The sequence below is a fragment of the Streptomyces sp. NPDC021225 genome (assembly GCF_044332865.1).
Lineage (GTDB): Bacteria > Actinomycetota > Actinomycetes > Streptomycetales > Streptomycetaceae > Streptomyces.
Genome location: NZ_JBIRPV010000002.1, coordinates 1 through 450141, shown reverse-complemented (window position 1 = coordinate 450141; position 450141 = coordinate 1). Strand labels below are relative to the sequence as shown.

Sequence of the window (450141 nt, the reverse complement as noted above, 5' to 3'; positions counted from 1 at the left end):
GCCCTCGGGCAGCCGGCCGGCCAGGTCGACCAGGTCGTCCGGCTCGGTGTAGAGGCCCGGCGGGTAGATCAGCCCGCTGGACATCCCGAAGACCCCGGCCTCGACCGCCTCGTCGAGCAGCGCGCCCATCCGGCGGGCGTCGTCGCGGTCCGGCGGGCCGGGCCGGCCGCCCATGGCCGCCTCGTACAGTGCGCCGTGGCCGACCAGCGGGCAGTAGTGGGTCACGTAACCCGACGCGTCCAGCCGTTCGAAGAGGGCACCGAAGCCGCCGTACGGGCCCGGGTCCGGGCTCTGGCCGCAGTTGCCGACGATCTCGGTGGTGATGCCCTGGAGGATCTTGCTGGTGTCGTCCTCGCTCTCCAGCGGCGAGCCGTCGGCGTGCGAGTGGGGGTCGATGAAACCGGGCGCCAGCGCGAGGCCGGTGGCGTCGAGGGTGTCGTAGCCGTCCCCGGGGGCGAGGGTGCCGGGCGGCGCGACGGCGGCGATCCGGCCTGCGGCGACCGTGACATCGGCCGGTCGGGGCGCCGCCCCCGTACCGTCCAGCACCGTCGCACCGGTGATCAGGAGCGCGCCGCCGCGGGGAGTGGCGGACGCTCCGGAGGCCGCGGGCGGAGGGGAAGTGGCGGACACTCAGATCACCTTTCCGAGGAACGACTTGGTGCGCTCGTGCCGGGGACGCGTCAGCACCTCGTCCGGCGGACCGGACTCGACGACCACCCCACCGTCCATGAAGACCACCTGGTCGGCGACCTCCCGGGCGAAGCCGATCTCGTGGGTCACCACCACCATCGTCATGCCGGACGCGGCCAGGTCCCGCATCACGGTCAGCACCTCGCCGACCAGTTCGGGGTCGAGCGCCGACGTGGGCTCGTCGAAGAGCATCAGTTTGGGCTCCATCGCCAGCGAGCGGGCGATGGCGACGCGCTGCTGCTGACCGCCGGAGAGCTGGGACGGGTAGGAGTCGGCCTTGTCGGCCAGCCCGACCCGCTCCAGCAGTTCCCGGGCGCGGGCGACGGCGGCCTGCTTGCTCTGCTTCCGCACCCGGCACGGCGCCTCGATGACGTTCTCCAGCGCGGTCATGTGCGGGAACAGATGGAAGCGCTGGAAGACCATGCCGATGTGGGCGCGCCGGGAGGCGACCTCACGCGGCCGCAGTTCGTGCAGCACGTCCCCGTCCCGGCGGTAGCCGACCAGCTCGCCGTCGACGGACAGCAGGCCGCCGTCGAGGCGCTCCAGGTGGTTGACGCAGCGCAGAAAGGTGCTCTTGCCCGAACCGCTCGGCCCCAGGAGGCACAGGACCTCGCCATGCCCTACGGTCAGGTCGATGCCGCGGAGGATCTCACTGTCCCCGAAGCTCTTGCGGACGCCCTCCGCGACCAGCATGGGAGTGCTCATGCCTGCTCACCTCCGGTGGTGCGGGCGGCGCGGGGCCCGAAGCCGCCGCGCGATGCCGTGGTGCCGCGGCCGAAGCGCCGCTCGAGATAGCGCTGCCCGAAGGTGAGCACCGTGGTCAGCGCGAGGTACCAGACGCAGGCGACCACGAGCAGCGGGATGACCTTGAAGTTCATCGAGTAGATGCTCTGGAGGTTGGTCATCAGGTCGTTGCCCGCGATGATCGAGACCAGGGCGGTCATCTTGAGCATGGTGATGACCTCGTTGCCCATCGGCGGGACGATCACCCGCATCGCCTGGGGCAGCACGATCCGGCGCATGGTCTGTGCCGGGGTCAGACCGAGCGCGTACGCGGCCTCGCGCTGCCCGGCGTCCACGGCGGCGATGCCGCCACGGACGATCTCCGCGGCGTAGGCGACCGCGTTGAGGCCGAGCGCGAGCACCGCCGCGACGGTGGCGGTGACGAGCGTGTTGGTCTCCACGCTGTAGAAGACCACGTCGGTGAAGGGGATGCCGATGGTCAGGCGCTGGTAGAAGGCGCCGAGGAAGCCCCAGAAGATCAGCTGGACGACCAGCGGCACGCCGCGGAACAGCCAGATGTAGCCGTCGGCGATCGTACGGAGCAGAAAGCTGTCCGACAGCTTCATGATCGCCAGTACGGTGCCGCCGACGACGGCGATCACCATGCAGACGACGGTCAGATAGAGGGTGACGCCGAGGCCGGAGAGCGTGCGCTCATGGAACAGATACTGGCCGACGGTGTGCCACTCCAGGTTGGGGTTCTTGGCGACCGACCAGACGACGCCGGCCAGGCACAGCAGCGCCAGCACGCCGCAGGCGGTCCGGACGGGGTGCCGTAGCGGCCTGATCACGGGCGCCGGGCCCGGCACTCGGGAGGACGCGGGGTCGTCGGTCCTCAGCTCGGGGACGGTGCTCACCGCTGTCTCCTCTTGCTCGCTCCGTTGATCGCGTAGTCGTTCAGGCCGTAGTCGGCCATGCCGTAGTGCCCCAGGATCCGGCGGTACGAGCCGTCGGCCTTCAGCCGTCGCAGGGCTGCCTGGACGGCCTCGGCCAGTCCCGCGCGCTTCTTGGAGACGCCGATTCCGAGGATGTCCCGCTTGGCTCCGAAGTCGAATTGCTTCTCGATCTCCAGCGGCCCGTCCGTGCCCTGCCGTTCGACGGTGTATCCGCTCAGTGCGGAATTGCTGATGACCGCGTCCACCTTGCCGCTGCTCAGCGCGAGCAGCGACTGCGAGAAGACGGGATACGTCTGGAGTTCGATTCCCGGCTTTCCCGCCGCCGCGCACGCACGCGTGTCCTTGGCGATGTCATCGACGGTGGTGGTGCCGGTCTGGCCACCGACCCTGTGCCCGCACAGGCTCATCGTGTCCCGGAATCCCATGGCCTTCTTCTTGTTCACCACCAGGGCGGGGACCAGGACGCCGTAGTCGACGAAGTCGATGACCTTCTGGCGGTCCGGGGTGTCCACCATCCCGGCCATGACCAGGTCGTACTTGCCCGCCTGGACGCCGGGGACCAGCCCATCGAACGGCTGCTGCCGGAATTCGAATTCGACTCCGAGCACCTTGCCGACGGCCTTGCCGAGATCGATGTCCAGCCCGACGAATTCCTGGTCGCTCTCGGAGCGGAAACTCTCGAACGGAGGGTAGGGCGCGTTCGTACCGACGACGACCCGCCCGGAATTCCGGATCGGATCGGGAAGCAGCGCGTGCAGCCGGGCGTCTTCCGAGATGCCGGACAGATCGGCCGAAGCGGGCGCCTGGCCGGTGACGCCACCGGAACACCCGGAAGCGAGCAATGCCACGGCAAGGCACCCGGCGGCCACAGCAGGTAGGGGAAAACGGGGTCGATGTCGTCTTCGCATGGGGCCTCAAGTATGTGAGCGGGTATGACCGGCTACTCGAACCCCTGTGTGCGGGCAGGTGAATCATTGGCCGTGTCAGCATCCTGAAGGGTCCGCGATCCGCAGTCGTTGGCCGTCCGGCCTAGAGCGGGCCCGGGCATTAGCCGATCCTCCAATGCGCGACCGTCGCGGGCCGGGGTAACCCTGGGGCCAGCACCCGCGCGGAAGGAGTTCTCACCATGGCAGCCCTCGACCTGGCGTCCGACGTCGTGTCCCTCACCCGGCAGCTCGTGGACACACCCTCGGAAAGCGGCCAGGAGGCGGCGCTGGCCGACGCGGTCGAGGCGGCCCTGGCCCGGCTTCCACACCTGGACGTCAGCCGCGTCGGCCACTCCGTGGTCGCCCGCACCCACGTCGGCCGCCCCACCCGCGTCGTCCTCGCCGGGCACCTGGACACCGTCCCGGCCGCGGACAACCTCCCGTCGCGCATCGAGGACGGGCGGCTGCTCGGCCTGGGCGCCTGCGACATGAAGGGCGGCGTCGCGGTGGCGCTGCGCACGGCCGCGGCGCTCCCCGCGCCCGCGCACGACGTGACCTATGTCTTCTATGAGTGCGAGGAGGTCTCCAGCGACCGCAACGGGCTCACCCGCATCGCCGCACACCGGCCCGACCTGCTGGCCGCTGACCTCGCCGTCCTCCTGGAGCCCTCCGACGCGGGGGTGGAGGCGGGCTGCCAGGGCACGCTGACGGCCGAGGTGGTGGCGACCGGCAGACGCGCTCACACCGCCCGCGCGTGGCTGGGCCGCAACGCCGCGCACCGTGCCGCCGCGATCCTCCAGCGGCTGGAGGACCATATCGGCGCCGAGGTGGAGGTCGACGGGCTGACCTACCGCGAGGGGCTCAGCGCGGTCGGCGTGCGGGCCGGGGTCGCCGACAACGTGGTGCCGGACAGCTGCGTGGTGACCGTCAACTACCGATTCGCGCCGCACCGCTCCCCCCAGGAGGCCGTGGCCTACGTAACCGGGCTGTTCCCCGAGTTCGAGGTGCGGGTGACCGACCTCGCCCCGGCCGCCCCGCCCGGACTGCGGCAACCCGCCGTCGCCGCGCTGGTCGGCGCCCTGGGATGCGAACCCCGCCCCAAGCTCGGCTGGACGGACGTGGCACGCTTCGCCGAACTCGGCATCCCCGCGCTGAACTACGGCCCCGGCGACCCCGGCCTGGCGCACACCCCGGGCGAGTACGTCACCCTGGACCAGCTGACCCGCTGCGAGGAGCGGCTGCGCGCCTGGCTCACGGCATGACGGGGCTCACGGCATGACGGGGCTCATGGGCTTCTGACCGATCACGGCGCGGTCCTGGCCAGGGTGCGCAGGTGCAGCCACAGCACGAGCCGCTCGTCGGGATCCTCCACGTCGATGCCGAGCTGCGCCTGTGCCTGCCGCAGCCGGTAGCGGCAGGTGTTGGGGTGGACGGCGAGCAGCCGGGCCGCCCGGGCCATGTCGCATCCGGCGTCCAGATAGGCCAGATAGGTCCGGGCGTACTCGGTGCCGTGCTCGGCGTCGTGGGCGAGCACCCGGCGCCACGGTCCCTCGGCCAGCTGCGGCCGGTCCGCCAGCAGCTCGCCGAGGCACAGCAGGGTCACCTTGGACCGGAGCTCGGCCACCGTGGCGGCGGCCGGTCCGTCCGGCCGGCCGCCGCCGGTGAGGATGCGCAGCACGAGGTCGGCGTCGACGCGTGAGGCGGTGGCTTCCGCCAGTCCGCGCACCACGCCGCCGAGCCCGGCGACCACCGGCACGCGCAGGGCGTGGCCGGCCTGCCGGGCGATGTCGGCGGCGAGGCCGCGCTGGCGTCCCTCGCTCCGCTCGTCGGGGACGGGCAGCAGCGCGTAGACGATGCCGCCGACCAGGACGCAGGCATGCTGTCCGTACCGGGCCTCGCACTGGAGCCTGACCAGTTCGACCAGCCGCAGCGCTGCCTGCTCCCCCGACGGCACGGAGAGGTCCCCGGCGAGCGCGAAGGCGACCACCCGGACCGGGTCGTCCTCCCGCAGCCCGAGCTGGGGCGCCACCAGCGCGGCGCTCGCCCCGCCGTCGAGCACCCGGCGCAGCAGGTCGCCGTGTTGACGCCGGACCAACTCCTCGGCCGCCCGGGCCTGGAGCAGGTGCAGCGCCGCCATGGACGCGCCCTGGGCGAGCACCTCCTCGGCGTCCTTCGCGAGCGTGCCGGTGTCCACGACCCAGATCGAGCCGAGGGTCTCGCCGCCCGCCCGGACGGCCACCGCGAGCCGCGGCAGTCCGTCGCCGACCGCCGGCAGCCGGCAGACTCCCGGGCCGCGGTAGAGCATCCGGTACTGGGCGCTGTTCTCCGGGCCGTCCGGCACCTGGAGGCCGAGGATGCCCTGCCGCCGGTCCTCGTCCACGGGCTGGTCCGGCAGGGTGGAGTAGGCGAAGATGCGCTGCCGCGGGTCCTCGATGGCCGTCGCCCCGCCGATGGCGGCGGCCAGGGCGTTGGCGAGCGAGAAGAGATCGCCGAGCGCGGCCCCGCCCGCGGTGCCCGCGACGGTGCGCGGCGCGTTGAGCGTCGACGCGATCAGCAGGTGCAGATGGTGCCAGGACACATCCTCGTCCACGGCCAGCACGGCGACGCCATGGGCCTCGGCCGCGGCGGCGAGGGCGGCGGCGGTCCCGCCGTACTCCTTGACGACCAGCGCGGCGAGCCCGGCCGCGCCCGCGGCCCGGACCAGCTCGTGCGCCTCGGGCTCGGCGGGCCGGACGCCGACCGCGAGCAGCAGGCCGTCCGGCGTGCGCGGCAGGGGGGTGTGGACGTCGTGCACGAGTGCCTCGGTCACGGGGGCGGAGAGGCCGGCCGGGGCGGTGAGCAGCCGCAGCACGGACTGGCCGAGCACGTCGAGGAGCTGGGCGAGGCTACAGGCCCGGATCTCGCGGGTGCCGCTCTGGCTTGTGCGTTGGTCCACGTCGTTATCGGCTCCCGTCCAGTGCCTGAGACCGGCCGGCTTGTCCGCCGGGCGTCCGCTGGGCGGCGGCCCGCCGCTCACCGCACCACACCGGACCACCGGCGCGCTTTGGCCGATCGTACAACGATCGCCGGGGCCTCTTGCCTGTGCGTCCAGTCCCCTGGGGCGCGCGGCGCCCGAAAATCGGACCGGTGAAGCGTGAAACCAGATTCCAGCCCTCACCGGAGACCGTCACGGCGACGACAGCGACCGCCCCGGTCCCGGCCGGCCCGGCCGCCCCGCCGGGCGGTGTCACCATCCGGCCCGTCGAGGACGTCGCCGGAATCGCGGCCGTCGCCGACTTCTTCGCCGACGTATGGCGCACCCCCCGCACCAACCCTCCGTACCCCGCCGAGTTGCTGAGCAGCCTGTGCCACGCGGGCGGCGAAGTGCTCGGCGCGTACGACGGCCCGCACCTGATCGGGGCGACCGCCGCCGTGTTCTCGCCGCCCGGGACGGGGGCCGTCTACTCGCTGGTCGCCGCCGCACGCCACTCCGATCGGGGGGTGGGCTTCGCGCTCAAGCAGGCCCAGCGGAGCTGGGCACTGCGGCACGGGGCGAGGGCCATGGTGTGGACCTTCGATCCGCTGGTCGGTCGCAACGCCCGATTCAACCTGGTCAAGCTGGGCGCGGTCGGCGTCGAGTATCTGATCGACTTCTACGGGCCGATGCGCGACGGGCTCAACGACGGCGACGAGAGCGACCGGCTGACCGCCCGCTGGGATCTGCTCGACGGCGGCGCGCACGGCACCGGGGGCCGGGACGGAGAGGCGACCGCTTCGCGGCAGGCCGCGCCCGTGACCCGCCTCGCTCCCGACGGCGGCCCGCTGGCCGTCCGCGACGGCGACCGGATCTGGTGCCGGGTGCCGGCCGATGTGGTCGCGCTGCGCGCCACCGACGCGACGGCGGCGCTGCGCTGGCGGCACGCTGTCCGCGAGGTGTTCACCGAGGCGTTCGCCGAGGGCTTCATGGCCACCGCCATGACCCGCGACGGCTGGTACCTGCTCACCCCGGAGGCGACCGCGTGAAGATCGAGCACATCGAGCTGCTGCATGTCCACATTCCCCTGGTGACGCCGTTCCGGACGTCCTTCGGGACGATGACCAGCAAGGACACCTTTCTGCTGCATGTCACGACGGACGGCGCCGAGGGCTGGTCGGAGTTCGCGGCCGACCCCGAGCCGCTGTACTGCTCGGAGTTCGTCGCCGGGGCGGAGATCGTGCTCGCCGAGCATCTGGTGCCCCGGGTCACCGCGCTGCCCGAGGTCTCCAGCGCCGCCCTGGCCCCGGCGATGGCCGGAGTCAAGGGGCATCTGCTCGCCAAGGCCGCCCTGGAGACCGCCCTGCTCGACGCCGAGTTGCGCACCCACGGGATGCCGATCGCCACCCTGCTCGGCTCGGTCCGGGACCGGGTGCCCGCGGGGGTGTCGGTCGGCATCAGCGGATCGGTGCCGCGGCTCCTCGACGAGGTCGGGACGTACCTCGCCGAGGGCTATCTGCGGATCAAGCTCAAGATCGAGCCGGGCTGGGACATCGAGCCCGTCCGGGCGGTCCGTGAGCGCTTCGGCGACGACCTGCCGCTCCAGGTCGACGCCAACACCGCGTATACCCTCGCCGACGCCGAACACCTGCGGGCGCTGGACGAGTTCGGTCTGCTCCTCATCGAGCAGCCGCTCGACGAGGACGACATGTACGGCCACGCCCGGCTCGCGGAACGGCTGCGGACGCCCGTATGCCTGGACGAGTCGATCACCTCGGCCCGCGCCGCCGCCACCGCGATCGCCCTCGGCGCCTGCCGGGTGATCAACGTCAAACCGGCCCGTGTCGGCGGCTACCTGGAGGCCCGGCGCATCCACGACGTCGCCATGGCACACGGCGTCCCGGTGTGGTGCGGCGGGATGCTGGAGACCGGGGTCGGGCGGGCGCCGAACCTGGCGCTGGCCGCGTTGCCCGGGTTCACCCTGCCGGGCGACACCTCGGCGTCGAGCCGCTACTTCGCCGAGGACATCACCGAGCCGTTCACTCTGGTGGACGGGCACATGCGGGTGCCCACCGCGCCCGGCATCGGCACCGATCCGCTGCCGGAGGTGCTGCGCCGCTTCACCGCCACCCGCCGCACCCTGTACCGCCGTCCGTAGCAGGCGCGTTGTGGGCTGCCGCCTGCGTGCCCCGGGTCCTACGGTCCCTCGGGCGGCGGCTCACGCACCCTCGTCGCGCCGGGTCGGCGCGATCTCCGCGGCGGTGGAGCCGTGCGGCCCCGGGGTCGTGCGCAGCGCGGCCTCCTTGGAGTACGAACGCAGATAGCCGACCACCGTGTTGGCGACCGCCACCAGCGGTACGGCCACCACCGCGCCGCCGATGCCGCCGATCAGCGAGCCGGCCGCGACCGAGAGCACCACGGCCAGCGGGTGCACCCGCACCGCCCGGCCCAGGATGAAGGGCTGGAGGATATGGCCCTCGATCTGCTGCACGGCCAGCACCACCACGAGCACCATCGCCGCCGTCCACACGCCCTCGGTGACCAGCGCGACCACGACCGCCAGCGCGCCGGAGACCACGGCGCCCACGAGCGGGATGAAGGCGAAGAGGAAGATGAAGACGGCGAGCGGGACGGCCATCGGGACATCGAGGAAGAAGATGCCGGTGCCGATGGCGATGGCGTCGATCAGCGCCACGATCACCGTGCCGCGCACATAGGCGGTGAGCGTGGTCCAGGCGCGCGGGCCCGCGCCCGCCACACCGTCGCGGGCCGGGGCCGGGACGAGCTTGAGGAACCAGGACCAGATCTTCGGCCCGTCGTACAGCAGGAACAGCGTGCTGAACATCGCCAGCAGGATGCCGGTCATCACCTCCACGATGACCGTGACGCCCTCCAGACCGGCCGAGGTGATCTCGTCGGTGTTGGCGCCGATCGCGTCGCGCAGGTTGTTGGCGATCTGGTTGATCTGCTTCTCGGTCACATGGAAGGGGCTGTTGAGCAGCCAGCGCCGCAGATCGTCGATGCCGGCCTGGACCTTGCTGGACAGGTCGTCGACGTTCTCCATGACCTGCCAGACCACGAACCAGATGACCAGGCCCATGATCACAAAGCCGGAGATAAAGGTGATGGCCGTGGCCAGGCCACGGGGGACGCCCCGGTTCCGCAGCCGGGTGACGGTCGGCTCCAGCATCGCGGTGATCAGCAGGGCGACGGTGAAGGAGAGCACCACCAACTCGACGGCGCTGATGACGGTCATCAGCACATAGACGGTCCCGGCGAGGACCAGCAGCCGCCAGCCGACCTCGGCGGCGACCCGGACGCCCCAGGGGACGGCGGCGACGGGGTCGGGCCTGGCGGAGATGGCGGGGGCGTAGGCGGGCGGGGCGGGCACGCTGGCCGGCTCCCGCCGGACCGGGAGCTCGCTCTCACGGCCGGAATCCTCACGGCCGGAATCCTCGCGGCCGGAATCCTCGCGGTCGGGGCCTTCCGGGGCGGGGCCCTCCAGGACCGAACCCTCCAGGGCTGGACGCTCCGGGGCAGGACGCTCCGCGGCGGTGCGCTCCGGGGCCGGGCTCTCGGCGCCCTCGGCGACTGCGCGACCCTCGCCGCGATCCCTGCCGTCGTCGGTGTATGTGTCGCCCGGGTCGGCGGGATCGGCGGCTTTGGCCTGGTGCTCCAGCCGCTCGGCGAGCCGTGTCAGACCGGCGCCCATTCTGCCGACCCAGTGTGGCAATGCGGACATTTCGCTTCCCCTACCCCCAGTTCCCCCGCGGTCTCCGGGAAGACGTTACAGGCTCAGGACGCGGGAAACCCCCGACCGGTTGCGGTCGGGGGTTTCCCGAAGCTGAACACCTGGGGCGACCGATCGGGCCGGGAGGTATCAGTAGTAGTTGTTGGCCTGCCAGAACGACCAGGCGCCGCAGGGGCTGCCGTAGCGGTCGTTCATGTAGCCCAGACCCCACTTGATCTGGGTGGCCGGGTTGGTCCGCCAGTCGGCGCCCGCCGAGGCCATCTTGGTGCCCGGCAGCGCCTGCACCAGACCGTACGCGCCCGAGGAGGGGTTCTCGGCCCGGTAGTTCCAGGTGCTCTCGTGGTTCACGATGTTGCTGAAGCACTGGAACTGGTCCGCGGGGACCATCTGCCGCGCAATGGCCTGGACCTGCGCGACGGTGTACGAAGCCTGCTGGGTGAAGCTGCTCGCGTCGCGCGCGGCCGAACGGCTCGCCTCGAGCTTCTTCTTGGCCTCCTCGCGCTCCTTGGCGAGCTTGGCCTCGGCGGCTTCCTTCTCCGCCTGAACCTTCTTGGCCTTGGCGTCCTTGGCGGCCTGCTTGCGAGCGGCCTCCTCCGCGGACTTCTTCGCCTCCGCGTCCGCCGCGGTGGACTGGACGTCCGCCTGCTGCGACAGGGATGCGGTCTGCGCCACGGCCTGCTGGCCGGCGGGTATGTCCGCGAGGAGCGTCGAGTCGGCGGCGGCCGCCTCCATCGGGTCGGAAGAGCCCTGCTCTCCGCCCGCGGCGACACCGACGACAGCGCCCACAGTGGTGACCGCGGTGGCGGAGGCCACTGCGAATCCCCGGACCGAAATCCGGCTCACACGGTTTCCTTCCAGCATCGCCCGCTTAGGTGACCTCGCGGACGCAATCGTGCCCCTGGCGCTGGCTTCCCCTTGTTCCGTCCCCCTGTTACTCATGGGCACGGCTGGTCACGGGAGGCACGGGCCCGGTGGACCCTCCCTCGGGAGGGCCGCAAGGTGCTCGGGCGGCATACGGCGAACGCTGTTTAGTTCTGGTACTGCCGTGGTTCCGTACCGCTGGGGGTACTGGTGTGCCGTATGCGGGGCCTGACAGGACCCACACACTGCCGGAAGCGGACGCCCGGAGGCAATTCCCCGTTGAGTGTGAAAGCTCACACCCCGTTTACACCCTAGGATTTTCGGAAATCCGAGCGCACCAAGACGCCGCGCGACTAAGCTCTTTGGGCTCAGCCGCGCGGCGCCTGGGTCACGCGAGGTCACGCACTCCCCTCAACTGCCTCAGATATGGCTGTCTTCGAGCATTTCGGTCACCAGGGCCGCGATCGGCGACCGCTCGGAGCGGGCGAGGGTGACATGGGCGAACAGCGGGTGCCCCTTGAGCTTCTCGACCACCGCGACCACGCCGTCGTAACGCCCGACGCGCAGATTGTCCCGCTGTGCCACGTCATGGGTGAGTACCACCCGGGAGTTGGCGCCGATACGGGACAGAACGGTCAGCAGGACGTTCCGTTCGAGTGACTGCGCCTCGTCCACGATCACAAAGGCGTCATGGAGCGAGCGGCCCCGGATGTGGGTGAGCGGCAGCACCTCCAGCATCCCGCGGCCCACGACCTCCTCGATCACATCCGAGGTGGTCACCGCCGACAGCGTGTCGAACACCGCCTGGGCCCAGGGGCTCATCTTCTCCGCCTCGGTGCCCGGCAGATAGCCCAACTCCTGTCCGCCCACCGCGTACAGCGGCCGGAAGATCATCACCTTCCGGTGCTGTTGGCGCTCCAGCACCGCCTCGAGACCGGCGCACAGCGCCAGCGCCGACTTGCCCGTGCCGGCCCGGCCGCCCATCGAGACGATCCCGATGTCCGGGTCGAGCAGCAGATCCAGCGCGATGCGCTGCTCCGCGCTCCGCCCGTGGATCCCGAACGCCTCGCGGTCGCCGCGCACCAGCCGCACCTGGCCGTCCGGCGTGACCCGGCCCAGCGCCTTGCCGCGCTCCGACTGGAGCACCAGACCGGTGTGCACCGGCAGCTCCGCCGCCTCGGGGACATGCGCGGTCTCGGCCGCGAAGAGGTCGTCCACCTGCTCGGCGGTGACGCTCAGCTCGGCCATCCCGGTCCAGCCGGAGTCGGTTATCGCCAACTCGGCGCGGTACTCCTCCGCGAGCAGCCCCACCGAGGAGGCCTTGATGCGGAGCGGGAGATCCTTCGAGACGACCGTGACGTCGTACCCCTCGGCCTGGAGGTTCCTGGCGACCGCGAGTATCCGCGAGTCGTTGTCGCCCACCCGGCCACCATGGGTCAGGAAGGCGGCGGGCAGGATGCCCGGGTCGGAGTGGTTGAGCTCGACGCGCAGAGTGCCGCCCAGATCGCCGATCGGGATCGGGGCGTCCAGACGGCCGAACCGGATCCGGTAGTCGTCCAGCAGGCGCAGCGCCTGCCGGGCGAAGTAACCCAGCTCCGGGTGGTGCCTCTTGGACTCAAGCTCGGTGACCACGACGACCGGCAGCACGACCTCGTGCTCGTCGAAGCGGGCCATGGCGTTCGGGTCGGCGAGCAGGACGCTGGTGTCGAGAACATAGGTGCGCCGGTCTTGCTCGCGGCGTTTTTTGCTGGTCACCACGGGTGGACGAACCCCCTCGGGAGAGGTTGGGGTGCGACGGCGTCGCGGGAACGGGTCCCCCGGCCGCAGGCGGGGGGACGGACCGGGCTCAGACCCCACGCGAAGGGCCGAGCGCCGGCCCTCCGCGTCATACGCACGATCCGCACAGTCGTCCGTGTGCAAAGGGCCTCCCGGGCGAACGGGCCAATGCCGTCCGCTGGCAGTTCGACACCCCTAGGACAGTTGGGGCAGGGCGTCGACCTGGAAGGGATATTCCCTCGAACGTGCGCAGCCATGCAATGGCATATGACGGCGTGCACATGAACGTTGTGAAACCCGCCCCTTGCGGGGCGAGGTGAGGTCGTAACGGAAACCGTACGGATGGATGAGGCGCCCGGCCCCGACTGCCGTACCGGGTACGGGACTAGCCGCCGTACCGCCGGTGCCGCGCGGCGTAGTCACGCAGCGCGCGGAGGAAGTCGACCTTGCGGAAGGCCGGCCAGAAGACCTCGCAGAAGTAGTACTCCGAATGGGCGCTCTGCCAGAGCATGAACCCCGACAGCCGCTGCTCGCCGCTGGTGCGGATGACGAGGTCCGGATCGGGCTGGCCGCGCGTGTACAGGTGCTCGGAGATCAGGTCGATGTCCACGATCTCCGCGAGCTCGTCGAAGGTGGTGCCCTTGCTCGCGTGGTCGTGCAGCAGCGAACGCACCGCGTCGGCGATCTCCTGCCGGCCGCCGTAGCCGACGGCGACATTGACGAGTATCCCGTCGATGTGCTCGGTGTCCCGCTCGGCCTCCTTGAGGACCGTCTGGGTATGGGCGGGCAGCAGATCGCGGTTTCCGACGTGGTGCACCCGCCAGCGGCCGTCGGAGGCCAGATCGCGTACCGCGCCCTCGATGATGCTCAGAAGCGGGACCAGCTGCTCCTCGGGGCGGTCCAGATTGTCGGTGGACAGCAGCCAGAGCGTGACGACCTCGACGTCCGTCTCGCTGCACCAGCCGAGCAGCTCCTGGATCTTGCTCGCGCCCGCCTTGTGCCCCTGCTCGATCGTCCCCCCGGCGGCGCGGGCCCAGCGGCGGTTGCCGTCGAGGATGACACCGATGTGCTTGGGCACCTGGGCGTGGTCGAGGCGGCCTTCCACCCGGCGTGCGTAGAGCCCGTACACCAGGTCGCGCAACTTCACGTCTTCCAGCCCCTCAGTGCCTTGCATGATGTGCGATGGCGGTCCGCCCAGGGCCGACACCCTACTGCGGGCGGGGGGCGCTGGCGAACCGGGTGCGCCCCCGCGAGCGCCTGCCCACCCCCCAATACGTCACGCTCCGTAGTGTTGCGATGAGCGCTCTGTCCCAGATCATGGCCGGTACGCCCCGGAATCGCCCGAGAAAGAAGCGGGCCGGTCCGTGGGGGGGATACGGACCGGCCCGAGGGGGGGCTTCCACCATAACGCTTTGTGAGGGATAGTCCAGGCATCGGCGCGGGTGACAATGAATGTCGCCGGGAAAGCCGAAGCCGCCGTCAGGCCGCGAGCCCCCCGAGCACCAGCCCCGCGCAGGCCCCGAGGATCATGAAGGGGCCGAACGCCATCCCGGTTCCGCGGGTCGCCCGGCGCGTCGCGAGCAGCGCGACGGCGTAGCACGAGCCCAGCAGCAGCCCCGCGCACGCGCCCAGGACCAGCACCGCCCAGCCGTACCAGCCGAGCGCGACCCCAAGACCCAGGGCCAGCTTCACATCGCCGAACCCCATCCCGCTCGGGCTGATCAGGAAGAGCAGCAGATACGCGCCGCCCAGCGCCGCCCCGCCCAGCAGCGCCCGCCGCCAGGACCCGGCGCTGTGCGGCAGCAGCGCCGCCACGCCGAGCAGCGCGGCCGCCCCGGCGGCCAGCGGCAGCGTCAGCACGTCCGGCAGCCGGTGCACCGCCAGGTCCACGCCCGCCAGCAGCACCAGGGGCGGCGTGAGCAGCAGCCACACCGCCAGCTCGGGGCGTGCGCCGACGGCCGCCGCCAGCACCCCGCACACCAGCGCGGTGAGGGCCGCGGCCCAGGGCCCGCCGGCGCCGTAGTTCCGCTCGCCGTCCGGACAGCCCGGGCAGCGGGCGAGCCCCAGCCAGCCCCGGGCCGCCCCGGCGAGCGCGTGCCCGCGCGGGCACGCCGCCCGCCACGGCTCCTCGGGCTCGACGGCCAGCCGGTACCGGGCACGGGGCACGAGCAGCCCGGCCGCCGCGCCGTAGGCGGCGGCCAGGACGACCAGGACGACCGGGGGCACAAGCACGGGCCGAGCCTACGAAAGCGCGGCCCGGTGCGACACTCGCACCGGACATCAGCTATCAGGGATGGGCTGGGATGGGTCACTGGCGGGACGGCACGGGGACGCTGTACGTACTCGGCCCGGAGCCCGGCGCCGGGCCGGACGGGGACGGCCGCGCCGCCGGCATCCCCCTGGAGATCGCGGCCTCCTACCGGGCCCGCACCCGCGGGCTGCTCGGCCGGGACGGGGTGGCCGGCGCGCTGCTGCTCACCCCCGCGAGCAGCGTCCACACCCTCGGGATGCGCTTCGCCATCGACGTCGCCTACCTCGACCGCCGGCTGACCGTCCTGGCCGTGCGCACCATGCGCCCCGGCCGGTTCGGGCTGCCCCGCCCCCGTGCGCGCCATGTCCTGGAGGCCGAAGCCGGCGCGATGGAACGCTGGGGGCTGCGGGCCGGGACCCGGGTCGCCATCGGGCGCCCGGACGCATAGCCGGGGCAGGACCCGAGCTGTACGCTGAGGCCTCGGTGTCATGGTTGGACACCCTCGGTCGCGCGGATCGAGGTCCTTGAGGTAGAGGTACAGGGGTAGGGGTTGCACGGTGACAACCACGGGCAAAATTCTGCGGTTTGACGAGTTCCGCGGCTATGGCTTCATCGCCCCCGACGACGGCGGCGAAGACGTCTTCATGCACGCGAACGACCTGCTGGACGAGAAGCACCTGTTCCAGCCGGGCAGCAAGGTGGAGTTCGTCCCGGAGTACGGGGACAAGGGCCCCAAGGCGGCCGAAGTACGGATCGTGCAGCGGGCCGCCGTCCGGATCCACACGCCGGGCCCGGCGGCGGACTCGGGCGACGACACCATGTGCGATGTGCTGTCGGTCGCCGAGTTCCGGCAGGAGCTGACCGAGGCGCTGGTCGAGGTGGGCGGCACGCTGACCGCCGACCAGATCAAGCAGGTGCGCAGACGCGTGATCGAGCTGGCCCAGGCGCACAACTGGATCGAGTCCTGAGCCCAGCACCACACCGAACCGCCGCGCGGGGCCCAGCCCCGCCGCGGCGGTTTCCGTTTCAGGCCCCGGTGGCCGTCAGCATCGCCCACAGCGCGACCGTCGCGGCCACGATCGTGGCCGGTGTGGTCAGCAGCCCGAGCCGGGTGAAGTCGCCCAGCCCGGAGCCGCTGGTACGGCTCGGGCCCGCGTCCACGCCGTAGGCGCGGATCTCGCGCCGCCACAGCAGGGTGGCCAGCGAGCCGACGTAGGTGAGGTTCGGCCCCAGGTTGACCCCGATCAGCACGGCGAGCACCGGCCCTGGCCCGCCCGCGGCGGCGATCGGCAGCAGCGCGAGCGTGGCGGGGAGGTTGTTGACGAGGTTGGCCAGGACGGCCGCGACCCCGGCGATCGCGAGCAGCGCGGGCAGCCCGGCGCCGCCGGGGAGCAGCCGCGCCAGGCCGGTCCCCAGCCCGCCCGCCAGCACGGCCTGGACCACGACCCCGAGGGCGAGCACGAAGAGGCAGAACAGCGGACCCGTGGCGGCCACGGCGCCCCGCACCGTCTCCCGCCCGCGCGCCACCGCGCGCACCGCGAGCACCAGGGCCCCGGCCCAGGCCGCCCAGGCCGGATCCACGCCGACGAGCGAGGTGGCGATGAATCCGCACAGGGTCAGCACGAGCACGGTCAGGGCGAACACCGGCACCTCCGGCCGCCGGGCGGGCGGCGGCAGCGCGGCACCTTCGGCCAGGTCGGCGGCGAAGTAGCGACGGAAGACCAGGTACTCGAGGCCGATGGTCAGCAGCCACGCGGGCGCCATGAGCACGGCGAACCGCGTGAACGACAGCCCGCTGGCCTTCAGCGCCAGCAGGTTGGTCAGATTCGACACCGGAAGCAGCAGCGACGCGGAGTTCGCCAGGTGGGCGCACGCGTACAGATGCGGGCGCGCCCGGGCGCCGAGCCGGGTGGCCGTGGCGAACACCACAGGGGTCAGCAGCACCACGGTGGCGTCCAGGCTGAGCACCGCGGTGACCAGCGCCGCCACCGCGAAGACCCCGGCCAGCAGCCGGTCCGTACGACCCCGGCAGGCCCGGGCCACCGCGTCTCCCGCGGCCTCGAAGAGCCCCTCGTCCGCACACATCCGGGCCAGCAGCAGCACCGCGGCCAGAAAGCCGACGACCGGCAGCAGTCTGCGGGTCACCTGCCATACCTCCGGCAGCGAGACCGCCCCGACCGCCACCACAAGCCCGGCGGCGGGCACCGCGGCGGCCGCCTCGGGCCACCCCCGGGGCCGTACGACGGCGAAGGCGAGCACGCCCAGCAGCAGGGCGGCGGATATGGTCTCGGTGAGGGCGGTGCTCAGGGGGGACTCCCGGTCCGGATGCGACAAACACATCCATCATGGGATACGCGCCGGGGTGCACGCCCACGGCCCCCTGGGCGGGAGCCGGGGCCTACTCCCCCGCGCGGGCGAAGCTGACCTCTACCCGGCGGTTTTTCCTGCGACCCGCTTCCGAGGAGTTGTCCGCGATCGGGTACTGCTCGCCGTAGCCGCGGATCTCGTACTGGACGGCGGAGTCCAGGTCGGCCGAGAGCGCGCGCTGGACGGCGTTGGCCCGCTCCTTGGACAGCTTGATGCCATGGAGCGCGGAGCCCAGGTCGTCGGTGAAGCCGAAGACCCGCACGCTGGTCGCGTTCTGCTTCTCGATCTCCTGCGCGATGGCCTTGATCCGGGCGCTGGCCTCGCCGCCCAGCCTGGAGCTGTCCTTGCCGAACAGCACCTCGGCCTGGAGGGCGAACTTGACCTTGGCGTTCGTGTCCTCGCGGCGCTCGTCCCCGTCGTCGGTCTCGACGACCGACTTGATGTCGAGCACCCGGCCGGGGGCCAGCTTCGCGTTCCCGGGCATCCGCAGATCGGAGTCGCCGGTGTCGATCTTGACGGGCGGCGTGGTGTCCGCGGGGGCGCCGGGCCCGCTGTCGGCGCGGGCCGCTGGGGACGGGGCGACCAGGAGCGCGGTGGAGGCGAGCGCGGCGAGGAGAGAGCCCCGGCGGGCGCGGGTACGGGCGCGGCGGTCGCGGAGTGTGGTCATCGCCCGCTCAGCCCGTGAGCTCGATGCCGACCGACGGCATGGTCGGAATCTGGAAGTCGACCTTGGTGACGCTCGACGGCGGCGCCGGGAACTGGGCGAACAGCGGGCGGCTCTCGTCCGGCTTGATCCCCGAGAGCCCCGTCGTACACAGGCACTCCCCGTCGGTGTCCCGCAGCACCAGATAGCGCTTCTTGCCCGCCTGGTCGACGAGCGAGGCGCCCGAGACGGACGACCGGGACCTCATCTCGGTCTCCTTGGAGCGCCAGTCCACGGCGTTGAAGGGCTGGTCCCCGCGGTTGGTCACCGTCCCGTTCACGGTGACGAACCCGCCGCTGTCCCGGACCGCGGAGTGCAGCGTGACCACGATCCCGTTCGGCCCCTTGATCTCGCCGATGGTCTTGGACGAGTCGGCCGCGGGCTCGCTGTCCGGGCCGTCGTCCCCGGACCGGTCGTCCTTGGCGGCGGCGGACGTCTTTCCCCCGCCCCCGTCCGGCTTCTTGCCGTCGTCGCTGCCGCACCCGGCCACGGCGAGGGCCAGGGCCGCCGCGAGAGCCCCCACGGCGACCCCCCTCCGGGCCTTCGTCGTGTGCCGAATGCTCATCGCTCGCTGTCCCTTACTCTTCGTTGACTCTTCGTTCGCTCGTCAGTCATCGGTCGTCAGTCGGCGAGATGCACGGAGAACAGGTCCTTGGCGTCGGGGAAGAGATCCAGATGCTCGGGGTCGATCGTGATGTTCCTGCCCTCGCAGACCAGATCGATGACGGACTTCTCGTCCTTGTCCCCGTCGTCCTTGCCGTCGCCCTTGCCGTCGCCTGTGCCGTCTTCGTCCTTGTCGCCGTCCCCGGTGGGGTCGGGCAGCGGGGTCGGCTCCTCGTACGTGCAGCGCGGCTCCACGACCGCCTTGGCCCGCGCGGTCGCGTGCTTGGTCTCCGTACCCGGGATGACGGACTTGCCGACCGCCTTGCTGGTCCTGACCGTGACGGTGAAGGAGACGGGCAGATAGCCCGGGACGCACCCGCCGTCGACAACATCCGCGCCGTTCTCGCCGGCGAACCACTGCGCCTGGTCGCACGGGTCGCCGGGCGGGTCGAAGCCCCGGCCGTTGAGCAGGTCCGCCACATCCTCCAGGACCTCACCGCTGGTGATCGCGTCGAGCAGCCCCTTGCGCAGCTGGCCGCGGAAGTCCTCGGCCGCGCCGAGCGCGGCCGCGTCGGCCGCGGTCTGTCCGCCGTTGCGGGTGGCCCCGGCCTGGCCGACCGCGAAAAGGGCCAGCGCGAGGAAGAGCAGGCCCGCCACGGCGGTGATGTAGATCGGGAATGCCTGCCCCGCGTCACCGGCGAGGCGGCGGGAGCGACGGGCGGTCACGAAGCCGGTCAGATGCCGACGACCTCGGAGATCTTGTCGGAGATGGCGTTCGCGATCATGCTGCCGAAGTCCGTGGTCGACAGCACCAGGACGATGGCGACCACCACGGCGATGATGCCCAGGTATTCGATCGAGGTCTGCCCCCGGTCGTTCCGCATGACGCGCTTCCCCATTGTGTTCCCCTCCATGGGTGGCCGTACCGCTCCGGTCCGGCGACTCAACCCCCGTGGTGTCGCTCGCGACACGAGCAAAGTACGCCGAAACACCTACCCGGGAACAGTGCCCACGGCACCATTGCCTGCCCATTTCGAGGCGTCCGAACCGCGCCTTCCCCTTCCGGCTGACGTTCGAGTCAGCATTCCGGCCGGCGCGGCCCATACGATTCACCCCCTCCCGGCCCCGAGGAGTTCTCCGGAGACGACTGTCCCATATCCGATTGCAATCGCGAAGCAACTTCGTCGAATGGAGACGGATTCGAGACCGCGGCGGCCGAGAGCAGCTGCTCCTGCGGGGGCGAGATGTGCTGCGAGACATGGCCGGACGCGGCGCCGTACGCGGGCCACGCCAGGGATGTGCGGTACGGGACATCGGTCATCGCGGGTCTCCTCCCACCAGTGTCAGTGCGGTCAATCCCCCGTAATGGAGCCGAAGTCCGTGCCCGAGCCGACGAAGAATCCCGCGATGAGCAGGATCATCGTGCCGGGCACCATGAAGGTCGTGATCACCATGGTCGCCTTGGGCACCGCGCGGGCCGCGCGACGCCGGGCGTTCTGCGCGTCCGTACGCCTCATGTCGTTCGCAATGGCGATCAGCGTATCGACGATCGGCGCGCCGAGCTCCTCGCCCTGCTGGAGCGCGGTGACGAACTGGGCGACCTGGTCGGAGTCGTTCCGCTTCCGCAATTCCTCGAACGCCTGTCTGCGGCTCACCCCCATGTCCATTTGCCGGAGCGTGATACGAAGTTCATCCGCCCAGGGCCCCTCGTACTTCTCCGCGACCCGGTCCAGCGCCTGCCGGAAGCCAAGCCCGGCGCTCACCACCACCGCCAGAACGTCCAGGAAGTCGGGCAGCGTCCGCTCGATGGCCGCCCGGCGCTCCCGCACCGCCGCCCAGATGCCCACCTCGATCCAGGACAGGCCGAAGGCGACCAGCACCAGGGCGAGCAGCAATTGGCCCTTCATCAGCATCACCAGCGCGCCGCCGAAGCCGAGGATGCCGTACACCGCGCGCCGCGCCGCGTAGCGGTCCACCGTCAACCCGCCCGGATTGCCCGCCAGATCGATCCGGCGCCGCACCTTGGCGACCCGCTTCTCGCCCATCAGCCGCAGCACGAACGGGGCGTAGCGCATGCCCAGCCGGTCGACGGCCGAGCCGACCACCGTCGTGCGCGTCGCCCCGACCTCCAGCGCCACCGCCAGGTCGCTGGGCAGCTTGGCCTCGCTGCGGTAGAGCGCGACGCCGTACGCGACACCCGCCACCGACAACCCCGCCACCAGCGCCAGCAGCACACCGATCGCCATCTCCGCCGCCCCCTCAGACGTCGATCTTCGACATGCGGCGGATCAGGAAGAAGCCGATCCCGTACAGCCCGAAGGCCACCACCACCGCGGCCTGCCCCCAGAAGGACGAGGTCATCCGGTCCAGCGACCCGTCCGCGATCCGGTTCATCAGCAGCAGCGTGCCGATCCCCATCAGCGGGACCACATACGCGGTGACCGTGACCTGCGACAGCTGGGTGCGGACCTCGCGCCGGGTCTCCTTCCGCTCCTCCAGCGTCTGGGTCAGATTGCGCAGCGAGCTGACGACCGTCCCGCCCGCGCGGTTGGACAGCACGAGCGTGGTGACCAGAACGACCAGCTCCCGGGACGGCAGCCGCTCGGCGAGCTCGCCCAGCGCGTCGTCGATCGAGTGGCCGACGGCCAGCTTGTCGGCGACCTTGGCCAGCTCCTCCCCGGCCGGGGCCTCCATCTCGTCGGCCGCCATGCCCAGCGCGGTGCGCAGCGCGAGCCCCGCCTGGGTGGCGTTGGCCAGGATCCGCGACAGCTCCGGCAGCTGGTTGATGAACTTCTCGATCCGCTTCTGCCGCTGCCAGTTGAGGAACGCGAACGCCGACCAGACGCCGACCACCGCCGCGATCGGCCCGAAGAACGCCGCGAGCAGCGACGCCGCCGCCAGCCACAGCCCGATCGCCGCCGCCGCCGTATAGACGAAGAACTCACCGGGGGTGATCTCAAGACCCGTCGAGGCCAGCCGCAGCTCCAGCTTCCGCCCGAGCGAGGTGGCGCGCAGCCGCCGGTCGACCCGCGCGAAGCGGTGCGGCCGGCCGGCCAGCGGCAGCGGCCCCGTATCGGAGAGCCGGTCGAACAGCGCCCGCTGGGCCGCCTTGCCCTTGGCGTACGTGTGCACGCCCGCGACGCCCAGCGCGCCGCACACCAGCGTCGCCCCGACCGTCACCGCCGCCAGTTGGTCCATGCCCGGCTACCTCCGCTCCGTCGGGCTGTACACGGCGCCGCGCACGCTCAGCTGCGCCGGGAACGCGGCCACGCCGAACGCGGGCGGCACCGACTCGCCGGCCAGCCGCAGCCGCTCCGCGACCCGCTCCGGGAGCGGGAAGTACGAGAACCGCCCGCGCACCACCCGGTCCCCGCCCATCGGCTGGGCGTCGAACCGGGAGACGGTCGCGATGCGGTAGTCGTCGTGGCCATGGCTGTCCAGCAGCGCGATCTCGCTGATCCGCCGCGAGCCGTCGGCGTGCCGCACGAGCTGCACGATGCAGTCCACCGCGCTGTTGATCTGGTCGCGCAGCGCCTCGTACGGAATGGCGACATCCGACATCGAGGCGAGCGTCTGGAGCCGCATCAGCGCGTCCTCCGCGCTGTTGGCGTGCACGGTCGCCAGCGATCCGTCGTGGCCGGTGGACATGGCCTGGAGCATGTCCAGGGTCTCCCCGCCGCGCACCTCGCCGACGATGATGCGGTCGGGGCGCATGCGCAGCGAGTTGCGCACCAGGTCGCGGATGGTGATCCGGCCCTTGCCCTCGACGTTGGGCGGCCGGGACTCCAGGCGGATGACGTGCGTCTGCTGAAGCTGTAGCTCCGCCGCGTCCTCGACGGTGATGATCCGCTCCCCCTCCGGGATCAGCCCGGACAGCGAGTTGAGCAGCGTCGTCTTGCCCGATCCGGTGGGCCCGGACACCACCACGTTGAACTTCGCCCGCACCAGCGCGGCGAGCAGCAGCAGCATCTGCTCGTCCAGCGTGCCCATGCCGATCAGCTCGTGCAGGGTGTAGGCGCGCGGGAAGCGGCGGATGGTGAGCGTGGCGCCGGTCAGCGCGAGCGGCGGGATGATGACGTTGACCCGCTCGCCGGACGGCAGCCGGGCGTCCACCATCGGATTCGACTCGTCCACGCGGCGGTTGACCGTCGAGACGATCCGCTCGATGGTCTGCATCAGCTGCTCCTCGGACGCGAAGCGCACGGGGACCAGCTCGACCCGGCCCGCGCGCTCCACGAAGATCTGGTCCGGGCCGTTGACCATGATCTCCGTGATGGAGGCGTCCTCCAAGAGCGGTTCGAGCACCCCGAGCCCCAGCGCCTCGTCCACGACGCGGCGGATCAGCTGGGACCGCTCGGCGGTGGACAGGACCGGGCCCTCGCGGCTGATGATGTGCCCGAGGACGCGCTCCAGGCGGGAGCGCCGATCGCCGGCGGCGAGCGAGGACATCTCCGCGAGGTCGATCTCCTCGAGCAGCTTGGCGCGGTAGACGGAGACGAGATGCCCGTCCTCCCGCCCCTCACCGGGCCCCTCGGGCGCGGTGATGCGTGCCCGCAGGCTCATCGGTGTCCTCCTCGTGGTCTCGTTCTGCGGTGACGCTGCGCGGGGAAAAGGTCCCCTAGCCGTCGTCGCACGGCATCGTCGCGCTCCTCTCCGCGCTCCCGAAGCTCACCCCGGGAATCACCGACGGAATCTGCACCGTCGCGGTCGCCCGCGCCCGGCCGTCCCCGCAGGGGGTGATGCCGACGTCCGCGCCGTCCGCCAGCCATCCGCTCATCGCCGCCCGCCCGGCCGCCGCCGGGCTGGTCCGCACCTCGTCGAGCGAGGCCGTACGCGCCGCCGCGCGGGCCGCCGTGCCCGCCTGCTGCACGGTGTACGCGGCGAGGCCCAGCTGGACGGCGGCCAGCGCGACGAAGAGCAGGACCGGCAGAAAGCCGAGGAACTCGATCGACGCAGACCCCCGGTCGCGCGCCCCGCGCCCAGCCATCGCCTCACACCCCCTCCGCCTGCTCATCCACCGCCCCCGCAGAACCGGTCACCGGCCACGGGAAGTCCGCGGCCCCGGGGAAGAGCACCGGGACGTGCACCTTCACCGTGGCCTTCCACACCCCGTCGGCGCTCTGGCCGCAGGTGATCTCCGCGCTGCCCTGCCACGCCCCCGGGAGGTCGTCCAGCGCCGCCTCCTGGCAGGCACCCGCGTCCCCGCCGACCGCGGCGCCCGCACGGGCGGCCTTGTCGGCGGAGTTGCCCGCCAGCGAGTACGTGTAACCGAGCAGCACGAACTGCCAGATGACGGCCAGTACCACCAGCACCAGCGGCAGCACGCCGAGGAACTCGACCGCGACCTGGCCCCGGTCGCCGCCCCGCTTGCGCATAAAGCGCCTGGAGGGCGTGGAGGGGACCTCCCGCAGCGACTCCGGGCCGGTGCCCGCATCGCCGCCGCCCGCCCCCGCGCCCGTGCCGCCCCCGCCGCCCGGGTCGTCGGCGCCCACTCCTATGGCACGGCGTTGCCGGCTGCCCGCGAGCGTGCGGTGGTCCGTCGGGCCGGGGTGCCCGCGGTGCGCCCGGCCGGGCGGGCCCATGGCCGCACCAGACGGGCCCGGCTCCACCAGGCCCAGCTCCCCGGCCAGGCCCCACAGCGCCTGTTTGACGGCCGACTTGGCGTCCAGGTCCTGCATCCGGCCCGAGTCCACGGCCGGCTGGAGCTCCTTGAAGCCGGCCGGCACCACCGTACGGGCCATCCGGGTGCCCGTCGCGCGCTCGATCAGCTGCGGCTGGATCTCCGCGCTGCGGGTGTGGCGGTTGACGACGGCGACCGTGTCCTCGGCCTTGCGGACCTGGAGCCGGTCCCAGAGCCGGACCATGCGCTTGGCGGCCCGCACCGCGACCACGTCCGGGGTGGTCACCAGCACCGCGAGGTCCGCGATCTCGACGACGGCCGCGCCCGCCGAGGTCATCTGCGTACCGCAGTCGACGATCACCACCTCGAAGCGCGACCGCAGCGCGCTGACGACCTGCCGGGCCGCGCGGTCGGAGACCTCCTCGCCGCGCTCGCCCTCGCCGGGGGCGAGCAGCAGCCCGATGCCGGTCTGGTGGGTGAACACCGCCTCCTGGAGCACGCGCGGCGTGATGTCGTTGATCTGCGCCAGGTCGGCGATCGACCGCCGGAACTGCACATCGAGGTAGGAGGCGATGTCGCCGGACTGGAGGTCCATGTCGACGAGCGCGACCCTGCGGCCCGCCGCCTGCGCGGCCAGCGCGAGCTGTACGGCGGTGACCGTCGTACCGACCCCGCCCTTCGCGCCCGCCACGGCGACCAGCTTCCCGCCGGGCCCGGTGGCGATCGCCTCGCCGCCGCCCCCGAGATGGCGCCGTACGCCGGTGGACCACTGGGCCGCGGCCTGGACGCGGGCGGCCAGCTCGTCGTACGCCAGCGGCAGCCCGGCGATGCCGCGGGCGCCGGAGTCCATGGCGGCGGAGTAGAGCGCGGGGCCGGCGTCCGCCGTCACCAGCACCACACCCACGGCCGGGAAGCGCAGCGCGATCTCGCGGATGAGTTCGAGCGCGGGGGCCGGGCCGATCCGCTCATGGACCAGGACGACCTCGGGCAGGTCCTCCAGGGAGGCGGCGGCCAGCGCGGCGAGGGTGTCGAGCAGCCGGGTCGAGTCGCCCACCGGCTGGGATGGTTCGACGCCCGGCAGCTGTCCGAGCAGCCCGCCGAGCGCGCGGGCGGCGTCGGGATCTCCGACGGCCGGAAGGATTCTGATCGTCACCGGGGCACCGCCTCACTCATGTTCCCGCGGCACGCCGCTTGTCGGGTCGTCGTGCCGCTTGTCATCTGTCGCCGTCGAGGGTGTAGGTGCGGTCGCGTGGGGAGACGCTGTCGTCGTCGCCGGGGGCGACGAGGGCGAGCCGTACATGGGTGGCGAAGGACTCCGCGTACGCCACGCGCTGGGCGTCGCCGGTGTCCAGCGCGAAGGTGATGGGCACGGCCTTGTCCAGGCGCCGGGTGTCGTCCTGGTTCGGCTCCAGCGCGGTCAGCTTGCCGACGTCGATGACCTCCGCGCCCGCGACGATGAGCTTGGAGACGGGGTCGTCGTTGCGGCCCTTGCCCTCGAAGGTCGCGTAGATGTTCACCTTCGCCCCAGGGTTGATCTTGCCCGCGACGCCGGTCGCCGCGTCGATCATGATGGCGATCTCCTGCTGCCCCGCCTTGAGCGCCGGGCGCTCCACGATCATGTCGGCCTGGAGCAGCGAGCCCTTGCGCAGCGGGATGACGGCGATCTTGCCGCGTACGTCGGCGAGGTCGGTGACGGCCGTGGACGGCAGCCAGCGCTCGGGCATCGATATCTTCTCGAACTTGTCCGCGTCCAGCGCCTGATAGGCCGGGACGTCCGACTTGAGCTTGTACGCGGTGGTCTCGGGACCGACCTTCGACTCCACGTCGCGGATGACGGACAGCACTCCGGCGAACGCGCCGCCGGCGCACAGGACCGACAGGAGCAGCAGGATGACTCCGCGGCGCTGGCGTGAATTCATGGACGCACAACCTCGTTGGGGGACGTTACCGGCTCGTCAGAGCGGGTCGCTCGGTCTGGGTCAGGGCAAGGATGTCATCGCCGCGCGGCACCGGGGCGGAGCAGAACGCGCAGCGGTCGCCGATGAGTTCGAAGCCGCACCAGTGGCACTCCTCTCTCCGTACGGACGCCACCAACTGGTAGAGGACGGAGAGGTCCGGGATGGCGGCGGCGAACTCGATCAGTTTGGGGGTACCCCACCAGGCGGCCGACTCATGCGGCGGCGGCACCTCTTCGACGCCCTGCACCCCCCATCCGGGGGCGAGCCTGGCGTTGATCCAGTCGCCGCCCGCATGGCCGTGGCCGTGGTTGTTGAGGTTGCCGCGCGCCACGGTGAGGTGGGTGGCGTACCCGGGCCCGGGCAGCGCGGCCTCGCCGCCCACCTTGACCAGCTGGGGGGTGGGGTGGGCGAGCACCGCGAACTGGGCGCCGGGTACCCAGGACTTGACGTGCGAGGTGAGGCTGACGGGCACCCGGTCCAGCTTGGCCACGCTGCCCAGCAGCGCGCCCGCGTGGACGTAGTGCGTCAGCAGGCGCGCGGCGCAGGCGAGCACGCCGGGGCTGAAGTCGCACATCGAGAGCTGGCGCAGCTGACGGGCGACCACGGCGACGGCGAGCGGGGGGAGTTCGAGGGGCAGCAGCGCGATGCGGTCGCTCTCCAGGACCGCCCGCACCGTATGGAGCCGGCGGACGATGGGCGCGGGGGTCGCCGCGGGGTAGACCACGATGAGATAGCCCTGCTGGTCGAGCAGGCCGGCGGTCTCGGTGAGCGCGTCGTCCAGCGGTTGGACGTCGGGCGGCATGAGCACGACGGCCGACGGGGTCTGGCCATCGGGCGGCGGAAGCACCAGCTCACGGCTGGTGACTGCTATCGCGGTGGGCACGTCGGCTACCCCGTCTCACGTCGGCGCCGGGGAGAGCGGCGGCCGCAGGTCGTTGCTGCTGTCCTGGTGCATCAGCACTTTATCCACGAAAGCCGCGTGAGAGAACAGTTCCCCTGGGTTACGGGCCCATGCCCGCCCCCTTGACAAGCCCATTGGTCTGGACCATTTTGAAACGGTCGTACGGTGGCCGCCGTTCCCTGAGCTCCTCCCTCAACTCTTCCCCACGGAGGCAGTCGTGGACCGTGCTGCGATACCCCCCGCGAGACCCGGCAGACCCGGCAGACCCGGCAGAACCAGGCTCACCCGATTCCTCTCCGCCGCCGCCGCGGCCGTGCTCGGCGCGGGCGCGCTGGTCGCCGTCGGCGGCGGCACGGCCGGCGCGGCGGACGCCAACCTCGTACAGAACTCCGGCTTCGAGTCCGGGCTGAGCGGCTGGACCTGTTCCGCCGCCTCCGGGACCACGGTCGCCACCCCGGCGCACGGCGGCTCGTCGGCGCTCAAGGCGACCCCGGCCGGGCAGGACAACGCCCAGTGCGCGCAGACCGTGAGCGTCAAGCCGGACTCCTCGTACACGCTCAGCGCCTGGGTGCAGGGCAGTTACGTCTACCTCGGCGCGAGCGGCACCGGGACGACGGACGTGTCGACCTGGACGCCGTCCGCCTCCGGCTGGCAGCAGCTGACCACCACCTTCAAGACCGGCCCGAGCACGACCTCGGTCACCGTCTACACCCACGGCTGGTACGGACAGCCCGCCTACTACGCCGACGACATCAGCCTCACCGGCCCCGGCGGCTCCGACCCCGGTGACCCCGGCGACCCCGTTCCGACCGCCCCGTCAGGTCTGAAGACGGGCGCGGTGACCTCCTCGTCCATCGCCCTGTCCTGGTCCACGGTCAGCGGCGCGACCGGCTACAACGTCTACCGGGACGGCACCAAGGTGCAGGCGGTCAGCGGCACCTCGGCCACGGTGACCGGGCTCGCCGCCGCCACCTCGTACCAGTTCCAGGTCACCGCGACCAACGCGGCGGGCGAGTCGCCCAGGTCTGCGGCCGTCACCGGCACCACCTCGGCCGGGAGCGGCGGCGGGGGCGGCACCGTCCCCAAGCACGCCGTCACCGGGTACTGGCAGAACTTCAACAACGGCGCGACCGTCCAGAAGATCAGCGGTGTCCAGGACCAGTACGACATCATCGCCGTCGCCTTCGCCGACGCGACCGGCACGCCCGGCGCGGTCACCTTCAACCTCGACTCGGCCGGGCTCGGCGGCTACACCGTCGACCAGTTCAAGGCCGACATCAAGGCCAAGCAGGCGGCGGGCAAGTCCGTCATCATCTCCATCGGCGGCCAGAACGGCACGGTCTCCATCAACGACTCGGCCTCCGCGAACAACTTCGCCAACTCCGTCTACGCGCTGATGCAGCAGTACGGGTTCGACGGCGTCGACATCGACCTGGAGAACGGCCTCAACGCCACCTACATGACGCAGGCCCTGCGCTCGCTCTCCGCGAAGGCGGGCTCGAAGCTCGTCATCACCATGGCCCCGCAGACGATCGACATGCAGTCCACGTCGAACGCCTACTTCCAGACGGCGCTCAACATCAAGGACATCCTGACCGTCGTCAATATGCAGTACTACAACAGCGGCTCCATGCTCGGCTGCGACGGCAAGGTCTACTCACAGGGCTCGGTGGACTTCCTCACCGCCCTCGCCTGCATCCAGCTGGAAGGCGGCCTGTCCCCGTCCCAGGTCGGCCTGGGCCTGCCCGCCTCGACGCGCGGCGCGGGCAGCGGCTACGTGGCCCCGGCGGTCGTGAACAACGCCCTGGACTGCCTGGCCCGGGGCACCAACTGCGGCTCGTTCAAGCCCGCGAAGACCTACCCGGGCCTGCGCGGCGCGATGACCTGGTCGACCAACTGGGACGCGCTGGCGGGCAACGCCTGGTCCAACGCGGTCGGGCCAAAGGTCCACGGCCTGCCGTAAGCCATCTCGTTCGGGCCGTTCGAGGGAGGGCCGAGCGCCCTCCCTCGAACAGCGCTGTCAGCGGAACGCGTCGGCGTTCTCCGCGGCCCACTGCCGGAACGGCCTGGCCGGCCGACCGGTGACCCGCTCCACCGTGTCGCGCACCTTCAGCAACTCGTCGTTGACGTCCCCGCCCATCAGGTCCAGCACCGCACTCGCGGCCTCGTCCCCCAGAAACGCCGCCATGCCGCGGTGAGCCTCCTCCCGGCTGATCTCGGCGACCGGCGCCTCCCGCCCCAGGGCCGCCGCGATCGCCTCGACCTGCTGCCGGGCCGTGACCCGCTCCGGCCCGGTCAGCGCGTACGTCCGCCCGCGATGCCCCGGCTCGGTCAGCGCCGCCCCGGCCACCGCCGCGATATCCGCGGGGTGGACGGCGGGCAGCCCGACGTCCGTGTACGGCAGGCGGACCGGCTCGCGCCCGCGGATCGCATCCGCCCACCACAGGGCGTTCGAGGCGAACTGCGTGGGCCGCAGGATCGTCCAGGCCATGCCGCTGCCCTGGAGCAGCCGCTCGACTGCGAGATTCTCCTCGGCGGGGCCCAGGTGGGGATGGGTCTGGACGGTGATGGACGACACGAGCACCACATGCTCCGCCCCGGCCTGCCGGGCGGCGTCGAGGATGTCGGCGTCCGGGCCCATGCGCGACGGGAGGAACAGCGACCGCACCCCGTCCAGCGCGGGCTTCAGCGTGGCGGCCCGCGCGAAGTCACCCTCCACGGCTTCGACCCCCGCCGGGAATCCGGCCCGTGCGGCGTCCCGGGTGAGACCTCGCAGCGGCCCGGCACCGCTCGCCCGCAACTCCTTCAGCAGGGCACTTCCTATGTTTCCGGTGGCTCCCGTCACGAGGATCACGGGCACACTCTCCTGTCGCCAGACGTCGATCAATCCGGCGTGAACGCTAAAACCTCAACCAAACTTCAGGTCAAGCCGTTTCATTTCTGTCAGGGACTTGACAGACGCATTGGTCTGGACCACGGTGGATCACAGCCTCAGGGGCCCCGAACGCATAGGCGCACCACTCCCCCCACATCCCCCCACGCCCGGAGGCACCCGTGGCACGCGCACATTCACGTACGTTCACCCGGAAACTGCTCGGCGGCATAGCCGTGGCGGCCCTCGCCGCCGGCGGGCTGATGGCCGCCAACACCGCGGGCGCGGCCGAGGAGCCCGCGGGCACCGCCGCCGTCCCCAAGCACGCGGTCACCGGGTACTGGCAGAACTTCAACAACGGCGCGACCGTGCAGAAGCTCGCCGACGTCCAGGACGACTACGACATCATCGCCGTCGCCTTCGCCGACGCCACCACCACACCCGGCGCGGTGACGTTCAACCTCGACTCGGCCGGGCTCGGCGGCTACACCGTCGACCAGTTCAAGGCCGACATCAAGGCGAAGCAGGTGGCGGGCAAGTCCGTCATCATCTCCATCGGCGGCCAGAACGGGACCGTCTCGATCAGCGACGACGCGTCCGCCAACGCCTTCGCCGCCTCCGTCACCGAGCTCATGGACGAGTACGGCTTCGACGGCGTCGACATCGACCTGGAGAACGGCCTCAACGCCACCTACATGACCAAGGCGCTCAAGGCGATCCACGACAAGAAGAGCGATGTCGTGGTGACGATGGCGCCGCAGACCATCGACATGCAGTCGCCGCAGAACGAGTACTTCAAGACCGCGCTGGCCACCAAGGACTTCCTGACGGTGGTCAACATGCAGTACTACAACAGCGGCTCCATGCTGGGCTGCGACGGCAAGGTCTACTCACAGGGCTCCGTCGACTTCCTCACCGCCCTCGCCTGTATCCAGCTGGAGAACGGCCTCGACCCGTCCCAGGTCGGCCTCGGCGTCCCGGCCTCCACGCGCGGCGCGGGCTCCGGGTATGTGGAGCCGGGGATCGTCAACGCCGCCCTGGACTGCCTCACCAAGGGCTCCGGCTGCGGCTCGTTCAAGCCCTCGAAGACGTACCCGGGGCTGCGTGGCGCCATGACCTGGTCGACCAACTGGGACGCGGCGAACGGCAGCGCCTGGTCGAAGGCGGTCGGACCGCACGTCCACGGTCTGTCGTAGGGCCCGCCCGTTCGAGGGGGACCGAAAGTCCCCCCTCGAACGGGGAGTTGGGGTGATCGCGTCGTCGGTGGGTGGCCTTACGGTCAAGGCCATGGATCTACAGGGAAAGTCCATCGTCGTGATGGGTCGGTTCCACAAACTGCCGCACGCTGCTGCGAAAGCCGGACTGGAGGCGCTGGGCGCGCGGGTGTCGGGGTCGGTGTCCGACAGAACAGATCTCGTCTTCGTCGCGCATGATGTCCCGGGCCGCAAGATCGGAGCGGCGAGCACACGCGGGATTCCGATCTACGACGAGAAGGCGTTGCGGGCTGTGCTCAAGGGGGCGGCCAAGCCCTCGGCGGGCCATGAGTCCGCCACCGACGGGACAGAGACCTTCGCGGATCACGCGTCGCTGACGTCAGCCGCCGACCCGGCCGCACTGCTCGCGGTCCTTCAGGGAGCGGACTGGTCGGCCTTCGTGGCCGAGCGGGACCTGCCGCCGCTCCGGGCCCGGCTGCTGGAGTTCGAGCGCACGCATGGGGTCACCGAGGCGCATCGCTTCGCGACCGACCGGATTCGCGGTCTCGGCGACACGCGGCTCCAGCATCCGTACGGCCACAGCACAGAGATCACATCGTTCGATGTCAGCCCGTGCGGACGCTATCTGGCCACCGGAAGCTGGGTCGGCGACGACTACCACCGCGGTGGTGCGCTACAGATCTGGGAGGTCGCCAGCGGCCGCTGCGTCAACACACTCCAGCGCATCGAGGGCGGAGTCGGCTGGCCCGACTACGGCGACACCATCCAGTGGTCGGCCGACAGCACCCGCGTCGGGCTCGCCTACAACACCAACCAGGTAGGGGTGTTCGACCCGTTCGAGACCCACACGACCAATACCTATCCGATGGCCAGCGCGTCCGTGACGGACGGGGCCAGCCGGCCGCCGACGTGGGCGCTGGCGCCCGACGGGCGGCGCGCGTTCGTCTCGTCCGGCTCCCCCTGTTCGATCAAGGGCTGTGTCGTTCCGCTGGAGGCGGGCCATCTGTTCTGGCTGCCCCGCTACGCACCCCCCTCGCACCCTTACCTGCTGCCCGAGGCGCTTCCCGAGGAGTTCGAGACCGAGGACGACGAGCTGTGGCTGGACGACGGGGTCAGTTGGTCGCCGGACGGCACCCGGCTGTACGCGTATGACACCCGGCACAAGCGGGATCTGGTCATCGACCTGGCCACCAGACAGGTCGGCTGGGCGGCTGAGGAAGACGGACCCGAGCCGGCCGTGGGGAAGGGCGGCGGGGGTGGAGTGCGGGTCTCCGTGGACCCGACCCGGGTGACCTTCCGCCGGCCCGACACCGGAGGGGAGTTGGGCGACTTCACCTTCCTCCGCGAACCACCGGGCCCCCGGCTCCTGGAGGACGACTACGTACTCGACCAGCACAACGTCAACTTCGCCCTGGACGACCACACCTGGTGTGCGGCGTTCGAGGAGGGTGTCGTCATCGCGCCGCCGAACCGCAGGGAAGACCTGGACGCGGTGCTGACCTGGTCGGTCGACCGGCGTTTCGCCTGGCCGGTGCGGTGGGGCGGGCTCGATGTCGTACCGGACGTACGGACCGCCGCCGAACGGCTCGGGGACGACGGCCTCGGCTACTTCGTCCGGGAGTACGTGGAGAGGATGGAACCCGCCGAGGCCCGGGGGGACGGGGCGTGGCCGCCGCCCAACACGGCGACGATGGACGACCTGTTCTCGGCGGTGCGGGATGCCGTCTCCCAGCTCGGGAGCAACTGGAACTTCGCGGTGAACGAATACCTCGGTGACGCGGCCCGGCTCCGGGCGCGGCGCGGGGAGCCCGAAGGGGCCGCGGAACTGCTCGAGGCGATACCCGGTACGGACGAGCGCGTCGTGGCCTCGGCCCAGGTGGCCATGATCCTGGCCCGCGCGGGACGGACCGAACAGGCGCAGGCCGTCTTCGCCTTCGCCGAGCCGAGGGCGGAGGCGGCCCTCGGAAAGTACAACGTCGCGAGTGTCGCCTCCTCGGTGGCCGGCGCCTACCACGCCTTGGGCGACACGGCCGCCGCCGACGCGTGGTTCGCCCGCGCGCGGGATGCCATCGAGCCGGAAACCAACGCATGGCAGAACCGTCTCGCGGTCATCTGGGCACTCACCGAGTGCGGGCGCGTGGACGAGGCCCGGTCGCTGTGGACTTCCGCCGGGAACCGGACCAACAGCTTCCGCTGCGAGCCGTGGCTGCTCTGTCTGCTGAGCACCGACCGGCTCGACATCGCGGAAGAGTTCCTGGAGGCGTGCGTCCCACCCGGCATGGACCGGCCGTCGAGCATGATCAAGGCACTGGTCGAGCTCGGCCGCCCCGATCTGCTCCGCTCATGGCTCTCCGGCTCGTGGTACATACCGGACGAGTCCTACGAGCGTGCCCAGGCGATCGCCGACGGCGCCCCGCGGCGGTCCCTGCCGCCGACACCGACCGAGGAGGACCTCGCGGCCCTCGGCGAAGCGCACGCCAAGCTGCTCAAGACGCCGCGCGCCAAACGCCAGATGCCGACTGAGGAGCTCATCGGGCAGGCCGCGGACTGTGGGCACCTCAGCGCCGTGCTGGACCTGCTCGGCGACCTTCCGGCCCATGATTTCAACCACCGGCCGAAAGCCGCGTTCTCCGCGCTGTGGCGCGCCGCCACAGGCCACTACCAGGCCCACTGGTGACGCCTCCGTCGGGCTAACGCAGTTCGTCGAGCCAGCGCACGATGGCCGCGGTGCCCCGGACGTTGGACCCCAGGTGGCGGGAGCCGTTGTAGTCGACGGCTCCCAGGTCGACGACCGGCGCGGCCACTCCGTGGCGGGCGAGGGCCGTGCGGCAGTGGGCGGTGTTGGCGACGGTGGCCTGCTCGTCGCCACTCGCCATGTAGAGGCGTGTCGGCACGCGGGGCGCCCAGTCGCACACGTCGTCGGTGGTGCGCAGGGCGGCGGCCATGGGGCCGGTCGGGTGGGCGAGGAGGTCGCGGCCGTGGGCGGTGAGCAGCTTGTCGAGGGTGGCCGGGGTGCCCTCCATGAGCTGCCGGCCGGTGTGCGCGCCGTCGAACAGCGCCTCGACGGTGTCGGCGTACGGCGCCTGGAACACTTCGGCCGGGCTGTCGTAGAGGTGGTGCAGCCGGTTGAAGGCGACCAGGGTGTAGGCCGCGTACAGGACGCTCGACTTGGGTTCCAGCTCGCCGGCGAGCAGCGCGGGCAGCTCGGCGCCGCCGAAGTCGTACGCCCCGCTGACCGGGGCCAGCGCGCCCAGCCGGAACCAGCCGTCCTCACCCGACTGGAGGGCCCGGGCCAGGCCCAGGGCGGCCGAGGCGCCCTGGGAGAAGCCGGTGACCGCCACCTCCCGGTCCAGGGTGCGGCCGGTGCCGGTCACGAAGGCGCGGGCGGCACGCAGCATGTCCAGGGACGCGGTGGTCTCGGAGGGGACGTCCATCCAGGGGTGCGGTCCGGGGCCGACGCCCATGCCGAGGTAGTCGGGGGCGATGCCCGCGTACCCGGCGGAGGCGTAGGTGATCGGCGGCGCGGGCAGGAAGCCGCCCGTCTGCATCGACGGCGAGTCCGTCTTATGGCTGCCGGTGCCATGCGTGAAGGACACCGGGCGCAGCCGGCTCCCGCCCCCGCGCGGCAGGACCAGCAGCCCGCTGGCGGTGGTGGGACGGCCGTGCGGGTCGACCGTGCGGTACACCAGTCGGTAGGCGTCGACGCCGTACCGGACCGTGTCGGCGTCGAACTCGGCGGAGGTCAGCCAGGCGGTGACGTCCTCGGGCTTCTCCAGCGAGTAGAGGAAGTCGGCGGAGACCAGGGCACCCCGGCCGGACCGCGACGCCGCGTCGGCCTTCGCCCCCGCCGCCCCCGTGGCCGTCGTGCCGCGGGGGGCGCCGGGCGCGGCGGCCACGGCCGGGGCGGCGGAGCCGGCCAGCAGCAGCGCGGCGCACAGGGCCGCCGCCCGGGTGCCGGCCCTGGCGCCTGTTCGGGTGCGGCGTGTCGAGTTGCGCATGAGGTCCCCGTCTCCCTGCTCGACGATCAACGATGAGGACCTCAGCCTTGCGCAGGGCTCCCCCGGGACGCACTGGTGCCGACCCCCGGGTTCATGATGCGCCCGGCCCCCGGTCCGGCCTCGGGAAATCCCGAGGCCGGGGCGTACCGGGGACCGGCACGTCTGGGCTAGGGCTTGGGCAGCTCACACCCCGCCAGGCTCAGATTGATCTTGTTGCCGGCGGCGACGCACTTGGTGATGCCGTACGTCTCCTGGGCGTAGTTGATGCCCTGGCGCACCGTCACGTTCCCGCTCGCGTCGACCTCGCACGGGTTGTTCAGGGTGCACCGCCCGCCGCTTTCGTTGCCCGTGTTGTTGACGGCGACGACCTTGCCGGTGGCGGAGTCGACAACGGGCGAGCCCGAGGTTCCCCCGATCGTGTTACAGGCGGAGGTGTAGCGGACCGAATCCTTCCAGGTCCATTCATCCTCTTTAAGACGGTAGACAAACCCGTCGATATTGCAGGAGTAGATCCGCTTCCAGTAGCCGGAGACCACGTTGATGCCAGTGCCCTGGACCGGGTGGCTGTCCGACAGCTGTAGCGCCTTGATGCCGTACGTCTGCTGGATCTGGGCGTACGTCGAGCTCAGCTGGTACAGCGACACATCGGTGTCGGTCATGGTCGCGTACGCGATCTTGGTGGCCCGGAGCGTGCCGACGCCGCTGCCGGAGCTGTTGAGCAGGGTGAAGCTCCGGGTGGAGGCCCGGTCGACGATCACCTGTCCGGCGCCGGGCATCCCGGTCTCCAGGCAGTGGCCGTTCGAGAGCACGAACGCCGGGTCGCTGTCCGCCGAGTTCGGCATCCGCACCACCGAGCCGGAGCAGTTGCTCAGCGCCACGGTGCCCGCGAAGTCGACCGCCTTGACGCGGGTCGCGTTCGACGTGTCCGGGGCGGCCGCGGCCGGGGTGACGCCGGCGGTCGCGAGGCCCGCGCCGCCCAGCAGCAGCGCGGACAGCGCACCGATCAGGGGTCTGCGCATGTGGTTCCCCTCCCATGACGAGGCTTCGGACCACGCCGCGACCGGTCACGTCGCGGCGGCTCGGCCCGGAGCCGCACGAATGTTCTCTCGGCTTCGACCATTTCCCACCCTTGACCATGTCATGCGCATGGCCGAACACTGGCGCAGCAGTCGCTCGCCTCAGACCACCCCCCAGGAGAATTCATGCGACTACGCATTCGCGGCAGAAGGGCCACCGCCCTCACCGCCCTGCTGACCCTCGCCCTCGCGGCGCCCGTCGCGGCCCAGGCCGACGGCTCGGGCTCCGCGCCCAGGGCAGCCGCCGCGGCCGCCGCCACCGCGGCCGACGCCTCGGCCGACGAGAGCGTGCGGCAGTACGAGATCTCGGGCCCCGCCACCCCGGCCGAGCGCTCCTCCATCGCGGCCACCGGCGTCTCCATCGACGAGGCGGACGCCCGCTCCGTCGTGGTCACCGCCGACCCGGCCCAGGCCCGCAAGCTGCGCTCGCTCGGCTATGAGCTCAGCCCGCTGGCCACCCCGCCGGCCCGTACCGAGGGCCGGGCCGTCAAGCCCTTCGACTTCCCCTCCGCGGACGCGAAGTACCACAACTACGCCGAGGCCACCGCCGAGATCAACGCCGCGGTCGCCAAGTACCCGAACATCCTGAGCAAGCGGGTCATCGGCAAGTCGTACGAGGGCCGGGACATCGTCGCGCTGAAGATCAGCGACAACGTGGCCACGGACGAGGCCGAGCCCGAGGTGCTGTTCACCGCCCACCAGCACGCCCGCGAGCACCTCACCGTCGAGATGGCGCTCTACCTGGTGCGGGAGTTCACCCAGGGCTACGGCAGCGACACCCGGGTCACCAACCTGGTCAACAGCCGCGAGATCTGGATCGTCCCGGATGTGAACCCGGACGGCGGCGAGTACGACATCGCCACCGGCTCCTACCGCAGCTGGCGCAAGAACCGGCAGCCCAACTCCGGCTCCTCCAACGTCGGCACCGACCTCAACCGCAACTGGGACTTCAAGTGGGGCTGCTGCGGCGGCTCCTCCGGCTCCACCGGCTCCGAGACCTACCGCGGCCCCAAGGCCGAGTCGGCCCCCGAGGTGAAGGTCGTCGCGGACTTCGCGCGCAGCCGCGTCGTCGGCGGCAAGCAGCAGATCAAGGCCGCCATCGACTTCCACACCTACAGCGAGCTGGTGCTGTGGCCGTTCGGCTGGACGTACGACGAAACCACCACCGGCATGACGCGGGACGACTACGACGCCTTCGCCGCCGTCGGCAAGAAGATGGCCGCGAGCAACGGCTACACCCCCGAGCAGTCGAGCGAGCTGTACATCACGGACGGGGCGATCGACGACTGGCTGTGGGGCGCCCAGAAGGTCTTCGCGTACACCTTCGAGATGTACCCGACCTCCAGCGGCGCGGGCGGCTTCTACCCGCCCGACGAGGTGATCGACCGGGAGACCGCCCGTAACCGCGACGCGGTGCTCCAGCTCTTGGAGAACGCGGACTGTATGTACCGCTCCATCGGCAAGGAAGCGCAGTACTGCGCCTGAGCCCAGGCCGTACGGCACGAAGCGGGCGCCGTCCCGGCGGGGAGACCCGCCGGGACGGCGCCTCGCGAATGAGGTGGGGTGCGGGTGCGCCCCCTTGTCCGGCCGGAACGTAGGTTGTCAAGATGGTCGCCATGCAGGGGGAAACAGCAAGGCGCATCATTTCTGAGCAGGAACTGATCGTTCGCGAGCTGCTATGGAAGGAGCTGCGCAGGCGTGGCGCGGAAGCCGATAGACTAGCGAAATCTCTGGCGAGATGGGAAGAAAGTAAGACATTTTTTGGCGGCCGCCCAAAGCCTGGAGTTCTTCGCCAGATCGACACCGCCCACCAGTGGCTGATGACCAACAATCCGTTTCCGTACGGAATTTCCTATCACCTTCAGGATAGGGTAATCAGCCGCGTCACGGACCTGGAGGCAACCTCGCGGCAGGATACCCCAAGCGATTGCACTGCCCTCCGGGAAAGTTACATTCAAGGAATGGGCTTCCCCGAGAATCCATATCATAGAAGGGTGCGCTCCTGGCTCTGGACCTTCGCGAGCGCAACTCTGAAGGATCCTCTTTCTCGCTCTGCGCACCCTCTAATTTCCGCGCCAGTGGAAGCACCCCCTCGCCATGGCCGTCTCAATCAAGGAATGCTGGCCAGGCTCGTGATCGAAGACGTCGGGCAACAAATAGATGCGGGCCGGGCTCTCGAAGGGTCCCTGGATGAGGAACCTTTGCGGGTTGTGTGGTCATGGTGCTCGGAGTCCTGGGGGGTGCTCCGCGCATTCGCAGACGACGTTCCATCAGAATTCTGGCGTTTGGTCCGCGACGTCGGCGTCTGCAAGAGCCCGGTGTTTCCTGATCCGGCAGCCTTAAGTCAAGCATATTTGTCTCTTGGTTTGTCTTACCTAGAAGAGGTGCTGGAACGAATGCCGGACTACGCCGAAGCATCTGGTCAGGCGGCGCCGGAGCCGCGCGTCTCATTCGCGATCAGCGGAGGGACCTTCCACGGCGTTCAGTTTGCCGCCCAGATCGCCAACATCGAGTCGACTATTGCTGGAGTCGCGAATCAAAGCGGCACCGATGCGGCAGAAGCGCTCAAAGCACTTCAACAAGCCGTCCTGAGCCAACCCAGTTTGGAGGACTCTGAACGCCAAGACCTCCTCGACAACGTCGAATATCTGGCTACCGCTGCGAACACTCCTCCCGAGCATCGGAAACGCGGGCTCATCTCGGCTGCACTCCTCGCGCTGACGACAGCAGCAGCAACCGGAGGCCACTTGCAGGGGGTTATGGACACATGGGGCAGTGTGCTGCAAGGCATCCTCCCCTGAACCACGCTCCCGAACGCTGGGAGATACGGCCACCCGGCGGCGGGCGGGCGACCAAAACCCCAGCCGGGGCGCTGGGGTCCGGGCCGACACGTACCACCCGCCTTCGATCGACCACCTGACCCGCTCCACGACGTCTATCCTCATCCGGGTTGCGCGTTGACCAGGCGAGGATGGCAGGGGGAGCCAAACCATCATGAGCGGCACGAACGGGGACGGACCCGACGAGCGGGACGACTATGTCGATGGGGGTGTCAAGCCGCTCGCGGTGAGCGACCCGACGCGCATCGGCCCGTATCTGTTGCTCGGTCGGCTTGGTGCCGGCGGCATGGGGCGGGTGTTCCTCGCGCGATCGGACAGCGGTCGGACGGTGGCCGTGAAGGTGGTGCACGAGGAGCACGTGTCCGACGAGCACTTCAGGGCGCGGTTCCGGCGGGAGATCGAGGCGGCGCGGAGGGTCGGGGAGCGGTACACGGCGCCGGTGCTCGAGGCGGGTCCGGGCGACGAACCGCCGTGGGTCGCCACGGGGTACGTTCCCGGGCTCTCGCTTGAACAGGTCGTGCGACGGCACGGGCCGTTGCCGACGGCGACTCTGCACGCTCTGGCGGACGGGCTGCTGAAGGCGCTCAAGGACATTCACGGCGCCGGGATCGTGCACCGCGATCTGAAGCCGTCCAACGTGATGCTCACCGTGGACGGCACGAAGGTCATCGACTTCGGGATCGCGCGGGCTCTGGAGTCGTCCGTCGAGTCCTTGTTGACCAGTACGGGGATGGTCGTCGGGTCTCCTGGGTTCATGTCGCCTGAGCAGGTGCGCGGGCAGCGCGCGGGGGTCAAGAGCGATGTGTTCACCCTCGGGTGCGTGCTGACGTATGCGGCGACCGGGCAACTGCCGTTCGGGAAGAGGGCGGCTAATCAGCACGCGGTGATGTTCGAGATCGTGGAGGGCGAGCCCGATCTGACAGGGGTCGGGGACGCCTCGCTGCGGGCGCTCATCGCCCGTTGTCTGGTGAAGGACGTCGCTCAACGACCGGACGTAGACGCCTTGCTGGAGGACCCCGAGCGAGTGCGTCCCGCCGCCACGCGCGGCGCCTGGCTGCCTGCCGGTGTCGTCGCGCACCTCGCGCGGCAGTCCGCGCGGCTGCTCGACGCCGAGGCGGCGCCGCTGCGGGAGGAGTCCACGGACCTGGCGACCATCGGGCTGCGGCCGAAGAACGGGCCTCCCGAAGCCGTCCCGGCCGTCCCGGGCGCCGGAGCCACGAAGCGAGAGCGGGAGCCCCGTCGGCGCCGCAGGCTCATCGCGCTGCCCATCGTCGTCGTCATCACCGCCGGCGGCGGCACGGTCGCCCTGCTTCAGCCCTTTGGGGGTGACGACGGGGGCGGAACGCATGCCCAGTCACCGAGCAGTGGCGCGAGTTCCGCTCCTGGGGGCAGCACCTCGCCCAGCGCGCTTAACAGTTCACCTTCCAAGAGAGAAAAGAAGAAGAGCGGGGACGACGGCAAGAAGGGGAAGGAGACGGACAAGCCGAACGCCCAGACGAGCAGCCGTAGCTCCGGGTCGTCGGATGGTGACGGCGGCAGCAGCTCATCCAAAGACGACAGTGGTTCCGGCAACGGCAGGTCCGGCTCTTCTTCGGGCTCGGACGGCGGAAACTCGTCTGCCGGCGGAGGAGGTTCATCCGGCTCCAGCGGCACGTCCTCCGGCTCACGGCCGCCCGCCATGAAGAGCTACAGGCTTGATTACACCAACTCCTGTGTTGGCGCGTGTGACATGCCGCTCAAGGTGAGCTGGTCGGCGATCTCCCGAGCGACCAGGTACGACATCCACTACACCAACAAGGGCAGCAACTACACGCAGAAGAACGTCAACACGGTCTACTCCACCGGGAGCACCAGCTACACGATCAAGGGCCCGTTCTCCGGTGACGAAATCTGCGTCACGGTGCGCGCGGCCAACACCTACGGCGCCTCGGCCTGGGCGGAGACCTGGTGCGGCACAGTGCCCTACTAAGTGCCGCATCAGGTCGGACACGCCGGACCGAACGCGCCGGCGTCAGCTCAGATGCCGGGCGAAGAACTTCACCGAGCTGTCCACCTCGAAGGACGGCACATCTCCGTGCCTGCCGGGGTTGGCGTGCAGCGTCTTCTCCGCCGAGGCCAGGGCGTCGAACAACGCCAGGCTCTGGTCCCGCGGCACCATCTGGTCATCCCACTGGACCAGGAACTGCACCGGCACGGTGATCCGCGCGGCGTCTTCGGCCAGCCCGTGCACGCCGAGCAGACCCAGCACCGCGGCGCGGATCCGGGGCTCTGCGGCGATGAGAGGTATGCCGAGCCCGCAGCCCATCGACATACCGCAGTAACCCACCGGACCGACGCCGACCTGGTCGAGGCGCTGGACCGCGGCCAGAACCGCCTGCCAGTCCGCGACAGCCCGACCGGCCAGATAGCTGTGCATGCCGGCCACCAGCGCGCCCGGATCCGTACCGGCGGCCATACCGGCCCGCATCTCGTCCGCGATCCGGCCGAACTCATCGTCCTGGGGACGGTCGCCGTGGTTCGGCGCGTCGATCGCGACGACCGCGAAACCCTCGGCGGCGTAGCGACGCGCGCGGGACACATTGCCGGGGGCCGTCTTATGCTGCCCGCCGCCGTGGCCCAGCAGAATCAGGGGACGAGCGCCGCAGGCGCCATCCGGCGTCCACAGCACGCCGGGGATCTCGTCGAGGGTGAAGAACTGCTCGGTGACGCCGTCCGACGACGTCTGGGAGGTGAAGCGCATCAGCGTTTCAGGCCTTTCGGGATGCCTTGTGCGGGCACTCCCTAAACCATGCAAAGGAGGGAGCCCCGACCTGTCACAGCGTTGATCGGTCTCACCTCCTCGAATTCGTCATGGTGCACGGCGGCGCCGAAGGTATCACAAAGATCATCACGCGCGCCTCACGGCGACCCCGCAGCGCTACGGGGCGCAGGAGCGTCGCCCTGGCCGTCGCCTTCGTCGTACGAGGGCAGGCGGGCGCCCCTGCGTCAGGCAGCCGGGCCGAAGACCTCGGTGAGCAGGGCGATCCCCTCGGCGGGGGCGCGCACCCGAAGGTGCAGGACGGGGCCGTCGAGGTGGAGGCGGAAGTCGAAGAACGGGCAGCATCGCTGTTCGGCGGCGGCCAGCGCCGCGATGTCACCGGCGCGGTCGGCGGGCAGGGTCAGCCGGATGCCGTCTTCGGTCTCCTGCCGTAGGGCTCCGTCGACCAGCCGTCGCCACTGGGCGGTGCGCTCGGCGAGACCGCCGTTGTCCAGGGAGCAGCCCCCAGGTGCTTGGCCGAGCCGATGAACGCCAGGCGCTCGACGGCCTCCTCGCCGTAGAGGCGGTAGTCGGCCGGGGACCGGTCGGCGGCCAGCAGCCCGGCGCTCTCGTAGTACCGCAGCGTCGTGGCCGGGACGCCGGAACGCTCGGCGAGCTGGGAGATCCGCATCATGCTCACACCGCCGACGGTAGACCTTCGACCCGGCTCGAAGGTCAAGGGCCTTGGACCGGGCATTCAATCCAGGATTGCCTGAATTCAGGATCGCGTGTACTCTCATGATGTGCTGACCGTTGCCCCCGACATCGAGGTGCTGGCCCGGTTCGGCCGCGCGCTCGCCGACCCGATCCGCTGCCGCATCCTGCTCGCCCTGCGCGATGCCCCCGCCTACCCCGCCGATCTCGCCGACGCCCTCGGCATCTCGCGCACCCGTCTGTCGAACCACCTGGCGTGCCTGCGCGACTGTGGCCTGGTCGTCACCGTGCCCGACGGCCGCCGCACCCGCTACGAGCTCGCAGACGAACGCCTCGGCCACGCGCTGGACGACCTGCGCACCGCTGTGGTGGCCGTCGCCACCGACCGCACGTGTGTCGACGCCGAGGCCAAGGGGTGCTGCTGATGACCGCGATATCCCTTGGGCCGTCCCCCGCCCGCCGCGACGCGCTCACCCGCCGGATACGGCTGCTCGTGGCCGCGACCATCACCTACAACGTCATCGAGGCGGTCGTCGCCATCACCGCCGGCACACTCGCCTCCTCCACCGCGCTGATCGGCTTCGGCCTGGACTCGATCATCGAGGTGTCGTCCGCCGCCGCGGTCGCCTGGCAGTTCTCCGCCGCCGAGCACCACGTGCGCGAGGCCCGCGAGAAGACCACCCTGCGGATCATCGCCGTCTCGTTCTTCGCGCTCGCCGCGTACGTCACCGTGGACGCCGTCCGCGCGCTGGCCGGAACCGGCGAGGCGGAAGGCTCCATCCCCGGCATCGTGCTCGCCGCACTCTCCCTCGCCGTCATGCCGTTCCTGTCCGCCGCCCAGCGCCGCGCCGGCCGCGAACTCGGCTCCGCCAGCGCGGTCGCCGACTCCAAACAGACCCTGCTCTGCACATACCTTTCCGCCGTGCTGCTGGTCGGCCTGGTGCTCAATACCACCCTCGGCTGGTCCTGGGCCGACCCGATCGCCGCTCTGGTCATCGCCGTCGTCGCCGTGAAGGAAGGCCACGACGCCTGGCGGGGCAAGGGCTGCTGCGCGGCCCCGGCCACCTCGGACACCTCTGCCTGCCACGCCGGTTGTGACTGCTGCGGCTGACCGCCTGTCAAGCCGTTCGGCACTGATGCACCGATCAGCCGAGGAACGTCCGCAGGTGGGCCAGGAGGGCGTCGGGACGTTCCTCGGGGATGAAGTGGCCGCAGTCGGGGATCTGGGCGCCGGTGACGTCGTCCGCGTACTGGCGCCAGATGTCCAGGGTGGGCAGCCGGGCGGGTAGGCCGGCCGAACCCCACAGGGCCAGGACGGGCATGGTCAGGCGGCGGCCCGCGGCGGCGTCCTCGTCGTCGAGGGCGAGGTCGCGTTCCTGGGCGCGGTAGTCGTCGAAACCGGCGCGGAGCGCGCCGGGGCGGGAGAACGCGCGGACGTAGGCGTCGACGGCGTCGGGGTCGAGTCCGTGGCGGTTGTAGGTCCAGCGCTCGAAGAAGTACTCCAGGTAGGCGCGGACGTTGTTCCCGACCAGCAACTCGGGGAGATCGGGCTGCATGTGGAACAGCCAGTGCCAGTAGCCGAGGGCCACGGAGGCGTCCAGGCGGCGGAACATCTCCCGGGTGGGGATCACGTCGAGTACGGCGAGCCGTTCGACCTGGCCGGGGTGGTCCAGGGCCCAGCGGTGCGCGACCCGGGCGCCGCGGTCGTGGCCGACGACCGCCGCCCGTTCGAACCCGAGCTGCCGGACCAGTTCGGCGATGTCCGAGGCCATCAGCTGCTTGTCGTAGCCGGTGGCGGGCTTGTCGCTGAGGCCGTATCCGCGCAGGTCGGGGGCTACGACGGTGTGGCCGGTGGCGAGTTCGCCGAGCACCGGTCGCCAGCACAGCGCGGTCTGCGGCCACCCGTGGAGCAGTACGAGCAGCGGCCCCGAGCCCGCGCGCGTGTAGTGCAGCCGGACCCCGTTGACCTGGGCGACGCCTGTGGTCACCGTCTCTGTGCTCATGGCCGTACCCTTCCGCTTCGCGCTTACTAACCCCCATAGGAGGTTAGTACCGCGACGAGCAGTGGACAATAGAGCCATGACGACGGATGACGAATGGCTCTGGTACGGCGGACGCGTGTGCCTGGACTTCGTCAACACCCTCCGCGACCGGTGGCTGGCGCTGCCCCGGGAGACGCTTCGCGAGCCGGCCGACCTGGTGCGCTGGCTGCGGGGCGTCGATCTGCTCGCCGACGGGGCCCACGGGGCGTCCGAGTCCGCGCTGCGCTCCGCGGTGGCGCTGCGTGAGGCGATCGACCGCGCGGTGCTGTGCGCGGTCGACGGTGAGCTGCCGACACCTGCCGACATCACCGTGATCAACCAGGCGTCGGCTGCGGCACCCCGTCCCGTACCCCAACTGAGCGTCAGGGACGGTCAGTTGGAGTCGGGCCGCGCTCCGCATGCCGCCGATGACGCGGCCGGGGGGCTCGGCCTCGTGGCTCAGGACGCGATCGAGCTGCTGCTCTCCCCGGAGCTACGTCGAGTCCGTATCTGCGGCTCCGAGCGCTGCGCCCTGCGCTTCGTGGACCGCTCGCCCGCGCACAACCGCCGCTGGTGCTCGATGACCCGCTGCGGGAACCGCACCAAGGTGCGGCTCCACCAGGCCCGCTCACGCGCGCGTGACTGATCGGCGGGACCGGCCGTCGGCCACCTGATGATCGAGGTATTTTACGCTGGTCCACGGTAGTTGGCTGGCCGTGCGTAGTCACGCGTATGCCACAGGTGTTGAAAGGGAGGGAATCGCGTGGCGGGAATACGGCCGCTGAATCCGGGAGATCCGCGTGATATTGCAGGTTACGCGCTCCAAGGGCGGCTGGGGGCGGGCGGAATGGGGACGGTGTTCTTATCCGCCACACGGGGCGGGCAGCCGATCGCTCTGAAGGTGGTGCATCCCGAGTTCGCCGAGGACCCGAAGTTCCGGCAGCGGTTCGAGCAGGAGGTGCGCTCCAGCCGGCAGGTGCGGGGCCGCTACATCCTGCCGGTCGTGGACAGCAACACGGGAGGGCCCGTGCCCTGGCTGGCCACCGAGTACGCCCCGGGCCTCTCGCTCGCGGCGGCGGTGGCCACGCACGGACCGCTGCCGACAGACGCGGCCCTGCGGCTGATCGCGGGCGTGGCCCACGCGCTGGAGGCCATCCACGCGGTGCAGGTCACCCACCGGGATCTCAAGCCGGGGAATGTCATCCTGGCGCCGGGCGGCCCCGCCGTCATCGACTTCGGGATCGCGCGGGCCGCCGAGGCCACTCCGCTGACCGGCACCGACGTGCGCATCGGCACCCCCCTGTACATGGCTCCGGAGCAGCTCAGGGGCGCCGCTCCGGTGACCCCGGCCATCGATGTCTTCGCGCTCGGCCTGACCGCGTATGTCGCCGCGACCGGGGTCCACCCCTTCGGGGAGGGGCCGGGCCCGGCCGTGCTCTACCGCATCGATCGCGAAGAGCCCGACCTCACCGCCTGCCCGGCGGAAATACGGCCCGTCATCAGCCGCTGCCTGGAGAAGGACCCCGAGGCGCGGCCCACGCCCGCCGAGGTGGTGGCCCTCTGCCGGGATGCCGGGGCCAGGCTCGGCCTGACCGAGGTGCTTCCCACCGCCGGGTGGCTGCCCCCGGCCTTCCTTCCCGCGCCCGCGCCCGCGCCGCCCATATCGCCCATGCCACCTCAGCCTTCGGCCCAGACGGTCTCCTCGCCGCCCATACCCGAGAGAACCGTCTACGACCCGCAATCCGCGACGCGGCCCGGGACTCCCGGGAGGCGCCGACTGGCCATAGGCGTTGCAGCGCTCGCCGCCGTCGCGGTCGCCGCCCTGCTCATCTGGCTCCCGAACCGAGGCGGCGACGGGGACGACGGCGCCTCCCCGAACTCCTCGCAGAAATCCTCATCACAGAAAACCCCATCGCGGGATACCTCACAGGAAAAGACGTCCCCCGCGAACCCTCCGGCGAACGCCGCGGCACCTCCAAAAGAGTTGGACTCGACCGTAAAAACATTCACCAACGCGGCGACCGGACGTTGCCTGGACAGTAACGGCGACGAAGAAGCTTACGCATTCGACTGCAATGGCGGCGGTTACCAGAAATGGACCGCGTCCGGGAAGAGGTTCAGTCTGCGTGATGCGGCGAGCGATATGTGCTTGGGCAGTGACGATGCCGGTGAGCTGAGCATGTCGACATGTGATCGCAACGATCAGCAGAGATGGAACATATCCAACAAGTCAGTACTGCGCAATGCGGCGACTGATCTCTGCCTGGACGGCGACGACGACGGCACGTTGCGCACGATCGAATGCGATAGCAGCGATCGCCAGAAGTGGAACATCTCCGGCGAAAATTCCGTGCTGCGCAATGTGGCGACTGATCGCTGCTTGAGCGGCAGCGGCTCCGGCGGCCCGCACTTGGGCGACTGCTCCGACAATGGGAGCGGGGACGGGAAGTGGAACATCTCCGGGGAAGAGATCGAACTGCGCGATGTGGCGACTGATCTCTGCTTGGACAGTAACGAATCCGGCCAGGTGTACACGTATTCATGCAATGAAGGCGATTATCAGCGGTGGGATATCTCCGGCGACAGTTCCACTCTGTACAACATGAAGACTCGTCTCTGCCTGGAGGACTCCAACTCCCCTTCGGAGACCAACGGCTATCAGCTGAAAACGAGCGAGTGCGATGAAGGCGACGATCAGCGATGGACTGCCGCCTCACCGTAGTTGCACAACTCCCGTTGTCCACGGGCGTGTATCGAAGTGCCTGGTGCGGATGGCGGAGAGCCCATCTGTGATCCAGAATGATGGGATGGTCACGCTTGAGACTCCCCGTTTGATCCTGCGTCGCTGGCGCGAGGAAGACGTTGCGCCCATGGCTGCCGTCAATGCCGACCCCGAGGTCATGCGGTGGATCCGTGACGGCAGCGTCCGTGACGAACAGCAGACTCGCGGCGGGATCCAGGCATGGGAGAGCGAGTGGGAGTCACAGGGCTTCGGCCTGTTCGCCGTGGAAATCCGGTCCACTGGCGAACTGGCCGGGTTCACCGGCCTTTCGGTGCCCACCTTCTTGCCGGAGGTACTGCCGGCGGTTGAGGTCGGCTGGCGGCTGGGACGTTCCCACTGGGGGCAGGGCTTGGCCACCGAGGCCGCTGCGGCCGCTGTACGGTTCGGGTTCGAAGAGCGAGGGCTGGTGCGGATCGTCAGCATCGCTCAAGTGGGCAACGACGCCTCCGAACGGATCATGACCAAACTGGGGATGCATCCGGTCCGAGAGACCGTCAATCCCACCTGCGGTCGGCGAGTACGGGTGTTCGAGTTGTCGTCGGACCAGTACGTCACAACCGCTCGTTGATCGCGGAAACGAGGACGGTGGCCTCGTAGCGGGCCGCGAGTTTGTCACGAACCAAGGTCATCCCACTAACAAGATCTACTTTCGATACACGCCTCAGCTGGGAGCGCACAGTTCCTAGACGACCAGGCTGAGCAGCCCCGCGACCACGAAGCCCGCCACCGACAGCACCGACTCCAGCACGGTCCACGACTTGAGCGTGTCCCGCTCGGAGATGCCGAAGTACTTCGCGACCATCCAGAATCCGCCGTCGTTGACGTGCGAGGCGAAGATCGAGCCCGCCGAGATGGCCATGATGACCAGCGCCAGATGCGCCTGCGCGTAGTGGCCCTCGCTCAGCATCGGAGAGACGATGCCCGCCGTGGTGACGATCGCGACCGTCGCCGAGCCCTGCGCGACGCGCAGCACCACCGAGATCAGCCAGGCCAGCAGGATGACCGGCAGGCCCGCGCTGTCGAAGGCGTCGGCGAGCGCCTGGGCCACGCCGCTGCCCTTGAGCACCGCGCCGAAGACCCCGCCCGCGCCCACGACGAGCAGGATGTTGCCGATCGGCTTGAGGGAGGCGGTGGAGACGGTCTCCAGGGACTTGCGGGACCAGCCGCGCCGGATGCCCAGCAGGTAGTAGGCGAGCAGCAGGGCGATGGTCAGCGCCACGAAGGGGTGGCCGAAGAACTCGATCACCGAGCGGCCGGTGCTGGGGTCCAGCGCGATGGAGGAGAACGTCGCGCTGAGGATGAGGACCAGCGGGGTGCCGATGATCGCGAGGACGGTGGAGACCGGCACCGGCCGCTCCGCGGGCGTGGTGCCCGCGGCGCGCTGCTCGGCGGCCACGGCCGCCTTGGCCTCCTCCGCCGCCTCCAGCATGTCCTGCGGCACGGGGACGAAGAGGCGGTTGCCGATCCACGCGGCGTACGCCCAGGCGGCGAGCACGGAGGGGACGCCGACCAGGATGCCCATCAGGATGACCCAGCCCAGGTCGACGTGGAGCAGCCCGGCCGCGGCCACCGGGCCGGGGTGCGGGGGCAGGAAGGCATGGGTCATGGACAGACCGGCCAGCATCGGCATCGCGTACAGGACGATCGACTTGCCGCTGCGCTTGGCGGCCGCGTAGACGATCGGCGCGAGGACGAAGATTCCGACGTCGAAGAAGACCGGTATGCCGAAGATCAGACCGGTCAGGCCCATCGCGAGCGGGGCGCGCTTCTCGCCGAAGAGACCGAGCAGCCGGGCGCTCAACGCCTCGGCGCCGCCGGAGACTTCGAGGATCGCGCCGAGCATGGTGCCCAGGCCGATGATGATGGCTATGTGCCCGAGGATGCCGCCCATACCGGACTCGATGAGCGAGACGGCGTCGGACTTCTGGACCGTGCCGAAGAGTTCGGTGACCGACAGGCCGGCGGCCAGGCCCACCGCGATGGACACGCCCAGCAGCGCGACGAAGGGCTGTAACCGGGCCTTGATGATGAGGAAGAGGAGTAAGGCGATGCCCAGGGCGGCGACGGTCAGCAGACCGGCGGTGCCGTCGATGATCGCGAGGAGACCACCGGTGTGGGGCGGGGTCTCGGCAGCGGGGGCGGCCGTGAGCGGCATGAGGAACTCCGGTTTCCGGGTAGGGGGTACCGCCGCGCGGCGGGGGGCCGCGCGCGGGGGAACTGGAGGTGCCGGTGCGGAGGTTCAGAACGCTGGATTTCGACGACGGTGGCGCGTGCGGTGGGCGGAGGGAGTACGGCGGAGTGCGGCGGGCGGGCGGGGCGTGCCCCGCCCGCCTCGGGCGTGCGTCAGCCGAGGACGGCCAGCGCGTCGATCTCGATGAGCAGCCCGGCGGGGAGGCCGACGTAGACGGTCGTACGGGCCGCCGGGGCCTCCTTCAGGTCCGCGAAGAAGTCGTTGTAGATGTCGTTGAGCTCGGCGAAGTGGGCGGTGTCGGTGAGGTAGACGCGCACCATCACCACGTCCTCCCAGCTCGCCCCGCCCGCCTCCAGGACGGACTGCACATTGCGCAGGGTCTGGAGGGTCTGCTCGCGCAGCGTCGGCCCGACGGGGGCGGGGGCCTGGCCGGGGACCGCGGGGCCGAAACCGACCTGCCCGGCGACCTGGAGGATGTTGCCCTTCTTCACGCCGTGGGAGAACTTGGCGGGCGGCGCGGTGTGGGTGTCCGGGGTGATCGCGATCTTCTGGAGCTTCTCGCTCATGGGTCGATTCCCTTGGTTCGGCGGGCGGTTACTTGTCTTCGGGGTCCGGCACGTCGCGATCCGGCACGTCGGGGTCCGGCACGTCGGGGTCCGGCACGTCGGGATCCGGCACGTCCGGCGGGGCGCTTCCGGAGTACGCGCGGCTGATCGCCTCCGCCGTGCGGCGCACCAGCGGCAGCAGCGCGAGCAGCTCCTCGGCCGTGACCACGACGTTCGGCGCGGAGACCGAACACGCGGCGACGACCCGCCCGTCCACCCCCCGGATGGGTGCCCCGACGCAGTTGATCGACTCCTCGTGGCCGCCGAGGTCGGTGGCCCAGCCCTGTTCCCGCACGGTCGCCAGCTCCTTGAGGAACGCGGCGGCGTTCGGGGTGGAGCGCGGGGTGTAGGCGGGGTACGGCAGCCGCTCGGCCACCGCGCGCCGCTCCGCCTCGGGCAGGTCGGCGAGCAGCAGCTTGGCGACGGCGGCGACGGTGATCGCGACGGGCTTGCCGATGCGCGAGTACATCCGGACCGGGTAGCGGCTCTCCACCTTGTCGATGTAGAGCACCTCGTTGTCCTCGTACACGGCGAGGTGGACGGTGTGCCCGCACCGCTCGTTGAGCTCGACCAGATAGGGGTGGGCGATCTCGCGTACGTCCAGGTTCTCCGCGGCCTGCTGCGCGAGCGCGAAGAGGCGGGCGCCGAGCCGGTAGCGCTGGTCCTCCTGCCGGTAGACCATGCCGTGCTCGTGCAGGGTGCGCAGCAGCCGCAGCGCGGTCGTCTTGTGCACGCCGAGCCGCGTGGCCACCTGCTCCAGATTGGCCGGGCCCTCCGCCAGCAGCGGCAGGATGCTCAGCGCTCGGTCGACGGTCTGGCTCATGGGTCGGTCACCACCTCCGCGCGTACGGTCCCGGTGTCCGTCCAGCCGGGGCCGAGTCGCAGTCTGCCCCACGCGCCGGGGTCGAGGGCGGCCAGGCGGTCGGCGTGCTCGCGCGAAGGCGGGGTGCCCAGGTCGCCGGGGACGGTGAGGGCGGCGGCCGCCATCAGATGGCCGTGGCGCAGCCGCTCCGCGACGGGCAGCCCGCGCAGGGTGCCCGACAGAAACCCGGCGGCGAAGGCGTCGCCCGCGCCGACGGACGCGACCACGTCCACGTCAAGGGCAGGCTCGAAGGTGACCTCGTCCTCCCCGCCGTCCGGCTGCCGGGCGTACGCGGTGGCGCCCGCGCTGCCCTGCTTCACCACCAGCACCCGCGGCTCGGGCAGGGCCGCCCGGACCGCCTCCGCGCCGTGCAGGCCCCAGGCGATCTCGGCCTCGTCCTCGCCGACGAAGACGAGGTCGCAGCCGCGGGCGAGGTCCAGCAGGCGCTCGCTGTCCTGGCCGCGCCACAGTGCGGTGCGGTAGTTGACGTCGAACGAGACGAGGGGGCGGCCCGGGGCGGGGGCGGTGAGCTCCCGCATCAGGGTGTGGCAGTCGGCGGAGAGGGCCGGGGTGATCCCGGTGAGGTGGAGGACGCGGCCCGACCACGCCGCCTCCCGGGGCACCAGGCCGGGGGACATGGCCGAGGCGGCGGACCCGGCCCGGTAGTAGACGACCTCGGAGAGCGGCTGCCCGTCGCCTTCCCGCTCCCGCTCCCCCGCCGTACGGAAGTAGATGCCGGTGGGGCGGTCGGGGTCGCGCTGGACGCGGGAGACATCCACGCCCGCGGCGGCGATCTCCGCGACGAGGTGGTCCCCGAAGCCGTCCGCGCCGACGCGGCTGATCCACCGGGCGGTGTGCCCGCCGCGCGCGAGCCCGCAGGCGACGTTGGACTCCGCGCCGCCGATCCCCCGCGAGAACGCGGGCACGTCGGCGAGCCTGCCCGGCCGGGACGGTCTGAAGGTGACCATCGACTCACCGAGGCACACGACGTCGACGTGGAGGGCTGCGGACACGGCGGGGCTCGCTCCTTGCTGTGGGCTCTGGCGCCTTCCGGGGGGTGGCGCGCACCGTTGACCGGGTGCTTGGCGGGATGTTAGACAGCGGTAAGCGCCATACGCAATGAGCGTTGCACATGTTGCAGCACGGATCCGCATGGGAGGCTCCATGGCCGTCGACCACGCCGCCGACACGCCCGGCTCACCCGTCGGGCGCCTCGCCCACGAGCGCGTCGACCACCGCTTCAAGGGCCTGCCCCCGGACGCCGAGGGCCGCACCGTCGGCGAGCTGGCCGCCGAGCGCCGCTCCCTGTTCACCGGCGGCTTCACCACCCCCGTCCTGGCGCTCTCCGCCGAGGCCCTGGAGCACAACCTCGCCGTCATGGAGCGCTACTCCACCGCCCACAGGCTGGCCTTCGCCCCGCACGGCAAGACCTCCCTCGCCCCCCAGCTCTTCGAGCGCCAGCTCGCCCACGGCGCCTGGGGCATCACCGCCGCCGTCCCCGGCCATGTGCGCATGTACCGCGCCTTCGGCATCCAGCGGATCTTCCTCGCCAACGAGGTCGTGGACGCCGCCGCGCTCCGCTGGCTCGCCCGCGAGCTGGACGCCGACCCCGAGTTCCGCTTCATCGCGTACGTCGACTCCCCGCGCGGCGTCGAGCTGATGGACGCGGCCCTGCGCGAGGCCGGCGCCCGCCGCCCCCTCGACGTCGTCGTCGAACTCGGCGCGGGCCCCGGCGCCCGCACCGGCGCCCGTACGGAGGCCGACTGCGCGGCCGTCGCCGACGCGGTGGCGGCCACCGGGACCCTGCGCCTGGTCGGCGTCGCCGGTTACGAGGGCGAGGTGCCGAAGCCGGACGGCGAGCGGGTCCGGGCCTGGCTGCGCCGGCTCACCGCGCTGGCCGTCGCGTTCGACGGGGAGGGCCGGTTCGCGGACGCGGACGAGATCGTGGTCAGCGCGGGCGGCAGCGCGTGGTTCGACGCGGTCGCGGACGTCTTCGCGGAGCTGCCCGAACTGTCCGGCCCGGTCCTGAAGCTGCTGCGCTCCGGCGCGTACGTCTCCCACGACGACGGCCACTACCGCCACATCACCCCCTTCAACCGCGTCCCCGACGAGGGCGCCCTGCACCCGGCCTTCCGCCTCTGGGCCCAGGTCGTCTCCCGCCCCGAGCAGGGCCAGGCCTTCCTCAACGCGGGCAAGCGCGACGCGGCGTACGACCTCGACCTGCCCGAGCCCCAGATCATCCGCTCCCCCGACGGCACCGAACGCCCCGCCACCGGCCTCACCGTCACCGGCCTGTCCGACCAGCACGCCTGGCTCGCGGTCGAGGAGGGCACGTCCCTGGAGGTCGGCGACTGGGTGGCCCTCGGCCTCTCCCACCCGTGCACCAGCTTCGACAAGTGGCAGCTGATCCCGCTGGCCGAGGCGGACGGCACGGTCACGGACTACATCCGCACGTTCTTCTGAGCGAGGCCTACGCACATGGACCTGGTCATTCGCAACGCGCAGGTCGTCGACGGCAGCGGCGGCGCCCGCTTCAGGGCGGACGTCGGGGTCGACGACGGGCGGATCACCCGCATCGTGCCGGAGGGCGCCGGGCCGCGCCCGACAGGTCAGCGGGTGGTGGAGGCGGACGGGCTCGCGGTCGCGCCCGGGTTTATCGACATGCATGCGCACAGCGACCTCGCCCTGCTGCGCGACCCGGACCACTCCGCCAAGGCCGCGCAGGGCGTGACGCTGGAGGTGCTCGGCCAGGACGGCCTGTCGTACGCGCCCGCCGACGACCGCACCCTCGCCGAGATCCGCACGGCCATCACCGGCTGGAACGGCGACGGCTCCGACATCGACTTCGACTGGCGCACCGTGGGCGGGTTCCTGGACCGGCTCGACCGCGGCTTCGACGGCCAGGGCATCGCGGTCAACGCCGCGTATCTCGTCCCCCAGGGCTCCGTCCGCATGCTTGCGCTCGGCTGGGAGGACCGGGCCGCCACCCCGGACGAGGTGGCGCGGATGAAGCGGCTGGTCGCGGAGGGTCTTGAGCAGGGGGCGGTCGGGATGTCGTCCGGGCTCACGTACACGCCCGGGATGTACGCGTCCGACGCCGAACTGACCGAGCTGTGCCGCGTCGTCGCCGCGTACGACGGCTACTACTGCCCGCACCACCGCTCGTACGGCGCGGGCGCCCTGGAGGCGTACGAGGAGATGGTGGCGCTCACCCGCGAGGCGGGCTGCGCGCTGCATCTCGCGCACGCGACCATGAACTTCGGCCTGAACAAGGGCCGCGCGCCCGAACTGCTCGCGCTGCTGGACCGGGCGCTCGCCGAGGGTGCCGACATCAGCCTCGACACCTATCCCTATCTCCCGGGCTGCACCACGCTCGCCGCTCTGCTGCCCAGCTGGGCCGCCGAAGGCGGGCCGCAGGCCATCCTGGACCGGCTCCGCGACGAGGCGACCGCGGAGCGGATCCGGCACGTCATGGAGGTGGAGGGGGCGGACGGCTGTCACGGCGTGCCCGTCGACTGGGACACCATCGAGATCTCGGGGGTCAGCCAGCCGGCCCTCGCGGCGTACGCCGGCCGGACGGTCGCGCAGTCCGCGCGCGAGCGCGGCGAGGCGCCGTGGGACACCGCGCGCCGACTGCTGCTGGAGGACCGGCTCGGTTCGACGATCCTTCAGCACGCCGGGAACGAGGAGAACGTGCGGGCGATCATGAAGCACCCCGTACACACGGGCGGCAGCGACGGCATCCTGCAAGGCGCCAAACCGCACCCGCGCGCGTACGGGACCTTCCCGCAGTATCTGGGCCGCTATGTGCGCGAGTTGGGCGTGCTGTCCCTGGAGGAGTGCGTGGCCCACCTCACCGCGCGCCCCGCGGCCCGTCTCCGCCTCCCCGACCGGGGCCTGGTCCGCGAGGGCTACCGCGCCGACCTCGTCCTCTTCGACCCGGACACGGTCGCCGCGGGCTCCACCTTCGAGTCCCCGCGCACCCTGCCTGCGGGGATCCCGCACGTGCTCATCGACGGCCGCTTCGTCATCGAGGACGGGCGGCGTACGGACGTCCTGGCGGGGCGGTCGGTGCGGCGTACGCAGGCGGGGTGAGCGCGCGGCCTCACCGGCGGCGGTCGGCGGCCTCGTCGACGAGCCGCAGCAGTTGGTACGGGTCGGTCGTGATGCCGAGGGCGTTCAGCTCCCGGGCGCGGGCCTCCCGCGCGGGCGTGACCCGCCCGGTGAAGAACACCACGTCCCCGCGGTATCGCCGCTCTCGCACCAGCCGCTCCACATACGTGAAGCCCGCCTCGGCCGCACGGCCTCTGCTGACGTCGGAGATCAACAGGTCTGGGGGCCGGGCCGCTATCGCGCGGTCGGCCTCCTCCTGGTTCCGAGCGATGTCCACCTCCCCCGCCCCCCACTCCATGAGCAGCCCGACCAGGTCCGTGTTGTTTTCGGGGCGGTCGTCCACCCACAGGATGCGCAGGCCCCCCAGGCGGGTGGGGGTGGCCCCACGCTCCAGGCCCGCGTACTCCTCCGCCGTGTCCATCTCCATGTTCACCTCCACGTCCACGAGTTGCGAAAGCGTGGAGGGCACACGGTCCTTCGGCCCGTTCCTGATCGCCATCAGCAGCTCGGCCGACCTCGGCAGCCGCAGCAGCTCGTCGAGCAGCGAGATGAAGGCCTGGTCCGTGGTCAGGGCCGGGAAACCGCTCGGCAGGTACTGCTCGAGCCGGGCGAGGGCCGCCACCGGCGTGTCCTGGTCCAGTGAGTGGGGCGGCGCCACCTCGTACTCCTCGAACATCCGCTGCGCCTTCCTGTCGTCGCCGACCACGGCCGCTCCGGGCCCCGCCAGCAGGATCCGCCGTACCTCCCGGTAACGGCGGAACTCCGCGACCACGTCGCCCGCGCCCGGCCCGGGGTCGGCCATCATCCGGTAGAAGTCGGCGTAGAAGTACTGGAGCAGCAGCGTGCGGATCACGGCTTCGGAGCCGAACCCCGCCCACATGGGGTTGAGGGTCGCCTCCAGGACGAAGCCGTTGAGCAGCCGCTTGACGCGGCGCGGATTGCGGCCCGAGCGCTCGGCGAGGAGCGGGACCAGCTCGTCGTCGACCACCCGGTGGATGCCCGTGGCCCGCATACACCGGCGGATGTACGCCTCGAAGTCCCGGCCGTCCGCCGCCGGGACCCGATAGCTGGTCTGGAAGATCTTTTCCATGAACGCGGCGCCCGCCGGGGACAGATCGCGCAGCAGGCCGTTCGGCCCCAGCGCGGAGCGGTCACCGCCGATGGCGAACGCGAGGCCGGGCACGTCGAGATAGACCTTGACCGCCTCGCACACCGCGAGCACGGTCTCCTCCGAGCAGCGGTCCAGGTCGTCGATGAAGACCACCAACATGCGGCGCGGCGTGAACTCGCCTGTCTCGGCCCACTCCTGCGTCAGGTCCTTGATGGCGTCACGCATGTCATTGCGCGCTTCGGGTTTGGCCGAAAGGTTGCTCCAGAGCTCGTCGACCAGGCGGGAGACGCCGAGCGGGCCCGCGAGCAGCACCAACAGGGCGCGGGCCGCGCGGATCAGCGCCCGCTGATCGGTGGCCCGCCGCAGCCCCCGGCGCAGCACCCGCCGGTCGAAGCGCATCAGCACCGACTTGATGAGCCCTTCCAGGGCGTCGGCGCCGGTGGAGGTCCACGCGTTGTACCAGACGGTGTGCACGCCGGGCTCCTTCTGGAGCTCGGCATCGACCAGCCGCATCAGGCTGCTCTTGCCCATGCCCCAGCCCGCGTCCACGGCGAGTGTGAAGGGGGTGGAGGCGCGCGAGGTGAGGAGCAGCTGAGCCAGTCGCTTCGCCACGAGCGCGGCGCCGAGCTGGTCGTCAGGCTCCGCGGCCACCGGCTCGTCGTTGAGTAAGGAGAACGTCGTCCACTCGCCGGAACCCTCTGAGTCCGTCACCGTTCACTGTCCCCCCGTGTCGGCATACGACCCACCATTATGGCCATGGGCGGGCGATTCACCCAGCCGCCTTCAGCTCCACCTCCACCAGCCGATAAAGATGCCGCCGCGCCGCCTCCGTGGTCAGCGGCGGGGCCTGGCGCAGCCGTTGCAGGGCGAGGCCGTCCGCGAGGGCCGCGAAGCGGACGGCGAATTCGGCGGGGTCGGCGCAGCCGAAGTCGCCCTCGTCGGCGCCCCGTTCGACCAGGGAGCGGATCTCGCCGTGCCAGCTCTCGTAGCGTGCGGCCTGGCCGCGGGCGAACGCCTGGTCGCGGTCGCCCGCGTGCCAGTAGTCGAACCACATCCGCCAGTGGCGGTCGGTGTCGTCGGTGAACAGCGCGTCGATGAGCAGCCGCAGCCCCTCGGCGCCGCTGGTGGCATGGGCGGCGGCCTCGCTGAGCGCGGCGTAGTAGCGCTCGATGTGCAGCACCATCGCCTCGGAGAGGACTTCCTGGACGCTCTCGAAGTGGTAGGTGACCGTGCCGACCGAGACCCCCGCCGCGGCCGCCACATCGCGTACGCCCACCGCCGCGGAACCCCGCTCCACGATGAGCGGTACGGCGGCCTCCACGATCAGCCGGCGGCGCACCTCGGTGGGCTGACGGGTGCGCTCGGAGGCGGCGACGGCCCGCCGGGCGGCCTTGGGGCGGACGGGTCGTGTCATGCCGAGGTCCTGGGGGTGGTGTGGTGCCAGGTGCGCTTGGCCACTGTGTCTCCGTTCGCACGTGCTTCGATGCTGCTGTCCATGATGAACTCCGTTGCTGTGGCGCGGAGTTCGGTGCGGGCCACGACGACTGCGTCCCAGTCGCCGCGCCGCAGCCGGACGGTCCACTGGGAGCTTGCCACGGCCGAGTGCGGATCGCCGCCGCGGATCCGGTACGTCTCCAGCGCGCTCTCCTCGTACCGCAGGCCGTCGGGGTAGGTGCGGGAGCCGCCGTAGTTGGGGTCCACCTCCAGGGTCCACTCCCCCGTCGCCACGTCGTGCCGCACCAGCCGCTCGGGCCGGTTCCCGGCGGGCGGCTCGGTCGTCACGGGGAGCGGCGGGGCCTGCTCCGGCTCCTCGAAGGTGATCGGCGGGCGGCCGGCGTCGGCGCCCGGGTCCCGTACGGGGAGGAGTACGGCGCTGTCCGCGGGGCGCACGGTCAGCGCGCCGTGCTCGTCGCGCTCGCCGTGCGGCCACACCCACGGCCAGTACTGGTCGGAGACCGCGACCCGGATGCGGTGGCCGGGCGGGAAGGCGTACCCGATGCCGTTGAGCTCGAACTCCACGTCCTCGTACGTCCCCGGCGTCCACTCCACCGCCTTGTCCCGGCCGTGCCGCGACAGCAGGTTGAGCACGCCCCGGGTGACCAGCGTCGAGGAGCCGTCGGGGGCGACGTCGCAGACGCGCGCGATGACATGCGCGCGCGGGGTGGCGCTGTCCAGGCGCAGCCGGACGCGCGGGCGGCCCAGGATCTCCACGCGCTCCGTCAGCGGCGCGGAGTCGAAGCAGACCGAACGGCCGTCCTCCTCGCGCTGGTCGGGTGGCAGGTCGGTGGCGTTGCCGAAGGGGAAGAAGCGGCCCGCGTCGATGCCGGTGTGCAGCGGGGAGCGCACGATCACCGGCTCCGTCCCCTCACCGCCCAGCGGCCGCTCGTCCCAGGTGACCGCCGGGGACGGCCAGGCGTCGTCGGCGACCCAGCGGCCGGGCATGGTCGTGTAGTGGGTCGCGGGCGGCACCGGGTCGTTGATCCAGGAGCGCAGGGCCGGGTCCGCCATGACCCCGGTGTCCACGCCCTTGAGCCAGTGGTCCCACCAGCGCAGCGTCTCCTGGAGAAAGCCGATCGCCGGGCCCGGCGGCAGGCCCCGGTCCGGGTACTGGTGCGACCACGGCCCGATCAGCCCCCGCACGGGCGCGTCGAGATGCTCCACCAGGCGCAGCACGGTGTCCCGGTACGGGTCGGCCCAGCCGCCCACCGCGAGGACCGCCGCGTCGATGGCGCCGTAGTCCTCGCACACGCTGCCGTGGCGCCAGTAGTCGTCCCGTCGCTGGTGCGCCAGCCAGGTGTGCAGATACGGCTCCAGCGCCTCCAGCCGCTCCCGCCACATGGGCAGCCACCGGTTCTCGCCCACGGTGGCCGGGTCCGGCGGGCGGGCCGTGAACGCGAGCATGGTGCCCGCCCACGCGAGCATGTCGATGCCGAGGACGGCGCCGCCGGTGTAGTGGACGTCGTTGTCGTAACGGTCGTCGGTCGAGCAGACGGTGACGATCGCCTTCAGCGGCTCCGGGCGCAGGGCGGCGATCTGGAGGGAGTTGAACCCGCCCCACGAGATGCCGAACATGCCGACCTTGCCCGTGCACCACGGCTGGGCGGCCAGCCACTCCACGACGTCGACTCCGTCGGCCAGCTCGGTCGCGGTGTACTCGTCGAGCATCACGCCCTCGGAGTCCCCGCTGCCGCGCAGATCGACCCGGACGGAGGCGTAGCCGTGCCCCGCGTACCAGGGGTGACGCTGCGCGTCGCGCGGGGCGGTCCAGTCGCTCTTGCGGTACGGGAGGTACTCCAGCAGCGCGGGGACGGGGTCCGCGGTGGCGTCGACGGGGCGCCAGATACGGGCGTGCAGCCGGGTGCCGTCCCGGGTGGGGATCCAGACGTCCTCCGTCCGGACCTCGCGGTCGAACTGCTCGCGGTATCTCACGTGGTGTAGCCCTTCTTTTGCGCCTAAACCGGCGCCGCTCTCGCGGACCTGGTTGCTCGCCATGGGGGTTGCTCAATTGATGGTTGCGCCCGTCCGGAACGGGCCATCGCGGGCAGTCATGGCGCTGCCGGGCGCCAGCGGCGGATGCGGTGGGCGGGGCCCAGGTCGGTCCAGGGGGCGTCCGGCTCCGCGGCGTCCTGCCAGTCGTCGGCCACCCCCGCGCCCGCGTCCGGGTGCGCGTCCCCGTCCGGGTCCAGCGCCGCGGCCATGAGGCGGCGGGTGTAGGGGTGGCCCGGGGACGCGAAGACGGCCTCGGTCGGGCCCTCTTCGACCACCACCCCGTGCCGCAGCACCACCACCCGGTCGGCGATCCCCCGCACCACGGCCAGGTCGTGGCTGATGAAGAGGCACGCCAGTTCGCGTTCGCGCCGCAGGTCGTCCAGGAGGCGCAACACCTCGGCCTGGACGGAGACGTCGAGCGCGGTGGTGATCTCGTCGGCGATCAGTACGTCCGGCTCGCCGGCCAGCGCCCGCGCGATCCCGATCCGCTGCCGCTGCCCGCCGGAGAGCTGCGCGGGCAGGCGGTCGGCGAGGGCCGGGTCGAGGCGTACGTCGGCGATGAGCTGCCGGGCGCGGGTGGCGGCCTCCCCACGGGAGGCGGCCGTGCCGAAGAAGCGCAGCGGCCGCCGTACCGCCTCGCCCACCGAGCGCCGGGGGTTCAGGGACGTGTCGGCGTTCTGGAAGACGAGCTGGACCTTGCGCCGCAGGGACAGCGGCCGCTGCCGCGCCGGGCGGGCCAGGTCGCCGTCGGTTCCCTTCGTGGTCATCTCACCCCCCGACGGCGCCCGCAGCCCCGCCAGCGACCACGCCAGCGTGGACTTGCCGCTGCCCGACTCGCCGACCAGCGCCAGCACCTCACCGCGCCGCACGCGGAAGGACACGCCGTGGACGGCGCGGCTCGCGCCGTAGTCGATGGTGACGTCGCGGACGGCGACCGCCTCCGGGGCGTCGGCGGGCACCTCGGCCTTGGGCCGGATCTCGCGGGTGCCGTCCTCGGCGACGACCGCGAGCCCGGAGTCGGCCAGGCGCGGGACGCTGGCCAGCAGCCGCCGGGTGTACGGGTCGGCGGGGGCGGCGAAGAGGCGGCGGGTGGGCGCGGCCTCCACGACCCGGCCCTCCCGCAACACCGCGACCTCGTCGGCCATGTGGGCGACGACGCCCAGGTCGTGGCTGACCAGGACGGCCGCGAGGCCGAGTTCGTCGCGCAGCGCGGCGAGCAGGTCCAGGACGCCGCGCTGGGTGATGACGTCGAGGCCGGTGGTGGGTTCGTCGAGGACGAGGACCTTGGGGCGGGCCGCGATGGCCATGGCGATCGCGACGCGCTGCTGCTGCCCGCCGGAGAGTTCGTGCGGGTAGCGGCGGGCGAGTTCGGCGGGGCGCGGGAGGCGGACCTGGTCGAGGAGGTCGGTGACGGCGACGGAGCCGGCCGCGTCGCCGCGCAGCGCCTCCGCGATCTGCCGTCCGACCCGCATCGAGGGGGTCAGGGCGTGCCCGGCGTTCTGCGCGACCATGGCGACCGTGCCGCCGCGCAGCCGCCGCAACTCCCTGGCCGGGAGGGCGAAGACGTCCTTGCCCTCGACGCGCACCGTGCCCGCGGTGATCCGCGAGCCGTGCCGCAGATGTCCGAGCAGGGTCGCGGCGACGGTCGACTTGCCGCTGCCGGACTCGCCGACGAGGGCGAGGGTCCGGCCGGGGCACAGCTCGAAGCCGACCTCGTGGACGACGGGGATGTCCCGGCCCGCGGAGCGGTAGGCGACGCTCAGGCCTTCCACGGAGACGATGGCGGTCATCAGGAGCCCTCCCGGATCCGGTCCACGCCCCACGCCTTGGACAGGCCGTCGGCCGCGAGGTTGAGCCCGATCACGAGCGTGGCCAGGGCGATGATCGGCGCCAGGCTCGCCATCGGGACGACGGTGATGGCGGTGCGGTTCTCGGCGACCATCAGCCCCCAGTCGGGGGTGGGCGGGTTGGCGCCGAAGCCGAGGAAGGACAGGGAGCTGATCAGCAGCACCACCCATGAGGCGCGCATCGCGAACTCGACGCACACCACGTCGGTGATGTTGGGCAGCACCTCGCGCCACAGGATCGACCAGGTCCGCTCGCCGCGGGCGCGGGCCGCGGTGACGTAGTCGGCGGGGACGACGGCCAGCGCGGCGCCCCGGACGACCCGGACGACCTGCGGGACGTAGACGACGGCGATGGCGAGCACGATGACCGCGGGCCCGGTGCCGAGCGCGGTGACGACGACCAGCAGGGCGAGGATGGACGGGATGGACAGCACGGCGTCCAGCACCCGCATCAGCAGGTCGTCCAGCCAGCCGCCGCGCAGCGCGGCCGCGCAGCCGAGGACGGTGCCGAGGGCGATGGTCACCAGGGTCGCGGCGACCGAGACGCCCAGCGCGTACCGCCCGCCGTACAGCACCCGGGCCAGTACGTCGCGCCCGTACTGGTCGGTGCCGGCCCAGTGGTCGGCGCCGGGGCCGAGCAGGGCCTGCGAGGCGTCGCCGACCGTCGGTTCGTACGAGGTCAGCACGGGCGCGAGCAGCGCGATCAGGAGGTGGACGGCGACGATCGCCAGGCCGATGGTGGCGGCGCGGGAGGAGCGTATGGTGCGCCAGGTGCGGGCGGCGAAGCCGGGCGATGCGGCGACCGGCCCGGCCGCGACAAGAGCGTCGGGGGTCTTCAGGGTGCTCATCGGGTCCGCCCTCCTCGGGTCCTGAGCTTGGGGTTGAGGGCCATGGCGCCGAGGTCGGCGGCCAGGTTGCAGCAGACGTAGACGACCGCGCTGATCAGGGCGATGGCCTGGATGACCGGCAGGTCGCGGTTCTGCACGGAGGAGAGCATCAGCTTGCCGATGCCGGGGTAGTTGAAGACGTTCTCGACGACGGCGACGCCCCCGACCAGCCATGCCACATTGAGCGCGATGACATGCAGGGTGGGCAGCAGCGCCCCGGGCAGGGCGTGGCGGGTGACCACGCGCCAGGTGGACAGGCCCTTGAGCCGGGCGGTGGTGACGTACTCGCCGGCCATGACGTCGATGACCGAGGTGCGGGCCATGCGCACGATGTACGCGGCCATCACGATCGCGAGCGAGGCGGCGGGCAGCCATACGGCCGGGAGCAGCTGTCCGACGCTCGCCTCGGGTCCGTAGAGCACCACGGCGGGCAGGACGGGGACGGCGATGGAGAAGAGCAGCACCAGCACGGTGGCCACCACGAACTCGGGGACGCTCATGCCGATCAGGCTGACCGTGGAGATGAGGTGGTCGGGCCAGCGGTCGCGGTAGAGCCCGGCGACGACGCCCAGCACGAGCGAGCCGGTGACCGCGAAGAGGACGGTGACGACGGCGATCAGCGCGGAGTTGCCGAGGTACTGGGCGACCTCGCCGCCCACCGGCTTGGCGTTGACCAGCGAGGCGCCGAAGTCGCCGTGGAGCGCGCCCTTGACCCACTCCAGGTAGCGCTCCCAGGCGGGCTGGTCGAGGTGGAGCTTGTCGCGCAGCGCGGCGACGGCGGAGGGGGTGGCGTCCTTGCCGAGCACCTGGGTGGCGACGTCGCCGGGCAGCGACTGGACGGCGAGGAAGACGAGGACGGAGGAGAGCAGCAGCGTGCCGAGCGCGGCGACGACGCGGCGTACGAGAAAGGTGAGCACGCCCCTCACGCCCCCTTCAGCCCGATGCCGAGGTAGTCGAACTCGAAGCCGTGCTCCGCGTAGCCCCGCACCTTGCGGGAGATGCCGACGAGCCGGTCGGCGAACATCGGGGTGATCGCCCCGCCCCGCTCCACGACCGCGGTCTGCGCCTGCTGGTAGAGCTCGCGGCGCCGGGCGTCGTCGGTCTCGCGGCGGGCCCGGTCCAGCAGGGCGTCGAAGTCCTTGTCGGCCCAGGCGGTCTCGTTGTACGAGGAGCCGCCCCGGAAGACCTGGTTGAGGAGTTGGTCGATGGGGCGGCCGGTGTACCAGTAGGTGGCCATGAGCGGCTTCTTCATCCAGATCTGGGTGTAGTACGAGTCGGCGGCGGCCGTTCTGACCCGGATCCGGATGCCGGCCCGCTTGGCGGACTCCTGGTAGGCGAGGGCCATGGGCGTGAAGATCGGGTCGTAGGAGGAGGTGTAGAGGTCGACCGCGAGCCGCTCCTGCCCGGCCTGCTTCAGCAGATGGCGGGCCTTTTCGGGGTCGTGGGCCGGGTGGCGGGCGAGGTGGCCCGGGTCGCTGGGCGGCACGGGGTTGTCCCAGCCGGCGGTGCCCGCGCCCTGGAGGGCGACCTTCATGACGTGCTCGGGGTCGTACGCGAGCTTCATCGCCTGCCGCACCCGCACATCGGTGAAGGGCTTCTCGGTGGTGAGCATCGGCAGCACGTACCACTGCGCGTTCTTCACCCGGGCGAGGGTGGCGCGGTCGGAGTTGGCGACGACGCGGGCGGTGGCGAAGTCCAGGTTGGTCTGGGAGAGCAGATCGACCTGGCCGGCGAGCAGGGCGTTGGAGCGGGCCTGCATATCGGCGACGGAGTAGAAGTCGATGGCGTCCAGGACGGGGCGGCCGGCCCAGTGGTCCGGGTACGCGGTGATCCGGCCGGGCCCGGCGGCGGAGAAGGAGACCAGCTTGAAGGGGCCGGTGCCGATGCCGGTGCGGCCGATGGAGGCGGCGCTGCCGTCGGGGATGACGTAGCAGTTGTAGTGGGTGAGCAGGCTGGGGAACTCGGCGTTCGGGGTCTTCAGGGGGACGACGAGGGTGTGCGCGTCGGGGGTGCGCAGCTTCTTCGGGTCGACCAGCGGGGCCAGCACGCCGGCCTGCGGGGAGCCGGTCTTTTCGTCGAGGATGTGGCGCAGGGTGTAGGCGGCGTCGGCGGAGGTGAAGGCGCGCCCGTTGTGGAAGGTGACGCCGCGGCGCAGCCGGAAGGTCCAGGTGCGGGCTTTGTCGTCGGGCTCCCAGGACTCGGCGAGGTCGGGGGCGAGGCCGCCGTCGGGGCCGATCCGCACCAGCCGGTTGTAGAGGGCGCCCAGGTATTCGTAGGCGGACAGGGAGCTGGCCGGGTCCAGGGTCTCGGCGTCGGAGGCGGGCGGCCGGGCGATGCGCAGGGTGCCGCCGCGGTCGGGGCGGCCGGTGGGCCCGGCGCTGGGGAGGGCGTCGGCCGGGGACGCGGAGGCCGCGCCGGAGCAGCCGCTGAGCAGCCAGGACGCGCCGAGTGCGGCGCCGCCCGCCGCCGCGCCGACCAACAGCGACCGGCGCGGTATCCCCGCCGCCCCTGGGGCGTTTCGGGGTGAGGTGTCGGACATGGGCCGGCCACCCTTCTCCGCTATTCGTTCAGCGGAACGATTCGTTGAAGTTCGTGAACGATAGCCAGCCGACACGTCCGGGCCAACCCATCGCGCACGGAAATTAACCCGGGAAACCGACTCGTTACCCGGCGCGCGCCGCCGCCCCATCCGCCCGAAGACGCCCCCTTACACCGTCGACGTGGCGAAGAACACCGAGCGGTCCCGGTTACACGCCCGTAAGGTGGCCGACATGCAGGTGATCCAGTCCACGAAGCTCTCCAACGTCTGCTACGAGATCCGGGGCCCGGTACTCGAGGAGGCGATGCGGCTGGAGGCCGCCGGTCACCGCATCCTCAAGCTCAACACGGGCAACCCCGCGACCTTCGGCTTCGACTGTCCGCCGGAGATCCTGGAGGACATGCTGCGCAACCTCGGCGGGGCCCATGGGTACGGCGACGCCAAGGGGCTGCTGTCCGCCCGGCGCGCGGTGATGCAGCACTACCAGACCAAGGGCATCTACCTGGACGTCGAGGACGTATACCTCGGCAACGGCGTCTCCGAGCTGATCCAGATGGCGATGCAGGGCCTGCTGGACAACGGGGACGAGGTGCTGGTCCCCTCCCCCGACTACCCGCTGTGGACCGCCGCGGTCTCGCTCTCCGGCGGCACCGCCGTGCACTACCGCTGCGACGAGCAGTCGGACTGGATGCCGGACCTCGCCGACATCGAGCGCAAGGTCACGGACCGCACCAAGGCCCTGGTCATCATCAACCCCAACAACCCGACGGGCGCGGTCTACGACGAGGAGATGCTGCGCGGGCTGACCGAGATCGCCCGCCGCCACAATCTGGTCGTCTGCTCCGACGAGATCTACGACAAGATCCTCTACGACGGCGCGACCCACACCCCCACCGCGGCCGTCGCCCCCGACCTGCTGACCCTGACCTTCAACGGGCTCTCCAAGGCCTACCGGGTCGCGGGCTACCGCAGCGGCTGGCTCGCGGTCTGCGGCCCGAAGGCCCACGCCACCAACTATCTCGAGGGCCTGACCATCCTGGCCAATATGCGGCTGTGCGCCAATATGCCCGCCCAGCACGCGGTGGCCGCGGCCCTCGGCGGCCGCCAGTCGATCAACGACCTGGTGCTGCCCGGCGGCCGGCTGCTGGAGCAGCGCGACACGGCGTATGAGCTGCTGACCCAGATCCCGGGCGTGACCTGCGTCAAGCCGAAGGGCGCGCTGTACGCGTTCCCCCGGCTCGACCCCGCGGTCTACAAGATCAAGGACGACCGGCAGATGGTCCTGGACCTGCTGCGCTCCGAGAAGATCATGATCGTGCACGGAACGGGCTTCAACTGGCCGGAGCCGGACCACTTCCGGATCGTGACGCTCCCGGCGAAGAAGGACCTGGCGGACGCGGTGACGCGGATCGGAAGGTTCCTGGACGGCTACGGCCAGCACTGACGCCGCCCCGGTCACGCGCGGCTCGCTCAGCGGGGCCGTAGCGCCTTCTCCATCACCACTTCCCCCTCCTCCTCCCCGGCCTCGGCCAGCCCGATGCGCCGGTAGAAGGCGAGGGCGCGCGCGTTGTCCGGCATGACGTTCAGCCGCAGCACCTCGGCCCCCGCCCGCAGGCCCCACTCCTCCACGGCCCGCACCAGCCGATCGGCGACCCCGCACCCGCGCCCGGCCGCGCTCACCCACATGGAGATCAGCTCGACCACGCCATGGTGCGGGCCGGGGACCCCGCCGGCCATCCCGACCGGCGCCCCGTCGAGCGCGGCCACCAGGTTGTACGAACCGGGGATCTCCAGGCGGGCGCGCCACCGCTCCTCGCGGTCGCCGTCGCCCTGCCAGTCCGCGAGCCGGGACCCGAACGCGTACGGCGCGTCCGCGAGGGCGGTGAGCCGCAGCTCCCGCCAGATCGCCCAGTCGTCCGGCGTCAGCACCTTCACTTCGATCAGTTCGATCAGTTCGATCACCCCGGGCTCGTGGTCGCACCGGGCGGCCGGGCGACAGACACTTGGCAGATACTTAGCAAGAACTCAACTTTAGACAGAGTCTAAGCTAGGATGGCCTCCTGAGATCCCTTGGAGGCCACCCATGTACGAGCCGATCCGCGCCAAGTCGGTCCACACCATGGCCGAGCCCGGGCGGGGCTTCCCGCACCGCTCGCGCGAGGAGGAGCTGGACATCCAGCTGGCGGGCCATCTCACCGCGCTGCTGACCGTGACCGACGAGCTGCGCGCCCTCGTGCCCGCCCCCGCGCTCGACACCGCCGCCCAGCGCCTCACCGACCAGGTCACCCGCCTGCGCGACGGCCGCTCCCCGCTCCGCGCCGCACCCACCACGGCCTCCACCGCCCCGACCCATATCGCCGCCCTCCACCAGCGCGCCCACACCCTGGCCGGCCGCGCCCTGGTCGTCGCCACCTCCCGCGACGACGAGGCGGCCGGCGCCCTGGCCGCCGAGCGCCTGGAGACCCACGCGGCGGCGCTCGGCATCAGCGGCTGAACCACTCCTGACCCCGCCCGGTGATCAGCGCCCCGCCGATCGCCAGCGGCAGGGCCAGCCCGATCAGCAGGGCGGACTCGCTCACCGCGATGAGCCCCATCCACACGCAGTACAACCCGACCATCCCGCTCATCACGGCCAGCATCTCGACGAGAACGATCACGGTCCACACCCAGCCGAACCGCTTCCGCGCGCAGACGCCCACGACGGCCAGCAGGACCGCCACCGCCATGGAAAAGTACGCCAGGCCCCGCACCAGGCCGGGCTCCGCGACGTGCTGGCCATGGGCGAGCCGGCTGTCCAGCTCGGAGAGCAGCGAGCCCCCGGCGAAGAAGTTGACCACCGCCTGGCCCCAGACGCCCGCCAGGGCGAACCTGACCCTGCCCGGCATCCGCTCCAGGACCTGATCCGCCATCGGAGCCCACCCCATTCGCCGTGCGCCGTACGACCGGGGCGGCCCCCGGCACCACCCCGACCCTCCCGTGCCCCGTCCGGGACCGGTCCCGGACGGGGCACGGCCCCTCGGGTCAGGGCCTGGGCCCCGGCCCGGTCGGGTGCGTGCCCGTGACGCTCATGACCACCGAGTAGAGGCCGGTCCGCGCCGCGATGAAGAGACGGTTGCGCTTGGCGCCGCCCCAGGAGATGTTTGCGGCCGTCTCGGGGACGACGAGCCGCCCGATCAGCGTGCCGTCCGGGTCGTAGCAGTGCACGCCGTCGTCCATCGCGGCCACCCAGAGCCTGCCGCCGTCGTCGAAGCGGAGGTTGTCGAAGCGGGCGCCCTCGCGGGCCGCGGCCTCGGCGAAGATCTCGCCGTCCGACAGCGTGCCGTCGTCACGCACATCGAAGACCCGGACGCAGCCCGCCCGGGTGTCGGAGACGAACAGCCGCCGCTCGTCGGCCGAGAACACCAGGCCGTTCGGGGCGCCGAGGCCGTCGGCGACCAGCCGCACCTGGCCGCTGTCCGGGTCGATCCGGTAGACGTTGTTGGAGCCGATCTCGCTTTGCGCCCGGTAGCCCTCGTAGTCACTGAGGATGCCGAAGTCCGGGTCGGAGAACCAGATCGAGCCGTCCGACTTCACCGCCGCGTCGTTCGGGCTGTTCAGACGCTTGCCCTGCCAGCGGTCGGCCAGCACCGTGACCGTGCCGTCGTGCTCGGTCCGGGTCACGCGGCGGTTGCCCTGCTCACAGCTGATCAGACGGCCCTCGCGGTCAAGGGTGTTGCCGTTGGTGTTCCCGGCGCCGCGGCGGAAGACGCCGACCGCGCCGGTCTCCTCGTCCCACCGCAGCAACCGGTCGTTGGGGATGTCGCTCCAGATCACCTGCCGCCAGGCAGGCAGATACACGGGCCCCTCGGCCCAGCGGCAGCCGCCGTACAGGACCTCAAGACGGTCATCGCCGTCCATGCACCGCCCGGTGCGGAACCGTTCGTCGAACATCTCGTACAGCGCGGGGCGCTCGCTGCTCATGGCCACCCTCTCCTCGTCCACAGTGGATCGCGTATCTCTCCCCCATGGATACGGTCTCCGCCCGCGCCGCCCCTGAACACGCGCTCACAGACCGGTCAACGGTCGCCCGCCACCTGGGCGGCGACCGGCTCCAGCAGCGCCAGCTCGTCGGAGGTCAGCGTGATCCGGGTCGCCGCGGCGTTCTCGAGGAGGCGGCCGCGGCTGCGGGTGCCGGGGATCGGAACGACGGTCAGGCCGTGCGCCTGGGCGCGCTGCTGCACCCAGGCCAGGGCGATCTGCGCCGTGGTGGCACCATGGTCGGCCGCGATGGTGCGCAGGGGAGCCAGGAGAGCGGCGTTCGCCTTGGCGTTGTCGCCGGTGAAGCGCGGATGCGACTGCCTGACGTCGCCGCTGGAGAGGACTGTGCCCGTGTCGGTGAACGCGCCGGTCAGGAAGCCCTTGCCGAGCGGCGAGTACGGCACGAAGGCGACGTTGAGCTCAGCGGCCGCGCCCACCGCGCCGCGCTCGGCGTCCCGGCTGAAGACCGACCACTCCGACTGGAGCGCGGTGATCGGGTGCACGGCGTGCGCCTCGCGCAGCTCGGCACCGGTGACCTCGCTCAGACCGAGGTGCCTGACCTTGCCTTCCCGCACCAGCTCGGCCATGGCGCCGACGGACTCGGCCAGCGGGACGGCGGGGTCGCGGCGGTGCATGTAGTAGAGGTCGATGACCTCGACGTTCAGGCGGCGCAGGCTCGCCTCGACGGCCTGTTTGACGTAGCCGGGATCGTTGCGGATGGCCCGGTAGTCCGGGTCGTCGGCGCGGCGCTCGACGCCGAACTTGGTGGCCAGGGTGATCTCGTCGCGGTGCGCGGCGACGAACGGCGCGAGGAACTCCTCGTTGGCGCCGGCGCCGTACATGTCGGCGGTGTCGATGAGGGTGACGCCCGCCTCGACGGTGGCCTCCAGGGTGTCGCGGGCCGCCGCGTCGTCCGTCTGCCCGTAGGCGTGGCTGATGCCCATGGCGCCGAAGCCCTGGACGCCGACGAGGGGGCCGCCGTGGCCCAGCTCGACCTTGCTGATCTGTTCGATGGCGTTGCTCATGATGACGCTCGAGCCCTTTCCGCGGGGGTGCTGTCGATCACGGTCGTGCCGAGGACGCTAAGCAGTTCGCGTGCACTCGAAGCAAGAGCGCCGGGCCGCGACGGTGTGGAAAACGGTTCGTGGCGCCACCCGCGCCGCTGCTAAGAAGTGGAGATGACCGCCGAAGCCCAGGACCTGGCCCGCCTGCTCGCCGAGCGCGCCTGCGAGCGGCTGATCGTCGAGTTCCTCCGCCGTCTCGACCTCGGAGACCCCGCCACCGTGGCCGAGCTGTTCACGCCCGACGGGGTGTGGGAATGGCCGCAGGGCGCCCGCCGGGTCGAGGGGCGTGAGGCGTTGCGGGAGTACTTCGGGTCGCGGCCGGCGGACCGGCTGTCGCGGCGGATGTGTACGAACATCCTGGTCACCGTGGAGTCCCCGACGACGGCCTCCGCCACGTCGTACTTCGCGACGTACCGCGTCGACGGCTACACGGGCGGCATGCTGCCGCCCCGGCTGCCCGCGAACGTGGGCCACTACGAGGACACGTTCCGCAAGGAGAACGGCGTCTGGCTGCTCGCCACCCGGTCCACGTTCCTGCCGTTCGGCGGCCCGACGGAGCGCGTCAGCTCGCCCGAGCGGCCGTAGACCACGGAAGATGACCCCATGAGCACCACCATCACCTTCGTCCGCGGCGACATCACCGACCAGCACGCCGACGCCATCGTCAACGCCGCGAACTCCTCCCTCCTCGGCGGCGGAGGCGTCGACGGCGCCATCCACCGCCGGGGCGGCCCCGAGATCCTGGAGGCGTGCCGGGCGCTGCGCGCGTCGCACTACGGCAAGGGGCTGCCGACGGGGCGGGCCGTGGCCACGACCGCGGGGCGGCTGCACGCCGACTGGGTCATCCACACCGTGGGGCCCGTGTGGTCCGCCACCGAGGACCGCTCGGAGCTTCTCGTCTCCTGCCACCGCGAGGCGCTGCGGGTCGCTGACGAACTCGGCGCCCGTACGGTCGCGTTCCCGGCCATCTCGACCGGCGTCTACCGGTGGCCGTTGGAGGACGCCGCCCGCATCGCCGTCGATACGGTGCGGGCCGCGGACACCGCGGTCGAGGAGGTCAGGTTCGTCCTCTTCGACGAGCCCGCGTACGCGGCATTCGCCGCGCACGCGAGTTAGGCCCTGTCCGGCGTACACCCCCTAGGGCGCGGTCGGGACGATCGGCTGGCCGCGGTCAGCAGGCCGCCGTTGCCCGCAGAGTCTCGCGATGCGCGCGGTTCGTGGCCATCAGCCCTTCGAGTGCGTCCCGGGTGTGGATGAGTTCGTCGATGTGGCGGGAGAGCCGGTCGTGCTCCTGTGCCATCCGCTCCAGCGCGGCGTCGGAATTCTCCTCACTGGGCGCGTCGACACACGGCAGCAGTTCGTAGATAGTGCGGCTGGACAGCCCCGCGGCGTACAGCCGCTGGATCAACGTGACCCGTTCGACCTCGTCGTCCGTGTAGTGCCGCTGCCCGCTGGCGCTGCGGGCGCTGGCGAGCAGCCCCTGTTCCTCGTAGTAGCGCAGGGATCTGACGCTGACCCCGGCCCGTGCGGCGAGCTCCCCGATGCGCATGCCGTCCTCCCGACTGTGACCCGCGACACAGAGCCTTGCCTCTGACATCCATGTGAGGTTTTAGCGTAACCGCCGAGCGCCCGAGAAGCGGGCGCCGCGGATCGCGGAGGAAACCCGACGTGACGACGACGACCCTTTTCGACAGCTATCGGCTCGGTGACCTGACGCTGCCCAACCGGGTGGTGATGGCCCCGATGTCGCGGATCCGGGCCGCCGACGGCGGTCTGGCGACGCCGTCGATGGCGACGTACTACGCGCAGCGGGCCACCGCCGGGCTGATCGTGAGCGAAGGCGTGCAGCCGAGTCTGATCGGGCAGTCCAATCCGGGCACACCGGGGCTGCACACCGACGATCAGGTCGCCGCGTGGCGCCCGGTGACCGCCGCCGTGCACTCCAACGGCGGCCGGATCTTCGCCCAGCTGATGCACGGCGGGCGGGTCTCACATCCGGACACCACCGGTATGCGCCCGGTCGGGCCCTCGGCCGTCGCCGCCGTCGGCGAGGTGTTCACCCCCACCGGGCCCCAGCCCGCGCCGACGCCGCGCGCCCTGGAGGCCGCCGAGGTGCCCGAGCACGCCCGGTCGTACGCGCAGGCCGCCCGCCGCGCCGTCGACGCCGGGTTCGACGGTGTCGAGCTGCACGGCGCCAATGGCTATCTGATCTCCCAGTTCCTCTCCTCGAACGCCAATCTGCGCACGGACCGCTACGGAGGCTCGGTCGCGGGCCGGATCCGGTTCGCCGTCGAAGCGGTGTCGGCGACCGTCGAGGCCGTCGGCGGGGCCAGGACCGGTATACGGCTCTCCCCGGGCGGGACGTTCTGGGGCGTGGCGGAGGCCGATGTTCCGGAGCTCTACACCGCGCTCCTGACCGAGTTGGCCCGCCTTGAGGTGGCGTACGTCCATCTCGAAGCCACCGCCGACGAGGAGGTGTTGATGGGCCTGCGCCGTGCGTGGCCCGGCACCCTCATCATGAACCCGGTGCTTCCGATGGGCCCGAAGCAGACCGGGCGGACCGAGGCCGACCACTGGCTCGGGCTGGGGGCCGACCTCATCAGCTTCGGGCGCGCCTTCATCGCCAACCCCGATCTGGTCGAGCGGCTGCGCACCGGCCTCCCGATCGCCCCGGCCGACGAGGCCACGTACTACCAGGGCGGCGACGCGGGTTATCTGACCTACTCGGCGTATCAGCACACGGCCTGACGCCGAGCGCGTCAGGAGACGCCTCACCCGGCCCCGCGAACGGCCCCGGGAACCGACCGCGGAAAGGCCCGCCGGTACTCGCTCGGCGACACCCCGATGTGCCGGAGGAAGTGGTGGCGGAGGTTGTTGGCCGTGCCCAGGCCGCTGAGTTCGCCGATCTTCTCGATGGGGAGGTCGGTCGACTCCAGCAGGGCCTGGGCCCGCCCGAGGCGCTGGGTGAGCAGCCACCGCAAGGGGGTCGTCCCCGTGGCCTCCTGGAGCCGCCGATAGAAGGTGCGGGGGCTCATCGCGGCCCGCAGCGCCAGGTCCCGCACCGTCAGGGGCCGGTCCAGGTGGGACCGGGCCCACTCCAGTACGGGGGCCAGCGCGTCGTCGTCGGTCGCGGGCACGGACAGGTCGATGAACTGGGCTTGGCCGCCGGGCCGGTGGGCGGGCACCACCATGCGGCGGGCGAGCTGGTTCGCGACATGGGCGCCGAGGTCGCGGCGCACCAGGTGGAGGCAGAGGTCGAGCCCGGCGGTCAGGCCCGCGCTGGTGAGCACGTCGCCGTCGTCCACGTACAGCACCGAGTCGTCGACCCGCACCTTCGGGTAGCGCTCGGCGAGTTGCGCGGTGTGCAGCCAATGGGCCGTGGCGCGCCGCCCGTCGAGCAGCCCGGCCTCGGCGAGCGCGAAGGCTCCGGTGCACAGGGAGACCATGCGGGCGCCCGCGTCGTAGGCCCGGCGCAGGGCCAGGATCAGCGCCTCCGGCAGGGGTTTGCCCTCTTCGACACAGGCGTCGGGCACCGAGGGCACGATGACCGTGTCGGCTCCGACCAGGTCGTCGAGGCCGTGGCCGGTCCGCAGCACGAGCCCGGTGCCGCCGTCCTCCGGCCGCTCCCCCGCTCCCGCTGCCGCTGCCGCTCCCATGCCGCACAGCCTCAGGTCGTACCAGGGGTCGGCCAGGTCGGCCTGTGCCTTCCCGAAGACGGTGCAGGGGATGCTCAGTTCGTAGAGGTCCCAGGAGGGGAGCCCTATCTCCTCGGTCACGACCACGGCCACGGAACCAGCGCTCATGCCTCGCAGCGTATGGCAGGAATTTGGTGGCGGTCGTCATCGGTGTCACTGTCCGCGGCCGCCGAGCGCTGCGAGCGTGGCAGGCGACGGAACAACCGCTGTGTGCGGACATACGAGGAGCTGTGAATTGAACACCGACCATGGCCACCAGGCCGTCACGGTCGTCGGACTGGGCTCGATGGGCTCGGCGCTGGCCTCCGCGCTACTGGACCGCGGCCACCCGACCACCGTGTGGAACCGCTCGGCGGACAAGGCCCGGCCGCTGGCCGACCGGGGCGCCCGCCCGGCCGCGACGCCCCGGGAGGCGATCGCGGCGAGCCCGCTCGTCCTCGCCTGTGTACTGGACTACGACGCGCTGCACACCGTCCTCGCCCCCGTCGCCGAGTCCCTCGCGGGCAAGGTCCTGGTCAATCTCACCTCCGGCTCGCCGGAGCAGGCCGATGAGATGGCCGGGTGGGCCCGGTCGCATGGCGCCGACTATCTCGACGGCGCGATCATGACCACCCCGCCCGGCGTCGGCAGCCCCGAGATGATGTTCCTCTACAGCGGTCCGCGGGCCGTCTTCGAGGCCCACCGGCCGACCCTGGCGGCCCTGGGCGACCCCCTGCACCTGTCCGAAGAACCCGGCCTGGCCTCCCTCTACGACGCGGCCCTGCTCGGCCTGATGTGGTCCACCATGGCCGGCTGGCTGCACGGCACCGCGCTGGTCGGCGCGGAGAAGACGCCGGCCACGGCCTTCACCCCCATCGCGATCCGCTGGCTGACCGCCGTGGCCGGTTTCCTCACCACCTACGCACCTCAGGTGGACGCCGGCCGCTACCCGGGCGACGACGCGACCATCGACGTGCAGATCGCGGCCATCGAGCACCTGCTCCACGCGGCCGCGTCCCGGGGCGTCGACAACGCCCTGCCCGAGCTGCTGAAGTCCACCATGGAGCGGGCCTCGGCGGCGGGCCACGGCCCGGACAGCTTCGCGGGGGTGATCGAGGTCCTGAGGGGGCCCGCGGACGACCGGTGAGCGGCGGGCGAGGGCCCGTTTGACACCCTGTCGTGGTGTACCGGACGTGTCCCGTCCCGAAGGAGGCAGGAATGCCGGATCCGCGCCAGGCCCGCGTGTCCGACCACCCCGCGCTCGTGGAGTGCGTACGGACGTGGTGGGGCGACTCCCGCACGCCTCAGCAGGCCCGCGAGCTGTCCCTGCTGCTGCCGAGGCTGTTTCTCCAGTTCTTCTCCGGCACCAGCCTGGTGCGGGAGGGCGGTTCGGGGGAGGTCGAGGCGTTCCTGGTCGGCTTCTACTCCGGCGACAACGACCGTGAGGCGTATATCCACTTCGTGGGGGTGGACCCGCGGCTGCGCGGGCAGGGCGTGGCGCGCGGGCTCTACGAGGCCTTCTTCCGGCGGGCCGCCGGGGCGGGCCGGACGGAGGTACGGGCCATCACCTCGCCGGGGAACACCGGGTCCATCGCGTTCCACCGGGCCCTGGGCTTCGAACTCGAAGCGGGCGACCGCGAGCTCGACGGAGTGCCCGTGCACAGCGACTACGACGGCCTGGGGCAGGCCCGCGTGTGCTTCCGCAGACGGCTCGACGGCACGGCCGTCACAACGCGATGACGTCGACGCCGACCCGGGGCAGCTCCCAGAGTTCGAGCGTGCCGTCGCACAGCTCCGCGAGGAACTGGACGGCGCCACCCGCGTAGTGCCACCAGCCGCCGTTGTGGGAGGCGACGGTGACCAGCCACTCCCCCGGGCCGTCCCCGGTCGTGCTCCACAGGAACATGTCGCCCTGGTTGGAATCCCCCCACGGCAGCAGCCCGCCCGGCGCCGGGTAGAGGCGCAGGCCGGCTGTCATGTCGTGTTCCCACCAGTCCCGGAGGTCCTCGGTCAGCGTCTCGCGGATGCCGTCGAGCAGATACCGCTCCTTCCCGGGCCTGGGGAGGTTGGGAAGGAGGAAGTCGCCGAGGATGAAATCGGGATAGCACTCGGCCAGGCGCTTGTAGTCGGCGGGCAGCGGGGTGCCCAGGCCCTCCTCCAGCACCGCCCAGTCGATCGCGACGGGCTCCGGCCGACGGTGAGCCGCCAGACCGGGCACGGCGCGCTCCAGCGCGGCGATCGCCTCGTCCGGATCGGTGAGGCGGCGCACCGGGGTCTGCGTGCCGATCAGGTCGTCGTGCGGGTCGTCGGTCGGTGCGTCGGTCGGATGGCTGCTCATGGCGCAGAGCGTGCCACACGCCTCCGACAGCGCCCGACGACCCCCGATACCGGCCCTGACCAGGGACGTCGCCTGGCGTTCACCCCCGTCCCCAACTGGCGCTCCAGAATGGCCGGTTCCCGTTTCGGACTGCGATCAGCCGTTCACCTTCCCGTCACCTGACCGCGCCCGGAATGTGGGTTTCCGCGAGCACGCTGCCGCCGTGAGACGCATATTCGGAATCGTCCTGGCGGTTCTGCTGATCGGCGGGGTGGCTGTCGCCGTCGTCGCGGGACGCGACAAGGACAAGGGCACGGCAACGACGACCGTGCGCGGAGTGATCGGGTCGGAGAAGGCCGAGTTCTTCGCCGACCCCGACGTGGTGAAGGCCCTCGCAGCCAAGGGATTCACCGTCAAGACGGAGACATCCGGCTCCTGGGCGATGGAGAACCTCCCGCTCAAGGGGTACGACTTCGCCTTCCCGAGCAGCGAGTCCCCCGCCGCCGAGCTGGCGCGGAAGGCCGGGGTCAGCGGCACGCCGCTGCGGCCCTTCTACTCGCCCCTGGTGGTCGTCGCGCACCGCAACGCCGCCGGGGTGCTGGCCGACAACGGGCTCGCGACGCTGACCGGCAAGAACACCGGCACGCTGAAGATGGCCGCGTACCTGAAGGCCGCCAAGGAGGACGGGACCTGGCAGCAGCTCAAGGGCTCGGGGAAGTACAGCGAGCTGAACGGCGTGGTGTCCATCACCAGCACCGACCCCTCCCAGTCCAACTCGGGCGCGCTGTATCTGGCCGCCGCCTCGTACGTGGAGAACGGCGGCCGTATCGTCGCCAATGACCAGGACATCGCCCGGACCGCCCCGCTGATGAAGAAGCTCATCAGCGTCCAGGGCGCCCAGCAGTCCAGCTCCGACGCCCCGTTCCGGGACTTCATCAGCGGGGCGGCCAACCCGCTGGTCCTGGTCTACGAGTCGCAGGTCGCCTCGCTGCTGATGCAGAAGCAGGACGTCGGCGACATGGTCGTCCTCTACCCGGACGTCACGGTCAACAGCGACCACACCCTGGTGCCGCTGACCTCTGAGGGCCGCAAGCTCGGCGAGCTGCTGAGCGGCGACAAGAAGCTGCGCGAGCTGGCCGTCCGGCACGGCTTCCGGCCGCAGGGCGCGGCCCCGGAGTTCATCGCCGCCACCGCGCCCCACACCGCGTATCTCAACCAGCGGCTGACCGGAGTCCGGCAGGCGCCCGTGCCCAAGGCCGAGGTGCTGCGGGACCTCGCGCGACGAGCCAGGAGCTAGGGAGACCATCATGGCCACTGACAACACCGACGACCTGGTCCTCACCCCGCCCGAGCCCGTCGCCCCGGTCCCCAAGGAGAAGGCGGCCGGCCTGGTGCCGGTCGAGGAGTCCGTACGGGAGGAGATGGAGCGCCGCGCCGCCGAGTACGTGAACACGCTGGCCGGACTGGACGCCCGCTCCCCCGAGTTCGCCACCCGGATCGGCGAGATCACCGCGCTCGGCGCGGGCGAGATGCGCGGCGCCGCCCAGCAGTCCAACCGGATGCTGGACCGCACCGTGCGCTCCCTCGCCCAGGGCGACGGCGACGCCCAGACCCGGGTCTCCTCCTCGCTGGTCGAGCTGCGCCGCACCGTCGAGGACCTGGACCCGCGCGACACCCAGCTGAAGGGCGCCCGCAAGCTGCTCTCCAAGCTGCCGGGCGGCAACAAGCTGCGCGACCACGTCGCCAAGTACGCCTCCGCCCAGTCCACCCTCAACAAGATCGTCGGATCGCTGCGCGGCGGCCAGGACGAGCTGCGCCGCGACAACGCAGCCCTGCACACCGAGCGGGTCCGCCTGTGGGAGAACATGGGCAAGCTCCAGGAGTACGCGGTGCTGGCCCAGGCCCTGGACACGGCGGTCGAGCGGCAGATCACGGCCGTCGAGGCCACCGACCCGACGCAGGCGGACGCGCTGCGCGCCGATGTGCTCTTCCCCGTCCGGCAGAAGCACCAGGACCTGCTGACGCAGCTCGCGGTGTGCGCGCAGGGCTATCTGGCGATGGACGTGGTGCGCCGCAACAACGAGGAGCTCATCAAGGGCGTCGACCGGGCCGCGACCACCACCGTCTCGGCGCTGCGCATCGCGGTGATGCTGTCCTCCGCGCTGGAGAGCCAGCGCAAGGTGACCGAGCAGGTCAACGCCCTGCGCGGGACCACGGAGGACCTGATCCGGGGCAACGCGGAGATGCTGGCCACGCAGAGCGGCGAGATCCAGCGGATCGCGGCCGACCCGGCGGTGGGCGTGGAGACGCTGCGCGGCGCGTTCCAGCAGATCTACCGGACGCTGGACGCGATCGACACCTACAAGGCGCGGGCGACCGAGTCGATGGCGGCGACGGTGGAGGCCCTGACCGACGAGCTCCAGCAGGCGAGCACGTACCTGGAACGCACCCGCGCGGCGGGCGCGGCCGAGGGGAGCCTCCAGTGAGCAGAGCCGACGGCGTGCCCCGGCGCGCCTTGATGGCCCTCGGCCTCGCCGCCGTGCTGCCGGTGAGCGCCTGCACCTCGGAGAGCGAGGACAACAAGCGGGGCAAGGGCGGCTCCCCCGGCACCCTGCGGATCCTGGCGAGCAGCGAGCTGACGGACATGAAGCCGGTGCTGGACGCGGCGCGCGAGGCGACCGGCGTCACCGTCGAGGCCACCTGGTCCGGCACCCTGGACGCGGTCGAGCAGGTGGCGTCCGGGAAGGCGGACGGGGTGTACGACGCGATCTGGCTGTCGTCCAACGACTACCTGCGGCTGCGCCCGGAGACCGCCAAGAAGATCACCTCGGAGACGCCGGTGATGACCTCGCCGGTCGCCCTCGGCGTCAAGACGGACGTCGTACGGCGGCTGGGCCGGCACCCGGACCAGGTCACCTGGGCGCGGATCCACCAGGCGGTGGCCGACGGGAAGCTGACGTACGGGATGACCGACCCGGTGCGCTCCAACTCCGGCTTCTCGGCGCTCATCTCGATCGCCTCGGGGCTGTCCGGCGCCCAGTCGGCGCTGCGCGACGCGGACGTGCGGAAGGTCACGCCGAAGCTCAAGGAGTTCTTCGCGGGGCAGAAGCTGACGTCCGGCTCCTCCGGGTGGCTGGCCCAGGCGTACATCCGGCGCGGCGACGTGGACGCCCTGATCAACTACGAGTCCGTCCTGCTGTCCCTGAACCGCGACCACCACACCGACCTGACGGTGATCCGCCCCCAAGACGGCGTGGTGACCGCCGACTACCCGCTCACCGCGCTCGCCTCGGCGTCCCAGGACGCGCGGGACTCGGTCCGCGCGCTCACCGAGTATCTGCGGTCCGCCAAGGCCCAGCGGACGCTGACCGAGCGGACCTTCCGGCGCCCCGTCGTCACCTCCGTACGCCCCGCGGCCCCGCTGTCCGCCGCCAAGCGGCGCGAACTGCCCTTCCCCGGCACCCGGTCGGTGGCCGACGGGCTGCTCGCCGCGTACGAGAACGAGCTGCGGCGGCCCTCGCGGACGGTGTACGTGCTGGACACCTCGGGCTCGATGGAGGGCGACCGGCTGGACCGGCTCAAGTCGGCGCTCACCCAGCTGGCCGGCGCGGACGGCTCCCCCACCGGGGAGCGGTTCCGGGACCGGGAGGAGGTGACGCTGATGCCCTTCGGCTCCGCGGTGAAGGCGGTCCGTACGCACACGGTCCCCGAGGACGACCCGGGCACGGCGCTGGCCGCCATCCGCGCGGACGCCAAGGCGCTGACCGCCGAGGGCGACACCGCGATCTTCAGCAGCCTGCGGGAGGCGTACCGCCATCTCGCCCGGCGCGCCTCGGACCTCGGGGACGACCGCTTCACCTCGATCGTGCTGATGACGGACGGGGAGAACACCACCGGGGCGTCCGCCGGCGACTTCGAGTCCTTCTACCGGCGCCTCCCCCAGGCGCAGCGGGTGACCCCCGTCTTCCCGATCGTCTTCGGCGACTCCGACCGGGCCGAGCTGGAGGGCATCGCCTCCCTCACCGGCGGACGCCTCTTCGACGCGACCAAGAGCTCGCTGAACGAGGCCTTCGAGGAGATCCGTGGCTACCAATAAGGCTCTGCGCTATCTGGAGTCCCGCAAGAACATCGCCGGCAGCGCGGCGGGGATCGCGGGCCTGGCCCTCACCTTCACCGGTCTCGCGGGCGCGTACTGGCCGGTGGTGGTGGCGGGCCTGTACGGCGCGGGCGCGCTGATCGCCCCGCCCGAGCGGCCCGCGGCGCCGGACTTCGCCGACCCCGCCCGGGAACTGGACGCCCTGCGCGAGGACTTCACGCGGCTCCAGGAGTATCTCGCCCAGGTCGAGCTGGGGCCCGCCGCCTCCGGCCGGCTCACCGAGCTGGACGGGCTGCTGGCGGCGCTGCTCGACCCGGAGCTGGCGGGCGAGGCGCTGCTGCTCGACCCGGAGGGGACGTACGCGCTGTCGCGGATCATCCGCCACGACGTCCCCGAGGCCGTGGACACCTACGCCCGGACCCGCTGGTGGACCCGGCTCTCCCCGGGCGCCGACCCGCCCGAGCGCCATCTGGAGCGCCAGCTGACGCTGCTGTTCGACGAGGCGGACGCGATGGCCTCCGCCCTGCGGGAGGCGGAGGCCCGCCGCCAGCAGACGCACACCCAGTACCTGGAGGACCGGGGACGCAACCACTAGAGCTGGTGACACCGGGCCATCGGACGGCGATTAGGATCCGATCGGCCCGGCGTGCACGGCGGGCCTCGGTACAACGGGGAGCACCACATGAGGAAAAGAATCGGCGGAATCGCCCTGGCCGCCGCGTTCGCGTCGGTATTCGCCACGGCCTCGACCGCGAGCGCCGCGAACGAGGGCGTGGGCTGGAAGCTGGAGTCCGGCTCGCCGTACTACATCACGAATCTTCAGCACAACAGCACGTACACCCTCACGTTCGTGACGCAGAAGTCGCAGAGCTGGCTCACGCCGTATCTGAAGGTTCCGGTCCAGCAGCTCAACGCCATCCCGGAGGTGAAGAACGCGGGAATCAAGTTCGTGCTGTCCACCAAGATCGAGGGTGGGACGAACTACCAGAACAAGAAGTACTGCGCCGGGCCGCAGAACCACATCATGTTTCTGCTGAAGTACCGGCCGATGGGGAAGGCGGGCTTCTCGCACGCCCTTCCCTGCTACAACACCAGGAACAACTCCGCCTGGGGCGGATATGTCGAGATGGACACCGAGTACTGGACCAGTACGGGCAAGGAGAACACCTGGTTCGGCTCGAACAAGGCCAAGGCTCACGCGATGACCCTCAACGCGGTCACCCATGAGCTGGGCCACATGATGGGTCTGGATCACCCGGACCCGTCCAAGTTCAGCCCGAACGAGAACCGGCCGGTCATGGCCTCGCCGAACGGCGGCTATCTGAACACCAACGGCGGCAAGTTCACGGCCGCGGACCAGCGCGGCGTCAAGAAGCTGGTCTCCAACGGCGGCTGACGCGCCCCAACGAGGCAGGGCCCCGCACACGGGTGCGGGGCCCTGGCCTTGAACGGCGCGCGAAGCTCTCGCCCGGAGCTCTCGCTCAGCCGAGACGCTCGACGAGCGAGCGGTGCTCGTCCCACATCTCCTTCGGCGTGTGGTCACCGAAGGTGCGCAGGTGGTCGGGGACCAGCGCCGCCTCCTCGCGCCACACCTCCTTGTCGACGGTCAGCAGCAGGTCGAGGTCGGCGTCGGCGATGTCCAGGCCGTCGGTGTCCAGCGCCTCGCGGGTCGGCAGCACGCCGATCGGGGTCTCCACGCCCTCGGCCCGGCCGTCGAGGCGGTCGACGATCCACTTGAGCACCCGGCTGTTCTCACCGAAGCCCGGCCACACGAACCGGCCGCCGGCGTCCTTGCGGAACCAGTTCACGTAGTAGATCTTCGGCAGCTTCGCCGGGTCGGCGGCCTTGCCGATCTTCACCCAGTGGGCCATGTAGTCGCCCATGTTGTAGCCGCAGAACGGCAGCATGGCGAACGGGTCGCGGCGCAGCTCGCCGACCTTGCCCTCGGCCGCGGCGGTCTTCTCGCTGGCCACGTTGGCGCCGAGGAAGACGCCGTGCTGCCAGTCGAAGGACTCGGTGACCAGCGGCACCGCGCTGGCGCGGCGGCCGCCGAAGAGGATCGCCGAGATCGGCACGCCCTTGGGGTCCTCCCACTCGGGCGCGATGATCGGGCACTGCCCGGCGGGCACGGTGAAGCGGGCGTTGGGGTGGGCGGCGGGGGTCTCGGACCCGGGCGTCCAGTCGTTGCCCTTCCAGTCGGTGAGGTGCGCGGGCGCGTCCTCCGTCATGCCCTCCCACCACACGTCGCCGTCGTCGGTGAGCGCGACGTTGGTGAAGACCGAGTTGCCCCACAGGGTCTTCATGGCGTTGGCGTTGGTGTGCTCGCCGGTGCCGGGCGCGACGCCGAAGAAGCCCGCCTCGGGGTTGATCGCGTAGAGCCGGCCGTCCTCGCCGAAGCGCATCCAGGCGATGTCGTCGCCGATGGTCTCGACCGTCCAGCCGTGGATGGTCGGCTCCAGCATGGCGAGGTTGGTCTTGCCGCAGGCGCTGGGGAAGGCCGCCGCGACGTACTTGGCCTCTCCCCGCGGCGGGGTGAGCTTGAGGATCAGCATGTGCTCGGCGAGCCAGCCCTCGTCGCGGGCCATGACGGAGGCGATGCGCAGGGCGTAGCACTTCTTGCCGAGCAGCGCGTTGCCGCCGTAGCCGGAGCCGTAGGACCAGATCTCGCGGCTCTCGGGGAAGTGGGAGATGTACTTGGTGCTGTTGCACGGCCAGGGGACGTCGGCCTGGCCGGGCTCCAGCGGGGCGCCGAGGGTGTGCACGGCCTTGACGAAGAAGCCCTCGTCACCGAGGACGTCGAGGACCTCCTGGCCCATGCGGGTCATGGTGCGCATGGAGACCGCGACATACGCGGAGTCGGTGATCTCGACGCCGATCGCGGACAGCGGCGAGCCGAGCGGGCCCATGCAGAACGGCACCACGTACATGGTCCGGCCGCGCATCGAGCCCCGGAAGACGCCCTGCTCCCCGGAGAAGATGGCGCGCATCTCGTCGGGGTGTTTCCAGTGGTTGGTCGGGCCCGCGTCCTGCTCGCGCTCGGAGCATATGAAGGTGCGGTCCTCGACGCGCGCCACGTCGGTGGGGTCCGAGGCCGCGTAGTACGAGTTCGGCCGCTTGATCGGGTCGAGACGCTGGAAGGTTCCCCTGTCCACGAGCTCCGCGCACAGGCGGTCGTACTCCGCCTCCGAGCCGTCGCACCACACCACCCGGTCGGGCTGGGTGAGCTCGGCGATCTCGCCGACCCAGGAGATCAGCTCCTGGTGGTTGGTGGGGGCTGTGGTGGTTGAGGAAGCCACATTGCTGGGCGCCACGATCGCTCCATCCCGCCGGGACCACCTCGGTCCGGCGTCACTGATTGAGGGTTTGGGCGGATATGTGCACTCATACCCGCATATCTGGACTTCTGGAGGTTATGGAGACAGCTGCCCCTTGGGGGCTGCGACCCGAATGCTCAGCTCATCCGGTGCCGACCGCGCTCATTTGATCATCCGACTGCTCGGCCGTTCTGTCCAGTGGACGCATTGGTGACCATCACCACTCGAAACAGGGGGGTAACCTACGGTTGCGTAGGTAGCATGAGCGCCATGACTGCCGCCGTGCCCGACCCCCCCGTTGACGCTTCGGTTGACACCACACCCGGGTCCCCAACAGCTCCGCCGGTACCGCTCAAGCCGCGGCTGCGAGGGTGGCTGCACGCCGGCATGTTCCCCGCCGCGCTGGTCGCCGGGGTGATCCTCACCGCCCTCGCCGACAGCCCGCGCGGGCGCCTGGCCTGCGCCGTCTTCACTCTCACCGCCTGCGCGCTGTTCGGCGTGAGCGCCCTGTACCACCGGGGCAACTGGGGCCCGCGCGCCACGGCCATCCTGCGCCGGCTGGACCACGCCAATATCTTCCTGATCATCGCGGGCAGCTACACGCCCTTCACGCTGCTGCTTCTGCCCCAGGGCAAACAGCAGTTGCTGCTGTGGCTGGTGTGGGCCGGGGCGCTCGCCGGGATCGCCTTCCGGGTGTTCTGGGTCGGCGCCCCGCGCTGGCTCTACACCCCCTGCTACATCGCGCTGGGCTGGGCGGCGGTCTTCTTCCTCCCCGACTTCCTGCGCACCGGCGGCATCGCCGTCATGACCCTGATCGTCGTCGGCGGGCTGCTCTACAGCGTGGGCGCGGTGATCTACGGCACCAAGCGCCCCAACCCCTCACCGCGCTGGTTCGGCTTCCACGAGGTGTTCCACTCCTTCACGCTGGCCGCCTTCGTCGTCCACTACGTGGGCATTTCCCTGGTGGCGTACCAGCACGCCTAACGCATTCCCCATCGATTGACAGCCCCCACCTTTTGAGAGTTACTGTCACTTGACGGTAACTCTCGGAGGTGTGCCTTGTCCGCTGTCTCCCCTGCCCCGGAAATCCCGAACGCCCCGGATCCGCGCCGCTGGTGGGCGCTGGGAGCCCTGGTCGCCGCCCTGCTGGTGATCGGCTTCGATACGACGATCCTCAACATCGCCCTGCCGCAGATGGCCACGGCGCTCGGCGCCGACACCGGCCAACAGCAGTGGATCGCCGACTCGTACACCGTCGTCTTCGCCGCCGGAATGCTCCCGGCCGGTCTGCTCGGCGACCGGTTCGGCCGCCGCTCGATGCTGGTGGCGGGGCTGGGCATCTTCCTGGCCGGCTCGGTCGTCGGCACCCTCGTGGACTCCGCGGGCCTCGTCATCGCCGCCCGCGTGATCATGGGCCTGGGCGCCGCACTGATCACGCCCCTGTCCATGGCCGTCCTGCCCTCCGTCTTCGGCCCCGAGGAGCGCGCCAAGGCCATCGGCGCGCTCAGCGCGGCCGCGGCGCTCGGCATGCCGCTGGGACCGCTGGTCGGCGGCTGGCTCCTGGACCACTACTGGTGGGGCTCGGTCTTCCTGATCAACATCCCCATGGCCGCGATCGCCATGGTCGTCTGCCTGTTCCTGCTCCCCGAGACCCGAGACCCGGCCGCCCCCAGGGTCGACCTCGTCAGCACCGCGCTGAGCACCACCGGGCTCTGCGCCCTCGTCTACGGCATCATCGAGGCCCCGCACCGGGGCTGGTCCGATCCGCTCATCTGCACCGCGCTCGCCGCGTCGGCGGCGCTGCTCACCGGACTCGTGCTGCGCGAGAGGCGGGCCGTACGCCCCGTGCTCGACCTGACGCTGCTGCGCCGTCCGGCCTTCCTGTGGAGCGCCGTCACCGCCATGCTGGTGAGCTTCTGCCTGCTGGGCCTGCTGTTCGTCCTGCCCCAGTACCTCCAGGCCGTGCTCGGCTACGACGCCTTCGGCACCGGGCTGCGGCTGCTGCCCATGATGGGCGGGCTGCTGATCTCAGCCCGCACGGCCGCCCCGCTCGCCGCGCGCTTCGGGGCCCGGCCCGTGATCGCCGGCGGGCTGCTGGTGCTCGCCGCGGCCGCGTTCCTGGGCTCGCGCACCCAGGTGGGCGACGGCTACGGCATGACCGCGCTCTGGCTGACGCTCACCGGCTTCGGCTTCGGCCTCGGCGTCGTCCCGGCCATGGACGCGGCCCTCGGCTCGCTGCCCAAGGACCGCGAGGGCACCGGCTCGGGGCTGCTCATGACGCTGCGGCAGGTCGGCGGCGCGATCGGGATCGCCCTGCTGGGCAGCCTGCTCGCGAGCGCGTACCAGGACCGGTTGGACACCACCGGACTGCCGCCGGGCACGGCGGAGATCGCCGACGACTCGGTGATCGCGGCCCGGCTGCTGGCCGAGCGCCTGCACAGCCCCGAGCTCGCCGCCTCCGCCGACCGCGCGTTCGTCCACGGCATGGGCCTGACCCTGCTGGTCACCGCCGCCGTCTCGCTGGCCGCGGCCGCCCTGACCGCAAGCTTCATGCCAGGCCGCGCCACACCCGACGGTCAGACCACCGAGGCCCCACCCATGGCCCAGGAGCACAGCGATGCCCGACAATGAGATTCATGGCACGTACCACCCCCGCGGCCCCGCCCAAGCTCGGACTGCGTGAGCGCAAGAAGATCCAGACCCGGCAGGCGATCCGGCGCGCCGCGTACCGGCTCTTCCAGGAACAGGGGTACGACGCCACCCCGGTCGACCAGATCGCGGAGGCCGCCGAGGTCTCCCCCAGCACGGTCTTCCGCTACTTCCCCACCAAAGAGGACATCGTCCTCACCGACGAGTACGACCCGCTCATCCTGGAGACGCTGCGCGCGCGGCCCCTCGACGAGCCGCCAGTGACGTCCCTGCGCCACTCGCTCGTCGGCCTGATCCGCCAGTACGCCGACGACGCCCGCGGGGAGTTGGAGGTCAGGCTGACCCTGATCCGGCAGGTCCCGGCGCTGCGCGGGCGGATGAGCGAGGGCATGACCCAGACCCGCGACATGCTGGGCGGGGTGCTGGCCGAGCGCAGCGGGCGGGCCGCGGACGACCTCGACGTGCGGGTGGTCGTGGCGGCAGTCCTCGGGGCGGTGCAGGAAGCGATCTTCTACTGCTTCGACCGCGGGCGGATCGAGGACGTGGAGAAGGAGATCGACCACGCGCTGGAGATCCTGGCCCGCGGCCTGACCCTGTGACGACGGGTGGCCGCGAGACGGCACCCCCAAGAAACCTCACCCCAGCTTCCCGGCCAGCACCCCCGCATCCCCCGTGGGCGCGTCACACGTGAACCGGCGGCACACGTACGCCGCGGGCCGCCCCTCCAGCAGCGGGCGGTCCAGCAGCAGCGGCACCTCCCCGGAGCCGGGCTCGCCGACCGCGACCACCGCCCCGGGCGCGGTGCCCAGGAGCGCGGCCCGGTGCAGGGCGCGCGTCGCCGGGTCGTCGCCCTGGCCGACGATGGCCACCTCGCGCGGCCCGTCCAGCAGCGCCTCGGCCACCGCGAGCCCCCACCCGATGAACCGCGGCACGCGCGCCCCGAGCGCCCGCACCACCCCCAGCGCGCGCTCGGCCGCCTCCCGGGGCCGGTCCTCGCCGGTGACGGCCGCGTACGACAGCAGCGCCCCGGCGGCGGCCGTCCAGCCCGACGGCGCGGCGTTGTCCGTCGGGTCCTGGGGGCGGCGGATGAGCTCCTCGGCGTCGTCCGCGGTGTCGTACAGCGTGCCGTCCTCGGCCGTGAAGTGGCGCAGCACGGTGTCCAGCAGCAGCCCCGCGATCTCGACCCAGGCGCCCTCGCCGGTCACGGACGACAGCGCGAGGAAGCCCTCGGCGACATCCGCGTAGTCCTCCAGGACGCCCGCGTGGGATCCGGCCGTGCCGTCCAGCGAGGTGCGGGCGAGCCGGGCGCGGTCGTCCAGGTGGACGCGGACCAGCAGGTCGGCGGCGGCCACCGCGGCCTCGACGAGGTCGGGGCGGTCGAAATACGCCCCGGTCTCGGCGAGTGCGGCGATCGCCAGGCCGTTCCACGCGGCGACCACCTTGTCGTCGCGGCCCGGCCGCGGCCGCCGCCCGCGCGCCGCGAGCAGCCGCTCCCGTACGGAGGCGACGCGCCCGGCGTCGGCCAGCGCCTCGCGGTCGGGGAGCCGCAGCACGGAGGCGCCCTGCTCGAAGGTGCCTTCCTCCGTCACACCGAAGTACTCGGCGGCCAGCTCGGCGTCCTTCTCCCCCAGCACCTCGCGCAGCTGCTCCGGGGTCCAGACGTAGTACGCGCCCTCGGCGTGGCCGCCCTTGCCGTCGTCGCTGTCGGCGTCGAGGGCCGAGGCGAACCCGCCCTGCTCGGTGCGCAGCTCGCGGACCATGAACTCGGCGGTCTCCACGGCGACACGGCGCGCCAGGTCGGAGCCCGTGGCCCGCCACAGATGCGCATAGACGCGACACAAAAGCGCGTTGTCGTACAGCATCTTCTCGAAGTGCGGCACGGTCCAGGTCTCGTCGACCGCGTAGCGTGCGAACCCCCCGCCCAGTTGGTCGTAGATGCCGCCGCGGGCCATCGCCTCGCAGGTCGCCTGGACCATCTGGAGCGCGGCCTCGGAGCCCGTGCGGGCGTGGTGGCGCAGCAGGAACTCCAGCACCATGGACGGCGGGAACTTCGGCGCGCCCCCGAAACCGCCGTGTACGGCGTCGAATTCGCGGGTCAGGGCCATCAGCGCGGTGGGCTGATCCTCCGGCCCCGGCGGCCGGGCGTCCCCGTACTCCAGAGAGGCCCCGCCGCGCTGGGCCAGGTCCCGCACGATGCGCGCGGCCACGTCCTTCACCTCGTCCCGGCGGTCCGCCCACGCGGCGCGGACGCCCTCCAGCACCTGCTGGAAGGACGGCATGCCGTGGCGCGGCGCCGGCGGGAAGTACGTGCCGAAGTAGAACGGCTCGGCCTCGGGCGTCAGGAAGACCGTCATCGGCCAGCCGCCCTGGCCGGTGGCGGCCTGCACGGCCTCCATGTAGACGGCGTCGACGTCGGGCCGCTCCTCGCGGTCGACCTTCACGGACACGAAGTGGGCGTTGAGATAGTCGGCGGTGGCCTCGTCCTCGAAGGATTCGCGGGCCATCACATGGCACCAGTGGCAGCTGGAATAGCCGACGCTCAGCAGCACGGGCACCCCGCGGCTGCGGGCCTCCCCGAACGCCTCGTCGGACCACGGCCGCCAGTCGACCGGATTGTCCGCGTGCTGAAGAAGGTACGGAGATGTCTCGTGCGCCAGACGGTTCGGCATGCCTCCATCCTCCCTCAACTCACGTCCGAAGCGAGTTATCCACAGGCCTGCCGGATATGAGCCAGAAACGGAACACTTGGTGCTGGCAGGAGGGGGACGAAGATGCCGGGATCACCGACCGCGCTGCGGGACAGTCATCGTGGAGAGATCGAGCGGCTGCTCGCGCGCGCCGTCGAGGAGGAGGTGCGGCGCTCCGGCGGGCGGACGAACGGCGGGGTGCTGCTGGGCCGTGCGCGGGCCGCGATGGAGGGCATGGCGGCCACCGCGGCCGAGGAGTACGGGGCGTATGTGCGCGCGCTGGAGGAGTCGGAGGCGGAGAGCAGGCCGCTGTCGTCGCGGCTGACGCGCCGGCAGCTGGGCACGCCGATGCTGGCCACCGCGGCCGCGGCGGCCGGGGCCATCGGCGCGGACCTCTCCTGGGGCACCTCGGTGGGCACGGCGCTGGGCGCGGGCGTGACCGCGGCGGTGGCCGGTTCGGCGGCCGCGGTCGTGGGGCTCACGGCGGGCCACTGGCCGGCCGCCCACCGCCGGGCCGCGCTGCGCAACCAGCCGGGCGGGGCGGAGCAGCTGAGGCTCCAGTGGCTCACGGCCGTGGAGGTGCGCGGCATCCGGCCGTTCATCGACCGGCATCGGATGACGACGGCCGCCACGCGGAGAAGCAGCGGGACCGACCGGGTCTCCGGCTCCGCGGCGGGCGCCGGGTCCGGCTCGGGCGGCGGCCCGGGGGCGAGCGGCGGTTCGGGTTCGGCCGGGGGCGGCGCGAGCCGTCTGGGCTCCGGGGGCCGCGCCGGGAAGGCGCCCCGGCTGCGCGGTGCCGACCGCAGCCAGGCGGCCCGCAGGCGCAGCGTGCTGGAGCAGTCCTTCGGCCATCTCCCCGAGGCGGACGGCCCGTTCGCTGGGCGCCGGGCGCAGATCACCCAGATCGCCCAGTGGGTCCAGCAGGCGCGGGCGAGCACGGAGACCAGACCGACGGTGGTGCTGCTGGAGGGCCCGCCCGGGTCGGGCCGGACGATGCTGGCGGTGCGGGCGGCGCACCATCTGCGCGACCAGTTCCGCGGCGCGTGTCTGGTGGATCTGCGCGGCGACAGCCACGACCAGGCCCCGCTGCCCACCCGAGACGCGCTGCTGCACCTGCTCAACCGGCTCGGCGCGCCCCGCGACCAGCTGCTGTTCCGGGAGCGGTCGGCCCAGGAGCAGCACATCAGGCGGCTCACCGAGCTCTACCACCAGCATCTGACCGGGCTGCCGGTCACCATCGTGCTGGACGACGCCAGCGACGCCGAGCAGGTGCGCACCCTGGTCCCGGAGCGGTCCGACAGCCTGGTGCTGGTCACCTCGCGCGCCCCGCTCGCGCTGCCGCCCGAGCTGGCCGCGTGGGTCCACCGGCTGGAGGTGGGCCCGCTGGACGAGCCGGGCGCCGAGGAACTGCTGCGCGCCTCCGCCGAGGAGCCCACGGGCGCGGGCCCCTATGACGGGCAGTCCGTGGAGCGGATCGCCGAGCTGTGCGGCCGGCTGCCGCTGGCGCTGCGCATCACGGGCTCCTCGCTCGGCCTCCGCACCCCCGGCGCCCTGGTCACCGCGCTGGAGGCATACGGCCCGGTGGGCCCCGTCGAGCGGGCGCTGTGGCTGCGGTACACCGACCAGACCGAGGGCGCCCGGCGGCTGCTGCGCCGTCTCGCGCTGGCCGGGCGGGCCAGCCTGGGCGCCGCCGCCGCGGCCGCGCTGCTGGAGACGGACGACCAGGAGGCGGTCCGCCATCTGGACGCGCTGGCCCGCGCCGGGCTGATCCAGCACGTCCGCGGCACCCGCTACCGGCTGCACGACCTGGTGCGCGGCTTCGCCCACGGCCGGCTGATGGACGAGGAGGAGCCGGCCCGGCGCACCGCCGCCCAGGAGCGGCTGATCCGCAGCTACGCGGAGCTGGCCGACTCGGTGATCCGGATGGTCGACGGCAAGACCTCCACCCGCGCCGACATGTTCACCCGGGGCGCGGCCGGAGGCCACGGCTTCACCTCCCTGGACGCGGCGCTGCGCTGGCTGGACGACGAGTCGAGCTTCATCACGGCGGCCCTGCGCCATGCCGAGGGCGTCGACCAGTCCGCGGTGCTGCATCTGCTGGGCGCGCTGTGCGACTACTGCCTGCTGCGCGGCGACCTGTACCGGCTCGGCGAGATCAGCGAGCTGACGCAGGCCGTCGACCAGGGGCTGCTGATGCGCTCGGTGCAGTGGCGCACCGGCATCGCGGCCCGGCAGCTGGGCGAGCTCGACCAGGCCCGCACCACCCTGTCCTCGGTGGTCGACCTGTATTTCGAGGCGCAGCACGAGGCGGGCGCGGCCCGGGCGCTGTGCAGCCTGGGCATCACCCTGCACCACCAGGGCAATCTCACCGAGGCCGCGGCGAAGCTGACCGAGGCGATGGAGCTTCAGGCGGCCGGCGAGCTGCGCGCGGACCGGGCGTGGACGATGCACGCGCTGGCCGCGGTGGAGCGCGACCGGGGGCGGCTCGCCGAGGCGCTGGCGCTGCTGGACGAGGCCCTGGAGCTGCACCGGGAGAGCGAGAGCGTGCACGGCCAGGCGTGGGCGCACTTCCAGCTCGGCCAGGCGTGTCTGCGCATGGGCGATGTGCCGCGCGCGGAGCGGGAGCTGCGCGAGGCGCTGGAGGCGTATGGCCGCACCCACGACCAGCGCGGCGAGGCGTGGGCGCTGACGCAGCTGGCCCGCGCCCGGCTGGTGGCCGGGGATGCGTCGGCGGCCGTCGACCGGCTGCGCCAGGCCCTGTCCCGCCACCGGGAGAACGAGGACGCGCGGGGCGAGGCGTGGACGCTGTACTACCTGGGCCAGGCGCTGGAGGAGCGGGGCGACCACGACTCGGCGGTGCGCGACCTGGAGCGGGCCCGCACCATGTTCAGCCGGATGAGGGATGTGTACGGGCTGGCCTGCGCCCGTCACCACTCGGCGCGGGTCACCCGGGATCTGCGGGCGGCGCAGACGGGCTCGCTGCGCAACAGCGGATTCGCCCGGCAGCTGCTCCAGGACGCGCGGCAGGACTTCCACCGGGTGGGGGTGGCCCATGGCGAGGCGTGGTCCTGTGTGGAGCTGGCGGTGATCGACGCGGGAAACGGCCGGGCGTCGCAGGCGCTGGATCTGGTGGACGAGGCGGCACGGCTGTTCGCGGGATACGGCGACCGGCGCGGCGAGAGCTGGGCCCGGTTCCTGCGCTGCACGCTGCTCCCGTTCGCCTCGGCGGGCGGCTCGGTCGTGGGCACGGCGGTGGCCCAGGAGGAGCTGATGGAGCTGCTGGGCGAGGTGCGGTCGGCCGACTGGGCGGGGGACGCCCGGCTCCAGGGGTGCGCGGAGGCGTTCACGCTGGTGCTGGAGCGCGGCGTGGAGCCGGAGACGGGATGGCAGGCATGGCAGCTCGGCATGGTGCCGAGCCGCCACGCGCGCGAGATCATGGCGGTCCTGCCGGCTGCGGCGGAGGTTCAGGACGCCCCGTACGGCTCCGCTGACCGAGGTGACCACGACGACCAGGGCGACCGGGGTGACCTATGACACGGTGATCCATGACACAAGGCGCCCTATGTCACAGGTGCCACGCGCGTCACCGGTGCCACTCCAGGGGCGGCGGGTCCGGAGGGCGGCCGTCAGGCCGTGCGCTCGCCCGTGGTGCCGCCCCGGGCTCCCTTCGAGGATGCGGCGGCCGGGGTCTCCCCGGCCTCCGGCTCCTCCTCGAAGTCCACCTTCTTCATGTGCTTGTTCATGGACTTCATCAGCAGCCACACCGCGCCGCCGATCACTGCGAAGACGATGAAGCCGAGGACGCCCGGCGTCACCTTGTTCTCGTCGAGCTCCTTGGCGAGCGACACGAGTTGTGTTGCGGCGAGGGTGCTGGTCGCGCTCATCATGAGCTCAATTGTTGCGGATGCCCGCGAAGAGGTCGTCCTCGGGGAGGGAAGTGTCGACGAGCGACTTGGCGAGCTCGTACTCCTCCGTCGGCCAGACCTCCTTCTGGATGTCCATCGGCACCCGGAACCAGCCGCCGTCGGGGTCGATCTGGGTGCGGTGCGCGATCAGCGCCTTGTCCCGGATCTCGAAGAATTCGGAGCAGGGGATGTAGGTGGTCAGGGTGCGCTCGGCCCGCTCGAACTCCTTCCAGCGCTCCAGCCACTCCCCGTACGGCGACTCCAGGCCGCGCGCGAGCAGCGCCTCGTGCAGCGCCACGGTGCGCGGCCGGTTGAAGCCCTGGTTGTAGTAGAGCTTCAGCGGCTGCCACGGCTCGCCCGCCTCGGGGTACTTCTCCGGGTCCCCCGCGGCCTCGAAGGCCACCATCGAGATCTTGTGGGTCATGATGTGGTCGGGGTGCGGATAACCGCCGTTCTCGTCATACGTGGTGATGACATGGGGCTTGAACTCGCGGATCAGCTTGACCAGCGTCCCCGCCGCCTCGTCCACGTCCTGGAGCGCGAAGCAGCCCTCGGGCAGCGGCGGCAGCGGGTCGCCCTCGGGCAGCCCGGAGTCCACATAGCCCAGCCACTCCTGCTTGACCCCGAGGATCTCGCGCGCCTCGTCCATCTCCTTGGCGCGTACCTCGTGGATGTGCTCCTCGATGTAGGGGTCCCCCTGGAGCTTGGGGTTGAGGATGGACCCGCGCTCACCGCCTGTGCAGGTCGCGACCAGCACGTCCACCCCCTCGGACACGTACTTGGCCATGGTGGCCGCGCCCTTGCTCGACTCGTCGTCGGGGTGGGCATGGACGGCCATCAAACGCAGCTGATCAGTCAACTCTCGATCCTCGGTGATTCGTCGTGGAAGACGGCTTCTATAGTGACCCAAACCGGGGGCGAATAATTCCGCGTCCGCCAACCAGGAGGAACGATCATGGCCACGGTGCGTGAGGGGCTGCCGGACGGGCGTTACGGCCGGTCGGCGGACCAGCGTGCCGACCGCAAGCTGAAGATCCTGGGTGCCGTGCTCGGCGCCGGGTTCCTCGCCATGATCGCCTGGTTCGGCTACTCATACATTACGGGCCAGCAGGAGATCAGCGGCCGGGTGATCGCCTTCAAGGTGGTCTCCGACGACGCGGTCGAGGTGCGCCTGGAGATCACCAAGGACACGGGCACCACCGGAGTGTGCACCCTCCGCACCCTGGACGCGGATCACGCCGAGGTGGGTCGCAAGGACTTCACCTTCGGCAAGGGCCAGGGAGACACGGTCAAGGTCGTGACGGTCCGCACCACAGGACGGGCTACCACCGCCGAGCTTGTCGGCTGCGACCCTGTGTCGGGCGGCTGAGCCCCGCCCGACCTGCGCTGACGCGTTTCGTACGCATTACGCCCACAATCCTCCTCCCCGTTTCGACCCGGAATTGTTAGGCTCGTGGTTTCGCCCGGCTTTGAAGGCGCACCCTTCTGAGTAGGGCGTTCATTTGTATTCCCAGCACCGACGAGGAGCACCTGTGACCCAGACCAGCGAGAACGTCACCTGGCTGACCCAGGAGGCGTACGACCAGCTCAAGGCCGAGCTGGAGTACCTGTCGGGTCCCGCACGTGTCGAGATCGCGAAGAAGATCGAGGCTGCCCGCGAGGAAGGTGACCTGCGGGAGAACGGCGGGTACCACGCGGCCAAGGAGGAGCAGGGCAAGCAGGAGCTCCGCGTGCGCCAGCTCACTCAGCTGCTCCAGCAGGCGAAGGTCGGCGAGGCCCCCGCGGACACCGGTGTGGTGGCCCCGGGCATGGTCGTCACGATCGCCTTCGACGGCGACCCTGACGACACCCTGACCTTCCTCCTCGCCTCCCGCGAGTACGCGAGCTCGGACGTCGAGACCTACTCGCCGCAGTCCCCGCTGGGCTCGGGTGTGAACGGTAAGAAGGTCGGCCAGGACGCCTCGTACGAGCTGCCCAACGGTCGCACCGCGTCGGTGAAGATCCTTGAGGCCAAGCCCTACCAGAGCTGAACCGCCCCGATCTCGGCGGCCGCCTCCCTCAGGCGGTCGCCGAGCGGTATTTCCGGACCGCCAGCGTCCGGAAGAACAGGATGATCAGGGTCGACCAGAGGACCGAGGCGAGCACCGGGTGCTGCATCGGCCAGGCGTCCGAGACCAGCCCCTCGGGATTGCCGAACAGCTCACGGCTCGCCTGCACCGTGGCGCTGAACGGATTCCAGTCGGCGATGTGCCCCAGGAAGGCGGGCATCTTGCTGGAGGGCACAAAGGCGTTCGAGATGAACGTCAGCGGGAACAGCCAGATCAGCCCGCCGGAGGTGGCCGCCTCGGGGGTCCGCACGGACAGCCCGATCAGCGCGCCGATCCAGGAGAAGGCGTATCCCAGCAGAAGCAGCAGCCCGAAGGCCGCCAGCGCCTTCAGCACCCCGTCGTGGACCCGCCACCCCACGATGACCGCGACGATCGCCAGCACCACCAGCGTCAGCGCCGTCTGCACCAGATCCGCGAGCGTACGGCCGGTGAGCACCGCGCCGCGGGCCATCGGCAGCGAGCGGAAGCGGTCGATCAGGCCCTTGTGCATATCGTCGGCGATCCCGGCGCCCGCGCCCGCCGTCGCGAAGGTGACGGTCTGCGCGAAGATCCCCGCCATCAGGAATTCCCGGTACACATTCGCGTCGGCACTGGTCTGCCCCGGCACCATGATCGCGCCGCCGAAGACATAGCTGAACAGCACCACGAACATGATCGGCTGCACCAGGCCGAACACCACCACCTCGGGAATCCGCATCATACGGATGAGATTCCGACGGGCGACGACCAGCGAGTCGCGGACCGACTGAACGGGCCCGCTCCGGATCCGGGGGGACACGGCGACGCGGGTCCCCCGCGCCGGAGCCGCCTCCGGTGTTGTCTCTCCCCCAGCCAGCGCTGGGCGATGTCCCTGGGCCATCACTGGACCTCCTCATCGGACGCGTCACCCTCGGCCCCGTCGCCCTCGGCGCCATGGCCCGTGAGCGAGATGAAGACATCGTCGAGCGTCGGGCGGCGCAGCCCGATGTCGTCGATCTCCACCCCGCGCGCATCCAGCTCCCGGATCACCTCGGCGAGCAGCTTGGCCCCGCCGACGACCGGCACGGTGACCTTACGGGTGTGCCGCTGCACGGCCGGCTCACCCTTGCCGAAGCCCCGCAGCACCTCCTCCGCGACCTCGATATGGGGCCGCTCATGGACCACCACCTCCACCCGCTCCCCGCCCGTGCGGGCCTTGAGCTGGTCGGAGGTGCCGCGCGCGATCACCCGGCCGTGGTCGATCACACAGATGTCGTCCGCCAGGTGATCGGCCTCCTCCAGATACTGCGTGGTCAGCAGCAGCGTCGTGCCGCCCGCCACCAGCTCCTGGATGACCTCCCACAGCGCCTGCCGGTTGCGCGGGTCGAGACCGGTGGTCGGCTCGTCCATGAACATCACCGGCGGGCTGACGACCAGGGCGGCCGCCAGGTCCAGGCGGCGGCGCATCCCGCCGGAGTATGTCTTGGCGACGCGGTCCGCCGCGTCCTTCAGATGGAACCGCTCCAGCAACTCGCTCGCGCGCGCCTTCGCCTCCCGCGCGCTCATCTGGTACAGCTGGCCCACCATGCGCAGGTTCTCACGGCCGGTCAGATACTCGTCCACCGCCGCGAACTGGCCGGACAGCCCGATCGAGCGGCGCACCTCGTTCGGATAGCGCAACACGTCCACGCCCGCGACCCGCGCCGCACCGCTGTCCGGCTGGAGCAGGGTGGTCAGCACGCGCACCGCGGTGGTCTTCCCCGCCCCGTTGGGCCCGAGCAGCCCGAGCACGGTCCCTTCCGGTACATCGAGATCGACCCCGTCCAGAGCTCTTACATCGCCGAAGGTCTTCACCAGACCTTCGGCATAGATGGCGCCTGGCATATGCGTCCCCCATCGGGCGTGTTCATAGAAGGATCTAACTTTCGCCCGAATTACCCCGCCTGTCCATGCCTGTGGAAAACCTCTACGAGATCACCGTGTAGCCCGCCTCGCGCAGCGCCGCCCGCACCTCGTCACAGTGCTCCGACCCCTTCGTCTCGAGGCGCAGCTCGACCTCCGCCTCGGCCAGCCCGAGCCGCGGATCGGTCCGTACATGGCCCACGTCCAGCACATTCGCGTCGACCGCCGACAGCGCCGCCAGCAGCGTGGCGAGCGCCCCCGGGCGGTCGGTCAGCCGCAGCCGCAGCGAGAGATAGCGCCCGGCCGCGGCCATGCCGTGGCGCAGGATGCCCTGCATCAGCAGCGGGTCCACATTGCCGCCCGAGAGCACCGCCACCACCGGCCCCTCGAAGGCCTCCGGCTCCATGAGCAGCGCGGCCACCGGGCTGGCCCCGGCCGGCTCGACCACCAGCTTCGCCCGCTCCAGGCACAGCAGCAGCGCGCCGGCCAGCGCGTCCTCGGAGACCGTACGGACCTCGTCCACCAGCTCGTCCACGATCCGGAACGGAACCTCGCCCGGCCGCCCCACCTTGATCCCGTCCGCCATCGTCGTGGGCGACTCGATCGACACCGGGTGCCCGGCGGCCAGCGAGGGCGGATACGCCGCGGCGCCCGCCGCCTGCACCCCCACCACCCGCACGTCCGGCCGCAGCGCCTTCACCGCCACCGCCACCCCCGCCGCGAGCCCGCCGCCACCGACGCCCACCACGACCGTGCGCACCTCGGGGCACTGCTCCAGGATCTCCAGGCCCACCGTGCCCTGCCCCGCGATGATGTCCGGGTGGTCGAAGGGGTGGATGAAGACCGCGCCCGTTTCCCGCGCGTACTCCTGTGCGGCGCGCATCGTCTCGTCCACGATCTGGCCATGCAATTGCACGTCCGCGCCGTAGTCCCGGGTGGCCGCGATCTTCGGCAGCGGCGCGCCCTGCGGCATGAAGACGGTCGAGCGCACGCCCAGCAGCGAGGCGGCCAGCGCGACGCCCTGCGCGTGGTTCCCGGCGCTGGCCGCCACCACGCCCGCGGCCCGCTCCTCGGGGCTGAGCCCGGCGATCCGCACATAGGCGCCGCGCAGCTTGAAGGAGCCCGTGCGCTGGAGGTTTTCGCACTTCAGATGGACCGGAGCACCGACCAGGCCGGACAGATAGCGGCTGCCTTCGAGCGCGGTGACCCGGGAGACCCCCGACAACATCTTCTGCGCCGCGCGCACCTCGTCGAGCGTGATCGCGGACGCCGGGACACCGGAAGCCGGGACTCCGGAAGCGGACTGCGGAATACCGGAAGAAGAGGTACCGGAAGCGGGGGTCGTGCGTGGGGCCATGGTCCCAAGTCTCGCAGCTCGCCCCACGTGCACCAGGGAGGGCCGGATCGAGGCGGCAGGTTTCTGCAGCCCCCGTACGGGCGGGCCCCCAGCCGCGTACTCTGTGCCCCATCCCACAGACCACCGCATGAAGTGAGCCTTAGTCCATGCCCACCCAATCGGACATGACGACCCACCTCGACACCGGCGTACTCGACCTCCTGCAACACCAGGTCGCGGTCTTCGCCCGGCGCGCCGAACAGACCCGCCTCGGCGGCGTCGGACAGGCCCGCAACTCCATGGACCGCGCCGCGTATCTCCTGCTCAACCGGCTCGACCAGGAAGGGCCGATGGGTGTCAAGGCGCTCGCCGCGGGCATGGGCATCGACTCGTCCACCGTCACCCGGCAGGTCGCCCCGCTGGTCGACTCCGGCTTGGTCAAGCGCACCTCCCACCCCGAGGACGGCCGCGCGGTCGTGCTCCAGCTCTCCCCGCGCGGCAAGGCCCGCCTGGAGGAGGTGCGGTCCTCGCGGCGCGCGCTGATGGCGCAGGTCACCGACGGGTGGACCGCGGAGGAGCGGGACATCTTCTGCGACCTGCTCGGCCGCTTCAACGTCGCGCTGGCCGCCGCGCACGCCCCCGTGCCCCAGGCGGCGTCCGCCTCCTAGGGGTTCCCGGCCCAACGCGCCCTGACGTCACGCCTCTTGACCGGATGGCCGTGACTGCCGTGTCCTGAAAGGGACCCGTGTCCCAAAGGGGGCAGGAGGCGGAGGGCTGGTGCGCGAGAGGCGGGCAGCACGGGAGAGCCGCCGGGCCCGGGAGTTCGCGGCGTTCGCCGCGGGGGCGGGCGGTCGGCTGCTGCATGCGGCGACACTGCTGACGGGGGAACCACCGGGGGAATCCAAGGACGCCGAGCGCCTGCTGACCACCGCGCTCGCCCGCACCTACGCCCGCTGGGACCGGCTGCGCGGGGAGGACCCGTACGACCGCACCCGCGGGGAACTCGCCGCCCTCTTCGCCCATCGCGCCTGGCGCTACCGCCGCCCCCGCGGCGGCCTCCTGGGGCGGCTCACCCCCCAGGAGCGCCTGGTGCTGGTGTTACGGCTGCATGAGGGCGTGGCGGAGGAGCAGGCCGCGGCCGCCCTCGGGCTGCCGGTCGAGCGGGTACGGGCGATCTGTACGCGCTCGGTGACGCTGATGCGCAGCCGCCCGCCGGGCGCGCCCGCGCCCGGGGCCGCGCCCGGGGCCGCGCCCGCGCCCGCGCCCGGGGCCGCGGTGCGCCGCGGGGACGCGAAGGCCCCGGCATGAGCTTCCCCGACCGCAAGGAGGACGAGGTCCGCCGGATGCTGGACGGCCCCTATCCGGCGGTGCCCCCGGACCTGCCCGGCCGGGCGGCGACACGGGGGCGGCGGATGCTGCGCCGCCTCCGCGCCGTACGGGCCGCCGGCTGGGTCCTGCTGATCGCCGCGGTGATCGCCTTCGCGGTGTGGGCGGCGATCGTCCAGCCGTGGACGATGCCGCCGACCGACACCAGCCCGCCGGTCGAAGGCTGGTGAGGGCCTGCTGAGAGCCTGGCGAGGGCCCAAATCCAGCCAGAATCCAAGCCCTAGGCCAGCGCCTGACTGAGATCCGCCAGCAGATCGTCCACCGCCTCGATGCCCACCGAGAGACGCACCAGGTCGGCGGGCACCTCCAGGGCCGACCCCGCCGCCGAGGCGTGCGTCATCCGGCCCGGGTGCTCGATCAGCGACTCGACACCGCCCAGCGACTCACCGAGCGTGAACAGCCGCGCCCGGTCGCAGACGTCGACCGCCGCCTGCTCGCCGCCCGCGACGCGGAAGGAGACCATGCCGCCGAAGGCCCGCATCTGCTTGGCCGCCACCTCGTGCCCCGCGTGCCCGGGCAGCCCCGGGTAGAAGACCTCGGTCACCCTGGGGTGGGCGACCAGCAGCTCCGCGACGCGGGTGGCGTTCGCGCTGTGCCGGTCCATCCGTACGGCGAGGGTCTTGACGCCGCGCAGCACCAGCCAGGAGTCGAACGGCCCGGCGACGGCGCCCATCGCGTTCTGGTGGAAGGCCAGTTCGTCACCGAGGGCGGGGTCGGAGACCACCAGCGCGCCGCCGACGACGTCCGAGTGCCCGCCCATGTACTTGGTCGTCGAGTGCACCACGATGTCCGCGCCCAGCGCGAGCGGCTGCTGGAGATAGGGGCTGGCGAAGGTGTTGTCGACGACGAGCCGGGCCCCGGCGGAGCGGGCGATGTCGGCGACGGCGGCGATGTCGGTGATGCCGAGCAGCGGGTTGCTGGGCGTCTCCACCCAGATCACCTTGGTACGGGGCCGGAGCTCGGCCCGCACCGCGGCCGGGTCGGAGGTGTCGGCGACCGACCACTCCACGCCCCAGCGCTCCGCGACCTTCGAGAACAGGCGGAACGTGCCGCCGTAGGCGTCGTTCGGGATGACGACATGGTCACCGGGCACCAGAAGCGCGCGCAGCAGGCAGTCCTCGGCGGCGAGACCGGACGCGAAGGCCAGGCCGCGCCGCCCGCCCTCCAGCGCCGCCAGGTTCTCCTCGAGGGCGGTGCGGGTGGGGTTCGCGGAGCGGCTGTACTCGTATCCGCCGCGGAGCCCGCCCACTCCGTCCTGCTTGTAGGTGGAGACCTGGTAGATCGGCGGGACGACGGCACCCGTGAGCGGGTCCGCCTCCTGCCCCGCGTGGATGGCGAGCGTCTCGAAGCTCTGCGTGCCGCGCTGCGCATCGTCGCGCGGGGCGGGCTGCTGGGTGTGCTGGTCGGTCATGGGGCCGAGGGTAATGCCCACCGCGGTGCTACCGGGTTCAAGCACTCCGCGGGCACATAGTCTGGAGCTCAGGCGTTCCTCCTAGGGGGACCGGGCCCGACTTCTCACGGGACAGCCGGGACAGCACCGGAGCAGCAGGGGACAGCAGGGGACAACAATGGAGAATCTGATCTTCCTCATCGCGATCGTCATGATCGGCGGTGTCCTCGTCGTGCCGGCCTTGCGCCGGATCCGCGGCACCGACGAGGCCAAACGCGGCGGGGTGCTCGCCACGGACCCGGGCGCGTACGGCTTCGTGCCGCAGGACCGGCTGGACGTACGGCTGCCCGGCCCGGACCGCGAGCTGCTGGAGGCGCTGGAGGAGGTCCAGCGCACCCAGGACTGGCAGCCCGCCGCCCGGCTGCTGGCCCTCACCGACGCGGACTCCGAGCTCCGCTGGCAGCGCGTGCAGACGCTGGCCGGCGCCGCCGCCTTCGAGCTGGCCCACGCGCCGGGCCAGGGCGGCATGTGGCTGCGCACCTGGCGGGTCTCGGCGCCCAAGGACCCGGGCGCGGCCGCCGTGCACGCCGAGTTCCTGGTCCGCCGGGCGCTGCGCGACCCGTCGTCGGACGACTTCCGGATGATCCTGGAGGAGGCGCGTACGGTCTGCGGCGAGGCGGCGCTGCTGGCCCCCGGCGACCCGGTGCCGTACATCGTCGAGCTCGGCGTCGCCCGCGGCCTCGCGTACCGGCAGGCCGACTTCGAAGAGCTCTGGTCCAAGGTCACCGAGCGCGCCCCGCACCACATGGGCGCCCACCTCGCCGCGCTCCACTACTGGTGCGAGAAGTGGCACGGCTCGCAGGAGCTCGCCGACTCCTTCAGCCACGCAGCCGCCGGCTCCGCCCCGGCCAAGACCCTCCTCCCCGCTCTCCCCCTCTTCGCGGTCTTCGAGCACCTCCCGGAGGCCAACCTGGTGCGCACCCTCTACCAGAGCGCGGTGGTCAGCCGCGCCATCGAGGGCGCCCTCTTCGCGGTCGGCGAGGCCCCGGCCGACCACCCGGTCCAGCCCCACGTCCGCCACCTGCTGATCTGGTTCCTGGTGCGCGCCGAGCGCTACGCGGAGGCAATGGAGCAGCTCCGCCATGTGGACGGCCACGTGGGCGCGATCCCGTGGTCGTACGGCGCGGACCCGGCCGCCGAGTACGCGGTCTACCGGGCGCTGGCGGTGGCCGGCTGGGAGGGCCGGGGCGGCACGCCGGCGACGCTGCCGCGCTGAGGGGTGCGGGGGCGCCTGGAATGGCCCACCGCCCCACCCTGTTATAGGACGTGCGCCCCCGCCGCCACGACCCACCGACCGCTTCGACCCACCGCTTCCCCGATGTGGAGCCTAGGAGCCATTGATGTTGTTCAGCCGCCAGAAGTCCCACCTCCCCTCCGCCGAGGAAGCGCTCAAGGGCCGAGCCGAACCCGGATTCCCCGTCCCCGAGCGCCACACCGTCCTCGGCAACCCGCTGTCCGGCCCCTACCCCGAGGGCCTCCTGATCGCCGACTTCGGCCTCGGCTGTTTCTGGGGCGCCGAGCGCAAGTTCTGGCAGGCCCCCGGCGTCTGGACCACCCTCGTCGGCTACCAGGGCGGCCACACCCAGAACCCCACCTACGAAGAGGTGTGCAGCGGCCTGACCGCCCACACCGAAGCGGTCCGCGTCGTCTACGACCCTTCCGTCACCTCGTACGCCGCCCTGCTGAAGCTCTTCTGGGAGTCCCACGACCCCACCCAGGGCTTCCGCCAGGGCAACGACGTCGGCACCCAGTACCGCTCGGCGATCTACACCCACTCCCCCGAGCAGCAGTCCGAGGCCGAGGCCTCGCGCGCCTCCTACCAGTCCGTCCTCACCAAGTCCGGCTACGGCGACATCACCACCGAAATCCTCCCCGCCGGCCCCTTCTACGCGGCGGAGGCATATCACCAGCAGTACTTGGACAAGAACCCGGCCGGCTATTGCGGCATCGGCGGCACGGGTGTTTCCTGCCCGATCGGGGTGGCCCCCGCTGGGAGCTGAAGGGCCGCGTCCTCACTCGTTCGGGCGATGTGGTCGAGCCCGCACTCGATACGCTGCTCCCAGGGATAAGAATCTCGCCCATGGGAGCAGCAATGACCACCTCCAGCGCCGGGCAGCCACTCATCCCTCAGCCCTCCGCCACCGTCACGGCCCTCCGCCAGGCCGTCGCGCAGATCGCCCCCGCCGCACTGCCCTCCTTCACCCGGGAGCTGGATCAGGCCGCCGATCAGTCCCGTCAGGCTTCCGATCTTTCCCCCCTCCAGCGGTTCATCGCCCAGTGGGCCGTCTACGTCCACATTCAGCGGCAGCCGAATCTCGCGAAAGAGTTCCGTCACTGGGAGGACACCGCCGAGACCGGCGATGCGACGCAGGCCCGACGCGCCGCGTCCGCGATCGGCAAGATCCTGGACGACGCACACGCCGCGCTCGGCCTCCCGCCGCGGTGAGCACTGGTTGGCGCTGGGAGTACGACCCCGATCACGCCCACGTTGCAGGTGGCATCCCCGCTCACGTGGTGACCGAAGTGGAGCGCCTCGCGGGGCAGCTGACCGACCTGGCCGGGATGGGGGTCGATGTCGGCGACTTCGGCAACGGTCCCCGACCGGGCGGCCTGCGTCGCATGGACGCGGCGGGCGGTTGGTTCTTCCCGGGCAGGCCGTCTACGACCGTCGCACGGCCTTGGGCATCGACCAGGCATCGCTCGCCGAGCGGACGGGGCTCTCCACGGAGGACATCGACCGCCTCGAAGGAGGCGGCACCATGCCCACGCTCCCACTCCTACGCACCTTGGCCAAGGCACTGGACGCCGCACTGGACGTGTCAATCGACACGGAAGAAACTCGGGTCTCGTTCGTGCCGCACGCCGCTTGACGCCCTTCCCAGGGGACGCCCGGAGAGCAGCACAGGCTCGTCGGCACGGCCGTCAAGCCAAGTGACCTGTCCGACGGCGGCTCATGTCCCACGGGAATCGGGCCCACCGACGGCTGACGCGGCGGCTTCTAGGGCCAAGTGCCACGGATAGTTTTCCGGTCGGCCCTGGCCCGGCTTGTTGGGTACGAACCCACCGTCGCCGTACAGGACGCGTACGCCCATCGCGCGCAGCGTGGCAATGCTGGTGTCGAACTGTGTGTGCTGCACGAAGGCGGCGTTCACGCACGGCATGGTCACGGTGGGGATGCCCTTGCCGATGGCCTCGGCCACGCCCCGACGATGAACTTGTCGGTGATCCCCAGCGCCCATTGGTTGATCGTGTTGAAGGTCGCGGGCGCTACGACGGCGACGTCTGCGGGGGGCCAGACGTCCGGCTCTCGGGGCAGCTTGTACTGGCTGCGTACCGGGTGCCCGGTCCGCTCCTCCAACGCCGGCAGCTCGTCTTCGAGCCAGCGTGCGGCGGTGGGGGTCAATCCGAGGCAGACATCCCAGTCGGCGGCCTGTGCTTGCTCGATGACGCCGGCGATGTTCAGCACGGGTGGTGCGGCGCTTCCCAACAGGTACAAGACGCGGTTCGCGGTCATGGCGGCAGTTCACCGCGTCGCACCCCTTACCCGCAAACCCTGCTCGATCGGGGCCGAGATCACCGTTCACCGTAGCCTTCCGTGGCCGGGCGGGTAGCGTTTCCGTTGAGTGAGTCACGAAAGGGAGGCATGCATGCCGCTCCCCGGCGACGAACACACAGGCACTCGGATCGCACATCACCGGAAACGGACTGGACTGACTCAGCGCGGGCTGGCTCAGAAGGTGCCCTGTTCGTACAGCCTGCTCACCCAGGTTGAGTCCGGGCACAAGCCGGCCAGCCCTGCCCTGGTGGCCGCTGTCGCCAAGGCCCTGAGCATCGACGTCAGGGCGTTGACCGGTCAGCCCTACGTGACCGAGCTCCAGCAAGACCGGTTGGCCGCGCTGGTCCGGCCGATCCGTGAAGCCCTCGACCTCTACGATCTGGGGGCCGACCCTACGATCACGCCTCGGCCCACTCCGCAGCTCGTCGCAGCTGCCGAGGGGCTGTGTCAGCTGGTCCGAGCTACAAGGCTCCACGATGCTGCTGTTGATCTCCCCGACACGATTGCGGAGATCACCACAGCCGCGTATCGGTCCCCGTCGTCCGTATTGTGGGCTGCGCTGTCGAGTACCTACCGCACCGCGCATGACCTGGCCGTGAAACTGGGCTACTACGACGTGTCGACGGTGGCTCTGGATCGTATGGACTGGGCCGCGTCCAGGGCTTCCGACCCGCTGCTGTCCGCAGTACGCCAGTACATGCGTGCGCTCGTCTACTTCCGGGAGGGCGAGTACACCATCGGACAGAGGTTGGTCGCTTCCGGTCATGGGCTGCTGGAGCTATCCCCTGAGACCCGGGAGAGGCAGGCGGTTGCCGGGCAACTTCACCTCGGGGCAAGCGTGATCGCTGCCCGTGCCGAGGATGCAGACGCGGTGACAGCCCACCTCGCAGAGGCCAAGTCCTACGCAACACGGGTGGGTGAGGCCACGGACGTGCATTGGCTGTCTTTCGGCCCCACGAACGTGAGGCTTCACACGGTGTCCGCTCATGTCGAGATGCGTCACTACGGCGAGGCCCTGCGACAGGCCGCGAAGGTGCGGATACCGAAGGACTGGCCTGCTCCAGGCTGACGTCCATCGCCGAGCAGGGCCTACTCGGAGCTGGGGCGCCGGTCGCGTATTGGGGCTTGGCGGGTGCGGGCGCGGTGGTTGGCGACGTTGACGCGGTTGCCGCACAGGCCGGGCATGCAGTAGCGGCGGCTGCCGGGCCGGGTGGTGTCGATGAACGCTCCCCGGCAGGTGGGCGCGGTGCACGGGCGGAATCGCTGCTCGCCGAGGGTGTGTACGACCCCGAGGATGCCAATGCCGCAGATCAGCGAGAGGGCGTCGGCGATCGTTGCTCCGGCACGGAGTGGGACGGCCCAGCGTGTGCGGTTCCCGTGTGCGGGGTCGGGGATCAGGGTGGCGCCCTGGGCGGGTGAGGTGAGCGTGGTGGCGCCGGCGATGAGGCGGGCGCGGTCGGGGTGATCGATCAGGTCGCGCACGGTCTCCCGGAGGGCGTGGACCGCATGGAGGTCGGCGGTGCGTGCGCGGCGGGCGAGTTCGGACAGTGCGCCGGGAACCTCGTCGTCTGTGGACTGGTCGCCGTGCAGGTCGGTGAACGCGACGAGGGCGGCCAGGTCGGGCAGGTGGTCGTCGCCGCGCCAGACCTCGGCGGTGGTGTTGACCAGGTCGGTCGCGACCCCCGCCGCCCAGGCGTAATCGTCCAACGTGACTTGCATCCTTGGCGAACCTCTCGCTACGTTCGGTTAACAGCCACTTTAGCCCTTACATAGCTTCGTCCGGGAGAGCTCGCCCATGTCAGTGCTGGAGATCGATGCCGTCGTGTTCGACGTGCTCGGCACGCTCGTCGACGAACCCGCCGGACTCCGCGCCGGCATTCGTGAACTCGACCCGTCGCTCGACGCTCCCAGGACCGAGCGGCTCTTGTCAGTGTGGCAGCAGCACATCGACCGCGAGCAGCGTCGCATCCTCGACGGCGGCCGGCCCTACCTCGCCGGCGACGCCCTGGACCGGGAAGCCGCCCGGCTCGTCGCCGACGCCGCCGGAGTCGACGACCCGGCCGCCGTAGCGGCGCTGGCGCTGTCGGGTCGCCGGCTCCCGCCGTGGCCCGACACCGTGGCAGGGCTCGCCCGGCTCGCCGAACGGTTCCCGCTGATCGGACTCTCCAACGCGAGCCGGACGGCGCTGCTGGGGCTCAACGCCCACGCCGGGCTGCGCTGGCACCAGGCCCTGTCCGCCGAGGACGCCCGGACCTACAAGCCGGACCCGGCGGTCTACCAGCTGGCCGTCACCGTCTCCGGACGACCGCCGGAGCGGCTGCTGATGGTCGCCGCCCACGCCTGGGACCTGCGCGGAGCGCAGCGCCTCGGCCTGCGCACCGCCTACGTCACCCGCCCCGTCGGAGACCCGCCCACCTCCTCGGACCGGTTCGACCTGTACGCCGACGACCTGGCCGATCTGGCCGACCAACTGGACACGATCTAAAGCTGCCCCCCGGTCAGCCGCCGTGGGCGCGGGCGCGGAGCACCTTGTGGTAGTCGTCGACCGCTTCGCCGACGCAGCTCATGCGCTCTCGCATGTCATGGGATGTGCGCTCCTTCACAAGGGTCCGCAGTACGTAGTCGGGTGAGAACTCCCCCGCGAAACCGTCCGGGGCGTTGGAACGGATCATCGGTTCGTTGGCCGAGACCGAGTAGGGGTCGTCGGAGTGCTGGTACGTCCAGCGGCACGGCCAGAGCCGCAGCGCGGTCTCTCCGACGTATCTGACCGCGCCCGCGAAGAACTCGTCTCCGACCGCCGCCTCCAGCGCGGCGGGGCCGTCGAAGCGGGCGAGTACGAGCCGTTCCAGCGCCGAGAGCGAGTCCAGGGAGTAGTCGAAGGGGAAGTCGTCGGGCAGGTAGGCCGTTCGCCAGCGGTCCAGTGCGGCGTCCATGGGGGCCAGCCAGGCGTCGAGGCACCGGCGGGACTCCTCGCTCGCGTGGAGGCGGTCGTCCTCCATGTACCAGGCGGGCGTCTCGGGTTCCGCCGCGGGCATCCCGTCGCGCACCCAGCGGCCGAGCTCCACGGGCATCGGGAGGCCGAACTCCTCCAGACCCTTGGCCTGTCCGGGGGTCAGCAGGAGCCACCATGCGTCGTAGGAGTCCTCGTCCAGCTGGTGGAAGCTCCGCGGGTCGTCGTTGCCGGGCACAAGGTCGCCTATGGCGTCGAAGGCCGCGTTCCAGTCCATGTAGCGGGTGCTGTCGGAGAGGTGTTCCGTCGGGTGCCATATCGACCGGCCGTTGCGGCGGAAGTGCAGGTACTCCTCTCCGTCCTCGTCCTTCACCAGTGCGACGTCGTCGACGACCACCGAGCCGCCGGCGCACGCGGCCGCGTCGAACAGCAGCTCCGCGTAGCCGTCCTCGAGGTAGCCCGAGACCTTTTCGGGCGTCTGGAAGCCGAGGCCGCACTCGCCGACCAGGAACGTCAGCTCGTCGGTGTCCTCGAACTCCTCGTCGAGGTCCATGCCGATCGCCTCGGCCTCCGCCAGGCCGGTCGCGGCCTGTTCCTCCGTCGCTATACCGAGCCGGACCAGGGTTTCCGCGAATTCGCGGAGGGTGTGTGCTGTTGCGTTGCCCATGACAACACCCTCTCACTATAAACGATTCGTTTAAAACAGATAGTTGACATCAACCTGTGCGTCACCCCATCCTGATCTCATGTCAGCGACCCCTGATCAGCACACCGACGACCCCTTCACGCCCCCGCGGCCCGAGCAGGCGCGAGCCCACCGTGTGTACGCGTCCCTGCTGCGCATCGCCGAGCGGCACGCCGCGACCGACGAGCAACGCCGCCGGCAGGTCCATCCCTCGGTCATCGGGCCGCACGAGGCCGTCCGGCTGGTGTCGTTCCTGCTCTCCGGGGCCGCGCGGCCGGTTGACGGGGAGCCGGAGGTGGATCAGGCCGATATCACCGCCGCGTTGAGCCTGGTGCCGCTGGTGCGCGGGGAGATGGACGAGCTGGAGACCGGGCTCCTCCAGATGGCGCGGGGCCGCGGCATGACCTGGCAGGAGATCGCCTTTGGGCTCGGGCTCGGCACCCCGCAGGCCGCCAGGCAGCGCTACGAGCGGCTGGCCGGCCGCGCCACCGCCGATACGGAAGCCTCGGAGTAGCTCAGGGACGGGTGGCCACCAGGAGGTCGACCACATAGGTCTCCTCCACCGTCTCGTCGGGGAACAGCTCCCGCAGGCGGGTGCGCTCCTCGGTGAGGAAGGCGCGGGTGCCGCTCTCGCCGAGGACGAGGAATGCCGAGTGGCTGGAGATGTTGGCGAGGTGCGTGTCGAGCGGGACGACGCGGCTCCAGCGCAGGTGGCGGCGCACGACGGCAAGGCCTGCGAGGCCGGCGAGTTCGATGGCGCGGCTGTCGTCGGGGCGCTCCCCGGGCGAGGAGGCGGGGGGCTTCACCCCGCAGTGGCGCGCGACGCGCTCGTGCTGCGCCGCGATCCACGGCACGTCGAGGGCCGAGGTGTTCCACCAGAGCGCGAGCGTGCCGCCAGGACGCAGCACGCGCAGCGCCTCCGGGACGGAGCGGCCGGTGTCGGTCCAGTGCCAGGACTGCGCGTAGGTGATCAGGTCGCGGGACGCGTCGGCGAGCGGCAGGGCGTTGCCGTCGCCCCGGACGATCGGGACGTCGGGCAGCGTGCGGCGGAACTGGGCCGCCATGCCGTCGCCGGGCTCGACGGCGATCACCTCCGCGCCGCGCTCGCGCAGCAGGACCGTCGCGATGCCGGTGCCCGCGCCGACGTCGGCGACGCGGGCGCCCGCGAGGGGGCGGTCCATGAGCCGCTCGACGGTGTCCAGGAGCGCGGGCGGGTAGGAGGGGCGGTTCGCGGCGTACTGGGCGGCGGCGGCGTTGAACGAATGGGCACGCGAGTCGGCGGTCATCCGTCCATCCTCCTCCCCCACCACCACACCGACGCGACGCCCGGCGTCAGCTCGCGGCAGCGCTCTCCGCCCGCGACAGGGCGATGTCGAGGACGACCAGCAGCGCGTCCCGGACCGAGCCCCGCTCCCGGGCGTCGAAGACGATCAGCGGCACGTGCTCGGAGACGTCCAGCGCCCACCGCACCTCGTCCAGCTCGTGCTGCACCTCGCCATCGAAGGCGTTGACGGCCACGGCGAAGGGGATGTCCTTGTGCTCGAAGTAGTCCACCGCCGCGTAACAGTCGTCCAGGCGGCGGGTGTCCACGATCACCAGGCCGCCCAGGGCGCCCTCGACCACGTCGTCCCACATGAAGCCGAAGCGGTCCTGGCCGGGGGTGCCGAACAGATAGAGCTTCAGCGTGGGGTCGATGGTGATGCAGCCGAAGTCCATGGCGACCGTGGTGGTGGTCTTGCCGGGGGTGTGCGTGAGATCGTCCACGCCCGCCGCGACCTCCGTGATCGCGGCCTCGGTGGTCAGCGGCCGGATCTCGGAGATCGAGCCCACGGCCGTGGTCTTGCCGACCCCGAAGCCGCCGGCGATGACCAGCTTGACCGGCAGCGGCGGCTGTTCAGCTGCTGTCGCGGAGTTTGCCCCGGGAGTCGGGGACGGCACGGAGCCCATCGATAACCCTTCGCAGTACGGAGATGTCCTGGGTCGCCCTGGCGTCCGGCACATGGACCGCCAGATGGCCGGCGGTGCACAGATCCCCCGCCAGCACCCGGACCACGTTGAGGTGCAGTCGCAGCCGGGCGGCCAGTTCCGCCACCGACTGCGGGCGCCGGCAGGCGGCGACGAGGTCGTGGTGTTCGAAGGTGAGCGAGTGCAGGGCGGAGAGCCCCGACGAGGTCGCCACGACCTGGGCCTCGACCGGGAGCGACGGCGCGGCGCCGCTCCCGGACACCCGGCCGGCGGTCAGCAGGAACGGCCGGACCGCGGAGGGGCGCCCGGCCGACTCCGGCCGGTCCCACGCGCCGTCCGCTGACTCGTGCGGTACTGATTCACCGGCGGCCATCACGATCCCCTTCCGACATGCCTGTGCCCTGTGCCCCGTGTGGTGGGACGGGTCAGCCGGACGGGGTGGCGCCGGCGCTCTTCTTCAGCTCCAGCACCAGCTGGGGAGTGAGCGCGGCCCCGGCCCGGTTGGCGAACAGGGCCATCTCATAGGCGATATTGCCCAGCTTCGCCTCCTTCGAGGCCACCACGCCGAGCACGGCGCCGCTGCCGATGGCCGACACCAGCACATGGCCGCCCTCCAGGTCGATGATGACCTTGTTGAGGCCGCCGAGGCCGTAGTTGCCGGAGGCGCCCGCGGCGAGGCTGGTGATGCCGGACACGATCGCGGCGAGCCGCTCCGAGTCGGCCTGCTCGCGCAGTTGGGAGACAGCGATCAGCAGCCCGTCGGAGGACACCGCGATGGCGTCCACCACACCGGCGGTCTCGCCGGCGAACCGGTCGAGCAGCCAGGTGAAGTCGGCCGCGGCGGCCCGCAGATCGGTGGGTTCCGTCCGCTCCTCGGAACTGCCGTTATCTGTCGGCGTGGTCACTGCCCGACTCCTTTCTGGTGCTGTGGTGGTGGGACGGAGCCGGCTCCGTCGGGGTGGCGGCGCTGTCCTGCTCGGCCTTGCGTACGGCGGCCTCGAACTCGTCGAGTTCGGTACGGACCGCCTCGGCGTCGACGGGCCGGAGCTCGGCCGGGACGACCTGGGCCGCCGGGGTGGTCTTGGTGAGGGTCGCTCCCCGCACCCGCCTGCGCAGCGGCCGGGAGGACGGTGCGGAGAGAGGTGCGGCGGAGGTCGGCTGTGTGGCGTCGGCGGCGGCCCCGGGGGTCCGTTCCGTCGCCTTCCGGGTCGGGATGCGCCGGGGCAGCCCGCCCGGCCCCGACGGCGCGGCGGAGGCGGAGGTCCGCACGGGCTTGGTCAGCGGGTCCGGCCTGGCGGGGAGTTCCCACACGGTGCCGACCGCGGCGGCGTCCTTGCCCGCGCCCTCGCCCGCGGCCTTCCCCGCAACCACCGGCGTGTCCGTGGGCAATGCCGGGTCCAGCGGGCTGACGGTGAGCAGCAGCGGGGCCGGGATCCAGACGGTGCCGGTGACGCCGCCGCCGGGGGTGCGGCTCAACTCGACCCGTACGCCCCAGCGCCGGGCCAGGGTGCCGACCACGAACAGGCCGAGCACCTTGCTCGGTACGAGGTCGAGCCGCTCCCGGTGGACCAGCCGGGCGTTCTCCTCCGCGAGCCGCTCCGCGCTCATCCCGAGGCCGTGGTCGATGATCTCGATCAGCGCCCCGCCGGCCGAGGTGACGTCGGTACCGGGCCGGACGACCACCTCGACGGGGGTGTGGGACGGGGAGAACGAGACCGCGTTCTCCAGCAGTTCGGCGAGCATCAGCGTCAGGTCGCCGGTGATGTCGGGCGCGACCGTGATCTCCGTCTCGGACCGCAGGGACACCCGCTGGAATCCCTCGATCCGGCCGAGGCCGGCCCGGATGACGTTGGCGAGGGTGGTCGGCCGGGCCTCGACGTCGGCCTCCCGGATACCGGCCAGCAGCATCAGGCTGTCGGCGTTGCGCTGGAGGCGTACGGCGATGTGGTCGATGCGGTAGAGCCGCTCCAGGACCTCGGGGTCGGTCTCCTCGCGCTCGACGGAGTCGATCAGCATGAGCTGGCGCGAGGTCAGGTTGGAGACGCGGCGCCCGACGTTGCCGAACATCTCGGCCACGTTGCGCCGACTCAGAACCTGCCGCTCCAGCAGCGCCGCGGCGGTGACCTGCACCTGGTTGAAGGCCTCGGCCAGGTCGCCGATCTCGTCGCGGACCGGGACGGGGATCGGGTGCGGGCGCAGCGGGGCGCGCTCCGCCGACTCGTCGTACTCGACCCGGGCGAGCTCCTCGCCCGCCACGTCGACCACCTCCCGCGCGGCGCCGGTCAGCCGCTCCAGGGGGCGTACGACCGAGCGGCGGACCAGGACGGCGAAGGTCAGCCAGACGACGAAGCCGAGGAGGGCGAGCCCGAGCATGGCCAGCGCTTTCTCCAGGGCGTTCTTGGAGAGGCTGTCGGCCTGGTCGGCGATCTGCCCGATGAGCGACTGGGTGATGTCGAGACGCGCCTCGGCCTGCCGGGTTCCGGTGGCCATCACCTTGCGCAGCTGCTCGGGCGACTGGCCCTGAAGGGAGCTCGGATCGATCTGGAGCTCCGCGAACTGGTCGGCGATGCCGTTCTGCTCGGCGTTGCGCTCGATGCCGCCCAGGGCCAGGACCTGGGCCGGGGTGGCGATCCTGCTGAACCGTTCCGCCTGGTACGCGTACTCCGCGTGGGCACCGACCGCCCGGGTGTACTCGGTGAGGGCGTTGGCGTCCTGGGTCTGCGCGGAGAAGACCCCGCTCTCGAAGGCCGCGTGGGCGGCGTCGGCGCGCAGCGCCGCGTCGACCAGCCGGGTGACCGAGGACGACGAGGCGGCGGCGGAGGAGTGGTCGAGCCCGATGCCGTCGATCAGGTAGTCGACCGCGGAGGCGTACGCCGGGCTGATGTTGGAGGCCGAGAGCGAGCCCCGCTCGACCTTGTCGCGCAGCACGGACAGGCCCCCGACGTAGTCGAGCGCCTGCTCCTCCTCCTTCGGCAGGCCCGACCCGAACGCCGAACGCACGGCGGCGGCCTGCTCGTCGGTCCGGCGCTGCGCCTTGCGGTAGGCGTTGGTCGAGGGCAGGGCGGTGCCGGGCCGGAGGGCGTCGTGCTGCACGGACAGCAGCAGCGCCTGGCGGTGTTCGGCCTGGACGTCGTTGATCAGCGCCGCGACCCGCTCGCTGTCACGCACCTGGTCGGCAAGGCGCCCGGCGTCCTGAGCCTCGTTCACCTGGCCGGTGACGCCGATGGCCAGCAGCACGCCGACGACCGCGACGGGCACGATCACCAGGGCGTTGATCTTCCGCCGGAACGGCCATCGGTCGAGGAGGGCCCCGGCCCTCCGGCCGGACCGCGGCGTCGGCGGCGCGCTGTCGGACGAGTCGGACGAGTCGGCTTCCGGCGACGGGTCCACCGTGTCCACAGACACCCGGCCTCCTTTCAAGGGCTTCTGAGCGGTGACCGAGGTGTGGTTGGTGCAGACCGCCGACGTCCGGGGGAGCATGACGCTCTCAGCTCACGCGCGCGCACGACGGCACACGCCCGCGTGCGAGCGATGGAATCGCGCCACAGTCCGACCGGCGGTGAACACTACCGCTTGCAGGGAAGCGCGCAAGGCATAGGCGATTAAGACCAGGAAACATGGGCTTTCTGCGGCATTTGCCCACCGAAAAGCCGCGCTTGACGGCACTTTGAACACCCTTCACCGGACGTCCCGACGCCCGGGGGGCGGGTGACCCGTAACCTGTCTTCCCCCCACCCATACGCTGCTTTCCGCCACCTCGAAGTCGTAGCCCCCTCTTGCCCGCGAGGAGACCCGTGCACCCCACCCGCAAGGCGGTCGCGACCGCCGTCGCGCTCCTGGCCGTGGCCACCGCCGCCGGCTGCGACCCGGACTCCGACACCAGTGTGTCCGGATCGGGCTCCTCCAAGCCCGGCTGCCCCACCGTGCTCGCCAAGGCCAAGAAGGCCGTCGAGAAGGCCGAGGACGTGGACGCCCCCTGGACCGGACCCACCACCGGACCCAAGGCCGTGCGCGGCAAGACGATCGTCTTCATCGCCCACACCCTGGCCAACCCCGGCCCCGCCGGAGTCGCCCAAGGCGTCGAGGAGGCCGCCAAGGTCGTCGGCTGGCACTCCCGGACCATCAACGGCAAGGGCACCACCGCCGGCGTCAAGGCCGCCTTCGAGGAGGCCTTCCGGATCAAGGCGGACGGCATCGTCATCAGCGGCTTCGGCCCCGAGATCGTCCCCAAGGAGGTCCGGCGGGCCAACGCGGCCGGCATCCCGGTGATCGGCTGGCACGCCACCGTCGCCCCCGGCCCCAGCAAGGATCCGGAACTCTTCAGCAATGTGACGTCCAGGGTCGAGGACGTCGCGAAGATCAGCGCCGACTGGATCATCGCCCGGTCCAACGGCCGCGCGGGCGTGGTCGTGTTCACCGACACCACGTCCGACTTCCCCAGGAACAAGTCCGAGCTGATCAAGAAGGAGCTGGCCACCTGCTCCGACGTCAAGCTGCTTGACTACAGGAACATCCCCATCCCCGAGGCCAACAGCCGCTCCATCAAGGAGGTCTCCGCGCTGCTCAAGCGCTTCGGGGACCAGTGGACCTATTCCGTCGCCATCAACGACCTGTACTTCCGCCACGGCGCCCCCGCGCTGCGCGCCGCGGGGAAGGCCGGCGACGGCGCCCCGTTCAACATCGGCGCGGGTGACGGCGACCCGTCGGCCTTCGAGCGCGTGAACCGCAAGCAGTACCAGGCCGCGACGGTGCCCGAGCCGCTCTCCGAGCAGGGCTGGCAGATCGTCGACGAGTTCAACCGCGCCTTCTCGGGCCAGCCGGCCAGCGGATACGTCGCCCCCGTGCACATCACCACCGCCGCCAACAGCGGTGGCGCGCTGTCCTGGGACTCCGAGGGCTACCGCCAGGCGTACCGCAAGATCTGGGACCGCTGACCCCGCTGCGAGTGTCCCGGTTCAGCGCCTAGGCAGGCGCCGACCAGTCAACATCGCCGCCCGGTCCACCCCGGGGATCCCGATGATGGACGCCCCGGGGTCGGTCGGCCAGCAGACCGGACTGTTGAAGTTCTCTCCCCGATGAATCCGGGAGACTCTCCCCTGGATCGCTCCGGGGAGTTTGACAGGTCACGCCTGTCCGACGACGGCCCTTCCGGCCGCCGGAGCAAGTACGGGACTCGCTCGGGTTGTCGGGGACTTGGCTGTCGCCCCCGACCACGCACTGAGCGTATCAGATGCGTTACGGAGTGATGCGACGGCGTTTCGCACCGTGGACCCCGGCCGCCATGACGGCGACGCCGCGCTCGGCGCACAGCGGCAGCAACTCGGCCGGCCCCGAGTGGTCGAGCAGCGTGTACCGGCCGGCGAGCAGCACGCAGTCGGGCCCCGGAGGCGGGGCCTCCCGCAGGAAGCGGGCCGCGACGTCGGCGTGGTTGACCCCGAGCGAGAGCGCGCCGATGACGCCGTCGCGGCGCAGCTCGGCCAGGGCCCGGTATGCCTCGGTGACGGCCGTCGGGTAGTCCTCGTCGGGGTCGTGAATGTGGAGCACGTCGACCCGGTCGAGGCCGAGCCGGTCCAGGCTCTCCGCCGCCGAGCGCAGCACCGCCGGGTAGGTGTGGTCCAGGCGGGGCCCGACGCCCGGCGGAGGGTCGGCCCAGATGGGCTGGGTGTCGGGCCCGCCGGGCTCGATCAGCCGGCCCACCTTGGTGCACAGGACGTACTGCCCGCGCGGGCGCCGCGCGAGGGCAGCTCCGGCGTGCGCTTCCGAGCGCCCGTATCCGTAGACGGGAGCGGTGTCGTAGAGCCGTACGCCGAGCTCCCAGGCGCGGTCGACGGTGGCGGCGGCCTGCGCGGCGGGTACGGGGGCGAAGAGGCCGCCGATGGAGGCCAGCCCGAGCCCCAGGCGGCTCACCGACAGCCCGGTACGCCGCAGTCGCACCATGTCCCCCGCGTCCAACCCCGTCCCCCCGCCCCTGTCCGGCGGATCTCGACGCCTGCGGCTGCCCCGCGGCGGAGCCGCACATGGGTACAGCTCCCCCGGGGCTCCGCCCCAGACCCCGGGGGTCCAGGGGCAAAGCCCCTGCCATGCAGTGGAGCCCCGCGGGGCGGGGTGGGGAACGGCACCGATGTGCGGCTCCGCCGCGGGGGTGCTCACCCCCCGGACTCCCGGGGTCTGAGGGCGGAGCCCCAGTTGAGGGAAGGGGCGGGTAGGGGACAGAACCCGCCGAGGTCACTGGGGCGTGGCGCCGTAGCCGGCCATGGGCGAGGCGTAGGACGGGACCGTGGCGGCGAGTTGCACGCCGGGCGCCAGGCCCAGCGCGACCAGCGCGTCGGGCAGACCGCGGCCGGTGCGCGCCGCTTCCCAGGTGCCGGGGAGCGCCAGCGGGCGGCAGCTCGCGGCGATGATCTCGAACAGCCGCTGGACCCGGCCCGGTCCCCGGGGCGGCAAGTGGCCCCGGAAATCCTCGTGGTGAGCCAGGACGAGGGCCGCGAGCCCGGCGACATGGGCCGAGGCCGGGCCGGTGCCGTCCAGCGCCGCGTAGTCGCCGCGCGCCGAGCAGGACAGCACCGCCACACCGGGCGCGGCGGCGTCGACCTCGGGGCCGTACGCGCTGAACCGCGCCGCGAACAGGCCCTCCGGGGTCAGGGGCGGGCCCGCGTGGGTGGCCTGGGAGGTGTCGGGCGGGTACGAGCCGAAGGCGCCCAGCGCGCCGACGGTGAACACGGTGGGCAGCGAGCCCGGGAAGGCGACCGGCCCGCCGGAGTCGCCCGCCGGGGCGACGCAGGCGACGCCCGCGGCGTGGGCGTCGGCGAGCTTGCGCGCGACCAGCGCGGAGGAGTACGGGGTGGCCACCGCGATATGGGCGATGTCGACCTCGGTCTCGATGCAGTGGTCGAGCGCGGCGATCAGGTCGCTGAAGCGGCCGCCGGGCAGCACCCGGCAGGCCTCGATGCGGGCGTCGACGGCGATGCCGATGACGCCGGGGCCGGTGTCGGCGGCGGCGATCACGCCCGCCGCGTGGGTGCCGGTGCCGATGGCGTCGTGGGCCCAGCCCCGTTCCGTACCGCCGACCGGATCCACCCCGGAGCGCACCCGGTCCTTCAGATCGGGGTGTTCGGCGGCCACGCCGGAGCCGATGACCGCGACCTTCACGCCGAAACCGCGGAACGTGGGCGGCAGTCGGTCGAGCCGCATGGCCTGCTGGCCCCAGCCGTACTGCTGCCGCTCCTCAAGACCCGGGTATGCCTTGGTCAGCGGGGTGAGGGTGACCAGGTTCTCCTGGGTGGCGGACAGGTCGGGGCGGTGGATCCAGCGGTCGACATAGCCGCTCGCGGGGCGGACGTACAGGGCCTGGAGGGACTGCGCGGTCTCGGTGGCCAGCGCCAGCCGCGCCGTCCCGTCGGCGCCGGTGATGCCCTGGACCGGCCAGGACGCCCCGATGAGGAACACCCCGGCCCCGGCCAACGGCTCCTCGTCCGGGCCGCAGACCCGCAGCGTGACCTCCACGGGCGCGTCCAGCGGGGCGATGAGCCCCGGGTCGGCCAGCGGCATCAGCCCCGCCACCGGACCGGAGGCCGCCCCCGCGCCCGCGCCGTTCAGCGGAAGGTCGGGCTCCACATGAACGTGCACGGACCGCATCGACGGCACCTGCTCCTCGGCCGCCTCGACCACCGCGATCTCCGGGCAGCAGAGGGGCGGCGCCGCCTGGTCCGGCTTGCCCGAGGGCCGGAGCCGGCGCACCACCGCGACCTCCGGCATCCGGCCCAGCCGCTCGCACACCGTGTCCATGTCGAGCGCGGCCACGCCGGGCGGGAGCAGGTGCTGGGGCAGCGGCGTCACCAAGTACCGCTCGCGGCGCGGCCGCACCGCGACGGCGCGCCGCGTGCTCTTCTTGCGCGGCCCCTCCTCCTTGCCCGCGCGGGCGGGCTGGTTCGCGCTCCCGGATCCGCCGTCGCTGTCGTTCTCGGACCTGTTCTTGAGCATCACGTCCACCTTCACCACACCCACGTCGTCCTCGCGCTCCTGATCCGGCGACCGGGGGCCGCGCCCCCACGGTGATGCGGTGTGCTCGGGAACCGCTCCCGGCACACCGCACCGCGTCAACCCGGGCTGCGTCAGCCGATGCCGTACGGCTGCTGGCCCATCTGGCCGAAGCCGAAACCGGGCTGCTGGTACTGCTGGTACGGCTGCTGGCCGAATCCCTGCATGCCCATGCCCATGCCCGGTTGGCCCATCCCGGGCTGGCCCATGCCCATGCCCATCCCCGGCTGGCCCATGCCCGGCTGCATCCCCATGCCCTGCTGACCCATGCCCTGCTGGCCCATGCCCTGCTGGCCCATGCCGATGCCCTGCTGCTGGATCAGCGTCATGACCGCGATCGGCAGAGCCTGCTGCACGGCCTGCTCGACCGCCTGCCGGATCCCGCTGCGCAGCGAGTAGTGCAGCGCCATGGCCATGTAGGGGTGCGCGTGCTGCCCCATGCCCTGCTGGTTCATCTGCTGGAGCTGCTGGACGGTGTGCTGCATGCGCTGGGCGATCTGCTGACTCGCCTGCTGGCATGCCTGCTGCATCGCCTGCTGCACGATCTGGCCGAGCTGCTGCTGACCCATCTGGGGCCCTGTCTGTTGCAGGGGTTGGGCGCCAGTCATCACCGACATGGATCCTCCACACGACGACATAGACGAGGAAGGACACCGGGGCGACACGCCCCGCATGCCCTATTTGTTACATTTACGCTAAGTCGGTGTCCGGAGCGTGCGCAATCGGAGACGGTCCGTCAGCGGCGGTCAGCGCTCCAACGCGGCCAGCGCCGCGCGCACCTGGGGCAGCGCGTCCTCCCCCACCGGGCGCAGCACGACCGTCTCCGCGCCCGCGTCCCACAGGGCCCGGACCCGCTCGGCCGCGGTGGCGGCGTCGCCCGCCGCGAGGAACACCTCCTCGCGCGGGATACCGAGCCATTCGGAGTACTCGTCGCGTACGGGCGCGGAGGCCGTCGCCACGTGCTCGGGGTCGTCGGCCACACACAGATGGGTGAAGACGATCAGTTCATGCGGCCGGCCGGCGCCCGCGGCGGCGCGCCCCTTCGCGATATGGCCGAGCGCGGCGGCGATCGCGGCCGGCCCCTGGCCCTCGGCCATGACCGTGCCGTCGGCCGCGCGGCCGGACAGCTCCAGGGAGCGGGGGCGTACGACGCCCGAGACGATGCGCGGGGGCTCGGCGGGCGGGTGGACCAGCCGTACGCCGTCGATGTGCACGGTCCGGCCGTCGAGCGTGGCCGTCTCACCGCGCAGCAGGGTGCGCACCACCGTGATCGTCTCTTCGAGCAGGGCGAGCGGGGTCGGGGACGCGGCGCCGACCTGGGCCATCCACTCCGGCACGCCGTGCCCGACGCCCGCGATGAACCGGCCCGGGAACACCCGGGCCAGGTTGGCCAGCTCCATGGCCAGCAGCGCCGGGTTGCGCAGCGGGGCCGGGAGGATCCCGATCCCGACGCGCAGCCGCTCGGTCGCCGCCAGCGCGAGCGTCGCCGAGCCGATCGACCCGGTCCAGCCCAGGTCCTCGACGACCCACAGGTCGTCCGCCCCGTACTCCTCCACCGCCCGCGCGAACGCGGGCAGTTCCTCCGGCTTGCCGTCCCGGTCGAACATCACGCCGACGCGGGGGCGCGGCAAAGGCTCGCTGATCGTGGGGTCGTTGGTCACCATGTCGTTGTCGTTGGTCATCCGGCCAATTTGACATCCTCCGCCCCGTGAGCGGGGCGGAATCCCATCTCAGGCCGCGTGCGGCTGAGTGAGTGGTTGACGCTTCTTCGACCGGGTAACCCCGAAGTCTCCACGTCCTGACACCGCCTGCCCGGCGGCGTGATCGATGTTGCGTCCTGCGTTGGTGTCCGCGTTCGTCTCGTACCCACAGTCGGGGTTCTTGCAGACGAAGCGGGCCTGACTCTCCCGGCTGCCGGGAGTGATGAATCCGCAGACGGAGCATCGTCGGGAGGTGGTGGTCTTGTGCTGCCAGTCGACGGCCCTGCGCTTGGCTGTTGCGCGGAGCTGGGCGATCTGGTCGTACGTGCGGGTCAGACGCCTGGAGTTGGCCTCGCCGGGTTTGCGGGCGCGGCGCTTGCGCTCCTTGGACTTCTCCAGGCGGCGCAGACGTTCGGTCTCACCCTTCGACAGCCACGGGGCATGGTCGCGGAAGGTGCCGTCCGAGAGGGCGAGGGGCTTTGCGATGCCCCGGTCCATACCCACGGTGGGCCCGGGGTGGGGGTGCGGGCTCGGGTACCTCGCTCTGGACACGGAAGACGACATACCAGCCGTCGGCTTCCTTCACGAGCCGGGCCCCGGTGACCCGGTTCCCCTTGTCAGCGCGCTTGCCGACCGGAAGATCCTTGCTCCAGCGGAACAGGACGTGCCCGATCTTCGGCGCCCACATGCGACCCCACCGGCGGTTCAGACGCATGATCTGAAGATCGCGCCCCTGGGGGATGTCGACGGCCATGCGGGACCGGAAGCGGCCCTTGAAGTTCGGGGCGTCAGCGCGGCCGTCCCAGCAGTTCTTCCACGCCTGGAAATACGTCTTCAGCACGGCCTGAGCCGCCTGGGCCGGGAGAACGCCGAGCCAGGGAAGATCCTTACGCCCCTGGCGGATCGCCGCGTCTGCGGCGGCCAGGTTCCGGCGCTCCTTGGGGAGCATCGTCCACCAGTCGTGCACGACAGTGTTCACGCCCGAGATGCTGGAACGCTGCGAAGAGACCGCGCACGGCCATTTCTGGTCCCGTTCGTACTTCGCTGGAAGCTGTGGGGGCGCCGCCGGCCGTCGTACGCCAGTACATCGAGAACCAGCAACGCCCTGCATAACCCCCCGTCTGAAGGCGGGGGCACTGGCCAAGATCACTGGTAGGCGGCGTGGGCGGAGCGGGGGAACGTGATCCGCACCCGCGCCGGCCGCACCCTAACTCCCCCGCTACCGTGGCGGCATGGAGGGGATCGAACGGATGGACTGGGCCGAGCGCGTACGCACGCTGCGGCAGTGGTCGCAGAACGGGGAGCGGGCGCCGCACAAGCCGCTGCTCATGCTGTATGCACTGGGCCGGTTCCAGCAGGACGCGGGCGACGCGCTGCGGTTCACCGAGGTCGAGGCGGATCTCAAACGGCTGTTGGCGGAGTACGGACCCAGGCGCCCCACCAGCGCCGCGTATCCGTTCCACCACCTGGTGAACGACGGGGTGTGGGAGGTGCGGACCGACACGGGCGAGGGCAGCCCGGGCACGGCGCTGGGCGCGCTGCGCGCCAGCGGGGCGGCCGGGCGGCTCGCCCCCGGTCTGCGGGACGCGCTGACCACCGACCCCGCCCTGCTCGGCCGCCTCGCCCAACTCCTCCTCGACCAGCACTTCGCGCCCTCCCTCCACCCCGACCTCGCCGACGCCGTCGGGCTCGACCTGACCGCCGACGACGGAGCGCGCGGCAGCCGCCGGATCCGCCACGGGGCCGCCGAGATGCGGGAGCGGGTGCTGACGGCGTACGAACGCCGCTGTGCGTTCTGCGGCTACGACGGGGCGATCGAGGGCACGGGCGGTCGGGCGCGCGGCGAGGCGGGCGGTCGTACGCCGGTGGGCCTGGAGGCCGCGCATGTGCGGTGGTGGGCCTTCGCGGGACCTGACGACCTCTCCAACGGGCTGTGTCTGTGCTCCCTCCACCACAAGCTGTTCGACAAGGGCGTGCTGGGCCTCGACGGGAAGCGACGGATCCTGGTGTCGCGGCAGTTCACCGGCCGCAGCGAGGCCGCCCACGCGTATGTGCTGCGGCTGGGCGGGCAGCCGGTGCTCGGGCCGCGGGCGGGCAGCACGCCGGTCGCCGATGAGCACATCGACTGGCACATGGCGCAGGTCTTCCGCGGCGAGCCGCGGGTGGCGGCGCAGGGGTGAGCGGGCGACGGGCGGCGCCCGTCAATCCGTGATGCCCAGGTCCTCGCGCATCACCCGGCGCATCGCCGACAGCCTCGGCTCGGCCTCCTTGAGCTCGATCAGCGCCGCCGCGGCGGTCTCCCCCTCGCCCGGCAGGCCGCGGTCGATCCGCTTGGCCATGGCGTCGATCCCGGCGAGCACGGTGTTGAGCTCGCGGGACGCCGCCAGGACCCGCTCGGGGACGGTCATCTGCGCCTGGGCGTAGCAGTCCCGGTACTCGCGCCGGGCCTCCTCGAGCCCGGTGCGGTCCTCCTCCGTGTAGACGCCGTCCCTGATCCGGTGCAGGGCGTCCTTGAGCAGGGTGTGGAACTGGCGGGAGGCGCGGTTCATGGCGATGTAGGCGGTCCGGCGCTCCTCGAGGTGGCGCCGCCGGTCCTCGACGCGCGCCTCTTCGGCGCGCTGCCGGGCGGTCATGCGTTGCTGGAGCAAGGGGGCGAAGAGCGTGCCCAGAACGCCGACGACGGCGGTAAGCATCGCGGCTATGACGGCGGTCACCCGGCCGACCTTAGCCGACATCGCCGTCGCCACCGTCGCCACCCGAAAGCCGCAGCACTACAGTTTTCACCCATGGGACCAGCGTCATCGGAAGCGCGGGCCGACCGCGCCGACGACGTGCTCGCCCTGGCCCGCCTCGCCGCGGAACCGGAGTCCGTACGCGCCATCCTCGCCTGGCTCACCCGCCGCACCGGCGGCCTCGCCGCGCTGATCGGCCCCACGGGCACGGTCCTCGCCACACCGGACCCGGACCCGGGCCCGGACACGCTGGTCACCGCGGTTTCGGCCGCCGCCTCTGCCGCCGTCGAACTGCGCCGCCGCGGCGCGCCCTCCGCGGTGCTCGGCGGCGAGGGTGGCCGCGCCGTACACCTGGTCCGGCTCGGCCACGGCGACGCCGCGGGCGGGGACGAGCCGCCGTACCTCGCCGTCATCGGGCCCGATGACCCGCGCTGCGGGGTGCTGCTCGCCGACGCCGCCCGCACCCTCGCGCTGTGCTGGCGGCTGGAGGAGGCGGAGCGGGCCCGGCGGCGCGTCGAATCGGCCGAGGCGCACAGCCGCGAGGCGGCGCTGCATCTCCTCATGGTCGGCAGCGTGCCCGCCGCGCAACGGATCGCCGGGGCGCTGGGCCCGGCCCTGCCCGCCCTCGCCCGCGTATATGTGATCGAGTGTCCGGTCCGCCGGCGGCGGGAGATCGCGGCCCGAATCGACCGGGCGGCACGGGGCCGGGCGTGGATCGTGCCCTGCCCCGTGCGCTCCAACCACCTCATCGCGCTCGTACCGCCAGGCCCGAAGGGGGAAGGGGCGGGGGAAGGGGAACTGGAGAGGGAGCGCGCGGACGGGCTCGCCCGGCTGATCGTCCAGCGGGTCCCCGAGTGCCGGATCGGCACGAGCGCCGAGCACCCGCTGCGGGACACCGCGGCCGGCTACGAGCAGGCGATCCACGCCCTCGCCGTGGCCCGTGGCGCGCCCTTGCGGTACGCCGGTTTCGGCAGACACACCGACACCACGGCGCTCGTGAGCCCCGAGGGGCGGCTGTGGGCGCAGGAGTTGCTGGGGCCGTGCCTGCGGTACGTCCCGCCGCGCCGCGCCGACCCGGGGCCGCAGGAGTTGCTGGGCACGCTCGGTTCATGGCTCAGTTTCGGCGGCGCCGCCAACCGCCATCTCAAGATCCACCGCAATACGCTCGCCGCGCGCATCCGCCTCATCAGCGACCTGCTCGGCCTGGACATCGGCCGCAGTCTGGCCGGCCAGTCCACGGCCTGGCTCGCGCTGCGGCTGCACAGCGTGCCGCCCAGCACCGCCGAAACGCCGGCGCTCCCCGCCCCGGCCCGGGCATCGGCCCCGGCTTCGCTCGACGCCCTGCTGTCCTCCCCCGCGGCCGAGTTGTGGGCCCGTGCCCAGTTCGGCCCCCTCGACGAGGCCGGGCCCGCGGCCGTGCCCGAAACCGTACGGGCCTGGCTGCGCGCAGACGCCCGGCTGCCCGCAGCGGCCACCGCCCTCGGTATCTCGCTGCCCGGTGCGCGCAAGCGGCTGGCCAGGGCCGAAGAGGTGCTGGAGCGCTCGCTGTTGCGCGCGCCGAGCGCGAAGTACGAGCTGTGGCTGGCGCTGCGGGCGTCGGGCTCGCTCTGACCTGTGCCCGTTCGCCGTTCGAAGCGCAACCGCCGCACACCACGACTGTGCACAGTGTTCCTCGCCGCGCCCGCCGCCCCCGCCTAATGTCCTGGGCAAGCCCCTCATGCACAGAACAGGACCGCTGATGAGCCATCACCACGACTCCGAGCTCGCCCGCCAGGACCCGCGGCTCGACATCAGCGACACCTACCTGTTCCGCGGCACCACCGGCACCGTCTTCGTCGTCAACGTCAACCCGCTCTCGGGCGGCGGCGGCTTCCACGACGACGAGAGCCACTACGAGATCAAGATGGACACCGACGGCGACGCCGTCGAGGACATCACCTACCGCTTCACCTTCCAGCCCCCGGCCGCCGACGGCAGCCAGCGCTGGGAGCTGCGCCGCCTCGACGGCCCGGCCGCCCGCGACCGCTTCGCCGACGGCCCCGTGCTGCTCACCGGCGCCACCGGCACCACCGGCACCACCGGCGAGCCCGCGCGGACGCCCGACGGGCTGCGCGCGTGGGCGGGCGCGGCCGGGGATCCGTTCTGGATCGAGGGCACGGTCGTCACGGCCGTGAAGACCGCCATCGCGCAGGGCACGGCGCCCGATCTGACGGACTTCGACCCGGCCGACGCCACCAATCTCTTCGCGGGCACCGACGTCCAGGCGATCGTCCTGGAGGTGCCGGACGAAGCCCTCGGCGGCGCCGGAGCGGCCATCGGCTTCTGGGGCTCCACCGTGCTGGCCACCGACGCGGGCGGCTGGCGGCAGATCAACCGCTGTGCGAACCCGCTGCTCAACACGCTCTTCGACCTCGAAGACGCCGAGCAGCACATCGACTTCAACGCCACCGAGCCCGCCGAGGACCAGCGCCGCTACGGAGCCGGGATCCTGCGGGCCGCCGAGCGGGCCGCGGCGGCCGTGGGCGCGGTGCCCGACGCCGCGGCGCACGCCGCCCGCGTACGGGACCTGTTCCTCCCCGACGTGCTGCGCTACGAGGTGGGCAGCGAGGCGGCCTTCGCGGTCGACCGGCGCAACGGGCGCGGGCTGACCGACTGCGTACCGGAGGTGATGTTCGAACTGGTGCTCGGCGCGCCCGTCAAGCTGGGGCTGGACGCGAGCTCGGCCACGGGGGTGCCGGGCGACGTCTTCCCCTACCTGTCGGCGGCCGGGGCACGGCACTGACCGCCCTGCCCCGGCCGCCGCGGTAGCCGCGACAGCCCGGCCCGAAACTCGAACCACTCGCCTGAGAGCATCTCCGGTGTGTGCACGGTCACCGGCGAATTCGAGATCCATTTGACGGTCCGCCCTGTCACGGGGAGGGCGGACTCCCCCGTCGCGTACCGCGCGCTGGAGCGGTACGCGGCGGAGCGGGCCTGGAAGTTCGCGCATATCGTCCTCGACCGTGGCCGCGTGCCCTCCCAGCCGATGCTGACCCTGCGCGCCGACGGCACCCTGCCCGCGGCCCGCTCCGCCGCCGACGCGGCGGCGGCCGGGCTGGCCGGCGCGGGCTTCCCGGTCGTACGGACGAAGGTCGAGGCCGCGCCGTGGGCGGAGGGGGTGCCGGTGTCCGACGAGGACGGCCGGGCCCTCGGCCCGCGCTACTACTTCGAGCACCACATCAAGCTGCTCCTGGACACCGCCGGAGCACCGCCCGCCCTCGCCCGGCTCGCCGCCGCGCACACGGCCCACCTCTCCCGCAACGCCCGCCGGATACGAACCGACGGGCGCGCCGAGCGTTTCGTCACCCAGCGCTGCCGCCTGGTCGGCCGCGACACGGCGGGCCTCCGGCTTGAGGCGCTGGCCGCCGCCCTGCGCGCGGACGGCCGCGAAATCGTGTCGATGGAACGGGAATTCGTCGTGTATGACAGCGACGAGGGCCTGGACGCGGGCTGGATACCCGAGGAGGCGGCAGCGCAATGACAGAGACAGAGCCGACATCGTCGTCGTGGACCGCGTTCGGCTGGGGCCCGTGGCCGGAGGACGGCACCGTCCCCCAGGAGGAGCTGACCGAGGCGACCGCCGAGCAGATGCGGCTGCCGAAGTCGCTGCGGCCCGTCCTCGGCGAAGGCGTGCTTCAGCGCCCGGTGTTCGATCCCTCGATGGCCCACCACGCCCGGGCGATGCGGCCCGGCGAGCCGCAGTTCGAGAACGCGGAGGCCGGCCGCCGCTGGTACGCCGCCCGCCGCCGCGCCACCGACCTCGTCCTCGCCGCTGTCGCGGACTCGCCGTGGGCCGAGCACCTGGTGCTGCGCGGCAGCGTGCTGCTCAAGGCCTGGTACGGCGAGGCCGCGCGCGAACCCGGCGACCTGGACTTCGTCGTGGTCCCCGACTCGTGGCAGCTGGAGGACGAGCGTACGGACCGGATGCTCGACGGCATCGCGCGCGCCGCCGACCTCCGCGCCCGGCGCGCGGCCGGGCCGGTCCGCATCGACTCCCGGGGCGCGGTCAGCGACGAGATCTGGACGTACGACCGCGTCCCCGGCCGCCGCCTGGTCATCCCGTGGACGCCCGGCGAGGACGGGGTGCCACCGGGCACGGTCCAGCTCGACTTCGTCTTCAACGAGCCGCTGCCCGCGCCCTCCGCCCTCACCTCGATCCCCTACTGCACCGGCGCCGAGCCCCCGATCCGGCTCCACGCGGCGACGCCCGAGCTCTCCCTCGCCTGGAAGATCCTCTGGCTGATCACGGACATGCACCCCGAGGGCAAGGACCTGTACGACGCGGTCCTGCTGGCCGAGTCCACCGCGTTGGACTTCGCGCTGCTGCGCCATGTGTTCCAGGGCGTGGAGGGCGGGTACTACGAGCGGAATCCGGTGCTCCTGGAGTGGATCGGGAGCGTCGAGGCGAACTGGTTCGAGCTTCAGAAGGACTATCCGCACATCAAGGGCCGCCAGGGCGAGTACCGAGCCCGCCTTCTCAAAGCCCTCGCCCCCACCTTCGCCGCCCTCCACGACGACAGCGGTGAGTCCGCCGAGTACCTGGAGCGGGCGGCCTGGCTGGCCCAGTGGACGCGGGACTGCCGGAAGCTGCTGGCGGACTCCGGCATGGACGCGCTCCAGGAGTGCCTGGTCGATCGGTACATCCACGCGAAGAACGCCATCGTGATCACTCGCGAGCTGCTCGGCCGCGCCGACTGCGAGATCGTGGACGCGGCCGAGGCCGTGTACGCCTTCCGGTCGTTCAGCCGGAAGGCGCACCAGCTGAGCGAGACCCTCGGCGACCCGGTCGAGGCGTCACGGCAGCTGGCACCCCCGCAGTGACGTTGCGGTGAGTATGAGACAGCGACACGCCGTGGTGTCGGCGTGTCGCCGTCTCATACTCACCACACACGCGGGCCCGGCGGCTACGCCCCCAGGATCGTGGTCAGGAACTCCCCCGTCCACGCCAGCAGCTCCCGCCCGACCAGCGGCTTCCCGCCGATCCTGGCCGTCGCCGGCCGGGGCACCAGCACCTGCCTGGTCGCGGACTTGATCACCGACCGCGGATAGAGCCGCCCCAGCCGCAGCTCCTGCGACTCGCGCAGCTCGACCGGACCGAAGCGGATGTTGGAGCCCTGGAGCGTGATGTCGCCGACCCCGCAGGCCCGCGCCAGCAGCCGCAACCCCGCGACCAGCAGGAGGTTCTCCACCGGCTCGGGCAGCTTGCCGTAGCGGTCGGTCAGCTCCTCGCGGACGTGGCGGATGTCCTCCTCGTTCGACGCAGAGGCGATGGCCCGGTAGGCCTGGAGCCGCAGCCGCTCGCCCGGCGCGTAGTCGTGCGGGACATGCGCGTCGACCGGCAGCTCGATCTTGACCTCGAGCGGGGCCTCCTCCGGCTCCCCGCCGCCCGCCTCCAGCGAGGCGCGGTAGTCGGCGACGGCCTCGCCCACCATGCGCACGTAAAGGTCGAAGCCGACGCCCGCGATATGGCCGGACTGCTCGCCGCCGAGCAGATTGCCCGCGCCGCGGATCTCCAGGTCCTTCATCGCCACATACATGCCCGCGCCCATCTCGGTGTGCTGGGCGATGGTGGCCAGCCGCTCGTGGGCGGTCTCGGTCAGGGGCTTCTCGGGCGGGTACAGGAAGTACGCGTATCCGCGCTCGCGCCCGCGCCCGACGCGGCCGCGCAGCTGGTGCAGCTGGGAGAGGCCGAAGTTGTCGCCGCGCTCGACGATCAGCGTGTTGGCGTTGGAGATGTCGATCCCGGACTCGACGATCGTCGTCGAGACGAGTACGTCGAACTTCTTCTCCCAGAAGTCGACGACGACCTGCTCCAGCACGTTCTCCGCCATCTGGCCGTGGGCGGTGGCGATCCGCGCCTCGGGGACGATCTCGCGCAGCCGCGCCGCCGCCCGGTCGATGGACTCGACGCGGTTGTGGATGTAGAAGACCTGGCCCTCGCGCAGCAGCTCGCGCCGGATGGCCGCGCCGATCTGCTTCTGCTCGTACGGGCCCACGAAGGTGAGGACCGGGTGGCGCTCCTCCGGCGGGGTGGTGATCGTGGACATCTCGCGGATGCCGGTGACCGCCATCTCCAGGGTGCGCGGGATGGGGGTGGCGGACATGGTCAGCACGTCCACATTGGCCCGGAGCTTCTTCAGCTGCTCCTTGTGCTCGACGCCGAAGCGCTGCTCCTCGTCCACGATGACCAGGCCCAGGTCCTTGAACTTGGTCTCGGAGGAGAAGAGGCGGTGGGTGCCGATGACGATGTCGACCGAGCCGTCCCGCAGGCCCTCCAGGACCGCCTTCGCCTCGGTGTCGGTCTGGAACCGGGACAGCGCCTTGACGACGACCGGGAACTGCCCGTACCGCTCGCTGAAGGTGCCGAAGTGCTGCTGCACCAGCAGCGTGGTCGGCACCAGCACGGCGACCTGCTTGCCGTCCTGCACCGCCTTGAAGGCCGCCCGCACCGCGATCTCGGTCTTGCCGTAGCCGACGTCGCCGCAGATCAGCCGGTCCATGGGGACCGACTTCTCCATGTCCTCCTTGACCTCGCCGATGGTGGTCAGCTGGTCCGGGGTCTCCGCATACGGGAAGGCGTCCTCCAGCTCACGCTGCCAGGGGGTGTCGGCACCGAAGGCGTGGCCGGGCGCGGCCATGCGGGCCGAGTAGAGCTTGATCAGATCGGCCGCGATCTCCTTCACGGCCTTCTTCGCGCGCGCCTTGGTCTTGGTCCAGTCGGCGCCGCCCAGGCGGTGCAGGCTCGGGGCCTCGCCGCCCACGTACTTGGTGATCTGCTCCAGCTGGTCCGTCGGCACGAACAGCCGGTCGCCGGGCTGGCCGCGCTTGGCGGGCGCGTACTCGACGACCAGGTACTCGCGGGTTGCGCCCTGGACGGTGCGCTGCACCATCTCGATATAGCGGCCGACGCCGTGCTGCTCATGGACGATGAAGTCGCCCGCCTGGAGGGTCAGCGGGTCGATGGTCTTGCGGCGCCGGGCCGGCATCCGGGCCCCGTCCTTGCCCGCCGCCTTCTGCCCGGACAGATCGGTCTCGGTCAGCACGGCCAGCTTGAGCGCGGGGTCGATGAAGCCGTACTCGATCGAGCCGCAGGCCACATGCACCACGGACGGCTTGATCCCGGCGAGGTCGCCGTCCAGCCGCGCCGCGATCCCCTCGCCGCCCAGCACCTCGACGGTGCGGGAGGCCGGGCCGTGGGCCTCGGTCACGTACACCGTGTGCCAGCCGTCGGCCAGCCACCCCTTGGTGTCGGCGAGCGCGCGGGCGGTGTCGCCCCGGTAGCTCTCGGGGGCGCGCATGCCCAGCTTGAGGGTGTCTTCCTCGATGTCCTCGTCGGTGGCCGCGAAGGGGCTCACCGACCACCACATCATGCCCAGCTCACGGGCCCGGTCGCGGACGTCGGCGATGCTCCACAGCGAGGCGGCGCCCACGTCGATCGGCGCCTCGCCGCCACCGGCGGTGGCCGCCCAGGACGCCTGGAGAAACTCCTGGCTCGTCGCCACCAGATCCGCCGCTCTGGTCCGCACCCGCTCCGGGTCGCAGACCACGGCCATGCTGCCCGCCGGCAGCACGTCCAGCAGCAGCTCCATGTCGTCCACGAGCACAGGCGCGAGCGACTCCATGCCCTCGACCGCGATCCCCTCGGCGATCTTGCCCAGCAGCTCGCCCAGCTCCGGGTGGTCCTCGGCGAGCGCAGCGGCCCGCTCCCGCACCTCCTCGGTCAGCAGCAGCTCACGGCAGGGCGGGGCCCACAGCCCGTGCTCGGCGACCTCCAGGGATCTCTGGTCGGCGACCTTGAAGTAGCGGATCTCCTCGACGTCGTCGCCCCAGAACTCGATCCGGAGCGGATGCTCCTCGGTCGGCGGGAAGACATCCAGGATCCCGCCGCGCACCGCGAACTCGCCACGCTTCTCGACCAGCTCCACCCGCGAGTACGCGGCGGCCGCCAGCCCGTCGACAATCTCCCCCAGATCGGCGCTCTGCCCCGACCGCAGGCTCACAGGCTCCAGGTCGCCAAGCCCCTTGACCTGCGGCTGCAACACGGACCGCACCGGCGCGACCACCACCGACACGGGGCCTGCCGCCGGGTCGTCCTGGCTGGGGTGCGCCAGCCGCCGCAGCACCGCCAGCCGCCGGCCGACCGTGTCGGACCGCGGCGACAGCCGCTCGTGCGGCAGCGTCTCCCACGACGGGTACTCCACCACCCTGTCAGGCGGCAGCAGCGACCGCAGCGCCGCCGCCAGATCCTCGGCTTCCCGCCCCGTGGCCGTCACCGCCAGCACCGGCCGCCCGGCGGAGCGCGCCAGCGCGGCGACGGCGAAGGGTCGGGCGGCGGGCGGGCCGACCAGGTCGACATGGTGCCGCCCGCCGCCCGCGGCGGCCTCGACCGCCTCGGCGAGCGCGGGGTCCCGTACGACGGCGTCGAGCAGACCGGTAAGGCTCATAAGGGGCTATTCCATCCCGGAGGCGAACAACGCGAATGGCCCGACACGTCACACGGGCCGGGGGTCTTCCAGAGTACGGCCCCCCGCCGACAACGTCCGCCGGGTCCGGCGACGACCCGGGCGCCACCCCTACCACACAGGCGAACCATCCGCACATTCACAGCTACGCCGGGTCACCCTTGCGGCACGATGGCGCCATGTCGACTCACCACCCGCAGCGCAGCCGACCGTTCACACTGGAGGACGCCAGTGCGGAAGGCGAGGGGTTGCGGCCCGAAGTGCGGAGGGCGAGCTGGGAGCAGCTGCGCGCCCTCGCGCATGAAGAACGCTCGCGCTCAACGTTGACGCACAGCTCTGTCGATGCGGCAGCGGCTGCACGGCCGGACGCCTTCCCTTGGGTCCATCTCCTGCCTGAGGCCGACGTCAACGCCTTCACCGTCGAACTGGCCGACACCATCCGGGCAGCCGACTCGGTCGGCGACAGTGCGCCCGTGGCTCAGATGCTCATCGCATGGCAGCACACCGCCGAGGTCCATTCCGACCCGGAGTTGCTGGCCGCCCTGACCAGGGACCACGGCGAGGACTACGGCCCGGTGCCGGACCCGAGGGACATCGAATGAGCGCGGGTCGGGGAGACCGGGCCGCACCACCGGCGCCGGAAGGCCACTGGGAAGTCCGCTTCGCGGACGCGGCCTCGGCCAAGGGCTGGGAGAGCCTCGGCGAGCAGGCACGCGGGAACCCTAGCGCGCTTGGGTCATCATGCGCACCGACCCCAGGCCGGTCGTTGAGACGTCCCGGCATCTCCTTGGATCCCGATCCTGCGACTGGCCGCCGCTGCTGGGCCCGGCCTTACAGAGGCCAGGGGGTTACCTGGACGATGTACAAGCGCTCCTGTCTTACGACCGTCAGGTACTGGAACATCCCTCCCGGCAGGACTTCCTCCTGCACACCGGGCGACTGCCCCTGGTAGGCGGTGCCGTTCAGGTAGAGAGCGGCTGCCGCGCGGACCAGCTCATCCGCACGTGCTTCGACCTGAGCGACGAAGGCGAGATTCGGCGTCTCGCCGATGACATGGTGGGCGTCTGGGTTGTACTCCCAGCCCCAGTCACCCATGGGCAACCTGCGCGCGTGCAGCCTGCATGATCTCCCGGATCTCATCCATGGCCGCCTGCCACTTTGAGTCCTCTTTGCCGAGCGTCTGAGCGGCGTGCTCGGCAGCGTGCAGGCGCCGTGCCACGTCGGGAAACCGCTCGACCTCGATCACAGTGGCCCACTTGAGCTGAAACATGGCGATGGGCCCGAAGTTGTTGGACTGGGTGGCCATCGTGAAGACCGTGTCCCGCTCGGACGTCATCTCCGCCAGACGGGAGGGCGCGACTTGCGCGAGTGCGGCACGCAGTGCGGGGAAGGTCTTCTCGGGTCTGGGGATGAGCGCCCCACCATCGTGAACCGGCTGCGTGGTCATGTGTCCTCCGCCCTCCAAGGGTGCCCCGATCACCGTACGACAAGCGAGGGTGTCGGATGGGCCGGATGCGCCCTTGGCGCGATTCCGCCAGACCCAAGAGACTCGATGTATACGTTTCACCATATGAGCGATATGCCGCCGACCCTCGACCACAGCCGACCCACCGCCGCGATAACAGACCTCCAACAACCGGCCGAGCCTGAGGAGGCTCTGGCGTTGGCCGATTACCGGGCCCGCCAGGCGAACGGCACGTTCGTAGGCATCCCGCACGAAGAGGTCCGCAGGCGACTGGGGCTGGAACAGACCTGATCTGCCGCCCCCGGTGTGAAGATCTCGCACCGGGAGGCGGCGGATCCGTTCGATGCCGTCACGCGGCCTCGGCCCGATTGAAGGCGGCACCCGCCCCCGGTGCGAGCCACACCAGCCGGGCGGAGACGCCCTTGCGTCGCCCGCAGTGCCACACCGCGCGCTCCGGTGAGCCGAGCGACATCGTCACCGCCCCGCCGACACCGATCACGTGCGCGCTGCCGTCGTCGTACGCCATGCCCCAGGCAGCGACGTGGCCGTCCGCGTGCTCCGTCTCCAGGTCATACTCCTGGACCACGGCGAACATACGAGGTGCGGTGCCGAGCACGAGTGCGCACACCTCCTGGTCGAAATCGAACGACGCGGTGGTGGGTTTTTGGGGGGATACGGTGACCATGGAAGTCTCCCGTCACGAGGAGGAGTTGGGCAGGGCGTACGCGACTAACGGGACCATTCCCCGCCCCCGGGTGTGAGTTACACCATAGCCACGAGCTATGATCCAGTGAACTCAATCGATGGGATACGTCATAACACCCCTCGTGTGGGTGAACGGCACCACGCGTGAGCGAGAGGGAAAGCACGATGGCCCGGATCAAGCTTCCGCCGACCATTCGGCAACGTCGGCTGGGTGCCGAACTGCGTCGGCTACGGGAACAGGCAGAGCTCAACGCCACACAGGCCGGCGTACTGCTCGGTTCATCGCAGTCGCGCGTCAGCAGTATCGAGTCCGGGGGCTACGCGGTGAGCGCCGACCGGGTACGCGCTATGGGGCGGGCGTACGGCTGCGCGGATCAGGCGCTGGTCGAAGCGCTCGCGGAGATGACCGGCGGCCGGACCCGGGGCTGGTGGGACGAATACCGCGACATCCTCCCGCCGAGCATGCTCGACATGGCCGAGTTGGAGCATCACGCCCAGGCCATGCGGGTGGCATCCGTCATCCACATGCCGGGTGTCCTGCAGACCAGGGACCATGCTCACGCGATCATCAGCGCGGTCGAGCCGCCCCTCGCACCACACGAGGTGGAGCACCGGATCTCCCACCGGATCAAACGGCAGGCGGTGTTGCACGGCGAGCAGCCGACCCCGCTGACCGCGACCATCCACGAGGCTGCTCTGCGGATGGAATTCGGTGGCCCTGGCGTGGCCCGCGCACAGCTTGAGTACCTGCTGACGATGAGCGAGCGGGAACACATCACCGTGCTGGTGATCCCCTTCGGGGCGGGCGCCTTCCCCAACTCTGGGCAGGGAATCATCTACTGCTGCGGAGAGGTCACGCGCCTGGACACTGTGCAGCTTGATACGGACCACGGCTCCGAGTTCCTGGACACCCAACCTCAACTCACCTGGTACCGCAGCACGCTGGACCGGCTGGAAGCCCTCGCGTTGAAGCCCGCGCAGTCACGCGACATGATTCGCCGCATCGCGCAGAGCCTCTAGCGAAGGAACGTCTGTGTCCACCTACAACTGGCGGAAATCGTCCTACAGCGGCAACGCGGGCAACTGCGTCAACATCGGCGCCGATGGCAACGGCTGGGTCCACATACGCGAGAGCGACGCACCGGACGTCAAACTCGCCGTCGCCCCCGCCACTTTCCGTGCCTTCATACGCGCGGCCAAGACAGGCGAGTTCGAGCATCTCAGCCCGTAAGGAGCAGGTATGCCCACCGACAACTGGCGGAAGTCGTCGTACAGCCCGAACGCGGGGAACTGCGTCTACATGGCCACAGGGGAAAGCCACACCGTGCGGCTGCGGGAGAGCGACGAGCCGGACGTCATACTCACCACCCGCCCCGCCACGTTCGGCGTCTTCATACGCGCCGTCAAGGCCGGCGCCTTCGACCAGCTCGCGTCGGGCTGAGCCAGCGAGCCCGCCGGGCCCGCTGGCCGCCCCTCCCGTCCCTGCCGGGCGGGCACAGACTCACGCCGCGCGGCGGATCTCCTTGATCTTCAGCATCCGCGTGATGACCTTGTCGAGCTCGTCGTCCTGGAAGACCTTCTTCCAGTCGTCGCGCACGATCGACTCACGCCCGTAGTCCATCGCGATCAGGCACGCGTCCGAGAACGGGTTGTCGCCCTTGAGGGTGTTGGCGAGGGCGACCTGGGTGTGGCCCAGGAGCATCGCGCGGGCGGCGGACTCCGGGACGCCCACCGTGTGGACGGTCTCGTGGAGGGCCTCGGTCAGCAGCGCGCCGACCATGCAGGCGATGGTCTCGACGAGGGTCGGCTCCAGCACGGCCAGCTGCTTGACGGTGACCCAGTGGACGTCCACGACCGGCGCGTACATGGTGCGGATGACGGTCTCGGTCAGCTCGCGGGCCACCTCGTCGTCGGACTCGAACGCGGCGACGACCTCCTGGGGCGCGGCGATGCCGCCGAAGGTGTCGGCCCACTCCTCCTTGGTGGTGCGCTCCAGGAAGACCGAGGGGTGACAGGGGTGCGCGCAGGCGTTGGAGACGTCATCGCGGCGGGCGAGCAGGCCGGCGTAGGCGGCGGCCGGGTCGAGGGTGAGGACGACCGAACCGGGCTTCATCACCGGCACCAGCGCCTCGGACACCGCGCCGAGGACGCGGTCGGGGACGGCCAGGATGACGACGTCCGCCTCGGCGGCGGCCTTGGCGGAGTCGACGACCTCGCGGCCGAGCTCGGCCAGGATCTCCTGGCCCTTGGGGGAGTTCTCGCTGAACAGAACGCGGAAGTCGCTCTTCTCGAGGTTCGCCGAGACGCGCAGGCCCATCTTTCCGGCGGCGCCGACGACGGCGACGGTCTTGGGCTCATGGGCGGTGGGGGTGGTCATGAGGCGCTCCTCATCAGGGTGTTCAGGGTGGTGACGCTGTGCTTGGTCCACGCGTCTTCGAGTCGGGCGGTCTCCTCGAAACCGCCCTGCCACGGGAGCCAGTGCTCCACGATCTGGTTGACGCCCCGCTCCTCGGGGCGGACCGCGCCGACCATGTGGCCGTAGTCGAGCAGGCCTTCACCCAGGGGGCAGCCGGCGAAGGTGAAGCCGACCCACCCGTCGCGGCGGGTGAAGGAGAAGTCCTTGACGTGGATGTTGACCACGTACGGGGCGGTGCGGTCGATGACGTCGGCGGGCCGCTCCAGGCGGGCCACGCTGTTGCCGGGGTCCAGGCAGACGCCGAGGTGCGGGCTGTCGACCCCGGTGACAACGGCCAGCAGGTCGTCCGTGGAGACCTGCTCGTACGTTTCCAGCCCGAGAGTCACGCCGCGCTCGGCGTACGCGGGCAGCGCCTCGCGCAGCAGGGCGACGGCCTCGTCCACGGTCGGCCGGTGGTCGTTGGTGTTGAGCATGGAGCGGACGAAGGTCGCGCCCAGCTTGTCCGCCAGGTCGAGGTACTTCAGCAGATGCGACGGGCGGACCCCGCGCGTGCCGAGTTCCAGTTGGATGCCGAGGTCGTCGGCCATGGTGCGCACCTCCGCGAGCTGCGCGTCGTCGAACGTCTCGATCAGCGGGTAGTCGCAGATCTGGAAGACCCCGACGCCCAGTTCCCGGGTGCGGTGCAGCAGGTCCGGCAGCGTCAGGCGCTTGGGCGCCTTGCCAGAGATCTGCCAGAAGTAGGCGTACGTGCTCAGGCCGAGGGCCATCTCACACACCCCCCGCCACAGGCGTCCCGTGCAGGGCCAGCGCCTCGTCCAGGATCTGTTCGAACGCCGCCGGGTCGTGCGCGAAGCGGCCCAGGAAGAGCCCGCCGACCTCCCGGCCGAGCCGGGTGAGGAGCCCCGGGCCCGCGCTGCCGCCGTACACGACGCGGCTGCCGGCCAGCGGCTCCCGCCCGTCGAGCCATGCGGACAACGCCGCGCACACCGCGCGGATGTGCTCGGGCGAGGCCGGTTCGGGCGCGCCGATGGCCCACTGGGGCTCGTACGCCACGATCAGCGGGCCGAGCGCCCCCGCCCGCTCGGCGTCAGCCAGAGCGGACTCGACCTCGGCGACGCAGCGGGCGGCGGCCCGCTCGGCGTCGGTGCGCTCGGGCTCGCCGACGCACAGCACGGGCGTGAGCCCGTTGCGCAGCGCGGCGGCGGTCTTCGCAGCCACGACCGCCTCGTCCTCGTGGAAGAGGCGGCGCCGCTCGGCGTGCCCCACCTCGGCGTAGCCGCAGCCGATCTCCTTGAGCTGGGCGCCGCTGACCTCGCCGGTGTACGCCCCGGTGTCCTGGGCGCACAGGTCCTGGGCGCCGACCCGCACCCCGGTGCCGGCCAGCAGGCCGCCGGCCGGAACGAGGGTGGGGAAGGAGGGGAGGACGAAGACCTCGGCCAGGCCGCCGGTGACGGCCGGGTGGCGGTCGGCGATGTCCGCGATGCGGCGGCACCAGTTGAGCGTCTCGTGGTGGCCGAAGTACATCTTGAGACTCACGCCGATGGTGACGGAGGCGGGTCGGGGCATCAGGCGGCCGTGCCCTCTTCGTACGCGCACATCAGCTCGACCTTGGCGGCCGACGCCGAGGTGGTGTCGAAGCGGTAGGTGAGCCACTCGCGCACCAGGCGGCGGGCCAGCTCCAGGCCGACCACGCGCTGGCCGAAGGTGAGGACCTGGGCGTTGTTGCTGAGGATGGCGCGCTCGACGGAGAAGCTGTCGTGGGCGGTGACCGCCCGGATGCCCTTGACCTTGTTGGCGGCGATGGCGACGCCCAGACCCGTGCCGCACACCAGCAGCGCGCGGTCCGCCTTGCCCGCCGCGACCAGCTCGGCGGCGGCGATGGCGACCTTGGGGTACGCGGTGTGGCCGTCGGCGTCCACGCCCACGTCCTGGACCGACTCGACCAGCTCGCTGGCCGCCAGGTCCGCCTTCAGGATCTCCTTGTAGTCGTAACCGGCGTCGTCGGAGCCGACGACGATACGGAGCTTGTCGTTCATCTGAGCCATCTCAGCTTCCATCTCAATCGTTCTTCGCAGCGAGTACGCCGTGCACGGCGCGGGCGATCAGGGCCAGGGACACCGCACCGGCGTCCGGGGTGCCCAGGGACTTCTCCGCGTGCGGGCGGGCGCGGCCCAGGCGCGGGAGGAGTTCGGCGGTGGCCTTGGCGGCGGCCTCGGCGGCGGTGGCCGCGGCGTCCCAGGCGGCGGCGAGGGGCCGGCCCTCGGCCACGGCCTCGCCGAGCGCACCGGCCAGCGGGACCAGTGCATCGACCATCGTCTTGTCGCCGACCTCCGCCTTGCCGAGCCGCATGACGCCGTCGGCCGCGGCGGTCACGCCCCTGCTGACGGCGGCCGCGTCGGGCCGTTCCGTGTCGCCGAGGGCGGTGCCGACCTGGCGCAGGATGACGCCCCACAGCGCGCCGGAGGTGCCGCCGGCCCGGTCGGCCCAGGCGTCGGCGGCGTGGCACAGCAGGGTGCCGGCGCCCGCGCCGAGGCCCTGGGCGCGGCGCCCGGCCTCGTACGCGGCCTCGGAGCCGCGCCGCATGCCGATGCCGTGGTCGCCGTCGCCCGCGACCGCGTCGATGCGGCCGAGCTCGTCGGCGTGCGCGTCGATGGTCCGTACGACCGCGGCCAGCGCGTCCAGCGCCGTACGGGCCGCGGCGCGCGACTCCTCGCTCGCCTCGGGGACGGTGGTCTGCTCGGGCTGCTCCTCCGCAAAGCCCTCGGAGCTGACACTGGCCGGCTCCAGTGCCCCCTTGCGGTACGCGGGGGCGTCGGCCGGGGCCGTCCACAGCGGCTCCAGCTCCTCGTCCAGCCAGAAGAGGGTGAGGGAGACGCCCGCCATGTCGAAGCTGGTGACGAGCTCGCCGACCTCCGGGTCGACGGCCTCCACGCCCGCCTCGTCGAGCAGCCGGGCGACCCTGCGGTAGACCACGAACAGCTCTTCGTACTTGACCGAGCCGAGGCCGTTGAGGATCACGCCCGCGCGCCGCCCGCGCGGGGTGTCCACGCCCTCCGGCAGCTCGGCCAGCAGCGTGGAGACCAGCAGCTCGGCCGCCTCGTCGGCGGTCGGGACCGCCGCCTCGGACAGGCCGGGCTCGCCGTGGATGCCCAGACCCACCGCCATCCGGCCCTCGGGGACGGTGAACAGCGGGGCGTCGGCGCCGGGCAGGGTGCAGCCGGAGAAGGCGACGCCGAACGAGCGGGTGCGGGCATTGGCCAGCCGGGCGAGGCGTACCACCTCGTCCAGGGGCAGGCCCGTCTCGGCCGCCGCGGCGGCGGTCTTGAACACCGCGAGGTCCCCGGCGACGCCGCGGCGCTTGGCGGACTCCTCGGGGGCGGCGCTGGAGATGTCGTCGGTGACGACGACCGTCCGGCAGTCGATGCCCTCGGCGTTCAGCCGCTCCTCGGCCTGGCCGAAGTGCAGCACGTCACCGGCGTAATTGCCGAAGGTCAGCAGCACCCCGCCGCCGCTGTGCGCGGCCTTGGCGACCTGGTGGACCTGCTGGGCGGAGGGCGAGGCGAAGACGTTGCCGACCGCCGCGCCGTGTGCCAGGCCCCGGCCGACCAGGCCGGAGAAGGCGGGGTAGTGGCCGGAGCCGCCGCCGATGACGACCGCCACCTGGCCCGGGGCCGTGGGGGTGGCGCGGACGACACCGCCGGGGACGCGCCGCACCCATCTGCGGTGGGCGGCGACGAAGCCCTCCAGGGCCTCGTCCGCGAAGGCGGCGGGGGTGTTGAACAGTCGAGTCATGGCGGGCGGCCTCCGGGCCGCGGGTGAGGGGTGGTGAGGGGTGGTGACGGCAGGCCGGGCGGTGGGTCAGTGCCCGGTCGCGATCAGCTCCTGTTCGGCGTCCGCGGCCTGCGGGAGGGGCCGGGTGGAGAGCCAGAGCATCAGGGCGGACGACAGGAGCATGAAGCCGCCGACCACGAAGAGCGGGAGGTAGTAGGAGCCGCTGAAGTCCTTGAGCCAGCCGGTGATGTAGCTGGCGGCGAAGCCCGCGACGTTGCCCATGGTGTTGATCAGGGCGATGCCGGCGGCCGCGGCGGCTCCGGTGAGGAACTGGGACGGCAGCGACCAGAAGGTGGGCAGCGCGGCGAAGATCGAGCACGCGGTGACGGTGATGACCGCGATGGTCGCGCTCGGTGACCCCATGTAGAGGGCGAGCGGGATGCTGATCCCGCCGAGCGCCGCCGGTCCCGCGACATGCCAGGCGCGGACGCCGTGCCGGGTGGCGTGCCGGGACCAGAAGAAGAGGGCGATGGCGGCCGGGAGGTACGGGATGGCGGTGATCAGGCCCTTGTCCAGCACGGAGAAGTGGGTGCCGTACTGGTCCTCGAAGCCGCTGATGATCGTGGGGAGGAAGAACGCCAGGGCGTAGAGGCCGTAGATGAAGCCGAAGTAGACGAGGGCGAGGACCCAGACCCGGCCGTTGGTGAACGCGGCCTTGAGCGCGCCGCGCCCGCCGTGTCCGGAGGCTGCCTTCGCGCCGCCCGTCTTCGTGCCGTTCTCGCGCGCCAGCTCGGCCGTGAGCCAGTCCTTCTCCTCCCGGGTCAGCCATTTCGCGTCGGCCGGCCGGTCGATCAGGTAGAACCAGGCGATGACGCCGAGCAGGATCGCGGGGATGGATACGCCGAGGAACATGAAGCGCCAGCCGTCCAGGCCGAGCACCCCGTGCTGGTTGATCAGCAGCCCGGCCAGCGGGGCGCCGATCACCGTGGTCAGCGGCTGGGCCAGGTAGAACAGCGCGAGGATCTTGGTGCGGTGGCGGGCCGGGACCCACTGGCTGAGGTAGAGGATCGCCCCGGGGAAGAAGCCCGCCTCGGCGACGCCGAGCAGAAAGCGCAGCCCGTACAGCTGCCCGGTGCTCTGCACCCAGGTGAACAGCAGGGAGACGATCCCCCAGGTGACCATGATCCGGGCCAGCCAGCGGCGGGCGCCGAACCGGTGCAGGGCCATGTTGCTGGGTACTTCCAGCAGGATGTAGCCGATGAAGAAGATGCCGGAGGCGAGTCCGAACTGAGCCGCCGAGAGGCCGAGGGCGTCACCCATGCCGTTGGGCTCGGCAAAGGAGACCGCGGTCCGGTCCAGGAAGTTCACGAAGAACATCAGGGCGACGAAGGGGACGAGACGCCGCGAGACCTTCTTCACGGCCGATCTCTCTACGTCCCTGATGACGGGGGTTGGGGCGACGGTGCCCATGGCGGCTCCTGACTGAGCGGACGGCGTTGTCCTGTGGGGTGGCTACACGCTAGGTCACGTTCCGAAAATTGGTCACCAATTAACCAAAGTGATGTGTGTCGCTTTTGAAACCCTTGACGGGCGGACCTCCAGCACCTACGGCAACACTGCCGCCCCGGGCCGTCCGCCCTGGTGATGTACTAGGGCAGCCATGTCCGAGGACCTGAGTCCATGAGGGGAAACGCCACGTGAGCGCCGAGCCCGACCAGCCGAACTTCACCGCGCTGCTGCGCCCGGTCGTCCGGGAGTCATCGGTGAGCGAAGTGGCCAAGCGGCTGCTGGACCACCTCTCCGAGGGCCACCTGAAGCCCGGCACCCGGCTGCCCGCCGAGCGCCAGCTGGCGGAGGCACTCAACGTCGCCCGTTCCAGTGTGCGGGGTGCGCTCTCGGCGCTCGATGTGCTCGGCATCATCGAGATCCGCCCCGGCTCCGGCTCCTACGTACGCGCCGGGACCTCGGAATTCCTGCCCCGGGCCATCAACTGGGGCCTGATGCTCGGCCAGCGCCGCACCCATGACCTGGTCGAGGTGCGCACCTTCATGGAGGCGATGTCCGCCCGGCTGGCGGCCGAGCGCGCGGAGGAAGCGGACGTCGAACGGCTCGAGGCGCACCTGGAGCGGATGCGGGAGGCGGGCGGCGACGTCACGGCGTTCATCGACGCCGACATCGCCTTCCATCTGGAGACCGCCTCCATCGCCCGGAACACCGTCCTCAGCGACATCCTCCACAGCATCCGCTCGCTGCTTCAGGTGTGGATGGAGCGCGCGGGCGACATCGAGGGCACGGTGGCCGGGACGCTGAAGGAACACGGCGCGATCCTCCAGGCCATCCGCGAGCGCGACCCGCAGGCGGCGGAGCGGGCCATGGCGGAGCACATGCACTGCGCGAGCGAGCGGCTGTGGTCCTCGCTGAGCACGGAGGAGAGCGGCACTTCGGGGTAACGCTCCGGGCGGCGCTTCGGGCTGAGCCACCGTATTGGCCCATCCCAAGGCGCGGCGGGCGCACCATGTGACCAGACTGAGGCACATGGCAGAGCGAGAGCGGCGTACCGCTCCCCCGAAGGCGGACCACGCACCCCGCAGGACCGGCGCGGCGGAGGCGGCCGGCCGCGCCTGCGAGCGGCTCGCCGCTCTGATAACCCACCCCGCCGAGGGCGTCAGCGCCGTGTGCCGGGTCGAGGACGGCTGGCGCGTCAGCGTGGACGTCGTGGAGGTCGCCCGGATCCCCGACACCACCAGCCTGCTGGCCACCTACGAGGTGGACATCGACGAGCGAGGTGAGCTCCGGGAGTACCGGAGGGTCCGCCGCTACCGGCGCGGCTCAGCCGACGACTGCTGACCGGCCCGGGCAGGCCGGGCGCATCCGGCCGGAGTCCAGGCCGAGCCATCGAAAGGACGCTCCGATCATGGCCCCCACCTACGCCCCCACCCACACCGACGACGTCGTCTGCATCTCCCGCTCGGGCAACCTCTACGACGTCCTCGAACTCATCCTCGACCGCGGCATGGTGATCGACGTCTTCCTCCGGGTCTCCCTGGTCGGCATCGAGATCCTGAAGGTCGACGCCCGGATCGTCGTGGCGAGCGTGGACACGTACCTCCGCTTCGCCGAGGCCTGCAACCGCCTGGACCTGGAATTCGACCGCAGCAGCACGACCGTGCCCGAACTGCTGGGCGCGGGCAAGGCCGGCCTCGGCAAGAAGGTGGCCAAGAAGACGGCCAAGAAGGCGGTGGAGACGGTGGGCGGCAAGGTCAAGAAGGCCGTGACCGGCCGTGACGAGGAGGACGAGGACGCGGAGGACGAGGGCATGGAGGAGGGCCGGGACGAGGACCGGTACGAGGAGCGCCGCCCGCGGGGGCGTGCGCCCGCCCGCCCCCGCCACCGCCGTACCGAGGACGAGGAGGACTGACCCCATGGCCGCACAGGGCGTGTACGTCTACGGCGTCGTCCGCGCCGCCCACCCGGTGCCGCCCGGCCACACCGGTGTGGGCGCCGGCCCGGCCCCGGTCCGTACGCTCCGCGCCGGGGAGCTGGCCGCCGTGGTCAGCGACGCGCCGCCCGGTCTGCGCGCCAAGCGGCGCGACCTCCTCGCGCACCAGGGCCTGGCACTGGCGCTGGCGGCGGACGGCCCGGTGCTGCCCATGCGCTTCGGGATGATCGCCCCGAACGAGGAGTCGGTGCGGGGCCAGTTGGCCGCCTCCGAGCGTGCGTATCTCGCCGCGCTCGACCGTCTCGACGGCCGGATCGAGATGAACCTCAAGGCCATGCCGGTCCAGGCCGGGCTGCCCGCGCTGATCCGGGAGAACCCCGAGGTGGCCAGGGCGCGCGCGGCCGCGCGCCGGTCCCCGGGGTACGAGGCCAGCGTGCGGCTGGGCGAGGCCGTGGCGCGGGGGCTGGCCGGCCGGGCCGCCGCCGCGTCGGCCGCGGTGGTCGCCGAACTGTCCGCGGTGACGGTGGAGCAGGTGCGGGGGCCTGAGGTGCCGGGGTGCGTGCTCAACGTCTCCTTCCTCCTCGCCCGGGATGCGGAGGACCGGTTCCGGGCCGTGGTGGAGCGCTTCGCGGCGGCCCACGACACCCACGTCGAGCTGCGCCTCACCGGGCCGCTGCCCTGCTACAGCTTCGCTGACCCCACCTCGGGCACCCCCCGGGGGAATCGCGTGGCGAGCGGAGCGTGACATGGGATTGCTGAGCGGGCTCGTCCTCCTCCCCATGGCGCCCGTCCGGGGGGTGGTCTGGATCGCGGACTGCCTGGTGGACGCCGCGGAGCACGAGCTGCACGACCCGGCGGTCCTGCGCGCCAGGCTCGCCGCGCTGAACGAGGACCTGGAGGCGGGGGCGATCAGCCCCGAGGAGTTCGAGCGAGAAGAGGACCAGCTGCTCGAAATGTTGGAGCGGTCGGTTCCGTCCCTACCCGTGAGGCACCGGTGAGGCGGCCGTGATCGATCCCGAGCTGACGGGCAGGACCCCGCTGGGCACCGCCCCGCCCACCGCCAACCTCGCCGAGATCCTGGAACGGGTGCTCGACAAGGGCATCGTCATCGCGGGCGACATCAAGATCGACCTGCTCGACATCGAACTGCTCACCATCCGGCTCCGGTTGTTCGTGGCGTCGGTCGACACCGCCCGCAGAGCCGGAATCGACTGGTGGGAGACCGATCCGGCGCTCTCCTCCCGCGCCGCGCGCGACGCCCTCGCCGAGGAGAACACACAGTTGCGCAAGCGTCTGGAGGCGCTGGAATCCGGCGGCGACGTGGGTCAGCTGAGCCCCGTCGGCGGCGAGGAGAGGAGGGACGGATGACGTCCGAGCAGCTCAACGAGCAGTCCCCCGAGCAGACGCCCGGTCAGCTCCCCACGGTCACCTACGTCTTCGCCGTCTGCCGCCGGTGCGACCCCGCCGCCCTGGTCGGGCTCCCCGGGCTCGACGCCGCCGCCCCGGTCCGTACGCTCGCCGCGGGCCCGCTCACCGCCGTCGTCCAGGACGTCTCCGCCGTCGACTTCGCTGAGGACGCGCTGCGGCAACGGCTCACCGACCGCGACGAGCTGGAGCGCTGCGCCCGCGCCCACCATGAGGTGATCATGGCGGCGTCGGCCGTCACCCCGACCGTGCCGCTGCCCTTCGCCACGCTCTATCTCGGCGACGCACGGGTCCGCGCCGCCCTGCGCGAGAAGGAGGTGTCCTTCCTCGCCGCCCTCGGCCGGTTGACCGGCCGCGTGGAGTGGGGGGTGAAGGTCTACACCGCCCCCGCGCCCCCGACCTCCTCCCCCGCCCCGCCACCCGGCGCCGGGCCCGGCGCCGGGCCCGGCGCCGCGACGGGCGCCGCGACGGGCAGTGGCCGGGCCTATCTCGACCGGGTACGCAGCCGCCACCAAGGCCGCGAACAGCGCCAGAACGAGGCGCTCCAGGCCGCGGAGCGGGTGGACGCGGTCGTGCGGGGCCTCGCCGTGGCCGCCCGGCGGCTGCGCCCGCACGGGGTCGAGGTCACCGGGGCGCACCGCACCCACGTGCTCAACGCCGCCTATCTGATCGACAGCGCCCGCGAGAGCGAACTGCGCACCGCGCTGGAGACCCTGCGCCGCGAGGAGACTGCCGTCCAGATCGAGCTCTCGGGCCCGTGGGCCCCGTACTCGTTCGCCGACGCGTCCGGCGGGAGCGTCCCCCGATGACCGTCGCCACCTGGGGAAACGCCCCGGCGGAAGCGCACGGGCCGATCGGTGTGCCGCTTGTGGACCTGCTCGACCGGGTGCTGGCAACCGGTGTCGTCATCAGCGGTGACGTGGTCATCGCCATCGCCGAGGTGCCCCTCGTACGCCTCTCCCTACACGCCCTGCTCTCCTCGGTCAACGAGCGCGTCCCCGCCCCCTGGACCGACGGCGGCCCGCTGTGACCGACGGCGGCAGGCTCGATCTCGACGCCGACACGGTGGGCCGCGACCTGGTCGCCCTCGTCCTGACCGTCGTCGAACTCCTCCGGCAGCTGATGGAACGCCAGGCGCTGCGCCGGATCGACGCCGGCGGGCTCGGCGACGAGCAGATCGAACGCATCGGCACCACGCTGATGCTCCTGGACCAGCGCATGGCGGAGCTGTGCGCCCAGCACGGCCTGCGCCCCGAAGACCTCAACCTGGACCTCGGCCCGCTGGGCACACTGCTCCCCCGGGACTGAATCACTGCACGATCACGAACTTGTTGCCGTCCGGGTCGCGGAAGCCGAACATGGGCGGCACGGGGTCGCCCCATCGCTTGACCTCTGCGTCCACATCGACGCCGCGGTCCCGCAGCGCGGCGTGGTCGGCGTCGATGTCCTCGCTCGTGAGGATGATGCCGGTCTCGACGCCCGGCGACTGCCCCTCCATCGGCAGGATCAGCGAGATCGCGGCCGCGCCGCCGGTCGGCGCCACCTCGATCCAGCGGAGGCCTTCGCCCATGGGGATGTCCGCGCGCTTCTCGAAGCCGAGCGTGCCGACGTAGAAGTCCAGCGCCCGGTCCTGGTCGGCGACCGGGACGGCCACCCTGCCCAGCTCGGTGATGCGGGTGCTCTTGGTGCCCTTGCTGCTCTCGGTCATGCTGCTCTCCCTGGGGGAATCGGTTCTGCTTGTAGGACCGCCGGGCCCGGCGGAACTCATCGCCTCCCGCGCGAGGAGTGTTCTTGACCTTCAAGCCGGATGAAGCCCGACAATCGCGCCCATGGACGACAACGACGCCACCGGGAGCGCCGACGGCACCCAGGCCCTGCTGAGCATCGGAGCGTTCGCCCGGCAGGTGGGGCTGGCGCCGAGTGCGCTGCGGTTCTACGACGACTGCGCGGTGCTGCGCCCCGCCCGCGTGGACGCGGCGACCGGCTACCGCTACTACGCCACGGACCAGCGGCCGCGCGCCGCGCTGCTGCGCCGGCTACGGGAGGCCGAGCTGCCGCTGGTCGACGCGGCGGCCGTCCTGGACGGGCCGTACGAACAGGCCCGCGAAGTGCTGCGGGCGCATCTGAGCCGGACCCGGGAGACGGCCGCGGTGGCACGCGCGGCGATCGAGGAGATCCTGCGCGAGCTGCCGGGGGGTACACGCCGCGCGGAGGTCCGCGTCGGCGGGGCCGAACTGGCGGGCGCGGTGCGGCAGGTGGGCTCGGCGGTGGCCTCGGGCGCGGCCCGGGAGGAGTTCCCGGTGCTCGGCCGCGTCCTGGTCGAGCTCGACGGCGAGGAGATCCGGCTGGTGGCCACGGACCGCTACCGGCTGGCCGTACGAGCGCTCCGGCCGCTGTCGAGCGCGGGCGAGCCGTGCGAACTGCTCTGGTACATCGACGAGTTGCGGGAGGTGGCCGCCTGGGCCCGGCGCCTGCCCGAGGTCACCGTCGAGGTCGAGGGGCGGCACACCCGGCTACGGGGCGGCGGCGAGTGCCGGGAACTGCCGGGCTCCGACGAGGTGTTCCCCGCCTACCGGATGGTGCTGGACGGCCTCGGGGCCGCCCGGCACCGGGTGCTCGCCGACCGCGCCGCGCTGCGGCGGGCCGTCGCGGACCGCCTGGACGCCGGCCACCGGGCGGTCGTCCTGGCCACGGCCGGAGACGAGCTCCTGATCTCAGGCACCGGGCCCGGCGGACCCGACGCGACCGCGCTGCGCGCCATCTGCACCGGGCCGCCGCCGCGGATCGCCTTCGACCCCGCCGTACTGCTCCCGGCGCTCGACGCGAGCGTGGGGCCCGATGTGCTGCTGGAGATCGCGTCCGCGGCGCAGCCCGTCGTCGTCCGCTCCGCCGACCAGGGGAGCTTCACCACCCTGGTCATGCCGGTGCGCACCACCCGCGCCACCGGCTGAAGCCCCGCCCTCAGCCGTGGTCCCAGGCCCGGGGCCGGGTCAGGGCCTCCCACTCGGGCCTGAGCAGGGACAGGGCCGCGAGGTCGTGACGGCTCCCCCGGTGCACGCACGCACCGCGCCGCACCCCCTCCTGGACGAAGCCCGACTTGGCGAGTGCGCCGAGAGCGGCGGCGTTGGTGAGGTGCGTGAACGCCTCCACGCGGTAGAGCGGCAGCTCACCGAGGGCGAAGTCGACCAGTGCGTCGACGGCGTCGGTGCCGTACCCCTGACCGCGCCAGGCCGGGTCCAGCACCAGGCAGACCTCCCCCCAGCCGTCGACGTATTCCTGCTCGATGAGGGCGATATGGCCGATGGGCGTGCCGTCCTCCAGCAGCACCAGGAAGTCGTCCCGGGACTGGTTGTCGATGTCCCTTTCGATCCGCTCCCGGCACGCGGACAGGGCCCTCGGCAGGAAGCCGGCCTCATGGGCGATCACCGGATCGGACTGCCATCGGTGGATCAGCTCCGCGTCGCCCTCCTCCAGATATGCGAAGCGGACACTCCTGCCCCGCCAGCAGATCACGCGCTGTGCATCCGTCCCCATCTCGTCTCTCCCCCGTTCGATGTCGTGTGTCCGGGGGCGCAAACGCCCGGCCCGGCGCGCTCGCTGGGAGTGCGCCGGGCCGGCCCTCTGCCCCTCACCCCCACGAAGGGGCAGCGGCTTCATTATTCGACTGTCAGCTGTTCTCCGGCAGCCATTTATTCGGTGGCGATGGCATTCAGCACATTCATCCGGCCCGCCCGGAACGCCGGGAGCAGGGCGGCGACCAGGCCCACCACGGCCGAGCCGATGAAGACGGTGATGATCGTCGGCCACGGGATCTCAAGGGTCTTCAGGCCCTCGAGCGCCAGCAGCTTCTGCGCCGTCGCCCCCCAGCCCATGCCGAGGCCGAGGCCCAGCAGGGCGCCGAACAGCGCGATCACGACCGACTCCAGACGGATCATGCGGCGCAGCTGACGGCGCGACAGGCCGATGGCGCGCATCAGGCCGATCTCCCGGGTCCGCTCGACGACCGACAGCGCCAGGGTGTTCACCACACCGAGGACGGCGACGATGATCGCGAGCGCCAGCAGGCCGTAGACCAGGTTGAGCAGCTGCCCGATCTGATCCTTCATCATCTTCTTGTAGTCGGTCTGGTCCCGGACCTCGACCTGCGGAAAGCCGTCCAGCTGGGCCTTGAGGGAGGCGTAGGCCGCCTTCTCCTGGCCGTCCTTGGCGGCCGCGAGCATCATCGCGTTCACCGGCATCTCGTCGGCCGGGATATAGCGCTCGGCGGTGGTGATGTTGACGTACTTGGCGCCCTTGTTGAGCGAGGTGTCGTCCGAGGTGATGGCGGCGACCTTGAGCTTGGCCGGCTTGCCGCCCTCGAAGGCGACGGTGAGGACGTCGCCCACCTTCACCTTGTGGTCCTCGGCGAAGCCCTCGCCCACCGAGATGGCGTCCTTGCCGTAGGCGTCGGAAAGCTTGCCGTCGACCACGGGGGTGCGCAGGTCGTCCGCGAACATCGGGTCGGCGGCGACCAGGTTGTCGGTGCTGGTCTTGCCGTCGGGCGTGGTGATCTTGGTGTCGTTGAGGTTCTTGACGTCGGTGACGTGGTCCACGCCCTTCGCCTGCTGCACCGCCTTCTCGATCTGCGCGTTGAACGTCTTACCAGGCTTTGCCTGGATGATGAAGTCCGCGCCGACCGACTTGTCGAGCTCATCGCTGGCCGAGGCGACCATCGAGGAGCCGACCACCGACAGACAGGCGACCAGCGCGAGGCCGATCATCAGGGCGGCGCCGGTGGCGCCGGTGCGCCGGGGGTTGCGCAGCGCGTTCCGCTCGGCCAGGCGGCCGACCGGGCCGAAGATCCGCAGGATGACGGCGGCCAGCACCCGGACCACCAGGCCGGCCAGCAGCGGGCCGATGACGATGAAGCCGATCAGGGTCAGCACCACGCCCAGGCCCAGGAACATGGACCCTTCGGTCGCCTTGTCCGCGTTCGCCGCGGCGACCAGGCCCGCCGTGCCCGCCGCCGTGAGCACCAGGCCGATCACGCCCCGGATCCGGCCGGCCTTGGCGTCGGCCGGGGTGCCCGCGTCCCGCAGGGCCGCCATCGGGGAGATCTTCCCGGCGCGGCGGGCGGGGATGTACGCGGAGATGAGGGTGACGACGATGCCGATGGTGAGGCCGATGATGGGTGTGGCCGGCTTCACCGTCAGCTGGTCGGTGCTGATGTTCAGGCCCTGGCTGCCCATGATCTTCATCAGCCCGATGGCGAGGCCCACGCCGGCCAGCACGCCGAGCACCGAGCCGATGACGCCGAGCAGCAGCGCCTCGATGAGCACCGAGCGGTTGATCTGCCGGCGGCTGGAGCCGATGGCCCGCATCAGGCCGATCTCGCGGGTGCGCTGGGCGACCAGCATCGAGAAGGTGTTGACGATGAGGAAGATGCCGACCAGCACGGCGATCCCGGCGAAGCCGAGCATCGCGTACTTCATGATGTCGAGGAACGAGCCGACGTCGTTCTTGCCCTCCTCGGCGGCCTCGGCCTTCGTCTGCACCTTGAAGCTGTCGCCGAGGGACGCGACCACGTTCTTCTTCAGCTGCTCGTTGCTGACGCCGGGCTGGGCGGTCAGGGCGAAGCTGGTGTACGCGTCGGAGCGGCCGAGCAGCTTGCGCTGCGCGGTCTCGTTGTCCGTGTAGACGATGGTGGCGCCGGGGTTGGTCACCTTGAAGGTCGTCAGGCCGACGATCTTGGCGCTGAAGTCGCCGGGCACGGCGATGAGCCGCAGCTCGTCACCGATCTTCAGGTGCTTGTTCTTGGCCGTGTCGGCGTCGAGCATCACCTCGGTGGGGCCGCGCGGCTCATGGCCGGAGGTGAGGTCCACCGCGAGCAGCTCGGTCGGGTCCCAGTTGGTGGCGACCGTCGGGGCGCCGGACTTCGGACCGATGTCGTCGTTGTTCTTGTCGACGACGGTGACGGTCTCGGTGCTGATCTCACCGACCACGGACTTGACGCCCTGGACCTTCTTCAGCTCGGCGAGCCGCGACCCGGGGACCGTCTCGATCTTGCCGCTCTGCGGGCCGTTGTGACTGGCGCTCTTCTCCTTGGCCTTGACCGAGACATCGGAGCTGGTGCTCGCGAAGAGCTGGTCGAAGGTGGCGTTGGTGGTGTCGGTGAAGACCAGCGTGCCGCAGACGAAGGCCACCGACAGCAGGACGGCGATGGCCGACAGCGCCATGCGTCCCTTGTGCGCGAAGAAATTGCGCATCGAGGTCTTGACGACGGTCATGACACCCGCCCGCGCGCGTCGAAGCTCTTCATCCGCTCCAGCACCAGCTCGGCGGTGGGGTTGTGCATCTCGTCGACGATCCGGCCGTCCGCCAGATACAGCACCCGGTTGGCGTACGCGGCGGCGACCGGGTCATGGGTGACCATCACGATGGTCTGGCCCAGCTCCTCCACCGAGCGCCGCAGGAAGCCCAGCACCTCGGCGCCGGCCCGGGAGTCCAGGTTTCCGGTGGGCTCGTCACCGAAGATGATCTCGGGGCGGGCGGCGAGGGCGCGCGCCACGGCGACGCGCTGCTGCTGACCGCCGGAGAGCTGGTTCGGCCGGTGCTTGAGCCGCTCGGCCAGGCCGACGGTCTCCACCACCCGGTCCAGCCAGGCGCGGTCCGGCTTTCGGCCCGCGATGTCCATGGGCAGCGTGATGTTCTCGATCGCGTTGAGCGTCGGGAGGAGGTTGAACGCCTGGAAGATAAAGCCGATCCGGTCGCGGCGCAGCTGGGTGAGCTTCTTGTCCTTGAGCCCCGTGATCTCGGTCTCGTCGATGAAGATCTGGCCGGAGGTCACGGTGTCGAGACCGGCAAGGCAGTGCATCAGGGTCGACTTGCCGGAGCCCGAGGGGCCCATGATCGCGGTGAACTGGCCGCGGGCTATGTCGACATCCACATGGTCGAGCGCGACCACGCGGGTCTCGCCGGAGCCATAGGACTTGACCACCTGGCGTGCGCGGGCGGCAACAGCCGTATGTCCTCCACTGCCCCCGGTCTTGGGAATCGATACAGCGGTTGTCACGGTGACTCTCCTCAGTCGTCTTCTTCTTCGGCTCTTCAGACGGTTCTTCCACGAGCCCGGTTCTCCCGGCCGCCCAGTTCAAGGATGAGCCAGGCGCGGGGGGTGGCACGATGGTGCCTGGCTCCCTGTCCATGGGGGTGCTAGCCATACCCCCTCGGTCCGGTCGGCCAGAGCAACACTAGAAGCGTCCCAGGTCGGACACCTCCTCCGGCGGTACGAACCCCGGGTAGGAGGAAGGGGTGGATGTCCCCTAGGGGTGTGAGACCTGAGACGGATCCCGTCTCAGGGTCAAGACTGTTCCCTCACGTCACGGGAGGTTCAAGTCCGCTGTTCCACGGCCTGGACGCCCGCTTCCCTCCCGCGATCCCGCATGAAATGGTGGGTAGTACAACAGTATTTGCGGGCAGCGAGTGTGACGGGCAGCGCAGCACGGCAGCCGGCCGGCTCGGCCGGGGAGGGAGTGCGCACGGTGGGCGGCACCGCACGACGGCGGACGGACCCGGACACCGGACCCCCTACCCCGGGAACCACGCCGTCACCCCCCGTACGCCGCCGCCCCGTCGCCGCCGCGCTGATGCTCGGCATGGCGCTCGCCGCGCTCGACTCCACCATCATCTCGACCGCGATCCCGCAGATCGTGGGCGACCTCGGCGGCTTCTCCGTCTTCTCCTGGCTGTTCTCCGGCTATCTGCTCGCCGTCACCGTCAGCCTTCCGGTGTACGGCAAGATCTCCGACACCTTCGGCCGCAAGCCCGTCCTGCTCTTCGGGATCGTGCTCTTCCTGCTGGGCTCGCTGCTGTGCGCGGGCGCCTGGAACATGGGCTCCCTGATCGCCTTCCGTATCGTCCAGGGCCTGGGCGGCGGCGCGCTCCAGGGCACCGTGCAGGTCATCGCCGCCGATCTCTACCCGCTCAAGGAGCGCCCGAAGATCCAGGCCAGGCTCTCCTCGGTGTGGGCCCTGTCCTCCGTGGCGGGCCCGGTCATCGGCGGTCTGCTGGCCGGATACGCCGACTGGCGCTGGATCTTCCTGATCAACCTGCCGGTCGGCGCGGTGGCGCTGCTGCTGATCGTCCGTCATCTGCACGAGCCGGCCCGGGAGGTCGCGCGCGGATCCCGGGTGGACTGGGCGGGCGCGCTCGCGATCTTCGCGACCGGCGGGCTGCTGCTGACCGCGCTCGTGCAGGGCGGGGTGGCCTGGGCCTGGCTGTCCGCGCCGTCGCTCGCGCTGTTCGCGGGCAGCGCGGTGTGCGCGGCCGGGACGGTGTGGATCGAGCGCCATGCCGCCGAACCGATCATCCCGGGCTGGGTCTGGCGGCGCCGTACGATCTCGGCGGTCAATCTCGCGCTCGGCGCGCTGGGCCTGGTGATGATCGCCCCGACCGTCTTCCTGCCCACCTACGGCCAGTCGGTCCTGGGGCTCGGCCCGATCGCGGCCGGGTTCGTGCTGTCGGCCATGACGCTCAGCTGGCCGATATCCGCCGCGCTGAGCAGCCGCGTCTACAACCGGGTCGGCTTCCGGCGCTGTGCGATCACCGGCATCGGGCTGGCCGCGCTGGCCCTGTTCGCCTTCCCGCTCCTCCCCTACCCGGGGGCGGATCCCGGCGCCGCCTGGCAGCCCGCGCTGATCATGCTGCTGCTCGGCGCGGCCCTCGGCCTCTTCCAGCTACCGCTGATCATCTGGGTCCAGTCGTCCGTCCGCTGGGCGGAGCGCGGCACCGCGACCGCCTCCATCCTCTTCTGCCGGCTGGTCGGCCAGAGCGTGGGAGCGGCCGTCTTCGGCGCCGTCGCCAACTCCACGCTGGCCGCCCGCCTCGATGAGGCGCCCGCCGCGATCCGCCCCGGCCTGCCCGACGACCTCGACGGCGTCTCCCGCGCGCTGGAGCACCCGGCCACGCTCACCGACCAGGCCGCCGACTATCTGCGGCGCGCGGTCGACACCGCCGTCGACCATGTGTACGTCGGCTCGGCGGGGGCCGCCGTACTGGCCGTACTGGTCCTGCTGTTCCTCGCCCCGCGCCGGGCCGCCGCCGGGCCGGACGGCGAACACGGCACGGCGGGCACCGGAGGGGCCGAGGGAGCTGAGGGAGCCGACGAGCAGACGCGGACGGCCGGGTAGGGAGCCCCGCCGGGAAAGCCGGTCAGCCCTCCGGCAGCGGCGTGGAGCCGGCGTCCTCGGCGACCGGCCGCCCCGTCAGCGCCGCCAGGCTGCCCCGTACGTGCTCCAGGTGCGACTTGAGCTCCTCACGCCGCTCCACGTGCTCGCGCAGCGTCCGCTCCGTCTCCCGCTCCAGGCGCTCCTCCCGGGCCCGGGCCTGCGCGATGATCTCCGCCGCCTGGGCCTGGGCGTCCTCCTGCCGTAGCCGCGCCGCCTGCTCGGCCATCGCGTACTCCCGCTTGGCCTCGGCGAGCTTCTGCTGCACGCGCTCCTCCAACCGGTCGATGCCCGCGGCCACCGCGGCCTCCCGCTCGGCGATCTCCCGGCCCGCCGCCTCCCACCGATCGCCGTGGTCCCGTTCCAGCTCTGCCAGTACGGCGGCGCTGCGCTGCCGCGTCTCCTTCAGCGCCGACAGGGCCTCGGCCCGCCACTCCTTGGCGTCCTGCCGCGAGGCGGCCCGCAGTTCGTCCACGTCCGCCTGGCACGCCTCCAGCGTCGAGCGCGCGGACGCCTCGGCGGCGGCCCGCACCCGCCCGGCCTCCTCGCGGGCGGCCTCCTCGACCGTACGGGCCGCGGCCCGCGCGGCGTCCCACAGCTCCTGGGCCGAGCCCTCGGCCCGCGCCCGCAGGCTCGCGGCCTCCTCCTCGGAGGCGAACAGAATCAGCCGGGCGCGGTCGCCCAGCGATTCATACGTCTGGGGGGCCAGCTGGACGACCGCCTCGCGCAGCCGCTCGGCGTCGGCGGCCAGCTCATTGCCCAGGACCGTCAGCCGCGCGGCCCGTTCCCACGCCGCGTCGCGCGCGTCGGACAGCTCCGCGAGAGCGCGGTCAACCTGCTCGGGGCGGTAGCCGCGGCCCCGTCCGCCGATGGTGAAACCTTGACGTGACACCGATGCGCCCATCCTTGGAACCCCTTTTGTCCGGCATGCAACCGCTCCGGCGCACATCTTTATAGATCGCGGCTAATCGCCCATAACGCGACACTCCGCCCATCTCCTTCGGTCGGAGATGTCGTGTCCCCCAGATGTCGCCCGATGTCGTCGCCAGCGGACCCGGACAACACAACGACGAGGCGCCCGCCCCCGTCACGGGGGTCGGGCGCCTCGGTCCTGATGTTCTGGCGCTGTTCGCCTCAGAGTTCGCTCAGAGCAATCCGTCCCACATCTGCTCCAGCAGCACCGACCACCAGGTGTCCGGCGACGACAGCGCCGCCGGGTCCAGGCAGGCCAGCTGCGCCTGGAAGTCGACCGTCCAGCGGCCGGCCTGCTCCGGCGTCAGCCCGAACCGCAGCCGCCACATCCGGCCCAGCAGGGCCAGGCAGCGGACGAAGTCCGGCAGCGAGGAGTTGACGAACTGCGGCGGCACGGACGTGCCGCCGGGGCCCGCCTCCACCGGCACCGCCACGATGTGCGCGGTGCCGTACTGCACGCAGAGCTGACGGCCGAAGTCATTGCCCATGACCAGGTACGAGCCCGAGTCCGGCGCGGGCTGCACCCCGCGCTCGGCGGCCAGCTCGGCCAGCGTCGGCACCGGGCGGCCCTGGTGGGCCTGCGCCCAGAAGAACGGCCCGAAGTCCATCGGCAGCCCGGACCAGACCAGCGTCTGCGCGACCACGTCCGGCACGCCCATCCGCGACACCGCCCGCTGGTCGAAGCGGAAGATGCCCTGCGGGCCGAACGACTGGAGCAGTTCCTGCGCGAGCAGCTCCGGCGGCACCGGGGGCACCCGCTGCACCTGGCTGGGGTGCGGCAGCGGCACCCGGTTGGGAGCCGGGCGAGCCGGGCCATCCGCCACCTGGTGCAACTCGCCCTGATGCTCGATCAGGTGGCGCACGCCCTGCTGACGGGTCGCGTGGTCACGCCCGTACGCCGCCGTGTGGCTGATCCGCACCTGCGGCCAGGTCTCCTTGATCATCCGCGCGCAGTAGCCGCCGGGCAGATCGCAGGACTCCAGCTCGGTGTGGAGCTCCAGCACTTGCTGCGGCGGGACGTTCATCCCGCGTAGCTCGTGCAGGATCTGCCACTCGGGGTGCGGGGTGCCCGGCGCGGAACGGCGGATGAGCTGCTGCTCGGAGCCGTCCTGCGCGCGGTAGCGCAGCACCGCCATGTAGCCGGGGCCGACGGTCGGCTGACCGGCCGGCGGCGTGGGGTAGGCGTACGCGCCACCGGGCGGGGGCACGCCGGGGCCGGGCATCCCGGGCGGGGGCGTACCCGGACCGGGCATGCCGGGCGGGGGCGTGCCGCCCGCGAGCATCGTCGCGGCCGCGTGCACCCCACCGGGAGCGCCGGGCTGACCGGGGCCAGGGCCGGGACCCGGGCCGGGGCCGCCGGGGTAGCCGGGGCCGGGCGGCGGGGGCGGCGGGGGCGGCGTCGGCGCACCGCCGGGGCCGGGCACGCCGGGCCGGCCCGGGGCACCGGGGACACCCGGGGCACCGGGCGGACCGGGCGGCTGCGGGCCGCCGGGGCCCGGCGCGCCAGGGACGCCGGGCGCGCCAGGGCTGCCGGCCAGCATCGTCGCCGCCGCATGCACCCCACCAGGAGCACCAGGCACACCAGGAGCCCCCGGGGCACCAGGAGCGCCGGGCGCACCCGGGGCACCGGGCGGACCGGGGAAGTTGGCGGCGGGACCGGGCGGAGGCGGCGTCTGTGCGCCCCCGGCCCCGGGCACGCCCGGCGGACCGGGCGGCTGCGGACCCGACACACCGGACTGGCCCGGGACGCCGGGAGCACCGGGCGGGCCGGGCGGCTGCGGGCCGCCCGCCCCTGGCGCGCCGGGCACGCCAGGCGCGCCAGGACCACCGGCCAGCATCGTCGCCGCCGCATGCACCCCACCAGGAGCACCAGGAGCACCAGGTGCAGCAGGAGCACCCGGGGCGCTCGGCGGAGGCATCGCGCCCGCGCCCGGGGCGCCCGGGGCCAGCGGCGGAGGCGGCGTCTGCGCGCCACCAGGGGCACCAGGAACGCCCGGGGCACCTGGGGCGCCAGGGGCGCCGGGCGGCATCGCGAGGCTCTCGGAGTCGAGCGCCGAGACCAGTTGGGTCGGTACGTACCCTCCGGCCGGCGCGCCCGGGGCACCCGGGCCGGACGGCGGCGGAGTCGGGGTCCGCGGCCCCGGGGCCGGACCGGCGCCGGGAGCGCCCGGCGCACCGGGCGGCGGGGGCGGCGGACCGCCAGGCATCGCCCCGGGAGGCGCGGAGGGCGCCCCGGGGACGCCCGGGCCCGCGGCCGGCGCGCCCGTCGGGGGCGGCATGTCGAGGGCCGGCGCGAGGGCGGTGGGCGGCAGCGCGCTGCCCGCCGACATCAACTCGGTCTTGGCGTCAGGCCGCACGCCCGGCGCCGGGGTGTCCTCGTCGTCCGAGCCCGCGAGCGGCGGGGCAAAGACCGTGACGGGCGGGGCGACCGAGCGGTCGCTGTCGTCGCCCCGGGAGTTGGTGTCGGCGCCCGCCCACGGCGTGCCGCCGGCCGGTGTCGCCGGGGCGCCGGGGGCCGCGGAGCCCGCGGGGGTGGCCCAGGGGCTTCCGGTGCCGGGCTGCCCACCGTGAGAAGCGTCGTCCGAGGGCCGCGCGCCCGCTCCGGCGCCGGGGACGCTCGAACCGGACCCCGGCCAGTCGTCCACCCCGCGGTCGGTCGAACCACCGCCGTACGAAGCAGATGCCGCCGAGGCCGACGCCGCCGGCGCCTGCGACCCCGGCCAGTCGTCGACCGGCTCCGGGTCACGACCGGCCGAGCCGCCCGCCGCGGACGCTCCGGCTCCGGAGCCCGCCGCGCCGGAACCCGGCCAGTCATCCGCCCCGCCGCCGACCGAACCACCACCGTACGAACCCGAACCCGGGCCCGAACCCGCAGCCGCCCCCGCGCTGGAACCAGCCGCGCCAGAACCCGGCCAGTCGTCCGCCCCGCGGTCGGCCGAACCACCACCGTACGAACCAGATGCCGCCGAGGCCGACGCCGCCGGCGCCTGCGACCCCGGCCAGTCGTCCGTTCCCGTTCCCGGCTCGCGGTCGGCGGGCCCGCCCGAGGCCTGCGACCCCGGCCAGTCGTCCACCGCTGCCGGCTCACGGTCCGCGGAGCCGCCCGCCGAGGCCGCCGCACTCGCGTCCGTGCCGGAGTCCGCCCCGGCCCCTGCCCCCGTCCCGGAGTCCGCCGTGGAAGCGCCGCTGCCGCCGCTCGACCGCTGATCGGGGATGCCCCTCGCGTCCGCCGCCTCCTGAAGCCAGTCGGGCGGGGTCAGCAGGAAGGACGTCGCGTTCAGGTCGATGCGCTGGGGCCGCGCGCCCGTGTTCTCCTGGCGGCCGGCCGAGGCCCCGTACTCCTCCTCGTACCGGCGGATGACCTCGCCCACCGGCAGCGCGGGCCACAGGGACGTGTCCCCGCTGTCGCGGGCGATGACCAGCCGGGCGCCGTCGGCGGGCGCGTCCGAGACGGGGCCGTCCGCGCGGTCCTCGGCCCAGGCCACAAAGCCCAGGTCGAACTCCCGCACCCGCACCTCGCGCTGCTGGTAGCCGGGCACATCACCGTTGATCCAGAGCTCCGCGCGCTCCTGCGCCTGAGCGAAGGTCACCATCGCGCTCACCCCTCCACCGGGACGGCGTACGCGAAGCCGCCCTCCACCATCAGGTTGGCCACGGTCTCCAGCTCCGGCGGGTTCCCCGCGAGCCGCAGCAGGAAGGCGTCGAAGTCGTCGCCGCACGGGAGCATCAGGTGCTCGACCCGCTCCTGCACCGTCCAGCCGTCGCGGTCCCGCGCGTCGTCGTACGCGCAGAACCACGCCGAGCCGGCCGCGTCGCCCTTCACCTTCACCGCGATCACTCCGCCCTGGACGAAGCCGACTCCGAGGAAGTCCTTGGTGAAGTGGTCGCGCAGGCACTTGTTGACGTAGACGAGGTCGTTGACCGCGGCCTCGTCGCGCACCGTGAAGAACGGCTGGTCGACCAGGAGCCCGAGCTCCGGGTCCAGCGCGGCGCCGACGGGCGCGCAGCCGCCCGCCGCCTTCAGGAAGGCGCGGTACGCGCCGGGCAGCCGGTAGCCGAGGTCCTCCTCGACGCCGAGCACCTGCTCCTCGGTGACCGACAGGCCGCGCTTGGGCAGCGTGAAGTGGACCGGACGGGTCTCCTGGAGCGGCCGGGTGCCGCGCTTGTCCTGGTCGACGGCGGCCGTGGCGAGCCCGGCGTGGTGCCGCAGCAGCGCCTTCACCTCCACCGGGATCAGCTCCAGGCGGCGGGTGCCGACGACGTGGTGCCAGGTCCAGCCGTGCGGGGTGGCCACGCTCGACGCGCCGTCCCACAGGTCGTGGCCGACGGCGTGCTGTGCGGCGTTGGCGGACACGAAGTCGGTCAGCCGCAGTTCGTCGACGCCGAACCCCTCGGGCGGCTCGGCTATTTCGACCGCCGCGCGCGCATAGGGCGCAAAGTCCGGATAGCCGCTTTCGTCCACTCGCACGCCCTTGGGGTGCCGGGCGGCCCTCACCGGGTCCGGGAAGTGCACGACCTGCCCGGCGTAGGCCGTGTTCGGTGGCGCGGCGTGCTGCCCGAGCCGACCTGTCGTCATGGCGGATGCCCCCTGCTGCTGCTGGCTGGTACGGACAGACTATGCGGTACCGCGACCCCGGACCCCGTCGCGCCCGGACCGCATGACCGGCCCCGGCCAACGGGCGGACCGCCGACCTCCGGCCCGACCTGCACCGGTCTCCCCGGACTTTCGCACCACGCGCCACATTTGGCAGGCTGATCTTCGCAACCGGGGGGATTGCGCGGGAATTGCGCGCGGATTGCGCAGGGAGGAAAGGGGAGGGAACACAGAAGATGCACACCACTCCGAACGGCCACGACGGCGCCGCGCCCGGGCCTGAGCGACCCCGAGGAAGTCGAGGCGGGCCCCCACGCCGCCTGGCACGGCGCCCCCAGCTACCGCTGGGGGTACCCCCGGCTGCGTTGCCGGAGTCGCCCGCCACGCCGCGTCAGCGGCATATCGACCGCAGCGCCCAGTACGAGGACGATCCTCCGCCTTGCGATCCACCGCACCAGACGACGCGGGAACCCACCCCCACTTCCCCGGGGCCGCTCGGCGACCCACGGCTCAGCTGGAGCGAGACCGACGGCGCCGACGGGCCGCCGCCGCTTCTGCACCGCCGCGACGGCATCCTGCCGACCGTCGCCGCCGCGCTGTCCGTCCGCGGCCAGACCCTCACCTCCACCGCGAGCAAGGGCGACCAGCCGCCCCCGCTGCACCCGCTGGTCCAGGACTTCCTGGACACGCTCACCAGCGCACAGCGCGAGCGGTTCACCGGCCGCTGCCCGGAGGCGATCCTGCTGTCCCGCCATCTGACCGGCGTCGAGGCGAACCGGTCCAAGCGCGCCGCCCGCAAGCCGCTCACCCATGGCGAGGCCCGCCGCGCCTTCAAACACGCCAAGATCACCACACGCCGGATCCGCGAGGCCGGCGATCCGCGGCACGGCGGCTACGCCCCGCCGTGCCGGTCCTGTGTGCCGCTGCTGGCCCACTTCGGCGTACGGACCGTGGGGCACGAGCCCGGGGCCGGGGCCGCGGCGGGCCCGGTGAGGGGCTGACGTTGGACACATCCAGACGCGTACGAAGCATGGACTCGACCCGCTTCGCCGTCCCCGTCGACGCCGCCCTGCGCGAGGCGGGCTGGCAGCCGGGGCGCCGTAACGTCCACCAGGCCGAGGTCTGGGCGGACACCCTGCGCGCCCACACCTCCCCGGCCGGGCATCTGCACGCCATCTTCCCGGCGGCCGTCGAGGCGTGGGCGGAGTTCGGGGGCCTGCGGGTCATCCCGCCCGGGGCCGGGCGGCACATCGCGCCGACGCCGTTTCACCTCGATCCGCTGCACGGTCTGCATCTGGCCCGGACCTTGGGCGACCTGGGGCGGGCGCTGGGCACGGAACTCTGCCCGCTGGGCGAGGAGGCCGACGGACAGGCGTTGCTGACCATCGACGCGGAGGGCCGGGTGTACAGCCTGGACCACACCGGGGACTGGTTCCTGGGCCCGGACATCGACGCGGCGCTGACGGCGTTGGTGACGGGGGTACAGCCGCAGCGCCTGCCGCGCGGGTAGCGGCTCGACGGGCGGCGACTCTGAGGAATCACCCACACTTTCGAGCCAATTTCGAGCAGGGATGAATAGGGCAAAAAACCCACATTCGCCCCTGCCCCGCTATGCGCTCCGCCCTATGCGCTCTTCGCCCGCTCGGCGTCCCGGTCCCACACCGGGAGATCCACCCGGCCGTTGCCCGCACGATCCGGTGCGCCATCCGCCGTACGGTCCGGGATGACCGCCGAGACCCGGAAGCCGCCCGACTCCGTGGCCCCCGACACAAAACCGCCGCCGAGCGTCGTCACCCGCTCCTTCATCCCCAGCAGGCCGTTGCCGCCGCTCGGCAGCCCCGCGTCCGCCGCGCCCCGCTCCGAGGGGCCGTTCTCCACCAGCACCGCGACCTCCGAGGGCCGGCGGGCGAGCCGGACCCGCGCCTTCGCGCCCGGCGCGTGCTTGTGGACGTTGGTCAGGGCCTCCTGCACCACGCGGTACGCGGTCTGCTCGACCCGGGGGGCGTAGCCGCGCTCCTCCCCCTCGACCGACAGCTCGACGACCATCCCGGCCGCCCGCGACTGCCCGACCAGGGTCTCCAGCTCCGCCAGCCGCGGCCCGCCCGCGACGCCGGCGGGCGCCCCGGCCGGCCCCGCGCCCCCGGCCGCACGCGCGCTCCCCGCGCCCTCCGCGGCCGACGCCCCGGCCGCCTCCGCCGCGGCCGACGCCGCGGCGGCCACCGCCGCCAGCGGCACCGGCTGCGCGTCCCGGCGGGCGCCGGCCGAGGCCGGGGCCCGCTGGCCGACGTCCTGGGAGCGCAGCACGCCGAGCATCTGCCGCAGCTCGGTCAGGGCCTGGCGGCCCATGTCGCCCACCAGCGCCGCGTTCTTCGCGGCCTTCTCCGGGTCCTTGAGGGCGACCGCCTGGAGGGCCGCCGCGTGCACCACCATCAGGCTCACCCGGTGGGCCACCACGTCGTGCATCTCCCGCGCGATGCGGGTGCGCTCCTCGTTACGGGCCCACTCGGCCCGTTCCTCCGCGCGGTCCGCCAGCAGCGACAGCTCGCGCTCCAGGCCGTCCGCCCGCTCCCGCAGGCTCTCCACGAGCCGGCGCCTGGCCCGTACGTACAGCCCGAGCAGGATGGGCGGCGCGGTAAGACCCAGGGACATCACCACCGCGACCAGCGGGATCACCCACACGGTGGAATCCGCGCCGCTGCCGCCGGTGCGGTGCATGTCCTCCTGGAAGCGGATGGTGGAGATGATGAGCGTGCCCACGCCCGACATCCCGGCCAGCACGGCCGTGATCCGGCGCGGCACCTCGGAGGAGGCCAGGGTGTAGAGGCCGACGATGCTGAGCATGAGGCCCATCTCCGCGGGGGTGACCGCGATCGATATGAGCACCACGGCGATCGCCCAGCGCCGCCGCAGCAGCAGCGTGGCGCCGACGACCAGCCCCGTCGCCACTCCGGCGGCGACCGGGATGCGCGCGTCATGGGCGAAGGCGACGCCCTCCGCGGCGCACTCGACCGCGGACAGGACGGCGATCACGATGTCCAGCACCATGCTCCGCCGCCGCGGCCACCACCACGGCCCGGCGGGCGCGCCCCGCGCGCCCGCCGTTTCGGCTTCCCCCGTATCCCCCGTCGAAGTCATACCGACAGACTACGGCCGGATGCGGGCGGTTTGACCCGGGACACGAGGGCCGGAGCGCGCTCGGCCCGGGGATCGCCGGTATGTGATTCGCGCGACGCGGCTTGTGATCTGTCCGGCGCAGCGGGGGGCTCTACCGTCGCGTCGAGGGCGCTCGGTACGGCATAGTGGTGGAGGCCAAGTCGGCCACCCCCACCAGGTGTCCGACTTTGACCGATTTACCATCCCCTGTGGTGTAATCAGGCAGCACACCGGTTTTTGGTACCGTTTGTCAAGGTTCGAATCCTTGCAGGGGAGCTCGCATTCCGCCCCCCGATCTTCCGACCGGGGACCCACCCTCGTTTCCGCCCCGAAACCTCTCGGTATCCTGCGGGTGTCCACCCCGAGCCGAGCCCGAAGGGCACATCCGTGAGCGTCAACCGCCCGGCAGCCGTCGTCGTCCTCGCAGCGGGTGAGGGCACCCGCATGAAGTCGGCGACTCCCAAGGTCCTGCATGCGATCTGCGGCCGGTCCCTCGTCGGGCATGTCGTCGCCGCCTCCCGCGAGCTGTCCCCCGAGCACCTGGTGGTCGTCGTCGGCCACGCCCGCGAGCAGGTCACCGCCCATCTCGCGGAGATCGACGCCGAGGTGTGCACCGCCGTGCAGCACGAACAGAACGGCACCGGGCACGCCGTCCGGATGGGGCTCGAGCAGCTCTCCAACAGCGGGGTCGCCCTGGACGGCACCGTGGTCGTCGTCTGCGGGGACACCCCGCTGCTGACCGGCGAGACCCTGGGCCGCCTCTCCGAGACCCACGCCACCGAGGGCAACGCTGTGACCGTCCTCACCGCCGAGGTCCCCGACGCGACCGGCTACGGCCGCATCGTGCGCGACGGGGCGAGCGGCGCGGTCACCGCGATCGTGGAGCACAAGGACGCCACCGACGCCCAGCGCGCGATCCGCGAGATCAACTCCGGGGTCTTCGCGTTCGACGCCCAACTGCTGATCGACGCCCTGGGCAAGGTGCGGACCGACAACAGCCAGGGTGAGGAATACCTCACCGATGTGCTGGGCATCCTGCGCGAGGCCGGGCACCGCGTCGGCGCCTGTGTGGCGGGCGACCACCGCGAGATCGTCGGCATCAACAACCGGGTGCAGCTCGCCGAGGCGCGCCGGCTGCTCAACGACCGGCTGCTGACCCGGGCCATGCTCGACGGGGTGACCGTCGTCGACCCGGCCACCACCTGGGTGGACGCCACCGTCACCTTCGAGCCGGACGCCGTGGTGCACCCCGGCACCCAGCTGCTTGGCGCCACCCACCTCGCGGCGCACGCCCAGGTCGGCCCGAACTCCCGGCTCACCGACACCACCGTCGGCGAGGGCGCGACCGCCAGCTTCACCGTCGCCGAGGGCGCGGAGATCGGCGCGGCCGCGAGCGTCGGCCCGTACGCGTATCTGCGCCCGGGCACCCGGCTGGGCGCCAAGGCCAAGGCGGGTACGTACGTGGAGATGAAGAACGCCCGGATCGGCGAGGGCACCAAGGTGCCGCACCTCTCCTACGTAGGCGACGCGACCATCGGCGAGTACACCAACATCGGTGCCGCCAGCGTGTTCGTGAACTACGACGGCGTCAACAAGCACCACACCACCATCGGCAGCCACTGCCGTACCGGAGCGGACAACATGCTTGTGGCTCCGGTCACGATCGGGGACGGCGCCTACACCGCCGCCGGCTCGGTCATCACCAAGGATGTGCCCCCGGGCTCGCTCGCTGTCGCACGCGGCCAGCAGCGGAATATCGAGGGTTGGGTCGCCCGCAAGCGTCCCGGAAGCGCCGCCGCGAGGGCCGCCGAGTCGGCCCACGAGGAGGCCGCGGGCGAGGGATGACCCGCGCACGGGTGCGCCGTGCGGGGCGTACGGTGATAAGCGCATCAAAGTGACATCCAAGGAGACTTGCTGTGACCGGGATCAAGACGACCGGCGAGAAGAAGCTCATGCTCTTCTCCGGCCGCGCCCACCCCGAGCTGGCCGAGGAGGTCGCCCACGAGCTGGGCGTCAGCTTGGTCCCGACCAAGGCATTCGACTTCGCGAACGGCGAGATCTACGTCCGTTTCCAGGAGTCCGCGCGAGGCGCCGACTGCTTTTTGATCCAGAGCCACACGGCTCCGATCAATAAATGGATCATGGAGCAGCTCATCATGGTCGATGCGCTGAAGCGGGCTTCCGCGCGCTCCATCACCGTGATCGTGCCGTTCTACGGCTATGCCCGCCAGGACAAGAAGCACCGCGGCCGTGAGCCCATCTCGGCCCGGCTGATCGCCGACATGCTCAAGACCGCGGGCGCCGACCGGATCCTCACGGTCGATCTGCACACCGACCAGATCCAGGGCTTCTTCGACGGCCCGGTCGACCACCTCTTCGCGCTGCCGGTGCTCGCGGACTACGTGGGCGCCAAGGTCGACCGCGACAAGCTGACCGTGGTCTCCCCGGACGCGGGCCGGGTGCGCGTCGCCGACCGCTGGTGCGACCGGCTCGGCGCCCCGCTGGCCATCGTGCACAAGCGCCGCGACCCGGACGTGGCCAACCAGGTCACCGTCCACGAGGTCGTGGGCGATGTGCGGGGCCGGGTCTGCGTCCTGGTCGACGACATGATCGACACCGGTGGCACCATCTGCGCCGCGGCGGACGCGCTGTTCGCCAACGGCGCGGAGGACGTCATCGTGACGGCCACCCACGGCGTGCTGTCCGGCCCGGCCGCGGACCGGCTGAAGAACTCGAAGGTGAGCGAGTTCGTCTTCACCAACACCCTGCCCACCCCGAACGAGGTCGAGCTCGACAAGATCACCGTGCTGTCGATGGCGCCGACCATCGCCCGCGCGGTCCAGGAGGTCTTCGAGGACGGCTCGGTGACCAGCCTCTTCGAGGAGCAGTGATGGCCGCCGGCGAGTTAGGACCCGGCGCCCCGAGCGCTCGCCGACCGATCTGAGGCCACCCCGCGAGGGGTGGCCTCAGCCATGTGCCGAGGCATGAGTCCCGGGACGGTAGAATTGCCGGGTTGCTCGGCGAGGGAAGCTGTGTGCGGTGATGTACGCGGCTCGTCCGTTATCGACGCGCTCTTCGTAGAGATGGTCTGTCGTGGGCCGGGTGACGGCCGTCAGATCCGCTTGCCGTCAGATCCGCTTTCAGCGGACACAGCGGCATACAACGACTACGAGGAGTGCAGCCATGGCTGAGGTCAAGATTTCCGCCAAGAACCGTACCGAGTTCGGCAAGGGTGCCGCCCGCCGCGCCCGCCGCGAGGGCCTGGTCCCGGGTGTGGTGTACGGCCACGGCTCCGAGCCCGTCCACGTCAACCTGCCGGGCCACGACCTGATGCTCGCGCTCAAGACCCCGAACGTGCTGCTCAGCCTCGACGTCGAGGGCAAGAAGGAGCTCGTCATCCCCAAGGCGGTCCAGCGCGACGCCATCAAGGGCTTCCTCAAGCACGTGGACCTGCTCCTGGTGAAGCGTGGCGAGAAGGTCACCGTCGAGGTCCCGGTCCAGACCGAGGGCGAGCTGGCCCCGGGCGGCAACCTGCTCGAGCACGTGCTGAACGCGCTGCCGGTCGAGGCCGAGGCCACCCACATCCCGCAGGCGGTCACCGTCTCGATCGCGGGCCTGGACGCCGGTCACTCCGTCCTCGCCAAGGACATCACCCTGCCGGCCGGCACCACCCTGGCCGTGGAGGAGGACGCCGTCGTGATCCAGGTCGTCTCCGCCCAGGCCGAGGCCCCGGCCGCCGAGGGCGAGGCCGAGGGCGAGGAGGCGTAACAACGCCCGAGGAGGCGTCACGCGCCGAGGCCTGAGGCCGAGGCGCCACGCCACCCCCTGCCCGTTCCGGCCGCCGTCCCGCCCCCGCCCCTCCCGGGGCCGGGCCCGGGGCGGCGGCCGGTCCTTCACCTCCAGGAGAGAGGTCAGATGACGGACGAAGCTAGCCCCTGGCTCGTCGTGGGCCTCGGCAACCCCGGGCCCGAGTACGCCGGCAACCGCCACAACGTCGGCTTCATGGTGGCCGACCTGCTGGCCGACCGCATGGGCGGCCGGTTCAAGGCGCACAAGTCCCGCGCCCAGGTCGTCGAGGGGCGCCTCGGCGCGCCCGGCCCGGCGAGCCGCCGGGTGATCGTCGCCAAGCCCATGTCGTTCATGAACCTCTCGGGCGGCCCCACCACCGCGCTGCGCGACTTCTACAAGGTGCCGGTCGGGCATGTCATCGCCATCCACGACGAACTGGACATCGACCACGGCGCGCTCCGGCTCAAACTCGGCGGGGGTGACAATGGCCACAACGGCCTGAAGTCGATCACCAAATCGCTCGGCCCCGACTACTTCCGCGTCCGCTTCGGGATCGGCCGGCCCCCCGGCCGGATGGACGTCGCGGCCTTTGTGCTGAAGGACTTCTCCGCATCTGAGCGCAAGGAGTTGGACTATTTCGTGGACCGCGCGGCGGACGCGGTGGAGACGCTGATCGTCGACGGTCTGGAGCGCGCGCAGTCCACGTACAACTCCTGAGAATCCGCCCGCGCGGCCCTCGGCGGAGGTTGACCGGCGGGCCAGGGTGTCGCCAGGATCGCGGCCATGTCTTCCACCGGCACGATCAAACGCAGCCGTAAGCGGCGGGCGAGCGAGAGCGCATACGGGCTGCTGCTCGTCACCAAGAACGTGGTGATGGCGCTCCTCGCGCTGTTCGTTCTGGTCGCGGGGGTCTGGTACTCGTGGGCGACCGCCAAGCCGGCGATGTTCACCAAGAACCTCGAACGCGGCACGATCACGGTCGCCGCCTGCGACGACGACTGGTGCACGGGCGCCTTCACGCCCATGGACGGCTCCGGCCGTGCCCGTGCGAAGGTGCGGATCGACAAGGCGGTCACCGACGGCCGGGGCGAGCGCCTGCTGGTGGCTCTCAAGCCCGGCTCGGACGAAGCGGTACGGACCGGCATGACCGGAATCCTGCACGCCTGGGTGCCCTTCGCGGGCTCCCTCCTGCTGGCCGCGCTCATGGTCGCCGGCGGCCTCCGCCTCCGCCGCACCGCGTGGGCCCTGGGCCTCACCGGCGCGGCCCTCCTCGCCGCGTCCTTCGCCACCCTGACGTTCTGACGCCCCGCCCCCAAGGCAAAGACCGCGGCCTGGGCCACTCCGCGAGGAGCGGCCCAGGCCGCGGTCATCTCGGGGGCGGACCGCAGGTCACCCCGTGTTGCGCAGGCCCGCCGCGACGCCGTTGACCGTCAGCAGCAGGGCCCGGGCGAGCAGCGGGTCGGCGTCCTCGCCGCGCTCGTGGGCGGTGCGCTGGCGGCGCAGCAGCGAGACCTGGAGGTAGGAGATCGGGTCCAGGTAGGCGTCACGGACATGGAAGGTCTGCTTCAGCACCGGGTTGGAGTCCAGGAGCTCCGTCTCGCCAGTGATCCGCAGCACCTCCCGCACGGTGAGCTCGTGCTCCGCCCGGATGGTGTCGAAGACGTGCTTCAGCTCGTCCGGCACCAGCGTGTCGACGTAGTGCCGGGCGATCCGCAGATCGGTCTTGGCGAGCGTCATCTCCACGTTGGACAGGAAGTTCCGGAAGAAGTGCCAGTGCTGGTGCATCTCGTCCAGGGCCGCGTCGAGCCCCGCCTCGCGGGCGGCCTTGAGCCCGGAGCCGACGCCGAACCAGCCGGGCACGATCTGCCGCGACTGCGTCCAGCCGAAGACCCAGGGGATGGCCCGCAGCCCGTCCAGGCCGGCGCCGGAGTCCGGGCGCCGGGAGGGGCGGGAGCCGAGGTGGAGCTCGGCGAGCTGGTCGACGGGGGTGGAGGCGAAGAAGTACGCGGGCAGGTCCGGGTCCTCCACCAGCGCCCGGTAGGCGCCGTGGGCGGCGTCCGAGACGGTGTCCATCGCGGCGTCCCAGCGGGCCAGGGCCTCGTCGGACTGGCGCGGGGCGGTGTGCAGGGCGGAGGCCTGGAGCGTGGCGGCGACGGTCAGCTCCAGGTTCTCCCGGGCGAGCGACGGCACCAGGTACTTGTCGGAGATGACCTCGCCCTGCTCGGTGACCTTGATCTCGCCCTCCAGCGTGCCCCAGGGCTGGGCGAGGATCGCGTCGTGGGTGGGGCCGCCGCCGCGGCCGACGGTGCCGCCGCGGCCGTGGAAGAGGCGCAGCCGTACGCCGTGCCGGTGGGCGACGTCGCGGAGCAGCCGCTGGGCGCGGTGGATCTCCCACTGGGAGGTGGTGATGCCGCCGAACTTGGAGGAGTCGGAGTAGCCGAGCATGACCTCCTGGACATCGCCGCGCAGGGCGACCAGCCGCCGGTAGGAGGGGTCGGAGAGCATGTCGTCGAGGAGCTGGTCGGCGATCTTGAGCTCTTCGGTGGTCTCCAGCAGCGGCACGATGCCGATCTTGGCCCAGCCGGCGTGCAGATCGACCAGCCCGGCCTCGCGGGCGAGGACCGCGGCGGCGAAGACGTCGTCCGAGCCCTGGCACATGGAGATGATGTACGACTCGACGATCTCGGGGCCGAACCGCTCGAAGGCCTCGCTGATGGTGTGGAAGACGCCGAGGGTCTTGGCCCCGGCGGCGTCCAGCGGGGCGGGGGTGGGGGCGAGCGGTCGGCGCGAGCGCAGCTCCTTGGCGAGCAGCTTGCGGCGGTAGTCGCGCGGCATGTCGGCGTACCGCCAGGACTCCTCGCCGAGGCGGTCGAAGAGCTGGCCGAGCGCGTGGTGGTGGGCGTCGGCGTGCTCGCGCACGTCCATGGTGGCCAGCTGGAGCCCGAACGCGGCAAGGGTGCGGATGGCGCGCTCCATGCGGCCGTCGGCGATCAGCTGGCCGCGGTGGGCGCGCAGGGACTCCTGGATGAGGTGCAGGTCGGCCAGGAGCTCGGCGGTGCCCAGGTAGTCGCGCCCCGGCTGGTGGGGGGTGCCGCCGGCCAGGCGGGCGCGGGTGTTGAGGAGCTTCTGCCGGACGCAGGTGGCCTTGAGGCGGTAGGGCTCCTCGGCGTTCAGCCGCTTGTAGCGGGGGCTGATCTCGGGGAGCAACTCCAGGTCGCGCTGGAGGGAGTCCAGCAGCTCCTCGGAGGCGTCGGAGTTGCGGATGGAGCTGGAGAGGGCGGCCCGCAGGTCGTCGACGACGGCGAGGGCGTCGGTGATCCCGTGCTCGTGCTGGAGGATCAGCACGTCCCAGGTCACCTGGGGGGTGACGTTGGGGTTGCCGTCGCGGTCGCCGCCGATCCAGGTGCCGAAGGTGAGCGGGCGGGTGCCGGCGGGCAGCGGGGCGCCGACCCGCTCCAGCTCGGCGGACAGGTCCTCCAGCACATCGCCGACGGCGTTGGCGTGCAGCTCGTCCAGGTAGTAGATCGCGTTGCGCGCCTCGTCGGCGGGCTCGGGGCGGGCGACGCGCAGCTCGTCGGTCTGCCAGAGGAGGTCGATGTTCTCGGCCAGGCGCAGGTCGGTGCGGCGCTTGTCGCCCCCGACGGCGAGGGTGTCGAGCAGCTCGGCGATCCGGCGCAGCTTGTTCAGGACGGTGCGCCGCGCGGCCTCGGTGGGGTGGGCGGTGAAGACGGGGCGGACGTTGAGGTGGCGGACCGTCTCCCGCAGATGCTCGGGGTCGGCGTCCTTGAGCTGGTCGGCGGTGCGGGAGAGCAGGCCGCCCTCGGCGGCGCGCTTGGCGCGCAGCTCGCGGCCGCGGTGGACCTGCTCGGTGATGTTCGCCAGATGGAAGTAGGTGGAGAATGCGCGTACGAGCTTGGCCGCCGTCTCAAGATCCGTGGAGCCGAGCAGCTCCGCGGCGGCCTCGCCGTCGCTACGGGTGAGAGCGCGGACGCGCTCGACGAGGTCGAGGAGGTCGGGGCCCTCCTGACGGACCAGGGTTTCGCCGAGTAGGTCACCCAGACGGCGGATATCGGCGCGCAGGGCGGCGTTGGTGTTGTCGGCACTGCTCACAGGTGCGGGCTCCTTGCAGTGATCGGGCACTGGTCGGGGGAACGACGGGGCCGAAAACGCCGTGGCACGGCTGCTCCGGACGTGATGCGGCTCCACCGCGTGGCGCGGCCCCGGGACCCCCGAGCTATCGGCGATGTGCGGACCACGCTGTCCGACGCCACCAGGATAGGCGGCACACCCTCGGGGGAATCCATAGCCCTATTGCCCCGCTTCGGGGCCCTGCCATACTTACGTCGCCGTAGGTTACGGTCCCGTAGCCGTACCCCCGAGCCCCACGAGGGATCCCATGACTGCAAGCCCCGACGTGATCCAAGACGCGCCGAAGGCCCAGGAGCACCCACTTCCCTCCGCCACGCTCGGCGGGGACAGCAAGCGCTCCATCGAACAGATCACCCTGCTGCTGTTCATCACCGTCCCCTTCCTCGCCCTGGCCGCGGCCATCCCGCTGGCCTGGGGATGGGGAGTCAGCTGGCTCGATCTGGCCCTGATGGTCGCCTTCTACTACATCGGCTGCCACGGCATCACCATCGGCTTCCACCGCTACTTCACCCACGGCTCCTTCAAGGCCAAGCGGCCGCTGCGGATCGCGCTGGCGATCGCCGGGTCGCTGGCGGTGGAGGGGCCGCTGGTGCGCTGGGTGGCCGACCACCGCAAGCACCACAAGTTCTCCGACGCCGAGGGCGACCCGCACTCCCCCTGGCGGTACGGGGAGAGCGTCCCGGCGCTGATGAAGGGCCTGTGGTGGGCGCACATCGGCTGGATGTTCGACGAGGAGCAGACCCCGCAGCACAAGTACGCGCCCGACCTGATCAAGGACGACGCGATCCGCCGCGTCTCCCGGCAGTTCGTGGTCTGGACGCTGGTCTCGCTGCTGCTGCCCGCGCTGATCGGCGGGCTGGCGACCTGGTCATGGCAGGGCGCGGCGACCGCGTTCTTCTGGGGGTCGCTCGTCCGGGTGGCGCTGCTGCACCATGTCACCTGGTCGATCAACTCGATCTGCCACGCGGTCGGCAAGCGGCCCTTCAAGTCGCGCGACCGGTCCGGCAACGTGTGGTGGCTGGCGGTGCTCTCGTGCGGCGAGTCCTGGCACAATCTGCACCACGCCGACCCGACCTCCGCCCGCCATGGCGTGATGAAGGGCCAGCTGGACTCCAGCGCCCGGATCATCCGCTGGTTCGAGAAGGCCGGCTGGGCCTATGACGTGCGCTGGCCCAATGAGGCCCGTATCGACGCCCGCCGTAAAGAGGAAACCGCCGAAGCGGCATGATGGGGGGCGTGGCGACCGACAGTAATACCAGCGGTAACAAGGACCGGGCGGCCCGCGCCTCCGGATCCGGATCCCGGCGCACCCGCCGGGTGCGGATGACCGGCAAGGAGCGCCGGGAGCAGCTGCTGGACATCGGTCGCACGCTCTTCGCCGAGCGCGGCTTCGAAGCCACGTCGGTGGAGGAGATCGCGGCCAAGGCCGGGGTCTCCAAGCCGGTGGTCTACGAGCACTTCGGCGGCAAGGAGGGGCTGTACGCGGTCGTGGTGGACCGCGAGATGCGCCGGCTGCTGGACATGGTGACCGGGGCGCTGACCGCGGGCCACCCCCGCGAGCTGCTGGAACAGGCGGCCTTCGCCCTGCTCGACTACATCGACACCTACACCGACGGCTTCCGCATCCTGGTGCGCGACTCCCCCGTCGCCCAGTCGACGGGCACCTTCTCCTCACTGATCAGCGATATCGCCACCCAGGTCGAGGACATCCTGGGCCTGGAGTTCAAGGCCCGCGGCTTCGACCCGAAGCTCGCCCCGCTCTACGCCCAGGCGCTGGTGGGCATGGTCGCGCTCACCGGCCAGTGGTGGCTGGACGCGCGCCGGCCGAAGAAGGCCGAGGTGGCGGCCCATCTGGTGAATCTGGCCTGGCACGGCCTGGACGGGCTGGAGCCCAAGCCCCGGCTGATCGGTCACCGCAAGTCCTGACCGACTTCCTCACCGGCTGAGGGCTGGTCCGCGCCCCTCCCCCCGGTGGATGATGTGAGCTACGGGGGAGGGGGCTGCATATGTCCACGGGGGAACGGTCCGAGGCGCGTAAGAAGACGGTCGGGGCGGGGCCGGGCTTCTGTCATGCGCTGGGCCTGATGGTGCTGGTGATCTCGGAGTGGGTGCGGGCCGATCTGAAGGACGCGACCTCGCTCGCTTCGGGCTCGTATCTGAAAGACATGATCCAGTTCGCGGCCGAGCTGTCCGAGACGGACTGGTACAAGCCCGCCGTGGATCTCTACGACAATCTCTCCTTCGGTCAGCCGCGCGCCGCCCTGTGGGCGGCCGTCTTCATGGCGCTGGCGGTGCGGCTCAACCGGCACGGCCCGGAAGAGGCCCAGCAGGTGCTGTCCTGGGTGACCGCCGCGTACTGTCTGCTGGCCACGGTGGCCCTCCTGCCGTACCTCGCCGCCCCGGGCGGCGGCGGGCTCATCCTGCTGCTCGCGGTGAGCGCGGGCGTGGTGAGCGTGGCGACGCTCTGAGTCAGCCCCGGTACACCATGGTGCACAGCAGCGTCCGGCCGCCGTTGACCAGCCACGACCAGTAGTACGTACGGTCGCCCTGGACCCGGGCGCAGTCGTACGCGGAGCGGGTCGCCGGGGCCTTGTAGACGCCGGTGATGTGCAGGACCTGGTTGTACCGGGAGGGGACCCGCTTCGCGTCACAGTCCACCGCGGTCATCAGCCCGGCCCGCATCTGCGTCGACTGCCCGCTGCCCGACTGCTTCGCCAACAGGCAGTAGCCCACCTTGAACTGACGGGTCAGGCACAGGGCGATGGTCTGCCCCCGCGAGGTGTACGACATATAGCCGCGGCCCGACCCCTGGGTGCAGCCGCTGCTGCTGGAGCGGACCCCGGTCACCCACATATAGGCGTTGCCCGCGCCGCACCCGACCCGGTAGGGAATCCCGGTGTTGTAGTCGCCGCGGCCGGTGTCGTAGACGGCGAGACAGTCACCGGGGCTCACCGCCCGGAACGCCTCCGCGGTGGGGTCCGGCGCCGGGGTGGGCGCGGCGGGCTGCTGCGTCCGCACCGACCCGCCCCCTCCCCCGCTGCCGCCGCCACTGCCGCCGCCCGTCTGCTGCCCGCCGCCTCCGGAGCCATAGCTGGGCGGCGATGAGGTGGGCAGGCCGCTCGGCAGACCACTGGGCACACCGCTGGGTATCCCACTGGGCAGCGACGGCAGGCGCGAGGAGCCGCTGGACGGGAGGGCGCCCGCGAAAGAGGTCTTGTCGTCGTCCTCGACGACCTGCGGAAGCACCAGGACCGCGAAGGCGAGGGCGGCGGCGACCAGAATCCACACGCCGCGCTGCCGCTGCTCCTCGCTGCTGCCCCCGTTCGTACCCGAACCAGCCCCGCCCGACGCGCTGTCCATGGCTCTCCCCCGAGAACATAAGCCTTGGCCCACCCTGTGTTGTTCAGCACATCCACGGTCTCATGACGCACGGCCCAAGGGGAACGCTGCGGCAAAGCGTGCCTGGCATGTGACCTTGACCGACTGTGCCGGTGTCAGGCAAGCAGGGCCGCGCGCAGCTCCGGGCGTTGTAATCGCTCCAGCGTCTCGTCCCCGACCTCAAAGGCGAAGACCGTCCTGGCCTTCGGTAACACCGCCTGGCGAAGCATGAACTGGGCAACATCGGCGAAGGGCTGTTCACGGATGGTGCGGACGGCCACTGTCATCTTGCCTTCGTTCGCCTGCTCCCAGCCGCGCTGCCAGGTATCCAGGCACATGCTCACTACATCCCGTGCACCACATCGGGCGTTGGGCAGGTCGTCCCTGTTCAGCCCGCACACCTCCAGCGTCGTCCGTCCCTTGTCCGTCAGCCCGGTGTACTCGCCGTTCGCCAGACCCAGGTACAGATGCTCGAAAGGATCTTCCCGAGTGGGATCGATGAGCAGCGGCTCACCCAGACTGTCCAGGGGAAAGCGATCCCCCTTGTGGTGGCTGTTGCATGCCGTACAGGCGAGGAGGTGGTTCAACCAATCGAAGGTCCGCAGGGGGTTGATCGCCAACGGCTCGAAGTGGTCGACGTCCGTGCTGAGGTCGTCACAGCAGTACATGCAACAGCGGTTGCCATGCGCCATCTGGCCCAATAACTCGCGCAGCGGGGTGACGAGCCTGCGTCGATGGGTGGTGTGGCTCCACAGCCCGCGCGCGATGTCATACCGCTCCTCCGGGCCGGCCTTCGTCACTCGTTCGGTCAGTTCCGCCGCGTGAGCCGCCAGCTGTCGCGGCAGCTCGATGCGCTGTATCCGGATCATTCGTCAAAGGCCCCGAGACGCCTTAAGCGGGCCTCCACCTCCGAGACCCTGGTGCGTGGCGAGCTCTTCAGCTTCTCCCTCAGCGCTCCGTGGCGGGCTTCCTCTTCATGTGTGGCGTGGCCCGTGACCACACGAGCCTCCAGCGCCACCAGTTCCCGTCGCAGCTCCTGGGCCTCATCCGAATACGGGGTGTCAAGGCCGAACAGGTCCGAAAGCGCCGCGTCGTCACCTGTGCCGTAAACGATGCGCTTCCACAATGCCTCGGATACGACCTCCGGTGGCCTTGGCTCATCCGGTCCCGGCAGCCTGATCAGACCGCGCTCGTCAGCGGCCTGGCAGATGTAGGGGCTGTGCGTCGTCACGATGAACTGGATGGCCGGAAAATGCGCCTTGAGCCACTCCCCGATGCGCCGCTGCCAGGAGACGTGGAGGTGTGCGTCGATCTCGTCGATGAGGACCACGCCCGAATGGGGCAGATACGGCTCGGGGCCCTGCTCGCCGCCACGCCACTTGAGATCCAGGTGTCCATATGCGGAATGCATCCGCCAGACGATGTCGAGGACCAGTGCGATTACGGTGCGAAACCCATCACTCATTTGGTGCAGTGGAAATTTCACGCTCGCACCGTCATCCCGGCGAAGCCATGGCCCATCGGAATCGACATCAACGATGCGGTAGCCATCGGGCAGGAGATCATCGTTGAGCAGTGCGAATACGGTGTCCAGAAGTTCCTGGGCTCCGGCGCGCCCCTCCATGCGGTAGAGATGCGCGGAGACCAGCCAGTCGACAGCCTCGGTCAACGCGGCCCCCTCTTGGAAGAGGGTGCGCAGCGCGGCAGCGCGGCTCGCGGCGCCGCGCTGGGCGGCACGGGATTGGCGCTCGTGGTACATCCCGGCCCCGGACAACCTGCGGAACGGGCCGTACCCGGCGTGGAACCAGCCCATCGGCGACGAAGACCACAGTGAGCCGGCCTGCCGACTCCCGCTGAACTTCACCTCAGTGGGCATGACATCGCCCGATTCCGGAAACAGCGCGTCCTCGGGCTTCCACTGGAGCCGAACCTGGAATTCAGAGGTCCGAGACCCGTGCCCCATCGCCTTGCCGCCCCCTGGATCTTCTGTGCGGTCGGCCATCAGTACCGCCGTGAGCGAGGCATGCTCCCGGCCGTCCGACAACCAGCCCTCCAGCTCCGCATCCAACTGGGCGGCCCGCCGGTTTCCCGCGAGGCACAGCGCGATGGCACGCAGTAACGTGGTCTTGCCCGAGCCATTGCGCCCGGCCAGCACCGTCCACCCGGCGTAGCCGCCGTCGGGCCGGGTGAAGTCGAGATCCACGGTGCGCGGCCCGTGGAACCCACGGACACCGTCGAGCCGTAACCCCGCCACGTACACCGACTCACCCTTTCTCGCTGCTACAGGATGTATACACGCTGTCGCATCAGCAATGTACGGATTGTGGAAAACCTCAGCCGACCGGAAGCACCCGCGTGTGGGGCTGGCCGTTCAGGTGGGAAGGTCCCACCGGCCCGCTTTGACCTCGGCGAGGAACGACGCGAAGGCATCGGCGGAGAAGGCCAGCACGGGACCGTCCGTGTTCTTGGAGTCACGAACCCCGACGTGGGCGCGGAGGTCTGCCACCTCAACGCACTCGTTGCCTTCTGGACCGCTGTAAGTGCTCTTGAACCAGACGGTCGCGGGCGATATTCGGTCGGTCATGAGGTCAGCTCCTGTCGGGTTTTTGCCAACCGCCGCAGCGAGGCCGAGGTGTCGGCCGCCTGAGAACGAAGGTAATCGAAGGTCAACTTATAAGCACCGACTTCTTCGGCGTCATCGAGGTACAGGCCACGGCGGCGCATCTCGATGTAGACGACTGCCATGGAGTTGAGGGGGTTGCGTGCGTCGTCCCGGCCAAGGATGACGAAGTGGCCGGACCCTGCGGCGTGGGCTCCGGCAGTGAACGGGAGAAGCTGAATGTCGATGTTGGGCCGATGCGCCGTCTCGTAGAGGTGGTCCAACTGCTCAGCCATCACCCTGTCGTCACCCACGATGCGCCGGAGTACGGCTTCGTCCAGGATCACCCACAAATGCAGGGCGCTGTCCCGGTCGAGGATGCCCTGACGCTGCATGCGGGCATCAACCAAGCGCTCGACCTTCTCATTGGGCGTTCGCAATTCGGTCGCATTGTGGATCGCGGTGGCGTAAGCGCGAGTCTGAAGGAGGCCGGGGACGACGTTGTTCGCGTACACGTGCTCGTACGCGGCCTCTTGCTCGAAGGAGACCAGGGGATCCATCCACTCCGGCACCGCGCTGTTGCCGACCCACCATCCTTCGGATTGGGACCTGGCCACCTTCACCAGCGCGTCCCGCTCCTCTGCCGACGCATCGCAGGCATCGGCCAGTGCCTTGACCGTGGCCCAGCGAATGCGGGCACGGTCCTGCCAAGCTTCGTACCGACTCACCGTCGCTTTGCTCACGCCCGCGCGCTCCGCGACCTGAGTTTGTGTCAGGCCGCAACGCTCCCGCAAGGAGATCAAGCCCCGGGCGATCTGCATGCGCCCAGCCGGCCCCGTCATCGTGGCAGTCATCCCCAGCTTCCTCCTTCGAGTCAGCCGAGAGTCGCCGTCGGCTGTCCGTTGAACGCGTCGCCGATCGTATGGCCGCAGCCGACGTCAGGTTGACGATCCAGGCGGCCAGTCACCCACATTGATGAACTCTACTGAAGATGAGGCCAGTTATTGGAATCCAATGACTAGCTTCTCGTTAGGCGTCGCAGGCACGTGTCGAACTGCTGAGGAGCCGCCATGACACCGCACACCCCCGCCGAATTGGCCGTCACCACCGGAGCCCGGCTCGCCGATATCCAGTGGGCTTGGCAGGCCGGACGAGCAGCCGAGGTACCAATCGGCCCGACGTGGGACGTGGCCCGCGTAACCCGGACGATCGGGACGGCAGTCCTGCACCAGCTACGGGCCCGGGGCACGCCCATCGGCCTCGTCCTGGAAGTGCCACCGCGGGCAACGGTCGAATTCCTCGCGCCGCCAGGCTGCTCCGCAAGCTGGCCACCGCTGACCGGGACTCGCTGCGTCGCCTCCGGCATGATGCGCTGGCCATCGCCCGGCGCGAACCTGCGCACCGGCGTACGCGCCGCCTGCGGCCGTCGTTGGATCGTGGAGCCGAACGCGGCCGACGTGCTGACCACTGACGACGATGAGCTGTGCGAGGCGGTCGCCGCGACCCTCGCGCGTTTTGCCCGAGCGTGGCTCGCGGACCGCCCCACTCAGGAGGTCGGTCGTGGACCAGTACGTCGCGTCTCTTGAGGCGATCAGCACCGCCCTCGGAGGCACCAGCCCGGATGGGCTGAGCCTGCTGACGCTGCCGGGCCGCGATCTGGCGTCCGCCGGTGTGGCCCGTCGGCACGTGCGGGGAACGGCTCACGTCTGGGGCCTGCTGGTGGAGGTCACCGAAGCGCTGGAGGCGGTGGTGGGCGAGCTCGCCGCCAACGCGCTGGAGCATACGAAAAGCAGCACCATCACAGTCACGCTTGCCCTGGCGGGACAGTCGACCGTCATTGCCGTGACCGACGAAGGCGTAGACGGGACCGCAGCCGGGTGCTGTCCGGGCCAGGACAGCGAGCATGGCCGGGGCCTGCTGATCGTTGCCGCAGTGGCCGAACACTGGGGGCAATGCCGCACCCCGCAGGGGCTGACCGTGTGGGCAAAGGTCGGCGGAACGCGTCCTCTGGCGCACGCCACCGCTGGAACGGACCGAGGTGGCGTCAGCCAAGCCGCACTGCCGGTGACTTCCTGAGTTGTGGTGAGTATCGGACAGCGACACGCCGACACCACGGCGTGTCGCTGTCCGATACTCACCGCAAAGTCAGCCGCTACGGCGAGCCGCGGTCGTCGACCGGGTCGTGGGAGTAAAAGCGGCGGTGACCCGGCAGGTTCTCGTCCCAGACGACCTCGACGCCTCCCTCCGCCAGCCGCGCCGCGAGGGCATCGATACCCGTTACCCGGATGCCCGGGTGGGCCTTCTTCGACGGCCGGAAGTCCTCCTCGACGCCGAGGTGGAGCTGAACCGGGCCGCATCGGAACCACAGACCGCCGCGCGCCGCCAGGACGGGGGGCTTGGGGATCTCGGTCATGCCGAGCGCTTCGCCGTAATACGTGCGGAGCGCGCCCTCGGCGCCTGGCGGGGCGGCCAGCTGCACATGGTCGATCGCGGCGAGCCTCATTCCGCCTTCCGGGCGACGACGAAGATGCGGCGGAAGGGGAAGGCCGTGCCGTGCGGGCCGGGCGGGTAGACCTTGCGGAGGAGTTCGGCGTATTCGGCCAGGAAGGCGTCGCGGGCCGTCGGGTCGTCCTGGAGGGCGGTGAGGACGGGGCGCAGGGCGGTGCCCTTGACCCAGTCGAGCACCGGGTCGGGGCCGGTCAGCATCTGGATGTAGGTGGTCTCCCAGGCGTCGACCTCGCAGCCGAGGGCGGCCAGCCGCTCCAGGTAGGCGGCCGGGTCGAGGACCGGGGCGGGGCGGCTGCCGTGGGCGGAGAGGCGGTCTCGCCAGCGGGGGGACTCGCACAGGCCGGCCAGCAGGGTGTGGCTGGGCGCGGTGAAGTTGCCCGGGACCTGGAAGGCGAAGGTGCCGCCGGGGCGGAGGGCGGAGATCCAGGCCGGGAAGGACTCGGGGTGGCCGGGGACCCACTGGAGCAGCGCGTTGGAGACGATCAGGTCGAAGGTCTCCTCGGGCACCCAGCGCCCGGCGTCGGCGGGGCGGAAGTCGAGCAGGCCGCCGCCCTCGGCGGGGGCCTGGTGGGCGCGGGCCGCCTCCAGCATCTCCGGGGAGTTGTCGAAGCCGGTGACATGGGCGTCGGACCAGCGGTCGAAGAGCAGGACGGTGACATTGCCGGCGCCGCAGCCGAGGTCGGCGATGCGGGGCGGGCGGCCGGGGGCGGTGGGGAGGTCGGGCACGCGGGCCAGGAGGTCGAGGAAGGGGCGAGTGCGATGGCCGGCATGGCGGAGGTACTGGCCCGGATCCCAGGTGGGTGAAGACTGCATGACGAAGCTCCCTGACAGGTGCACATGGTGCGCGGTGCGATCCACGCTGTCCGGGCCTACCGTGCTCCAGGAGGTATCTTGATGTCAAGAGACTTCATGTCGACAGACCTACTACACTGATCTCCATGGAGGACGAGGTCGATCGGCTGGTCGCGGCGTGGCGCCGGGAGCGCCCCGACCTCGACGTGGAGCCGCTGGAAGTGCTCAGCCGCGTCAGCAGGCTGGCCCGCCACCTCGACCGGGCGCGGCGGATCGCCTTCGCCGAGCACAATCTGGAGCCCTGGGAGTTCGACGTGCTGACGTCGCTGCGCCGGGCCGGGACGCCGTATCAGCTCTCGCCGGGGCAGCTGCTCACCCAGACCCTGGTCACCTCGGGCACGATGACCAACCGGATCGACCGGCTGGCGAAGAAGGGCCTCGTCGAGCGGCTGCCCGACCCCAGCGACCGGCGCGGGGTGCTGGTGCGGCTGACCGTCGAAGGGCGCGACCGCGCCGACCAGGCGCTCGCCGGACTGCTCGACCAGGAGCACGCCATCCTCGCCGAGCTGTCCCAGGCGCAGCGGGCCGAACTGGCCGCGCTGCTACGCCAGCTGACCGCCCCGTTCGACAATCTCCCCGGTTAGGTCGACCGGGCCGACCCCGGCGCGGCGGGCCAGGGCCACGGCCGCCAGGGTGGAGTGCACGCCGAGCTTGCCCAGCACGTTCTGCATATGCGTGCGGACCGTGTGCGGGGAGAGATACAGCCGCTCGGCGACCGCCTTGCGGCCCAGGCCGGCCACCATGCAGCGCAGCACCTCGCGCTCGCGCGGGGTCAGCGACTCCACCAGCCGCTCGCTCTCGGTGCGGTGCTTACGGGCGGCCGTCAGCTCCCGCAGCACGCCGGTGAGCAGGGCGGGCGGCAGATGTGTCTCGTCGCGCAGCACGCCACGGATAACCGCGAGCAGCCGGGAGAGCGAGCAGTCCTTGGCGACCCAGCCGCACGCCCCGGCCTGAAGGGCCGCCGCCGCGCGGCGCGGGTCGTCCCGCTCGGCCAGCACCACGGTGCGCACGCCCGGCTGCGCCGAGCGGACCCCGCCGACCAGCGAGATGCCGTCCGCCGCCCGGCCGGGCGCCAGCCGGGCGGGCACCGCCCGGCCGTTCGCGCCACCGCCGTTGACGGACCCGACGGCCCCGACGGCGCCGACGGCCCCACCGCCCATCAGCGACTCGGCGGGCGAGGGCAGGGGCTGCGGCGGAATGCCGACGGCACCTCCCGCCCCTCTGCCCAGATCCGCGTCGACCAGCATCACATCGAAGCGGCGCCCCTCCGACGCCCCGCGCTCCAGGCAGCGCAGCGCCGCTGGACCGCTCCCGGCCGCCGCGACCTCCACGTCCTGCTCGGCCGCGAGGGCGGCCGCCAGCGACTCGGCGAAGATGCGATGGTCATCGACCACAAGAACCCGAATACGTGCCACGGAACCCCCCACGACTCCGGATACGGAAAAACCCAGTGCGGGTACGGCGCCCGGTGCGGGGTCGCCGCAACCGCACGGCCGCCGCCGTGCTGATCACTACCCCACCCCGGGCGTCGTACCTGCCTGTCTCGCCCCCTGATACACGTCGGCCCCCACCGACGCTGTGCTCAGCGTACGGCCCGAGTCCGACACCGGGGGTGATTTTCGGCAAAACTGACCGTCGGCGCACCGACGTTGACCTGCTCCTGTGAGGATCGTGTTCCGTTGTGAGGAGTAAGTCAACGAAACGGTACGGGATTTGATCGGCGGAGCGATCAACCGACCCATTTGGTACGGCAGTTAGGCCAGACGCCGAGCCCCCGCGCTCGGCACCGCCGGGAAGATCCGCGGGGCCCGGTACCCGGCCGCCGCGAACGCCTCGGTCACCGCCTTGCCCACGGACTCCGCGTCCGCCTCCTCCACCAGCACGATCGCCGATCCGCCGAAGCCGCCGCCGGTCATCCGGGCCCCGAGCGCGCCCGCCGCGTTCGCCGTCTCCACGACCAGGTCGAGCTCCGCGCAGGAGATCTCGAAGTCGTCGCGGCAGGAGGCGTGTCCGTCGGTCAGGACCGGGCCGATGGACCGGGTGGCGCCCGCGTCCAGGCGCTCGATGACCTCCTCCACCCGGTGGTTCTCGGTCACCACATGGCGCACCCGCTTGACCAGAATCTCGTCGCCCGCGAGGGTGCCGAGGGCCTCATCCAGGTGTTCGTACGCCACATCGCGCAGGGCGTTCACCCCGAGCGCCCGCGCGCCCGCCTCGCAGGAGGCGCGCCGGTTGGCGTACGCGCCGTCGCCCAACTCGTGCTTGACCTGGGTGTCCACGACCAGCAGCCGCAGCCCCTCGGCCGCCAGGTCGAACGGCACCTGGCGCAGCGCCATCTCACGGGTGTCCAGGAACAGCGCGTGCCCCTCGGCGCAGCAGGCGGACGCGGTCTGGTCCATGATCCCGCAGGGCACGCCCACGAAGACGTTCTCCGCGCGCTGGCACAGCTGGGCGATGCGCATCGGCTCGAGACCCAGCCCGTACAGCTCGTTCAGCGCGGTGGCCGTCACCACCTCGAGCGCCGCCGACGAGGACAGGCCCGCGCCGGTCGGCACCGTGCTGGTGTAGTGCAGATCCGCCCCGCCGGCCCCGTCCCCCGACAGCACCCCCGCGTCGCGCAGCGCCCACACCACGCCCGCCGGGTAGGCCGCCCAGCCGCCGCGGTCGCCGCCCGCGTCGTCGGCGACCGGCGCGAGGTCGTCCACGCGCAGCTCGACGACGCCGCCGGGCGCGTCCCCGGAATGCAGCCGCAGCACCCCGTCGGTGCGCGCGCGGGCGGCGGCCAGACAGGTGTGCGGCAGCGCGAGCGGCATGACGAAGCCGTCGTTGTAGTCGGTGTGTTCACCGATCAGATTGACCCGGCCCGGGGCCGCCCAGACGCCCTCGGGCTCGACCCCGAACACCTTGCGGAAACCCTCCACCGCGCGGTCCGGGCCGCTCACGCTGTCGTTCACTTGCCAGCTCTCCTTCTACTGTGCGATGTGCTGTGCGAACCGCCAGGCGTCCGCGACGATTCCCGCCAGGTCGGCGCTCCTCGGCGACCAGCCGAGACGCTCCTTGGCCCGCTCGGCCGAGGCCACCAGGACCGCCGGGTCGCCGCCCCGGCGCGGGGCGGTCACCTCGGGGATCGGGTGCCCGGTGACCTGGCGGACGGTCTCGATGACCTCGCGGACCGAGAAGCCGTTGCCGTTGCCGAGGTTGCAGATCAGATGCTCGCCCTCGGCGGCGGCGCCCAGGGCCAGCAGATGGGCCTCGGCCAGGTCGGCGACGTGGATGTAGTCGCGCACGCAGGTGCCGTCGGGGGTGGGGTAGTCGTCGCCGTAGACGGAGATCGCCTCGCGGCGCCCCTGGGCAACCTGGAGGACGAGCGGGATGAGGTGCGACTCGGGGTCGTGCCGCTCGCCGTTGGCCCCGTAGGCGCCCGCGACGTTGAAGTACCGCAGGCTCACCGCGGCCAGGCCGTGCGCGGCACACTCCCCGCTGATCATGTGGTCGACGGCGAGCTTGGTGGCCCCGTACGGGTTGGTCGGCGAGGTCGGGGCGTCCTCGGTGATCGGGACCGTCTCCGGCTCGCCGTAGGTGGCGGCCGTGGAGGAGAAGACGAGCTTGCGCACGCCGGCCTCGCGCATCGCCGCGAGCAGCTCGGTGGTCCCGCCGACGTTGTTGACCCAGTACTTCTCCGGGTTCACGACGGACTCGCCGACCTGCGAGAAGGCCGCGAAGTGCAGCACGCCGTCGTAGGAGGGGTCGAGCCACTTGGCCGCGTCCTGGATGCGCCCCTCGATGAACTCCGCGCCCTCCGGCACCCCCACGCGGTGCCCGGTGGACAGGTCGTCCAGGACAGTCACCCGGTGACCGGCCTCCAGCAGATGCGCCGCAACCACGCTGCCGACATAGCCGGCACCGCCGGTGACCAGGTACTTCTTCTGCTGCGCATTGCTCACTCGCTCGCTACCTCTCGCAGTCGCTCGGCCGCGGCCTCCGGCGGCACATCGTTGATGAACACATTCATGCCGGATTCGGAACCCGCGAGAAACTTCAGCTTGCCGGAAGTGCGGCGGATGGTGAAAAGCTCGAGGTGAAGTGCGAACTCACCGCGGTCCGCCACGCTGAACGGCGCCTGGTGCCAGGCGGCGATGTACGGCGTCGGCGGCTCTCCCTCACCGAAAATCCGGTCGAAGCGCTTCAAGAGTTCCAGATACATCTGTGGAAACTCTGTGCGCGCGCCTTCATCGAGGTCGCGGAGGTCGGGGACGCGCCGCTTGGGGTACAGGTGCACCTCGTACGGCCAGTGCGCCGCGTACGGCACGAACGCGATCCAGTGCTCGCCCTCCAGCACGATGCGCCGCCCGTCGGCCACCTCGTCGGCGACCACGTCGTCGACGAGGTTCCGGCCGGTGCGCTCCCGGTGCTCGGCGAGCGAGCGCAGCATCAGCTGCGTACGGGGCGTGACGAAGGGATACCCGTAGATCTGCCCGTGCGGATGGCCGAGGGTGACGCCGATCTCCTTGCCCCGGTTCTCGAAGCAGAAGACCTGCTCGACGGAGGGCAGCCCGGCCAGCTCGGCCGTCCGGTCGGTCCAGGCCTCCAGTACCAGGGCGGCCTGCTCGGGGGTGAGGTCGGCGAAGGACGCGTCGTGGTCGGAGGTGAAGCAGACGACCTCGCAGCGGCCCGAGTCCCCGGCCAGCGAGGGGAAGCGGTTCTCGAAGACCACCACGTCGTAGTCGGCGGCGGGGATCTCGCTGTGCCGACCCTCTCGGGAGGGGCACAGCGGGCACTCGTCGGCCGGAGGGTGGTAGGTGCGGCCCTGGCGGTGCGAGGCGACCGCGACCCGGTCGCCGAGCAGGCGGTCGTGGCGGATCTCGGAGCTGGTGGCGATGGGGTCCAGGGGGCGCGGGTCGACGGCGTCGCGCACCGCGTCGTCGTGCGCGTCGTAGTAGATCAGCTCGCGTCCGTCCGCGAGCCGCGTCGCCGTCTTCTTCACTCCGCCAACTCCTGTCACTGCCAGTTGTCATTCGACGACTGCATTCAACACAACCAAACACAATGAACCACAACTCAACAGCGGCGTCAATGAGCGCGAAGGCGGCCGGACAAAGCAGGAGAATTCGGATACCTTCGCCGCACGTTTCCGGTGCGTTCCGTTCTGGCGATGAAGCGAGTGACTCATGACCGATCTGGCCGAAGGGCTCCGGCTCCCCACCAACGCACTCGACTACTCCATTCTCGTCCTCTACTTCGCGGTCGTCCTGGGCGTCGGATTTGCCGCCAGAGCGAGCGTCAGAACCAGCCTCGACTTCTTTCTGTCCGGCCGGTCGCTGCCCGCCTGGGTCACCGGTCTCGCGTTCGTCGCCGCCAATCTGGGCGCCCTGGAGATCCTCGGCATGGCGGCCAACGGCGCGCAGTACGGCGTGTACACGGTGCACTGGTACTGGGTCGGCGCGATCCCCGCCATGGTCTTCCTCGGCCTGGTGATGATGCCCTTCTACTACGGCTCGAAGGTGCGGTCGGTCCCGGAGTTCCTGCTGCACCGCTACGGACGCTCCTCGCACCTGCTCAGCTCGATCATCTTCTCGGTGGCGTCCGTGCTGATCGCGGGCGTCAACCTCTATGCGATGGCGATCGTGGTGGAGGCGCTGCTGGGCTGGCCGCAGTGGGTGGCCATCGTGGTCGCGGGCCTGTTCGTGCTGGCGTACATCACCCTCGGCGGGCTCTCTTCGGCGATCTACAACGAGGTGCTCCAGTTCTTCGTCATCCTGGCCGCCCTGATCCCGCTCACCGTCGTCGGTCTCAAGCGGGTCGGCGGCTGGAGCGGGCTGAACGACGCGCTCACCGACAGATACGGGCCGAACTTCACCTCCGCCTGGGGCGGCACCGGCATCGGCTCCCAGAACCCGCTGGGCGCCAACTGGCTGACCATCGTGCTCGGCCTCGGCTTCTGCCTCAGCTTCGGCTACTGGACCACCAACTTCGCCGAGGTGCAGCGCGCGCTGTCCGCCAGAAACCTCTCGGCCGCCCAGCGCACCCCGCTGATCGCCGCCTACCCCAAGATGTTCATCCCGCTGATCGTGGTCGTCCCCGGGCTGATCGCGCTGGTCGTCGAGCCGGGCCTGGGCACCGAGAAGAGCGGGCTCCAGTACAACGACGCGATCCCGCTGCTGATGCGCGATCTGCTGCCCAACGGCGTGCTGGGCGTCGCGGTGACCGGGCTGCTCGCCGCGTTCATGGCGGGCATGGCGGCCAATGTCTCGTCCTTCAACACCGTCTTCACCAACGACATCTGGGCGGCGTATGTGAAGACGGGCCGCCCTGACGGGTACTACCTGCTCACCGGGCGCGTGGTGACGGCGATCGGCGTGCTGGGCGGCATGGGGACGGCGTTCATCGCCTCCTCGTTCAGCAACATCATGAACTATCTCCAGACCCTGTTCTCGTTCTTCAACGTGCCGCTGTTCTGCGTCTTCATCATCGGCATGTTCTGGCGGCGGGCCACGCCCGCGGCCGGGTTCTGGGGGCTGCTGTCCGGGACCGTGGCCGCGATGATCAACTACTTCTGGCTCTACAAGGGGCATGTGATCTCGATCCCCAGCGACCAGGGGGCCAACTTCGTCTCGGCGATCGTGGCGTTCGTGTTCGGCGGGGTGGTGATGGTGACCGTCTCGCTGTTCACCGCGCCCAAGCTGGTGGAGTCGCTGGCCGGGCTGGTCTACGGAACCACCTCCCCCGGCATGGCCGAGCCCCCGGCGGCCGGCGACGATGCCTGGTACCGCCGGCCGGCCCTGCTGGGCTGGGGCGCGATCGTGCTGGCGGCGCTGTGCTACGTCCCGTTCTCCCTCTGACCTCCCGATACGACTCGCCGATCGGAGCCCGATGCGTCATGAGTGACGAGTACGAGTACCAGCGCCGGGTCGAGGAGTTGGAGGAGAAGTCCGCGACCGCGGCCCGGCTCTTCGACGTACGGAGGATCATCGGCGGGCTGTTCGTGATCTACGGAATCCTGGTCACCATCGCCGGGATCACCGTCTCGGAGGCGGACCTGAAGAAGGCCCAGAACATCAACATCAACCTCTGGACGGGCGTGAGCATGCTCGTCGTCGGGCTGCTCTTCCTGCTCTGGCTGAGGCTGCGGCCGACCGCCGCGCCGCACACCACGCCCGAGGCGGCGCCGGGGGAGGGGCCGGACGCGGGCGGCAGCTGAGCCCCGGCGGCACGGGCGCTACGGCGGCACGGGAGCTACGGCGACGGCGGCGTCTGGTGCTGGTGCGTAGCCGCCCGCTCCAGCAGCCCCGTGCGCGCCGCCAGGGCCGCCGCCTCCAGCCGGGACCCCACCCCCAGCTTCATCAGCACCCGCTGGACATGGGTGCGCGCCGTGCTGGGCGCGATCCCCATGCCCGCGGCGATCAGCCTGGTGTCCTCGCCGTCCGCGACCCGCATCAGCACCTCGACCTCGCGGGGGGTCAGCATCCGCAGCAGCCGGGAGCCCTCGTCGTCCGGCTGCGCCGCCGGGTTGAGCAGTTCGGCGAACGCGCCCTGTAACAGCTGCGGCGCCACGGCGGCCTCGCCCGCCCGCGCCTTCGCCATCGCCCGCTCGACGCCCTCGATGCGCTCGTCATGGCGCACATAGCCGGACGCCCCGGCCGCGAACGCGGCCGCGATGCCGCGCGGGCTCGGCACCGGGCCCAGCACCACCACGGCCACCTGCGGCCGCTCCTTCTTTATCCGTACGACCGGTTCGAAGGCGCCGGGCTCGGCGGGCGCCGCCGTGCCCAGCAGACACACCTCCGGTGCCCGGCTCACCACCAGTTCCGCCGCCCCCGCGCTCGGCGCGGCCGCCGCGAGCACCCGGTGCCCGCGCAGCTTCAGCGCCGAGGCGAGCGCCTCGGCGAGCAGCCGGTGGTCATCGACCACCATGAGTCGCACGCCCATGGGCTCCCCCCATCCGCGTCGGAACGAAGTCCCGGCCGCTCCCGGACCGCTTAGGGGGTGCCCGATGGATCATGCTGGGCTCCCGACGCCTGGCACGCCCATCCGCTGCGTTGTCGTCGTCGCACGCAGCGCCGCTGCGCTCTCCTCCTCCGCCTTGCGCCTGGACGCACCAGACGCCGCTCGCTGATCCAGCCTGATCCACCGGACACCCCCTAATGCCACCGTCCGCGCCAAGCACCCCCTCGCCCGTCAGGCCCCGCGCCGGGGCCCTGGAATTCCCTTGCCCCCGGGAAGCTACACGCTTGTTCGACGTTGTGCGCCCCTTACCCGGAAGAAGCCCCCCGGAATGCCGAAATCCCGGCCATTCGCGCCTACTTGACATCTAGTTGGCGTCCGAATCGGACCGATGCGGGCGTCCGCCGACAACGGCGGCGGCCCCGCCCGTACGCTGCGTACGGGCGGGGCCGCCGTGGCCGGCCGCGACTGGGCCTGGGGCCTGGGTGCCGATCAGCTGCCCGCGCCGAAGATCACGGCGAGCGGGTCGTTCGCGTCATAGCTGCTGCTGGGCTTGGTGGCGTAGCGGTCGCTCATGTAGAGCCGCTGGTTCGCGTAGGCGATCTCGTCGTACTCCGCGCTGAAGTTGGACTCCATGTCGTGCGCGGTGGCCTCGTTCTGAAGCAGCTTGTCCTTCTTGTAGGACTTGGGGTCGATCCGCCAGACCGCGCCGCCCGCGGAGTAGGTGGACTCCTGGTAGGCGATGACGAAGCCGTCCTTGTCCAGGCCCAGCGGGGTCAGCGCCGCGCGCTCGACCCCGTCGGCCTTGCCGATCGCCTTGCCGGTCTCCAGGCTGAAGGCGACGACCTCGTTCGCCGTGGTGCCCTCCGCCGCGCTGCGGCGGTCCTCCGACCCCATGAACAGCGCGTTCGCCGACTTGCTGATGGCGATCAGCTTGCAGCCCTCGACGTCGGTCGTCTCGCAGTCGGCGACGTACTTGCCGCCCTCCGTGGAGATCTTGCTGACGACCTTGCCCACCTTGGCGCTGTCGTCGATCGTCAGGAAGTCGGAGACCGAGGCGCCCGTGGAGTCACCCGCGTCGAGGCCGATGACCAGCGGGTCGGTGGACGCCACATGGACGTAGTCCAGGCCCGAGGAGACCTTGTAGGTGGACTTCACCGTGCCCGTCTTCGGGTTCAGCGTCTGCACCGTCAGCTCCGGGTTGTCGTACTGACCGCAGCGCCGCACCGCGATCAGCTTGTCGCCGCCGCCCGCGTAGCCGTCGTCCGAGCACTCCTCGCCGGGCTGCGGCTTCCACAGCTCCTTGCCCTCGACCGACCAGGCCGCGCCGCCGCTGGTGCCGCCCGCGGCGACGGTGCCGCCGCCGAGGGTCACCTCATCGAAGCGCATCTTCCGGTCGCCGTCGTTCACATGCCGCTGCCAGACCATCTTGCCGTTCTTCAGGTCGAACAGCCCGACCTCCGTGCAGGAGGGGTACTTGTCCGCCTTGGAGGGCTTGGCTTCCTGGAAGAGGACCGTGGTCAGGCCGTCCTCGGTGAGGTGGGCCGAGGACCAGCAGATCTGACCCGCCAGCGGGATGGTCCACTTCGGGTCCCCGCCGTCCAGCGGATAGCCGACGATCTTGTAGACATCGGCCTTCACGAAGGTGTCGTCGGTGACCCACATACCCTCGGTGGTGATCTGGTCCTTCACCTTCGGCATGTCGATCTTGTTGATCAGCTTCCCCTGGACGGTCTCGGGCGCGGGCACGTCCTTGCCGCCCGTCGTCCCCGAACTGCTGCCCTGGCTGGTCTTCTTGTCCTTGTCCTTGTCCTTGGCCTGGTCGTCGCCACCGCCGTCGCCCTTGGTGGCGAAGAAGATGCCACCGACGACGATCAGCGCGACCGCGACCACCGCGCTGATGATGATCATCATGCGCTGCTTGGACTGGTTGCCGCCGCCCTGGCCGCCCGGCGCGCCCGGCATGCCGCCCGGGTACGGGGCCTGGGGCGGGTATCCGTACTGCGGCTGCTGCCCGGAGGGGAACTGCGGCGCGGGCATGCCGACCTGCGTCGGCTGCGCGTGCACGGACTGCGACTGCGGATAGCCGTAACCGCCGGCGCCCTGTGGGGGCGTCTGCGGCATGGCCGACGGCGGAGGAGTCTGGGGCGGTCCGGGCGGGGGCGGCGGCGGGGCCTGGGGAGCCTGCGGCGGCTGGCCCGGCGCCTGCGGATAGCCGTAGCCCGGGGCGGGCAGGGTGCCCGGGGGCTGCTGCGGATAGCCGTACGACGGGTTCTGCGGTGCGCCGAAGCCACCCTGCGGCGGCTGATTGGGCGGCGGAGGCGGCTGTGACATCGGATTGTCCTTAGAGCGCGGGTCCGTGAGCCGATCGGCCTCCCCCGCGATCCCGGGGTTCAAAGCCCACCAGGAAGGAGCGAATCGGACACGCAACCCGCCAGTGAGCGGCAGGCAAGCGGGAGTTCTTTCTATCACCCGGTGCTATCAGGCCAAGGGCCGGTCTCAGCCTCATCGAACAGCTGAGACCGGCCCGTGACGCGACCGTTGCCCTTGTCCACACCGCCTTCACACACCGCCGCGGGGCGGCGTCGGCCGTGCGCCCCGCCGGACGTCCGCGAGACGTTCGCTAGACGTCCTCGGCGAGTTCCAGCCAGCTGGTCTCCAGCTCCTCCCGCTCCGCCGTCAACTCCCGCAGCCGCGCGTCGAGCTCCGCGACCTTCGCGAAGTCCGTGGCGTGCTCGGCGATCCGCTCGTGCAGCTCCGACTCCTGCTCACCGATGCGGTCCAGACGCCGCTCGATCTTCTGGAGCTCCTTCTTCGCGGCGCGCTGCTCGGCCGCCGACTTCTGCGCCGCGCCCGACTGTTCCGCGGCCTTCTGGCGGGAAATCGCCGCGGCCGCCGGTGCCGCGGCGGCGGCCTGGGCGCGCTGCCGCCGCTCCAGGTACTCGTCGACGCCGCGCGGCAGCATCCGCAGGGCCGCGTCGCCCAGCAGCGCGAGGACCCGGTCCGTCGTCCGCTCGATGAAGTACCGGTCGTGGCTGATCACCACGAGCGAGCCCGGCCACCCGTCGAGCAGATCCTCCAGCTGGGTCAGCGTCTCGATGTCGAGGTCGTTGGTCGGCTCGTCGAGGAACAGCACATTCGGCTCGTCCATGAGCAGCCGCAGAATCTGGAGCCGGCGCCGCTCACCGCCGGAGAGGTCGCCGACCGGCGTCCACTGCTTCTCCTTGGTGAAGCCGAACTTCTCGCACAGCTGCGAGGCGGTCATCTCCCGCCCCTTGCCCAGGTCGACGCGCTGCCGCACCTGCTCCACGGCCTCCAGCACCCGCCAGGACGGGTCCAGCTCCGCGACCTCCTGCGAGAGATACGCCAGCTTGACCGTCCGGCCGACCACCACCCGGCCGGCGGCCGGCTGCCGCTCGCCGTCGCTGGCGGCCGCCTCGGCCATGGCCCGCAGCAGCGAGGTCTTGCCCGCGCCGTTCACCCCCACCAGGCCGATCCGGTCGCCGGGGCCCAGCTGCCAGGTCAGATGCTTGAGCAGCACCTTCGGACCGGCCTGGACGGTCACGTTCTCCAGGTCGAAGACGGTCTTGCCCAGGCGCGAGTTCGCGAACTTCATCAGCTCCGCGGAGTCGCGGGGCGGCGGTACATCCGAGATCAGCGCGTTCGCGGCCTCGATCCGGAACCGCGGCTTACTGGTGCGGGCCGGGGCGCCGCGGCGCAGCCAGGCCAGCTCCTTGCGGACCAGGTTCTGCCGCTTGGTCTCCTCGGTGGCGGCGATGCGCTCCCGCTCGGCCCGCGCGAACACGTAGTCGCTGTAGCCGCCCTCGTACTCGTGCACCGCACCGCGCTGCACATCCCACATCCGGGTGCAGACCTGGTCCAGGAACCAGCGGTCGTGGGTGACCACCACCAACGCCGAGCGGCGCGCCCGCAGATGGCCGGCCAGCCAGGAGATGCCCTCGACGTCGAGGTGGTTGGTCGGCTCGTCCAGGACGACCATGTCCTGCTCGGCGATGAGCAGCTTGGCGAGCGCGATCCGGCGGCGCTCGCCGCCGGAGAGCGGGCCGATGACGGTGTCCAGGCCCTGCGGGAAGCCCGGCAGGTCGAGCCCGCCGAACAGCCCGGTCAGCACGTCCCGGATCTTGGCGTTGCCCGCCCACTCGTGGTCGGCGAGATCGCCGATGACCTCGTGGCGGACGGTGGCGGCGGGGTCGAGCGAGTCGTGCTGGGTGAGCACGCCGAGCCGCAGGTCCCCGGCGTGGGTGACGCGGCCGGTGTCGGCGGGCTCCAGCTTGGCGAGGATCCGGATCAGGGTGGTCTTGCCGTCACCGTTGCGGCCGACGACGCCGATCCGGTCGCCCTCGTTCACCCCGAGGGAGACGCCGTCCAGCAGCGCCCGGGTGCCGTACACCTTGCCGACGGCTTCGACGTTGACCAAGTTGGTGGCCATCACACTCCTGTACGCGGATCGATCAGCGTCCCAGGGTAGTCGCCGCGCGAAGCGGTCCGGGCACGCAGCCGTCCGCGGTAAGTACCGCGCTTGAGTATCTGTACGGATGTCCCGCGGATGATCTCGCTCCTAGCGTCCTCTGCCATGGATCACGCGAGGAGCCTGTGGGCCGGTGCGGGGACGGCTGCGGGGACGGTCGAGGCGGACCTGGAGCAGGAGCTGGCCGAGGCGAGGCTGGCCGAGGCGGCGCGGGCCGCCGTCCAGCGGCGGGCGGAGCGCAGACTGAGGGCCATCAGGGCGGTGGCGGTCGGTGCGGTGTGGCTGGGCGCCGGGCTGACCCTGATGTTCCTCCCCATGATCACGATGTCCGCCGGGTCCGAGTGCGGCATGGGCGACACCCGCTTCATCTGCACCGACACCGGTCAGGACACGATCGTCTTCCTCGCCGTCTACACCTCGCTGGTCGCCGCGCTGGCCGGCACCTGGGGCGCCTTCTCCCAGCGCGTGCTCGGCCGCGTGGTGTGGGGCGCCGCGCTCGTGGCGCTCGGCATCGCCTGGCTGATCAACCTGCTGATCATCGGCGGGTAGCGCGCGTCACGCGGTGGCGGGGACGACGGTCGCCCCCGCCGCGGGCCCCGTGGCCACCCGTACGGCACGGCAGGTGCCGGAGGCGGCCAGGGCCTTCGCGACGGCGGCCGCCGCCTCCGCGTCCTCGGCGAGAAAGGCGCAGGTCGGGCCCGAGCCGGACACCAGCGCGGCGAGCGCGCCCGCGTCGGTGCCCGCGCGCAGCGTGTCGGCCAGGGCGGGCCGCAGCGACAGCGCGGCGGCCTGGAGGTCGTTGGTCACGGCGGCGGCGAGCGCGCTCGCGTCCGCCGTGCGCAGCGCCTCCAGGAGCGCTGCGGACGGCTCGGGGTCCGGTACGTCGTCCACCGTGGCCCCCTGGCCGTCGGCGGCGCGCAGCCGGTCGCACTCGCGGTAGACGGCGGGGGTGGACAGGCCGCCCTCGGCGACGGCGAACGCCCAGTGGAACGTGGAGCCGGTCTCCAGCGGGGTCAGCAGCTCACCCCGCCCGCGGCCCAGGGCCGCGCCGCCCACCAGGCTGAACGGCACGTCGCTGCCCAGCTCGGCGCAGATCTCCAGCAGCTCGGCGCGCGACGCCGCCGTCCCCCACAGCGCGTCGCACGCCACCAGCGCCCCGGCGGCGTCCGCGCTGCCGCCCGCCATGCCGCCCGCGACGGGAATGTCCTTGGCGATGTGCAGATGGACCCGCGGCTCGACGCCGTGGCGCGCGGCCAGCGCGAGGGCGGCGCGGGTGGCGAGGTTGGTGCGGTCCAGCGGCACGTGGTGCGCGTCCGCGCCGGAGACGGTGATCCGCAGCTCGTCGGCCGGGGTGGCCGTCACCTCGTCGTACAGCCCCACGGCCAGGAAGACATTCGCCAGGTCGTGGAAGCCGTCCGGCCTGAGGCCGCCCACCGCGAGCTGGACATTGACCTTCGCGGGCACGCGGGCGGTCACGGATCGGGTCACGGCTGGTTTCTCCTCGGCGGGTCCGGCTACGACGGCGCCCCCATTGTCGCGCCTGCGGCGAGCCCGTCCCCTACCCGCCCCTTCCCGAACCATGGGGCTCCGCCCCCTGGACCCCGGAGGCGTCCGGGGGGCGGAGCCCCATGGTTCGGGGGCAGGGCCCCAGGACCGCACCCCCGCAGGGGCGTGGCGCGGCCCCCTGCGGGGCCGGGACGCAGCCCGCAGTGCTCGGGGCACAACCCCCGGCCCGGCGGGGGGCGGGGCACCGGGCCGGGGCGCCGCCCCGCGGGGGCAGCAGGGGCCGGGCACAGCCCCGGCGGGTCCGGGGCGCAGCGCCCGGGAGGGAATCCGGGGCACGACTCAGCGGGTCCGGGCGCAGCCTCCGGTGCCCCGGGCACCACCCCGAGCGGGGCCGCGGCGCCAGGCCGGGGGACCCGACAGGGGCGGGGCCGGGGCAGGGAGGCCCGGCAGGGGCCGGGGCCGGGGGGTGGCTCGCCGGGCTGGGTGCGCCACCCCGTGCGCGGGCCCCGGGGCACAGACCCGGCAGCGGGGTCCGGGGCGCAGACCCGGCAGCGGGGAGGGGCGGGGTGGGGGAATTACGCCGCCGCCGGGCCCCGCTCCGCGATCGCCGCGAACTGCTCGACCGTGAGGGCCTCGCCCCGGGCCTGGGGGGATACGCCGGCCGATGTGAGGGCGGCCTCGGCCGCCGCCGCGGAGCCGGCCCAGCCCGCGAGGGCCGCGCGGAGCGTCTTGCGGCGCTGCGCGAAGGCCGCGTCGATCACCGCGAAGACCTGCTCCTTGGTGGCGGTGGTGCGCGGCGCGGGGCGGCGGACGAGGGAGACGAGGCCGGAGTCGACGTTCGGCGCGGGCCAGAAGACGTTGCGGCCGATCGCCCCGGCGCGCTTGACGTCCGCGTACCAGGCGGCCTTGACCGACGGCACGCCGTACACCTTGGAGCCGGGCGCCGCCGCCAGCCGGTCGGCGACCTCCGCCTGGACCATGACGAGGGTCCGCTCGATGGTGGGGAAGCGGTCGAGCATGTGCAGCAGCACCGGGACCGCGACGTTGTACGGGAGGTTGGCGACCAGCGCGGTGGGCGCGGGGCCGGGCAGCTCCGTGACGCGCAGGGCGTCGGAGTGGACGAGCTCGAAGCGGTCCGCGCGGCCGGGCAGCCGGGCCTGGACGGTCGCGGGGAGCGCGGCCGCGAGGACGTCGTCGATCTCGACGGCCGTGACCCGGTCCGCGGCCTCCAGCAGGGCCAGGGTCAGCGAGCCGAGCCCGGGGCCGACCTCGACGACCACGTCGTCGGGCCGGACGTCGGCGGTCCGGACGATCCGGCGGACGGTGTTGGCGTCGATGACGAAGTTCTGACCGCGCTGTTTGGTGGGGCGCACGCCGAGCCGGGCGGCCAGTTCGCGGATGTCGGCGGGGCCGAGCAGGACATCGGAGTGGGTGGAGCTCACCGGTGAAGCTTACGGCCCCTTGCGGGGGCTATTGGTTCAGCCGCTGGCCGCACTGCGGCCAGGGGCTCGCGCCCCGCTGGACGTACAGCTTCTTCGCGCGGTAGGTCTGCTCGTCCGCGGGCGCGTTCTGCGGGCTCCCCTGCCCGCCCAGGTCGTGCCAGGTGCCCTGGTCGAGCTGGTAGAGCCCGCCGTAGCGGCCCGTGCCGTCGACCGCGTCCGCCCGGCCGCCGGACTCGCAGCGCGCCATGGCCTGCCAGTTCAGCCCCTCCGCGCCGGCCACGGACTGCGGCAGCCGGGGCTTGGTGCCGACGCGGACGACGCGCGCCACGGGCTCCCGCACCACGCGGGTCTTCAGCTTCCGGGGCCGCTGCCGGACGCCGTTGACGGTGCGCACCAGGTAGGTGGTCCGCTCGAGGCCGGGCTCGCCCGCTACGGCCACCAGCTCGGCGCCCTGGAGGACGGTGGGGTCCGCGCGCCGGACGGTCGGGAAGGGGATGTCCCGTTCGCGTACCTCCTCGCGGCCGCTGATCCGCATGACCGAGACGGTCTGCCCGTCGCGCGGAAAGCTCTCCAGGGCCACGGAGGTGGTGTCCTGGCCGCGGAGGGTGATCGCGGTCTCCGCGAGGGCGTCGGCGACGGTGGCCGCGTTGGTGCGGACGGTGTGCTCGCGCCCGTCGGCCATGAAGGTGACGGTGCGTTCGGTCCGTACGTCCAGGTCCAGGCCGCGCCGCGAGATCGCGGCGGAGCGCGACGCGGACAGATAGGCGCCCTCGGCGCGCACCCCGAGCTGGCGCAGCGCGCCGTCCACGGTGCCGGCCGTGGTCCACACCCGGCGGCGCTCGCCGTCGAGGGTGAGGGTGACCGGGCGGCCGTAGCGGACGGCGATCCGGTCGCCGCTGACGAGGTCCTGCCCGGGCTCGGGGGCGACGAGGTCGTGGGCGCCGATCTCCACGCCCTCGTCGGCGAGCAGCTCCTCGACGTCCTCGGCGTAGGTGTGCAGGGTGCGGGGGCGGCCGTCGACGCTGAGCCGTACCGCCTTGTCCTGGGCCACGAAGGCGGAGGTGCCGCCCGCCAGCGCGGCGACGACCAGCGCCTGGGGCAGCAGCCGACGCAGCTGCTCGGGCCGGGCGGCCCGCTGCCTGCGGCGCCCGGCCCGGCGGGCGGCGGCCCGGCCGCCCGCGCCGCGGTGGCCGCCCGCGGCCCGGCGGCGGCCTCCCTGCGTACGGCTCACGACAACACTCCGGAAACACTCCACAAGTCCACTGGTCAGGGCATGAGTTCCGGGACTGTAGCGGAGCCGCGACGACTCTCCAAAGCGGTACGATTACTGTACGTGACGCCCTTCCCCGGGCTCTCCGGCCCCGGAAACCGGCGCGCGATAGCCGAAAACCCGCGCGGTATTGGCCGCGACGGCGGCCGCGAGGGTGTCCTCGGTGACGCCCTTGACCTCCGCCATGGCCCGCAGGGTGAGCGGAATGAGGTACGGGGCGTTAGGCCGTCCGCGGTACGGGGCCGGGGTGAGGAAGGGCGCGTCGGTCTCCACCAGCAGCAGGTCGAGCGGGGCGACGGCGAGGGCCTTGCGCAGCGGGGTGGCGTTCTTGAAGGTGACGTTGCCCGCGAAGGACATGTAGTAGCCATGGGCCGCGCAGATCTTCGCCATGGCGGCGTCGCCGGAGTAGCAGTGGAAGACGACGGTCTCGGGCGGGCCCTCCTCGGCCAGCACCCGCAGCACGTCCTCGTGCGCCTCCCGGTCGTGGATGACCAGCGCCTTGCCGTACCGCTTGGCGATGGCGATGTGACCGCGGAAGGACCGTTCCTGGGCGGCGATGCCCTCGGGGCCGGTGCGGAAGTAGTCGAGGCCGGTCTCGCCGACGCCCCGCACCTGCGGCAGCGCGGCGAGGGCCGCGATCTCCTCGAGGGCGGCGTCCAGGGCCGCCTCGCCGCCGGGCTCCCGCGCGCCCTGCCGGGACCGGCCGTCGCGGGGGGCCTGGGGGGCTTGCCCCCCAGAAGGAGGGGTCCCGTGGACGATGCGCGGCGCCTCGTTGGGGTGCAGGGCCACGGTGGCCCATACGTTCTCGTGGGCCTCGGCCGTCTCCGCCGCCCAGCGCGACCCGGCGAGGTCGCAGCCCACCTGGATGAGGGTGGTCACGCCGACCGAGGCGGCCTTGGCCAGTGCCTCCTCGACGGTGCCGGACTGCATGTCCAGGTGGGTGTGCGAATCGGCGACCGGCACCCGCAGCGGCTCGGGGAGCGGCGGCGGGGCGTCCTTTTCCTTTTGTGCGCTTTGTGCGCTGTTCTTGGTGGCGTTGCCGCCGGGGGTCGTTGTGTTCTGCGCCATGAGCGCGATTCTATGAATGCTCGGGGGAGCCAGGAAAATCCGGAAATCCGGGGGAATCCAAAGAATCGCGCCCCGGAGGCGCTCATTCGAATATGGTCCGGCTCATATGCGTGTGACCGGACTCACCACCGGCGATTCACTTCCGGTGATTCTGGAACGGGTGCAGCAGATCCGACAGATGCCAGTGGTGCCCACGGCGCTGCCGCTCCTCCCGTGGGGCCTGCGCGGCCGACGCGCCGTCGGACGCCTCGCCGTCCGCGCCGGCCGCCCGCCGGCCGCGCCGCCGGGGCTGCCCGGTCAGGCTCCGCAGGGCCGTCGACACCTGGCCCGACCTCATGATGCGCACGAGGTCGGCGCCGCAGTTGTGGCAGTTGGGGCTGGTCAGCGGGGACCGTACGCGCAGGCCGTCGGTGAAGTAGACGACAAACGCCCTCCCCTCGGCGTCCACGTGGTGCTCGATGTCGTACGACTGCTCCCAGCCGTGCCCGCACTTCATGCACGCGAAGGCGTACGCCTCATGGGCGACCTCCCCGTCCGTCGCGTCGGTGGTGGTGTGGGCTATCGGGCGAACGCCGCTCGAGGTACCCGCAATTTCGCTCATGGCAACTCCTCTTGTCCGCAGGACAAGTCTTCCGGGACTGGACGTCCCACCTCTAGTGGACGCCTTTAAGAGCCCGAGCGCAGCTGCCCTTCCACCTCTTGAATGAGATTTGGCGGCCGGATGCCCCAAAGCCCCCGCCACCCGGCCTAACCTTTGCTTTTCAGCCTTTCCCTTTACCTTCGCCGGGATCCGATCGTGCCGCGTTCTTTGCCGCCACGACGGCGTCGAACACATCCCTCTTGGGCACCCCGGCCTCCTGCGCGACCGCCGCGATGGCCTCCTTGCGGCGCTCCCCGGCCTCCTCGCGGACCGCGACCCGGCGGGCCAGCTCGGCCGGACCGGCCTCGTCAGGACCCGCCTCGGCGGCGCCCTCGACCACCACCGTGATCTCGCCGCGTACGCCCTCGGCCGCCCAGGCCGCCAGCTCCTTCAGCGGGCCGCGCCTGACCTCCTCGTAGGTCTTGGTCAGCTCGCGGCACACGGCGGCCCGCCGGTCCGCGCCGAACACCTCGGCCATGGCGGCCAGCGTGGCGTCCAGGCGGTGCGGGGCCTCGAAGTACACCAGCGTGCGGCGCTCGGCCGCGACCTCGCGCAGCCGCCCCAGCCGCTCGCCCGGCTTGCGCGGCAGAAAGCCCTCGAAGCAGAAGCGGTCCACCGGCAGCCCGGAGAGCGCGAGCGCGGTGAGCACGGCGGAGGGCCCGGGCACCGCGGTGACCGTGATGCCTTGCTCGACGGCGGCGGCGACCAGGCGGAAGCCGGGGTCGGAGACGGACGGCATGCCCGCGTCGGTGACCAGCAGCACCCGCGCGCCACCCGCCAGCGCCTCCACCAGTTCGGGCGTACGGGCCGCCTCGTTGCCCTCGAAGTAGGACACCACCCGGCCGCGCGGCTGCACGTCCAGCGCCTGGGTGAGGCGGCGCAGCCGCCGGGTGTCCTCGGCGGCCACCACGTCGGCGGCCGCGAGCTCGGCGACCAGCCGCGGGGGCGCGTCCCGCGTGTCGCCGATGGGGGTCCCTGCCAGTACCAGCGTTCCTGTCACGCGTTCCATCCTCGCAGCCCGCCCGCCGGGCCCCGGAAAACTTGACGGCGAACCCCGACCGCAGCCCCGTCCGCGGCCCCGTCGTCAGGCCCCGCGTCCCCGGCCGGACGACTTGGCTCGCCACTCCCACAGTCCCCTTCCCTACGATGGGCCGGGTGACGAGTGACACCGCGACCCACGCCCAGCCGGGCCGAGCCGCCGGCCAGCATCCGCCTGCCTGGCAGCGGCGGCTGCGCCGCTTCGGATACGCGGGCCGTCCGCGGTCGGACGTACGGGAGCGGCTGGTGCCCCCATACGCACAGCCGGGGACGCGGCTGTGGGAGGCCCTGGGCGCGGCCCCGCCGGCGGCGGCGCGGATCGCCCGCTGGACCGGCTGGGGCGGTCCGCTGCTGGTCGCGCTGTTCGCCGGGCTGCTGCGTTTCTGGCGCCTCGACAGCCCGCGCAAGGTCATATTCGACGAGACGTACTACGCCAAGGACGCCTGGGCCCTGCTCCGGCTCGGCTACGAGGGCACCTGGCCGAAAAACGCCAACGCCAAGATCATCGGGGATCCCCAGCAGATCCCGCTGAGCGACGCCGCCGGGTATGTCGTCCACCCGCCGGTGGGCAAGTGGGTCATCGCGGTCGGCGAGCAGCTCTTCGGCCTGACGCCCTTCGGCTGGCGGTTCATGGTCGCCCTGCTCGGCACGGCGTCGGTGCTCATGCTGTGCCGGATCGGACGGCGGCTGTTCCGGTCCACCTTCCTGGGGTGCCTGGCGGGCGTGCTGCTGGCGGTGGACGGCCTGCACTTCGTGATGAGCCGCACCGCGCTGCTCGACCTCGTCGTCATGTTCTTCGTGCTGGCCGCCTTCGGCTGTCTGCTGGTCGACCGCGACCAGGCACGGGCGCGGCTCGCCGCCGCCCTGCCGGTCGACCCCGACGGCACCGCCCGCCCCGACGCGGAGGTCGCGGCGCGGCTGAAGCTGGGCCTGCGGCCGTGGCGGATCGCGGCCGGGGTGTGCCTGGGGCTCGCGGCCGGCACCAAGTGGAACGGCCTGTACGTGCTGGCGGCCTTCGGTGTGATGACGGTCCTGTGGGACATGGGCGCCCGCCGCACGGCCGGCGCGCGCAAGCCCTTCCGCTCGGTGCTGCGCCGCGACACCCTGTGGGCCTTCCTGGCGACCGTCCCTGTGGCGCTGGTCACCTACCTCGCCACCTGGTGGGGCTGGTTCACCTCCAGCGGCAGCTACAGCCGCAAGACCGGCTGGACCCACAGCGGCTACTTCCGGCACTGGGCCGAGACGCCGAAGTCGCAGGGCGGCGGCGGCTACAGCGACCAGGGCTTCTGGGCCTGGCTGAACCCGCTGCGCAGCCTGTGGCACTACGAGACCGAGGTCTACGAGTTCCACGTGGGCCTGCACGAGCCGCACATCTACCAGTCCAACCCGTGGAGCTGGCTGGTCCAGTCCCGCCCGGTCTCCTACTTCTACGAGTCCCCGTCCGCCGGGGAGGCCGGCTGCCCCAAGGACGCGACCGAGAAGTGCGCGCGCGAGGTGCTGGCGCTGGGCACCCCGCTGCTGTGGTGGGCGGCCTGCTTCGCGGTGGCGTATCTGCTGTTCCGCTGGGCGCTGCGGCGGGACTGGCGGGCGGGCGCGATCCTGTGCGGCCTGGCCGCGGGCTATCTGCCGTGGTTCCTGTACCAGGAGCGCACGATCTTCTCTTTCTACGCCGTGGTCTTCGTGCCGTTCCTGTGCCTGGCGGTGGCGATGATGGTCGGCGCGATCCTGGGGCCGCCGGGGGCGACGGAGAACCGGCGGGTGATCGGCACGGTCGGCGCGGGTGTGCTGGTGCTGCTCATCATCTGGAATTTCATCTACTTCTTCCCCCTCTACACAGGTCAGACGCTGCCGATGGACCAATGGCGGGCCAGAATCTGGCTCGACACCTGGATCTGACGGGCCAGTCGGGGGCCGGGGCCGCGTCCGCGATGCCGGTAGAGTGCCCCGGACCACGCCCGCCATCGAGCGGTGGAGGGCTTCGAAGGACTGTGGGGGTTCTGCAATGCGGAGTGGCGCGAGAGCCGCGGTCATCGGTGCGGTGTTCGCCGCCATGGTCGGGGTCGCCGGTTGCGGCAGCGGTGAGAGCGGCTCGACCGGTTCGAAGGAGGGCGCGGACACCGGGGCCGGGGACGAGAAGCCGGTGGTCAAGAAGGTGAAGACCGGCCCGCCCAGCGCGGCCGAGGTCAAGACCACGGCCGAGGACTTCCTGGCCGCCTGGTCCGCCGGACAGACCGCGAAGGCCGCCGCCCTCACGGACGACGACAAGGCCGCCACCGCCGCGCTCACCGCCTACCGTGACAAGGCCCACATCGGAAAGGTGACGCTGGCCGCGGGGCAGCGCACCGACCGTACGGTGCCGTTCACGGTCAACGCCCAGATCTCCTACGGCGGGCGGCAGGTCCCCTGGACGTATGAATCCGCGCTCACCGTGACCCGCGACACCACCACCGGGGCGGCGGTCGTCGACTGGAAGCCGTCGGTGGTGCACCCGAAGCTGGGGGCCGGGGACGCCCTCAAGACGGGCCCGGCCGGCACGCCCCCGATCAAGGCCGTCGACCGCGAAGGCGCCGAGCTGACGGCCGCCGACCACCCGACGCTCAAGGCGATCCTGGACGGCCTGCGGGAGCGGTACGGCAAGAAGGCCGGCGGCACGCCGGGCGTGGAGACCTGGATCTCCCGCGCCAAGGGCTCCAAGTCCGCCGACGAGACGCTGAAGGTGCTCTCCAAGGGCAAGGCCGGCACGCTCCACACGACGATCGACGCGAAGCTTCAGGCCACGGCGGAGCAGGCGGTGAACAAGCGGCCCAAGGCCTCGGTGGTGGCGGTCAAGCCGAGCACCGGCGAGGTGCTCGCGGTCGCCAACTCCCCCGCCCAGGGGTTCAACACCGCCTTCCAGGGGTCGTACGCGCCGGGCTCGACCATGAAGGTCATCACCTCGGCGCTGCTGATCGACAAGGGCCTCGCGGGCTACGGCAAGCCGCACCCGTGCCCGAAGTACTTCTCGTACGGCGGCTGGAAGTTCCAGAACGACAAAAAGTTCGAGATCAAGGGCGGCCGGTTCGAGCAGAGTTTCGCCCGCTCCTGCAACACGGCCTTCATCAGCCAGGCCCCCGAGCTGGCCGACGACGACCTCACCAAGGAGGCCCGGGACGTCTTCGGCATCGGGCTGAACTGGCAGACCGGCATCGCCTCCTTCGACGGCGCGGTGCCGGTGCAGACCGCCGCCTCCAAGGGCGCCTCGCTGATCGGGCAGGGCGGGGTGCGGATGAACCCGCTCAACATGGCGTCGGTCTCGGCGACCGTCGCCAGCGGCACCTTCCGCCAGCCCTACCTGGTCTCCCCCTCGCTGGACAACCGGACCCTGGCCAAGGCCCCCCGCGCCCTGAAGCCGGGCACCCGGCAGCAGCTCAAGAGCCTGATGAAGCTGACCGCCACCGCGGGCACCGCCGCCCAGGCGATGTCCGGGATGAGCGGTGACTTCGGCGCCAAGACCGGCTCGGCCGAGGTCGACGGACAGAAGGAGCCCAACGGCTGGTTCACCGCCTACCGCGGCGACCTCGCGGCGGCGGCCGTGGTCCCGGCGGGCGGCCACGGCGGTGACTCCGCGGGACCGATCGTGGCCTCGGTGCTGCGCGCGGGCTGAGACCGCAACGGACGACCGGACGCGGCGTCGGCAGGGCCTTCGGGCCCGTGTCGGCGCCGCGTCGGCGTTTTCCCGGGGGTGTCCGGCGCGTGTCGGTGGTGCGTCGGTGGTGCGTCGGCGGCCCGGACCAGCATCGGGGCTGTCCGATCACCACTGACGGGGAGTCACCATGCGCCACGAGAAGCGTCGCCAGAGCGTGCTGATCTCGGGGGCCGGCATCGCCGGGCCCGCGCTCGCCTACTGGCTGGACCGGTACGGGTACGAGGTCACCGTCGTCGAGCAGTTCGCCGGGCCGCGTCCCGGCGGGCACGCGGTCGACGTCCGCGGCCCCGCGCTCGAGGTGGCCCGCCGCATGGGCGTCCTGGACCGGATCCGCGACCGCCGCACCGGACTGCGGGGGATGTCGGCGGTCGACGCCGAGGGCCGGGAGCTGTTCCGCACCACCGAGCGCACCCTCAGCGGCGGCGACCTCGACAGCCCCGACATCGAGATCCTGCGCGACGAACTCGCCGCGATCGTCACCGACGCGGGCGGCGCCGGGATCGAGTACGTCCACGGCGACTCCATCGACCGGCTGGAGCAGGACGCGGAGGCGGTGCGGGTCGTCTTCCGCGGCGGGGCGCGGCGCGCCTTCGACCTGGTCGTGGGCGCCGACGGGGTGCACTCCCACACCCGCGGGCTGGTCTTCGGGCCCGAGGAGGACTTTCTCCATCACCTCGGGACCTCCACGGCCGTGTGGACGGCGCCCAACTACCTGGACCTGGACCGCTGGCAGATCGTCCACCGGATGCCGGGCAGGCTGTGGGGCGCGCTCGTGATGAGCGTGCGCTGCAACCAAGAGGTCCGCGTCCACGTCGGCTTCGACTGGGACGAGCCCCCGGCCGAGTCCGTGGCCCGCGACCCGCGGGAGCAGAAGCGCCTGATCGCCGGGCAGTTCGAGGGGTCCGGGTGGGAGCTGCCGCGGCTGCTGGAGTACATGTGGGGCGCCCCGGACTTCCACTACGACTCCATGGCCCAGATCCGCATGGACTCCTGGTCCCTCGGCCGGGTGGCGCTGCTCGGCGACGCGGGCTACTGCGGCTCGCCCTTGTCCGGCCAGGGCACCAGCATGGCCCTGGTCGGCGCGTACGTCCTGGCGGGCGAGCTCAGGGCCGCGGACGGCGACCACGAGGCCGCGTTCGCGGCGTACGAGCGGGAACTGCGCGCGTACGTGACCGCCAACCAGGACCTCGCGCTGACCAACAAGGCCGTGATGGACGCCCGGGACGCGGCGGAGCTGGGCGAGGCGGAGGCGCGGGAGTTCGCCGACGAGCTCGGGGCGGGCGAGGACGTCACCAACTCCTACGCGGTCAGGGACTACTGACGGTACGGGCGGTCCAGCCACCCCGGCCTCCCTTGGGTTGAGGCAGAATATGAGACCGTCGTCACTCAAGGGGGGCTCGTTGCGGATCGACGTTGACGTGTGCGGTGATGTGCGGGGAGCGCGGCGGCCGGGCGCCGCCCAGGCGCCCGCCGGAGCGGAAGAGGGGCGGCGGCCGTGACGCTCCTGCCCGCCGCGGCCGCCTCACGGGCGGTGCTCATCGGCACCAGCCGCTACGACCACCTGGAGCAGCTCCCGCAGGTGGCACACAACCTGCGCGCGCTGGCCGCCACCCTGTGCGCCCCGCAGTCCTGGGGGCTGGCCGCCGAACACTGCACCGTGATCGAGAACCCCCAGGACGCGGTCGAGGTCCTGGACGCCGTCCGGGCCGCGGCCGAGGAGGCCACCGACACCCTGCTGGTGTACTTCGCGGGCCACGGCCTGGTGGAGCCGCGCCGCGGGGAGCTGGTGCTCAGCCTCGCCGGGTCGCTGCGGCAGCGGTCCTACACGGGGCTGCCGTACGGCACGCTGCGCGATGTCATGTCCGACGGCCCGGCGGGCCGGCGGGTGATGCTGCTCGACTGCTGCCTCAGCGGTGAGACGCCCGGCTATGTCGATGGCGTCGAGGCGGTCATGGAGCGCGCGGCGGTCGACGGCGCCTGTCTGCTGGCCGCCGTCCCCGACAGCAGCTTCGCGTTCGCCCCGCCCGGCGAGACCCACACCGCCTTCACCGGCGAGCTGCTCAGGCTGCTGGGCGACGGGGTGCCGGGCGGGCCGGAGCTGCTCGACCTGGACACGGTTTACGCGCAGGTGTACGCGGCGCTGGGCGCGAAGGGGCGCCCGCTGCCGCACAGGCGCGACCGCCGCGGCATGGCGGGCGGCCTGGCCCTGGCGCGCAACGCGGCCCCCGCCCAGCCCGTCTACGGCCCGACGCCCCCGTCGTACGCGCCCGCCGGCGCTCCCCCGCCGCCGTCCACCCCGCCCCCGCCACCGCCCGGCTGGCCGCCGGCGGCCGCCCCGGCCCCCGGCGGCGGCGGGCCGGGAAACCGCCGGATCCTGGTGCGCTCCGCGGTGGCGGCGGTGGTCGTCGGCGGCCTGCTGGCCGCCGGCATCCCGCTGGTGAACGGCTGGATGGAGGACGACTCCCCCAAGAAGGACGACGCGAAGCCGTCGCCGACGGCCACGGGCTCCCCGAAGCCCCTCCCGGGCCCGGTGTACAACGCCGCGACCAAGAGCGTCGTCAATCCGTCGAAGGCCAGGGGCGGCACGCTGAAGTTCGTCGGCAGGAACGACGCCGACTACTGGGATCCGCAGCGCACCTATTACGGATACGCCTGGAACTTCTCCCGCTACTTCACCCGCCAGCTGGTCACCTACGCCCCCAAGCCCGACAAGGGCGGCACCGAGCTGGTCCCGGACCTCGCGGCGAGCAGGGCCGAGGTGAGCGACGACGGCAAGACGTACACCTACACCCTGCGCTCCGGGCTCACCTGGGAAGACGGCTCGGGTATCACCTCCGAGGACATCAAATACGGCATCGAGCGGGCCTGGGCCACCGATGTACTCCCCGGCGGCCCGAGCTATCTCCGGCAGGTCCTCGACCCCGACGGAAAGTACAAGGGCCCCTACAAGGACGACAAGGGCCTCGAAACCATCGAAACCCCTGACGCGAAAACCATCGTCTTCCATCTGGCCGAGCCGAACAGCGACTTCGAGCAGATGCTGGCGATGCCGACCGGCTCGCCCGTGCCGAGTGCGAAGGACACCAAGGCCAAGTACACGGAGCGCCCGTTCTCCTCCGGGCCGTACAAGTTCGGCTCGTACAAGCCGGGCGCGTCGCTGGAGCTGGTCCGCAACGGGGAATGGAACCAGACCTCCGACCCGGTCCGCACCGCCCTGCCCGACCGGATCACGGTCGACATCGTCCCGGACGACAACGCCAGGAGCCAGCGGCTCCTCGCGGGCAGCTACGACCTGGACCTCGAACCGGCCTCGCTCTCCAAGGCGGCCATCGCCAAGGCCCAGACCAGCACGCTCAAGGACCGCCTGGACGACCCGTACACCTGGGGCATCCGCTATCTGGCCCTGCCACGGACCGTCAAACCGCTGAACAACATCCACTGCCGCAAGGCGATCGTCTACGCCACGGACCGGCGGTCCGTGCAGACAGCCCTTGGCGGCCCCGCCACCGGTGAGATCGCCACGAACATGCTCCCGCCGGGCATCGAGGGGGCGAACCCCACCGACGATCCGTACGGCGTCCTGGAGAACGGCGGAAGGCCCGATGCCGCCGAGGCGAAGAAGGAGCTGGCGGCCTGCGGCAAGCCGGGCGGCTTCCGGACCACCATCCCGGTGCGCGCCAGCAGCCCTGACGACCTCTCCGCCGCCGAGGCGCTCCAGCAGTCGCTGTCGTCCGTCGGGATCACGATCACCATCGAGCGGATCGAACTCAGCAACTACTACACGGCCGTGGGCACGCCGTCGACCGTCAAGAAGAGGGGCTACGGCATCATCCTCGGGCGCTGGCTGCCCGACTTCCCGTCCGGCCAGGGATTTCTCCAGCCCCTGGTCGACGGCCGCTTCATCCCGAGCTCGGGCAATGTCAACCTCGCCCAGCTGGATGACGAATCCATCAACGGCCTCTTCGACAAGGCGATCGCCGAGCAGGACCGCAAGGAGATCAGGGACACCTACCGTCAGATCAACCGGAGGGTCTCCGACGCCGCCGGCTATGTCCCCCTGGTCTTCCAGAAGAACTACACCTGGCGCGGCTCCCGGCTGACCAACGTCTACACCAGCCACATCTATGCGGGCAGTTACGACTTCGCGTCGCTGGGGGTCGCGCGTTAGCCCCGTCACTCCCCCCTGAAGGCGTCCCACAGGCCCAGGTTGCTGGTCAGCAGGCCGCCGTCCACGGGGAGGGTGACGCCGGTGATCCAGGCGGCGTCGGTGGAGGCCAGGAAGGTGATGGCGGCGGCGATGTCCGCGGGTTCGCCGACGCGGCCCAGGGGGTAGACGCGGGCGGCGCGGTCGAGGACGTCCTCACGGCCGTCCCAGTTGGGGGTGCGGACGGTGCCGGGGGCGACGAGGTTGACGCGGACGCCGCGGCGGGCGGCGTGCCCGGCGAGGGTGCGGGTGAGGCTGGCCAGGCCCGCCTTGGCGGCGCTGTAGGCGTGGTTGCCGAAGTCCTGCTCGCCGTTGACCGAGCCGACGTTGACGATCGCGCCCCGGCCGCCCGCCGCCGCCAGGTGGGGCAGCGCGGCGCGGGCGCAGCGGAAGGCGCCGGTGAGGGTGATGTCGAGGTCCTGGTGCCACCCGTCGTCCGGCTGGTCCTCGAACAGCGGGGTGTCGGGGGTGCAGGACAGGGCGTTGTTGACGAGTACGTCGAGCGCGCCGAAGCGCTCCACGGCGTGCGCGACGGCGGCCTCCACCGCCGTACGGTCGGCGACGTCGCAGGCCAGCGACTCGGCCTCGGCTCCGTCGGCCCGTATCGCCGCGGCGGCCTTCGCGGCCCGCTCGCCGTCGAGATCGGTGATCAGCACCCGGGCGCCCTCGGCGGCGAAGCGGCGGGCGGTGGCCTCGCCGATGCCGCGGCCCGCTCCGGTGAGTACGACCGAATAGCCCTCGAACCGCCGCAACTTCCGCCCCTTCCGCCGAGCACCTCGACGCGCCACGCCCGGTGGCGGGGCGCCGTCATGGTCACTGCCCGGCCGGGGGCGTGCGCAGTCATCCCGGTGGCGCCGGGGGCGGTGCCGGGCGCTCGGGGCGGCTCGCCCTGACCCGTTCCAGCGCGGCCAGCAGATCGGCCTGGCCGACCCGACCCCGCCCCGTCAGCAGCGCCTCCGCCGCCGCGTCGATCACCGCGCGGCGGATGTCCCGCCCGGTGACCTCGCCGACCGCGGCGAGCGCCTCCGGGGAGACGTCGCCGGCCTGGGGCAGCGTCCCGGGCAGATGGCGGCGCCAGATCGCGGCGCGGGCCGCCTCGTCGGGGCGCGGGAAGCGGACGTGCCAGACGCGGCTGTCGAAGGCGGTGTCGTAGCTGGACACCAGATTGGTGGCGAACACCGCGAGGCCCTCGAACCGGTCGAGCGCGGTGAGCAGTTCGCTGCGCATGGCGTTCACCGCGTGCTCGGAGCCGTGGCCGGCGGTCTCGAAGCGGGCGGACATCAACCCGTCCGCCTCGTCGAGGAAGAGCACCGCGCCCTGGGCCGCGGCGGCGTGGAAAAGCGCGTCCAGGTTCTTGGGGCCTTCCCCGTGGTACTTGCTCTCCAGCTGCGAGGCGCGGGCGGCGAGCAGGGGGCGGCCCAGGCGGTCCGCGATGGCGTGGGCGGCCATCGTCTTGCCCGTGCCGGGCGGGCCTTCGAGGTTCACCGCCGAGCTGGGGTGCGGCTGGATGGTCCGCAGCCCCCAGTCGTCGAACAGGGTCCGGCGCCGCTCCACGATGTGGATCGCGCGCAGCAGTTGCTCCATCGTCCGGCCGGGGAGCACCAGCCGGTCGAAGGTGTACAGCGGGGCGCCGGCCGTGAAGTCCTGCGCGCGCTCCGCCACCGAGGGGCTGTCCGCCGCCACCGCCTCCGTCCTGGTCTGTGCGGGTGGCCGGTTGGTGACGGTGACGGTGAGCGGCTCCGGTCCGTGGTGGCCGCCGAAGGCGTCCACGGCGGCGATCAGCCGGCTGCGCAGCAGGGCCGCCTCGACCTCGTCGGTGCCGCCGGGGATGCCGCTGACCGCGAAGGCGGGGCGCGGCGTCGGCCCGCCGGGCCATCCGGGGTGGCTCTCGGGCCTGCTGTTCCACTTCACTGCGGTCCTCCTCTCGCCGCGTGGACGGCGGTGGTCGGCATGTGGTCGGCGGTCAGCCCCACACGGCGACCTGGTGCGTCCGGTGGGCGCCGCGCACCCGCTCGTCGGCCCGCTCGCCCTTGACGCGGCGGCTCTCCACGAACTGCTCGCGAGCGGTGTCGAACACGCCCTGGATGTAGCTGACCTTGCCGTCGCGGATGGACTCCGCGACGGTGACGCAGCGCAGGTCGGTGTCGAGCTGGAGCCGCTCGCTGCGGGCCCGGAACCAGTCGGCGAGGTATTCGATGGTCACGATCACGACGTAGACCACCGCGACGGCGCCCAGCCCGCCGAGCCCGAGGAGGACGGTCGCCAGCAGACTCAGCACGGTCACGCCCCTCCCTGGAAGACGATCAGGTCCGCGTCGCCGAAGGCGGCCGCCAGCTCCTCGTCCAGGCGCTGGGCCCGGCAGACCCAGACCGGCGCATCGGCCTGCTCGGCGCGGTGCAGCGGGGTGCCGTCGGCGTCCAGGTAGAAGGTCTGGACGAGGTATTCGCGGCCCCTGCGCCGCCGGAGCACCGCGCCCCCCGCCGCCTCCGGCACCGTGGCGCGGTTGCGCACCAGGAAGGCCACCACGTCGGAGTAGCCGAGGACCGGGTGGCGCGGCAGCCGCTTGGCGACGAGGCCGCTCCTGGCCTCGTCGACCCGCTCGCCCAGTTCCACGAGCCGGACGATCCGGCGGAGCATCCGGTCGGCGGTGTCCAGCAGCCGGTCGCCCTGCGCCGCCGCGCCTGTCACCCCGCCCGCGGCCCCGCCCGGCACCGCGCCCGTCAGCCCGCCGGGCGCCCTGCTCGTCGTCCCGCGCCTCACCCCGCGCGGCGTCCCCCGGACCGCCTGATCGTCGGACATGTGTGTCTCCCCCCGGCTCCCCGGACCCCCGCACCCCGCGGGGGCCTGTCTCGATGCTCCTCGCCGCGCCTGTCACTCTTCGTCCCCCGGGAGGGCGGGTAATCGCGCCCTCCCTTGTCGTCCTCCGATACGACAGAGCCCGGCTCGGATGGGACGGAATCCGACGCGCCGCACCGGGCCGGCCGGGCCGGTCACCGCTCGGCCGTGAGCCTCCGGGGCGGGTGCGCGCCCAGCGCGTTGAGCCTGCGCAGCAGCAGGTCGGGGTTGGTGTGCCGAGAGCATACGAACATCGCGAACATCATCCGGACGTCGGCGGGCTTCGAACTGATCCCGCAGGCCGTCATCGCCCGGTCGATCTGCGTCTTGACCGTCGAGACCTTCACGTTCAGCGCGGCCGCGGTCTCCTCGTACGAGTAGCCGTCCGCGTACCACTCCAGCACCCGGACCTGGCCCTCGCTCAGGCCCGCCGCCCAGTCGGAGAACACCACGGGCTCGCGGGGCGGCGCCTGTTCGGCCGACGCGGCCATGTAGAGCGCGTCCAGCAGGGTGAGCTGGCCGAGACCGGCCTGGACGCACTGCTGCCGGAACTCGGACAGGTCCTTGCAGTACTGGTCCTCCTGGACGCCCAGCTCCTCCAGGATCCACGGCACGCGCCCGCCCCGCGCCGTCTTGAACAGCACCTCGGCGAGATACGGCGGGAGGGTCAGCCCGCACTCGCGCACCGCCGTCTCCAGGGCGTCGGCCAGGTGGGGCTTGAGCCAGTCCGGGTGGTAGCGGGCGTCCCAGACCGCGTTGGCCAGCACGGCGGGCCCCACCGTCTTGCCGAACACCGCCTTCGCCCCGCACACCCAGGGGGCCACTCGCTGGCGCCACTGCTCGGCGGCGGTGCAGACGACGACGTCGGAGCGGCGCACCAGTTCGGCGAACTCCTCGGCCGTCGCCACGCCCATCAGGTCGGCCACGCACACGTCGTACTCCGCGCCGCTGATGCGCAGCTTTCTGACCGAGTCGACCTCGCTGACCACGGTGAGCCTGGGGTCGTCGTTCAGCGCCTCCACCAGGCCGCGTCTGGTCATCTCGTGGTCCTCGACCACCGCCACCTGGAGTGGCTGCCGGTCGTCCCGTTCCGCTTCGAACGCCATGCGGATGCCCCCTTGTTCTGCTCGCTCGACATGTGCGCTACGCCTTCTTCCGGGCGGGCGACGCGATCGGGAGGGTGAGCGTCACCTGCGTGAGCCCGCTGACCGACCGCACCCGCAGCGCCCCGCCCCGCTCCCGCAGCAGCCGCTCGTGGACCGCGAGCGACCGCATCCGGGCGACCCCGCCCGCCAGCACCTCGGGCGGGAACCCGGCGCCGTGGTCGGTGACCACCAGCTCCACGCGCTCCGGAGCGGGGATCACATCCACATGCAGCACCGCGTCGTGCACCCCCGCACTGCGCGGCACATTGATCAGCAGCGCCCGCAGGGCGGGCTCCAGCAGCTCCACCTCGGCGGGCTGGATCCGGGCCGCCGCCTCGACCACGCGGTCGGGGATGATGGGCTCCACGGTCAGCAGGTCGTTGGTGGCCAGCGCGACCTGCCGGTGCACCATGCCGATCAGCGGCACCGACTCGCTGAACCGCCCGGTGGCGATGAAGGTGGCCAGCCGCTCCCGGGCCACCACCGCGGACCTGCGCAGCGAGTCGAGCTGCCCGGGGTCGGTGATGTCGACCCGCTGGAAGGCGTTGAGGGTGTGCCCGAGGTGGTTGTGCAGCTCGATGGCGAGCAGCCGCCGCTGTTCCTGCTCGTGCAGCTGGAGACTCATGTCGCCGAGGTCGGCGGAGAGTTGCAGCAGGAAGATGCCGCCGCGCCGGATGAGATAGGCCAGCGCCCCATAGCCGGTGAGCCCGATCAGCACATCGGGGTGGCCCAGCGCCGACGGGTCGCCCAGCGCGATGACCGCGGCGTACGAGGCGGCGATGGCGGCCGTGCCCCCGACGAGCACGCGCAGCCGCTGGCCGAGGGCCGAGCCGACGCCCGCGCCGGAGATCTGCTCGGTGGTCAGGACCAGCAGCGGGGCCATGTCGGCCGCCCGGTTCTGCCCCACGACCAGGGCGCAGGCCCATAAGAAGACGACGGCGGAGCCCAGTTCGACGGCCGCCGCGGTGGAGTCGTACACCGTCGGCCCCTGCGCCGCCGTTCCGCCGGGCGGCGCCGTCCCGGCGGGCGGTGCCGCGTCCGGTTCCCCTCCGGCGTCCCGCGTGAGCAGGCGCCGGTGGTTGCGGAAGATGTGCTGGGCGAACCACAGGGACTCGGCCAGCACCGCGAGCAGCAGCACCAGCGCCCGCCCGGCGTGCCGGGTGTGCCCGGCGATGCCGGGCACGGTCACGGCCAGCTGGATGCCGTGCATCAGCCGGAAGATCAGCAGGATGCGGAGCATCTGCCATTCCATGTCGCGCCACGCCAGCCGGTGCCGATGGACCGACGGCCCGGCGCCCGGCCGCGCCCGCCGGTACGAGACCTTCACACCGGGCGCACGACGCCCCTCCTCCGGCCGCGAAGGCGACCGTCCCCGTCGCTGAACCACGCGGTTCCCCCGCTTCCCCCGAACCCCCCTGCTCCCGGCGGTCACACCGCCCGCGAGGGCGCCGACCAGCCGGAAGGCCTTCCAGTGTGGGGATGCAAGAGCCGCTGGCATAGGGACCCTTGGCCCCTGGAACCCGCTTGTGCGGGCGCTGGACGGCGCATGGGGTCAGCAGGGGGCGTACGGCGCGCTCACCGCGCGCCGGTGACACCTCCGCTCACTGATCGCGCCGGTGCACACCGACGACGGCGATGGCGGCCGCGGCCACCGCCCACACCGCGTACACGGTCCAGGCTCCGCCGACCGTCCACGGGTAGTGCAGCGGGCGGTAATCAGTGGTCACCAACCGACGCCACGCCTGGTAGAGCGTGTCGTGGGAGGCGGTCGCCGACCAGTGGCGGCCGTCGGTGAACACCATCGGCAGCACCAGGAGAACCAGGACAGAGGCGATCATGGTGCCCGCTGTCTGCCGGACGACCGTGCCCAGCGCCAGGCCGACGAGCGCGCACAGCGGCGCGAGGAGCGCGGACGCCACCACGACACGCAGCGCGCCGGGGTCGCCGAGCGAGACGCCCGCGCCCCGCTGGTCGAGGATCGCCTGGGTCGCGGCGAACGAGACCCCCGCGACGAAGGCGCCGAACACGGCCGCGACCACCGCGACCACCACCGCCTTGGCCGCCATCACCGAACGCCGCGCCGGAACGGCCGCGAACGTCGTACGGATGGTGCCCGACGCGTACTCCCCCACGATCGCCATGGCACCGAGGGCGCCGAGGGCGAGCATCATGACGATGGCGGAATTGGTGGTGAACGCCTCATCCAGCGGCATCCCGGCCCGGACGAAGCCCTCCGGGCCGTCCGGGTTCTGCTGACCCCAGTAGCGGTAGGTGTCATAGGCGGTGCCGACGTTGAACGCGACGACGGCCAGGGCGGTCGCCCCGTAGCCGAACCAGGTCGAGCGCAGCGACCGTAGCTTGATCCACTCGGCGGCGATCAGATCGCCGAACCGGGGGCGGGGCTCGGCGGCATGCAGGTACACAGCGGTCGCGGTCATCGGGACTCCCCCGTGAGGTACTGGACGCTGTCTGCGGTGAGTTCCATGAACGCCTCTTCCAGCGAGGCGGACCGGGCGCTGAGGTGGTGCAGCGGAACGCCGTTGGCCTGCGCGAGCTCCCCGATCCGGGCCGCGCCCAGACCGGTCACGGTCAGCAGCTCGCCGTCCGTGCGCACCGCCGCGCCCTCGGCCGTGAGCAGGTCCCGCAGGACGCCCGCGGCGGGCGTGCGCACCTCGACGCTCTGCCGGGTGCCGCGGGCCGAGAACTCCTCGAGGCTCTCCGCCGCGATCAGCTCGCCCCGGCCGATGACGATCAACTGATCGGCGGTGTGCTCCATCTCGGACATCAGATGGCTGGAGACGAACACGGTGCGCCCCTCGGCGGCCAGCCCCCGGAACAGCTCGCGCACCCACTTCACGCCCTCCGGGTCCAGTCCGTTGAGCGGCTCGTCGAAGAGCAGCACCGGCGCGTCGCCGAGCAGCGCGGACGCGATGCCGAGCCGCTGCTTCATGCCGAGCGAGAAGCCGCCGATGCGGCGCCGGGCGACCTTGGCGAGGCCGACCTGCTCCAGCACCTCGTCGACCCGGCGCCGCGGGATGCGGTTGCCGCGCGCCAGGGCGGACAGATGCGCCACCGCGCTGCGTCCGCCGTGCACCTCCTGCGCGTCCAGCAGCGAGCCGACGTGGCGCAGCCCGCGGGGGCGGGAGGCGAAGGGGCGGCCCTCGACGGTGACGGTGCCGCCGGTGGGCTCGTGCAGGCCGAGGATCATCCGCAGCGTGGTGCTCTTGCCCGCGCCGTTCGGCCCCAGGAACCCGGTCACCTGGCCGGGATCCACGGTGAAGGTCAGGTCCTTGACGGCCGTCGTGCCGCCGTATCGCTTGGTGAGTTGGTTGACTTCGATCACGGTGGCAACGGTGCCCGTGGACGGCCCCGCGCGTCGTCGGCCCAGCGCCGACAATCGCCGGGCGCCGTTGTCGACCCTGGTTGTACAGCCACGGTCCGATGCCCGGCCTCGGGCCCCGCGGTTACGATCCCGCCATGTCCGCCTCTCCGCCTCAGCCTCTGCCGCTGCTCAAGCGCATACCGCCGGGCCTGTGGGCGGGGCTGGTGTGGTTCGCGGCGGCGCTGGACCCCATCGTGAAGTACGTCCTGATGCCCCCGCGGCGGATGTACTCGCTCAGCTACCCCCGGCAGGGCCTGGACCCGCTGTCCGCCAAGCTGCTGCTCGCCATCGCCTTCGCCCTCGTCCTGGCCGGATGTGCGCTGCTGCGCCGCAGGGCTTCTCTGGGGTACGGGCTACTGCTGGCCGGCACGCTCGCCTCGACGCTGGCATGGCGCCAGGACGAGATCCCGCCCATGCAGTACCTGGGGGCGGACGTCGCCCTCGCATACGTCGCGGTCGTCCGGCCCCGGCGCTCCTCGCTCAACGCCGCCGCGGCGGCGCTGGCCACGCTGCCCTGCTACGTCCTCCTGAGGCAGGGCCTCGGCGTCCACGACGGCGGTGTCGCCCCCGAGCCGTACATCGCCCTGACCGTGGTGATCGGCTGGCTCCTCGGCAACTCGGTGCGCCAGTCCCGGCTCCACACCGAGGAGTTGCACGCCCAGGCCGCCGCCCAGGCCGTCACCGCCGAGCGGCTGCGGATCGCCCGCGAGATGCATGACACGGTGGCCCACAGCATCGGCATCATCGCCCTCCAGGCCGGCGCGGCCGCCCGGGTCATCGAGACCCAGCCGGGCAAGGCCCGCGAGGCGATGGTCGCCGTGGAGAAGACGGGCCGCGAGACGCTGTCCGGGCTGCGGCGGATGCTGGGCGCGCTGCGCGAGGCGGACCGTGAGCCCGCGCCGTTCCCGCTGCGGCCGGCCGCGGGCCTCGCGGACGTGGAGCGGCTGGTGACGACCACAACGGCCGCCGGGGTCCGCGTCGACGTGTGGTGGCAGGGCAGGCGCCGCCCGCTGCCCGCGGACATCGACCTCGCGGCGTTCCGGATCATCCAGGAGTCGGTGACCAATGTCGTACGGCACTCGGGCGCCGGCTCCTGCCGGGTGAGCGTCGACTACGGCGAGGACGAGCTGGCCATCGAGGTCCGCGACCGCGGCACGGGCACCGGCGCGGACGCCGAGCACGACACGGGGTACGGCCTGGTCGGCATGCGCGAGCGGGTCGCCCTGCTGCACGGCGACTTCACCGCCGGGCCCCGGCGCGGCGGCGGCTTCCTGGTGACGGCCCGACTGCCGCTCAAGACGAAGGCGGAGGCCGCAGCCGGATGACCGTCCGAGTCCTCCTCGCCGACGACCAGCCACTTGTCCGCGCCGCCCTCCGGATGGTCATCACCGACACCCCGGACCTCGAGGTCGTCGCCGAGGCCGGGGACGGCGCCGAAGCGGTCCGGCTGACCGCGGAACTCGCCCCGGACGTCGTGGTGATGGACATCCGGATGCCCGGCACGGACGGCATCGAGGCCACCCGGCTGATCACCACGGGCCCCGGCGAGACCCGCGTGGTCGTCCTGACGACCTTCGACGACGACGATTACGTCTACGGGGCGCTGCGCGCCGGGGCCTCCGGGTTCCTGGTCAAGGACATGGCCCTGGACGACATCCTCGCCGCGGTCCGCGTCGTCGCCGCCGGGGACGCGCTGATCGCCCCGGCCGTCACCCGCCGCCTGATCAAGGACTTCGCCGCCCGCCCCACGGTCACGCCGCCGCGGCGGGCGGAGCTCGGCGGCATCACCGACCGGGAGCGCGAGGTGCTGACCCTGGTCGGCAGCGGCCTGTCCAACGCCGAGATCGCCGACCGGCTGTGCATCAGCGTCGCCACCGCCAAGACCTATCTGACCCGGCTGCTCGCCAAGCTCGACGCCCGCGACCGGGTGCAGCTGGTGATCCTCGCCTACGAGGCGGGCCTGGTGGCGCCGTCGGGGGGCTAGGCGCGCACATCACGTCCGGGAGGGGTCCCGGTGGCGCTCGCGGATGATGTGCCGACAGTCACCGAGGTGGAACAAGGAGATCCGCGATGACGCCCGTGCAAGTCGATTGGCTGTCCGTGCTGCTCGGTCCCATCGTCCTCGTCGCGTTGGCGTTCGCCTTCTTCGCCGCGCGTTCGGCGTCCAAGAGGAGCGAGCCGATGCCTGGCTGGGGGAAGGTCGCCCAGGGTGTGGCGATCGCTCTCGCGATGTTCGTGGCCGTCGCCAACTTGGTCTGGGGCGGTTCGTAAGACAGAGTGCCAGGACATCTGGCAGCTCAGCAATGGCGACATCGCCGTCATCGGCCGTGATCTGACCCCCACTACCATTCGGGCCTGCCGGAAGGTGTGGCAGTCGGGGCCGACGAACGAATCGTCGTCATTCCCGGCAACATGCTCAGCGCGGCGAAGCCGGACATTCCCGATGCTTGACGTTCACGCTCCCGCGCTCCCCGAGGAGCGCGGCCAACGGCTCACGCGCGATGAGTACCTTCGGGATTTCCGTGCTCGGGATGCCGCCATCCGCAACGGCGACTCATGGAAGCTTGAACGGCTCCAGCACTTCGAGGAGGTAGACGTTCCATCCCGTGGCGCACTGCGACGCGGCGGCTGGGACATGGCGCTGCGCTTGTTCGAAGAGGGCCGTGACAACCTGCGCGGAATCCAAGCGGACGAAGAGGCCCATGGTGCGGATCCTGCCTGCCAGGGCGATCGCCGTGGCGGAGACCGACGGACTGCTCCCGGAACTGACCATTCAGGACGGCAAGGTGCTCTTCCGCGTCCTGTACACCGATACCGGGGTGCCGGACGGCGCGATCCGCTTCACCGACCCGGACATCGTCGAGCCGTGGACGGAATACGTGCGGAAGGCCCAGGACGCACTCATCGGCACGTCGGCAGACGCCAACGGTTCGCCCGGAGACTCGGCCAATGACCTATCCGGCTCGTCCCGCGATGTGGTCCGGGCGGGGAATGTCACCGGTGACATCCACTTCCACCAGGCCCCGGAGGCGTCCTACCGTCCGCGAACCGTCCCTCGTCAGCTTCCTGCCGACGTCTACACATTCGTCAACCGGACTGCCGAACAAGCCCACTTGCACACCATCCTGACCAGCCGGGACGGCGGCCAGGCACTCGTGTCCGTGCATGTGGTGGCCGGCACGGCGGGGGCAGGCAAGACCTCACTGGTCCTGCGCTGGGCTCACCAGGTCAAAGAGGCGCGCTCGGGGTGGCCTCAGGCGACATACCGCAGGACGTGGTCGACGCGGCCGCCCTCTACCGTTCCCTTCTCGCCGACCGCCGGATGCTCATCCTGCTCGACAATGCCGCCACGGTCGGCCAAGTGCGCCCGCTGCTCCCCGGCGGCGGAAACAGCCTCGTCGTGGTAACCAGCCGCAACCGCCTGGCCGGCGACGTTTGTCGTACTGTCGGTCAGTTCGCCATGGCCGCGTCGGCACACGGTCCCGACGGTGATCACCGCCGCGGTGGACTATCCCGGTGACAAGGTGACCACCATCCAACCAGCCGTCCCGGTGTCGCCGCGTTGCGAGCCGGTTACCCCTCATGCATGAGTCAGATATAATCAATGGCACACATGATATCCGCGGAGGTGTAGTCCATGAGCCGAACTGTCATCGATCTCGACGACCAGCTGGTCGCGGACGTAGCCAAGGCCCTCGGTACCAGCACCAAGAAGGAGACGGTGAACACCGCCCTGCGCGAGGTGTTGGAGAACCGACGACGCGCCCTGGCTCTCACTCGCCTGCGGGCCGCCGCTACGGAGGGCGCTTTCGACCTCGATCTCTTCGAGGACAAGGGGAATTACCGCCGGTGAACGCCGCGCAATTCCTGATCGACACCAGCGCGCTCGCCCGCCTGCTACGCGGCGACGCTGATCAGTACGGATGGGACCAGGCAGCAGCAGCCGGACTCATCGCCACCTGCCCCATCACCGAGCTGGAGTTCTTCTACAGCGCGCGGTCCGCCGCCGACCGCACACAAGGCATCGAGGACATGCGCCTGCTCTTCGGCTGGGTACCGGTCGACGACCGCGCCTACGACCGCGCCTGGCAGGTCCAGGAGATCCTCACCCAGCGCGGACAGCACCGCAGCGCCGGAGCCGTCGACCTCGTGGTGGCCGCCACGGCCGAGCTGCAGGGGCTGACTCTCCTGCACCGTGACCGGGACTTCGAGTGCATCGCCGCCGTCACCGGCCAGGCACTCCAGTGGTACGGCCCCGAAGCCGGCAAGTGAGCCAGGAGCCGAGCGGCGGCGGCTTCCCGGTAACGGCCCGCCGGGTCCCAGTGCCGCGTCGGCCCCGGCCCGGAGCGAAGGGTCCGGGCCGGGCCGTGATGCGTCTGCCGGTCAGTTCGCCATGTCGGCGAACACGCCGGGCTGGTAGGAGCCGCCCGGGTTGCGCAGGATCACGCCGAGCCGGTTGGCCGCGTTGATCATGGCGACCAGGTAGACCAGGGCCGCGGTCTGGTCGTCGTCGTAGTGCTCGCGCACCTGGGCCCAGGTCTGGTCCGAGACGCCGAGGTGGGCGTCGGCGAGGCGGGTGCCCTCTTCGGCGAGGGCCAGCGCGGCGCGCTCGGCCTCGGTGAACACGGTGGACTCGCGCCAGGCGGCGACCAGGTTGAGCCGCACCGCGGTCTCCCCGGCGGCCGTGGCGTCCTTGGTGTGGAAGTCCAGGCAGAAGCCGCAGCCGTTGATCTGGCTGGCGCGCATCATCACCAGCTCCTGGGTGGCCCGGGGCAGCGACGACTGCTGGATCGCCAGGCTCACGTTGTAGAACCGCTTGCTGATCTTGGCGCCGAGCTCGTTGGCCATCAGGTCGAAACGGGGTTCCATGGCTTGGTCCTCATCTGTTGTATGGCTCGCCACGCGGATCGTTCGCGCGGCGTCCGACGCAAACGAGATGCCGCCGCCCCCATCCCTGTGACGCCCCGGCCGTGTGACCTGTGCCACCACATCGGGGTGTCACAAAACGGTGGTGACCGGCGTCTCGTGCGTGTGGAACAGTCGAGAACGAACAGGCGGGAGCCGACCTTGAGCGAGCGCAGCGAGCCGACGGCGGACACGGCGGACTCCTCCGTGGAGTCGGCGACCAAGGCGTTCGTCGCCCACCGCAACCTGCTGTTCACCATCGCCTACGAGATGCTCGGCTCGGTCGCCGACACCGAGGACGTCCTCCAGGAGACCTGGCTGCGGTGGGCGGACGTGGACCTCGGCACCGTGCGGAATCAGCGTGCCTTCCTGGTTCGCATCACCACCCGCCAGGCGCTCGGCCGGCTGCGTACGCTCCGCCGGCGCAAGGAGTCCTACGTCGGCCCCTGGCTGCCCGAGCCGCTGCTGACCGCCCCGGATGTGGCCGAGGACGTCGAGTTGGCCGACAGCGTCTCGATGGCGATGCTGCTGGTGCTGGAGACGCTCACCCCGACCGAGCGGGCGGTGTTCGTGCTGCGCGAGGTGTTCGACGTGGACTATGACGAGATCGCCGAAGCCGTCGACAAGAGCCCCGCCGCGGTCCGCCAGATCGCCCACCGGGCGCGGAGCCACGTCGCGGCCCGCCGACCGCGCGGAGCGGTGTCCGCGGCCGAGACGCGTGACGCGCTCCAGGCGTTCCAGCAGGCGGTCAGGACCGGCGATCTGCGGCACCTGCTCGACCTTCTCGCGCCGGACGTCGTCCTGCTGGGCGACGGTGGCGGTGTCGTACAGGCCGCGCTGGCGCCGGTCGTGGGGGCCGACCAGGTGGCCCGTGTGCTGGGCAGGGTCGCCGCCTCGGCCGCGCTGGAACCGGCACAGGTCAACGGCTACCCGGCGCTGATCCTCCGCCTCGGCGACGGGATCGACACCGTCATCGCGGTACGCCTCGACGACGGCCTCATCACCGGGCTCTACGCCGTGCGCAACCCCGAGAAGCTGTCGCGCATGGAGCGGGAGACCGCCCTGCGCCGCTGAACCGGGCCGCTTCCGGTGTCACTGGAGAGCGGCGTCACTGGAGAGCGGCCCGCAACGCCCGCACCAGCGCCTGGGCCCGCGGGTCGGCCGTGACGCCGCGCTGCATGCCGTTGGTGACATAGCCGAAGCCGATGCCCGCGTCGGGGTCGGCGAAGGCGAGGGAGCCGCCGCGGCCCGGGTGGCCGAAGGAGCCGGGGGTGAGGAGCGGGGAGGCCGGGCCGTGCAGCATGTAGCCGAGCCCGAAGCGGGTGCCGACGACCAGCACCTGATCCGGCCCCGCGGACTCCTCCGTACGGGCCAGGGTCACCGTCGCCGGGGCGAAGAGGCGGCCGCCGGACCGCAGGGGGCGCGCGGCGGGGCCCGAGGGCAGCGCGCCGATCAGCGCCGCGTAGAAGCGGGCCAGCGCGTCGGCGGTGGCGACGCCGCCGGAGGCGGGCAGCTCGGCGGCGAGGTAGGCCGGGTCGTTCTCGTCGGGCATCGGGCTGATCGCCCCGAAGGCGCGCCGGGTGAGCGAGTCGGGGTTCTGGTACGCCTCGGCCACCGACCGCTTGGGCCGCAGCCGCGGGCCCTGCGCGGCGGCCACCGGCGGGGCCTCCACGGGCCCGATCCGGCCCACGCGGCCGCGCTGCCCGTCCGGCAGCCCGAGCCACAGGTCGAGGCCGAGCGGCCGGGCTATCTCCTCGGCTATCCAGCGCCCGATGGTGCGCCCGCTGACCCGCCGCACCAGCTCGCCCAGCAGCCAGCTGTAGGTCTGCGCGTGGTAGCCGTGCGCGGTGCCCGGCTCCCATACGGGCTGCTGGGCGGCGACCGCCCGCGGGCCGTGGAAGCCGTCGATGGCCTGGACGGGGGTCAGCGGGGTGTCCAGCACGGGCACCCCGGCGCGGTGCGCGAGCAGATGCCGTACGAGGACCCGCTCCTTGCCGTTCGCCTTGAACTCCGGCCAGTACGTGCCGACCCGGCCGTCGAGGTCGAGCTGGCCCCGCTGGTGGAGCAGCAGCGGCACGGCGGCGGCGACACCCTTGGTGACGGACCGGACGACCTGCGCGGTGTCCTGGGCCCACGGCTCGCCGTCCACACCTCCCTCGACATCTTTGACGCCGCCCCACAGATCGACGACCTTGTCGCCGTCCCGGTACACGGTCACGGCCGCACCCCGCTCGCCGCGCCGGGCGAAGTTGTCCACGAAGGCGTCCCGGACCGGTTCGAATCCGTCGGCCACCGTGCCCTGGACCTGGACGTCCACCACTGATCCGTACTCCCACCATGCCGAGGGCGATGCGTGCACCCCCCATGGTGCATCGCCCCCGCCGGATACCTCAGACCGGGGCGGTCACCGAGCGGGGGTCGAAGCCGAAGGGCAACTCCAGTCGATGTTCCCGCATCAGGGCCTCGTCGCACAGCAGGTCCTGGGTACGGCCGTCGGCGGCGATCACCCCGCCGCTGAGCACCACGGAGCGCGGGCACAGCTCCAGCGCGTACGGCAGGTCGTGCGTGACCATCAGCACCGTGACGTCCAAGGAGCGCAGGATATCGGCCAGTTCGCGGCGCGAGGCGGGGTCCAGGTTGGACGAGGGCTCGTCCAGCACCAGGATCTCCGGCTCCATGGCCAGGACGGTCGCGACCGCCACCCGCCGCCGCTGCCCGAAGGAGAGGTGGTGCGGCGGGCGGTCGGCGAACTCCGCCATGCCGACCCGCTCCAGGGCGTCCACGACCCGCCGCTCCAGCTCCGCGCCGCGCAGCCCGGCCGCGGCCGGGCCGAAGGCGACGTCCTCGCGCACGGTCGGCATGAACAGCTGGTCGTCGGGGTCCTGGAAGACGATGCCGACGCGGCGGCGGATCTCGGCCAGGTTGGCCTTGGAGACCGGCAGCCCGGCCACCGTGACCGTCCCGGCGCCCGCGTCCAGGATGCCGTTGAGGTGCAGGACCAGGGTGGTCTTGCCCGCGCCGTTGGGCCCGAGCAGCGCGACCCGCTCGCCGCGGGCGACGGCCAGCTCGACGCCGAAGAGGGCCTGGTGGCCGTCGGGGTAGGCATAGGCCAGGCCGGACACCTGGAGGGAGGGCGGGACGGTCATATCGATATCCATCCGGTCAGGCAGACCACCAGCGCGGTCAGCGGGAGGGTCGCGGCGGACAGCCACTGGGCCCGGGTCGCGGTCATGTCGTCGATCACCGGCATCGTGCCCGCGTAGCCCCGGCTGATCATCGCCAGGTGGACGCGCTCGCCGCGCTCGTAGGAGCGGATGAACAGCGCCCCGGCCGACTTGGCGAGCACGCCCCACTGACGCACCCCGCGCGCCTCGAAGCCGCGCGACTGGCGGGCGATGCGCATGCGGCGCATCTCGTCCGTGATGACGTCCCCGTAGCGGATCATGAACGACGCGATCTGGACCAGCAGCGGCGGCATCCGCAGCCGCTGAAGCCCCAGCAGCAGGGCGCGCAGCTCGGTGGTGGAGGCCAGCAGCACGGACGCGGCGACCCCGAGCGTGCCCTTGGCCAGGATGTTCCAGGCGCCCCACAGGCCGGGGCGGCTGAGCTCCATCCCGAGCACCGCCACGCGCTCGCCGTCCGCGACGAACGGCATCAGCACGGCGAAGGCCACGAAGGGGATCTCGATCAGCAGCCGCCGGAGGAGAAACCCCGCCGGGATCCGCGCCACCGCCGCGACCGCCGCCAGCACCGCCGCGTACGCCCCGAAGGCCCACACCGCCTCGCGCGGGGTGGAGACGACGACCAGGACGAAGCAGAGCACCGCGGCGAGCTTGCACTGCGGCGGGAGGGCGTGCAGCGGCGAGTGGCCCTCCCGGTAGAGCTTGTGGGCGTGGCCCGCGCCCATGTCAGACCCCTTCCGGGTGGTGGGCGGCGGGTACGGCGGCGGGCCCGGCGGCGGCCTTCCTGGTGCGGCGGCGTACGACCACGAACAGCCCGGAGCCGACGGCGAGGGTCGCCCCGACCCCGATCACCCCGGCCAGGCCGCCGGAGAGCCGGGCGTCGGTGACGTCCTTGACGCCGTAGTCGGCGAGCGGGGAGTCCTGGGCGGCGTGGTCCTCGGTCTTCTTGTCGATGCCGTTGTCGGCGGCGACCTTCTCCAGGCCGTCGGGGTTGGCGGACGCGTAGAAGCTGACCACACCGGCGCACAGCAGCGCGGCCGCGACGCCGACCGCCCACACCCGGCGCGCGGACCGCCGCGCGGCGGGCGCCGCCGCCGGGGCCGCGGCCGCGGCGGCCACCGGAGCTGCGGCGCCCCCCGACGCCGCACCCCCTGCCGGTGCGGCCGCACCGGCCCGCGCCGGGGCGCCCGGGGCGGCCACGGCGACCGTGCGGATCTCCAGGGTTCGGGTCAGCCCCCGCGCGCCGTACACCAGGTCGGGGCGTACGGCCACCACCGCGCCGACGGTCAGGGCCGTGATCGCGGCCTCGCCGATGCCGATCAGCACATGCACCCCGACCATCGCGGTGAACACCTTGTCGAGCGAGACATGGGCCGTGCCGCCGAGCGCGTAGATCCCGGTGAAGGCGACGGCCGCGGCCGGTACGGACACCAGGGCCGCGACGAAGGAGGCGACGGTCACCGAACGGCGCCGCTTGGGCGCCAGTTTGAGCAGGCCGCGGAAGACGGCGTACGCCACCACCGTGGTGACCACCGCCATGTCCGTGATGTTGACGCCGAGCGCGGTGAGGCCGCCGTCGGCGAAGAGCACGCCCTGCATGAGCAGCACCACGGAGACGCACAGCACCCCCGTGTACGGGCCGACGAGTATCGCGGCCAGCGCCCCGCCGAGCAGATGCCCGCTGGTCCCGGCCGCGACCGGGAAGTTCAGCATCTGTACGGCGAAGATGAACGCGGCGACGAGCCCGGCCAGCGGAGCGGTGCGCTCACCGCCCGAGCCGCCCAGGCCACCCGAGCCCCCGCCCTCCCCCAGCTCCCGCCGGGCGCCGCGCAGGCTGACGCCGACCGCGGCGGCGGCGACCACGCCGGTCGCCACGGACACCGGGGCGTCGATGAATCCGTCGGGGACATGCATGGCGGGGCTCCGCTTCTGCGCCGGGGGTGTCCGATACATCCACGGAATCCGCCAATCCGGTTATCCGCCCGATGATGGTAACCCGCTATTGCAACCTATTCGCAAGAGCGCTGTACCCGCGAAAACCCCCGCCCACACAACGGCGGCGGCCCTCCGCGCACTCGCGAAGGGCCGCCGCACTGCACAACGGGGCTGCTTAAACCCGGGTCAGATCCGCGTCGGGATCCCGCTCTTCGTCCCGCGCCTCGCGCGCCGCGGGGCCGGGGTCGAGCTGCTTGCGCAGCCCCTCGCCCTCCACGTCCACGTTGGGCAGCGCCTTGTCCAGCCAGCGCGGCAGCCACCACGCAGACTTGCCGAGCAGGGCGAGCACCGCCGGAACGATGGCCATACGCACGATGAACGCGTCGAAGAACACCGCGATGGCGAGACCGAAGCCGATCATCTTCACCATCGACTCGGACGAGCCGATGAACCCGGCGAAGACGCTGATCATGATGACCGCGGCCGCGGTCACCACCCGGGCGCCGTGCTTGAAGCCGGTGACCACGGCCTGGCCCGGCCGCTCGCCGTGGACGAACGCCTCGCGCATCCGGGTCACGAGGAAGACCTCGTAGTCCATCGCCAGGCCGAAGACGACACCGATCATGAAGATCGGCATCATGCTCATGATCGGGCCGGGCTCCTCGACGTTGAACAGGCTCCCGCCCCAGCCCCACTGGAAGACCGCGACGACCGCGCCCAGCGCCGCCACGACGGACAGCAGGAAGCCGAGGGCCGCCTTGAGCGGCACCAGCAGCGACCGGAAGACCACCATCAGCAGCAGGAAGGCCAGCCCGACGACGAGGCCCAGGTAGGGCACGAGCGCGTCGTTCAGCTTCTTCGAGATGTCGATGTTCATCGCCGTCTGCCCGGTCACCAGCACCTCGGCGCCGGTCCCGGACTTGAGGGACTTGGCCTCGTCCCGGATGTCGTTCACCACATGCTCGGTGTCCACGCTGCTCGGCTTGTACTTGGAGATGACCGTCAGCGTGGCGGTGTCTTTGTCCTTGTTGAACATGGGCTTGCTGACCGACGCGACGCCCTTGACGTCGTGGATGGTCTGGCGGGCCTGCTCCGCGGCGCCCTCGGGGTCGTCGCTGCCCTTGGCGTCGATGACCACCATCAGCGGCCCGTTGAAGCCCGGGCCGAAGCCGTCGGACATCAGGTCGTACGCCTTGCGCTTGGTGGTGTCGGTCGGCTGCGAGCCGTCGTCGGGCAGGCCGAGCTCCAGGCTGGCCACGGGGACGGCGGCGGCGCCCAGGCCGAGCACGCCCAGCAGCAGCACCGCCACCGGGCGGCGCAGCACGAAGCGGGCCCAGCGGGTGCCCGCGTTGGGCTTCTCCTCGCCCTGTGCCTGGCCCTCCTCGCCCTTCTTGGCGGCCTTGCGGACCTTGCGGGGCAGCACCCTGGCGCCCGCGAACCCCAGCAGCGCCGGGATGAGGCTGATCGCGATCAGAACGGCGATGACCACCGTGCCCGCCGCGGCGAAGCCCATCTTGGACAGCATCGGGATGTTGACGACCGCGAGGCCGGCGAGGGCGATGACGACCGTGAGCCCGGCGAAGACGACCGCGGACCCCGCGGTGCCCACCGCGCGCCCGGCGGCCTCCTCCCGCTCCCGTCCCTCGGCCAGTTCGGCCCGGTAGCGGGAGACGATGAACAGCGCGTAGTCGATGCCGACCGCGAGGCCGATCATCATCGCCAGCGTCGAGGTCGTGCTGGACAGCCCCAGCGTGGTGGCCAGCGCGGTGATCCCGGAGATGCCGATGCCGACCCCGATGATCGCGGTGAGCAGCGGCAGTCCGGCGGCGACCAGCGAGCCGAAAGTGATCAGCAGAACGACCGCCGAGATCGCGATGCCGATGATCTCGGTGGCGCCGGTCTCCGGCATCTGCTCCAGCGCGTCACCGCCGATCTCGACCGTCAGCCCCGAGGCGCGGGCGTCCTGGCCCGCCTCCTTCAGCGCGTCCCGCGTCTTGTCCTCCAGCTCCATGGCGCTGACCTTGTACGAGGTCGAGACGTACGCCGTGGTGCCGTCCTTGCTGACCCCGCCCGCCTTGTACGGGTCGGTGACCGAGGCGACCTCGTCCGAGCCCGACTGGAGCTCGCGAACGGTCTTCTCGACGGTGGCCTTGTTGGCCGCGTCGGTCATCTTCTCGCCGGCCGGTGCCCGGAAGACCACGCGGGCGGTGGCGCCCTGCGCGTTGCCGCCCGGGAAGCGCTGCTCCAGTACGTCGAAGGCCTTCTGGGCCTCCGTCCCCGGGATGGAGAAGCTGTCGTTGGTGGGTTGCGAGGCGGTGGCGGCGCCGACCCCGGCGACCGCCAGGAGCGCCACCCAGATCAGGGCGACGAACCGACGTCGCCGGAAGGCGAATCGGCCGAGTTTATAGAGGAACGTGGCCACGAGGAGAGGTGCTCCCGTCGAGTAGGCGTGACTGGGCAGGGATGGGGAACCAGACGGCGACGAGAGCGGCGCGCCGGCTGGAGCTCTATGGGGTTGTGGGGGTGCGGCGTTGCGGGTGCCGGGTTCTGGGGAGGGGGGAGAGGGCTGCCTCAGGGGGAGGCGGGGGACAGAACACCGAGGGCGGGGAGGATCACGGCGTCGATGTAGTCGAAGAGGTAGTCGGCGTCCGGCTCCTTGGCCTCGACCAGAGACCGGGTGGTGAAGGCGCCGAGCAGCAGGTGCACGGTGTATTTGAGGGCGGGGCGGTCCGGGGCGACCTCACCGCGGTCGACGGCGCGCTTGAGCAGCATGTCGAACGCGCCGAGCTCATGGGTGATCAGGAGTTCGCGCAGCGCCTCGAGCAGATCCGGGTTCTGGTGGGCGGCCAGAGCCAGCCCCCGCATCAGCGCCGCGTCCCGCTCCCGGGCCTCGTCGCCGCACTGCACCATCTCGCGCAGATCGCCGCGCAGCGAGCCGGTGTCGATGTCCTCGAGCGAGACGGGCTTGGTGTGCCGCAGGGCGGTGGCGACCAGCGCCGGCTTGCTCTTCCACTGCCGGTAGAGCGTGGCCTTGCTGGAGTGGGTGCGGGCCGCGATCGCGTCCATGGTCAGCGCGTCGTAGCCGACCTCCGTCAGCAGTTCCATGACGGCCTGGTACAGCTCGCTCTCCCGCTCGGGGGACAGCCTGCTGCGGCGTTTATCCAATGCCTGCACCATGCCCTCCTTCCGACGCATTCGAGCGCTGCGAACGAAACGGTTTCGTACACCTCCAGAGTAAGCCCAGATCCGCCCGGCGCTTCACGAAACCACCCCGTATCGCTCGTGGTATGCGTCACAAGACCGAGTTGCCCTGAAGGGGCCGCCCCGGAAGGATGGTCGGGTGAGCGATGGTCTGTCGAACGCGCCGGGCCCGGGCGGCCGCGCGTACCTCCGGTTTCCGCACCTGCACGACGACTTGCTCTGCTTCGCCGCCGAGGACGACCTATGGGTCGCACCCCTGGCCGCGGCCGGCGAGCCCCCCGGCCGGGCCTGGCGGCTGACGGTCGACCGCACCCGCGTGGGACACCCCCGCTTCTCCCCCGACGGCTCGCACATCGCGTTCACGACCTGGCGCAGCCTCGACCCCGAGATCCATCTCGCCCCGGTCGACGGCGGCCCGGCGCGCCGGCTGACGTACTGGGGCGGCACGGACGCCCGCGTCTGCGGCTGGACGCCCCCCGACCAGGACGGCACCTCCCACATCCTGGCCGTCTCCTCCCACGACCAGCCCTTCTCCTACTTCTCCTGGGCCTACAGCCTGCCCACCGACGGCAGCCCCGGCGGGCGGCTGCCCTGGGGCCCGGTCTCCGACATCGCGGTCGCCGACACCGACGGCGAGCGCCGCACCCTCCTGCTGACCGGCAAGCCCCCGCACGAGCCCGCCTCCTGGAAGCGCTACCGGGGCGGCGCGACGGGCCGGCTGTGGCTGCACGGCACCCGCCTGGTGCCGGAGTTGAACGGACACCTGGACTCGGCGATGTTCGTCGCGGGCCGGATCGCCTTCCTCTCCGACCACGAGGGCATCGGCAACCTCTACTCCTGTCTGCCCGACGGCACCGATCTGCGGCGCCACACCGACCACGCCGACTTCTACGCCCGCCACGCCTCGACCGACGGCTCGCGCGTCGTCTACCAGTGCGCCGGCGACCTGTGGCTCGTCGACGACCTGAGCCCGCGCGCCGAGCCGCGCCGGCTGGACGTACGTCTCGGCGGGGCGCGCACCGGGCGGCGGCCGTACCAGGTCCCGGCCGCCTCGCACGTCAACTCGCTGTCCGTGGACACCACGGGCCGGGCCAGCGCGGTCTGCGTACGGGGCAGCCTGTACTGGCTGACCCACCGCGACGGCCCCGCCCGCACCCTCGCCGACACCCCCGGCGTCCGGGTCCGGCTGCCGGAGATGCTGGGCGACACCGGGCGGGTGGCGTATGTGACGGACGCCGAGGGCGAGGACGCCATCGAGATCGCGTATCTGCCGCGCGCGACGGGCCCGGAGGAGCGGCGGCGGCTGGCGGCCGGCCGGCTCGGGCGGGTGCGCGAGATGGTGGCGTCGCCGGACGGCAAGCGGCTCGCGGTGGCCGCGCACGACGGGCGGCTGCTGCTGCTCGACACATCGACGGACGCGTCGCCGGACGCGTCGCCCGACACCCCGCCGGACGCGTCGCCCGACGCCGCACCGGCGACGGAGCCGGACGGCGCGGAGCCGAACCCCGCCGCCTCACCCGACACCGACCCCGTCGACGAGGTCGGCGAGTTGATCCGGTCGACGAACGGCCCGGTACGCGACCTCGCCTTCTCCCCCGACTCCGCCTGGCTGGCCTGGTCGCACCCCGGCATCGGCCGCTCGCTGCGCCAGATAAAGATCGCGCGGCTCGCGGACCGCACGGTCGTGGACGTGACCAGCGGCCGATTCGAGGACGAGGAGCCGGTGTTCACCCGCGACGGCCGGTATCTGGCGTTCCTGTCCTGGCGCGGCTTCGACCCCGTCTACGACGTGCACACCGGCGATCTGTCGTTCCCGCTCGGCTGCCGCCCCTACCTCGTACCGCTGTCCTCGGCGACCCCCTCCCCCTTCGCGCTCTCCCCCGAGGGCCGCCCGGCGGCGGGCGGCCTCGACCGGGACGGCGCGCAGGCGGGAGGCGGCGACGGCGAGGCCGAGGGCACGGTCACGATCGAGGTGGAGGGGCTGCCCAGCCGGGTCACCGCCTTCCCGGTGGCCGCCTCGAAGTACTCGGCGCTCTACCCGGTCAGCGGCGGGGGCCTGGTGTGGCTGCGCTGGCCGATCTCCGGCGCGCTCGGCGAGACCTTCGCCAACCCGGCCGAGACCTCCTCCCGCCCCACCCTCGAACACTTCGACCTGGTCAAGGCCAAGCGCACCGAACTCACCGACGACCTGGACTGGTTCGCGGTCAGCGGCGACGGCACCCGGCTGGTCGTCAACGACGACGGCGATCTGCGGGCGGTGCCCGCCACGGAGACCGCCGACAGCGACGCCACCGTCCACATCGACATGCGGCGGATCCAGCACACCGTCGACCCGGCCGCCGAGTGGCGGCAGGCGTACGACGAGGCGGGCCGGATCACCCGCGCCTACTACTGGGAGCCGCGGATGTGCGGCGTCGACTGGGACGGGGCGCTCGCCCAGTACCGTCCGCTGGTCGAACGGGTCGCCTCCCCCGACGAGTTCGCCGACCTGCTGCGCGAGGTGCAGGGCGAGCTCGGCACCTCGCACGCGTATGTCATCCCGGCCCGCCGCAACGAGGGCCCGGCCCACTACCAGCGGCCCATCGGCCTGCTCGGCGCCAACTTCACGCGCGCCAAGGACGGGCGCTGGACCGTCTCCCGCATCCTGCCGGGCGAGTCCTCCGACTCCCGGGCGCGTTCGCCGCTCGCCGGCACCGGCATCCGCGACGGCGCCACGCTCACCCATGTCGACGGCCGCCCCGTGGACCCGGTCGCCGGCCCCTACCCGCTGCTCACCGCCGCCGGGGGCACGACCGTCGAGCTCACCTTCCAGCCCGCCGGCAGTGCCGATGGGGAGAGTCCCCCGCCGCGCCGCGTCGCGGTCCAGCCGCTCATCGACGACCGGCCGCTGCGCTACCAGGACTGGGTGGCCAAACGGCGCGCGGTGGTGCGCGAGTTGAGCGACGGGCGGTGCGGCTATCTGCACATCCCCGACATGGGCGGCTCCGGCTGGGCCCAGTTCAACCGCGATGTGCGCAGCGAGGTGTCGCTGCCCGCGCTGATCGTGGACGTACGGGGCAACGCGGGCGGCAACATCAGCGAGCTGGTCGTCGAGAAGCTCACCCGCACCATCATGGGCTGGGACCTGACCCGCCACGCCGAGCCCGTCTCGTACACCAGCAACGCGCCGCGCGGCCCGATCGTCGCGGTCGCCGACGAGATGACCTCCTCCGACGGCGACATGATCACGGCCGCGTTCAAGATCCAGGGCATCGGCCCGGTGGTGGGGCTGCGCACCTGGGGCGGGGTGGTCGGCATGACCGGCCGCCACCGGCTCGGGGACGGCACGGCCATCACCGTGCCGATGAACGCCGCGTGGTTCGACGCGTACGGGTGGGGGGTCGAGAACTACGGCGTGGAGCCGGACATCGAGGCGCCGCGCTCGCCGCTCGACTGGGCCGAGGGCCGCCATCCGCAACTGGGCGTCGCGGTGCGCACCGCGCTCGACCTGCTGGAACGCCACTCGGCGGCGACTCCCCCGGACTACTCGGACGTGCCGGACCTGCGGCGCCCGGAGCTGCCGCCGAGAAGCGGCTGAGGTGGTGGGGCGCACCCGGGCTCGGATGCGCCCCACCGAGGTACCGAGATCACGCCTTCGAGGTCACATCTCCTCGAAGGGCTCCTGGTCCTCGACGCCTTCCTCCCGGTCCCGCATCGCAGGCCCACGGCTCTCGCGGCTCTCGCGGCTCTCGCGGCTCTCGCGGCTCTCGCGCGGCGGCTGCTCGCGCCGCTGCTGCTGGCTCTGTTCGCCCTGCGCTTTGCGCTTGGTCTGCCGGGCCTTCTCGTTGAACTGGTCCTTGCTGGCCATCGATGTCACTCCTCAAGGGGTGGCAGAGGTGCCACGCGGCGTGGCCGCATGTCGATGTCGCAACCAGCGTCACATGCGGAAACACGCCCCGCATGTCGGGCGTCACGGTTTCCGCCGGTCGCCCTCCGCCCGCGCCTTCTCGTCCGCCTCGCCTCCCGCGCCCACCAGCCCGCCCCGCAGCCCGCGCGTCGCCGCGAGCCGGGGCTCGACGCGGCGCATCTCGCGCGGGCCGACGGTCCCGACCAGCGCAGGCAGCACACCCCGTACGGACTGCATGCCGCGCAGCCACCACTGTCCGTACACATGCGCCGAGCGCCGCTCGATCCCGTCCACCAGCCGGTCCACGGCCGGGCCGAGCGGATTGGTGCGGTTCGCGGGCCAGGGCAGCCGCCGCCGCAGCTCCCGCGCCACGTCGTCCTGGTCGGCGCCGCGCACCATGTCCGTGTCGGTCCAGCTGAGATAGGCCACCCCGACCCGTACGCCGCGATGGCCCACCTCAGCACGCAGACAGTGCGCGAACGCCTCGACCCCGGACTTGGACGCGCAGTACGCGGTCATCATCGGCGCCGGTGAGAGCGCGGCGAGCGAGGAGATCTGGAGCAGATAGCCGCGGCTCGCGACGAGCGCGGGCAGGAACGCGCGGGCCGTGGTGACGCTGCCCAGCAGATTGACCTCGATGACCCGCCGCCAGGCCGTCTCGTCGGTGTCGAGGAACGGACCGCCCTGGGCCACACCGGCGTTGGCCACGACGATGTCCACCCGCCCGAAGCGCGTCGCGACCTCCCCGGCCACCCGGGCCATCGCCTCGTGGTCGCTGACATCGGCGTGCCAGGAGGCGGCGTCCGTCAGCAGCCCCTCCGCCACCCGCCGCAGCCCCTCGGGCTCAAGCCCCACCAGCGCCACCCTGGCGCCCCGCGCCGACAGCTTCCGGGCCAGCAACTCCCCCACGCCCCGGGCCGCCCCGGTCACCACGGCGACCCGGCCCTCCAGACTTCCGCGCAGACCGCTCATGACTCCTCCGCTCCTCGTACTCGTCCGCTCTCGGGAACCGCCGCCCTCGCCCCGCCCACGGCTCCGTAGGTCGCCACCAGCCCGCGGATCACCCCGCTCACCGCCGCCGGATCCTCCACCGGCGCCATGTGCCCGAGCCCGTCCAGCTCGGTCACGCCGACGCACCGGGGGAGCCGGTCGGCCAGCGCCCGGGCGTGCTCCAGGGGGGTCAGCCGGTCGGCCGTGCCGGCGAGGACGGCGGTGGGGACGGCCAGCCGGCCGACCTCCGCGTCGAGGTCGAGGTCGCCGATGACCCGCGCCCACGCGGCCCGCACCGCCCGCGGGCAGTCGTGCACGATGCTCGCGCACGCGTCCACCACGGCGGGGCCCGCCTCCGGGCCCATCGTCACGTACTTCAGCAGGCGTCTGGAGAGCGGCGTCACCGGCCCGAGCGGCGCCCTCGAGCACAGCAGCGCGCGCTGCACCCGCACCCGCAGGCGCTCCCCGCGCAGCGGTACGACGCGGCCCCGCTCGATCAGCCGCGAGGAGCCGGTGTTGCACAGCAGCACGGCCGCCGCGCGCTCGCGCAGCTGCGGCCGGTCGGCGGCCGCCATGAGCGTCATGCCGCCCATGGAGTGGCCCACCACGACGGCCCGTTCCCCGGGCACGAGGGTCTGCTGGAGCACCGCCGCGAGGTCGTCGGCGAGCGCGTGGGTGCTGTAGCCGCCGGGGCCGGCGGCGGGGCTGCGGCCGTGGCCGCGCTGGTCGTACAGCACGACGCGGTGGTCGGCGGCCAGTTCGCGGACGATCGGCGCCCAGAAGGCGGTCGAGCATGTCCAGCCGTGCGCCAGCACCACGGCGGGGGCGCCCTCGGGCCCGTGCAGCTCTGCGTGGAGGCGGGAGCCGTCGGCGGAGATGACGGACAGTTCGCTCACGGCGACGGGCGGCGCGTACGGCCCCGCGGCGAGCCGCGCCGGACGGCGGCTCACCGCTCCCCCCGCCCCGCGCCCGCGCCCACCACGTCCGGGTCGGCGCCCCGCTCCGGTCGCAGCACCCGGTACTCCGTGGCGTCCACCTTCCGCGTCACCCAGCGGAACTCCGACGTCGACCCGGGCCACACGGTCGTATTGCGCCCGTTCTGCAAGTACCAGCTGTCGCAGCCGCCCACGTTCCACACCGTACGGCTCAGCCGCTCCTGCACCCGGTCGGTCCACGCCCGCACCGCCGAGGGCCGGGCGTCCAGCGCCACCTTTCGGCCCGCGGCGCCGCCCAGCACGTCCAACTGCCGCATGAAGTCGACCAGATACGCAAGCTGGGCCTCGATGATGAGGATCATCGAGGTGGTCCCGACCCCGGTGTTGGGCCCGATGATCGTCAGGAGGTTGGGGAAGCCCGCCGCGCTGGTGCCGCGCAGCGCCTCCATGCCGTCCCGCCACTCCTCCGCGAGCGTCGTCCCGTACGCCCCGGTCACCCGGTGCGCGATCGGCATGTCGGTCACCTGGAAGCCCGTCCCGAAGATGATCGCGTCGGCCTCGGCCTTGGTGCCGTCGGCGGCGACGAGCGTGGCGCCGCGCACCTCCTTCAGCCCGGCGACGACATCGACATGGGGCTGGGCGAGGGCCGGGTAGTACTCGCTGGACAGCAGGATGCGCTTGCAGCCGATGCGGTAGTCGGGCGTCAGCCGGGCCCGCAGGGCTGGGTCTCCGATGGCCCGCCGCATATGGCCGAGGGCGACCCGCTCCACCAGCCGCAGCGAGTCGGGCCACCGGGTGAACGAGCCGGTCTGTAGCTCCCGCACCCCCCACAGCACCGCCCGCCGCAGCGCGCGGGTCGCCGGGACCTTGGTGTGCAGCCAGTGCTCGGCGGCCGAGATACGGCGGTCCATGCGCGGCAGCACCCAGGCCGGGGTGCGCTGGAAGAGGGTGAGCCGGTCCACCTCGCGGTGGATGGCGGGCACGATCTGGACGGCCGAGGCGCCGGTGCCGATCACCGCGACGCGCTTGCCGCGCAGGTCGTAGCCGTGGTCCCAGCGCGAGGAGTGGAAGACCTCGCCGGGGAAGCCGGCCAGGCCGGGGATGTCCGGGATCTTCGGGTCCGACAGCGGTCCGGTGGCGCTGACCACGACATCGGCGGTCAGCGGACCGGCCGCGGTGTCGATCTCCCAGTGCAGCGCGCGCGGGTCCCAGCGCATGGCCCGCACCTCGGCGTCGAAGCGCAGGTGCGGCCGCAGCCCGAACGTGTCGGTGACCCGCTCCAGATAGGCCCGGATATGCGGCTGCCCGGAGAAGTTGCGCGGCCACTCGGGGTTGGGCGCGAAGGAGAAGGAGTACAGATGGGACGGTACGTCACAGGCGCAGCCCGGATAGGTGTTGTCCCGCCAGGTGCCCCCGACCGCCCCGGCCCGCTCCAGGACGACGACGTCGGTGATCCCCGCCCGGCGCAGCCGCACGGCCGCCCCCAGCCCGCCGAATCCGGCCCCGATCACCGCCACCCGTACGTGTTCCCGCGTCACTTCAGCACCGGTCATGGGGCCGCCTCCCGCAACACTCGGAACCGCGCCAGCGATTACTGGCACGGTTTGAGCGTAGGACAGCGGGCTACCGGGCGGTAGGGGCCGGGCGAAGGGAAGTTACCGGCGGTTCGCCCTCCCGGGTGCGGGCATAGGGTGCTGACGTGGCGACGAGCGAAGCACCCCAGGCTCCGGACGGCCCGGAGGAGATCCGCGAATACCGCGTCGCGGAGCTGGCCGAGAAGGCCGGGATCACCGTGCGCACCCTGCGCTTCTACCGGGAGCGCAAGCTCCTCCCGCCGCCGCGCCGCGAGGGCCGCATAGCCTGGTACGACGACCACCATCTCGCCCGGCTCCGGACGATCGGGGCGCTGCTGGAGCGCGGCCACACCCTCGGCGGTATCGCCGAACTCTTCGCCGCCTTCGAGAGCGGCCGCCGCGACGTCGCCGACCTCCTCGGCCTGCACCCGGCCCCCGTCTCCGTCCCGGCCTGGTCACAGGAGACACCGGTCCGGCTGGCGCCCGAAGCCCTGGCCGACTACTTCAAGGGCCAGGTGACCGCGGAAAACCTCGCCGCCTCCCTCGACCTCGGCTATCTCGCGGTCGACGGCGACCAGTTGGTCCACGTCAGCCGCCGTCTCCTGGACACCTCCAGCGAGCTGGTCGACCGGGGCGTCCCGCTCGACGCCGTCCTGGAAGCGGCCCGTGAGATGCGCCGTCATGTGGACGCGATCGCCGAGATCTTCGCGGCCCTCCTGCGCACCACGGTCCTGGCCGAGCCCACATCGCGCATTGGCGAAACGGTTGAGCAGCTGCGGCCGATCGCCAAGGGCGTGGTGGACGCGGAGCTGTCGATGGCCATGGACCGCCGCATCCGCGCCGAACTCGCGGCCTGGGCCGAGACATCGGAGTGACGGTATCGCCGGCTTCAGCCCGCGAGCAGGCGCGGCGGCAGGTAGGCGGAACTGACCCGGATGTTCCAGCCCCGGCGGCGGGCGTGGCAGGCCAGGGCCAGGATGTCGAGGTTGATCACGGCGTCGGAGTCGCCCGCGCGGTCGGCGACCCGGTAGTGGTCGCGGTGGGCTTCGAGGGCGTCGATGAGAGCGAGGTTGAAGCTCTCCTCGTCGCCCTCGACGAGCTGGGAGAGAAGAACGGCGGGCGGCGGGAAGAACCCCCAGGTCACGGCCTTCTCGCAATCCTCCAGGGCGCGGTCCATGGCGGGTTCGGGGTCCACGCCCCGCAGATAGTCGTGGAGCGCCCGGCGGTACGAGGCGAAGGCGGAGCCGTCGCCCTCCAGGCGGGCGGAGCCGCTGAGGACGAGCGCGGCGATGTCCTCGCGCCGGCCGCCGATCAGGGCGAAGTTCAGGGCGGTGTGCCAGGCGCCGGGCCCGGCCTGATCACCGTGGTAGGCGGGGTAGTTGAGCGTGCTGCCGCCGATCGTCACCTCGACGTCCGTACCGGGCTCGGCGAGCGTGGTACGGAACAGCGCCGCGCCCAGTTCCGCGGCGAGGCGCAGGTTGTGCAGCTGCTGGTCCGTGACGTCGGCGGTGAGCGAGGCGCGGGCCTTGAAGAGGAGGTCCTGGTAGCGCACGGCATCCGACAGGTCCCAGGCGGAGAGCGGCTTTCCGTCCTCCGACGTCAGGGCCTCCCTGGTGTACTGCTCGAACAGGGCCTCGCTCTCCGGGTGCATCTCGCGGGGGGCTTCGGGCCGTTCGACCACCACCGGCCCGGCGGCCAGCGCGGCGACCGCGTCCGGGCGCCGGACGCGCCCGTACGCCTGGACGCGTGGCCCCGCGGTCTCGAACCCGGTCACCAGCGCCCGCGGCAGATATCCGGTGTCGAGGGGCGGCTGCCAGCCCTCGCGGCGGTAGGCGAGCGCGGCCAGGGCCAGCGGAAGGAGCGGCAGCAGGGTGCGGGGCCTGGCGCCGGGGCCGGGGATGGCGCTGTGCGGGAGCAGCAGGTTGGCCAGCGCGGTGCGGAAGGAGTCCCGGTCGCCGGTGGTCAGGGCGCGCAGCGCGTGCAGCCCGATGGTCTGCGGCCGGTCGAGGAGGCCGCCCTCACCGGGCGCGGCGTCGAGGGCCTGTATCCGGGCCAGCGCGGCGTCCAGCGCGGCGAGCTTCTGTTCCCTGGACGGCGGGTAGTCCGCGTCGTCGTCCCCCGTGTCCCCGATGACATACGCCATGAAGCCGCGGATGAGCTCGACGGCGGGCCGCCCGGCCCCGTCCTTCTCGAACGGCTTGCGGGCGAAGTGGAACGCCTCGCCGTGCCAGGAGGCCTTGTCGGAGAGGACCGCCAGGCAGAAGGCGTCGAGCCACTCCCCCGGGGTCACGGACTCCGGATCCCCCTCCGCCCCGCGGTCGTAGTTGATCCCGAAGTTCGCGTAGTTGAGGAAGACCTGGAAGTCGTTGGTCGGGTAGTACGCGGCGTACGCCACGGCACCGGCGGCGGCCTCGGTGGCGTCGTCGAGGACGGCCTTGGCCTCCGGGGTGTCGAGGTCGGGCGTCTCGACGGAGAGCGCCCCCAGGTAGTCGAGGAACTCCTCCGAGATCAGCTGCCACTCGTAGGTGGCGATCGGGCCGGCCTTCGACATGGAGTGGACCGTCGAACCGATCCTGTTGGCGAAGTCGTCACGGGCCGCCGAAACCGCCGCCTCGCCCACCTGGTGCCGCTCTATCCGCACTGCTCCGCTCCCCGTTCACCAGTCTCGGCGCAGCAGCCTACGCGGGGGCGCTCGCGGCCTATGAGGCGGGCGCGTCCGGCGCCGCCATGGGCACCGGGAACGCGAACCGGGGCTCCGCGCCCGACAGCCACGCGCCGATCGCGAAGGCCGCCGCCGCCTCGATGTACACCGCGCGGGCGAGCCCGCCGCAGGGGATGGGGGCGCAGCCCATGGAGGTGATGAGTTCGGCGGTCCGGTCGAGGGCGGCGGGGTCGTCGCCGCAGAACGGGACGGCCAGCGGGGCGCCCTCGAACGCCGGACGGGGCAGGGTCCAGATGCTGTCGTGGCAGAGGTTGAACGCCTTGACCACATGGGCGCCGGGCGCGGCGTCCGCCATCCGCCGGGCGATGGAGGTCGTGCCGCCGGTGGACAGCGTCAGGCCGTCGTCGGTCGGGACCAGGGGGTTCGAGCAGTCGATCACCGTGCGGTCGGCGAGGGTGTCCGCGAGCCCCTTGACCAGCTCGGGCGCCACCTCCGCCGGGACCGCCGCCAGGACGGCCTCGCCGTGCGCCGCCGCGTCGGCGAGCGTGCCGTGCCCGGAGGCGCCGGTCCGCGCGGCGGTCGCCGCGGCCGCCGCGCGGTCGCGCCCGCCGATCAGGACGTCGTGTCCGGCGCGTACCCACGCCCCGCCCAGCGTCGTGGCCATCCCGCCCGTGCCCAGAATGCCGATGCGCATGAGTTCTCCCGTCGTGAGAAACCGTGGTGACGACGGGGACTTTAGGGAGGCCGACGCACACCGCCCGGTGTGTATCGCGTAGGGCCTACGCGCCGACGCTCTGGTCGTCGGCCGCGAACGAGACGACCCACGACAGCGCCGCGTTCCAGTTGATGGCGACCTCGTTGGTCGACCACGACTGGATGTCGTCGAGGTAGCAGAACTGCGGCGCGGGCCGCTGGGGCGGATCGACCGTGCGGTCGATCAGCACCCTGCTCGCCTTCGGATCCTCAAGGTTCACGTTCGCGCCGCCGGCGATCGCACCGGCCGGGGGTTCCGGCAGCGTCGGATCGAGCTCGTGGCTGTAGAGGCGGCTGTGCTGGTTGTGGGAGTTGTGCCGGCCGTATCCGGTCACATAGGACTCGTTGAGGGCGTTGCGGCCGAGGATGTAGTCCAGCCCTTCCAGTACGCCGTCGCGGTAGCGCTGGTCGCCGGTCAGGTCGAAGGCGGTCGCGATGACGGCGAGCTTGTCGAGCACCATGCTGTTGGAGCCCCAGACGAACTCGCTGTCCGCGAGCGGCACGCCGTATGCCTGGCCCTGCGCCGTCTGGAGGTACCGGTCGGCGGCGGCCACCACCGAGGCGCGGGCGGCGTTCCGGTCGGCGTCCGGCAGTTGGCTTTGCACGGTCGCCAGGTCGAGCCGGCCGAGCGCGGCGACCTGCTGCCAGCCGAACCCGGACGGCGGGAACGGATCACCGGTCGCATAGGGCGAGGCCCGCAGCGCGTCGAGGAACGGCTGCTCGCCGGTGGTGATGAACAGTTCGGCGGCCGCCCAGTAGAACTCGTCGGTGACATCCGTGTCGTCGTACGGGCCGCCCCCGGTCGCGTCGGCCTTGCTGGCGTAGAGGTTCTGGTGCGCCTGCGCGGCGGCCCAGGCGGTACGGGCGGCGGTCAGGCAGCGCTGGGCGAAGGCCTGGTCGAAGGGCGCGTACAGCCGGGCGCCCTGCGCGGCGGTCGCGGCCAGGTTGAGCGTCGCCGCCGTGGACGGCGGGTGCAGATGGCGTGGCTGCGGGTCCTGGTCCGGAGGCATCGGCAGCCCGGTCCAGTTGTCGTCGTGCACTTTGTGGTGGGCCATCCCCGCGAGGGGCGCCCCGGCGGGGACCTGCATGCGCAGCAGGAACTCAAGCTCCCAGCGCGCCTCGTCGAGGATGTCGGGTACGCCGTTGCCGCTCTCGGGAATGTGCAGGTCGCCGTCGCCCGGCGGCCCCAGGCGCCCCCGGGGCACGGTCAGCGTCCGCTCGTACAGGCTGAGGAGCTGGTAGGTGGCGATGCCGCCGTTGACGACGTACTTGCCCTCGTCCCCGGCGTCGTACCAGCCGCCGCTCACGTCCAGCTGATAGTCGCCGACACCCGGCTGGCAGGGCACGCTGGTGTCGCCCTGGTTGGGGGTGACGCCGATGTGTCCGGCCGGGCGCGCGTATCCGGGCGCCAGCGCGTCGGTGATGGGGATGCCGCTGCGCTGGACGTAGAAGAAGCGCAGGGCGTCGGAGTGCAACTGGTCATAGGCGGTGGCGGTGATGTCGAACGGGTAGCTGGTCTGCCCGTCGACGCCCAGCGTGTACCCGGTGCCGGACTGCGTCACCGCGCTGAAGTCCAGCGTGTGCGTCTGCTGCCCGGAGGAGGTGTCCGTCCCGGCCGGCGTCGTGGTGCCGGACGCGACGGTGGCCCCGGCGCTGTCGTTCACCTGCCAGGGAATCGGTGCGGGCGCGTCCGTCACGACGGTCGCGTGTTTCGGTCCGAACGGCAGATAGCCGACCTGGTTGACCCGCACCCTCGGGCCGGTGTCCGGCACATAGCGGGGCACCGGGTCGCCCCCTATGAGGGACACCCCGCCCACGCAGCACACCGACGGCGCGGGATCTCCGCCGAGCAGGAAGAGGACCTGGCCACGGTCGGTGTCGAGGGAGGACGTGAAGGTGAACGTGTACGGCTGTTCCGGACCGAGGGCGATGTCCTGCGAGAACGTGTTGGGGTAATTCGGGGCCTGGTCGAGCTGGACCCGGGCCGTCACCGCCGACGGCGGATTCGCCGAAGCGGTGCACGAGAAGGTGTACGACCTGCCCTGTTGCAGCCAGATGTCGCTCTGCCCCACGATGACGTCGGCCGGGAGCCGGGTGCCTCCCGGTACGTCGACGCACAGTTTCCCGCCCGCGACGGAAACGGGGGCCGCCTGCACGGTGAACCAGCCGCTGGTGCCTTCACTGAAATCCCCGTTGAAAACCTTTTCCCGTGGATCCTGTGCCATATTTCCAGCGTGCGCGGCATTCACCGCGTATGCCACTCAGGCAGCCCCCGAAGTCCGCGCGCTATTCCTTGACCGCCCCCGAGTTCGCCCCCTGTACGAAGTAGCGCTGGAAGCAGAAGAACAGCGCCGCCACCGGCAGCGTCGCCAGCAGGGCCGCCGCCAGCTTCAGCGGGTACTGCGTACCGCCGCCGAGGCCGCCGGAGATGAACCGCGCGAGCCCGGTCGTCAGCGTCTCGTACTGGCCGGACTGAGTGGACACCAGGAAGTGCGTGAACTCGTTCCACGAGCCCTGGAAGGACAGGATCGTCAGGGTGATCAGCGCGGGCCGGGCCATCGGCAGCACCACCGACCAGAACGTCCGGATCACCCCGGCGCCGTCCACCCGCGCGGCCTCCTCGACCTCCCGGGGGATCGACTCGAAGAACTGCTTCATGATGAAGATCCCGGCCGCGTCCACCATCAGCGGAAGGATCATGCCGGTGTAGGAGTCGAACAGCCCGAAGGTGTTCAGCACCAGGAACTTCGGGATCAGCAGCGCCACTCCGGGCACCGCCATCACCGCGAGGACAAAGCCGAACAGCAGCGAACGGCCCCGGAAGCGCAGCCGCGCCAGCGCGTACCCCGCCATCGAGTCGAACAGCACCCGCCCGGCGGTGACCACGACCGCGACGAAGGCCGAGTTGCCCAGCCAGCGCAGGAACGGCACCCCGTCCCCGGCCGCCTGGCTCAGCCCGAACAGCCGCTGGTAGGCGGCGGTCGTCGGGGTGGTGGGCACCAGCCCGAGGGGGTTCGCCGCCGCGTCCGGGTCCGTCTTGAACCCGGTCACCAGCTGGAGTACGAACGGCAGCAGATACAGCAGCCCGACCCCCACCACCAGCGAGTACCCCAGCACCCGCAGCGGCAGCGGGAACCGGCCGAGCACCGGGCGCGCCTGCGCCCGGGCGGCCGCGGACTTGGCGTTCATCGATTCCTCCCGGGGCGGGGGCCGCGCTCCCGCAGCGCCCAGCGCTGGAGGGCGGTGATGCACAGGATCAGCGCGAGCAGGATGAAGGCGATGGCCGCGCCCTGCCCGAAGTCGGAGCCGTCGAAGGCGGCCGAGTACGACAGGAAGGCCGGCGTCAGCGTGGTGTTGCCCGGGGCGCCCTGGCCCATCACATACACCTGGTCGAAGACCTGCCAGGTGGAGATCGTGCCCAGGGTGAGGACGAGGAAGAACACCGGCCGCAGCGCGGGCAGCGTGACATAGCGCAGCATCTGGCGGCGGTTCACGCCCTCGATGGCGGCCGCCTCCTCCAGCTCGCGCGGGATGTCCTGGAGGGCCGCGAGGAAGATCAGCATGAAGGTGCCGGAGGTCGTCCACACGGCGAGCAGGATGATCGTGCACATCGCGACGGACGGCCCGGACAGCCACTCGTACCAGGAAAGACCCATGAAGGAGTGGTCGGCCAGCACACCCGTGGCGTGCTCGGGGTCGACGATCCCCAGGGCGCCGAGCAGCAGCGAGAGCACCCCGCGCGAGTCGGAGAACCAGTTCGGGCCCTTCACCCCGATCCAGGACAGCAGCGTGTTGACCGCCCCGCTGCCCTGGAAGAGGAAGAGAAAGACGGTGGAGACCGCGATCGAGCTGGTGACCGACGGGAAGAAGAACGTGGTGCGCAGGGCGCCCCGCGCGCGCAGCAGCTTCTGGTTGACGATCAGCGCCAGCACCAGCGCCAGCCCCGTCTGGAGCGGCACGGTCAGCGCCACGTAGTAGACGTTGTTGCGCAGCGAGGTCGCGAACAGGGTGCGGTCGAGGCCGTCCTCGGTGAGCAGCGCCCGGTAGTTGTCCAGGCCGACGAACTTCGCCTGCCCGCTGAACGGGTTGGACTGACCGTTCCAGTCGAGCAGCGAGACCCACGCGGCCATCAGGATCGGCAGCACCAGGAACAGGCCGAGGATCAGCACCATGGGGCTGACGAACAGCCAGCCCCAGGCGCCTTCGCCGCGGCGGCGCCCCGCGGACGGGGTGTTTGGGGTGCGGGGCGCCGACGCGGGGCCGGACCCGCCGGGCGCGTCAGGCGCGCCCGGCGAACCGGCCGTACGGGGACCCCCGCCGCCGGCCGCGGGGGCCGGGCGGGGGCCGGTCGACGCGCCGCCGGAGGTGCGGCGCGCCGTGCGGGGGGTGGTGCGGAACGGCATGACGGCTCAGTTGCCCTTCGCGAGGGCCTGTTCGCCGTTGCGCTGGAGGTCGGCGAGGATCTTCTTCGGGTCGGTGGTGGGCAGCGACTGGAGTTCGGTGTTGAACTGGCTGAGCACCTTGTCGAATCCGGCGATGGTCACCGGGCCCTGCGCGTAGGCGTTGGCGTCGACCCAGGCCTTGGAGTCCGGCTCCTGCTTCGCGTACTCGGCGAGGGCGCTGGTGCGCGAGGGCATCACGCCGAAGCCCTCGGCGAACTTCAGCTGCTGCTCACCGGAGCTCAGGTACTTCACCAGGTCCACCGCGGCCGACCGGTGGGCGCTCTCGGCGGCCACGCCCCAGCAGTTGCTGAAGGCCAGCGTGCCCTTCCCGGCCGGGCCCGCGGGCAGCTCGACCACCTTGTACTTGACGTCCGGGTAGTCGAGCTTCATGGCGCCGGTCAGCCAGTTGCCCTCGATGGTCATGGCGGCCTTGCCCTTGCCGAGGGCCTCGCCGCCCCAGCTGGTGTCGACCTGCTTGGCGTACTTCATCGAGCCGGACTTCAGCAGGGACTTCACAAAGCCGAGCCCCTCGGCGTTCTTCGCGCCGTCGGCGGTCATCTTGGTCTGCCCGGCGTCGGTTATCCAGCCGCCCGCCTGCTTCATGAAGACGCCGAGCCGCTGGTACTCGTCGCTGGTGACCAGGCCGGTGACGCCGTCCCCGGTCAGCTTGCCCGCGACCTTCCGCAGCTCCTCCCAGGAGGTCGGGTAGTCCTTCTCGGTCAGCCCGGCCTTCTTCCACAGGTCGGTGTTGATGGCGAGGGCGAGGGTGGAGGTGTCCTTCGGCAGACACACCAGCTTGCCGTCGTAGGAGAAGGAGGCGCGCAGCTGCTCGGCGAAGTCGTCCTTGTCCTTGATCTTGTCGCCGTAGGCGTACAGGGAGCCGGCCTTGGCGTAGTTGGCGAACATGTCGGAGTTGACGTAGAAGACGTCCGGCGCCTTGTGCCCGGCGAAGCCCTGGGCCAGCTGCTGGTTCATGTCCTTGGCGGTCTCTACGGTGACCTTGTTGCCGGACTGCTTCTCGTACGCGGCCGCAGCGTCCTTGACTGCCTTGGTCTCGGCGTCACCCGAGGTGGCGATCAACACCTTGAGGTTCTGCTTGGCGCTGGTGTCCTGCTTCGTCTCCTTGTCGTCGCTGAAACTCGACGAACAGCCGGTGGCTGCCAGGAGTGCCGCGCAGGTGACGAGGGCGGCGGCGGCCGTGCGGGGGACCATGATTCCTCCGTGGATTCGGGATGGTACGGGCGGCTCTATGGGGGGTGGAGGAGAGGGTGAGGTTTGGGGGCGCGACGCGTCAGAGCGCCGCGGTGTCGGGGCCCGGCGCGTCGGGACTTGTCGTGTCGGGGCCCGGCTCCTCCGGACCCGGCGCCTCCGGGCCGGGCCTGGAGGCGCTGTCGCGGACGACGAGGGACGGCTCCAGCAGGACGCGCTCCGGCGGCCCGGCCGGGGCGGCTATCCGCGCCAGCAGCAGCCGTACGCACTCCCGCCCGACCGCCTCCAGCGGCTGGGCGACCGTGGCCAGGGAGGGCGAGAGGATCCCGGCGGTCGGCGAGTCGTCGAAGCCGACCACCGCGACATCCCGGCCCGGGACGGCGCCCCGGTCACGCAGCGCGTGGTAGCAGCCGAGCGCCAGGACGTCGCTGGCCGCGACCACGGCCGTGGCACCCGCGTCCAGTAAGGGCTTCACGGCGATCCTGGCCGCCTCGATGTCCCCCAGGCTCTGCGCGCGCAGACCGCGCGTCGGCAGCCCGTGCCAGCGCATGGCCCGCCGCCAGCCGTCGGCACGGTCGTCACCGACGCCGGAGCCGCGCGGCCAGCCCAGGAAGGCGATCCTGCGGTGCCCGAGGGCGATCAGGTGCTGCACGGCGGCGTCCGTGCCCGAGGCGCCGTCGACGTCGACCCAGTCGCCGATCTGCCGCCCCGACCACATCCGGCCGAAGCCGACGAACGGCACGCCCCGCTTGGCGAGCCACGCCTGGCGCGGGTCCTGGCGGCCGGTGTCGCTGAGCACGAAGCCGTCGACGTCGTACTGGTCGAGCAGCTCCTCGTACCCCGCCAGGCTCGGGCCGCCGGGCGCGCTGGCGAACAGCAGCATCCGGTAGCCGGCCTCGTCGGCGGCCTCGGACAGGGCGTGCAGAAAACGGTCCATGACCGGGGCCGTGACCCCGGGCGGGGTGGGCTGGATGCCGTAGCCGATGAGCTTGCTGGAGCGCGTGCGCAGCGTCTGCGCGGCGCGGCTCGGGCGGTAGCCCATCTCGTCGATCGCCTGGCGGACCCGCTCCAGGGTCTCGGCGCGCAGCAGGTCCGGCGAGTTGATCGCGTTGGACACCGTCTGCGTCGAGACTCCGGCCCTGCGGGCGACCATGGCAAGGGTCACCGGGCCGCCCTTCGACGAGGGACTGCTGGTGGAGCGGGGCATACGGCCTCCGACGTACGAGGTCCTGGGGTCCTAGCAGATTCTCACAAGCTTGATTTGAGCGTTCCAAAGGCATTGTCAGTCCTCTGAAGAGGTCGTTACTGTCTTTGGAACGATCAAACGTTGAGAGGTTCTACTCTTTTGGACACCACTGTCAAGGCCCAGGACACCAACAGCTCGGTCACGGCCCCCACCTCCGTGGCCCAGGACCTACAGCCGTTCCTGCACGACGCGGTTGTCACGCTGTACGCGCCGAGCTTTGCGATCTCGCGTGCGGACGGGCAGCTCGACGGGGGTGCGGACGGCTTCTACCACGGCGACAGCAGGGCGCTGTCCCGGCTGACCGTCACCACCGGGTCCATCCCGCTGGCCCCGGTCGTCGGCGGGCTCAGGGGGGCCGACCGGGCGGACTTCCGGGCGATCCTGCGGGGGCTCGGCGAGGTGACGCCCGACCCGGCGGTCGCCCTGGAGCGCCGCCGGACCCTCGCGTCCGGCCGGCTGGAGGAGAACTTCGAGGTCAGCAACGCGGGCACCCAGCGGGTCGGCTTCCGGCTGACGATCACGGCCGCCACCGACCTCGCCCTGATGGAGCGGGTGAAGTCGGGCCACACCGTGGACGAGGTACCGGCGCAGGCCGAAGGCGCCGCAGGTCTCGCCTGGTCCCGCGACGAGTTCGCCGTACGCCTGGTCAGCGAGCCCGCGCCGGACGCGCTGGACGCGTCCGAGGGCCGGCTGTCGTACGACGTCGAACTGGACCCCGGCACCTCGTGGACGGTGACCCTGCGCTGCACGGCGGGGTACGCGGACGGCGACCAGTTCCCCGCGGGCCCCGCGGACTCCGTGCCGTGGCGCACCCCGACCCTGCGCAGCGCGGACCGCCGCTTCGACCAGTGGCTGGACCAGTCGGTCGCCGACGCGGACCGGCTGCGCCTGGTGGACCCGCAGTCCGACGAAGGGCTCAGGGTCGGGGTGGGCGGCGTGGATCAGTTCCTGGCCGCGGGCGCCCCCTGGTTCCTGACCCTCTTCGGCCGCGACTCGCTCTGGGCCGCCCGCATGCTGCTCCCGCTCGGCACCGACCTCGCGGCCGGCACCCTGCGCACCCTCGCCCGCCGCCAGGGCGGGGTGGTCGACCCGACCACGGAGGAGCAGCCGGGCAAGATCCTGCACGAAGTGCGGCGCGGCACCCAGAACTTCGCGGAGACGTTCTCCCTCCCGCCGGTCTACTACGGCACGGTGGACGCCACGCCCCTGTGGCTCACCCTGCTCCACGACGCCTGGCGCTGGGGCATGGCCCCGGAGCAGGTGGAACAGCTGCTGCCGCACGCCGAGTCGGCGCTCGGGTGGCTGCGCGAGCAGGCGGAGGCGGGCGGCGACGGCTTCCTCAAGTACGTCGACCGGACCGGGCGCGGCCTGGCCAACCAGGGCTGGAAGGACTCCGGCGACTCCATCCGCCACCGCGACGGCCGCCTCGCCGACGCGCCGATCGCGCTGTGCGAGGTGCAGGCGTACGCGCACGAGGCCGCGCGGGGCGGAGCGGCGCTGCTGCGCGAGTTCGGGCGGCCGGGCGCGGACGGTTGGGAGGAGTGGGCCGACGGGCTCGCCACCCGCTTCCGGAACCGCTTCTGGGTGGAGGACGAGCGGGGCCCGTACCCGGCGGTCGCGCTGGACCGCGACGGCCGGCCGGTGGACTCCGTCACCTCGGGCTTCGGCCACCTCCTCGGCACGGGCCTGCTGAACCGGGAGGAGAGCGCGGCGCTGGCGGCCCGGCTGACCGGCCCCGACCTCGACTCGGGCCACGGCCTGCGCACGCTGAGCAGCGACTCGGTGGGCTTCAACCCGTTCGGCTACCACATCGGTTCGATCTGGCCGCACGACACCGCGATCGCCGTGCACGGCCTGGTCAAGGCCGGGTTCCCGGACGCGGCCGCGCCGCTGGCGGCGGGCCTGCTGACGGCGTCGGCGGGGTTCGCGGCCCGGCTGCCCGAGCTGTTCGCGGGCCACGGCGCCGAGGCGGGCCCGCACCCCGCCCCGTACCCGGCGTCCTGCCGCCCCCAGGCGTGGGCGGCCGCCTCCGCGGTCTCGGTGCTCGGCGCGTCCCTGGGCCTGGACGCGGACGTCCCCGGCGGCACGGTCACCGTCGCCCCCACCTTCGCCCGGACGTACGCCCCGCTGACGGTGACGGGGCTCCAGGTCGGCGGGGACCAGCTGGACGTCGCGGTGGCGGCGGACGGGACGGTGAGCGTGGCGGCACCGGAGGGACTGACGGTGGTCATGGCCTGACGCGGCACTCGAGGGCCGACGGATCCGATGCACACCGCACGGTGTGCATCGGATCGGGCAGGATGCGGACATGGAGCAGCCGACCTGCCCGCGAGCCGCCGCGCGCGAAAACACCAGGGCCGTATCGGACGCGTACACCGCGGACTGCCACGCCCGCCTCGCGTTCGAGGTGCTCGCGAACCGCTGGGACAGCGTCGTGGTCTACACCCTCGGCGCGGGCGGCCCGATGCGGCCCCGGGCGCTGATCGCGAGCATCGGCGGGATCAGCGCCAAGGTCCTCAACGACGCGCTGCGGCGCCTGGAGTACAACGGCCTCGTCGAGCGCCGTACGTACGCGGAGGCGCCGCCGCGCGTCGACTACGCGCTCACCGAGGCCGGCACCGCCCTGCTCGTTCCCATGCGCGCGATGGGCGCGTGGGCGAAGCGCCACACGGACGACGTGCTGGCCGCGCAGGAGCGGTTCGAGAACCCGGGCGCCCGGGCAGGGAATCGCCGGTACCGTCGCCAGGCATGACGAATCAGCTGTCGCCGAGCGCGGTCCACGAGCTCCTCTACGAGCTGTGCGTCGACCTCGGTTTCTGCCTTCCGCCGCACGAGCAGCGCCGGCTGCGCGAGGCGCCGCCCGCCGACGCGGACGAGTTCACCGATGCCGTCTTCAGAGCGGAGGGGCTGGACCCGAACGGCGAAGACGGGTGGCTACGGCCCAGGGTCCGAGACGTCGTCGAACGGCACATGCGCGGCGAGTGACCCTGATCACCCGCGAGCCCTTAAGCTGCCCGGGGAGGACTGAGCTCCAAACAGAACATACGGGGGACGGGGACCGAGGTGGACGGAACTATTCCACTGCCGCATGACGTCAAGGACTCCACGCAGTTCGTGGCGGAGATGCGCCGGTTGAGGCAATGGTCGGATCTGAGTTATCGCGAGTTGGAACGCCGGGCCGGTGCGGTGGGGGACGTACTCCCGCGCGCCACGCTCGCCGGGGCGCTGAACAGACAGGAGCTGCCCCGGGAGGAGTTGGTGGCGGCCTTTGTCCGCGCCTGCGGCGGCGACAAGGCCGCCGTCGAGGCGTGGGTGGGGGCCCGCAAGCGCCTGGCCGTCGAGCTCGGACAGGAACAGGAACAGGAGCAGGGGCAGGACTCCTCCGAGCCGGTGGAGCCGGAGGGCGAAGACGCCCCCGAGAGCCCGGCGGTGCCGGCCACCGAGCCGGTGGCCGAGACCCCGGACCCGGATCCGGACCAGGTACCAAAAGAGCCCAAGCGGCCGAAGAGGAAGAGACTGAAGGCGGCCGGGCGTCGGGTTCGGCGGCCGGGCGTGGTCATCACGGCCACCGCGGCGATCGTGATCCTGACGGCCGCGGCCACGGCGATTCTGCACCCCGGCGACAAACCCGATAAGCCGCGTGAGAGCAGCCGGACGGAGGCACCGGCGGCCACCACCCCGTCCAGCACGAAGAGCCGTCCCGCGGACGACGCCACCACCGACGCCGCCGACGCCGAACCCGTCAGCGACGAACCCTCGCGCGGCGCGACGCGGGAGACCTCGTCACCGACCCCGTCCCAGCAGACGACGACGCCCAAGAAGACGAAGCCCACGCGGAGTTCGCCGACGCCGGAGTGGACGTACGACCCGCCGGCGGTCCCCGACGATCCGCCGCCCTCGACGGACACCCCGCCGCCGTCCGGTGGTGGCGACCCCTTCCCGGAGGAGACCTGCTGGGACGTCACCGAAGAGTGCTGAGGGGCGCTCAGTCCCGCAGCCGCACCTCGACCCGGCGCTCCCTCAAGACCTCGAGTACCAGGTCGAAATAGCTGTACGGCTCCCCCTTCCAGTCGAGGACCCGCCCGAGGCTCTGCCGCGCGATCCGTGCGTCGTGCCAGATCAGCGTGCACGGTGTGGTCACCCCGAAGCCTCCGCAGAGGCAGTCGGCCAGCGCGTCGGCGTTGCCGCCGAAGTAGCCGCCGGGGCCGCGCATGGCCTCGCCGAGCGCGAGACAGAGACCGGGCTCATCCGTGACGTACCGCCCGTCCAGCTCGTACACGCGCCCCGGCGGCGCGGCCGGGACGGACCGGCGGGTCCCCCGCTCGCGCACACAGTCGAGCCAGATCTCGCGGTCGCGGGTCCCGTACCCGGCCCATAGGTTCGGGGCCGTCGGCGGACCGTCGTACCACCGCTGCCAGAAGGGGCGGGCCCGCGGGGGCGGCGGGTCCCAGAGGCCGTCGGTGAGGCGGATGTCGAGGAGGCCGGGGCCGAGGGACGACGGCTTCCAGTCGGCGATCTCGGCGGTCACATACAGGTCCGTGGACTCCGCGCCGTTCCGGTCGAGGACCAGCAGCAGGGCCTCCCCCAGCCCCAGCCGGCGGCGGGTCCCGGCCGCGAGGGCCGACTGGAGCCGGTCGCCGGGTGCACAGCCGAGGAGGTGCAGCGAAGTGTCCGGCGACTCGTCGTCGGGCGCGACGACGTCGGAGAAGTCCGCGCAGGTGCCGAGGTGTTCACGGCCGTTGTGCAGCAGCAGGCCCGCCGCGAGGTACGGATCGTCGGGCGGGTCCGGGTAGCCGTCGGCGCCCTCGATGAACACGTCGATCAGGGAGGGGTCGCCGGGGTGCGGGCGATGGCCGGTGACCCGTACGTCCTCCAGCCGCCAGGCGTCGAGCCGCTCCGAGTCCTCGGGGCACCGGTCGTCGCCGATCGGCCGCAGCCAAAGGTGGCCCAGCTCGTACGGCGCAGTGCCGCGCTCACGCAGGATGTCGCGCAGCGGGCCCGCGGGGGCGCAGCCCAGGAGCTGGTAGGGGTGGAGGGGCGGCGCGACGAACAGGCCCGAGACATCGGCGCAGACGCCCCAGACACTCGCGTCGTCGGAGTCGGCCAGGGCGAACGCGGGGGCGCCGGCCCGGCCGGACCCCTCCGGCCAGCGGTGGACGCGCGGCCCGTGCGCCGCCGCGCTCAGCGACCGGCTCCGCTCGCGAGTTCGTCGGCGTAGTGCGTCAGCGAGCGGCTGTACATCGGCAGGTGGCGGGACAGCGCGGACAGCGCGAGGGCCACCGCCTCCCGCTCCCGCCCGGCGTCGACCAGCGCGAGTGCGAGAAACGCGGCCACGGCGTCGTCGAGTTCATCGGACCCCGCGTCCCGCTCCGCGGTGAGCAGCGCGATGCCCTCCTCGGGCCGGCCGAGGTTGCGCACCGTGCTGGCCAGCTGGATCACCGCCTGGCGGCGGCGCGGGCCGGCCAGACCGGCGTCCAGGGCCGCGCGGTACAGCGGGGCGGCGTCCTCCTCGCGGTCGGTGGCGTCGTACGCGGAGGCCAGCTCGAAGGACGCGACGGGGTCGCCGTCGGGGAGTTCGGCCGTCAGCGCCGTCATGGCCGCCAGGAAGTCGGCGGAGGCGTGGTCGTCGAAGGCGGTCCACAGGTCCGCGACGCGCTCTTCCCAGTCAGTTGCCACCGTGCTCATCGGCGCAGCATCTCAGCCCGGGACCGCCGGTGTCACCCGCTGAAGACCGCGGTCACCGGGGCGTGGTCGCTCCACCGCTGGTCATAGCTCGCCGCGCGCTCCACGTACGCCTTCGCAGCCCGCTCGGCCAGCCCCTTCGTGGCGACCAGCAGGTCGATGCGCCACCCCGCGTCGTTGTCGAACGCCTTCCCCCGGTACGACCACCACGAGTACGGCCCCTCGACGTCCGGGTGCAGCTTGCGCATCACGTCCACGTACGCCGCCTCGTCGTACACCCGGCTCAGCCACGCGCGCTCCTCGGGGAGGAACCCGGCCTTCTTGCGGTTGGCCTTCCAGTTCTTGAGGTCGGCCTCCCGGTGCGCGATGTTCCAGTCGCCGCACACCAGCACCTCGCGCCCGCCGGCCGCGGCCCGCTCCCGCAGCTCCTTCAGATACGGCAGGAACTCCCCCATGAAGCGCTCCTTCTCCTCCTGCCGCTCCGTGCCGACCTCCCCCGACGGCAGATAGAGGCTGGCGACCGTGACCCCGGGCAGGTCGACCTCCAGATAGCGGCCGCTGTCGTCGAACTCCGCGGAGCCGAATCCGACCCGTACGCCCTCCGGCTCGCGCCGGGTGTAGACGGCGACCCCGGCCCGGCCCTTGGCCGCCGCCGAGGCGTGCACGGTGTGCCAGCCGTCGGGCTCGCGGACCGGCGCGGTCAGCTCACCGGGCTCGGCGCGCACCTCCTGAAGGCACACCACGTCGGCGGCGGTTCCCTCGAGCCAGGGCAGAAAGCCCTTCTTGGCCGCAGCGCGCAGCCCGTTTACATTCACGGAGGTCACGGTGAGCATTCCGGCACGATACGCCAGAAAAAACCGAGTACCCCAACGATCCCGCATGAATGTACGATCCTTCGCATGGATATTCGCCCCATCCCCTATGACCACCCGGACGCCGTCAAGCTCAACGACGAGGTGCAGGCCGAATACGTCGAGCGCTACGGCGAGGGCGACCTGACCACCATGGACCCGGCCCACTTCGAGCCGCCCCACGGCCTGTACCTCCTCGCGTACAACGCCCAGGGCCGCCCGGTGGCCAGCGGCGGCTGGCGCAGCCAGAAGCAGAGCGAGACGGGCTACTCGGACGGGGATGCCGAGATCAAGCGGATGTTCGTGATCCGGGACGCCCGGGGGCAGGGCCTGGCCCGCCGGATCCTGGCCGCCCTGGAGGACAGCGCCCGCGCGGCGGGGCGGGTCCGGATGGTCCTGGAGACGGGCACCGAGCAGCCGGAGGCCATCGCGCTGTACACCTCCTCCGGCTACGCACCGGTCCCCAAGTTCGGCCTGTACCGCTTCGAGGAGTCCAGCCGCTGCTACGCCAAGCCGCTGACGTAGGCCACGGCCCGACACGCGGCTCCGCGGCAGGGTCCGGGCCCCGGCGGGGACGAGGGGCGGGCCCCCTGGGCCCGAGACAGCCCCGGCTGTGGGGCCCGCGGCCGCCGGGCCTGGGGCGGAGCCCCGGGTGCGGGGCCTGGGGCGGAGCCCCCCACGCGGCGGAGCCGCATATGGACAGGGGCCGGGAAGGGGCGGGGAGGGGCAGTGTCCGATATGCGGCTCCGCCGCGTGGGCCCGCCGCGGGACTAGAACGCATCCGCGACCGCAGAAGCGATCTCCTTGCGCACCTGGTCCGCCGGATACCTGGCCACCGGGCGCCCGTACGGCGCCAGGGCCCGGTCGGCCGCCCCGGGCGACGGCTCCCGCACATCCGCGAACAGCACCGTCGTACCCGGCGGCACCTCGGCGGCCAGCATCTCCAGGACCGCGCCCACCCCCGTAGACCTCTCCGCCGCACCCGTACCCTCCCGCGCATCCCGCGCCGCACCGATGAAGCCGCCCTCACCAAAGCCGATCATGATCCCCAGCGGCCCGCCCAGAAGCCCCACGAGCCCGCCCATCAGGCCGTCGACGGTGAAGCAGCGGGCCCCGGCGCCGTCCACGCAGTCCGGCAGATCGATCGTCCCGTCCATGGCCCGCGCGATCACCGCGCCTTCGCACAGCGACAGCGCGCCCTCGTCGTCGGCGCGGAGCAGCGCGTCAAGCGCCCGAGGGCCCGCCTCCGGCCCGGCGAGGTCCATGAACAGAACACTCTCACCCATACCCCTACTCTTGCCGCAGCCGGCCCCCCGCGCACCCCGTAGCCCCCATGCGCTCACGCTCACGCTCAGCCGCCAGCCGCGAACTTCCGGCTGATCGCGTCGAACACACCCTTGGCCTCGCTGCCCAGACGCGGCCCCGCGAGCCAGGTGTGCGCGTTGGAGCCGATGGAGCTGTTGGACACCAGCACGGTCTTGCCGCCACGGTTCACAAACCACCCGCCGCCGGAGGAACCGCCGGTCATCGTGCACCCGATCCGGTACATGGTCGGCGCGGAGGGCGAGAACGACAGCCGGCCGGGCCGGTCCAGGCAGTTGAACATCAGCGCCCCGTCGTACGGCGACGCGGCCGGGTAGCCGTAAGCGCTGATCGAGCTGACCCGGTCCGCCGACGGCGCCCCGAACCAGACCGGCACCGAGGCCCCCACGGTCTCCTCCAGCGACTTGCCGCCACCGTTCTCCGGCTTCACATGCAACACCGCGAAGTCGTACGCCGAGCCGACGTTGCCGGTGTGGGCGCCCTCGTCGATCCACTGCGAGGAGGTCTGCGACCAGTCCGCCCACCACACGCCGTACGGGGCGACCTCCCGGCTCGCGGCGGTCTGGGTCCGGTCGGCCGGCAGCCCGTTGTCGTTGTACGACGGCACGAAGACGATGTTCCGCATCCAGCCGCCCTTCTTGCCGGAGTGCACACAGTGGCCCGCCGTCCACACCAGGTTGGACTTGCCCGGGTGGGCCGGGTCGTCGACGACCGTGCCCGAGCACACCATCGGCCCCTCGGGGCTGTCGAAGAAGACCTTGCCCACCGGCGCCATGTTCAGGTGGTACGGCCGCGAGACCTGCTTGGCGCGGGTCGCGGGCGGCTCGGGGTCGGTGGCCGGCCGGCCCTCACCGGCGCTCTGCGTGCTGACGGTGTTCGGCGCGTCCTTGGCCTTGGCCATCCTGGACGGCTGCCAGAAGCCCTTGATGACGGGGTTGGCGAAGTCGGAGGCCTTGCGGGCCCAGTTGTCCCAGTCCCTCCAGGCGCCGTCCTTCCACTTCTTCAGGTCGTCAAGGCTGGTCGGCACCCCGTCCGGAATCCTCAGCCCGTCCTTGGCCTTGGCCTTGTCCCCGGCGGTGGCCGAAGCGCTCGGCTCGGACCCGGCGTTGTCGTCGCTCGGCCCGCAGGCCGTGGCGGAGACCGCGAGCAGCGCGGCCAGGGCCGCGGCGGCCACGGCGGAGCGGCGTATCGATGGCATGGAGCTTGCCCCCTGAGTGGTGCTGTGTGGTGCTGTGTGCTGCTGCGCCGTGTGGCACTTCCCCACGCGTAGCGCGCGCCCCTTCCGGAACAGGCACCCACTATGCCCGCGCCCCCGTCCACAGCCCCCTGCCCGGCCCACAGCCCGCACACAACACGAACCGCGTCAGCACGAATCCATGACATCGCCGGGCTGCGCTGCCGACATTGACGGAGTGAGTACTCACTCCGTACGGTGGAAGGCATGGCGGAACCACCGGCCCGGCGGCGTGCGCCGGGCATGAGCACCGAACAGCGCCGGGCGATGATCGTCGCGGCGGCGCTGCCACTGGTCGCCGAGTACGGCGCCGCGGTGACCACGGCGCAGATCGCGCGCGCCGCCGGCATCGGCGAGGCGACGATCTTCCGCGCCTTCAAGGACAAGGAGGAGGTGCTGGGCGCGTGCACGGCCGAGGCCATGGACCCGAGTCATGTGCTGCGCGAGCTGGCCTCGATCTCCCTCGACCAGCCGCTCGCCGACCGGCTCACCGAGGCGGCCGAGGCGATGCGGGCCCACCTGGCGCGGATGGGCGCGGTGGCCGGGGCCCTGCATGCCTCGGGCCACCGCCGCGAACGCTCCCCCGCCGCCCGGACCTCCGACTCGCGGGAGACATCGATGCGGGCGACCCGCGACGCCCTGACCGAACTCGTCGAGCCCGACCGGGCGGCCCTCCGCCTGCCCCCCGAAAGAGTCGCCTCGATCTTCCTCGGCATGCTCTTCACCCAGCTGCACTTCGGCGCCGAGGGCGCCGACGCCGATCCGGTCGAGTTCGTCGACGTCCTCCTGCACGGCACCCTCAACCAACCAGGGAGCGGCACATGACCATCACGCTGAACCACACCATCGTCCCCGCCGTGGACCACCGCGAGGCGGCCCGGTTCTTCGCCTCCGTGATGGGCCTGGAGGAGCTTCCGCCCGCGGGCCGCAACGGCCACTTCGCCCCCGTGCGGGTGAACGACACGCTCACCCTTGACTTCATGACGGTGGCCGACCCCGAAGGGCACCATCTGGCCTTCGACGTGGACCCGGCCACCTTCGACGCGATCCTGTCCCGGATCCGCGCCGCGGACATCTCCTACGGCAGCGACCCCACCGAGCCCGACAACGGCCGGATCGACCACCCCCTGTGCCCCCGGGGCCTGTTCTTCCAGGACACGGCGGGGAATCTGTACGAGGTGATGTCCCCGGCGTGACGGACCTCGACGGACTCAGGCCACCAGCTCGTCCAGATACAGCGCGGCCAGGCGCGGCAGCGGCCGCCGCCCGCCCGCGCGGATTCGATGAGGCTCCGGAAACGATCCGTGTCCATGTGGTCGACTGTGCCACGTGGGTCCGACAACAACAGGAGGACGCGAGATGAAGGTCGGCTCGGCACGTGCCGCCGCGGCCGGGTGGGTGGAGAGGTACGCCCGCCCCGAACCCGGCTTCCGCGGGGCGTACTTCAGCGGCTCGACGGTCGGCCTGCCCGACGACGCCGAGCTGCCGCCGACCTCCGACGTCGACGTCGTGGTCGTGACCGCCGAGGACAACCCGCCCGCCAAGCCCGGCAAACTCCGCCACCACGGCGCCCTGCTGGAGATCAGCTATCTGCCCTGGGCGGGGCTCGCCTCGCCCGACGCCGTGCTCGCCTCGTACCACCTGGCCGGCAGCTTCCGTACCGACACGGTCATCGACGACCCCACCGGCGGACTGCGCGCCCTGCACGCCCGCGTCTCGCGCGACTTCGCCGCCCGGCCCTGGGTGCGCCGCAGATGCGAGGACGCCCGCCACAGGATCGAGAGCGGGCTGGCGGCGATCGACGCCTCGGCGCCGTTCCACCAGCAGGTCACGTCCTGGCTGTTCCCCACCGGCGTGACCACCCACGTACTGCTCGCCGCCGCCCTGCGCAACCCCACCGTACGGCTGCGCTATCTGGCCGCCCGCGATGTCCTCGCCGACCACGGCCATCTCGGCCTCTACCCCGAACTCCTCTCCCTCCTCGGCTGCGCCGACCTGCCCGCCGAGCGCGTCCGGCACCATCTGGACGCGCTCGCCGCGACGTTCGACGCCACCGCCGCCGTGGCGAGGACCCCGTTCTTCTTCTCCAGCGACATCACCCCGGCAGCGCGGCCCATCGCGATCGACGGCAGTCGGGACCTCATCGACCGCGGCCGCCACCACGAGGCGGTCTTCTGGATCATCGCGACCTTCGCCCGCTGTCACACCATCCTGGCCGCCGACGCCCCCGAGACCCACCGGGCGCTCACCCCGCCCTTCCGCGCCGCCGTCGCCGACCTCGGCATCACCGGGCCCGCCGACCTCCGCCTCCGCGCCGAGGAGGTCACCCGGTTCCTCCCCCGCCTCTGGCAGACCGCCGAGGCGATCATCCGCGCAACGGCGCGCTGATCTCCCAATCCGTGTCGAGCCGCTCGACCAGGGCCCGGGCCAGGGACGGCGCGTAGCGCTCGGCCCACTGTCCGGCGAGCCCCAGAAACCCGCGCAGCTTGCCCCGTACGTCCTCCAGCAACCCGTCCAGCTCGGCGACGGCCAGCTCGACGGGCCGCCCGTCACGCCCCTCACACCCGTCACGCCCGTCACGCCCATCCGGCCAGATCCGTACGACCGGCCCCAGGTGCTCCACCCGCGGGGACGGGTCATGGCCCAGCCACGGCTCCGCCCCGTCCGCCAGGTCCAGCCACTCGCGCCAGGTCTCCAGACCGCAGCAGCACCCGGAGCGTACGAGGGCGCCGCTGACCGTGTCCCCGACGCACAGCCCGCCCGGGGCGATGGTGCACTCGGCCTCGACCGTCCGCCGCACCAGCTCGAGGCCGTCGGCCGCGAGGGGGTCGCCGGGGTCGAGGTCGTGGTTGTAGCCGGCCCAGACCGCCATCGCCGTGCCGACCTCCAGCGGCGACAGCCCGCCGGAGAGGAGCAGCACGCCGTCGGCCGACGGGGCGGCCACGGGCCACAGGGCGAAGTCGCGGGCCTGGTACGTCTCCAGGGCGGCGTCCATGACGATCACAACGGGGTCCGTCGGCTCGGTCGGCTCAGTCGGAGTTGCACCACAGCAGCACGCCCGGCCCGTCCGGCGTGGTCACGGGGATCCACGCCTCGTCGGCCTCGGCGAGCCGGTCCTCGTCAAGGCGCAGCTGATGCGGCTCCTCGTTGTCACCGTCGCAGACCCAGAAAGGCACGCCCTCGACGATCTCCCGCAGCTTGGCCGACTCGTCGGCCGTCCACGGATGATTCCGGGTACCGGCCCCCCGGAAGTGCCCCTCGAACAGCTCGCACAGCCCGTCGAGCGCATCGGGCCCGAACAACGGCACCAGATATCCCTCGACCTTCCCCTGCCGACAGGCCGTCCCCCCGTACTGCTGCTGGTAAAACACCCCGGTGGCCGCCTGGACCACCACATAGAGCCATTCCTCCGACGACCCGTCGGGGTCGAGGAAGACAAATCGCTGACCGGCCATGCCCGCAGTCTGCGGCCTCGCGCCCGCCGCCTCAACAGGATTTCGACGCCGCCCGCTTCAGCGCGCGGACCCGGCGGACCCGGCGGACACGGCGGACAGCAGGACGCGGCGGCGTTCCAGGTCCACCTCGACGATCTGCACTGTGAGCTCATCGCCCTCGCCCACCACCTGCTGCGGTTCGGGGAGCGGCACGAGCCCCTCGATGCCGTCGGCGACCCGGACGAAGAGGCCGAACGGGACCAGTTTGGTGACCGGTCCTGTGACCACCTGCCCGACCGTGTCCGCGAACGCCACCATCGGGTCCTCCCGCAGCGCCCGCAATGACAGCGACGCCTGTCCGCGGTCGAGGTCCGCGTGAAGGACTTCGAGGGAGAGCCGCTCTCCCACCCGGACGATGTCGGAGGGGTGTTCGTAGCGCGTCCAGGCCAGTTCGGGGATCCGGATGAATCCGGTGCACCGGCCGTCCGGCTCGCCGTCGATGCGCACGAACACACCGAAGGTGTGGATGCTCTCCACCGCACCGGTCACGATCCCGCCCGGCCGAAGCCCGCCGAGGAAGTCCCGTATCGCCCCGCTCGCCACGGGGCAAGCATCTCAGCTCTCAGTGTCAGTGGCCCGGTGCATCATCGATCGCATGGCACGCACCGGCTCGATCGGCTCCTCCCCACCCCCGTGGGGCGTCCAGTACACGCTGTGTCTGCCCACCGAGGACGCGGCGCGGCGGGCCGCGGCGGAGCTGGCCGCGGCCGGGCACCGGCTGGCCGCGATACGGGCCCATGGCCACGCGCCGGACCCCGCGCTGACCGGCTGGTGGCAGGTGTTCTCGCTCGCGGTCCACACCGGTCATGACCGCTTGGCGCTGGAGCCGTTCCTCAGACACGAGCGCATACGGATGGCCGGGCTCGCCCGGTCCCACGGCGGATTCCACCAGGGCTGCGCCGAGGGTCACGCCTCCACCCTCCAGGCGATCTTCACCCGGGACGGCCTGGTGCACGAGCGCGCCTCGGCCGAGGTCGCCCCGCCCGCCCCGCTGCCCACCGACCCGGCCCCGCCGCCCGGCTGGGGGCCGCGGTGGCCCGGCCCGGCGTCCCCCCTGCCCATCCGGCCCGAGGACGTCGTCCGGGCGGTGGTGGCCGTGGCGGAGCGGATGTACGGCGGCGCGGACGACGCGCCCGACGCCGTCGGGTGGCTGCTGGAGGAGGACTTCGCGTTCAGGGAGCCGTACGAGTCGACGGGCGAGTTCCTGGGCGACCTGGCCGATGCCGTGGCCCACCAGGGCGACTGCACCGACGACACCGTCGAGGCCGTCCCCTTCCTGGCCGAGTTGGCGCGCGACGGCGGCGTTCCGCCCGCGGTCCGGGTGACCGTGCTCGGCGACCTCCTCCGGCTCGCCGCGACCGGCGCCTCGCTCGCGGTCCTCGCGGCCGACCGCGTCGCCGCGCTCGGCGACGTCTGGCAGGAGCGCGCCGACGTACACATGACGCGGCGGGCGATCGGCCGCGCGCTGCCGCGCCTCCTGGCCCGCTGGGACGAGGAGGGCGACGCGGCCCGGTTCGTACTCGCCGCGCTGGCCGCCGCGGCCTCGGACGGCGCCGCGGCCGGGCTCGTCCCCCGTCTGAAGGATCTCCCCGCCCCGGCCGGCTCACCCCGCGCCGACACCGTCGCCCTGATCGCCGCGCTCCTGGCCGACGACGAGCCCGGTCTCGCCACCGCCCTGCGCCGGCTGACCTCCTGGCGCCCCGCCATCGCGGAGCGGACGGCCACGCCCCACGCCGCTCCCCGGCAGCTGGCCCTCGCCGTCCTCCCGGACCTGGTCATGGAGGACGCCGGTCCGGCCGACCGGCCGGGGCCGCTCGCCGCCCCTCCTACGCCGAGGCTCTGACCTGCACCGACGTCAAAGGTCTGGACCTCGTTGAACGGTCCGTCGCGCGAGACCGTATCTGGGCTGCGAAAGGCACCGCACAGCACGGACCGATCGAGCGAGGAGTTCCGCATGTCCCGGAAGCGTCGTGTGACCCGGCCCCAGAAGATCGCCCTGACCATCGGCGCGGCAGGTCTCGTGGGCGGCGGCCTCGCCGTCGGCGTCGGGGTCAGCCAGGCCTCGGAGACCACCCAGGCCAAGGCGCCCACGGAGAACTGCGCCGGGCTCGACACCGCGCTGCGGAACAATCTGAACTTCATCGCCGCCCAACAGGCCAGCCCCGACGCCCAGTCCGAGGCCAGGATCGCCAACCGCGAAGAGGTGGTGAAACAGATTCAGCAGCGCCGCCAGGTGGCGGGCTGCACCGAGACCGTCACGCCCTCCGCCCCGGCGGACTCAGCCCCGACGGACTCCGCCCCGGCGACGGCGGCCCCCGAGACCACCGCCCCGCCCACCGCCCAGCCCACCGGCGGCGCCTCCGGCGAAGGCGAGGTGGTCTGCGCCGGCTCCACGGTCACCCTCTCCGGCGAGGAGGGCGCGCCCGCCGCCTCCAGCAACCAGTTCCCGGTCGGCACCCGGCTCAAGGTCACCAATCTGGACAACAACAAGTCCACCACGGTCAGCGTGACCTCGACCTCGGGCAGCTGCGCCCTGCTGAACAACGCCGCGTTCGAGCAGGTGCGCGAGCCCGGGAAGTTCCTCATCCGACGAGCCGTCATCGAGCGCGTCGGCTAGGGGCCCGTACGCCCGTCAGCCCCGCTGGGGGGAGATCGCGCGCGGGGCGACGACGGGCAGCCGGGCGCACTCGCGGCAGGCGCGGGCGGAGGCCGCGACCCTGATGTGCGAGGCGATGGTGACGGCGCCCATGAGCGCGCTCAGCGGCCAGTTCCCGGCGAGGACCGACGCGGTGGTGAGGGTCAGCGCGCTGACCGCCAGGGCCGTACCGGCGGTGGTGCCGGTCCAGGCGACCATCAGCGGGAGCCGGGGCGGGGTGGGCAGCCGGCGGGCCGGCGCGCCGGTGGCGGCCAGCGCCACCCCCGCCAGCAGCGCGGCGGCGGCCGCGACGCCGCCCACATGGGCGGCCAGGATCTGAGCGGAGTGGGGCAGCTGCCGGCCATGGCCCACGATTGCCGTCAGGTACCAGCAGACGATCAGGAACGGGACGGTGAGCGCGACGACGCGCGCGGTCTGACGGGCCTGGGCGATGGTGAGTTCCCGCTGGAAGGCGGGCGCGACGTCCTCGACGCTCCCGAAGTCGTCCACCGCCTGGCGGGCGGCGCGCTCGGCTCCCCGGCCGTCGGGGCTTCCCCCGTCGCCGATGTCCGCCGCGGCGTCGACGAGCGCGTCGCGCGCCTCGGTCAGCATCCGCTCCTTGACCCGCGTCGGGCCGTGCAGCGCGGCCGCCAGAGCGGCGACATGCCCGTCGATCGGGTCGTCGATCGGGTCGGGGCCGAGGGCCGTCACGTGGCCGGCCTCGGCGCCGGCGAGGGGTCCAGGACGGCGCCGATCGCCGCGGTGAGCTCGCGCCAGGCCGTGCGCTCCTCGGCCAGGCTCCGCCGTCCGGCGTCCGTCAGCTCGTAGCAACGGCGGCGGCGCTCCCCGGCCGACTGCCAGTCGCTGCGCAGCAGCCCGAGCCGCTCCAGCCGGTTGAGCGCCGGATACATGGTGCCCGTGCGCAGTTCCAGGGCGCCGCCGCTGCGCTTCTGCACGGCCGTGATGATCGCGTAGCCGTGCAGCGGCCCCTGCTCCAGCGCGGCCAGCAGCAGCGCGTCCAGGTGCCCGCGCACCGCATCGCCCTTCATGAGGGAGCAGCCTACCCATCCACCTGTAGGTGCGCTATATATTGGCAGCCAATATGTAGGCTACTCACTCAAGCGGAGTCGCAGTGACCAAGCTGCTGTTGTCCGTACACGTCCTGGCCGCGATCCTGGCCATCGGCCCGATCGCCGTGGCCGCCTCGATGTTCCCCCGCTTCGCCCGCACCCCGGGCGACGCCGACCAGGAGCCGGGCGCGCGGCGAGGCCCCGCGACAGCCGCGCTTCTGCATCGCGTCTGCCGCGGCTACGCCGTCTTCGGCCTGGCCGTCCCGGTCTTCGGCCTCGCCACCGGCGCCCAGCTCGGCGTCCTGGGCGACGCCTGGCTCATCATCTCGATCACCCTGACCGCGATCGCCGCCGCCCTGCTGGCGCTGACCATCCTCCCCGCCCAACAACGCCTGCTGGCCACGCCGGACGGCGCGGCGGCCACCCGGCTTGGCATGCTCACCGGGATCTTCAATCTGCTGTGGGCGATCGTGGTCGTCCTGATGATCGTCCGCCCCGGCTCCACCACCGGAGCGTGACCACCATGCGCACCCTGCGGATCGCGGCCGCTGTCGAGGCGGCCTCCCTGGCGGCCCTGCTGATCAACCTGGTCACCATCCACACCAAGGCCATCACCGCCCTCGGCGGCCCCGTGCACGGCCTGTGCTACCTCACCGTCATCGTCTGCACCTTCATGACCCCCGGCGCCACCCCCGCAGCCCGCCGGCTCGCCGTCATCCCCGGCATCGGCGGCCTGCTCGTCCTCCGCCGAATCCACCCCCGAGAGGCCTGAGATGACCGACCCGTACGCCGGCTTACCGTTCCCTCGCACCGCCCTGGCCCTGAAGGCCCTGCACCACACCCGCGGCATCGAAGCGCCGGCGATCTTCAACCACAGCCTGCGCACCTATCTCTACGGCCGTTTCCTCGGCGAGTGTCGAGGACTGCGGCCCGACCACGACGACGACGACGAGCTGCTGTTCCTCGGCTGCTTACTGCACGACGCCGGACTCAGCCGTGAAGGCGACCGCGACCAGACCTTCAACCTCGACGGCGCCGACCTGGCCGCCCGCTTTCTCACCGACCAGGGGATGGCCGCCGACCGCGTCGACATCGTCTGGGACGACACGATCGTCGACCAGGCACTCGCCAAACCCCACAAAGCCCCGGTGTTCACCATGCCCGGCGAGCTCCTCCGCCAGAAAACCGGCGCGCCCTGGCCCACCTGGCAACAGCTGATGGCCCAAGAGCCGAGCTGGCACGACTGAAGCTCGGAGAGCTTTGGCCAAGAGCCGGATCCGTTATGTATCCCGCTCGGTAAAGACCCTTGATCGTTGGGCGCGTCCCGCCCCACAGTGGCGCCATGAGCAATCACTCCGAAGCACCTGTCACGCCCGTCGAGGCCTATGAACCCCCCTACTACGTCGCTGTCTTCACTGCGGTGCGCACCCAGGACCAGAGCGGCTACAGCGAGACCGCCGCACACATGGAAGACCTGGTGAAGGACGTCCCTGGGTTCCTGGGGATGGACCAAGCCCACACCCCTGGCGGGCTGTCCATCACCGTCGGGTACTTCCGCGACGCCGACGCCCTCACGGAGTGGCGGAGCAACGCCGAGCACCGCGCGGCGCAGAAGCGCGGGCAGGCCGAGTGGTACCAGAACTACACGCTGCACGTGGCGAAAGTGGAGCGGAGCCACGGGTTCACGCGAGCGTAGGCGCGGGCCACGAGGAGGATCGGAGTGCTGGCGCGCTCGGCGGTCAGGATGGCTGGACCTGGTCGAAGAGGGCGAGGGCTTCCGCGGGGTCCGGGCTCACAAGGCGTTCCAGACCGGCCATCGTGATCTTCGCCCACCTGCCGGCCCGTGCCCACATCCGTTCCTCGAAGGCGCGGACGGCCTCGTCCAGATCTCCGGAGCCGGTGGCGATGGACTCGGCGAGTTCGGCGCCGTCCAGCATCGCGAGGTTCGCGCCCGCCCCCAAGGGGGGCATCAGATGGGCGGCGTCGCCCAGGAGCGTCACCCCGGAGACGTGGGTCCAGGTGTGGGACACGGGCAGGACGTAGAGGGGGCGGTGGACGAAAGCGGTGCCGTGGCGGAGGAGGTCGAGCACGGGAGCGGCCCAGCCGTCGAACAGAGCCAGCAGGCTCGATCGCACGGGCTCGACATCGGCCAGGTCCAGGTCCGTGTGCCAGTCCAGGGACGCGCGGAACTGGGCGTACACCTTGACGTTTCCGCCGCTGTTGCGCTGGGCGACGAGCGCTCGGTTCACGCCGTACACAGCCAGGGAACCGTCGCCGATCAACCGGGCGAGGTCAGGGTGGCGGGTGTCGACGTCGTCCAGGGAGGTCTCGACCGTGGTGACGCCGGTGTAGTGCGGCGTCACCGATGAGACCGCCGGGCGGATCCGGGACCAGGCGCCGTCCGCGCCGACCACGAGGTCGAACGTCTCCTGTCGCCCGTCCGCGAAATGGACCAGCACGCCATCCGGGGTCCCCGGCACCACCTGCGTCACACCCCGCCCCCACCGGACGTCGAGAGGGCCGAGCAGCAGGTCACGGAGTTGCCCGCGGTCGATCTCGGGATTGGCCTGGTCATCTGGACCGGGTCGCCAGTCGCGCAGGACGGTCCCGTCCGCGTCCAGGATGCGCATGGCCTGCCCCTCGGGACGGGACAGCGCCTGGAACTCCGCCAGCAGCCCCGCCTTGTCCAGCGCGAGCTGACCCAGCCCTTCGTGCAGATCCAGCGTGCCGCCCGGGGGGCGGGCGTCGGGGGCGGGATCGCGTTCGAGGACGGTGACGGGGTGGTCATGGCGGTGCAGGACGCGGGCGAAGGCAAGGCCGCCAGGGCCGCTTCCGACCACGGCGATTCGGTGTCTCATGTCGATACACTGTATTGGACCCTTACAATGCATCGCAACAGTATGGTGTGACCATGACTGTGTGGGACCGGCCGGAGCCGCCGACTCGCCCCGTGCCGCTCGACCGGGAGCGGATCGTCGCCGCCGCCGTCGCGCTGGCCGACGAGGGCGGGCTACAGGCGGTGTCGCTGCGCAAGGTCGCCGCCCGGCTGGACGCCGGCCCGATGCGGCTGTACGGATACATCTCCACCAAGGAAGAGCTGTTCGACCTCATGGTGGACGAGGTCCAGGCCGAGATCCTCCCCGAGGAGCAGCCCGGTGACTGGCGGGAGGCGCTGCGCATCCTCGCCCACCGCACCAGGCAGGCCGCTCTCCGTCACGAATGGCTGGCCGATCTGCTCGGCGGCCGCCCGAGCCTGGGCCCGAACGGCCTCGCCGTGACCGAGGCCACGCTGGCCGCCCTCGACGGCCTCGCCGACATCGACACCGTCATGCGCGCCGTGGAGACTGTCAGCGCCTACTTCACCGGCGCGATCAGGCGCGAGATCGCGAACCTGCGAGCCGAGCGCGCCACGGGCCTGTCCAAGCGCGACTGGCAGCGCGCCTCCGGCCCGCATGTGACGAGAATGTTGGCCACGGGCCGCTTCCCGGCGCTGGCCAAGGCCGTGTACGACGGCACGGACGTGGACGCCGAGGCATCCTTCGCGACCGGCCTGGACTGGGTCCTCGACGCCGTGGCCGCCAAACTCACCCAGCCGCAGGCGTGACGGGCTGTTGCGACGTCTCGAAGATCGTTCCCCGTGATCTCGAGGGCGGGTGCTAGGTTGCGGCGGCGTGACGACGTCCTCCCCGCAGAAGTCGCCGTTCCTTTATGCCATCGATGAAGACTTCATTCCACCCGACCGGGGTGACGACCGGGCAGGGCCTGAGTCAGCGGTTCCCGCTGGTGATCCGGACGAGGCGGTGCGGCTCTTCCACCACTACCGGCGGCTCATCGCGCAGGAATGGGAGCTCGAACCCTGGCGCCGGACAGTGTTCGATGCCCAGCCCCCGAACACCGTCCGGAGGTCGCCGCTGCGTGCGGGCTGGCTCCGGTTCGCCTTCGACACCGCCGGACAACTGGCTCGCCGTGGACATGGATCCCGGGCCGAACGGTCGTCCCGGGCAGGTCATCGCGGTAGGAGTCGACTACACGCAGGGGCCGACGTACGTCGCTGACTCGGTGACCACATTCCTGCGCCGTCTGGTGGAAGCGCTGGAACGCGGTGACTACCGCCATCACGACAAGAGCCTGTGGATCGACGCGGACCTGCCGAACCTGTCCGGCAGGCACACCAGGTACAGCGACGGTGGGCGCTGGACATCGCGGCGGCGCCCGTCGCCGACATCGCCACGGTGACCGAGCTGAAGGGATTGCGGTACCTGGAGGTGACCCAGGACCAATGGCGGGCGCTGTCAGGACTCGACGACCTGCCGCCTTCGCCAACAGCCTGAACCGGTGCCTGGGTGAGGGACGCTGCCCGGTGCCGCGCACGTCGGCAGCACAGCTGACGAACAACTACGGGCGCAGCACACTAGGAGATGTCACAGTCCCGCAGAGTGGCACCCGCGTAGGAGCCGCCGCCCTCCTTCGCCTTCACGAGGACATAGCGGAGCTTGCCTTGCTTCAGCGCCTCCTCCAGGTCCCGCGCCAGCTTGCCGTCCCGCGGGGACTTCTCCGCACGCTCCTTCATCAGCTCGATGATCGTCTCCACGTACTCCCTGGTCCCCTGCTGGACCAGCTTGCCCTTGTGGCGACCCTTCCCCTGACGCCAGCCGAGACCGCTGGACGGCGCCTTGGCCTCGACGATGAGCAGCTCGCCGTCCTTGAGCCGGTACAACTGGTCGAACATATCCGCGCCGTTGGGGGTCTTGGGCAGTGAGATCCACTCGGCGCCCGGGAACTCCTTCGGAACGACGTGATAGCGGGCCGCGCTCTCGCCGAGCCGCTCGGATATGGAGCTGTTGTTGGGCTTGACGCCGAGTTCCTTTCGGTATGTCTGCCGTGCCTTGTCGAGTGCCCGTTGACTGGCCACTTGACTGGCCGCAGTGCGACTCTCCCGGAACTTCCGCTCCGCGTTGGTGAGATCCACGGAGGCTTTGCGGTGGTCGGCGACCTTGTCGAGCAGGCTGCTCCGTTTCCTGTCGCCGACCGAGCCCGGGCCGACGGACTTCGCGGGGGACAGCCTCGCGCCGGGTGCCGAGGGCAGCTCGTGCCTGGAGATCCAGTTGTTCTCGTTGTCCTTGGCGAGCTGAGGCAGCCCGACGCCGTTCTCCGCCGTGGCCTTGCTCTGACGGCGGCCGATGCTGTCGTAGTTGTCAGAGAACCAGACCGGGTCGTTGTTGGTCTTCCAGATCATTTCGTTCTGGATGTACTTACGGTGGTCGGCGGCCCGGCTCAACAGCTCGTTGCAGGTGAACACACTGTTCGTACGCTGCGGGGTGCCGTCGGGGCCGGGCGGATAGGTGGTGAACACGGCCGCGTCGAAGGCGGGCCCGCCCGCGCCCCGGCAGTGCTTGTCGAGCTTGAGCCTCTTCAACTCCTTCACCAGCGCCTGCCGGTCCATGCCGACCAGGGCCGTGGTGGCGTTCGGGGCGATGTCGACCCAGGCGACCTTGCTGAAGCCGGGCGGGGTCACCCCGTCACCGGACAGTTCGCCGATCGCCTTCGCGAAGTCGTTCACGACCGCGTCCGTGCTCCCGGACACCGCCTTGCGCTGGATGGTCTGCTTACGGGTCAGGTCCTGGAGGTCGGCCTTGTACCCGTCCGTAGAGCCCGCGGGTTTGAAGGTGGTGCCCCAGACGACCTCGTGCCCCGCTCGCGCCAGATCGCTCGCGTGCTGGAGCGTCCGCCGGTCAGAGTCGCTGAACTGGGCTGTCTTCTCCCGTAGTTCCCCAAATCCGCTCTCGTCGGAGAGCTTCAGGTTGTCGGAGTTCACGACCAGTTCGTAGAACGGCTCGAACGCGCCCTGCTGCACCAGATTGGCCACCGTCTGGCCGACATCGCTGATCCGTTGCTTGCGGAGCAGGGGGCTGGTCCGCGGACCGATGCCAGGCGTCATGGCGTCGAGGAGCTCGAGCACGGCCTTGCCGTTGGGCGGGCCGCTGTTGACACGCTGGTCGCCCATCGGCTCGTTGAGCCGGAAGCCCCGGTCCGCCAGCCGTTTGACGAGCGCCGGGTCGTCGCCCATGACATCCGGTGCGTAGAAGACGACGGACCAGGTCACCGGAATCGTCTGGCCGGGCGGTGCCACATTCCTCGCCGTCGCCGTCAGCGCACGGTTCCCACCGGGAGGCACCGAAACGGGACTGTTCAGCGCCGTCTGGCCCGCTACGGTCACCATCACCGTGCCACTGGCCGGAGCCGTACCCCGATTGGTCACGGTCACGGCGGCCGTGCAGCTCGGAGTGGTGCAGAGCGGCGGGGTCGGGGTGGCCTGCACCGCCACGTCCGGCTGCGCCGCCACGCGTTCGCTCAGCGGCTCGGCCTGCTCCTGCTTTGCGTCGACCCGGCGTACTGCCTCCGTTGTGCGCTGCACCTGAGCCTTGTCGGGCTCACTGACCGCGGACGACAGGCCCGGGTCCGGCGCGGGCTCACCGGCCGCCGCGCTCGCGTGGCCCGCGGACCGTACGGCGCCGCCCGGCGGGCCGGAGCGGAAGGCAGCGGTGCGCGCATCCCCGATGTCCGGCAGGGGTTCGGGCGTGGTGGAGCCTTGAGGCTCGGCGGAACCCGGCAGGCCGACCGACAGCGGCCGGTACGGAGCGGACGCGGTCACCACGATGCGCAGGGTGCCATCGGTCAGTACCTTCGCCGGGCGGCCGTTCACCGACGTGGACCCGCTCTGGCGCCACTTGTCAGCCCCGGACGAACCGTCGGAGTCCTCATCAAGGAGGGCATCGGCAAGCGCCGCCGGAGTCAGCCGGGACAGCTCGGCCAGGCCGGTCACACCGTGCGGCGGGTCGGCCACCCAGGTGTTCGCCAGCGCGTCGGCGCTGCCCGGCTCGTGCCCGAACCACCACTGCTGGTTGCCGCGCAGAAGGGTTCGCTCCGGGCTCACGGCGAGTTCCGCGAGCGCCCCCGAGTCACGGCTCAGGGTTCCGTACGCGGTGCCGTCGCGGGCGACCGTCAGCCGGAAGCCGACGATCGCGCCGTTGCCGTCCACCGTGGTCCCCGCATAGGTGACCCCACGCCAGGCGCGCAGGCTCTTCGTGGCCGCCGAGGCCAGCTGCGGGGGCGTCTTCTCCTCCTCGCGCGGCCAGAGCACAAAGGTCGTCAGACCGGCGATGAGCACCACGACCAGCGCCAGGGCGCCCCAACGCCCATACGGGTGAGGCGCGTTCTTGAGCCAGGTGCGCGCTCTGTTTGTCCGGGACGCCTGACTGTCCGGCGGCGATTGAGAGGGGTGCGGCGCCTGCGGCGGGCGTGGGGGGTACGGGGGCAGCGGGGGCAGCGGTGGTCGTGGGGGCGGTTGCTCGGAGGGTACTGATGCGCCCTCCCTGTCCCTTGCATCCATGTCTGCCCCCCGTTCCGGGGCCCGGGCGATGCCACCGGGCCCTGGCGTGATGGTTCCCGATTCCCGTTTTCCCGATTCCCGACCCAACTACCCGCTCAATCACGCTTGTTTACGGAATGCTGAATCGGGCGCCGCTGCCGGGCGTGGAGGCCGCCTCGGCATTGCGCGCTATCAATGGCGGCGTGACGAACGGTAGGGACTGCGCGTTCACGTGGGGGCGGGGGAAGACCAAGCCTGAAGACGTCACATCGGCCATGGAGTTGCCGGCCCCCGACCACGGGCGGCTATGGGGCGAACTGGCGGTGTTCGCCACAGGCGCTCGCGTCGAACGTACGGTGCTCCTGGCCCTGTGGCGCGAGCGAGGCGCACTCGACCACCGTGCCGGCGAGCGGTTGTGCGCCGATCTCGTCGACCTGTCGATACTCGCCGACCACGGCCTCACGGTGCGTCTGGACCCGGACGTGCGGGCCTTTCTGCGGGCTCGGATCGCCGCGGCCACGCTCACCGGGGTGCACGCGGCCCTGGTGCGGGTCGCTCGCCGGCGCCTTCCCCCCGACGGCGAGGGGGCCGCCTGGTGGCTGCTGCCGTGCAGCGAGGGGTACCTGTGGGAACATCTGCCCGGCCATCTTCTGGAGTCCGGCCGAGTGACGGAACTCGCCGGGTTGCTGGGCGACCTGCGCTGGCTGACGGCAACGATCCGGGCCTGCGGCACCGCCGCGGCGGAGGCGGACGCGGCGCTCGTGGACACGGACGGGGCACGGGCGCTGGCCCGGTCGCTCGCGCGGTCGGCACACGTGCTCGACCGGGCCAGGCAGTGGGACGCCGACCCGAAGGCGGTACTGATACCGGACCAAGCCGAACTGCGCGCCGCAGAGGCCCGCGACAGCCTGCCGTCGGAGCTGGTGAACCAGTTGCGCGGCGTCCCCGAACTCGCACCACTTCTGCACACGTTCGTGCGAAGCCTGCCACCCCGGCCGCGCCTCTTCGCGCACTCGTGGCCGCCCGGGACCGATCCGGTGCCCCGGCGGACGATTCTGGCCCGGGGCAGCGCCGAGGCCGCTTGTGTCGTGGCCCACGACAGTTCATCGCTTGCCGGGATCGGTGAGCGCGTCACAGTGTGGGAGATCGGCACCGGCCGTGTACTCGCCGACGGCGACAGCTCGCCGATACCCGCGGCGGTGGCGGAGCCGGACGGATCGTGGCTGGCATTGATCAGCGCGAACGACGAAGCCCAGGCGTGGGACACCGCCACGGGAACGCTGCGGTTCGCCGTTCCACTCACTCCCGGCTGCCGCGCCCTGCTCGCTGACGGCTCCTGGCTGGCCATCACTGACGACCGGGACCGCACGGTACGGGTGTTGGACACCCGTGAGGGCACTTTGCTGGCAGTGCTGGCCGGGCACACGGACGCCATCCACGGCCGCGCCGTGTCGCCGGACGGGACGTGGCTCGTTACAGCCGGGCGTGACGGCACCGTACGGGTGTGGGACACCGCCACCTGGCGGACCCGCCACGTGCTGCCCGAGAGCGGCACGGCTCTCCTCTCGTCGCCCGACGGGACGTGGCTCGCCGCCGGAGACGGGGACTCGACACGAATCCGGGACGCGGCAACCGGCAGCATGCGCACCCGCGTTCCCGCGTTCGGAGCGTTCGCCGGAGCCTCCGACGGCAGCTGGTTCGCCACCCTGGACCGGTTCGAGGCCGTCCTGCGCGTGTGGGACATCCCTGCTCGGCATGACAGCTCGGTGGCAGCTGAACCGCCACAACCGCCCAAGCGTGTGGACCGCGCGCGTCACACCGCCGCCGCCGATCCAGGCTGGTCGCCCACCGTGGCCGACGACGGCCACACAGTGCACCTCCGGGATCCGGCCACCGGCCAGGTCTGGGCATCGCTCAGCGGGCATGCCACGGCCGTCGACAAGTGCGTGCCCACACCCGGCGGCAGCCACGTGGTGACGATCTGTGCCGATGGCGTCCTCCGCCTCTGGGACACGGCCACCCGCACGGTGCGCACCCTGCTCACCGGGCAGGAGAGCACCCAGCTTTGTGCCGTCGATCCGGACGGGGCATGGCTGGCAACCGACAGCAGGGACGGCGACGACGCCGTCATCCGGCTGTGGGATTCCGCCACGGGCCATCTCCTGCACACCGGCAGGTTCTACGGGCAGATCTCCGAACTCGTCGCCGGCCCCAATGGGGCATGGCTGGCCTGGCGTGGCACGCACGCCACCCAACGCTGCTCAGCGCAGCCCCGGACGGGCGGTGGGTCGCCCTCGTAGAACGCCCGTACACGCTCGGTATCTGGGACACCGCGACCTGGAAATGCGTGGCTGTCACCTGGCTCGGCGCGAAAATCACCCACTGCGACTGGCCCTCCGACTCCTTCGGCCCCCACGTGTCGACCAGTGGGGCAGAAAAACCGGTCGTCTTCGACTTCTCTTGTCCGGGCGCCGCTTGAGTCCTGTGCCCCGTGGTTTCCGGCGATCTTCATCACCTGCATAGGTGATCTTCAGAGTGCAGCGTCACAAGCTCGGACAGCACCTCGAACAGACCCCAGAAACGCCAAGATCCCGCCCGATCAATCAGATCGGACGGGATCTCGTGAACCGCTCTCGAGCTAACTCAAGAACAGCCAGCTGTGTGGGCTGTTCACGAGTGTCCTCTGCCAGCGGCTTCGCGTTCCTTTAAAGATCGCTTCCCATCTGCCAACTGATCGCTTCCCGCAAAGCCAGCCACCGAGAGGGGCACGGGTGGTCAGGGACGCTGGGCAGTATGCAGCCGTTCGACCTGCTTGTTGATGAGATCGAAGGGGAACTGGGCCTTCACCCCTATGTTCAGATCTGTGAAGCTCGCTGTGACGTTGCCCGTCCGCACGAAAACATGGTGTTCGTCCCGCAACCCATCTCCGTCTGGCAGTGGCATGATCACGTGGAAACTAAGGGCCTCGTCCCCGACATCCGGGGCCTTCTCCACAGTGATCTTGGCGTTGAACTTCCCGAACTGGCCGACTCCCGTAAAGGACCTGCAGGTCGTGAGCGAGTCATGTAGCTGCTGAAAAGCCCCTTCTGCCTTCGTGTCGTCGTACGAAGCCAGCGTGGACCCGCCCCCCATAATGTTCTTCTTCCAATTGAAGATCTGGAGCACGACGGCGGACGCGTTCTCGGCGTCAAGCACGTCAAGGACTCTCTGGCAAGAGGCATCCGAGACGGGCGGGTAGGTGCGTTGCTCACTTTCCGGAACAGGGTCCTGCACAGGCACGTCGTGGGCCTGTGGTACATCCCTGTCCTTGAGGGTGAGTGCCTTCAGCTGCTCGGCGGTTAACGGGGGTCTTGCGGTTCTTGAGGGTGCTTCCGTGGTCGGGGTCGCCGTTGGGCGGCTTGCCGCTTCTTCGGTTGAGCAAGCGGAGACGACGAGTATTCCGGCGATCATCGCGTTACTTGCTGTCATCCGTCGCATGAGTGCAGCCACAAGTGCCTCCTCTGAGCTGTCTGCACGAGTCAGGTAGACGCTAGCCGCAACCGCCGAGGACGGGAGCGCGATTTGTCCACTTGTGGTGGACAGCGAGCGACAGGCGATGTGACGCACGGGCTTCGATCCTCGCCAGTCCGGTCTGGGCACCTAACGCACAGTGGGCAGACGGTAGTTGTCGTTAGGGATCATTGGCGATCACCTTCTGCGATCTTGTGGCGTGCTCTTCTACGGTGGGTCATGGCTCTGGCGGTCCTTGCGTCGGGGCCTGCACGTCGGGGCAGGAGGCAGAGCTGACGATGACGCCACTTTTCAAGCGGTTGGACGAGGAAGAAGCCGTCGCCCGTGGCGAGTTGGCTGCTCTGCGCGAGAAGGTCGCCGCGACGGAACAGTGGCTGGCTCGCCTGGCGATCACACGTGAGACGGCGCTGTCCCTGATGAGTGAAAGCTCTCACCGTGACGAACCCCAAACCCAAGAGCCGTGGGCTGCCGAGAGCCCTGCAGCCCGTCAGGGTGCCAGTGGTGGGGAAGGGACTGCTGGTGAGGGCGCCCAGACGGGGCAGGCACCGCAGACGCCCGGCCCGGTGGATCTGGAAACGGCGCGGGAGCGGATGCTGGTGCTCTTGGCGGGTGCCGGGCGGGCTATGAAGGTGCAGGACATCGCTGCGGCGATTGGCGAGGACACGTCCAACGCGCGGCGGGTGGAGACGACTCGCTCCCGACTGAAGAAACTGGTGAAGGAAGGCCGGGCGGTTGAGGGCCCGACGGCCTGGTTCTCCATCGCGCATGCCGACAGTGAGCGCCGAGAGGAGTCCGGGGTGGGCTGATGAAACGTCCGTCGGGCTGGGCTTTATGCCTGGTCTGGCGGCGAAGAGGCTGGCACCGCCGAGGGTTCAGCTCGGCGGTGCCGGTTGCTTGAGCGTCCCGCAAAGGTGGCTCTCGCACATCCGAGGTTAGTGGGGGTCTTCTCCACTCGGCGAGCGGAGCCGCGAATTCGTCCTGCCCTGGTCGCGATCGTGCGAATCCAGGTGCGAATCGAGGCTCATTGTTCCCTCTTCCGGTCACAAGTGGGCTGCTGCGGCCACAGTCGGATCCCGATGAAGGCGTTCAGCCGGGCGATGGTGGCCACGTCCGGCCAGGACCGTCCGGCCAGCAGGTCGGCGATGGCCTGCCGGTTGACGCCGGAGCCGACCGCGGCCGCCCGCAGACTCAAACCCTGGTCGGCCAGGGCTTGGCCAAGGGTGCGGGCGATCTGGCGGACCGCCTCTGCTCCGGGGTCAGGGCTGGGGTGTTCGGGCCAGGCTTCCGGATCACTGGTCAGTTGCCTGGGGGAGCGTGCGCGGGCGCGTCCGCCGACCATGCGCGCACCGTCCTCTCCATCGAAGTTGATCAGTCCTGGAATGGCTGCTTGTCCAGCCGGTATGCATGGACTGTGGTTCTTGATCCGGATACGTCCATGAAAATCACGCGCTACCGGCCGCGGGACGCGCCGCCGGTCTGGGACGAGGTCGCGCCCTTGGTGCGGTCGGTGGTCGCGGCAGCGGTGAGCGCGGTGCCCTACGAGGTGGAGCAGCTGCTGCACGTCACTGCCACTCTGGCGCTGTGGGCGGAAACAACGGGCGTGGAGCGGGAGCCGGATGCGTGGCTGCGCAACGAGGTCATCGACGCCTTCGTCCTCTCGCGCGCCGGGGATATCGAGGCGTCGTCGGTGCGGACCTACCGGACCTGGCTGTTGCGGGTGCGGGACGCGCTGGCCTGGAGCGAGCGCGGGGAAGCCGCACCGGCCCGGCTGCATGCCACCGCGCAGAGCCATCAGCCCTACACATCGGGCGAGTTGGCGGGTCTGCGGCACTGGGCCACGCACCTGCCCCGCCAGCAGCACACCGACGCTCTCGCGCTCCTGGGGCTCGGGGCGGGTTACGGGCTTACGCCGAAGGAGGTGGCGGCCAGCCGCGGCCGGGACCTGCGGCGCCCGCGAAGCGGCGGACCGCTTTTGCATACCGGCGTCGACCGGTTGGTCCCGCTCGTCGCCCGCGCCGCCTGGGACACCGTTCTGGGAGAACTCGCCGACCGAGCCGGCGGCGGGTACTTGTTCCGGCCGCGCCGCACCACCGAGTACGCGAAGAACCTGATCAGCTCCTGGTCCCTCACCCACCGGCCACCGGATGGGCTGCCTGCGCTGTCGGTGGGCAGGCTGCGGGCGACGTGGATCGTCGACCTGATGCGCGCGCACATTGATCACCATCTGATCGCCCAGGCGGCCGGGCTCGCTTCCGCCGCCTCCCTGGCCCGCTGGCAGCACCTGGTGCCGCCCATCGATGCCTTCACTGCGGCTCGACTGCTGCGGGGCCCGGAGCAGGCGTGACCAAGCCCCAGGCCTGGCGGAACCTGGAGAAGATCAAGCTGTGCCGGCCGCGGCCGGTCACCGACGCGCCCGTCGAGATCCCGGACTCCAAGGTCGGGCAGCTGGACGCCCTGCTGCACGCCTCCGGAGTGCTGGACCTGATCGACGCAGAGCTCGAGGGCCGTCCCGGCCCGAAGGGACTGCCGGTGCGGACGGCGCTGGTGGGCCTGTTGCTGTCGCTGCACTATCACCACAGCGCCAGCCTCGCCAACGCCTGCCGAGTTCTGCTCGACGAACTGCGCGCCCCCGCCCGGTCCTGGCTGGGCGTCCCCGATGCCAGACACCTTGATGACCATGCCCGGCACGCGTTCACCCGCCGCGTCTACCGTGCCTTTGACCGCCTCACCAGCGCCCTCGACCCGTACCGCTGTGACCGGCGCAGCCGGCTGCCCGCCGACGAAGCCACAGACGTGGCGGCAGCCTGGGAGGACGCGGACGCCGAACATGTACGGCGCCGGATACTTTTGCAGGAGATCAGCGACCGTCTGGTGCTGGTCACCGTGCGTCTCGCCCACCGCCGTGGCCTGTTCAAGGGCTGGCGAGGCGATATCGGTGTCGACACCACCCCGGTCCCCGCATGGCACCATCCGCCCAGCGAACGACGCGAACTCGCCTCCGTGGAACTCACCGCGGGCTGGCACTACTGCGGAGGCGCGGAGGAAGGCATCTTCGGGCACAGCGCCACCCTGCTCGTCGCCGCCAGCCGCCGACATCCCGCCGGACACCCGCAAGCGGGTGAGCGCGTCAGCCGGCATCCGCAACTCGCGCTCGGCCTCGTCCTGGACACCCCCGGCAAACGGACCGGGCCCAACGCCGTCCACGCCCTCACCGCCCTCGTCCCGTTCGGCTTCCCGACCGGAATACTGGCCGCCGACCGTGCCTACACCGACCAGACCGGCCCGCATTTCGCCCAGCCCGCCCGCCGCCTGGGCTACCAGCTCGTCCTCGACTACAAACAAGAGCAGCGTGGTGTCCAGGGCACCCACCAAGGCGCCGTCCTCATCGACGGCTCCCTGGCCTGCCCCGCCATACCCACCGCTCTCGCGCACGCCACAACCGGCCTGGACGACAGAGCCGTGCGCGAGATCGACGACGACCAGCAGCTCACGAAGCTCATCGAGACCCGCGAGCCGTACTTCCTCCGCCTCAAACAGTCCGCAGACACACGGGGCGCGATCCGGCTGCAGTGCCCCGCCGCAGGCCCCTCGCCCTCGGTGGTCTGCCCCCGTTTCAACCAAGCCCAGCACATTCCTCCACCACGGCCGAGTGTGGTGGACCTCACCAGCCGACGGGCCACCGCCGCACACAGTGCGGCCAAGCCCACCGTCCCCATCCCTCAGGCGGAACGTCTGCGGCCCCTGCCGAAAGACGAACTGCCGAGGATCTGCCAGAAGCCCACCATCACCGTCCGCCCAGGCGACCTCGGCAAGATCGACAAATTCCGCCAGGACCGGCACTACCTCCGCCCCACATGGCAAGACGCCTACCGGCCCGGCCGCGCGAACATCGAGGGCCTGAACGCCAGAGCCAAGGGCCACGGAATCAACATCGCCGACCCGAAAAGTCGCCTCGCGCACGGCCGCGCAGCCCAGACCATCCTCATCGCTCTGATGGTCTGCAGCATCAACCTGCACATCCTGTTCACCCGGCAGAACACGACCACCGAAGCCGCTACCCATCACGAAACCCAGAACGTCACCGAGCTGGACAGCCTCACGCCGCCCACCATGACGACCGGACTTCCACCACCCGCCCCACCCACAGTCACCGCAAACACCTGACATCCCGGCTCCACAGCTCTGGCACCCGCACACCCAACAGCGGCCCCGGCGCGCCCTCCGCACCCAAACCACCCCCGAACCCACGGCGTCGTCCACCGAGCTACCCACTCCAGAACCCACCCGCGTTCGGACAGCACCTCGAACAGACCCCAGAAACGCCAAGATCCCGCCCGATCAATCAGATCGGACGGGATCTCGTGAACCATTCTCGAGCTAACTCAAGAACAGCCGCTGTGTGGACCTGAGGGGATTTGAACCCCTGACCCCCTCGATGCGAACGAGGTGCGCTACCAGTCTGCGCCACAGGCCCTTGCAGCGAGTGAAACTCTAGCATCCCGTCCGGGGTGCTTGGAAATCCGTTCCTCGCCGGTGCCAGGACGGTCCCCGCTGGTCAGGGTCACTCGTTGGCGGCGCGGGGGCGGTCCTCGTCGGCGTACTGGTCGAACAGGGGGGTGCGGCCGCGCTCGCGGGGGCCGCGGGCGGCGGGGTCGGGGGCGTGGGTGGGCTCCGCAGCGCTGGAGCGGGCGGAGCTCCAGGCGTCGGGGGCGCCCAGGTCGACGTTGCCGGTCGCGCGGGGGGCGACGGGCGCGGTGACGTAGGTGGGCAGGGGGACGGGCACCGGCTCCCAGCTCTCGCCGGAGGCGGGTCCGCGCTCGCGCTCGCGCTGCTGGTCCACCCACTCCGCGTGGTCCGTCTGCTCGACCAGGGCGCGGCGGCCGGCCGCGTGCGGGGAGGCCGCCGGGGCGGCCCGGTCGGCCTCGGCGCGGGCCGGCGGCTCGGCGGGGCCGTCGTCGGTGGGGTCCTCGGCGGGCGGGCAGGCGCGCGGGCGGCGCTCGCGGAGGCGCTGGGCGGCCAGCTCGGCGCGGCGCTGGTCCATGGTGAAGGCGAAGCGGCGGCGCTCCTGGGTGCGGAGGTAGGCGATGTACGCGCTCAGCAGGACGGCCGGGAGGCCCGGGGCCCACAGGAAGGTGAGGCCGCCGACCGCCGCGACGACCGCGCCGAGGGTGAAGGCGACGAAGAGAACGATGGTGGTGCGCCGGCGGCGCGCCAGCACCTTCGCGCGCGGGTTGCGGGCCGCGGTGCCGGGGGACGGGCCGGAGGCTCCCACAGGAGAGGCGGGAGACGCCGGGGCAGGGCCGTCGGCGGGCGGTGCGGCGTGGGGCGGCACGGGCGCGCGCATGGTCACGGGGTCGGCGAAGGCCCGGACGTCGACCGCGTCGGTCACGGCGTCCGGCTCGGCCACGCGCCGGTCCGGGCCGGCGGCGTCTCCCCCGGCCTCGGGGCGGTCCGCGTCGTCGGCGCGGCCGTCCTGGTCCTCCAGGCCCCCGAGGGCCTCGAGCTCCGCCCGTTCCTTGGCGTAACGACGCTCCATGCCCGCCCGTCCGGACAACAGCCGGATGGCGGTGCTGAAGCGCTCCGTGGGACGGGCTTCATTGAGCTCGTCCTGCCTACGAAGCCACATCGGCACCAAATAGGCGGCCCAGGCCCCGACGATGACTGCGTAGATGAGGCCACTGCTGCTCACGGTCACACGGTAGAGGGGTCCGCGCGAGGCCATCTGCCAATTGGCGCGGTGTGTCGCACGATCTGGCTGATATCTCGAACTTTTTTTGTGATTGTTGGGATGACCAGGATGGGAATGTGCTCAATTGGCGGAAGTTATCGAACACTTATTTCGAACAAATATTTTATTTCTGTGATGCGCCCGGCCTCATCCGGTGCCACCGCGCCAGCAGCCCCTCGGGAACCTCCTCCGCCGTGAGGGCGAAGACCAGGTGATCGCGCCAGGCGCCGTCGATGTGGAGGTAGCGGGGGCGCAGCCCCTCCTCGCGGAATCCCAGTTTCTCCACCACCCGGCGGCTCGGCCCGTTCTCGGGCCTGATGCACACCTCGATGCGGTGCAGTCCGACCGTACGGAAGCAATGGTCGGTCGCGAGCGCCACGGCGGTCGGCATGACCCCGCGGCCGGCGACCGCCTCGTCGACCCAATAGCCGATATGGCCCGAGCACATCGAGCCCCAGGTGATTCCGGCCACCGTCAGCTGTCCGGCAAGCCGCCCCCGGTACTCCACCACGAAGGGCAGCATCCGCCCGGCGTGCGCCTCGGCGCGCAGATGGCGGACCATCTGGCGGTAGGTGGGCCGGTGGGTGACGGGGCCGCCGGGCGGGGGCGGCGGAATGGTGGCTTCCCAAGGGCGCAGCCAGTCGCGGTTGCGCTGGTTGACCTCGCGCCACGCGCGCTGGTCGCGCAGCTTTATAGGGCGAAGGATCGTGTCGCCGTCCGCCAGCGCGACCGGCCAGGGCGCGTTCAGCGCGCGCTCCCGGCCGGACCGGTGGGGGCGGTGGGACCCGTGGGGGCGGTGGGGCGACCGGTGTCGGGGTGTGCGGGGCCGGCGGGATCAGGAGGGTCGGCCGGTCTGGGGTGGTCGCCGCCGCGCAACTGCTCGATCGCGTGGACCAGAAGCCGCCCCAGGACCGCGAGCCCGTCCCGTACACCGCCGGTCGACCCCGGCAGGTTGACGATCAGGGTCGTCCCGGCGACCCCGGCCAGGCCGCGGGAGAGCGCGGCGGTGGGCACCTTGGCCAGGCCCTCGGCGCGGACCGCCTCCGCGATGCCCGGAACCTCGTAGTCCAGCACCCGGCGGGTCGCCTCGGGGGTGCGGTCGGTGGGCGAGATGCCCGTGCCGCCCGTGGTCACGACGACATCGTACGAAGCGGCCACCGCGTCACGCAGGGCCGCCTCCACCGGGTCGCCGTCGGGGACCACCCATGGCCCGTCGACCGCCAGGCCCAGCGCCGCCAGCCCCTCCACGAGCAGCGGGCCGCCCTTGTCGGCGTAGACCCCGGCGGCGGCGCGGTTGGACGCGGTGACGACCAGGGCGCGGTACGTCGGTGAGCCGCTCATGCCCGGCTCCAGTCGCCGGACTTGCCGCCCGTCTTCTCCTCCACCCGGACGTCCGTGATGACGGCGGACTTGTCGACGGCCTTCACCATGTCGATCACCGTCAGCGCGGCCACGCTGACCGCCGTCAGGGCCTCCATCTCGACGCCCGTGCGGTCGGTGGTGCGGACCGTGGCGATGATCTCCACCGCGTCGTCGGCGACCGTGAGGTCCACGGTCACGCCCGAGAGGGCGAGCGGATGGCACAGCGGGATCAGGTCCGGGGTGCGCTTGGCGCCCATGATGCCCGCGATCCGCGCGGTGGCGATCGCGTCGCCCTTGGGGACGCCGTCGCCGCGCAGCAGCTCCACGACGCGCGGGGCGACGAGCACACGGCCGCTGGCGCGGGCGGTGCGGGCGGTGACGTCCTTGTCCGAGACGTCGACCATGCGCGCCGCGCCCGATGGGTCGAGATGGGTGAGATGGTCCTGGGCGCTGCTCATCGTTCTCCCGGTCCGGGCCAGGTGGCTCCTGTGGGACGACACCGTACCGTTCCTGGTGTTGTTGACCTGCGTTGGCCACATCAGCACATTCCGGTCCAGGTGGGAGGTGTCTGCTGCCGGGTGCACCCCGAACGGTCCTGGGTGCGGGGAGCGGCACGGGCGGGTCACTTCGGTTCCGGCAGGTCTTGCCGCCCTTGTGGGGCGTGCCTGTGGTCCTGGGTGGGCTCGTGGTCCCACGTGGCCTGGGCGCGGATACGGTCTGGCCGGTAGCTCTCCGCTGTCCGATCCTCTGGTCGAAAGCGGTCACACCTGGCCGACGCCGAATCCGTTGTCCCAGGCCGCGTCTGCCGATCACCACCGCGGCCGCATGATGCCCGGTGACCATGGTCTTCGATTGATCGTCGAGAGGTGCCTGCCAGTGATGGGCGCCCCAGCGGGAGGTGTAGACCGGGTCCACGGCGATCAGGGTCAGCCCTTGGTGGTAGGCCATGCCGCGCAGGCGTTCCCGGAACCTGGCGGTGGGGATACCGGCCACTGTGCGGCGGAAGGCCTTGCCGCGCCGACCGCGACCGAAACAACAGCTGCCCACCCGCAGCGCGCGACGACGAGTGCGCTCACGTGAGCAGGACGACGTCCACTTCGGCGCCCGCGGCGACCTCCGTGGTCTCCTCGGGGACGACGATCAGCGCGTTCGCGTGCGCCAGCGCTTTGACCAGGTGGGATCCGGAGCCGCCCACAGGGGTGACGAGACCCGCCCCGCCGTCCACGCCCGGGGGCTCGTACCAGCCGCGCAGGAACTGGCGCCGCCCCCGCGGGGAGGACGCGACGCCCTCGGGGCAGCGCGCCCGCACCAGGGGGCGGTGGACGGGGCCGGTGCCCATGAGGGTGCGGATGGCGGGCCGCACGAACAGCTCGAAGGAGACATACGCGCTGACCGGGTTTCCGGGGAGGGCGATGAACGGGACGCGGTCCGGGCCGACCCGCCCGAAGCCCTGGGGCTTGCCCGGCTGCATGGCCAGCTTGCGGAACTCGACCTCCCGCATGGCCTCCTTGACCACGTCGTACGCGCCGACGCTGACGCCGCCGCTGGTGACCACGATGTCCGCCCGGCTCAGCTGGTCCTCGACGGTCGCGCGCAGCGTCCCGGCATCGTCGGCGACCGAGCCCACCCGGTAGGCGATCGCCCCGGCGTCCCGCGCGGCGGCGGTGAGCTGGAAGCTGTTGGAGTCGTGGATCCGGCCGGGGCCCGCCTCCTGGCCGGGCTGGACCAGTTCGCTGCCGGTCGACAGCACCACGACGCGCGGCCGCGGCCGCACCTTGACCCTGGCCCGCCCGAGCGCGGCCAGCAGGCCGATCTGCGGTGCGCCCAGGACCGTGCCGGCCCCCAGCGCCAGCTCGCCCGCCGCCGCGTCGCAGCCACGGGCTCGCACATGCTGCCCGGTCGCGGCGGGGCGGAAGACGCGCACTCTGCCGCTCGCGCCCTCGGGGGCCTCGCTGTGGGCGGGCATGGTGGTGACCGGGCCCTCGCCGAGGCCGCCGTCGGTCCACTCGACGGGCACGACGGCCTGGGCGCCGGGCGGCAGCGGGGCGCCGGTCATGATGCGGGCGGCCTCGCCGGGGCCGACGGCGGGCGCGGACTCGCTGCCCGCCGCGATGTCGCCGACGACGGTGAGCACCGCGGGGTAGTCCTCCGTCGCCGCCCCGATATCGGCCGTACGGACCGCGTAGCCGTCCATGGAGCTGTTGTCGAACGGCGGGAGGGCGGAGGGGACGGTGATGTCCTCGACGAGGACGCACCCCTGGGCCTCGAGCAGCTGGAGCTCGATGGGGTCGAGGGGGTTGAGATGGCCGAGGATGTCGTCCAGGTGCTCGGCCACCGTCCAGAAGCGGTCACCGCCCTCGCCCCCACCCCGCCCCTCGCCGCGGCCGGACGCACCGGGCCGCGGCCCCCGGTCCGGGTCTTCGCTGGGGCCCTGGTCGGTGGCGCGTGCCGCGGTGCTGCTCACAGTGCTACATCTCCTCGGTGACGTAACGGCGAAGCCAGTCCCGGAAATCCGGGCCCAGGTCTTCACGTTCGCACGCGAGTCTGACAATGGCACGCAGATAGTCGCCACGGTCGCCTGTGTCGTACCGGCGCCCCTTGAAGACGACCCCGTGGACCGGCCCGCCGACGTCCGGATCGGCGGCCAGCGCCTGGAGCGCGTCGGTGAGCTGGATCTCGCCGCCGCGCCCGGGCTCGGTGGCGCGGAGCACGTCGAAGACGGCGGGGTCGAGGACATAGCGGCCGATGACGGCGTAGTTGCTGGGCGCGTCGGCCGGGTCCGGCTTCTCGACGAGCCCGGTCACCCGCACCACCTCCCCGTCCAGGGTCGGCTTGACGGCGGCGCAGCCGTAGAGGTGGATCTGGGCGGGGTCCACCTCCATCAGGGCGATGACGCTGCCGCCGTGCTGCTCCTGCACCTCGACCATCCGGGACAGGAGCGGGTCGCGGGCATCGATGAGGTCGTCGCCGAGGAGCACGGCAAAGGGCTGGTCACCGACGTGCGGGGCGGCGCAGAGTACGGCATGGCCCAGGCCCCTGGGGTCGCCCTGGCGAACGTAGTGCATGGTCGCGAGATCGCTGGACTCCTGGACGCGGGCGAGTCGGGTCTCGTCGCCCTTGCGGCTCAGGGCCTCTTCGAGCTCGTAGTTGCGGTCGAAGTGATCCTCCAGGGGCCGCTTGTTACGACCCGTGATCATGAGCACATCGGACAGCCCGGCGGTGACGGCTTCCTCGACGACGTACTGGATCGCCGGCTTGTCGACGACCGGCAGCATCTCCTTGGGGGTGGCCTTGGTGGCCGGCAGGAAGCGGGTTCCGAGCCCCGCGGCAGGGATGACAGCCTTGCTGATCCGAGTACGCGCTTGAGTCATGTACCGAACCCTATCGGGTGCCTTTGGGCGGATCATGAGGATTCGGTGAATATGACATGAGACAGGAGGTTTGCGCGCTCAATGATCAACATCGAAGGTAGTAAGCCGGAGTTGCGGCGAAGCCTCCTGGCGGTAAGAGCCAGGTTGACGGCGGATGACATCGCGGACGCCCGGTCGCGCTTGGCGTGTCGCGCGCTGGAGCTGCCGGAGCTCGCGGAGGCGCACACGGTGGCCGCCTATGTCTCGATCGGCGGCGAGCCCGGCACGGAGGGCCTGAGGGAGGCGCTGCGCGCGCGTGGCGTGCGGGTGCTGCTCCCGGTCCTGCTGGAGGACAACGACCTCGACTGGGGCCGGGACGAGGGCCCCGGCCGGCTGGTGCGCGCCCGGCGGGGGCTGCTGGAGCCGGAGGGGCCGCGGCTGGGCCCGGAGGCGGTCACCGGGGCGGACGTCGTGCTGCTGCCCGGGCTGGCGGTGGACCGGCGGGGGGTGCGGCTGGGCCGCGGCGGCGGCTCGTACGACCGCGTGCTGGCCCGGCTGGACCGGGCGGGGGCCCGCCCGGCGCTGGTGGTGCTGCTGTACGACGGCGAGGTGCTCGGCGAGGTCCCGGGCGAGGCCCACGACCGGCCGGTGCACGCGGCGATCACCCCGTCGGCGGTGCACCGCTTCCGCGCCGCCCAGGGCCCCGCGTAGGGCCGCCCGCGCTGCCCGTCACAGCCGCACGCCCCCCGCCGAGGCCTCTCCGCCACGAGGGGCGGAGGCTCGGCGAGGGGCGTGCGTCGTCTCGCGGAGTCGTCTCGCGGAGTCGTCTCGCGGAGTCGTCTCGCGAGGGAGACGGGGTGTCAGGGCGTGAGCGCCAGCGCGTCGTCCGTCGACTTCTCCACCGCGCTCTTGCTGAAGGACCAGGGCAGCAGCTCGCCCTTCGCCCACTTCTCGGTCTGGTCGGTGTAGTGGGCGTTGTAGGCGTGCCCGGAGGCGCCGGTGAGGTTGATCCACCGCGACTTGTCCAGATTGTCGAGGTTGACGACCATCCGCATCGACGGCACCCAGGTGACCCCGTAGCCGCCCGCCGCGTTCCACCCGGTGGCGTTGACCGCGCCCTCGCCGCCGGACAGGTTCCAGGGGCCGCGGTTGAGGAGCCACTGCACCACGCCCGGGCCCTCGGTGCCCAGGGTCTGGTTCTTCAGCGTGAGCTGGTGCAGCCGGCCCCAGCTCCAGCTGTTGATGTCCTTGCCCAGCTTGGCGGTGAGCTCGGAGCGCGCGTCCTTCATGGCCTCCGCCAGGAGCTCGTCCCGGTTGGTGGCGGCGGGCTCGAGGCGGGTGCCGGTGGTCTTCCACCACTTGTTCTTCGGATCCTTGATGATCTTCCGAATGATCTCGTACCAGCGGTCGCCGCCGTCCGGCTGGGCCGACGCCGCGTCGCGCTGGCCGCACTCGCGCACCAGCCGGGCGTTGCCGTCCAGGTCCTCGGCGGGGCCGGAGTCATCGGCGGGCCGGACCCGCAGGCACTGGCCCTTCACCCGCAGCTCCTTCGGAAGTTTATTTCCGAACGCGAGCATAAGGACGTTGCGATAGACGGCGTTGAAATAGGCGGCGGCCGGGGAGTCCGAGTCCTGGGTGTAGTCCCAGCCCTCCAGGAGCTTCTGCGCGCCCCTGACATAGTCGCTCTTGACGTCGATCTTCAGCAGGTACGGAGTCAGCAGCTCGGCGATCTCGCTGCTGTTGTCCATCTGCATGGACTGCATGTCGTCGGTCGAGATCTTCCCGTTGTCCTTGATCTTCGACTCGATCAGGTCGGTTATCCGCTGGCTGCGCGCCCCGTATCCCCAGTCGTCGGTCAGCTTGTACTTGTAGTCCTTGCCTATGACGGCCTGGTTGGCGGTGACGATGTAGCCGCGCTTGGGGTCGTAGTCCCAGGGCAGCTCGGCCTGCGGGATGTAGCCGTTCCACTCGTAGCGCGAGTCCCAGCCGGGCGCCGGGTAGCGGCCGTCGCCCTTGGCGCGCGTGGGGATCTTGCCGGGCGCCTGGTAGCCGATGTGGTTCTTGGTGTCGGCGTAGATCAGGTTCTGGGACGGGACGGCGAAGTCGCGGGCCGCCTTGCGGAAGTCCGTGAAGTTCTTGGCGGTGTTGAGCTCGAAGACCGCGTCCATGGTGTTGGAGGGGTCCAGCGCGGTCCAGCGCAGCGAGACCGCGTAGCCGTCACCGCGGTCGGGGGCCACGTCGCCGACCTCACTGCCGACCGGCGCGCTCTTGCCGACGTCCCCGAGTTCGTCGTCACGGTCGGAGACGATCGGACCGTGCCTGGTGGAGCGGACCGTGATCGTCCTGGACTTGCCGTCGGCGACCTTGATGGTCTCCTCGCGGGTCTTGAAGGGGATCTGCTTGCCGTCGTAGAGGTAGCCCTCGTCGGTGACCTTCTCCAGGTAGAGATCGGTCACATCGGCGCCCAGATTGGTCATGCCCCAGGCGATGTCCTGGTTGTGACCTATGACCACGCCCGGCATGCCGGAGAAGGTGTAGCCCGCCACGTCGTACGGGCACGCGCTGCTGACCTGGTTGCAGTGCAGGCCCATCTGGTACCAGACGGACGGCAGCTGCGGGGCCAGGTGCGGGTCGTTGGCGAGCAGCGGCTTGCCGGTGGTGGTGTACCGCCCGGCGACGACCCAGGAGTTGGAGCCGATGCCGGTGCCGTTCGGGCCGAGCAGCGCGGGGATGTCGTCCAGGGTCTTGGAGAGCGAGGAGAGCTGGGTCTGGAAGCCCCCGGTGGCGCCCGCGACGCCGTTCGCGGTGGAGTCGGCGGACGTGTCCGTGGCGGTCGCCTTGGGGTCGAACGCCTTGGTGATGTCGTTCACCGCGCCGCTGTCCACGATCGGCTTGTTGCGGCCGTACGGGTAGGACGGGTACAGCTCCTCGATCTCCTCGGGCTTCAGCCGGCTGGAGGCCAGCGCCCGGTCGACCTCGTCCTGCATGTTGCCGCGCAGGTCCCACGCCATGGCCTTGAGCCAGGCCACCGAGTCGACCGGGGTCCACTTCTCGGGCGTGTAGTCGTGCTCGAACTCCAAGGCCGCGTACTCGACGGACAACTCCTTGCCCTTGTGGTCCGCGAGGTAGGCGTTGACGCCGTCGGCATAGGCCCGCAAGTACTTCTTGGTCGCCGGCGACAGCTTGGTGTCGTATTCCTGCTTCGCGACCCGGTGCCAGCCCAGGGTGCGCAGGAACGCGTCGGTCTCCACCTGTCCGGAGCCGAACATCTCGGAGAGCCTGCCCGCCGTCATGTGGCGGCGCACATCCATCTCCCAGAAGCGGTCCTGGGCCTGGACGTACCCCTGGGCGCGGAAGAGATCCTCGGGGGTGTTCGCGTAGAGCTGCGGTATGCCATAGCCGTCACGCTTGACCTGGACGGGCCCCGACAGGCCCTTGAGCTGGAGCGACCCCGTCGTCTCCGGGAAAGAGGCACGGACCGTACTGATGCTCCAGTACGAGCCGTACCCGACGCCCCCCACGAGCAGCAGCACGACTGCGATCACGATCAGGCGGGCACGTCGGCCCTTCTTTTTGCCAGAAGGGCCGTTTTTGTTGGCGGGCATCGCTGTCCTTCGAGGGGCAGGGTGATCCTGGAGTGCTGGAGCAACCATAGGCGCAGCGCTGTCGCCTCCCCTACGCGGAGTCATGGCTGGGGCCGTCCCCCGGCCATCGCCCCTGAAAAATCGATGTGAGCCACCCGCGTCAAGAACCCGTAAAATGTTAGGTAAGGCAATGAAGTTCCGGTCGGTCGGGGAGCCTTCCGGCCGCTCCCGTGAGAAAGGTTCGGCCGCTGACTGTCCACCACCTCAACGAACTCCTGCTGATCTGCTCACTCGTCCTGCTCGTAGCAGTGGCGGCCGTCAGGGTCTCGAGCCGCAGCGGGCTGCCGACCCTGCTGATCTACCTCGGCCTCGGCGTCGCGATCGGGCAGGACGGGATCGGCGTCGTCTTCGAGGACGCCGAGCTCACGCAGGTACTCGGCTATGCCGCCCTTGTGATCATCCTGGCCGAGGGCGGCCTCGGCACGAAGTGGCGGGAAATCAAACCCGCCCTGCCACTCGCCGCGGTGCTGTCCACGGTCGGGGTCGCGGTGAGCGTCGGGGTCACGGCGACGGCCGCGCACTATCTGGTCGGGCTCGAGTGGCGGCAGGCGCTGATCATCGGGGCGGTGGTGTCGTCCACGGACGCGGCGGCGGTCTTCTCGGTGCTGCGCAAGGTGCCGCTGCCCAGGAGGCTCACGGGCGCCCTGGAGGCGGAGTCCGGCTTCAACGACGCCCCGGTGGTGATCCTGGTGGTCGCCTTCTCCGCCCAGGGCGGGGTCAGCCCGTGGTACGCGCTGCTCGGCGAGATCACTCTGGAGCTGGCCATCGGCGCGGTGGTGGGGCTGGCGATCGGCTGGCTGGGGTCGTTCGGGCTGCGGCATGTGGCGCTGCCCGCCTCGGGTCTGTACCCGATCGCGGTGATGGCGATCGCCGTGATCGCGTACGCGGGCGGGGCGCTGGCCCACGGCTCCGGTTTCCTCGCCGTCTATCTGGCCTCGTTGATCCTGGGGAACGCGAAGCTGCCGCACTGGCCGGCGACGCGCGGCTTCGCCGAGGGGCTCGGCTGGATCGCGCAGATCGGGATGTTCGTGCTGCTCGGCCTGCTGGTCACCCCGCATGAGCTGGGTGACGACGTGTGGCCGGCCATCGGCGTCGGGCTGGTGCTGACGGCCGTGGCCCGGCCGGTCTCGGTGCTGGTGAGCACGGTGCCCTTCCGGGTGCCCTGGCGGGAGAAGGCGCTGCTGTCGTGGGCGGGGCTGCGCGGCGCGGTGCCGATCGTGCTCGCCACCATCCCGATGGTCTCGAACGTGCCCGACAGCCGCCGCGTCTTCAACATCGTCTTCGTGCTGGTGATCGTCTACACCCTGGTGCAGGGCCCGACGCTGCCCTGGCTGGCGCGCCGGCTGCGCCTGGGCGAGGAGGAGGCGGCGGCGGACCTCGGTATCGAGTCGGCGCCGCTGGAGCGGCTGCGCGGCCATCTGCTGTCGGTTTCGATCCCCGAGCACTCCAAGATGCACGGCGTGGAGATCGGCGAGCTGCGGCTGCCGACGGGGGCCGCGGTCACCTTGGTCGTACGGGCCGAGAAGAGTTTCGTACCGCAGCCGTCGACCGTGCTGCGGCGCGGCGACGAGCTGCTGGTCGTGGCCACGGACCCGGTGCGGGACGCGGCGGAGGAGCGGCTGCGGGCGGTGGGCCGGGGCGGCAAGCTGGCGGGCTGGCTGGGCACGACCGGCCAGTGACCCGGCGGCGGTACGGGCGGGGGCCGGTTCGCGATCACGCGGGTCCCCGGCCCGGGGCGGCCGGGGACCCGCGGCCACGTGGAATGGGTCACCGTATTGCCCGCCGCAGTGGACTGGCGAGCGGGAATACTGCACTATGGAGCGTCGTTAGCACTCACTGAGTGAGAGTGCCAGGAGGAGTAAGTGCCGACCTATCAGTACCAGTGCACCGAGTGCGGCGAGGGCCTCGAGGCGGTGCAGAAGTTCACCGACGACGCGCTCACCGAGTGCCCCAACTGCAACGGACGCCTCAAGAAGGTGTTCTCGGCGGTCGGTATCGTCTTCAAGGGCTCCGGCTTCTACCGGAACGACAGCCGCGGCTCCTCGTCCAGCAGCACGAGCGGCACGTCCAAGCCGACGTCCGTGAAGAGCGAGGGCTCCTCGTCGGCTTCGTCTTCGTCGTCGTCCTCGGACGCGTCTTCGTCGTCGACCTCCTCGACGTCCTCCTCGGGCTCTTCGTCGTCGGCCTCGTCGGCCGGCAGCTCGTCGGCCGCCTGACCCGCGGCCGTCTCGATCACATACGACATCCCGCCACCCGCCCCCCGAGGGGCGAGTCGGTGGGATGTTCGTATGCACGGGCGGCGCTGGCTAGGGTGACCGCATGGCGGACACCAGCAGCACGCATGCGGAGATAGGGGTCATCGGCGGGTCGGGGTTCTACTCCTTCCTCGACGACGTGACCGAGATCACTGTCGAGACCCCCTATGGCGCGCCGAGCGACTCGCTCTTCCTCGGGGAGGTCGCGGGGCGGCGGGTCGCCTTCCTCCCGCGCCACGGCCGTAAGCACCACCTGCCCCCGCACCGGATCAACTACCGCGCCAACCTGTGGGCGCTGCGCTCGGTCGGCGTGCGGCAGGTCCTCGGCCCGTGCGCGGTGGGCGGACTGCGGCCGGAGTACGGACCGGGCACGCTGCTGGTGCCGGACCAGCTGGTGGACCGCACGAAGGGCCGTATTCAGACCTATTTCGACGGCGAGCCGCTGCCGGACGGGCGGGTGCCGAACGTGGTGCACACCACCTTCGCCGATCCGTACTGCCCGGCCGGACGGCAGGCCGCGGTGGCGGCGGCGCGCGGGCGCGGCTGGGAGCCGGTGGACGGTGGCACGCTGTGCGTGATCGAGGGGCCGCGCTTCTCCACCCGGGCCGAGTCGCGGTGGCACGCGGCGCAGGGATGGTCGGTGGTCGGCATGACGGGGCATCCAGAGGCGGTGCTGGCCCGTGAACTGGAGCTCTGCTACACGTCGTTGACTCTGGTCACGGACCTGGACGCGGGGGCGGAGACGGGCGAGGGCGTCTCGCACGGCGAGGTGCTGCGGGTGTTCGGGGAGAACTTGGAGCGGCTGCGCGACGTGCTCTTCGACGCGGTGGGCGCGCTGCCGGCCACCGATGCGCGGGACTGTCTGTGCGGGCATGGGCACGACGGCTGGGACCTGGGGATCGAACTGCCTTAGCGGCGGAGGGGTTCCACCCGCGCGGGCTTTACCCGCGGGGGCTTTACCCACGGGGGTTCACCCGCGTCGGCTTTACCCGCGCGGGTGACGGAGTTGTCCACAGCCTGGGGGTTGTGCACAGGCCGGAGCGGGATTCGGGGCGGGCGGGCATCGTGGAGGGGTCAGAAGCTCCCGGCCTCGCACGACAGGCGGTGATTGCCGTGTCCGACCCGTTCCGTTCCTCTCCTTCCCCTTCTTCGTCTCTTCCCTCTTCTCCACCTCTTTCTCTCTCCTCATCCCCTCTGCCCATGTCCCGGCCCCGCCCGGCGCCGTCCTGGGCCGAGCGGTCCCGTCGCACTCCCCCGACGTGCACGGTTCCCCGGTTCGGGCCGGTGCGGGTGGGCCGCGGCGGCCATCGGCTCCGGCGTGCGTTACGGCGGCGACGGCGCTCGATGGCGGCGGGGCTGGCGATGACCGCGGCGGCGCTGGCGGCCGCCGCGCCGTCCGGCGGCGGAGACCCGCGCCCGGCAGCGTCCTCACCACCGGAGAACGTCCGGCGCGAGCCGCGCCCGGCCGTGGTGTCCGCTCCGGTCCGGATCGCCGACGCGGCGGCCGTGCGGCTGCTGCGCCCCGGCGACCGGGTGGACGTGCTGGCCGCCCCGGGGGCCGGTCAGACTCGCGGCCCCGCCACCGCGCGTGTGATCGCTCGCGGCGCGGAGGTGACCGATGTGCCGCGGCCGCGGCCGGTGCGCGCCGCGGCGGGCACCGGGGCCGGGGATCTCGACCCCGGCGACTTCGACACCGGGGATTCCCAAGCGGCGGGCGGCGGGGCACTGGTGGTGCTCGCGGTGCCCCGGACGACGGCGGCGGCCCTGGCCGGCGCGGCGACCACATCGCGGTTGGCGGTGGCGCTGTGCCGATCTTGACCGTAGGTTGCGGAGCCGTCCGCTCCAGAACCGGCGCGGCGAGAGAGAGGCAGAGGGTTGAGCGAGGAGAAGAAGAGCGTCATGGATGGCTTCAAGGCCTTCCTGATGCGGGGCAACGTGATCGATCTGGCCGTCGCGGTCGTGGTCGGAGCCGCGTTCACGGGGGTTGTGAACTCCATAGTGAAGGGCTTGATCAATCCGGTTGTCGGCGCCTTCGGCACCAAGGACCTGGAGAAGTACCACTCCTGTCTCCAGGCGCCCTGCGAGACGAACGCGGCGGGCGAGGTCGTCAAGGGCATCCCCATCTTCTGGGGCACGGTGCTGAGCGCCGTGCTCACCTTCCTGATCACGGCGGCGGTGGTGTACTTCCTGATGGTGCTGCCGATGTCGCGCTATCTGGCGCGCAAGGCCGCCAAGGAGCAGAGGGAAGAGGAGGAGCAGGCCGACAAGGAGAGCGCCGAGATCGCGCTGCTCCGCGAGATAAGGGACGAGCTGGTCGCGCAGCGCGGCAGCCGATCGGGCACCTGAGCCCTCGGGCCCCCGGCGCTCCCGGCGCCCTCGGCGCTCAGAGGTGGTGGGGCGGCTTCTCGTCCAGGAAGCGGGCCAGATCCGTGGCACTGTCGGTGCCGTCTCCGGAGTCGCGGCCGGACGGGCGCTCGCCCCAGCCACGGTCCGTGTCGTCCGAGGACCGCTGCGCCAGCGGGTCGTCGAAGATCAGCGCGGCGGCCGGGTCGCGCGGTCCGGGGTCGGGGGCGTTGCTCATGGGTCAAGCGTACGGCTGGCCGGACGACGAGTCGGCGGCAGCGGCCAGCTGCTCGTGCCACCACAGGTCCCGGCCGGGCGTCCAGGACACGGGGCGGGCCAGCCGGTGGACGACCAGGACCTTCGGTATGCGCCCGCTGCCGGCCAGCGCCCGGTCGATCAGCGGCTTGAGCGGCTGCGGCTCCTCGCGCCGCCAGTTGCCGTCGGCGGTGATCAGCAACTTCGCGTCCATCTCCGCCAGCCGGTCGCGCAGTTCGTGCACCCGCAGCCCGATGGGAAGCGTGGAGCGTACGGCGTCGAGGCGGCCGCAGGCGAGGGTGGCGATCACGGACTCGGGGATCAGCGGCAGATGGACCGCCACCCGGTCCCCCGCCCGCACGCCGAGCCGAGTCAGGGCGGCCGCCGCGCGGCTCGCTTGGTCCAGCAGCTCGGCATGGGTCAGCTCTTCCTCGCAGTCCGGCTCACTGATCCAGCGGAGGGCGACCCGGGGGGCCTGCCGCGCGGCGGCGGCCAGGGTCGGGAGCTCCTCCGTCCGAGAGGTACGGGGCACGTTGATCTTCCTTCGGACGCGGGCGAACGGCATATCGCACAGCCTGCCGCCGCCCCATCAACGTCTGATGAACGTCCTGTTGATGCGGGGCCCGGCTGCCGCGCGGGCGGGTCCGTGCTACGCATAGCGCCCATGGATACCGACCCGAGGACACCCCGCCCTGCCCACCCCGGCCGGGCCGACGCCCTGACGGATGTACCCGGACTGCGCGTCGGTCATGCGCGGCGGACCGGTGGCGGCCAACTCACCGGCACGACCGTCGTATTGGCCCCGGAAGGGGGTGCGATCGCCGCGGTCGACGTCCGGGGCGGCGGCCCCGGCACCCGCGAGACCGATGCCCTCGACGCGCGCAACATCGTCCAGCGCGTCGATGCCGTCGTGCTGACCGGCGGCAGCGCGTTCGGCCTGGACGCCGCCTCCGGGGTGGCCGCCTGGCTGGAGGAGCACGGCCGTGGCTTCCGGGTCGGCCCCGACCCGGCGCAGGTGGTGCCGGTGGTACCGGCCGCCGCCCTCTTCGACCTCGGGCGGGGCGGCGACTGGCGGGCCCGGCCGGACGCCGTACTGGGCCGTGAGGCCATCAAGGCCGCGGCCGGAACGGGCCTGGGCGCGCCGGTCGCGCAGGGCAATGTGGGGGCCGGCACGGGCGCGGTGGCAGGCGGCGTCAAGGGAGGCGTCGGATCGGCGAGCGTGGTCCTGCCGTCGGGGATCACCGTGGCCGCCCTGGCCGCGGTCAACGCGGCGGGCTCGGTGATCGACCCGCTGACGGGCGAGCTGTACGGGGAGTGGTTCGCCGAGGCGTACGCACCGGCGGGAGGCGGCCGGGCCCGCCGCCCCGCCGAGGCGGAGCACGCCAGGGCACAGCGTCGGCTGGCAGCCGCGCGGGCCGAGTCGGAGCGGCGCTCGGCGGCGTCCGTGCGGCCGCCGCTGAACACCACCCTGGCGGTGGTCGCCACGGACGCGGCGCTCACCCGGGCCCAGGCGCACAAGCTCGCGGGCACGGCACACGACGGCCTGGCGCGCGCGGTGCGACCTGTGCATCTGCTGTCCGACGGCGACACGGTCTTCGCCCTGGCGACCGGCGACCGCCCGCTTGTGCCCGAGGGCACGGAAGGCAGCCAGGACCCGGCGTTCGGGGTGCATCTGGAGGCCGGGGCGCTGAACGAGGTCCTGGCCGCCGGGGCGGATGTGCTGACGCGTGCGGTGGTCAAGGGGGTGCTCGCGGCCGAGGGGGTGGACGGGCCGGGTGGCGTCTTCCCGGCGTACCGCGACCTGTACGGCCCCGGGCAGGCCGGGTCGGAGGGCGGGGCGGGAGCCCCGTAGGCAGAGCCCCGTGACGAGGGGCAGGGAGTCGAGGGAAGGGTGGGGAGCGATGACGGAAACGGAGACGGAGGCGGAGACCACCATGGACGCCGACCTGATCGTCGTCGGTGGGGGCCCGGCCGGCTGCGCAGCCGTGGTGATGGCCGCGGGCCTCGGAATCCGGTCCGTGCTCGTCGAGTCGGACGAATCGCTGTGCCGGGCGCTGGAGCGCGTTCCGGTGCTCAGCAATGTGATCGGCTTCGCCACCGGTCCCGCGCTGGCGGCGGCGATCAGGGCGGATGTCGCCCGCTCCGGTCTGTGCCGGGCGGAGCTCGGCCGGCGGGCCGTGCGGATCGACGCCCATGAGGACCGGGTGGAGGTCGCCACCGTGCCCGCGGGGGCGGCGACCGGCCCCGGGCTGCTGCTGACCGCGCCGTACGCCGTGGTCGCCACCGGCGTGGGGCCGCTGCGGCCCGAGGACGCCGGATGGATCGGCGGTCACCGGGGTCTGGAGCTGCCCCCGCTGTGGGAGGCGGACCCGGCCGCGCTCGCCGGCCGCAGCGCGCTGGTCCTCGGCGCCGACCGGCCGCTCGGCACCTATCTGCGGGCCCATCCGGGCCTGGAGAGCCGGTTTGTCGTCGCCTGTCCGCCGGGCGACGCGTACAAGGCCGAGGAGATCGCCCAGGACCCGCGGGTCGAGCTGGTGCCGGTGCGTCATCTGACCCTCATGCTGCCCGCGCCCGGGGAGCCGCCCTCGTCCGAGGCCCCGGTGATGGCCGAGGCGCTGACGCTGGAGGGCGAGCGGCGGCCCCTGACCGGCCACCGAGGGTTCCGCAACCTCGGCAGCGGCCCCACGCCGCCCGGCGGGGACCTCTCCGCCGACGCCTCGGGCTACTGCCCGCCCGCCCTTCAGCACCCGAGGGTCTTCACCGCGGGCGATCTGCGCTCCGCCCGCTTCCAGCGGATCGCGACCGCCATGGGGTCCGGGAGCGAGGCCGCGCTCGGCGCCTACTACGCGTCGCGCGGCCTGCCGACGGAGGTGACGGATGACGTACCGCCCCACGCATGACCCGGCGGTGAGGCGGAGTCGATCCGCCTCACCGCCGGGCGAGGGACGCCGCGGTCCGCGGCCGTGGGGGTGGCCGTGGGGGTGGCCGTGGCTCCGGTGCTGGTGCTGGTTCCGGTTGCGGTTGCGGTTGTGGTTCCGGTGGTCAGACGGTGGCGGGCACCTTCGCCTCGCCGCCGGCGCCGCCCGCCGCGGCCTCGCCGTCGGCGACCGCGGCCGCCTCGGGCCGGGCCGTCTTGCGCATGCCCTTGAGGACGATGACCAGACCGGCCGAGACCGCCGTGCCCGCCGCGATGGCCAGCAGATAGAGGAACGGCTGTCCGATCAGCGGGACCACGAAGATGCCGCCGTGCGGGGCGCGGAGCGTGCAGTCGAAGGCCATCGACAGCGCGCCGGTGACCGCGCCGCCCACCATCGAGGAGGGGATCACCCGCAGCGGGTCCGCTGCCGCGAACGGGATCGCGCCCTCGCTGATGAAGGACGCTCCCAGCACCCAGGCCGCCTTGCCGTTCTCCCGCTCGGTCTTGGTGAACAGCTGCCCTCGGACGTTGGTGGCCAGGGCCATGGCCAGCGGCGGGACCATGCCCGCCGCCATCACCGCGGCCATGATCTTGAGGCTGCCGGTGCTCGGGTCCGACACCGCGATGCCGCCGGTCGCGAAGGCGTACGCGACCTTGTTGACCGGGCCGCCCAGGTCGAAGCACATCATCAGGCCCAGGATGACGCCGAGGATGATGGCGTTCGTGCCGGAGAGCCCGTTGAGCCAGTCGGTCATGGCGCTCTGCGCGGAGGCGATGGGCTTGCCGATCACCACGAACATCAGGAAGCCGACGATCGCCGAGGAGATCAGCGGAATCACCACCACCGGCATGATGCCGCGCAATGGCGCCGGGACCTTGAACCGCTGGATGCCCATGACCACGGCGCCCGCGATCAGGCCCGCGACCAGGCCGCCCAGGAAGCCCGCCTTGATGGTGGTCGCGATATAGCCGCCGACGAAACCGGGCACCAGGCCGGGCCGGTCGGCCATGCCGTAGGCGATATAGCCGGCCAGGACCGGCACCAGGAAGGTGAACGCCGCCCCGCCGATCTGGAAGAGCAGCGCCGCCCAGCTGTCCTGCTCCGTCCACACGAAGTGGTCGGCGACGGACTTGGCGCTCGCGATCTCGTAGCCGCCGATCGCGAAGGCCAGCGCGATCAGCAGACCGCCCGCGGCGACGAACGGGACCATGTAGCTGACACCCGTCATCAGCCACTTGCGCAGCCGGGTGCCGAAGCGGTCACCGTGCTCACCGGCCGCGTCCATCGGCGACGGGCGGTCGGCGCCCGCGGAGGAGGCGGCGGGTGCGCTGATCTCGCCGCGCGCGGCCTTCTCGCGCACCTCGGCGATCAGCTCCGCCGGGCGGCTGATGCCCGCCTTCACCCCGACGTCGACGGTCGGCTTCCCGGCGAACCGCTCCTTGTCCCGCACCTCCACGTCATGCGCGAAGATCACCGCGTCGGCGGCGGCGATGGTGGTGGGGGCGAGCCTGTCGAACCCGGCCGAACCCTGGGTCTCGACCACCAGCTCGATCCCGGCCTCCCGGGCGGCGTTCTCCAGCGACTCGGCTGCCATATAGGTGTGAGCGATGCCGGTGGGGCAGGAGGTCACGGCCACGATCCGGAAGGGCGCGGAGGCCGCGGGTGCCGCAGGCTCCGCACCGGCTGCGGCAACGGGAGCGGGAGCGGCCGGCTCGGCCGCGTCGCCGGTGTCGCCCGGCTCGGCTTCGGCCGCCGCCGACGGCTCCGGCTGGTCGCCGCGGATCAGGGCGGCCGCCTGCCGCGGGTCGTCGGCGGAGCGCAGCGCGCCGGTGAACTCGGCGTTCATCAGCTGGCGCGCCAGGCTGGACAGGATGGTCAGGTGATCGCTGTCCGCGCCCGCGGGCGCGGCGATCAGGAAGATCAGGTCGGCCGGACCGTCCGGGGCGCCGAAGTCGATGCGCGCGGCGCTGCGCCCGAAGGCCAACGTCGGCTCGGTGACATGTTCGCTGCGACAGTGCGGTATGCCGATGCCGCCGTCGAGTCCGGTCGGCATCTGCGCCTCACGGGCCGCCACGTCGGCCAGGAAGCCGTCGAGGTCCGTGACGCGGCCGGCCGCGACCATGCGTTCGGCGAGCGACCTGGCGGCCGCTTCCTTGGTGTCGGCGGACAGGTCCAGGTCAACCAGATCCGCGGTGATCAGCTCACTCATCTCGCGGCTCCCTTGCATGCGGTGCCGCCCCGGGGAAGGTGGGCGGGCGAAATGGGGACAGGGGGTGGGAGGGGGGTCGGGCTGGTCACGCGGGCTCCGTGAGAGCGCGGTCCAGCGGAACGTCCGCGGTCGTGGTGACGGCGGACGGGTCCAGGTCGGCCGGGGTGGGCATGACGCTGCCCGGCAGTTGTACGGCGGCCGCGCCATGTGCCACGGCCGAGGCGAGGGCGGCCGGCCCGAGGCCGCCCGCGGCGAGGAATCCGGCGAGGGAAGCGTCGCCCGCACCGACATTACTGCGGACGGCGGCGACAGGCGCCGAGCCGAAGTAGCTGCCGGTCTCGTCGACCAGCAGCTGGCCGTCCGCGCCGAGGCTGGCCAGGACGGCGCGAGCGCCGAGCGCCCGCAGCTCCTCGGCCGCCTTGACCGCGTCGCCGACGGTGCCCAGCGGGCGGCCCACGGCCTGGGCCAGCTCCTCGGCGTTCGGCTTGATGACGTCGGGGCGCTCGCGGAGGGCCGCGGTGAGCGAGGGGCCCGAGGTGTCCAGGGCGATCCGGGCGCCCGCGCGGTGGGCCCGCGCCACCAGCTCGGCGTACCACTCGGGGGCGAGCCCGGGCGGCAGGCTGCCGCAGCAGGCGATCCAGTCAGCGTCGGCCGACTGCGCCCGCACGGCCTCCAGCAGCGCCTCCGCCTCGGCGGTGGTCAGCTCGGGCCCGGCCGCGTTGATCTTGGTGAGGGTGCCGTCGGGCTCGGCCACGGAGATATTGACCCGGGTCGAGCCCTGCACGGGGACGCCCGCGGCCTCGATCCCCAGCCCGCCGAGCAGCCGCGCCAGCAGCGCGCCCTCCGGCCCGCCCAGCGGCAGCACGGCGACCGTGCGGTGCCCGGCGGCGGCCACGGCCCGTGAGACATTGACGCCCTTGCCGCCGGGGTCGACCCGGTCGGCGGCGGCCCGCAGCACGGCGCCGCGCTCCAGCCCCGGGATCTCGTAGGTGCGGTCCAGGCTGGGGTTGGGGGTGACGGTGAGGATCATACGCGCGCTACTTCCGTGCCCTGCCGCTCGATGGCCAGGGCGTCCTGCGGGCTGAGCCCGGTGTCGGTGATGAGCAGATCGACATGGCCGAGGTCGCCGAACCGGGCGAAGTGCTCCTGACCGAACTTGGACGAGTCGGCGAGGAGGACGACCCGGCGGGCGGCGGCGACGATGGCGCGCTTGACCGCGGCCTCCGCGAGGTCGGGGGTGGTCAGCCCGCCCTCGAGCGAGAAACCGTTGGTGGCGAGGAAGACAACATCGGCCTTGACCTCTCCGTAGCCGCGCAGCGCCCAGGCGTCCACCGCGGCGCGCGTGCGGTGGCGGACCCGGCCGCCGACGAGGTGGAGGGCGATGCCGGGGTGGTCGGCGAGCCGGGCGGCGATCGGCAGCGCGTGGGTGACGACGGTGAGGTCCGCCTCCAGCGGGACCGCGGCGGCCAGCCGGGCCGCCGTCGAGCCCGCGTCGATGATCACGCTGCCGTCGGCGGGCAGCTCGGCGACGGCGGCGCGCGCGATGCGGTCCTTCTCGTCGGCGGCGGTGCTGTCGCGCTCGGCGAGGTCGGGTTCGAAGTCGAGACGGCCGGCCGGGATGGCACCCCCGTGCACGCGGCGGACCAGGCCCGCCCGGTCGAGCGCCCGCAGATCGCGCCGCACGGTCTCGGCGGTGACCTGGAACTCCTCGGCGAGGGAGAGCACATCCACCCGCCCGCTCTCGCGGGCCAGCCGGAGGATCTCCTGCTGCCGCTCCGGTGCGTACATGTGGGTTTACGTCCTTTCCATGCCCGAACCTGTGATTTCGCGGCCAGATTACGTCCCCAATGCCAGGAAGTAAACAGACTCGGGCAGAAAACAATCCCGTACGGACACGCCCAGGCCAAAGCCGGACGCGATCGGGCATACGTGGCGCGCCAGCGCGACGTCCGAATGCCGCCGGAAACTTCGCCCCCGCGCCACGAGGATCGAGCCATGTCCTCCAGGACGACTCAAACCACAGCAACACGACTGAAGACAGGACGAGGGACGCACATGGCACTCGACGGCAAGGCGGCACTGGTCACCGGCGGCAGCCGGGGCATCGGCGAGGCGGTGGCGCTCCGGCTCGCCGAGGAGGGCGCCGACATCGCCCTGACCTACCAGAACAGCGAGGACCGGGCGGCGGCCGTCGTCGACCGGATCAAGGCCCTGGGCCGCCGGGCCTGGGCCGTCCAGGCCGACAGCGCGGACCCCCGCGCGGTGCGTGAGGCCGTGGCCGGGGCCGCCGCGGAGTTCGGGCGGCTCGACATCCTGGTCAACAACGCGGGCACCGGTGTGCTCGGCCCGATCGGCGATCTTGCGCTCGAGGACGTGGACCGCGTCCTCGCCGTCAACATCCGCGCGCCCTTCCTCGCCGCCCAGGCCGCCGCCCACCATCTGACCGACGGCGGGCGCATCATCAACATCGGCAGCTGCATGGCCGAGCGCGTCGCGTTCCCCGGCGGCTCGCTGTACGCGATGAGCAAGACCGCCCTGACCGGGCTGACCAAGGCGCTGGCCCGCGAGCTCGGCCCGCGCGGCATCACCGCCAACCTTATCCACCCCGGCCCCATCGACACCGATATGAACCCCGCCGACGGGGAGGGTGCCGCCATGCAGAGCGGCTTCACCGCGCTCGGCCGCTACGGGCAGCCGTCGGAGATCGCCGCGACCGTCGCCCACCTCGCCGGGGAGGACGGCCGCTACATCACCGGGGCGTCGATCGCCGTGGACGGCGGCTTCGCCGTCTGAGCGCCGGACACCCTAGAGCACCCGACACCCTGAGCACCCGACACAGGGTTGAGCACCCGACACAGGGTTGAGCCCCGGCGCCTGGGGGGGGAAGAGGCGCCGGGGCTCGTCTGTGGGTGGGTGAACAGATCAGGGACAAGGAGAGGGACAACAAGGGAGGACGGTGGCTCAGGCCGCTTCGTCGAAGCCGGTCTGGCGCGCCATCTTCTTGAGCTCCAGCAGCGCGTGCTTCTCGATCTGGCGAATCCGCTCGCGCGTGAGGCCATGCTGCTTGCCAACCTCCGTGAGCGTGCGCTCCCGCCCGTCGTCGATGCCGTACCGGGCCTTGATGATGGACGCGGTGCGGTCGTCGAGCCGGCCGATGAGACCCTCCAGCTCCTCGCTGCGCAGCAGTGTCATCACCGACTGCTCGGGCGAGACGGCCGAGGTGTCCTCCAGCAGATCGCCGAACTGGGTCTCGCCCTCGTCGTCCACCGACATGTTCAGGCTGACCGGGTCGCGGGCCCAGTCGAGCACATCCGAGACCCGCTCGGTCGTGGAGCCGAGCTCCTCGGCGATCTCCGAGTGCTCCGGCTCGCGGCCGTGCTCACGGTTGAACTCGCGCTGCACCCGACGGATCCGGCCGAGCTCCTCGACCAGGTGGACGGGCAGCCGGATGGTGCGGGACTGATCGGCGATCGAGCGCGTGATGGCCTGGCGGATCCACCACGTGGCATAGGTCGAGAACTTGAAGCCCTTGGTGTAGTCGAACTTCTCCACCGCGCGCACCAGGCCGGCGTTTCCCTCCTGGATCAGGTCGAGGAGGGGCAGCCCGCTGCGCGGGTACCGGCGCGCGACGGCCACGACCAGGCGCAGGTTGGAGCGGATGAAGACGTCCTTGGCTCGGGCGCCCTCGGCGGCTATCGCCTCCAGCTCCTCGCGGCTCGCCCCGGCCGCCGCGGCGTCCTCGATCGCACTGTCCAGGATCTGCTGGGCATAGACACCCGCTTCGATTGCCTGAGACAGCTCGACCTCCTTGGCCGCGTCGAGCAGCGGGGTGCGAGCGATCTCGTCGAGATACATGCCGACCAGGTCGCGATCGGCGATCTCCCCGCCTGCGGCGCGAACACTGTTGGCCCCATCAGCGCCACTGCCGGTGGCCTGATTGCGGGCGACGGCACGGGTTGCCATGCGTGCTCCCTTACAGATGGATCGGGCGCGGACTGTGGACGGATATTCCTGCCGGGTGCCCCGTCCGATGGAAACAACGACTGGAATCCGGACAGAATTCCCCTGACCCGCAGAGCATTTCGCGATCATGCAGTACCCTGTCCGGACGCACGGTGTCGATTTGCCCTTATAACACCCGGAAGTGCAGGTCAGGACGGGTACCGAGGGCGGCCCACGGGCCCTTGCCCACCTCTGCGGACCACGCGGTCCGGGCCATGGCCATCACCCCCGATGCCGACCCTTCACCGTCGGACGGCGGCGCCCGCGGTGCTCTCACCCCCGAAGACGTGCCCGGCCCGATTCTGGTTGCGTGCGCCGGAGCGCGGCCATCCGCCGAGTTGCCGGGGCCGTCACCCGGGTGTGCGCTGGAGAGTGAGAGGTCAGGGCGCCTGACTCCGGGCGCCCGCACCAGGGCGCCGACGAAGGAGAGCCCGCCATGAACGCCCCCACCGCAGCCCCGGCGCACCACCGCCATCGCCCACATCTCAGTCTCCCCCACGTCCAGGTCCGTGCGCACCCCTCCGCCTCCTGGGTGGTCCCGACCGTGCTGGGCATCCTCTATGGCGGATACGTGATGTTCATCGATCACAACCAGGGGACCCCCGCGCCCTGGGCCGGTCTGTTCGGCCTGGTGGCGGCCGTGGTCGTCGGGGCGCTCTGCTATCTCATCGGCAGGACCCAGTCCGCCTTGATGCCGGAGCTGAGGGCGGCCGCGTACGGGGCGCTCCTCGGCTGTGCCTTCGGCTTCCTGTACAGCGTGAGCGGGCACTCCGTGTTCCGCTCCTCGATGATGGGCCTCGCCGGGGGGCTGGCGATGTACGCCGCGTCCTACTACGCCTTCCGCACCCACGCCGACTGACCGCCGGACTCCAGAACAGGCCCCGTCCAGGCCCGGGACCAGGAACCCGGGCCGCGCGGCGTAGGTCCCCGGGCCCCCGCACCCGTACATCGCCGGACCGTTACGGCGCCCGGCCCCGCTGCCTAGCGTGGCGTGCATGGACGACACGAGCGGCACACTCGACGAAGCGCTGGAACGGCTGCACACCACGGGCCCCGAGCGCGGCGGCTGGCTGACCAACCACGCCCCGATGGCCGTCGAGGCCCTGGTCCGGCACGGGCAGGCCCCCTCGGTGCACCGTTGGCTCGACCTCTACGCCCACAAGCTCGAAGACATGCCGGCCCCCTACGCCACCGTCACCGACGCGAACTGGACCGAGGCGCTCGGCGACCCGCGCCGCATCACCGACTGGACCGCGTACTTCACCCGCGAGCTCGCCGACCACCCCTGGCGCGAGGTCCTCGCCCAGTGGTGGCCGCGGCTGCTGCCGGGGATCGCCGGCGGGGCGACGCATCCGGTCATCCGCGTCGGCCACGCGGTACGCACCCTCCTCCTCGAGACGGGGCAGTCCCCGACGGCAGGCCGAGCGACCGCCGGGCCCCGCGCCCACGAGCTGGCCCACGCCCTCGGCTACTGGGCCGCCCGCCACGCCCCGCTGCCGCCGCTCGGCCTGCTGCCGGGGCCCGCCCCGCGCACCCCCGCCGACGCGCTGGCCGCCGTACCGCGCATCGCCGACCAGAGCGGCGGCATCCGCGACCGGCTGGCGCGGATCACGACGTTCCCGGCCTGGCCCGCCCCCGCCCCCGGAGCGCTCGGGCCGGACGAGGCGCGAGCGCTGCTGGCCGGGCTGGTACGGGCCGCGGCGCACCGCTACGCCACCCACGCCCACGGCGAGCCGATCATGCTGGTCCACGCCGTGACCGCGCCCAACGCCGTGCTGCGCACCCTGCCCGCGCTCCCCCATGAGCTGTGGGCGGCGAGCCTGGACGCGGCATGGTCGGCGAGCGCCGCGGTGCTGGCCTCGTACGCGCCGCCCTCGGCCGTCCCGCCCGGCGAGCTGCCGGCCGTACCGGCCGGGTCGACGCCGGCCGAACGGTCCGGCGAGGTCTTCGCGCACGCCGCCGCGCACGGCGACGAGCACGTGATCAAGCTGGCCGACACGGTGCTCGATGTCGCGGCGATGCCGACCGGCGAAAGCGACGAACGCGCCCTCGCCGGGGCCCTGCGCGCATGCGCGCTCATCGAGCCGATGGCCTGATGCCCCCGTCAGCCGAACTGCACGGACCGCTTGGCCAGCCCCATCCAGAAGCCGTCGATGACGCTGCGCTGGCTGCCGAGGTCGGACTCCGCGGCGCCGAGGGTGACGAACAGTGGCGCGAAATGCTCGGTGCGCGGGTGGGCCAGGCGGCCCGCCGGGGACTTGCGCTCGAAGTCCAGCAGCGCGTCGATGTCCTGGGCGTCCAGCGCCCGGTGCCCCCAGTCGTCGAACTCCGTCGACCAGCCGGGCGGCGTCGGCCCCGTGTTCCGCAGCGCGGCGAGGTTGTGGGTGAAGAAGCCGCTGCCGACGATCAGCACCCCCTCGTCCCGCAGCGGGGCGAGCTTGCGGCCGATGGCCAGCAGCTCGCCCGGGTCGAGGGTGGGCATCGACACCTGAAGGACGGGGATGTCGGCGTCCGGGAACATCTCGACGAGCGGGACGTACGCGCCGTGGTCCAGGCCGCGGTCCGGTATGTCCTGGACGGGCGTGCCCGTCGTACGCAGCGTCCTGCGCACCCGCTCGGCGAGCTCGGGCGCGCCGGGGGCGTCGTAGCGCACCCGGTAGTAGTGCTCAGGGAAGCCCCAGAAGTCATACACCAGCGGCACGGTCCGGGTGGCCCCGAGCGCCAGCGGCGCCTCCTCCCAGTGGGCGGAGACCACCAGGATCGCCTTGGGCCGGGGCAGCCCGGCCGACCAGGCGGCGAGCTGGCCGGGCCAGATCGGGTCGTCGGCGAGCGGCGGAGCGCCGTGGCTGAGATAGAGGGCGGGCATGCGCCCGTCCGGTACGGATGAAGAAGTGGATGAGGCAGAGGAAGAGGCGGACGCGGACGGCGTGGTGGCGGCGGACATGGCGGCTCCCGAAGCCAGAACTTGAAGTCTCAAGAGAAATTTTCAGGGCACACTGTAGCCCGCACTTGTTTAAAGTTCAAGAACTGGCTCCTACAATGGACACGTGGAAGCGATGAAAACCCCCGCAGACGCCGATGAAGACGCCCGCTGGCTGACCGACGACGAGCAGCACACCTGGCAGGCCTACATCCAGACGAGCATGCTGCTCGAAGACCATCTCGACCGTCAGCTCCAGCGTGACGCAGGCATGCCGCATGTGTACTACGGCCTGTTGGTGAAGCTCTCCTGGGCGCCACGCCACCGGCTGCGGATGACCGAACTGGCCGAGGCGGCGAAGATCACCCGGTCCCGTCTCTCGCACGCCATCACTCGCCTGGAGAAGAACGGCTGGGTACGGCGCGAGGACTGCACCTCCGACAAGCGCGGCCAGAACGCCGTCCTGACGGACGAGGGGTTCGAGGTGCTGAAGAAGGCCGCGCCCGGCCATGTCGAGGCCGTGCGCGCGGCGATATTCGACCGGCTCACACCGGAGCAGATCCGCCAGTTCGGCGACATCTGCCGCATCGTCGCGGACGGTCTTCAGCCGGCGGGCGCCGACCTGCCCTGGCTGCGCTGACCCCTGCCCCGGCCGCGCCGCACGGCACGGCACGCGAAACGGCGGAAAGCCCCGCTCCTCCCGGAGCGGGGCTTTCTCATCGCACCGCGTGCGGCCCTACGACGGCCGGACGACGCGGATCAGTGCGCCATGACCGGGATCGCGTCCTCCGCCGCGCCGTCGCCGGAGCCGGTGGCCGCCGGGCCGCCGTCCTGCCGTCCGGCGTTGACGAAGGTTATGGCGATGACCGCGGAGACCACCAGGATGCCGACCGCCCACCAGATGGCGGTGGTGTAGCCGTGCACCATCGACTGGAGCTCCAGCACCTTCGGCGAGCGGGCCGTGGCCGCGTGCGACTTGCCGTACTCGTTCCCCGCGCTGGTGGCGATGGTGTTGAGGAGCGCGGTGCCGATCGCGCCGCCCACCTGCTGCGAGGTGTTGACCATCGCGGAGGCGACACCCGCGTCACGCGGCTGGATGCCATGCGTGGCCAGGCTCATCGCCGGCATGAACGCGGTGCCCATGCCGAGGCCCAGCAGCAGGAACCCGGGCAGGATCAGCAGCGGGTACGAGGTGTCCAGGTCGATCTGGGTCAGCAGCAGCATGCCGATCGCGGCGACCAGGAAGCCCGGGCCCATCAGCAGCCGGGCCGGGACCCGGGTCATCAGCCGCGTGCCGATCTGCGTCGAGCCGGTGATCATACCGACGATCATCGGCAGGAAGGACAGACCGCTCTTGACCGGGCTGTAGCCCTTCACGACCTGCATGTAGTAGGTCAGGAACAGGAACAGACCGAACATGCCGATGACTGCCAGGCCCAGCGCCAGGTACACCCCACCGCGGTTCCGGTCGGTGACCACGCGCAGCGGCAGCAGCGGCGCCTTGACCCGCGACTCGACGACCGCGAAGGCGGCCAGCAGCACCACGGCGGCGACGAACAGGCCGATGGTCAGACCGGCGGTCCAGCCGTCGCTCTCGGCGCGGGTGAAGCCGTAGACCAGCGAGACCAGGCCCAGCGTGGCCAGCAGAACACCGGGCATGTCGAGCTTGGCGGGGTTACGGCTCTCGGCGGGCTCGCGGATCACGGAGATCGCGCCGACCGCGGCGATGGCGGCGAAGGGGATGTTCACGAAGAACGTCCAGCGCCAGTTCATGTACTCGGTCAGCACACCGCCGAGGATCAGACCGACGGCACCGCCACCACCCGCGATGGCACCGAAGATGCCGAACGCCTTGGCGCGCTCCTTGGCGTCGGTGAACATCACCGCGAGCAGCGAGAGCGCGGACGGGGCGAGCAGCGCGCCGAAGATGCCCTGAAGCGCGCGGGCGCCCATCAGCATGGGCGAGTTGAGCGCGGCGCCGCCCAGCGCCGAGGCGACCGCGAAGCCGACCAGGCCGACCACGAAGGTCTGCTTGCGGCCCCACAGGTCGGCGAGGCGTCCGCCGAAGAGCAGCAGACCGCCGAAGGCCAGCGCGTAGGCCGTGATGACCCACTGCTTGTTGCCGTCGGAGATGTCCAGGGCGTCCTGGGCGGAGGGCAGGGCGATGTTCACGATGGTCGCGTCGAGCACGACCATCAGCTGGGCGAGGGCGATGAATATCAGCGCTTTCCAGCGCCGGGGATCGACGGAAGATGCCGTTTCAGGCATGAGTGGGCCTACCTAGCGGTGCGGAGAGTGAAAAACGGGACGTTTGACAGACGTGACGGACTGGCCGGCGCAACGGGGCGGCGTACAGCCATGACGCGGCGGCATGCCGGAACGGGCACGACGAGCCGTTGCTGACGACGAGAAGACTGGCGAACGAACGAGAACTAATCGGTCCAGGTCACCGGACGACGCGTGATGTGCGTCACGGACGACGCTTCAGATCCTCCAAGGTGGCCGCGGAGCCGGACAGTACGGAGCGCGCCGGGGCAGCCAGTCCGTCCAGGAACAGCTGTAGATGCCGGTGCACAAAGATGTCGAAGTTCAGGCAGGCACCGCCGGGCAGCGGCCTGGTGAGCTGGGTCAGGGCGACCATCAGATCGCCGACGTCGATGTCGGCGCGCAGCTGGCCGGAGTCGCGCGCGGCGGCCATCAGGGCGCCGATGGCGTCCTCCAGGCGCGCTTGCGCGGCGACGTGGTCGGGGTGGTTCTTGTTGATGCCGTCGGAGAGCAGCGGGCACAGCGCACCGACCCGCTCCTCGGCCGCCGCGTGGACGAAGCGCCGCAGCGCCGCGAAGGCGTCGGGCTCCTCCGCCAGGGCGGCTTCGGCCTGGCCGGCGATGCGCTCCATCACCGAGACGGTGACATGGCGCACCAGCTCCCCGCGGTCCGCGAAGTGCCGGTAAAGGGTGGCATTGCCGACCCCCGCCCGTCGAGCGATTTCATCGAGCGAGACCTCGGCCCCGTGCTCGACGAGCACCTCGCGGGCCGCCGCGACGATCCGCTCCCTGTTGCGCAGGGCGTCGGCGCGCAGCCTGGGCCGCACGGGCTGCTGAGTGGTGACGACTCCCACGGCGGCACTCCTTCCGACACGGTCCGGCACGTTCCGGCACGACGATTCGGTGTTCAACATTTCCGGGGACTCGGTCCCCGTTTGGTACGTACGGTTAAACGGGGAGGGCGTCCCCGGAAATTTCACGAGCGGACGTGACCTGCCTCACACCTGTCCGGCGGCCATGCCGCCCGGACGGAGCAGCCGTTTCCCCCGCCCGGACGCACCCCACGGGCGCCCGGACGGGCGCCGCCAGACGGTGGACTCGCCATGAAGCACTCAAGCGAGACGACTCGCCACCGTACGCGCCATCGAACGCGCCCCCGAATACGCAGGCCCCGCCGAGGCAGCGTGTTCGCCGCGACCGCCGTGCTCACGGTGACCGTGGCGGCCGCCCCGGTGGCGGTCCCCGGCCCGCCCCCGGCCGCCCCCGCCCCTCCCGTGCGCGCCCCGGCCCTGCCGGCCAATCCGGCGTACGGAGCCCTCGCGCCCTGTGCGCTGATCCCCGGCGAGGGGCTCCAGATGACCGAGGGGCTGCCGACCGGGCCCGGCTACGCCCCCAGCGCCGGGACGGTCAAGGCACTCACCCTCATGATCGACTTCCCGGACATCAAGGGCCGGGGCACCGCCCGCAAGCGCTACGCGGAGTTCTTCCCGCAGACCTCGCGCTGGTTCAAGCGCAGCTCGTACGGCCGGCTCAAGTACCGGTCCACGGCCCCGATCAAACACTGGCTGCGGATGCCGCACTCCTTCCGCAGCTACGGCATCAAGCGCGGCAGCCCCTTCGAGCCGGGCTACCGCAGGCTGGTCGCGGACATCGCCAAGGTCGCCGGCCCAAAGGTCGACTTCAGCCGCTACGACCTCGTAAACGTCCTCGTCACCCCGAACGCCGGGCCGCCCGCCGCGCGCGCCGTGCTGTCCGTCACCTACTCCGGCAACCAGCGCGCCCCGGTCGCCGACGGCGTGCCCCTGGCCAATGTCTCCTTCGTCTACAGCCGCCAGGACGACGGCTCCGGCACGCTCTCGAAGACCGGCTACCGCGTGCTCCCGCACGAGAACGGCCATGTCTTCGGACTCCCCGACCTCTACACCCGGCGGGGCGGGGAGAGCGCGGGCCACTGGGACATCATGTCCGAGGACTGGGGCGCCGGGAACGACCTGCTGGCCTGGCACAAGTGGAAGCTCGGCTGGCTCGGCGCCGGACAGGTCGACTGCGTCGCCCGCCCCGGCATCACCCGGCGGGCGCTGCGCCCGCTCGGCCGGGCGGGCGGCACCAAACTGATCTTCGTGCCGGTCTCGGAGTACGCCGGATACGCCGTGGAGGCCCGGACCAACGAGGGCAACGACGAGGCGGTGTGCAAGCCCGGCGTCCTGGTCTCCTGGGTGGACACCCAGGTGGACTCCGGCCGGGGACCGATCACCGTCGTGGACAGCACCCCGGGCAGCGGCGGCTGCACCGACGAGCGCAATGTGCACCCCGGGCTCAGCGACGCCGCCTTCACGCCCGGCCAGACTTTCACCGGCGGGGCGCTGGGCACCGGCGTCCGGGTCCGGGTCACCGAGCGCGACTCCCGCGGCGACTACCGCGTCGAGATCACGCGGTACGCCAGTGGTGGCGGCCGAGGCTGATCAGCAGCAGCTGGCGGCGGGCGGTGGCCGCCACGCGCCGTACGGCCTCCGAGTCCCCTGCACGTACGCCCTCCGGGTCCCCGGCACGTACGGTCTCCGGGTCCCCGGCCCCCGGATCCTCGGTCTGCGCCTCAAGGAACGCCGCCGCGGTCATCACCATGTGGTCCACATACAGCTGGGCGAGCATCCGGACGTCCTCCGGGGACCAGCCCTCCCCCGTCAGCTGCGGGGCGAACGCCTCGGCGGCCTCGTCCGTGAAGCGCGCCAGCTCGGCGGCTATCGCCTCCCGCACGGGCCGTACGCCGCCGTGGCGCTCGCGCGCGATGAAGCGGACGTGCGCCGGATAGCGGCGCACATGCTCGGCGACGGCCTCGACGGTGGCGTCGATCCGCTCCTCGTCCCCGTCCTGCTCGGCCAGGATCACCCGGACCATCGCGTGCAGGCTGCCCAGGGACTCCTCCACGAGCGCCACGCCCAGGTCGCTCATGTCGCGGAAGTGCCGGTAGAAGGCGGCGGGCGCCACGCCCACCACGCGGGTCACCTCGCGCAGACCCAGGCTGCTCAGGCTCTGGTCCTCCAGCAGCCGCAGCCCCGCGTCCAGGAGCGCGCGCCGGGTCTTCAGCTTCTGGGCCTGCCGGGCTCCGAGGGTGTGACTCATGTCATTCAGTAAACAACCGTTCGCCGACTTTTTCCAGCGGTGTGCGGGGGTATCCTAAAGTCAGTGAACAACTGTTTTTCCAACTGTTCACTGAACCGCACGCCATCCGCACCCCGGACCCGGATCCGACTCCCGAGAGAGGCACCCATGCTCTTCATCGTCGCGGCTCTCGCCCTGATGGGGCTCCTTCTGGGAGCGGCGGCTCACACCCCGCTCCCAATCTTCCTCACCGCCTCCGCCGCCATCGCCACCTGGCTGCTGGTCTTCTTCATCCGCGAACGCACCGGGCACAAGGAGAGCTGACCCATGGCCCTGACCGCCCCCAGCCCCAGCCCTGCCCGTACCCACACCGACTCGGCCGCGCGGCGCCGGGACGCCGACGGCATGGCCGTGGCCTCGTTCGTCCTCGGCCTGATCGGACTGCTGCTCTTCAACGCCGTCTTCGGACCGTGCGCGATCGCCCTGGCCACACTGGCGATCGCCCGGCAGACCCAGCGCCGCGGCCGGGCCCTGCTCGGCCTCGCCCTCGGCTTCGCCGACATCGTCCTGCTGATCGTCCTGGTGACGGTGGACAACACGGTCTTCTGGCAGTTCGGCTGACGCGACGTCACCCCCAGGCCCCCAACGGCCCTTCCACCCAACGGAGCCCGGAACATCTTGCACCTGTACCGGATGGGCCTCGCGCTCATCCCGGCTGCCGGGAGGGCAGTCGTCAGGCGCGCACGCCGCGTCAGACCCGCCACCGCAAGGTAGGCAGGAATCTCCCGGATTCATCCGGGAGAGCACTTCAATGCTGCGGCCCCGAGCCACTGCAAGCGGACATCGCCACCTTCGAGTTGGTCCTGGCCCGCTCCGGGCTGACCCCGACCGTGCCGCCGGAGCGCAGCGTGCTGCGGACGGTCGAGGCGGCGGGGGTTCCGGTTCTGTACTCGCGTGAGGAAGGGACCTGCGGGACGTGTGAGGCCGATGTGGTCGAGGGCGAGGTGGGCCACCGGGACTCCGTACTCACCGACGAGGAAAGGGAGTCGGGCGAGACGATGATGATCTGCGTCTCGCGCTGCCGGGGCGGCCGCCTCGTCCTCGACCTCTGATCAGCGACTTGATGCGTACGGCCGCGGAGTGGCCCCGCCCACTGGACATCGAGGTTGGTTAGGCTAACCTAACTAAGGCCTCGGGCGTTGTCCGTGGCTGCCCCCGTACGCATCGAGAGAAGGCATCCCATGCCCCGCCCCCATGCCCTCCCCCTCTCCCGCCGTGGCCTGCTCGCCGCCGGCGGCCTCGCCGGACTCGGCGCCCTGGTCACCGCGTGCGGGGGCAAAAACGGTTCGGAATCCTCCGGCGTCGAAGGCAAGAGCGGGGACAAAAGCGGCGGCGGCTCCTGGTCGTTCACCGACGACCGCAAGAAGGCGATCAGCCTCGGCAGCCGCCCCGAGCGCATCGTCGCGTACATCGGCTCGGCGGCCGCGCTGTACGACTTCGGCATCGACGACCAGATCGTCGGCGTCTTCGGCCCGACCAAGCTGAAGAACGGCAAGCCGGACGTGCAGGCCGGCGACCTCGACGTGGACAAGGTGACGTCCCTCGGCAACACCTGGGGCCAGTTCAACGTCGAGAAGTACGCCTCGCTCAACCCTCAGCTGCTGATCACCAACATGTTCGACCCCGGCGCCCTGTTCTACGTCCCGGACGAGGCCAAGGACAAGATCCTCGCCCTGGCCCCCAGCGCCGCCCTCACCACCGGCCGGGTCTCCATGGTCGAGCCCATCAAGCGCTACGCCGAACTCGCCGCCTCCCTCGGCGCCGACCTCAAGGCCAAGAAGGTCACCGACGCCAAGGCCCGGTTCGAGGCCGCCGCCGAGACGCTGCGCAAGACCGTCAAGTCGAAGAAGATCAAAGTCATGGCCTGCTCCGGCAGCGCCGAGCTCTTCTATGTCTCCAACCCGGCGGTCAACGCGGACCTGATCTACTTCCGCGAGCTCGGTGTCGACTTCGTCGTCCCGCAGAAGACGGACAAGGGCGGCTACTTCGAGAGCCTGAGCTGGGAGAACGCCGACAAGTACGACGCCGACCTGCTCTTCCTCGACAACCGCACCGCCACCCTCCAGCCCAAGGACCTGACCGCCAAGCCGACCTGGTCCAAGCTCCCCGCGGTCAAGGCCGGACAGATCACCGCGTGGAGCAGCGAGCCACGCTTCTCGTACGCGGGCGCCGCGCCGCTCATCGAGTCCCTCACCAAGGCCATCCAGGACGCGAAGAAGGTCGGCTGACCCCGGCGGTCAGCTGACCCACGGCAAGCGAAGGGAAGAGTCCGCTTCCATGACCACCGCAGCCACCACCACAGCCCCCGCCCCCGCCGCCGTCCCCTTCCGCTTCTTCGACGTGACGGTCGTCCGGACCCGGGTCCTCGGCCCGTCCATGGTGCGGATCACCTTCGGCGGCGACGCTCTGAAGGACCTCGCCTCCGGCGGCCGCGACCAGCGTTTCAAGCTGTTCCTGCCACACCCCCACCAGGACGCCCCGCTCGTGCCGGTCGAGGCGGGCCTGGAATGGTTCCCGGTCTGGCGGGCCATGGACCCCGCCCAACGGGCCGTCATGCGCTCGTACACCGTGCGCGAGCAGCGGCGCGAACCCGACGAGCTCGACGTGGACTTCGCCCTGCACGGCGCGGACGCCACCGACACGAACCGCTCCACCGCGGTGGGCGGCCCCGCCTCCCGCTGGGCCGCGAGCGCCCGGCCCGGGGATCGCGCCATGGTCCTCGGCCCGGTCGTCCCCGACAACGGCGGCGTCGACTTCCGCCCGCCGCCCGGCACCGACTGGGTGCTCATCGCCGCCGACGAGACCGCGCTGCCCGCCGTCGCCGGGATCCTCGACTGGCTGCCCGCCGGCACCCAGGCCAAGGTCTGGATCGAGGTGCAGCACGCGGAGGACCTCCAGGAGCTGTCCACCGAGGCGGACGCCGAGATCGTCTGGCTGATCCGCGACGGCGCCGACCCCGCCGAACCGCGCCCGGCCCTCGTCCTGGACGGCGTACGCGCCGCGGCGCTGCCCGAGGGCACGCCGTACGCCTGGATCGCGGGCGAGGCGGGTACGGTCCGCGCGCTGCGCCGCCACCTCGTGCGCGAGCGCGGCTTCGACCGCAAGGCGGTCACCTTCACCGGCTACTGGCGGCTGGGCGCCACCGACGACCAGCTCGTCGAGGAGGCCGTGTCCGGCACCGGCCCCGCGTCGGACGACGACTGACCACACCCCCGCGACACGCCACGGCCGGACCACAACCCCGCACCGCGCAACCCGCACCTCGTCCAGGGCATCCGTGTGCCCCCGTCCAGGGCAGTCCAGGGCACACCCATGCCCGCATCCAGCATGCCCGGATGCCCGCATGCCCCCATGCCCGCATCCAGAAGGGACAGACCGTGAGTCTCCTCGCGCACCCCGCTGAGGACCCGTCGTCAGAGCCGATACCCGGGGCGGCGGATGGCAGGGCCCACCTCTTCAACGACCGTACGGCCGAGCGCTACCGGCGCTCGGTGTCCGACGGCGTCGGCCTGGTGGCCTCCACCGTCGCCCGCACCACACGCCCGTTCACGGGCGTCACCCCCGCCGAACTCGCCCCCGAGATCTCCGGTATCGATCTGGACCGGCCGCTGGGCGACCCGGCCGCCGCCCTCGACGAACTCGAACGCGTCTATCTCAAGGACGCCATCTACTTCCACCACCCCCGCTACCTCGCCCACCTCAACTGCCCCGTGGTCATCCCCGCGCTGCTCGGCGAGGCGGTCCTCTCCGCCGTCAACTCCTCGCTGGACACCTGGGACCAGAGCGCCGGCGGCACCCTGATCGAACGGCGCCTGATCGACTGGACGGCAGCGCGCCTCGGGCTCGGCGAGGCCGCGGACGGCATCTTCACCAGCGGCGGAACGCAGTCCAATCTGCACGCGATGCTGCTCGCCCGCGACGAGGCCTGCAAGCTGGTGGAGAAGGAGACGGCGGCGGCCGGCGCGCCGCTCACCAAGCCCCAGATCCTGCCCCGGCTGCGCATCCTCGCCTCCCAGGCGAGCCACTTCTCCATCGCCAAAGCCGCCGCCGTCCTCGGCCTCGGCTACGAGGCGGTCATCCCCGTCCCCTGCGACCAGGAACGGCGGATGCGCACCGTCGCGCTCGCCCACGAGCTGGACCGCTGCCGCCGCGAGGGCCTGGTCGTCATGGCGGTCGTGGCCACCGCCGGAACCACCGACTTCGGCTCCATTGACCCGCTGCCCGAGATCGCCGACCTGTGCGCGCGGGCCGGGGCCTGGCTGCACGTCGACGCGGCGTACGGCTGCGGCCTGCTGGTCTCCCCGCGCCGCCGCCACCTCCTGGACGGCATCGAGCGCGCCGACTCGGTCACCGTCGACTACCACAAGTCCTTCTTCCAGCCGGTCAGCTCCAGCGCCGTCCTGGTGCGCGACCGTACGACGCTCAGCCACGCCACCTACCACGCCGACTACCTCAACCCGGCCCGCAGCGCCGAGCGGCTCATCCCCAACCAGGTGGACAAGTCGCTCCAGACCACGCGGCGCTTCGACGCGCTCAAGCTGTGGCTGACGCTCCGCGTCATGGGCGCGGACGCCGTCGGGGAGCTGTTCGACGAGGTGGTGGACCGGGCGGCCGAGGCCTGGCGGCTGCTGGACGCCGATCCGCGGTACGAGGTGGTCACCCGGCCGCAGCTGAGCACGCTGGTCTTCCGCTACACAGGGGGGCCGTCCACCGCGCCGCCGCCCCCTGGACTGCTGGACCTGGCGAATCTGCACGCGCGCGAGGCGCTGGCCGCCTCCGGCGAGGCGGTCGTGGCCGGGACGGTCGTGGACGGGGCGCACCACCTGAAGTTCACGCTGCTCAACCCGGAGACCTCGCTCGGCGACATCGCCCACGTCCTCGACCTGATCGCCTGCCACGCGGAGCAATACCTGTCCTCCCCGCACGCCGCCGAACCGGAGTTCACCCGGGCCCGGGCCAGCTGACCGCCTTCCACCCCGCCGGAGACCCCACGTGTCCACCGCCTCTTCCCATGACTTCATCGCCATCGGCCTGGGCCCCTTCAACCTCGGCCTGGCCGCGCTCACCGACCCCATCGACGAGCTGAACGGACTGTTCCTGGAGCGCAAGCCGGACTTCGACTGGCACTCGGGGATGTTCCTCGAAGGCAGCACACTCCAGACGCCGTTCATGTCCGACCTGGTCACCCTCGCCGACCCCACCTCCCCGTACTCCTTCCTCAACTACCTGAAGGAAAACGGCCGCCTGTACTCCTTCTACATCCGCGAGAGCTTCTATCCGCTGCGGGAGGAGTTCAACGACTACTGCCGCTGGGTGGCCGCCCGGCTCGGCTCGGTCCGCTTCGGCCAGGAGGTCACCTCCGTCGAGTACGACGAGGCCGAGGGCCGGTACGTCGTCCACACCACCGAGACGGCCACCGGCGAGCGGCACACCTGGCGGGCCGGGCGGCTGGTGCTGGGCACCGGCACCCCGCCGTACGTCCCCGAGGCCTGCCGCGGCCTGGGCGGCGACCTGATCCACAACTCCCGCTATCTGGACCACAAGGAAGCCCTCCAGGCGAAGGAGAGCATCACCGTCGTGGGCAGCGGCCAGAGCGCCGCCGAGATCTACCACGACCTGCTCCAGGACATCGACGCACACGGCTACCGGCTCGACTGGATCACCCGCTCGCCCCGCTTCTTCCCCCTCGAATACACCAAGCTCACGCTGGAGATGACCTCCCCGGAGTACGTGGACTACTTCTACGGGCTGCCCGCGCACACCCGCGACCGGCTGAACTCCGCGCAGAAGAACCTCTACAAGGGGATCAACTCCGATCTCATCAACGCCATCTTCGATCTGCTCTACATCAAGCACCGCCGCGGCCCCTGCCCGACCCGGCTGCTGACCAACACCGCGCTGCGAGAGGCCTCGTACGACCCGGCCGGCGGCTCGTACACCCTCGGGCTGCGCCAGGAGGAGCAGGGCCAGGACTTCACCCTCACCACCCAGGGGCTGATCCTGGCCACCGGCTACCGCCACCAGGTGCCGGAGTTCCTGGCACCCGTACGGGACCGCATCGCCTGGGACGAGGCCGGGCGGTTCGCGGTCGCCCGCGACTACAGCATCAACACCGCCACCGCCGGGTGCGAGATCTACGTACAGAACGCCGAGCTGCACACCCACGGCTTCGTCACCCCGGACCTCGGGATGGCCGCCTACCGCAACTCGTGCATCATCCGCGAGCTGCTGGGCCGCGAGCACTATCCCGTCGAAAAGTCCATCGCCTTCCAGGAGTTCGCGGCCCCTGAGGGGGCGCTGCGATGAGCGCGGCCCTCTTCACCCGCGCCGACGCCCGGCTCGGCCGCTTCTCCGTACGTCCCCTGGACCCGGTGGCCGACGCCGAGCTGCTGCACCACTGGGTCACCCACCCCAAGGCGTCCTTCTGGCTGATGCAGGACGCCGATGTGGCGCAGGTCGCCTTCGAGTACGGGAAGATCGCCGAGCATCCGCACCACGACGCCTTCATCGGCCTCCACGAGGGCCGCCCCGCCTTCCTGGTCGAGCGCTACGACCCGGCGCGCGTGGAGCTGGCGGGCCTCTACCCCGCCCAGGAGGGCGACGTCGGGATGCACTTCCTGTGCGCGCCGGCCGATGCCCCGGTGCACGGGTTCACCCGCGCGGTGATCACCACCGTCATGGAGTTCCTGTTCGCCGACCCGGCGACCGGGCGCGTCGTGGTCGAGCCGGACGTCCGCAACACGGCGGTGCACAAGCTCAACGCGGCCGTCGGCTTCGAGGTCGCGGGCACGGTGGCCAAGCCGGAGAAGGACGCGTACCTCAGCTTCTGCACCCGCACCCAATTCCAAGCCGCGACAGCATCTGGCGTATCTGACGCATCCGCCCAAGGAGTGCCCCAATGAGCCCCCGAGACGCCGTCGCCCATCTCACCCCGGCCCTCTGGGAGCGGGCGGGCCGCCTCCTCATCCGCAAGGCGCTCGCCGAGTTCGCCCACGAGCGCCTGCTGACCCCCGAGCCCCTGCCCAATACCTCCGGCCATTACGCCGTCACGAGCGACGACGGCTCGGTGGCCTACCGCTTCGCGGCCCGCCGGCTGGCCCTGGACCACTGGCTGGTCGACGCGGACGGCATCACCCGCCACGACACCCGGGACCGCTCCGAACTCCCCCTCGACGCGCTCGACTTCTTCCTGGAGCTGCGCGGGCGGCTCGGGCTCGGCGACGCGATCCTGCCGGTCTATCTGGAGGAGATCAGCTCCACCCTCGCCGGCACGGCGTACAAGCTCGGCGGCGAGCCGCTCGGCGCCGCCGAGCTCGCCAAGTCCGACTTCCAGACGGTCGAGACCGGCATGACCGAGGGCCACCCCTGCTTCGTCGCCAACAACGGGCGGCTGGGCTTCGGGGTGCACGAATACCTCTCGTACGCCCCCGAGACCGCGAGCCCCGTCCAGCTCATCTGGCTGGCCGCCCACCGCGACCACGCCACCTTCACCTCCTCCTCCGACCTCGACTACGACGGGCTGATCGGCGGCGAGCTGGGCGAGGCCACCCTGGCCCGCTTCGCCGGCACCCTGACCGGACTCGGCCTCGACCTCGCCGACTACCGCCTCATTCCCGTCCACCCCTGGCAGTGGTGGAACAAGCTGTCCGTCACCTTCGCCGCCGAGATCGCCCAGCAGCGCCTGGTGTGCCTGGGCAGCGGCGACGACGCGTACCTCGCGCAGCAGTCGATCCGTACCTTCTTCAACACCGACAACCCGTCCAAGCACTATGTGAAGACGGCCCTGTCCGTCCTCAACATGGGCTTCATGCGGGGCCTGTCCGCCGCCTATATGGAGGCCACCCCCGCCATCAACGACTGGCTGGCGGGCCTGATCGCGGGCGACGACCTCCTCCGCGCCGCCGACTTCTCGATCATCCGCGAGCGGGCCGCCATCGGCTACCACCACCGGCAGTACGAGCGGGCCACCGACAAGTACTCCCCGTACCGCAAGATGCTGGCCGCGCTGTGGCGCGAGAGCCCCGTCCCGACCCTGGAACCGGGCCAGCGGCTGGCCACCATGGCCTCCCTCCTCCACACCGACGCAGAGGGCGGCGCTGTCGTCAGCGCCCTCGTCGAGGAGTCGGGCCTGCCCCCCGCACGCTGGCTGCGCCGCTACCTGGACGCGTATCTGCGGCCGGTGCTGCACTGCTTCTACGCGTACGACCTGGTCTTCATGCCGCACGGCGAGAACGTCATCCTCGTCATCGAGGACGGCGCGGTGCGGCGGGCGATCTTCAAGGACATCGCCGAGGAGATCGCCGTCATGGACCCGGACGCGGTCCTTCCGCCGGCCGTCGCGCGGATCCGGGTGGAGGTCCCCGAGGAGCTGAAGCTGCTGTCGGTCTTCACCGACGTCTTCGACTGCTTCCTGCGTTTCCTCAGCGGCATCCTCGTCACCGACGGCCTGCTGGAGGAGGAGACCTTCTGGCGGACGGTGGCGGAGTGCGTCTCGGACTACCAGGCGTCGGTGCCGGAGCTGGCGGAGAAGTTCGAGCGGTACGACATGTTCGCCCCCGAATTCGCGCTGTCCTGCCTGAACCGGCTCCAGCTGCGGAACAACCAGCAGATGGTGGACCTCCAGGACCCGGCCGGGGCGCTCCAGCTGATCGGGACGCTGGAGAACCCCATCGCGCGGTTCAGGGGGTAGCGCTCGGATCGCTGAGGGCGGCGGAGCCGAATATGGAGCGGACCTGCTCCAGCGTGTCGGCGGACGGCCGGTTGAGGCAGACGGACACGGCGATCAGCTCATGCGGCCGGGACGCCCCGGCCGCACGCCGGCCCACCAGCTCACGCGTGCCGCCCGCGCGGCGGCAGGAGTCGCCGGGCGGCGTGTCCGCCAGCCGCGCCCCCTGGCCGATCTTCTCCGGGGACTCCGTGCGCCCCGGCCGCAGGACCATGACCCCTTCGCCGCGCCGCAGCCCGCCAGGCACCAGGCAGTAACGCCGGAGGTCCGTACACCGGTCCTCGCCCACGGCCTCCGGCCGATTCCCGGCGAGCCCTACCGGCCCCAGATCCCCGGCACCCCGCACGACCAGGCCGCTCCAGCCGTCCGGCAGCCGGACCGTCAGCCCGTCGAGGCCGGGATAGCGAAACGCGGAGCCGACGGCGGTAGGCGAAGCGGCGGGCACCTGGTGCATAGCGCCGCTGTCCCCGGGGCCGGCGGCCGGGCCCTGCCCCAGCACGGCCAGCGTGACACCGGCCACCACTCCCCCGGCCACCCCGGCGGCCCCGACCGCCCCGGCCATCCGCCGCCGCCGTCGCCGTACCACCAGCTGCCGGACCCGCCCCATGCGCTGGGCGGGGGCGGGCAGCCGGGGCACGGCCCGCTCGAGCAGAGCCCGCAGCGCCGCCTCACGGCGGGCGTCACCGCCCTGACCAGGCAGAAAGCGCCCCGTCTCGTCCGGCTCACCCATGGCGCTCACAGCCCTCCACCAGCTCGGCGGCGGGCAGCAGACCCTGCAAGGTACGCAGCGCCTTGGACGCCTGGCTCTTGACCGTGCCGGTGGAGCAGCCCAGCACCCCGGCGGTGTCCTCCACGCTCAGGTCCTCGAAATAGCGCAGCACCACCACCGCCCGCTGCCGCACCGGCAGCCGGCGCACCGCCGCCGCCAGAGACTGCTCCAGATCCACCCCCTCGAACTGATCCGGCACGGCCCGCGTATCCGGCACCTCGTCGTGCGGCACCTCCCCGCGCCAGCGCCGCCGCCACCACGAGGCATGCGTATTGACCAGCGCCTTCCGTACGTACGCCTCGGGGTTCTCCGCCGCGATCCGCCGCCACTTCGGCCACACCTTGGCCAGCACCGTCTGCAACAGATCCTCGGCCAGGTGGGCGTCCCCCGTCAGCAGCCAGGCGACCCGCAGCAGCCGAGGCCCGCGCGCGGCGACGAACTCCTCGAAGCCGGGCGTTGCGCCCCTCACTGTCGTGTCCTCGCCATCGCGCCCCTGTCCGAACCGTGTCTTTCACACATGGTGAACGCCATGACGCCGGTACCGGGTTGCCTCCCACCCCAAATCCGCCAACCGGCCGCCAACCAGCACCCCCGCACATCAGCCCTGCGGCCCCCACGGCGCAACCGCTACACTGGCGCCGGTGCGCGCTGCGGGAGCAGAGCGTCGCGCTCCGTACGCCTCCGTGGGGCTTGATCGAAACTCTAAGAGCGCAGGTCAGAGAGGGCCGCCTCTCTGCACTCAGAACGCGCTTCGGGTGATCTGGGAACGCTGTCGGCATTGCCGCAGGTCACGGCCCGTCGCCTGCATCCGTACACACCTCTCGGGCACGCAGCGGCGCGACGGTTGAGCCTTCCGCTCCATGCCTATCGCTTTCATTCGCTCCGACGCCCCTCAGGGGCGCCGAGGTGGCCATTGCCGGACTCTCAAGGCATGAGAGGTATCGCAACCCGCCGACACAGCCACTGCTCACAAGAAGTTGCCGTCGTTGACGAGCAGGAGCGTGTCTTACTCAGACGCTCGCCCAGTGAGAGGGCGTGGAAGCCATTGAGGGCGACAGTGGTCCGCCTCCAGCCGACCGGTTTCTCCCTCATGCGAATCCAGGACCCCCTGTTCACTCACTGGCACTTGGCCGCAACTCCCGTGTTCGGCAATTACACGCCCCCTCCGGCCCCACCGACGCAGGTCGCCACCAGGCACATTTTCGTCGTCCGTCGGAGCCGGGTGAGAGATCTCACGATTCGTCGTCACTCCAGCACGTCACCAGATGCCGTGTATGCCTGGCATCCCCTGACCGAGGTCGAAGGTGACCTGAGTGTGCACCCGCAAGAACTCGGATCGTTTCTGCGGGGATATCTGGAGGGATGGATTCCCGATGGCGCCATCACTCTCACGGGATGAACGACTCACAGGAAATCAGCGAATGAAGTGGGAAGTTGAGGAGCAGGACGATGTCCCACGCCGAATACCGCCACCAGGCACCTCGCCACGATTCCCTATCTTTGGACATCAGGACCATTCTCGCGGGTGCGAGGCCCCCTGAGGCCCTCTCCATCGACCAACACCGCTCACATGGCCTGATCGTCACCGATCACAGCAATTTCGTGAACGTCGAATGGTTCGCTCCCCGGACCTTGAGGCGCGCCGCAGCTAACGAGCAACTCTCAGGCCTACCCATGGGCAGGGCAGACCGTGCCCACGAGGCGGCTCGACGTCATCTGCATGCGGCCGTATTCGGCATCCCCACGGAGCTCGGCTACCTCGTCGAGGCCGACCCGTCAGGCCGCACGGGGACGATGACCGTTCGCACTGGCCAGGCGACCACCGCCGTCGGCTTCGCTGCGGACCTCCGACGAACCCTGGCCGAATGCACAGCACCTACCGCCGACGGCCAGCAACCGTCTCCGCAAAGCCGCAACAAGAATACCGACGTCGCTGACTCTCATGACCTAGACTGGTGTGTACTTGCACCACCACGAGGCATGTGTCGACTCAACCGGCACGGAGGGACGGGACCCATGGCGACGTGGGATCATTTCGGCATGCCCCGGAGCAACAACGACCAACTGCCGGCGACGTACATCGCCTCCGGCGAGTGGCCGTACGCCCGGCTCGTCGAGGACGCCCCCGTCAGCGCGCACTACGGCCAGGCCTTCGCACGCAACCTGGCGACGGCCATGGCGGCCTCCGAGATCGGCCTGCGCACGCTCGGCGACAAGGCGGGCGTCTCCCACGCCACGATCAGCCGGCTGCTCCGGGGGATGGTCCTGCCCGACCTGGGGACCCTGGCGCGACTGGAAGTGGCACTGGGTAAGAGCTTGTGGCCCGGGCCAGCCGCTTGGACTGGAAGAGACCGCAAGTTCTGAGCAGCCGCTCAGAACATGCCTGGGAACGTCGTCCCCATCTCACCGCGCAACATGCGCCCGCCGTGTCCGTCTGGGTCCCTCAGTAGCCCTCAGCATTGTCAGTGACGGGAGGTGCCGTCAAAAGCCGGGTGCCCGACAGTGTGGCAGGGCGCCGACCAAGGCGGACACCGATCCAGTACGGCTGGAGGTTGCATGGCCCTCGACAAGCGACGGGTGCGTACCGCGGTGGTCGGCCACGCCGATTCCGACTCCCTGTGGCCCTTCCGATGGAAGCGATAGAACTCGACGACTTCCGGGCTCGCCCTGCCGACCAGACCTTCTGGTGCGGCGTGTGGCTGGGCGGTTGTGGACACGGTCTCATTAACAAGCTCTACACCGATCGCCCAGGACGACCTCGTTCAGGGGTTCTATCCGGTTTGATCACATGAGCCGAGGGTGGTCAGCGGTCGGGTGCCGTCTCGGAAGTGCTTACACAGGCTGGCAGCGATGTTTTGCCGCAGCCGGTCAGGCGGAGGGTGTCGATGGCCCGCAGTGCGGCCATGGCCTGGGCGCGGTCCCTGTGCGCTTGTCCGATCGGAGGATGTAGTCCGGGTGCAACCGTTCCGCAATGAAGGTATCCGTCGCAAACAGATCTACTCGTCTTGCACGAGTTGCATGGGCCCGTCTTCGCCGGGCGCAAGCACCTGGAGGAACTGACCGGAAGACGTCATGACGTAGCAAATCTCGGTGTCGCCATCGATCCTGGGCGGGGAGACTCCGGCGCGGAGCCGCTCTTGTCGCACCGCCACTGACTTACCCAAGTCGCGCCAACGGCCCTTGAGCTCAACCTGGGTGAGGCGTTCGGTCAGTTCGGTCGCGACCACATCAGCGTCCTCCAACTCTTTAACTTGCGCCTCCACAAACTTGTGCAGTGCGACGTAAGGGTTGGTGGGATCCACGAGCGCTACCGACGCCGCGTTGGCAACCATTGCCTTGCGTCGTATCGCAATCGCGGCTCGCGCCAAATGAAGCTCCCGGACGAAGTGGTCAACCTCCTTCGCCTCGCCGCCAAGAGTCTCCTCCAGACGGCGATAGTCGACCCTGCCGTCGTCATCCATCAGCTCGTCGATGACGCCGCGGTGCTTCTCCAGAAACTGCTGAGAGCGGTAGAACTCGTCGTCTGCACTCTTCAGGGCGAGCTCAAGATTCGGATTGTGGCCGTCAAGCATGAGGCTGATCGCGCGGGACAACTGAGCATCGGCTGACCGCTGATCCTTGATCCGTTCGGCGTAGTGACGTTCCTCTTGGCGACTCAGGATGGCATCAACTCGACGTTGGAATAGACGCTGTTCACGTTGAGCCACCATGTCTACCGCCAGGACAGTTGCGGCGACGGCCAGCACCGGCCAACCTGCCGCGACTGCTCCTCCAGCAACGACAGGCTTCAGAACGGCATGTGTTGTCTTGCCGCCGCTGCGAGAGAACCCTCGGAACCCAGACGTTCCGGCGGCCTTGACGAGCTCTGCCCCCTTTGGCAGCACCACCCGGAACAACGTCGGGCTCTTCGGATTGAGGGCCTCCACTAGCCCGGCCACCACCTGCTGAAGAGCCGCCGCGTTCACGGGCACAGTCCGGAACTTCGCGACCTCCGGCTCGCTGATCGGGTAGTACTCGACAGCGACTGGCGCCGCTGCGGCCTCGAGCGCATCCCAGATCGCGGCGGACGTCGAGCCCACGGATCGGAGAACGTCCTCGGGGACCAGAAGCCCTGCTGGGGGAAACTCGGGCCGAACTTCGACCACTGCCGTGGCGCTTGGTGCAGTGTGTCCGCCAGAGGCGGTGGTGATCCTTCGCGAGAATCTCCAGAGCAGCCAAGCGGTGACAAGCACTGCGATAGCGACGACGGCGACCAACTCAATAGGCATTGGCATCAAGCCAGGTCACGTCCTTCGCCAGGCTGCGATGGTTGGTGCAAACCACACCCGAGCATAGCGAAGATCGCCGCCATACCGGGATCGCGCTTGCGTCGAACGGGGCGCGGAAGACCTCGGCCCCCTACCCAGTGCTACAGCGGCAGGTGACTGCTGACCGTGTGCCGTTGAGCGGTCATGCTGACCGTTGCAGCAGAGGAGCAACACGTGTTGCAAGTGTAGGAGTTAGCGGTCGTTCTCGACGGTCGCGGGCACCTGTTCGCGCGGCCGGAGCCAAGGGAGGTGTTCGCGGAACTGAGGGAGGGACTGCTGTCCGATCTGCGGAAGGAGAACGCGCGGGCCATGTCACGCCGTCACGGATCCAGAAGTTTCTGAAGCGGCTTCGTGGTCGGCAGACGCCCTACACGTCGAGGTGCGCACCTACGTCGCCGAACACTTGAACGACCCGGCTGTGACGCTCGTCCTCGACGACACCCAGGTGCAAGAGAAGGGGGCGAAGTCGGTGCGAGTAGCCTGCCAGCGCCGCGGGGTGACTGGCGACATCCGGAACTGCGAGGTCATGGCGATGCTGACGTGTGCCGCCCCGGGAGGGCACGCCTACATCGAACCCCGCCTGTACCTGCCCGCGGTCTGGACCGACGACCGCGCCCGCTGCCGGGAGGCTGGCGGGGATGGTCGTTCTCGCCCAACGATGTCCGCACTGCCATCGGCTTGTCCCAAACTGTGTCTAGTGCAAGGCGGGACCCAGGGGAGGGAGACCGAGCGTGGCAAGAACGGCGCCTGGCGGATCGACGGAGGTCCTCAAGCACCTACATGAGTACCTCGATGAGCACTTTCGGACGCTTCACACACATCGCCAGGCACTACAGCCGACAGCGCCCGTCTTCGCCCTGGAGCACGATCTCAACCAGGATGATCTCGACTTGCTCTCGAATGCGGTGCGCGGGGCTGTCGCAGAGGGATTCGACATTCGACACCGCACCTGGTGGTTGCCATTCGTAGTGTACGCCGCTGAGATCGGATATCTCTATACCGGAGACGAGTACTGGCCCCTGTTCTCTCAGAAGACACCAGGCTGGGAGCGTGGCCCGCAGTGGAAAATAGATAATAACCGTAAACGCATTAAGCAGTGGTTCCAACAGTTTGCGGCCGAGTACGGCGGGATCGAACCCAAAGGAGCCTTCGCTAAAAATTTCAGCATCATCGCCTGGCCAATCACACATGCCATCATGCCAGCTGACCTGCAACGCCAGATGGCACAGCTCCTATACGAGGCGCGCGCAATACTTACCCAGGCCATGCTTGATGACCCACACATTCTTGGCGCCTGTCTGGCATCGCGCACGGGCGGGCACAGTGATCGCTTCCAAAAATTCTGCTCGAACCAGATCCTGCTCGGACATATTGCCACAGCATTGCTATCAGGCGACGGCGAGACATCTCCACACCTGGCGCAATCCGCACTCATTCGTCTACTTGACGACCTAACGGATGAGCATGATTCACGAAACTGGCTGTACCAGGCTAAGCGCTCGGCACACACAGTCCGCTCTAGTGGATTTCTTCCGACGAGCGTGAGTTCGGGGCCTGCGCACCGAGGACAGCCTCTATCAGCTGCCTCCAATCCGAAGCTCCTCTTGCGCCAGGAAGCCAACGGTTGGTACCCCTATTTGGGCCTACCCGACCTCACGGCTCTTCAAGCGGAAAATAATCAGGTCAGCGAGGAACTGCGGAAACTGCGCCCAAAAATTGAAGGACGACACCAACCACTTCCACGAGGAAAACTGCTGTACCCGGGCAGAGTACCGCTGACCGCATGGCCTCGACCGGGAGTGCCCATAATCCAATTGGAGCAGGGATCCGCACAAGTCAATGAGCTGATCGCCGAGCGTTGCACCATCACCAGGGGCCCATGGTGGCTTTTCCGGAAGCAACCCGGAGGTCTAGCTATCGAGATCAAAGGCGGAATTGTCCGGCCAGGTTATGAATATTGCCTGGTCGGCCGCGCTGGCCTTTCCGCCCTGGCGCTACCTTGGATTTCTGAAACAGCTATTCTTGCTGACGGAGTGAAAGCTTTCGACGTGAAGGCGCCCCGCTCCCTGAGCGAAGAAGAGATCACTCAGCTCGCGGCAGTAGGCCTGTCAGTAGTGTCGAACGTGTCTATCCATCCTGTGGGGCTTATTCCGGCTTCTTGGGACGGGGAAGGAGCTGCTGAGTGGATGGCCGGGGAACCAGCACTCCTCACGGTGAGCTCCACTCAAACTACAGAGAAATGTTCAGTAAGAGTAGACGACGGATTACCTTCCCTGCTCGAATGGCCTGCAGGTAGTCAACAACTAGTATTCGCTCTCGAGAATCTCCCTGTAGGCACGCACGAGGTACATGTTGCACTCCTAACCGGGGGTGCGGGCAGGCCCTTTGTGAGCGGTTCACTTGCTGTCACTATTCGTGATCCTCACCCAAACTTGGAGGAGAACAATGAAGGGGCAGGAATCCGCCTGTTCGCCACTCCAGCCCGCCCGAAGCTAACCGAGATTTGGGATGGCAAGGCAAGTCTCTCGGCAGACGGCCCTGTGGGGACGAGGGCTGATCTGACTATTGTGCTGCGCGACGAAGCCGACAAGGAACTAATTCGCCAGCGTCACCCAATCTCGCTTCCCTTCGAGGACAGCACATGGACGAGATTGGCAGATCAGGAGCTCCGCAAGGGAAAGCTGCAGAGTGCTTACAATGCAGCCGAGTCATGCGAAATATCAGTTTCCCGCAGCGGAGTGGGCTTCGCGTCTCTCAGCTGTGAACGAGGCTTTCATCCGCTCCGTTGGATTCTCACCAAGCAGCGCAACGGTGGGCACACAGCAGGCCTAATCGACCGTACAGACGGCGATTGCACTCAGGTGCTCCTCTTCTCCGTGGAGAATCCTCTGCTCGGTGAGCAGCAAGATGCCCGACGGCCGATCACCGTCCCGGCGGGTGGCGGCATGCTCCGAGCTTCTTCCGGCCATGCGTCCGCAGCCATCATTCTGCCTCCTGACCCAAACTGGCTGCGTCAGAGGCCGAATGACCAGCCAACCATCCGCTGCACAGGCACTCCAATGTCCGACGTGCTCGAACTAATCCATGGTCACCACCGCTGGCAGGATGCTGATCTATCGGCCGACCCCTTCTCCTACCGCCAGCGGCAACTGGTGCTCGACGCGATTACCGCGACCCTCGTGTCCCTCACGGCCGGGAACAGATGGGCTCATCTGGAGCGCAGACGTGGTCGCCTTAGTGAGCATAGGAGACCAGACATGTTGGATGACATGCAGAAGCTCGTAGGCGAGGCTCCAGCACAACGTGCTGTAGCCCGCTACATCGCTGACCATCTCTGGCAGTGGGAGGACTCGCTGCCCGCATTGCGGGAGGGCTTGAGCGAGGCGATTCGCCCCATCGCGGCAGACACTGGTATCGGCGACCCGCGCGTCGCGGCGGAATTTCTGCTGCTTTTTGCAAGCACACCGGGGGCTCTGGAGAGTTGGGACGAGATCGAGCGGGACAAAATGCTGAGGTGCGTGCTGATATCCCCTGTCCTTATTCGTGCGGCTCGATTCACGATAATGAGTGCTGAGGATCTTCGAGAGGCATCAGAGCAATCGGCTATCGGAGGTACCCGGTGAAAGTAACGGTACTCAGCAATCAAGAGGCGGCTGAGTGCACAGTCCGTGCACTCCGGTTGGATGAGACAACAACTGATGCGTTCTCTACCGAGGCGATCTCCGCTTTGCTCCGCCGTGCAGCCTCTTTCCTGTGCCCGTCAACTCCGCGCCGACTTGTAGATGCAGCACTTGAGGCTCTCAGTCCATTGGACGCATCAAGCCTGATTACGCGTCACCATGTGGCAGCACAGCTAGACCTTTTGGTATCGATTGGTGACCTGATCGAGCTTCCTCGCCGAAGTGATCCTAAGGGTCGTCAGATTTACCGGGCTCCACCCTCATTCGTGGAGACGGCGCCCGGACGGTACCTCTTGCTCGGTGTACGGCCCAACGGCGCACCGCTCGTGAACGAATTGCTGGGCGCAGGAATGCGGTACGAGGGCCACACCAGGTCTCTCGAGCTCGACACTCAGCTCGGTCCGGCTCGTTTGCGTGCCGCCAGCCTGCATGAGATACCTCTTGATCACTGGCTCAAGCGACCTAGGACGGATCAGGCGGCCGCGGTCGTCACTGTGATGCGTCAGCGCTTGGACGGAGCGGGTGAGTCTGGAGAGGTCGGCGGTCTCAAGATCATCGATACGGCGGCATCCGTCCTCTACTACCGAGGTCGCTGGCGACAACTCGCGAGCAGTGACTCAGGAGACTTCGTTGCCCGCCGCTCTCAGGCCTACGGCGCCGACTTGTGGTGTTTCGTACGTGTGGAGCAGGGAGCCCCTCGCGCACTCGTGGATCTTCCAGTTGAGGACCTCGCTGCACCAGGCTGCGACGAGGCGTGGCGCACTCAGGCAGCCATCGATGCCTTGGCGGGCGAACCACAAGCCATGCACATACACCCTGCTCCGGGGACGTCCGGCGACCGATGTCTGGACCTGTTCAGCCCCGTGCCCGGGTGGGCGCAGCGCTATCTCGATCTTGTGGGTATGCCTGTCTCACAGGTAAGAGGGGCGCTCGTCTCTTACCGCGTACCGATATCGGCGATCGGTCAAGTGTCGGCGTTCTTCACTGACATGCTATGGATGCACGTCAGTGAAGAGGGAGGGGTGGCGTGACAGTGGAAGCGCCAACGATCGCAGAGACGATCAGCAAGATCCAGACAGCCCTTCGGGACTACATCGAGGCGACCTATCACATCGGGCATCCCACCGTGCTCGACCAGCGTCGCGAGCTGCTCGAGCAAGAAGGCGTGCTGTTCCAGGCCCCCTTCATCGAGAGCACCCCTCGTTACCAGACGGACCGCAGCTTCGGCGATCTGGACCTCGACGAAGCCGTGCGAGAGCTCCTCAAAAGCCTGTCGACACATGCGGCTGGCTCGAAGCGCCTGCTGTACGACCCGCCCTACACCCACCAGGCTGAGGCACTGGAGTCGACCGCTCGGGATGGCCTGAGCCTGGCAGTCACCACCGGTACAGGTTCGGGGAAGACTGAGTCGTTCCTCCTACCGATGCTGGCCAAACTCGCGGCAGAGGCCGCACACAAGCCCGAGTCCTTCAAGGTTCCGGCTGTGAGGTCTCTGATCCTCTACCCGATGAACGCGCTAGTGAACGACCAGTTGGGCCGTCTTCGCCTCCTACTGAGCGATCCACGCGTCACTGCCAAGTTCAGCGAGTGGGCCGACCGTCCGGCACGCTTCGCTCGCTACACCAGCCGGACACTGTACCCCGGCGTGCGCAAGGCCAAGAAGGACCAGACGCGTCTTCGCTCCATCGATGACTTCTACATCAACCTGATCGACCTGGCGAACGACTCCTCATCGCCCCAGCGCGACGAAGCAGCGGCTCTCATCAAGGAACTGGAGGCACGTGGCAAGTGGCCAGCTAAGCCGGATCTGAAGACGTGGTATGGCAAGAGCGGTTCCCGGTGGAAGAACAAGGCTGGTGAGTTCATCCGTGCCGTCACCCGTCCCGAAGACCCGGAGCTTCTGACACGCCACGAAGTGCTGGAAGAGCCTCCAGACGTCCTGATCACGAACTACTCGATGCTTGAGTACATGCTGATGCGTCCGCTTGAGCGGCCCGTATTCGATGCCACACGGGACTGGTTGGCGAACAATCCCGACGAGAAGTTCCTTCTGATCATCGATGAAGCTCACATGTACCGCGGAGCCGCCGGCGCCGAGGTGGCACTCCTGCTCCGTCGTCTACGCGCGAGGCTCGGTATCCCGGCGGAGCAGTTGCAGGTGATCTGCACAAGTGCCAGCTTCACGAGCTCCCGGTATGCGCGTCAGTTCGCCGCGCAGTTGAGCGGCAAGTCCGAGGCCGACTTCAAGAGCGTCGAAGGCAAGCTCTCCCTTCGGGCAGGCGCCAGCACAGGGAGCCTGCAGGATGCACAGGCCCTGGCTGCCGTGCCGATGCACGATTTCTATCAGAGTGAAGGGGACGACGCCCGCATTGCTTCTGTACAAGGCCTGTTGGATTACCGTGAGGTGGGCCTGAGGCCGGGTGTCACGGTCGGCGAACTGCTACACGAGGCGCTCCACGCCCTCGGTCCGATGAATCTCCTCGTCAACGAGACCATGAAGCAGGCAGAGCCCGTCAGTGACCTGGGCACACTCATCTTCCCGGATGTGGACCAAGTTCTCGCTGACAGAGCCGTTTCTGCTCTGGTTGCACTCGGTAGCGCGGCACGACGGTCGGTGGACGGTGTAGGGCTGCTGCCGTGCCGCGTGCATGCGTTCTTCCGCGGTCTCCCCGGGCTCTGGGCATGTCTCGACCCTGACTGCCCGGAGGTCGACCGAGAGGTTTACCCAGAGCCAGGCCCAGTGGGTCGACTTTATGCCCAGCCCAGAGCAGCCTGTGACTGCGGAACCAGGGTTTTTGAGCTGTACACGTGCCGACATTGTGGCTCCTCCTACGCGCGGGCCTATACCGACGACCTCGCCAACCCCTCGCACCTGTGGAACGAGCCGGGAGGAGCCTTCCAGTCCGCGTCCGGCCTCATCCCGGAACTGCAGCCCCTTGACCTGCTACTCGAAGAGCCCTACGAGAAGAACGTCGAACTGGCCGACCTCGACCTGGTCACCGGCAGACTTAACCCAGAGAAGGTACTCGATCGTCGCGTCCGCAGCGTTTTCCTTCCTGGGCTTCGGAGTGGGGAACCAATCGCTGGCGAAGATGACGGCGACGAGGCCGAGGCGGACGGTCAGTTCAAGCCTTGCGGTGTCTGCGGTCGGCGCGCAGGCTACGGACGCTCGTCAGTGCAAGATCACCAAACGAAGGGTGACCAACCATTTCAGGCCTTGGTGACCCGTCAGCTTGAAATGCAGCCACCAGGCGCGCAGCCGAACACCGACTTCGCGCCATTGCGTGGGCGTAAGGTGCTCGCTTTTTCCGACTCCCGTCAGGTCGCCGCCCGTCTCGCTCCGAACCTGCAGAGTTACTCTATGCGCGACGCCATGCGGCCCCTGATCGTGTGCGGGTGGCAAGAGCTAGAAAAGACGATGCTCGAGCCCATGCTGTCCATGAACCATCTGTATCTGGCAGTAATGGTTGGCGCCCGCCAATTGTCGGTTCGGCTTCGCCCCGAACTGCGTCCTTCTGAGTCACTTCACGTCCTGGACAGGGTCGAAGCGGCCATCGAGAAGGGCGCGCTCAAGGGCAATCCCGGCGAGCTCATGCAGTTGTTCAGCATCACCGATCCGCCACCGCATGCGCTGATGCGGACGATGTACGCGACGCTCACGGACAAATACCTCGGCCTCGCATCCCTCGGCCTCGCATCCCTGCGCGAGCCCCGAGCCAGGACTGCTGATTTACTCGCAACGCTCCCCGACATCGACGGCGTGGCGGTCAGCGAGGAATCCAAGCTGGGGCTCATGCGAATGTGGCTCATGCAATGGACGACTCCCGGCATTTGGTTCCCGTCCATGACCGATGGCGACTGGTGGAAGACGGAAGGTGGCGTCCACCCGCACACAGGTAAATTTCAATCGATTGACCAGTGGCTCGACTCCAAGGCAGCGAAGAAGCAGTTCAATGACACATGGCTGCCTACACTGCTTCAGGAGTTCTGCGAAGCGGTGGCTGGGAAATACCGACTGTCAGCCTCGAAGGTCTACTTGGATCTCGAAACGACTTGGGGCTATTGTGAACGCTGTCGTTTCACCCAGCGACCGTTCCCCGGTTCTTCCCGGTGCGTCAATTGCCGAGACGACCAAGTCCGTACGCTAGACCCCGATACAGACTCGGTCTTCCAAGCCCGTAAGGGGTACTACCGCGCCAGCGCCACACGAGCTCTACGGGACAGCCCCGAGTCTCCCATGAGCATCATCGCCGCTGAGCATACGGCGCAGCTCAATGCCGCGGCACAGTCAGAGGCTGTCTTCTCCAAGGCAGAAGAACATGAGCTGCTGTTCCAAGATGTCGACCTCGGTCTGCCCGGATCCGGAGATCGGAAGAAACCCGCCGCCATCGATGTTCTGTCTTGCACGACCACCATGGAAGTGGGCATCGACATCGGAAATCTGTCTGGTGTCGCTCTGCGCAACATGCCACCTTCGCGCGCGAACTATCAGCAGCGCGCAGGTCGGGCCGGTCGGCGGGGCAACGCAGTCGCCACTGTACTGGCCTTCGGAAGCGCTGACACCCACGACGATCATTACTTCCGCCAGCCGGCACTGATGATCCGCGGTCCGGTCGATGACCCAGTACTGACGATGGACAACGAGGAGATCACACGCCGTCACGTAATCGCGTACCTGTTGCAGCGCTACCACCAGGACCGTCTTCCTGATATCGACCCCGACGAGCAGCCACAGCTTTTCGAGGTACTGGGACAAATCACGGACTTCACCGGGACAACTTCCCCACTGAACAGGGCCGACCTGGAAGGGTGGCTGAACGCCAATGCAGACTCTCTTCGGCAAGACATTGCGGCATGGCTCCCCGACGAGCTCGACCAAAACGGCCACCACTCCGTCCTAGAAAACTTCGTCACAAGGACTCTCGACTCGATCGACGAGGCCCTTGACCTCGATGTCAGCGGGCACCCTGTAACGGCCTCCGGCAGTGACGCGTCATCAGAGTCTGATGAGGAGGATACGGAGGACCCAGCCGAGGATCCGGAGGAGCCGAATGCCCGGCGGACCCAGAAGAACCTGCTCGATCGACTCCTATACAAGGGAGTGCTGCCGCGTTACGCGTTCCCGACGGATGTCGTCTCGTTCTACGTCTTTGATATCGATCGGTCGACGCGGTTCAAGCCTGAGTTCCATTATGCGCCCAGTCAGGGTCTTGCGGTAGCGCTCAGCCAGTACGCGCCCGGCAAGGTGGTGTGGATCGATAACAAAGAATGGACCTCCGAGGCCATCTACGCGCCAGTCCAAGAGGCGCGTCACCAAGCTTGGCGGGACAAGCTGCTCTACTTTGAGTGCCAGGTGTGCCATTACGCCAACTACTACTCGTACGGCGAGGCCGCGCCTGGGGATGAACGCAACTGTCCGGCCTGCCGTGCCGAAGGAAAGTTCGGCAAGGCTAAGAATTGGATGCGCCCGCCAGGGTTTGCGCACCCGGCCAGGAAGGATCCCGGCACTAGTGCCGACAAGGCCCCGGCTCGCAGTTACGCCACGCGAGCCAAGCTCATGGCGTCCGGGCCGACCGAGGAGAGCGCCTGGCAAAGCGTCACGAACCGGCTAGAGCAGACGTATCGCCGCGAGACGCTGCTGGTGACGAACACCGGTCCCCGCAGCGAGGGGTACACCTACTGCACGCTCTGCGGGCTCATTGAGCCGACAGCCTCGGCCACGGGCGTGGTGAATGGGACACACAAGAAGCCCTACCCCGACGAAAAGGAACCGAACTGTCCCGGATCTCGCTCGACCCGCGGTCTGGTGCTCGGTACTGACTTCATCTCCGACGTGCTCCTCGTCCGTCTCAAGGTAGATTCGCCCATCACCCTCAAGCCGGACTACCTATCGACACACATCGCGCTGCGCACAATTGCTGAGGCCCTGACGATTGCTGCGACACGGAAGCTCGGAATCGAGGCCACGGAGTTGCAAGCGGAATACCGTCCTGCGCTGACACCTCTTGGTGGCGAAGGCCGCGAAGCCGACATCTACATGTACGACACCCTCGCCGGCGGTGCCGGCTTCACTCGCCGGGTCAACGACCACGGCATGGAGATCTTTAGGCAAACGCTGGGCCTTCTCGAAGACTGCCCAGCGAACTGCGATGAGTCCTGCTACCGCTGTCTGCGCAGCTTCCGCAACCGGTTCGAACACAACCTCCTTGACCGCCACGTCGGGGTCAGCCTCCTCCGCTACCTGATCGACGACACGCCACCGGCTCTTGACGAAGCACGACTCGCGCGATCGACCGACAGGCTCTTCGAGGATCTCGACAGCCGAGAGCTCGGTATCTCGTTCGAGCGAGGCGTCAAGATCGACGTCGAGGGTGTCGGTCCGGTCACTGCGCCCATCCTGGCCAGGAAGTGTGACCGTGAATGGATCATTGGTGTTCATAGCCCGCTGACTCCGGGCGTAGCACCGAACGACCGGTTGCGGCGTGCCCAGGAAAGTGCCGAGAAGAGCAAAGTTTCGGTCCACCTGGTCGACGATCTGGTGATTTCCCAGAACTTGCCATTCGCGACCCAAACCGTTCTGAGGGCTCTGGCATGAGCCAGAACTAGATGCGATGCCTATCGGCGGTCGGGCACGCGAGGCACTTCTGCAACCGCTTACCCCTTAGATATGGCGACACTGAGGCCTGAGTTTGGCCGAGTTGGTCTCCATTACCTCTCCTGCTCACGCGGCAAGGGGAGATAGCCCCATAGGGCGGCGGCCTGCATATTGCTATGCGGGCCGCCGCCCGTGCTGAAATCATGAAGGTACTTAGCGGCGCCCTACACGAGAATAGACGGGACCAACATAAGCGAAAACCTTAACATCTTGAACGTTACTCCCTCCTTCGTGACTCGCTTCGGCAATCAATGAAGGAATACCAAAGGGGAAATATGGCCGAAGGCGGCACTAATGAAATGATGGGCGAACAAGACCTTGCGGAGGGTCAGATACCTATCACAGCACTACAGGAGCACTTCAGTGTATCGTTCACTCGCATGATCGCTTACGCGGCCGGGTGCTCCATAAAAACCCATGAGACCGATTATGAGGGCGTTGACATTACGATCGTTTCTTCGACAGAGTATCGCGGCTACTACGGGCCGCAGTTCGAGCTTCAATTGAAGTGCACCTACCAGGAGAGCTTACTTAAAGATGACAGCATGACGTGGAAAATGAAGGCAAAACCGTTTCAGAAACTAACTCGCACGAAGCGGTATATTCCCGCCTACCTTGGCATCCTCCTCATTCCACGCGATCCGGAACCCTGGCTTCACGCAAATGAATATGGCTTGTATACGCGTAGCCGCATGTTCTGGGAGTCTGCGGATAACCTGAGATATGACGGCTCGATCAATGATTACCACACGGTACATCTACCACGCCGAAACCTCTTCACGGGTGAGCAGCTTCTGGGCATCATGAAGTCAATCGGCGATGCAGAGAGGGGTCTGAGGTGACCCGAGCCGCGTTTGACAGCTACCGTGAGATTGCATCCGCGCTGACTCCTCCCGCAGTCTCTCAGTTCCTGGCTTCTCACGACTGGGAGCTGGAACAGAAGCAGCCGGAGGTTCGCGAGGTCTGGCGCTACCGGTCGGCCTCATTGGCCACCGCGCCCCGTGTCATGGTCCCGCTAGCTACAGATTTCGCAGACTTCGCACCACGCTTCGCGGACACGTTGGAGTCGCTCGGGCATATTCACGACTGGGATGCCGGGCAACTACTGGAACACATCATCGCTACACGAGCGGACTTGTTCTTCGTGCGTCTCGATCAAGAAATGATCGATGGGACAATCCCTTTTCGACAGGCCGAAAAGACACTACAAGCCATCCTCAAGTTGATGAAGTCAGCTGCAACTACAGCAGTTGACCCTAATCATCCAAATAAAGGACGGCGGCCGGCAGCGGTCAACGAGTTCCTGGAAGAGGATGTAAGGCTGGGGCACACGAAGCGTGGCAGCTTTGTCTTCACCGTAGTATCCCGTCTAGGCGAGGTTAATCCGCAACCAGTCGATGACCACGAGGAACATGCTATACCTTTTCCACGGCAAGTCATGGAAACTTTGGCCAGAGGCCTAGAGACCACAAAGCGTCTAACACAGTCCTGGGACGAAGAGGCTCTCTCAGCTCCAAGCAGCCTAGGGCTTAGTACGGGGCTAGTGGAGTCGCTCGAAGAGATGTCACTGTCACAGCACCTTCGCTCACTGGACTTTTCTTTCGAGTGGGCAGCGGCTGAACGTAGGCCGGACGTGGGCCTAGCAACAATTACGCTAGACCGAGACACAATTGTTGAGCTTCCGCGTGTTCGAGAACAACTTGTGCAAAGGGAAGAGCCCGTACGGCGTGAAAGGCTAGCCGGTCTCGTTAGGTCGCTTATACGGGAAGATTCGACGCCCAATGGCGAAGAGGCAGGAACAGCTATCATCGTGGCGGAGGTGAAACGAAAGACTTTGCGAGTTCATGTTCCATTGACGGGAGCGAATCACAGCTGGGCGATCATGGCCTATGAGCGCCAACTTCCCTTTACTGTGACGGGCGACCTGTCCTACGAGCGCCGCACTTGGCGCCTAACCGGCAGCATCGAAGTCGATTCGAGCTTCCTGCGCCACCTTACAGGTTCGGAAAATCCCGACTCGGGCACTTCCTGAGGAGACGCTTATCGGGTTGATAGTAGGCAAACCATGGGCGTCCCCGCCTGACCTGTTACGGCGACATTCCGTCCGGGCGGAACGTGGCCTGCACGATCGTCCGGCAGTACCCTCGGGAGGCGGGGATGAGATGCCCGTGCGTTTACTGGCTCAAAGACATCGACGAAGCATGGATGCCGCGCAACTGGCTGGGGTGGCAGTGCTCGCGTATGGTCACCAAGAGCACGGGCCGCACGACAACCAGTTAGCCTGCTATCTGCCGGACTGTGACGTCTTTCTCTCCGAGGACCGGCACCTCGTCGGCGCCCTACAGCGGGTGAAGGAGCCGGTGCCCATTCCCCTGCCGCCGATCCGCTGGGTCGACATCGAGGCGAGCAGCGGTCGGGCTGTGGATGTAATCGCAGCCGCGCTGGACCGACATACATGACGCCTCGTGCCGCTCCAGACATGACCCGCACTCGCCGAAGGGGCGCCTCCCGGCTATGTGAAGATGGGCAGCATTCCTTGGTTGATCGGCGGCATCCCGTCTGCAGTAGGCAACGGTACCCGGGCGCCATGCCGGACTGGGCGGACCAGCCGATGGGAACGCATGGACTCAAGGACGTCCTGGCGTGCGGCCCTCTGTCGGCACCAGCGTTCAAGCCACCAGTTGGCGACCCTAGCGTCTGCTTCAGGCAGATCGGGATTGAGTAGGTACTCCGGTTCCTCATCGACGCCGAGTGAGTAGTCTCGCAGGTTTTCGACCAACGGAACTCCGTAGAGGATGCGTTCACGTCCGTGCCTGAGGAGTTCGTTGGCGGGCCACCCAAGTGCGGCGATCCCTAGCCTCACCTTCCGTAGACGAGGGCTGACTCCTTCACCGAACAGATTGTTGACTCGTACGAGCGATCCGCGTAGGGCCGAAAGCCGAACAAGGGCTTCGACGGTCTCACTGGAGAAGTGAGAGGTTCCAAAGGAGCGTGACCGTCCAAGTTCGTGAAACCCGATCCGGGCGTTGCTCTTTCCTCCCATCACCTCAGCAGGCCAGAACAATCGGTTGTACTGGCTTGAACCAGTTCCGTAGAGCGACGTGGTTCCGATGAAGGAAAGGCGAGGCTCGCGCAGGATTGGGCGGCCGGCCATCGCAGAGGCAATCTCACTGGGGCGTGAATACTTTTCGCGGTAAGCAGTCAGTACCCTCGGTGAGACGGCCAGGGCCCCTACGAGCTTACCTGCCACCAGCGCATTATAAGGCGCCACGGCGCCACAGATGGTGAGGTCGGCGATGACGGTGCCGACCCGCTCTCCTCGTGCGCGGCGTACCACGCGACGCATCTGGGCCCGCGCCTTCGAATCGGAGAAAGCTTTGGTGAGTCCTTCGGCTGTGGGCGGAGAGAGATAGGCCCCTAGGAGGGTGACGATCTCCAAGGTCTCGGCAAGCGCTGCTGAACGCTTACTGCGAAACAGATCTGTCGTGGCCCGATCCACCCACGCACCACGCTCTATGTTGCGGACCTCGCGGATTGTGCTGGCCTGGTGGTGTCGCTGACGGTGCCGTTCAGCGTCAGCCCGCAGCCGGCCGATTGCTTCCGAGTTAGGCGTCGCCAGGTCGGTCGGTTGAAGGATCCCGTCGCGGAGGAGATCATCAACATAGATCTCTTCCTGCTGAATCTTGATCCGTCGGGCCAGCCAGCGGGCGATGTCAGCAGTGGGCTCAGCCCGCACCTGCTCAAGAAACTGATCAGTTTCCCAGCCCATCCAGTGGTCGCGCTCGGCGATTTGAACAACCGGGCTGGAGATCGCCGCCAGCCCAATGACGGTGTGGAATTCAGTGGCCGCGTCCCGGATCAAGATTGGCATCGAACGGCCGGGCACGGTTGCGTAGGCGTTAGACCAAGTATGACGGAAGTAACGCCAGATGTCGTGAAGCTTGAAACCTGTCAGATCGCAGGTCGAGGAGTCCACGATCTGAACGTACGGTCTGATGACGTCTGTGGATGCGCCGGCACTCTGTAGTGCGTCCGCCAGCTCCCGGCCGTCGCGCATCAGATTGAAGATGGAGACCAGCCGGCCGCCGTGCTGGTGCGTGCGCTCCATACCCTCGACGAAGCGTTGAACGCTGCTCTGCCCGAGTTGCTCGTCCCGACGCAGATGCTCCTGGCGTCGGATACGGGCTTTCTCCTTCTCTCGGTCACCGCTCGCCAACGGGGGAGTGAAGACGTGCCCGGACTTATCGGCCTGGATCGTCCAGCCCTGATCTACCAGATCGATGGCGGTGTGAGCAGCTGCCGCGAGCAGCGGCTGCTCGTACAGGTTCTTGATCTTGGCTGCCTGAATCCAGTGATCGTGACTGTTCACCTCGGTGGATCCGAGCGGAGCACTTGCCAGCAGGGTGCAGAGACGAGCGAACGCCTGCCTCTCCCGGCGGGAAGCGTCGGCGGGGAGCCTGAGGGTAACGGGCTTGGCCTCTTCTTTCATGACTTCTGGAGCATCCGTCCGTAGGTTTTGCTCCATAGTCGCAGGAGGTCGTCACAGTTGTGACCGTCGCTGCCCAGGAGGGTCGTGGTACGGGCGAAGGATAGTAGGAACAGTTCGAGTGCAGTGCGTAGGTCTCTCCCCGCCTCGTCGCTCAGTGCCTGCAGGGGCCGGTACAGCGCTGCGAAGGCTGGGTGATCAACGTTGAGTGTGACATCGAGCGTGCGCCGCTTCAGGGCCGAGGTGAACATCGTCTCAATCGGCAGTTGCTCGGACCCGATTCGGTAGCTCAGCGCGCCCGACCCCTTTCTGGTCGACCGGATAACGGGCAGGTCGGCGTCCGCGGCCTCCGCTATACGGCATGACGTCTCTGTTGCCGCTTGGAACTTGACCTCCTCAAAGGCTTGGCGTACGCGCAAGTTCAGCAGCCGGGCGATCGACTCCAGCTCCGGTCCGAGGGCCTCCTGAAGTTCCTGAGACGGCCGGATGCCCTGCTTGTTCACAGTGATCCCGAAGTGCTCATCGAGGATGGGGTCGAAGTCGATCTCACATCGCCACCAGTCGTCGTAATTCTCCTTGCGCTTCGCCCCCATAAGATGCCAGCCACTCGCGATCTCACGGCCAGCACGCAGGATGGAGACGCCGGCTCCGCCGACGATGCCCGTGCGTCGTTTGGTCGCATTGTCCAGGTGATGCCAGTGCTGCACCGGCAGCATCGCGAACCGGACCGCGATGAAGGCGGTCTTGCCCGATGAGGTGGCGAGTTCATAGCGGATCGGCTCGAAGGTCAGCCCTGCACTACGGCCCTCGATCCTGGTTGTAAGGAGCATGGGATCGACTGGGTCGACTTGCTTCCCGTTGATGGTCAAGACAAGTTCGCCGCTGCTCAGGAAGCGGCGGTACAGGCGTCCGAGGTCACGACGCAGGGCCCGCTCGAGCCAGGCGAGGCGGCGATACTCGATGCGGTCGCAGTTTCGCCAGACCACCCGGCACCCCGAGCCTTCAGTACTGCCAGGTTGACGGCGGGCACGAAGGTCGAGTGGGGCCCCGGCAGAGACAGCATCAACGTCCAAAGAGACCTGGTGCGCATTCCGACCGTTCTGCCAGGAGGTCACTTCGATCCGTCGAGCCTGGCTGAGCGATGCGGCAGGCAGCCCCATGCCGAAGCGACCGAACGATTGCCGCTCGTCGAAGCGTGACGAACCACCGAAGCGGAGGCACGCCTCAATCTCGGAACGCGACATCCCGTGACCGTTGTCCTCGACACAGATCTCCGGATCATCATCTGCCTTGGTCCGCACGACCGTGATCGCGACCTCGGTTGCTGCGGCCTGGAGGGAGTTGTCGATGAGTTCTGCGAGAGCGGTCGAGAGGCTGACGTAGCCCGACTCCCGGATCGCTCGAATGAAGTTGGAGGAGACCAGGAGGTCATCCTTCCGGTGCGTCTGCTGGCCCATCGACTCCCCATGACTTGCCCATATCTCTGCGTCGAGAGTAGCTGCATCGAGGCAGCCCTGGGAAGTAGATCATTTTGGTGCGGCTGGGGTCAGGCAGGCCTGGTCGTGATCGTCACCGTGATCCGCTTGGTCTTGGCCGGTTCGATCAAGTCCAGGCCCGCCCCATCCGCCATCAGAAGACGGACTGTAGGGCGATTAGCCCCGGCAACGAACCGATAGGGCTCCGCGGACTCAAGCAGGACCACCCGACCGGTGCGCTGCAGATCAAACGAGATGACATGGCTCGTCGTGTCGATGCGAAGGGTGCGATCGACGACATCCGCCGCTGTCACCGCCTCCCCCGCTAGCGCCTCCAGAGGTGGCGAAAGCGTCTTCAGCGAGTTGATGCCGAGCACCTGGAGTGCGGCGATCTTCTGCCCCGTGAGGGGTTCCAGCAGAGGCATGACCTCTGCTGCTGACTGGATGGTACCCATGCGAGCATCATGACTGATGGAAGAGCAAGGCAGGCACTGGGTCGACCGGCTGCTCCCTCGCGCGTGTGATGTGGGGCGTCTTCTGTGACAGAAATTCGCAGTTTCACGACGGTTCGCTGGCCTGTCCGCTTGGCCGCGTAGTGCTGGACGCCGTCCGGCCGGTAACGGGCACTCGGGCCGGTGCCCGGGGTGGAGTGGTTCGATCTCATGGAGACGGATCCGATCCGAGCCCTGGAGTCGCTCGTCCTGCCTGGTTCCCTGCGGAGGAGACGGAGCCAGCCAAGGACTAGACTAGAACACGGTGGGCGAACCGGGCAGCCTCCCAGAGGCGTTGGCCGCCTTCCACCGCTTGGCCCGCCTCCGCCCAGCGAGCAACAGGTTCCACAACCCGGTATAGAAGCAGCCCGAGCGCGCCTCCGGACCGCTCGGCGACCGGCCGGTATTCGCCGTGTTGTATTGGGCCTCCATGGACTGGTCCCTCCCGTGGGCCACCGGAGGGACCGGACGAAGCAGATCCCCGCGTGTGGCACACCGAAGACCCCTGTGACGCAGCCCCGGAGACCATCATCGAAGAAGAACCGCTGAGCCGCTTCCTCCTACAGTTCCCCCTCTGTGACAGCAGCGGCCCAGGGCAACTTGCGGAAGTCACTGATCATTCGGTCCGGAGCACGGTGGCGTGATAGCAGCCCAGCCCGACGTGCGAGGGGCTCCTAGGAGGCGGCCAACCGCGCCTTCAGCCTGGTCTACGACCCGATGAGATGACCAGTGCTTGTAGTCATCGGCGACTTTCGCCATCGTGCTCCGTCGCGGGTTGCGCTGACCACCGGTGGAAGCGGGCCGAGTGCTACCCCGCTGGAGCATGAGATGCCGGCGGCAAGGAGCTCACTCAGCAGAGCGCACGGTCAATGGGAAGCCCACTTGGACCGTTGAGCGCTGCGCTCCCCGATCCATGCTACGCATTCCTCCGGGCGGGCCGCTTTCCTCATTCCCCCAGGTGAGTCCCTACCTACGGGCACCGCAGCTGGCGACTGCACACCTCATGACCTCAGGTGCTTCAACCATGTTGGAGACAGGGCCAGTTGTTGTTGTCTATGCTGGCGCAGCGGATCATGAGGGCCGCGCCAGCCGGTATGCGACAGGGGGGAGACGCAGTGCACGACGTCAGCGCGTCCACCCGTAGCTTCCTGTCCGACCTGAGCAGCAGCACGGAAGAGCTGAAGCGCGAGATCGAAGCCGCTCGTCGTGACCGCGACGGGATTGTGGCGCGGATCTCGACGCTCGAGATGCGTCTGGCGGAGAACACCGCGACCCTGCGCGCCATGCAGGCTTACGCCGGTGAGGCCGACGGGACACGCAACGGCGAGGAGCAAGCCCGTACGGCTGCGTCCGCATCGGACCAGAGCAGCCTGACGATCGAGGAGTGCATCTTCCACGTCCTGCGCGGACGGGGAGGTCTGCTCCCGCTGGAGATCACGCGGAAGGCGGAGGCGATGGGCGTGACGAGTTCCGCGTCCAGCATCCGCGCCCGGCTGACCAAGCTGCGCAAGGAAGGCACCGTGGTTCGCGACAGTCAGTCCCGGTACTGGCTCGCTGCTGCGGGAACGGAGGCCACCAGGGACGGATAAGGGCTCACACAAGCAGATCGGCCGCCGCAAGTGTCGAGCCCACGGCGGCCGTTGGCGCATCCCTGCAGATAAGGGCTCACGCACCGGTGGCCAGCTTAGGCCATGCGGTCCGTTCAGCGTGAGCCCTTCCGGAAACCGCCGATCTCTTCGGCGACGAACGGACCAAGGACCCACGAAATGAAAGCCTCCTCGTCCGGCACGGCCGGACGCTCCCGTCACCGGGGCACCTCCCACTACGCCACAACCGACACGGCGTCCAGCACGGGTGGCAAGACGGCCTCCTACCGCATGCCGCCCGTCACCATCTCCGCCGACCGGCAGGTGGATCTCCTCGCCGCCGCCGTCACCACCTGCGCGACAGGGCGGTCCGCCGCCAAGATCCGCGACCTTGCCCGCGAGACTGGTCTCAACCGCGATGTCACTGCGTCCCTGCGTTTCCTGACCGACACCGGACTGCTGACCTCTGGCCCGGCCGGCTGGACTCCGACCGTTGCCGGTGCCCGCGTCGGCCGGGCATAGCCCACCGACCGGGAGGCGGCACGCACCCTATTCGGGGAGGTCTGGCGCGACTCCTGGGTGTATCAGTTGCTAGTCGCCTCCGTCCCAGCGGAGACCTCGCTCAGCACCGAGGATGTCGCGAAGGCGATGCGGCCCTACCCCACGTCCCGGCTGACCCCATGGGTCCACTTGGTGGACTGGCTGGAACTCGCCCGCTACATGGAGCGGGCCGACGACGGAACTCTGCGCCTGTCCAGCACAGTGGACAGGGGCACCCAGCACTCACGTCCAAGCGACCCTGAGCCGCCAGGGCCCAGCCCCGCCACCGAACCCGGCCCGCAGCTCGGCCTGGTGCTGCCGTTGAGCATGAACCAGTTGGAACAGCTGAACGCGGAGGACTACGGCGCGGTCATGCGATCGCTCGCCACGATCTACGACGTCCTGTCCCGCCAGCGGGCCTGACCACGGGGTTTCCGCGCCGGCGGCTGACCGCCGGCGTCACCTCTTTGCGCGCCAGCGCTTGCACAGGCGTCTCTACCTTTCCACAGTGGTGTGAACTTGCACCACCTCGGGAAGGTTCCCCATGCCAGTGCCGCGCGCGCCACTACCCGGAGCCCTGCCCGATGGCACCCTCACGCCCGCATGCCCCGCTGCGGACGCGACGCTGGAGTATGCCGTCACGCAGGCCGTCACCCATTGGAACGAGATGACTTTCCAGGGACAGATGTCCCCCCAGACCCATCGCGCCTTTCGGCAACTGCTGGAGCGATACGCGCGGTACAGCCAGAACCGCGGCGTCACCCTCCTCGCCGAGGCGACAGCCGACATCGCGGAGGACTTCGTCTATGCCCAGGGCCGCACCCGCCACGGTCGAATCGGCGATTCCGCCAACGCCACCCTCCACCAACGCCGCGCCGTCCTGCGCTCCTTCTACCGCACCCTGTACGACCTCGGCCTCAGCAACACGGACCCCACCCGCGGCATCCGCCTCCCCGAACGCACCCGCACCCGCGTCCGTCCCCTGGACGAGGACGAGGCCATCGCCCTGCGCCAGGCCGCGGAGTACGTCACCAGGCCCAGCCGGCACGCAGCCGCAGCCGCCCTGGCGCTGTCCGGCGGACACACAGGGGAGATCGGTCACATCCGCGTCCGCGACCTCGACAAACAGGCTGCCGCCGTCTGGATGCACGGCTCTACACGCACCGACCCCCGCTGGTGCCCTCTCGATCCCTGGGCTCTGCGTGTCCTGAAGGCCAGATCCGCCTTCGTCACCCAGCAGCAGTTGCGCGCCGAAGCAGCACCGGACGCCCGGCTCGCCGTCTCCTCGGCTCCGGCACCGGACGAACAGTTGCAGGCAAGGGCCTGTGTCGCCCTGGCCGACCTCATCCGCCGAATCGGTCTGAGTGCCGACCCACACGTCAAACCGGCCTCGCTGACCGCGTACGCGGCGGTGCGCCTCTACGACGAGACCCGGACCATCGAGGACGTTGCCCGTCGGCTCGGGCTCCGCTCCCTCGACCGCGCCGCCGACCTGATCGGCCTCGACTGGACCACCCCTGCGCCGGAAGCGGGAGCCGAGCATGCCTGACGACATTTTCCAGGACGCCCTCCCGCCGGCCCAGCGCACACCGCGCAAGCGCGCCTTCACCGAACGGGACCGCCGCACCCTCCACGAGCGCCTCACCGACTGCGCTCACAACCCCGACCTCCACCACCTTGCCGAAGCCCTCCCGCCGCCAGGCAGGGTCGGCCGGCGCCGCGGCTACCCCGATGTTGCGTTCTTGTTCTTCCTCTCCGCCCGCAGCGTCCTCGCCTCCGCGCGCCGCACCGCCGCACACCTCGAAGATCCCGAGATATGGAAGATCTTCCGGTCAGGAGTACGCAGCGAACTCGGTGCCGAAGCCGCCCTACTCCTCCCGGAGACCGGACCGACCCGCTCCCAGTGGCTCCACGCCCAGCGCCGCCTACGGGACCACGCGGACGACCTGTGGGACCTGTACCGCATGCTCGCCCTGGACCAGGCACTCGAGCAGGGAATCTTTCCAGAAGACGAAAGCCGCTCCTGGAGCAGCCCGGGGCGCCACCAGCTCATCGCCGCCGACGGAACGGTCCTCAAATCCCCGACCCTCGCCCGGGCCCACCGCAGCATCGACATGAAAACCGGAGAAATCCGCTACCACCGAATCGACCCCGCATCCGCCCCACAGCGAGAGGGAGGCGGAAACGAAGCATACGGCCCTAAATATGTCTTCTTCTCCGCACGGAAAGACGAAAACTATCTCTCCCGGGTCTTCCTTGACTCCCGCTACGTGCCCCACCAGCACCCGGGTGGGGAAGCCGCCATCGCTGTCGACGGCGTCCTCGCCATCATGAACGCAGCCCGCGGATGCATGGGCGTCCTCTACGACGGCGCCTTCCGCGGCACCCACCGTGACGCCATCGCCCGGCGCGGCGGCCTCGTCATCAACAAACAGCACAAAGGAAACGAACCACAATTCTACGAGATTCTCCGCCCAGGACGCTGCATCCATGAATTATGGGCCGCCAACGGACGCATCACGGAAAAAGTCGCCTTCGCCGACGGTACGACGGAACTGGTGCCGGTGCCGATCAGAAGACTGGAAAGACGAGGCACCCGCACCTACCGCTGGTACCACGTCCTGGAAATCCCCTGCCGCCACGGGGCCCATATCCACCGCGTCGCCGTCGCCACCACCAGCCGTGCCGGGGAACGCCCGGCCGGCGAAAGCGACGAGGAACGCGGATTCCACCGCGCCGAGCACCTCCAGCAGATCCCCGAGTACACCCGCACCCACCAGCTCGTCTACCCTTACCGCAGCGATGCTGAGTCGGGCCACTCCCAGCTCGACGCCTCACTGTGGAACGGGCGCCTGATCTCCTACGGTGTCGAGGCCCAGAAGCTCCTCACCCTCGGTTTCGTCCTCGCCCAGAACTCAACGAGCCGGGCCCTCCACGAAGAGGGGCCCCCCTTGCTGAGCCCCACCGCCTAGCACCCCACCGCCAACCCACCAACACCAGCGCCCGCCCGAGCCCCGATCCGGTACCCTGTGGATCGAGCGCCCCGGCGGGCGCTGCGGCATGTCACCAGGCCCAGCCTGTCCACGCCACAGCGGTCGCTTCCAGGACGCTCAGGGCCTGACAGAGAGACCTGGCCACGGGCACTTCACCGAGTTCCGTGCAAGGTTTTCTACAAGCCCCCGCCTCCGTAGCTCAGGGGATAGAGCACCGCTCTCCTAAAGCGGGTGTCGCAGGTTCGAATCCTGCCGGGGGCACAGAACAAAGGGCCAGCTCAGGAGGGGTTTCCTCCCAGGCTGGCCCTTCGCTTTGTCTGGCTCCGTGCTACTTGAGTCCGCCCAGAGTCCGGTGATTGACAGATGCATGCCATCGACTGGCGGCCTCGCGCTCCCGGCATGAGGCCAAGTGCGGAGGAGCCGCCCCTACTTGATGCGGGAACGGGCGACCGAGAAGGCACTGTAGGGTGATCGACCACTGCTTCGGCAAAGTAAAACCCAACAACAACCCAAGGGGGACCCATGAAACTGAGTCTGCATCGAGTATCACCTGCGCAGAGGTCGTCCGCGCGCAGGAAGGTCATGTCGGCTGCGCTGGTCGGCGCTACCGTCGTCGGTGCATCGATGCTGGCCGCCTCCCCGGCGTCCGCGCTGAGCTGGAAGTGCAAGAGCAGCTCCCGCACCATCGATGACGCGGGGTACTCCGGTCCGTGGGCCGATAACTGGGACTTCACCGTCAAGAACTGCGTGGCCCGGTCGGGCAGTTACGTCTATGCCAAGGCCAAGGTGACCTGGGACGCGCCCCCGTGGTACTCCGGATCCGACCTGAAGGAAACCTTCGACAGCGCCCACTTCCGGTTGTATCTCAAGCGCGCCGACGCCGGCCCGGACACCGTCCTGGCCAGGAAAGACTTCGACATCCGGGCCAAGCTGGCGGCCATGGACGGCAGCGGCAACGGTTCGTGGACCTCGTCCACGATCAAGAAGTACGTGGGTAGCAAGAGCGGGTACGCCGACGGTGCGCTGAGGCTCAACTGGGACGAGGACGGCAAGGACGTCCGCCACTACGGCTTCAAGGGCACCAGCTCGGCCTGACGCCGACACCGACGCATAGCCGTCTGCCAGCACCTTCAGCTCGCCGTTCTGGTCGCTGGCGCCCAAGCCGATCTGCCCTCTGCCCAGGAGAGCGGTGGGCAGATCGGCGCCGAGGCCGTTCCAGGCTACGAGGCCGGGTCGAGATGATCGTCACCCGGCCGCCTTGGCGACGATGCGCTCCACCTCCTCCCGGCCGAAGGCCCGCAGAGTCGTGGAACGGACATTGCCCACCCCACCCAGTTGCAGGAGTGCTGCCGTGGCGGTTTCGTCGTCAGGCGCCTCGACGACGGCCACAACGTCGTATGGACCGATGGTCCAGTAGATGCTCAGGAGCTTGGCCCCGAGCTTTTGTACCGCTGAGCCGAACGTCTCGGCACGCTTCGCGGTGTCCTTGTAGTTTTGGGCCCCTTGATCAGTCCAGCTCAGCAAGGCGATGTACGTCGGCATGTTCTTTCACCTTCACGAGGAGACACATCCCAAGGTCAAGCCTGGACACCCGGGCTGGGACCCGCACGAGGTACGCGCCCGAACGGGCAATGGTGGGCGGGAAGCGGTGGGCTGTCCGTTGTCAGCCCGGGCTCGTCCATGCGTCTGGGCGGGGCGACAGCACCGCGGAGACGACCGCGCCGGACGAGGCCGCGACATCAGCCACGAATCGCAGGCGTCCGATGTCGAGTCGTCGCAGCGCCGGACCGTGGTCGGCGGCGACGACGAGGGAGACCGCGAGCAGAAGAAGCTGCCATAGGGCCATCACCGGGCGGCGCATCGCGCGGGGCAGCTCCGCCAGGGAGATGTGCAGTCGCTCGCAGTGGAACGGGACGTGGCGCTGCTCGTCGGACAGGATCCGCCCCGCCACATCCGAAGTGAGCGCGTCGTCGGTGCCATCGCGCAGGGCCCGGTAGTAACGCAGTGCCACCACTTCAGCGATCATCAGCACCAGCAGTTCCAGGCGCAGGCCCATGAGACGCCGCAGCCGGACGAAGACCGTGTCGCTCCAGTGGCCGGTCAACGTCGGCGCACCACCCGCGGCCAACAGCCGAGCGAGGAGACGGGCGTGGTTCTGCTCCTCGGCGACAAAGAGCCGGACTGCCTGCGCGTAGTCGCCGTCGCCGGCCTCATCCGCTTTGCCGACGAGGTTGGCGCCGTCACCGGCCTCGCCGACCTGGAAGCGCTGGATGCCGGCCAACACCGCCGGATGCAGCGTCGCGCCTTGCTCCCAGTCCGGGTCACCCTGGGCGCGCCTGCGCTCGCGCGCGTCCTCGAACCGCCTTGTCCACTTGGCGAAGCCGCCCGTATGCACCCGGTCTCCCCTCTCCGGGGCACAGCCACCGTGCCCCGGAGAGGGACGACGCTGACGAACAGCAAACCGTTCCCCTGCGCTCGACCGCTGAGCATGGTGAACACAGGCAGACGCGCGGGGCCCGAGCCGTGACCCCTGGCCGGCAGCCAGGGGCCACGCGAGTGAGGCCGGCCGTGCGGGGCCCGTACCGTCACTCCGCCCGGCCGATCAGCGCAGGCTGAACCCGAACAGCGCCTTCGTGGCGGGCGCGGACAGGTCGCCGGGGCCGAAGGCGAGGGCGGACGTCGTGGTCAGACCGGTCGGCGTGCCGCGGAGTACCCAGACGGCGCCGTTGTCGCCGTTCTCGGCGGTGGAGGCGACGGCGATGTCGCGGTGGCCGTCGCCGTTGACGTCGAGGAGCGCGGTGGTGGCGCCGAACTCGTCGCCCGTCTCGGCGACTCCGGGCACGCCGGCGGTGTTCTGGTGGAAGACCTGGCTGCCGGTGCCGGTGAAGCCGGAGGCGCTGCCGGGCACCAGGGCGAAGGAACCGGCGTCGGTGAGGCCGCTGAAGTCCTCGCCGGGGATGCCGAGGGCGATGTCGGCGTAGCCGTCGCCGTTCACGTCGTCCACGGAGACCGCCGTGCCGAGGCCGTCGCCCTCCTCCTCCGCGCCGTAGAAGCCGGGCAGGTCCTGGTCGAAGGACTTCGTGTTCGCCTCGGACAGGCCGGAGGCCGAGCCGTAGGCGACGCGGACCTTGCTGCTCCAGCCGTCGACGCCGACCACCACGTCGTCGAAGCCGTCACCGTTCACGTCGCCCACGCCGGTGCCCGCGACGCCGCTGCCCGCGCCTTCGCCGGGCACCCAGGACTTGGTGAAGCCCGACGCGCCGCCGTTCAGCAGCCGGTTGCCCCAGGTTCCGTCACCGGTGTAGATCCACTGGACGATGTCGTCCTTGCCGTCGCCGTTGATGTCGCCGACGTGGCCGTTGACGATGGGCCCGCTGATCGAGTCGCCGTCCTCCTCGCAGCCGCCACCGGTGGCGCAGGAGGCGTCGTCCTCGTCGTAGCCCCACCACTCGGACTTGTCGAGGATGTTGAGCACGGCGGCGGGCGTGCCGGACCGTGAGATCGGGCCCTTCCACAGGGCGGCCTTGGCGCTCGGCGGGTCGTCGCCCGCGACGCTGCTGTGGGCGAACAGCGCGAGGTCGGTCTTGCCGTCCCCGTCGAAGTCACCGGCCTGCGGGGCCTGCCCGTACCCGGCGAGCTTCGTGCCGCCGGTGAGCCCGGAGGCGGAGCCCCACAGCACGACGGAGCCCCCGGGGCCGCCCGCGATCACGAGGTCGCCGTAGCCGTCGCCGTCCAGGTCGCCCTTGGTGAAGGTCAGCCCGAAGCGCTCGCCCGCGGTCGCGGAGCCGGGGATCCCGCTGGTCGACCGGCTCACGATCTTCTTGTTGGCGGTGGACAGTCCGTTCGCCGAGCCGTACGTGATGGCCACGTAGCCGGCCTTCGCCTTGCCGGACACCGTGGCGTTCGGCGCCCCGATGACGAGGTCGGCGTAGCCGTCGCCGTTGAAGTCGTCCTGGACGTCCACCGACGCGGGGGCGGCCTGGGCCGGGGCTCCGGTGAGGGCCCAGGCGCTGAGCCCTCCGGCGAGCAGCACCGCGGCGGCCAGGGGCGAGCCCAGCCGTGCGGTACGGATCCTGCGTCCTGCTCGGGACATACAACTGCCTTTCAGCGTGGTCGAGTTCGACACGGCACGCACCGCGCGCCGCACCCCCACACAGTCCGACGCGGAAAGCAGGTCTCCCGTTGTACGCCCCAATGTCATTGTTGTGTAACCAGCCGTACGCCCGGCTTACCTCAACGCATGGGACGCCGCGATATCTCGATTTCGCTGACGAGGCGCTGGACGCGGGCGTGGATCTCGTCGCGGATCGGCCGGACCGCCTCAACGCCCTGTCCGGCCGGATCGTCGAGCTTCCAGTCGAGGTAGGTCTTGCCGGGGAAGTACGGGCAGGCGTCACCGCAGCCCATGGTGATGACCACGTCCGACGCCTGGACGGCTTCGGCGGTCAGAACCTTCGGGATCTCGGCGGCGATGTCGATGCCGACTTCATTCATCGCCTCGACCACGGCGGGGTTGACGTGCTCGGCGGGTGCCGAACCGGCGGAGCGGACTTCGACGCGGTCGGCCGCGAGGTGGGTGAGGAAGGCTGCGGCCATCTGGGAACGGCCCGCGTTGTGGACGCAGACGAACAGCACCGACGGCTTGTGGGTGTCAGACACGGGTGGAACCTTCCCGGGCGGGCGTGTGCTCGGCGGCCATGGCGGGGGGTGGGGGGAAGTAGCGGCGGGCGGCCAGGGCCACGTAGACCAGGCCGATCAGGACCGGGACCTCGATGAGCGGGCCGACGACTCCGGCCAGGGCCTGCCCGGAGGAGGCGCCGAAGGTGGCGATGGCGACGGCGATGGCCAGCTCGAAGTTGTTGCCCGCGGCGGTGAAGGCCAGCGTTGTCGCACGCGGATGGTCCAGGCCCACGGCTTTGCCCAGGGCCATGGATCCGGCCCACATCACGGCGAAGTACACCAGCAGCGGCAAGGCGATCCGCGCCACGTCCACCGGCCGCGAGGTGATCGCATCGCCCTGGAGGGCGAAGAGCACGACGATGGTGAACAGCAGCCCGTAGAGGGCGAACGGGCCGATCCTCGGGATCAGTCTCGTCTCGTACCAGGCCCGGCCCTTGGCCTTCTCGCCGAGGCGCCGGGTGAGGAATCCGGCGGCCAGCGGGATGCCGAGGAAGATCAGCACGCTGCGCGCGATCTCCCACACGCTGACGTCGAGGGCGGTCTGTTCCAGGCCGAGCCAGCCGGGGAGCACAGTGAGGTAGAACCAGCCGAGCGCCGAGAAGGCGATCACCTGGAAGACGGAGTTGAGGGCGACGAGGACGGCGGCGGCTTCGCGGTCGCCGCAAGCGAGGTCGTTCCAGATGATGACCATGGCGATGCAGCGGGCCAGGCCGACGATGATCAGGCCCGTCCGGTACTCCGGCAGGTCCGGCAGGAAGAGCCAGGCGAGCGCGAACATGAGCGCTGGGCCGAGCACCCAGTTCAGCACGAGCGAGGGGATCAGCAAACGGCGATCGCGGGTGACCGTGTCCAGGCGGTCGTAGCGGACCTTGGCCAGCACCGGATACATCATCACCAGCAGACCGAGCGCGATCGGCAGGGAAACGCCGGTCACGGTCACCTTCGCCAGGGCATCACCGAGCCCGGGAACGAGCCGCCCCAGGCCCAGACCGCCGGCCATCGCGAGCAGGATCCACACGGCGAGGAACCGGTCCACGAACGACAGACGCGCGGCGACCGGCAGCGTGGTGGCCGCCGGCGGCGTGGTGTCGGCGGTCACGAGATGTCTCCCGCCGCCCCGGCAGGCTCGGGCAGGGGCTGCCCGGCCGGGCGGGTGAGGATTCCGGCGAGCTTGTCGGTCATCTCCGGCAACAGCCAGTAGTAGACCCAGGTGCCACGGCGTTCGCAGTCGATCAGCCCGGCCTGACGCAGCAGCTTCAGATGATGGGAGATCGTCGGCTGCGAGAGCTCGAAGGCGGGGGTGAGGTCACATACGCAGACCTCACCCCCGGCCCGCGAGGCGATCATGGACAGCAGCCGGAGCCGGATCGGATCGCCCAGTGCTTTGAACACTTTGGCCAGCTCGACGGCCTGGCTCTCGTCCAGCGGGGCGGTCAGCAGTCCGGGACAGCAGTCGTCGAGGCCGTCCTGACCAAGCACCGGAAGCTCTTGTTTCGACATACTTCTATGTTGACGTTTTTCGATCCAGCACGCAATCTTGCATCGAAGAACATCGATCCAGCCCGATGGGAGACCCCTCATGTCTCGCGTTCAGCTCGCGCTCAACGTGCCCGACCTTGACGCTTCGGTGGAGTTCTACTCCAAGCTCTTCGGGGTCCGGCCGGCCAAGCGCCGCCCCGGATACGCCAACTTCGCAATCACCGAGCCACCGCTGAAGCTCGTCCTGATCGAAGGCGAAGCGGGCCAGCAGACTCGCCTGGATCACCTCGGGGTCGAGGTCACCGACCCCAACCAGGTCACGGCCGCCACCGATCGGCTCAAGAACGCGGGGCTCGCCACGTTCGAGGAGAACGACACCTCATGCTGCTACGCCCTCCAGGACAAGGTCTGGGTCCACGGCCCCGGCAAGGAACCCTGGGAGGTCTACACCGTCAAGGGCGACACGGACCAGATGGGCAAGAGCGCGGCACTCGACGCCACCGACGCCTGTTGCACGAGTGAGCCCACAGCCACGGAGGCGCCCAAGGCCGCCGCAGACCGCGCCTGATACCGGAGCGGCGGCCCGGGCTGCTTCAACTCTGCGAGGCGCCCCAGCAGTCCGCGCCCCCTCCCCACCTCAAGGGGCTGCCGCCGACCGGCTGCGCGGCACCGACGTGTCCGCGGCGGCCCAACTCACCCTGGCCGTCCACCGGACGCACCCGAGCGGGGGGACCTACTCGCGTCTGGTCGCCTACGGGAACACCCCCCTGTCGACGCCCGTCACCGCTCACCGTGCCGGCGTCTGCGCCCTCGCGGTCAGCCCGGACGGACGTACCCTGGCCACCGGCGGCTTCGACCGCACGGTGCGGCTGTGGAACGTCTCGGACCCGGACCGCGCCAAGCCACTCGGCTCACCGCTGACCGGCTACGACAAGACCACGGGGTCGGTACGTGCTCTGGCGTTCAGCCCGGACGGCCGCGTATTGGCCACGGGGAGCTACCCCCGTAGCGGTGTGGCACCCATCACCGATCCGGGACTCCGGCTGTGGGACGTGTCCGCCCCCGCCAGGCCCAGGCCCCTGAGCCAAACCGTGCAGGGCGCCGAGTACATCGATCACCTGGCGTTCACCCCGGACGGGCGCACCTTGGTCACCAGTCCCGCGGGCATGGCCTTCCGGCTGTGGAACATCTCGGACCCGAAGCGCCCCAAGGCCCTGAGAAAACTGATCGGCCATCCCGGCGGCGTCTGCGCGCTGGACTTCAGCCCCGACGGACGCACCCTGGCTACCGGCAGCGAGGCTGAAACCGCCGGCACCGGCAACGGTTCCATGTTCCTGTGGGACGTCTCGGACCCGGCCCGCCCCCAACCCCTGAAGCGGCCTCGAATCGACATCATCGGCGGGATCAACGCGCTGGATTTCAGCCCGGACGGGCGCACGCTGGCCGCGGCCGCCGGCGATTCACGGGTGCGATTGTGGGACGTCTCGGAGCGGACCCGGGCTGTGCCCCTGGGAGAGCCGTTGAGTGGCGCCGGCGTCGCGACGCTGGATTTCAGCCCGGACGCGCAGACCCTGGTCGGCGGCGGCTCGGGCGCGGTGCGGCTGTGGGAGGTCTCAGACCCAAGGCGGCCCAGGGCTCTGAAAACGCTGACCGGCTTCGCAGGCCACATCTCCACCACGGTCTTCAGCCCGGACGGGCGGACACTGGCGACCAGCGAGGGCTCGACTGTCCGGCTGTGGGAGGTCTCCCATCCGCAGCAGGCGGCGCCCCTGGGCGAACCGATGGAGGGCCACACCGGCGTCATCCGCGCTCTCGCGTTCAGCCCGGACGGCCGGACCCTTGCCAGCGGCGGGGACGACCAGGAGATCAGGCTGTGGAACATGGACCTTGGCGTGGACATCAAGCGGATCTGTGCCGTCACCAGAAACACGCCGGCGGCCGATGTGTGGAGCCGCCACGTCGGCGGTGACATCAGCTTGCCTGCACCACCCTGCTGACGACCAGATCGATCAGGATTCGAGAAGCGCCGGTCACGGAGGCGCACCTAGCGTCATCGGCATGGACATCACCATCCACACCAGCGTTCTTCCGCATGTCGACCCGGACGCGTCCGTGGCCTTCTACCGCGACATCCTCGGCTTCGAGGTCCGCAATGACGTCGGACGGGGCCAGCTGCGCTGGATCACCGTCGGCCCCGCCGGCCAGCCCGGCACCTCCATCCTCCTGGCACCCCCGGCCACCGACCCCGGCATCACCGACGACGAGCGCCGCACCATCTCCGAGATGATGGCCAAGGGCACCTACGGCTGGATCCTCCTGGCCACCAACGACCTCGACGCAACCTTCGAGAACGTCCAGGCCGGCGACGCCGAGGTGGTCCAGGAGCCGACCGAGCAGCCGTACGGCATCCGCGACTGCGCCTTCCGCGACCCCGCGGGCAACATGGTCCGCATCCAGGAGCTGCGCTGAACCATCAGCCGCCCACCTCCGCAGGCACGTTGAAAGGAGTTCTCTCATGTGTCACCCCTCGTGGGGGCGTGCACGCGCCGCGGCGCAGCGTCTGGACGACCTCGCGCTGCTGCGCCGCGTCCGCGACCGGATCGACCGGGAGCACGCGCAGCCACTGGACGTCGAGGCGCTCGCCCGCGGCGTGAACATGTCGGCCAGACACCTCAGCCGCCAGTTCCGGCTCGCCTACGGCGAGTCGCCCTACTCGTACCTGATGAAACGGCGCATCGAGCGCGCGACGGCGCTGCTGCGCCGCGGGGATCTCAGCGTCACCGAGGTCTGCTTCGAGGTCGGCTGCGCGTCGCTGACCACCTTCAGCACCCGCTTCACCGAGCTGGTCGGCATGCCGCCCGGCGCCTACCGGCGCCAGATGGCGAGCGAGACGGCGGAGACGCCGGACTTCCGTGGGTTCACAGCGCCGGCGCTCATGCCCTGATGTGCCGCTGATGCCGGCGAGACGGCCCACCCGTCAAGCCGAGGCCCCGGTCAGCAGGCCGAACGGGGTGAGCACAAGAAAGACCGCGCTCCAGGCCATCCCGTGCCGTATGCAGCGGTATTTGAGCCATACCGTACGCGACAGCGTCAAGAACTGGCTCAGGTTTCGTTCCCTGGGGTCGGTCTGCCGCACGAGGTCCGCGAAGAGCTCAACGGAGGACATCCCAGCGGCATCTCCGAAGTAGTGCGCACGCGACCGCTGCGGCTTTCCCGCACGCGGTGCCACCGCCAGACCGAACATGACGAGTGCCGGCACCCACGCCGCGCATCCCGCCCAGAAGAGGATCTGCGGCACCGGGGCGTACCTCTGTGGTGCGATGCCGCCGGCGCTGATCGTGCCGAGCAGAGCGGTCAGCGCCGCCCCCAGGGCGGTGAGCATCAGTCCCGCCTTGCTGTCCGCCTTCAGCAGCTCCTCCCGGGTCTCCGTGATCAGAATGCGTACGAGTTCTCCGCCCTGGCCGGACCTCGCGTCTGACCCACGTGTGGACATGCCCTCTCCCTCCGTGAACGTCCGGGTGGCCGCCCCGGGGCTGAGGCCGGGGCGGCTTGCTGCTACGCGGACGGCGATCAGACTGACGAGGTGCGCCGCAGTTCTTCCTCCAGCGAGTTCACCGCCTGACGGACCCGGATATGCATCGCCGCCGTGTGCTCGCGGTGGGCGGCTTCGGACTCGGCCCGGCTCCGCCTGACTTCCTGCTCAATCGCGTCCTGGGCGATCTCGGTATCCGCCATTGCCCGGCGCTCGGCCAGCCGCAACCTCTCGCTGTGGATCTTGACTGCACTGTTGCTCTCGCTGGTGAGCATCCGGTCGTAGGCGCTCTCGCCCCCGAGGAACTTCACCAGCACGGGCAGCGCGTCGAGGAGTACGAAGAGCACCCTCACCAGCCATATGCCGACGAAGAGCACCGGATTCCCGCCGGCCAGCTCGTCCAGCGCGCGCATCCGCTCCAGGACGCCGATCTCCTTTTGTTTCGCCCGCTCCTTCGCGAGACGCTGCTCAACTCCTTTGGCCCGCTCCTGGAGGAAGCTGCCACGCGAGGTCGTCAGCTGACCCCCTATCTCGGATATGCGGTCGTTCATGGCCTCCAGGCGCCGCTCGTTCTCCTCGGTGTGATGCGTGGCCCGGTAGTCCTTCGCCGTCTCCCGCAGCCGCAGACACTCGGACGTCCGCTGGAAGAGCCCGGTGGAGGCGACACGGATCAGCCGCCGGCACTCGTCCCGGACCTCCTCGTCGATGTCGTCCAACTTGTCGTTGTCCTGGTCGACCCGCTTCTGGAGCGCGGCGGCGTCCGAACGTATCGATGCGAGTTCGTCGGACTGCCCGCCGGGCGTCGAGCCGAAGGTGAGGACGTACCGGCCGCAGCCCGCGACCGGCTTGACCTCGGTCCCATCCGGCACGGGATTGCAGCGCACCAGATTGCCCCGCAACTGGTCCAGGGCGTTGTTCCGGTGGTCCGCGATGCGTTCCTCCACGGCGGTCGCGAAGATGCGCAGCACCAGTGGCTCGGCGATCACGGCGCCGAGCACCAGGGCGATCATCAGCCGTAGCAGGAGCGGACCGACCCGGCGTCGCGCGTTCGGTTGCGGGGTGACCAGCCAGCGGTCGAGGTTGAGGATGAACAGCATCCAGATCACGGTCGGAATCAGGGCCAGAAACGATGCCCGGCCCAGCGCCTCCGTCGCGAAATTCCACATGGAGAAGGCGGCGATGACAGCGGTGCCAAGCACCACTCCGCCGAGCGCCGTGTACTTGTTCCGCTCGTACCGGACTCTGGCGAGCAGGTCCTCGTCGACGCCGGTCAGGGTGCGCAACCGGCGCGCCAGATCGAAACGCCCGGGTGAGGGCTCTGCTGAGGCCGCCGAGTCAGTCAAGGAGATCGTCCTCATCCTTGATGAAGCCGTCTTGCGGGTGCCCTGGCCCTCCCGTGCGCCTGGACGCGTTCGGTCCGGAACGCCCCCGCCCGGACTCAACGGCGCGAACGGCCGGGTCGGCGCGGCCGGGGCCGGGGTCGAGCTGTCCGCCCATGTCCCGCAGCACCTGATCGAGCACTTGGTGGTAGTCGATGAAGTCGTCAGTGGAACCCATCTGCCGCAGCAGGGTGAGTACGACCTCACGCCGCATCTGTGCCTGCGCCGTCTCCAGGGCGTGAGCGTGTGCCCGGTCCCCGTCAGCGGCCCGCTCGCTCCGGGCGGACTCCTCGTGGGCGGTCTGGTGGATCCGTGCCGCCGCCTGGGCCACGTCGATCCGGTCCCTGACGATGCCGAAGGCGTCCGCGTAGTCGGATCCCTGGGAGAGGAGCTCGGCTATTCGCTGGGCGTCCTGCGTCTCGAAGTCACGCTGGCCACGGATGAGCTCCTGGGAGCGGCGCTCGTCGCGCAGTGTCTGCTCCCAGGTCCGCAGATCCTCCGAGACCTGTACCTCGGCGCCGACGAACTCCACGCTCATCCCGGCGACACGGGGCGTCACGATGGCGCTGTACGCGGTCAGGCGGCGCGTCACCTCGCGACGCACCACATTCACCTCCTCCACGCGATATCCGGCGCTCGACCTGGGCAGCTCGCTGTCGCCCGCGAGATAGGCGCGCAGCGGGACGGTCACATCGACGATCCCCTGCCGGGCGATGACCGTGGGGTCGGTCACCTGGCAGGTGAAGGAGGCCCGGATCGTGAAGTTGTCGGCTTCGCTCACCGACGGAACGGTTCGTTCGACTTCCACCAGCCGCGCCCTGACGTCCACCAGGCTGACCGATGACGCGTCGAGCACGTCGGCGTGAGACGGGTCGAACACCATGCCTTCGGGGAACTGTCGGTAGTTCCCGCCGACCCTGAAGACGTAGACCGCGCCGGGCGGCAGCTCCGGCACGTCGTCGCGACGGCGTCGTCGCGACCACCAATTTCCCTGGACTGCGCCGAGCACATGCTCCGCGACTACCGGGTAGTTCACTTGCTTCGTCCTCCTTGAGGCGATGGGACAGTGTTGAGGAAAGGGGACATGGGGGTGGTTGCCCACCAGCGGCTAGTTGCTCAGCGATCCGAGCAGCACATGGGCCAGCTCGCGGGCGCCGGGAATCGCGTACTCGGGGTGGTTCAAAGCGGTGGGCAGGTCCTTGCGCAGCGCATCCCACTGCCGAGGACTCATCTCCGCGTGCATCGCCTCGCCGAGATGACATACGACGTCGGCGCCCTGAGGTTCGTCACGCAGTGCCACCAGCGTGCGGCACAGGGCGCCGACGGCCCTGCGACGGCAGACGCTGAGCAGCACACTGGTCCACAGCGAGCCGAGGTGACGCGCGCCATCCGGAATGCCGCTCAGCAGCGCGGCCGGGAGCGGGCCGGTCCCCTCCAGCTGGTGGGCCTCCAGCAGTTGCACAGTTGCCCGCAGCGCATGGGAACGGGCTGTGGACCGACGGGGCGTTCCGGCTATCCGAGTGCGTACGTAGCGGAGCATGAACACCGCGCGGTCGGGCTCCCGCTCGGCGGTCTGGAGGAGGAGGACCAGCGAACGGCGCGCGGCGAAGGCCATGCGCTCGCCCCGATGCGTCAGAAACCACAGCCAGTTAAGCGCTTCGAGGCGGTAGAGCGAACCGAGCCGTCCAGTGAGTGCCATGGCCGATGTGATGGCCCGCTCGGGCCCCTTTCGATCGGCCCAGCCCAGCGCCACGTTGAGCGCCTGAGGCGCCAGATGCGGGTCGTCGCACATGAACTGAAGCGTGAGCGCGGTCGTCACGCGCTGGCTGGTGATGCCGCCGGCCCAGGTCCGAAGGAGGTTCTCGTCCACCTCGACGAGCGCGTGGCGGGCGAGCAGCGCGACGCCACGGGCCACTTCGGCACGGACGTCCAGGTCGTCAACCAGCGAGAGCCCGCTGAGCCACTGCCGCAGTGGGTACCAGAGTTCGTACCCGTACAGGTCGTGCAGCTCGGCGATGGCCAGTTCGCGAATCCGAGGTGAGTGGAAGACGATCCGCCGCTCGCTGCGGCTGGGATCCTGTCCCGGACCGGCTCGGCGCTCAGTCCGCACAAGTCCGACCGCTTGTTCCTTCCACCGGGCGCGGGTCTGCCTGAAGACCACGCCGCGCCGTGCGGTCGTGGCCGCGCCGTCCGCCTCGGCGGCGGGGAGCTCACCTGTCTGCTCCCAGTCGCGGACATGGGCGCTGAGCTGGACGGAATGCTGCTCGAAGGTGCGTTCCGGGACTCCCTCCAGAAACGCGAGGGCCGCCAGTGGCAGCAGATCACCGGCAGGCGGCTCCTTGTGAAACCAGTTTCGGACGAGTTCCCTGTCGCTGTCCGTCAGCGCCTTCAGCGCGACGTCCGGTCCGTCGGCGAGTCCAGTGGCCGCGGCGACGACGTCCGCCGGGCGGCGCAGCTCCTTGACGCGCTCCAGCAGCTCCGCCGGGAGGTCCGACGGGACATCCGGTGCCGAGGGCAGCTGGGTGCAGTGGTGGAAAAGCTCCAGTGGATCCGGTGTGTGCCATGGGACGCAGTAGTCCCGAAGCGCCAGCCGCCGCCGGGTGTCCTCGGCAGCCGTGATCACCAGGTAGGAGCCCTTGCCCTGTAGCTCCTCGCTCAGCCGCTTTATCCCGAACGCCTGCACCGCGTCGACATGCGTCTCCCCGACGTAGTCGAGGATCACGTAAGCCTGGCCGGCCTTGATGTCACGCGACGCGGCCAGGTCGGCCAGCGAGTTGGCGGGCGACAGACTCCGCAGTCCGGCCCCGCCGCCCGTGATCTTTCTGAGCAGTGCGAAGGAGCCTGCCGCGCGCCCGCTGTTGTCCTGGCCGGTCAGGACAACGATGTGCTCCGATTCAAGCTTGCCGAACGCCTCGTCGAAGCACGGCTGCGGGCCCAGGTAGAACCGCAGCGCCTTGTCGATCTCCGATGGCGCCACCGAGCCGGGAGCGAGCCCGGGGGTGGCGGCCGTACCGAAGCCGAACGCCGCGCCGGACGCGTCCACGGAAGCGTAGAAGTTGTTGTGAACTGTCTGCTGTCCCAGGACGCGGCGGAGGTCGTCGTAGCCTTTGCCGTCCTTCTCCTTTTCGTCCGGCTCGGGCTGCTCCACGTTCTCGGCGCGGGGGTGGGAGCCGGAGTCGTCGCCCGGCCGCTCCGTCGGCCCGGGGCTCTCCTGCTGTTCCTGAAGAGGCCCCTCAAGACCGGGGACGGGTGGTTCGCCGAGCCCGTCCGACAGGTCCCAGCCCTCGGCGTCGTCAGCCACCGGTACTCCCGCCGAAGCCGATGACACCGCCGCGCAGGTCCACGGGGGCGGTGAAGTTGGTGACGCTGATCTGCTCGCCCCGGTAGTCGTTACGGACCATCGAGTCGCTGTCGCGGTTGTCGTCGACGGGCGGCCGCGGCCTCGGCGTCGCGGGCCCGCCGGTTCGGGGGCCGGATCCGGGCCCGTGCGCATCGTGTCCCGGGACGCGGAGCCAGGCGACGGCCTCGCACTCCTTCTCGTTCACGACGACACGGCGGAAGTCGGCGCCGGAGAGGGTGGTGTGCCCGCCGGCCACCGTGGACCGGTAGACGTCGTCGGACAGCAGCAGCGCAAGGTGGGCGCCGTGGTGTGCTTTCAAGGCGTCGTAGAGGTGACGGGAGCTGAGCAGCCGTGCGGTGGTGACCACGGTCGAGCCGGCGAACCCGTTGTCCGCCAGTTCCACCGGACCGTGGTGGACGGCGGCCCGCAGCCTCATCCGGGCGGAGGGGACACGCACTTCGTTGTACGCGCGCAGCTCGGACACCAGGTGCCGGACGAAGTCGTCGACCAGGCGCGGCTCCGTGCCGTCCATGGGATGGACGGCCAGTTCCTCGTCCCCCTTGCGCTGGATCTGCCAATGGGAACGGTCCAGTCCGGTGCTCCTCGCGGCTCGGGAAAGGAGCCGCGGCAAGTCGTGCTGGATCTCGGACTGTCTACGGTCGTTGTTGCCTCCGTATACCTGCGCGTCAACGGCTACGCATGTGCAGGGGTAGAACCCGGACCACTCGGCCACCCGGCCATTCCTCTCTCTGACGGCACTTCCTGCGAAGTGCTGCCGGAGACGCTAGGAGGATGATCGGTCCTTGATTCCATCTCAATATGGGTTCTCATCAAATACTTTGGCGAACACGAGGAGCTTCGGCACATCACAGACCGTAATCTGCCGGAAGCCGCGCTCCACCAGCCCCCGTCGGGAGAGAGACGCGAGCGCCCTCTCGGCCGTCGGCGTGGCCAACCCGGCGAGCGAGGCCAGTTCGGACTGGCTGAGCGTCACACGCGAACCGTATGTCCGGCTGAGTTCCGCGATCACCCGCGCCAGTCGGGTGGTCGCGTCATAGGCGCGGAAGTCGACGCGACGCCGGTTGGCCCAGCGCAGTCGCCCGCTCAGCATGCCCAGCATGGCCTTCATCGCGTCCGGGTGGCGGGTGAGGAAGGTCTCCAGCGCGGGCATCTGGATGACGCGAACCCTCACGTCACTACAGGCGATGACGGTGCCGGATCGGGGGCGGTCCTCGAACGCGGCCATCTCACCCACGAAGTCACCGGCCACCCGGACGGCGAGCAGCATCTCGTAACCGCTCTCCGAACTGGCGACGACCTTGACCACGCCGCGGGTGAGCAGCAAGACGTGCCGACCTTGATCACCCTGCTGCAAGAGGTGACGATGAGTCGGGTACTCCATGGGGGTCCCCTGACTCAGCAGATCTTCCAAGGCGCCGCTCCCCAGCCGCCCGAGGAAGGTGGCATCCGGCCACGCGTATTTCATCCGTCTCCCGACCGTCCCAGGTTGCGGTGCGATGCGCTTTTCGCGCAGCCAGACCATGGTGTCGCCGGGGCAGGAGAAGGCAAGTGGACAGGAAGTACATGGCTTGATTATTCGCCTTACCGCCCACTATTGATCGAACAGGCGTGCCTGCTTTCGCGCCGATGCCCGAAACGATCTTTGACGGCTGAGAGGGCCGCGGAAGCCTCTCGTGATCCATATCCATTTTCATGTTTCAAGATCAGGCCGTTGCGATACGCCCAATCCCTTTGCCCCATCGGCCGGGAGATTCCGCTGAGCGCCGTCAGGCGTTCAGCCCGTCGATGAGGGCCTTGGTGACGTCGTCGGTGGTGGCCGTGCCGCCGAGGTCGCGGGTGAGGATGCCGGCGGCGGTCGTGGCCTCGATCGCCCGGTGCAGGCGGGCGGCCTGGGCGGGGAGGCCGAGGTGGTCGAGCATCAGGGCGGCGCTGCCAACCGCGCCGATCGGGTTGGCCAGGCCCTGGCCCGCGATGTCGGGGGCGGAGCCGTGGACGGGCTCGAACATGCTGGGGAAGCGGCGCTCCGGGTTGAGGTTGGCGCTGGCGGCGAGGCCGAGGCTGCCGGCGAGGGCGCTACCGAGGTCGGAGAGGATGTCGGCGTTGAGGTTGGAGGCGACGACGACGGAGAGGTCCTCGGGGCGGAGGACGAACTTCGCGGACATCGCGTCGACGAGGACGCTCTCGGTCTCCACGTCCGGGTAGTCGGCGGAGACGCGCTTGAAGACGTCGTCCCACAGCACCATGCCGTACTGCTGGGCGTTGCTCTTGGTGACGGAGGAGACCTTGCGCCGGGTGCGCGTGCGGGCGAGGTCGAAGGCGAAGCGCGTGATGCGTTCGCAGCCGACCTCGGTGAACAGGGCGGTCTGGACGGCCACTTCGCCGCCCTGGCCGCGCCCGGAGAGGTTACGGCCGCCGAGGCCGGCGTACTCGCCCTCGCTGTTCTCGCGGACGACGACCCAGTCGAGCTCGGTGTCGTCGGCCTTGCGCAGCGGGCTGGTGACGCCGGGGAGGAAGTGGACGGGGCGGATGTTGGCCCACTGGTCGAAGCTCTGGCAGATCTTCAGGCGCAGGCCCCAGAGGCTGATGTGGTCGGGGACGGTGGGCCAGCCGACGGCGCCGAAGTAGATGGCGTCGAAGTCCTTCAGCTGGTCGAGACCGTCCTCGTCCATCATCTTGCCGGTGCGCTCGTAGTACTCGCAGCCCCAGGGGAACTCCTCCCACTCGAACGCGAAGGCCCCGGCGGAGTCCTCGGCCAGGGCGTCCAGGACGGCACGTCCGGCGGCGGCGACCTCCTTGCCCACACCGTCGGCGGGGATGGCGGCGATACGGAACGTACGAGGTGCGGTCATGGCGGCGGCCCTCCGGCTCGCTGGGGTGCGGTCGGTTCGAGTCAACACAGGGCGGTCGCGGCGCGTCCAAGATGTGCTTCCGATGCGACCCATAGGTGCGGCCGATGGGTTCCGCGCAAGCGTTACGCGTAGGCGTTGCGCGTCAGCCTTCGGGTCCGTCGCTCCGCGCCCGCCGCTGGGCGAATGACCTGGTCAGGGCGAGAAAGGCGTGGGCCGCGGGGGTGAGGTGGGCGGGCAGGCCGACCATCGCCACATGCAGCTGGGCGGTCGGTTCGATGGGCGCGACCACGGCGCCGCAGCGGCGCGCCAGCCGGGTCCAGGAGGATGGCAGCACGGCGGCGCCGACCCCGGTGAGGACCAGCGGCAGGATGGACGTCCGGTGGTCGACGACCGCCACGATCTCCGTCCCCGTGCCGCCCGCGGTGATGTCGTCGACGATGCTTCGCATCAGGCTGCCCGGACGGGACGCGATCAGCTTCTGCCCCGCGAGGTCCTCGGGCCGGATCGTGACCCCGTCCTCGATCGCCCCGCCGGGCGCCGCGACGACCACGAACGGCTGGTCCTCGACGTGCAGGACATCCAGCCCGGACGGGTGCGCGGGCGCGGCGCTGCCCAACAGGCCCAGTTCGCAGGCGCCGCTGCGGACCAGCGAGACGACCTCGTCCGGGGTGAAGGCGGCCCGCGTGCTCACCGTGACGGACGGATGCAGCTCGGCGAAGCGCTGGATGAGCGTGGTCAGCGGCTCGATGCCGGGCGAGGGCATGGTGGCGACCTCGACGGTGCCGCCGTGCAGCCCGGTGAGCGCGGCGGCGGTGTCCCGTACGGCGGCCAGGTCCCGCAGGACGCGCCGGCTGGGCTCCAGGAGCTCCGCGCCCGCCTCACTGAGCACCACTCCCCTGCCGACCCGGTGAAAGAGGGCCACCCCGAGGTCGGCCTCCAGGTTGGCCATGGCCTGGGAGAGCGAGGGCTGTGCCACGTGCAGCGCGGCGGCGGCCTTGCTGAAGCCGCCGTGGTCGACGATGGCCAGGAAGTACTCGAGCTGCCGGGCGTCCATGGTGCCTCCCCGGTCGTTTTCGGCTGCGGAGGGCCAACCTATCCGCCGGGCAGCCGCCGCCCGGTCCACCGCTACCTGCTGGTTTCCGTACCTCCGTAGCCGTGGCCGTAGCCGTGCCCGGATCCGTGGCCGGCTTGGACGGGCACGGGGGTCATGGTTTGTCGGTCCGCCGCGCGGCCGGAGAGGACCGCTCTCGCCCTCGCCAGGTCCACGCCGTTCTCCCACCTGGCGACCACGAGGGTGGCGACGGCGTTGCCGAAGAAGTTCACCAGCGCCCGGCACTCCGACATGAACTTGTCGATGCCGAAGATGAGCATGATGCCCGCCGCCGGAACGTGCCCGACCGTCGACAGCGTCGCGGTGAGGGCGATGAAACCGCCGCCGGCCACCCCGGCCGCGCCCTTGGACGTCAGCAGCATGACCGCGAGCAGGCCGAGTTGCTGGGTGATGGACAGGGGCGTGTCGGTGGCCTGGGCGATGTAGAGCGTGGCGAGCGAGAGGTAGATCGCCGCACCGTCGAGGTTGAAGCTGTAGCCGGTCGGCACGACCAGCCCGACCGTGGAGCGTTCGACCCCCATGTGCTGGAGCTTGCGCATGAGCCCCGGCAGCGCGGGCTCGGCGGTCGAGGTGCCGAGGATCAGGAAGAACTCCTCCTTGAAGTAGCGGAAGAGCTGGAAGATGTTGAGCTTCACATACGCGGCGAGCACACCGCCGAGCACGACCACGACGAACAGGACGGACGTGGCGTAGAAGAGCAGGATCAGCGATCCGAGGCTGGTCAGCGTGGACAGACCGTACTTCCCGATGGCGTACGACATCGCGCCGAAGGCCCCGAGCGGGGCGGCCTTCATGACGAACGACAGCACCTTGAAGACGACCTCGGTCAGCCGGCCGGCGCCCGCGATGAACGGCTCGCCCGCCTTCCCCACGGCCTTGAGCGCGATGCCGAAGATCACCGCCAGGAAGATCACCTGAAGGATGTCGCCCTCGACGAACGGGCCGAAGACGTTGCTCGGCACGATATTGGTGAGGAATTCCCACCAGTGCTGGTGCTCGCCCTTCGCGATGTACTGACCGGCGTCGCCCGAGGTGTCCAGGGTCGACGGGTCGGCGTGTACGCCGTCGCCGAGGCGGAAGACGTTGATCGCCACCAGCCCGGTCAGCAGGGCGACGATCGTGCCGGCCTGGAAGTACGTCAGCGCCTTGAGGCCGGTGAGCCCGACCTTCTTCAGGTCCGCGACCCCGGCGATCCCACCGATGATGGTCAGGAAGACGATCGGGCCGATCAGCATCTTCATCGCGGTGATGAACGTCGTGCCGATCGGCTCCATGGAAGTGGCCAGATCCGGCCACCTCCAGCCCAGCACGATGCCGACCACAATGGCCACCAGCACCTGGACGTACAACTGCCGGTACCACGGTTTCGCCGCGACTCGCTCGGTGTCCGGGGTATGCGTCATTGCAGCCTCCCTGATCGCGCGAGGCCGAGCCCGATCGGTCCGCGCTGATGTGAGCCACAGTGAACCGGGCTGTCCGCGGGAGGGTCCACGACCAAAAATCGATGCCCCGTATAGGCAGCGCCTATCTGATGGTGAAACGGAAAGTCCGCTGCCCTGGTGTGGCGCACCGGGGCAGCGGACCTTGATGGCTTCCGTGGGCGACTGTGGGTTGGTCAGCCGATGGGGTTGACGAAGGTGGCGGGGCGGGTGGCGCCGCGCTGGTCGACGAGGGAGTCGTTCTCCCAGGGCCACTCGATCTTGAGGGACTTGGTCTCGTTGGGCGGGGTGATCTCGACCCAGGCCGGCTGGTAGAAGCCCTCTTCCTCCTTGGTGAAGGCAAGGTTGAGGGTGAACGAGGTGCTCTGGCCACCCTCCAGCTCAAAGGAGCTCCACTTCTGCGAGGACCGGGCCAGCGACCAGCGCTCGCCACCGTTGATCGAGGTCAGGTCCACACCGGGGAAACCGCCGATCCGGCAGGAGCTGGTGCTCTTGTTGATCAGCACGATCGAGGCGGTCGTCGAGCCCCCGTCCTCATCCGGCACCGGAAGCGCGTCCTCACCCGTGGCGAACGCGGCCTCCAGGTTCTCGGTCCGGCACCGCTCGACACCCGCGTGCGCCCTGCCGCCACCCTCGGCGGCGGCCTGCTCGCCGCCCGCCTCCGAGCCACCCTTGCCCTTCGCGTCGGAACCCTGCGCACCACCGGAAGAACCCGAGGAACCCGAGGAACCCGAGGAACCCGAGGAACTGCTTGACCCGGCCGGGGCCCCATCGGCCGGACCCGCGGACTTCGCGTCACCGTTGCAGGCCGTCAGGGTCAGCGCGGCCGCCGCGGTCAGGACCGCGGCGGCAACGCGGAAGGAGCGGCGGCGGGCGATACGGGCAGTGGTGTTGGAGCGCATTTCGGGTCCCCCAAGGGCAGTTGGTGTCGTCGTCTGCTCGGTACGACAACAACTCTGGCCGGGGCCACTACCGCACCACTGCCGCCCCACTAACATCCCGCTAACACGACAGTGACCAGGGAAAAGACGCCAGCAAGTGCGGTAGTGTGCGGGAAGCGTCGCGTGCCGGTGGCAGACCGTGTCAGGCATGGAGGCGCCGGATCGAAGGAGGCCGACGATGTACTCGTCGCACCCTTCGCTCTCGCGTGACTGAGCGCGAGACGACCAGGCTCGTTGCCTGGAGCCAAGAACTCCGTCAGGTGCACCGCCGACTACGCGAGGCGCTGTCCGTGACCCGCGCCTCCCTCGCCGACGGCACCCCCGGGGAATCGGCCACCCGTGAACTGCTGCTGTATTGCCACGGCTTCTGCACGGCTCTCGACGGCCACCACCAGGGCGAAGACCGCACCTTGTTCCCGGCCATCGCAGCCGCGCACCCAGAACTGCGCCCGGTGCTGCGCTCGCTCGAGCAGGATCATTCGATGATCGCCCACCTGCTCGGCAGCCTCCGTGCCGCGGTCGACCGGGCCGCGCCGCCTGAGGAGCTCGACCAGCACCTCGAAGGCATCGCCGCGATCATGGAGAACCACTTCCGCTACGAGGAGCGGCAACTGCTCACTGTGCTCGAAACCCTTGAGCTGGCAGCCGTACCCAGAGAGGTGCTGGGCCCGCTCTGACCCTGGACCGGACGTGGATGGCGGCGGACACAGGCGAACGCCTGTGAAACACAGGCCACCCGACGACAGCCAGCCCCGCTACCGGGGCCTCCTTACGGAGAACTCGTTGCCGTCGGGGTCGAGCATCAGCACTCGGACGCCGTCACCCTCGCCGATGTCGGTGCGCGTCGCGCCGAGCGAGATCAGGCGATCGACCTCCGCCTCCCAGTCGGCGTCGGCGGGGAGCGCCAGCTCGAAGTACAGCCTGTTCGTGCCCGTCTTCGGCGCCACCGGAGGACCACCCCACGTGATCTTCGTACCACCGGTCGGCGATTGGATCGCGGTCTCCTGGTCCTGGTCCCAGACCAGCGGCCACCGCAGCGCCTCGCTCCAGAAGTAACCGACCTCCTGCGTACCGTCGCAGGCCAGCGCTCCGATGAAGCCTGTGTCGGCGAGGAACTTGTTGCCCGCCTCGATCACGCAGAACTCGTTGCCGTCCGGATCGGCGAGCACCACATGCCGCTCTTCCGGGAGTTGGCCCACGTCGATGTGTTTCCCGCCGAACTCCAGCGCCCTGGCCACCGTCTGCTGCTGATCCGCCGGGGAGGTGCTCGTCAGGTCGAAGTGCGCCCGGTTCTGGCCGATCTTCGGCTCCTGGCTCGGCAGGAAACGGATGCGGAACCCGGCAGCATCAGGGGGCAGAACAGCGACATCGTCGTCCGGACCGTCGGCCACCGCCCAGCCCAGGACCCCGGACCAGAACCGCGCCAGGTCCGACGGCCGGGTCGCGTTGAAGCAGATCGCGAAAAGTTGACTGGTCATACCCCGTGGTCTCCGATCCACTGATGGTCGATACAGCGCCTGGCCCTCCCCGTGGGCGCAGCCTAGGGGTGTCCGTACGGCACCCGCATCCGCGTTTCGGTCGCGACGTGCCGGTATGTGCAGTTGGCGCCGAAAGCTAAGTACTGGGCGCTCTCGGCGAACGACGTCACCGCCCCCGGTCCACAGAATGAACTCGTAGCCGCGCCCGTGGCCCGCGCGTCCAGGGGGCCGAGAGCGCGCAAGCGCCTGCTGGAGAACACTCCCGCAGGTCAAAGACCCATGGAGCAACAAGCGACAAAGGATCGAGTGATATCCATGAGCAAGAGGCTGATACTCGCTGCAAGCACAGCGGTGTTAGGGGGCAGCCTCATTCTCCCCCAGGCGACCACGTCCTTCGCCGCGTCCTCGGACGCCAAGGCCGCCACGAGTGAGAAGAGCGCCACCGCGTCCCCGACCGCGGGGCTGGAGTGCGGCAGGAACTGGCCGCACCACCGCTCCGCACGCGGCAGTGTGTCGGGGGCCCGCGCCGCCACCCACATCTGCTGGGACAACCGATACAACGCGCGCATCGACTACTCGTCCTCCTGGGTGCAGGACACCAGCAGCAGGGACCGCAAGGCCGCCCGGGCGTACGTGAGGTACGACAAGAAGCACACCGGCCGCTGGGTGCGCCAGTGGTCGGGGCCGCTGGCCACGGACGGGCCTTCGCGCGGAGTCAAGCACTTCCAGTGGGGCGACTCCTCCTCGAAGGGCGTCGTGGTCTACGTCTGCGTCGGCGCCAAGGCGCCCTGGCAGTCGGGGGCCCGCTGCAAGGGCTTCTAGGCGGCACCGACCAGCAGTGATGGGGCTTCCGGGGCGGCGTTGGCCGCCCCGGGGGCCTACACGCGTTTCCTCGGCTGATCGCAGCAGACCGACCGCCCGTCCAGGCTCGTGGTTCCGCCGCTCCGTTGCCCTTCACCGCATGTCGTCTGGCAAACTGCGCTCGACCGTCCCCGGACAACTCCGGTCAGGGGCAGCGGGCATGGGGGCCGGGAACGACGCCCGGGGCCGGAAAGGACGCTGATGGACGACTTGCTCCCGGCAGACCCCGACCAGGTCGGCCCCTACGTCCTGGAGGGGCGGCTCGGCGCCGGTGGCATGGGGCAGGTCTACCTCGGCAGATCTCCCGGCGGCCGTCACGTCGCGGTCAAAGTGATCCGCCCCGAGCACGCCAGGAATCCACAGTTCCGCCGCCGCTTCACCCGGGAGGTCGAGGCCGCGCGGCTCGTCGGCGGCTTCCACACCGCGCAGGTCATCGCCGCCGACCCCGACGCGACATCGCCATGGCTGGCCACGGCGTACATCCCCGGCCCCTCCCTGCACGAGGTCGTCACCACGGACGGCCCGCTCACCCCGGACGCCCTGCACGCCCTGGGGGCCGGGCTCGCCGAAGGACTGGCGGCGATCCATGGGTGTGGTCTGGTGCACCGCGACCTCAAGCCCAGCAACGTCATCATGGCGACCGACGGGCCACGCATCATCGACTTCGGCATCGCCCGTTCCGTGGACGCCAGTGCGCTGACGTCCCTGGGCGTGGTCATCGGCACGTTCGCGTTCATGTCGCCGGAACAGGTGCGCGCGGACCAGGCCGGGCCCGCGAGTGATGTGTTCTCGCTCGGCGCCGTCCTGGGCTTCGCCGCCACCGGGCGCGGCCCCTTCGACGCGGAGACCATTCCCGCGATCGTGCACCGGATCATCAACGAACCGCCGCGGCTCGGCAACCTCTCGGGGGCTCTCCGGGACACCGTCGAGGCGTGTCTGGCCAAGGAGCCGGACGATCGGCCGGCCATCGCGGACGTCCTGGCCGCGCTGGCCCCGGACAGTCAGGTCACCGAAGTCGTGGACAGCAGGGTCCCGTTCGCGGCGCTCGACACCGAGCCGGCCGCCCTGACACCGACGGCCGCGCAGCCACCGACGGCCGGGCGACCGAGCCGCCGGGCAATGCTGGGCCTGGCCGGAGGAGCGGCCGCCCTGATCGGTGGTGGGGTGATCGCCGCGAAGAGCCTTGGCGGCGGCAAGGGCAGGGGCACGGACTCGGACTCGGGCTCGACGCCCAAGATCGCCGATGTGGCGGAAGCGCGTCCGCTGTGGCGGAGCAGCGTCCCGAGGATCGACTCACTCATCGCGCACAAGGGCGGCGTCCTGTGGATCGGGGCTCGGCCGGACTCGGACGAGTCCGCCGAAGCGGTGTGGAGCTTCGACACAGCGGGAAACACGCGCTGGAGACTGCCGCTGCTGGGCGTGGACGTCCTCGGGGCCAGGGGAGTCTGCGCCGGTGTGGTCCGTGACAGCATGCTCTATCTCGGCGCCGGGGGCCCGCTCCCCGTCGATGCCGCGAGCGACGTGGACGCACAAGTGGTCGCCGTGGATCTCGCGAGGGGGAAGCGGACATGGTCAGCGCCCGTTGCCCCGCACCCGTATTACATCGGCTCAATGTCCGGTGGGCGGGACGGGATCGTCTACGCCACCGGCAGCACGATCGAAAGAGGAAACTTCAACATGGTCTGGGCGGTGGACATCGCGTCGCGCCGCAAGATCTGGGAGCGCGAGTTCGCCAAGTCCGCCGGATTCGCCACCGTGGTCGTGCCGCCCTCCGGGAACCGGGTGTTTCACCTGCTCTCCACCTACGGCAGCGGACAGCAGGCCCGCCTCCAGGTGCTCAACGCCCGGAAGAAGGGCGCTCCGGGATGGACGACGCCTCTGCCCGAGGCCATGGGCGATGTCAGCCAACTCCCCAACCTGTGCGCGTCGGGCGGCGCCCTCGTCTACGCGGCCGACCGGCTGACCGCCTTCGACCCCGCCACCGGAGACCGGATCTGGACCAAGAAACGACCCGCGAAAGGGTACGGAGGCTTCGGTATCCCGGCGGCGAACGCGAACAGCTCGCAGGTCTTTGTCACCACGCAGACCGCGGACGCCGCCGGACGTACGACCTTGACGCTCCACGCGCTCGACCCCCGGTCCGGTGAAGAGAAGTGGCGCTCTTCCGTGATGCCCGAAGGCAAGGTCGGCCTGGTGAACCTCCTGGTCGCCGACTCCACCGTCTACGTCCTGGTCGGCCAGCGGATCGCCAGCGACGTGGGCTACTACTACGAGCCGGACGACGACTATCGGTGGCCGTTCATCTGGGCCGTGAACGCGGCGAACGGTAAATCACGGTGGAAGCACAAGCCGTCGGAGACCTTCGAAGCCGCGGCCGGTTTCGGGCGGCTCTACGTCGCCACCGGCGACAGCATCACCGCGCTGTCGGCCACCGCGGGGACGGGCCGCGCGGGCGAGTAGTTCCGACGCGAAGCCATTGGCACCCTGTAGCACCGGCTGGCACGGACGACTACCGTAGGCGATATGAGCGGAAAGCCTGAAATCACCCAACGCGATCTGCGCACCAGGTCCAAGGAGATCATGGACGCCGCCCAGGAAGCTCAGGCCTTCACCCTCACGCGGGACGGGCACCGCAGGCGGTTCGTCCCGCGCGGCGAGTTCGCGGCCATGCCCCGCACTGCTCCCGACATCTCGCTGAACGCCTTCCGCGCCGACCAGGACGCCACCACCAAGCAGGAGCCGGACGACCCTTATGCCCGTTGAGCCGAGCCAAGCGGACCGGTCAGCTGGACGCCCCGACCGCCACCTCCGCCCACACCGTTTTCCCGACCGGGTTACGAGGGGTCACGCCCCAGCGCGTGGCCAGCTGCTCCACGAGCAGCAGCCCTCGACCCGCCTCTTCCTCAGCTGAGGGAGTCGGCGGCCTGGCCGGGAGCCGGTCCTCGCGGGCGTCCGAGACCTCGATGCGAATGGTGCGCGTCGGCACTTCGACGGTGACGCGGAGCCGGAAGTCCCGCCCGGGCACGCGCCCGTGGCGTACGGCATTGGAGGCGAGCTCCGCCACCAGCAGCGACACGGTGCAGGACGTGTCCGAGGCGGGCGAAAACCCCCACTCCTCCATGCGCCGCACGGCGAGCCTCCTGGCGAGCCGGGCCCCGCGCGGTGTCGAGGGGAGCTGCGCGCTTTCGTCCGGCAGCGTGGTGGTCGCCTTCAGCACGGTTGTTGTCCATTTCTGTCCATCGCTCTTTCGCACGATTCGCAGCGTGTGCGCATCGTGACGTTCCGTACTCAAGGTTCGCCTGGCAGGGCTACGCTCAAAAGGCCGTAACGCATTACCTCTCATCCCGTAAGGAACGGAAGTGATGTTTTGGCCAAAGGTATTGATCCCCAGTCGTCCATGGCGGCGCTGTTCGGTTCGCAGGTGCGCAGACTCCGGATGGCCGCAGGGCTGACCCAGGTGGAGCTGGGCGCGAAGACGCACGTGGTCGGCTCCCGGATCACTCAAATCGAGCGGGCCTTGGGAGCGAAACCGACCTTTGAGCTGACGCAGAGGCTCGAGTCCGCCCTCGGGGCGGACAACCTGCTGATCGACATGTGGCCGTACGTGTACCGCGAGGCGTTCCCGGACTGGTCGCGGGCGTTCATGGCTTACTCGGAACGGGCGGTGTCGATCAAGGAGTACGCGGCGCATGTCGTCCCTGGCCTGTTACAGACGGACGACTACGCGAGGGCCGTCCTGAGTGTTGGTCTGTCGCTCACGGGCGAGGAGCACTTGAAGGAGCGAGTCGCCGCCCGTCTCGGTCGGCAGAACCGGCTCACGTCCATCGACCGGCCCGACTTGTGGGTCGTCCTGGACGAGTCAGTACTGAGACGTCCGGTGGGCGGCGCGGCCGTCATGCGGGAGCAGTTGGCCCGGTTGCTGGAGGCATCGGAGCAGCGCCACATCACCGTGCAGGTGCTGCCGTTCGAGCAGGGCGAGCACGACGTGATGGGCGGTTCCATGACCGTGCTGACGTTGCCGGACAGCTCGGAAGTGACCTACACCGAAGGCGCCCATTACGGCCAACTCATCGAAGAACCAAGCGAAGTAAGGCGCTTTGCGGTGACCTACGATCGGCTGCGGGCAGTATCTCTGCCCCCATACATGTCTCTCGACATGATCCGATCCGTGATGGAGGGCAACCACCGTGGAGCGAGTGTCCCGTCCCGATCTGAACGGCGCCGCCTGGCGCAAAAGCAGCTACAGCAATCAGGAGGGTGGCAACTGCGTGGAGGTGGCCGACGGGATCCCCGGCGTCGTACCAGTCCGTGACAGCAAGAACCCTCAAGGCCCGGCGCTGCTCTTCCCGATGACATCCTGGGCGGTCTTCATAACCAGACTGAAGACCGGCCACCGTCCCTGAGCCCACCGGGAGCCGGTCGAAGTCAGCCGTAGTCGGTGTTCCCGCCCCGCCGGGTCCTCGTGCGCGGGGGCCCGGTGGGCCACGAACTCCCCTAAAGAACCTGAGGAAAAGAACCCCCCACCCACCCTCCCTTCCCCCGCATCACCCGTACGAGTGACCGGCTTGCGGGTGCGGGATGCATGCGGTTACGTTCGCCGAAACAACCCCAAACAGACGACGGCCCCCGGCCGGGACTGGCATCCCGAACGAGGGCCTGACCGATCAGGAAGAAGAGACCTTCCCGATGGCTGAGCCGCAGTCTAACGCGCATGCGCGCGCCGACGCCGGAGCATCGACCTCCGGCGTGATCCACATCCGTACTCGACTCGACGCCAACTTCACGGTGATCTCGAACGCCCTCGCGCAACGGCGCGGAAGCGCGGTCACGATCGGCGTCGCGGCCTACATCCTCTCGCTGCCGGATGGCGCACCCGTGAGCATCGCCGCACTGTGCGAGCACTTCACGGAGGGCGAGATCCTGATCTCGCGGGCGCTCAGGGAGTTGGAGGCCGCCGGTTATCTGGAGCGGCGCCGCCAGCGCGGGCCCGGCGGGCTGATTCGTACGCGTACGTACTTCCGCGACGTACCGCAACGCGACCTGCCCGCACCACCAGCGCCGGAACCCACCCCCGCACCCGCTCCCCCGCCGCCACTCGGCGAGGCCGACGAGCAGGCCGTCGCCGTCCTCACCTCGCTGCGGATCGCCGACCCACGGCTGATCCTTTCCGGGCGCGAGGTGGCCGAGCTGGCCCCGGCCGTCACGCAGTGGCTCGCTGCGGGCGTGGGGCCGAGGCAGATCACCGGCGCGCTCACGACCGGCCTCCCGGATTGCTTACGCTCCCGCCCGGCCCGCATCCTGGCCTTCCGCCTCGGCGAACCGCCCCTCCCCGTCCCCGACTCCCCCGCTCACGTGCCCCGCACACCCCCGGCCACTCCCCTGCCCTGGCAGACCTGCGACGGCTGCGAACGCGCCTTCCGTGCGGCAGAACCCACCCGCTGCCGCGACTGTAGAGACCTGTCCGTGGCCTGCTGACACTTCAGCAGGCAGTCGATGGGCGGCAACAGCGGCCCTGGTAGTAATCGTCCTCCTCTTCCTGATGCTGAAACCGGCCGTGGAACGTCGACTTCACGAGTGTGCTGTGCATGGTGATGCTCCTTGGATCGCTGGATCGCTGATGAAGTGGATTGCGGCGCGGACACGTACCGGACGTCTCGGAGGTCCGGGGGCCTGAGCCGCTTGCCTGCCGTCGCTGACATCGACGGATGCCGACGCGGGGCTGCCGCCACGAGGCGGTGAGCAACAGCCTCCGAGTGTCCGGCGGCTACGGCAACGATTCCGGGCGTCCGGGACAGTCCAGGAATGTCCGCGCAGGTCAGAGATGGTGTTCAGTCACGGGCCCACGCCCTGTGGGCCCTGATGCGGAGGTGGGCGGCGCCGGGTGGGCGTATGGCTTCCCGGCCCGGCGCCGCTCTGCTCACCGGGTCTTGTAGTAGGCCGAGACGTAGGAGCCCTGGTTGCCCAGGAGGATGATCTTCAGGCGGTCCTGGCGCTGGAAGTTCTTCGTCCAGACCTTGATGCTGGCGTCGCGGTTGCACCGCTCCTTCTTGTCCGCGATGTACCGTCCGGCATCGACGTTCAGGATCCGCACCCGCATCTGCGCGCGGTTGTTGTAGCACCGCACGAACGCGCCCGCCCACTTGCCCTTCGACTTGTAGGGCTGGGACACCCACTTCTTGCCGTGCCTGTTGAGGTAGTCGCCGGAGATCCAGCTCCGCCACTGACGGTGGGCCGCCGCCTGCACGGTGGCCGCTCCCTTCGCCGTGTCCGTGGAGCCCTGCGCCGAGACCGACTGCTGGATGACCGCGCTCGAAGCCGAGGTCGGCGCGGGAGCCGCGATGGCCTCCGCGGCCGGGCCGGCGGCGACCGCCGCGCCGCACATGACGGCTGCGAGGGCGAGCCCGGTACGCCTGTGTGTGGTCATGGTGAATGTGTCCTTCCGGATGAGTGGAGATGTGAACACCGATCCGGCGAACGCCCCGTGGCGTCGGCCCGGTTGGTGCCTGACATCGAGTTCAGCGGCCGGGGAATTGAATGGCAGCCCCGTTCCGCCGGTCTGATCAATGCCTGCGCCCCAGCTCACAGCTCTTGCCGACCCGGCAGGGCGTGCGTAGCTTGGCGGGCGGTCGATCCGCGTCCGGGGGGAGGCGGGGGGGGAGGAGTGACCGATGGCGGGGCGTCCTGAGAGTGCGCTGGATCCGAGCGCGGGTCCGGTGCAGCGGTTGGCGTTCGAGTTGCGGAAGCTGCGGGCGGAGGCCGGCAGCCCTACGTACCGGGCCATGGCCGCGCGGACCGACCACGGTGCGAGCACGCTGTCCCAGGCGGCCGCCGGGGAGCGGTTGCCGAGCCTGCCGGTGGTGCTGGCTTACGTACAGGCCTGCGGCGGCGACCCCGAGGAGTGGGAAGAGCGGTGGCGGCAGGCGGCTGCCGAGGAAGCCACCGAGCCGCGGTCCGATGAGGACGCCGAGCCTCCGTACCGGGGCCTGGCCCGCTTCGAGCCCGATGACGCGGCCCTGTTCTTCGGCCGCGACCAACTCATCGACGACCTGATGCGTCTGGCCGGCCACCACCGGATAACGGCGGTGGTCGGCGCGTCCGGCAGCGGCAAGTCCTCCCTGCTGCGTGCCGGCCTCATCCCCCATCTGCGCACCACTGACAACCCTGCCTTACGTCCGGCGGCCCTGCGCGTCATCACCCCCGGTGGCCACCCCGTGCGCGACCACGAGCAGCGGCTGGTCCCGAAGGAGGGCGGAGAGGGGGACACGTGGCTGGTCGTGGACCAGATGGAAGAGCTCTACACCCTCTGCACCGACCCGGCGGAACGCGCCGCGTTCATCGACCGCCTCTTGACCGCCCAGGACCCCACTGGTCGGCTGCGGGTGCTGCTCGCCGTACGGGCGGACTTCTTCGGACACCTGGCCGGCCACCGTCCGCTCGCCGACGCGCTGCGAGAGGCCACCCTCCTGGTCCCGCCCATGAGCCGCGATGAACTGCGCGAGGCCATCGTCAAACCCGCCCAGGCCGCGGGCCTCATCGTCGAACGCACCCTGACCGCCCGCATCATCGACGAAGTCGACGGCGAACCCGGCGCCCTGCCCCTGATGTCCCACGCCCTCCTGGAAACCTGGCACCGCCGCAAAGGCCGCGCCCTCACCCTCACCGCCTACGAAGCCGCCGGCGGCGTCCACGGCGCCATCGCCCAGACCGCCGAAGACCTCTACACCCACCTCACCCACGACCAGGCCACCCATGCTCGCCGGACACTGTTGCGCCTGATCGCCCCGGGAGAGGGCGCACAGGACACCCGAAGGCCCGCGCCTCGGGAGGAGTTGGTGACCCAGACCTCGCCCGCCGCCCCTGAAGTACTGGAACGCCTGGCGAAAACCCGACTGGTCATCCTCGATGGCCACACCGTTCACCTCGCCCACGAAGCCCTCATCGCCGCCTGGCCCCGGTTGCGGAAGTGGATCGACGAGGATCGCGACCGCCTGCGCCTCCACCGCCAGCTCACCGACGCCGCCCACACTTGGCAGGCCCTCGGCCGCGATCGCGGCGTGTTCTACCGGGGCACCCGCCTCGCCGCCGCCGAAGAAGCTTTCCCCACCGCTGACGCCCACAGCGACCTCACCCCCCTGGAACGCGACTTCCTCACCAGCAGCTCCGCCGCCCACCACCGCGAAGAAGCAGCAGCTGCCCGCACCACCCGGCGCCTGCGCCAGTTCGCCACCTCCGTCTCGATCCTGCTCGTCCTCGCTCTCACCGCCGGACTGGTCGCCTGGCAGCAATACCGGACCAGCGAACAACAACGGCGCCAGGCGCTCACCGCCCAGCAGACCGCACTCTCCCGTCAGCTGGCCGCCCAGTCGGCCGGCCTCCTGGACTCCAACCCCGACCTGGCCTCGCTCCTGGCGGTCCAGGCGTACCGGACCAGCCCAACTAAGGAGGCCACCACCAGCCTTTTCGCCGCGGCTGCCCTTCCCCTCCAACGCCGTCTCCCCGGACACACCGAGGCCGTGAACTCGGTCGTATTCAGTCCGGACGGCCGCACGCTCGCCAGCGCCGGGAAGGATGGGAAGGTCCGGTTGTGGGATGCGGCGACCGGTAGGCCGCGGACCACCCTGTCCGGATACAGCAAGGGTATGTGGTCAGTGGCGTTCAGCCCGGACGGCCGCACCCTCGCCAGCGGAGGGTGGGACGGGAAGGTGCGGCTATGGGACGTTGCGACTGACGAACGGCGTGGCACCCTGACCGGACACACCGAGAGCGTGCAGTCGGTGGCCTTCAGCCCGGACGGCCGCACCTTGGCCAGCGGCAGCGACGACGCAACGGTGCGCCTGTGGGATGCGGCAACCGGTAAACGGCGCGCCACGCTTACCGGACACACCGACACCGTGGAGTCGGTGGCCTTCAGCCCGGACGGCCGCACCCTGGCCAGTGGAGGGTGGGATGGCAAGGTGCGGTTGTGGGACGCGGCGACCGGCAAACGGCGCGCCACCCTGACCGGGGACTTTCAGATCGTGGGGTCGGTGGCGTTCAGCCCGGACGGACGCACCCTCGCCAGCAGCAGCGTCGACAAGACGGTGCGCCTGTGGGATGTGACGACGGGCAGACCGCGTACCACCCTGACCGGGCATGGCGAGGGTGTGTGGTCGGTGGCGTTCAGTCCGGACAGCCGCGTTCTGGCAAGTGGTGCGGAGGATGGGCAGGTCCGGCTATGGGATGTGGCGACCGGTAAACGGCGCGCCACCCTGACCGGACACACCGGCCTGGTGAACTCGATCGTCTTCAGTCCGGACGGCCGCACCCTCGCCAGCGGCAGCGACGACACAACAGTGCGTCTGTGGGATGTGGCAACGAGCAGGCCGCGCACCGCACTGTCCGGCCACACCAAGATTGTGACGTCGGTGGCGTTCAGCCCGGACGGACGCACCCTGGCCAGCGGCAGCGACGACACAACAGTGCGCCTGTGGGATGTAGCGACAGGTAAACGGCGCGCCGCGCTTACCGGACACACCGACACTGTGGGGTCGGTGGCGTTCAGCCCGGACGGCCGCACCCTCGCCAGTGGAGGGTGGGATGGCAAGGTGCGGTTGTGGGATGTGGCAACCGGCAAACGGCGCGCCACCCTGACCGGGGACACTCAGGTCGTGGGGTCGGTGGCGTTCGGCCCCGACGGCCGCACCCTGGCCAGCGGTGGGTGGGACGGCAAGGTGCGGTTGTGGGACGCGGCGACCGGTAAACGACGCGCCACCCTGACCGGGGACAGTGGGGAGGTGCTGTCCGTGGCGTTCAGCCCGGACGGCCGCACCCTGGCCGCGGGTATGGAGAAAGGGAAGGTCCGGCGATGGGATGTGGCGACCGGTAAACGACGCGCCACCCTGACCGGGCACACCGACGCCGTGGTGTCCGTGGCGTTCAGTCCGGACGGCCGCATCCTGGCCACCGCCGGCATCGACAAAACGGTGCGACTGTGGAATGTGGCAACGGGCATACCGCCCACCACCTTGACCGGGCACACCGACATCGTGGCGTCCGTGGCGTTCAGCCCGGACGGCCGCACCCTGGCCACCGCCAGCATCGACAAAACGGTGCGACTGTGGAATGTGGCAACGGGCATACCGCGCACTACCCCGACCAGGCCCACCAACGTCGTGGGATTGATGGCCTTTAGCCCGGATGGCCACACCCTGGCCACCGCCGGCGACGACTCGACGGTCCGGCTGTGGGACATTTCGCTCCCCAACCCCGCCTCCTCCCTCAGGAAGGTTTGCCGAGCGGTCCAACGGTCCTTCACGCGAAGCGAACAGTCGCTCTACCTCGCCGACCAACCCACCAGCCCCGTGTGCCGATCATGAGACTCACCCATCGGTCCACTCTCCGTCGCGCATCACATGCCTGCCCTTGAACTCATGCTCCCCATGCGATGCCTGTATCACCTGCGGAAGCACCTTGAAATACGCGTAGGAGGCGTGATCCTTCCGCGGGTCCCAGCTCCACCTCCGCACAAACGCGTCCGCCGCGGCAGGCGGCACCTCCTCCGCGGTGAAGGTTTCCACCCGCCCGTCGATCAGAACGACATCCCGCGTATGGCCGAGCGCAAGGCGAACCCGACCCGTTTCCCGCAGGTTGCGCCCGGTGGGGTTGGTCAGCCTGGTCGACATCCACATCGCCGTGCCGTCCCAGAGGAACCACAGCGGCACCAGGCACGGCAGTCCGTCCGCGTCCGCCGACGCGACCCAGATGTCTTCCTCTGTCCGCAGTCTTTGGAGTACGTCACGCCGCCGTTGTTCAGTGCTGCGCGGTTCCTTGGCCATGTCCATGTCTCGCGACGGTACTGGCCACGGGGCCCGGACACCTCGGGCCGTGGTCCTAGAACCACAGCCCGAGTCCACCCTCCTGAATATGTCCCACACGTCCCATCGAAGCCGGAGTCGAGAATCACCATGCCCCAAACCCTGGCCGACATCCTGAACGCGGCGGCACACGGGCGCTTCCCACCGCCCGACGGCGGCACGACCGTGGTGCCGCAACCGAGTCACCGCGACGCCGGGGTGATCGCGTTCACCGCGCACTCCGTGGTGTTCACCGACGAGGATCCGCGGTGGGTACGCGCCACGTTGGCCTCCCTCGACTGCGACGAGTTGGCGGCCACGATGAATCCGCGCTTCTTGGCGGCATTCCTGGCCCGTACGGGGCGGTCGACCGACACCATAGACCTGCTCACCGTGGCGAGTGCGCTGCCGGGCGACCCCCCTCTGGAGCTTCGCGAGCTCGCCGACCCCGATCACCCGCGCGTGTCCAGGGCGCGTAAGCGCCGGGACGATGTCCGGGTCTGGGCGGCTGACGGGGGTGTGGTCGTTCTCGGCCGGGGCGTGGCCGGGCGCTGGGAGACGGCGATCGAGGTGAACGAGGACGTACGTCACCGGGGGCTGGGCCGGGCGCTGGCCACGGCCGCGCGGCATCTGGTGCCGGACGGCGGGCCGGTCTGGTCGCAACAGGCCGCGGGCAACGCCCGCAGCGTGCGTGCCTTTCAGGCGGCGGGTTTCCGACCGGTCGGCGCCGAGGCGCTGCTCATCGCGGCGTAGGCGCACCAAGGGTCACGTGGGCATCATGCGGACCAGCAGGTCACGCACGCGGGTGTGTTCGGTGGCCATGAAGCGGTGCAGGTTACGGGAGGCGAAGGCGACCCGCTGGGCGCTGCGGCGGCGTTCCGCGTCGTAGGCGCGGAGGGCGGAGGGCAGGCCGGTCGCCGGGCCGTGTTCGGAGACGGCGCGGGTCAGGGCCTCCGCGTCGAGGATGGCCGTGCAGGCGCCCTGGCCCAGGTTGGGGGTCATGGCGTGCGCGGCGTCGCCGACCAGCGCGACCTTGCCACCGTGGACGAAGGTCGGCAGGGCGGGGAAGAGATGACGCATCTCGTAGCGGATCCAGGTGGACGGGGCGGTCTCGGCGAGGATGCGCGGGACGGGGTCGTGCCAGCCCTCGAAGTGTCCGCGCAGTTCGTCAGCGGTGGTGGCCTCCGGGACGGTGGCGTACCAGTTGGTGCGGCCCGGCTCGACCGGGGTCATGCCGAAGAACCGGCCCTTGCCCCAGGTCTCGCCGTAGACGCCGCTCTCGAAGTCGGCGATGCCGATCCAGGCGACGGTCCCGATCCGTCGCGGGCCGCTGCGGTCGCCGAAGCGGGAGGCGCGTACGGCGCTGCGGATTCCGTCGGCGCCGACCACCAGGTCGTGCCCGGCCAACAGGGCCGCCACATCGCGGACGTTCTCGCCGAACTTCAACGGCACATCCCCGAAGGCGTCCAGCTCGCCCAGCAGGGCGTCGATCAGATAGGGGCGGGCGACGAGCAGTTCGGGGCGGCCGGCCTTCCGCTCGATCCGTTCCAGCGGAAGGCTCGCCAGCACCTTTCCCCGAGGGGTGCGGATCCGCGCGCCCCGGTAGGGGACCGCGCGACCGCGGAACGCCTCGCCCACGCCCAGGCGGTCGAGCGCGGCCTGCGCGGTGGGGTGGATGCCGAAGGCGGTGCCGTAGCGCTCCGGCTCCGTCCGCCGCTCCAGGATGGACACCGTCCAGCCCGCGCGGCGCAACCCGATCGCCGTCGCGAGGCCGCCGACTCCCGCTCCCACGACAACCGCTGTACCGGTCATGTGTCCCTCCCCTGGCGCGTACGAGCCATCACCACATCTGTGGTACCACGGCTGGGGTACTCTGGCAACCGCGACCAGGAGGAGGAGAGCCGACGGTGAATCCGGAACGGCGGGACCGGCTGCGCGACGCGGCCATCGGGGTGCTGGCCGACGTGGGCGGACGCGGCCTGACCCACCGCGCCGTCGACACGGCCGCGGAGGTGCCGCCGGGCACCACCAAGAACTACTTCCCGACCAGGGACGCCCTGCTGCGCGCGGTGGCCGAGCGCTGCCTGGAGCAGTACCGCGAGACCGCGGCCCGCCTGGCGGCCACCGGACCGGGCCCGAGCGACCGCGACGGCCTGGCGGCCATGCTCCGCGCACTCCTGGCGAACGTCGCCGGACCGGGCCGCCCCCGCCTGCTGGCCTACCTGGAGTTGCAGGCGGAAGCGGCCCGCAAACCCTGGCTGTCGGCCATCCTCGACCCCATCGCGACCTCCGACTTCGCGGGATTCGAGCTGGCCCAGAGGGCCGCCGGGCTGCCCGCCACCCCGCAGCGCGCCGCCGTCGTCACCCTCGCCCTTCACGCCGCCATCCCCCACCTGCTGGCCAACGGCCCCCGGACCCTGACCGCCGCCGGCCTGGACGACCTCGACGGCTTCGTGCGCGGGCTGCTCCAGGTGGTGTACCCGGAGGACCCGACCTGATCGGGCACAGGATGTCGGGTCCCGGGGGACGCGCGCTGCCTAGCGTGGTGAGCGCACGAGAGGAAGGAGACCGGGCGTGCTGGAGCGGCTGAACCAGGCCCTGGAGCACATCGAGCGCCATCTCGACCAGTCCATCGACGGGGCGAGGCTGGCGCGCATCGCGGCCACCTCGGAGTACCACCTGCGCCGGATGTTCTCGGCGCTGGCGGGGATGCCGCTGTCGGAGTACATCCGGCGGCGCAGGCTCACCGTCGCGGGTGCCGAGGTGCTCGCGGGGCGTGAGTCGCTGCTGGGGATCGCGGTGCGCTACGGCTATGGCTCGGGCGAGGCGTTCGCGCGGGCGTTCCGTGCGATGCACGGCGTCGGGCCGGGTGAGGCCCGGCGCACTGGTGCCGCGCTCGTCGCCCAGCCCCGGTTGACCTTCCGACTCACCATCGAGGGGAGCAGCAGCATGCGTTATCGCGTTACGGACCGGCCGGCCTTCGCCGTCGCCGGGCTCAAGGCCCGGGTGCCCCTGGTCCATCTGGGGCCGAACCAGGCGATCATCGACTTCATCCGCGGGATCGAGCCAGGGACCCTGGAGCACCTGGAGAAGCTGTCGGACCTGGAACCGCGGGGCATCGTCGCGGTCTGCGACGACCTGGACCCGAGCCGCGCCGAAGGCACCGAACTCGACTACTACCACGGGGTGATCACGTCGGCGGTGCCCCCCGAGGGCTTGGCCGTTCTCTCCGTTCCGGCCGGGACCTGGGCGGTCTTCGCCACCTCGGGGCCGGCGCCGGAGGCCATCCAGTACCTGTGGCGGGACGTGTTCACGGAGTGGTTCCCGTCGAATCCCTACCGCAGCCGCCCCGGCCCCGAGATCCTGCGCACCCGCTTTTCGCCGGACGGGGCCGAAGCCGACGCGGAGCTGTGGCTTCCGGTGGAGCTGGAGTTGGAGCTGCCGAATCTCACAGCGGCAGGGGACGGTTCTCCACGACGCTCTTCATGACGAGCGTGGAGCTGAGCCGCTGCACACCCGGGAGGGTGGCGAGGCGGTCGTCGTAGAGCTGCTGGAAGGCGGCCAGGTCGCGGGTGACCACGCGCAGGAGGAAGTCGGGGTCGCCGAAGAGGCGCTGGGCCTGGAGGACGTACGGGATGTCGGTGACGGCCTGCTCGAAGGCGGCCACGGTCTCGCGGTCCTCGTAGCGCATGGTCACGAAGACGAGCGCCTCGAAGGTCAGACCGAGAACACCGGCGTCGAGCCGCGCGTGGTAGCCGCTGATCGCGCCGGAGCGCTCCAGGGCGCGCAGGCGGCGGTGGCAGGGCGAGACGCTGAGGCGGACGCGCTCGGCCAGTTCGGTGACGGTGAGGCGTCCGTCGCGCTGTAGCTCGGCAAGGATATTCCGATCGACCTCATCCATGAGGAAGATTCTTCCACTCGCGGGCTGTCCCCGTGGAAAGGTTGGAAACACATTCCGGCCTTATGCACCTAATCTCCCTCCCGTGAGACGCGAGAGAGGGAGAGGAGCAGGGCATGGCGGTCGGTAGTGTCACCGCGTTCTGGGCGGTGTCCTTCCTGCTGGTGCTGGTTCCGGGGGCGGACTGGGCGTACGCGATCGCGGCCGGGCTGCGGGACCGTACGGTGCTGCCGGCGGTGGGCGGGCTGCTGGCCGGGTACGTGGCGCTGACCGCGGTGGTCGCGGCCGGGGTGGCGGCGCTGGTGGCCCGGTCACCGCTGGTGCTGACCTCGCTGACGGTGGTGGGCGCGGGGTATCTGGTGTGGCTGGGCATAGCCACGCTGGCCCGCCCCGCCACCCCGACGGCCGGCGCGGACGACAGCGCCGGGTCGTGGGTGCGGCGGGCGGCGAAGGGGGCGGGGATCAGCGGCCTCAACCCGAAGGCGCTGCTGCTGTTCCTGGCGCTGCTGCCGCAGTTCATCGCCCCGGGCGCGACCTGGCCGGTCGCGGCGCAGATCACGCTGCTGGGGCTGGTGCACACCGCCAACTGCGCCGCGGTCTACACGGGGGTGGGCACGGCGGCGCGGCTGGTGCTGCGGGCGCGGCCCGCGGCGGCACGAGCGGTGACCCGCCTTTCCGGGGCCGCGATGGTGGCGATCGGGGGGCTGCTGCTGGCGGAGCAGCTGCTCGGCTAGAGGCCGAGGGGCCCGGGACGTCGCCGGGCCGGGCCGGGCCGTTGGGGTCACAGCGCCCAGACGCCCTTGACCAGCGTGGTCAGCCCGCCGCCCAACGCGAGGAGGAGGACGAGGAGTCGGGCTCCCTTCTCCGGGACGCGTTCGGCGAGGGCCTTGCCGATGGCCGCGCCCACCGCCATTCCGGCCACCGCGAACCCCCATACGCCCGCGTCCAGCCGGGGAACGCCGTTGGCGGCGATGGAGAACGCGTTCACCACAATCCCGTAGAACTGCGCGTTCGGCACGAACTCGCGGACGGTCCAGCCCGCGTTCACCGCGTACAGGGACACCGGCGGGCCGCCCACCCCGGCCGAGGAGTTCATGAAGCCGCCCGCGGCGCCCGCGGTCAGGGCTCCCTTGACGCCGCTCAGGGCGGGTACGCGCGTGCCGCCCATCACGAGCAGCACGGCCACGGTGACCAGGCCGCCCATGACGGCGAGGAGGACCGGTTCGGGCAGCCGGGCGGCCACCCACGTACCGGCCGGGACGGTGCACGCGGAGGCCGCGACCAGGGGGACCATCGCGCTCAGCCGCACCTGCCGCCAGCCGCCGCCGGTGAGCCCCACCGCGCAGATGGCACCGGCCGCGCAGTTGGCGAGGGCGACGCCCGGGGCCGGGCCGAGCAGCATGACGAGAGCGGGCACGGCGACGAGGGCGAACCCCATCCCCGTCAGCCACTGCACGGACGCGCCCAGCAGGACGACGCCGCCGAGCAGCAGCTCCGCCGCCCCACCGTTCATGGCCGGAAGCTTCTCATGGCATGCCTCTCAGGGGCAGGTGACCACCTGGCCCGCCCAGGACAGCCCGCCGCCGAACGCGAGCAGCAGCACGGGCGCGCCCGAGGGCAGCTCGCCGCGTTCGGTCAGCTTGGACAGGGCGAGCGGCACGGACGCGGCGGAGGTGTTGCCGGACTCGACGACGTCCTGGGCGATCACCGCGTCCTCCGGGAGGCCGAGTTGGCGCACGAGGGCCTCGATGATGCGGAGGTTGGCCTGGTGGGTGACCACGCCCGCGAGGTCGGCGGGGGTCAGGCCGGCGCGGCGGCAGGCCTCGCGGGCGACGTCGGGGAGTTCGGTGGTGGCCCAGCGGAAGACGGTCTGGCCCTCCTGGGCGAAGTACGGGTGCCAGTCGTCGACCAGGCGTACGGCGTCGCCGCGGGTGGGGTCGGAGCCCCAGGCGACGGGGCCGATGCCGGCGTCCTCGGCGGCACTGATCACGGCGGCGCCCGCGCCGTCGCCGAGCAGTACGCACGTGCTGCGGTCGGTCCAGTCCGTCACGTCGGACATCTTCTCGGCGCCGATGACCAGGGCGTGGCGGGCGGCGCCGGCCCGTACGGAGTGGTCCGCGCTCGCGAGTGCGGTGCAGAAGCCCGCACAGCCGTTGTTCAGGTCGAAGGCCACGGCGGACGGAATGCCGAGGCGGGCCGCGACCTGGGCGGCGGTGGAGGGGCAGCGGTCGATCGCGGTGCAGGTGGCCACGGTGATCAGGCCGATGTCGGAGGGCCGCAATCCGGATCCGGCGAGCGCTTTGCCCGCGGCGGCGGCCGCCATGTCGGTGACCGACTCGTCGGCCGCCGCGATACGGCGCGTGGCGATGCCAGTGCGGCGCCGGATCCACTCGTCGCTGGTGTCGACCATGGCCGACAGATCGTCGTTGCTGAGCACGCGCGAGGGCTGGTAGTGCCCCAGGGCGGCAATGCGGCTTCCTGACACGGCTGTTCTCCTCGGGTCGTACGACGCTGCCCATCGACTCGCGTCGCCTCGCCCGGAATATAGCAACCGATCGGTCGGAAGCTAAATGGGGGCGGGCTGGGTATCCTGGCGGCATGAGCCCACGCAAGTCGGTCGCCGAAGCCCGCAGAACGCGGGAGCGCATCGTGGAACGCGGTGTCGCCATCGCCTCCGTCGAGGGCCTCGAAGGGCTGACCATCGGGCGTCTCGCCACCGACCTGGGGATGAGCAAGGCCGGTGTGCTCGGCCACTTCGGCACCAAGCAGACGCTGCAACTCGCCACCCTGGACGAAGCGGCGGCGGTCTTCTCGCGGCTGGTGTGGGAGCCCGCGCGGGACGCGCAGCCGGGGCTGCCCCGGCTGCGCGCCATCTGCGAGGCATGGATCACCTACCTGGAGACGGCGCGCGACACCTTCCCCGGCGGCTGCCTCTTCACCACCGCGTCCATCGAATTCGACGCCCGCGACGGGCTCGTACGCGACGCGGTGGCCCGCCTGTTCCGGCTGTGGCGACGCCGGCTCGCCGGTGAGGTGCGCGTCGCCGTCGCGGCGGGCGACCTGCCGGGCGACACCGACCCGGAGCAGGTCGCGTACGAGATGGGCGGCCTCTACATGGCCCTGAACCAGGAGATCCAGCTCTTCGCCGCCCCGGAGGCCCCCGAACGCACCCGCCGCGCCCTCGACCGGCTGCTCGCCCCGCGCCAGGACCGCCCGGCCTAGCGGCGGCGCAGCAGGGCCGTGGCGATGGCGACCTGGACCGGTTCCAGCGCCGGTTTGCCGTCCTCGATGTCCCACAGCGCGTTCTGCAGCACCCGGCCGAGCGTCCAGCCGAGCGCCCGCCGCCGGTCCAGCCCGACGACCTCGGTCAGCAGGTCGAAGCGGCGGAGCACCGCGCGGTCGACGTCGCCCGTGGCCACCACGTCGTCCCACCGGTTGTCCAGCGCCGGCAGCAGCTCGAAGCCCGGGTCGCCGGCCAGCGGCTCGGGGTCGATGGCCAGCCAGGGCTCCCGCTCCCCGGCGAGGACGTTGTCGAAGTGCAGGTCCCAGTGCAGCAGGCGGTCCCCGGGCTCCCCGATCAGCTCGGCCACGGCGGACGCGCAGCTGCGCACCAGCCGCTGCTCGGCGGGGTCGCGCAGCGCCCGTACGGCCCGCGGGGTCTCGTCGAGCATGGCGGCGGCGATGTCGTCCAGCCGCCGGATCCCCTCGGGTGCGGCCACGGCGGTCAGCCGCGCCATCAGCTCGGCCAGGACCCGCATGGCCGCCTGGTCGTCGGCCACGGACGACAGGGTCCGGCTCGCGTCCAGCCGCTCCAGCAGCTGTGTGCAGCTCTCCTCGTCGTGCTCCAGCAGGCGCACGATGCCATCGCCGCGCCACGCCCGCAGCCCGGCGGCGACGCCCGCGGTCTCCTCCCTCAGCTGCTGGAGCTTGAGGGCCGCGGGCGTACCGTCGGCCCGGCGCACGGGCAGCACCAGCGAGGCCATGCCAAACGCGGCAGCCCCGTCGGGCCGCAGCTCCCAGCGGTCCAGGAAGTCACCGCCGAGCCGGGGCAGCCCGGCGATCCAGGCGCGCTCGGAGGCGCCGTGCGCGCCGTAGGACGCGGCGAAGGCGTCGGGGACGTCGATGGGTGTCGACGTGTTCATGCGAAAGGTCTCCTTCGTGGGGTCCGGAATCGGATGGGGCCCGAATGGGCCGTACGAAGGAGGCGGCGGGGGTGCCCGGCTTGCGGGCAGGCGTCAAAGCATGTCCTCACCCTAACCACCCGCGATCACTTCCCGTCGAGAATTTGATCCGGGCGGGGCCACGGGCCGGGGCTACGGGCGCTGCTCGATCCGCTCGATCCGCTCGATCCGCTCCAGCAGCTCCAGGGAGCTCGCCAGCCGGGGGTCACCGATGTCGCGTTGGAGGGCGATGGTGCGGGTCAGTTGGGCGCGGGCCTGGGGGTGGTCGCCGAGGCGGGCTTGGGCTGCGGCGAGGAGGTGGCCGGCTCGGGCCGTGGCCCAGACGTGGTGGCGGGCCGGGTCGGAGGCGGTGCGCAGGGCGGTGGCGGCGGTGGCGGCGGCGGTGTGGGGGTCGTCGAGGTCGAGGGCGAGGTCGGCTTTTTCGAGGAGGAGGGCGAGGCGGTAGAGGCCGAAGTCGCACTGTTCGGCGGTGCGGAGGCCCTCGCGGACGGCGGTGGTGGCGAGGGGGTGCCGGCGCTGGGCGCGGGCGAGGCGGGCGCGGCCGAGGTGGAGGAGGCACAGGTGTTCCTGGGAGCCGGAGGTGACGATCCACTGGGTGGCCTTGTCCAGCAGGCTCTGGGCCAGGACCAGGTCGCCGGAGTGGCAGGCGAGGGCGGCCTCGATCAGGTCGTAGCGGGCGATCTCGTCATTCCAGGCGATGTCCCGGGACGCGTCGGCCAGGGCCGCGCGGGCGCGGGTGACGTAGGCGCGGGCCGGTTCGGGCAGGCCGGCGTCCAGGAGGCACTCGGCGGGTGAGAGCGGGATGCCGGGCCAGACCGGGGCGGTGGCCAGTTCGCCGATGGGCAGGGAGCCGGTGAGGGCGCGGGCGACCGCGAGCATGGGGTCGTGGCGGGCGCCGCGCAGGAGGTGGGCCACCTCGGCGAGGCGGCCTCTCAGGGTGCCGATCATGGCGAGCCACCAGGTGTCGTCCGGGTCGATGCGGGCGAGGGCGGCGGGCAGGTCGCCGATCGCGCGGTAGCACCAGAGGAGGCCGCCGGGGTCGGGGCAGGTGGGGAACTCCTCCAGGACGCGGACGCAGCGGCTGTACTGGCCGGTCTGCCAGGCGAGGTGTTCGTAGCCGCCCATGCGGAGCCGGTAGACCTCCTCGGCCTCGGCGACATGGCCGGCCTCGAGGGAGTGGTGGACCAGCTCTTCGAGCAGGTCCAGGGTCTCTGGGCGGTCGGGCGGCAGCACGCCGGGGCCGGTGACCAGGGCGCTGTAGTGGCGGCGTACGGCCTGGTGGACGGTGCGCGGGTCGGTGAAGGAGCGGTAGAAGTGGTCGCGGACCGCCGGGTGGACGGTGAACAGGTCGGCGGATTCGCGCAGGATGAGGTGGAGTTGATGGAGGTGGCGCAGGGTGGTGAGGATGTCGCTCCGGTCGAGGCCGCGCAGCGGGCCCGCGATCTGGGGGCCGGCGCTGCGGGCGAAGACGGAGTGCAGCTGGTCGGCGGAGGCGCCGAAGCGGAAGACGCACAGCCGGGCGAGCAGGGCCGACTCCCGCTCGCTGAGCGCGGTCTCGTACGCGTCGAGCACCCGCGCCAGGCGCTGCTCCTGCGGCTCCTGCGAGTCGGCCCGGGGCTCGGGCAGAGCGGCGGCGCGGGCCGGGTCGCCGCCGGCGTAGGCGACGAGGTATCCGCTGAGGTGGTCGAGGGTCAGGGCGTGGGCGCCGAACTCGTCGACCAGGGCGTGCAGGGCTTCCTCGTCGCCGCGTACGCCGCGGTCGCGGATCAGGGCGACCGCGTCCTCGCGGCACAGCTGGTCGATGTCGAGACAGGTGTAGCCCCGGCCCTGCCAGGGCGCCAGCCGGGGCAGCGGAAGGCGGCTGGTGATCAGGCACTTGGTGGTGCCCAGGCCGTCGGCCAGGCGGTCGATGACCTGGGCGAGCAGCCGGTCGGTCAGATCGCCGAAGGTGCCGCGGCGGTCGGTGGCCGGGCGCTGCACCCGCTCCAGGCCGTCCAGGACGAGCAGTCTGCGCCCGGGCCTGGTGAGCAGTTCGGTGAGCAGGTAGAAGGTGCCCATGGGGCTGCCGCGTACGACCGCGCCGTGGCTGAAGTAGGTGTAGGCGACCTCCAGGAACTCCTTGACGTCCTGGTTGAGGTAGAAGCTCCAGATGAACAGCTCGTCGGGCGGCGGATCCCCCGCGCGCTTCAGCCGGGTCAGGAACTCCCCGGCCAGCGCGGTCTTTCCGGCGCCGCCGAGACCGAGCAGCGCCAGCACGCCCGGCTCGCCGCCCTGCCAGAAACGGTGCAGGGCGGCCAGTTCCTCCGCGCGGCCCACGAAGCCGGGGGCGGGGGGCAGGGCGTGGATGATGCCCGCCGTCAGGGGGCGGGGCGACGCGGCGGGCTCCGGGTACGGGTACGGGTCGGTGGGCCGTGGCGTGGCCGTCGCGGCCGTCAGCGCTTCGGCGTGTTCCGCCACCGCCTCCGCGTTGATCTCGGCGACACGGGCGACCAGCGCGTCGAGCCCGTGCCGGCCCTCGCACCAGGCGACCAGCCTGCGCACACACTCGCGGCGGCTCATGGCCGCCGCGAGCTCCCGGTACACCTCGGGGTAGTGATCGAAGCACAGGTCCCGGATCTCGTCCTCGGACAGGGCCCGGTCGATCAGCCCCCGTACGGCGCCGGGGTGGTACCCGGTCATGGCCTCGGCGCGGGCGCGGCGCCCTTGCGGCACAGCCGGAAGCCGATGTTGGGGGTCATATGGGCGCCCCATCCGCCCGCCCGCCAGGTGTCCGCGTCACGGGACATCCGGAACGTCACCGTGACCGCCTCGGCGCAGTCCGCCCAGGACCCGCCGCGCAGCACCCGCTCCCGGCCGGTGGCGGGCCCGGTCGGGTTGGCTCCCGGGCTGTCCCGGTAGTACTGCGCGTCGTACCAGTCGGCGGTCCACTCCCACACCCCTCCGCTCATCGCGTACAGGCCGTAGTCGTTGGGGGGCAGGCGCCGCATGGGCAGGATGGAGAACTCGTCGAAGCGGTCGGCGTCGCAGCGCTCCGGGGTCGGGGGTTCGTCCCCCCAGGGGTAGCGGCGGCCGGCCAGGCCACCGCGCGCGGCCCGCTCCCACTCCGCCTCCGTGGGCAGGCCGTACCGGACGGCGTCGGTGGACAGCCGCTCGCACAGCTCCTCGGCCTCCTGCCAGGAGACGCCCACCATGGGCTTGCGGTCGTAGGCCCACGGCCGCCGGGGGTCGTCCCGGCGCGGCGTGCCGAACAGCGTCCGGGAGTCGACCGGCTCGCCGCTTCCGCTCACCCATTTGTGGGCCGGCGCGTGGGCGTGCCAGTCGGTGGCGCGGACGGTCGCGTCCTCGCAGTACTGGAGGCGGATCTTGTTCGCCTCGTACAGGAACCAGCCGGGGTCCCCCGATCCGCTGCCCCCGGCCTCCTCCTGCGGCATGCCGGTCGGGGGCGGCTCCCAGCCCATGAGGTCGCAGTAGGCCGACCAGCTCACCGGGGTCTCGGACAGCCAGTAGTCGTCGACCCGCACCGAGTGGACCGGGCGCTCGTCCAGGTCACCCCCGGCGGAGCCCATCACAAAGGAGCCGGCCGGGATGTAGCGGAAGACGATGCCGTGTTCCTCCACCGCCATCCGCTCCAGCAGGTCGCCCCGCGCCTCGGCGATCCCGGGGTCGGCGGGGGCGACCATGCACGCGCGGTCGTACGCGGTCGCGGCGGTCCGCAGGTCGCCCCGGTCCTCCAGCTCGCGGGCCAGCCGCAGCAGGTCCTGGGCGCTGCCGGTGGTGGTGTGGTCGGTGCGCAGCCAGTCGTACGCGGAGCCGGTGCCGTACGCGGCGCGGGTGTCGAACGAGGCTCCCATGGCTTACCCGCACGCTCCCTGGCCCTGGCAGGAGCGGCCGCCCGGCCGGGCCGACACATCGAGCACGACGAGCGGGTTGCGGACCGCCGATCCCGATCGCCGCTCCGCGTCGACCTGTTCGGCGATCCAGGGGTCGGGCGCGTTGACCGAGCCGGCCAGGACGAGGGAGCGGGCGCGGCAGCCGCCGGCGAAGGTGGCGGTCTGGCCGTGGTCGCCGACCGGGTCGGTGTGCGGGAGGGCCCGCATCGACTGGAAGCCCGCGCTGCGGTGCCAGATCTCGGCCAGGGAGCTCTCGCGTACGTTGGCGGCGACGAAATCGGGGCCGAGGAAACTGCACGGGTTGACGTCGCCGGAGACGGAGATGGAGCACACCAGGTTTCCGGCGCCGCAGCCGTAGTTCTGGTGGATGACGGATTGGGTGTCTTCGCGGGAGTGCGGGCTGAACGGGTCGATGTGGTGCAGATCAACGGGGTCGGTGGGGTTGCTGTGGCTCTCCTCGCCCAGCCGGGAGAGCCCGTTCAGCGCCTCGGTGTAGTCCGCGAAGCTCGGCATCAGCTCCTGATTCCGCTCGGCGACGCCGACCGGGTACAGCGGCCGGAACACCGCGGTGTCCGCGCCCACCTCATGGGCGAGCCGGGCGCAGTCCTCGATCTCTTCGAGGTTGGTCCGCATGATGGTGAAGGCCAGGGTGAAGCGGGCGTGTTCGCGGAGCACGGCGAGGCGGTCGAGCACCTTGTCGAAGGTGCCGGCGCCGCGCACCCGGTCATTGGTCTCCGCGGTCGCGCCTTCGAGGCTGACATTCAGCCAGACCAGTTCGCGCTTTCCGAATTCCTTGGCGATGTCCTCGGTGATGAGCAGGGCGTTGGTGGTGATGCACGGGGCCAGGCCGTGCTTCAGGGCCAGATCAATGATCTGGAAGATGTCCTTCCGCAGCAGCGGTTCACCGCCCGTGAGCCCGAGCCGGTACGCGCCGAGCCGCGCCATCTCCGCGAAGAGCCGGTCGATCTCCTCCAGGCTCAGCCGCTTCTCCCGGCGCGGGAGGTCACCGGCGAAGCAGTGGGTGCAGCCGAGGTTGCACGAGGCGATGACCTCCAGATGGACGGCCAGCGGGCCGGCGAGGTGGTCCGGCGGCACCTCCAGGTCGTCGTGGATCACTCCGGCGAACCGGCCGTCGACGGTGAAGAACCCCAGGTCGTGGAAGTGCTCGAAGAATCGCTCGATCCGGCCGCGCCGCTCCGCGTCGGCCGTCTCCTCAAGGACGCGGTCGACAGGGTGCGCGCTCAGCCGCCGCAGTATGTCGGTGGACTCCGCGTCGAACGGCAGATATCGCGACGTACGGCGGTCGAAGACCAGGCTGCCGAAGAATTGCGGGGTGAGCACCAGCGGGGCCCGTTCCGGCATTGTTAACCTCCGTGTGTGTCAGGCCACTGTGGTCGGGCAGTCGTCAGGCATCGGGCTGCTCAGGCCGATTCCGGATCGGCGATCGTGAAGACCTTACGGATCCAGACCCGGCCACCCCGCCCGGAAACCCCCAGGCCGGCCGCGCCGAATCCCTTCAGCCTGCGCACCCGGTACGGCTCCGCGGCCCGCTCCGGATCCTCCGGCGGCCGCCGGTCGGGGCGGTCCACCATGGGCTGCCAGCCACCGTCGTCGAAACCGGGGCGCATCCAGGCGTCGTCCTCCGGCTCGTCGAACGAGTACTTCCAACTGCCGTCCGCCGCGGAGAGAACGGATGTCTCCGCGACATTCTGAGGGGCGGTGGTCTGCACATGGATGTCCTCATCGGGCTTGTGGAGCCCGGCGAACATCAGCGTGGTGTACGCGGGGTCGCACTCGGCTATCGCGAACGCGAGGACATGCGTTCCGAAAGGGACCAGCGGGCGGGATGAGGAAGGCGCCGTGCCGTCAAGATACATGTCGCCCGGGCCGTCGGTCTCCAGCCACATCGTGACGGGGACTCCGGCCCGCGGATTGCGCCACCGGAGCACCACACCGCCGCATCCGGCGGGCACCTCGCAGTGTCCGTGTTCCTCGAGGATGAACTTCGGGGACGCCTTGGCATACCGCGACAGGGAATTCAGTTTCAGCTCACGCTCGTCCATGCTCAGTTCTCGTCTCGGTTTTCCAGGCGGTCGGTGAACTCACGGACCTTGACGAGGTTGACCTCGCCCACCCGTCGTACGAGGTCCGGTAGCCGATCACGCCGCGCACAGTACTCGATCAGCCGTAGCGTCTTTTGCGATTTGCTCATGCCGTGGGCGAACTGGCCGTACACCGCCGGGAAATGATCGAGGCAGAGTGCGCTGAGTTCGTCGTCGTCGAGCGCGTCCATGACGAGTCGGCGTACGTCGCCAGGCCCATAGGAGAGGGGTGCGGGGGCCGCGGATGCGGTGATCGGCGGGGTGGCGGCGAGCCGGGCTATGATCCCGTAGGCCGCGCTGTTGGGGTCCTCGGCGATCACGCCGACCAGGCGCCGCAGCCGCCCCTGGTCCGCCGCCCGCCGCAGGACCCGCGGCCACACCTCCGCCATGGGCCCCGTCCACGCGAACTCGGCCGCGCGCATCCCCGCCGCGAGCACGAAGGCCCGTACCTCGGGCCCCTGGTCGTACGCGGTGAGGAGCGCGGCGAGCAGCTCCCGCGCCTGTGGATCGTCGGCGGCGAAAGGGGCGTTGTCCAGCAGACTCATATCGCCTAGAACACCCCCGCCGCGGCGAGGCCCTCGGCCACCCGGGAGATCCGGCGCCCCTGATTACGGAATTCCCGCTTTCCGCGCTCTTCCTCGACGGCCACCCATCGATGGTGCAGGGCGATCAATTGCCAGCGTTCGTTGAAGACGGGCGAGCCGGACGACCCGGCCTCGGTGTCGGTCCAATACTGGATCACATCGTCATCGACATGGCGGACGATGTTGTGGTGCATTCCGATCTTCTTCACCCCGCCCTTCGGGTGCTGAATGACATAAACCCGCTCGCCGACCGAGACCGGCTCGGCCGTGGCCAGTTCGCTGACGGGAATGTCGTCCGGCAGCGGACCATCCGACCGGATCACGGCCCAGTCGTGCGCCGGGTCACCGGTGATCGTCTCGGGGCGGCAGCGCACCACCGTATGGGCGCGGTGCCGGGCGGCGGTGTCGAGCTCGTAGTGCAGCCAGGCCTCGGCGCGTGTCGCGCGGCCGGGGCCGGGGCCGATGCCGTAGAGGACGTGGTGGTTGGTCAGCAGGAGGTCCGCGCCGATCCGGAACGCCGTCCCGTAGGCCCGGCCGCCGGGCAGCTCCACCAGCAACCGCACCACACCCGGGGCGAGTTCGGCCCCGCGCCGCATGAACGCCACGTCGAGCAGGGTCGGCTCGTCGAATATCTGCCGCTCCCATCCGCCCCGGGCGTCGAACCCCTTCCACACGACCCCGGAATCGGCGGCGGCAGGCGCCTCCACCACCGGATCCGCCGCCATCAGCTCCCGCAGCCGCAGCCCCACCGCCTCATCGCCCTCCGCCACCCGCTCGAGCAGCGCGCGCAGCCGATTCTGGTTACGGGCCTTGGTGATCAGGTCGTGCCAGACGGAATGCATCGGCCGGTCCCAGGCGACCGACGCCGGTTTCACCCCCGCTCGCACCGCGAACTCGACGACCGGCCCTTCCCGGAAATACACGCCGGCGAGGAAATCGTGCAGTTCACGGGACTCGGGCCTGCTCCAGTCGAAGGGCAGTGCGTCGAGAAAGTGCGGCATTCGAACCACCAGCGGCTGGGAGCGGAGCAATGCCCTGCGGCACGGCTTCCAGCATAGGGGAGCCGTGTGACACCGCCCTGGCCGAAGCCGTGACCGCACGGCCTCGGAGGGCAAGTACGCCCGCCCCGTGGCGAGCCGGTCATTACCCTTCCTTGCAGGGCGCGGAGTGCGACCGGAAGGGAGCAGCGACATGGCGAACCAGGACAAGGTGCCCGTGCGGCTCGGCCGCGTCCCCGAGACCCTGCTGTGGAACCTCTACCACCGCGCGTACGAGGCCCGGCAGCCCCGGACAGTGCTCCACGACCCCAAGGCCATCGAGCTCGTCGACCGCCTCGACTTCCCCTTCGAGGAGACCTTCGGCCCGCCGCACCCGCTGCTCGCCCAGGGCCAGGGGCTGCGCGTGCGGTCCTTCGACGGCGCCGTACGGGACTTCCTCGCCGAACACCCGACCGGCACCGTCGTCAACCTCGCCGAGGGACTGGAGACTCAGTTCTGGCGGGTCGACAACGGCCGGGCGCACTGGCTGTGCGTGGAGCTCCCGGAGACCGCCGAGCTGCGCCGCTCCCTGCTCCCGGACACCGAGCGGCGGCGCATCCTGGCCCGGTCCGTGCTCGACCTCTCCTGGCGGGACGAGGTCGACCCCGGGCGCGGGGTGCTGATCACCGCCCAGGGGCTGCTGATGTATCTGCGCCCGGGCGAGGTGCGGGAGCTGATCGCGGCGTGCGCCGAGCGGTTCCGGGGCGGGTCGCTGGTCTTCGACGCCGTGCCCCGCTGGCTCAGCGCCGGCACCCAGCGCGCCGAGACACGCCCCTCACGGAGCTACGTCATGCCCGCCATGCCGTGGGGCTTGAACGCCGGCGAGCTGCAAAAGGTGCGCACGGCGCACCCGGCCGTGGTCGAGGTCCGCGAGCTGCACCTGCCGCGGGGCCGGGGCCCGTACTTCGGCGCGCTGACGCCCGTGCTGTACCGGCTGCCCGGCGTACGGAACCTGCGGCCGACCATGACCGCGATCGCGCGGTTCGCCTGACGGCGCGCCCGATACAGACGGTCGTGGCCGGCGCCAGGGCCGGTCGGCGGCACGGCCCGGTAGCCGGGCTCCAGCGGTCAGAATGGAGAGGTGAACCTGCCCATCGATCCCGCCGTCGCACTCGCGCCCCGGCTGCCGTCCCCGCTCCAGCGGGTGGAGGACGAGCGGCTGGCCGCGCGGGGCGTGGAGCTGCGGCTGAAGCGGGACGACGCCGTACATCCGACGGTGCCGGGCAACAAGTGGCGCAAGCTGGCCCCCAATCTGCGGGCCGCCCTCGACCAGGGGCACTCGCGGCTGCTGACCTTCGGCGGCGCGTACTCCAACCACATCCGCGCCGTGGCCGCGGCCGGGGCCGCGGTGGGGCTGGGGACGGTGGGGGTCATACGGGGCGACGAGCTGGCCCGGGCGGAGCGCAACTGGTCGCTGGCGCTGGCCGAGGGCTACGGGATGGAGCTGGCGTTCTGGGACCGGGCGCGGTTCCGGGAGGCGCTGAGCGGGCTGGCGGCGCCGGAGACGGTCCGGCGGCTCGAGGAGCGGTGGGGCCGGTGTTATGTGCTGCCGGAGGGCGGTACGAACGTGGCGGCCGCACGCGGCGCGGCGGAGATCGTCGCGGAGCTGCCCGGCCTGGGCCCGGGCGATGTGGTGTGCTGCGCGGTGGGCACCGGGGGCACGCTGGCCGGGATCGCCGCCGCACTGCCGGAGGGCGCCCGGGCGCTGGGGGTGGCGGTGGTCAAGGGCGCGCGGTATCTGGACGGCGAGGTGGGGCGGCTGCACGAGCTGGGGTGGGGGCGGACCTTCCCCGGCTGGCGGATCGACCACGACCACCACGGCGGCGGATACGGCCGCGTCCCGGCGGAGCTGGCCGCCTTCGCCGAGGACTTCGAGGAGCGGCACGGTCTCGCCCTGGAGCGGCGCTACGTCGCGAAGATGCTGCGGTGCGTGTACGACCTGGCGGGTGGGGAGTGGCTGCCGCCGGGGAGCCGGGTCACCGCCGTGATCACAGGGCCGGTGGACCCCGTCCAGTGAGTTTGTGGTGAGTTCGGGACAGCGACACGCCGTGGCGTCGGCGTGTCGCTGTCCCGAACTCACCACAAACTCCGGCTACTCCGGCGCGCGCAGCCGCACCACCGCGGTCGCCGCGTGGCGGGCCGTGCTGTCCCGCTGTACCTCGACCGTCAGCTCCGGGGCCACCGGCCGGTACGAGATCTCCGTGCCCACCATGTCCTTGGCGGTGGGGGCAGGCTCGTCCCCGGGCGGCTCGGGGGCTGCGGGCAGGCCGCGCAGCGCGGCCGTGATCTGGGCGCGCACCGCCGGGGAGAGCGGGGTGGAGACCACCGGGCCGTCGTCGCCCGGCAGCACCAGCGCGAGGGAGCGCGGGTGGTGGCGGGGGCCGACGACGCCGACCACCACGGCCTCGCGCGTCTCGGAGTGCCGCAGCTTCCACCAGTGGCGGCCCGCGCGGTAGGGCTGGCCCAGGCTCTTGATGACCAGGCCCTCGACGCCGATCGCCGGGAGGGTGTCGTACCAGGTGGCGGCGAGCTCCGGGTCGGTGGTCATGGGGACGGGCTGGAGCGGTGGCCCGTACGGCTCCAGCAGGGCGACGAGGCGGGCGCGGCGCCGCTCGTACGCCAGGGGGCGCAGGTCTTCGTTGCCCGCGGCGAGCAGGTCGAAGGCGGCGTAGGAGGCGGGGAGTTCGCGGGCGAGCCGGGCGGCGCGGGCGCGGGTGGCGGCCGCGCGCTTCTGGACGGCGCCGAAGTCCGTACGGCCGCCGGTCCACACCACGACCTCCCCGTCCAGGACGGTGCCGGCCGGCAGCCGTTCAGCGGCGGCCCGCAGATCGGGGAAGGCCGTGGTGACGATGCGGCCGGAGCGGGCCTGGAGCAGGACGTCGTCGTCCATACGGAAGATCAGTACGCGGTGGCCGTCGAACTTCGGCTCGTACGCCAGCCGCCTCCCGGCCGGGTCGGGGAAGGCGTGGACGGGGCGGGCCAGCGCGACCTCCACGGGCGGCAGCAGCGGCGCCCGGGAGGGCGGGCTCCAGTGCGGGATCACGGCGCGGCTCCGGGGGGCGTGCCGGGAGTCGGCCCGGTTCCGGGCAGCCACCGCGCCGCCGCGGGCAGTCCGGCCGCCGCCGTCACGGGTTCGCCCCCTCGGGCACGGGGCGGGCCAGCCCGGGGTCCAGGAGAGGCTCCAGCAGATCCCCGTGGCGGTCCAGCCGGGGCGTCATGTCGTCGATCCGGAAGACCATCTGCGCGGGGTCCTCGCACCTCTCGACCTCGCCCCACGTGACGGGCGCGGAGACGGTCGGCTCGCGGCGCGCGCGGGCGGTGTAGGGGGCGGCGGTGGTCTTGGCGGCGGCGTTCTGGCTGAAGTCGACGAACACCTTTCCCGGCCGCAGCGAGCGGGTCATCTTCGACGTCACCAGCCCGGGCACGGCGGCCGCGGCCTCCAGGGCGAGCTTCCTGGCGTAGCCGGTGGTCTGCCGGGAGGGCGTCGGCTCCACCGGAACCAGCAGGTGCAGCCCCTTGGAGCCGCTGGTCTTGGCGTACGCGGACAGCCCGTCGGCGTGCAGCCGCTCTCGCAGCCACTCGGCGACGGCGCAGCAGTGGACGACCGTGGCGGGCGGGCCCGGGTCGAGGTCGAAGACGAGGCGGTCGGCGAGACCGGCGTCGCGATCGGCGCGCCACATGGGGGCGTGGAACTCGACAACCAGGTTTCCGGCCCACATCAGCGAGGCCAGGTTCTGGACGAGCACCTGGCGGGAGGTCTCCCCCTCGTGGCGGGGCACCTCGGCGGTCTCGACCCAGTCGGGCATGCCCGGGGGCGGGTTCTTGGTGAAGAAGGTCTGGCCGTCGGGGCCGTCCGGGAAGCGCAGGAAGGCGAGAGGCCGGCCGCGCAGATGGCGGAGGAGCGGGCCGGCGGCGGCCGCCAGGTAGTGCAGCAGCTCGCCCTTGGTGGTGCCGGTGGCCGGATAGAGGACCTTGTCGAGGTTACTGAGCGCGATGCGCCGCCCCTCCACCTCCGCGATAGGGGACATACGATAAGAATCTCACGAAAGGGATCAAGCATGCGATCCATCTGGAATGGGAACATTTCCTTCGGCCTGGTCAGCATCCCGATCAAGATGTATCCGGCGACCGAGGACCACGCGGTCTCCTTCCGGCAGGTCCACTCCAAGGACGGCGGCCGGATCCGCTACCGCAAGGTCTGCGAGCTCGAGGACAAGCAGATCGACGCGGCGGAGATCGGCAAGGCCTACGAGGACGCGGACGGCACGCTGATCCCGATCACCGACGAGGACCTGGCCCGCCTTCCGCTGCCCACGACCCGCGCCCTGGAGATCCAGGCGTTCGTCTCGGCGGCGGACATCGACCCCCTCCAGATGGGCGACGCCTACTACCTCGGCGCGAACGGCCCCGCGGCCGCCAAGCCGTACGCCCTGCTGCGCGAGGCGCTCAAGCGCAGCGAGAAGGTCGCCATCACCAAGTACGCGCACCGGGGGCGGGAGCGGCTGGGCATGCTGCGCGTCGTGGGCGACGCCATCGCCATGCACCGGCTGCTGTGGCCCGACGAGGTGCGCACCCCGGTCGGCGTGGCCCCCAAGGAGAAGGTGACGATCCGGGACGCGGAGCTCGACCTGGCCGACACCTTGATGAACACGCTCGGCGAGGTCGATCTGAGCGAGCTGCACGACGAGTACCAGGAGGCGCTGGACTCGCTCGTCGCGGCGAAGATGGCCGGGGCCACGCCCACCGCCGAGCCCGGCGAGGCCCCGGCCGGGGCGCAGGTCGTCGATCTGATGGCGGCGCTGCGGGACAGCGTGCGCAGCGCCCGTCAGGCCCGGGGCGAGGAGGCCGGGGAAAAGGCGGAGCCCGAGGGGGCCGGGGAGGCCGGGGAGGAAGCGGAGGCGACGGTTCACCCGCTGCGGGCGCGCAAGAAGGCCGCCGCACCCGCGAACAAGGCCCCGACAGCGAAGAAGACCGCCGCGGCCGCGAAAAAGGGCGCCGAGAAGGCGGGCGCGAAGGCAGGCGCGAAGGCGGGCGCGAAGAAGGCCGCGGCCAAGAAGGCCCCCGCCAAGAAGCAGGCCGCCGCCAAGCGGGCGGGCGGCCGGACCGCCTCCTGACGAGGCCGGTATCAGCTGAACGCGGCCGCGTGCTCGCTCGCCCACTGGGCGAACGTACGCCCCGCCCGCCCGGTGATCCGCTCCGTCTCCGGGGAGATCTCGGCGGGGCGGTCGACGCACTCCGCGTACATCCGCAGCAGCGAGTCCGCGATGGCCTCCGGCACGCCCCCGCCGGTCATCGCCTCCCGGGCCGCATCCGCCGGGATCTCCTCGTACCGCAGCGGCCGCCCGAGCGCCTCGCCGAGGATGGCCGTCTGCTCCGCGAAGGTCAGCGACCGCGGCCCGGACAGCAGCGGCTTCTGGCCGGTGCAGTCCTCGCTGAGCAGGGCGCGGGCGGCGACGGCCGCGATGTCGCCCTCGTGGATGGGCGCGGTGTGGGCCCGCGCGTACGGCCCGTACACCACATCGCCCTTGCGGATCTGCGCCGCCCACTGGAGCGCGTTCGAGGCGAACGCGCCGGGCCGCACATGCGTCCAGGCGAGCCCCGATCCCTCGATCTCGGTCTCCAGCTCATGGTGGTGGTTGCCGATGACATTGCCCGGGCCGGGCTCCGCCGCGGCCGAGGAGGAGAGCGTGACGATGCGCCGCACCCCCGCCCGCGCGGCCTCGCGCAACAGCTCGGCGGGGCCCGTCTGCCACACCACCGCCGCGTTGAGGAAGACCGCCGTGGCGCCGTCCAGCGGAAGGTCGGCGGTGCGCGCCACCCGCACCCCCTCGGGCAGCCGCGCCGAGTCCGGGTCGCGGGTCAGCGCGCGGACCTCCGCGCCCGCCGCGACCAGCTCGTCCACCACATGCTTGCCGACGGTTCCGGTGGCTCCGGTCACCACGATCATGACGAATTCTCCTCGCTCCGACGTGCCCTTGGGGCTGACCGCCCCCACGATTCATCCGGGCGGATGAACTTGTCAAACAAATAGATGGGTGAAGTCGCCCGGCCCTGCGGCTAGCCTGACCGGGTGAAGGAGAGAGCTCCACAGGAAGCCCCGAAGAAGCCCCGCCGCGCCCCCGCGCCCCAGGAGCGCAAGCTCGACTCCGAGCGCTCCCGGCGGCTGCTGCTGGACGCCGCCATGGACGAGTTCGCGGAGAAGGGATACGCGGGCGCCCGCGTCCAGGACATCGCGGACCGCGCCGGGGTCAACAAGCAGCTGATCAGCTACTACTTCGGCGGCAAGGAGGGCCTCTACCTCGAACTGCACCAGCAGTGGCTGCGGCGCGAGGCCACCATCGCCGACCCGGCCCTCCCCCTCCACGAGCTGATCGTGCGCTATCTCGACGAGTCCTTCGCCGACCCCCGGCCCACCCGCCTCAACCTCTGGAACGGCCTCACCGGCGGCGCGGTGGAGCCGGACCCCGAAGACCTCTCCGGGCTGCGCCGCCGCCAGGCGGCCGGCGAGCTGGCCGAGGACCTCGACCCGGCCGCCGCGATGCTGCTGTTCATGAGCCTGGTCTCGGCGCCCGTCGCGATGCCGCACATCGTGCGGCAGCTCTTCGGCGTCGAGCCGGACTCACCCGAGTTCCGCGAGCACTACACCGAGCAGCTGCGCCGGATCGTCCGCCACCTCGCGCCCTAGCGGGCGTCCGGGCGGTCTTTTCCCCTACCCGCCCCTTCCCGCAACTGGGGCTCCGCCCCAGACCCCGGGCCGGGGGCAAGCCGCCGCGCGGCGGAGCCCCGCGCGGCGACAGGCCTCGGCAGGGGCGAGGGGAGGGCAGTGTGCGAGCGGCGGTCGGTATGCGGCTCCGCCGCGTGGGTCTGCCGCAGGCGTCAAGATCCGCGGGCCGGGGCCTTAATCCGCTTGACGTCACCGCTGCCGCTGACAGGATGGCCCGCGTCCATCCGACGACCAGCAGGAGCATGCGATGCGCCGATTCCTCGGAACTACTCAGCGCCCCCACCGGACGACAGTTCTCGAGGACTTCAGCACCCATGCCCACTTCGCGCACCCCGCGGGCCCCGCGCATCGCCCGCACCCTGAACATCGGCATCCTGGCGCACGTCGACGCCGGTAAGACCAGCCTCACCGAGCGCCTGCTCTTCGACCACGGCGCCATCGACCGCCTCGGCAGCGTCGACAGCGGCACCACCCAGACCGACACGGGCGACATCGAGCGCGAGCGCGGGATCACCGTGCGCTCGGCGGTCGCCTCCTTCACCGTGGGGTCGGCACAGGTCAATCTGATCGACACGCCCGGCCACTCGGACTTCATCGCCGAGGTCGAGCGCGCCCTCGGCGTGCTGGACGGCGCGGTCCTGGTGCTCTCCGCCGTGGAGGGCGTCCAGGCGCAGACCCGGGTGCTGATGAAGACGCTGCGGCGGCTGCGGCTGCCGACCCTGCTCTTCGTCAACAAGATCGACCGCGCGGGCGCCCGCCAGGACGGGCTGCTGACGGACATCCGGGACCGGCTGGCCCCGCACATCGTCGCGATGACAGCGGTACGGGGCCCGGGCACGCGGGACGCCCGCGCCGTGCCCCGGTCGCTCGACGACGCGGACGTCCGCACCCAGATGGCCGAGGCGCTGGCCGAGACCGACGACGCGCTGCTCGCCCGGGTCCTGGACGGCCCGCCGCCCACGCCCGCCGAGCTGCGGGCGGCGCTGGCCGCCGGGACGGCGGACTGCCGCGTCCACCCGGTGTTCTTCGGCTCGGCGCTGAGCGGCCAGGGCGTCGGCGCGCTCGCCCGCGGGATGGCGCGGCTGCTGCCGCCCGCGCCCGCCGGCGCGGAGGCGGCGGCAGCCCCGTACGGGACGGTCTTCGCCGTCGAGCGGCGGGCCGGAGCCGGGCAGAAGACCGCCTGTCTGCGGCTGTTCACGGGCGAGTTGACCGTACGGCAGAAGGTGACGCTCCACCGCCGCGGGCCGGGCGGCACGCCCGTGGCGTACACGGGCCAGCTCACCTCGCTCGACGTCGTCGGCCGCCCCGGCGCGGGCCGGCTGACCGCCGGGAACATCGGGAGGGTGCGGGGCCTGCCCGAGGTGCGGGTCGGCGACCGGCTCGGCCCGGCCGACGCCGCCCCCGACGGCCCCGACGACCCGGGCGGCCCCGCGCGCCCGGAGGCGGACCAGCCGCACTTCGCCGCGCCCAGCCTGAGCACGGTCGTCCGCGCCCGCGAGCCCGGCCCGGGCCCCGCCGCCCGGCTGCACGCCGCGCTGGTGAGCCTGGCCGAGCAGGACCCGCTGATCCACACCCGCGCCCTGCCGGGCGGCACCACCTCGGTGCTGCTGTACGGGGAGGTCCAGAAGGAGATCATCGCGGCGACGCTCGCCCGGGACTTCGGCATCGAGGCCGACTTCGAGCCGAGCCGGCCGGTCCATGTCGAACGGCCCGTGGGCGTCGGCGAGGCGTGCGAGGAGATGGCCCGGCGGCATCACACCGGCCTCTGGGCGACCATCGGGCTGCGCGTCGAGCCCGCCCCGGCCGGCTCCGGGGTGGCCTTCCGGTACGAGACGGAACTGGGCGCGCTGCCCCGCGCGTTCCACCACGCCATCGAGGAGACCGTGCACGACACCCTCCTTCAGGGCCACGGCGGCCGGGCGGTGACCGACTGCCGCGTCACCCTGATCCGCTCGGGCTTCTCCAGCCCGCTCAGCACCGCCCGCGACTTCCGGGAGCTGACCCCGGTGGTGCTGGAGCGGGCGCTGCGCGGCGCGGGGACGCGGGTGTACGAGCCGTGCCACGCCTTCGAGCTGGAGATCCCGCACGACACGCTGGCCCCGGTCACCGCCCGGCTCACCGCGGCGGAGGCGGAGATCGCCGGCGTGGCGGAGACGGCGGGCGGGGCGCCGGTCTGGCTGCTCGAGGGCCGGATCCCCGCCCGGGAGGTGCACGGGGTGAAGCGGTGGCTGCCGGGGCTCACCCGCGGCGAGGGCGTGTGGTGGTCCCGGCCGTCCGGGGACCGCCCGCTGGGCCCGGGGCGGGAAACCGGCCCGGGGCGGGAAACCCCGTCCGCCGCACCCCGCGCACCGCAGGCCGGACGCACGGATTCCGCCCCCTCCGGTCACCCTTTCCCGTGACTCATCGGCCGGTTGGGGTCACTTCCGTACGTCCCGGGCGTATGCTCGGGCCACATGGGGGCGGAAAACGACAATCCCGCCAATGCACCCGCCCACGACGGGACTTGGCGGGTCCGGATCCGTAGTACGACCGGCGAGGTTCTGGGCGCCGGAATCCTTCTGGGCAGCGAGACGGTGCTGACGTGCGCCCATGTGATCCCCGCGGACGGATGGCCGGTGCCCGCCGCGGAAGTCCGGGTCGACCTGGTCGGCGTGCCCGACGCCGAGCCCGTCACCGCGCGCGTCGCCGAGGGCTGCTGGGTGCCCCAGCGCGCCGACGACTGCGGCGATGTGGCCCTGCTGACGCTGAGCCGCCCCCAGCCCGCCGAGTACGCGGCGCGGCTGTTCCGGCTGCCGCCCAAGCCCCGGCGGCCGGTGCGGATGTTCGGCTTCCCCGAGGGCAACGACAACGGGATGTGGTTCTCGGCCCGGATCGCGGGCACCGCGGGACCGCGCGCGGAGTGGGTGCAGCTGAACCCGGAGTCGCGCGGCGACGTGGTGCGGTGGGGCTTCAGCGGCGCCGGGGTCGAGGACGAGGAGACCCAGCGCGTCATCGGCATCGTGGTCAGCCGCTACGACGACTCCGACAGCGTGCCGAGCGCCGAGCGCCGCCACTTCTCGTACATGATCCCCGTCGAGACGGTCCTCCGTCATCTGCCGGGGGTCCGCCGCTGGGTGGACGGCGACCCCGGCGTCGACGAGCGGCTGGTCTCCCCGCTCACCGACGGCGTGCAGGACATCGGCTTCGCCCAGCGGCTGGCGCTGTGGCTGCGCCGCGAGAGCCTGGCCGGGCGGGAGGGCATCGCGGACGTCGAGACGGTCGTGATCGCCGACGACGACAGCGACCGGTACGAGACGCTCAGCCGGGCCGTGACGCTCGCGGACCGCGAGCTGGCCGGGGTCGGCGCCGAGCAGGCGGTGTCCTCGGCCCCGCGCAACACGGTGCCGCCGATCGGCAGCCTCGACCTGGCCGTCGACGTCACCGGCCGCACCGACACCGACGTGGCCAAGCGGGTCGCCGACCGGATGGACCTCAAGGCGCTCGGCGACACCTCGCCGTTCAGCCGGATCCGGGCCAACGCGGTGCCGCTGACCATCGTGGCGGTGAGCGTGGACCGGGCCCACGACCCGGAGGCCCTGGTCCGCTTCATGGAGATCCTCGCCGACCGGGGCAGCCGGCTGATGCTGGTCTTCCGCGATCCGCAGGCGCCCGCGCTGCGCCTGGCCGAGCGGCTGTTCCGCCCGGAGCGGGAGCGGATCGACGCCTGGATGGGCGAGCTGGCCGGGCAGGTGACCCGCGCGGAGCGCCTCGAGCGCGAGGCCGTCGAGCGGCGCGCGCTGCTCTCCCCCGCCCTGAACGCGCCGTACCCCCGCAGCGCCTCGGCGCTGCGCGTCAATCTGCTCCGGCTGCGCGGCGACCCCGGGCTGTACACCCATCACATCATCGCCAAGATGGCCGCCTTCGAGCACGCGGCGGCCACGGTCCTGCGGCGCGCCGAGGCGGCGCTGTGCGCGGCCGACGAGCAGCTGAAGCGCATCCCCGAGCTGGAGGGGCTGCTGCGCGCCTCCGCCGCGAGCGCGGGGGCCCGGGCCGTGTCGGAGCACCCCGAGCTGATCCCCCTCCAGCGCGCGGCGGTCGAGCTGCTGGATTCGGTGCCGTACGACGTGGCCGCCGCGCAGGAGGCGGTCGACCGGTTCGTGCGCGCGGTCAACGAGATCGGGCCGTGAGCGGGCTCCCGAGGAGAGCCGGGGAGGAGACGTGATGACGGACGGGACGAGGGGCGGCGGCCCGCCGGGCGGGGCGGCGCTCTGCCACCGGCCCGACTGCCCTGCCGCGGGCCACGGCCGGATCAACGACCGGGGCTTCTGCTCGGAGTGCGGCCACAAGGCCCAGGGCCCGGCCCCGGGCGCCGCCTCCCCTGGCGCGCCCGCCTCCGCCTCCGGCACCCCGGAGGCCTCCGGCATCCTGGAGTCCGAGTCGACCGCCACCGCGGCCCGCGCCCGACGGCGCGCCGTGGCCGGGAAGTTCACCGTCCGGCCCGCGGGCGACGGCCTGATGGACCTGCCGCGGGTCGAGCTCCCCTCCCTCCGCGACCTGATCGACAACGATCCGCAGCCGCCCCCGAAGGGACAGCCCTGCGCGGGCCAGGGCTGCGAGGAGACCGTCGGCGCGGCCTACGCCGGACAGCCCGCGCTCTGGGCCGGGTTCTGCCCCCGCCCCGACTGCCGCCACCCCTTCGACTTCACCCCGAAGCTGCGCCCCGGTGATCTGCTGGGCGGCCAGTACGAGGTGGTCGGCTGTGTCGCGTACGGCGGGCTCGGCTGGGTCTATCTCGCCGAGGACACCCAGCTCGACCGCCAGCCCGTCGCCATCAAGGGGCTGATCAACGACGACGACGAAACGGCGCAGCGCGCGGCCGTCGAGGAGCGCCGCTATCTGACCCTGCTCGACCACCAGGGCATCCTGCGCATCATCAACTATGTGCCCCACCCGGATCGCGACAGCGGCCGCCTGCGGGGCTACATCGTGATGGAGTTCGTGGCCGGGATGACCCTCGCCGGGATCAGGGACCGCATCAAGCGGTCCGAGCCGCCGTTCGACGACTCCCGCCTCTACCAGTACATCCTCACCTATGGCGCGCACATCCTGGACGCGCTGGAGTATCTGCACGGCGAGAAGCTGGTCTACTGCGACATCAAGCCGAGCAATGTCATGCACCACGAGGGCCGGGTCAAGGTGATCGACCTCGGCGCGGTCCGCCGGCTCGGGCAGCGGGACGGCCCGGTCACCTACACCGACTGGTTCGCCTCCCCCGAGGTCCGCGAGCGCGGCGCCGCCGACCTCACCGAGCTGCACGACCTCTACGGGGTCGGGCGCACCCTGCTGAACCTCTCCGACAAGGCGGTGCGGGCCGACCAGCGGCCGCCGGGCCTGGGCGCCGAGTCGTACCGGCGGCTGCTGGACCGCGCCACGGCCTTTGACCCGCGGCGGCGGTTCCGGTCCGCCCGCGAGATGGCCGAGCAGCTGCGCGGGGTGCTCCGCGAGCTCCACTCGCTGCGGCTGGAGCGGGAGCAGCCCGAGCCCTCCACGCTGTTCTCGCCCACCGCGGCCCTGCTCGACTCCGGGCTCGGCCGGATCCCCGGCCTGGAGCGCTGGCTGGCCGGGGAGGCCCGCCCCGTGCTCGCGGACGGCCGGCCCGACCCCGCCGAGGTGCCGTTCGGGCTGCCGGTGCCGTTCCCCGACGCCAAGGACCCGGGCGCGGCGCTGCTCAACACCCCGACGGGCAGCGGCCCGCGGCGGCTGATCGAGCAGCTGGGCGCCTTTCCACACGAGTCCGCGGAGATACGGTTCCGCATCTGCCGCGCCCATCTCGAACTCGGCGAGCCGGCCGACGCCGAGGCCCAGCTGCGGGCCGTCGAGCGGATCATCGGCGGCGGCGCGCCGTACGACTGGCGGCTGAACTGGCACCGCGCGCTGGTGCGGCTGACCGAGGGCGCCGTGGCCGAGGCCCGGCAGGAGTTCGACGCGGTGTACGACGCGCTGCCCGGGGAGTACGCGCCCAAGCTGGCCCTCGGCTACTGCGCCGAGCACCTGCGCGACCACGGCGCGGCCGAGCGGTTCTACCAGGCGGTCTGGCAGCGCAACCGCTCCCAGGGCAGCGCCGCCTTCGGCCTGGCCCGGCTGCGGCTCGCCGCGGGCGACCGCACCGGGGCGGTCGACGTCCTCGGCGGGGTGCCGAAGGTCTCGCGCCACCACGACGCCGCCCAGATCGCCACGGTGCGGGCGCTGGCCGGCCGGCTGGGCCACCCCGACCGGCTGCCGACCGAGACGGACTTCGCGGAGGCGCTGACCCGGCTGCCGCGGCTGTATCTGGACGACGGACGGGCCTCGGGCCACGCCCGTGAGCGGCTGACCGCCGAGGTGCTGGAGGTCGCGCTGGACTGGGTGCTCCGCTACGGCGCCGCTGACGACGCGCGGGAGGCCGGGGCGCTGTTCGGAGAGCGGGACGAGCAGTCCGCGGTGCGCGCCCGGCTCGAAAAGGCCCTGCGGGCCCTGGCCCAGCAGGCGGACAGCCCCGAGGCCCTGGAGGTGCTGGTCGACCGGGCCAACGCCGTCAGGCCCATGACCCGCGTCTGACGAGGGGATCGGATGAGCGAGGACAAAGCGGGAACGGATGGCGCGGGGGCCGGGCCGGCCGGGACGGACCGCCCGGCGGCGGACGGCGGCGGCCCGGCCGCGGGCCGGGGCGCCAAGCCGGGCGAGGGACACGACGGCCCGGCCATCACCCTGCGCGTGGACCAGAACGCGTATCTCCCGGCCGCCGCGGGCCGCGCCGAGATGCACGCCATCGTGCGGGTCGAGGCCCAGGGCCTGGGCCCGGCCGCGGCCCGCGCCGCGGCCTGCGAGGTCATCGTCATCGACTGCTCCTCGTCGATGACCTGGCCCCCGACGAAGATCATGGCGGCCCGCAAGGCCACCGTCGCCGCCATCTCCGCGCTGCGCAAGGGCACGCGCTTCGCCGTGGTCAGGGGCACCGAGCGGGCCGAGGTGGTCTATCCGCCCACCGGCGGGGTGGCCGTCGCCGGGCCCGACACCAAGGCGGCCGCCACGCACGCCGCGATGAAGCTGGCGGCGGTCGGCGGCACCGCGATCGGCACCTGGCTCGACCTCGCCCGCCGCCTCCACACCGGGCAGCCCGCGCCCCTCCGGCACACCCTGCTGCTCACCGACGGCAAGAACGAGAGCGACGAGCCCGGCCATCTGGCGCGGGTGCTCGATGAGTGCGCCCCGTGCTTCACCTGCGACGCGCGCGGCATCGGCGACGACTGGGACGCCGCCGAGCTCAGGGAGATCGCGCGGCGGCTGCGCGGCCGGGCCGACGCGGTGCTCGACGACTCCGACCTGCCGGCCGAGTTCGCGGCGATGACGCGCGGCTCGATGGCCAAGGCCCTGACCGGGCTGCGGCTGCGGGTGCGGACGCGCGCGGGCGGCGCGGTCGGCCTGGTCAAGCAGGTGTACCCGACGCGTCTCGACCTCACCGACGAGGGCGCCCGGCCCGACTCCCGGACCTGGGAGTTCCGCACCGCGCCCTGGGCCGACGAGGTGCGCGAGTACCACCTGTGCGTCCTGGCCGACCCGGAAGGCGACGCGCAGGACGAGGAGATCGAGCTGGCCGAGGTGGAGCTGTCGCTCGACGCGGATCCGGACAGTGGCGCGGCCGGCATCCGGCTGCCCGCCGCGCAGTCCGTGCTGGTCCGCTGGACGGACGACCCGCTGCTGTCCTCCCGTATCCACCCCCGGCTCGCGCACTACGGCACGGACGACGCCCTCGGCCTCGCCGTCACCGCCGCCTACGACGCGTATGTGGCGGGCGAGCCGCAGCAGGCCCAGGAGCACTGGGGCCGGGCCGCGCGGCTGGCGCACCAGTTGGGCAACGAGAAGATGCTGGACCGGCTGCGCGGGCTGGTCGACATCGTGGACCCGGCGGCGGGCGAGGTGCGGCTGCGGGAGGAGATCAGGCCGCTGGACCTGAACTCCACCATGGTGCTGTCCGACGAGAGCAGCCACTTCCGCGGCCCGGACCCGGGCGCCCCCGAGCCCGCGCTGCCCCTCTCCCCCGCCGCGCCCGCCGGCCCCGACGTCAAGTGCCCCAACTGCGAGCGCCTGGCCCCCGCCACCGCCGCCTTCTGCCAGCAGTGCAACACCCCCCTGGGCCCCGGCGGCCCCGGCACCCCGGCCGGTGCGGTGTGAACGGCACCCGCGGCTTTCTGATCCGCCGTCTGGTGACGCTGCTGGCGCTCTCGGTGGCCGCCTCCGCCGTGCTGTTCACCGCGTACTACGGCGTCAGCCGCAACACCCGGGCCGTACGGGACGCGTCGGCCCCCGCGATACTCCAGGTGGCCGCGGCGAACGAGGCCCTGGACGAGTCGTACGAGTACGCGAAGCGCAGCCTCGTCGGCGGCACCGGGGACATCGAGGGGCTCGGCGAGGACTACCGCACCACGCTCTCGACCGCCAACCAGGCCCTGGCCCAGGCCCTCAAGTCCACCACCGCGGGCCCCCCGGCCCGTCAGACGCTGCTCACCGTCACCGGCCTGGTCTCCTCCTACGGCGACCTGGTCCAGCAGGCGTACGTCAACCGCGACAACACCGCGCTCCGCGACGCGTATCTCGGCTACGCCGAAACGATGCTGCGCGGTGACGACGGCTCCGGCCACAGGGCGCGGAGCGGTGACAGCGACATCCTCGCCCGGCTGGCGCAGGTGGAGAAGAAGCAGCTCCGCCTGCTCGACCAGCAGACCTCCTTCGGCTGGCTGCTGTCGCTCGCCTGGTGGGTGCTGGTCCCGGCGGCCTGCGCCGCGCCGGTCGTGCTGCTGGTGCGCACCCAGCGCTTCCTGCGGCTGCGCTTCCGCCGCCGGTTCAACCCCTTCCTGCTGGTGGCCACCGGGCTGTTGCTCCTCACGGTGCCGACCCTGGCCGTCCTCACCTACCAGACGCAGGACCGGCTGGCCCAGGCCCGCACCAGCCTGCGCCAGACGAACATCGGCAAGGCCCCCGACACCACCAACAAGAGGGTGAGCACCAAGATGGAGGAGACCCACTGGCGCACCGGCGCCGTGGTGTGGATACCGATGGGTGGCGTGCTCCTCGCCGCGCTCGTCTTCGTCGGGCTCCAGCCGCGTATCGACGAGTACCGGTTCCGGGCCCGATGAGCGCCGCCACCCGCCCCGCCCGCCCCCGGAACGTCACCGCCGCCGTGCTCGGCCTGTGGCTGGTGATCCTGTGCGCCCTCGGCTCGGGCGACGCGGGCGCCCAGCCGTCGGGCGGCACGATCCGTGTGCTCGCCTCCTGGACCGGGCCCGAGGCGACCGCCTTCCGCCGCGTGCTGGACGCCTTCACCGATGCGCACCACATCCGCGTCGAGTACCAGGGCACGACCGCGCTGCGCGAGGTGCTGCTCTCCGAGGTGCGGTCCGGCACCCCGCCCGACATCGCCGTGCTGCCCAGCTCGGGGGAGCTGACCGCCTACGCCGCCCAGGGCTATCTGACCGAGCTGGACGAGGTGGTCCCGGCGGAGTACCCGCCGCTGTGGACGCCCAGGCAGCCCGAGAACGGACCGGTCTACGGCATCGCCGTCAAGGCCGATCTGAAGAGCATCGTCTGGTACGACGGCACCCGCCACACCCGCGGGGACCTGCCCGCCCTGGCCGCCGACAGCCGCCAGTGGTGCGTCGGCATGGGCGACGGCGCCACCTCCGGCTGGCCCGGCACCGACTGGATCGAGGACATCCTGCTGCGGCTACAGGGCAAGGAGGTCTACGAGCAGTGGGCCTCCGGCGACCTGGCGTGGGACGATCCACGCGTCGAGGAGGCGTGGCGGACCTGGGGCGAGCTGCTCTCGGGCCCGGCCGCGCGGACCGCGCTGCGCACCGACTTCCGCGCGGCGGGGAAGAAGCTGTTCGCGCAGCGGCCGCCGTGCGCGCTGGAACACCAGGGCTCCTTCATCCGCGGCGGCTACGCCCCCCACTCCCGCCAGGCCAGGTTCGGCTTCTCCGCCGATGTGCTCAGGCTCCCGGGCTCGCCCCCGGGCGCGTACGAGGTGTCCGGGGACTTCGCCGCGCTGTTCAAGAACACCGGGCACACCGGGCAGGCGCTGGAGCTCATGCGCTATCTCGCCGCGGCCAAGGGGCAGCAGGTGTGGGCCGAGGAGACCCCGCGCGGCTCAACCAGGCCGTTCTCCGCGAACAGCAAGGTGCCGGTGACCGTCCAGACGGACGGCGTCGCCCGGTCCATCGCCCAAACGCTCAAGTCCTCCTCGCTGTGCCTGGACGCGTCCGACGCCATGCCGCCGCGCATGCGGCTCGCCTTCCAGCGCGCCGCCCTCACGTTCCTCAGCTATTCGGCCGCGGACAAGGAGAAACGGCTGGGGACGCTGCTGGGCAGTCTGGAGAAGGTCCACCAGAGCACCGAGCGCAGCACGTTCCCGGACCAGCCCTGGCCCTCGACGGTGTGCGGCTGACCATGCCGATCGGGCGGGCCCGGGAATCCCCGGACCCGCCCGATCGGCGTCGTCACCCTCGTCGGCCTACGGCACCATCTCGTCCGGGCAGGGCGTGCCGCGCGGCAGCTGGTACTTGCCCGCTATCCGGTATATGCCCGGGCGCGGGGCGTGCAGCACGGTCCACTCGTCCTCCGGCTGCCCCTCCTCGCTCGGCTCGAAGACCTGCTTGGTCAGACACCCCTTGCGGTTGACCGCCAGCCCGTCGCCCGCGTCCGGCTCCGGAGCCTTGACGCTGTTGCCCTTGGCGTCCACCAGGCCCAGCCACGGGGAGTACGGGATGCGGATGAGCACCGGGCCCTTGGCGCGCACGTTCAGGACCAGCTCGTCGGCGCCCGCCAGCTGCACCGTGGCCGGCGGATCGGCTATCGGGGTGGGGTCCTTGACCTCGTACAGCTTCCAGTTGTCGTCGCCCCACACCTCCCGCAGATACGGCAGGCCCTGGGTGATCAGCTCGGTCTCCTGCCGCGCGGCGTGGTCCGGCTCGTCGGCCGGCAGCACCACGAAGTGCACGGCCCAGCGCTTGAGCCAGGCCTGGTACTCGGCCGCGGTGAGCGTGTCGTCGTAGAAGATCGGGTTCCGGTCCAGGTCCCGCTGGCGGTTCCAGCCGCGGGCCAGGTTCACGTACGTGGCGAGCGCGGAGGACTCACGGTGGCTGCGCACCGGGACCACCTCGACCCGGCCCCGGTTGGCCTCCACCCGGTTCAGCTGGTGGACCAGCGGCGCCAGCTCGCGCGCCCAGGACGCCGACGGGGTGGTGTGGATGACATCGTCGCCCGTCTTGACCCCCTGCCACACCGTGACCGTCACCAGGGACAGCACCAGCGCGAGCCACGCCCGCCCGGCGCCCGTGGAGAGCAGCTTGCGGCGCGGCGGCACCCGGCGGGCGGCCAGCGCGGCGATCAGCACCACCCCGCCGAAGATCATGCTGAGGCGGGAGATGTTGGTGCCGATCTGGGACGGGATCAGCCAGGTCAGCACCACCCCGATCGTGTAGAGCGCCCCGCCCACCCGGACGGTGCGCCAGCGCCGCGGCGCGAACAGGAAGACGGCGACGCCGGTCAGGCCCGGCAGTATCGTCGACGCCCAGCCCATCGGCTGCTCGCCGGAGAACGGGAACAGCCAGGCCGACAGCCCGACCACGATGACCGGCGTCACACCGAGCGCGTACGAGGCGGGGTGGCGCCGGGTCAGCCACAGCGCGGCGGCCACCATCCCCACGAACAGCCCGGCCACCGGGCTGGACATGGTCGCGAGCGCGGCCAGCACGGCCGCCAGCAGGGCCCGCAAGATCTTGTGGTGCCAGTGCCGGGACCGCCACTTGGTGGGCCAGGCGAAGATGACCGCCACGGCGCCGAGACCGAACATCGCGCCGAGCCCGAACGTCACCCGGCCCGAGATCGCGTTGCAGACCAGCGCGAACGCGCCGTACAGCGCGGGCCACAGCGGCCTCCGCACGACACGGCTGCGCACCAGCAGCAGCGCGAGCAGCCCGGCCGACAGCGTCCCGGCGATCATCATCGTCGTACGCACGCCGAAGACCGCCATCAAATATGGCGAAATGACGCTGTACGAAACCGGGTGCATCCCGCCGTACCAGGCGAGGTTGTACGCCGAGTCGGGATGCTGGAGGGCGAACTCCGCCCAGGCGTCCTGCGCGGCCAGGTCGCCGCCGCTGTTCGCCAGCAGCGCGACCCAGAGCAGATGCAGCACCCCGGCGAGGAGCAGGGCGGCGGGCACGGGATGGGACAGGAAGCGCCCGACGCGCCGCAACCGGCCCGCCGTCTGCTCCCGCTCCTGTTCCCGCTGCTCATCGCTGTGCGTCAGCGCCGGACCCGGGTCCTCGGCCGGGCCGGCACCCGCCGGTGAGCCCGCGTCCTCAGCGGGGCTTGCGCCCTCCGCCGCGTCCGCGCCTTCGGCGGGCCAGCGCTGCGCGGGCAGTCGTATTCGCGGCGCGGTGTTCTCTTCGGAACTCCCGCTGTTATCGGCCCGTGTCGGATCCACGGTGGTCACTGCGGCTCTCCCCGTCTTCCCCGAGGTCTGCCCCCATCATCCTTCAAACCTGTGCCGGTTCACCCCGGTTCGCCACGGCAGGACCGACACCGGAGGCGCAGGCGACGCTAGCACGCGAAGGCCCACAAAAGGCCTTCTGGGCGAGGCGGTGGGGTGTGGTGTGGACAACTTGCTACGGACGGCCGACCGGGTGTCCCGGCGCACTGCGCGCCGGGACACCCGTGCCAGGCCTCGTACCCCTCGCCTGATCAGGCGATACGGACCAGCTTCGAGCCGAGCGACGGCTCGGACAGGTCCGCCTTCAGCGCGACCGGGACCTTCGCCCGATTCTCGCCGCTGCCCACGCTCAGCTCGCCGACGACCGTGCCCGCCTTGGCCGAGTGCGGCAGCGACTTGCCGGCTTCGCCGGTCAGCTCGAGCTCCGCCTCGAAGCCGCCCCAGCCGACCACCGTCAGGTCCTTGGTCGCGACGACCGGCGTCGTACCGCCCAGGCCGTCGTCGATGTGGCCGACGACCTCGCCCTTCTTCGCCACCGTGGCGGAGGTGAGGCCGTCCTGGACCGCGGAGATCAGCTTGTAGCTGTTCGCCTGCACCAGATCCAGGCTGTTCTGGAGGATGCCGGGGGCCCGCTGCTCCAGGACGACGCCGAGGATCAGCCGCTTCTTGCCGTCGATGGTCCGCTCCGCGCCCCACATCAGCGCACCGCCGGCCGGGGTGCTGGACCCGGTCTTGATGCCGATCACGCCCGGCTTCACCAGCAGATTGTTGTTGTTGTAGATGACGTTCTTGAGGCCGGGGATCTTGATGTTGGGCGTCGCCACGATCTCCCGGAACGCCTTGCTCCGCATCACCGCCCTGGCCAGCTTGAGCTGGTCGGACGCGGTGCTCTTGGTGGTCGCCTTGAAGCCGCTGGGGTCGGTGTAGACGGTGTTCTTCATGCCCAGGTCCTTGGCGGCGTCGTTCATCTTCTTCACGAACGCCTCCTCCGACCCCGCGTCCCAGCGGGCGAGCAGCCGGGCGATGTTGTTCCCGGACGGGATCAGGAGCATCTCCAGCATCTGCCGCTCGGTGAAGGTCTGCCCCTCCTCGACGGGGACCCGCGACTCGTCCTGGGAGTTCGCCTCCTTGCCCGCCTGGGCGTCGATCTTGATGGAGGGACCCGGCTGGGACGTCTTGAGCGGGCGGTCCTTGAGGACGATGTACGCCGTCATCACCTTGGTGACGCTGGCGATCGGCACCGGCTTCTGCGCCCCGGAGGTGCCCAGGCTGCCCACGTCCGCCACCTCGACCGCGGACTGCCCCTGGTCCGGCCAGGGGAGCGAAAGCTTGTCGCCCTCGAAGGTGTACCCGGCCTCGGCCACCTTCAGCTCCGGGGCCGGCAGCGGCCGCATCGCCTGCGCCACGCCGAGGACGATGATGAGGAGCACCGCGAGCGGCGTCCAGATCTTGACCCGCCGCACGGCGGTCCGCAGCGGGGTCTCCGGCGGGGGCGGAGTGTTGGTCAGCTGCGCCAGCAGGTCGATGGGCGCGGGCTGGCCGACGGGCGGCAGCGGCTGCTGCTTGGTCCGCTCCGACTCGGGCAGGGGCTGCTGCTTCGTCCGCTCGGACTCGGGCAGGGGCGGGGCGGAGGGGCGCGCGGGGGGCCGCACGGCCGGGACGTCGTCGGTCGACCTCAGCGGCACGAAGCGGCTGGTGCGCTCCGAGGCCCCTTCGGGCTTCTCGGCGGGCTTGTCCTCGGCCTTGTCGTCGGCCTTGGCCTTGTCCTCGGCGGGCTTCGCGTCGGCCGCCTTCTCGGCGCTTTCCTCCGCTTTCTCCGCCTTGTCGCCCTTGTCGCCCTTATCGCCGCTTTGAGCCCACCGGGGGGCCTCCTTCTGGCGCAGCAGACCGAACGCGGCCGTGGGCCGGTCCACGGGCGTGACCGAGTCCTCGTCGTCCGCCTTGGCGCTCTCACCGTCAGTCGGCTCGGTCTTCATCGTGCGGAACGCAGCCGTCGGCCGGTCCACGGGCGCTGCCGAGTCCTCGTCAGCCGCCTTGGGGCCCTCGCCGTCAGCCGGCTCGGTCTTCATCGTGCGGAAAGCGGCCGTCGGCCGGTCCACGGGCGTGGCCGGATCCTCGTCGTCCGCCTTGGCGCCGTCGCCGTCGCCGTCAGCGGGCTCGGTCTTCAGCGTGCCGAGCACGGTCGTACGCCGGTCCACCGGCTCGCCCGACGGCTCCTCGTCCGAGTCCTCATCCGACTCATCTTTTGATTCGTCAGACTTGTCACTCTTGCCCGATTTGACCGATTCACCCGATTCGCTTTCGCGAACACTGGGTTCCGCATCCGGTTCCGCTTCGGGCTCCGCCTTCACGCCCGCCTTCGGGTCCTCGTCCACGACGGCGACCGCCGACCCGCCACCCTCGGCCTCCCCTTCGCGGAAGACCGCGAGCCGTGGATCGTGCTCGCCGCGAGTCGTCTCCCCCGACGACTTCTGCTGCTCCGATTTGTCGGGGGACTCGCCCGCCACCGATGCCTCCTTGTAATACGTCTTGCGGGACGCGCACCGCCTGTCGGCATCGCGTCCCGCCGCCCCAACCATCTACCAGTGTCCTGTGCGCCCGAGTGCAGCCGCGCGCCATGACACCCTGACAGAGCCGACAGAGTGCCTTCAGGTTGCCGCCCACCCGATAGACGAGAAAGACATACCTATCGGTTCCATATCAAATCCCTCAGGCACTCTCGACAGACCAATGTGAGAGGGGTCACCCTGTCATTCATCCACGCGGGGAGGCATGGATGGGCAGGAGCCGCAGAACAATTCCGGAGGAGCTTCTGCTGCTCGCCTTGGACCCGACCACGGGAACCACGGCGCAGCCGCAGTCGCTCGACCTCGGTCTTGCCGGAGCACAGCTAGTAGAGCTGGCTCTGGCCGGACGGATAGCCCCTGACGGGGATCGTATCGCCGTGGTGCTGCCACGGCCGACCGGAGATCCGACATTGGACTCCGCGCTGGAGCTGCTGCGCCGCCGCGGCAGCCCGGTGCGCGCCGTCCACTGGATCGGCGGGCCCCGGCTGGGGCTGCGCCAGACGTATCTCACGCATCTGGAGCGCTGCGGCATGGTGCATGCCGTGGAGGGCCAGATGTGCGGGGTACTGCCGACGACTCGCTACCAGGCGACGGAATCGGCGATCAGCCGGGAGATCAGGGCCCGGCTGGACACCGCGATCCGCACCGGCGTGCCGCCGGACCCGCGGACCGCGGCGCTCGCCGCCCTGGCCCACGCGGTCGGGCTCGGCAAGCACCTGTATCCCGGGAACGAGGGGCGCTCCTCGCGCTCCAGGCTCCGGGATCTGATCAGGCACGACCCCATGGGCGGACTCGTGGCACACGCTGTCATGGACGTGCAGAACGGTGTCGCGGCGCAGCCGCGGCGCGCACCGGCCGCACCAGGCCGCCAGCCGGGGGCACGGGCCGCGGTGCCCGCGTCCGGAGTTCCGGCGCAGCCGTCCCGCCGCGGGAGCATGGCCCGCGTCGGAGCGCGCTGAGCACAGCACGCCCCGCTCCACCCGACCGACCGCACCACACAGTCCCCACCGACCCGGTTCGGGAGCCGCTGACGCGCGCGGGGCGGTGGGCCGGCCTGTCCCCCGAGGACCGGCCGGCCCGCCGCCCCGCGCGCTCGCGTGCGTCGGGTGTGCCCCGAGAGGCACCCTGTGCCGCCATTTCCCAGCGCGGCGCCGACCGGTAGTGGCAGGCTGCTGAACAGCATGAATCAGCAGTACGAAGCCGGAGGTGCACGTCCCGTGACATCGAACGTCGGCCCCACGGTCAGGCGACGCCGATTGGGCCAGGAACTCCGCAGGCTCCGCCAGGAGAAGGGCATGACGGCGGAGGAGGTGGCGGAAGAGCTGATGGTCTCCCAGTCGAAGATCAGCCGACTGGAGAACGGCCGTCGCAGCATCAGCCAGCGCGACGTACGCGACCTGTGCCGCACCTACAAGGTCGAAGACAAGGCGCTCGTTGATTCCCTTATGCAAATGGCCAAGGAGTCCCGCCAGCAGGGCTGGTGGAACGCCTTCGGCGACGTCCCGTACAGCGTCTATATCGGCTTCGAGACGGACGCGGCATCGCTGCGGGTCTATGAACCGCAGGTGCTGCCGGGCCTGTTGCAGACCCCGGAGTACGCCGAGGCGGTGATCAGCGGCGCGCTGCCGGAGGCCCCGCAGGACCAGATCGCCCAGCGGGTCCAGGTCCGCCTCAGGCGGCAGGAGCGGATCACCGACCCGGCCGCGCCGCTGCGGCTGTGGGCGGTCGTGGACGAGGCGGCGATGCGCCGCGTGGTGGGCAGCCCGAAGGTCATGAGCGAGCAGCTGGACTATCTGGTGCGGATGAGCCATGAGCCGCATGTGACCGTGCAGGCGATTCCGTTCGACATGGGTTCCCACCCGGGGATGAGCGGGCAGTTCACCATTCTCGAGTTCTCGGACGAGTCGGACACCAGCGTGGTCTATCTGGAGGGTGTGACCAGCGACCTCTATCTCGAGAAGCACACCGATGTGCAGAGCTACAGCATGATGTACGAGCATCTGCGGGCCCAGGCGCTGAATGCCGACCAGAGCCGTGAGTTCATCTCGGAGGTGGCGCGGGACCACGCGCGCCGGGCCGAGGAGAGCTGACCCGCAGGCTGAATGGACCGCAAAAGCCCGGACCCTACACCTCCGCGCACCGGCCAGGAAGGGGCCGGTGGAATATGCCATCCGGTCGAGTGAACGACCGGCTTTCCCGACGATGTTGACGAGTAACGTCGGTCTCGCCTCCAAACGGGGTGCATCTCATCAACAATGCGTATCGGAGCAAATGTGTCCATTCAGCAAGGAAAGACGAGTATGTGGGTGAAATCCTCGTACTCCGCAGGAAATGGCGCCTGTGTGGAGGTCGCCTCTCCCGTTGTCGACGAGGTGGCCGTACGCGACTCCAAGGACCCGCACGGTCCGACCCTCAGCTTCGCTCCGGGGTCGTGGTCGGCCTTCGTCTCCGACGTCCGCCGCGGATCCCTCAGCCTCGGCTGATCTCCGCCACCCGCCCTTTGGGCACCGAGCCCTCTCGTCCGGCCGCCGTCCCAGCCGAGAGGGCTCGACGCCGTCACGGTCATCGCAGCTCATCGACGTAACGGTCCGTCCCGGGAACCGTCGGGATGAACGGGGCGACCAGTTCGACGCGGCCGAGGCCCGAGCGGGCCACGTCGTCGTCAAGACCGGTGAAGTGTGCCTCCCAGCACTCGCGTGGATCCCGCTGGAGAAACCACAGCAGGGTCAGCCGCGTCTCCACCCCCTCCACCTGCTTGACGTACGACATCCGGTCCAGCGGCAGCGGCGTCGGCCGGAAGACGGTGACCATCGCCGCGGGCGAGCCCGCCAGCCGCTTCGGCAGATGCCGGGCCCGCAGCCACTCCAGAAGCTCGGCGCGGCGCTCGGGGCCCTCGGCGTCGATGACCTCCACGACCAGGCCGGCGTAGGGGTGGTCGAGGGCGTGGAAGTCGCGGGGGCCCGCCGCGCCGTCCCGGTAGACGGTCGCCTCATGGTCCTGGAACGCCGTGAAGACGTGCGTACGGTCCTGGTAGACCCGGCCGTCCCGGTTGAGCCGCTTGTTGATGCCGACGGTCCATCTCATGTGCTCCGCGTAGCGCCCCTCGGTCAGCCAGTAGACCGTGATGTAGCAGCCCGCGGTGACCGGCCGGGCGACCGCGGACTTCTCCGGGTAGCGCAGCTCTTGCAGCTCGCGGGTGGCGACCCAGCGGCGGCCCGCGAAGATCCACGGCATGGCCATCGCGCCCGCGATGAAGTGGTCGTCCTCGTACCAGCGGTTGTAGGCGTATTCGTGACCGGGGTGCGGCTCGACCATGGTGATCAGGGCGTGGCCGGGGCGCACTCCGTACGGGCCGACCGAGGCCAGTTCCGCGTATGTCTCGCCGCGCGTGTCCTCACTCGAGTCACTGCTCATGTCCTCCATGTGTAGCTGACGTGACGTCAGATGGGGAGGGTGCCGACCGCATCTCGGACAAAGCCGTTGCGCAATGCAGTGATCTCTTTAGGCTGCCTACGACAAGCCTCGTACGCCCAACGGAATGCGTTCATACGAGCGAAGGAGCCCCATGCGTGCCGCCCTCCCCGACCTCGCCGCCCGCGCCGCCTCGGTCGCCGGATCCCCGGTACGCGACATCCTCGCGCTCACCGCTCGCCCCGAGGTGATCTCCTTCGCCGGCGGGCTCCCGGCGGCCGAGCTCTTCGACGCGGAGCCGATACGGGAGGCCTTCGCGCGCGTCCTCACCGAGGCCCCGCGCCGGGCCCTTCAGTACTCCACCACCGAGGGCGACCCCGGACTGCGCGCCGCCACCGCGGGCCGCCTCACCGCGCGCGGGCTGCCCACCGACCCCGACGAGCTGCTCGTCACCAGCGGCTCGCAGCAGGCGCTGACCCTGCTCGCGACCGCGCTGCTGGAGCCGGGCGATGTGGTCCTGGTCGAGAACCCGACCTATCTCGCCGCGCTCCAGTGCTTCTCCTTCGCGGGCGCGCGGATCGTGCCCGTGCCCGGCGACGAGGACGGCCTCGACCCGGCCGCGCTCGACGCGCTGGTCGAGCGGGAGCGGCCCAAGCTCCTCTACACCATCCCGACCTTCCAGAACCCCACCGGCCGCACCCTGCCCGCCGAGCGCCGCCGCGCGGTGGCGGAGGTCGCGGAGCGGCGCGGGCTGTGGATCGTCGAGGACGACCCGTACGGGGAGCTGCGCTTCGAGGGCGAGCCGGTGCCGTGGATCGCGAGCCGCCCGGAGGCCGCCGACCGCACGGTGCTGCTGGGCAGCTTCTCCAAGATCATGGCGCCGGGGCTGCGGCTCGGCTGGCTGCGCGCCCCCGCGGCGCTCCGCCGCGCCTGCGTCATCGCCAAGCAGGCCGCCGATCTGCACAGCACGACGGTCGACCAGATGGCCGCCGCGCGCTATCTGACGGACTCCGACCTGGACGCCCACCTCGCCCGCGTCCGCGACGCCTACCGCGAGCGGCGCGACGCGCTGCTCGCGGGCCTCGGCGAGGCCCTGCCCGAGGGCTCGCGCTGGAACCGCCCCGATGGCGGCATGTTCATCTGGGCGTCGCTGCCCGAGGGGTACGACGCGACGGAGCGGCTGCGGGTGGCGGTCGAGCACGATGTGGCGTATGTGCCGGGGGCGCCGTTCTTCGCCGGCGAGCCGGACCGGGCGACGATGCGGCTCACGTTCGTGACCCACACCCCGGAAGAGATCGCGGAAGGCCTCCGCCGCCTCGCGAAGGCGCTCCACTAAGGGGTGTCCGGGGGCTCTCTCCTCCACCCCGCCCCTTCCCGGCCCCTGCCCATGTGCGGCTCCGCGGGAAGGGGCGGGACCGGGGAGAGATCCGCTTGCGTGCGGTATGGCCTTCTCGAGGCGCGCGCCCTAGCCTGACGCCGCCGTGGATCTGACGCTACGTCAGACCTGCGGCTGTCGGGTCATCGCGATCATCTCGGGGAGGCACCCCATGCTGCTGCGCGGCAAGACCGTCATCGTCTCCGGAGTCGGCCCCGGCCTCGGCCTGCGGGTCGCGGCGGCATGCGTGCGGGACGGCGGCAACGCCGTGCTCGGGGCACGCACGGAGGCCCAGTTGGCGAAGGCCGCCGCCGAGGCCGACCCCGGGGGCGGCCACACCGCGTGGCGCGCGACCGACATCGCGGACGAGCCGCAGTGCGAGGCCCTCGCCGCGCTCGCGGTCGAGCGCTTCGGCGGGATCGACGCCGTCATCCATGTGGCCGCGCTGGACAGCTACATGGGCGGCCTGGAGGAGGCCGACTTCGCCTCATGGAGCCGGGTCGTCGACACCAACCTCTTCGGCACGCTCCGGATGACCCGCGCCTGCCTCCCCGCGCTCAAGCGGAACGGCGGCTCGGTGGTGATGATCGGCACGCAGTCGTCGGTCGCCGCCCCCACCCAGGTGCGACAGGCCGCGTACGCCGCCTCCAAGGGCGCGCTCGTCTCCGCGATGTACTCGCTGGCGCGCGAGCTGGGCCCGCACCGCGTCCGGGTGAACACCGTGCAGCCCGGCTGGATGTGGGGCCCGCCGGTGCAGGCGTACGTCACCTTCGCCGCGCACTCCGAGGGCGTGCCGGAGGCCGAGGTGCTGGCCCGGCTCGCCGGGCGGATGGCGCTGCCCGAGCTGGCGACGGACGGGGACGTGGCGGAGGCCGCGGTGTTTCTGGCCTCCGACCGGGCCCGGGCGATCACCGGCCAGTCGTTGCTGGTCAACGCCGGTGAACTGATGCGGTGACGCGAGCGTTGCACAGGGGGTCGCGCAAGGGGTCGCACCCTCCTCCTCCGGCCTGACGGGATCCCGCTCCCGTACGGCCCGTCCGATAGCGGTCGAGCGTGGGCGTGCGTCTGGCGAAGTGCCCGCTCATCGTGGGTTCGCGGACGCGTTCACGACAACTGCCCGGTAGGTCAAGAGCGAGCAAAATCGTTCTGTGCCCTGATTCCTGTTCACACTCGTGACCGGATATCTCTTGACCGGCCGCCCGAACAAGCGGTTCAATCCCGGAAGTACCCCGCTCCCGCTCGGGGGAACCCGCCCATGACGAACGTCGCGGCGAAGTGCGGTCCTGTTCATAAGACGGACCCCTGGAGGGGGCATGGACAGCCTCGACTGGACCGTACTCATCGGCTACTTCGGCGTGATGATCGCCATCGGAGTCTGGTCCCACAAGCGCGTGGACAACGTCAGCGACTTCTTCACCGCCGGCGGCAAGATGCCGTGGTGGCTCTCCGGCATCTCCCATCACATGTCCGGCTACAGCGCGGTCATGTTCACCGGCTATGCGGCCATCGCCTACCAATTCGGCATCACCTCCTATGTCACCTGGTCATTCCCGATCGCCATCGGCATCGCGATCGGCTCCCAGCTCTTCGCGCCCCGGCTCAACCGGGTACGCAGCAAGCTGCGCGTCGCCTCGCCGCTCGAATACCTCAAGAACCGCTACAACCCGCCCACCCAGCAGGCGCTCGCCTGGTCCGGGGTACTGCTGAAGATCGTCGACGTGGGCGCCAAGTGGGCAGCCATCGCGACCCTGCTGTCCATCTTCACCGATATCTCCCTCAACCAGGGCATTCTGATCACGGGTGTGGTCACCGCCATCTACTGCACGGTCGGCGGGCTGTGGGCCGACGCGCTCACCGAACTGGGCCAGTTCGTCATCCAGTTCATCGCGGGCGTCGCGATGCTGGTGGCCGTGCTCCACAAGCTGGGCGGCGTGAGCGCGCTGTGGGGCGTCTGGGACGACCTGCCGGACACCCATCACGAGCCGACGGTCGGTCCCTACACGATGACCTTCCTGCTCGCCTATCTGTTCATCAAGACCTTTGAATACAACGGCGGGATGTGGAACCAGGCGCAGCGCTACATGGCCACCGACAGCGCCCACTCCGCCAAGCGCTCGGCCCGTCTCTCCGCCGCCCTGTGGTTCGTCTGGCCGCTGGTGCTGTTCTTCCCCATGTGGGTGGCACCGCTGATCATCAAGACCGACAAGCCCGCCGACTCGTACGCGCTGATGGCGCAGGACCTGCTGCCGCACGGCCTGCTCGGCCTGGTCGTCGTCGGCTTCTTCTCGCACACGATGGCCATGTGCTCCTCGGACGCCAACGCCATCGCGGCCGTCGTGACCCGGGACATCATGCCCGCGATCTTCAAGTCCGTACGGGAGTGGAGTACCCGCACCGGGCTGCTCGCGGCGCGCTATGCCACGCTGCTCTTCCTCGGCCTGTCCATGGCCATCGCCACCCAGGTGAACTCGGACTTCTTCGGGGACATCATCACCGTGGTGATCAAGTGGGTCGCCGGGCTCATGGGCCCGATCGCGATCCCGCTGATGCTCGGCCTGCTCCGCCCGTTCCGCAAGTCGGGCCCGACGGCGGCGCTGGTCAGCTGGGCGCTGGGGCTGTTCGCCTTCTATCTCGTGAACTACCCGATCAACGACGCGATCGACGGTGGAGTGAACCTGGAGTACCAGGTCTCCATCCCGCTCGCGGTCTCGCTCGTGCTCTACATCGTGATCGGCTTCATCAAGCCGGAGGACACCCCGGAGCGCGACGCCATTCTCGACTCGCTCAACTCGGATGACGACGGGCCGGGTTCGGCGAGTGCCGCGCGGTCGGTGCCGAAGCGTGGCGCGGCCGGTCGCGAGTCGGTCGCCGGCGCGACGGACTGACCAGCGGCGGGCAGGCACCGTGGGGCGGCACCGTGGATCGGCTCAGATCCCGCCCCGCGGTGCCCCTCGTCCGCTCACCACCAGGGCCCCGACCAGCAGGCCGAACGCCGCGGTGGAGGTGACCGCGCGGACCACGTTCCAGCGCACCCACCGCTCCTCGAACCGCTCGCGCACCGCCGCGAGATCACCGATCCGGTCCGGGTGGCCGGCGGCGTCGAGCGCGTCGTTCAGCGGCACATTGACCCGGAAGGTGATGACCAGCATCACCAGGTAGAGGGCGACCGCGGCCACGATCCACGGCAGCGCGGGCCGCCCGTCGCCGCGCAGATGCGCGACCGCGGCCAGCACCGAGAGCACCAGCGCACCGCCGAAGACCAGGGCGAACCAGCCGTTGAGGATCGCCACGTTGATCCGCTGCATCGCCTCGACGAAGGTACGGTCGTCCGCCCGGCCGAGACCCGGCATCACGGAGCAGGCGTAGCCGTAGAACAGGCCCGCGCTCAGGCCGGTGGCCACGGTGGCGGCGATCAGCACGGGGGTCTGGAGGGCGTGGTGGTTCATCATGCCCTCAGTCAAGCGCCGCGCGGTGAGACGGGCCATGGCCGAAAGGCTCGCCCGCATAAGCGAGCGTCCAGGCGCATGCCCCTCAGGCGTCAGGCGTGCAGGCCGCGGCGAACATCCGGCTGTCCTCGTAGACGCGGTAGCGGGTGATCATCCCGTCCTCTACGGTCACCCGCACCGCGAAGGGGGACCGGTAGGGCTTGCCCGTGGCGCGTACGGTGCCGGCCAGGACGCCCGTCACCGTGGCCTCCGTCCCCTCCACCACGATCGCGTCGATCGTGTTCCCGTCCGGGTCCGGGGCCAGGCTCTCGGCCAGCTCGCGGAAGTGGGCCACGGCGTCGGCGCGGGTGCTGCGGGGGCGGATCCACGGGACGTCCGGGTTCTCGGCGATCAGCCAGTCGACGCGCTCGGCGAACAGCGCGCCGAGGCGCTCCAGGTCGCCGGCCGCCATCCGGGTCAGGAACTCCTGGACGGTGGCGCGGGTGCGCTCGGTTGTCATGACGTCGGTGGTGTCGGTCGTGGCTGCCATCTCGGTCTCTTCCTGTGCGGTGGTGCGCTCGGTGCTGGGCACGATCCTCGCGGGGCCGGGGAGAGACGTCGATTACCCGCGGAGTAATGGCCCCCGGCCGAGCGCCACTTCCGTACGTACTATCGTCGGCCCTCCGTGCCGACCGCCGCCGCCCGTGGACCTGGAGCTCTTCCCCCGTGACCGCGACACCGACGATCACCGATTCCCGGCTCCGCCGGCCCACGCTCTGCGCGGCGGTCTTCTGTCTGGTGTCCTTCACGGGCTTCTGGATCGCGCAGCGCGCCGCCCAGGTGTCGATGGTCGACCTGATGGTCTACCGCGCCGAGGGCTGGACCGTGCGCAACGCCCTGGACCTGTACGACATGCGGGCCACCGTGCACAACCTGCCCAACACCTATCCCCCGTTCGCCGCGCTCCTCTTCACCCCGCTGACCTTCCTGGGCACCGGGCTGATGCGGACGCTGGCGACGGCGTTCAACCTCGCCCTGATGGTCGCGCTCGTCCATCTGGCGCTGCGCCTGATCGGCCGCCCGCGCGTGGTGCCCAGGGCGGCGGCCGTGCTGTCCCTGGCCGCGGTCGGCGTGTGGTGCGAGCCGGTGTGGACGACGCTGCGCTACGGGCAGATCAATCTGCTGGTCACGGTGTTGGTGCTGTGGGACCTGACCCGGCGGTCCGGGCACCGCGGCCACCACTGGGCCGGGGTCGGCACGGGCATCGCGGCGGGCATCAAGATCACCCCGGCGCTCTTCGCGGTCTTCCTCGCGCTGGCCGGGCTGGTCGAGGGGGTGCGGCGGCTGCGGTCCGACGGCCCGTTCTGGAACGAGCATCTGCGCCGGGCGGCGGTGGCCACCGGGGCGTTCGCCGGCACCGTGGTCCTGGCGGCTCTCGCGCTGCCGCACGACTCCCACCGCTACTGGACCGAGATCCTGTTCGCGACCGACCGGCCGGGCGATGTCGAGGGCGCGGGCAACCAGAACCTGCGCGGCGTCCTCGCCCGCCTGCTGCACACCCCCGACCCGGGCCTGTGGTGGCTCGCCGCTGCCGCCCTGTTCGCCTGCGCCGGCCTGGCCGTCGCCGTCGCCGCCCAGCTCGCGGAGGGCCGGCTGCCCGGCAACCGGGCGTGGGCGGCGGTCACCTGCGGCGTCACCGCCCTCATGGTCAGCCCCGTCTCCTGGTCCCACCACTGGGTGTGGGCGGTGCCCATGGTGCTGCTGCTCGGCGCGGAGGCGCTGCGCCGCCGCACCGCGCGGTGGAGGTGTCTCACGGCGGTGACCGCTTTGCTGTTCTGCTCCTTCATGATGTGGTATGTGCCCCATGACCTGCCGGAGCGCGTGGAACTGCACCAGAACCCCGGCCAGATGCTGCTCACCGCCGTCTACCCGGTCATCGGCGCGGTCTTCCTGGCCATCGCCGCGCGGCTGACCGTACGGGCCCTGCGCACCCGGCCGCCGCACACCCCTGGCGGCGGCGCCCCGCGCCCCGCCCGGCCGAGCTACGCGCGCGGGTAGCGGGCCAGCCAGGCGGGGGCGGAGGCCGCCGGGCCGTGCAGGGCCGGGCCCTGCGTCATCTCCATCGCGAAGTCGTCGGCCAGCTCCAGCATCGTGCCGCGCCCCTCCAACTCCGCCAGCCACGCGGGGGGCAGCGCGGTCTCGCCGTGCAGCGTGCCCAGGATGTTGCCGCACACCGCCGCCGTGGAGTCGCTGTCCCCGCCGTGGTTGACGGCGAGCAGCAGGCCGTGGCGCACGTCCTCGGCGACCAGCGCGCAGTACAGCCCGATGGCCAGGGCCTCGTCCCCGGTCCAGCCCTCCCCCAGGGACGCCACCCGCTCGGGCGTGGGCAGCCCCTGCCGTACGGCGCCGAGCGCGTAGCGCAGCGCGTCGGTGGTCTCCTCGTGGCCGGGGCGGGTGGCCAGGTGGGCCAGCGCCCGCTGCACCGCGCCGTCCAGCGCGTCGCCGCGCGCGAGCCCGTGCACGATCAGGGCGAACGCCCCGGCGGACAGATAGCCGGTGGGGTGCCCATGGGTCTGCGCCGCACACTCGATGGCCAGCTGGAACACCAGCTGCGGCTCCCAGCCCACCAGCAGCCCGAAGGGCGCCGAGCGCATCACCGCGCCGCACCCCTTGGAGTCGGGGTTCTTGGGGCTGTCCAGGGTGCCCATGGCGTCGTCGGCCAGCCCGGTCAGACAGGCCCGGCCCGGCGCGCGCTGGGCGTACAGCCACTCCTCGCGGCCCAGCCAGCCCGTGTCCTGCCGGCGCTCGTCGGGCCCCCAGTCGCGCTGGGTGGCGTACCAGCGGCGGTGGGCGGCGTGGACGTCGGTGGGCGGATGCCAGGCGCCGGTGTCGCGCCGCACCTGCGCGCGTATCAGCCCGTCGACGGTGAAGAGCGTCATCTGGGTGTCGTCGGTGACGCGGCCGCGCCGCCCGTACGCCGGGACGAAGTCCGTGACGCCCTCGGGGCCGTGCTCCGCCCGGATATCGGCGAGCGAGGAGAACTCGACCGCCGCGCCCAACGCGTCCCCGATCGCACCGCCGAGCAGGCAGCCGCGCACCCGGCTGCGGAAGTCCTGCTGCTCGGCGCGGCCCCATACGCCCGTCGCCGCACTGGCGGTTGCCGTCACGACCTCGCCCCTCTCCATCGCTGCACGAACGGCCGTAGGACAGGCTTCGCACTGTAATGGACATCGATTGATCGCCTTCGATCCGCCGATGATTGTGAAGGCGTCAACACGGCGGGCCCTACGGATCGCCTCATTCCGAAACGCGGGGCTAACACAAGGTGCCGCTTAAAGATCATTTGGACAGGCGAAGCGGCCGGGTCCGACCTTCCGGACCCGGCCGCTTCGCCCAGCGGGCGCGGTACGGGGTGAGGCTAGACGCTCGGCCTTTCGAGGACCTCGATGACGCTCGCGAAGCCGTCCCCGCCATGGCCCTGGGCGATGGCCCGCCCCATCAGGGCACGGACGGCCGCGAGCGGCTCGGAGTCCAGGCCCCGGGTCTCGCTCGCCTCCAGGATGTGATCGACGCCCGCGGCCTCCATCGCCAGATTTCCCAGATCCCCCGGATAGTCGCGGTTGTCGATGCCATCGGCGACCTGGTCCGCGATTGCGGGCAGCAGGGCGAGGAATTCCTTGATGTACGGGAGGAATTCCTTCGCGGTGACCTTGTCCGCGCCCACCAGGGCGAGGGAATGGAGCATGGCGGCCATGCTGGAATAGAAGAGACCGAGCAGGGCCAGATCGTAGAGCGGCGCGACCCCGTGGTCCGCGCCGAGATAACGGCTGTTTCCGCCCAGCGCCCGCAGCGTCGCCTCCTGCGCCTCGAACACCTCCCGCGGCCCGCTGTAGAAGAGCAGGGCCTGCGGCGAGCCGATGACCGGGACCGGCACCATGATCGCCCCGTCGAGGTAGTCGATGCCGTGCTCCGCCGCCCACGCGGCGGCCTCGCGGGCCCGCTCGGGGGTGTCCGAGGTCAGATTGACCAGCACCCGGCCCGCCAACTCCGCGGCCAGCGGCCCGAGGATCGCCTGGCTCGCCGCGTAGTCCACGACGCACACCACCACCAGACCGCCGGCCCGCACCGCCTCGGCCGGCGTCCCGGCCCGCACCGCGCCACGGGCGACGAGGGCGTCGGCCTTGTGCGCGGAGCGGTTCCACACGGTCGTGGGATGACCGGCATCGAGGAATGCCCCGGCCAGTGCCTGGCCCATCGCGCCGAGCCCGATGACCGTCACCGGCATACGGTTTTCGCCTGCCATGACAGGATCACTCTCATTTCTCATTGTCGAGTCCCTGAAAATTCCCCTGCGCGCCGGGCTCTCGTCGATCCTGTTATCCGCCGGGGCCGGACTCAAGTACCCACAAAAAAGTGCGTACTTACCTCCAGGTATGCAGGGATCTGGCCTTCGGCGTGGACCCGGGCGGATCCCGCAAGGACGCCCATTTCGTCGCCGCCACCCTGGTCCCCCGCTCATCGGCGAGCTCGCGGGGCCGGACGACGAAGCCGTACTGCTGATCGGGGATCGCCTCGCCGAGTACGGCTATCAGGACTTCGAGGAGTAACGCCACACCGGTCCACACGGCATCACGGTGGGTCCGGACGGCGCGCTCTGGGCGGCGCTCGAGACGGGAGCGGTCGCGCGGCTGGCGGCTTGAGGGCATGGCGGGACGCGCTGCCCGTGCGCGTCGGGATCCGAACGGGCGGGCGGCCGGGCGTATCGTTCCCGCCATGCGTTGCGCGATATGCGGATCCGGGCGGCTGAGCCCGGTCGGGGAGCTCACGTCGTCCGACTCGATGCACGACCGGCTGCGGCTGAGGTTTCCCCGCCCAGGGACGTTCAAGGCGCGGCCGACGTTCCACGCCGGTTTCGCGCGGGCCTGTCGGGACTGCGGGGCGCTGCTGCCGTTCCTCGGTGAGGAGGAGCGGGAGCGGTTGGACGCGGAGGCGGAGGGGCTGTCGGCGGTCGAGGGCGGGCCGGCCGACACGGGTTCCGAACCCCGGGACGCGCGGTGAGCCCACGAGTGCTGATGGTCCGCAACGCCGAGCGCAGCGGGCCGGGCCGGCTGCTGCCGTGGCTGCGCGACGAGGGGCTGGCCGTAGAAGAGCTGGCGGGCCCCGAGGCTCCGGCCGATCCGGCCGGGTACGACGCCGTGGTGCTGCTCGGGGGCGGGTTTCTGCCGGACGACGACGCGCATGCGCCCTGGCTGCCGGCCCAGCGGGCCCTCGCGCGCCGGGCCGTGGCCGAGGGGGTGCCGTTGCTCGGGATCTGTCTGGGGGCCCAGGTGCTGGCGGTGGCGGAGGGCGGCCGGGTGGAGGGAGCGTACGGGCTGCCGGAGCGCGGCTCGTGCGCCGTCGAGCTGCGCGAAGAGGCCGGAGCGGACCGGCTGTTGGCGGGGCTGCCGCGGCGGTTCCGCGTCATCCAGAACCACCGCGACCAGATCACCCGCCTTCCGCCCGGCTCGACTCATCTGGCCCGGAGCGACGCGTGTGAGGTGCAGGCGTTCCGGGTCGGGGAGTGTGCCTGGGGCGTCCAGTTCCACCCCGAGGCCGGCGCGGACCGGCTCGCCGGCTGGGACGAGGCGGCGCTGGCCGAGACGGGTCTTGACCTGGCCGCCCTGCGCGCCGAGGCCCAGACGGCGGAGCCCGCGTCGACGGACTCCGCGCGTCGGCTGGCGGGCAACTTCGCCGCCGTCGTGCGGGCCCACGCCTGAGTTTGTGGTGAGTATGGGACGGCGACACGCCGACGCTACGGCGTGTCGCCGTCCCATACTCACCACGAATTCGCTGGCGTTGGAGCCGCGCCCTCAGTCGCCGAGCACCGGCAGCAGCTCCGGCAGATGTCCGTCCGAGGCCAGGGCCGCCGCCTGGCGCTCGGCCGGGACCTCGCCGTAGGTGGTGGTGCGGGGGCGGGCCGGGCGGCCGGCGGATTCGGCGATGGCCACGAGGTCCTGGACGGAGCGGTACGAGCCGTAGGAGGAGCCCGCCATGCGGGAGATGGTCTCCTCCATCAGCGTGCCGCCCAGGTCGTTGGCGCCGGAGCGGAGCATCTCGGCCGCGCCCTCCGCGCCCAGCTTGACCCAGCTGGTCTGGATGTTGGGGATGTGCGGGTGGAGCAGGAGCCGGGCCATGGCGGTGACGGCGCGGTTGTCGCGGGCGGTGGGGCCGGGGCGGGCGATGCCGGCGAGGTAGACGGGGGCGTTGGTGTGGATGAAGGGGAGCGTCACGAACTCCGTGAAGCCGCCCGTCTCCTGCTGGATCCCGGCCAGCAGCCGCAGATGGCCCAGCCAGTGGCGGGGCTGGTCCACATGGCCGTACATCATCGTGGACGAGGAGCGGATGCCCAGCTCATGGGCGGTCTTGATGACCTCGACCCAGGTGGCGGTGGGCAGCTTGCCCTTGGTGAGGATCCAGCGGACCTCGTCGTCGAGGATCTCGGCGGCGGTGCCGGGGATCGTGTCGAGGCCCGCCTCGCGCGCGGCGGTCAGCCATTCGCGGATGGACAGCCCGGTGCGCGTCGCGCCGTTGACCACCTCCATCGGGGAGAAGGCGTGGACGTGCATCCCCGGCACGCGCTCCTTCACGGCGCGCGCGATGTCGAAGTAGGCGGTGCCGGGCAGGTCGGGGTGGATGCCGCCCTGCATGCACACCTCGATCGCGCCGACGTCCCAGGCCTGCTGGGCGCGGTCGGCCACCTGGGACAGCGAGAGGGTGTAGGCGTCGGCGTCGGTGCGGCGCTGGGCGAAGGCGCAGAAACGGCAGCCGGTGTAGCAGACGTTGGTGAAGTTGATGTTGCGGGTGACGATGTAGGTGACGTCGTCGCCGACCGTCGCGCGGCGCAGGTCGTCGGCGATCCGGCACAGCGCGTCGAGCGCCGGGCCGTCGGCGTGCAGGAGGGCCAGCGCCTCGGGGTCGGTCAGCCGGGTGGGGTCGTCGGCGGCGACGGACAGGGCGGCGCGGACGTCGGCGTCGATACGGGACGGGGCCATGCCGGGCGCCGCCGCCTCGCGCAGCGCCTCCCAGTCGCCGTACACCTCGTCGAAGTCGTCGCGGCGGTCGCCGGTGCGGCCCTCGGTGTCGATGGTGCGGTGCAGATCGGTGCGGCCGGAGGCGGTGAAGCCCTCGTCGGGCTCCTGCCAGGGCAGGCCGACCGGCATCGCGTCCTCGCGGGCCAGGCCGGTGGCGGGGTCGGCCAGGGCGTTGACGTGGGGCAGCAGCCGCGGGTCGAGCCAGGGCTCGCCGCGCTGGACGAACTCGGGGTACACCGCGAGCCGTTCCCGCAGCCGGAAGCCCGCGGCGGCGGAGTGCTCGGCGAGCTCGTCCACCTGCGGCCAGGGGCGCTCGGGGTTGACGTGGTCGATGGTCAGCGGGGAGACGCCGCCCCAGTCGTCGATGCCGGCGCCGATGAGCCGCGCGTACTCCCCGTCCACCAGGTTCGGCGGCGCCTGGATGCAGGCGGTGGGGCCCAGGATGTGGCGGGCGACGGCGACGGTGGCGACCAGGTCGTCCAGCTCCGCGTCCGGCATGCCGCGCATCGCGGTGTCCGGCTTGGCGCGGAAGTTCTGGACGATGACCTCCTGGAGGCCGTGGTAGGAGCGTGCGACGCGGCGCAGCGCGAACAGCGACTCCGCGCGCTCCTCATAGGTCTCCCCGATCCCGATCAGCAGCCCGCTGGTGAAGGGGACGGAGCTGCGCCCGGCGTCCTCCAGGACGCGCAGCCGCACGGCGGGCTCCTTGTCCGGGGAGCCGTAGTGCGGGCCGCCGGGCTCGCTCCACAGCCGCTCGGCGGTGGTCTCCAGCATCATCCCCATCGAGGGGGCGACGGGCTTGAGCCGCTGGAAGTCCGTCCAGGTCATGGCGCCGGGGTTGAGGTGCGGCAGCAGCCCGGTCTCCTCCAGGATGCGGATGGAGATGGCCCGTACGTACGCGATGGTGTCGTCGTAGCCCTCGGCCTCCAGCCACTCGCGGGCCTCGGGCCAGCGGTCCTCGGGGCGGTCCCCGAGGGTGATGAGCGCCTCCTTGCAGCCCAGTTCGGCCCCGCGCCGGGCGACGGCGAGGACCTCGTCGGGCGACATGAACATCCCGTGGCCGGCGCGGCGCAGCTTGCCGGGGACGGTGACGAAGGTGCAGTAGTGGCACTTGTCCCGGCACAGGCGGGTCAGCGGGATGAAGACGCTGCGCGAGTAGGTGATGACCCCGGGGCGGCCCGCGGCCTCCAGGCCCGCGTCGCGGACCCGGGCCGCGGAGGCCGTCAGATCCGCGAGGTCCGCCCCGCGCGCCTGGAGCAGCACCGCCGCCTCGGCGGTGTCCAGCGCCACGCCGTCCCGGGCGCGTTTGAGCGCGCGGCGCATCGCGTTGGCGGTGGGGGCAGTCTGGGCGGACGGCTCGGATCCCTGCGCGCTCGTGGTCATTCTCCGAGCATACGAGCGGGATCTGACACTGCCAGACCGCCCGGGCCTGCGGCGTTGTGGGTCTCCTCACGCCAGTTCGAGCACGCGGGCGGGAATACGGACAGGGGTATGGGAGACGAACGCGGAGGCGGGCCTCCGGGACGGGTCCCGCATGCCGTCACAAGTACTGCGCGTACCCGTCGAGCGCCCGCAGGACCTCGCCCTCCTCACCCGCCGGGAGCTGCACCACGACCTCCTCGATTCCGAGGCTGGCGTAGTGCGCGAGCTTGCCGGGCGACGGCTCCACCCCGAACGGCACCACCTCCAGCGCCGCCGGGTCCCGGCCCGCCTCCTGCCACACCCGGCGCAGCACGGGCAGGGTCTCGGTCAGGCCGCGGCCGCCGACCGGCAGCCAGCCGTCCGCATAGGCGGCGATGTGTTCGAACAGCCGGGGCCCGGCCGTGCCGCCGATCAGGGTGCGCGGGCCGGGCAGCCCGGTCGCGGGGTGGGCACTCAGCGGCTTGGGGTGCGCGAAACTGGCGCGCACCGAGCCGTACGCGCCGCTGTGGGCCGTGGGTTCCTCGGCCCAGAGCGCGCGCATCAGCGCCACCCGGTCCCGTACGAGCTGCCGCCGGCCGCGCCAGTCGACGCCGTGGTCGGCCGCCTCCTCCACGTTCCAGCCGTAGCCGATACCGAAGGTGAACCGCCCGCCGGAGAGGAAGTCGAGGGTGGCGATCCGCTTGGCGAGCGCGATGGGGTCGTGCTGCGCCACCAGGGCGATGCCGGTGCCCAGTGCGAGCCGCTCGGTGACCGCGGCCGCCTGGCCGAGGGCCACGAACGGGTCGAGCGTGCGCCCGTAGTGACGCGGCAGCGGCTCGCCCATCGGGGCGGGGGTGTCCCGGCTGACGGGGATGTGGGTGTGCTCGGGGAGATAGAGGCCGGCGAAGCCGCGTCTCTCCAGCTCGCGGGCGAGCCAGGTGGGGCGTACGGTCTCGTCTGTGAGGAAGATGGTGGTCGCGATCCGCATGGCGGGCTGCACCTCCGTGGGGGGCCGGATGTGGCTGCGCGTATGTTCCCTCACCGCCATCGAGTTATCCACAGGCCTTTCCGTACGTGTCACTCCCGCGTACAACGGTGTGAGCGCTGGTGACGGACCGCACAACGGCCTCAGGGGGCACTCATGCAGCGACGCTCGGTACTCAGACTCTCCGCCCTGGCGGGCGCGGCGGGGATGCTGACCCTCGATCCGGTGACCTTCGCCCAGGCGGAGGAGCGGGACGGCGGAAGCGGGGGGAGCGAGGGAAGCGGGGAGCGGACGAAGACGGTCACGGGCCATCTGCCCACGGGCTCGCCGGACTTCGTGTATCTCCCGGTGGAAGTCCCGCGCGGGGTGCGCGAGATCGCCGTCTCGTACTCGTACGAGAGGCCGGCGGTCCCGGCGGGCACCCAGGGAAACGCCTGCGACATCGGCATCTTCGACGAGCGCGGCACCGACCTGGGCGGGCGCGGCTTCCGCGGCTGGTCGGGCGGCGCCCGCACCGAGTTCGCGATCAGCGCCGAGCAGGCGACGCCCGGGTATCTGGCGGGGCCGGTCGGGGCGGGCACCTGGCATGTGGTGCTCGGCCCGTACACGGTGGCCCCGCAGGGCCTCGACTACAAGGTCACCGTCACGCTGCGGTTCGGCGAGCCGGGCGAGACCCCGAAGCCGGTGTATCCGCCGCAGCGGGCCAAGGGGCGCGGGCGGGCCTGGTACCGGGGCGACTCCCATCTGCACACGGTCCACTCCGACGGCAAGCGCACCCCGGCCGAGGTGGCCGCCGCCGCCCGGGCCGCCGGGCTGGACTTCATCACCACCACCGAGCACAACACCACCTCCTCGCACCCGGCGTGGGCCGGTCTGTGGGGCGATGACCTGCTGATCCTCACCGGCGAGGAGGTCACCACGCGCAATGGCCATGTGGTGGCCCTCGGCACCGACCCGGGCGTCTTCATCGACTGGCGCTACCGCGCCCGGGACAACGCCTTCGGGAAGTACGCCCGCAAGATCCGGCAGGCGGGCGGCCTGGTCATCCCGGCCCATCCGCACGGCACCTGTGTGGGCTGCAACTGGAAGTTCGGGTTCAACGACGCCGACGCGGTCGAGGTGTGGAACGCGGACTTCACCCCGGACGACGAGGTCACGGTGCAGGAGTGGGACAACACCCTGGTGGCCGCCGCCCGCGGCGAGGGCCGCTGGCTGCCCGCCGTGGGCCACAGCGACGCGCACCGCGAGCCGCAGGTCGTCGGGTTCCCGCAGACGGTCGTGCTGGCCGACGACCTGTCCCGCACGGCGATCCAGGACGGCATCCGGGCCGGGCGCTGCTGGATCGCGGAGTCCTCGGCGATCGACCTCACTCTCGAGGCGGTCGGCGGCCGCGGGGAGCACGCGGGCATCGGCGAGCGGCTGAAGGTCGGCCGGCAGGACGAGGTGACGGTCCGGCTGAAGGTCTCCGGCGTGGGCCGGGGCTGCTCGATCCGGCTCATCACCGACCAGGGCCAGCTGTTCGGCACGGCGGTCCCCGACTCCGGTTCCGCCACCGCCGAGTGGCGTACGACGCCGTCCTACGCCGCGTATGTACGGGCCGAGGTGCGCCACGCCCCGGCGGACGGCGGCGCGTCCGGGATACCGGGCCCGATGGCGGCGATGACCAACCCGATCTGGCTGGGCGAGCGGTAGCGGACTCCGGTCCCCGGGGGTTCCCCGGGGACCTGGTGCCCGGGTCCCTCCGGAAGTCCCCGAGCCGTCGGCCTAGGGCCGGTGGTCCCCGGGGGTCCCGCACCGGCAGCGGGAGATCACGCTCTATGTCGGGGGCGCCGAGCGTGGGCGGTATGCCGCGCGGACGCGGCGGCCGCCGTCCACGACCAGGTCCGCGCCGGTGATCCAGGACGCCTCGGCCGAGACCAGCCAGCGGACCGCCCGCGCCACGTCCTCGGGTTCCCCGATCCGGGCCAGCGGCAGGGTGGCCGCGATGGCGGGCTCGTCGCGCTCCCAGACGAAGCGGGCCATCTCGGTGCGCACCAGCCCCGGGGAGACGGCGTTGACGCGGACGGCGGGGGCGAGCTCGGCGGCGAGCTGCCGGGTGAGGCGCAGGAGGGCGGTCTTGGTCGTGCCGTAGGCGCCGAGGCCCGGGCCGACGTCGTGGGTGCCCTCGGTGCAGATGTTGACGACCGCGCCGCCGTGCTCCCGCATCCACCCCCGCCAGGCCGCCTGGACCAGGCGCAGCGGGGCCTCCACATTGACCGTGAAGGCCGTGCGCCAGTCCAGCGGGTCCGCGGCCATCAGCGGGCCGAGCGGGGCGTTGGTGGCGGCGTTGTTGACCAGGACGTCGAGGCGGCCGAATTCCGCCAGCGTGCGGGAGACGGCCTCCTCCAGGTGGGCCGGGTCCGCGATGTCCCCCGGGCAGGCGATGGCGCGCGGGCCGAGGCGGCGTACGGCCTCCGCCAGGCCGTCCGCGCCCCGCGCCGTCACGCACACCGCCACCCCGTCCTCCGCCAGCGCCCGGGCCACGGCGAGTCCGATGCCGCGCGAGGCGCCCGTCACCAGGGCCGCGCGGCCCGCGAGGGCGGCGTGCCCGCCATCGGGCCCGCTCTCCGGCGGGACGGCTCCGGCAGGGCCGCCGGGCCCGCCTGCGCCGCTGCCCGGCCGACCCGTGGCGCTCACCACCAGTTCAGCCTCTCGTGCTCACGGTCTCCGTGTCGCGCCCCGACCGCAGCACCTTGCCCGGGATCGCTCCGGTGATCTGGTCGTCCCGGATGGTCTCGACCCCGCCCACCCGCACGCTCACGACGCCGATGGCCCGCGAGTCCAGCCGCGGGCTGTCCCCCGGCAGGTCGTGCACCAGCGTGGCCCGGCCCGCGTCGATCCTCTCGGGGTCGAACAGCACCAGGTCGGCGTGGTAGCCCTCGGCGACCCGGCCGCGCTCCCGCAGGCCGAGCAGGCGCGCCGGGTCGTCGGTGAGCATCCGCACCGCCCGCTCCAGGCCGACCAGCCGCCGCCCGCGCAGACAGTCCCCCAGGAAGCGGGTGGTGTACGGCGCCCCGCACATCCGGTCCAGGTGGGCCCCGGCGTCCGAGCCGCCGAGCATGACGTCCGGATGTTCCCAGGTCTGCCGCCGCAGCTCCCAGCTCGCCGGGTCGTTGTCGGTCGGCATCGGCCACAGCACGGTGCGCAGCTCGTCGGCGGCGCAGATCTCCACCAGGCAGCCGAAGGCGTCCGTTCCGCGCTCGGCGGCGATGTCGCGCACGACGCGCCCGGTCAGCCCGGCGTTGGCCGCCGAGTAGGTGTCGCCGATGACGTAGCGCTCGAAGTTGGCCAGCCGCCGGAAGACCCCGGCCTCGGGGCTGTGCGCCCGGCGCAGCATCTCCTCCCGCACGGCGGGGTCGCGGAGCCTCGCGATCCGCTCGGGGACCGGCAGCCCGAGGATGTCGCCCCACCCCGGGATGAGGTTGAGCGCGCAGAAGGTGCCCAGCGACATGTTCATGGGGGTGAGGATCGGCATGGTCAGCGCGACGATCCGACCGCCCGCCTTGCGGGCCCGCTCGCTCGCCTCCAGCTGCCGCGGCACCCGCTCCGGCACGGCCGCGTCGATGGTGAGGACGTTCCAGTTCAGCGGCCGTCCGGCGACCGCCGACATCTCCACGAACAGGTCGATCTCGTCATCCGAGAACCGGTCCAGACAGCCGGCGACGATCGCCTCGATCTGTGTCCCCTCGTGTTCGCCGACCGCCCGCGACAGCGCGATCAGCTCCTCGGGCCGGGCATGGCGGGAGGCCACCGGCCTGCGGTCGCCGTCCGAGTGGGTGGAGGACTGGGTGGTGGAGAGGCCCCAGGCCCCGGCGTCCATGGCCGCGTGGAGGAGCCTCACCATCTCGTCCAGCTGCGCGGCCGTGGGCTGTCCGCCGATCGCGTCCGGGCCCATCACATGGCGGCGCAGCGCGCAGTGCCCCACCATGAAGCCCGCGTTGACCGCGGTGCGGCCCTCCAGTGCGTCCAGGTACTCCCCGAAGGTGTGCCAGTTCCACGGCGCCCCCTCCTCGAGCGCCACCAGCGACATGCCCTCGACCTTGCTCATCATCCGCCGGGTGTAGTCGGCGTCCTCGGGGCGCTCCGGGTTGAGCGGGGCGAGGGTGAAGCCGCAGTTGCCGCCCGCGACGGTGGTCACGCCGTGGTTCATGGAGGGGGTGGCGTACGGGTCCCAGAACAGCTGCGCGTCGTAGTGGGTGTGCGGGTCGACGAACCCGGGCGCGAGCACCAGTCCGGTCGCGTCCTCGGCGCTCCGGGCCGGCTCCGTCACGGTGCCGGGCTCGGCGAGGGCCGCGATCCGCCCGTCCCGCAGGCCGACGTCGGCGACGTAGGCGGGGGCGCCGGTGCCGTCCACGACGGTCGCGGCGCGTATGAGGTGGTCGAGCACGGTGATTCTCCCTTCACGCTCGGTTGCGCTCAGTCGCGGGCCGCCTGGCGGAAGCGGGTCGTACGGTGGACCGGGTCGGTGTCGATCTTCGGGATCACGTGCTCGCCGATCAGCTTGATCGTGTTCATGGTGTCCTCGCGGCCGATCCCGATCGGCAGCCCGAAGGACAGCTGGTCGGCGCCCGCCTGCTCCCAGCGCTTGCACTGCTGGAGGACCTCGTCCGGGTCGCCGCAGATCATCAGCTCCTCGGCGATCAGCAGCTCGATGATCTCCTCGGTGTACTCGGGCAGCAGCTCGGGCCACTCGGGGATGCCGTCGGGACGCGGGAAGGTGTCGTGGTAGCGGAACAGCAGCGACTGGAGATAGTTGAGCCCGCCGCCCACCGCGATCTCGACCGCCTTGGCGTGGGTCTCCGCGCAGATCGCCGTGGACGTCACCATCACGTTGTCGTTGACGAAGCCGCCGACCGGCTCGGCCTCCTTGACGGCGTTCTTGTACGAGTCGAGGACCCACTCCATGTCGGAGACCTTCTGGACGGAGAAGCCGAGCACGCCGAGCCCCTTGTGGCCCGCCATCGCGTACGAGGAGGGCGACCCGGCGGCGTACCACATGGCCGGGTGCGAGGCCCCGTACGGCTTCGGCAGCACCTTGCGCGGCGGGAGCGACCAGTGCTTGCCCGCGAAGCCCTGGTACTCGTCCTGGAGCCACATCTTGGGGAACTCGGCGATCGTCTCCTCCCAGATCTCCTTGGTGTGGTTCATGTCGGTCACGCCCGGCAGGAACCCGAGGATCTCGTGGCTGCCGGCGCCGCGCCCCGAGCCGAACTCGAAGCGGCCGCCGGAGAGGTGGTCGAGCATGGCGACCTTCTCGGCGACCTTGACGGGGTGGTTGACCTGGGGCAGCGGGTTGAAGATCCCGGAGCCCAGGTGGATCCGCTCGGTCGCGTGCGCGAGATAGCCGAGGAAGACGTCGTTGGCCGACAGGTGGGAGTACTCCTCCAGGAAGTGGTGCTCGGAGGCCCACGCGTACTTGAATCCGGACCGGTCCGCCTGGATGACGTACTCGGTCTCCTCGATCAGTGCGTGGTGCTCGGCCTCCGGGTCGGCCTCCTGCCGACTCCTGGGCACATATCCCTGCACAAAGAGTCCGAATTCCATGGAGGGTCACCGCCTCAGTGTTCTATCGTGCAGCCTATCTGACGCTCCGTCAGATTCCGATTGACTCTGACACCACGAGGTTTGACCGTCAAGGGCCGCCCCTATAGGGCCGTACCTCTTTCAGGCACGCCCCTGTAGGGCCGTGCCTAAAAGCCCGCGACCCCCGCCAGCCAGCCGCCGTCCACGACGAAGGGCTGGCCGGTGATGTACGAGGAGTCGTCCGAGGACAGGAACAGCGCCAGCCGGGCCACCTCCTCCGGCCGCCCGATCCGCCCCATCGGCACCAGCTTCCTGAACAGCTCGTCCACCGCCGCCGACGCCTCCGCGGGATCGACCCCGGGGTCCAGCTGGGCCGGGTTGGTCATCGCGGTGTCGATCGCCCCGGGGCACATCGCGTTCACCCGGATCCCCCGCGGCGCCAGCTCCAGCGCCGCCACCCGCGTCATCCCGACGACGGCGGCCTTGGTCGCGGCGTACGAGGTCACCAGCGCCATGCCGGTCAGCGCCACATACGAGGCGGTGTTCACGATCGTGCCGCCGCCGGCCGCCGCCAGCTCCGGCGCCACCGTCCGCATCCCGAGGAACGTCCCGACCTGGTTGACCTGGACGACCGCCAGATACTCCTCCAGCGGGGTGCCGACCAGTTCGTTGAAGCGCAGCACGCCCGCGTTGTTGACCAGCCCGTCGACCCCGCCGAAGGCGTCCTTGGCGGCCGCGACGGCGGCGCCCCAGTCCTCCTCCCGCCCCACGTCCAGATGGACGTACCGGGCCGCGTCCCCCAGCTCCTTGGCGAGCGCCTCGCCCTGCTCGTCCAACACATCGCCGAGCAGCACCCGCGCGCCCTCCGCGACGAACAGCCGCGCCTCCTGCTCGCCCTGCCCGCGCGCCGCGCCCGTGACGATGACGACGCGCCCGTCCAGCTTGCCCACTGTGCCTCCCGGTCGTTGAGATGCGGTCAGTCGTCGAGGTGCGGAGCGACATCGGCGGCGAAGGCCGCCATCTGGTCGATCAGTTCGGCGCGGCCGCGGCAGCGGAACCGCACCTGGATCTGGTCCACCCCCATGGCCGCGTACGCGCGCAGCGACTCGGCGAGCCGGTCCGGCCTCCCGGCCAGCGTCCGCCGCCCCACCTCCCAGCCGGGCTCGCCCACGTACAGGGGCTCCGCGATGGCCCCGATCTCGGCGGGCTCGGCGCAGGCCGGGTCGTGCCGGGCGGCCCGCTCGCGCAGCTCGCGCAGTCGGGCGAGCTGCCCCGGCAGCCGGTCCCGTGGGTCACCCTGCGGCAGCCAGCCGTCCCCCCGCACCGCCGCGCGGCGCACCGCCGCGGCGGAGGAGCCGCCCACCCAGATCGGCGGCCGCGGCGTCTGTACGGGGCGCGGGGCCTGCCCGAGCCCGGCGAACGCGAACCGCTCGCCGCGGAACTCGGGGAACTCCCCCGGGCCCAGCGCGGCCTTCAGCGCGTCCACGGTCTCGTCCAGGAGTGCGCCGCGCGCGGCGAAGTCCACGCCCAGCGCCTCGAACTCCTCCCGCACGTGCCCGGCCCCGACCCCCAGGATCAGCCGCCCGCCGCTCAGATGGTCGAGCGTGGCGTACTGCTTGGCGCTCAGCAGCGGATGCCGCAGCGCGGCGACCGCGACATGGCTGAGCAGCCGCACCCGCTCGGTGGCGGCGGCCAGATAGGCGAGGGTGGCCACCGGGTCGTACCAGACGGTGCCCATGGCGTCGGCGAGCCGCCGGGGGATCGCCACGTGGTCGCACACCGCGATGTACGCGAAGCCGAGCCGGTCGGCGGCGCGGGCGATCTCGACGAGGTCGGCCGGGCCGGCCTCGGCCTCCCACGGCTCGGCGAACATGGTGCTCTGCGACTGGACCGGAAGCTGCATTCCGTAGCTCAGCCGCCCTTCGGGCAGGATGCGCACGCGCGATCACGCCCCCGGCCCGGCCCAGAGGCCGTCCTCCGTCAGCCCGAGCAGCTCGATCGCGTTGCCGCGCACGATCCGCTCGACGACGTCCCGCGGCAGATGTCCCATCTGGGCCTCGGCGACCTCGCGCGACTTGGGCCAGGTCGAGTCGGAGTGCGGGTAGTCGGTCTCGTACAGGACGTTGCCCGCCCCGATGGCGTCCAGGTTCCGCAGCCCGAAGGCGTCGTCGAAGAAGCACCCGCACACATGCTCGGCGAACAGCTCGGACGGCGGCCGCAGCACCTTGTCGGCCACCCCGCCCCAGCCCCGGTTCTCCTCCCAGACCACGTCGGCGCGCTCCAGGATGTATGGGATCCAGCCGATCTGGCCCTCGGCATACATGATCTTGAGATCGGGGAACCGGTCCAGCTTGCCGCTCATCAGCCAGTCGACCATCGAGAAGCAGCAGTTGGCGAAGGTGATGGTCGAACCGACCGCCGGAGGCGCGTCCGCCGAGGTCGAAGGCATGCGGGAGGACGAGCCGATGTGCATGGCGATCACCGTCCCGGTCTCGTCGCAGGCCGCGAAGAAGGGGTCCCACGCGTCGGTGTGCACCGACGGCAGCCCCAGGTTCGGCGGGATCTCCGAGAAGCAGACGGCGCGCACCCCGCGCGCGGCGTTGCGGCGCACCTCGGCGGCGGCCAGCTCGGCGTCCCACAGCGGGATGAGGGTGAGCGGGATCAGCCGCCCCCGCGCCTCGGGCCCGCACCACTCCTCCACCATCCAGTCGTTGTACGCGCGCAGCGCCAGCAGGCCGAGCTCGTGGTCCTTGGCCTCGGTGAAGGTCTGCCCGCAGAAGCGGGGGAAGGTTGGGAAGCACAGGGCGGACTGGACGTGGTTGACGTCCATGTCCGCGAGCCGGTCGGGCACCGAGAAGGAGCCGGGCCGCATCTGCTCATACGTGATGGCCTCGAGCCTGACCTCGTCCCTGCTGTATCCGACGGCGGTGTCGAGGCGGGTGAGCGGCCGGTGCAGGTCCTCGTACACCCACCAGTCCGCGATCGGCCCGTCGTCGCCGGGGGCGCCCATCTTCGGGGCGAACTTGCCGCCGACGAAGGTCATCTCCTTCAGGGGCGCCCGGACGACGCGCGGGCCGATGTCGCGGTACTTCGACGGGAGGCGGTCCCGCCAGACGTGAGCGGGTTCGACCGTGTGGTCGTCCACCGAGATTATCTTCGGGAAGCTCTCCATGCGTGTCACGGTAGCGCCGATCTGACGGTTCGTCAGCTACGGTGCACGCGGCCGGTCCCGCCCCGGAGCCGATTGCTGGTTGATGGCTCAATTACGCCGTAGGACTTGCGAGTTGAGGCAGCCTGGAGTGTTCATTTCCCGTAGCGAGCATCACCCGAAGGGATCACTCCGGTCGCGCCCCGAGCGCGTACGAAACACCGGCGAACGCGGCGGCCGGGCAAGTATGGCGGGCTTGTGGAGAGACCAGGCCCCTACTGACGTAGGGGGCTGAGGCAAGGCAAACTTACCCGTGCGACTAGAAAGCTCAGGCAGGGGGAGACCATGACGGCCGAGAGGGAGCCGGTGCAAGGGCAGCAGTTGCGCTTCACCGTGCTCGGACCGGTCCGGGCCTGGCGGGGCGACGAACAGATCCACAGCGGCTCACCGCAGCAGAAGGCGCTGCTGGCCGCCCTGCTGCTGCGCGGCGGGCGCACCGCGACCGCACCGGAGCTGATCGACGGCCTGTGGGGCGAGGAGCCCCCGGACGCGGCCGTCGCCGCGCTGCGCACCTATGCCTCGCGACTGCGCAAGGCCTTCGGGCCGGACTCCGACGTGCTGGTGAGCGAGTCGGGGGGCTACGCCATCCGGATCGGGATCGGGGCCGTGGACGCCGAGGTGGCCGAGCAGCTGGCCGCGGAGGCGGAGAAGGCCCAGCACTCCGGCGACCGGTCGCGGGCGCGTGAGCTCATCAACAAGGCGCTGGACCTGTGGGCCGGTGAGCCGCTGGCCGGGCTGCCCGGCCCGTACGCGGAGACGCAGCGCATGCGGCTCGAGGAGTGGCACCTCGTCCTCGTCGAGACCCGGCTCGACCTCGACCTGAACGTCGGCTTCCACGCGGAGGCGGTCTCCGAGCTGACCGCGCTCACCGCCCAGCACCCGTTCCGCGAGCGGCTGCGCGAGCTGCTGATGCTCGCGCTGTACCGCAGCGGGCGGCAGGCCGAGGCGCTGGCCGTGTACAACGACACCCGGCGGCTGCTGGCCGAGGAGCTGGGCGCCGATCCGTGCGCGGAGCTGTCCGAGCTTCAGCAGCGCATCCTCCAGGCGGACGCCGGCCTGGCCGCCCCGGCCGACGCCCGTACCTCCGGCACCGGCCCGACGTTTGTGCGCCCCGCCCAGCTGCCCGCGACCGTGTCCGACTTCACCGGCCGCGACGCTTTTGTCGACGAGCTGAGCGACCAGCTCGCCACGGCGGAGGGGCGTGTCATGGCCGTGTCAGCGGTGGCGGGCATAGGCGGCGTCGGCAAGACCACCCTGGCCGTCCATGTGGCACACGCCGCCCGGCACCACTTCCCGGACGGTCAGCTTTACGTCGATCTCCAGGGCGCGGGCCCGGTGCCGACCGAGCCCCAGGCGGTCCTCGGCGCGTTTCTGCGCGCCCTGGGCATCCCCGACTCCGCGATCCCCAAGGGCGTGGAGGAACGCGCCGCCCTCTACCGCTCCACGCTGGACGGCCGCCGCGTGCTGGCGCTGCTCGACAACGCGCGCGACGCGGCGCAGGTGCGGCCGCTGCTGCCCGGCACCGAGGGGTGCGCGGCGCTGATCACCAGCCGCGCCCGCATGGTCGACCTGGAGAGCGCGCATCTGGTGGACCTGGACGTGATGAGCCCCGAGGAGGCCCTCGTCCTCTTCACCCGCATCGTCGGCGAGGAGCGGGTCAGCTCGGAGCGGGACGCGGCCATGGACGTGGTGGCGGCGTGCGGCTTCCTGCCGCTGGCCATCCGCATCGCGGCGTCCCGGCTCGCCTCCCGCCGGACCTGGACCGTGTCCTTCCTGGCGCGCAAGCTGGCCGACGGGCGCAGGCGCCTGGACGAGCTCCGGGCCGGCGACCTCGCCGTGCGGGCCACGTTCGAGCTGGGCTACGGGCAGCTGGAGCCCCAGCAGGCCCGGGCCTTCCGCCTGCTGGGCCTCGCGGACGGCCCCGACATCTCGCTCGCGGCGGCCGCCGTCATCCTCGACATGGACACCTTCGACGCCGAGGAGCTCATCGAGTCCCTGGTCGACGCCTCGCTGCTGGAGTCCGCCGCGCCCGGGCGCTACCGCTATCACGATCTCGTACGCCTCTACGCGCGTGACTGTGCGGAACGGGACCAGTCGATGGCGGACCGTGAGGCGGCGATGTCGCGGCTGCTGGACTTCTACCTCGCCACGGCCGCCCGCGTGTACGCCCTGGAGCGGCCGGGCGACCGGCTGGTCGACCACCTGGCGCCGACCGACCGCCCCGGGCTCGACTTCCCCGACCAGAGCGCCGCGCTGGACTGGCTGTTCACCGAGGCCGACTGCCTGCTGGCGTGCGCCCAGCAGACGGCGTCGTCCGCCGCCATGGTGCGCAGGGCCGCGGATCTGGTGGCCGCCGCGCCCGACATCGCCGAGTCCGGTGTGAACTCGCGCCGTTACGAGGCCGTCGCGGCCGCGGTCGGGGACGCCGCGCGCAAGGCCGGAGACCTTCAGGCGGAAGGCCGCGCCAGGACGCTGCTGGCCCATGCCCTCAGCCTGGCGGGCCGGTACGACGACGCCGAGGAGCAGGCCAAGACCGCGTGGGAACTGGGCCGGGCGGCGCAGGACCCGGTGCCGACCAGCCGGGTGCCGAACCAGCTCGGCATCATCTTCGCCCTCTCCCGCAGGAGCCCCGAACAGGCGGAGAAGTATCTCCTCCAGGCGATCGAAGCCTTCCGTAAGGACGGCAACCGCCCGGGCGAGGCCAGCGCGTTGGGCAATCTGTCGCGTGTGCTCCTCGAGACGGATCGCGCGCACAGCGCCGTCGACACGGCCCGGCAGGGGGTGCAGATCCTGGGGAGCCTCGGCCATGTGATGCGCCTGGCCACGGGGAAGTACCAGCTGGGAATAGCGCTGTCCGGTTCGGGCAAACACGCGGAGGCGCTCACCGAGTTGACGGAGGCGCTCACGCTCCTCCAGGAGTGCCGCCAGCCCCTGTGGGAGGGGATGGCCCACCAGCGCCTGGCGGAGGTCCACCTCACCATGCACCAGGCGGCACAGGCCGCCGCCCACGCCGAGCAGGCCCTCGCCCTGCGCGGCCACGGCGGCGAATGGCGGCGCGCCATCGTGCTGACGGTGCTCGGCAAGGCGCTGTCGCAGCTCAGGCAGAGCGGCCGGGCCGAGGCCTGCTGGCAGGAGGCCCTGTCCATCCACGAACGGCTGGGGGCGGCCGAGGCGGACGAGGTCCGGCATCTCCTGGCCGCATCGGCGACCGCGGCGACCGCGGCGACCGCATAACGCGGCCCGGTTCGTCCGTTTATTTTTCGTTTATCGAGCTCCGCCACTCTGTACTTAGTCGATCCGCCCCCGCGGGGGGCAGGCGGGTCGGTTGTCAGGTCCTCCAACTAGTGTGAGCGGCCCTGAGATGCCCGTCCGGCGACCCACGGGGGAGTCGCCGGACGGGCATTGCGCACTCCGCCAACCACAGCTCAAGGAAGTTGATGGCAATGAGCAACGACAAGAAGCCGAAGTCCGATGCCTACCGCCCCATGGATGAGGCGATGCCCGCACCTTCGCCCATCACCACCAAGGACGAGGTCATGCCCGCGCCACCGGGGATCACGACCCGGGACGAGGCCATGCCCGCTCCGCCGGCACTCACCACCAAGGACGAGGTGATGCCCGCACCGAAGCCGCTCGCCGCCAAGGCGGACGAGGGGCAGGGAGTCGACCCCAGCCAGATCAGCACCACGGATGAGGTCATGCCGGCGCCGAAGCCGCTCGCGGCCGGCGCCAAGGAGCCCGCAGCGGAGGGCTCCCGGTAAGAGGGGGGTTCCCGGGAAGGGGGATCCCGGCAGGGGGGGGACATCCTCGATCCGCACGGGGAGAACCGCAGGGGGCCGATGTCGGCGGCAGGGAGGGGAAGCTGCCGGCATCGGCCCCTGTGCATATGGAAAACAGGGGGCCTTCACGCCAACGTTCCGCCAGTTCAAGCCATATGGCCGAACATCCATACCCTGACCGGCGCGTTTGCAATACAAAATGTCTATTATCTCCCCACCCTGAGGAGCTGCAATGATTCGCACAAAGAAGGCCGTTGTCACGTTGGCGATCGCAGGGATAGCAGCACTCGGCACCGTCGGCACCGCCCTGGCGACTTCCGGCCACGCGGGTTCGGACAGAGGCGCCTCGGCCCAGTTCAAGGACACCACTCCCCAGGCCCTGCCGTTCGACGAGGCGCTTCCGGTGCCTGTGCCCAACTAGGCCTTATCCCGTAATCCTCCGAGCATCCGTAACCCGGATGGCCGAGCATCGTTAGGCTCGGCAGAGGGCGGCAAGACGCCCCGTCGAGTCAACCACGGCAGTCCACGCCTCCGGGCCGGACACTCGTGGCAGCTGAACTCCACCGCAGGTGAAGCACAGCCTCTGCTCGGCAGATTCCGGTAGGCGACACGTCTACCCCGGGGGTACCTCCCATGCCGAAGGCCATGGGGGAGAGACCCGGCCGCCGGGACCACGCTTGGGATGCCGAGCCCGCAACCCGGACTATCCCAGCACCACGGGATAGCTCTTAGGACATCACCACTCCAAACGGGCGACACGGGGGGCCGAGCCAGAAGGCTCGGCCCATTCCTTTGCCCACGACGCGGGCTGCCCGCCGAGTCGCCCGGGGCGGACATCCACGAGTTGGCTCGCCTCGCCCGGGAGGCCGAGGACCTCGGATACGACGGCGTCTGGCTGCCTGACCATCTGCTGCCGTCCGGACCCGTTCGGGGCGGGGCTCCCGGACGACCAGCGCGCTGCGGCTGATCCGGCAGCTGCACGAGAGCGGCGGCGGGGCGTACGAGGACGCGTACCACTCCTTCGACGGGCGCGCCGTCTTCCAGCCCGTCCCCGAGCGGCCCGTGCCGTTCCTCATCGGCGGCAACTCGAACGCCGCGCTGCGCCGGGCCGCCCAGGTCGGCGACTGGTGGCACGGGGTCGGGCTGGGCCCGGAGGAGTTCGCCGCACACCGGTCGAGGCTGCGGGAGCTGAGCGGCGGAGGACGGGACATCAACGCCGGCGCGCGGATCGACTGGGACGACGACGGGCGCGACGTCCGGGAGGTACGCGCGGAGGTGGCGGCGTGGCGGGCGGTCGACGCGGACCATCTGGCCGTGTGGTTCGGCTCCGTGGCCGGGGACGGGTTCCGCCGGCGGATGCGGGCGCTGGCTGCCACCCGCTAAGAATTTGCGTGTCACGCATGTTTGCGCGGCGCGCAAATTTCTATACTCTTGCTTCATGGGGCTGCGAGAGCGGAAGAAGGCCGAGACACGCGCGTCGCTCAGTTGGGCGGCGATCCGGCTTACCGTCGAGCACGGGTTCGACAGCGTCAAGGTGGAGGACATCGCCGAGGCCGCGGGCGTCTCGCCGCGCACGTTCAACAACTACTTCTCCAGTAAGGGTGAGGCGATCGCCGCCCGCCACCTCGACCGATGTCTGGGCATCGCGGAGGCGCTGCGCGAGCGCCCGGCGGAGCCGCTGTGGGACGCGGTCCTCCACTCCGTACTGCCGCAGTTCGAGCCCGACGCGGCAGTGGCCGCCCATCCCGTCGTTCCCGACGCGGCGCAGTGGACAGCGGGGGTGCGCGTGATGCTCGCCGAACCGGTCCTTCAGAGCGAGCTACTGCGGGCCGGGGCCATCGCCCAGGCCGAGATCGCCGCGGCCGTCGCCGACCGCACCGGCATCGATCCGCAGCAGGACCTGTATCCGCACCTTGTCGCGTCCGCGGTCATGGCCGCGACGAACACGGCCATGGCGCACCATCTCCGCACCGATCCGCCGGCGCCGATGAGTCGGCTGCTCACGGACGCCTTCACTCTGATCGCGGCGGGGCTGCCCACGCCCACGCCGTAGGCCCCCCTGCGCACACAAAGCCCGGCGACCGACCGGGCCGATACCGCCTGCTTAAAAACCGAAAAGGACTCTACTCATGATCGACGTCGTCATCGCGGGCGCCGGCCCCAACGGCCTGATGCTCGCCTGCGAGCTCGCCCTGACCGGCATACGCCCGCTCGTCCTGGAACGCCTCACCGAACCGTCGACCGAGCAGCGCGCGAACGGCATGGTCGGCCAGGTCGTGCGAATGCTCGACCGGCGCGGGCTGTACGAGCGGCTGACAGCGCCCGGCGCCACCCCCGAGCCGGTGCCCAGCTACGTATTCGGCGCGTTCCCGCTCGAGCTGAGCGACCTGCCGGACAACCCGCTCTACACCTTGATGGTGCCGCAGCGCCGGATCGAGCAGATGCTCGCCGAGCGCGCCGCCGAACTGGGCGTCGAGATACGCCGCGACCACGAGGTCATCGGTCTGATGCAGGACGAGAAGTCGGTGACGATCGAACTGCGCGGACGGGAGCCGATCGAAGCGGCGTTCCTGGTCGGCGCCGACGGCGGGCGCAGCGTGGTCCGCAAGACCACCGGGATCGGCTTCCCCGGTGTGACCGCCGACGACTCGGTGGCGCGCGTGGGACAGGTGAGCGTGGATCCGGGCATGGTCGACGCCGACGGCGGCCTGGTCGTACCCGGCTTCGGCGTCGTCCCGCCGTTCCGGCATCTGCGCACCGAACGCGGCCTCATCGCCTGGGCGCCGTTCCCGGACCGGGATCCGCTGCTCAGCACGGTGGAGTGGGACCAGCCCGCCGAGGGCGAGGCGTCCCTCGACGAGCTGCGGGCCAGCGCCTCCCGGCTGCTCGGCGCCGCGGATGTGCCGCTCGCCCCGCCGACCGGGCCGGGACCGCATGTGATGAGGCGAGTGTTCGGCGGCAACACCCGCATCGCGGAGCGCTACCGCGCGGGCCGCGTCTTCCTGCTCGGGGACGCCGCGCATGTGCACTCGGCGATCGGCGGCCCCGGGCTCAACATGGGTCTCCAGGACGCGGTGAACCTCGGCTGGAAGCTGGCCGCGGAGCTGCACGGCCACGCGCCCGAGGGGCTGCTGGACAGCTACGAGGCGGAACGGGCCCCGGTGGCACGGCGCGTCGCCATGCACACCCGGGCACAGTCGCTGCTGACCCGCCCGGGCGGCGAAGTGACGGCGCTGCGCGAACTGTTCGGCGAACTGCTCGCCCAGCCCACGACCCGGCAGCACCTCGCGGATCTGCTGTCCGGCGCGGACATCGCCTACGACATGGGCCCGGCGACCGGACCGCTCGTCGGCCGGTGGGCGCCCGACGTACCGGGACTGCGCGAGCTGACCCGCGCCGGCCGCCCGCTCCTCCTGGACCCCACCGGCGCCCTCGACACGGGCCCATGGGCGCAGCGCGTCGACACCGTAGCCGTCCCGGGACTCGACACCGCGCTGCTGCTCCGCCCCGACTGCTACGTCGCCTGGCAAGGCACCACGGACGAGGGCCTGCGCGAAGCGCTGTCCACCTGGTTCGGACCGGTCTGACCGGCGCCGAAGACGCTGGGCAACGTCGGTGCGACATGGCACCATCGGGCAGATGAGCAGCAGACCCGCCGCGGAGCAGCGCCTGAGCGACCTCGCGCTGCTGCGCCGCGTCCGCGACCGGATCGACCGGGAGTACCCGCGGCCGCTGGACGTCGAGGCGCTCGCCCGCGGCGTGAACATGTCCGCCGGACACCTCAGCCGCCAGTTCAAGATCGCCTACGGAGAGTCGCCGTACTCCTATCTGATGACGCGGCGCATCGAGCGCGCGATGGCGCTGCTGCGCCGTGGCGACCTCAGCGTCACCGAGGTCTGCTTCGCGGTCGGCTGCGCGTCGCTGGGCACCTTCAGCACCCGCTTCACCGAGCTCGTCGGCATGCCGCCCAGCGCCTACCGGCGCCAGATGGCGGGCGAGTCGGCGGAGATGCCGCCGTGCGTGGCGAAGCAGGTGACCAGACCGGTCAGGAATCAAGAAGCGCAGGCCACCCGGGCGGGGCTAAGAGATATCCCGTAATGCCAGGTCAGGCGTGTTTTCCTGTGGACAGTTGCCGGTTCGTGGTCAGCTGTTGATCTCCAGTTTCAGGTTGTGCAGGGCAGCTGCCGGCGACGGCGTGGTTGACCCCTTCTCCCTTGCGGAGGCACTGGCGGAGGACTTGGTGGTCCTTGAGGCGTGCAATGGTGTGTTCGGGCGACGGCGCGGCGCTTGCGGAAGCGG

The 450141-nt window shown here is 71.2% G+C and carries 415 protein-coding genes, 3 tRNA genes and 7 pseudogenes (1 of these 425 only partly in view); 203 read left to right on the top strand and 222 right to left on the bottom strand.

Translation table 11 applies throughout. The annotated features are described in order from the left end of the window. The 4 genes in view from ACH4S9_RS10170 to ACH4S9_RS10155 are tightly spaced (each overlapping or abutting the next) and all read right to left on the bottom strand, a layout consistent with a single transcriptional unit that may run on beyond the window. On the bottom strand, positions 1 to 630 hold the 5' portion of the coding sequence (locus ACH4S9_RS10170; protein WP_361183492.1) for a D-aminoacylase. 951 nt of this gene lie to the left of the window's left edge; 630 of the gene's 1581 nt are visible here — the first part of the coding sequence; it begins with the start codon at positions 628 to 630; the stop codon falls past the left edge of the window. Continuing rightward, positions 631 to 1395 carry an amino acid ABC transporter ATP-binding protein gene (locus ACH4S9_RS10165; RefSeq protein ID WP_311727508.1) on the bottom strand — a complete coding sequence of 255 codons (765 nt, stop codon included), beginning with the start codon at positions 1393 to 1395 and terminating at the stop codon, positions 631 to 633. After that, on the bottom strand, positions 1392 to 2330 hold the full coding sequence (locus ACH4S9_RS10160) for an amino acid ABC transporter permease (protein ID WP_311727507.1): 939 nt from the start codon (positions 2328 to 2330) through the stop codon (positions 1392 to 1394). Before ACH4S9_RS10160 ends, ACH4S9_RS10165 begins: the two co-directional genes overlap by 4 nt. Then, positions 2327 to 3217: an ABC transporter substrate-binding protein gene (locus ACH4S9_RS10155; protein ID WP_398371058.1), complete on the bottom strand. Its 891-nt coding sequence runs from the start codon at positions 3215 to 3217 to the stop codon at positions 2327 to 2329. Before ACH4S9_RS10155 ends, ACH4S9_RS10160 begins: the two co-directional genes overlap by 4 nt. A gap of 278 nt (positions 3218 to 3495) precedes the next feature. Between ACH4S9_RS10155 and dapE the strand changes: the two genes are divergently transcribed. Further along, positions 3496 to 4557, top strand: a complete 1062-nt coding sequence (dapE, locus tag ACH4S9_RS10150; RefSeq protein WP_311727505.1) for a succinyl-diaminopimelate desuccinylase — start codon at positions 3496 to 3498, stop codon at positions 4555 to 4557. A gap of 41 nt (positions 4558 to 4598) precedes the next feature. Here dapE and ACH4S9_RS10145 read toward each other — a convergent pair whose 3' ends face one another. Next, complete coding sequence (locus ACH4S9_RS10145; protein ID WP_398371055.1) at positions 4599 to 6230, bottom strand: PucR family transcriptional regulator; 1632 nt, start codon at positions 6228 to 6230, stop codon at positions 4599 to 4601. A 191-nt stretch (positions 6231 to 6421) separates the two neighbouring features. Between ACH4S9_RS10145 and ACH4S9_RS10140 the strand changes: the two genes are divergently transcribed. Then, the gene (locus tag ACH4S9_RS10140; protein ID WP_311727503.1) at positions 6422 to 7297 is read left to right on the top strand and encodes a GNAT family N-acetyltransferase; all 876 of its coding nucleotides are present in this window, start codon (positions 6422 to 6424) and stop codon (positions 7295 to 7297) included. Next, complete coding sequence (gene menC / locus ACH4S9_RS10135) at positions 7294 to 8406, top strand: o-succinylbenzoate synthase (RefSeq protein ID WP_361183501.1); 1113 nt, start codon at positions 7294 to 7296, stop codon at positions 8404 to 8406. Before ACH4S9_RS10140 ends, menC begins: the two co-directional genes overlap by 4 nt. Before the next feature lie 60 nt (positions 8407 to 8466). On the opposite strand, the gene ACH4S9_RS10130 is transcribed toward menC, so the two are convergent. From ACH4S9_RS10130 to ACH4S9_RS10110, 5 genes are all read right to left on the bottom strand, one after another. Beyond that, positions 8467 to 9990, bottom strand: coding sequence for an AI-2E family transporter (locus tag ACH4S9_RS10130; RefSeq protein ID WP_398371052.1), 1524 nt, complete (start codon positions 9988 to 9990; stop codon positions 8467 to 8469). A 138-nt stretch (positions 9991 to 10128) separates the two neighbouring features. After that, on the bottom strand, positions 10129 to 10860 hold the full coding sequence (locus ACH4S9_RS10125; protein ID WP_311727500.1) for a transglycosylase SLT domain-containing protein: 732 nt from the start codon (positions 10858 to 10860) through the stop codon (positions 10129 to 10131). 420 nt (positions 10861 to 11280) lie between these two features. Next, on the bottom strand, positions 11281 to 12618 hold the full coding sequence (locus tag ACH4S9_RS10120) for a PhoH family protein (RefSeq protein WP_398371050.1): 1338 nt from the start codon (positions 12616 to 12618) through the stop codon (positions 11281 to 11283). Between the two features lie 403 nt (positions 12619 to 13021). Then, positions 13022 to 13783, bottom strand: a complete 762-nt coding sequence (locus ACH4S9_RS10115) for an isoprenyl transferase (RefSeq protein WP_311727677.1) — start codon at positions 13781 to 13783, stop codon at positions 13022 to 13024. A gap of 332 nt (positions 13784 to 14115) precedes the next feature. Further along, on the bottom strand, positions 14116 to 14868 hold the full coding sequence (locus ACH4S9_RS10110) for a prepilin peptidase (protein WP_398371048.1): 753 nt from the start codon (positions 14866 to 14868) through the stop codon (positions 14116 to 14118). 71 nt (positions 14869 to 14939) lie between these two features. Between ACH4S9_RS10110 and ACH4S9_RS10105 the strand changes: the two genes are divergently transcribed. Then, a complete protein-coding gene (locus ACH4S9_RS10105) occupies positions 14940 to 15335 on the top strand; it encodes a DUF192 domain-containing protein (RefSeq protein ID WP_385340485.1) in 396 nt (131 codons plus the stop codon). A 109-nt stretch (positions 15336 to 15444) separates the two neighbouring features. Beyond that, complete coding sequence (locus ACH4S9_RS10100; RefSeq protein WP_311727496.1) at positions 15445 to 15855, top strand: cold shock domain-containing protein; 411 nt, start codon at positions 15445 to 15447, stop codon at positions 15853 to 15855. A gap of 58 nt (positions 15856 to 15913) precedes the next feature. On the opposite strand, the gene ACH4S9_RS10095 is transcribed toward ACH4S9_RS10100, so the two are convergent. The 12 genes from ACH4S9_RS10095 to ACH4S9_RS10040 all read right to left on the bottom strand — a co-directional run bounded on the left by ACH4S9_RS10095 (position 15914) and on the right by ACH4S9_RS10040 (position 27021). Beyond that, positions 15914 to 17227, bottom strand: coding sequence for an SLC13 family permease (locus ACH4S9_RS10095; RefSeq protein WP_398371045.1), 1314 nt, complete (start codon positions 17225 to 17227; stop codon positions 15914 to 15916). A gap of 58 nt (positions 17228 to 17285) precedes the next feature. Continuing rightward, the gene (locus tag ACH4S9_RS10090) at positions 17286 to 17921 is read right to left on the bottom strand and encodes an OmpA family protein (RefSeq protein WP_311727494.1); all 636 of its coding nucleotides are present in this window, start codon (positions 17919 to 17921) and stop codon (positions 17286 to 17288) included. Positions 17922 to 17928: 7 nt separating this feature from the next. Continuing rightward, positions 17929 to 18522 (bottom strand): hypothetical protein, encoded by a 594-nt coding sequence (locus ACH4S9_RS10085; RefSeq protein WP_311727493.1) that lies wholly within the window; start codon positions 18520 to 18522, stop codon positions 17929 to 17931. Between the two features lie 56 nt (positions 18523 to 18578). Next, on the bottom strand, positions 18579 to 19286 hold the full coding sequence (locus tag ACH4S9_RS10080) for a hypothetical protein (RefSeq protein WP_311727492.1): 708 nt from the start codon (positions 19284 to 19286) through the stop codon (positions 18579 to 18581). A gap of 8 nt (positions 19287 to 19294) precedes the next feature. Further along, positions 19295 to 19459 carry a membrane protein gene (locus ACH4S9_RS10075; protein WP_014176788.1) on the bottom strand — a complete coding sequence of 55 codons (165 nt, stop codon included), beginning with the start codon at positions 19457 to 19459 and terminating at the stop codon, positions 19295 to 19297. 453 nt (positions 19460 to 19912) lie between these two features. Next, a complete protein-coding gene (locus tag ACH4S9_RS10070; RefSeq protein WP_311727490.1) occupies positions 19913 to 20806 on the bottom strand; it encodes a DUF5936 domain-containing protein in 894 nt (297 codons plus the stop codon). Between the two features lie 13 nt (positions 20807 to 20819). Further along, a complete protein-coding gene (locus ACH4S9_RS10065; RefSeq protein WP_311727489.1) occupies positions 20820 to 21758 on the bottom strand; it encodes a type II secretion system F family protein in 939 nt (312 codons plus the stop codon). Between the two features lie 6 nt (positions 21759 to 21764). Next, entirely contained in the window at positions 21765 to 23123 is a 1359-nt protein-coding gene (locus ACH4S9_RS10060) for a CpaF family protein (protein ID WP_311727488.1), read from the bottom strand. Between the two features lie 55 nt (positions 23124 to 23178). Then, positions 23179 to 23547 (bottom strand): TadE/TadG family type IV pilus assembly protein, encoded by a 369-nt coding sequence (locus tag ACH4S9_RS10055; protein WP_385340490.1) that lies wholly within the window; start codon positions 23545 to 23547, stop codon positions 23179 to 23181. 4 nt (positions 23548 to 23551) lie between these two features. Further along, on the bottom strand, positions 23552 to 25333 hold the full coding sequence (locus ACH4S9_RS10050; protein WP_398371040.1) for a CpaE family protein: 1782 nt from the start codon (positions 25331 to 25333) through the stop codon (positions 23552 to 23554). Between the two features lie 61 nt (positions 25334 to 25394). Then, positions 25395 to 26099: a Flp pilus assembly protein CpaB gene (gene cpaB, locus ACH4S9_RS10045; RefSeq protein ID WP_311727485.1), complete on the bottom strand. Its 705-nt coding sequence runs from the start codon at positions 26097 to 26099 to the stop codon at positions 25395 to 25397. A 25-nt stretch (positions 26100 to 26124) separates the two neighbouring features. Further along, the gene (locus ACH4S9_RS10040; RefSeq protein ID WP_398371038.1) at positions 26125 to 27021 is read right to left on the bottom strand and encodes a hypothetical protein; all 897 of its coding nucleotides are present in this window, start codon (positions 27019 to 27021) and stop codon (positions 26125 to 26127) included. A 235-nt stretch (positions 27022 to 27256) separates the two neighbouring features. Between ACH4S9_RS10040 and ACH4S9_RS10035 the strand changes: the two genes are divergently transcribed. Then, positions 27257 to 29002 (top strand): chitinase, encoded by a 1746-nt coding sequence (locus ACH4S9_RS10035; RefSeq protein ID WP_398371036.1) that lies wholly within the window; start codon positions 27257 to 27259, stop codon positions 29000 to 29002. Between the two features lie 57 nt (positions 29003 to 29059). On the opposite strand, the gene ACH4S9_RS10030 is transcribed toward ACH4S9_RS10035, so the two are convergent. Continuing rightward, positions 29060 to 29893 carry an NAD(P)H-binding protein gene (locus ACH4S9_RS10030; protein WP_361182889.1) on the bottom strand — a complete coding sequence of 278 codons (834 nt, stop codon included), beginning with the start codon at positions 29891 to 29893 and terminating at the stop codon, positions 29060 to 29062. Positions 29894 to 30093: 200 nt separating this feature from the next. Between ACH4S9_RS10030 and ACH4S9_RS10025 the strand changes: the two genes are divergently transcribed. Next, entirely contained in the window at positions 30094 to 31107 is a 1014-nt protein-coding gene (locus tag ACH4S9_RS10025) for a chitinase (protein WP_398371033.1), read from the top strand. A 91-nt stretch (positions 31108 to 31198) separates the two neighbouring features. Continuing rightward, positions 31199 to 33802 (top strand): BRCT domain-containing protein, encoded by a 2604-nt coding sequence (locus ACH4S9_RS10020; protein ID WP_398371031.1) that lies wholly within the window; start codon positions 31199 to 31201, stop codon positions 33800 to 33802. A gap of 13 nt (positions 33803 to 33815) precedes the next feature. Here the strand turns inward: ACH4S9_RS10020 and ACH4S9_RS10015 are convergent, their stop codons facing one another. Further along, a complete protein-coding gene (locus ACH4S9_RS10015; RefSeq protein ID WP_398371029.1) occupies positions 33816 to 35123 on the bottom strand; it encodes a lipase in 1308 nt (435 codons plus the stop codon). A gap of 167 nt (positions 35124 to 35290) precedes the next feature. Next, the gene (locus ACH4S9_RS10010; protein WP_398371027.1) at positions 35291 to 36142 is read right to left on the bottom strand and encodes a serine protease; all 852 of its coding nucleotides are present in this window, start codon (positions 36140 to 36142) and stop codon (positions 35291 to 35293) included. A 183-nt stretch (positions 36143 to 36325) separates the two neighbouring features. Here ACH4S9_RS10010 and ACH4S9_RS10005 point away from each other — a divergent pair, with 183 nt between their 5' ends. The 3 genes from ACH4S9_RS10005 (at position 36326) to ACH4S9_RS09995 (ending at position 41008) form a co-directional block, all read left to right on the top strand. Then, on the top strand, positions 36326 to 37684 hold the full coding sequence (locus tag ACH4S9_RS10005) for a M14 family metallopeptidase (protein ID WP_398371024.1): 1359 nt from the start codon (positions 36326 to 36328) through the stop codon (positions 37682 to 37684). A gap of 122 nt (positions 37685 to 37806) precedes the next feature. Next, a complete protein-coding gene (locus tag ACH4S9_RS10000) occupies positions 37807 to 39000 on the top strand; it encodes a hypothetical protein (protein WP_398371022.1) in 1194 nt (397 codons plus the stop codon). Positions 39001 to 39193: 193 nt separating this feature from the next. Beyond that, positions 39194 to 41008 (top strand): protein kinase, encoded by a 1815-nt coding sequence (locus tag ACH4S9_RS09995; protein ID WP_398371020.1) that lies wholly within the window; start codon positions 39194 to 39196, stop codon positions 41006 to 41008. A 42-nt stretch (positions 41009 to 41050) separates the two neighbouring features. Here the strand turns inward: ACH4S9_RS09995 and ACH4S9_RS09990 are convergent, their stop codons facing one another. After that, entirely contained in the window at positions 41051 to 41779 is a 729-nt protein-coding gene (locus ACH4S9_RS09990) for a dienelactone hydrolase family protein (protein WP_398371018.1), read from the bottom strand. A gap of 110 nt (positions 41780 to 41889) precedes the next feature. Here ACH4S9_RS09990 and ACH4S9_RS09985 point away from each other — a divergent pair, with 110 nt between their 5' ends. After that, positions 41890 to 42231 (top strand): hypothetical protein, encoded by a 342-nt coding sequence (locus ACH4S9_RS09985; RefSeq protein WP_398371016.1) that lies wholly within the window; start codon positions 41890 to 41892, stop codon positions 42229 to 42231. Here ACH4S9_RS09985 and ACH4S9_RS09980 read toward each other — a convergent pair. Then, positions 42198 to 42470 (bottom strand): MerR family transcriptional regulator, encoded by a 273-nt coding sequence (locus ACH4S9_RS09980; protein ID WP_398371816.1) that lies wholly within the window; start codon positions 42468 to 42470, stop codon positions 42198 to 42200. The genes ACH4S9_RS09985 and ACH4S9_RS09980 overlap by 34 nt on opposite strands. A 109-nt stretch (positions 42471 to 42579) precedes the next feature. Between ACH4S9_RS09980 and ACH4S9_RS09975 the strand changes: the two genes are divergently transcribed. Together ACH4S9_RS09975 and ACH4S9_RS09970 are read left to right on the top strand one after the other, a co-directional pair. Next, positions 42580 to 42915 carry a metalloregulator ArsR/SmtB family transcription factor gene (locus tag ACH4S9_RS09975; protein WP_311726219.1) on the top strand — a complete coding sequence of 112 codons (336 nt, stop codon included), beginning with the start codon at positions 42580 to 42582 and terminating at the stop codon, positions 42913 to 42915. Further along, entirely contained in the window at positions 42915 to 43601 is a 687-nt protein-coding gene (locus ACH4S9_RS09970) for a cation transporter (RefSeq protein ID WP_311726220.1), read from the top strand. Before ACH4S9_RS09975 ends, ACH4S9_RS09970 begins: the two co-directional genes overlap by 1 nt. Positions 43602 to 43635: 34 nt before the next feature. Here ACH4S9_RS09970 and ACH4S9_RS09965 read toward each other — a convergent pair whose 3' ends face one another. Next, positions 43636 to 44493 carry an alpha/beta fold hydrolase gene (locus ACH4S9_RS09965; protein WP_398371014.1) on the bottom strand — a complete coding sequence of 286 codons (858 nt, stop codon included), beginning with the start codon at positions 44491 to 44493 and terminating at the stop codon, positions 43636 to 43638. Positions 44494 to 44569: 76 nt separating this feature from the next. On the opposite strand from ACH4S9_RS09965, the gene ACH4S9_RS09960 reads away from it, so the two are divergent. From ACH4S9_RS09960 to ACH4S9_RS09950, 3 genes are all read left to right on the top strand, one after another. Continuing rightward, positions 44570 to 45157: a CGNR zinc finger domain-containing protein gene (locus ACH4S9_RS09960; protein ID WP_398371012.1), complete on the top strand. Its 588-nt coding sequence runs from the start codon at positions 44570 to 44572 to the stop codon at positions 45155 to 45157. A gap of 117 nt (positions 45158 to 45274) precedes the next feature. Next, on the top strand, positions 45275 to 47233 hold the full coding sequence (locus tag ACH4S9_RS09955) for a ricin-type beta-trefoil lectin domain protein (protein ID WP_398371010.1): 1959 nt from the start codon (positions 45275 to 45277) through the stop codon (positions 47231 to 47233). An 85-nt stretch (positions 47234 to 47318) separates the two neighbouring features. Then, entirely contained in the window at positions 47319 to 47861 is a 543-nt protein-coding gene (locus ACH4S9_RS09950) for a GNAT family N-acetyltransferase (RefSeq protein WP_398371008.1), read from the top strand. Between the two features lie 114 nt (positions 47862 to 47975). Here ACH4S9_RS09950 and ACH4S9_RS09945 read toward each other — a convergent pair whose 3' ends face one another. From ACH4S9_RS09945 to ACH4S9_RS09930, 4 genes are all read right to left on the bottom strand, one after another. Beyond that, positions 47976 to 49448: a GntP family permease gene (locus ACH4S9_RS09945; RefSeq protein ID WP_398371006.1), complete on the bottom strand. Its 1473-nt coding sequence runs from the start codon at positions 49446 to 49448 to the stop codon at positions 47976 to 47978. Between the two features lie 188 nt (positions 49449 to 49636). After that, positions 49637 to 50050 carry a RidA family protein gene (locus ACH4S9_RS09940; RefSeq protein WP_311726225.1) on the bottom strand — a complete coding sequence of 138 codons (414 nt, stop codon included), beginning with the start codon at positions 50048 to 50050 and terminating at the stop codon, positions 49637 to 49639. A 28-nt stretch (positions 50051 to 50078) separates the two neighbouring features. After that, the gene (locus ACH4S9_RS09935; RefSeq protein ID WP_398371003.1) at positions 50079 to 50912 is read right to left on the bottom strand and encodes an IclR family transcriptional regulator; all 834 of its coding nucleotides are present in this window, start codon (positions 50910 to 50912) and stop codon (positions 50079 to 50081) included. Continuing rightward, entirely contained in the window at positions 50909 to 51919 is a 1011-nt protein-coding gene (locus ACH4S9_RS09930; protein WP_385340649.1) for a sugar kinase, read from the bottom strand. Before ACH4S9_RS09930 ends, ACH4S9_RS09935 begins: the two co-directional genes overlap by 4 nt. A 196-nt stretch (positions 51920 to 52115) precedes the next feature. On the opposite strand from ACH4S9_RS09930, the gene ACH4S9_RS09925 reads away from it, so the two are divergent. Together ACH4S9_RS09925 and ACH4S9_RS09920 are read left to right on the top strand one after the other, a co-directional pair. Next, positions 52116 to 53414 (top strand): amino acid deaminase, encoded by a 1299-nt coding sequence (locus ACH4S9_RS09925; protein ID WP_398371001.1) that lies wholly within the window; start codon positions 52116 to 52118, stop codon positions 53412 to 53414. A gap of 15 nt (positions 53415 to 53429) precedes the next feature. Further along, on the top strand, positions 53430 to 55046 hold the full coding sequence (locus ACH4S9_RS09920) for an amidohydrolase family protein (RefSeq protein WP_398370999.1): 1617 nt from the start codon (positions 53430 to 53432) through the stop codon (positions 55044 to 55046). Between the two features lie 10 nt (positions 55047 to 55056). Here ACH4S9_RS09920 and ACH4S9_RS09915 read toward each other — a convergent pair whose 3' ends face one another. The 7 genes from ACH4S9_RS09915 to ACH4S9_RS09885 all read right to left on the bottom strand — a co-directional run bounded on the left by ACH4S9_RS09915 (position 55057) and on the right by ACH4S9_RS09885 (position 64937). Next, entirely contained in the window at positions 55057 to 56886 is a 1830-nt protein-coding gene (locus tag ACH4S9_RS09915) for a P-loop NTPase fold protein (RefSeq protein WP_398370997.1), read from the bottom strand. A gap of 58 nt (positions 56887 to 56944) precedes the next feature. Beyond that, a complete protein-coding gene (locus tag ACH4S9_RS09910) occupies positions 56945 to 57589 on the bottom strand; it encodes a TetR/AcrR family transcriptional regulator (RefSeq protein ID WP_385340532.1) in 645 nt (214 codons plus the stop codon). Continuing rightward, positions 57586 to 59604, bottom strand: a complete 2019-nt coding sequence (locus tag ACH4S9_RS09905; protein WP_398370995.1) for a CocE/NonD family hydrolase — start codon at positions 59602 to 59604, stop codon at positions 57586 to 57588. The genes ACH4S9_RS09910 and ACH4S9_RS09905 overlap by 4 nt, the downstream gene beginning before the upstream one ends. Positions 59605 to 59720: 116 nt before the next feature. Then, positions 59721 to 61454: a dipeptide ABC transporter ATP-binding protein gene (locus tag ACH4S9_RS09900; RefSeq protein WP_398370993.1), complete on the bottom strand. Its 1734-nt coding sequence runs from the start codon at positions 61452 to 61454 to the stop codon at positions 59721 to 59723. Next, complete coding sequence (locus ACH4S9_RS09895) at positions 61454 to 62359, bottom strand: ABC transporter permease (RefSeq protein ID WP_361182932.1); 906 nt, start codon at positions 62357 to 62359, stop codon at positions 61454 to 61456. The genes ACH4S9_RS09900 and ACH4S9_RS09895 overlap by 1 nt, the downstream gene beginning before the upstream one ends. Then, positions 62356 to 63315 (bottom strand): ABC transporter permease, encoded by a 960-nt coding sequence (locus ACH4S9_RS09890; protein WP_361182934.1) that lies wholly within the window; start codon positions 63313 to 63315, stop codon positions 62356 to 62358. The genes ACH4S9_RS09895 and ACH4S9_RS09890 overlap by 4 nt, the downstream gene beginning before the upstream one ends. 5 nt (positions 63316 to 63320) lie before the next feature. Next, positions 63321 to 64937 carry an ABC transporter substrate-binding protein gene (locus tag ACH4S9_RS09885; protein WP_398370990.1) on the bottom strand — a complete coding sequence of 539 codons (1617 nt, stop codon included), beginning with the start codon at positions 64935 to 64937 and terminating at the stop codon, positions 63321 to 63323. A gap of 232 nt (positions 64938 to 65169) precedes the next feature. Here ACH4S9_RS09885 and ACH4S9_RS09880 point away from each other — a divergent pair, with 232 nt between their 5' ends. Beyond that, complete coding sequence (locus ACH4S9_RS09880; protein ID WP_398371814.1) at positions 65170 to 66381, top strand: pyridoxal phosphate-dependent aminotransferase; 1212 nt, start codon at positions 65170 to 65172, stop codon at positions 66379 to 66381. 26 nt (positions 66382 to 66407) lie between these two features. Here ACH4S9_RS09880 and ACH4S9_RS09875 read toward each other — a convergent pair whose 3' ends face one another. After that, entirely contained in the window at positions 66408 to 66881 is a 474-nt protein-coding gene (locus ACH4S9_RS09875; RefSeq protein ID WP_385340653.1) for a GNAT family N-acetyltransferase, read from the bottom strand. Between the two features lie 139 nt (positions 66882 to 67020). Here ACH4S9_RS09875 and ACH4S9_RS09870 point away from each other — a divergent pair, with 139 nt between their 5' ends. Continuing rightward, positions 67021 to 67431: a hypothetical protein gene (locus ACH4S9_RS09870; RefSeq protein WP_311726237.1), complete on the top strand. Its 411-nt coding sequence runs from the start codon at positions 67021 to 67023 to the stop codon at positions 67429 to 67431. On the opposite strand, the gene ACH4S9_RS09865 is transcribed toward ACH4S9_RS09870, so the two are convergent. From ACH4S9_RS09865 to ACH4S9_RS09855, 3 genes are all read right to left on the bottom strand, one after another. Further along, positions 67421 to 67846, bottom strand: coding sequence for a hypothetical protein (locus ACH4S9_RS09865; RefSeq protein WP_398370988.1), 426 nt, complete (start codon positions 67844 to 67846; stop codon positions 67421 to 67423). The two genes, ACH4S9_RS09870 and ACH4S9_RS09865, sit on opposite strands and share 11 nt — an antisense overlap. Positions 67847 to 67958: 112 nt before the next feature. After that, the gene (locus tag ACH4S9_RS09860; protein ID WP_398370986.1) at positions 67959 to 68897 is read right to left on the bottom strand and encodes an SMP-30/gluconolactonase/LRE family protein; all 939 of its coding nucleotides are present in this window, start codon (positions 68895 to 68897) and stop codon (positions 67959 to 67961) included. A 95-nt stretch (positions 68898 to 68992) separates the two neighbouring features. Beyond that, a complete protein-coding gene (locus ACH4S9_RS09855; RefSeq protein ID WP_398370984.1) occupies positions 68993 to 69979 on the bottom strand; it encodes an aldo/keto reductase in 987 nt (328 codons plus the stop codon). 153 nt (positions 69980 to 70132) lie between these two features. On the opposite strand from ACH4S9_RS09855, the gene ACH4S9_RS09850 reads away from it, so the two are divergent. After that, positions 70133 to 70603 carry a nuclear transport factor 2 family protein gene (locus ACH4S9_RS09850; protein WP_358844909.1) on the top strand — a complete coding sequence of 157 codons (471 nt, stop codon included), beginning with the start codon at positions 70133 to 70135 and terminating at the stop codon, positions 70601 to 70603. Positions 70604 to 70621: 18 nt separating this feature from the next. Further along, positions 70622 to 71134, top strand: coding sequence for an O-acetyl-ADP-ribose deacetylase (locus tag ACH4S9_RS09845; RefSeq protein WP_398370982.1), 513 nt, complete (start codon positions 70622 to 70624; stop codon positions 71132 to 71134). A 55-nt stretch (positions 71135 to 71189) separates the two neighbouring features. Here ACH4S9_RS09845 and ACH4S9_RS09840 read toward each other — a convergent pair whose 3' ends face one another. Then, positions 71190 to 71567 (bottom strand): MerR family transcriptional regulator, encoded by a 378-nt coding sequence (locus tag ACH4S9_RS09840; protein ID WP_311726241.1) that lies wholly within the window; start codon positions 71565 to 71567, stop codon positions 71190 to 71192. Positions 71568 to 71686: 119 nt separating this feature from the next. Between ACH4S9_RS09840 and ACH4S9_RS09835 the strand changes: the two genes are divergently transcribed. Continuing rightward, the gene (locus tag ACH4S9_RS09835) at positions 71687 to 72766 is read left to right on the top strand and encodes an alkene reductase (RefSeq protein WP_398370979.1); all 1080 of its coding nucleotides are present in this window, start codon (positions 71687 to 71689) and stop codon (positions 72764 to 72766) included. 23 nt (positions 72767 to 72789) lie between these two features. Here the strand turns inward: ACH4S9_RS09835 and ACH4S9_RS09830 are convergent, their stop codons facing one another. Further along, on the bottom strand, positions 72790 to 73821 hold the full coding sequence (locus tag ACH4S9_RS09830) for a GlxA family transcriptional regulator (protein WP_398370977.1): 1032 nt from the start codon (positions 73819 to 73821) through the stop codon (positions 72790 to 72792). 127 nt (positions 73822 to 73948) lie between these two features. Between ACH4S9_RS09830 and ACH4S9_RS09825 the strand changes: the two genes are divergently transcribed. Together ACH4S9_RS09825 and ACH4S9_RS09820 are read left to right on the top strand one after the other, a co-directional pair. Next, positions 73949 to 74839, top strand: a complete 891-nt coding sequence (locus tag ACH4S9_RS09825; RefSeq protein WP_398370975.1) for an NAD(P)-dependent oxidoreductase — start codon at positions 73949 to 73951, stop codon at positions 74837 to 74839. Positions 74840 to 74910: 71 nt separating this feature from the next. Beyond that, complete coding sequence (locus tag ACH4S9_RS09820; protein WP_311726245.1) at positions 74911 to 75432, top strand: GNAT family N-acetyltransferase; 522 nt, start codon at positions 74911 to 74913, stop codon at positions 75430 to 75432. Here ACH4S9_RS09820 and ACH4S9_RS09815 read toward each other — a convergent pair. After that, positions 75419 to 76030 (bottom strand): SMI1/KNR4 family protein, encoded by a 612-nt coding sequence (locus tag ACH4S9_RS09815; protein WP_398370973.1) that lies wholly within the window; start codon positions 76028 to 76030, stop codon positions 75419 to 75421. The two genes, ACH4S9_RS09820 and ACH4S9_RS09815, sit on opposite strands and share 14 nt — an antisense overlap. Positions 76031 to 76232: 202 nt before the next feature. Here ACH4S9_RS09815 and ACH4S9_RS09810 point away from each other — a divergent pair, with 202 nt between their 5' ends. The 5 genes from ACH4S9_RS09810 to ACH4S9_RS09790 all read left to right on the top strand — a co-directional run bounded on the left by ACH4S9_RS09810 (position 76233) and on the right by ACH4S9_RS09790 (position 81501). Further along, entirely contained in the window at positions 76233 to 77306 is a 1074-nt protein-coding gene (locus ACH4S9_RS09810) for a hypothetical protein (RefSeq protein WP_398370971.1), read from the top strand. Between the two features lie 10 nt (positions 77307 to 77316). Beyond that, positions 77317 to 78495, top strand: a complete 1179-nt coding sequence (locus ACH4S9_RS09805) for a toxic anion resistance protein (protein WP_385340558.1) — start codon at positions 77317 to 77319, stop codon at positions 78493 to 78495. A gap of 32 nt (positions 78496 to 78527) precedes the next feature. Further along, entirely contained in the window at positions 78528 to 80105 is a 1578-nt protein-coding gene (locus ACH4S9_RS09800; protein WP_398371811.1) for an extracellular solute-binding protein, read from the top strand. Next, the gene (locus ACH4S9_RS09795) at positions 80092 to 80700 is read left to right on the top strand and encodes a hypothetical protein (protein ID WP_385340560.1); all 609 of its coding nucleotides are present in this window, start codon (positions 80092 to 80094) and stop codon (positions 80698 to 80700) included. Before ACH4S9_RS09800 ends, ACH4S9_RS09795 begins: the two co-directional genes overlap by 14 nt. An 87-nt stretch (positions 80701 to 80787) precedes the next feature. Next, positions 80788 to 81501 carry a hypothetical protein gene (locus ACH4S9_RS09790; RefSeq protein WP_311726250.1) on the top strand — a complete coding sequence of 238 codons (714 nt, stop codon included), beginning with the start codon at positions 80788 to 80790 and terminating at the stop codon, positions 81499 to 81501. An 85-nt stretch (positions 81502 to 81586) separates the two neighbouring features. Here ACH4S9_RS09790 and ACH4S9_RS09785 read toward each other — a convergent pair whose 3' ends face one another. After that, on the bottom strand, positions 81587 to 83416 hold the full coding sequence (locus ACH4S9_RS09785; RefSeq protein WP_398370968.1) for a phosphoenolpyruvate carboxykinase (GTP): 1830 nt from the start codon (positions 83414 to 83416) through the stop codon (positions 81587 to 81589). A gap of 264 nt (positions 83417 to 83680) precedes the next feature. Here ACH4S9_RS09785 and ACH4S9_RS09780 point away from each other — a divergent pair, with 264 nt between their 5' ends. From ACH4S9_RS09780 to ACH4S9_RS09770, 3 genes are all read left to right on the top strand, one after another. Continuing rightward, positions 83681 to 84403, top strand: a complete 723-nt coding sequence (locus tag ACH4S9_RS09780) for a hemolysin III family protein (RefSeq protein WP_385340564.1) — start codon at positions 83681 to 83683, stop codon at positions 84401 to 84403. 75 nt (positions 84404 to 84478) lie between these two features. Continuing rightward, positions 84479 to 86050 (top strand): MFS transporter, encoded by a 1572-nt coding sequence (locus tag ACH4S9_RS09775; protein ID WP_311726252.1) that lies wholly within the window; start codon positions 84479 to 84481, stop codon positions 86048 to 86050. A 5-nt stretch (positions 86051 to 86055) separates the two neighbouring features. Beyond that, positions 86056 to 86667, top strand: coding sequence for a TetR/AcrR family transcriptional regulator (locus ACH4S9_RS09770; RefSeq protein ID WP_398370965.1), 612 nt, complete (start codon positions 86056 to 86058; stop codon positions 86665 to 86667). A 36-nt stretch (positions 86668 to 86703) separates the two neighbouring features. On the opposite strand, the gene ACH4S9_RS09765 is transcribed toward ACH4S9_RS09770, so the two are convergent. Beyond that, positions 86704 to 88737 (bottom strand): thioredoxin domain-containing protein, encoded by a 2034-nt coding sequence (locus ACH4S9_RS09765; RefSeq protein WP_398370963.1) that lies wholly within the window; start codon positions 88735 to 88737, stop codon positions 86704 to 86706. 102 nt (positions 88738 to 88839) lie between these two features. On the opposite strand from ACH4S9_RS09765, the gene ACH4S9_RS09760 reads away from it, so the two are divergent. Then, positions 88840 to 92289: a tetratricopeptide repeat protein gene (locus tag ACH4S9_RS09760; RefSeq protein WP_398370961.1), complete on the top strand. Its 3450-nt coding sequence runs from the start codon at positions 88840 to 88842 to the stop codon at positions 92287 to 92289. Between the two features lie 92 nt (positions 92290 to 92381). Here the strand turns inward: ACH4S9_RS09760 and ACH4S9_RS09755 are convergent, their stop codons facing one another. Next, a complete protein-coding gene (locus ACH4S9_RS09755) occupies positions 92382 to 92639 on the bottom strand; it encodes a hypothetical protein (protein WP_385340657.1) in 258 nt (85 codons plus the stop codon). Positions 92640 to 92646: 7 nt separating this feature from the next. Continuing rightward, positions 92647 to 93519 (bottom strand): mycothiol conjugate amidase Mca, encoded by an 873-nt coding sequence (mca, locus tag ACH4S9_RS09750; protein ID WP_311726257.1) that lies wholly within the window; start codon positions 93517 to 93519, stop codon positions 92647 to 92649. Positions 93520 to 93615: 96 nt separating this feature from the next. Between mca and ACH4S9_RS09745 the strand changes: the two genes are divergently transcribed. Both ACH4S9_RS09745 and greA read left to right on the top strand, forming a co-directional pair. Further along, a complete protein-coding gene (locus tag ACH4S9_RS09745; RefSeq protein WP_385340572.1) occupies positions 93616 to 94029 on the top strand; it encodes a DUF4307 domain-containing protein in 414 nt (137 codons plus the stop codon). Between the two features lie 163 nt (positions 94030 to 94192). Further along, the gene (greA, locus tag ACH4S9_RS09740; RefSeq protein ID WP_311726259.1) at positions 94193 to 94690 is read left to right on the top strand and encodes a transcription elongation factor GreA; all 498 of its coding nucleotides are present in this window, start codon (positions 94193 to 94195) and stop codon (positions 94688 to 94690) included. Between the two features lie 28 nt (positions 94691 to 94718). On the opposite strand, the gene ACH4S9_RS09735 is transcribed toward greA, so the two are convergent. The 3 genes from ACH4S9_RS09735 to ilvA form a co-directional block, all read right to left on the bottom strand. Further along, entirely contained in the window at positions 94719 to 95627 is a 909-nt protein-coding gene (locus ACH4S9_RS09735) for an ABC transporter permease (RefSeq protein ID WP_311726260.1), read from the bottom strand. After that, entirely contained in the window at positions 95627 to 96610 is a 984-nt protein-coding gene (locus tag ACH4S9_RS09730) for an ATP-binding cassette domain-containing protein (RefSeq protein WP_385340575.1), read from the bottom strand. Before ACH4S9_RS09730 ends, ACH4S9_RS09735 begins: the two co-directional genes overlap by 1 nt. A gap of 82 nt (positions 96611 to 96692) precedes the next feature. Further along, positions 96693 to 97856 (bottom strand): threonine ammonia-lyase, encoded by a 1164-nt coding sequence (gene ilvA / locus ACH4S9_RS09725; RefSeq protein WP_311726493.1) that lies wholly within the window; start codon positions 97854 to 97856, stop codon positions 96693 to 96695. Between the two features lie 275 nt (positions 97857 to 98131). On the opposite strand from ilvA, the gene ACH4S9_RS09720 reads away from it, so the two are divergent. The 3 genes from ACH4S9_RS09720 (at position 98132) to ACH4S9_RS09710 (ending at position 99520) form a co-directional block, all read left to right on the top strand. Further along, positions 98132 to 98632, top strand: a complete 501-nt coding sequence (locus tag ACH4S9_RS09720) for a MarR family transcriptional regulator (protein WP_311726262.1) — start codon at positions 98132 to 98134, stop codon at positions 98630 to 98632. Between the two features lie 109 nt (positions 98633 to 98741). Next, positions 98742 to 99272, top strand: a complete 531-nt coding sequence (locus tag ACH4S9_RS09715) for a sigma factor-like helix-turn-helix DNA-binding protein (protein WP_398370956.1) — start codon at positions 98742 to 98744, stop codon at positions 99270 to 99272. Further along, on the top strand, positions 99269 to 99520 hold the full coding sequence (locus ACH4S9_RS09710) for a hypothetical protein (protein ID WP_311726264.1): 252 nt from the start codon (positions 99269 to 99271) through the stop codon (positions 99518 to 99520). The genes ACH4S9_RS09715 and ACH4S9_RS09710 overlap by 4 nt, the downstream gene beginning before the upstream one ends. A gap of 50 nt (positions 99521 to 99570) precedes the next feature. On the opposite strand, the gene ACH4S9_RS09705 is transcribed toward ACH4S9_RS09710, so the two are convergent. Continuing rightward, positions 99571 to 100761 carry a cystathionine gamma-synthase gene (locus ACH4S9_RS09705; protein ID WP_398370954.1) on the bottom strand — a complete coding sequence of 397 codons (1191 nt, stop codon included), beginning with the start codon at positions 100759 to 100761 and terminating at the stop codon, positions 99571 to 99573. 157 nt (positions 100762 to 100918) lie between these two features. Between ACH4S9_RS09705 and ACH4S9_RS09700 the strand changes: the two genes are divergently transcribed. From ACH4S9_RS09700 to ACH4S9_RS09685, 4 genes are all read left to right on the top strand, one after another. Further along, on the top strand, positions 100919 to 102016 hold the full coding sequence (locus ACH4S9_RS09700; RefSeq protein WP_385340581.1) for a hypothetical protein: 1098 nt from the start codon (positions 100919 to 100921) through the stop codon (positions 102014 to 102016). 124 nt (positions 102017 to 102140) lie between these two features. After that, the gene (gene msrA, locus ACH4S9_RS09695) at positions 102141 to 102800 is read left to right on the top strand and encodes a peptide-methionine (S)-S-oxide reductase MsrA (protein ID WP_385340583.1); all 660 of its coding nucleotides are present in this window, start codon (positions 102141 to 102143) and stop codon (positions 102798 to 102800) included. A gap of 92 nt (positions 102801 to 102892) precedes the next feature. Then, positions 102893 to 103246: a DUF6247 family protein gene (locus tag ACH4S9_RS09690; protein ID WP_311726268.1), complete on the top strand. Its 354-nt coding sequence runs from the start codon at positions 102893 to 102895 to the stop codon at positions 103244 to 103246. Next, positions 103161 to 103670 (top strand): helix-turn-helix domain-containing protein, encoded by a 510-nt coding sequence (locus ACH4S9_RS09685; RefSeq protein ID WP_398370951.1) that lies wholly within the window; start codon positions 103161 to 103163, stop codon positions 103668 to 103670. Before ACH4S9_RS09690 ends, ACH4S9_RS09685 begins: the two co-directional genes overlap by 86 nt. Before the next feature lie 81 nt (positions 103671 to 103751). Here ACH4S9_RS09685 and ACH4S9_RS09680 read toward each other — a convergent pair. Continuing rightward, positions 103752 to 104314 (bottom strand): annotated as a pseudogene (locus ACH4S9_RS09680) (flavoprotein). 133 nt (positions 104315 to 104447) lie between these two features. Here ACH4S9_RS09680 and ACH4S9_RS09675 point away from each other — a divergent pair. Then, positions 104448 to 105410: pseudogene (locus ACH4S9_RS09675) on the top strand (helix-turn-helix domain-containing protein); the annotation flags it as partial. A 35-nt stretch (positions 105411 to 105445) separates the two neighbouring features. Here ACH4S9_RS09675 and ACH4S9_RS09670 read toward each other — a convergent pair. After that, positions 105446 to 106063 (bottom strand): CGNR zinc finger domain-containing protein, encoded by a 618-nt coding sequence (locus tag ACH4S9_RS09670; RefSeq protein ID WP_311726272.1) that lies wholly within the window; start codon positions 106061 to 106063, stop codon positions 105446 to 105448. 88 nt (positions 106064 to 106151) lie between these two features. Between ACH4S9_RS09670 and ACH4S9_RS09665 the strand changes: the two genes are divergently transcribed. Beyond that, the gene (locus ACH4S9_RS09665; protein ID WP_311726273.1) at positions 106152 to 106841 is read left to right on the top strand and encodes a haloacid dehalogenase type II; all 690 of its coding nucleotides are present in this window, start codon (positions 106152 to 106154) and stop codon (positions 106839 to 106841) included. Between the two features lie 13 nt (positions 106842 to 106854). Here the strand turns inward: ACH4S9_RS09665 and ACH4S9_RS09660 are convergent, their stop codons facing one another. Beyond that, entirely contained in the window at positions 106855 to 107973 is a 1119-nt protein-coding gene (locus ACH4S9_RS09660) for a hypothetical protein (protein WP_398370948.1), read from the bottom strand. A gap of 79 nt (positions 107974 to 108052) precedes the next feature. On the opposite strand from ACH4S9_RS09660, the gene ACH4S9_RS09655 reads away from it, so the two are divergent. Continuing rightward, on the top strand, positions 108053 to 108505 hold the full coding sequence (locus ACH4S9_RS09655) for a DNA-binding protein (protein ID WP_311726275.1): 453 nt from the start codon (positions 108053 to 108055) through the stop codon (positions 108503 to 108505). Position 108506: 1 nt separating this feature from the next. Here ACH4S9_RS09655 and ACH4S9_RS09650 read toward each other — a convergent pair whose 3' ends face one another. The 5 genes from ACH4S9_RS09650 to ACH4S9_RS09630 are packed head-to-tail and all read right to left on the bottom strand — an operon-like array spanning position 108507 to position 113355. After that, a complete protein-coding gene (locus tag ACH4S9_RS09650; RefSeq protein ID WP_311726276.1) occupies positions 108507 to 109277 on the bottom strand; it encodes a methyltransferase domain-containing protein in 771 nt (256 codons plus the stop codon). Positions 109278 to 109323: 46 nt separating this feature from the next. Beyond that, the gene (locus tag ACH4S9_RS09645; RefSeq protein WP_311726277.1) at positions 109324 to 109938 is read right to left on the bottom strand and encodes an ATP/GTP-binding protein; all 615 of its coding nucleotides are present in this window, start codon (positions 109936 to 109938) and stop codon (positions 109324 to 109326) included. Next, complete coding sequence (locus tag ACH4S9_RS09640) at positions 109886 to 110329, bottom strand: DUF742 domain-containing protein (RefSeq protein WP_311726278.1); 444 nt, start codon at positions 110327 to 110329, stop codon at positions 109886 to 109888. The genes ACH4S9_RS09645 and ACH4S9_RS09640 overlap by 53 nt, the downstream gene beginning before the upstream one ends. 52 nt (positions 110330 to 110381) lie before the next feature. Next, positions 110382 to 110861: a roadblock/LC7 domain-containing protein gene (locus tag ACH4S9_RS09635; protein ID WP_311726279.1), complete on the bottom strand. Its 480-nt coding sequence runs from the start codon at positions 110859 to 110861 to the stop codon at positions 110382 to 110384. Continuing rightward, positions 110842 to 113355 (bottom strand): ATP-binding protein, encoded by a 2514-nt coding sequence (locus ACH4S9_RS09630; protein ID WP_398371808.1) that lies wholly within the window; start codon positions 113353 to 113355, stop codon positions 110842 to 110844. Before ACH4S9_RS09630 ends, ACH4S9_RS09635 begins: the two co-directional genes overlap by 20 nt. A gap of 395 nt (positions 113356 to 113750) precedes the next feature. On the opposite strand from ACH4S9_RS09630, the gene ACH4S9_RS09625 reads away from it, so the two are divergent. Beyond that, positions 113751 to 114890 carry a substrate-binding domain-containing protein gene (locus ACH4S9_RS09625; protein ID WP_311726281.1) on the top strand — a complete coding sequence of 380 codons (1140 nt, stop codon included), beginning with the start codon at positions 113751 to 113753 and terminating at the stop codon, positions 114888 to 114890. A gap of 301 nt (positions 114891 to 115191) precedes the next feature. Here the strand turns inward: ACH4S9_RS09625 and ACH4S9_RS09620 are convergent, their stop codons facing one another. The 5 genes from ACH4S9_RS09620 to ACH4S9_RS09600 all read right to left on the bottom strand — a co-directional run bounded on the left by ACH4S9_RS09620 (position 115192) and on the right by ACH4S9_RS09600 (position 120245). Continuing rightward, positions 115192 to 115893: an aldo/keto reductase gene (locus ACH4S9_RS09620; protein WP_398370944.1), complete on the bottom strand. Its 702-nt coding sequence runs from the start codon at positions 115891 to 115893 to the stop codon at positions 115192 to 115194. Between the two features lie 288 nt (positions 115894 to 116181). Next, positions 116182 to 117960, bottom strand: a complete 1779-nt coding sequence (locus ACH4S9_RS09615) for a S8 family serine peptidase (protein WP_398370942.1) — start codon at positions 117958 to 117960, stop codon at positions 116182 to 116184. Positions 117961 to 118067: 107 nt separating this feature from the next. Then, a complete protein-coding gene (locus ACH4S9_RS09610; protein ID WP_398370940.1) occupies positions 118068 to 118610 on the bottom strand; it encodes a hypothetical protein in 543 nt (180 codons plus the stop codon). 129 nt (positions 118611 to 118739) lie between these two features. Next, the gene (locus ACH4S9_RS09605) at positions 118740 to 119624 is read right to left on the bottom strand and encodes an LLM class flavin-dependent oxidoreductase (protein ID WP_398371806.1); all 885 of its coding nucleotides are present in this window, start codon (positions 119622 to 119624) and stop codon (positions 118740 to 118742) included. A 99-nt stretch (positions 119625 to 119723) separates the two neighbouring features. Then, positions 119724 to 120245, bottom strand: coding sequence for a zinc ribbon domain-containing protein (locus ACH4S9_RS09600; protein WP_398370938.1), 522 nt, complete (start codon positions 120243 to 120245; stop codon positions 119724 to 119726). Between the two features lie 698 nt (positions 120246 to 120943). Here ACH4S9_RS09600 and ACH4S9_RS09595 point away from each other — a divergent pair. Continuing rightward, a complete protein-coding gene (locus tag ACH4S9_RS09595; protein WP_398371804.1) occupies positions 120944 to 121873 on the top strand; it encodes a phosphorothioated DNA-binding restriction endonuclease in 930 nt (309 codons plus the stop codon). 21 nt (positions 121874 to 121894) lie between these two features. On the opposite strand, the gene ACH4S9_RS09590 is transcribed toward ACH4S9_RS09595, so the two are convergent. Beyond that, the gene (locus ACH4S9_RS09590; RefSeq protein WP_043486944.1) at positions 121895 to 122407 is read right to left on the bottom strand and encodes a hypothetical protein; all 513 of its coding nucleotides are present in this window, start codon (positions 122405 to 122407) and stop codon (positions 121895 to 121897) included. Between the two features lie 72 nt (positions 122408 to 122479). Between ACH4S9_RS09590 and ACH4S9_RS09585 the strand changes: the two genes are divergently transcribed. From ACH4S9_RS09585 to ACH4S9_RS09570, 4 genes are all read left to right on the top strand, one after another. Further along, entirely contained in the window at positions 122480 to 124036 is a 1557-nt protein-coding gene (locus ACH4S9_RS09585; protein ID WP_398370936.1) for a helix-turn-helix domain-containing protein, read from the top strand. A 127-nt stretch (positions 124037 to 124163) separates the two neighbouring features. After that, positions 124164 to 125207 carry a DUF4331 family protein gene (locus ACH4S9_RS09580; RefSeq protein ID WP_398370934.1) on the top strand — a complete coding sequence of 348 codons (1044 nt, stop codon included), beginning with the start codon at positions 124164 to 124166 and terminating at the stop codon, positions 125205 to 125207. A 78-nt stretch (positions 125208 to 125285) separates the two neighbouring features. After that, a complete protein-coding gene (locus tag ACH4S9_RS09575; protein WP_385340606.1) occupies positions 125286 to 125945 on the top strand; it encodes a hypothetical protein in 660 nt (219 codons plus the stop codon). Further along, positions 125942 to 127285 carry a nucleotidyl transferase AbiEii/AbiGii toxin family protein gene (locus ACH4S9_RS09570; RefSeq protein WP_398370932.1) on the top strand — a complete coding sequence of 448 codons (1344 nt, stop codon included), beginning with the start codon at positions 125942 to 125944 and terminating at the stop codon, positions 127283 to 127285. Before ACH4S9_RS09575 ends, ACH4S9_RS09570 begins: the two co-directional genes overlap by 4 nt. An 83-nt stretch (positions 127286 to 127368) precedes the next feature. Here the strand turns inward: ACH4S9_RS09570 and mfd are convergent, their stop codons facing one another. Then, positions 127369 to 130908 carry a transcription-repair coupling factor gene (gene mfd / locus ACH4S9_RS09565; protein ID WP_398370930.1) on the bottom strand — a complete coding sequence of 1180 codons (3540 nt, stop codon included), beginning with the start codon at positions 130906 to 130908 and terminating at the stop codon, positions 127369 to 127371. A gap of 197 nt (positions 130909 to 131105) precedes the next feature. Here mfd and ACH4S9_RS09560 point away from each other — a divergent pair, with 197 nt between their 5' ends. Further along, entirely contained in the window at positions 131106 to 131528 is a 423-nt protein-coding gene (locus tag ACH4S9_RS09560; protein ID WP_398370928.1) for a hypothetical protein, read from the top strand. 229 nt (positions 131529 to 131757) lie between these two features. On the opposite strand, the gene ACH4S9_RS09555 is transcribed toward ACH4S9_RS09560, so the two are convergent. Next, on the bottom strand, positions 131758 to 132021 hold the full coding sequence (locus ACH4S9_RS09555; protein ID WP_311726291.1) for a hypothetical protein: 264 nt from the start codon (positions 132019 to 132021) through the stop codon (positions 131758 to 131760). Continuing rightward, the gene (locus tag ACH4S9_RS09550; protein WP_311726292.1) at positions 132014 to 132373 is read right to left on the bottom strand and encodes a hypothetical protein; all 360 of its coding nucleotides are present in this window, start codon (positions 132371 to 132373) and stop codon (positions 132014 to 132016) included. The genes ACH4S9_RS09555 and ACH4S9_RS09550 overlap by 8 nt, the downstream gene beginning before the upstream one ends. Positions 132374 to 132496: 123 nt before the next feature. On the opposite strand from ACH4S9_RS09550, the gene ACH4S9_RS09545 reads away from it, so the two are divergent. Then, positions 132497 to 132682: a type II toxin-antitoxin system prevent-host-death family antitoxin gene (locus ACH4S9_RS09545; protein WP_311726293.1), complete on the top strand. Its 186-nt coding sequence runs from the start codon at positions 132497 to 132499 to the stop codon at positions 132680 to 132682. Between the two features lie 58 nt (positions 132683 to 132740). Here the strand turns inward: ACH4S9_RS09545 and ACH4S9_RS09540 are convergent, their stop codons facing one another. Continuing rightward, positions 132741 to 133076, bottom strand: a complete 336-nt coding sequence (locus tag ACH4S9_RS09540) for a hypothetical protein (protein WP_398370925.1) — start codon at positions 133074 to 133076, stop codon at positions 132741 to 132743. Positions 133077 to 133261: 185 nt separating this feature from the next. Here ACH4S9_RS09540 and ACH4S9_RS09535 point away from each other — a divergent pair, with 185 nt between their 5' ends. Genes ACH4S9_RS09535 through ACH4S9_RS09525 form a run of 3 tightly spaced genes read left to right on the top strand, consistent with a single transcriptional unit; the run spans position 133262 to position 134537 of the window. Then, positions 133262 to 134116, top strand: a complete 855-nt coding sequence (locus tag ACH4S9_RS09535) for a helix-turn-helix transcriptional regulator (protein ID WP_311726295.1) — start codon at positions 133262 to 133264, stop codon at positions 134114 to 134116. 13 nt (positions 134117 to 134129) lie between these two features. Continuing rightward, positions 134130 to 134327, top strand: a complete 198-nt coding sequence (locus ACH4S9_RS09530) for a DUF397 domain-containing protein (protein ID WP_311726296.1) — start codon at positions 134130 to 134132, stop codon at positions 134325 to 134327. Between the two features lie 9 nt (positions 134328 to 134336). Further along, the gene (locus tag ACH4S9_RS09525; RefSeq protein ID WP_361182984.1) at positions 134337 to 134537 is read left to right on the top strand and encodes a DUF397 domain-containing protein; all 201 of its coding nucleotides are present in this window, start codon (positions 134337 to 134339) and stop codon (positions 134535 to 134537) included. Between the two features lie 60 nt (positions 134538 to 134597). On the opposite strand, the gene ACH4S9_RS09520 is transcribed toward ACH4S9_RS09525, so the two are convergent. The 6 genes from ACH4S9_RS09520 to ACH4S9_RS09495 form a co-directional block, all read right to left on the bottom strand. After that, the gene (locus tag ACH4S9_RS09520; protein ID WP_385340620.1) at positions 134598 to 135473 is read right to left on the bottom strand and encodes a phosphogluconate dehydrogenase C-terminal domain-containing protein; all 876 of its coding nucleotides are present in this window, start codon (positions 135471 to 135473) and stop codon (positions 134598 to 134600) included. Continuing rightward, positions 135470 to 136279 (bottom strand): sugar phosphate isomerase/epimerase family protein, encoded by an 810-nt coding sequence (locus ACH4S9_RS09515; protein WP_398370922.1) that lies wholly within the window; start codon positions 136277 to 136279, stop codon positions 135470 to 135472. The genes ACH4S9_RS09520 and ACH4S9_RS09515 overlap by 4 nt, the downstream gene beginning before the upstream one ends. A 1-nt stretch (position 136280) precedes the next feature. Next, positions 136281 to 137078, bottom strand: a complete 798-nt coding sequence (locus tag ACH4S9_RS09510; protein ID WP_358844954.1) for a triose-phosphate isomerase family protein — start codon at positions 137076 to 137078, stop codon at positions 136281 to 136283. Further along, entirely contained in the window at positions 137078 to 137548 is a 471-nt protein-coding gene (locus ACH4S9_RS09505) for a ribose-5-phosphate isomerase (protein WP_361183216.1), read from the bottom strand. The genes ACH4S9_RS09510 and ACH4S9_RS09505 overlap by 1 nt, the downstream gene beginning before the upstream one ends. A 22-nt stretch (positions 137549 to 137570) precedes the next feature. After that, positions 137571 to 139304 (bottom strand): dihydroxyacetone kinase family protein, encoded by a 1734-nt coding sequence (locus tag ACH4S9_RS09500; protein ID WP_398370920.1) that lies wholly within the window; start codon positions 139302 to 139304, stop codon positions 137571 to 137573. 66 nt (positions 139305 to 139370) lie between these two features. After that, the gene (locus ACH4S9_RS09495) at positions 139371 to 140753 is read right to left on the bottom strand and encodes an MFS transporter (RefSeq protein WP_398370918.1); all 1383 of its coding nucleotides are present in this window, start codon (positions 140751 to 140753) and stop codon (positions 139371 to 139373) included. Positions 140754 to 140980: 227 nt separating this feature from the next. On the opposite strand from ACH4S9_RS09495, the gene ACH4S9_RS09490 reads away from it, so the two are divergent. The 9 genes from ACH4S9_RS09490 to ACH4S9_RS09450 all read left to right on the top strand — a co-directional run bounded on the left by ACH4S9_RS09490 (position 140981) and on the right by ACH4S9_RS09450 (position 145455). Beyond that, positions 140981 to 141733, top strand: a complete 753-nt coding sequence (locus ACH4S9_RS09490) for a FadR/GntR family transcriptional regulator (RefSeq protein ID WP_398370916.1) — start codon at positions 140981 to 140983, stop codon at positions 141731 to 141733. 85 nt (positions 141734 to 141818) lie between these two features. After that, positions 141819 to 142130 (top strand): gas vesicle protein, encoded by a 312-nt coding sequence (locus tag ACH4S9_RS09485; RefSeq protein ID WP_311726304.1) that lies wholly within the window; start codon positions 141819 to 141821, stop codon positions 142128 to 142130. Between the two features lie 67 nt (positions 142131 to 142197). Continuing rightward, positions 142198 to 142701 carry a gas vesicle protein GvpJ gene (gene gvpJ, locus ACH4S9_RS09480; RefSeq protein WP_398370914.1) on the top strand — a complete coding sequence of 168 codons (504 nt, stop codon included), beginning with the start codon at positions 142198 to 142200 and terminating at the stop codon, positions 142699 to 142701. Positions 142702 to 142705: 4 nt separating this feature from the next. Beyond that, on the top strand, positions 142706 to 143467 hold the full coding sequence (locus ACH4S9_RS09475) for a GvpL/GvpF family gas vesicle protein (RefSeq protein ID WP_385340631.1): 762 nt from the start codon (positions 142706 to 142708) through the stop codon (positions 143465 to 143467). 1 nt (position 143468) lies between these two features. Then, the gene (locus ACH4S9_RS09470) at positions 143469 to 143720 is read left to right on the top strand and encodes a gas vesicle protein GvpG (RefSeq protein WP_311726307.1); all 252 of its coding nucleotides are present in this window, start codon (positions 143469 to 143471) and stop codon (positions 143718 to 143720) included. Between the two features lie 7 nt (positions 143721 to 143727). Next, a complete protein-coding gene (locus ACH4S9_RS09465; protein WP_398370911.1) occupies positions 143728 to 144090 on the top strand; it encodes a gas vesicle protein in 363 nt (120 codons plus the stop codon). Continuing rightward, positions 144087 to 144956, top strand: a complete 870-nt coding sequence (locus ACH4S9_RS09460; protein WP_398370909.1) for a GvpL/GvpF family gas vesicle protein — start codon at positions 144087 to 144089, stop codon at positions 144954 to 144956. Before ACH4S9_RS09465 ends, ACH4S9_RS09460 begins: the two co-directional genes overlap by 4 nt. Then, positions 144953 to 145177 (top strand): gas vesicle protein, encoded by a 225-nt coding sequence (locus ACH4S9_RS09455; RefSeq protein ID WP_311726310.1) that lies wholly within the window; start codon positions 144953 to 144955, stop codon positions 145175 to 145177. Before ACH4S9_RS09460 ends, ACH4S9_RS09455 begins: the two co-directional genes overlap by 4 nt. After that, positions 145174 to 145455, top strand: a complete 282-nt coding sequence (locus ACH4S9_RS09450; protein ID WP_311726311.1) for a gas vesicle protein K — start codon at positions 145174 to 145176, stop codon at positions 145453 to 145455. The genes ACH4S9_RS09455 and ACH4S9_RS09450 overlap by 4 nt, the downstream gene beginning before the upstream one ends. Before the next feature lies 1 nt (position 145456). Here ACH4S9_RS09450 and ACH4S9_RS09445 read toward each other — a convergent pair whose 3' ends face one another. Beyond that, positions 145457 to 145855 (bottom strand): VOC family protein, encoded by a 399-nt coding sequence (locus tag ACH4S9_RS09445; RefSeq protein WP_311726312.1) that lies wholly within the window; start codon positions 145853 to 145855, stop codon positions 145457 to 145459. 121 nt (positions 145856 to 145976) lie between these two features. Here ACH4S9_RS09445 and ACH4S9_RS09440 point away from each other — a divergent pair, with 121 nt between their 5' ends. Continuing rightward, positions 145977 to 147098 (top strand): MerR family transcriptional regulator, encoded by a 1122-nt coding sequence (locus tag ACH4S9_RS09440; protein ID WP_398370906.1) that lies wholly within the window; start codon positions 145977 to 145979, stop codon positions 147096 to 147098. Between the two features lie 10 nt (positions 147099 to 147108). On the opposite strand, the gene ACH4S9_RS09435 is transcribed toward ACH4S9_RS09440, so the two are convergent. From ACH4S9_RS09435 to ACH4S9_RS09425, 3 genes are all read right to left on the bottom strand, one after another. Next, a complete protein-coding gene (locus ACH4S9_RS09435; protein WP_358844960.1) occupies positions 147109 to 147681 on the bottom strand; it encodes a GNAT family protein in 573 nt (190 codons plus the stop codon). Positions 147682 to 147836: 155 nt separating this feature from the next. Then, positions 147837 to 150413 (bottom strand): ABC transporter permease, encoded by a 2577-nt coding sequence (locus tag ACH4S9_RS09430; RefSeq protein WP_398370904.1) that lies wholly within the window; start codon positions 150411 to 150413, stop codon positions 147837 to 147839. Beyond that, positions 150410 to 151198, bottom strand: a complete 789-nt coding sequence (locus ACH4S9_RS09425) for an ABC transporter ATP-binding protein (protein ID WP_311726316.1) — start codon at positions 151196 to 151198, stop codon at positions 150410 to 150412. Before ACH4S9_RS09425 ends, ACH4S9_RS09430 begins: the two co-directional genes overlap by 4 nt. 574 nt (positions 151199 to 151772) lie before the next feature. Here ACH4S9_RS09425 and ACH4S9_RS09420 point away from each other — a divergent pair. Continuing rightward, positions 151773 to 153314: an MFS transporter gene (locus ACH4S9_RS09420; RefSeq protein WP_398371801.1), complete on the top strand. Its 1542-nt coding sequence runs from the start codon at positions 151773 to 151775 to the stop codon at positions 153312 to 153314. A 22-nt stretch (positions 153315 to 153336) separates the two neighbouring features. On the opposite strand, the gene ACH4S9_RS09415 is transcribed toward ACH4S9_RS09420, so the two are convergent. The 3 genes from ACH4S9_RS09415 to ACH4S9_RS09405 all read right to left on the bottom strand — a co-directional run bounded on the left by ACH4S9_RS09415 (position 153337) and on the right by ACH4S9_RS09405 (position 158898). After that, the gene (locus ACH4S9_RS09415; RefSeq protein WP_398370901.1) at positions 153337 to 154254 is read right to left on the bottom strand and encodes a cellulose-binding protein; all 918 of its coding nucleotides are present in this window, start codon (positions 154252 to 154254) and stop codon (positions 153337 to 153339) included. 241 nt (positions 154255 to 154495) lie between these two features. Continuing rightward, positions 154496 to 156967: an SUKH-4 family immunity protein gene (locus ACH4S9_RS09410; RefSeq protein WP_398371799.1), complete on the bottom strand. Its 2472-nt coding sequence runs from the start codon at positions 156965 to 156967 to the stop codon at positions 154496 to 154498. A 953-nt stretch (positions 156968 to 157920) separates the two neighbouring features. Continuing rightward, positions 157921 to 158898 (bottom strand): SMI1/KNR4 family protein, encoded by a 978-nt coding sequence (locus ACH4S9_RS09405; RefSeq protein ID WP_398370899.1) that lies wholly within the window; start codon positions 158896 to 158898, stop codon positions 157921 to 157923. A gap of 383 nt (positions 158899 to 159281) precedes the next feature. Here ACH4S9_RS09405 and ACH4S9_RS09400 point away from each other — a divergent pair, with 383 nt between their 5' ends. Beyond that, positions 159282 to 159917, top strand: coding sequence for a YwqJ-related putative deaminase (locus ACH4S9_RS09400; protein ID WP_398370897.1), 636 nt, complete (start codon positions 159282 to 159284; stop codon positions 159915 to 159917). A gap of 29 nt (positions 159918 to 159946) precedes the next feature. Continuing rightward, entirely contained in the window at positions 159947 to 160426 is a 480-nt protein-coding gene (locus ACH4S9_RS09395) for an SUKH-3 domain-containing protein (protein WP_385351908.1), read from the top strand. A 113-nt stretch (positions 160427 to 160539) separates the two neighbouring features. Here the strand turns inward: ACH4S9_RS09395 and ACH4S9_RS09390 are convergent, their stop codons facing one another. Next, a complete protein-coding gene (locus ACH4S9_RS09390; protein ID WP_398370895.1) occupies positions 160540 to 162051 on the bottom strand; it encodes a sensor histidine kinase in 1512 nt (503 codons plus the stop codon). A gap of 221 nt (positions 162052 to 162272) precedes the next feature. On the opposite strand from ACH4S9_RS09390, the gene ACH4S9_RS09385 reads away from it, so the two are divergent. The 6 genes from ACH4S9_RS09385 to ACH4S9_RS09360 all read left to right on the top strand — a co-directional run bounded on the left by ACH4S9_RS09385 (position 162273) and on the right by ACH4S9_RS09360 (position 167160). Beyond that, positions 162273 to 162345, top strand: a tRNA-Gln gene (locus tag ACH4S9_RS09385). A 111-nt stretch (positions 162346 to 162456) separates the two neighbouring features. Continuing rightward, positions 162457 to 163914, top strand: coding sequence for a bifunctional UDP-N-acetylglucosamine diphosphorylase/glucosamine-1-phosphate N-acetyltransferase GlmU (gene glmU, locus ACH4S9_RS09380; RefSeq protein ID WP_398370893.1), 1458 nt, complete (start codon positions 162457 to 162459; stop codon positions 163912 to 163914). A 71-nt stretch (positions 163915 to 163985) separates the two neighbouring features. After that, on the top strand, positions 163986 to 164960 hold the full coding sequence (locus ACH4S9_RS09375) for a ribose-phosphate diphosphokinase (RefSeq protein ID WP_311726323.1): 975 nt from the start codon (positions 163986 to 163988) through the stop codon (positions 164958 to 164960). Between the two features lie 292 nt (positions 164961 to 165252). Further along, positions 165253 to 165837, top strand: a complete 585-nt coding sequence (locus ACH4S9_RS09370; protein ID WP_311726324.1) for a 50S ribosomal protein L25/general stress protein Ctc — start codon at positions 165253 to 165255, stop codon at positions 165835 to 165837. Between the two features lie 147 nt (positions 165838 to 165984). Next, a complete protein-coding gene (gene pth / locus ACH4S9_RS09365; RefSeq protein ID WP_398370890.1) occupies positions 165985 to 166575 on the top strand; it encodes an aminoacyl-tRNA hydrolase in 591 nt (196 codons plus the stop codon). A 66-nt stretch (positions 166576 to 166641) separates the two neighbouring features. After that, positions 166642 to 167160, top strand: a complete 519-nt coding sequence (locus ACH4S9_RS09360; protein WP_398370888.1) for a hypothetical protein — start codon at positions 166642 to 166644, stop codon at positions 167158 to 167160. 87 nt (positions 167161 to 167247) lie between these two features. Here the strand turns inward: ACH4S9_RS09360 and ppc are convergent, their stop codons facing one another. Next, positions 167248 to 169968 (bottom strand): phosphoenolpyruvate carboxylase, encoded by a 2721-nt coding sequence (gene ppc / locus ACH4S9_RS09355; protein ID WP_385348731.1) that lies wholly within the window; start codon positions 169966 to 169968, stop codon positions 167248 to 167250. Between the two features lie 286 nt (positions 169969 to 170254). Here ppc and ACH4S9_RS09350 point away from each other — a divergent pair, with 286 nt between their 5' ends. The 3 genes from ACH4S9_RS09350 to ACH4S9_RS09340 all read left to right on the top strand — a co-directional run bounded on the left by ACH4S9_RS09350 (position 170255) and on the right by ACH4S9_RS09340 (position 172475). Next, the gene (locus tag ACH4S9_RS09350; protein ID WP_385348729.1) at positions 170255 to 171235 is read left to right on the top strand and encodes an acyl-CoA desaturase; all 981 of its coding nucleotides are present in this window, start codon (positions 170255 to 170257) and stop codon (positions 171233 to 171235) included. Beyond that, positions 171235 to 171933, top strand: a complete 699-nt coding sequence (locus tag ACH4S9_RS09345) for a TetR/AcrR family transcriptional regulator (protein ID WP_311726498.1) — start codon at positions 171235 to 171237, stop codon at positions 171931 to 171933. The genes ACH4S9_RS09350 and ACH4S9_RS09345 overlap by 1 nt, the downstream gene beginning before the upstream one ends. Before the next feature lie 80 nt (positions 171934 to 172013). Beyond that, entirely contained in the window at positions 172014 to 172475 is a 462-nt protein-coding gene (locus ACH4S9_RS09340; RefSeq protein WP_311726329.1) for a hypothetical protein, read from the top strand. 1 nt (position 172476) lies between these two features. Here the strand turns inward: ACH4S9_RS09340 and ACH4S9_RS09335 are convergent, their stop codons facing one another. The 5 genes from ACH4S9_RS09335 to ACH4S9_RS09315 form a co-directional block, all read right to left on the bottom strand. Beyond that, a complete protein-coding gene (locus ACH4S9_RS09335) occupies positions 172477 to 173367 on the bottom strand; it encodes a hypothetical protein (protein ID WP_311726330.1) in 891 nt (296 codons plus the stop codon). A 134-nt stretch (positions 173368 to 173501) separates the two neighbouring features. After that, complete coding sequence (locus tag ACH4S9_RS09330) at positions 173502 to 174254, bottom strand: hypothetical protein (RefSeq protein WP_311726331.1); 753 nt, start codon at positions 174252 to 174254, stop codon at positions 173502 to 173504. Next, positions 174251 to 175639 (bottom strand): AAA family ATPase, encoded by a 1389-nt coding sequence (locus tag ACH4S9_RS09325; RefSeq protein WP_385348734.1) that lies wholly within the window; start codon positions 175637 to 175639, stop codon positions 174251 to 174253. The genes ACH4S9_RS09330 and ACH4S9_RS09325 overlap by 4 nt, the downstream gene beginning before the upstream one ends. A 117-nt stretch (positions 175640 to 175756) precedes the next feature. Further along, complete coding sequence (locus ACH4S9_RS09320; RefSeq protein ID WP_311726333.1) at positions 175757 to 175969, bottom strand: DUF397 domain-containing protein; 213 nt, start codon at positions 175967 to 175969, stop codon at positions 175757 to 175759. Continuing rightward, positions 175966 to 176838, bottom strand: coding sequence for a helix-turn-helix transcriptional regulator (locus ACH4S9_RS09315; RefSeq protein ID WP_311726334.1), 873 nt, complete (start codon positions 176836 to 176838; stop codon positions 175966 to 175968). Before ACH4S9_RS09315 ends, ACH4S9_RS09320 begins: the two co-directional genes overlap by 4 nt. 216 nt (positions 176839 to 177054) lie before the next feature. Between ACH4S9_RS09315 and ACH4S9_RS09310 the strand changes: the two genes are divergently transcribed. Beyond that, positions 177055 to 177570 (top strand): hypothetical protein, encoded by a 516-nt coding sequence (locus ACH4S9_RS09310; protein WP_398370884.1) that lies wholly within the window; start codon positions 177055 to 177057, stop codon positions 177568 to 177570. After that, positions 177545 to 178060, top strand: a complete 516-nt coding sequence (locus tag ACH4S9_RS09305; RefSeq protein WP_311726336.1) for an ATP-binding protein — start codon at positions 177545 to 177547, stop codon at positions 178058 to 178060. Before ACH4S9_RS09310 ends, ACH4S9_RS09305 begins: the two co-directional genes overlap by 26 nt. Before the next feature lie 76 nt (positions 178061 to 178136). Here the strand turns inward: ACH4S9_RS09305 and ACH4S9_RS09300 are convergent, their stop codons facing one another. Both ACH4S9_RS09300 and ACH4S9_RS09295 read right to left on the bottom strand, forming a co-directional pair. After that, positions 178137 to 178487, bottom strand: coding sequence for a glyoxalase (locus ACH4S9_RS09300; protein ID WP_311726338.1), 351 nt, complete (start codon positions 178485 to 178487; stop codon positions 178137 to 178139). Further along, positions 178484 to 179305: a trans-aconitate 2-methyltransferase gene (locus ACH4S9_RS09295; protein WP_398370882.1), complete on the bottom strand. Its 822-nt coding sequence runs from the start codon at positions 179303 to 179305 to the stop codon at positions 178484 to 178486. Before ACH4S9_RS09295 ends, ACH4S9_RS09300 begins: the two co-directional genes overlap by 4 nt. A 125-nt stretch (positions 179306 to 179430) precedes the next feature. On the opposite strand from ACH4S9_RS09295, the gene ACH4S9_RS09290 reads away from it, so the two are divergent. Then, positions 179431 to 179928: a MarR family transcriptional regulator gene (locus ACH4S9_RS09290; protein WP_311726340.1), complete on the top strand. Its 498-nt coding sequence runs from the start codon at positions 179431 to 179433 to the stop codon at positions 179926 to 179928. On the opposite strand, the gene ACH4S9_RS09285 is transcribed toward ACH4S9_RS09290, so the two are convergent. The 4 genes from ACH4S9_RS09285 to galT all read right to left on the bottom strand — a co-directional run bounded on the left by ACH4S9_RS09285 (position 179887) and on the right by galT (position 184328). Beyond that, complete coding sequence (locus tag ACH4S9_RS09285; protein WP_385348722.1) at positions 179887 to 180759, bottom strand: LuxR C-terminal-related transcriptional regulator; 873 nt, start codon at positions 180757 to 180759, stop codon at positions 179887 to 179889. The genes ACH4S9_RS09290 and ACH4S9_RS09285 overlap by 42 nt on opposite strands. Before the next feature lie 339 nt (positions 180760 to 181098). After that, positions 181099 to 182298, bottom strand: coding sequence for a galactokinase (gene galK / locus ACH4S9_RS09280; RefSeq protein WP_398370879.1), 1200 nt, complete (start codon positions 182296 to 182298; stop codon positions 181099 to 181101). A gap of 15 nt (positions 182299 to 182313) precedes the next feature. Beyond that, entirely contained in the window at positions 182314 to 183288 is a 975-nt protein-coding gene (gene galE / locus ACH4S9_RS09275) for a UDP-glucose 4-epimerase GalE (RefSeq protein WP_311726343.1), read from the bottom strand. Continuing rightward, on the bottom strand, positions 183285 to 184328 hold the full coding sequence (gene galT / locus ACH4S9_RS09270) for a galactose-1-phosphate uridylyltransferase (protein WP_385348716.1): 1044 nt from the start codon (positions 184326 to 184328) through the stop codon (positions 183285 to 183287). Before galT ends, galE begins: the two co-directional genes overlap by 4 nt. Before the next feature lie 184 nt (positions 184329 to 184512). Between galT and ACH4S9_RS09265 the strand changes: the two genes are divergently transcribed. Continuing rightward, positions 184513 to 186183 carry a sodium:solute symporter family protein gene (locus ACH4S9_RS09265; RefSeq protein WP_398370876.1) on the top strand — a complete coding sequence of 557 codons (1671 nt, stop codon included), beginning with the start codon at positions 184513 to 184515 and terminating at the stop codon, positions 186181 to 186183. Between the two features lie 38 nt (positions 186184 to 186221). After that, positions 186222 to 186542: a hypothetical protein gene (locus tag ACH4S9_RS09260; protein WP_358843242.1), complete on the top strand. Its 321-nt coding sequence runs from the start codon at positions 186222 to 186224 to the stop codon at positions 186540 to 186542. A gap of 35 nt (positions 186543 to 186577) precedes the next feature. Here ACH4S9_RS09260 and ACH4S9_RS09255 read toward each other — a convergent pair whose 3' ends face one another. The 3 genes from ACH4S9_RS09255 to ACH4S9_RS09245 form a co-directional block, all read right to left on the bottom strand. Further along, positions 186578 to 187270, bottom strand: a complete 693-nt coding sequence (locus tag ACH4S9_RS09255) for a LuxR C-terminal-related transcriptional regulator (protein WP_311726347.1) — start codon at positions 187268 to 187270, stop codon at positions 186578 to 186580. A gap of 507 nt (positions 187271 to 187777) precedes the next feature. Next, positions 187778 to 189619, bottom strand: a complete 1842-nt coding sequence (locus ACH4S9_RS09250; RefSeq protein ID WP_398370873.1) for a hypothetical protein — start codon at positions 189617 to 189619, stop codon at positions 187778 to 187780. Positions 189620 to 189908: 289 nt separating this feature from the next. Then, the gene (locus tag ACH4S9_RS09245) at positions 189909 to 191735 is read right to left on the bottom strand and encodes an ABC-F family ATP-binding cassette domain-containing protein (RefSeq protein ID WP_385348704.1); all 1827 of its coding nucleotides are present in this window, start codon (positions 191733 to 191735) and stop codon (positions 189909 to 189911) included. 144 nt (positions 191736 to 191879) lie between these two features. Here ACH4S9_RS09245 and ACH4S9_RS09240 point away from each other — a divergent pair, with 144 nt between their 5' ends. Further along, positions 191880 to 192323, top strand: a complete 444-nt coding sequence (locus ACH4S9_RS09240) for a hypothetical protein (protein ID WP_398370871.1) — start codon at positions 191880 to 191882, stop codon at positions 192321 to 192323. 6 nt (positions 192324 to 192329) lie between these two features. Here ACH4S9_RS09240 and ACH4S9_RS09235 read toward each other — a convergent pair whose 3' ends face one another. From ACH4S9_RS09235 to rsmI, 6 genes are all read right to left on the bottom strand, one after another. Beyond that, on the bottom strand, positions 192330 to 193262 hold the full coding sequence (locus ACH4S9_RS09235; RefSeq protein WP_311726351.1) for a 4-(cytidine 5'-diphospho)-2-C-methyl-D-erythritol kinase: 933 nt from the start codon (positions 193260 to 193262) through the stop codon (positions 192330 to 192332). A gap of 593 nt (positions 193263 to 193855) precedes the next feature. Further along, on the bottom strand, positions 193856 to 194722 hold the full coding sequence (rsmA, locus tag ACH4S9_RS09230; protein ID WP_398370868.1) for a 16S rRNA (adenine(1518)-N(6)/adenine(1519)-N(6))-dimethyltransferase RsmA: 867 nt from the start codon (positions 194720 to 194722) through the stop codon (positions 193856 to 193858). Positions 194723 to 194750: 28 nt separating this feature from the next. After that, on the bottom strand, positions 194751 to 195953 hold the full coding sequence (locus ACH4S9_RS09225; RefSeq protein WP_398370866.1) for a ubiquitin-like domain-containing protein: 1203 nt from the start codon (positions 195951 to 195953) through the stop codon (positions 194751 to 194753). A gap of 93 nt (positions 195954 to 196046) precedes the next feature. Further along, the gene (locus ACH4S9_RS09220; protein WP_398370864.1) at positions 196047 to 197060 is read right to left on the bottom strand and encodes a TatD family hydrolase; all 1014 of its coding nucleotides are present in this window, start codon (positions 197058 to 197060) and stop codon (positions 196047 to 196049) included. Positions 197061 to 197196: 136 nt separating this feature from the next. Then, positions 197197 to 197661 (bottom strand): hypothetical protein, encoded by a 465-nt coding sequence (locus ACH4S9_RS09215; protein WP_311726355.1) that lies wholly within the window; start codon positions 197659 to 197661, stop codon positions 197197 to 197199. Positions 197662 to 197821: 160 nt separating this feature from the next. Beyond that, positions 197822 to 198700 (bottom strand): 16S rRNA (cytidine(1402)-2'-O)-methyltransferase, encoded by an 879-nt coding sequence (gene rsmI / locus ACH4S9_RS09210; RefSeq protein WP_398370861.1) that lies wholly within the window; start codon positions 198698 to 198700, stop codon positions 197822 to 197824. Between the two features lie 146 nt (positions 198701 to 198846). Here rsmI and ACH4S9_RS09205 point away from each other — a divergent pair, with 146 nt between their 5' ends. From ACH4S9_RS09205 to ACH4S9_RS09190, 4 genes are all read left to right on the top strand, one after another. Continuing rightward, complete coding sequence (locus ACH4S9_RS09205) at positions 198847 to 200634, top strand: dolichyl-phosphate-mannose--protein mannosyltransferase (RefSeq protein WP_398370859.1); 1788 nt, start codon at positions 198847 to 198849, stop codon at positions 200632 to 200634. 106 nt (positions 200635 to 200740) lie between these two features. Next, positions 200741 to 202381, top strand: coding sequence for a penicillin-binding transpeptidase domain-containing protein (locus ACH4S9_RS09200; protein WP_398370857.1), 1641 nt, complete (start codon positions 200741 to 200743; stop codon positions 202379 to 202381). A 169-nt stretch (positions 202382 to 202550) separates the two neighbouring features. Then, positions 202551 to 203744 carry an FAD-dependent monooxygenase gene (locus ACH4S9_RS09195; protein ID WP_385348685.1) on the top strand — a complete coding sequence of 398 codons (1194 nt, stop codon included), beginning with the start codon at positions 202551 to 202553 and terminating at the stop codon, positions 203742 to 203744. A 174-nt stretch (positions 203745 to 203918) separates the two neighbouring features. After that, the gene (locus ACH4S9_RS09190) at positions 203919 to 206591 is read left to right on the top strand and encodes an ABC transporter substrate-binding protein (RefSeq protein ID WP_398370854.1); all 2673 of its coding nucleotides are present in this window, start codon (positions 203919 to 203921) and stop codon (positions 206589 to 206591) included. Between the two features lie 5 nt (positions 206592 to 206596). Here ACH4S9_RS09190 and ACH4S9_RS09185 read toward each other — a convergent pair whose 3' ends face one another. The 8 genes from ACH4S9_RS09185 to ACH4S9_RS09150 form a co-directional block, all read right to left on the bottom strand. Beyond that, positions 206597 to 207379 (bottom strand): SDR family NAD(P)-dependent oxidoreductase, encoded by a 783-nt coding sequence (locus ACH4S9_RS09185; protein WP_398370852.1) that lies wholly within the window; start codon positions 207377 to 207379, stop codon positions 206597 to 206599. Between the two features lie 88 nt (positions 207380 to 207467). After that, positions 207468 to 208538: an ATP-binding protein gene (locus tag ACH4S9_RS09180; RefSeq protein ID WP_398370850.1), complete on the bottom strand. Its 1071-nt coding sequence runs from the start codon at positions 208536 to 208538 to the stop codon at positions 207468 to 207470. A gap of 52 nt (positions 208539 to 208590) precedes the next feature. Continuing rightward, complete coding sequence (locus tag ACH4S9_RS09175) at positions 208591 to 208911, bottom strand: hypothetical protein (protein WP_311726364.1); 321 nt, start codon at positions 208909 to 208911, stop codon at positions 208591 to 208593. Then, positions 208908 to 209426: a hypothetical protein gene (locus tag ACH4S9_RS09170; protein WP_398370848.1), complete on the bottom strand. Its 519-nt coding sequence runs from the start codon at positions 209424 to 209426 to the stop codon at positions 208908 to 208910. Before ACH4S9_RS09170 ends, ACH4S9_RS09175 begins: the two co-directional genes overlap by 4 nt. A gap of 191 nt (positions 209427 to 209617) precedes the next feature. Further along, the gene (locus tag ACH4S9_RS09165; protein ID WP_311726366.1) at positions 209618 to 210568 is read right to left on the bottom strand and encodes a sigma factor-like helix-turn-helix DNA-binding protein; all 951 of its coding nucleotides are present in this window, start codon (positions 210566 to 210568) and stop codon (positions 209618 to 209620) included. 37 nt (positions 210569 to 210605) lie between these two features. Then, positions 210606 to 211847, bottom strand: a complete 1242-nt coding sequence (locus tag ACH4S9_RS09160; RefSeq protein ID WP_361183034.1) for a hypothetical protein — start codon at positions 211845 to 211847, stop codon at positions 210606 to 210608. A gap of 361 nt (positions 211848 to 212208) precedes the next feature. Beyond that, on the bottom strand, positions 212209 to 213045 hold the full coding sequence (locus ACH4S9_RS09155) for an ABC transporter permease (RefSeq protein WP_385348669.1): 837 nt from the start codon (positions 213043 to 213045) through the stop codon (positions 212209 to 212211). After that, positions 213042 to 213950 carry an ABC transporter ATP-binding protein gene (locus ACH4S9_RS09150; protein WP_385348666.1) on the bottom strand — a complete coding sequence of 303 codons (909 nt, stop codon included), beginning with the start codon at positions 213948 to 213950 and terminating at the stop codon, positions 213042 to 213044. Before ACH4S9_RS09150 ends, ACH4S9_RS09155 begins: the two co-directional genes overlap by 4 nt. Positions 213951 to 214084: 134 nt before the next feature. Here ACH4S9_RS09150 and ACH4S9_RS09145 point away from each other — a divergent pair, with 134 nt between their 5' ends. The 3 genes from ACH4S9_RS09145 to ACH4S9_RS09135 all read left to right on the top strand — a co-directional run bounded on the left by ACH4S9_RS09145 (position 214085) and on the right by ACH4S9_RS09135 (position 216260). Next, on the top strand, positions 214085 to 215314 hold the full coding sequence (locus tag ACH4S9_RS09145) for a sensor histidine kinase (protein ID WP_398370845.1): 1230 nt from the start codon (positions 214085 to 214087) through the stop codon (positions 215312 to 215314). Then, the gene (locus tag ACH4S9_RS09140; RefSeq protein ID WP_311726371.1) at positions 215311 to 215973 is read left to right on the top strand and encodes a response regulator transcription factor; all 663 of its coding nucleotides are present in this window, start codon (positions 215311 to 215313) and stop codon (positions 215971 to 215973) included. Before ACH4S9_RS09145 ends, ACH4S9_RS09140 begins: the two co-directional genes overlap by 4 nt. Positions 215974 to 216059: 86 nt before the next feature. Then, the gene (locus ACH4S9_RS09135; RefSeq protein WP_311726372.1) at positions 216060 to 216260 is read left to right on the top strand and encodes a hypothetical protein; all 201 of its coding nucleotides are present in this window, start codon (positions 216060 to 216062) and stop codon (positions 216258 to 216260) included. A gap of 283 nt (positions 216261 to 216543) precedes the next feature. Here the strand turns inward: ACH4S9_RS09135 and ACH4S9_RS09130 are convergent, their stop codons facing one another. Further along, on the bottom strand, positions 216544 to 216693 hold the full coding sequence (locus ACH4S9_RS09130; protein ID WP_398370842.1) for a hypothetical protein: 150 nt from the start codon (positions 216691 to 216693) through the stop codon (positions 216544 to 216546). On the opposite strand from ACH4S9_RS09130, the gene ACH4S9_RS09125 reads away from it, so the two are divergent. The 3 genes from ACH4S9_RS09125 to ACH4S9_RS09115 all read left to right on the top strand — a co-directional run bounded on the left by ACH4S9_RS09125 (position 216692) and on the right by ACH4S9_RS09115 (position 218261). Beyond that, on the top strand, positions 216692 to 217396 hold the full coding sequence (locus ACH4S9_RS09125) for a hypothetical protein (RefSeq protein ID WP_398370840.1): 705 nt from the start codon (positions 216692 to 216694) through the stop codon (positions 217394 to 217396). The two genes, ACH4S9_RS09130 and ACH4S9_RS09125, sit on opposite strands and share 2 nt — an antisense overlap. A gap of 230 nt (positions 217397 to 217626) precedes the next feature. Next, positions 217627 to 217842 carry a type II toxin-antitoxin system VapB family antitoxin gene (locus ACH4S9_RS09120; RefSeq protein WP_311726374.1) on the top strand — a complete coding sequence of 72 codons (216 nt, stop codon included), beginning with the start codon at positions 217627 to 217629 and terminating at the stop codon, positions 217840 to 217842. After that, positions 217839 to 218261: a PIN domain nuclease gene (locus ACH4S9_RS09115; protein WP_385348656.1), complete on the top strand. Its 423-nt coding sequence runs from the start codon at positions 217839 to 217841 to the stop codon at positions 218259 to 218261. The genes ACH4S9_RS09120 and ACH4S9_RS09115 overlap by 4 nt, the downstream gene beginning before the upstream one ends. Before the next feature lie 111 nt (positions 218262 to 218372). On the opposite strand, the gene ACH4S9_RS09110 is transcribed toward ACH4S9_RS09115, so the two are convergent. Further along, on the bottom strand, positions 218373 to 218858 hold the full coding sequence (locus ACH4S9_RS09110) for a carboxymuconolactone decarboxylase family protein (RefSeq protein WP_361183047.1): 486 nt from the start codon (positions 218856 to 218858) through the stop codon (positions 218373 to 218375). A 198-nt stretch (positions 218859 to 219056) separates the two neighbouring features. Here ACH4S9_RS09110 and ACH4S9_RS09105 point away from each other — a divergent pair, with 198 nt between their 5' ends. After that, the gene (locus ACH4S9_RS09105; protein WP_311726377.1) at positions 219057 to 219968 is read left to right on the top strand and encodes an RNA polymerase sigma-70 factor; all 912 of its coding nucleotides are present in this window, start codon (positions 219057 to 219059) and stop codon (positions 219966 to 219968) included. A gap of 34 nt (positions 219969 to 220002) precedes the next feature. Here the strand turns inward: ACH4S9_RS09105 and ACH4S9_RS09100 are convergent, their stop codons facing one another. The 6 genes from ACH4S9_RS09100 to ACH4S9_RS09075 form a co-directional block, all read right to left on the bottom strand. Continuing rightward, positions 220003 to 221211 carry a serine hydrolase domain-containing protein gene (locus tag ACH4S9_RS09100; protein ID WP_311726378.1) on the bottom strand — a complete coding sequence of 403 codons (1209 nt, stop codon included), beginning with the start codon at positions 221209 to 221211 and terminating at the stop codon, positions 220003 to 220005. A gap of 73 nt (positions 221212 to 221284) precedes the next feature. Continuing rightward, complete coding sequence (locus ACH4S9_RS09095; RefSeq protein WP_311726379.1) at positions 221285 to 222040, bottom strand: ABC transporter ATP-binding protein; 756 nt, start codon at positions 222038 to 222040, stop codon at positions 221285 to 221287. Continuing rightward, the gene (gene cbiQ / locus ACH4S9_RS09090; RefSeq protein ID WP_311726380.1) at positions 222037 to 222801 is read right to left on the bottom strand and encodes a cobalt ECF transporter T component CbiQ; all 765 of its coding nucleotides are present in this window, start codon (positions 222799 to 222801) and stop codon (positions 222037 to 222039) included. The genes ACH4S9_RS09095 and cbiQ overlap by 4 nt, the downstream gene beginning before the upstream one ends. 1 nt (position 222802) lies before the next feature. After that, positions 222803 to 223990, bottom strand: a complete 1188-nt coding sequence (locus ACH4S9_RS09085; protein ID WP_398370835.1) for an energy-coupling factor ABC transporter permease — start codon at positions 223988 to 223990, stop codon at positions 222803 to 222805. Between the two features lie 196 nt (positions 223991 to 224186). Beyond that, a complete protein-coding gene (locus ACH4S9_RS09080) occupies positions 224187 to 226433 on the bottom strand; it encodes an MMPL family transporter (protein WP_361183054.1) in 2247 nt (748 codons plus the stop codon). A 149-nt stretch (positions 226434 to 226582) separates the two neighbouring features. After that, positions 226583 to 227188, bottom strand: a complete 606-nt coding sequence (locus ACH4S9_RS09075; RefSeq protein ID WP_311726383.1) for a TetR/AcrR family transcriptional regulator — start codon at positions 227186 to 227188, stop codon at positions 226583 to 226585. 163 nt (positions 227189 to 227351) lie between these two features. On the opposite strand from ACH4S9_RS09075, the gene ACH4S9_RS09070 reads away from it, so the two are divergent. Then, the gene (locus ACH4S9_RS09070) at positions 227352 to 230789 is read left to right on the top strand and encodes a S41 family peptidase (protein WP_398370832.1); all 3438 of its coding nucleotides are present in this window, start codon (positions 227352 to 227354) and stop codon (positions 230787 to 230789) included. A gap of 63 nt (positions 230790 to 230852) precedes the next feature. Here the strand turns inward: ACH4S9_RS09070 and ACH4S9_RS09065 are convergent, their stop codons facing one another. The 4 genes from ACH4S9_RS09065 to ACH4S9_RS09050 form a co-directional block, all read right to left on the bottom strand. Beyond that, positions 230853 to 231059 carry a hypothetical protein gene (locus tag ACH4S9_RS09065; protein WP_398370830.1) on the bottom strand — a complete coding sequence of 69 codons (207 nt, stop codon included), beginning with the start codon at positions 231057 to 231059 and terminating at the stop codon, positions 230853 to 230855. Between the two features lie 102 nt (positions 231060 to 231161). Further along, positions 231162 to 232070 (bottom strand): SDR family oxidoreductase, encoded by a 909-nt coding sequence (locus tag ACH4S9_RS09060; RefSeq protein ID WP_398370828.1) that lies wholly within the window; start codon positions 232068 to 232070, stop codon positions 231162 to 231164. Continuing rightward, positions 232067 to 233038: an alpha/beta fold hydrolase gene (locus ACH4S9_RS09055; protein WP_398370826.1), complete on the bottom strand. Its 972-nt coding sequence runs from the start codon at positions 233036 to 233038 to the stop codon at positions 232067 to 232069. The genes ACH4S9_RS09060 and ACH4S9_RS09055 overlap by 4 nt, the downstream gene beginning before the upstream one ends. Beyond that, positions 233035 to 234576: a flavin-containing monooxygenase gene (locus ACH4S9_RS09050; RefSeq protein WP_385342657.1), complete on the bottom strand. Its 1542-nt coding sequence runs from the start codon at positions 234574 to 234576 to the stop codon at positions 233035 to 233037. The genes ACH4S9_RS09055 and ACH4S9_RS09050 overlap by 4 nt, the downstream gene beginning before the upstream one ends. Before the next feature lie 146 nt (positions 234577 to 234722). Between ACH4S9_RS09050 and ACH4S9_RS09045 the strand changes: the two genes are divergently transcribed. Continuing rightward, positions 234723 to 235472, top strand: coding sequence for a MerR family transcriptional regulator (locus tag ACH4S9_RS09045; RefSeq protein WP_352128090.1), 750 nt, complete (start codon positions 234723 to 234725; stop codon positions 235470 to 235472). A gap of 14 nt (positions 235473 to 235486) precedes the next feature. Here ACH4S9_RS09045 and ACH4S9_RS09040 read toward each other — a convergent pair whose 3' ends face one another. From ACH4S9_RS09040 to ACH4S9_RS09010, 7 genes and pseudogenes are all read right to left on the bottom strand, one after another. Then, positions 235487 to 237238, bottom strand: coding sequence for an immunity 49 family protein (locus ACH4S9_RS09040; protein WP_398370823.1), 1752 nt, complete (start codon positions 237236 to 237238; stop codon positions 235487 to 235489). A 499-nt stretch (positions 237239 to 237737) separates the two neighbouring features. Beyond that, positions 237738 to 237923 (bottom strand): annotated as a pseudogene (locus tag ACH4S9_RS09035) (NAD(P)-binding domain-containing protein); the annotation flags it as partial. A 115-nt stretch (positions 237924 to 238038) separates the two neighbouring features. Further along, the gene (locus ACH4S9_RS09030) at positions 238039 to 240237 is read right to left on the bottom strand and encodes a glycoside hydrolase family 9 protein (protein WP_398370821.1); all 2199 of its coding nucleotides are present in this window, start codon (positions 240235 to 240237) and stop codon (positions 238039 to 238041) included. A gap of 61 nt (positions 240238 to 240298) precedes the next feature. Beyond that, positions 240299 to 241201 carry a carbohydrate ABC transporter permease gene (locus tag ACH4S9_RS09025; protein WP_311726402.1) on the bottom strand — a complete coding sequence of 301 codons (903 nt, stop codon included), beginning with the start codon at positions 241199 to 241201 and terminating at the stop codon, positions 240299 to 240301. Then, positions 241198 to 242184, bottom strand: coding sequence for a carbohydrate ABC transporter permease (locus ACH4S9_RS09020; RefSeq protein WP_394816797.1), 987 nt, complete (start codon positions 242182 to 242184; stop codon positions 241198 to 241200). Before ACH4S9_RS09020 ends, ACH4S9_RS09025 begins: the two co-directional genes overlap by 4 nt. 237 nt (positions 242185 to 242421) lie before the next feature. Further along, on the bottom strand, positions 242422 to 243666 hold the full coding sequence (locus tag ACH4S9_RS09015; RefSeq protein WP_311726404.1) for an extracellular solute-binding protein: 1245 nt from the start codon (positions 243664 to 243666) through the stop codon (positions 242422 to 242424). A 79-nt stretch (positions 243667 to 243745) separates the two neighbouring features. Beyond that, positions 243746 to 244870, bottom strand: a complete 1125-nt coding sequence (locus ACH4S9_RS09010; protein ID WP_311726405.1) for a LacI family DNA-binding transcriptional regulator — start codon at positions 244868 to 244870, stop codon at positions 243746 to 243748. Between the two features lie 138 nt (positions 244871 to 245008). On the opposite strand from ACH4S9_RS09010, the gene ACH4S9_RS09005 reads away from it, so the two are divergent. The 4 genes from ACH4S9_RS09005 (at position 245009) to ACH4S9_RS08990 (ending at position 248887) form a co-directional block, all read left to right on the top strand. Then, positions 245009 to 247147: a glycogen debranching N-terminal domain-containing protein gene (locus ACH4S9_RS09005; protein ID WP_398370818.1), complete on the top strand. Its 2139-nt coding sequence runs from the start codon at positions 245009 to 245011 to the stop codon at positions 247145 to 247147. 70 nt (positions 247148 to 247217) lie between these two features. Then, entirely contained in the window at positions 247218 to 247661 is a 444-nt protein-coding gene (locus ACH4S9_RS09000) for a winged helix-turn-helix transcriptional regulator (protein WP_398370816.1), read from the top strand. Then, the gene (locus ACH4S9_RS08995; protein WP_398370814.1) at positions 247658 to 247894 is read left to right on the top strand and encodes a hypothetical protein; all 237 of its coding nucleotides are present in this window, start codon (positions 247658 to 247660) and stop codon (positions 247892 to 247894) included. The genes ACH4S9_RS09000 and ACH4S9_RS08995 overlap by 4 nt, the downstream gene beginning before the upstream one ends. Before the next feature lie 78 nt (positions 247895 to 247972). Continuing rightward, entirely contained in the window at positions 247973 to 248887 is a 915-nt protein-coding gene (locus ACH4S9_RS08990; RefSeq protein ID WP_398370812.1) for a helix-turn-helix domain-containing protein, read from the top strand. A 7-nt stretch (positions 248888 to 248894) separates the two neighbouring features. Here ACH4S9_RS08990 and ACH4S9_RS08985 read toward each other — a convergent pair whose 3' ends face one another. The 3 genes from ACH4S9_RS08985 to ACH4S9_RS08975 all read right to left on the bottom strand — a co-directional run bounded on the left by ACH4S9_RS08985 (position 248895) and on the right by ACH4S9_RS08975 (position 251424). After that, the gene (locus ACH4S9_RS08985; protein WP_358843284.1) at positions 248895 to 249725 is read right to left on the bottom strand and encodes a barstar family protein; all 831 of its coding nucleotides are present in this window, start codon (positions 249723 to 249725) and stop codon (positions 248895 to 248897) included. A gap of 365 nt (positions 249726 to 250090) precedes the next feature. Further along, the gene (locus ACH4S9_RS08980) at positions 250091 to 250594 is read right to left on the bottom strand and encodes a tetratricopeptide repeat protein (RefSeq protein ID WP_398370809.1); all 504 of its coding nucleotides are present in this window, start codon (positions 250592 to 250594) and stop codon (positions 250091 to 250093) included. Between the two features lie 32 nt (positions 250595 to 250626). Then, positions 250627 to 251424 carry an exodeoxyribonuclease III gene (locus ACH4S9_RS08975; RefSeq protein ID WP_311726412.1) on the bottom strand — a complete coding sequence of 266 codons (798 nt, stop codon included), beginning with the start codon at positions 251422 to 251424 and terminating at the stop codon, positions 250627 to 250629. A gap of 66 nt (positions 251425 to 251490) precedes the next feature. On the opposite strand from ACH4S9_RS08975, the gene ACH4S9_RS08970 reads away from it, so the two are divergent. Next, positions 251491 to 251967, top strand: coding sequence for a GNAT family N-acetyltransferase (locus ACH4S9_RS08970; RefSeq protein ID WP_398370807.1), 477 nt, complete (start codon positions 251491 to 251493; stop codon positions 251965 to 251967). A gap of 245 nt (positions 251968 to 252212) precedes the next feature. Here ACH4S9_RS08970 and ACH4S9_RS08965 read toward each other — a convergent pair whose 3' ends face one another. Next, positions 252213 to 252728, bottom strand: a complete 516-nt coding sequence (locus ACH4S9_RS08965; RefSeq protein ID WP_311726414.1) for a DUF1269 domain-containing protein — start codon at positions 252726 to 252728, stop codon at positions 252213 to 252215. 65 nt (positions 252729 to 252793) lie between these two features. Continuing rightward, the gene (locus ACH4S9_RS08960) at positions 252794 to 253963 is read right to left on the bottom strand and encodes a hypothetical protein (RefSeq protein WP_311726415.1); all 1170 of its coding nucleotides are present in this window, start codon (positions 253961 to 253963) and stop codon (positions 252794 to 252796) included. 243 nt (positions 253964 to 254206) lie between these two features. Between ACH4S9_RS08960 and ACH4S9_RS08955 the strand changes: the two genes are divergently transcribed. The 3 genes from ACH4S9_RS08955 to ACH4S9_RS08945 all read left to right on the top strand — a co-directional run bounded on the left by ACH4S9_RS08955 (position 254207) and on the right by ACH4S9_RS08945 (position 256387). Then, complete coding sequence (locus ACH4S9_RS08955; protein ID WP_398370804.1) at positions 254207 to 254824, top strand: TetR/AcrR family transcriptional regulator; 618 nt, start codon at positions 254207 to 254209, stop codon at positions 254822 to 254824. After that, a complete protein-coding gene (locus ACH4S9_RS08950; protein WP_311726416.1) occupies positions 254821 to 255195 on the top strand; it encodes a VOC family protein in 375 nt (124 codons plus the stop codon). Before ACH4S9_RS08955 ends, ACH4S9_RS08950 begins: the two co-directional genes overlap by 4 nt. A gap of 163 nt (positions 255196 to 255358) precedes the next feature. Continuing rightward, positions 255359 to 256387, top strand: a complete 1029-nt coding sequence (locus ACH4S9_RS08945; RefSeq protein WP_385342623.1) for a hypothetical protein — start codon at positions 255359 to 255361, stop codon at positions 256385 to 256387. Here ACH4S9_RS08945 and ACH4S9_RS08940 read toward each other — a convergent pair. The 3 genes from ACH4S9_RS08940 to ACH4S9_RS08930 are packed head-to-tail and all read right to left on the bottom strand — an operon-like array spanning position 256365 to position 258036. Beyond that, entirely contained in the window at positions 256365 to 256994 is a 630-nt protein-coding gene (locus ACH4S9_RS08940; RefSeq protein ID WP_398371796.1) for a hypothetical protein, read from the bottom strand. The two genes, ACH4S9_RS08945 and ACH4S9_RS08940, sit on opposite strands and share 23 nt — an antisense overlap. A gap of 34 nt (positions 256995 to 257028) precedes the next feature. After that, the gene (locus ACH4S9_RS08935; protein WP_311726418.1) at positions 257029 to 257454 is read right to left on the bottom strand and encodes a DUF6210 family protein; all 426 of its coding nucleotides are present in this window, start codon (positions 257452 to 257454) and stop codon (positions 257029 to 257031) included. Positions 257455 to 257511: 57 nt separating this feature from the next. After that, positions 257512 to 258036 carry a S1 RNA-binding domain-containing protein gene (locus ACH4S9_RS08930; protein WP_385342620.1) on the bottom strand — a complete coding sequence of 175 codons (525 nt, stop codon included), beginning with the start codon at positions 258034 to 258036 and terminating at the stop codon, positions 257512 to 257514. A gap of 52 nt (positions 258037 to 258088) precedes the next feature. Here ACH4S9_RS08930 and ACH4S9_RS08925 point away from each other — a divergent pair, with 52 nt between their 5' ends. Both ACH4S9_RS08925 and ACH4S9_RS08920 read left to right on the top strand, forming a co-directional pair. Beyond that, positions 258089 to 259336 (top strand): hypothetical protein, encoded by a 1248-nt coding sequence (locus ACH4S9_RS08925; RefSeq protein WP_398370801.1) that lies wholly within the window; start codon positions 258089 to 258091, stop codon positions 259334 to 259336. A gap of 111 nt (positions 259337 to 259447) precedes the next feature. Next, entirely contained in the window at positions 259448 to 260110 is a 663-nt protein-coding gene (locus ACH4S9_RS08920) for a hypothetical protein (RefSeq protein ID WP_311726421.1), read from the top strand. Between the two features lie 15 nt (positions 260111 to 260125). Here ACH4S9_RS08920 and ACH4S9_RS08915 read toward each other — a convergent pair whose 3' ends face one another. Further along, a complete protein-coding gene (locus tag ACH4S9_RS08915; RefSeq protein ID WP_398370798.1) occupies positions 260126 to 260839 on the bottom strand; it encodes a hypothetical protein in 714 nt (237 codons plus the stop codon). Beyond that, the gene (locus tag ACH4S9_RS08910; RefSeq protein ID WP_352128115.1) at positions 260836 to 261177 is read right to left on the bottom strand and encodes a PadR family transcriptional regulator; all 342 of its coding nucleotides are present in this window, start codon (positions 261175 to 261177) and stop codon (positions 260836 to 260838) included. The genes ACH4S9_RS08915 and ACH4S9_RS08910 overlap by 4 nt, the downstream gene beginning before the upstream one ends. Before the next feature lie 83 nt (positions 261178 to 261260). Between ACH4S9_RS08910 and ACH4S9_RS08905 the strand changes: the two genes are divergently transcribed. From ACH4S9_RS08905 to ACH4S9_RS08890, 4 genes are all read left to right on the top strand, one after another. After that, complete coding sequence (locus ACH4S9_RS08905) at positions 261261 to 261716, top strand: hypothetical protein (protein WP_398370796.1); 456 nt, start codon at positions 261261 to 261263, stop codon at positions 261714 to 261716. A 5-nt stretch (positions 261717 to 261721) separates the two neighbouring features. Further along, complete coding sequence (locus tag ACH4S9_RS08900) at positions 261722 to 261970, top strand: hypothetical protein (protein WP_398371794.1); 249 nt, start codon at positions 261722 to 261724, stop codon at positions 261968 to 261970. A 1-nt stretch (position 261971) separates the two neighbouring features. Continuing rightward, positions 261972 to 262445, top strand: coding sequence for an HD domain-containing protein (locus ACH4S9_RS08895; protein ID WP_398370794.1), 474 nt, complete (start codon positions 261972 to 261974; stop codon positions 262443 to 262445). Between the two features lie 95 nt (positions 262446 to 262540). Then, positions 262541 to 262894 (top strand): antibiotic biosynthesis monooxygenase, encoded by a 354-nt coding sequence (locus ACH4S9_RS08890; RefSeq protein WP_311726426.1) that lies wholly within the window; start codon positions 262541 to 262543, stop codon positions 262892 to 262894. Positions 262895 to 262937: 43 nt separating this feature from the next. Here the strand turns inward: ACH4S9_RS08890 and ACH4S9_RS08885 are convergent, their stop codons facing one another. Then, positions 262938 to 264056, bottom strand: a complete 1119-nt coding sequence (locus tag ACH4S9_RS08885; RefSeq protein WP_398370791.1) for an FAD-dependent oxidoreductase — start codon at positions 264054 to 264056, stop codon at positions 262938 to 262940. A gap of 53 nt (positions 264057 to 264109) precedes the next feature. On the opposite strand from ACH4S9_RS08885, the gene ACH4S9_RS08880 reads away from it, so the two are divergent. Both ACH4S9_RS08880 and ACH4S9_RS08875 read left to right on the top strand, forming a co-directional pair. Beyond that, positions 264110 to 264802: a TetR/AcrR family transcriptional regulator gene (locus tag ACH4S9_RS08880; protein WP_398370789.1), complete on the top strand. Its 693-nt coding sequence runs from the start codon at positions 264110 to 264112 to the stop codon at positions 264800 to 264802. 362 nt (positions 264803 to 265164) lie between these two features. Continuing rightward, positions 265165 to 265434, top strand: coding sequence for a hypothetical protein (locus tag ACH4S9_RS08875; RefSeq protein ID WP_398370787.1), 270 nt, complete (start codon positions 265165 to 265167; stop codon positions 265432 to 265434). 175 nt (positions 265435 to 265609) lie between these two features. Here the strand turns inward: ACH4S9_RS08875 and ACH4S9_RS08870 are convergent, their stop codons facing one another. Continuing rightward, positions 265610 to 268369 carry a hypothetical protein gene (locus ACH4S9_RS08870; RefSeq protein WP_398370785.1) on the bottom strand — a complete coding sequence of 920 codons (2760 nt, stop codon included), beginning with the start codon at positions 268367 to 268369 and terminating at the stop codon, positions 265610 to 265612. 401 nt (positions 268370 to 268770) lie between these two features. Between ACH4S9_RS08870 and ACH4S9_RS08865 the strand changes: the two genes are divergently transcribed. After that, positions 268771 to 270867, top strand: a complete 2097-nt coding sequence (locus ACH4S9_RS08865; protein ID WP_398370783.1) for a WD40 repeat domain-containing protein — start codon at positions 268771 to 268773, stop codon at positions 270865 to 270867. A gap of 475 nt (positions 270868 to 271342) precedes the next feature. On the opposite strand, the gene ACH4S9_RS08860 is transcribed toward ACH4S9_RS08865, so the two are convergent. After that, on the bottom strand, positions 271343 to 272056 hold the full coding sequence (locus ACH4S9_RS08860; RefSeq protein WP_385342597.1) for a hypothetical protein: 714 nt from the start codon (positions 272054 to 272056) through the stop codon (positions 271343 to 271345). A gap of 299 nt (positions 272057 to 272355) precedes the next feature. Here ACH4S9_RS08860 and ACH4S9_RS08855 point away from each other — a divergent pair, with 299 nt between their 5' ends. Next, positions 272356 to 272883, top strand: a complete 528-nt coding sequence (locus ACH4S9_RS08855) for a hypothetical protein (protein WP_398370781.1) — start codon at positions 272356 to 272358, stop codon at positions 272881 to 272883. A gap of 215 nt (positions 272884 to 273098) precedes the next feature. Here ACH4S9_RS08855 and ACH4S9_RS08850 read toward each other — a convergent pair whose 3' ends face one another. After that, the gene (locus tag ACH4S9_RS08850; protein WP_398370779.1) at positions 273099 to 273416 is read right to left on the bottom strand and encodes a helix-turn-helix domain-containing protein; all 318 of its coding nucleotides are present in this window, start codon (positions 273414 to 273416) and stop codon (positions 273099 to 273101) included. A 96-nt stretch (positions 273417 to 273512) separates the two neighbouring features. Between ACH4S9_RS08850 and ACH4S9_RS08845 the strand changes: the two genes are divergently transcribed. Then, positions 273513 to 274421 (top strand): hypothetical protein, encoded by a 909-nt coding sequence (locus ACH4S9_RS08845; protein ID WP_398370777.1) that lies wholly within the window; start codon positions 273513 to 273515, stop codon positions 274419 to 274421. Further along, positions 274418 to 276241 carry a hypothetical protein gene (locus tag ACH4S9_RS08840; RefSeq protein ID WP_398370775.1) on the top strand — a complete coding sequence of 608 codons (1824 nt, stop codon included), beginning with the start codon at positions 274418 to 274420 and terminating at the stop codon, positions 276239 to 276241. Before ACH4S9_RS08845 ends, ACH4S9_RS08840 begins: the two co-directional genes overlap by 4 nt. A 236-nt stretch (positions 276242 to 276477) precedes the next feature. Here the strand turns inward: ACH4S9_RS08840 and ACH4S9_RS08835 are convergent. The 7 genes from ACH4S9_RS08835 to galU all read right to left on the bottom strand — a co-directional run bounded on the left by ACH4S9_RS08835 (position 276478) and on the right by galU (position 282538). Further along, a tRNA-Ala gene (locus tag ACH4S9_RS08835) sits at positions 276478 to 276551 on the bottom strand. An 87-nt stretch (positions 276552 to 276638) separates the two neighbouring features. Next, the gene (gene glpR / locus ACH4S9_RS08830; RefSeq protein ID WP_311726434.1) at positions 276639 to 277766 is read right to left on the bottom strand and encodes a gephyrin-like molybdotransferase receptor GlpR; all 1128 of its coding nucleotides are present in this window, start codon (positions 277764 to 277766) and stop codon (positions 276639 to 276641) included. A 163-nt stretch (positions 277767 to 277929) separates the two neighbouring features. Continuing rightward, a complete protein-coding gene (locus tag ACH4S9_RS08825) occupies positions 277930 to 278553 on the bottom strand; it encodes a GNAT family protein (RefSeq protein ID WP_311726502.1) in 624 nt (207 codons plus the stop codon). After that, the gene (locus tag ACH4S9_RS08820) at positions 278550 to 279146 is read right to left on the bottom strand and encodes a molybdenum cofactor biosynthesis protein B (RefSeq protein WP_398370772.1); all 597 of its coding nucleotides are present in this window, start codon (positions 279144 to 279146) and stop codon (positions 278550 to 278552) included. The genes ACH4S9_RS08825 and ACH4S9_RS08820 overlap by 4 nt, the downstream gene beginning before the upstream one ends. Beyond that, positions 279143 to 279625 (bottom strand): cyclic pyranopterin monophosphate synthase MoaC, encoded by a 483-nt coding sequence (gene moaC, locus ACH4S9_RS08815; RefSeq protein ID WP_311726436.1) that lies wholly within the window; start codon positions 279623 to 279625, stop codon positions 279143 to 279145. The genes ACH4S9_RS08820 and moaC overlap by 4 nt, the downstream gene beginning before the upstream one ends. 614 nt (positions 279626 to 280239) lie before the next feature. Beyond that, on the bottom strand, positions 280240 to 281631 hold the full coding sequence (gene glp, locus ACH4S9_RS08810) for a gephyrin-like molybdotransferase Glp (RefSeq protein WP_398370770.1): 1392 nt from the start codon (positions 281629 to 281631) through the stop codon (positions 280240 to 280242). A gap of 4 nt (positions 281632 to 281635) precedes the next feature. Next, positions 281636 to 282538, bottom strand: a complete 903-nt coding sequence (gene galU / locus ACH4S9_RS08805) for a UTP--glucose-1-phosphate uridylyltransferase GalU (protein WP_385342581.1) — start codon at positions 282536 to 282538, stop codon at positions 281636 to 281638. Between the two features lie 81 nt (positions 282539 to 282619). Here galU and ACH4S9_RS08800 point away from each other — a divergent pair, with 81 nt between their 5' ends. Continuing rightward, positions 282620 to 283228, top strand: coding sequence for a 5-formyltetrahydrofolate cyclo-ligase (locus tag ACH4S9_RS08800; RefSeq protein WP_385342579.1), 609 nt, complete (start codon positions 282620 to 282622; stop codon positions 283226 to 283228). Between the two features lie 149 nt (positions 283229 to 283377). Here the strand turns inward: ACH4S9_RS08800 and ACH4S9_RS08795 are convergent, their stop codons facing one another. Next, the gene (locus ACH4S9_RS08795; protein ID WP_311726439.1) at positions 283378 to 286122 is read right to left on the bottom strand and encodes a penicillin acylase family protein; all 2745 of its coding nucleotides are present in this window, start codon (positions 286120 to 286122) and stop codon (positions 283378 to 283380) included. A gap of 209 nt (positions 286123 to 286331) precedes the next feature. On the opposite strand from ACH4S9_RS08795, the gene ACH4S9_RS08790 reads away from it, so the two are divergent. The 5 genes from ACH4S9_RS08790 to mscL all read left to right on the top strand — a co-directional run bounded on the left by ACH4S9_RS08790 (position 286332) and on the right by mscL (position 290762). Continuing rightward, positions 286332 to 287840, top strand: a complete 1509-nt coding sequence (locus ACH4S9_RS08790; protein WP_385342577.1) for a potassium/proton antiporter — start codon at positions 286332 to 286334, stop codon at positions 287838 to 287840. A gap of 183 nt (positions 287841 to 288023) precedes the next feature. After that, a complete protein-coding gene (locus ACH4S9_RS08785) occupies positions 288024 to 288377 on the top strand; it encodes an FmdB family zinc ribbon protein (RefSeq protein ID WP_311726441.1) in 354 nt (117 codons plus the stop codon). 103 nt (positions 288378 to 288480) lie between these two features. Continuing rightward, entirely contained in the window at positions 288481 to 289329 is an 849-nt protein-coding gene (locus ACH4S9_RS08780; protein ID WP_398370766.1) for an S-methyl-5'-thioadenosine phosphorylase, read from the top strand. Positions 289330 to 289760: 431 nt separating this feature from the next. Beyond that, complete coding sequence (locus ACH4S9_RS08775; RefSeq protein WP_311726443.1) at positions 289761 to 290234, top strand: RcpC/CpaB family pilus assembly protein; 474 nt, start codon at positions 289761 to 289763, stop codon at positions 290232 to 290234. An 81-nt stretch (positions 290235 to 290315) separates the two neighbouring features. Beyond that, positions 290316 to 290762: a large conductance mechanosensitive channel protein MscL gene (mscL, locus tag ACH4S9_RS08770; protein WP_311726444.1), complete on the top strand. Its 447-nt coding sequence runs from the start codon at positions 290316 to 290318 to the stop codon at positions 290760 to 290762. Between the two features lie 37 nt (positions 290763 to 290799). Here mscL and ACH4S9_RS08765 read toward each other — a convergent pair whose 3' ends face one another. Both ACH4S9_RS08765 and ACH4S9_RS08760 read right to left on the bottom strand, forming a co-directional pair. Next, positions 290800 to 290997 (bottom strand): hypothetical protein, encoded by a 198-nt coding sequence (locus ACH4S9_RS08765; protein WP_398370763.1) that lies wholly within the window; start codon positions 290995 to 290997, stop codon positions 290800 to 290802. Between the two features lie 3 nt (positions 290998 to 291000). Next, entirely contained in the window at positions 291001 to 291546 is a 546-nt protein-coding gene (locus ACH4S9_RS08760; protein ID WP_311726446.1) for an AMP-binding protein, read from the bottom strand. Between the two features lie 132 nt (positions 291547 to 291678). On the opposite strand from ACH4S9_RS08760, the gene ACH4S9_RS08755 reads away from it, so the two are divergent. Beyond that, entirely contained in the window at positions 291679 to 292866 is a 1188-nt protein-coding gene (locus ACH4S9_RS08755; RefSeq protein WP_311726447.1) for a P1 family peptidase, read from the top strand. Positions 292867 to 292915: 49 nt separating this feature from the next. Then, complete coding sequence (locus tag ACH4S9_RS08750) at positions 292916 to 293914, top strand: FAD-dependent oxidoreductase (protein WP_398370760.1); 999 nt, start codon at positions 292916 to 292918, stop codon at positions 293912 to 293914. A 142-nt stretch (positions 293915 to 294056) separates the two neighbouring features. Here the strand turns inward: ACH4S9_RS08750 and ACH4S9_RS08745 are convergent, their stop codons facing one another. The 3 genes from ACH4S9_RS08745 to ACH4S9_RS08735 all read right to left on the bottom strand — a co-directional run bounded on the left by ACH4S9_RS08745 (position 294057) and on the right by ACH4S9_RS08735 (position 297929). Next, on the bottom strand, positions 294057 to 296141 hold the full coding sequence (locus tag ACH4S9_RS08745; RefSeq protein ID WP_311726449.1) for a fructose-specific PTS transporter subunit EIIC: 2085 nt from the start codon (positions 296139 to 296141) through the stop codon (positions 294057 to 294059). Positions 296142 to 296226: 85 nt separating this feature from the next. After that, on the bottom strand, positions 296227 to 297171 hold the full coding sequence (gene pfkB, locus ACH4S9_RS08740) for a 1-phosphofructokinase (protein WP_398370757.1): 945 nt from the start codon (positions 297169 to 297171) through the stop codon (positions 296227 to 296229). Continuing rightward, on the bottom strand, positions 297168 to 297929 hold the full coding sequence (locus ACH4S9_RS08735) for a DeoR/GlpR family DNA-binding transcription regulator (protein WP_398370755.1): 762 nt from the start codon (positions 297927 to 297929) through the stop codon (positions 297168 to 297170). The genes pfkB and ACH4S9_RS08735 overlap by 4 nt, the downstream gene beginning before the upstream one ends. Before the next feature lie 267 nt (positions 297930 to 298196). Here ACH4S9_RS08735 and ACH4S9_RS08730 point away from each other — a divergent pair, with 267 nt between their 5' ends. Then, complete coding sequence (locus ACH4S9_RS08730; protein ID WP_311726452.1) at positions 298197 to 298934, top strand: 3-oxoacyl-ACP reductase family protein; 738 nt, start codon at positions 298197 to 298199, stop codon at positions 298932 to 298934. Positions 298935 to 299102: 168 nt separating this feature from the next. On the opposite strand, the gene ACH4S9_RS08725 is transcribed toward ACH4S9_RS08730, so the two are convergent. Continuing rightward, positions 299103 to 300104, bottom strand: a complete 1002-nt coding sequence (locus ACH4S9_RS08725; protein WP_385342564.1) for an RNA polymerase sigma factor RpoD/SigA — start codon at positions 300102 to 300104, stop codon at positions 299103 to 299105. Positions 300105 to 300579: 475 nt separating this feature from the next. Here ACH4S9_RS08725 and ACH4S9_RS08720 point away from each other — a divergent pair, with 475 nt between their 5' ends. Together ACH4S9_RS08720 and ACH4S9_RS08715 are read left to right on the top strand one after the other, a co-directional pair. Continuing rightward, positions 300580 to 301002 (top strand): hypothetical protein, encoded by a 423-nt coding sequence (locus ACH4S9_RS08720; protein WP_361183138.1) that lies wholly within the window; start codon positions 300580 to 300582, stop codon positions 301000 to 301002. A gap of 136 nt (positions 301003 to 301138) precedes the next feature. Further along, entirely contained in the window at positions 301139 to 302239 is a 1101-nt protein-coding gene (locus ACH4S9_RS08715; RefSeq protein WP_398370752.1) for a questin oxidase family protein, read from the top strand. A gap of 8 nt (positions 302240 to 302247) precedes the next feature. Here ACH4S9_RS08715 and ACH4S9_RS08710 read toward each other — a convergent pair whose 3' ends face one another. After that, positions 302248 to 303009: a dioxygenase gene (locus ACH4S9_RS08710; protein ID WP_398370750.1), complete on the bottom strand. Its 762-nt coding sequence runs from the start codon at positions 303007 to 303009 to the stop codon at positions 302248 to 302250. Positions 303010 to 303190: 181 nt separating this feature from the next. Here ACH4S9_RS08710 and ACH4S9_RS08705 point away from each other — a divergent pair, with 181 nt between their 5' ends. After that, a complete protein-coding gene (locus tag ACH4S9_RS08705; RefSeq protein ID WP_385342560.1) occupies positions 303191 to 303703 on the top strand; it encodes a MarR family winged helix-turn-helix transcriptional regulator in 513 nt (170 codons plus the stop codon). Between the two features lie 119 nt (positions 303704 to 303822). On the opposite strand, the gene ACH4S9_RS08700 is transcribed toward ACH4S9_RS08705, so the two are convergent. Then, positions 303823 to 305331, bottom strand: a complete 1509-nt coding sequence (locus ACH4S9_RS08700; RefSeq protein ID WP_398370748.1) for an MFS transporter — start codon at positions 305329 to 305331, stop codon at positions 303823 to 303825. Between the two features lie 202 nt (positions 305332 to 305533). Continuing rightward, complete coding sequence (locus ACH4S9_RS08695) at positions 305534 to 306181, bottom strand: helix-turn-helix domain-containing protein (RefSeq protein WP_311726458.1); 648 nt, start codon at positions 306179 to 306181, stop codon at positions 305534 to 305536. Positions 306182 to 306430: 249 nt separating this feature from the next. On the opposite strand from ACH4S9_RS08695, the gene ACH4S9_RS08690 reads away from it, so the two are divergent. Further along, on the top strand, positions 306431 to 307789 hold the full coding sequence (locus ACH4S9_RS08690) for a M6 family metalloprotease domain-containing protein (protein ID WP_398370745.1): 1359 nt from the start codon (positions 306431 to 306433) through the stop codon (positions 307787 to 307789). Here ACH4S9_RS08690 and ACH4S9_RS08685 read toward each other — a convergent pair. After that, the gene (locus tag ACH4S9_RS08685; protein WP_398370743.1) at positions 307755 to 308447 is read right to left on the bottom strand and encodes a TetR family transcriptional regulator; all 693 of its coding nucleotides are present in this window, start codon (positions 308445 to 308447) and stop codon (positions 307755 to 307757) included. The genes ACH4S9_RS08690 and ACH4S9_RS08685 overlap by 35 nt on opposite strands. 147 nt (positions 308448 to 308594) lie before the next feature. On the opposite strand from ACH4S9_RS08685, the gene ACH4S9_RS08680 reads away from it, so the two are divergent. The 10 genes and pseudogenes from ACH4S9_RS08680 (at position 308595) to ACH4S9_RS08635 (ending at position 317175) form a co-directional block, all read left to right on the top strand. Continuing rightward, positions 308595 to 308750 carry a hypothetical protein gene (locus tag ACH4S9_RS08680; protein WP_398370741.1) on the top strand — a complete coding sequence of 52 codons (156 nt, stop codon included), beginning with the start codon at positions 308595 to 308597 and terminating at the stop codon, positions 308748 to 308750. Positions 308751 to 308753: 3 nt separating this feature from the next. After that, the gene (locus ACH4S9_RS08675; RefSeq protein WP_385342551.1) at positions 308754 to 309047 is read left to right on the top strand and encodes a DUF4190 domain-containing protein; all 294 of its coding nucleotides are present in this window, start codon (positions 308754 to 308756) and stop codon (positions 309045 to 309047) included. A 39-nt stretch (positions 309048 to 309086) separates the two neighbouring features. Beyond that, positions 309087 to 309200, top strand: a pseudogene (locus ACH4S9_RS08670) (RNA-guided endonuclease TnpB family protein); the annotation flags it as partial. Positions 309201 to 309223: 23 nt separating this feature from the next. Continuing rightward, positions 309224 to 309538 (top strand): annotated as a pseudogene (locus ACH4S9_RS08665) (2Fe-2S iron-sulfur cluster-binding protein); the annotation flags it as partial. A 129-nt stretch (positions 309539 to 309667) separates the two neighbouring features. Beyond that, positions 309668 to 310714 (top strand): ABC transporter substrate-binding protein, encoded by a 1047-nt coding sequence (locus ACH4S9_RS08660; protein WP_311726463.1) that lies wholly within the window; start codon positions 309668 to 309670, stop codon positions 310712 to 310714. A gap of 49 nt (positions 310715 to 310763) precedes the next feature. Next, the gene (locus ACH4S9_RS08655; protein WP_398370738.1) at positions 310764 to 311690 is read left to right on the top strand and encodes a siderophore-interacting protein; all 927 of its coding nucleotides are present in this window, start codon (positions 310764 to 310766) and stop codon (positions 311688 to 311690) included. A gap of 173 nt (positions 311691 to 311863) precedes the next feature. Continuing rightward, a complete protein-coding gene (locus ACH4S9_RS08650; RefSeq protein ID WP_398371791.1) occupies positions 311864 to 313450 on the top strand; it encodes a pyridoxal phosphate-dependent decarboxylase family protein in 1587 nt (528 codons plus the stop codon). 28 nt (positions 313451 to 313478) lie between these two features. Further along, on the top strand, positions 313479 to 314792 hold the full coding sequence (locus ACH4S9_RS08645; RefSeq protein ID WP_398370736.1) for a lysine N(6)-hydroxylase/L-ornithine N(5)-oxygenase family protein: 1314 nt from the start codon (positions 313479 to 313481) through the stop codon (positions 314790 to 314792). Further along, positions 314789 to 315388, top strand: a complete 600-nt coding sequence (locus ACH4S9_RS08640) for a GNAT family N-acetyltransferase (RefSeq protein WP_398370734.1) — start codon at positions 314789 to 314791, stop codon at positions 315386 to 315388. The genes ACH4S9_RS08645 and ACH4S9_RS08640 overlap by 4 nt, the downstream gene beginning before the upstream one ends. After that, positions 315385 to 317175 carry an IucA/IucC family protein gene (locus tag ACH4S9_RS08635; RefSeq protein ID WP_398370732.1) on the top strand — a complete coding sequence of 597 codons (1791 nt, stop codon included), beginning with the start codon at positions 315385 to 315387 and terminating at the stop codon, positions 317173 to 317175. Before ACH4S9_RS08640 ends, ACH4S9_RS08635 begins: the two co-directional genes overlap by 4 nt. Here ACH4S9_RS08635 and ACH4S9_RS08630 read toward each other — a convergent pair. Both ACH4S9_RS08630 and ACH4S9_RS08625 read right to left on the bottom strand, forming a co-directional pair. Further along, positions 317165 to 317950: a hypothetical protein gene (locus ACH4S9_RS08630; protein WP_398370730.1), complete on the bottom strand. Its 786-nt coding sequence runs from the start codon at positions 317948 to 317950 to the stop codon at positions 317165 to 317167. The genes ACH4S9_RS08635 and ACH4S9_RS08630 overlap by 11 nt on opposite strands. Continuing rightward, complete coding sequence (locus ACH4S9_RS08625; RefSeq protein ID WP_311726470.1) at positions 317934 to 318449, bottom strand: SigE family RNA polymerase sigma factor; 516 nt, start codon at positions 318447 to 318449, stop codon at positions 317934 to 317936. Before ACH4S9_RS08625 ends, ACH4S9_RS08630 begins: the two co-directional genes overlap by 17 nt. 1571 nt (positions 318450 to 320020) lie before the next feature. On the opposite strand from ACH4S9_RS08625, the gene ACH4S9_RS08620 reads away from it, so the two are divergent. After that, positions 320021 to 320344, top strand: a complete 324-nt coding sequence (locus ACH4S9_RS08620) for a helix-turn-helix domain-containing protein (RefSeq protein WP_398370728.1) — start codon at positions 320021 to 320023, stop codon at positions 320342 to 320344. Positions 320345 to 320976: 632 nt separating this feature from the next. On the opposite strand, the gene ACH4S9_RS08615 is transcribed toward ACH4S9_RS08620, so the two are convergent. Next, entirely contained in the window at positions 320977 to 322059 is a 1083-nt protein-coding gene (locus tag ACH4S9_RS08615; protein ID WP_398370726.1) for a hypothetical protein, read from the bottom strand. 511 nt (positions 322060 to 322570) lie between these two features. Between ACH4S9_RS08615 and ACH4S9_RS08610 the strand changes: the two genes are divergently transcribed. The 6 genes from ACH4S9_RS08610 (at position 322571) to ACH4S9_RS08585 (ending at position 335081) form a co-directional block, all read left to right on the top strand. After that, positions 322571 to 323071, top strand: coding sequence for a transposase (locus ACH4S9_RS08610; RefSeq protein WP_398371789.1), 501 nt, complete (start codon positions 322571 to 322573; stop codon positions 323069 to 323071). After that, a complete protein-coding gene (locus ACH4S9_RS08605; RefSeq protein ID WP_398370724.1) occupies positions 323019 to 325910 on the top strand; it encodes a hypothetical protein in 2892 nt (963 codons plus the stop codon). The genes ACH4S9_RS08610 and ACH4S9_RS08605 overlap by 53 nt, the downstream gene beginning before the upstream one ends. Before the next feature lie 1084 nt (positions 325911 to 326994). Next, the gene (locus ACH4S9_RS08600; protein WP_398370722.1) at positions 326995 to 332562 is read left to right on the top strand and encodes a DEAD/DEAH box helicase; all 5568 of its coding nucleotides are present in this window, start codon (positions 326995 to 326997) and stop codon (positions 332560 to 332562) included. 335 nt (positions 332563 to 332897) lie between these two features. Beyond that, positions 332898 to 333464, top strand: coding sequence for a DUF4365 domain-containing protein (locus ACH4S9_RS08595; protein ID WP_398370720.1), 567 nt, complete (start codon positions 332898 to 332900; stop codon positions 333462 to 333464). Next, on the top strand, positions 333461 to 334654 hold the full coding sequence (locus tag ACH4S9_RS08590; RefSeq protein ID WP_398370718.1) for a hypothetical protein: 1194 nt from the start codon (positions 333461 to 333463) through the stop codon (positions 334652 to 334654). Before ACH4S9_RS08595 ends, ACH4S9_RS08590 begins: the two co-directional genes overlap by 4 nt. Positions 334655 to 334823: 169 nt before the next feature. Next, entirely contained in the window at positions 334824 to 335081 is a 258-nt protein-coding gene (locus ACH4S9_RS08585; RefSeq protein WP_398370716.1) for a hypothetical protein, read from the top strand. Between the two features lie 53 nt (positions 335082 to 335134). Here the strand turns inward: ACH4S9_RS08585 and ACH4S9_RS08580 are convergent, their stop codons facing one another. From ACH4S9_RS08580 to ACH4S9_RS08570, 3 genes are all read right to left on the bottom strand, one after another. After that, positions 335135 to 336991 (bottom strand): Druantia anti-phage system protein DruA, encoded by a 1857-nt coding sequence (locus ACH4S9_RS08580; protein WP_398370714.1) that lies wholly within the window; start codon positions 336989 to 336991, stop codon positions 335135 to 335137. 116 nt (positions 336992 to 337107) lie between these two features. After that, positions 337108 to 338565: an ATP-binding protein gene (locus tag ACH4S9_RS08575; RefSeq protein WP_398370712.1), complete on the bottom strand. Its 1458-nt coding sequence runs from the start codon at positions 338563 to 338565 to the stop codon at positions 337108 to 337110. 89 nt (positions 338566 to 338654) lie between these two features. Then, complete coding sequence (locus ACH4S9_RS08570; RefSeq protein WP_398370710.1) at positions 338655 to 339038, bottom strand: hypothetical protein; 384 nt, start codon at positions 339036 to 339038, stop codon at positions 338655 to 338657. 1151 nt (positions 339039 to 340189) lie between these two features. Here ACH4S9_RS08570 and ACH4S9_RS08565 point away from each other — a divergent pair. The 7 genes from ACH4S9_RS08565 (at position 340190) to ACH4S9_RS08535 (ending at position 345288) form a co-directional block, all read left to right on the top strand. After that, a complete protein-coding gene (locus tag ACH4S9_RS08565; protein ID WP_398370708.1) occupies positions 340190 to 340663 on the top strand; it encodes a hypothetical protein in 474 nt (157 codons plus the stop codon). A 177-nt stretch (positions 340664 to 340840) separates the two neighbouring features. Beyond that, positions 340841 to 341182, top strand: coding sequence for a hypothetical protein (locus ACH4S9_RS08560; RefSeq protein ID WP_398370706.1), 342 nt, complete (start codon positions 340841 to 340843; stop codon positions 341180 to 341182). Between the two features lie 66 nt (positions 341183 to 341248). Continuing rightward, entirely contained in the window at positions 341249 to 341623 is a 375-nt protein-coding gene (locus tag ACH4S9_RS08555) for a hypothetical protein (protein WP_398370704.1), read from the top strand. A 121-nt stretch (positions 341624 to 341744) separates the two neighbouring features. Then, positions 341745 to 342749: a tyrosine-type recombinase/integrase gene (locus tag ACH4S9_RS08550; protein WP_398370702.1), complete on the top strand. Its 1005-nt coding sequence runs from the start codon at positions 341745 to 341747 to the stop codon at positions 342747 to 342749. After that, a complete protein-coding gene (locus ACH4S9_RS08545; RefSeq protein ID WP_398370700.1) occupies positions 342742 to 344172 on the top strand; it encodes a hypothetical protein in 1431 nt (476 codons plus the stop codon). Before ACH4S9_RS08550 ends, ACH4S9_RS08545 begins: the two co-directional genes overlap by 8 nt. Before the next feature lie 209 nt (positions 344173 to 344381). After that, positions 344382 to 344454 (top strand) — tRNA-Arg (locus ACH4S9_RS08540). A 321-nt stretch (positions 344455 to 344775) separates the two neighbouring features. Continuing rightward, positions 344776 to 345288 carry a hypothetical protein gene (locus ACH4S9_RS08535; protein ID WP_311726471.1) on the top strand — a complete coding sequence of 171 codons (513 nt, stop codon included), beginning with the start codon at positions 344776 to 344778 and terminating at the stop codon, positions 345286 to 345288. Positions 345289 to 345438: 150 nt separating this feature from the next. Here the strand turns inward: ACH4S9_RS08535 and ACH4S9_RS08530 are convergent, their stop codons facing one another. From ACH4S9_RS08530 to ACH4S9_RS08505, 6 genes are all read right to left on the bottom strand, one after another. Then, on the bottom strand, positions 345439 to 345735 hold the full coding sequence (locus ACH4S9_RS08530) for a GYD domain-containing protein (protein ID WP_311726472.1): 297 nt from the start codon (positions 345733 to 345735) through the stop codon (positions 345439 to 345441). Positions 345736 to 345856: 121 nt separating this feature from the next. Then, positions 345857 to 346588, bottom strand: a complete 732-nt coding sequence (locus ACH4S9_RS08525; RefSeq protein ID WP_311726473.1) for a ferritin-like domain-containing protein — start codon at positions 346586 to 346588, stop codon at positions 345857 to 345859. Between the two features lie 207 nt (positions 346589 to 346795). Beyond that, entirely contained in the window at positions 346796 to 348286 is a 1491-nt protein-coding gene (locus tag ACH4S9_RS08520; RefSeq protein ID WP_311726474.1) for an FG-GAP-like repeat-containing protein, read from the bottom strand. A gap of 140 nt (positions 348287 to 348426) precedes the next feature. After that, complete coding sequence (locus tag ACH4S9_RS08515) at positions 348427 to 348852, bottom strand: arsenate reductase ArsC (protein ID WP_398370697.1); 426 nt, start codon at positions 348850 to 348852, stop codon at positions 348427 to 348429. Further along, positions 348845 to 349972, bottom strand: coding sequence for an ACR3 family arsenite efflux transporter (gene arsB / locus ACH4S9_RS08510; protein ID WP_398370695.1), 1128 nt, complete (start codon positions 349970 to 349972; stop codon positions 348845 to 348847). The genes ACH4S9_RS08515 and arsB overlap by 8 nt, the downstream gene beginning before the upstream one ends. Continuing rightward, positions 349969 to 350373: an ArsR/SmtB family transcription factor gene (locus ACH4S9_RS08505; RefSeq protein ID WP_398370693.1), complete on the bottom strand. Its 405-nt coding sequence runs from the start codon at positions 350371 to 350373 to the stop codon at positions 349969 to 349971. The genes arsB and ACH4S9_RS08505 overlap by 4 nt, the downstream gene beginning before the upstream one ends. A gap of 79 nt (positions 350374 to 350452) precedes the next feature. Here ACH4S9_RS08505 and ACH4S9_RS08500 point away from each other — a divergent pair, with 79 nt between their 5' ends. The 4 genes from ACH4S9_RS08500 to ACH4S9_RS08485 all read left to right on the top strand — a co-directional run bounded on the left by ACH4S9_RS08500 (position 350453) and on the right by ACH4S9_RS08485 (position 353296). Further along, positions 350453 to 350920, top strand: coding sequence for an ArsI/CadI family heavy metal resistance metalloenzyme (locus tag ACH4S9_RS08500; protein ID WP_385342525.1), 468 nt, complete (start codon positions 350453 to 350455; stop codon positions 350918 to 350920). Continuing rightward, positions 350871 to 352349 (top strand): WD40 repeat domain-containing protein, encoded by a 1479-nt coding sequence (locus ACH4S9_RS08495; protein ID WP_398370690.1) that lies wholly within the window; start codon positions 350871 to 350873, stop codon positions 352347 to 352349. Before ACH4S9_RS08500 ends, ACH4S9_RS08495 begins: the two co-directional genes overlap by 50 nt. 61 nt (positions 352350 to 352410) lie before the next feature. Continuing rightward, a complete protein-coding gene (locus ACH4S9_RS08490; protein ID WP_398370688.1) occupies positions 352411 to 352821 on the top strand; it encodes a VOC family protein in 411 nt (136 codons plus the stop codon). Between the two features lie 46 nt (positions 352822 to 352867). After that, positions 352868 to 353296, top strand: coding sequence for a helix-turn-helix transcriptional regulator (locus ACH4S9_RS08485; protein ID WP_398370686.1), 429 nt, complete (start codon positions 352868 to 352870; stop codon positions 353294 to 353296). Between the two features lie 33 nt (positions 353297 to 353329). On the opposite strand, the gene ACH4S9_RS08480 is transcribed toward ACH4S9_RS08485, so the two are convergent. The 10 genes from ACH4S9_RS08480 to ACH4S9_RS08435 form a co-directional block, all read right to left on the bottom strand. Continuing rightward, complete coding sequence (locus ACH4S9_RS08480) at positions 353330 to 353845, bottom strand: Pycsar system effector family protein (protein ID WP_398370684.1); 516 nt, start codon at positions 353843 to 353845, stop codon at positions 353330 to 353332. A 77-nt stretch (positions 353846 to 353922) separates the two neighbouring features. After that, positions 353923 to 355227 carry a DUF4407 domain-containing protein gene (locus ACH4S9_RS08475; protein WP_311726485.1) on the bottom strand — a complete coding sequence of 435 codons (1305 nt, stop codon included), beginning with the start codon at positions 355225 to 355227 and terminating at the stop codon, positions 353923 to 353925. Then, on the bottom strand, positions 355220 to 356299 hold the full coding sequence (locus ACH4S9_RS08470) for a hypothetical protein (RefSeq protein WP_311726486.1): 1080 nt from the start codon (positions 356297 to 356299) through the stop codon (positions 355220 to 355222). Before ACH4S9_RS08470 ends, ACH4S9_RS08475 begins: the two co-directional genes overlap by 8 nt. Before the next feature lie 72 nt (positions 356300 to 356371). After that, on the bottom strand, positions 356372 to 358564 hold the full coding sequence (locus tag ACH4S9_RS08465; RefSeq protein ID WP_311730294.1) for a hypothetical protein: 2193 nt from the start codon (positions 358562 to 358564) through the stop codon (positions 356372 to 356374). Further along, complete coding sequence (locus ACH4S9_RS08460) at positions 358557 to 359234, bottom strand: hypothetical protein (protein WP_398370681.1); 678 nt, start codon at positions 359232 to 359234, stop codon at positions 358557 to 358559. The genes ACH4S9_RS08465 and ACH4S9_RS08460 overlap by 8 nt, the downstream gene beginning before the upstream one ends. 183 nt (positions 359235 to 359417) lie before the next feature. After that, on the bottom strand, positions 359418 to 360146 hold the full coding sequence (locus ACH4S9_RS08455; protein ID WP_311730292.1) for a Crp/Fnr family transcriptional regulator: 729 nt from the start codon (positions 360144 to 360146) through the stop codon (positions 359418 to 359420). Positions 360147 to 360390: 244 nt separating this feature from the next. Further along, a complete protein-coding gene (locus ACH4S9_RS08450; protein ID WP_398370679.1) occupies positions 360391 to 361473 on the bottom strand; it encodes a tartrate dehydrogenase in 1083 nt (360 codons plus the stop codon). 142 nt (positions 361474 to 361615) lie between these two features. Further along, positions 361616 to 362527, bottom strand: a complete 912-nt coding sequence (locus tag ACH4S9_RS08445; protein WP_311730290.1) for a LysR family transcriptional regulator — start codon at positions 362525 to 362527, stop codon at positions 361616 to 361618. 71 nt (positions 362528 to 362598) lie between these two features. Beyond that, positions 362599 to 363987, bottom strand: a complete 1389-nt coding sequence (gene dctA / locus ACH4S9_RS08440; protein WP_311730289.1) for a C4-dicarboxylate transporter DctA — start codon at positions 363985 to 363987, stop codon at positions 362599 to 362601. A gap of 212 nt (positions 363988 to 364199) precedes the next feature. Beyond that, positions 364200 to 364925, bottom strand: a complete 726-nt coding sequence (locus tag ACH4S9_RS08435; RefSeq protein ID WP_398370676.1) for a DUF4232 domain-containing protein — start codon at positions 364923 to 364925, stop codon at positions 364200 to 364202. Positions 364926 to 365170: 245 nt separating this feature from the next. Between ACH4S9_RS08435 and ACH4S9_RS08430 the strand changes: the two genes are divergently transcribed. Beyond that, the gene (locus ACH4S9_RS08430; protein WP_311730287.1) at positions 365171 to 365641 is read left to right on the top strand and encodes a hemerythrin domain-containing protein; all 471 of its coding nucleotides are present in this window, start codon (positions 365171 to 365173) and stop codon (positions 365639 to 365641) included. Between the two features lie 78 nt (positions 365642 to 365719). Here ACH4S9_RS08430 and ACH4S9_RS08425 read toward each other — a convergent pair whose 3' ends face one another. Then, positions 365720 to 366442 (bottom strand): VOC family protein, encoded by a 723-nt coding sequence (locus ACH4S9_RS08425; RefSeq protein ID WP_398370674.1) that lies wholly within the window; start codon positions 366440 to 366442, stop codon positions 365720 to 365722. 315 nt (positions 366443 to 366757) lie between these two features. On the opposite strand from ACH4S9_RS08425, the gene ACH4S9_RS08420 reads away from it, so the two are divergent. From ACH4S9_RS08420 to ACH4S9_RS08410, 3 genes are all read left to right on the top strand, one after another. Continuing rightward, on the top strand, positions 366758 to 367264 hold the full coding sequence (locus ACH4S9_RS08420; RefSeq protein ID WP_385342511.1) for a hypothetical protein: 507 nt from the start codon (positions 366758 to 366760) through the stop codon (positions 367262 to 367264). A gap of 240 nt (positions 367265 to 367504) precedes the next feature. After that, a complete protein-coding gene (locus ACH4S9_RS08415; protein ID WP_385342509.1) occupies positions 367505 to 369763 on the top strand; it encodes a protein kinase in 2259 nt (752 codons plus the stop codon). A gap of 63 nt (positions 369764 to 369826) precedes the next feature. Beyond that, positions 369827 to 370066: a prevent-host-death protein gene (locus tag ACH4S9_RS08410; RefSeq protein WP_385342507.1), complete on the top strand. Its 240-nt coding sequence runs from the start codon at positions 369827 to 369829 to the stop codon at positions 370064 to 370066. A gap of 19 nt (positions 370067 to 370085) precedes the next feature. Here the strand turns inward: ACH4S9_RS08410 and ACH4S9_RS08405 are convergent, their stop codons facing one another. After that, positions 370086 to 370520 (bottom strand): ATP-binding protein, encoded by a 435-nt coding sequence (locus tag ACH4S9_RS08405; protein ID WP_398371787.1) that lies wholly within the window; start codon positions 370518 to 370520, stop codon positions 370086 to 370088. Between the two features lie 180 nt (positions 370521 to 370700). Here ACH4S9_RS08405 and ACH4S9_RS08400 point away from each other — a divergent pair, with 180 nt between their 5' ends. From ACH4S9_RS08400 to ACH4S9_RS08390, 3 genes are all read left to right on the top strand, one after another. Then, the gene (locus tag ACH4S9_RS08400) at positions 370701 to 371615 is read left to right on the top strand and encodes a Scr1 family TA system antitoxin-like transcriptional regulator (RefSeq protein WP_398370671.1); all 915 of its coding nucleotides are present in this window, start codon (positions 370701 to 370703) and stop codon (positions 371613 to 371615) included. Beyond that, on the top strand, positions 371572 to 371706 hold the full coding sequence (locus ACH4S9_RS08395) for a DUF397 domain-containing protein (RefSeq protein WP_385342501.1): 135 nt from the start codon (positions 371572 to 371574) through the stop codon (positions 371704 to 371706). Before ACH4S9_RS08400 ends, ACH4S9_RS08395 begins: the two co-directional genes overlap by 44 nt. 283 nt (positions 371707 to 371989) lie before the next feature. Beyond that, positions 371990 to 372778 (top strand): hypothetical protein, encoded by a 789-nt coding sequence (locus ACH4S9_RS08390; RefSeq protein ID WP_398370669.1) that lies wholly within the window; start codon positions 371990 to 371992, stop codon positions 372776 to 372778. Positions 372779 to 373220: 442 nt separating this feature from the next. Here the strand turns inward: ACH4S9_RS08390 and ACH4S9_RS08385 are convergent, their stop codons facing one another. Beyond that, complete coding sequence (locus ACH4S9_RS08385) at positions 373221 to 373727, bottom strand: hypothetical protein (RefSeq protein WP_358843352.1); 507 nt, start codon at positions 373725 to 373727, stop codon at positions 373221 to 373223. A 244-nt stretch (positions 373728 to 373971) separates the two neighbouring features. Here ACH4S9_RS08385 and ACH4S9_RS08380 point away from each other — a divergent pair, with 244 nt between their 5' ends. Further along, positions 373972 to 377658 carry a helix-turn-helix domain-containing protein gene (locus ACH4S9_RS08380; RefSeq protein ID WP_398370666.1) on the top strand — a complete coding sequence of 1229 codons (3687 nt, stop codon included), beginning with the start codon at positions 373972 to 373974 and terminating at the stop codon, positions 377656 to 377658. Positions 377659 to 377661: 3 nt separating this feature from the next. Here the strand turns inward: ACH4S9_RS08380 and ACH4S9_RS08375 are convergent, their stop codons facing one another. Beyond that, the gene (locus ACH4S9_RS08375; protein WP_398370664.1) at positions 377662 to 378123 is read right to left on the bottom strand and encodes a pyridoxamine 5'-phosphate oxidase family protein; all 462 of its coding nucleotides are present in this window, start codon (positions 378121 to 378123) and stop codon (positions 377662 to 377664) included. Positions 378124 to 378246: 123 nt separating this feature from the next. Between ACH4S9_RS08375 and ACH4S9_RS08370 the strand changes: the two genes are divergently transcribed. Further along, positions 378247 to 378888, top strand: a complete 642-nt coding sequence (locus ACH4S9_RS08370) for a GNAT family N-acetyltransferase (protein WP_398370662.1) — start codon at positions 378247 to 378249, stop codon at positions 378886 to 378888. Positions 378889 to 378900: 12 nt separating this feature from the next. Here the strand turns inward: ACH4S9_RS08370 and ACH4S9_RS08365 are convergent, their stop codons facing one another. Then, positions 378901 to 379947, bottom strand: coding sequence for an FAD-dependent oxidoreductase (locus ACH4S9_RS08365; protein ID WP_398370660.1), 1047 nt, complete (start codon positions 379945 to 379947; stop codon positions 378901 to 378903). A 95-nt stretch (positions 379948 to 380042) separates the two neighbouring features. Between ACH4S9_RS08365 and ACH4S9_RS08360 the strand changes: the two genes are divergently transcribed. Further along, the gene (locus ACH4S9_RS08360) at positions 380043 to 380633 is read left to right on the top strand and encodes a TetR/AcrR family transcriptional regulator (RefSeq protein WP_311730274.1); all 591 of its coding nucleotides are present in this window, start codon (positions 380043 to 380045) and stop codon (positions 380631 to 380633) included. A 76-nt stretch (positions 380634 to 380709) separates the two neighbouring features. Next, positions 380710 to 381624, top strand: coding sequence for a GyrI-like domain-containing protein (locus ACH4S9_RS08355; RefSeq protein WP_398370658.1), 915 nt, complete (start codon positions 380710 to 380712; stop codon positions 381622 to 381624). Here ACH4S9_RS08355 and ACH4S9_RS08350 read toward each other — a convergent pair. Further along, positions 381584 to 382036 (bottom strand): Lrp/AsnC family transcriptional regulator, encoded by a 453-nt coding sequence (locus ACH4S9_RS08350; RefSeq protein ID WP_311730269.1) that lies wholly within the window; start codon positions 382034 to 382036, stop codon positions 381584 to 381586. The two genes, ACH4S9_RS08355 and ACH4S9_RS08350, sit on opposite strands and share 41 nt — an antisense overlap. Positions 382037 to 382149: 113 nt before the next feature. Between ACH4S9_RS08350 and ACH4S9_RS08345 the strand changes: the two genes are divergently transcribed. Beyond that, the gene (locus ACH4S9_RS08345; RefSeq protein ID WP_352128216.1) at positions 382150 to 382767 is read left to right on the top strand and encodes a LysE family transporter; all 618 of its coding nucleotides are present in this window, start codon (positions 382150 to 382152) and stop codon (positions 382765 to 382767) included. 47 nt (positions 382768 to 382814) lie between these two features. On the opposite strand, the gene ACH4S9_RS08340 is transcribed toward ACH4S9_RS08345, so the two are convergent. Further along, the gene (locus ACH4S9_RS08340) at positions 382815 to 383546 is read right to left on the bottom strand and encodes a TSUP family transporter (RefSeq protein ID WP_398370655.1); all 732 of its coding nucleotides are present in this window, start codon (positions 383544 to 383546) and stop codon (positions 382815 to 382817) included. 27 nt (positions 383547 to 383573) lie between these two features. Further along, positions 383574 to 384518 (bottom strand): beta-ketoacyl-ACP synthase III, encoded by a 945-nt coding sequence (locus ACH4S9_RS08335; RefSeq protein WP_311730266.1) that lies wholly within the window; start codon positions 384516 to 384518, stop codon positions 383574 to 383576. Between the two features lie 113 nt (positions 384519 to 384631). Between ACH4S9_RS08335 and ACH4S9_RS08330 the strand changes: the two genes are divergently transcribed. Beyond that, a complete protein-coding gene (locus tag ACH4S9_RS08330) occupies positions 384632 to 385255 on the top strand; it encodes a TetR/AcrR family transcriptional regulator (RefSeq protein ID WP_398370653.1) in 624 nt (207 codons plus the stop codon). Here the strand turns inward: ACH4S9_RS08330 and ACH4S9_RS08325 are convergent. From ACH4S9_RS08325 to ACH4S9_RS08295, 7 genes are all read right to left on the bottom strand, one after another. Then, on the bottom strand, positions 385252 to 386175 hold the full coding sequence (locus ACH4S9_RS08325; RefSeq protein WP_398370651.1) for an aminoglycoside phosphotransferase family protein: 924 nt from the start codon (positions 386173 to 386175) through the stop codon (positions 385252 to 385254). The two genes, ACH4S9_RS08330 and ACH4S9_RS08325, sit on opposite strands and share 4 nt — an antisense overlap. 171 nt (positions 386176 to 386346) lie before the next feature. Beyond that, positions 386347 to 388926, bottom strand: a complete 2580-nt coding sequence (locus tag ACH4S9_RS08320) for a hypothetical protein (protein WP_398370649.1) — start codon at positions 388924 to 388926, stop codon at positions 386347 to 386349. Then, a complete protein-coding gene (locus ACH4S9_RS08315) occupies positions 388890 to 390065 on the bottom strand; it encodes an SUMF1/EgtB/PvdO family nonheme iron enzyme (protein WP_361183202.1) in 1176 nt (391 codons plus the stop codon). Before ACH4S9_RS08315 ends, ACH4S9_RS08320 begins: the two co-directional genes overlap by 37 nt. A 3-nt stretch (positions 390066 to 390068) precedes the next feature. Then, positions 390069 to 391466 carry a radical SAM/SPASM domain-containing protein gene (locus tag ACH4S9_RS08310; RefSeq protein ID WP_385342468.1) on the bottom strand — a complete coding sequence of 466 codons (1398 nt, stop codon included), beginning with the start codon at positions 391464 to 391466 and terminating at the stop codon, positions 390069 to 390071. 59 nt (positions 391467 to 391525) lie between these two features. After that, complete coding sequence (locus ACH4S9_RS08305; protein ID WP_311730258.1) at positions 391526 to 392167, bottom strand: hypothetical protein; 642 nt, start codon at positions 392165 to 392167, stop codon at positions 391526 to 391528. Between the two features lie 2 nt (positions 392168 to 392169). Beyond that, on the bottom strand, positions 392170 to 392751 hold the full coding sequence (locus ACH4S9_RS08300) for an effector-associated domain EAD1-containing protein (protein WP_311730257.1): 582 nt from the start codon (positions 392749 to 392751) through the stop codon (positions 392170 to 392172). A gap of 5 nt (positions 392752 to 392756) precedes the next feature. Then, complete coding sequence (locus ACH4S9_RS08295; RefSeq protein WP_398370645.1) at positions 392757 to 393791, bottom strand: trypsin-like peptidase domain-containing protein; 1035 nt, start codon at positions 393789 to 393791, stop codon at positions 392757 to 392759. A 190-nt stretch (positions 393792 to 393981) separates the two neighbouring features. Between ACH4S9_RS08295 and ACH4S9_RS08290 the strand changes: the two genes are divergently transcribed. Next, positions 393982 to 394818 (top strand): class I SAM-dependent methyltransferase, encoded by an 837-nt coding sequence (locus tag ACH4S9_RS08290; RefSeq protein WP_311730254.1) that lies wholly within the window; start codon positions 393982 to 393984, stop codon positions 394816 to 394818. Positions 394819 to 394908: 90 nt separating this feature from the next. Beyond that, entirely contained in the window at positions 394909 to 395844 is a 936-nt protein-coding gene (locus tag ACH4S9_RS08285) for a 1-aminocyclopropane-1-carboxylate deaminase/D-cysteine desulfhydrase (protein ID WP_398370643.1), read from the top strand. 75 nt (positions 395845 to 395919) lie between these two features. Here ACH4S9_RS08285 and ACH4S9_RS08280 read toward each other — a convergent pair whose 3' ends face one another. Beyond that, positions 395920 to 396870, bottom strand: coding sequence for an ATP-dependent DNA ligase (locus ACH4S9_RS08280; protein ID WP_311730252.1), 951 nt, complete (start codon positions 396868 to 396870; stop codon positions 395920 to 395922). A gap of 82 nt (positions 396871 to 396952) precedes the next feature. Next, a complete protein-coding gene (gene ligD, locus ACH4S9_RS08275) occupies positions 396953 to 397855 on the bottom strand; it encodes a non-homologous end-joining DNA ligase (RefSeq protein ID WP_311730251.1) in 903 nt (300 codons plus the stop codon). Positions 397856 to 397885: 30 nt separating this feature from the next. Between ligD and ACH4S9_RS08270 the strand changes: the two genes are divergently transcribed. Next, positions 397886 to 398941, top strand: coding sequence for a Ku protein (locus tag ACH4S9_RS08270; RefSeq protein WP_398370640.1), 1056 nt, complete (start codon positions 397886 to 397888; stop codon positions 398939 to 398941). A gap of 11 nt (positions 398942 to 398952) precedes the next feature. Here ACH4S9_RS08270 and ACH4S9_RS08265 read toward each other — a convergent pair whose 3' ends face one another. Continuing rightward, complete coding sequence (locus tag ACH4S9_RS08265) at positions 398953 to 399774, bottom strand: NAD(P)H-binding protein (protein WP_398370638.1); 822 nt, start codon at positions 399772 to 399774, stop codon at positions 398953 to 398955. Between the two features lie 123 nt (positions 399775 to 399897). Here ACH4S9_RS08265 and ACH4S9_RS08260 point away from each other — a divergent pair, with 123 nt between their 5' ends. From ACH4S9_RS08260 to ACH4S9_RS08230, 7 genes are all read left to right on the top strand, one after another. Further along, on the top strand, positions 399898 to 400512 hold the full coding sequence (locus ACH4S9_RS08260) for a TetR/AcrR family transcriptional regulator (RefSeq protein WP_385342457.1): 615 nt from the start codon (positions 399898 to 399900) through the stop codon (positions 400510 to 400512). A gap of 353 nt (positions 400513 to 400865) precedes the next feature. Beyond that, a complete protein-coding gene (otr(A), locus tag ACH4S9_RS08255) occupies positions 400866 to 402950 on the top strand; it encodes a tetracycline resistance ribosomal protection protein Otr(A) (RefSeq protein WP_398370636.1) in 2085 nt (694 codons plus the stop codon). Positions 402951 to 403004: 54 nt separating this feature from the next. Then, positions 403005 to 404717, top strand: coding sequence for a trypsin-like peptidase domain-containing protein (locus tag ACH4S9_RS08250; protein ID WP_398370634.1), 1713 nt, complete (start codon positions 403005 to 403007; stop codon positions 404715 to 404717). 34 nt (positions 404718 to 404751) lie between these two features. Further along, positions 404752 to 407127 (top strand): tetratricopeptide repeat protein, encoded by a 2376-nt coding sequence (locus ACH4S9_RS08245; protein ID WP_398370632.1) that lies wholly within the window; start codon positions 404752 to 404754, stop codon positions 407125 to 407127. A gap of 12 nt (positions 407128 to 407139) precedes the next feature. Further along, positions 407140 to 408741, top strand: a complete 1602-nt coding sequence (locus ACH4S9_RS08240) for a VWA domain-containing protein (protein WP_398370630.1) — start codon at positions 407140 to 407142, stop codon at positions 408739 to 408741. Beyond that, positions 408738 to 409703 (top strand): hypothetical protein, encoded by a 966-nt coding sequence (locus ACH4S9_RS08235; protein WP_358843378.1) that lies wholly within the window; start codon positions 408738 to 408740, stop codon positions 409701 to 409703. The genes ACH4S9_RS08240 and ACH4S9_RS08235 overlap by 4 nt, the downstream gene beginning before the upstream one ends. Further along, complete coding sequence (locus ACH4S9_RS08230; protein WP_398370628.1) at positions 409700 to 411010, top strand: ABC transporter substrate-binding protein; 1311 nt, start codon at positions 409700 to 409702, stop codon at positions 411008 to 411010. The genes ACH4S9_RS08235 and ACH4S9_RS08230 overlap by 4 nt, the downstream gene beginning before the upstream one ends. A gap of 66 nt (positions 411011 to 411076) precedes the next feature. Here ACH4S9_RS08230 and ACH4S9_RS08225 read toward each other — a convergent pair whose 3' ends face one another. Beyond that, a complete protein-coding gene (locus ACH4S9_RS08225; RefSeq protein ID WP_398370626.1) occupies positions 411077 to 413062 on the bottom strand; it encodes an MFS transporter in 1986 nt (661 codons plus the stop codon). A gap of 248 nt (positions 413063 to 413310) precedes the next feature. Beyond that, a complete protein-coding gene (locus ACH4S9_RS08220) occupies positions 413311 to 415566 on the bottom strand; it encodes a D-alanyl-D-alanine carboxypeptidase (RefSeq protein ID WP_398370624.1) in 2256 nt (751 codons plus the stop codon). Positions 415567 to 415835: 269 nt separating this feature from the next. Between ACH4S9_RS08220 and ACH4S9_RS08215 the strand changes: the two genes are divergently transcribed. From ACH4S9_RS08215 to ACH4S9_RS08205, 3 genes are all read left to right on the top strand, one after another. After that, positions 415836 to 416585 (top strand): GPP34 family phosphoprotein, encoded by a 750-nt coding sequence (locus ACH4S9_RS08215; RefSeq protein WP_311730238.1) that lies wholly within the window; start codon positions 415836 to 415838, stop codon positions 416583 to 416585. A 258-nt stretch (positions 416586 to 416843) separates the two neighbouring features. Continuing rightward, positions 416844 to 417716 (top strand): helix-turn-helix transcriptional regulator, encoded by an 873-nt coding sequence (locus ACH4S9_RS08210; protein ID WP_311730237.1) that lies wholly within the window; start codon positions 416844 to 416846, stop codon positions 417714 to 417716. 183 nt (positions 417717 to 417899) lie between these two features. Then, positions 417900 to 418109, top strand: coding sequence for a DUF397 domain-containing protein (locus ACH4S9_RS08205; RefSeq protein WP_311730236.1), 210 nt, complete (start codon positions 417900 to 417902; stop codon positions 418107 to 418109). 79 nt (positions 418110 to 418188) lie between these two features. On the opposite strand, the gene ACH4S9_RS08200 is transcribed toward ACH4S9_RS08205, so the two are convergent. Then, the gene (locus ACH4S9_RS08200; RefSeq protein ID WP_385351746.1) at positions 418189 to 419040 is read right to left on the bottom strand and encodes a hypothetical protein; all 852 of its coding nucleotides are present in this window, start codon (positions 419038 to 419040) and stop codon (positions 418189 to 418191) included. A gap of 151 nt (positions 419041 to 419191) precedes the next feature. Between ACH4S9_RS08200 and ACH4S9_RS08195 the strand changes: the two genes are divergently transcribed. The 3 genes from ACH4S9_RS08195 (at position 419192) to ACH4S9_RS08185 (ending at position 423297) form a co-directional block, all read left to right on the top strand. Next, entirely contained in the window at positions 419192 to 420373 is a 1182-nt protein-coding gene (locus ACH4S9_RS08195; protein WP_311730234.1) for a PLP-dependent aminotransferase family protein, read from the top strand. Between the two features lie 211 nt (positions 420374 to 420584). Then, on the top strand, positions 420585 to 421367 hold the full coding sequence (locus ACH4S9_RS08190; RefSeq protein WP_311730233.1) for an SDR family oxidoreductase: 783 nt from the start codon (positions 420585 to 420587) through the stop codon (positions 421365 to 421367). Positions 421368 to 421725: 358 nt separating this feature from the next. Continuing rightward, positions 421726 to 423297, top strand: coding sequence for a sodium:solute symporter family protein (locus tag ACH4S9_RS08185; RefSeq protein ID WP_398370620.1), 1572 nt, complete (start codon positions 421726 to 421728; stop codon positions 423295 to 423297). Positions 423298 to 423339: 42 nt separating this feature from the next. On the opposite strand, the gene ACH4S9_RS08180 is transcribed toward ACH4S9_RS08185, so the two are convergent. Both ACH4S9_RS08180 and ACH4S9_RS08175 read right to left on the bottom strand, forming a co-directional pair. Continuing rightward, positions 423340 to 423861 (bottom strand): DUF1772 domain-containing protein, encoded by a 522-nt coding sequence (locus ACH4S9_RS08180; protein WP_398370618.1) that lies wholly within the window; start codon positions 423859 to 423861, stop codon positions 423340 to 423342. Positions 423862 to 423943: 82 nt separating this feature from the next. Then, the gene (locus ACH4S9_RS08175) at positions 423944 to 424387 is read right to left on the bottom strand and encodes a nuclear transport factor 2 family protein (RefSeq protein ID WP_398371785.1); all 444 of its coding nucleotides are present in this window, start codon (positions 424385 to 424387) and stop codon (positions 423944 to 423946) included. 176 nt (positions 424388 to 424563) lie between these two features. On the opposite strand from ACH4S9_RS08175, the gene ACH4S9_RS08170 reads away from it, so the two are divergent. After that, positions 424564 to 425895: a glycosyltransferase 87 family protein gene (locus ACH4S9_RS08170; RefSeq protein ID WP_398370616.1), complete on the top strand. Its 1332-nt coding sequence runs from the start codon at positions 424564 to 424566 to the stop codon at positions 425893 to 425895. Here ACH4S9_RS08170 and ACH4S9_RS08165 read toward each other — a convergent pair. After that, positions 425880 to 427022, bottom strand: a complete 1143-nt coding sequence (locus tag ACH4S9_RS08165; RefSeq protein WP_398370614.1) for an ADP-ribosylglycohydrolase family protein — start codon at positions 427020 to 427022, stop codon at positions 425880 to 425882. The genes ACH4S9_RS08170 and ACH4S9_RS08165 overlap by 16 nt on opposite strands. A 233-nt stretch (positions 427023 to 427255) precedes the next feature. Next, on the bottom strand, positions 427256 to 428140 hold the full coding sequence (locus ACH4S9_RS08160; RefSeq protein WP_311730228.1) for an NAD(P)-binding domain-containing protein: 885 nt from the start codon (positions 428138 to 428140) through the stop codon (positions 427256 to 427258). A 110-nt stretch (positions 428141 to 428250) separates the two neighbouring features. On the opposite strand from ACH4S9_RS08160, the gene ACH4S9_RS08155 reads away from it, so the two are divergent. The 4 genes and pseudogenes from ACH4S9_RS08155 (at position 428251) to ACH4S9_RS08140 (ending at position 429593) form a co-directional block, all read left to right on the top strand. Beyond that, complete coding sequence (locus ACH4S9_RS08155) at positions 428251 to 428397, top strand: hypothetical protein (RefSeq protein ID WP_385350973.1); 147 nt, start codon at positions 428251 to 428253, stop codon at positions 428395 to 428397. A 59-nt stretch (positions 428398 to 428456) separates the two neighbouring features. Next, positions 428457 to 428537 (top strand): annotated as a pseudogene (locus ACH4S9_RS08150) (hypothetical protein); the annotation flags it as partial. Between the two features lie 73 nt (positions 428538 to 428610). After that, positions 428611 to 428895 (top strand): hypothetical protein, encoded by a 285-nt coding sequence (locus ACH4S9_RS08145; RefSeq protein WP_385350970.1) that lies wholly within the window; start codon positions 428611 to 428613, stop codon positions 428893 to 428895. Beyond that, a complete protein-coding gene (locus ACH4S9_RS08140) occupies positions 428892 to 429593 on the top strand; it encodes a type 1 glutamine amidotransferase (RefSeq protein ID WP_398370611.1) in 702 nt (233 codons plus the stop codon). The genes ACH4S9_RS08145 and ACH4S9_RS08140 overlap by 4 nt, the downstream gene beginning before the upstream one ends. 93 nt (positions 429594 to 429686) lie before the next feature. Here the strand turns inward: ACH4S9_RS08140 and ACH4S9_RS08135 are convergent, their stop codons facing one another. Next, positions 429687 to 432290: a bifunctional FO biosynthesis protein CofGH gene (locus ACH4S9_RS08135; protein ID WP_398370609.1), complete on the bottom strand. Its 2604-nt coding sequence runs from the start codon at positions 432288 to 432290 to the stop codon at positions 429687 to 429689. Between the two features lie 157 nt (positions 432291 to 432447). Continuing rightward, entirely contained in the window at positions 432448 to 433296 is an 849-nt protein-coding gene (locus ACH4S9_RS08130) for a TIGR03619 family F420-dependent LLM class oxidoreductase (protein WP_398370607.1), read from the bottom strand. A gap of 153 nt (positions 433297 to 433449) precedes the next feature. Here ACH4S9_RS08130 and ACH4S9_RS08125 point away from each other — a divergent pair, with 153 nt between their 5' ends. Beyond that, a complete protein-coding gene (locus ACH4S9_RS08125) occupies positions 433450 to 434985 on the top strand; it encodes a CehA/McbA family metallohydrolase (protein WP_398370605.1) in 1536 nt (511 codons plus the stop codon). A gap of 123 nt (positions 434986 to 435108) precedes the next feature. On the opposite strand, the gene ACH4S9_RS08120 is transcribed toward ACH4S9_RS08125, so the two are convergent. The 6 genes from ACH4S9_RS08120 to ACH4S9_RS08095 form a co-directional block, all read right to left on the bottom strand. Beyond that, positions 435109 to 435972 (bottom strand): SDR family oxidoreductase, encoded by an 864-nt coding sequence (locus ACH4S9_RS08120; RefSeq protein ID WP_398370603.1) that lies wholly within the window; start codon positions 435970 to 435972, stop codon positions 435109 to 435111. A 4-nt stretch (positions 435973 to 435976) separates the two neighbouring features. Beyond that, positions 435977 to 437719, bottom strand: a complete 1743-nt coding sequence (locus ACH4S9_RS08115; RefSeq protein ID WP_358848560.1) for an amidohydrolase family protein — start codon at positions 437717 to 437719, stop codon at positions 435977 to 435979. Between the two features lie 29 nt (positions 437720 to 437748). Then, positions 437749 to 438876 (bottom strand): LLM class flavin-dependent oxidoreductase, encoded by a 1128-nt coding sequence (locus ACH4S9_RS08110; protein ID WP_398370600.1) that lies wholly within the window; start codon positions 438874 to 438876, stop codon positions 437749 to 437751. 146 nt (positions 438877 to 439022) lie between these two features. After that, positions 439023 to 439805 carry an SDR family NAD(P)-dependent oxidoreductase gene (locus ACH4S9_RS08105; RefSeq protein WP_398370598.1) on the bottom strand — a complete coding sequence of 261 codons (783 nt, stop codon included), beginning with the start codon at positions 439803 to 439805 and terminating at the stop codon, positions 439023 to 439025. Positions 439806 to 439831: 26 nt separating this feature from the next. Further along, on the bottom strand, positions 439832 to 440794 hold the full coding sequence (locus ACH4S9_RS08100) for a TIGR03619 family F420-dependent LLM class oxidoreductase (protein WP_311730216.1): 963 nt from the start codon (positions 440792 to 440794) through the stop codon (positions 439832 to 439834). 6 nt (positions 440795 to 440800) lie between these two features. Beyond that, positions 440801 to 442027, bottom strand: a complete 1227-nt coding sequence (locus ACH4S9_RS08095) for an amidohydrolase family protein (protein WP_398370595.1) — start codon at positions 442025 to 442027, stop codon at positions 440801 to 440803. 321 nt (positions 442028 to 442348) lie between these two features. On the opposite strand from ACH4S9_RS08095, the gene ACH4S9_RS08090 reads away from it, so the two are divergent. The 8 genes from ACH4S9_RS08090 to ACH4S9_RS08055 all read left to right on the top strand — a co-directional run bounded on the left by ACH4S9_RS08090 (position 442349) and on the right by ACH4S9_RS08055 (position 449940). Beyond that, positions 442349 to 445297, top strand: a complete 2949-nt coding sequence (locus ACH4S9_RS08090) for a BTAD domain-containing putative transcriptional regulator (protein ID WP_385350945.1) — start codon at positions 442349 to 442351, stop codon at positions 445295 to 445297. Positions 445298 to 445506: 209 nt separating this feature from the next. Next, complete coding sequence (locus tag ACH4S9_RS08085; RefSeq protein ID WP_352133920.1) at positions 445507 to 445824, top strand: hypothetical protein; 318 nt, start codon at positions 445507 to 445509, stop codon at positions 445822 to 445824. Between the two features lie 250 nt (positions 445825 to 446074). Further along, positions 446075 to 446263, top strand: coding sequence for a hypothetical protein (locus ACH4S9_RS08080; protein ID WP_358848563.1), 189 nt, complete (start codon positions 446075 to 446077; stop codon positions 446261 to 446263). 261 nt (positions 446264 to 446524) lie between these two features. Next, the gene (locus tag ACH4S9_RS08075; RefSeq protein WP_398370592.1) at positions 446525 to 446809 is read left to right on the top strand and encodes an LLM class flavin-dependent oxidoreductase; all 285 of its coding nucleotides are present in this window, start codon (positions 446525 to 446527) and stop codon (positions 446807 to 446809) included. After that, complete coding sequence (locus tag ACH4S9_RS08070; protein WP_385350976.1) at positions 446800 to 447225, top strand: LLM class flavin-dependent oxidoreductase; 426 nt, start codon at positions 446800 to 446802, stop codon at positions 447223 to 447225. Before ACH4S9_RS08075 ends, ACH4S9_RS08070 begins: the two co-directional genes overlap by 10 nt. A 55-nt stretch (positions 447226 to 447280) precedes the next feature. Next, the gene (locus ACH4S9_RS08065) at positions 447281 to 447895 is read left to right on the top strand and encodes a TetR family transcriptional regulator (RefSeq protein WP_398370590.1); all 615 of its coding nucleotides are present in this window, start codon (positions 447281 to 447283) and stop codon (positions 447893 to 447895) included. Positions 447896 to 447971: 76 nt separating this feature from the next. After that, complete coding sequence (locus ACH4S9_RS08060; RefSeq protein WP_398370588.1) at positions 447972 to 449429, top strand: FAD-dependent monooxygenase; 1458 nt, start codon at positions 447972 to 447974, stop codon at positions 449427 to 449429. 52 nt (positions 449430 to 449481) lie between these two features. Next, a complete protein-coding gene (locus tag ACH4S9_RS08055) occupies positions 449482 to 449940 on the top strand; it encodes a helix-turn-helix transcriptional regulator (protein ID WP_398370586.1) in 459 nt (152 codons plus the stop codon). 7 nt (positions 449941 to 449947) lie between these two features. Here the strand turns inward: ACH4S9_RS08055 and ACH4S9_RS08050 are convergent. Next, positions 449948 to 450141, bottom strand: a pseudogene (locus ACH4S9_RS08050) (hypothetical protein); the annotation flags it as partial.

Excerpts from the sequence above, each read along its gene's own strand:
- ACH4S9_RS09370 (WP_311726324.1), top strand. The coding sequence starts at position 165,253 with ATGGCTGAGGTCAAGATTTCCGCCAAGAACCGTACCGAGTTCGGCAAG.
- ACH4S9_RS08145 (WP_385350970.1), top strand. The coding sequence starts at position 428,611 with ATGCGTTGCGCGATATGCGGATCCGGGCGGCTGAGCCCGGTCGGGGAG.
- ACH4S9_RS09020 (WP_394816797.1), bottom strand. The coding sequence starts at position 242,184 with ATGGTGCTGATCCTCGGCCTGTTCCTGGTGCTGCCGATCCTGATGGCC.
- ACH4S9_RS09665 (WP_311726273.1), top strand. The coding sequence starts at position 106,152 with ATGTCAGTGCTGGAGATCGATGCCGTCGTGTTCGACGTGCTCGGCACG.
- ACH4S9_RS09535 (WP_311726295.1), top strand. The coding sequence starts at position 133,262 with ATGGCCCGGATCAAGCTTCCGCCGACCATTCGGCAACGTCGGCTGGGT.
- ACH4S9_RS09455 (WP_311726310.1), top strand. The coding sequence starts at position 144,953 with ATGACCGTCGCCACCTGGGGAAACGCCCCGGCGGAAGCGCACGGGCCG.
- ACH4S9_RS09165 (WP_311726366.1), bottom strand. The coding sequence starts at position 210,568 with ATGGCGTTCGAAGCGGAACGGGACGACCGGCAGCCACTCCAGGTGGCG.
- ACH4S9_RS08305 (WP_311730258.1), bottom strand. The coding sequence starts at position 392,167 with ATGGACGAGCGTGAGCTGAAACTGAATTCCCTGTCGCGGTATGCCAAG.
- ACH4S9_RS09015 (WP_311726404.1), bottom strand. The coding sequence starts at position 243,666 with ATGGTCCCCCGCACGGCCGCCGCCGCCCTCGTCACCTGCGCGGCACTC.
- msrA (WP_385340583.1), top strand. The coding sequence starts at position 102,141 with ATGTTGTTCAGCCGCCAGAAGTCCCACCTCCCCTCCGCCGAGGAAGCG.
- ACH4S9_RS08095 (WP_398370595.1), bottom strand. The coding sequence starts at position 442,027 with ATGGAGAGCTTCCCGAAGATAATCTCGGTGGACGACCACACGGTCGAA.
- ACH4S9_RS09540 (WP_398370925.1), bottom strand. The coding sequence starts at position 133,076 with ATGGTCACCGTATCCCCCCAAAAACCCACCACCGCGTCGTTCGATTTC.
- gvpJ (WP_398370914.1), top strand. The coding sequence starts at position 142,198 with ATGGCCCCCACCTACGCCCCCACCCACACCGACGACGTCGTCTGCATC.
- ACH4S9_RS09240 (WP_398370871.1), top strand. The coding sequence starts at position 191,880 with ATGGATCACGCGAGGAGCCTGTGGGCCGGTGCGGGGACGGCTGCGGGG.
- ACH4S9_RS09060 (WP_398370828.1), bottom strand. The coding sequence starts at position 232,070 with ATGAGCGGTCTGCGCGGAAGTCTGGAGGGCCGGGTCGCCGTGGTGACC.
- ACH4S9_RS09870 (WP_311726237.1), top strand. The coding sequence starts at position 67,021 with ATGTACGAGCCGATCCGCGCCAAGTCGGTCCACACCATGGCCGAGCCC.
- ACH4S9_RS08190 (WP_311730233.1), top strand. The coding sequence starts at position 420,585 with ATGCTGCTGCGCGGCAAGACCGTCATCGTCTCCGGAGTCGGCCCCGGC.
- ACH4S9_RS08735 (WP_398370755.1), bottom strand. The coding sequence starts at position 297,929 with ATGTACGCACCGGAGCGGCAGCAGGAGATCCTCCGGCTGGCCCGCGAG.
- ACH4S9_RS09395 (WP_385351908.1), top strand. The coding sequence starts at position 159,947 with ATGGACTCGACCCGCTTCGCCGTCCCCGTCGACGCCGCCCTGCGCGAG.
- ACH4S9_RS09085 (WP_398370835.1), bottom strand. The coding sequence starts at position 223,990 with ATGCATGTCCCCGACGGATTCATCGACGCCCCGGTGTCCGTGGCGACC.
- ACH4S9_RS08380 (WP_398370666.1), top strand. The coding sequence starts at position 373,972 with ATGGCGGGGCGTCCTGAGAGTGCGCTGGATCCGAGCGCGGGTCCGGTG.
- ACH4S9_RS08065 (WP_398370590.1), top strand. The coding sequence starts at position 447,281 with ATGGGGCTGCGAGAGCGGAAGAAGGCCGAGACACGCGCGTCGCTCAGT.
- ACH4S9_RS08855 (WP_398370781.1), top strand. The coding sequence starts at position 272,356 with ATGACGCCACTTTTCAAGCGGTTGGACGAGGAAGAAGCCGTCGCCCGT.
- ACH4S9_RS09460 (WP_398370909.1), top strand. The coding sequence starts at position 144,087 with ATGACGTCCGAGCAGCTCAACGAGCAGTCCCCCGAGCAGACGCCCGGT.
- ACH4S9_RS08175 (WP_398371785.1), bottom strand. The coding sequence starts at position 424,387 with ATGGCAGCCACGACCGACACCACCGACGTCATGACAACCGAGCGCACC.
- ACH4S9_RS09445 (WP_311726312.1), bottom strand. The coding sequence starts at position 145,855 with ATGACCGAGAGCAGCAAGGGCACCAAGAGCACCCGCATCACCGAGCTG.
- ACH4S9_RS10165 (WP_311727508.1), bottom strand. The coding sequence starts at position 1,395 with ATGAGCACTCCCATGCTGGTCGCGGAGGGCGTCCGCAAGAGCTTCGGG.
- ACH4S9_RS09350 (WP_385348729.1), top strand. The coding sequence starts at position 170,255 with ATGACTGCAAGCCCCGACGTGATCCAAGACGCGCCGAAGGCCCAGGAG.
- ACH4S9_RS10125 (WP_311727500.1), bottom strand. The coding sequence starts at position 10,860 with ATGCTGGAAGGAAACCGTGTGAGCCGGATTTCGGTCCGGGGATTCGCA.
- ACH4S9_RS09265 (WP_398370876.1), top strand. The coding sequence starts at position 184,513 with ATGACCGATCTGGCCGAAGGGCTCCGGCTCCCCACCAACGCACTCGAC.
- ACH4S9_RS08230 (WP_398370628.1), top strand. The coding sequence starts at position 409,700 with ATGAGCGCCGCCACCCGCCCCGCCCGCCCCCGGAACGTCACCGCCGCC.
- ACH4S9_RS09755 (WP_385340657.1), bottom strand. The coding sequence starts at position 92,639 with ATGAGCGCGACCAGCACCCTCGCCGCAACACAACTCGTGTCGCTCGCC.
- ACH4S9_RS08570 (WP_398370710.1), bottom strand. The coding sequence starts at position 339,038 with ATGGGTACCATCCAGTCAGCAGCAGAGGTCATGCCTCTGCTGGAACCC.
- ACH4S9_RS09205 (WP_398370859.1), top strand. The coding sequence starts at position 198,847 with ATGGGCCGGGTGACGAGTGACACCGCGACCCACGCCCAGCCGGGCCGA.
- ACH4S9_RS09120 (WP_311726374.1), top strand. The coding sequence starts at position 217,627 with ATGAGCCGAACTGTCATCGATCTCGACGACCAGCTGGTCGCGGACGTA.
- ACH4S9_RS08780 (WP_398370766.1), top strand. The coding sequence starts at position 288,481 with ATGGCGGACACCAGCAGCACGCATGCGGAGATAGGGGTCATCGGCGGG.
- ACH4S9_RS09155 (WP_385348669.1), bottom strand. The coding sequence starts at position 213,045 with ATGACCGCGACCGCTGTGTACCTGCATGCCGCCGAGCCCCGCCCCCGG.
- ilvA (WP_311726493.1), bottom strand. The coding sequence starts at position 97,856 with ATGTTGTCGGGGGTCTCCCGGGTCACCGCGCTCGAAGGCAGCCGCTAT.
- ACH4S9_RS08055 (WP_398370586.1), top strand. The coding sequence starts at position 449,482 with ATGAGCAGCAGACCCGCCGCGGAGCAGCGCCTGAGCGACCTCGCGCTG.
- ACH4S9_RS08585 (WP_398370716.1), top strand. The coding sequence starts at position 334,824 with ATGGATGCCGCGCAACTGGCTGGGGTGGCAGTGCTCGCGTATGGTCAC.
- ACH4S9_RS09710 (WP_311726264.1), top strand. The coding sequence starts at position 99,269 with ATGAGCTTCCCCGACCGCAAGGAGGACGAGGTCCGCCGGATGCTGGAC.
- ACH4S9_RS10005 (WP_398371024.1), top strand. The coding sequence starts at position 36,326 with ATGCGACTACGCATTCGCGGCAGAAGGGCCACCGCCCTCACCGCCCTG.
- ACH4S9_RS08090 (WP_385350945.1), top strand. The coding sequence starts at position 442,349 with ATGACGGCCGAGAGGGAGCCGGTGCAAGGGCAGCAGTTGCGCTTCACC.
- ACH4S9_RS09555 (WP_311726291.1), bottom strand. The coding sequence starts at position 132,021 with ATGGGTGACTGGGGCTGGGAGTACAACCCAGACGCCCACCATGTCATC.
- ACH4S9_RS08130 (WP_398370607.1), bottom strand. The coding sequence starts at position 433,296 with ATGCGGATCGCGACCACCATCTTCCTCACAGACGAGACCGTACGCCCC.
- ACH4S9_RS09010 (WP_311726405.1), bottom strand. The coding sequence starts at position 244,870 with ATGCCCCGCTCCACCAGCAGTCCCTCGTCGAAGGGCGGCCCGGTGACC.
- ACH4S9_RS09685 (WP_398370951.1), top strand. The coding sequence starts at position 103,161 with ATGCGACGCAGGCCCGACGCGCCGCGTCCGCGATCGGCAAGATCCTGG.
- ACH4S9_RS09315 (WP_311726334.1), bottom strand. The coding sequence starts at position 176,838 with ATGACTGCCACGATGACGGGGCCGGCTGGGCGCATGCAGATCGCCCGG.
- ACH4S9_RS09860 (WP_398370986.1), bottom strand. The coding sequence starts at position 68,897 with ATGAGCAGCGAGCGCCCCGCGCTGTACGAGATGTTCGACGAACGGTTC.
- ACH4S9_RS09260 (WP_358843242.1), top strand. The coding sequence starts at position 186,222 with ATGAGTGACGAGTACGAGTACCAGCGCCGGGTCGAGGAGTTGGAGGAG.
- ACH4S9_RS08375 (WP_398370664.1), bottom strand. The coding sequence starts at position 378,123 with ATGGACATGGCCAAGGAACCGCGCAGCACTGAACAACGGCGGCGTGAC.
- ACH4S9_RS09430 (WP_398370904.1), bottom strand. The coding sequence starts at position 150,413 with ATGACCGTCGTCAAGACCTCGATGCGCAATTTCTTCGCGCACAAGGGA.
- ACH4S9_RS09405 (WP_398370899.1), bottom strand. The coding sequence starts at position 158,898 with ATGACGACAGGTCGGCTCGGGCAGCACGCCGCGCCACCGAACACGGCC.
- ACH4S9_RS09930 (WP_385340649.1), bottom strand. The coding sequence starts at position 51,919 with ATGGTCACCTTCAGACCGTCCCGGCCGGGCAGGCTCGCCGACGTGCCC.
- ACH4S9_RS09025 (WP_311726402.1), bottom strand. The coding sequence starts at position 241,201 with ATGAACGCCAAGTCCGCGGCCGCCCGGGCGCAGGCGCGCCCGGTGCTC.
- ACH4S9_RS09845 (WP_398370982.1), top strand. The coding sequence starts at position 70,622 with ATGAGCACCACCATCACCTTCGTCCGCGGCGACATCACCGACCAGCAC.
- ACH4S9_RS08715 (WP_398370752.1), top strand. The coding sequence starts at position 301,139 with ATGGACGACACGAGCGGCACACTCGACGAAGCGCTGGAACGGCTGCAC.
- ACH4S9_RS09140 (WP_311726371.1), top strand. The coding sequence starts at position 215,311 with ATGACCGTCCGAGTCCTCCTCGCCGACGACCAGCCACTTGTCCGCGCC.
- ACH4S9_RS09250 (WP_398370873.1), bottom strand. The coding sequence starts at position 189,619 with ATGTCACAGCCGCCTCCGCCGCCCAATCAGCCGCCGCAGGGTGGCTTC.
- ACH4S9_RS09360 (WP_398370888.1), top strand. The coding sequence starts at position 166,642 with ATGTCTTCCACCGGCACGATCAAACGCAGCCGTAAGCGGCGGGCGAGC.
- ACH4S9_RS09570 (WP_398370932.1), top strand. The coding sequence starts at position 125,942 with ATGACAGAGACAGAGCCGACATCGTCGTCGTGGACCGCGTTCGGCTGG.
- ACH4S9_RS09805 (WP_385340558.1), top strand. The coding sequence starts at position 77,317 with ATGGCCACTGACAACACCGACGACCTGGTCCTCACCCCGCCCGAGCCC.
- ACH4S9_RS09920 (WP_398370999.1), top strand. The coding sequence starts at position 53,430 with ATGGACCTGGTCATTCGCAACGCGCAGGTCGTCGACGGCAGCGGCGGC.
- ACH4S9_RS09065 (WP_398370830.1), bottom strand. The coding sequence starts at position 231,059 with ATGGCCAGCAAGGACCAGTTCAACGAGAAGGCCCGGCAGACCAAGCGC.
- ACH4S9_RS09960 (WP_398371012.1), top strand. The coding sequence starts at position 44,570 with ATGACGACGGATGACGAATGGCTCTGGTACGGCGGACGCGTGTGCCTG.
- ACH4S9_RS08310 (WP_385342468.1), bottom strand. The coding sequence starts at position 391,466 with ATGCCGGAACGGGCCCCGCTGGTGCTCACCCCGCAATTCTTCGGCAGC.
- ACH4S9_RS08455 (WP_311730292.1), bottom strand. The coding sequence starts at position 360,146 with ATGGTCTGGCTGCGCGAAAAGCGCATCGCACCGCAACCTGGGACGGTC.
- ACH4S9_RS09840 (WP_311726241.1), bottom strand. The coding sequence starts at position 71,567 with ATGCGCATCGGGGAGCTCGCCGCACGGGCCGGGGTCAGCGTCAGATCC.
- ACH4S9_RS08795 (WP_311726439.1), bottom strand. The coding sequence starts at position 286,122 with ATGCCCGCCAACAAAAACGGCCCTTCTGGCAAAAAGAAGGGCCGACGT.
- ACH4S9_RS08720 (WP_361183138.1), top strand. The coding sequence starts at position 300,580 with ATGAACGCCCCCACCGCAGCCCCGGCGCACCACCGCCATCGCCCACAT.
- ACH4S9_RS09595 (WP_398371804.1), top strand. The coding sequence starts at position 120,944 with ATGGACTGGGCCGAGCGCGTACGCACGCTGCGGCAGTGGTCGCAGAAC.
- ACH4S9_RS09815 (WP_398370973.1), bottom strand. The coding sequence starts at position 76,030 with ATGAGCAGCCATCCGACCGACGCACCGACCGACGACCCGCACGACGAC.
- ACH4S9_RS09125 (WP_398370840.1), top strand. The coding sequence starts at position 216,692 with ATGGTGCGGATCCTGCCTGCCAGGGCGATCGCCGTGGCGGAGACCGAC.
- ACH4S9_RS08775 (WP_311726443.1), top strand. The coding sequence starts at position 289,761 with ATGGCGGCGGGGCTGGCGATGACCGCGGCGGCGCTGGCGGCCGCCGCG.
- ACH4S9_RS10055 (WP_385340490.1), bottom strand. The coding sequence starts at position 23,547 with ATGGCTGGGCGCGGGGCGCGCGACCGGGGGTCTGCGTCGATCGAGTTC.
- ACH4S9_RS08845 (WP_398370777.1), top strand. The coding sequence starts at position 273,513 with ATGAAAATCACGCGCTACCGGCCGCGGGACGCGCCGCCGGTCTGGGAC.
- ACH4S9_RS09390 (WP_398370895.1), bottom strand. The coding sequence starts at position 162,051 with ATGACTTCGACGGGGGATACGGGGGAAGCCGAAACGGCGGGCGCGCGG.
- ACH4S9_RS08640 (WP_398370734.1), top strand. The coding sequence starts at position 314,789 with ATGAGCGCGGCCCTCTTCACCCGCGCCGACGCCCGGCTCGGCCGCTTC.
- ACH4S9_RS08850 (WP_398370779.1), bottom strand. The coding sequence starts at position 273,416 with ATGGTCGGCGGACGCGCCCGCGCACGCTCCCCCAGGCAACTGACCAGT.
- ACH4S9_RS09700 (WP_385340581.1), top strand. The coding sequence starts at position 100,919 with ATGGAGAATCTGATCTTCCTCATCGCGATCGTCATGATCGGCGGTGTC.
- ACH4S9_RS09765 (WP_398370963.1), bottom strand. The coding sequence starts at position 88,737 with ATGCCGAACCGTCTGGCGCACGAGACATCTCCGTACCTTCTTCAGCAC.
- ACH4S9_RS09965 (WP_398371014.1), bottom strand. The coding sequence starts at position 44,493 with ATGAGCACAGAGACGGTGACCACAGGCGTCGCCCAGGTCAACGGGGTC.
- ACH4S9_RS09925 (WP_398371001.1), top strand. The coding sequence starts at position 52,116 with ATGGCCGTCGACCACGCCGCCGACACGCCCGGCTCACCCGTCGGGCGC.
- ACH4S9_RS09200 (WP_398370857.1), top strand. The coding sequence starts at position 200,741 with ATGCGGAGTGGCGCGAGAGCCGCGGTCATCGGTGCGGTGTTCGCCGCC.
- ACH4S9_RS10000 (WP_398371022.1), top strand. The coding sequence starts at position 37,807 with ATGGTCGCCATGCAGGGGGAAACAGCAAGGCGCATCATTTCTGAGCAG.
- ACH4S9_RS08655 (WP_398370738.1), top strand. The coding sequence starts at position 310,764 with ATGACCACCGCAGCCACCACCACAGCCCCCGCCCCCGCCGCCGTCCCC.
- ACH4S9_RS09245 (WP_385348704.1), bottom strand. The coding sequence starts at position 191,735 with ATGGCCACCAACTTGGTCAACGTCGAAGCCGTCGGCAAGGTGTACGGC.
- ACH4S9_RS09550 (WP_311726292.1), bottom strand. The coding sequence starts at position 132,373 with ATGACCACGCAGCCGGTTCACGATGGTGGGGCGCTCATCCCCAGACCC.
- ACH4S9_RS08490 (WP_398370688.1), top strand. The coding sequence starts at position 352,411 with ATGGACATCACCATCCACACCAGCGTTCTTCCGCATGTCGACCCGGAC.
- ACH4S9_RS08135 (WP_398370609.1), bottom strand. The coding sequence starts at position 432,290 with ATGACCACGAGCGCGCAGGGATCCGAGCCGTCCGCCCAGACTGCCCCC.
- ACH4S9_RS09505 (WP_361183216.1), bottom strand. The coding sequence starts at position 137,548 with ATGAACGACAAGCTCCGTATCGTCGTCGGCTCCGACGACGCCGGTTAC.
- ACH4S9_RS08755 (WP_311726447.1), top strand. The coding sequence starts at position 291,679 with ATGGATACCGACCCGAGGACACCCCGCCCTGCCCACCCCGGCCGGGCC.
- ACH4S9_RS08685 (WP_398370743.1), bottom strand. The coding sequence starts at position 308,447 with ATGAGTCACACCCTCGGAGCCCGGCAGGCCCAGAAGCTGAAGACCCGG.
- ACH4S9_RS08330 (WP_398370653.1), top strand. The coding sequence starts at position 384,632 with ATGAGCCCACGCAAGTCGGTCGCCGAAGCCCGCAGAACGCGGGAGCGC.
- ACH4S9_RS09515 (WP_398370922.1), bottom strand. The coding sequence starts at position 136,279 with ATGGCCCTCGGCCTGAGCACGTACGCCTACTTCTGGCAGATCTCTGGC.
- ACH4S9_RS08895 (WP_398370794.1), top strand. The coding sequence starts at position 261,972 with ATGACCGACCCGTACGCCGGCTTACCGTTCCCTCGCACCGCCCTGGCC.
- ACH4S9_RS08710 (WP_398370750.1), bottom strand. The coding sequence starts at position 303,009 with ATGCCCGCCCTCTATCTCAGCCACGGCGCTCCGCCGCTCGCCGACGAC.
- ACH4S9_RS09730 (WP_385340575.1), bottom strand. The coding sequence starts at position 96,610 with ATGCCAGGCGCCATCTATGCCGAAGGTCTGGTGAAGACCTTCGGCGAT.
- pth (WP_398370890.1), top strand. The coding sequence starts at position 165,985 with ATGACGGACGAAGCTAGCCCCTGGCTCGTCGTGGGCCTCGGCAACCCC.
- ACH4S9_RS09335 (WP_311726330.1), bottom strand. The coding sequence starts at position 173,367 with ATGGACAGCGCGTCGGGCGGGGCTGGTTCGGGTACGAACGGGGGCAGC.
- ACH4S9_RS09855 (WP_398370984.1), bottom strand. The coding sequence starts at position 69,979 with ATGAGCAACGCCATCGAACAGATCAGCAAGGTCGAGCTGGGCCACGGC.
- ACH4S9_RS08195 (WP_311730234.1), top strand. The coding sequence starts at position 419,192 with ATGCGTGCCGCCCTCCCCGACCTCGCCGCCCGCGCCGCCTCGGTCGCC.
- ACH4S9_RS09655 (WP_311726275.1), top strand. The coding sequence starts at position 108,053 with ATGTCAGCGACCCCTGATCAGCACACCGACGACCCCTTCACGCCCCCG.
- ACH4S9_RS09640 (WP_311726278.1), bottom strand. The coding sequence starts at position 110,329 with ATGGCCGCCGGTGAATCAGTACCGCACGAGTCAGCGGACGGCGCGTGG.
- ACH4S9_RS09580 (WP_398370934.1), top strand. The coding sequence starts at position 124,164 with ATGAGCCATCACCACGACTCCGAGCTCGCCCGCCAGGACCCGCGGCTC.
- ACH4S9_RS09110 (WP_361183047.1), bottom strand. The coding sequence starts at position 218,858 with ATGGAACCCCGTTTCGACCTGATGGCCAACGAGCTCGGCGCCAAGATC.
- ACH4S9_RS09520 (WP_385340620.1), bottom strand. The coding sequence starts at position 135,473 with ATGACCACCCCCACCGCCCATGAGCCCAAGACCGTCGCCGTCGTCGGC.
- ACH4S9_RS08550 (WP_398370702.1), top strand. The coding sequence starts at position 341,745 with ATGCCAGTGCCGCGCGCGCCACTACCCGGAGCCCTGCCCGATGGCACC.
- ACH4S9_RS09095 (WP_311726379.1), bottom strand. The coding sequence starts at position 222,040 with ATGACCGTCCCGCCCTCCCTCCAGGTGTCCGGCCTGGCCTATGCCTAC.
- ACH4S9_RS09945 (WP_398371006.1), bottom strand. The coding sequence starts at position 49,448 with ATGCCGCTCACGGCCGCCCCCGCTGCCGAGACCCCGCCCCACACCGGT.
- ACH4S9_RS08910 (WP_352128115.1), bottom strand. The coding sequence starts at position 261,177 with ATGAAGGGCGATGCGGTGCGCGGGCACCTGGACGCGCTGCTGCTGGCC.
- ACH4S9_RS09215 (WP_311726355.1), bottom strand. The coding sequence starts at position 197,661 with ATGAGCGAAATTGCGGGTACCTCGAGCGGCGTTCGCCCGATAGCCCAC.
- ACH4S9_RS08110 (WP_398370600.1), bottom strand. The coding sequence starts at position 438,876 with ATGGAATTCGGACTCTTTGTGCAGGGATATGTGCCCAGGAGTCGGCAG.
- ACH4S9_RS09850 (WP_358844909.1), top strand. The coding sequence starts at position 70,133 with ATGACCGCCGAAGCCCAGGACCTGGCCCGCCTGCTCGCCGAGCGCGCC.
- ACH4S9_RS09145 (WP_398370845.1), top strand. The coding sequence starts at position 214,085 with ATGTCCGCCTCTCCGCCTCAGCCTCTGCCGCTGCTCAAGCGCATACCG.
- ACH4S9_RS10090 (WP_311727494.1), bottom strand. The coding sequence starts at position 17,921 with ATGACCACACTCCGCGACCGCCGCGCCCGTACCCGCGCCCGCCGGGGC.
- ACH4S9_RS09415 (WP_398370901.1), bottom strand. The coding sequence starts at position 154,254 with ATGGGCGCATCGGTGTCACGTCAAGGTTTCACCATCGGCGGACGGGGC.
- ACH4S9_RS08700 (WP_398370748.1), bottom strand. The coding sequence starts at position 305,331 with ATGCCTGAAACGGCATCTTCCGTCGATCCCCGGCGCTGGAAAGCGCTG.
- ACH4S9_RS09135 (WP_311726372.1), top strand. The coding sequence starts at position 216,060 with ATGACGCCCGTGCAAGTCGATTGGCTGTCCGTGCTGCTCGGTCCCATC.
- ACH4S9_RS08520 (WP_311726474.1), bottom strand. The coding sequence starts at position 348,286 with ATGTCCCGAGCAGGACGCAGGATCCGTACCGCACGGCTGGGCTCGCCC.
- ACH4S9_RS08820 (WP_398370772.1), bottom strand. The coding sequence starts at position 279,146 with ATGAGCGGCTCACCGACGTACCGCGCCCTGGTCGTCACCGCGTCCAAC.
- ACH4S9_RS09220 (WP_398370864.1), bottom strand. The coding sequence starts at position 197,060 with ATGGCGCAGAACACAACGACCCCCGGCGGCAACGCCACCAAGAACAGC.
- ACH4S9_RS08500 (WP_385342525.1), top strand. The coding sequence starts at position 350,453 with ATGTCTCGCGTTCAGCTCGCGCTCAACGTGCCCGACCTTGACGCTTCG.
- ACH4S9_RS08085 (WP_352133920.1), top strand. The coding sequence starts at position 445,507 with ATGAGCAACGACAAGAAGCCGAAGTCCGATGCCTACCGCCCCATGGAT.
- ACH4S9_RS09935 (WP_398371003.1), bottom strand. The coding sequence starts at position 50,912 with ATGAGCCAGACCGTCGACCGAGCGCTGAGCATCCTGCCGCTGCTGGCG.
- ACH4S9_RS09485 (WP_311726304.1), top strand. The coding sequence starts at position 141,819 with ATGGCAGAGCGAGAGCGGCGTACCGCTCCCCCGAAGGCGGACCACGCA.
- ACH4S9_RS08560 (WP_398370706.1), top strand. The coding sequence starts at position 340,841 with ATGAAAGCCTCCTCGTCCGGCACGGCCGGACGCTCCCGTCACCGGGGC.
- ACH4S9_RS08960 (WP_311726415.1), bottom strand. The coding sequence starts at position 253,963 with ATGCCATCGATACGCCGCTCCGCCGTGGCCGCCGCGGCCCTGGCCGCG.
- ACH4S9_RS09130 (WP_398370842.1), bottom strand. The coding sequence starts at position 216,693 with ATGGGCCTCTTCGTCCGCTTGGATTCCGCGCAGGTTGTCACGGCCCTC.
- ACH4S9_RS09895 (WP_361182932.1), bottom strand. The coding sequence starts at position 62,359 with ATGAGCACCCTGAAGACCCCCGACGCTCTTGTCGCGGCCGGGCCGGTC.
- ACH4S9_RS09790 (WP_311726250.1), top strand. The coding sequence starts at position 80,788 with ATGAGGAAAAGAATCGGCGGAATCGCCCTGGCCGCCGCGTTCGCGTCG.
- ACH4S9_RS09000 (WP_398370816.1), top strand. The coding sequence starts at position 247,218 with ATGGAGCAGCCGACCTGCCCGCGAGCCGCCGCGCGCGAAAACACCAGG.
- ACH4S9_RS09030 (WP_398370821.1), bottom strand. The coding sequence starts at position 240,237 with ATGGCACAGGATCCACGGGAAAAGGTTTTCAACGGGGATTTCAGTGAA.
- ACH4S9_RS08345 (WP_352128216.1), top strand. The coding sequence starts at position 382,150 with ATGGCGGTCGGTAGTGTCACCGCGTTCTGGGCGGTGTCCTTCCTGCTG.
- ACH4S9_RS09885 (WP_398370990.1), bottom strand. The coding sequence starts at position 64,937 with ATGTCCGACACCTCACCCCGAAACGCCCCAGGGGCGGCGGGGATACCG.
- ACH4S9_RS08290 (WP_311730254.1), top strand. The coding sequence starts at position 393,982 with ATGGCGAACCAGGACAAGGTGCCCGTGCGGCTCGGCCGCGTCCCCGAG.
- ACH4S9_RS10095 (WP_398371045.1), bottom strand. The coding sequence starts at position 17,227 with ATGTGTTTGTCGCATCCGGACCGGGAGTCCCCCCTGAGCACCGCCCTC.
- ACH4S9_RS08945 (WP_385342623.1), top strand. The coding sequence starts at position 255,359 with ATGAAGGTCGGCTCGGCACGTGCCGCCGCGGCCGGGTGGGTGGAGAGG.
- ACH4S9_RS09770 (WP_398370965.1), top strand. The coding sequence starts at position 86,056 with ATGGCACGTACCACCCCCGCGGCCCCGCCCAAGCTCGGACTGCGTGAG.
- ACH4S9_RS09760 (WP_398370961.1), top strand. The coding sequence starts at position 88,840 with ATGCCGGGATCACCGACCGCGCTGCGGGACAGTCATCGTGGAGAGATC.
- ACH4S9_RS08315 (WP_361183202.1), bottom strand. The coding sequence starts at position 390,065 with ATGGGAGCCTCGTTCGACACCCGCGCCGCGTACGGCACCGGCTCCGCG.
- galU (WP_385342581.1), bottom strand. The coding sequence starts at position 282,538 with ATGACTCAAGCGCGTACTCGGATCAGCAAGGCTGTCATCCCTGCCGCG.
- ACH4S9_RS08485 (WP_398370686.1), top strand. The coding sequence starts at position 352,868 with ATGTGTCACCCCTCGTGGGGGCGTGCACGCGCCGCGGCGCAGCGTCTG.
- ACH4S9_RS09985 (WP_398371016.1), top strand. The coding sequence starts at position 41,890 with ATGGTGCACGGCGGCGCCGAAGGTATCACAAAGATCATCACGCGCGCC.
- ACH4S9_RS08745 (WP_311726449.1), bottom strand. The coding sequence starts at position 296,141 with ATGAGTGAGCTGATCACCGCGGATCTGGTTGACCTGGACCTGTCCGCC.
- ACH4S9_RS09800 (WP_398371811.1), top strand. The coding sequence starts at position 78,528 with ATGGCCCTCGGCCTCGCCGCCGTGCTGCCGGTGAGCGCCTGCACCTCG.
- ACH4S9_RS08970 (WP_398370807.1), top strand. The coding sequence starts at position 251,491 with ATGGATATTCGCCCCATCCCCTATGACCACCCGGACGCCGTCAAGCTC.
- ACH4S9_RS09075 (WP_311726383.1), bottom strand. The coding sequence starts at position 227,188 with ATGGTGCAGGCATTGGATAAACGCCGCAGCAGGCTGTCCCCCGAGCGG.
- ACH4S9_RS08415 (WP_385342509.1), top strand. The coding sequence starts at position 367,505 with ATGGACGACTTGCTCCCGGCAGACCCCGACCAGGTCGGCCCCTACGTC.
- ACH4S9_RS09970 (WP_311726220.1), top strand. The coding sequence starts at position 42,915 with ATGACCGCGATATCCCTTGGGCCGTCCCCCGCCCGCCGCGACGCGCTC.
- ACH4S9_RS09620 (WP_398370944.1), bottom strand. The coding sequence starts at position 115,893 with ATGGTGCGACTGCGGCGTACCGGGCTGTCGGTGAGCCGCCTGGGGCTC.
- ACH4S9_RS09995 (WP_398371020.1), top strand. The coding sequence starts at position 39,194 with ATGAGCGGCACGAACGGGGACGGACCCGACGAGCGGGACGACTATGTC.
- ACH4S9_RS08635 (WP_398370732.1), top strand. The coding sequence starts at position 315,385 with ATGAGCCCCCGAGACGCCGTCGCCCATCTCACCCCGGCCCTCTGGGAG.
- ACH4S9_RS08920 (WP_311726421.1), top strand. The coding sequence starts at position 259,448 with ATGTCCCGGAAGCGTCGTGTGACCCGGCCCCAGAAGATCGCCCTGACC.
- mscL (WP_311726444.1), top strand. The coding sequence starts at position 290,316 with ATGGATGGCTTCAAGGCCTTCCTGATGCGGGGCAACGTGATCGATCTG.
- ACH4S9_RS08955 (WP_398370804.1), top strand. The coding sequence starts at position 254,207 with ATGGCGGAACCACCGGCCCGGCGGCGTGCGCCGGGCATGAGCACCGAA.
- ACH4S9_RS08750 (WP_398370760.1), top strand. The coding sequence starts at position 292,916 with ATGACGGAAACGGAGACGGAGGCGGAGACCACCATGGACGCCGACCTG.
- ACH4S9_RS08620 (WP_398370728.1), top strand. The coding sequence starts at position 320,021 with ATGCCCCGGAGCAACAACGACCAACTGCCGGCGACGTACATCGCCTCC.
- dctA (WP_311730289.1), bottom strand. The coding sequence starts at position 363,987 with ATGACGCATACCCCGGACACCGAGCGAGTCGCGGCGAAACCGTGGTAC.
- ACH4S9_RS09500 (WP_398370920.1), bottom strand. The coding sequence starts at position 139,304 with ATGACTCGACTGTTCAACACCCCCGCCGCCTTCGCGGACGAGGCCCTG.
- ACH4S9_RS08160 (WP_311730228.1), bottom strand. The coding sequence starts at position 428,140 with ATGGCAGGCGAAAACCGTATGCCGGTGACGGTCATCGGGCTCGGCGCG.
- ACH4S9_RS09900 (WP_398370993.1), bottom strand. The coding sequence starts at position 61,454 with ATGACCGCCATCGTCTCCGTGGAAGGCCTGAGCGTCGCCTACCGCTCC.
- cbiQ (WP_311726380.1), bottom strand. The coding sequence starts at position 222,801 with ATGGGCGCGGGCCACGCCCACAAGCTCTACCGGGAGGGCCACTCGCCG.
- ACH4S9_RS09990 (WP_398371018.1), bottom strand. The coding sequence starts at position 41,779 with ATGCGCTTCACCTCCCAGACGTCGTCGGACGGCGTCACCGAGCAGTTC.
- ACH4S9_RS09050 (WP_385342657.1), bottom strand. The coding sequence starts at position 234,576 with ATGACCGGTGCTGAAGTGACGCGGGAACACGTACGGGTGGCGGTGATC.
- ACH4S9_RS08530 (WP_311726472.1), bottom strand. The coding sequence starts at position 345,735 with ATGCCGACGTACATCGCCTTGCTGAGCTGGACTGATCAAGGGGCCCAA.
- ACH4S9_RS09735 (WP_311726260.1), bottom strand. The coding sequence starts at position 95,627 with ATGGCCCAGGGACATCGCCCAGCGCTGGCTGGGGGAGAGACAACACCG.
- ACH4S9_RS09470 (WP_311726307.1), top strand. The coding sequence starts at position 143,469 with ATGGGATTGCTGAGCGGGCTCGTCCTCCTCCCCATGGCGCCCGTCCGG.
- ACH4S9_RS09650 (WP_311726276.1), bottom strand. The coding sequence starts at position 109,277 with ATGACCGCCGACTCGCGTGCCCATTCGTTCAACGCCGCCGCCGCCCAG.
- ACH4S9_RS09950 (WP_398371008.1), top strand. The coding sequence starts at position 47,319 with ATGGTCACGCTTGAGACTCCCCGTTTGATCCTGCGTCGCTGGCGCGAG.
- ACH4S9_RS08535 (WP_311726471.1), top strand. The coding sequence starts at position 344,776 with ATGTCGGCTGCGCTGGTCGGCGCTACCGTCGTCGGTGCATCGATGCTG.
- ACH4S9_RS08420 (WP_385342511.1), top strand. The coding sequence starts at position 366,758 with ATGAGCAAGAGGCTGATACTCGCTGCAAGCACAGCGGTGTTAGGGGGC.
- ACH4S9_RS08975 (WP_311726412.1), bottom strand. The coding sequence starts at position 251,424 with ATGCTCACCGTGACCTCCGTGAATGTAAACGGGCTGCGCGCTGCGGCC.
- ACH4S9_RS10070 (WP_311727490.1), bottom strand. The coding sequence starts at position 20,806 with ATGGCGATCGGTGTGCTGCTGGCGCTGGTGGCGGGGTTGTCGGTGGCG.
- ACH4S9_RS08800 (WP_385342579.1), top strand. The coding sequence starts at position 282,620 with ATGATCAACATCGAAGGTAGTAAGCCGGAGTTGCGGCGAAGCCTCCTG.
- ACH4S9_RS08435 (WP_398370676.1), bottom strand. The coding sequence starts at position 364,925 with ATGCGCTCCAACACCACTGCCCGTATCGCCCGCCGCCGCTCCTTCCGC.
- ACH4S9_RS08165 (WP_398370614.1), bottom strand. The coding sequence starts at position 427,022 with ATGGAGAGGGGCGAGGTCGTGACGGCAACCGCCAGTGCGGCGACGGGC.
- ACH4S9_RS08300 (WP_311730257.1), bottom strand. The coding sequence starts at position 392,751 with ATGAGTCTGCTGGACAACGCCCCTTTCGCCGCCGACGATCCACAGGCG.
- ACH4S9_RS09745 (WP_385340572.1), top strand. The coding sequence starts at position 93,616 with ATGGCCACGGTGCGTGAGGGGCTGCCGGACGGGCGTTACGGCCGGTCG.
- ACH4S9_RS08385 (WP_358843352.1), bottom strand. The coding sequence starts at position 373,727 with ATGACCACACACAGGCGTACCGGGCTCGCCCTCGCAGCCGTCATGTGC.
- ACH4S9_RS09910 (WP_385340532.1), bottom strand. The coding sequence starts at position 57,589 with ATGACACGACCCGTCCGCCCCAAGGCCGCCCGGCGGGCCGTCGCCGCC.
- ACH4S9_RS09160 (WP_361183034.1), bottom strand. The coding sequence starts at position 211,847 with ATGCTCCGCATCCTGCTGATCTTCCGGCTGATGCACGGCATCCAGCTG.
- ACH4S9_RS08200 (WP_385351746.1), bottom strand. The coding sequence starts at position 419,040 with ATGAGCAGTGACTCGAGTGAGGACACGCGCGGCGAGACATACGCGGAA.
- ACH4S9_RS09545 (WP_311726293.1), top strand. The coding sequence starts at position 132,497 with ATGAGCGATATGCCGCCGACCCTCGACCACAGCCGACCCACCGCCGCG.
- ACH4S9_RS10105 (WP_385340485.1), top strand. The coding sequence starts at position 14,940 with ATGGGTCACTGGCGGGACGGCACGGGGACGCTGTACGTACTCGGCCCG.
- ACH4S9_RS09705 (WP_398370954.1), bottom strand. The coding sequence starts at position 100,761 with ATGACCGACCAGCACACCCAGCAGCCCGCCCCGCGCGACGATGCGCAG.
- ACH4S9_RS10130 (WP_398371052.1), bottom strand. The coding sequence starts at position 9,990 with ATGTCCGCATTGCCACACTGGGTCGGCAGAATGGGCGCCGGTCTGACA.
- ACH4S9_RS08265 (WP_398370638.1), bottom strand. The coding sequence starts at position 399,774 with ATGATCGTGGTGACCGGAGCCACCGGAACCGTCGGCAAGCATGTGGTG.
- cpaB (WP_311727485.1), bottom strand. The coding sequence starts at position 26,099 with ATGAATTCACGCCAGCGCCGCGGAGTCATCCTGCTGCTCCTGTCGGTC.
- ACH4S9_RS08950 (WP_311726416.1), top strand. The coding sequence starts at position 254,821 with ATGACCATCACGCTGAACCACACCATCGTCCCCGCCGTGGACCACCGC.
- ACH4S9_RS08410 (WP_385342507.1), top strand. The coding sequence starts at position 369,827 with ATGAGCGGAAAGCCTGAAATCACCCAACGCGATCTGCGCACCAGGTCC.
- ACH4S9_RS08765 (WP_398370763.1), bottom strand. The coding sequence starts at position 290,997 with ATGAGCAACGCCCCCGACCCCGGACCGCGCGACCCGGCCGCCGCGCTG.
- ACH4S9_RS08240 (WP_398370630.1), top strand. The coding sequence starts at position 407,140 with ATGAGCGAGGACAAAGCGGGAACGGATGGCGCGGGGGCCGGGCCGGCC.
- ligD (WP_311730251.1), bottom strand. The coding sequence starts at position 397,855 with ATGTCCCCTATCGCGGAGGTGGAGGGGCGGCGCATCGCGCTCAGTAAC.
- ACH4S9_RS08965 (WP_311726414.1), bottom strand. The coding sequence starts at position 252,728 with ATGGGTGAGAGTGTTCTGTTCATGGACCTCGCCGGGCCGGAGGCGGGC.
- ACH4S9_RS09440 (WP_398370906.1), top strand. The coding sequence starts at position 145,977 with ATGGACGACAACGACGCCACCGGGAGCGCCGACGGCACCCAGGCCCTG.
- ACH4S9_RS08725 (WP_385342564.1), bottom strand. The coding sequence starts at position 300,104 with ATGGCAACCCGTGCCGTCGCCCGCAATCAGGCCACCGGCAGTGGCGCT.
- ACH4S9_RS09560 (WP_398370928.1), top strand. The coding sequence starts at position 131,106 with ATGTCGACTCACCACCCGCAGCGCAGCCGACCGTTCACACTGGAGGAC.
- ACH4S9_RS08595 (WP_398370720.1), top strand. The coding sequence starts at position 332,898 with ATGGCCGAAGGCGGCACTAATGAAATGATGGGCGAACAAGACCTTGCG.
- ACH4S9_RS08925 (WP_398370801.1), top strand. The coding sequence starts at position 258,089 with ATGGCACGCACCGGCTCGATCGGCTCCTCCCCACCCCCGTGGGGCGTC.
- ACH4S9_RS08365 (WP_398370660.1), bottom strand. The coding sequence starts at position 379,947 with ATGACCGGTACAGCGGTTGTCGTGGGAGCGGGAGTCGGCGGCCTCGCG.
- ACH4S9_RS08180 (WP_398370618.1), bottom strand. The coding sequence starts at position 423,861 with ATGATGAACCACCACGCCCTCCAGACCCCCGTGCTGATCGCCGCCACC.
- ACH4S9_RS08690 (WP_398370745.1), top strand. The coding sequence starts at position 306,431 with ATGAAGCACTCAAGCGAGACGACTCGCCACCGTACGCGCCATCGAACG.
- ACH4S9_RS08245 (WP_398370632.1), top strand. The coding sequence starts at position 404,752 with ATGACGGACGGGACGAGGGGCGGCGGCCCGCCGGGCGGGGCGGCGCTC.
- ACH4S9_RS09170 (WP_398370848.1), bottom strand. The coding sequence starts at position 209,426 with ATGTCCGACGATCAGGCGGTCCGGGGGACGCCGCGCGGGGTGAGGCGC.
- ACH4S9_RS08730 (WP_311726452.1), top strand. The coding sequence starts at position 298,197 with ATGGCACTCGACGGCAAGGCGGCACTGGTCACCGGCGGCAGCCGGGGC.
- ACH4S9_RS09255 (WP_311726347.1), bottom strand. The coding sequence starts at position 187,270 with ATGGGCGTGCGACTCATGGTGGTCGATGACCACCGGCTGCTCGCCGAG.
- ACH4S9_RS09495 (WP_398370918.1), bottom strand. The coding sequence starts at position 140,753 with ATGGGCACCGTCGCCCCAACCCCCGTCATCAGGGACGTAGAGAGATCG.
- ACH4S9_RS08400 (WP_398370671.1), top strand. The coding sequence starts at position 370,701 with ATGGCGGCGCTGTTCGGTTCGCAGGTGCGCAGACTCCGGATGGCCGCA.
- ACH4S9_RS09820 (WP_311726245.1), top strand. The coding sequence starts at position 74,911 with ATGCCGGATCCGCGCCAGGCCCGCGTGTCCGACCACCCCGCGCTCGTG.
- ACH4S9_RS08575 (WP_398370712.1), bottom strand. The coding sequence starts at position 338,565 with ATGGGCCAGCAGACGCACCGGAAGGATGACCTCCTGGTCTCCTCCAAC.
- dapE (WP_311727505.1), top strand. The coding sequence starts at position 3,496 with ATGGCAGCCCTCGACCTGGCGTCCGACGTCGTGTCCCTCACCCGGCAG.
- ACH4S9_RS08350 (WP_311730269.1), bottom strand. The coding sequence starts at position 382,036 with ATGGATGAGGTCGATCGGAATATCCTTGCCGAGCTACAGCGCGACGGA.
- ACH4S9_RS09830 (WP_398370977.1), bottom strand. The coding sequence starts at position 73,821 with ATGAGCGCTGGTTCCGTGGCCGTGGTCGTGACCGAGGAGATAGGGCTC.
- ACH4S9_RS08480 (WP_398370684.1), bottom strand. The coding sequence starts at position 353,845 with ATGTCCACACGTGGGTCAGACGCGAGGTCCGGCCAGGGCGGAGAACTC.
- ACH4S9_RS09645 (WP_311726277.1), bottom strand. The coding sequence starts at position 109,938 with ATGGGCTCCGTGCCGTCCCCGACTCCCGGGGCAAACTCCGCGACAGCA.
- ACH4S9_RS08675 (WP_385342551.1), top strand. The coding sequence starts at position 308,754 with ATGGCCCTGACCGCCCCCAGCCCCAGCCCTGCCCGTACCCACACCGAC.
- ACH4S9_RS09345 (WP_311726498.1), top strand. The coding sequence starts at position 171,235 with ATGGGGGGCGTGGCGACCGACAGTAATACCAGCGGTAACAAGGACCGG.
- ACH4S9_RS08370 (WP_398370662.1), top strand. The coding sequence starts at position 378,247 with ATGCCCCAAACCCTGGCCGACATCCTGAACGCGGCGGCACACGGGCGC.
- ACH4S9_RS08545 (WP_398370700.1), top strand. The coding sequence starts at position 342,742 with ATGCCTGACGACATTTTCCAGGACGCCCTCCCGCCGGCCCAGCGCACA.
- ACH4S9_RS09340 (WP_311726329.1), top strand. The coding sequence starts at position 172,014 with ATGTCCACGGGGGAACGGTCCGAGGCGCGTAAGAAGACGGTCGGGGCG.
- ACH4S9_RS09290 (WP_311726340.1), top strand. The coding sequence starts at position 179,431 with ATGGAGGACGAGGTCGATCGGCTGGTCGCGGCGTGGCGCCGGGAGCGC.
- ACH4S9_RS09690 (WP_311726268.1), top strand. The coding sequence starts at position 102,893 with ATGACCACCTCCAGCGCCGGGCAGCCACTCATCCCTCAGCCCTCCGCC.
- ACH4S9_RS10020 (WP_398371031.1), top strand. The coding sequence starts at position 31,199 with ATGGATCTACAGGGAAAGTCCATCGTCGTGATGGGTCGGTTCCACAAA.
- ACH4S9_RS09780 (WP_385340564.1), top strand. The coding sequence starts at position 83,681 with ATGAGCGCCATGACTGCCGCCGTGCCCGACCCCCCCGTTGACGCTTCG.
- ACH4S9_RS09420 (WP_398371801.1), top strand. The coding sequence starts at position 151,773 with ATGCTCGGCATGGCGCTCGCCGCGCTCGACTCCACCATCATCTCGACC.
- ACH4S9_RS08390 (WP_398370669.1), top strand. The coding sequence starts at position 371,990 with ATGGCTGAGCCGCAGTCTAACGCGCATGCGCGCGCCGACGCCGGAGCA.
- ACH4S9_RS08215 (WP_311730238.1), top strand. The coding sequence starts at position 415,836 with ATGGGCAGGAGCCGCAGAACAATTCCGGAGGAGCTTCTGCTGCTCGCC.
- ACH4S9_RS08885 (WP_398370791.1), bottom strand. The coding sequence starts at position 264,056 with ATGAGACACCGAATCGCCGTGGTCGGAAGCGGCCCTGGCGGCCTTGCC.
- ACH4S9_RS08450 (WP_398370679.1), bottom strand. The coding sequence starts at position 361,473 with ATGACCGCACCTCGTACGTTCCGTATCGCCGCCATCCCCGCCGACGGT.
- ACH4S9_RS09980 (WP_398371816.1), bottom strand. The coding sequence starts at position 42,470 with ATGATGCGGATCTCCCAGCTCGCCGAGCGTTCCGGCGTCCCGGCCACG.
- ACH4S9_RS08425 (WP_398370674.1), bottom strand. The coding sequence starts at position 366,442 with ATGACCAGTCAACTTTTCGCGATCTGCTTCAACGCGACCCGGCCGTCG.
- ACH4S9_RS08880 (WP_398370789.1), top strand. The coding sequence starts at position 264,110 with ATGACTGTGTGGGACCGGCCGGAGCCGCCGACTCGCCCCGTGCCGCTC.
- ACH4S9_RS08900 (WP_398371794.1), top strand. The coding sequence starts at position 261,722 with ATGCGCACCCTGCGGATCGCGGCCGCTGTCGAGGCGGCCTCCCTGGCG.
- ACH4S9_RS08980 (WP_398370809.1), bottom strand. The coding sequence starts at position 250,594 with ATGAGCACGGTGGCAACTGACTGGGAAGAGCGCGTCGCGGACCTGTGG.
- ACH4S9_RS09585 (WP_398370936.1), top strand. The coding sequence starts at position 122,480 with ATGGGACCAGCGTCATCGGAAGCGCGGGCCGACCGCGCCGACGACGTG.
- ACH4S9_RS08250 (WP_398370634.1), top strand. The coding sequence starts at position 403,005 with ATGGGGGCGGAAAACGACAATCCCGCCAATGCACCCGCCCACGACGGG.
- ACH4S9_RS10010 (WP_398371027.1), bottom strand. The coding sequence starts at position 36,142 with ATGCGCAGACCCCTGATCGGTGCGCTGTCCGCGCTGCTGCTGGGCGGC.
- ACH4S9_RS09525 (WP_361182984.1), top strand. The coding sequence starts at position 134,337 with ATGCCCACCGACAACTGGCGGAAGTCGTCGTACAGCCCGAACGCGGGG.
- ACH4S9_RS10075 (WP_014176788.1), bottom strand. The coding sequence starts at position 19,459 with ATGGGGAAGCGCGTCATGCGGAACGACCGGGGGCAGACCTCGATCGAA.
- ACH4S9_RS08295 (WP_398370645.1), bottom strand. The coding sequence starts at position 393,791 with ATGCCGCACTTTCTCGACGCACTGCCCTTCGACTGGAGCAGGCCCGAG.
- ACH4S9_RS08185 (WP_398370620.1), top strand. The coding sequence starts at position 421,726 with ATGGACAGCCTCGACTGGACCGTACTCATCGGCTACTTCGGCGTGATG.
- pfkB (WP_398370757.1), bottom strand. The coding sequence starts at position 297,171 with ATGATCCTCACCGTCACCCCCAACCCCAGCCTGGACCGCACCTACGAG.
- ACH4S9_RS09940 (WP_311726225.1), bottom strand. The coding sequence starts at position 50,050 with ATGAGCGAGAAGCTCCAGAAGATCGCGATCACCCCGGACACCCACACC.
- ACH4S9_RS08270 (WP_398370640.1), top strand. The coding sequence starts at position 397,886 with ATGCGATCCATCTGGAATGGGAACATTTCCTTCGGCCTGGTCAGCATC.
- ACH4S9_RS08075 (WP_398370592.1), top strand. The coding sequence starts at position 446,525 with ATGCCGAGCCCGCAACCCGGACTATCCCAGCACCACGGGATAGCTCTT.
- ACH4S9_RS09475 (WP_385340631.1), top strand. The coding sequence starts at position 142,706 with ATGGCCGCACAGGGCGTGTACGTCTACGGCGTCGTCCGCGCCGCCCAC.
- ACH4S9_RS10085 (WP_311727493.1), bottom strand. The coding sequence starts at position 18,522 with ATGAGCATTCGGCACACGACGAAGGCCCGGAGGGGGGTCGCCGTGGGG.
- ACH4S9_RS09300 (WP_311726338.1), bottom strand. The coding sequence starts at position 178,487 with ATGAGGCTCGCCGCGATCGACCATGTGCAGCTGGCCGCCCCGCCAGGC.
- ACH4S9_RS10060 (WP_311727488.1), bottom strand. The coding sequence starts at position 23,123 with ATGAGCCTGCGGGCACGCATCACCGCGCCCGAGGGGCCCGGTGAGGGG.
- ACH4S9_RS08080 (WP_358848563.1), top strand. The coding sequence starts at position 446,075 with ATGATTCGCACAAAGAAGGCCGTTGTCACGTTGGCGATCGCAGGGATA.
- ACH4S9_RS09435 (WP_358844960.1), bottom strand. The coding sequence starts at position 147,681 with ATGGGGACGGATGCACAGCGCGTGATCTGCTGGCGGGGCAGGAGTGTC.
- ACH4S9_RS09720 (WP_311726262.1), top strand. The coding sequence starts at position 98,132 with ATGCCCACCCAATCGGACATGACGACCCACCTCGACACCGGCGTACTC.
- ACH4S9_RS08060 (WP_398370588.1), top strand. The coding sequence starts at position 447,972 with ATGATCGACGTCGTCATCGCGGGCGCCGGCCCCAACGGCCTGATGCTC.
- ACH4S9_RS08660 (WP_311726463.1), top strand. The coding sequence starts at position 309,668 with ATGCCCCGCCCCCATGCCCTCCCCCTCTCCCGCCGTGGCCTGCTCGCC.
- ACH4S9_RS08890 (WP_311726426.1), top strand. The coding sequence starts at position 262,541 with ATGAGCAATCACTCCGAAGCACCTGTCACGCCCGTCGAGGCCTATGAA.
- ACH4S9_RS09310 (WP_398370884.1), top strand. The coding sequence starts at position 177,055 with ATGACACCGCACACCCCCGCCGAATTGGCCGTCACCACCGGAGCCCGG.
- ACH4S9_RS09195 (WP_385348685.1), top strand. The coding sequence starts at position 202,551 with ATGCGCCACGAGAAGCGTCGCCAGAGCGTGCTGATCTCGGGGGCCGGC.
- ACH4S9_RS09320 (WP_311726333.1), bottom strand. The coding sequence starts at position 175,969 with ATGACCGACCGAATATCGCCCGCGACCGTCTGGTTCAAGAGCACTTAC.
- ACH4S9_RS09610 (WP_398370940.1), bottom strand. The coding sequence starts at position 118,610 with ATGTCGGTGATGACTGGCGCCCAACCCCTGCAACAGACAGGGCCCCAG.
- ACH4S9_RS10015 (WP_398371029.1), bottom strand. The coding sequence starts at position 35,123 with ATGCGCAACTCGACACGCCGCACCCGAACAGGCGCCAGGGCCGGCACC.
- ACH4S9_RS08995 (WP_398370814.1), top strand. The coding sequence starts at position 247,658 with ATGACGAATCAGCTGTCGCCGAGCGCGGTCCACGAGCTCCTCTACGAG.
- ACH4S9_RS09295 (WP_398370882.1), bottom strand. The coding sequence starts at position 179,305 with ATGCAGTCTTCACCCACCTGGGATCCGGGCCAGTACCTCCGCCATGCC.
- ACH4S9_RS08445 (WP_311730290.1), bottom strand. The coding sequence starts at position 362,527 with ATGGACGCCCGGCAGCTCGAGTACTTCCTGGCCATCGTCGACCACGGC.
- ACH4S9_RS08680 (WP_398370741.1), top strand. The coding sequence starts at position 308,595 with ATGCTCTTCATCGTCGCGGCTCTCGCCCTGATGGGGCTCCTTCTGGGA.
- ACH4S9_RS09510 (WP_358844954.1), bottom strand. The coding sequence starts at position 137,078 with ATGCCCCGACCCGCCTCCGTCACCATCGGCGTGAGTCTCAAGATGTAC.
- ACH4S9_RS09865 (WP_398370988.1), bottom strand. The coding sequence starts at position 67,846 with ATGGCGGATCAGGTCCTGGAGCGGATGCCGGGCAGGGTCAGGTTCGCC.
- ACH4S9_RS09660 (WP_398370948.1), bottom strand. The coding sequence starts at position 107,973 with ATGGGCAACGCAACAGCACACACCCTCCGCGAATTCGCGGAAACCCTG.
- ACH4S9_RS09330 (WP_311726331.1), bottom strand. The coding sequence starts at position 174,254 with ATGATCCGGATACAGCGCATCGAGCTGCCGCGACAGCTGGCGGCTCAC.
- moaC (WP_311726436.1), bottom strand. The coding sequence starts at position 279,625 with ATGAGCAGCGCCCAGGACCATCTCACCCATCTCGACCCATCGGGCGCG.
- ACH4S9_RS08340 (WP_398370655.1), bottom strand. The coding sequence starts at position 383,546 with ATGAACGGTGGGGCGGCGGAGCTGCTGCTCGGCGGCGTCGTCCTGCTG.
- ACH4S9_RS10065 (WP_311727489.1), bottom strand. The coding sequence starts at position 21,758 with ATGGACCAACTGGCGGCGGTGACGGTCGGGGCGACGCTGGTGTGCGGC.
- ACH4S9_RS08505 (WP_398370693.1), bottom strand. The coding sequence starts at position 350,373 with ATGTCGAAACAAGAGCTTCCGGTGCTTGGTCAGGACGGCCTCGACGAC.
- ACH4S9_RS08935 (WP_311726418.1), bottom strand. The coding sequence starts at position 257,454 with ATGGCCGGTCAGCGATTTGTCTTCCTCGACCCCGACGGGTCGTCGGAG.
- ACH4S9_RS08325 (WP_398370651.1), bottom strand. The coding sequence starts at position 386,175 with ATGAACACGTCGACACCCATCGACGTCCCCGACGCCTTCGCCGCGTCC.
- ACH4S9_RS08125 (WP_398370605.1), top strand. The coding sequence starts at position 433,450 with ATGCAGCGACGCTCGGTACTCAGACTCTCCGCCCTGGCGGGCGCGGCG.
- ACH4S9_RS08940 (WP_398371796.1), bottom strand. The coding sequence starts at position 256,994 with ATGGACGCCGCCCTGGAGACGTACCAGGCCCGCGACTTCGCCCTGTGG.
- ACH4S9_RS09880 (WP_398371814.1), top strand. The coding sequence starts at position 65,170 with ATGCAGGTGATCCAGTCCACGAAGCTCTCCAACGTCTGCTACGAGATC.
- mfd (WP_398370930.1), bottom strand. The coding sequence starts at position 130,908 with ATGAGCCTTACCGGTCTGCTCGACGCCGTCGTACGGGACCCCGCGCTC.